The 461,373-nt window shown below is 62.8% G+C and carries 360 protein-coding genes, 27 tRNA genes and 5 pseudogenes (2 of these 392 cut by a window edge); 222 read left to right on the forward strand and 170 right to left on the reverse strand.

Annotation, left to right across the window (positions count from 1 at the left end; translation table 11 throughout):
- Positions 1–1,221 carry the start of an aminotransferase gene (locus M1P90_RS13580; RefSeq protein WP_483703193.1) on the reverse strand. 1,770 nt of this gene lie to the left of the window's left edge, so the window shows 1,221 of its 2,991 coding nt (coding positions 1–1,221); its start codon is at positions 1,219–1,221; its stop codon lies off the left edge, out of view.
- Positions 1,222–1,440: 219 nt separating this feature from the next.
- On the opposite strand from M1P90_RS13580, the gene M1P90_RS13585 reads away from it, so the two are divergent.
- Positions 1,441–2,073, forward strand: coding sequence for an MBL fold metallo-hydrolase (locus M1P90_RS13585; RefSeq protein ID WP_483703194.1), 633 nt, complete (start codon positions 1,441–1,443; stop codon positions 2,071–2,073).
- Between the two features lie 254 nt (positions 2,074–2,327).
- Complete coding sequence (locus M1P90_RS13590) at positions 2,328–2,711, forward strand: hypothetical protein (RefSeq protein ID WP_483703195.1); 384 nt, start codon at positions 2,328–2,330, stop codon at positions 2,709–2,711.
- A gap of 170 nt (positions 2,712–2,881) precedes the next feature.
- Here M1P90_RS13590 and M1P90_RS13595 read toward each other — a convergent pair whose 3' ends face one another.
- Positions 2,882–4,069 carry a vWA domain-containing protein gene (locus M1P90_RS13595; RefSeq protein WP_483703196.1) on the reverse strand — a complete coding sequence of 396 codons (1,188 nt, stop codon included), beginning with the start codon at positions 4,067–4,069 and terminating at the stop codon, positions 2,882–2,884.
- Positions 4,070–4,296: 227 nt separating this feature from the next.
- Positions 4,297–5,331 carry an ATP-binding protein gene (locus M1P90_RS13600; protein WP_483703197.1) on the reverse strand — a complete coding sequence of 345 codons (1,035 nt, stop codon included), beginning with the start codon at positions 5,329–5,331 and terminating at the stop codon, positions 4,297–4,299.
- 571 nt (positions 5,332–5,902) lie between these two features.
- Between M1P90_RS13600 and M1P90_RS13605 the strand changes: the two genes are divergently transcribed.
- The 3 genes from M1P90_RS13605 (at position 5,903) to M1P90_RS13615 (ending at position 9,363) form a co-directional block, all read left to right on the forward strand.
- A complete protein-coding gene (locus M1P90_RS13605; protein ID WP_483703198.1) occupies positions 5,903–7,156 on the forward strand; it encodes a glucose-1-phosphate adenylyltransferase in 1,254 nt (417 codons plus the stop codon).
- Between the two features lie 86 nt (positions 7,157–7,242).
- Positions 7,243–8,493, forward strand: coding sequence for a glucose-1-phosphate adenylyltransferase subunit GlgD (gene glgD, locus M1P90_RS13610; RefSeq protein ID WP_483703199.1), 1,251 nt, complete (start codon positions 7,243–7,245; stop codon positions 8,491–8,493).
- 105 nt (positions 8,494–8,598) lie between these two features.
- Positions 8,599–9,363, forward strand: coding sequence for a TIGR01457 family HAD-type hydrolase (locus M1P90_RS13615; protein WP_483703200.1), 765 nt, complete (start codon positions 8,599–8,601; stop codon positions 9,361–9,363).
- 97 nt (positions 9,364–9,460) lie between these two features.
- On the opposite strand, the gene M1P90_RS13620 is transcribed toward M1P90_RS13615, so the two are convergent.
- On the reverse strand, positions 9,461–10,831 hold the full coding sequence (locus tag M1P90_RS13620) for a sensor histidine kinase (protein WP_483703201.1): 1,371 nt from the start codon (positions 10,829–10,831) through the stop codon (positions 9,461–9,463).
- 176 nt (positions 10,832–11,007) lie between these two features.
- Between M1P90_RS13620 and M1P90_RS13625 the strand changes: the two genes are divergently transcribed.
- The 10 genes from M1P90_RS13625 to M1P90_RS13670 all read left to right on the forward strand — a co-directional run bounded on the left by M1P90_RS13625 (position 11,008) and on the right by M1P90_RS13670 (position 22,461).
- Positions 11,008–11,556, forward strand: a complete 549-nt coding sequence (locus tag M1P90_RS13625) for a DUF6886 family protein (protein WP_483703202.1) — start codon at positions 11,008–11,010, stop codon at positions 11,554–11,556.
- Positions 11,557–11,658: 102 nt separating this feature from the next.
- Positions 11,659–11,811, forward strand: coding sequence for a hypothetical protein (locus M1P90_RS13630; protein ID WP_483703203.1), 153 nt, complete (start codon positions 11,659–11,661; stop codon positions 11,809–11,811).
- Positions 11,786–12,061, forward strand: a complete 276-nt coding sequence (locus tag M1P90_RS13635; protein WP_483703204.1) for a hypothetical protein — start codon at positions 11,786–11,788, stop codon at positions 12,059–12,061. The genes M1P90_RS13630 and M1P90_RS13635 overlap by 26 nt, the downstream gene beginning before the upstream one ends.
- 151 nt (positions 12,062–12,212) lie before the next feature.
- Positions 12,213–13,304 (forward strand): molybdopterin-dependent oxidoreductase, encoded by a 1,092-nt coding sequence (locus M1P90_RS13640; protein ID WP_483703205.1) that lies wholly within the window; start codon positions 12,213–12,215, stop codon positions 13,302–13,304.
- A gap of 228 nt (positions 13,305–13,532) precedes the next feature.
- Entirely contained in the window at positions 13,533–15,854 is a 2,322-nt protein-coding gene (locus tag M1P90_RS13645; RefSeq protein WP_483703206.1) for a PAS domain-containing protein, read from the forward strand.
- Between the two features lie 237 nt (positions 15,855–16,091).
- Entirely contained in the window at positions 16,092–16,847 is a 756-nt protein-coding gene (locus tag M1P90_RS13650) for a glycosyltransferase family 2 protein (RefSeq protein ID WP_483703207.1), read from the forward strand.
- A gap of 58 nt (positions 16,848–16,905) precedes the next feature.
- A complete protein-coding gene (locus tag M1P90_RS13655) occupies positions 16,906–17,901 on the forward strand; it encodes an NAD-dependent epimerase/dehydratase family protein (protein WP_483703208.1) in 996 nt (331 codons plus the stop codon).
- Positions 17,902–18,022: 121 nt separating this feature from the next.
- Positions 18,023–19,129 (forward strand): DegT/DnrJ/EryC1/StrS family aminotransferase, encoded by a 1,107-nt coding sequence (locus tag M1P90_RS13660; RefSeq protein ID WP_483703209.1) that lies wholly within the window; start codon positions 18,023–18,025, stop codon positions 19,127–19,129.
- On the forward strand, positions 19,126–21,390 hold the full coding sequence (locus M1P90_RS13665; protein ID WP_483703210.1) for a glycosyltransferase family 87 protein: 2,265 nt from the start codon (positions 19,126–19,128) through the stop codon (positions 21,388–21,390). Before M1P90_RS13660 ends, M1P90_RS13665 begins: the two co-directional genes overlap by 4 nt.
- Positions 21,391–21,474: 84 nt before the next feature.
- Positions 21,475–22,461 carry a phosphotransferase gene (locus tag M1P90_RS13670; RefSeq protein WP_483703211.1) on the forward strand — a complete coding sequence of 329 codons (987 nt, stop codon included), beginning with the start codon at positions 21,475–21,477 and terminating at the stop codon, positions 22,459–22,461.
- Positions 22,462–22,503: 42 nt separating this feature from the next.
- Here M1P90_RS13670 and M1P90_RS13675 read toward each other — a convergent pair whose 3' ends face one another.
- The 4 genes from M1P90_RS13675 to M1P90_RS13690 form a co-directional block, all read right to left on the reverse strand.
- The gene (locus M1P90_RS13675) at positions 22,504–22,794 is read right to left on the reverse strand and encodes a hypothetical protein (RefSeq protein WP_483703212.1); all 291 of its coding nucleotides are present in this window, start codon (positions 22,792–22,794) and stop codon (positions 22,504–22,506) included.
- 188 nt (positions 22,795–22,982) lie between these two features.
- Positions 22,983–24,182: an MFS transporter gene (locus tag M1P90_RS13680; RefSeq protein ID WP_483703213.1), complete on the reverse strand. Its 1,200-nt coding sequence runs from the start codon at positions 24,180–24,182 to the stop codon at positions 22,983–22,985.
- 136 nt (positions 24,183–24,318) lie between these two features.
- Positions 24,319–25,998 carry a CocE/NonD family hydrolase gene (locus M1P90_RS13685; RefSeq protein WP_483703214.1) on the reverse strand — a complete coding sequence of 560 codons (1,680 nt, stop codon included), beginning with the start codon at positions 25,996–25,998 and terminating at the stop codon, positions 24,319–24,321.
- 216 nt (positions 25,999–26,214) lie between these two features.
- On the reverse strand, positions 26,215–26,952 hold the full coding sequence (locus M1P90_RS13690; protein ID WP_483703215.1) for a DUF6062 family protein: 738 nt from the start codon (positions 26,950–26,952) through the stop codon (positions 26,215–26,217).
- Positions 26,953–27,049: 97 nt separating this feature from the next.
- Between M1P90_RS13690 and M1P90_RS13695 the strand changes: the two genes are divergently transcribed.
- From M1P90_RS13695 to M1P90_RS13745, 11 genes are all read left to right on the forward strand, one after another.
- Positions 27,050–28,768 (forward strand): potassium channel family protein, encoded by a 1,719-nt coding sequence (locus M1P90_RS13695; RefSeq protein ID WP_483703216.1) that lies wholly within the window; start codon positions 27,050–27,052, stop codon positions 28,766–28,768.
- 284 nt (positions 28,769–29,052) lie between these two features.
- Positions 29,053–29,481, forward strand: a complete 429-nt coding sequence (locus M1P90_RS13700) for a hypothetical protein (protein WP_483703217.1) — start codon at positions 29,053–29,055, stop codon at positions 29,479–29,481.
- A 17-nt stretch (positions 29,482–29,498) separates the two neighbouring features.
- Positions 29,499–30,320, forward strand: a complete 822-nt coding sequence (trpC, locus tag M1P90_RS13705; RefSeq protein ID WP_483703218.1) for an indole-3-glycerol phosphate synthase TrpC — start codon at positions 29,499–29,501, stop codon at positions 30,318–30,320.
- Between the two features lie 247 nt (positions 30,321–30,567).
- Positions 30,568–31,395, forward strand: a complete 828-nt coding sequence (locus tag M1P90_RS13710) for an ABC transporter ATP-binding protein (protein ID WP_483703219.1) — start codon at positions 30,568–30,570, stop codon at positions 31,393–31,395.
- Between the two features lie 72 nt (positions 31,396–31,467).
- The gene (locus M1P90_RS13715; RefSeq protein WP_483703220.1) at positions 31,468–31,629 is read left to right on the forward strand and encodes a hypothetical protein; all 162 of its coding nucleotides are present in this window, start codon (positions 31,468–31,470) and stop codon (positions 31,627–31,629) included.
- A gap of 28 nt (positions 31,630–31,657) precedes the next feature.
- Positions 31,658–32,389: an ABC transporter permease gene (locus M1P90_RS13720; protein WP_483703221.1), complete on the forward strand. Its 732-nt coding sequence runs from the start codon at positions 31,658–31,660 to the stop codon at positions 32,387–32,389.
- A 301-nt stretch (positions 32,390–32,690) separates the two neighbouring features.
- Positions 32,691–33,911, forward strand: coding sequence for a sensor histidine kinase (locus M1P90_RS13725; protein WP_483703222.1), 1,221 nt, complete (start codon positions 32,691–32,693; stop codon positions 33,909–33,911).
- A gap of 186 nt (positions 33,912–34,097) precedes the next feature.
- Positions 34,098–34,751, forward strand: a complete 654-nt coding sequence (locus M1P90_RS13730; RefSeq protein ID WP_483703223.1) for a response regulator — start codon at positions 34,098–34,100, stop codon at positions 34,749–34,751.
- A 238-nt stretch (positions 34,752–34,989) separates the two neighbouring features.
- The gene (locus M1P90_RS13735) at positions 34,990–35,523 is read left to right on the forward strand and encodes an SH3 domain-containing protein (RefSeq protein ID WP_483703224.1); all 534 of its coding nucleotides are present in this window, start codon (positions 34,990–34,992) and stop codon (positions 35,521–35,523) included.
- A 280-nt stretch (positions 35,524–35,803) separates the two neighbouring features.
- The gene (locus M1P90_RS13740; protein WP_483703225.1) at positions 35,804–36,529 is read left to right on the forward strand and encodes a CDP-alcohol phosphatidyltransferase family protein; all 726 of its coding nucleotides are present in this window, start codon (positions 35,804–35,806) and stop codon (positions 36,527–36,529) included.
- A gap of 6 nt (positions 36,530–36,535) precedes the next feature.
- On the forward strand, positions 36,536–36,961 hold the full coding sequence (locus M1P90_RS13745) for a hypothetical protein (RefSeq protein WP_483703226.1): 426 nt from the start codon (positions 36,536–36,538) through the stop codon (positions 36,959–36,961).
- 156 nt (positions 36,962–37,117) lie between these two features.
- Here M1P90_RS13745 and M1P90_RS13750 read toward each other — a convergent pair whose 3' ends face one another.
- Entirely contained in the window at positions 37,118–37,456 is a 339-nt protein-coding gene (locus tag M1P90_RS13750) for a hypothetical protein (RefSeq protein ID WP_483703227.1), read from the reverse strand.
- Between the two features lie 87 nt (positions 37,457–37,543).
- Between M1P90_RS13750 and malQ the strand changes: the two genes are divergently transcribed.
- Entirely contained in the window at positions 37,544–39,046 is a 1,503-nt protein-coding gene (gene malQ, locus M1P90_RS13755; RefSeq protein ID WP_483703228.1) for a 4-alpha-glucanotransferase, read from the forward strand.
- Positions 39,047–39,145: 99 nt separating this feature from the next.
- Here malQ and M1P90_RS13760 read toward each other — a convergent pair whose 3' ends face one another.
- Complete coding sequence (locus tag M1P90_RS13760) at positions 39,146–40,048, reverse strand: DNA-3-methyladenine glycosylase family protein (RefSeq protein WP_483703229.1); 903 nt, start codon at positions 40,046–40,048, stop codon at positions 39,146–39,148.
- Between the two features lie 519 nt (positions 40,049–40,567).
- Here M1P90_RS13760 and M1P90_RS13765 point away from each other — a divergent pair.
- The gene (locus tag M1P90_RS13765; protein ID WP_483703230.1) at positions 40,568–40,930 is read left to right on the forward strand and encodes a hypothetical protein; all 363 of its coding nucleotides are present in this window, start codon (positions 40,568–40,570) and stop codon (positions 40,928–40,930) included.
- A 137-nt stretch (positions 40,931–41,067) separates the two neighbouring features.
- Here the strand turns inward: M1P90_RS13765 and M1P90_RS13770 are convergent, their stop codons facing one another.
- Complete coding sequence (locus M1P90_RS13770; protein WP_483703231.1) at positions 41,068–42,114, reverse strand: Gfo/Idh/MocA family protein; 1,047 nt, start codon at positions 42,112–42,114, stop codon at positions 41,068–41,070.
- A gap of 339 nt (positions 42,115–42,453) precedes the next feature.
- Here M1P90_RS13770 and M1P90_RS13775 point away from each other — a divergent pair, with 339 nt between their 5' ends.
- The 5 genes from M1P90_RS13775 to M1P90_RS13795 all read left to right on the forward strand — a co-directional run bounded on the left by M1P90_RS13775 (position 42,454) and on the right by M1P90_RS13795 (position 51,525).
- Entirely contained in the window at positions 42,454–44,142 is a 1,689-nt protein-coding gene (locus M1P90_RS13775; protein WP_483703232.1) for a substrate-binding domain-containing protein, read from the forward strand.
- A 339-nt stretch (positions 44,143–44,481) separates the two neighbouring features.
- On the forward strand, positions 44,482–45,282 hold the full coding sequence (locus tag M1P90_RS13780; RefSeq protein ID WP_483703233.1) for an SDR family NAD(P)-dependent oxidoreductase: 801 nt from the start codon (positions 44,482–44,484) through the stop codon (positions 45,280–45,282).
- A gap of 277 nt (positions 45,283–45,559) precedes the next feature.
- Positions 45,560–47,650, forward strand: a complete 2,091-nt coding sequence (locus tag M1P90_RS13785; protein WP_483703234.1) for a hydantoinase/oxoprolinase family protein — start codon at positions 45,560–45,562, stop codon at positions 47,648–47,650.
- A 91-nt stretch (positions 47,651–47,741) separates the two neighbouring features.
- Complete coding sequence (locus M1P90_RS13790; protein ID WP_483703235.1) at positions 47,742–49,481, forward strand: hydantoinase B/oxoprolinase family protein; 1,740 nt, start codon at positions 47,742–47,744, stop codon at positions 49,479–49,481.
- A gap of 379 nt (positions 49,482–49,860) precedes the next feature.
- Entirely contained in the window at positions 49,861–51,525 is a 1,665-nt protein-coding gene (locus M1P90_RS13795; protein ID WP_483703236.1) for a thiamine pyrophosphate-binding protein, read from the forward strand.
- A 466-nt stretch (positions 51,526–51,991) separates the two neighbouring features.
- Here M1P90_RS13795 and M1P90_RS13800 read toward each other — a convergent pair whose 3' ends face one another.
- Together M1P90_RS13800 and M1P90_RS13805 are read right to left on the reverse strand one after the other, a co-directional pair.
- Entirely contained in the window at positions 51,992–52,792 is an 801-nt protein-coding gene (locus M1P90_RS13800; RefSeq protein ID WP_483703237.1) for an endonuclease/exonuclease/phosphatase family protein, read from the reverse strand.
- Between the two features lie 3 nt (positions 52,793–52,795).
- Positions 52,796–53,425 carry a DUF2238 domain-containing protein gene (locus M1P90_RS13805; protein WP_483703238.1) on the reverse strand — a complete coding sequence of 210 codons (630 nt, stop codon included), beginning with the start codon at positions 53,423–53,425 and terminating at the stop codon, positions 52,796–52,798.
- A 222-nt stretch (positions 53,426–53,647) separates the two neighbouring features.
- Between M1P90_RS13805 and M1P90_RS13810 the strand changes: the two genes are divergently transcribed.
- From M1P90_RS13810 to M1P90_RS13845, 8 genes are all read left to right on the forward strand, one after another.
- A complete protein-coding gene (locus tag M1P90_RS13810; protein ID WP_483703239.1) occupies positions 53,648–54,493 on the forward strand; it encodes an SDR family oxidoreductase in 846 nt (281 codons plus the stop codon).
- A gap of 575 nt (positions 54,494–55,068) precedes the next feature.
- A complete protein-coding gene (locus M1P90_RS13815) occupies positions 55,069–55,608 on the forward strand; it encodes a hypothetical protein (protein ID WP_483703240.1) in 540 nt (179 codons plus the stop codon).
- A 163-nt stretch (positions 55,609–55,771) separates the two neighbouring features.
- Entirely contained in the window at positions 55,772–56,122 is a 351-nt protein-coding gene (locus M1P90_RS13820) for an agenet domain-containing protein (protein WP_483704646.1), read from the forward strand.
- 488 nt (positions 56,123–56,610) lie between these two features.
- Positions 56,611–57,138 (forward strand): winged helix-turn-helix domain-containing protein, encoded by a 528-nt coding sequence (locus M1P90_RS13825; RefSeq protein ID WP_483699014.1) that lies wholly within the window; start codon positions 56,611–56,613, stop codon positions 57,136–57,138.
- 7 nt (positions 57,139–57,145) lie between these two features.
- Entirely contained in the window at positions 57,146–57,673 is a 528-nt protein-coding gene (locus tag M1P90_RS13830; RefSeq protein ID WP_483701262.1) for an IS630 family transposase, read from the forward strand.
- A gap of 1,148 nt (positions 57,674–58,821) precedes the next feature.
- Positions 58,822–59,529, forward strand: coding sequence for an acyl-CoA dehydrogenase family protein (locus M1P90_RS13835; RefSeq protein ID WP_483703241.1), 708 nt, complete (start codon positions 58,822–58,824; stop codon positions 59,527–59,529).
- Positions 59,478–59,966: an acyl-CoA dehydrogenase family protein gene (locus tag M1P90_RS13840; RefSeq protein WP_483703242.1), complete on the forward strand. Its 489-nt coding sequence runs from the start codon at positions 59,478–59,480 to the stop codon at positions 59,964–59,966. Before M1P90_RS13835 ends, M1P90_RS13840 begins: the two co-directional genes overlap by 52 nt.
- 132 nt (positions 59,967–60,098) lie before the next feature.
- Positions 60,099–61,304: an acetyl-CoA C-acetyltransferase gene (locus M1P90_RS13845; RefSeq protein WP_483703243.1), complete on the forward strand. Its 1,206-nt coding sequence runs from the start codon at positions 60,099–60,101 to the stop codon at positions 61,302–61,304.
- A gap of 75 nt (positions 61,305–61,379) precedes the next feature.
- Here the strand turns inward: M1P90_RS13845 and M1P90_RS13850 are convergent, their stop codons facing one another.
- Positions 61,380–64,916, reverse strand: a complete 3,537-nt coding sequence (locus tag M1P90_RS13850) for a PAS domain S-box protein (RefSeq protein ID WP_483703244.1) — start codon at positions 64,914–64,916, stop codon at positions 61,380–61,382.
- 248 nt (positions 64,917–65,164) lie between these two features.
- On the opposite strand from M1P90_RS13850, the gene ettA reads away from it, so the two are divergent.
- Positions 65,165–66,838, forward strand: coding sequence for an energy-dependent translational throttle protein EttA (gene ettA, locus M1P90_RS13855; RefSeq protein ID WP_483703245.1), 1,674 nt, complete (start codon positions 65,165–65,167; stop codon positions 66,836–66,838).
- 97 nt (positions 66,839–66,935) lie between these two features.
- Here the strand turns inward: ettA and M1P90_RS13860 are convergent, their stop codons facing one another.
- Positions 66,936–67,871 carry an HARBI1 family protein gene (locus M1P90_RS13860; protein ID WP_483703246.1) on the reverse strand — a complete coding sequence of 312 codons (936 nt, stop codon included), beginning with the start codon at positions 67,869–67,871 and terminating at the stop codon, positions 66,936–66,938.
- Between the two features lie 338 nt (positions 67,872–68,209).
- Here M1P90_RS13860 and M1P90_RS13865 point away from each other — a divergent pair, with 338 nt between their 5' ends.
- The 6 genes from M1P90_RS13865 (at position 68,210) to M1P90_RS13890 (ending at position 72,660) form a co-directional block, all read left to right on the forward strand.
- Entirely contained in the window at positions 68,210–68,899 is a 690-nt protein-coding gene (locus tag M1P90_RS13865) for a ComEA family DNA-binding protein (protein ID WP_483703247.1), read from the forward strand.
- A gap of 62 nt (positions 68,900–68,961) precedes the next feature.
- Positions 68,962–69,441: a hypothetical protein gene (locus tag M1P90_RS13870; RefSeq protein WP_483703248.1), complete on the forward strand. Its 480-nt coding sequence runs from the start codon at positions 68,962–68,964 to the stop codon at positions 69,439–69,441.
- A gap of 1 nt (position 69,442) precedes the next feature.
- On the forward strand, positions 69,443–69,793 hold the full coding sequence (locus tag M1P90_RS13875) for a hypothetical protein (protein WP_483703249.1): 351 nt from the start codon (positions 69,443–69,445) through the stop codon (positions 69,791–69,793).
- Positions 69,794–70,229: 436 nt separating this feature from the next.
- Positions 70,230–71,156, forward strand: coding sequence for a helix-turn-helix domain-containing protein (locus M1P90_RS13880; protein WP_483703250.1), 927 nt, complete (start codon positions 70,230–70,232; stop codon positions 71,154–71,156).
- A 374-nt stretch (positions 71,157–71,530) separates the two neighbouring features.
- A complete protein-coding gene (locus tag M1P90_RS13885; protein WP_483698560.1) occupies positions 71,531–71,953 on the forward strand; it encodes a helix-turn-helix domain-containing protein in 423 nt (140 codons plus the stop codon).
- A 35-nt stretch (positions 71,954–71,988) separates the two neighbouring features.
- Positions 71,989–72,660 (forward strand): IS630 family transposase, encoded by a 672-nt coding sequence (locus tag M1P90_RS13890; protein WP_483704647.1) that lies wholly within the window; start codon positions 71,989–71,991, stop codon positions 72,658–72,660.
- A gap of 181 nt (positions 72,661–72,841) precedes the next feature.
- Here M1P90_RS13890 and M1P90_RS13895 read toward each other — a convergent pair whose 3' ends face one another.
- The 3 genes from M1P90_RS13895 to M1P90_RS13905 all read right to left on the reverse strand — a co-directional run bounded on the left by M1P90_RS13895 (position 72,842) and on the right by M1P90_RS13905 (position 77,005).
- Entirely contained in the window at positions 72,842–73,774 is a 933-nt protein-coding gene (locus M1P90_RS13895; RefSeq protein WP_483703251.1) for a hypothetical protein, read from the reverse strand.
- Positions 73,764–75,611: an adenylate/guanylate cyclase domain-containing protein gene (locus tag M1P90_RS13900; protein ID WP_483703252.1), complete on the reverse strand. Its 1,848-nt coding sequence runs from the start codon at positions 75,609–75,611 to the stop codon at positions 73,764–73,766. The genes M1P90_RS13895 and M1P90_RS13900 overlap by 11 nt, the downstream gene beginning before the upstream one ends.
- 338 nt (positions 75,612–75,949) lie before the next feature.
- A complete protein-coding gene (locus M1P90_RS13905; RefSeq protein WP_483703253.1) occupies positions 75,950–77,005 on the reverse strand; it encodes a saccharopine dehydrogenase family protein in 1,056 nt (351 codons plus the stop codon).
- A 276-nt stretch (positions 77,006–77,281) separates the two neighbouring features.
- Here M1P90_RS13905 and M1P90_RS13910 point away from each other — a divergent pair, with 276 nt between their 5' ends.
- Positions 77,282–78,382, forward strand: coding sequence for a M29 family metallopeptidase (locus M1P90_RS13910; protein ID WP_483703254.1), 1,101 nt, complete (start codon positions 77,282–77,284; stop codon positions 78,380–78,382).
- Between the two features lie 105 nt (positions 78,383–78,487).
- On the opposite strand, the gene M1P90_RS13915 is transcribed toward M1P90_RS13910, so the two are convergent.
- From M1P90_RS13915 to M1P90_RS13930, 4 genes are all read right to left on the reverse strand, one after another.
- Positions 78,488–79,339 (reverse strand): YecA family protein, encoded by an 852-nt coding sequence (locus tag M1P90_RS13915; RefSeq protein ID WP_483703255.1) that lies wholly within the window; start codon positions 79,337–79,339, stop codon positions 78,488–78,490.
- A gap of 126 nt (positions 79,340–79,465) precedes the next feature.
- On the reverse strand, positions 79,466–80,674 hold the full coding sequence (locus tag M1P90_RS13920) for a sensor histidine kinase (RefSeq protein WP_483703256.1): 1,209 nt from the start codon (positions 80,672–80,674) through the stop codon (positions 79,466–79,468).
- A 55-nt stretch (positions 80,675–80,729) separates the two neighbouring features.
- Positions 80,730–81,518, reverse strand: coding sequence for a DUF5317 family protein (locus tag M1P90_RS13925; RefSeq protein WP_483703257.1), 789 nt, complete (start codon positions 81,516–81,518; stop codon positions 80,730–80,732).
- Between the two features lie 9 nt (positions 81,519–81,527).
- Positions 81,528–81,653, reverse strand: a complete 126-nt coding sequence (locus tag M1P90_RS13930) for a hypothetical protein (protein ID WP_483703258.1) — start codon at positions 81,651–81,653, stop codon at positions 81,528–81,530.
- A gap of 165 nt (positions 81,654–81,818) precedes the next feature.
- On the opposite strand from M1P90_RS13930, the gene M1P90_RS13935 reads away from it, so the two are divergent.
- The 3 genes from M1P90_RS13935 to M1P90_RS13945 all read left to right on the forward strand — a co-directional run bounded on the left by M1P90_RS13935 (position 81,819) and on the right by M1P90_RS13945 (position 84,534).
- Positions 81,819–83,372, forward strand: coding sequence for a hydroxymethylglutaryl-CoA reductase (locus M1P90_RS13935; protein WP_483703259.1), 1,554 nt, complete (start codon positions 81,819–81,821; stop codon positions 83,370–83,372).
- Between the two features lie 452 nt (positions 83,373–83,824).
- Complete coding sequence (locus tag M1P90_RS13940; RefSeq protein ID WP_483703260.1) at positions 83,825–84,112, forward strand: YciI-like protein; 288 nt, start codon at positions 83,825–83,827, stop codon at positions 84,110–84,112.
- A 2-nt stretch (positions 84,113–84,114) separates the two neighbouring features.
- A complete protein-coding gene (locus M1P90_RS13945) occupies positions 84,115–84,534 on the forward strand; it encodes a DUF1294 domain-containing protein (RefSeq protein ID WP_483703261.1) in 420 nt (139 codons plus the stop codon).
- Positions 84,535–84,598: 64 nt separating this feature from the next.
- Here the strand turns inward: M1P90_RS13945 and M1P90_RS13950 are convergent, their stop codons facing one another.
- Positions 84,599–85,537 carry a fructosamine kinase family protein gene (locus tag M1P90_RS13950; RefSeq protein ID WP_483703262.1) on the reverse strand — a complete coding sequence of 313 codons (939 nt, stop codon included), beginning with the start codon at positions 85,535–85,537 and terminating at the stop codon, positions 84,599–84,601.
- 5 nt (positions 85,538–85,542) lie between these two features.
- Positions 85,543–86,031: a low molecular weight protein-tyrosine-phosphatase gene (locus M1P90_RS13955; RefSeq protein ID WP_483703263.1), complete on the reverse strand. Its 489-nt coding sequence runs from the start codon at positions 86,029–86,031 to the stop codon at positions 85,543–85,545.
- A 121-nt stretch (positions 86,032–86,152) separates the two neighbouring features.
- Here M1P90_RS13955 and M1P90_RS13960 point away from each other — a divergent pair, with 121 nt between their 5' ends.
- A complete protein-coding gene (locus M1P90_RS13960; RefSeq protein WP_483703264.1) occupies positions 86,153–86,878 on the forward strand; it encodes a YggS family pyridoxal phosphate-dependent enzyme in 726 nt (241 codons plus the stop codon).
- Positions 86,879–87,152: 274 nt separating this feature from the next.
- Complete coding sequence (sucD, locus tag M1P90_RS13965) at positions 87,153–88,031, forward strand: succinate--CoA ligase subunit alpha (protein WP_483703265.1); 879 nt, start codon at positions 87,153–87,155, stop codon at positions 88,029–88,031.
- 101 nt (positions 88,032–88,132) lie between these two features.
- On the opposite strand, the gene M1P90_RS13970 is transcribed toward sucD, so the two are convergent.
- Complete coding sequence (locus tag M1P90_RS13970) at positions 88,133–88,495, reverse strand: ArsR/SmtB family transcription factor (protein ID WP_483703266.1); 363 nt, start codon at positions 88,493–88,495, stop codon at positions 88,133–88,135.
- Positions 88,496–88,903: 408 nt separating this feature from the next.
- On the opposite strand from M1P90_RS13970, the gene M1P90_RS13975 reads away from it, so the two are divergent.
- The 6 genes from M1P90_RS13975 (at position 88,904) to M1P90_RS14000 (ending at position 97,041) form a co-directional block, all read left to right on the forward strand.
- Complete coding sequence (locus M1P90_RS13975; protein WP_483703267.1) at positions 88,904–89,935, forward strand: SDR family oxidoreductase; 1,032 nt, start codon at positions 88,904–88,906, stop codon at positions 89,933–89,935.
- Between the two features lie 317 nt (positions 89,936–90,252).
- On the forward strand, positions 90,253–92,022 hold the full coding sequence (locus M1P90_RS13980) for a hypothetical protein (protein WP_483703268.1): 1,770 nt from the start codon (positions 90,253–90,255) through the stop codon (positions 92,020–92,022).
- Positions 92,023–92,050: 28 nt separating this feature from the next.
- On the forward strand, positions 92,051–92,797 hold the full coding sequence (locus M1P90_RS13985; RefSeq protein WP_483703269.1) for a hypothetical protein: 747 nt from the start codon (positions 92,051–92,053) through the stop codon (positions 92,795–92,797).
- Positions 92,797–93,939, forward strand: a complete 1,143-nt coding sequence (locus M1P90_RS13990) for a substrate-binding domain-containing protein (protein WP_483703270.1) — start codon at positions 92,797–92,799, stop codon at positions 93,937–93,939. Before M1P90_RS13985 ends, M1P90_RS13990 begins: the two co-directional genes overlap by 1 nt.
- Before the next feature lie 348 nt (positions 93,940–94,287).
- Positions 94,288–96,537, forward strand: a complete 2,250-nt coding sequence (locus tag M1P90_RS13995; RefSeq protein WP_483703271.1) for a 6-phosphofructokinase — start codon at positions 94,288–94,290, stop codon at positions 96,535–96,537.
- Between the two features lie 243 nt (positions 96,538–96,780).
- Complete coding sequence (locus M1P90_RS14000; RefSeq protein ID WP_483703272.1) at positions 96,781–97,041, forward strand: hypothetical protein; 261 nt, start codon at positions 96,781–96,783, stop codon at positions 97,039–97,041.
- Between the two features lie 287 nt (positions 97,042–97,328).
- Here the strand turns inward: M1P90_RS14000 and M1P90_RS14005 are convergent, their stop codons facing one another.
- The 25 genes from M1P90_RS14005 to M1P90_RS14125 form a co-directional block, all read right to left on the reverse strand.
- Positions 97,329–99,458, reverse strand: coding sequence for a DUF4394 domain-containing protein (locus tag M1P90_RS14005; protein ID WP_483703273.1), 2,130 nt, complete (start codon positions 99,456–99,458; stop codon positions 97,329–97,331).
- A 150-nt stretch (positions 99,459–99,608) separates the two neighbouring features.
- Positions 99,609–99,694: transfer RNA gene (locus tag M1P90_RS14010), tRNA-Ser, on the reverse strand.
- A 1-nt stretch (position 99,695) separates the two neighbouring features.
- Positions 99,696–99,770 (reverse strand) — tRNA-Phe (locus M1P90_RS14015).
- A 3-nt stretch (positions 99,771–99,773) separates the two neighbouring features.
- A tRNA-Val gene (locus M1P90_RS14020) sits at positions 99,774–99,849 on the reverse strand.
- Position 99,850: 1 nt separating this feature from the next.
- A tRNA-Ile gene (locus tag M1P90_RS14025) sits at positions 99,851–99,924 on the reverse strand.
- Positions 99,925–99,926: 2 nt separating this feature from the next.
- Positions 99,927–100,007 (reverse strand) — tRNA-Tyr (locus M1P90_RS14030).
- A gap of 3 nt (positions 100,008–100,010) precedes the next feature.
- A tRNA-Gly gene (locus tag M1P90_RS14035) sits at positions 100,011–100,086 on the reverse strand.
- A 4-nt stretch (positions 100,087–100,090) separates the two neighbouring features.
- Positions 100,091–100,163 (reverse strand) — tRNA-Glu (locus M1P90_RS14040).
- A gap of 3 nt (positions 100,164–100,166) precedes the next feature.
- Positions 100,167–100,242, reverse strand: a tRNA-Lys gene (locus M1P90_RS14045).
- A 106-nt stretch (positions 100,243–100,348) separates the two neighbouring features.
- Positions 100,349–100,422: transfer RNA gene (locus M1P90_RS14050), tRNA-Gln, on the reverse strand.
- A 2-nt stretch (positions 100,423–100,424) separates the two neighbouring features.
- A tRNA-Arg gene (locus M1P90_RS14055) sits at positions 100,425–100,501 on the reverse strand.
- A 48-nt stretch (positions 100,502–100,549) separates the two neighbouring features.
- Positions 100,550–100,624, reverse strand: a tRNA-Glu gene (locus M1P90_RS14060).
- Positions 100,625–100,884: 260 nt separating this feature from the next.
- Positions 100,885–101,388 (reverse strand): HNH endonuclease, encoded by a 504-nt coding sequence (locus M1P90_RS14065; RefSeq protein WP_483703274.1) that lies wholly within the window; start codon positions 101,386–101,388, stop codon positions 100,885–100,887.
- 290 nt (positions 101,389–101,678) lie between these two features.
- Positions 101,679–101,764: transfer RNA gene (locus M1P90_RS14070), tRNA-Ser, on the reverse strand.
- 3 nt (positions 101,765–101,767) lie between these two features.
- A tRNA-Cys gene (locus M1P90_RS14075) sits at positions 101,768–101,842 on the reverse strand.
- 3 nt (positions 101,843–101,845) lie between these two features.
- Positions 101,846–101,920, reverse strand: a tRNA-His gene (locus tag M1P90_RS14080).
- A gap of 5 nt (positions 101,921–101,925) precedes the next feature.
- A tRNA-Gln gene (locus M1P90_RS14085) sits at positions 101,926–102,003 on the reverse strand.
- Between the two features lie 3 nt (positions 102,004–102,006).
- Positions 102,007–102,083: transfer RNA gene (locus M1P90_RS14090), tRNA-Leu, on the reverse strand.
- Between the two features lie 4 nt (positions 102,084–102,087).
- Positions 102,088–102,163, reverse strand: a tRNA-Gly gene (locus M1P90_RS14095).
- 82 nt (positions 102,164–102,245) lie between these two features.
- Positions 102,246–102,319 (reverse strand) — tRNA-Asp (locus tag M1P90_RS14100).
- A 140-nt stretch (positions 102,320–102,459) separates the two neighbouring features.
- Positions 102,460–102,536, reverse strand: a tRNA-Arg gene (locus M1P90_RS14105).
- 3 nt (positions 102,537–102,539) lie between these two features.
- Positions 102,540–102,615 (reverse strand) — tRNA-Asn (locus tag M1P90_RS14110).
- Between the two features lie 107 nt (positions 102,616–102,722).
- Positions 102,723–102,797 (reverse strand) — tRNA-Trp (locus tag M1P90_RS14115).
- Between the two features lie 4 nt (positions 102,798–102,801).
- Positions 102,802–102,878 (reverse strand) — tRNA-Pro (locus M1P90_RS14120).
- Positions 102,879–102,953: 75 nt separating this feature from the next.
- Positions 102,954–103,082, reverse strand: coding sequence for a hypothetical protein (locus tag M1P90_RS14125; RefSeq protein WP_483703275.1), 129 nt, complete (start codon positions 103,080–103,082; stop codon positions 102,954–102,956).
- Between the two features lie 359 nt (positions 103,083–103,441).
- On the opposite strand from M1P90_RS14125, the gene M1P90_RS14130 reads away from it, so the two are divergent.
- Positions 103,442–104,632 carry a Gmad2 immunoglobulin-like domain-containing protein gene (locus M1P90_RS14130; RefSeq protein ID WP_483703276.1) on the forward strand — a complete coding sequence of 397 codons (1,191 nt, stop codon included), beginning with the start codon at positions 103,442–103,444 and terminating at the stop codon, positions 104,630–104,632.
- Between the two features lie 90 nt (positions 104,633–104,722).
- Here the strand turns inward: M1P90_RS14130 and M1P90_RS14135 are convergent, their stop codons facing one another.
- The 4 genes from M1P90_RS14135 to M1P90_RS14150 form a co-directional block, all read right to left on the reverse strand.
- The gene (locus M1P90_RS14135; protein ID WP_483703277.1) at positions 104,723–105,889 is read right to left on the reverse strand and encodes an aminotransferase-like domain-containing protein; all 1,167 of its coding nucleotides are present in this window, start codon (positions 105,887–105,889) and stop codon (positions 104,723–104,725) included.
- Positions 105,890–106,081: 192 nt separating this feature from the next.
- The gene (locus tag M1P90_RS14140) at positions 106,082–107,824 is read right to left on the reverse strand and encodes a cation:proton antiporter (RefSeq protein ID WP_483703278.1); all 1,743 of its coding nucleotides are present in this window, start codon (positions 107,822–107,824) and stop codon (positions 106,082–106,084) included.
- Between the two features lie 235 nt (positions 107,825–108,059).
- On the reverse strand, positions 108,060–109,331 hold the full coding sequence (locus M1P90_RS14145; RefSeq protein ID WP_483703279.1) for an MFS transporter: 1,272 nt from the start codon (positions 109,329–109,331) through the stop codon (positions 108,060–108,062).
- Positions 109,332–109,432: 101 nt separating this feature from the next.
- Entirely contained in the window at positions 109,433–112,504 is a 3,072-nt protein-coding gene (locus M1P90_RS14150) for a winged helix-turn-helix domain-containing protein (protein WP_483703280.1), read from the reverse strand.
- A 272-nt stretch (positions 112,505–112,776) separates the two neighbouring features.
- On the opposite strand from M1P90_RS14150, the gene M1P90_RS14155 reads away from it, so the two are divergent.
- Both M1P90_RS14155 and M1P90_RS14160 read left to right on the forward strand, forming a co-directional pair.
- A complete protein-coding gene (locus tag M1P90_RS14155; protein WP_483703281.1) occupies positions 112,777–113,589 on the forward strand; it encodes an Fpg/Nei family DNA glycosylase in 813 nt (270 codons plus the stop codon).
- Between the two features lie 101 nt (positions 113,590–113,690).
- The gene (locus tag M1P90_RS14160) at positions 113,691–116,147 is read left to right on the forward strand and encodes a sensor histidine kinase (protein WP_483703282.1); all 2,457 of its coding nucleotides are present in this window, start codon (positions 113,691–113,693) and stop codon (positions 116,145–116,147) included.
- A gap of 127 nt (positions 116,148–116,274) precedes the next feature.
- Here the strand turns inward: M1P90_RS14160 and M1P90_RS14165 are convergent, their stop codons facing one another.
- The gene (locus M1P90_RS14165; RefSeq protein WP_483703283.1) at positions 116,275–117,888 is read right to left on the reverse strand and encodes a gamma-glutamyltransferase family protein; all 1,614 of its coding nucleotides are present in this window, start codon (positions 117,886–117,888) and stop codon (positions 116,275–116,277) included.
- 1,120 nt (positions 117,889–119,008) lie between these two features.
- Between M1P90_RS14165 and M1P90_RS14170 the strand changes: the two genes are divergently transcribed.
- Together M1P90_RS14170 and M1P90_RS14175 are read left to right on the forward strand one after the other, a co-directional pair.
- Positions 119,009–121,426 (forward strand): ATP-binding protein, encoded by a 2,418-nt coding sequence (locus M1P90_RS14170; protein ID WP_483703284.1) that lies wholly within the window; start codon positions 119,009–119,011, stop codon positions 121,424–121,426.
- Positions 121,427–121,614: 188 nt separating this feature from the next.
- Positions 121,615–123,000 (forward strand): phospholipase D-like domain-containing protein, encoded by a 1,386-nt coding sequence (locus tag M1P90_RS14175; RefSeq protein ID WP_483703285.1) that lies wholly within the window; start codon positions 121,615–121,617, stop codon positions 122,998–123,000.
- Positions 123,001–123,107: 107 nt separating this feature from the next.
- Here M1P90_RS14175 and M1P90_RS14180 read toward each other — a convergent pair whose 3' ends face one another.
- The 3 genes from M1P90_RS14180 to M1P90_RS14190 all read right to left on the reverse strand — a co-directional run bounded on the left by M1P90_RS14180 (position 123,108) and on the right by M1P90_RS14190 (position 126,817).
- Positions 123,108–124,175, reverse strand: coding sequence for a cytochrome d ubiquinol oxidase subunit II (locus M1P90_RS14180; protein WP_483703286.1), 1,068 nt, complete (start codon positions 124,173–124,175; stop codon positions 123,108–123,110).
- Positions 124,162–125,499: a cytochrome ubiquinol oxidase subunit I gene (locus M1P90_RS14185; protein ID WP_483703287.1), complete on the reverse strand. Its 1,338-nt coding sequence runs from the start codon at positions 125,497–125,499 to the stop codon at positions 124,162–124,164. The genes M1P90_RS14180 and M1P90_RS14185 overlap by 14 nt, the downstream gene beginning before the upstream one ends.
- A 931-nt stretch (positions 125,500–126,430) precedes the next feature.
- Positions 126,431–126,817: a response regulator gene (locus M1P90_RS14190; RefSeq protein WP_483703288.1), complete on the reverse strand. Its 387-nt coding sequence runs from the start codon at positions 126,815–126,817 to the stop codon at positions 126,431–126,433.
- Positions 126,818–127,152: 335 nt separating this feature from the next.
- Between M1P90_RS14190 and M1P90_RS14195 the strand changes: the two genes are divergently transcribed.
- From M1P90_RS14195 to M1P90_RS14205, 3 genes are all read left to right on the forward strand, one after another.
- Positions 127,153–127,776 carry an RNA polymerase sigma factor gene (locus tag M1P90_RS14195; RefSeq protein ID WP_483703289.1) on the forward strand — a complete coding sequence of 208 codons (624 nt, stop codon included), beginning with the start codon at positions 127,153–127,155 and terminating at the stop codon, positions 127,774–127,776.
- 26 nt (positions 127,777–127,802) lie between these two features.
- Positions 127,803–128,138, forward strand: a complete 336-nt coding sequence (locus M1P90_RS14200) for an anti-sigma factor (protein ID WP_483703290.1) — start codon at positions 127,803–127,805, stop codon at positions 128,136–128,138.
- A 131-nt stretch (positions 128,139–128,269) separates the two neighbouring features.
- On the forward strand, positions 128,270–129,088 hold the full coding sequence (locus tag M1P90_RS14205) for a mechanosensitive ion channel family protein (protein WP_483703291.1): 819 nt from the start codon (positions 128,270–128,272) through the stop codon (positions 129,086–129,088).
- A 106-nt stretch (positions 129,089–129,194) separates the two neighbouring features.
- Here the strand turns inward: M1P90_RS14205 and moaA are convergent, their stop codons facing one another.
- The 4 genes from moaA to M1P90_RS14225 form a co-directional block, all read right to left on the reverse strand.
- A complete protein-coding gene (gene moaA / locus M1P90_RS14210; protein ID WP_483703292.1) occupies positions 129,195–130,259 on the reverse strand; it encodes a GTP 3',8-cyclase MoaA in 1,065 nt (354 codons plus the stop codon).
- Positions 130,260–130,348: 89 nt separating this feature from the next.
- Positions 130,349–131,455: an Mrp/NBP35 family ATP-binding protein gene (locus M1P90_RS14215; RefSeq protein WP_483703293.1), complete on the reverse strand. Its 1,107-nt coding sequence runs from the start codon at positions 131,453–131,455 to the stop codon at positions 130,349–130,351.
- Positions 131,456–131,571: 116 nt separating this feature from the next.
- Positions 131,572–131,874, reverse strand: a complete 303-nt coding sequence (locus M1P90_RS14220) for a (2Fe-2S) ferredoxin domain-containing protein (protein WP_483703294.1) — start codon at positions 131,872–131,874, stop codon at positions 131,572–131,574.
- Between the two features lie 343 nt (positions 131,875–132,217).
- Positions 132,218–133,819 carry a glycoside hydrolase family 71/99 protein gene (locus M1P90_RS14225; protein WP_483703295.1) on the reverse strand — a complete coding sequence of 534 codons (1,602 nt, stop codon included), beginning with the start codon at positions 133,817–133,819 and terminating at the stop codon, positions 132,218–132,220.
- 252 nt (positions 133,820–134,071) lie between these two features.
- On the opposite strand from M1P90_RS14225, the gene M1P90_RS14230 reads away from it, so the two are divergent.
- The 4 genes from M1P90_RS14230 to M1P90_RS14245 all read left to right on the forward strand — a co-directional run bounded on the left by M1P90_RS14230 (position 134,072) and on the right by M1P90_RS14245 (position 137,526).
- Positions 134,072–134,515, forward strand: coding sequence for a DUF488 domain-containing protein (locus tag M1P90_RS14230; protein ID WP_483703296.1), 444 nt, complete (start codon positions 134,072–134,074; stop codon positions 134,513–134,515).
- 8 nt (positions 134,516–134,523) lie between these two features.
- The gene (locus tag M1P90_RS14235; protein ID WP_483703297.1) at positions 134,524–135,099 is read left to right on the forward strand and encodes a hypothetical protein; all 576 of its coding nucleotides are present in this window, start codon (positions 134,524–134,526) and stop codon (positions 135,097–135,099) included.
- Between the two features lie 87 nt (positions 135,100–135,186).
- Complete coding sequence (locus tag M1P90_RS14240; protein WP_483703298.1) at positions 135,187–136,623, forward strand: cyclic nucleotide-binding domain-containing protein; 1,437 nt, start codon at positions 135,187–135,189, stop codon at positions 136,621–136,623.
- Positions 136,624–136,875: 252 nt separating this feature from the next.
- A complete protein-coding gene (locus tag M1P90_RS14245) occupies positions 136,876–137,526 on the forward strand; it encodes a ComF family protein (RefSeq protein WP_483703299.1) in 651 nt (216 codons plus the stop codon).
- A gap of 55 nt (positions 137,527–137,581) precedes the next feature.
- Here M1P90_RS14245 and M1P90_RS14250 read toward each other — a convergent pair whose 3' ends face one another.
- The 7 genes from M1P90_RS14250 to M1P90_RS14280 form a co-directional block, all read right to left on the reverse strand.
- Entirely contained in the window at positions 137,582–139,117 is a 1,536-nt protein-coding gene (locus M1P90_RS14250; protein ID WP_483703300.1) for a TadA family conjugal transfer-associated ATPase, read from the reverse strand.
- Positions 139,118–139,159: 42 nt separating this feature from the next.
- Positions 139,160–140,548, reverse strand: a complete 1,389-nt coding sequence (locus M1P90_RS14255; RefSeq protein WP_483703301.1) for an AAA family ATPase — start codon at positions 140,546–140,548, stop codon at positions 139,160–139,162.
- Complete coding sequence (locus tag M1P90_RS14260) at positions 140,545–140,877, reverse strand: DUF6812 domain-containing protein (protein WP_483703302.1); 333 nt, start codon at positions 140,875–140,877, stop codon at positions 140,545–140,547. The genes M1P90_RS14255 and M1P90_RS14260 overlap by 4 nt, the downstream gene beginning before the upstream one ends.
- A 214-nt stretch (positions 140,878–141,091) precedes the next feature.
- Positions 141,092–141,937, reverse strand: coding sequence for a tetratricopeptide repeat protein (locus M1P90_RS14265; protein ID WP_483703303.1), 846 nt, complete (start codon positions 141,935–141,937; stop codon positions 141,092–141,094).
- Between the two features lie 51 nt (positions 141,938–141,988).
- Positions 141,989–142,855 carry a lysostaphin resistance A-like protein gene (locus tag M1P90_RS14270; protein WP_483703304.1) on the reverse strand — a complete coding sequence of 289 codons (867 nt, stop codon included), beginning with the start codon at positions 142,853–142,855 and terminating at the stop codon, positions 141,989–141,991.
- Positions 142,855–144,237 (reverse strand): tRNA (N6-isopentenyl adenosine(37)-C2)-methylthiotransferase MiaB, encoded by a 1,383-nt coding sequence (gene miaB / locus M1P90_RS14275; protein ID WP_483703305.1) that lies wholly within the window; start codon positions 144,235–144,237, stop codon positions 142,855–142,857. The genes M1P90_RS14270 and miaB overlap by 1 nt, the downstream gene beginning before the upstream one ends.
- Before the next feature lie 191 nt (positions 144,238–144,428).
- Positions 144,429–145,064, reverse strand: coding sequence for a hypothetical protein (locus M1P90_RS14280; protein ID WP_483703306.1), 636 nt, complete (start codon positions 145,062–145,064; stop codon positions 144,429–144,431).
- Positions 145,065–145,226: 162 nt separating this feature from the next.
- Here M1P90_RS14280 and M1P90_RS14285 point away from each other — a divergent pair, with 162 nt between their 5' ends.
- The 8 genes from M1P90_RS14285 (at position 145,227) to M1P90_RS14320 (ending at position 160,811) form a co-directional block, all read left to right on the forward strand.
- Entirely contained in the window at positions 145,227–145,970 is a 744-nt protein-coding gene (locus M1P90_RS14285; protein WP_483703307.1) for a protein DA1, read from the forward strand.
- 39 nt (positions 145,971–146,009) lie between these two features.
- On the forward strand, positions 146,010–147,365 hold the full coding sequence (locus M1P90_RS14290) for a VWA domain-containing protein (RefSeq protein ID WP_483703308.1): 1,356 nt from the start codon (positions 146,010–146,012) through the stop codon (positions 147,363–147,365).
- Between the two features lie 160 nt (positions 147,366–147,525).
- Positions 147,526–148,719, forward strand: a complete 1,194-nt coding sequence (gene trpB, locus M1P90_RS14295; protein WP_483703309.1) for a tryptophan synthase subunit beta — start codon at positions 147,526–147,528, stop codon at positions 148,717–148,719.
- A gap of 424 nt (positions 148,720–149,143) precedes the next feature.
- Positions 149,144–152,158, forward strand: coding sequence for an SBBP repeat-containing protein (locus M1P90_RS14300; protein WP_483703310.1), 3,015 nt, complete (start codon positions 149,144–149,146; stop codon positions 152,156–152,158).
- A gap of 21 nt (positions 152,159–152,179) precedes the next feature.
- Positions 152,180–154,063 carry a protein kinase domain-containing protein gene (locus M1P90_RS14305; RefSeq protein ID WP_483703311.1) on the forward strand — a complete coding sequence of 628 codons (1,884 nt, stop codon included), beginning with the start codon at positions 152,180–152,182 and terminating at the stop codon, positions 154,061–154,063.
- 315 nt (positions 154,064–154,378) lie between these two features.
- Entirely contained in the window at positions 154,379–156,487 is a 2,109-nt protein-coding gene (locus M1P90_RS14310) for a protein kinase domain-containing protein (RefSeq protein ID WP_483703312.1), read from the forward strand.
- 114 nt (positions 156,488–156,601) lie between these two features.
- Positions 156,602–157,861 (forward strand): PPC domain-containing protein, encoded by a 1,260-nt coding sequence (locus M1P90_RS14315; RefSeq protein WP_483703313.1) that lies wholly within the window; start codon positions 156,602–156,604, stop codon positions 157,859–157,861.
- A gap of 127 nt (positions 157,862–157,988) precedes the next feature.
- Entirely contained in the window at positions 157,989–160,811 is a 2,823-nt protein-coding gene (locus M1P90_RS14320) for a TPM domain-containing protein (RefSeq protein ID WP_483703314.1), read from the forward strand.
- 61 nt (positions 160,812–160,872) lie between these two features.
- Here M1P90_RS14320 and M1P90_RS14325 read toward each other — a convergent pair whose 3' ends face one another.
- Positions 160,873–161,076, reverse strand: coding sequence for a hypothetical protein (locus M1P90_RS14325; RefSeq protein ID WP_483703315.1), 204 nt, complete (start codon positions 161,074–161,076; stop codon positions 160,873–160,875).
- A gap of 375 nt (positions 161,077–161,451) precedes the next feature.
- Between M1P90_RS14325 and M1P90_RS14330 the strand changes: the two genes are divergently transcribed.
- The 3 genes from M1P90_RS14330 (at position 161,452) to nfi (ending at position 163,460) form a co-directional block, all read left to right on the forward strand.
- Positions 161,452–161,844 (forward strand): hypothetical protein, encoded by a 393-nt coding sequence (locus tag M1P90_RS14330; RefSeq protein WP_483703316.1) that lies wholly within the window; start codon positions 161,452–161,454, stop codon positions 161,842–161,844.
- Positions 161,845–162,067: 223 nt separating this feature from the next.
- Positions 162,068–162,682 carry a sulfite oxidase-like oxidoreductase gene (locus tag M1P90_RS14335; RefSeq protein WP_483703317.1) on the forward strand — a complete coding sequence of 205 codons (615 nt, stop codon included), beginning with the start codon at positions 162,068–162,070 and terminating at the stop codon, positions 162,680–162,682.
- 70 nt (positions 162,683–162,752) lie between these two features.
- Positions 162,753–163,460, forward strand: coding sequence for a deoxyribonuclease V (gene nfi / locus M1P90_RS14340; protein ID WP_483703318.1), 708 nt, complete (start codon positions 162,753–162,755; stop codon positions 163,458–163,460).
- A 108-nt stretch (positions 163,461–163,568) separates the two neighbouring features.
- Here the strand turns inward: nfi and M1P90_RS14345 are convergent, their stop codons facing one another.
- The 5 genes from M1P90_RS14345 to M1P90_RS14365 all read right to left on the reverse strand — a co-directional run bounded on the left by M1P90_RS14345 (position 163,569) and on the right by M1P90_RS14365 (position 172,227).
- Positions 163,569–165,080, reverse strand: coding sequence for a DUF7405 family protein (locus tag M1P90_RS14345; protein WP_483703319.1), 1,512 nt, complete (start codon positions 165,078–165,080; stop codon positions 163,569–163,571).
- A 96-nt stretch (positions 165,081–165,176) separates the two neighbouring features.
- On the reverse strand, positions 165,177–168,533 hold the full coding sequence (locus tag M1P90_RS14350; protein ID WP_483703320.1) for a carboxypeptidase regulatory-like domain-containing protein: 3,357 nt from the start codon (positions 168,531–168,533) through the stop codon (positions 165,177–165,179).
- An 864-nt stretch (positions 168,534–169,397) separates the two neighbouring features.
- Positions 169,398–170,105: a YqjF family protein gene (locus M1P90_RS14355; RefSeq protein WP_483703321.1), complete on the reverse strand. Its 708-nt coding sequence runs from the start codon at positions 170,103–170,105 to the stop codon at positions 169,398–169,400.
- Between the two features lie 212 nt (positions 170,106–170,317).
- Positions 170,318–171,250: a hypothetical protein gene (locus M1P90_RS14360; RefSeq protein ID WP_483703322.1), complete on the reverse strand. Its 933-nt coding sequence runs from the start codon at positions 171,248–171,250 to the stop codon at positions 170,318–170,320.
- 287 nt (positions 171,251–171,537) lie between these two features.
- Entirely contained in the window at positions 171,538–172,227 is a 690-nt protein-coding gene (locus M1P90_RS14365; protein WP_483703323.1) for a response regulator transcription factor, read from the reverse strand.
- A 312-nt stretch (positions 172,228–172,539) separates the two neighbouring features.
- Here M1P90_RS14365 and M1P90_RS14370 point away from each other — a divergent pair, with 312 nt between their 5' ends.
- On the forward strand, positions 172,540–173,286 hold the full coding sequence (locus tag M1P90_RS14370) for a 3-oxoacyl-ACP reductase family protein (RefSeq protein WP_483703324.1): 747 nt from the start codon (positions 172,540–172,542) through the stop codon (positions 173,284–173,286).
- Between the two features lie 148 nt (positions 173,287–173,434).
- Here the strand turns inward: M1P90_RS14370 and M1P90_RS14375 are convergent, their stop codons facing one another.
- The gene (locus M1P90_RS14375; RefSeq protein ID WP_483703325.1) at positions 173,435–174,892 is read right to left on the reverse strand and encodes an FGGY-family carbohydrate kinase; all 1,458 of its coding nucleotides are present in this window, start codon (positions 174,890–174,892) and stop codon (positions 173,435–173,437) included.
- Positions 174,893–174,909: 17 nt separating this feature from the next.
- Entirely contained in the window at positions 174,910–175,341 is a 432-nt protein-coding gene (locus tag M1P90_RS14380) for a phage holin family protein (protein ID WP_483703326.1), read from the reverse strand.
- A 320-nt stretch (positions 175,342–175,661) separates the two neighbouring features.
- Between M1P90_RS14380 and M1P90_RS14385 the strand changes: the two genes are divergently transcribed.
- From M1P90_RS14385 to M1P90_RS14475, 19 genes are all read left to right on the forward strand, one after another.
- Positions 175,662–176,708, forward strand: a complete 1,047-nt coding sequence (locus M1P90_RS14385; RefSeq protein ID WP_483703327.1) for an STAS domain-containing protein — start codon at positions 175,662–175,664, stop codon at positions 176,706–176,708.
- Positions 176,709–176,970: 262 nt separating this feature from the next.
- A complete protein-coding gene (thrC, locus tag M1P90_RS14390) occupies positions 176,971–178,011 on the forward strand; it encodes a threonine synthase (protein ID WP_483703328.1) in 1,041 nt (346 codons plus the stop codon).
- 67 nt (positions 178,012–178,078) lie between these two features.
- Positions 178,079–179,479 (forward strand): aspartate kinase, encoded by a 1,401-nt coding sequence (locus M1P90_RS14395; protein WP_483703329.1) that lies wholly within the window; start codon positions 178,079–178,081, stop codon positions 179,477–179,479.
- Between the two features lie 220 nt (positions 179,480–179,699).
- Positions 179,700–180,713 (forward strand): adenylosuccinate synthetase, encoded by a 1,014-nt coding sequence (locus M1P90_RS14400; RefSeq protein ID WP_483703330.1) that lies wholly within the window; start codon positions 179,700–179,702, stop codon positions 180,711–180,713.
- 184 nt (positions 180,714–180,897) lie between these two features.
- Positions 180,898–181,812, forward strand: a complete 915-nt coding sequence (locus M1P90_RS14405; RefSeq protein WP_483703331.1) for a DUF2785 domain-containing protein — start codon at positions 180,898–180,900, stop codon at positions 181,810–181,812.
- A complete protein-coding gene (locus M1P90_RS14410) occupies positions 181,796–182,335 on the forward strand; it encodes an N-acetyltransferase family protein (protein WP_483703333.1) in 540 nt (179 codons plus the stop codon). The genes M1P90_RS14405 and M1P90_RS14410 overlap by 17 nt, the downstream gene beginning before the upstream one ends.
- Positions 182,336–182,349: 14 nt before the next feature.
- Complete coding sequence (asd, locus tag M1P90_RS14415) at positions 182,350–183,408, forward strand: aspartate-semialdehyde dehydrogenase (protein WP_483703334.1); 1,059 nt, start codon at positions 182,350–182,352, stop codon at positions 183,406–183,408.
- An 81-nt stretch (positions 183,409–183,489) separates the two neighbouring features.
- Complete coding sequence (locus M1P90_RS14420; RefSeq protein WP_483703336.1) at positions 183,490–183,915, forward strand: four helix bundle protein; 426 nt, start codon at positions 183,490–183,492, stop codon at positions 183,913–183,915.
- A gap of 67 nt (positions 183,916–183,982) precedes the next feature.
- Positions 183,983–185,071: an aminotransferase-like domain-containing protein gene (locus tag M1P90_RS14425; protein ID WP_483703338.1), complete on the forward strand. Its 1,089-nt coding sequence runs from the start codon at positions 183,983–183,985 to the stop codon at positions 185,069–185,071.
- 322 nt (positions 185,072–185,393) lie between these two features.
- Positions 185,394–186,359 carry a cobalamin-binding protein gene (locus M1P90_RS14430; RefSeq protein WP_483703340.1) on the forward strand — a complete coding sequence of 322 codons (966 nt, stop codon included), beginning with the start codon at positions 185,394–185,396 and terminating at the stop codon, positions 186,357–186,359.
- A gap of 67 nt (positions 186,360–186,426) precedes the next feature.
- Positions 186,427–188,364, forward strand: a complete 1,938-nt coding sequence (locus tag M1P90_RS14435) for a hypothetical protein (protein ID WP_483703342.1) — start codon at positions 186,427–186,429, stop codon at positions 188,362–188,364.
- Between the two features lie 445 nt (positions 188,365–188,809).
- Entirely contained in the window at positions 188,810–189,289 is a 480-nt protein-coding gene (locus tag M1P90_RS14440) for a hypothetical protein (RefSeq protein ID WP_483703344.1), read from the forward strand.
- Positions 189,290–189,379: 90 nt separating this feature from the next.
- Entirely contained in the window at positions 189,380–190,192 is an 813-nt protein-coding gene (locus M1P90_RS14445; RefSeq protein WP_483703346.1) for a ferric reductase-like transmembrane domain-containing protein, read from the forward strand.
- 313 nt (positions 190,193–190,505) lie between these two features.
- Positions 190,506–190,727, forward strand: a complete 222-nt coding sequence (locus M1P90_RS14450) for a DUF72 domain-containing protein (RefSeq protein WP_483703348.1) — start codon at positions 190,506–190,508, stop codon at positions 190,725–190,727.
- Complete coding sequence (locus M1P90_RS14455; protein ID WP_483703350.1) at positions 190,724–191,590, forward strand: DUF72 domain-containing protein; 867 nt, start codon at positions 190,724–190,726, stop codon at positions 191,588–191,590. Before M1P90_RS14450 ends, M1P90_RS14455 begins: the two co-directional genes overlap by 4 nt.
- A gap of 307 nt (positions 191,591–191,897) precedes the next feature.
- On the forward strand, positions 191,898–192,482 hold the full coding sequence (locus tag M1P90_RS14460; RefSeq protein WP_483703352.1) for a hypothetical protein: 585 nt from the start codon (positions 191,898–191,900) through the stop codon (positions 192,480–192,482).
- Positions 192,483–192,636: 154 nt separating this feature from the next.
- Positions 192,637–195,585, forward strand: a complete 2,949-nt coding sequence (locus M1P90_RS14465; RefSeq protein WP_483703354.1) for an Eco57I restriction-modification methylase domain-containing protein — start codon at positions 192,637–192,639, stop codon at positions 195,583–195,585.
- The gene (locus tag M1P90_RS14470) at positions 195,582–197,012 is read left to right on the forward strand and encodes a pPIWI-associating nuclease domain-containing protein (RefSeq protein ID WP_483703356.1); all 1,431 of its coding nucleotides are present in this window, start codon (positions 195,582–195,584) and stop codon (positions 197,010–197,012) included. Before M1P90_RS14465 ends, M1P90_RS14470 begins: the two co-directional genes overlap by 4 nt.
- Complete coding sequence (locus M1P90_RS14475; protein WP_483703358.1) at positions 197,009–197,836, forward strand: hypothetical protein; 828 nt, start codon at positions 197,009–197,011, stop codon at positions 197,834–197,836. Before M1P90_RS14470 ends, M1P90_RS14475 begins: the two co-directional genes overlap by 4 nt.
- Positions 197,837–198,771: 935 nt before the next feature.
- Here M1P90_RS14475 and M1P90_RS14480 read toward each other — a convergent pair.
- Both M1P90_RS14480 and M1P90_RS14485 read right to left on the reverse strand, forming a co-directional pair.
- Positions 198,772–199,356: an SLATT domain-containing protein gene (locus M1P90_RS14480; protein WP_483703360.1), complete on the reverse strand. Its 585-nt coding sequence runs from the start codon at positions 199,354–199,356 to the stop codon at positions 198,772–198,774.
- A 14-nt stretch (positions 199,357–199,370) separates the two neighbouring features.
- Positions 199,371–200,339 (reverse strand): SMODS domain-containing nucleotidyltransferase, encoded by a 969-nt coding sequence (locus tag M1P90_RS14485; RefSeq protein ID WP_483703362.1) that lies wholly within the window; start codon positions 200,337–200,339, stop codon positions 199,371–199,373.
- Between the two features lie 255 nt (positions 200,340–200,594).
- Between M1P90_RS14485 and M1P90_RS14490 the strand changes: the two genes are divergently transcribed.
- On the forward strand, positions 200,595–201,470 hold the full coding sequence (locus M1P90_RS14490; RefSeq protein ID WP_483703364.1) for a tyrosine-type recombinase/integrase: 876 nt from the start codon (positions 200,595–200,597) through the stop codon (positions 201,468–201,470).
- A gap of 994 nt (positions 201,471–202,464) precedes the next feature.
- Here M1P90_RS14490 and M1P90_RS14495 read toward each other — a convergent pair.
- The 3 genes from M1P90_RS14495 to M1P90_RS14505 all read right to left on the reverse strand — a co-directional run bounded on the left by M1P90_RS14495 (position 202,465) and on the right by M1P90_RS14505 (position 204,157).
- A complete protein-coding gene (locus tag M1P90_RS14495; protein ID WP_483703366.1) occupies positions 202,465–202,872 on the reverse strand; it encodes a hypothetical protein in 408 nt (135 codons plus the stop codon).
- Positions 202,873–203,096: 224 nt separating this feature from the next.
- The gene (locus tag M1P90_RS14500) at positions 203,097–203,462 is read right to left on the reverse strand and encodes an immunity protein Imm33 domain-containing protein (RefSeq protein ID WP_483703368.1); all 366 of its coding nucleotides are present in this window, start codon (positions 203,460–203,462) and stop codon (positions 203,097–203,099) included.
- 86 nt (positions 203,463–203,548) lie between these two features.
- Entirely contained in the window at positions 203,549–204,157 is a 609-nt protein-coding gene (locus M1P90_RS14505) for a DUF4304 domain-containing protein (protein WP_483703370.1), read from the reverse strand.
- Between the two features lie 125 nt (positions 204,158–204,282).
- On the opposite strand from M1P90_RS14505, the gene M1P90_RS14510 reads away from it, so the two are divergent.
- From M1P90_RS14510 to M1P90_RS14520, 3 genes are all read left to right on the forward strand, one after another.
- Positions 204,283–204,957 carry an SOS response-associated peptidase gene (locus M1P90_RS14510; protein ID WP_483703372.1) on the forward strand — a complete coding sequence of 225 codons (675 nt, stop codon included), beginning with the start codon at positions 204,283–204,285 and terminating at the stop codon, positions 204,955–204,957.
- Positions 204,958–205,059: 102 nt separating this feature from the next.
- Positions 205,060–206,550 carry a hypothetical protein gene (locus M1P90_RS14515; RefSeq protein ID WP_483703374.1) on the forward strand — a complete coding sequence of 497 codons (1,491 nt, stop codon included), beginning with the start codon at positions 205,060–205,062 and terminating at the stop codon, positions 206,548–206,550.
- Between the two features lie 310 nt (positions 206,551–206,860).
- The gene (locus M1P90_RS14520; protein ID WP_483703376.1) at positions 206,861–208,003 is read left to right on the forward strand and encodes a Kelch repeat-containing protein; all 1,143 of its coding nucleotides are present in this window, start codon (positions 206,861–206,863) and stop codon (positions 208,001–208,003) included.
- A 321-nt stretch (positions 208,004–208,324) separates the two neighbouring features.
- Here the strand turns inward: M1P90_RS14520 and M1P90_RS14525 are convergent, their stop codons facing one another.
- The 3 genes from M1P90_RS14525 to M1P90_RS14535 form a co-directional block, all read right to left on the reverse strand.
- On the reverse strand, positions 208,325–209,209 hold the full coding sequence (locus M1P90_RS14525; RefSeq protein ID WP_483703378.1) for a JAB domain-containing protein: 885 nt from the start codon (positions 209,207–209,209) through the stop codon (positions 208,325–208,327).
- Positions 209,210–209,391: 182 nt separating this feature from the next.
- Positions 209,392–209,787, reverse strand: coding sequence for a PIN domain-containing protein (locus M1P90_RS14530; protein ID WP_483703380.1), 396 nt, complete (start codon positions 209,785–209,787; stop codon positions 209,392–209,394).
- Positions 209,784–210,137: a type II toxin-antitoxin system CcdA family antitoxin gene (locus M1P90_RS14535; RefSeq protein WP_483703382.1), complete on the reverse strand. Its 354-nt coding sequence runs from the start codon at positions 210,135–210,137 to the stop codon at positions 209,784–209,786. The genes M1P90_RS14530 and M1P90_RS14535 overlap by 4 nt, the downstream gene beginning before the upstream one ends.
- 139 nt (positions 210,138–210,276) lie before the next feature.
- On the opposite strand from M1P90_RS14535, the gene M1P90_RS14540 reads away from it, so the two are divergent.
- From M1P90_RS14540 to M1P90_RS14570, 7 genes are all read left to right on the forward strand, one after another.
- Positions 210,277–211,074, forward strand: a complete 798-nt coding sequence (locus tag M1P90_RS14540; protein WP_483703384.1) for a ParA family protein — start codon at positions 210,277–210,279, stop codon at positions 211,072–211,074.
- Positions 211,075–211,089: 15 nt separating this feature from the next.
- The gene (locus tag M1P90_RS14545; protein WP_483703386.1) at positions 211,090–211,377 is read left to right on the forward strand and encodes a hypothetical protein; all 288 of its coding nucleotides are present in this window, start codon (positions 211,090–211,092) and stop codon (positions 211,375–211,377) included.
- Positions 211,378–213,249: 1,872 nt separating this feature from the next.
- Entirely contained in the window at positions 213,250–213,564 is a 315-nt protein-coding gene (locus M1P90_RS14550) for a DUF2958 domain-containing protein (protein WP_483703388.1), read from the forward strand.
- 48 nt (positions 213,565–213,612) lie between these two features.
- A complete protein-coding gene (locus M1P90_RS14555) occupies positions 213,613–213,801 on the forward strand; it encodes a hypothetical protein (RefSeq protein ID WP_483703390.1) in 189 nt (62 codons plus the stop codon).
- A gap of 813 nt (positions 213,802–214,614) precedes the next feature.
- The gene (locus M1P90_RS14560) at positions 214,615–214,980 is read left to right on the forward strand and encodes a hypothetical protein (RefSeq protein WP_483703392.1); all 366 of its coding nucleotides are present in this window, start codon (positions 214,615–214,617) and stop codon (positions 214,978–214,980) included.
- Positions 214,958–217,222: a type IV secretory system conjugative DNA transfer family protein gene (locus M1P90_RS14565; protein ID WP_483703394.1), complete on the forward strand. Its 2,265-nt coding sequence runs from the start codon at positions 214,958–214,960 to the stop codon at positions 217,220–217,222. Before M1P90_RS14560 ends, M1P90_RS14565 begins: the two co-directional genes overlap by 23 nt.
- The gene (locus M1P90_RS14570) at positions 217,185–218,159 is read left to right on the forward strand and encodes a replication-relaxation family protein (RefSeq protein ID WP_483703396.1); all 975 of its coding nucleotides are present in this window, start codon (positions 217,185–217,187) and stop codon (positions 218,157–218,159) included. Before M1P90_RS14565 ends, M1P90_RS14570 begins: the two co-directional genes overlap by 38 nt.
- Before the next feature lie 809 nt (positions 218,160–218,968).
- Here M1P90_RS14570 and M1P90_RS14575 read toward each other — a convergent pair.
- Positions 218,969–219,166, reverse strand: coding sequence for a hypothetical protein (locus M1P90_RS14575; RefSeq protein WP_483703398.1), 198 nt, complete (start codon positions 219,164–219,166; stop codon positions 218,969–218,971).
- Positions 219,167–219,594: 428 nt separating this feature from the next.
- On the opposite strand from M1P90_RS14575, the pseudogene M1P90_RS14580 reads away from it, so the two are divergent.
- The 3 genes and pseudogenes from M1P90_RS14580 to M1P90_RS14590 all read left to right on the forward strand — a co-directional run.
- A pseudogene (locus M1P90_RS14580) lies at positions 219,595–220,692 on the forward strand (recombinase family protein); the annotation flags it as partial.
- A gap of 578 nt (positions 220,693–221,270) precedes the next feature.
- Positions 221,271–221,969 (forward strand): DUF72 domain-containing protein, encoded by a 699-nt coding sequence (locus M1P90_RS14585; protein ID WP_483703400.1) that lies wholly within the window; start codon positions 221,271–221,273, stop codon positions 221,967–221,969.
- Between the two features lie 31 nt (positions 221,970–222,000).
- Entirely contained in the window at positions 222,001–222,432 is a 432-nt protein-coding gene (locus M1P90_RS14590; protein WP_483703402.1) for an EamA family transporter, read from the forward strand.
- On the opposite strand, the gene M1P90_RS14595 is transcribed toward M1P90_RS14590, so the two are convergent.
- On the reverse strand, positions 222,422–222,835 hold the full coding sequence (locus tag M1P90_RS14595; protein WP_483703404.1) for a PPOX class F420-dependent oxidoreductase: 414 nt from the start codon (positions 222,833–222,835) through the stop codon (positions 222,422–222,424). The two genes, M1P90_RS14590 and M1P90_RS14595, sit on opposite strands and share 11 nt — an antisense overlap.
- A gap of 113 nt (positions 222,836–222,948) precedes the next feature.
- Here M1P90_RS14595 and M1P90_RS14600 point away from each other — a divergent pair, with 113 nt between their 5' ends.
- The 11 genes from M1P90_RS14600 to M1P90_RS14650 all read left to right on the forward strand — a co-directional run bounded on the left by M1P90_RS14600 (position 222,949) and on the right by M1P90_RS14650 (position 237,552).
- Positions 222,949–225,354, forward strand: a complete 2,406-nt coding sequence (locus M1P90_RS14600) for a glycoside hydrolase family 95 protein (RefSeq protein WP_483703406.1) — start codon at positions 222,949–222,951, stop codon at positions 225,352–225,354.
- Between the two features lie 576 nt (positions 225,355–225,930).
- Positions 225,931–226,212: a hypothetical protein gene (locus M1P90_RS14605; protein WP_483703408.1), complete on the forward strand. Its 282-nt coding sequence runs from the start codon at positions 225,931–225,933 to the stop codon at positions 226,210–226,212.
- Positions 226,209–229,157, forward strand: coding sequence for a hypothetical protein (locus tag M1P90_RS14610; protein ID WP_483703410.1), 2,949 nt, complete (start codon positions 226,209–226,211; stop codon positions 229,155–229,157). The genes M1P90_RS14605 and M1P90_RS14610 overlap by 4 nt, the downstream gene beginning before the upstream one ends.
- A 59-nt stretch (positions 229,158–229,216) precedes the next feature.
- The gene (locus tag M1P90_RS14615) at positions 229,217–229,654 is read left to right on the forward strand and encodes a hypothetical protein (RefSeq protein WP_483703412.1); all 438 of its coding nucleotides are present in this window, start codon (positions 229,217–229,219) and stop codon (positions 229,652–229,654) included.
- 87 nt (positions 229,655–229,741) lie between these two features.
- Positions 229,742–230,398, forward strand: a complete 657-nt coding sequence (locus M1P90_RS14620) for a hypothetical protein (RefSeq protein WP_483703414.1) — start codon at positions 229,742–229,744, stop codon at positions 230,396–230,398.
- A 413-nt stretch (positions 230,399–230,811) separates the two neighbouring features.
- On the forward strand, positions 230,812–231,120 hold the full coding sequence (locus M1P90_RS14625) for a hypothetical protein (RefSeq protein ID WP_483703416.1): 309 nt from the start codon (positions 230,812–230,814) through the stop codon (positions 231,118–231,120).
- On the forward strand, positions 231,086–231,517 hold the full coding sequence (locus tag M1P90_RS14630) for a hypothetical protein (protein ID WP_483703418.1): 432 nt from the start codon (positions 231,086–231,088) through the stop codon (positions 231,515–231,517). Before M1P90_RS14625 ends, M1P90_RS14630 begins: the two co-directional genes overlap by 35 nt.
- On the forward strand, positions 231,514–232,005 hold the full coding sequence (locus tag M1P90_RS14635) for a type II toxin-antitoxin system VapC family toxin (protein WP_483703420.1): 492 nt from the start codon (positions 231,514–231,516) through the stop codon (positions 232,003–232,005). Before M1P90_RS14630 ends, M1P90_RS14635 begins: the two co-directional genes overlap by 4 nt.
- Positions 232,006–232,186: 181 nt before the next feature.
- Positions 232,187–232,423, forward strand: a complete 237-nt coding sequence (locus tag M1P90_RS14640; protein WP_483703422.1) for a hypothetical protein — start codon at positions 232,187–232,189, stop codon at positions 232,421–232,423.
- A 125-nt stretch (positions 232,424–232,548) separates the two neighbouring features.
- Complete coding sequence (locus M1P90_RS14645) at positions 232,549–232,914, forward strand: hypothetical protein (protein WP_483703424.1); 366 nt, start codon at positions 232,549–232,551, stop codon at positions 232,912–232,914.
- A gap of 66 nt (positions 232,915–232,980) precedes the next feature.
- Complete coding sequence (locus M1P90_RS14650; protein WP_483703426.1) at positions 232,981–237,552, forward strand: tape measure protein; 4,572 nt, start codon at positions 232,981–232,983, stop codon at positions 237,550–237,552.
- A 37-nt stretch (positions 237,553–237,589) separates the two neighbouring features.
- On the opposite strand, the gene M1P90_RS14655 is transcribed toward M1P90_RS14650, so the two are convergent.
- From M1P90_RS14655 to M1P90_RS14665, 3 genes are all read right to left on the reverse strand, one after another.
- Positions 237,590–238,261 carry a zinc finger Ran-binding domain-containing protein gene (locus tag M1P90_RS14655; protein ID WP_483703428.1) on the reverse strand — a complete coding sequence of 224 codons (672 nt, stop codon included), beginning with the start codon at positions 238,259–238,261 and terminating at the stop codon, positions 237,590–237,592.
- A 178-nt stretch (positions 238,262–238,439) separates the two neighbouring features.
- Positions 238,440–238,853 (reverse strand): hypothetical protein, encoded by a 414-nt coding sequence (locus M1P90_RS14660; protein WP_483703430.1) that lies wholly within the window; start codon positions 238,851–238,853, stop codon positions 238,440–238,442.
- 795 nt (positions 238,854–239,648) lie between these two features.
- The gene (locus M1P90_RS14665; RefSeq protein WP_483703432.1) at positions 239,649–240,302 is read right to left on the reverse strand and encodes a hypothetical protein; all 654 of its coding nucleotides are present in this window, start codon (positions 240,300–240,302) and stop codon (positions 239,649–239,651) included.
- A 149-nt stretch (positions 240,303–240,451) separates the two neighbouring features.
- On the opposite strand from M1P90_RS14665, the gene M1P90_RS14670 reads away from it, so the two are divergent.
- From M1P90_RS14670 to M1P90_RS14715, 10 genes are all read left to right on the forward strand, one after another.
- Positions 240,452–240,712 (forward strand): helix-turn-helix domain-containing protein, encoded by a 261-nt coding sequence (locus tag M1P90_RS14670; RefSeq protein WP_483703434.1) that lies wholly within the window; start codon positions 240,452–240,454, stop codon positions 240,710–240,712.
- Positions 240,713–241,159: 447 nt separating this feature from the next.
- Positions 241,160–241,498, forward strand: coding sequence for a hypothetical protein (locus M1P90_RS14675; RefSeq protein WP_483703436.1), 339 nt, complete (start codon positions 241,160–241,162; stop codon positions 241,496–241,498).
- A gap of 125 nt (positions 241,499–241,623) precedes the next feature.
- Positions 241,624–241,938 carry a hypothetical protein gene (locus M1P90_RS14680; RefSeq protein WP_483703437.1) on the forward strand — a complete coding sequence of 105 codons (315 nt, stop codon included), beginning with the start codon at positions 241,624–241,626 and terminating at the stop codon, positions 241,936–241,938.
- Positions 241,939–242,086: 148 nt separating this feature from the next.
- Positions 242,087–242,329: a helix-turn-helix domain-containing protein gene (locus M1P90_RS14685; RefSeq protein WP_483703439.1), complete on the forward strand. Its 243-nt coding sequence runs from the start codon at positions 242,087–242,089 to the stop codon at positions 242,327–242,329.
- Between the two features lie 66 nt (positions 242,330–242,395).
- Entirely contained in the window at positions 242,396–242,962 is a 567-nt protein-coding gene (locus M1P90_RS14690) for a hypothetical protein (RefSeq protein WP_483703441.1), read from the forward strand.
- Between the two features lie 31 nt (positions 242,963–242,993).
- Positions 242,994–243,641: a hypothetical protein gene (locus tag M1P90_RS14695; protein WP_483703443.1), complete on the forward strand. Its 648-nt coding sequence runs from the start codon at positions 242,994–242,996 to the stop codon at positions 243,639–243,641.
- Between the two features lie 10 nt (positions 243,642–243,651).
- The gene (locus tag M1P90_RS14700) at positions 243,652–245,067 is read left to right on the forward strand and encodes an ATP-binding protein (protein WP_483703445.1); all 1,416 of its coding nucleotides are present in this window, start codon (positions 243,652–243,654) and stop codon (positions 245,065–245,067) included.
- Positions 245,060–245,251, forward strand: a complete 192-nt coding sequence (locus M1P90_RS14705; RefSeq protein ID WP_483703447.1) for a hypothetical protein — start codon at positions 245,060–245,062, stop codon at positions 245,249–245,251. The genes M1P90_RS14700 and M1P90_RS14705 overlap by 8 nt, the downstream gene beginning before the upstream one ends.
- 434 nt (positions 245,252–245,685) lie before the next feature.
- The gene (locus M1P90_RS14710) at positions 245,686–245,925 is read left to right on the forward strand and encodes a helix-turn-helix domain-containing protein (RefSeq protein ID WP_483703449.1); all 240 of its coding nucleotides are present in this window, start codon (positions 245,686–245,688) and stop codon (positions 245,923–245,925) included.
- Positions 245,925–247,124 (forward strand): site-specific integrase, encoded by a 1,200-nt coding sequence (locus M1P90_RS14715; protein ID WP_483703451.1) that lies wholly within the window; start codon positions 245,925–245,927, stop codon positions 247,122–247,124. Before M1P90_RS14710 ends, M1P90_RS14715 begins: the two co-directional genes overlap by 1 nt.
- Before the next feature lie 101 nt (positions 247,125–247,225).
- Here M1P90_RS14715 and M1P90_RS14720 read toward each other — a convergent pair.
- A tRNA-Arg gene (locus M1P90_RS14720) sits at positions 247,226–247,301 on the reverse strand.
- A 449-nt stretch (positions 247,302–247,750) separates the two neighbouring features.
- Here M1P90_RS14720 and rpoB point away from each other — a divergent pair.
- The 3 genes and pseudogenes from rpoB to M1P90_RS14735 all read left to right on the forward strand — a co-directional run.
- Positions 247,751–251,437 (forward strand): DNA-directed RNA polymerase subunit beta, encoded by a 3,687-nt coding sequence (gene rpoB / locus M1P90_RS14725; RefSeq protein WP_483703453.1) that lies wholly within the window; start codon positions 247,751–247,753, stop codon positions 251,435–251,437.
- A 91-nt stretch (positions 251,438–251,528) separates the two neighbouring features.
- Positions 251,529–256,061 (forward strand): annotated as a pseudogene (gene rpoC / locus M1P90_RS14730) (DNA-directed RNA polymerase subunit beta'); the annotation flags it as partial.
- A gap of 1,201 nt (positions 256,062–257,262) precedes the next feature.
- Positions 257,263–257,736: pseudogene (locus M1P90_RS14735) on the forward strand (O-antigen ligase family protein); the annotation flags it as partial.
- Between the two features lie 231 nt (positions 257,737–257,967).
- On the opposite strand, the gene M1P90_RS14740 reads toward M1P90_RS14735, so the two are convergent.
- Both M1P90_RS14740 and M1P90_RS14745 read right to left on the reverse strand, forming a co-directional pair.
- Positions 257,968–259,602 carry a MutS-related protein gene (locus tag M1P90_RS14740; RefSeq protein WP_483703455.1) on the reverse strand — a complete coding sequence of 545 codons (1,635 nt, stop codon included), beginning with the start codon at positions 259,600–259,602 and terminating at the stop codon, positions 257,968–257,970.
- Positions 259,599–260,525: an SH3 domain-containing protein gene (locus M1P90_RS14745; protein WP_483703457.1), complete on the reverse strand. Its 927-nt coding sequence runs from the start codon at positions 260,523–260,525 to the stop codon at positions 259,599–259,601. Before M1P90_RS14745 ends, M1P90_RS14740 begins: the two co-directional genes overlap by 4 nt.
- A 78-nt stretch (positions 260,526–260,603) precedes the next feature.
- On the opposite strand from M1P90_RS14745, the gene M1P90_RS14750 reads away from it, so the two are divergent.
- Positions 260,604–261,311, forward strand: a complete 708-nt coding sequence (locus M1P90_RS14750; protein WP_483703459.1) for an endonuclease III domain-containing protein — start codon at positions 260,604–260,606, stop codon at positions 261,309–261,311.
- Positions 261,312–261,490: 179 nt separating this feature from the next.
- Here M1P90_RS14750 and M1P90_RS14755 read toward each other — a convergent pair whose 3' ends face one another.
- From M1P90_RS14755 to M1P90_RS14770, 4 genes are all read right to left on the reverse strand, one after another.
- Positions 261,491–262,294, reverse strand: coding sequence for an SDR family NAD(P)-dependent oxidoreductase (locus tag M1P90_RS14755; protein WP_483703461.1), 804 nt, complete (start codon positions 262,292–262,294; stop codon positions 261,491–261,493).
- A 412-nt stretch (positions 262,295–262,706) separates the two neighbouring features.
- Positions 262,707–263,522, reverse strand: coding sequence for an AAC(3) family N-acetyltransferase (locus tag M1P90_RS14760; protein ID WP_483703463.1), 816 nt, complete (start codon positions 263,520–263,522; stop codon positions 262,707–262,709).
- 28 nt (positions 263,523–263,550) lie between these two features.
- A complete protein-coding gene (locus M1P90_RS14765; protein WP_483703465.1) occupies positions 263,551–264,291 on the reverse strand; it encodes a tyrosine-protein phosphatase in 741 nt (246 codons plus the stop codon).
- 32 nt (positions 264,292–264,323) lie between these two features.
- Entirely contained in the window at positions 264,324–264,797 is a 474-nt protein-coding gene (locus M1P90_RS14770; RefSeq protein WP_483703467.1) for a maleylpyruvate isomerase N-terminal domain-containing protein, read from the reverse strand.
- 166 nt (positions 264,798–264,963) lie between these two features.
- Here M1P90_RS14770 and M1P90_RS14775 point away from each other — a divergent pair, with 166 nt between their 5' ends.
- Entirely contained in the window at positions 264,964–265,344 is a 381-nt protein-coding gene (locus M1P90_RS14775; RefSeq protein WP_483703469.1) for a VOC family protein, read from the forward strand.
- Positions 265,345–265,674: 330 nt separating this feature from the next.
- Complete coding sequence (locus tag M1P90_RS14780; protein ID WP_483703471.1) at positions 265,675–266,751, forward strand: maleylacetate reductase; 1,077 nt, start codon at positions 265,675–265,677, stop codon at positions 266,749–266,751.
- A 325-nt stretch (positions 266,752–267,076) separates the two neighbouring features.
- Here M1P90_RS14780 and M1P90_RS14785 read toward each other — a convergent pair whose 3' ends face one another.
- The 4 genes from M1P90_RS14785 to M1P90_RS14800 all read right to left on the reverse strand — a co-directional run bounded on the left by M1P90_RS14785 (position 267,077) and on the right by M1P90_RS14800 (position 271,658).
- Complete coding sequence (locus M1P90_RS14785; RefSeq protein WP_483703473.1) at positions 267,077–268,978, reverse strand: FG-GAP-like repeat-containing protein; 1,902 nt, start codon at positions 268,976–268,978, stop codon at positions 267,077–267,079.
- 388 nt (positions 268,979–269,366) lie between these two features.
- The gene (locus tag M1P90_RS14790) at positions 269,367–270,221 is read right to left on the reverse strand and encodes an aldo/keto reductase (RefSeq protein WP_483703475.1); all 855 of its coding nucleotides are present in this window, start codon (positions 270,219–270,221) and stop codon (positions 269,367–269,369) included.
- Positions 270,222–270,363: 142 nt separating this feature from the next.
- Positions 270,364–270,798, reverse strand: a complete 435-nt coding sequence (locus tag M1P90_RS14795; protein ID WP_483703477.1) for an SRPBCC family protein — start codon at positions 270,796–270,798, stop codon at positions 270,364–270,366.
- 110 nt (positions 270,799–270,908) lie between these two features.
- A complete protein-coding gene (locus M1P90_RS14800) occupies positions 270,909–271,658 on the reverse strand; it encodes a hypothetical protein (protein ID WP_483703479.1) in 750 nt (249 codons plus the stop codon).
- A 393-nt stretch (positions 271,659–272,051) separates the two neighbouring features.
- Between M1P90_RS14800 and M1P90_RS14805 the strand changes: the two genes are divergently transcribed.
- Positions 272,052–273,272, forward strand: coding sequence for a DUF4938 domain-containing protein (locus M1P90_RS14805; protein WP_483703481.1), 1,221 nt, complete (start codon positions 272,052–272,054; stop codon positions 273,270–273,272).
- Positions 273,273–273,480: 208 nt separating this feature from the next.
- Here the strand turns inward: M1P90_RS14805 and M1P90_RS14810 are convergent, their stop codons facing one another.
- The 10 genes from M1P90_RS14810 to M1P90_RS14855 form a co-directional block, all read right to left on the reverse strand.
- Positions 273,481–273,861, reverse strand: coding sequence for a response regulator (locus M1P90_RS14810; protein ID WP_483703483.1), 381 nt, complete (start codon positions 273,859–273,861; stop codon positions 273,481–273,483).
- Positions 273,862–273,943: 82 nt separating this feature from the next.
- Positions 273,944–274,753: a universal stress protein gene (locus M1P90_RS14815; protein ID WP_483703485.1), complete on the reverse strand. Its 810-nt coding sequence runs from the start codon at positions 274,751–274,753 to the stop codon at positions 273,944–273,946.
- Entirely contained in the window at positions 274,753–275,862 is a 1,110-nt protein-coding gene (locus tag M1P90_RS14820; RefSeq protein ID WP_483703487.1) for a Na/Pi cotransporter family protein, read from the reverse strand. The genes M1P90_RS14815 and M1P90_RS14820 overlap by 1 nt, the downstream gene beginning before the upstream one ends.
- 50 nt (positions 275,863–275,912) lie before the next feature.
- Entirely contained in the window at positions 275,913–276,338 is a 426-nt protein-coding gene (locus tag M1P90_RS14825; RefSeq protein ID WP_483703489.1) for an acyl-CoA thioesterase, read from the reverse strand.
- Positions 276,339–276,652: 314 nt separating this feature from the next.
- Positions 276,653–277,558 (reverse strand): MBL fold metallo-hydrolase, encoded by a 906-nt coding sequence (locus M1P90_RS14830; RefSeq protein ID WP_483703491.1) that lies wholly within the window; start codon positions 277,556–277,558, stop codon positions 276,653–276,655.
- Between the two features lie 46 nt (positions 277,559–277,604).
- Positions 277,605–277,994: a DUF309 domain-containing protein gene (locus tag M1P90_RS14835; RefSeq protein WP_483703493.1), complete on the reverse strand. Its 390-nt coding sequence runs from the start codon at positions 277,992–277,994 to the stop codon at positions 277,605–277,607.
- 254 nt (positions 277,995–278,248) lie between these two features.
- Positions 278,249–278,926: a P-loop nucleotide/nucleoside kinase family protein gene (locus M1P90_RS14840; RefSeq protein WP_483703495.1), complete on the reverse strand. Its 678-nt coding sequence runs from the start codon at positions 278,924–278,926 to the stop codon at positions 278,249–278,251.
- 93 nt (positions 278,927–279,019) lie between these two features.
- Entirely contained in the window at positions 279,020–279,499 is a 480-nt protein-coding gene (locus M1P90_RS14845) for a DUF2127 domain-containing protein (RefSeq protein ID WP_483703497.1), read from the reverse strand.
- Between the two features lie 17 nt (positions 279,500–279,516).
- Entirely contained in the window at positions 279,517–279,978 is a 462-nt protein-coding gene (locus tag M1P90_RS14850) for an HIT family protein (protein WP_483703499.1), read from the reverse strand.
- 351 nt (positions 279,979–280,329) lie between these two features.
- Positions 280,330–281,046 carry a PQLLE family protein gene (locus M1P90_RS14855; RefSeq protein WP_483703501.1) on the reverse strand — a complete coding sequence of 239 codons (717 nt, stop codon included), beginning with the start codon at positions 281,044–281,046 and terminating at the stop codon, positions 280,330–280,332.
- A 738-nt stretch (positions 281,047–281,784) separates the two neighbouring features.
- Between M1P90_RS14855 and M1P90_RS14860 the strand changes: the two genes are divergently transcribed.
- Complete coding sequence (locus M1P90_RS14860; RefSeq protein ID WP_483703503.1) at positions 281,785–282,099, forward strand: hypothetical protein; 315 nt, start codon at positions 281,785–281,787, stop codon at positions 282,097–282,099.
- A gap of 232 nt (positions 282,100–282,331) precedes the next feature.
- Positions 282,332–286,006: a tetratricopeptide repeat protein gene (locus M1P90_RS14865; RefSeq protein WP_483703505.1), complete on the forward strand. Its 3,675-nt coding sequence runs from the start codon at positions 282,332–282,334 to the stop codon at positions 286,004–286,006.
- Between the two features lie 367 nt (positions 286,007–286,373).
- Here the strand turns inward: M1P90_RS14865 and M1P90_RS14870 are convergent, their stop codons facing one another.
- From M1P90_RS14870 to M1P90_RS14885, 4 genes are all read right to left on the reverse strand, one after another.
- The gene (locus M1P90_RS14870) at positions 286,374–287,450 is read right to left on the reverse strand and encodes a M42 family metallopeptidase (RefSeq protein ID WP_483703507.1); all 1,077 of its coding nucleotides are present in this window, start codon (positions 287,448–287,450) and stop codon (positions 286,374–286,376) included.
- 205 nt (positions 287,451–287,655) lie between these two features.
- The gene (locus M1P90_RS14875; protein WP_483703509.1) at positions 287,656–288,669 is read right to left on the reverse strand and encodes a hypothetical protein; all 1,014 of its coding nucleotides are present in this window, start codon (positions 288,667–288,669) and stop codon (positions 287,656–287,658) included.
- A gap of 121 nt (positions 288,670–288,790) precedes the next feature.
- Positions 288,791–290,053, reverse strand: coding sequence for a glycosyl hydrolase family 18 protein (locus M1P90_RS14880; protein WP_483703511.1), 1,263 nt, complete (start codon positions 290,051–290,053; stop codon positions 288,791–288,793).
- A gap of 27 nt (positions 290,054–290,080) precedes the next feature.
- The gene (locus tag M1P90_RS14885) at positions 290,081–290,446 is read right to left on the reverse strand and encodes a metallopeptidase family protein (protein WP_483703513.1); all 366 of its coding nucleotides are present in this window, start codon (positions 290,444–290,446) and stop codon (positions 290,081–290,083) included.
- A gap of 562 nt (positions 290,447–291,008) precedes the next feature.
- Between M1P90_RS14885 and M1P90_RS14890 the strand changes: the two genes are divergently transcribed.
- Positions 291,009–291,989: an IS110 family RNA-guided transposase gene (locus M1P90_RS14890; RefSeq protein WP_483698797.1), complete on the forward strand. Its 981-nt coding sequence runs from the start codon at positions 291,009–291,011 to the stop codon at positions 291,987–291,989.
- 199 nt (positions 291,990–292,188) lie between these two features.
- On the opposite strand, the gene M1P90_RS14895 is transcribed toward M1P90_RS14890, so the two are convergent.
- On the reverse strand, positions 292,189–292,803 hold the full coding sequence (locus M1P90_RS14895; RefSeq protein WP_483703515.1) for an RNA polymerase sigma factor: 615 nt from the start codon (positions 292,801–292,803) through the stop codon (positions 292,189–292,191).
- Positions 292,804–293,375: 572 nt separating this feature from the next.
- Between M1P90_RS14895 and M1P90_RS14900 the strand changes: the two genes are divergently transcribed.
- Positions 293,376–293,449 (forward strand) — tRNA-Gly (locus tag M1P90_RS14900).
- A 142-nt stretch (positions 293,450–293,591) separates the two neighbouring features.
- Here the strand turns inward: M1P90_RS14900 and M1P90_RS14905 are convergent.
- Positions 293,592–294,695, reverse strand: coding sequence for an ABC transporter ATP-binding protein (locus tag M1P90_RS14905; protein ID WP_483703517.1), 1,104 nt, complete (start codon positions 294,693–294,695; stop codon positions 293,592–293,594).
- A gap of 37 nt (positions 294,696–294,732) precedes the next feature.
- Entirely contained in the window at positions 294,733–295,758 is a 1,026-nt protein-coding gene (locus M1P90_RS14910; RefSeq protein ID WP_483703519.1) for a LacI family DNA-binding transcriptional regulator, read from the reverse strand.
- 737 nt (positions 295,759–296,495) lie between these two features.
- Between M1P90_RS14910 and M1P90_RS14915 the strand changes: the two genes are divergently transcribed.
- The 3 genes from M1P90_RS14915 to M1P90_RS14925 all read left to right on the forward strand — a co-directional run bounded on the left by M1P90_RS14915 (position 296,496) and on the right by M1P90_RS14925 (position 299,746).
- Positions 296,496–296,915 (forward strand): hypothetical protein, encoded by a 420-nt coding sequence (locus tag M1P90_RS14915; RefSeq protein ID WP_483703521.1) that lies wholly within the window; start codon positions 296,496–296,498, stop codon positions 296,913–296,915.
- 207 nt (positions 296,916–297,122) lie between these two features.
- Positions 297,123–298,466: a hypothetical protein gene (locus M1P90_RS14920; protein WP_483703523.1), complete on the forward strand. Its 1,344-nt coding sequence runs from the start codon at positions 297,123–297,125 to the stop codon at positions 298,464–298,466.
- Between the two features lie 419 nt (positions 298,467–298,885).
- Positions 298,886–299,746, forward strand: coding sequence for an LLM class F420-dependent oxidoreductase (locus M1P90_RS14925; RefSeq protein ID WP_483703525.1), 861 nt, complete (start codon positions 298,886–298,888; stop codon positions 299,744–299,746).
- Positions 299,747–299,875: 129 nt separating this feature from the next.
- On the opposite strand, the gene melA is transcribed toward M1P90_RS14925, so the two are convergent.
- The 4 genes from melA to M1P90_RS14945 all read right to left on the reverse strand — a co-directional run bounded on the left by melA (position 299,876) and on the right by M1P90_RS14945 (position 305,202).
- Positions 299,876–301,171, reverse strand: coding sequence for an alpha-galactosidase (gene melA / locus M1P90_RS14930; protein ID WP_483703527.1), 1,296 nt, complete (start codon positions 301,169–301,171; stop codon positions 299,876–299,878).
- A 70-nt stretch (positions 301,172–301,241) separates the two neighbouring features.
- A complete protein-coding gene (locus M1P90_RS14935) occupies positions 301,242–301,679 on the reverse strand; it encodes a hypothetical protein (protein WP_483703529.1) in 438 nt (145 codons plus the stop codon).
- Positions 301,676–302,875 (reverse strand): low temperature requirement protein A, encoded by a 1,200-nt coding sequence (locus tag M1P90_RS14940; protein WP_483703531.1) that lies wholly within the window; start codon positions 302,873–302,875, stop codon positions 301,676–301,678. The genes M1P90_RS14935 and M1P90_RS14940 overlap by 4 nt, the downstream gene beginning before the upstream one ends.
- Positions 302,876–303,099: 224 nt before the next feature.
- Positions 303,100–305,202 (reverse strand): alpha-galactosidase, encoded by a 2,103-nt coding sequence (locus tag M1P90_RS14945; protein WP_483703533.1) that lies wholly within the window; start codon positions 305,200–305,202, stop codon positions 303,100–303,102.
- 526 nt (positions 305,203–305,728) lie between these two features.
- Here M1P90_RS14945 and M1P90_RS14950 point away from each other — a divergent pair.
- The gene (locus tag M1P90_RS14950) at positions 305,729–306,433 is read left to right on the forward strand and encodes a lysoplasmalogenase family protein (protein WP_483703535.1); all 705 of its coding nucleotides are present in this window, start codon (positions 305,729–305,731) and stop codon (positions 306,431–306,433) included.
- Positions 306,434–306,557: 124 nt separating this feature from the next.
- On the opposite strand, the gene M1P90_RS14955 is transcribed toward M1P90_RS14950, so the two are convergent.
- On the reverse strand, positions 306,558–307,700 hold the full coding sequence (locus M1P90_RS14955) for a response regulator transcription factor (protein WP_483703537.1): 1,143 nt from the start codon (positions 307,698–307,700) through the stop codon (positions 306,558–306,560).
- Between the two features lie 176 nt (positions 307,701–307,876).
- Between M1P90_RS14955 and M1P90_RS14960 the strand changes: the two genes are divergently transcribed.
- Together M1P90_RS14960 and M1P90_RS14965 are read left to right on the forward strand one after the other, a co-directional pair.
- Positions 307,877–309,625: a hypothetical protein gene (locus tag M1P90_RS14960; protein ID WP_483703539.1), complete on the forward strand. Its 1,749-nt coding sequence runs from the start codon at positions 307,877–307,879 to the stop codon at positions 309,623–309,625.
- A gap of 317 nt (positions 309,626–309,942) precedes the next feature.
- The gene (locus tag M1P90_RS14965) at positions 309,943–312,534 is read left to right on the forward strand and encodes a DUF11 domain-containing protein (protein WP_483703541.1); all 2,592 of its coding nucleotides are present in this window, start codon (positions 309,943–309,945) and stop codon (positions 312,532–312,534) included.
- A 349-nt stretch (positions 312,535–312,883) separates the two neighbouring features.
- On the opposite strand, the gene M1P90_RS14970 is transcribed toward M1P90_RS14965, so the two are convergent.
- Positions 312,884–313,747 (reverse strand): hypothetical protein, encoded by an 864-nt coding sequence (locus M1P90_RS14970; RefSeq protein ID WP_483703543.1) that lies wholly within the window; start codon positions 313,745–313,747, stop codon positions 312,884–312,886.
- Between the two features lie 347 nt (positions 313,748–314,094).
- Between M1P90_RS14970 and M1P90_RS14975 the strand changes: the two genes are divergently transcribed.
- Both M1P90_RS14975 and M1P90_RS14980 read left to right on the forward strand, forming a co-directional pair.
- Complete coding sequence (locus M1P90_RS14975) at positions 314,095–318,420, forward strand: adenylate/guanylate cyclase domain-containing protein (protein WP_483703545.1); 4,326 nt, start codon at positions 314,095–314,097, stop codon at positions 318,418–318,420.
- 3 nt (positions 318,421–318,423) lie between these two features.
- On the forward strand, positions 318,424–318,642 hold the full coding sequence (locus tag M1P90_RS14980; RefSeq protein WP_483703547.1) for a Franean1_4349 family RiPP: 219 nt from the start codon (positions 318,424–318,426) through the stop codon (positions 318,640–318,642).
- Positions 318,643–318,696: 54 nt separating this feature from the next.
- Here the strand turns inward: M1P90_RS14980 and M1P90_RS14985 are convergent, their stop codons facing one another.
- The 4 genes from M1P90_RS14985 to M1P90_RS15000 all read right to left on the reverse strand — a co-directional run bounded on the left by M1P90_RS14985 (position 318,697) and on the right by M1P90_RS15000 (position 326,983).
- On the reverse strand, positions 318,697–321,066 hold the full coding sequence (locus M1P90_RS14985) for a glycosyltransferase family 39 protein (RefSeq protein ID WP_483703549.1): 2,370 nt from the start codon (positions 321,064–321,066) through the stop codon (positions 318,697–318,699).
- Positions 321,063–323,549, reverse strand: coding sequence for a glycosyltransferase family 39 protein (locus tag M1P90_RS14990; protein ID WP_483703551.1), 2,487 nt, complete (start codon positions 323,547–323,549; stop codon positions 321,063–321,065). The genes M1P90_RS14985 and M1P90_RS14990 overlap by 4 nt, the downstream gene beginning before the upstream one ends.
- An 89-nt stretch (positions 323,550–323,638) precedes the next feature.
- A complete protein-coding gene (locus M1P90_RS14995; protein ID WP_483703553.1) occupies positions 323,639–326,104 on the reverse strand; it encodes a hypothetical protein in 2,466 nt (821 codons plus the stop codon).
- Positions 326,105–326,107: 3 nt separating this feature from the next.
- A complete protein-coding gene (locus M1P90_RS15000; RefSeq protein WP_483703555.1) occupies positions 326,108–326,983 on the reverse strand; it encodes an alpha/beta fold hydrolase in 876 nt (291 codons plus the stop codon).
- 796 nt (positions 326,984–327,779) lie between these two features.
- On the opposite strand from M1P90_RS15000, the gene M1P90_RS15005 reads away from it, so the two are divergent.
- From M1P90_RS15005 to M1P90_RS15035, 7 genes are all read left to right on the forward strand, one after another.
- Entirely contained in the window at positions 327,780–329,720 is a 1,941-nt protein-coding gene (locus M1P90_RS15005; RefSeq protein ID WP_483703557.1) for a protein kinase domain-containing protein, read from the forward strand.
- Positions 329,721–329,729: 9 nt separating this feature from the next.
- On the forward strand, positions 329,730–330,377 hold the full coding sequence (locus M1P90_RS15010; protein WP_483703559.1) for an FHA domain-containing protein: 648 nt from the start codon (positions 329,730–329,732) through the stop codon (positions 330,375–330,377).
- Between the two features lie 394 nt (positions 330,378–330,771).
- Positions 330,772–331,800 carry an ABC transporter substrate-binding protein gene (locus M1P90_RS15015; RefSeq protein WP_483703561.1) on the forward strand — a complete coding sequence of 343 codons (1,029 nt, stop codon included), beginning with the start codon at positions 330,772–330,774 and terminating at the stop codon, positions 331,798–331,800.
- A gap of 270 nt (positions 331,801–332,070) precedes the next feature.
- Entirely contained in the window at positions 332,071–333,627 is a 1,557-nt protein-coding gene (locus M1P90_RS15020) for a sugar ABC transporter ATP-binding protein (RefSeq protein ID WP_483703563.1), read from the forward strand.
- The gene (locus tag M1P90_RS15025) at positions 333,614–334,606 is read left to right on the forward strand and encodes an ABC transporter permease (RefSeq protein ID WP_483703565.1); all 993 of its coding nucleotides are present in this window, start codon (positions 333,614–333,616) and stop codon (positions 334,604–334,606) included. Before M1P90_RS15020 ends, M1P90_RS15025 begins: the two co-directional genes overlap by 14 nt.
- Positions 334,607–334,968: 362 nt before the next feature.
- The gene (locus M1P90_RS15030; protein ID WP_483703567.1) at positions 334,969–336,000 is read left to right on the forward strand and encodes an ABC transporter permease; all 1,032 of its coding nucleotides are present in this window, start codon (positions 334,969–334,971) and stop codon (positions 335,998–336,000) included.
- Between the two features lie 233 nt (positions 336,001–336,233).
- Positions 336,234–336,626: a hypothetical protein gene (locus M1P90_RS15035; protein WP_483703569.1), complete on the forward strand. Its 393-nt coding sequence runs from the start codon at positions 336,234–336,236 to the stop codon at positions 336,624–336,626.
- 68 nt (positions 336,627–336,694) lie between these two features.
- On the opposite strand, the gene M1P90_RS15040 is transcribed toward M1P90_RS15035, so the two are convergent.
- Positions 336,695–337,126, reverse strand: coding sequence for a hypothetical protein (locus tag M1P90_RS15040; RefSeq protein ID WP_483703571.1), 432 nt, complete (start codon positions 337,124–337,126; stop codon positions 336,695–336,697).
- A 445-nt stretch (positions 337,127–337,571) separates the two neighbouring features.
- Between M1P90_RS15040 and M1P90_RS15045 the strand changes: the two genes are divergently transcribed.
- Complete coding sequence (locus M1P90_RS15045) at positions 337,572–338,621, forward strand: glycosyltransferase family 2 protein (RefSeq protein WP_483703573.1); 1,050 nt, start codon at positions 337,572–337,574, stop codon at positions 338,619–338,621.
- A 112-nt stretch (positions 338,622–338,733) separates the two neighbouring features.
- Here M1P90_RS15045 and M1P90_RS15050 read toward each other — a convergent pair whose 3' ends face one another.
- From M1P90_RS15050 to uraD, 10 genes are all read right to left on the reverse strand, one after another.
- On the reverse strand, positions 338,734–340,119 hold the full coding sequence (locus tag M1P90_RS15050; protein ID WP_483703575.1) for a WS/DGAT/MGAT family O-acyltransferase: 1,386 nt from the start codon (positions 340,117–340,119) through the stop codon (positions 338,734–338,736).
- Positions 340,120–340,139: 20 nt separating this feature from the next.
- Positions 340,140–341,480, reverse strand: coding sequence for a lysophospholipid acyltransferase family protein (locus tag M1P90_RS15055; RefSeq protein ID WP_483703577.1), 1,341 nt, complete (start codon positions 341,478–341,480; stop codon positions 340,140–340,142).
- 133 nt (positions 341,481–341,613) lie between these two features.
- Positions 341,614–342,003, reverse strand: a complete 390-nt coding sequence (locus M1P90_RS15060) for a type II toxin-antitoxin system death-on-curing family toxin (protein WP_483703579.1) — start codon at positions 342,001–342,003, stop codon at positions 341,614–341,616.
- Between the two features lie 127 nt (positions 342,004–342,130).
- The gene (locus tag M1P90_RS15065; RefSeq protein WP_483703581.1) at positions 342,131–342,346 is read right to left on the reverse strand and encodes a hypothetical protein; all 216 of its coding nucleotides are present in this window, start codon (positions 342,344–342,346) and stop codon (positions 342,131–342,133) included.
- An 84-nt stretch (positions 342,347–342,430) separates the two neighbouring features.
- Positions 342,431–343,903, reverse strand: coding sequence for a lysine--tRNA ligase (gene lysS / locus M1P90_RS15070; RefSeq protein ID WP_483703583.1), 1,473 nt, complete (start codon positions 343,901–343,903; stop codon positions 342,431–342,433).
- Positions 343,904–343,984: 81 nt separating this feature from the next.
- Positions 343,985–344,458 (reverse strand): transcription elongation factor GreA, encoded by a 474-nt coding sequence (gene greA, locus M1P90_RS15075; RefSeq protein WP_483703585.1) that lies wholly within the window; start codon positions 344,456–344,458, stop codon positions 343,985–343,987.
- Positions 344,459–344,779: 321 nt separating this feature from the next.
- Positions 344,780–346,612: a phosphoenolpyruvate carboxykinase (GTP) gene (locus M1P90_RS15080; RefSeq protein ID WP_483703587.1), complete on the reverse strand. Its 1,833-nt coding sequence runs from the start codon at positions 346,610–346,612 to the stop codon at positions 344,780–344,782.
- A gap of 431 nt (positions 346,613–347,043) precedes the next feature.
- A complete protein-coding gene (locus M1P90_RS15085) occupies positions 347,044–348,402 on the reverse strand; it encodes an allantoinase (protein WP_483703589.1) in 1,359 nt (452 codons plus the stop codon).
- A 711-nt stretch (positions 348,403–349,113) separates the two neighbouring features.
- On the reverse strand, positions 349,114–349,473 hold the full coding sequence (gene uraH / locus M1P90_RS15090) for a hydroxyisourate hydrolase (protein ID WP_483703591.1): 360 nt from the start codon (positions 349,471–349,473) through the stop codon (positions 349,114–349,116).
- A 69-nt stretch (positions 349,474–349,542) separates the two neighbouring features.
- Entirely contained in the window at positions 349,543–350,064 is a 522-nt protein-coding gene (gene uraD / locus M1P90_RS15095) for a 2-oxo-4-hydroxy-4-carboxy-5-ureidoimidazoline decarboxylase (RefSeq protein ID WP_483703593.1), read from the reverse strand.
- A 559-nt stretch (positions 350,065–350,623) separates the two neighbouring features.
- Here uraD and M1P90_RS15100 point away from each other — a divergent pair.
- The 6 genes from M1P90_RS15100 (at position 350,624) to M1P90_RS15125 (ending at position 358,170) form a co-directional block, all read left to right on the forward strand.
- Complete coding sequence (locus tag M1P90_RS15100; RefSeq protein ID WP_483703595.1) at positions 350,624–351,502, forward strand: LLM class F420-dependent oxidoreductase; 879 nt, start codon at positions 350,624–350,626, stop codon at positions 351,500–351,502.
- A gap of 226 nt (positions 351,503–351,728) precedes the next feature.
- Positions 351,729–352,064: an FKBP-type peptidyl-prolyl cis-trans isomerase gene (locus tag M1P90_RS15105; RefSeq protein ID WP_483703597.1), complete on the forward strand. Its 336-nt coding sequence runs from the start codon at positions 351,729–351,731 to the stop codon at positions 352,062–352,064.
- Between the two features lie 163 nt (positions 352,065–352,227).
- A complete protein-coding gene (locus M1P90_RS15110) occupies positions 352,228–353,124 on the forward strand; it encodes a D-hexose-6-phosphate mutarotase (protein WP_483703599.1) in 897 nt (298 codons plus the stop codon).
- A 225-nt stretch (positions 353,125–353,349) separates the two neighbouring features.
- Positions 353,350–354,795, forward strand: coding sequence for an RNB domain-containing ribonuclease (locus M1P90_RS15115; RefSeq protein ID WP_483703601.1), 1,446 nt, complete (start codon positions 353,350–353,352; stop codon positions 354,793–354,795).
- 242 nt (positions 354,796–355,037) lie between these two features.
- The gene (locus M1P90_RS15120; RefSeq protein WP_483703603.1) at positions 355,038–357,191 is read left to right on the forward strand and encodes a S9 family peptidase; all 2,154 of its coding nucleotides are present in this window, start codon (positions 355,038–355,040) and stop codon (positions 357,189–357,191) included.
- Between the two features lie 127 nt (positions 357,192–357,318).
- Positions 357,319–358,170: an ROK family protein gene (locus M1P90_RS15125; protein WP_483703605.1), complete on the forward strand. Its 852-nt coding sequence runs from the start codon at positions 357,319–357,321 to the stop codon at positions 358,168–358,170.
- Between the two features lie 248 nt (positions 358,171–358,418).
- Here M1P90_RS15125 and M1P90_RS15130 read toward each other — a convergent pair whose 3' ends face one another.
- The gene (locus tag M1P90_RS15130; protein ID WP_483703607.1) at positions 358,419–361,121 is read right to left on the reverse strand and encodes a CHAT domain-containing protein; all 2,703 of its coding nucleotides are present in this window, start codon (positions 361,119–361,121) and stop codon (positions 358,419–358,421) included.
- Between the two features lie 113 nt (positions 361,122–361,234).
- Here M1P90_RS15130 and M1P90_RS15135 point away from each other — a divergent pair, with 113 nt between their 5' ends.
- Positions 361,235–363,352 carry a hypothetical protein gene (locus tag M1P90_RS15135; protein WP_483703609.1) on the forward strand — a complete coding sequence of 706 codons (2,118 nt, stop codon included), beginning with the start codon at positions 361,235–361,237 and terminating at the stop codon, positions 363,350–363,352.
- A 186-nt stretch (positions 363,353–363,538) separates the two neighbouring features.
- Positions 363,539–364,153, forward strand: a complete 615-nt coding sequence (locus M1P90_RS15140; protein WP_483703611.1) for a sigma-70 family RNA polymerase sigma factor — start codon at positions 363,539–363,541, stop codon at positions 364,151–364,153.
- A gap of 68 nt (positions 364,154–364,221) precedes the next feature.
- On the opposite strand, the gene M1P90_RS15145 is transcribed toward M1P90_RS15140, so the two are convergent.
- Positions 364,222–365,436 (reverse strand): anion transporter, encoded by a 1,215-nt coding sequence (locus M1P90_RS15145; protein ID WP_483703613.1) that lies wholly within the window; start codon positions 365,434–365,436, stop codon positions 364,222–364,224.
- Between the two features lie 130 nt (positions 365,437–365,566).
- On the opposite strand from M1P90_RS15145, the gene M1P90_RS15150 reads away from it, so the two are divergent.
- Positions 365,567–366,976 (forward strand): S41 family peptidase, encoded by a 1,410-nt coding sequence (locus M1P90_RS15150; protein ID WP_483703615.1) that lies wholly within the window; start codon positions 365,567–365,569, stop codon positions 366,974–366,976.
- A 2-nt stretch (positions 366,977–366,978) separates the two neighbouring features.
- Here M1P90_RS15150 and M1P90_RS15155 read toward each other — a convergent pair whose 3' ends face one another.
- Positions 366,979–368,601, reverse strand: a complete 1,623-nt coding sequence (locus M1P90_RS15155; RefSeq protein WP_483703617.1) for a GGDEF domain-containing protein — start codon at positions 368,599–368,601, stop codon at positions 366,979–366,981.
- 438 nt (positions 368,602–369,039) lie between these two features.
- On the opposite strand from M1P90_RS15155, the gene M1P90_RS15160 reads away from it, so the two are divergent.
- The 5 genes from M1P90_RS15160 (at position 369,040) to M1P90_RS15180 (ending at position 375,988) form a co-directional block, all read left to right on the forward strand.
- Complete coding sequence (locus M1P90_RS15160; RefSeq protein WP_483703619.1) at positions 369,040–369,168, forward strand: hypothetical protein; 129 nt, start codon at positions 369,040–369,042, stop codon at positions 369,166–369,168.
- Between the two features lie 342 nt (positions 369,169–369,510).
- A complete protein-coding gene (locus M1P90_RS15165; protein ID WP_483703621.1) occupies positions 369,511–371,091 on the forward strand; it encodes a class I tRNA ligase family protein in 1,581 nt (526 codons plus the stop codon).
- 217 nt (positions 371,092–371,308) lie between these two features.
- Entirely contained in the window at positions 371,309–371,899 is a 591-nt protein-coding gene (locus M1P90_RS15170; protein ID WP_483703623.1) for a transposase, read from the forward strand.
- 198 nt (positions 371,900–372,097) lie between these two features.
- Complete coding sequence (gene metG, locus M1P90_RS15175) at positions 372,098–373,882, forward strand: methionine--tRNA ligase (protein ID WP_483703625.1); 1,785 nt, start codon at positions 372,098–372,100, stop codon at positions 373,880–373,882.
- 72 nt (positions 373,883–373,954) lie between these two features.
- Complete coding sequence (locus M1P90_RS15180; RefSeq protein WP_483703627.1) at positions 373,955–375,988, forward strand: hypothetical protein; 2,034 nt, start codon at positions 373,955–373,957, stop codon at positions 375,986–375,988.
- Here M1P90_RS15180 and M1P90_RS15185 read toward each other — a convergent pair.
- Positions 375,927–376,907 (reverse strand): IS110 family RNA-guided transposase, encoded by a 981-nt coding sequence (locus M1P90_RS15185; RefSeq protein ID WP_483698797.1) that lies wholly within the window; start codon positions 376,905–376,907, stop codon positions 375,927–375,929. The genes M1P90_RS15180 and M1P90_RS15185 overlap by 62 nt on opposite strands.
- 362 nt (positions 376,908–377,269) lie before the next feature.
- On the opposite strand from M1P90_RS15185, the gene M1P90_RS15190 reads away from it, so the two are divergent.
- The 3 genes from M1P90_RS15190 (at position 377,270) to M1P90_RS15200 (ending at position 379,553) form a co-directional block, all read left to right on the forward strand.
- The gene (locus tag M1P90_RS15190) at positions 377,270–377,614 is read left to right on the forward strand and encodes a hypothetical protein (protein ID WP_483703629.1); all 345 of its coding nucleotides are present in this window, start codon (positions 377,270–377,272) and stop codon (positions 377,612–377,614) included.
- A gap of 264 nt (positions 377,615–377,878) precedes the next feature.
- Positions 377,879–378,892, forward strand: coding sequence for an Ldh family oxidoreductase (locus tag M1P90_RS15195; RefSeq protein ID WP_483703631.1), 1,014 nt, complete (start codon positions 377,879–377,881; stop codon positions 378,890–378,892).
- Between the two features lie 148 nt (positions 378,893–379,040).
- On the forward strand, positions 379,041–379,553 hold the full coding sequence (locus M1P90_RS15200; protein ID WP_483703633.1) for a restriction endonuclease: 513 nt from the start codon (positions 379,041–379,043) through the stop codon (positions 379,551–379,553).
- A 45-nt stretch (positions 379,554–379,598) separates the two neighbouring features.
- Here the strand turns inward: M1P90_RS15200 and M1P90_RS15205 are convergent, their stop codons facing one another.
- Positions 379,599–379,997, reverse strand: coding sequence for a hypothetical protein (locus M1P90_RS15205; RefSeq protein ID WP_483703635.1), 399 nt, complete (start codon positions 379,995–379,997; stop codon positions 379,599–379,601).
- Here M1P90_RS15205 and M1P90_RS15210 point away from each other — a divergent pair.
- The 8 genes and pseudogenes from M1P90_RS15210 to M1P90_RS15245 all read left to right on the forward strand — a co-directional run.
- Positions 379,941–380,150, forward strand: a pseudogene (locus M1P90_RS15210) (hypothetical protein); the annotation flags it as partial. The gene M1P90_RS15205 and the pseudogene M1P90_RS15210 sit on opposite strands and share 57 nt — an antisense overlap.
- Positions 380,151–380,205: 55 nt before the next feature.
- Positions 380,206–380,706: a sulfotransferase domain-containing protein gene (locus M1P90_RS15215; RefSeq protein ID WP_483703637.1), complete on the forward strand. Its 501-nt coding sequence runs from the start codon at positions 380,206–380,208 to the stop codon at positions 380,704–380,706.
- Positions 380,707–380,722: 16 nt separating this feature from the next.
- Entirely contained in the window at positions 380,723–381,988 is a 1,266-nt protein-coding gene (locus M1P90_RS15220; RefSeq protein ID WP_483703639.1) for a winged helix-turn-helix domain-containing protein, read from the forward strand.
- A gap of 282 nt (positions 381,989–382,270) precedes the next feature.
- Positions 382,271–382,687, forward strand: a complete 417-nt coding sequence (locus tag M1P90_RS15225; protein WP_483703641.1) for a hypothetical protein — start codon at positions 382,271–382,273, stop codon at positions 382,685–382,687.
- Between the two features lie 193 nt (positions 382,688–382,880).
- Positions 382,881–383,252, forward strand: coding sequence for an MmcQ/YjbR family DNA-binding protein (locus M1P90_RS15230; RefSeq protein ID WP_483703644.1), 372 nt, complete (start codon positions 382,881–382,883; stop codon positions 383,250–383,252).
- A gap of 16 nt (positions 383,253–383,268) precedes the next feature.
- On the forward strand, positions 383,269–383,673 hold the full coding sequence (locus M1P90_RS15235) for a nuclear transport factor 2 family protein (RefSeq protein WP_483703646.1): 405 nt from the start codon (positions 383,269–383,271) through the stop codon (positions 383,671–383,673).
- Between the two features lie 235 nt (positions 383,674–383,908).
- Complete coding sequence (locus M1P90_RS15240) at positions 383,909–384,985, forward strand: Gfo/Idh/MocA family protein (RefSeq protein WP_483703648.1); 1,077 nt, start codon at positions 383,909–383,911, stop codon at positions 384,983–384,985.
- Between the two features lie 49 nt (positions 384,986–385,034).
- Positions 385,035–385,511, forward strand: coding sequence for a GNAT family N-acetyltransferase (locus tag M1P90_RS15245; protein ID WP_483703650.1), 477 nt, complete (start codon positions 385,035–385,037; stop codon positions 385,509–385,511).
- Between the two features lie 12 nt (positions 385,512–385,523).
- Here M1P90_RS15245 and M1P90_RS15250 read toward each other — a convergent pair whose 3' ends face one another.
- Complete coding sequence (locus M1P90_RS15250) at positions 385,524–385,733, reverse strand: hypothetical protein (RefSeq protein ID WP_483703652.1); 210 nt, start codon at positions 385,731–385,733, stop codon at positions 385,524–385,526.
- A gap of 542 nt (positions 385,734–386,275) precedes the next feature.
- On the opposite strand from M1P90_RS15250, the gene M1P90_RS15255 reads away from it, so the two are divergent.
- Positions 386,276–386,809: a DinB family protein gene (locus tag M1P90_RS15255; protein ID WP_483703654.1), complete on the forward strand. Its 534-nt coding sequence runs from the start codon at positions 386,276–386,278 to the stop codon at positions 386,807–386,809.
- Between the two features lie 2 nt (positions 386,810–386,811).
- Here the strand turns inward: M1P90_RS15255 and M1P90_RS15260 are convergent, their stop codons facing one another.
- From M1P90_RS15260 to M1P90_RS15270, 3 genes are all read right to left on the reverse strand, one after another.
- A complete protein-coding gene (locus M1P90_RS15260) occupies positions 386,812–387,549 on the reverse strand; it encodes a DUF4386 domain-containing protein (RefSeq protein WP_483703656.1) in 738 nt (245 codons plus the stop codon).
- A gap of 155 nt (positions 387,550–387,704) precedes the next feature.
- Positions 387,705–388,385, reverse strand: a complete 681-nt coding sequence (locus M1P90_RS15265; RefSeq protein WP_483703658.1) for a DUF4386 domain-containing protein — start codon at positions 388,383–388,385, stop codon at positions 387,705–387,707.
- A gap of 176 nt (positions 388,386–388,561) precedes the next feature.
- Positions 388,562–391,279: a winged helix-turn-helix domain-containing protein gene (locus tag M1P90_RS15270; protein ID WP_483703660.1), complete on the reverse strand. Its 2,718-nt coding sequence runs from the start codon at positions 391,277–391,279 to the stop codon at positions 388,562–388,564.
- 103 nt (positions 391,280–391,382) lie between these two features.
- On the opposite strand from M1P90_RS15270, the gene M1P90_RS15275 reads away from it, so the two are divergent.
- Positions 391,383–391,967, forward strand: a complete 585-nt coding sequence (locus tag M1P90_RS15275; RefSeq protein WP_483703662.1) for a TetR/AcrR family transcriptional regulator — start codon at positions 391,383–391,385, stop codon at positions 391,965–391,967.
- A gap of 325 nt (positions 391,968–392,292) precedes the next feature.
- Positions 392,293–393,027 (forward strand): DUF4386 domain-containing protein, encoded by a 735-nt coding sequence (locus tag M1P90_RS15280; RefSeq protein WP_483703664.1) that lies wholly within the window; start codon positions 392,293–392,295, stop codon positions 393,025–393,027.
- 91 nt (positions 393,028–393,118) lie between these two features.
- Here M1P90_RS15280 and M1P90_RS15285 read toward each other — a convergent pair whose 3' ends face one another.
- From M1P90_RS15285 to M1P90_RS15305, 5 genes are all read right to left on the reverse strand, one after another.
- Complete coding sequence (locus M1P90_RS15285) at positions 393,119–393,589, reverse strand: SRPBCC family protein (protein WP_483703666.1); 471 nt, start codon at positions 393,587–393,589, stop codon at positions 393,119–393,121.
- Positions 393,590–393,750: 161 nt separating this feature from the next.
- Positions 393,751–393,826, reverse strand: a tRNA-Arg gene (locus M1P90_RS15290).
- Positions 393,827–393,861: 35 nt separating this feature from the next.
- Positions 393,862–394,446, reverse strand: coding sequence for an ANTAR domain-containing response regulator (locus M1P90_RS15295; RefSeq protein ID WP_483703668.1), 585 nt, complete (start codon positions 394,444–394,446; stop codon positions 393,862–393,864).
- Positions 394,447–394,719: 273 nt separating this feature from the next.
- Positions 394,720–395,787: a serine hydrolase domain-containing protein gene (locus M1P90_RS15300; protein WP_483703670.1), complete on the reverse strand. Its 1,068-nt coding sequence runs from the start codon at positions 395,785–395,787 to the stop codon at positions 394,720–394,722.
- A gap of 7 nt (positions 395,788–395,794) precedes the next feature.
- Positions 395,795–397,573 carry a right-handed parallel beta-helix repeat-containing protein gene (locus M1P90_RS15305; RefSeq protein ID WP_483703672.1) on the reverse strand — a complete coding sequence of 593 codons (1,779 nt, stop codon included), beginning with the start codon at positions 397,571–397,573 and terminating at the stop codon, positions 395,795–395,797.
- Between the two features lie 109 nt (positions 397,574–397,682).
- Between M1P90_RS15305 and M1P90_RS15310 the strand changes: the two genes are divergently transcribed.
- The 5 genes from M1P90_RS15310 (at position 397,683) to M1P90_RS15330 (ending at position 403,757) form a co-directional block, all read left to right on the forward strand.
- Entirely contained in the window at positions 397,683–398,579 is an 897-nt protein-coding gene (locus M1P90_RS15310; protein WP_483703674.1) for a sortase, read from the forward strand.
- Positions 398,580–398,865: 286 nt separating this feature from the next.
- Positions 398,866–399,924, forward strand: coding sequence for a recombinase RecA (gene recA, locus M1P90_RS15315; RefSeq protein ID WP_483703676.1), 1,059 nt, complete (start codon positions 398,866–398,868; stop codon positions 399,922–399,924).
- A gap of 84 nt (positions 399,925–400,008) precedes the next feature.
- The gene (locus M1P90_RS15320; protein WP_483703678.1) at positions 400,009–400,686 is read left to right on the forward strand and encodes a regulatory protein RecX; all 678 of its coding nucleotides are present in this window, start codon (positions 400,009–400,011) and stop codon (positions 400,684–400,686) included.
- Between the two features lie 11 nt (positions 400,687–400,697).
- Positions 400,698–401,366: an MBL fold metallo-hydrolase gene (locus M1P90_RS15325; RefSeq protein WP_483703680.1), complete on the forward strand. Its 669-nt coding sequence runs from the start codon at positions 400,698–400,700 to the stop codon at positions 401,364–401,366.
- 696 nt (positions 401,367–402,062) lie between these two features.
- Positions 402,063–403,757, forward strand: a complete 1,695-nt coding sequence (locus M1P90_RS15330; RefSeq protein WP_483703682.1) for a CTP synthase — start codon at positions 402,063–402,065, stop codon at positions 403,755–403,757.
- A gap of 253 nt (positions 403,758–404,010) precedes the next feature.
- Here the strand turns inward: M1P90_RS15330 and M1P90_RS15335 are convergent, their stop codons facing one another.
- The 8 genes from M1P90_RS15335 to M1P90_RS15370 form a co-directional block, all read right to left on the reverse strand.
- The gene (locus M1P90_RS15335; RefSeq protein WP_483703684.1) at positions 404,011–405,057 is read right to left on the reverse strand and encodes a sigma-70 family RNA polymerase sigma factor; all 1,047 of its coding nucleotides are present in this window, start codon (positions 405,055–405,057) and stop codon (positions 404,011–404,013) included.
- A gap of 399 nt (positions 405,058–405,456) precedes the next feature.
- Positions 405,457–405,533, reverse strand: a tRNA-Pro gene (locus M1P90_RS15340).
- Between the two features lie 184 nt (positions 405,534–405,717).
- Entirely contained in the window at positions 405,718–407,724 is a 2,007-nt protein-coding gene (locus M1P90_RS15345) for an acetyl/propionyl/methylcrotonyl-CoA carboxylase subunit alpha (RefSeq protein WP_483703686.1), read from the reverse strand.
- A complete protein-coding gene (locus M1P90_RS15350) occupies positions 407,717–408,508 on the reverse strand; it encodes an enoyl-CoA hydratase-related protein (RefSeq protein ID WP_483703688.1) in 792 nt (263 codons plus the stop codon). Before M1P90_RS15350 ends, M1P90_RS15345 begins: the two co-directional genes overlap by 8 nt.
- A gap of 267 nt (positions 408,509–408,775) precedes the next feature.
- Complete coding sequence (locus tag M1P90_RS15355; protein WP_483703690.1) at positions 408,776–410,401, reverse strand: sensor histidine kinase; 1,626 nt, start codon at positions 410,399–410,401, stop codon at positions 408,776–408,778.
- Positions 410,402–410,734: 333 nt separating this feature from the next.
- A complete protein-coding gene (locus tag M1P90_RS15360) occupies positions 410,735–412,231 on the reverse strand; it encodes a sensor histidine kinase (RefSeq protein ID WP_483703692.1) in 1,497 nt (498 codons plus the stop codon).
- A 115-nt stretch (positions 412,232–412,346) separates the two neighbouring features.
- Positions 412,347–413,777 carry a carboxypeptidase-like regulatory domain-containing protein gene (locus M1P90_RS15365; protein ID WP_483703694.1) on the reverse strand — a complete coding sequence of 477 codons (1,431 nt, stop codon included), beginning with the start codon at positions 413,775–413,777 and terminating at the stop codon, positions 412,347–412,349.
- Positions 413,778–414,029: 252 nt separating this feature from the next.
- Positions 414,030–415,850, reverse strand: coding sequence for an alpha-amylase family glycosyl hydrolase (locus M1P90_RS15370; RefSeq protein ID WP_483703696.1), 1,821 nt, complete (start codon positions 415,848–415,850; stop codon positions 414,030–414,032).
- 108 nt (positions 415,851–415,958) lie between these two features.
- Between M1P90_RS15370 and M1P90_RS15375 the strand changes: the two genes are divergently transcribed.
- Together M1P90_RS15375 and lipB are read left to right on the forward strand one after the other, a co-directional pair.
- Positions 415,959–416,330: a hypothetical protein gene (locus M1P90_RS15375; RefSeq protein ID WP_483703698.1), complete on the forward strand. Its 372-nt coding sequence runs from the start codon at positions 415,959–415,961 to the stop codon at positions 416,328–416,330.
- Positions 416,331–416,462: 132 nt separating this feature from the next.
- Positions 416,463–417,134 (forward strand): lipoyl(octanoyl) transferase LipB, encoded by a 672-nt coding sequence (lipB, locus tag M1P90_RS15380; protein WP_483703700.1) that lies wholly within the window; start codon positions 416,463–416,465, stop codon positions 417,132–417,134.
- A 195-nt stretch (positions 417,135–417,329) separates the two neighbouring features.
- Here the strand turns inward: lipB and M1P90_RS15385 are convergent, their stop codons facing one another.
- Both M1P90_RS15385 and M1P90_RS15390 read right to left on the reverse strand, forming a co-directional pair.
- The gene (locus M1P90_RS15385; RefSeq protein WP_483700943.1) at positions 417,330–418,457 is read right to left on the reverse strand and encodes a transposase; all 1,128 of its coding nucleotides are present in this window, start codon (positions 418,455–418,457) and stop codon (positions 417,330–417,332) included.
- 323 nt (positions 418,458–418,780) lie between these two features.
- A complete protein-coding gene (locus M1P90_RS15390; protein WP_483703702.1) occupies positions 418,781–419,665 on the reverse strand; it encodes a phosphotransferase family protein in 885 nt (294 codons plus the stop codon).
- A 324-nt stretch (positions 419,666–419,989) separates the two neighbouring features.
- Between M1P90_RS15390 and M1P90_RS15395 the strand changes: the two genes are divergently transcribed.
- Entirely contained in the window at positions 419,990–420,397 is a 408-nt protein-coding gene (locus tag M1P90_RS15395; protein WP_483703704.1) for a hypothetical protein, read from the forward strand.
- 48 nt (positions 420,398–420,445) lie between these two features.
- Here the strand turns inward: M1P90_RS15395 and M1P90_RS15400 are convergent, their stop codons facing one another.
- The 3 genes from M1P90_RS15400 to hisC all read right to left on the reverse strand — a co-directional run bounded on the left by M1P90_RS15400 (position 420,446) and on the right by hisC (position 423,864).
- Positions 420,446–421,525 (reverse strand): zinc-dependent peptidase, encoded by a 1,080-nt coding sequence (locus M1P90_RS15400; protein WP_483703706.1) that lies wholly within the window; start codon positions 421,523–421,525, stop codon positions 420,446–420,448.
- 96 nt (positions 421,526–421,621) lie between these two features.
- Positions 421,622–422,416, reverse strand: a complete 795-nt coding sequence (gene hisN / locus M1P90_RS15405; RefSeq protein ID WP_483703708.1) for a histidinol-phosphatase — start codon at positions 422,414–422,416, stop codon at positions 421,622–421,624.
- Between the two features lie 299 nt (positions 422,417–422,715).
- A complete protein-coding gene (hisC, locus tag M1P90_RS15410; protein ID WP_483703710.1) occupies positions 422,716–423,864 on the reverse strand; it encodes a histidinol-phosphate transaminase in 1,149 nt (382 codons plus the stop codon).
- Positions 423,865–424,032: 168 nt separating this feature from the next.
- Between hisC and M1P90_RS15415 the strand changes: the two genes are divergently transcribed.
- The 8 genes from M1P90_RS15415 (at position 424,033) to M1P90_RS15450 (ending at position 438,580) form a co-directional block, all read left to right on the forward strand.
- Positions 424,033–425,241, forward strand: coding sequence for an ROK family transcriptional regulator (locus tag M1P90_RS15415; RefSeq protein WP_483703712.1), 1,209 nt, complete (start codon positions 424,033–424,035; stop codon positions 425,239–425,241).
- A 63-nt stretch (positions 425,242–425,304) separates the two neighbouring features.
- Complete coding sequence (locus tag M1P90_RS15420) at positions 425,305–426,186, forward strand: carbohydrate ABC transporter permease (protein ID WP_483703714.1); 882 nt, start codon at positions 425,305–425,307, stop codon at positions 426,184–426,186.
- Positions 426,179–427,051: a carbohydrate ABC transporter permease gene (locus M1P90_RS15425; RefSeq protein ID WP_483703716.1), complete on the forward strand. Its 873-nt coding sequence runs from the start codon at positions 426,179–426,181 to the stop codon at positions 427,049–427,051. The genes M1P90_RS15420 and M1P90_RS15425 overlap by 8 nt, the downstream gene beginning before the upstream one ends.
- A gap of 85 nt (positions 427,052–427,136) precedes the next feature.
- On the forward strand, positions 427,137–428,516 hold the full coding sequence (locus M1P90_RS15430; RefSeq protein WP_483703718.1) for an ABC transporter substrate-binding protein: 1,380 nt from the start codon (positions 427,137–427,139) through the stop codon (positions 428,514–428,516).
- 53 nt (positions 428,517–428,569) lie between these two features.
- Entirely contained in the window at positions 428,570–429,661 is a 1,092-nt protein-coding gene (locus M1P90_RS15435) for a glycoside hydrolase family 15 protein (protein ID WP_483703720.1), read from the forward strand.
- Positions 429,658–432,012 carry a glycoside hydrolase family 31 protein gene (locus tag M1P90_RS15440; protein WP_483703722.1) on the forward strand — a complete coding sequence of 785 codons (2,355 nt, stop codon included), beginning with the start codon at positions 429,658–429,660 and terminating at the stop codon, positions 432,010–432,012. Before M1P90_RS15435 ends, M1P90_RS15440 begins: the two co-directional genes overlap by 4 nt.
- 150 nt (positions 432,013–432,162) lie before the next feature.
- Complete coding sequence (locus M1P90_RS15445) at positions 432,163–435,465, forward strand: TIM-barrel domain-containing protein (RefSeq protein WP_483703724.1); 3,303 nt, start codon at positions 432,163–432,165, stop codon at positions 435,463–435,465.
- Between the two features lie 238 nt (positions 435,466–435,703).
- Positions 435,704–438,580 (forward strand): TIM-barrel domain-containing protein, encoded by a 2,877-nt coding sequence (locus M1P90_RS15450; RefSeq protein WP_483703726.1) that lies wholly within the window; start codon positions 435,704–435,706, stop codon positions 438,578–438,580.
- A gap of 39 nt (positions 438,581–438,619) precedes the next feature.
- On the opposite strand, the gene M1P90_RS15455 is transcribed toward M1P90_RS15450, so the two are convergent.
- A complete protein-coding gene (locus M1P90_RS15455) occupies positions 438,620–438,835 on the reverse strand; it encodes a hypothetical protein (protein WP_483703728.1) in 216 nt (71 codons plus the stop codon).
- 191 nt (positions 438,836–439,026) lie between these two features.
- Between M1P90_RS15455 and M1P90_RS15460 the strand changes: the two genes are divergently transcribed.
- From M1P90_RS15460 to M1P90_RS15510, 11 genes are all read left to right on the forward strand, one after another.
- Positions 439,027–439,812 carry a polyprenol monophosphomannose synthase gene (locus M1P90_RS15460; protein ID WP_483703730.1) on the forward strand — a complete coding sequence of 262 codons (786 nt, stop codon included), beginning with the start codon at positions 439,027–439,029 and terminating at the stop codon, positions 439,810–439,812.
- A 115-nt stretch (positions 439,813–439,927) separates the two neighbouring features.
- Positions 439,928–440,419, forward strand: coding sequence for a GtrA family protein (locus M1P90_RS15465; RefSeq protein WP_483703732.1), 492 nt, complete (start codon positions 439,928–439,930; stop codon positions 440,417–440,419).
- The gene (locus M1P90_RS15470) at positions 440,416–441,738 is read left to right on the forward strand and encodes a glycosyltransferase (protein WP_483703734.1); all 1,323 of its coding nucleotides are present in this window, start codon (positions 440,416–440,418) and stop codon (positions 441,736–441,738) included. The genes M1P90_RS15465 and M1P90_RS15470 overlap by 4 nt, the downstream gene beginning before the upstream one ends.
- A 459-nt stretch (positions 441,739–442,197) precedes the next feature.
- Complete coding sequence (locus M1P90_RS15475) at positions 442,198–443,790, forward strand: ArnT family glycosyltransferase (RefSeq protein ID WP_483703736.1); 1,593 nt, start codon at positions 442,198–442,200, stop codon at positions 443,788–443,790.
- Positions 443,791–443,876: 86 nt separating this feature from the next.
- A complete protein-coding gene (locus tag M1P90_RS15480; RefSeq protein ID WP_483703738.1) occupies positions 443,877–444,761 on the forward strand; it encodes a hypothetical protein in 885 nt (294 codons plus the stop codon).
- Positions 444,762–445,016: 255 nt separating this feature from the next.
- On the forward strand, positions 445,017–449,897 hold the full coding sequence (locus M1P90_RS15485; RefSeq protein WP_483703740.1) for a PA14 domain-containing protein: 4,881 nt from the start codon (positions 445,017–445,019) through the stop codon (positions 449,895–449,897).
- A 346-nt stretch (positions 449,898–450,243) separates the two neighbouring features.
- Entirely contained in the window at positions 450,244–450,936 is a 693-nt protein-coding gene (locus M1P90_RS15490; RefSeq protein WP_483703742.1) for a response regulator transcription factor, read from the forward strand.
- A gap of 1,283 nt (positions 450,937–452,219) precedes the next feature.
- The gene (locus tag M1P90_RS15495) at positions 452,220–453,443 is read left to right on the forward strand and encodes an ABC transporter substrate-binding protein (RefSeq protein WP_483703744.1); all 1,224 of its coding nucleotides are present in this window, start codon (positions 452,220–452,222) and stop codon (positions 453,441–453,443) included.
- A 157-nt stretch (positions 453,444–453,600) separates the two neighbouring features.
- Positions 453,601–454,653 (forward strand): ABC transporter ATP-binding protein, encoded by a 1,053-nt coding sequence (locus tag M1P90_RS15500; RefSeq protein WP_483703746.1) that lies wholly within the window; start codon positions 453,601–453,603, stop codon positions 454,651–454,653.
- Between the two features lie 688 nt (positions 454,654–455,341).
- Positions 455,342–456,295, forward strand: coding sequence for an ABC transporter permease (locus tag M1P90_RS15505; protein ID WP_483703748.1), 954 nt, complete (start codon positions 455,342–455,344; stop codon positions 456,293–456,295).
- Between the two features lie 552 nt (positions 456,296–456,847).
- The gene (locus M1P90_RS15510; RefSeq protein ID WP_483703750.1) at positions 456,848–457,693 is read left to right on the forward strand and encodes an ABC transporter permease; all 846 of its coding nucleotides are present in this window, start codon (positions 456,848–456,850) and stop codon (positions 457,691–457,693) included.
- Between the two features lie 147 nt (positions 457,694–457,840).
- On the opposite strand, the gene M1P90_RS15515 is transcribed toward M1P90_RS15510, so the two are convergent.
- The 3 genes from M1P90_RS15515 to M1P90_RS15525 form a co-directional block, all read right to left on the reverse strand.
- Positions 457,841–459,205: an MFS transporter gene (locus M1P90_RS15515; protein ID WP_483703752.1), complete on the reverse strand. Its 1,365-nt coding sequence runs from the start codon at positions 459,203–459,205 to the stop codon at positions 457,841–457,843.
- A gap of 116 nt (positions 459,206–459,321) precedes the next feature.
- Positions 459,322–459,398, reverse strand: a tRNA-Glu gene (locus M1P90_RS15520).
- 103 nt (positions 459,399–459,501) lie between these two features.
- Positions 459,502–460,341, reverse strand: coding sequence for a M48 family metalloprotease (locus tag M1P90_RS15525; protein WP_483703754.1), 840 nt, complete (start codon positions 460,339–460,341; stop codon positions 459,502–459,504).
- Between the two features lie 235 nt (positions 460,342–460,576).
- On the opposite strand from M1P90_RS15525, the pseudogene M1P90_RS15530 reads away from it, so the two are divergent.
- Both M1P90_RS15530 and M1P90_RS15535 read left to right on the forward strand, forming a co-directional pair.
- A pseudogene (locus M1P90_RS15530) lies at positions 460,577–460,864 on the forward strand (peptide chain release factor-like protein); the annotation flags it as partial.
- A gap of 265 nt (positions 460,865–461,129) precedes the next feature.
- Positions 461,130–461,373, forward strand: partial view of a glycosyltransferase family 4 protein gene (locus tag M1P90_RS15535; protein ID WP_483703756.1) — the beginning only. It continues 2,072 nt past the right edge of the window; 244 of the gene's 2,316 nt are visible here — the first part of the coding sequence; it begins with the start codon at positions 461,130–461,132; its stop codon lies off the right edge, out of view.

The following is a 461,373-nucleotide window of genomic DNA, read 5'->3' on the forward strand; positions in this document are numbered from 1 at the left end:
CGCCGCGCACAGCGTGGCGGGCGATTCCCACGCGCCGTCGCGCAAGTCGGGCGAGGCGGCGCTGAGATCGAGCGTGGGCGTGCCGACGAGCAGCGCCGGATCGAGAATGGGGTGGAGCTGCGCGGCATTACTTGCGAGCCATGCGTGCAGGCGCTCGGCACCGGGGTGCGGCGCGCGGCCACAGGCGGCCCGCCATGCCGCCAGCGCCAGCTCGGGCGGCGTGGCGCGCAGCTGCTCCAGCACCGGCCAGTCGAGCGTGCTCAGCTCCTGCACATAGGCGTTGTCGGGCTCGAAGGCAAGCTGCTGCGCCGCGCTGACCGCCACCACACAGCGCCGCAGCGCAATCAGCGGAAACAGCACCGCCAGCTCGTCGTCGCTCAGCGGGCGGGCGCGGTCGAAGGCGGCGACGAGCGGCGCGGCTTCGTGCAGCGGGTCGCGCGCGCCGGTCAGCGCGGTTTCCGACACGGCCACCACCAGCTCGCCCACCGCGTAGCTGTGCATCACATCGCCAAAATCGATCAGCCCGCTAATTACGGGTGGGTCGGCGGCGGGGTCGACCAGCAGGTTGTAGGTGGTGATGTCGTCGTGGATGACGGCGGTGGGGAGATTTGCAAGCAGCGGCGCGGCCAGGCGCTCATGCAGGTCGAGGAAATAGCCGAGCAGCTCGCGGTGGGCGGGGTTTGCGACGTAGCCGCGGTAGGCGCGCACAACCTCGGGCGCGTGGCGCAGATCCCACTGGCTGGCGCTGGGCGCGTCGGGTGGCGGGCAATCGCTCAGCAGCGCGGCCAGGCGGCCGGCGAACGCGCCAATGGTTTCGAGCAGCGCGGGCGCGGGCAGGCCATCCACGCGGGCCAGCATCTCGCCGGGCAGGTAGGAAAGCAGGCGCACCGGGTAGGCTTCGCCATCGCGCGCCACGGTGGGCATGGCCGCGCCAGAGCGTGCCGGGATGAGGCGCGGCGTGGGGAAGGACGGGTCGCGGGCGGCGAGATGCGCAAGCACGCGGTTTTGCAGCGCCAGCTCGGCGGGCGGCGTGACGCAGTTGGCGATCTTGAGCACAAACTGCTGGCCGTCGCTGCTCGTCACGGCGAAGTTCTGATCCTGAAAGCTGCCGAGCGGCTTGAGCGCGGCGGCCGCGATGCCATAGTGCTCGCGCAGGATTGCGCGCACCTCGCCCTCGGGAAATTGCGGGCAAACCATCTGCTGCTCGTCGAACGTGCTCATGGCGCTCCTTCATCTGCTGCGCAGGACCATATCACCGTTGGAATGGGAACAACAGCAATCCACAGATTGTGCAGATTCCACAGATAGAGGTCGCTCATCTGCGTAATCTGCGGATGGATTTGGGACTTCGACCTGGCTTTGTCGGTTGCTGGCGCGCCCACCCGCGCCCGCGCGCATGATACAATAGCTCGGCCGAACGCATGGAGAAGGAGCACCGGAATGACTGAGCTACACGCCATCGAGCTGCGCACGCGCGCGGTTGGCCCCTGGCCGATGAATACCTACGCGCTGATCTGCCCGGCCACGCGCCAGAGCGTGCTGATCGACCCCGGCGCCGACCCGGAGGTGCTGGCGGAAATGCTGGCCGACTCGACGCCAGTGGCGATTCTGCTGACCCACACGCACCCCGACCACGTCGGCGCGCTGGAAGAAATGCGCGCGCGGCTGAAGGTGCCGGTGCTTGCGCACGCCGGGCCGCACTTTCACGACATGCAGCTTGCCACCGAGCGCGCCCTGGCGGATGGCGACACCGTCACCGTTGGCGACCACACGCTGCGCGCAATTGCCACGCCCGGCCACCTGCCCGACATGCTGTGCTTTGCGGTGGAAGGCGAGCCGCACATTGTTGTGGGCGATACGATCTTCGAGGGCGGGCCGGGGCGCACATGGTCGGCGGAGGATTTCAAGACGACGCTGCGCGTGCTGCGCGAGGTGATTCTGCCCTGGCCCGACGCGACGATCTGCCACCCCGGCCACGGGCCGTCGTTCCGCCTGGGCGACAAGCGCGCCGCGATCGAGGCGTTTCTCGCGCGCGATCACGGCGATTTCTACGGCGACGCGTCGTGGGAGTGAGCTGGTGACTGGCGATTGACGACGGGAAGAATGAACCGCAAAGAGCGCAAAGGCCGCGAAGGGTTGCAGGTTAGCAGGTTGCACGTTGCAGGTTTGCAAGTTCAGCGGTTCAGCGGTTCCGTAGTTCAGTGCCGACTGCCAACTGCCAACTGCTACCTGCCGAGAAAGTTGCAGGTTTGCAAGTTCAGCGGTTCAGCGGTTCCGTAGTTCAGTGCCGACTGCCAACTGCCAACTGCTACCTGCCGAGGAGGCTTATGAGCACTGCCGAGAAACATGCTGCGCTGTTCGCCGGGCGCTGGGTGGGCGAAACGCAGGGCTACGACGCGCCAGCCCATATCTGGGAGATCACGCAGAGCGGCGCGAACCTGACAATCGACACGCGCTGGGAGGGCGAAAGCCGCAGCACACGTCTGCACGCCACCGCGCTTGCCGATGAGGCGGCCATGCTCCTGGGCGACACCAGGGCGGTGCTGATTGGCACGCAGCATTTCATTGTTCGCGGGTGGGATACGAACGACACGCGCGGCGGCGTCGGGCCGCACTACGACGTGATATTCTCGCGCCCCGGCCTGGCCGAGCTGCAATCCGGGGCGATGTGGGAGGCGTTCAACGCGGCGAACCCGCCGGGCGACGAGTGACGAACGAAAGAATGAACCGCAAAGCGCGCAGAGAGCGCAAAGGTTTTGGGAGTGCGGAACCACGAAGACACGAAGGCACGAAGATGTTGCAGGTTTGAAGGTTGCAGGTTGCAATTTCTCAGTTCTGCGGTTCTGCGGCTCACTGCCTCCTGCCAACTGCATACTGCCAACTAACCAACTCTCCCCGCACCCGGCAGCAGGCGCACCGCCCGCCCAAACGGGAAGCGCTGCAGGTCGAGGCCACCGGCGGTGACGACCCACAGCACCGGGCAGCGTGGCGCGCGCTCGGGAAAGGTGCCGAAGCCGTCGGTCAGGTAGATCGCGACCGACGGCTCCCACGGCGGGCGATACTGCGGAATGCGCGCAAAGAAGGGCCGGAAATCGGTGCCGCCGCCGCCCTTGATCGGTGGCGTGGGCGAGCTGGGCGTCAGGCGGTGCGGGCCATAGACCTCGGCATCGGCGTAGTACAGGTCGCAGCGCAGGTGCGGGTAGGCGCGCAGAATCCCGCGCACCTCGCCCAGAAACACATCCACCGCGCGCCGGTCGATCGAGCCGCTGGTATCGACCGCGAGCAGCACGTTCAGGTTTTCGCCCGAGATTGTTTCGAGATACATACCCCGCCCAACAAAGCGCCGGTCGTAGTGCTGGAAGTCGGTGGGGGTGTGGACGAGGTAGCGCCACAGGTAGCTGCGCCAGTCGAGCGAGGACGGCTCGAGGCTGCCCAGCTCGCGCGCAAGGCCTGCCGGTGCCTGCCCCGCCAGCGAGCCTTCCACCATCACCTTGGCCTGGCTGTGCGCCGCCTGCCAGTGCTTTTCAAGCGCGGCCTTGCGCGCCGGCCCGTTGCCGGGCTGGTCGCCGGGGGCATCGCCTGCGCCGGCCTGCGCGTCGCCGGGTACCTGCTCAAGCAGATCGGGCGCGGGCTGCGGCTGCTCCTCCTGTTCCTGCTCCTGCTGCTCAAGCAGCTTCTCGTAGACTTCCTCGACGCTCAGGTGCTCGAGCTGCTGGTTGCGCAGGCCGCCAGCCGGCAGCTCGTAACGCTCCTGCGCCAGCATGCCATTCACCACAATGTCGGCGGCCACATTCCACATACGGCCATCGCGCCCGCCCCGGCGCGGCACGTGCAGCAGCGCGGCGTGCAGCACCTCGTGCACCAGTACGGCATCCTGCTCAGCAGTGGTGAGCGTGTCGAAGAACTGCGGGTTGATGAAGATCGTGCGCCCGTCGGTGGCGGCGGTTGGGATCTCGTGGCTCACCTCGAAGCGCGCATACATCGCCAGCGCGGTGAAGAAGGCGCTGCGAGCGTGCAGGCGCAGCAGCCAGGAGCTAACCATTCGCGCAGTGCCGGGATCGAGTTCCATTCGTGCTCCAATGAGTCGTGAAGGAGTTTTGAGTGTTGAATGTTGAGTTTTGAGTTAGCGAGAACCGAGAACCTGCAAACTTTCAAACTTGCCAACCTAAAACCCGCAATCGTATCAGGGTCTGGGGTTTGGGGATTGGGGCTGCAACCCGCAACGCGCAAACCTGCAAACTTGACAGCCCAAACCCTCCGTGCCTCTGTGTCTCTGTGGTTAAAAAACCGCTTCACCTAGCGGAAAAACGCCAGCTCGCTCGCGGGCGCGGGCGTGTCAAACAGGTGCTGCTGCCCGACGATCCACTCGCTCAGCGCGGCGTCGGCGGCGATCAGGCGCTTGAGCTGGCGCATCTGCCCGCGCGCGCGCATCATCGCAAACAGGTCGGCGGCGCAGAGCTGCACCCACTCGCTGGCGGCCACGCCAGCCAGCCAGCGCAGCGCGTGGTAGGCGGCGGGCGCTTCGGCGGCGCGCGCGGTCAGGCCAACCGTGGTGGCGTAGCGCACCGACGGCTCTTCGGGGAAAGCAATATCGTCGCCCGCGCCGGCCAGGATGCGGTCGAGGTCGGGCAGCTGGCTGTACAGCGCCGCAAAGGCATTGAACTCGGCGGCGGCAGGCGCGCCCACGGCGGCGGCCACGTCCAGCCCAATTGCGTGGAGCTGGCTAGCCATTTCCCACGAGCGCGGCGACGGCCATGCCGGCTGAAGCGCCTCGCTGCGATGCAAGAGCGCCGGGCGAAACGACAGAAAGGCGATCACGTGCTCGTGGAGGCCGCGCGCCAGGGCGTAGGACTTGAAGTTCTCGAAATCGGGCGCGACATCGACATGGAGAAAGCGGTTTGCCAGCGGCGCGGGCATGTCGAACACGGCGGCGCGATCTTCTTCGCGGTTGCCCGCCGCCCAGATAAACCAGCCCGCCGGCACCTGGTAGCTGCCCACCTTGCGGTCGAGAATCAGCTGCTGCGCCATGCCCTGCATGGTCGGGGGCGCCATGTTGATCTCGTCAAGAAACAGCACGCCCGCGCCCGCGCTCGGCAGGAACTCGGGCGGGTACCAGTGCGAGCGCCCGTTCTCGGCCACCGGCAGGCCGCGCAGGTCGGTTGGCGCAAGCTGCGAAAGCCGCAGGTCGATGCATTCGAGCCCGTGCGCGGCGGCAACCTGCGCCACGATGCTCGATTTGCCAATGCCGGGCGGCCCCCAGATCATCGTGCTGAGCTTGACGTCGTTGCTCACCAGGGTGCCAAGAAAGGTCGTCAGGTCGGCTGGGTTCATGGTTCCTCTTTTACTTGCGCGGTACTCACACATCTGTGCTGATTGAACGCTGCCTGCGGCAGGTTTGTTGCACCACTATGCACGACGAAACACGGGGCAGAAAGTCACGTGGCAGCTGGCAGTATAGATTTTTGAATGCTGAGTGTTGAGTGTTGAATTGGCTGTATGCAGAAATGTGCAAATCTGCAACCGTATGAGGGTTTAGGGTCTGGGGTTTTGGGATTGGCTTAAAACCTGCAAATCTGCAACCTTCTAACCTAGAGCTTTCTAATCTGTCCGCGCCCTTCGATACGCACTTCGTGCTACTCAGGACGCTATCACGTCGCGGATCGCCGGTTGATGGTCGGCGGCAACCTGCAACCTTCTAACCCGCAACCTGCGAACCCGTCCGCGCACTTCGTGCTACTCAGGACGCTATCACGTCGCCGGTCGTCGGTTGGCGGTCGGCGGCAACCCGCAACCTGCGAACCCACTTCGGGCGCACCGGCGCGGGCAATAACCTATGGTATACTGTCGCGCAGTACCCGCGCATGCCACCATATCGCCCACCTACCAGTGTCGGAGGTTCCTCGTGCGAATCATTGCCATGATTCTGGCTGGAGGCGAGGGAACACGCCTGAGCGTGCTTTCTGAAAAGCGCGCCAAGCCATCGGTGCCCTTCGCCGGCAAATTCCGCATCATCGACTTCACCCTTTCCAACTGCGTCAACTCGGGCATTTTCGATGTCGCCGTGCTGACACAGTACCGCCCGCATTCGCTGAATTCCCACATCGGCAACGGCAAACCCTGGGACCTCGACCGCAGCCACGGCGGCGTGCAGCTTTTGCAGCCCTACCAGGGCCGCCGCGACGAGAGCTGGTACAAAGGCACCGCCGACGCGGTCTACCAGAACCTCAACTACATTCGCGAGCGCCGCGCCGATATTGTCGTGCTGCTGTCGGGCGACCATATCTACAAGATGGACTACAGCGCGATGATCGACTTCCACCAGAAGCGCCGCGCCGACTTCACTGTGGGCGTGATGCACGTGCCGCTGGACGAAACCGATCGCTTTGGCATCATGACGGTGGATGACCAGCAGAATGTGGTTGAGTTCACCGAGAAGCCGAAAAACCGCGACAAGGGCACGCTCGCCAGCATGGGCATTTATGTGTTTAATGCCGACACGCTGGTGCGCCGCCTGAGCGAGGGCGCCGAGGGCAGCCCGCGTATCGATTTCGGCAAGCACGTCATTCCCGCGATGATCAGCCAGGATAAAGTGGTTGCCTACCCCTTCGAGGGCTACTGGGTCGACGTTGGCACGATTCAGTCGTACTGGGAAACCAGCATGGAGCTGCTCGACCAGAACAACACGCTCAAGCTCTACGATCCGCACTGGGTCGTGCACACCCGCAGCGAAGAGCGCCCGCCGGCCAAGTTCGGCCCGCAGTCGCAGGTGGTGCAGAGCATGATCTGTAATGGCTCGGTGGTGCGCGGGCGCGTCGAGCGCTCGGTGCTGTCGCCGGGCGTGTATGTCTCGCCGGGCGCAATCGTGCGCGACAGCGTGATTATGAACGACGTGTGGATCGGCCCGGGCGCCGTGCTCGACCGCGTGATTGTGGACAAGAACGCGGTGGTGGGCGCGGGCGCGCGGCTGGGCTATGGCGACGACCTGACCGTGCCGAACAAGCAGGAGCCCGAAAAGCTCAACACCGGCGTGTCGGTGGTGGGCAAGAGCGCACACCTGCCGCCAAACATTAAAGTTGGGCGCAATGTCGTCATCAACGCCGACCGCGACGAGGAGCACTTCCCCACCGACGAGGTGGCATCGGGCGAAACGATTTAGAAGTGTTGAGTGCTGAGTGCTGAATGCCGAGTTAGGCCATCTCAACTCAAAACTCAACATTCAGCACTCAAAACTGAGAGATAGCAATGCTACGCACACTAGCTCTAATCATGGCCGGCGGCGAGAGCAAAGCGCTGAGCGCGCTCACAGCCGAGCGCTCCGAGGCGGCCGTGCCGTTCGCGGGCAAGTTCCGCATCATCGACTTTGCGCTTTCCAACTGTGTGAATTCGGGAATCACCAACGTGGGCGTGCTGACGCAGTACCGCCCGCGCTCGCTGCACGAGCACATCGGCGTCGGCAAGCCCTGGGATCTCGACCGGCGCATTGGCGGCGTGCGCGTGCTGCACCCCTTCCTCACCAGCGAGGGCGGCGACTGGCAGCGCGGCAATGCCGATGCTGTGCGCGCCAACCTCGATTTCATTGCCGAGCAGTCGGTTGAAGCGGTGCTGGTGCTGGCCGGCGATCATATCTACAAAATGGACTATCGGCCCATGCTCCAGATCCACCAGGATCGCGGCGCCGACGTGACCATGGCCGTGCACAGCGTCAACCGCCACGAAGTGCATCGCTACGGCATTGTCACCGTCGATGGCGATGGCACGGTTGGGCGCTTTGAGGAAAAACCGCGCCGCTCGCAATCGAGCCTGGCCTCGATGGGCATCTATGTGTTCCGCAAGAGCTTCCTGATGGACGTGCTGAGCCAGCATGCCGACAACGACTTTGGCCGCGAATTGATTCCGCGCGTCGTCAAGCAGACCAACGTGGCCGCCTACCATTTCCAGGGCTACTGGGCCGATGTCGGCACCATTCAGGCCTACTACGAGGCCAACATGGCGCTGCTGGTCGAAACCCCCGCGCTCGACCTGTACGACCCCGAGTGGGTCATCCACACGCAGAGCGAAGAGCGCCCGGCCGCGCTGATCGGCGCGGAGGCGCGCTCGGAAGGCAACCTGTTCTGCGATGGCTGCCAGATCTATGGGCAGGTCAGCCGCTCGGTGATCGGGCCGGGCGTGATTGTCGAGCCGGGCGCGGTGGTGCGCGATTCGATCCTGCTCACCGACACGGTGGTTGGGCGCGACGCGGTAGTCGATCGCTGCATTCTCGACAAAGAAACGGTAGTGGGGAAAGAAGCTAAAGTGGGCGATGGCGAAGACAACGCGCCCAACCAGGCCGCGCCCGAGCGCCTGAACACTGGCCTGACGGTGGTGGGCCGGCGCGCGCGCATCCCTGCCGGCGCGATCATTGGCCGAAATGTGGTAATCTTGCCGCGCGCGACCGACGACCTGTTTGGCACCGATCTGGTGGTGCCGAGCGGCGCAACTGTGGCGCGCGCCTAACCGAAAACCACGCGGCGAGCGCGGAGGTCACGATTCACACGCGGGCGTGTGCACAGCGCCTGTACGGGATCGTGGCCTTTCTGCGCTCACCAAAAAGGAATGACGATGTCTCCAAAAACCTACCTGAGCGATATGGATGGCGTGCTCGTGCGCGGCTCGCAGGTTGTGCCCGGCGCAAACGAGTTCGTGGCGCGGCTGCAGGCCGCCAGCGCCAAGTTCCTGGTGCTCACTAACAACTCGCTCTACACCCAGCGCGACCTGGCGGCGCGCCTGCAGCGCATCGGCCTGAACGTGCCGCCCGAGGCGATCTACACCTCGGCCATCGCCACCGCGCAGTTCCTGCAGAACCAGCACCCCGGCGGCAGCGCCTATGTGATTGGCGAAGCTGGCCTGACCACCGCGCTCCATGATGTTGGCTATATCATCACCGACCACGAGCCCGACTATGTGGTGCTGGGCGAAACCACCGCCTACAGCTTCGAGCGCATTACCCACGCCACACGCCTGGTTGCGGCCGGCGCGCGCTTTATCGCCACTAACCCCGATGTCAACGGCCCGGCCGACGGCGGGCTGGTGCCGGCCACCGGCGCCGTCGCCGCGCTGATCGCGGCCGCCACCGGTGTGCAGCCCTACTACATCGGCAAGCCCAACCCGATTATGATGCGCACGGCGCTGCGCACGCTCGACTCGCACTCCGAAGAGTCGGTGATGATTGGCGACCGCATGGACACTGACATTATTGTTGGCACAGAAAGCGGGCTGGAAACTATTTTGGTGCTGACGGGCGTGACACGACGCGAGGAAGTCGAGCGCTACCCCTACCGCCCGACGCATATTGTCGGCTCGGTTGCGGATATTGTGGTGGAGTAGCGCGAGCAGCGCAACTTGGGAATGTCCACAGATTACACAGATTTGTTGATCTCCAATCTGTGTAATCTGTGAATCACAGAGCGAACCTAGCGGCCCGTTACCGCTCAAAAACCTCGCTCTCGTCTGCGGTTGGCAGCACAACGCGGCGCGGCAGCCGCATCACAAAGGTCGAACCTGCGCCCGGCGCGCTTTCCACCGTAATCTCGCCGCCCATCGTCTGGCAGATATGCTGGCTCAGCGCAAGGCCCAGCCCCGCGCCGTCGTACTTGCTGGCCTGCGGCGGGTCGAGCACGCGCTTGAACGACTGAAACAGCTGTGGCACGGCTTCGGGCGCAATGCCCATGCCCGTATCAGCCACGGCGAAGGTCACCCACTCGACGTCGGCGTCGTCGGCGCGCTGCGCCCGCAGCGTGATGGTGCCCCGCTCGGTATACTTCGACGCGTTCGACAGCAGATTGATCAGCACCTGGCGCGTCTTGGTCGGGTCGGCGTGCATTGCGCCAATTGCCGGCTCGCACGCAATCACAAGCTCGTTGCGGTTGCGGCCAATCAGCGGGCGAATCGTCTCGCCCAGCTCGTCGAGCATTGGCGCGATATCAAACGTTTCGAGCACCAGCTCGAACTTGCCCGCCTCGATCTTCGACAGGTCGAGCAGATTGTTGATCAGGCTGAGCAAGTGCTGGCCGGCGCGCTCGATCACCAGCAGGTCGGTTTTGTACTCTTCGTCGCCGCGCGCATTGGCCTGCCACGACAGCAGGTTGGCATAGCCCAGGATGGCCGTCAGCGGCGTGCGCAGCTCGTGGCTCATGTTGGCAAGGAATGAGCTTTTGGCGCGGTTGGCGGCTTCGGCGGCTTCCTTGGCACGCAGCAGATCCTGCTCGACCAGGCGCTGATCGGCCAGGGCGCGCTGGAGCGCGGCCCGCTCGGCCACAATTGTGCTCGCCCCCAGGTAGCCAATCAGCGCCGTCATCAGCAGAATCACCGGCATCATCGCCACGATTGTGAAGTCGTAATCGTCCATCAGGTACCCCGTTTCCGCAAGGAAGAGCACCACGATGTACAACCCGACCAGATCGATCAGCAGCACCAGCCAGATGCGGCTGGGCCGCACCAGCAGGCTGGCGATCAGCACCGAAAACAGCATGGCGATCGGCGCAGAGCTAATAAAGCGCGCGCCAACCATCACCGCAAACGGGCCAAGAATGAGCACCCCCAGAAACAGCACCACACCCAGCGTGATCTGGCCGCGCTGCACCAGCACCAGGATGCTCACAAACGTCGCGATCGCAATTGCCTCGACGACCATGCTGGCAAAGGGGTAGGGCTGGAAGAAGTAGGCGAGGGGCAGAAACAGCACCGCGACAATCAGCATCCCTGACACAAGCACGGTGACAATCAGGCTGCGCTGCTGGGTCGAGGGGGCAGCCGAGGCACTGGGGATAATATTCGCAAGGAAACGTCGCAACATTGGTCTCTCTGCTTCGCATCAACCTGGATGCAATGCTATACAACGGCCGAGAGCAGGGCAGCTTGGCCCTTCACCGATACACTCTGTCACACGCTAGATCGTAGCGCGAACCGAACAGACGTCAAGTAGCTTTTGCGAGCGCATTTCGTAGATTGCACCAAGCCACGGAGTACACCATGCACGAGCGCATCTTTCACGTCAGCGACCGCGCCGATATCGAGCGGTTCGAGCCGCGCCCGCCGCCTTCCCCAGGCTCGGGCCAGACTGGCACGATGGTGTGGGCGGTGGGCGAGCGCCTGCTGCACAACTACCTGGTGCCGCGCGACTGCCCGCGCGTAACATTCTACCGTGGCCCAAATACCACCACCGCCGACGCCGAGCGCTGGCTGGGCGGAACCAGCGCGGCATTTGTGGTTGCAATCGAAACGCGCTGGTGGCCGGCCCTGCGCAACAGCCGCCTGTATGCGTACGAACTGCCGCCTCTGCCCTTTATACCGATAGATCCGGGCGCAGGCTACTATATCGCCCGCGAAACCATAGAACCGCTGGGCATGCAGGAAATTGCCGACCTGCCCGGCGCGCTGCTGGCCCGCAACGTTGAGCTGCGCATAATGCCCGAGCTGTGGAAGCTGCACGACGGCATTGCAGCCTCGTCCATGCAGTTTTCGATCATTCGCATGCGCAACGCCCAGCCACGCAGCAGCTCGTACGATATTCCTTCGTAGAGAAGTTAACGACGATTTAAAGATTGGTTGATGGTTGGATAAAACAGCGCCGCTACACTCCAGCTGTGAAAACAGAAACCAGAACCCGAAAGGAACCGACCAATGAGCATCTTCGTTATTTTCATTATTGGCTACGCAATCGGCGGCATCTCGGCGCTGCTGCTGGTTGGGCTGACGCTGGTGAGCCGCCGCGAGCGCCGCAGCAACACAGCAATGGAGCGCATGAGCTATGAGATTGAGCATTCCGCCTGGTGATCGCCAGCCGCCACTGCGGCCCGAACTGCCGCGCAGCCTCGACGCGCTGCGCGAGATGCTGGCACAGGGCTGGCAGATCGAAGCGCCGGTGCTGGCGCGCCTTTCCTGGTCGCAGCAGCGCAGCGGCGAACGTTCGTATCACATTATTCTCGGGCACGCCGCCCGGCGCAGCCTGATCGTCCTCCCCGCTTCCCCCGAAATTCACTCCTTCCTCGCTGAACAGAACATCCCAATCACCGAAACCCACTAACCCCGCGCGCCAGCAGCGCGCCAATCGCCCGTGTGGGCAACGCCCATTTGCCGAAGCGCCGCGTCGTTGATACAATCAGCAGCGCGCCAGAGCAGGCGCACAAGCACGCCTGGCAGCGAAGCCGGGGCAGTGTGTGCTGGCTGGAGGATGTATGAGCGCCCAAGCAACGAGCAAACACCCCGATTTCATCATCCACTCGCAGGAACCACTCAATGGCGGGCCGCCGCTGCCCGCGCTGGCAGCAAGTGCCATAACGCCGAATCACCTGTTTTTTGTGCGCAACCACGGCACCATCCCGCAGCTCGACCCAGCCAGCTACCGGCTGGAAATTGGTGGCATGGTGCAGCAGCCGCTCGCCCTCGCGCTGGCCGATCTGCGCGATCTGCCGCGCGCAGCGGTTTCTGCAACCCTGCAATGCGCCGGGAATCGCCGCGACGAACTGAGCGCCGTGGCCGAAACGCCCGGCGAGCTGCCGTGGGGCGCCGAGGCGATCAGCAGCGCGGTGTGGGAGGGCGTGCCGCTGCGCGAGGTGTTGCGCGCGGCAGGAATCGACCCGGCGGCGGCGCACGTGGCCTTTGCCAGCTGCGACGATGTGGAGCGGCTGGGGCGGCACTTCGGCTATGGCGGCTCGCTGCCGCTGGCAAAGGCGCTCGCGCCCGAGGTGCTGCTGGCCGATACCATGAATGGCGCGCCGCTGCCGGCCGAGCACGGCTTTCCGCTGCGCGTGATTGCGCCAGGCTACATTGGCGCGCGCAGCGTCAAGTGGCTCCAGGCGATCACGCTTCAGGCCGAACCGTCGGACAACTACTTCCAGGCGCACGCCTACAAGCTTTTCCCAGGCGATATTGGCGCGCAAAACGTCGACTGGCATGGCGGCATGATGCTGGGCGAGCAATCGCTGACCTCGGTGATCTGCGAGCCCGCACCGGGCGCAAAGCTCGCGGCCGGGCCGGTGCTGCTGCGCGGCTATGCCTATGCCGGCGGGCGCAGCGTCGAGCGGGTGGAGGTTTCGGCCGACGGCGGGGCGTGCTGGCAGCAGGCCGAGCTGCTGGGCCAGCCCGAGCCCTGGACGTGGCGGCTGTGGCAGGCACGCGTCGACTTGCCGCCCGGCCAGCATACGCTGGCGGTGCGCGCGTGGGATTCGGCGGCGCAAACACAGCCTTCTGAAATTTGCCAGGTGTGGAATTTCAAGGGCTACATGAATAACGCCTGGCACCGCATTGCTGTCGAGGCGGTTGAGTGATTAGGTTGCGGGTTTGCAGGTTGCAGGTTAGCAGGTTTGCAGGTTGCAGGTTGCGGGTTAGCAGGTTTGCAGGTTGCTCGAACTTTCAAACCTGAAACTTGCCAACTCAACACTCAACACTCAGCACTCAAAACTTTCCAACCTGCAAACCCAACGCAGCCCTGGCGCGATACTTGCATTACAATAGAACCTGGCAAATCCGAGTATGTACATAAGTATTTCGAGCGTATGTCTGACAACACCGCAGCACACGGAACGGCCGCCAGCCCGAGCGACGTGCCGGCCTTTATAGAAGCGATCTTTGCAGTTGCCCACGAGCCGATGCTCCTGCTGAACGAGCAAGGGGAGGTGCTCGCCAGCAACACAGCATTCGCGCGACTGGAGGGCCATTCCCTGCCGCAGCCCGGCCAGCAGCTGCGCGAGCTGCGCGGCGCGCAGTGGGATGCGCCCGCCATTGCTGCCATGCTGGAGCAAGCGCGCAGCGCGCCAGGCTCCACCGCCAGCGCCAGCCTAGCCGATACGCAAGGGCGGCACATCCGCGTCAATACGCGCCTGGTCGAGCCAGCCAGCGCCCCCCCACTGCTGCTGCTTGCCCTGGATTGCGCGCCGGTTGAGTACACCCAATACTCCTTTGCCGACGTGGCTGCCGAGCTTGCTACCGAGCGCGCCCGCCTCGATTCGCTGCTCGACAATGCCCCGATCGGCCTGGCATTCTTCGACCGCGCGCACCGTTATGTCAAAATAAACGACTTTCTGGCCGAGATCAATGGCATTCCGGCTGGCGCACATCTCCACCACACAATCGAAGAACTGCTGCCCCACAACGCCGTGGTCGTCGGCCCAATCCTCGACCAGGTTTTTGCCACGCGCGCGCCCGTGCTGGACATGGAGATCACTGGCGAAACACCCGCCGCGCCCGGCATCACGCGCTCGTGGCTCACCAGCTTCTACCCCGTGCTCGAGCCCGGCAGCGACACGGTGCACTATGTTGGCGCGATTGTGACCGAGATCACCGAGCGCAAGCGCAACGAAGACCTGCTGCGCACCAGTGCCGAGCGTTTTGCGCTTTCGCAGCGCGCTGGCGGCATTGGCACCTTTGAGTGGCTGGTGCAGGAAAATCGTATCGTTTGGACGCCCGAGCTTGAGCGGCTGTATGGCTTGCAGCCGGGTGGCTTCGAGGGCAAGTACGAAAACTGGGCGCAGCGTGTGCACCCCGACGACCGCGCCGCCGCCGAGGCGAACCTGGCCGAGGCTGTTGCGGGCGGGCCGCCCTACAACATCGAGTTCCGCGTCTGCTGGCCCGATGGCACCGAGCGCTGGATGCTCGCTAAGGGCGATGTCATGTTTAATGCGCAGGGCGTGGCCGAGCGCGTGATTGGCGTGAATATCGACATCACCGAGCGCCACGAGGTTGCCAATGCGCTGGCCCAGCGCCGCCAGCAGCTCGAAATGGCGCTCGAGACTGCCCTGATGGGCGCGTGGCAGTGGGATTTCGCCACCAACACGCTTTCCTGCACCTCGGGCTGCAAACGCCACTTTGGCTTCGCGCCCGAGATCGAGCCAGCGGTCGAAGAGTTCACTGGCCGGATCGAAACCAGTGAGCAGACCGACTTCCGCGAGCTGATGCAGCGCGCCATTGCCGAATCCCAGCCATACGACGGCGAAGTGAAAGTGCACTGGCCCGGCGGCGCGGTGCGGTTTATTCGCATCACGTGCCAGCCCATGCACAGCAGCGACGGCACGCCCTCCGGGCTTGTCGGCGTGACGCTCGACAACACCGAAATGCGCGAGATGCTTTGGCGCGAACAAACCGCGCTGGCCGAAACGCAGCAGGCGCTGCGCCTGCGCGACGAATTCCTGTCGGTGGCCTCGCACGAGCTGAAAACGCCGCTCACCTCCATGCTTGGCAATGCGCAATTGCTCCAGCGCCGCCTCGCCCGCGAAAACGCCAGTGTCTCGCCCGCGAACACCAAGGCGCTCCATGTGCTGATCAACCAGGCGCGCCGCCTTGAGCGCATGATCAACGATCTGCTCGACATCACGCGCATCTCGAAAGGGCGGCTCAGCATCGACGCGCAGCGCTTCGACGTTGCCAAGCTGGCGCGGCAGGTGGTTGAGGAAGTGCAGCCAACGCTCTATCTCTCGCACATTGTGGTTGCCGACATACGCACCGCACCGCTGATGATCATGGGCGATCCGCTGCGCCTGGAGCAGGTGCTGCAAAACCTCGTGCAGAACGCGATCAAGTACAGCCCGAGCGGCGGGCGGATCGACGTGCGCGTGGAAGAGCGTGGCGATCAGGCGCGCATCAGTGTGAGCGACCAGGGCATTGGCATCCCCGAGGCCGCGCAGCCGCTGCTGTTCAGCCAGTTCTACCGCGCCAGCAACGTGCGCCAGCAGCAGATCAGCGGCATGGGCATTGGCCTGTATGTGGTGAAAGAAATCATCAGCATGCACCACGGCAGCGTCAGCGTCGAAAGCCGCGAGGGCCAGGGCAGCACCTTTATGATCGACCTGCCGCTCAGCCCCGCGCTCGTCGAGCCGGCCTGAAACCCTGCTCAGGTCCAAAGTTCCAACAATCATCCACAGATTTCGCAGATTACACAGATATGGGCTTTCCCATCTGCGAAATCTGTGGCATCTGTGGATAAATCCGGTTTCCCTATTCCAACGTTGCCCTGACCCTGGCCTGAAACCCCACCGCGCCACCCGTTCCCAAAGCCTGTGCTATAATCTCGCCGCACGCGGCAAGCCCGGCCGCGCACCGCACATGCGAAGGTGGCACGTATGCCCACACCCGCGCCGAGCATTTCGGCTTTTTTCCCCGCCTACAACGACGGCGGCACAATTGCGAGCCTGGTGGTCGCCACACTCACGACGCTGGCCGAGCTGACCGACGACTACGAGGTGATTGTGGTCGAAAACGGCAGCACCGACTACACCGTTGAAGTGCTGGAAGACCTGGCCCGGAAATATGATCATTTTCGCTACCTGGCGCACCGCCAGGCGCTTGGCTATGGCGGCGCGCTGCGTGTCGGCTTTCGCGAGTGCAGCAAGGATCTGGTGTTCTACACCGACGGCGACGCGCAGTACGACCCGCGCGAGCTCAAGCTGCTGCTGCCCGCCATGGCCGGCGATATCGACGTAGTGAACGGCTGGAAGATCGAGCGGCACGATCCGCTGCACCGCATCATCATCGGCCGCATGTACCACCACTTCGTGAAGCTCATGTTTGGCTTCAGGCTGCGCGATGTCGATTGCGATTTCCGCCTCATCCGGCGTGAAGCGCTCGACGCGATCGAGCTTGAGTCGCCCGACGGCACGATCTGCCTGGAGCTGGTGAAAAAGCTGCAAGATGCCGGCTTCCGCTTTGCCGAGGTGCCGGTGCATCACTTCCACCGCAGCTATGGCAAAAGCCAGTTCTTTAATTTCCGCCGGCTCAGCCGCGTGCTGCCGCACGTGGCATGGCTGTGGTGGAAGCTGGTGGTGCGGCGCGAACACCTCAAATTGCCAAAAGCCCGCGGGCAAAAGGTGAAAGTGTAAGTGGCGTGGAATACGGGCACGCAGCGCGTACCATGCGCCGCAGCCCGCGAGCAAAGCTATGAACGATTACGCAGCTTCTTTCGACGGCGCGCAGGTGCTGATTACCGGCGGGCTGGGTTTTGTTGGCTCGACGCTGGCGCACCGGCTGGTTGCGCACGGCGCGCGCGTCACCCTGGTCGATTCGCTCATCCCGATCTATGGCGGCAATCTGCGCAATATCGCCGGCATCGAGGATCAGGTGAAGGTGAATATTGCCGACGTGCGCGACGAATACTCGATGGACTACCTGGTGCAGGGGCAGGATTACCTGTTCAACCTGGCCGGCCAGTCGTCGCACATGGACTCGATGCGCGACCCCTACACCGACCTCGACATCAACTGCCGCGCGCAGCTTTCCATCCTCGAAGCCTGCCGCAAGCACAATTCCAAGCTCAAGGTTGTGTATACCTCGACGCGCCAGATCTATGGCAAGCCCGATTTTCTGCCCGTCGATGAGCGCCACCTGCTGCACCCCACCGACGTCAACGGCGTGAACAAGATGGCCGGCGAGTGGTACCACATTGTCTATAATAATGTCTATGGCATTCGCGGCTGCGCGCTGCGGCTTACCAACACGATTGGCCCGCGCATGCGCGTGAAAGACGCCCGCCAGACCTTTCTGGGCATCTGGATCAAGCAACTGATCGAGGACGAGCCCATCCAGGTGTGGGGCGACGGCACGCAGATTCGCGATTTCACCTATGTGGACGATTGCGTGGACGCGCTGCTGATGGCGGCCGCATCGCCCGCCGCCGACGGGCAGATTTTCAATCTCGGCAGCGACGAAACGATCAACCTGCGCGACCTGGCGGCGCTGCTGATCGAGATCAACGGCGCTGGCAGCTTCGATGTCATCCCCTTCCCCGCCGACCGCAAGCCGATCGATATTGGCGACTACTACGCCGATTATCGCCTGATCCAGGGGCGGCTGGGCTGGCGGCCACGCGTGGCACTGCGCGAGGGGCTGCGCCGCACGCTCGAATTTTACCGCGCCGAGCGCGAGCATTACTGGTAGCGCGAAGAACCGCAGAACCGCAGAACCGCAGAACCGCAGAACCGAGAACCAAGAACCGCAGAACCGAGAACCAAGAAACGAACGGGCGAATGCGATTCGCCTGCGGCAAGGATAGAAATCTATGCCTTCAATCCCGATTGGCGATCTGAAGCGCCAGTACGAAGCAATCAAGCCCGAGCTTGACGCGGCGGCGGCGCGCGTGCTGGCGAGCGGCTGGTATATTCTTGGCCCCGAGGTGCGCGCCTTTGAAGAAGCCTTCGCGGCCTACTGCGGCGCGTCCTACGCCATCGGCGTGGCAAACGGCACCGAGGCGCTTTACCTCGCCATGGTCGCGCTGGGCGTTGGGCCGGGCGATGACGTGATCACCGTGGCGAATGCCGCCGTGTACGAGCCGCTGACGATCCTGCAAACCGGTGCGCGCCCAGTGTTTGTGGATGCCGACCCACGCACGCACACGCTCGATCCCGCGCTGCTCGAGGCCGCGATCACGCCGCGTACACGGGCGATCATGCCGGTGCACCTGTATGGCCGCATGGCCGACATGGGCGCGATTCTGGCGATTGCCGACCGGCATGGCATCCCGGTGATCGAAGACAGCGCGCAGGCGCATGGCGCGGCGCTGGCTGGCCAGCGCGCCGGCAGCCTGGGGGCGTGCGGCTGCTTTAGCTTCTACCCAAGCAAAAACCTGGGCGCGCTTGGCGATGGCGGCGCGATAACCACCAACAACGCCGCGCTGGCCGACCGGCTGCGCACCCTGCGCGAGTATGGCTGGTCGCCGCGCTACTACCTTGTGCAGCCCAATGGCATCAACTCGCGGCTGGATGAGCTGCAGGCCGCGCTGCTTGGCGCGAAGCTGCCACACCTTGACGCATGGAACGAGCGCCGCCGCGCCATTGCCCAGCGCTACACCGAGCAGCTGGCCGGGCTGCCGCTGACCCTGCCCGAGCACCCCGCCGACGCGGCGGCGCACGTCTTTCACCTGTATGTCGTCAGCACGCCCGAGCGCGAGAAGCTTCAGGCCGGCTTGCATGCGCGCGGCGTCGGCGCGATGGTGCACTACCCGCTGCCCGCGCACCTCCAGCCAATCTATCAGGGGCTGGCCGCGCCGGGCAGCCTGCCCGTCACCGAGCGGCTGGCGAACGAAGTCTTGTCGCTGCCGATCTACCCCGAGCTCAGCGACGCGGAAGTGGACGCGGTGGCGGCGGCGGTGCGCGAGGCGCTGGCATGAGCAAGGCACTTCCCCAGGCAAGAACTAACGCGGGATGGCGCGCTGACGCGCTCCTTGCGCTGGCGGCGGCCCTGCTGGCGATGATCTTCCTGACGCTGGCGTTCAACCGCGTGTGGCCGATCACGGTCGACGTGGGCGTGCGCGACCAGCGCTTTGTGGCGGGCTTTTACGCCGTGCAGGAGCTGGATGGCCAGCCTTCGCGCTGGACCGGCGGCGACTCGACGCTGGCGCTGCCGCGCCCGCCGCTGGGCGTGCCGGTGCTAGCCGAGCTACGCATGTCGAGTGGGCGACCAGCCGATGTGCCCGACGCGCATGTCACGCTCGATGCGAATGGCACGCCGCTGGGCGCATTCGATGTCGTGCGGATCGTGAATGGCACGCGCCTGTACGGCGCGGTGGTGCCGCCCGCCGAAAGCTTCGACTGGGCGCTGCGCCTGCACATGCAAACCAGCACCTTCTCGCTGCCCAACGACTCGCGCGAGCTTGGCGCGGTGCTCGATCAGGTCACGCTCACGCCGCTCACAAACGGCCTGCTCATCCCGTCGCTGTGGCTGCTTGGCTGGGCCGCCGCGCTCGCGCTGTGCGCCTACGCCCTCCCGCGCTGGCTTGGCCTGCGGCGCGCAGCCAGCTTTGGGGCGGCGGTGGCGCTGCCCGCGCTGCTCGCTATCGGCATTGCGGTGCGCCCGCTGGAAGTGTTGCCCTTTGTGCAGCGCATCGCCGCGCTCGTGGCGCTGGCCGCGCTGGGCGTGGGCATTGCGCGCCTGCTTGCGCCGGCCCGCCGCACGGGCGAGCGCCGGCTGGTGGTGCGCGGGGCCGACCTGCCGATCTACCTGGCGGCGATGTGGTGGATGGCACCGCTGTTTCAGCTCTTCCAGAACGCCGACGGCATGCCCGACATCGCGCCCGGCATCCCGACCATGTGGATCGGCGGCGCGATCATTCTGGCGCTCCTTGCGCTGGGCGGCTGGTACGCCTTGCGCGGGCGCACCATGCCCGAGGAACACGGCCGCCTGGGCATCAGCCGGGCCGCGCTGATCATCTTCACAATTGCCGCCGTCGCCAATTTGATCTATATGATCACCTTTGCGTTCGGGCGGCAGGGCCCCGATTTCTGGATCCTGTTCAAAGGCGCGCGCGACTGGGCGCGCGGCGGGTCGCTCTACGACCTTGAGGCGGTGCGCACCAATCACTTCGGCAAGGTCTTCAAGGTGCCGCCCTTCTATGGCATGCTGTTCGTGCCGTGGGTGTTTGGCGACGGCGAGCGCGTGCTGTTCTTCCACCGCGTGCTGAACTGCATCCTGCTGGCGGCGACCTTCGCGGCCTGGGTGCGCATGTGGGGTCTGCGCGTGGTGTCCGCCGGCACGGCTGGCGCGCTGATCCTGCTGAACTTCCGCCCGCTCACCGACACCATGGCCTACGGCCAGATCGACCTGGCGCTGCTGCTGACGCTGACGCTGGCGCTGTGGGCGCTGCGCGGCGAGCGCGACATCCTGGCCGGCGTGCTGATCGCGCTTGGCACGCTGTTCAAGATCTATCCGGTGCTGCTGCTGGCCTTTCTGGTGGCGAAGCGGCGCTGGCGCGCGCTGGCCGGCTTTGCGCTGGGCATGCTGCTGTTCAATGGCGTGGCGGTGGCAGTGATGGGCTGGGAGATGCACCGCATCTACCTGACCGAGGTGCTGCCCAATATCGGCGGCACCACCAGCTGGGTCGAAAACCAGACGATCTCGGCCTTTATCACGCGCTTTGTGTCCACGCCCGCCGAGGCCGAAATCTTCCAGAACCGCGCGCTGTCCCTGCTGGGCCTGGGCATTTCGGGCCTGGTCGGGCTGCTGGGCTGCGTGCTGGCGCTGCCGCCCGCGCGCTCGCGCAGCACCAATTTTGCGCTTCAGTACGCGCAGTTCCCGCTGCTGATGGTGCTGGTGGTGCCGGCCGCCTGGATGCACTACGAGACGCTTCTGTTCCTGCCGTTTGGCGCGCTGCTGCTGCACCTGCGCGACCGCGAGGTGCCGCTGGGGCAGGCATGCGCGCTGGCGCTGGCCTACACGCTGACGTCCTATGGCAACCAGTGGAGCTTCTATGGCGGCCCGGTGATGGGTTTCCTGACGGTGCTCGGCGTGTCGTACAAGTTCTACGGCATGCTGCTGCTTGGTGGCGTGCTGGCCGCCACGCTGCTGCGCGAGCGCGCGCCGGCCTGGGAAGATTTCCTCGCCTGGCTGCCGGGCGGCCTGCGCGGCGGGCGGCTTTCGCGGGCGAACACGTAGCGTGGTTTTGTCCACAGATGACGCAGATTACACAGATACAGCTCTCCCATCTGCGTAATCTGCGTCATCTGTGGATCATAAAATATGGAAAAACAAGCGCCCGTGCTGCCGGAACTCGATCTGCTGCTCAGCCACCTTGCCGAAGGAAGCCACGACGCAGGAGCCCTCGGGGACTGGCGCTACTCGCGTGCCAGCGGCGGCGCAAACAATCTGGTCTACCGCGCCACCTCGCCAACCCACGACCTTGCGATTAAATGGGCTATCCGCGACGAGCGCGACCGCGCCGGGCGCGAGTGGGCCGCGCTCCATGCCCTCCGTGCGGCTGGCCTCGGCATCGCGCCTGCGCCCATCCTGCTCGACCGCGAGCGCTTCGCGCAGCCGCTGGTCGTCCAGTCGTGGCTGGCCGGCCCGGTGCTCCTCGCGCCGCCCGCCAGCGACGCCGAGTGGCACGAGCTGCTGGCGCACTACCTCGCCATCCACTCGCTCACCCCCGAGAACACGACGCAGCCAATCCAGCCCGCCGTCCTGAACGCGACAAGCGCCCGCGCTGGCCTGGCGCTGATCGCCCAGCAGCTTGCCCGCATTCCCGCCGCCGAGCGCCCGCCCGAGCTTGTGGCGCTGGCCCGCCACGCCGAAGACCACGCCTGGCCGGAATGGCCCGCGCCGGCGCTCGCGCTCTGCCGGGTGGATGGCAACACCAGCAATTTTGTGCGCCAGCCCGGCGGCCTGGCCTCGGTGGATTGGGAAAACAGCGGCTGGGGCGATCCCGCGTTCGAGATTGCAGATTTGATTGCGCACCCGGCGTACGAAGCGGTTTCCGCTACGCGCCAGGAATGGCTGCTTGAGGAATATGCGCGGTTGCGTGGCGAGCCGTCCGCCGCGCGACGCATGCGGGCCTACCTGCCGCTCATGCTCGTGTGGTGGGTGGCACGTTTCGCCCGCCTGCTCTACGAGGTGCCGCGCGGCGGCGACCAGCGGCTGGCTGCGCGCCCGGCTGGCTGGCAGGAGCACATGCAGGCAAACATGGCGCGCTACGTCGCGTGGGCACGCGCCGTCTTTGCCGAGGGCTAAGCCATCTGTGCAATCTGCGTCATCTGTGGACGAATCCAAACGCTACCGCCTGCGCCGCGCCAGCAGAAACATCACGCCCGCGCCAAGCGCCACGGCTGGCAGCGGGTAGCGCCGCACCATCTCGGCCACCTCGCCCGCAAACGACTTCTCGCCAGCCGGGGCAGCTTCGCCACCAGAGAATGGCGCGAGCGTCGGCGTGCCAGCGCGGTTGGCGGCGCTTAAAAGCGCGCGCTCGTCGCTGGGAGTCAGGGCCGGGGCCGGTCGTGCCGCAGGTGGCGTGCGGGTGGTCAGCAACTCATTCAGAAACGCATCTTCGCGCTGTTGTTCAGTCATATGGCACCTTCTTCATGTTGTTTCCCCAAACAAAATGCAAGAATGGTGCCGTACTCTATGACGTGTTCAGAAGTCAGCGTTTACAATTATTTATTTGAACGAACAGATGACGCGAAAATACGCACTACACACTATTCTATCGAGATAGTGCGTAGTGCGTAGTGCGTTAGAAATTCCGAAAAAGCGTATCACGCCACGACTGGCTGCGCCTCGGTTTCTGCGAGGGCGGGCGCGGCGGGGCGCTCGCGGCGCGGCAGCGTGAGGGCCAGCAGCGCGGCGGGCAGCCCAAGCAGCGTAATCGCCTGCATCACCGGCAACAGCCCAACGCTGTCGGCCACTAGGCCACCCAGCCAGGTGCCAATCCCACCCGCCGCAAACGTGAAGCCCAGGATCAGGCCGGCTGCAAAGCCCTGGCTGGCAGGCAATAGCCGCTGGGCGTGCACCACCAGCACGCTATGCTGCCCGCCGATCAGCAGGCCGGCCAGCCCGCACGCCACGAACGCCGCCAGGGGCGTGGGCGACCACAGGCAGACCAGCCCGGCCGGCACGCCCAGCACCAGCGGCCCGACCGTCGCCGCGCGCATGCCATAGCGGTCGGCCACGGCCCCGCTGACGACATTGCCCACTGCGGCGGCAAACATAAACGTGCCCGCCAGCGCGCCATACCACGTTGCGCTCCAGCCGCGCTCGGCGAACAGCGAGGGCAGGAAGGCGCTGTAGGCGGCCTGAATTGACGAGCGCACCGCCACCAGCGCCACAAACGCCACGACCACCCACACGGCGCTGCGCGCCGCCGCGCCCGCAACGCGCTTCGCGCTCGGCGGCTCGGCGGGCAATCCTGGCGCGGCCAGCATCAGCCCGGCGGGAAGAAGCGCCAGCGCGCACAGCGGCAGCAAACCCAGCGCGCCATTCAGGCCAAACAGCCAGCCGGCCACGGGCGGGCCAATCGCCAGGCCCATCTGCCCCGAAAAGAAGAACAGCGAGGTCGTACTGCCGGCCCGCGCCCGGTCGACCGCGCCAGCCGTGGCTGTGCCAATCGGGTGGAACAGGCCCGAGCCAAGCGCGGCCAGCAGAAACAAGGGCAGGATCAGCGCCCAGGTGCTTTGCAGCGCCATCGCGCCCAGGCACACTATCATCCACAGCGCGCCCACCCCAGCCAGCAGCACCGTCCGCCCGCGGAAACGGTCGGCCAGCAGGCCAAACACGGGCTGCGACAGCGCCCCGGCAAAGGTGTAGAGTGTGAGCGCCAGGCCGATCTGGCTGTAGCCGAGGCCGAGCGGGCGGGCCAGCACTGCCATCAGCACTGGGCCGACGCTATTCAGCACATCGACGGCGAAGTGGCCCGAGGCCACGGCAAGAAACAGGCGGTTGCGGAAGATCGTCAGCATTGGTTCAGGCTTTCTGCAAGAATGGCATAGTGCGTAGTGCGTAGTGCGTATTTTCTGCCGAACACAGCGCCCTTCGATACGGCCTGACGGCCTACTCAGGACGCAGATCCTTTCACCCTTTCACCTTGCCACCCGCTCACGCCTGCTGCGGAATGATCGGCAGCACCACGCACGAGGGATACACGGCGTCGTGGAAGATCGTTTGCTCGGCGACGGCCATGCGCGTGCCGGTGGCCAGCGACTCGCCCGTGTTCAGGTTGCGGTCGTACTTCGGGAAGGCGCTGGATGTGATCTGCACGGCGATGCGGTGGCCCTGGCGGAATAGCTGCGCGGTGTTCCAGCAATCGATGGTGTAGCGATAGACCTCGCCCGGCGCAATTGGGCTGGCGCTGGCAAAGCCGTCGCGGTAGCGCGCGCGCACCATGCCGTCGCACAGGCGCTGCACAAAGCCGCTCGGGTGCACATCCAGCAGCATCGCCATGAAGTCGGTGTCGGGCGCGGACGACGCGGCGTACAGCTCGACGCTGATCGGCCCGACCACTTCGACATCGGCGTCGAGCGGCGGCGTGACATAGACCAGCACGTCGTCGCGGCGCTGCACGGCGGCGTAATCGTCGGCACCGCCGATTTGCGAGGAGGTTGGCTCGGTCAGGAAGGGAAAGGTCCGCGCCGGGTCGTAGCGGTAGCGGTCGGGCGCGGCGGCATCGGGCGCGGCCGCCACCAGCGCGCCATCGCCAAAGCGACTGTTGGCGCTGCCGCCACTGCTCAGGTAGAAGCGCGTTTCCTGCGCGGCGGGCGGCGGCCAGGCGGCCTCGTCGCGCCACTCGTTCGCGCCCATCAGGAACAGGCGCACCGGCTGTTCTTCGGCCACGCCATTGCTCATGCCCTTCAGCCAGTGGTCGAACCAGCGCAGCTGCGTGCCTTCCTGGTTCAGCAGCGCCTGCGGGCCAAAATCCACCTCGCCCATGCTGGTGACGCCAGCGATGCGGTGGCCCCACGGCCCCATCAGCAGGCGCTGGCTGGCGCGCGCGGCTGGCGTGGCGCCGTGTGCGACCATTCCCGCGAAGTTCAGCGGCGTGCCAATCTGCTCGTCGTCGTACCAGCCCGAGATGTGCAGGATCGGCAGGTCGATCTGGTCGAATTTGTTCTGGTAGCAGATCGCTTCCCAGAACTCGTCGCGCAGCTCGTGCCCCAGCTCTTCGCGCCACTGCGGCATCGCCCGCCCGACCTGCTCGTCCATGGTCAGCAGCGGCAGGTGCTCGTAGATCGCGTCCCAGTTCACCGCGCCCGTGTTCTGCATGGTGCGCCCGCTGGTCATGTGCAGCCAGCACAGGTGCTGCAGGCCGTGCGTGCCGCAGGGCATTTCCACAAAGGGGTCGGATGGGCAGACGGCAATAAACATCGCGCGCAGATGCGGCGGCTGCTCCAGCGCGGCCAGCCACTGAATGCGCCCGAGGTACGAGCCGCCCATAGTGCCGACATTGCCATCGCTCCAGGGCTGCGCTGCACACCACTCAATCGTGTCGTAGCCGTCGCGCCCTTCGTTGCGGTAGGGCACAAACGCGCCGTCGGAATCGCCGCGCCCGCGCACATCCTGCCACACCAGCGCGTAGCCGCGCTGCGCGAAATAGCGCCCGACCGCCAGCGCGTTGTCGCCGTTCTTCAAGTAGGGCGTGCGCAGCAGAATGGTCGGGAAGCGACCGGGCGCAGCGGGGCGATACACGTCCGCCGCGAGCTGCGTGCCATCGCGCATGGGCACGCGCGCATCGAAATCAATGCGAACATCGTGGGTGGGGGAAGAAACCGTTGGGGGCATATGCGTCCTCTTTTTGAAGCGGTGGCGAATCTGCAACCGCACGAGGGTTTAGGGTCTGGGGTTTTGGGATTGAGCCTGCAACCTGCAGCAGGCGTATGCGATACGCCCCGGCTGCAACCTGCAGCAGGCGTATGCGATACGCCAGTACGTTCGCCCTTCGTCGGTCGTCATTCGTCCTTCGTCCTTCGTCCTTCGTCCTTCGTCCTTCGCCCTTCGTCACTCCTCGCGATGATACCACCCGCTGCTGGCTTGCAGCGCGCGCCGCCAGACATCGCGCTCGTCCTCAAGGATCGGCTCATTGAAGCGGTAATCGTGCTTGCGGATGAACTCGTCCAGCACGGCTTCGAGCCGCCGCCAGATCGCCGCCTGCCGCGCCGCCAGGTCGCGCGCGCCGGCTGGGTTGGCCGCCCGCAGCCCGCCAGCCAGGTGCACGCGGCACAGCCCGCCCGATTCGTCGAACGCGGCGGCAAAGCCCGCGTCGGCCAGGTTGTGCAGCAGCCCGGCGAACAGCGGCGCTTCCAGGCGCGGGCGCTCGGCGCACATCGGGCATCCGGCCTGCGGCTCAATGCGGCTGGCCAATTTTTGCCCCACTTGAACCGCAAAGGACGCAAAGAGCGCAAAGGTGTGAGCGGATTTGCTATCCCGCTCTTCTTTGCGTTCTCCGCGCTCTTTGCGATTAGAAGTCTCCGCCTCAAGCTCGGCCGTCATGGTGCGCAGGATGTCGCGGCTGAGGATGGCCACGCCCAGTGCGCTGCGCCCTTCTGCCAGCATCTCGGAATGCGGCAGGCACAGGCCGCGGCTGGCGCGCAGGGCATCACGCTGCCGAATATCATTCACCTGATCGTACAGAAAATGGTCGATCGCCTTGCGCTCGGCGCGCTCGACCAGCACGCACAGCGGGCAGCCCAGGCGCATGGCTTCGAGCAGGTCGTCGCGGGTTCGTGGGTCGGTCACAGGCATTCTTTCTTGCTTGGCGATTGCGGCATTGTACCACGCTGCGCGCTTGACGCCCCCGGTACAATGGCAGCGGAGCCGCCTGAACGGATGCCGCATGAACACTCCCACCCGCCCGCGCCGCCGCTCCCGCATCTGGCAGCTGCTGCGCGCCAACCTCTACGATTTCGGCCTGCTGCTGCGCGAGTCGTGGGTGGCGCTGGCCGGCTTCGCGGTGCTGGCGCTGGCCGGCACGCTCTACCTGCACTACGCCCACCCCGCCCGGCTCGGTTTCGCCGCCGCCCTGTTCGAAACACTCAAGCTGGTGTCGCTCCAGACCGGCCTCGATCTGCCCGACGACCCGTTAGGCGTGCTGCTGTTCTTCCTCATCCCGCTGCTCGGCCTCGCCCTCATTTTCCAGAGCGTGCTCAACTTCGGCCGCCTTCTGTTCGACAAGGGCAGCCGCCGCGAGGCCTGGCAGGTGGCGCTGGCCGCAACCAGCCGTGATCACGTCATCGTTGCGGGGCTGGGGCGCGTGGGCATGCGCGTGGTCGAGCAGCTGTTGGCAAATGGACATACGGCAGTTGTCGTCGAGCGCAACTGGAACGGACCCTTCGTCGAGCGTGCGCTGAACCTGAAGGTGCCGGTCGTGGTCGGGGATGCACGCGAGCCCGTCGCGCTGCGCCAGGCTGGCCTCCCGCGGGCACGCGCCGTGGTCGCCGCGATCAACGACGACCTGGCGAACATCGAGATCGCGCTGACGGCGCGCGGCATGCGGCCGGGCATGCGCGTGGTGCTCCGCGTCTTCAGCGACGAGCTGGATCAAAACCTTGAGCGCGGCTTTGGCCCGAACACGGCCTTCAGCGCGTCGGCGCTGGCCGCGCCCACCTATGTCGCCGCCGCGATCAGCCGCGACATCGAGCACGCCATGCCGGCCGGCGCGGAGTTGCTTGGCGTCACGCGGCTGGTGTTTGCGCCGCAAAGCGGGCCAGCCAGCCTGCGCCGCTCGCTTGAGGACAAATACCCCGTGCGCGTGCTGCGCCAGCTTGCCGGTGGGCAGGCCCTGCTGATCGGCACGCTGCCCGCGCTGCTTGGCCTGCGCGAGCTCAGCGCCCGCCAGAGCACCGAATCCAGCCGCGACGAGCAGCCCACCGGCGAGCATGACACGATCATTGTCTGCGGGCTGGGCAAGGTTGGCTACCGCGTGGTGCGCCAGCTCGATGCGCTGGTGCCGCGCCCGCGCATTGTGGTGGTGCGCCGCGACGATGGCCGGCCCGAGCTGGCGCAGCGCATTGCGCGCCTGCCAGGAGTGCGCACCATCATCGGCGACGCCCGCGACCCCGAGGTGCTGCGCGCGGCCGGCATCGAGCGCGCCTACAGCGTGGCCGCGCTCACCTCCGACGACCTGCTGAACCTGCAGATCGGCCTGGCCGCGCGCCAGCTCCGCCCCGACGTGCATGTCGTCGAGCGCGCCTTCAGCGACGCGCTTGCCAGCAAAATGGCCGACATGTTCGGCATTCGCACGGCCTATAGCACTTCGGGGCTGGCGAGCGCCACGCTGGCCGCCGCCGCCGTGCTGGGCGATGTGACGCACGCCTTTGCCACCGCCGAGGCGCTGTTCTCCGCCGACCAGATCACCCTGCGCGCAGGCGATGCGCTCGCCGGCCAGACCATCGAAACCATCCGCGCCCGCCACGACGCGCTGGTGATCACACTCACACGCGGCGATGCCACCCACACCCTCCCCGCACTCGACACCACCCTCGCCCCCGCCGACACAATCACGCTGCTCGCGCCCATCGATGCGCTGGCCCGCGTGCGCGCCCTGCTGCGGTAGGCCGGGTTAGAAGGTTGCATGTTGTCAGGTTGCAGGTTTGAACGTTAGAACGTTGCAGATTCTCAGTTCTGCGGTTCTGCGGTTCTGCGGTTCTGCGGTTCTCAGTTCTGCGCTCTGCGCTCTTCGCTCTGCGGTTCTGCGGTTCTTGGTTCTGCGGTTCTACGCTCACCCCTTCACCCCGTCACCCCGCCGCCTTGTCAAACCGCGCAACTTCGCATAGCATGGCGCTTTGATTTCCGCAGCCAGATAGTGAGCAGATGCGCGACCGAAAGCGAGCCAGCCGAATGATGTACTTTGGCGCGATGGGCCTGACAATCGTCGCGTCCTTGTTCTACCACCTGTTTCAGAAGGCCATCCCCGCGCAGCTTCACCCGCTGCTTGGCATGGCCGTCACCTACGCCATCGCCTGTATAATCTGCCTGGTGCTGCTGCCCTTCTTCCCGCTCGGCACCAGCCTGCGCGCCGCCCTCGCGCAGATCAACTGGGCGGTTGCCGGGCTGGCGCTGGCGGTTGTTGGCATCGAGCTGGGCTTTCTGCTGGCCTACCGCGCCGGCTGGGCGATCAGCATTGCCGCGCTGGTCACAAACGTCGCCGTGACGATGTTGCTGGTGCCGATTGGGCTGGTGCTGTTTGCCGAAACGCTGGCGTGGACGCAGGTGGCCGGCATTACGATCTGCCTGATTGGCTTGCTGCTGCTCAATTTCCGCTCATAGCAACACAAAGGGAACCCATGACGACCGAACCCGCCGAGACCTTTCTGACGCGCATCCTCGACCACAAGCGCACCGAGGTCGCCCGCCAGTCCGCCAAAATCCCGCTGGCGCAGCTCCAGTCGCTCGCCGCCGATGCGCCCGCGCCGCGCCCGCTCGACGCCGCGCTGCGCCAGCCCGACCGCGTGGCGCTGATTGCCGAGGTCAAAAAAGCCTCGCCCTCCAAAGGCGTGCTGATCGAAAACTTCGACCCGCTCGTGCTGGCGCGCACCTACGCCGAAAATGGCGCGGCGGCCATTTCGGTGCTCACCGACCAGCGCTTTTTCCAGGGCAGCCTGAAGTACCTCGAAGGCATTCGCGCGCACCTGGGCGAGCAACTGCCGGTGCCGCTGCTGCGCAAAGACTTCATTATCGACCCCTACCAGGTGCACGAAGCGCGCGCCTATGGTGCCGACGCGCTGCTGCTGATCGTCGCTGCGCTCGACGATGCACACATGGCCGAGCTGCTGGCGCTAACGCATTCGCTTGGCATGCAGGCGCTGGTGGAAGTGCACGACGAGGCCGAGCTTGAGCGCGCGCTGGCGGTTGGCGCGCAGATCGTGGGCGTGAACAACCGCGACCTGCACAGCTTCGTCACTTCGCTTGACACCACCCGCCGCGTGGCGGAGCGCCTGCCCGCCGAATCGCGCCCGGTGCTGGTGAGCGAAAGTGGCATTTTCACGCCCGCACACGTTGCGCAGGTGCGCGCCTGGGGCGCCGACGCCATTCTGGTTGGCGAGGCCCTGGTACGCTCGCCCGACATTGGCGCGCAGGTGCGCGAGCTGGCCCGCATCGCCCGCTGAGGCAGCTAGAAATTTAACCACGAAGACACGAAGGCGCGAAGATCATTTTGATTCTTGGTGCCTTCGTGTCTTCATGGTTCTCGGTTCTCGGTTCTCGGTTCTGGTTTTCTTTTCCTCCCCGCGCCCGACCCCAGGCGTGACTTTCGGCACCCTCCCGATTAGCCCCTTTGTGACTAGCCGCCGCGCCCCGGCTGGCGTATCCTCATGGCAAGAAAACGACGCGCGGCCATCCGCGCAGGGAGGGTATATGAACAGCGAAGCAATCATCGACGTTGAAAATCTGGTGGTGCAGTACGGCGCGCAGCGCGCCGTCGACGGGCTGAGCCTGAGCGTGCGGCGCGGCGAGATTTTCGGCTTGCTGGGGCCAAATGGCGCGGGCAAAACCAGCACGCTCGCCACCATCGAGGGCCTGCGCCGTCCCGATACGGGCAGCGTGCGCGTGGCCGGGCACGACATGGCCCGCGACGGCGCGGCGGCCAAACAGCTGCTGGGCGTGCAGCTGCAGAAAGCCGCGATGTTCCCCGAGCTGCGCGTGGCCGAGCTGATCGAGCTGTACGCCGCGCTCTACAACATCTTTCCCAGCCGCGCCCAGATCGCGCAACTGCTTGAGCAGTTTGGCCTGCGCCAAAAGGCCAAAGCGCGCGCCGAGCAGCTTTCGGGCGGGCAGCAGCAGCGCCTTTCCCTCGCGCTGGCGCTCGTCAACGACCCGCAGATCGTCCTGCTCGATGAGCCAAGCACCGGCCTCGACCCGCAGGCGCGGCGCGTGGTGTGGGCGCTGGTTCGCCGCATGAAGGCCGCCGGCCGCACGGTGCTGCTCACAACCCACTCGATGGAAGAAGCGCAGGAGCTGGCCGACCGCATTGGCATTGTGGAAAGCGGGCGGCTGGTGGCGCTTGGCACGCCCGCCGAGCTCATCCGCCAGTTCGCCCCGCCGCTCGCGCCCGCCGAAGCTGCGCGCCGCCAGCCCAACCTCGAAGACGTCTTTCTGGCGCTGACTGGCCGCGACCTGGGCGAGCACAGCGCCGCCGACGCAATGGACGAAGAAGCCGCCTGGCTGGCGCGCATGGCAGCCTGACGCGCTGTGTGCAGGTCTGAGAGAGATTCCCCTGAGACACACTGAGCCGTTATAGCAGAAAAGGAAACTGAGATGTCACGCCAAACACTCGCGATGGCCCTGGCCTTTGTCGGCATTCTGTTTTTTCTGGCAATGGCATTCAATATCATGCCCGCCAACTACGCCACCTTTGGCGGCATTGCCTTCTGCATGGCCTCGGGCCTGACGTGGGCCTTCTATCGCCAGCGCCAGTAGCGCCCGAACGAAAGCGAGCAATTTCCCGATGAAACGCTTCCTGATACTCACCAAAGCCAATATGCTGATGAACATGCGCAACCGCACTACGCTGTTCTGGAATTTCGCCTTCCCAATCGGCCTGATCGTGCTCTATGGCGTGATCTGGCCCGACGCGATTAGCTGGCTAGCTGCTGGAATCGTCGTGCTGAACCTGATGTCGAGCGGCATGCTTGGCGACGCCACGCGCCTGACCGACCTGCGCGAGCGCGGGGTGCTGCGCCGCGTGCGCGCCACGCCGCTGCCCGCCGCCCACCTGATAGCGTCGTATGTGGCGGCGCGGCTGGTATTATTGCTGGCGCAAAGCGCGGCAATTATCGGCACGGCGGCGCTGCTGTATGGCGCGCATTTTTCGTGGGGCGGGCTGGCGAGCGCGCTGCCGCTGGCGGTTGTTGGCGGGCTGGTGTTCCTGCTGCTTGGCCAGGCAATCGCGACTGTCGCGCCCAGCACCTCGGCGGCAGCCGCCATCGGCCAGGCGATCTACTTCCCGCTGATGTTCGTGAGCAACCTGTTTATCCCGCTGGAACAACTGCCGGCCTGGCTGGGCAACACCACGCGCTGGACACCCGCCGCCATGCTGGTGGATATGCTGCGCCCGGCATTGCTGCCGGTGCCTGCCGCGCAGCCCGCCGCGATCAACGCGATTGGGCTGGCGTGCTACGGCCTGCTGGCGCTGGTGCTGGCGGCGCGTTTGTTCCGCTGGGAGCCGCGTGCATACTAGAGAATCATCCGCAGATTACGCAGATTGTATTTCTCTCAAGAAAGCTCTATTCTAGAGCATAGTGCATATGAGTTGAGCCACAGAGAACACAGAAAGCACAGAGTTCGAGAGCAATCTGACGTTTTGTGACTCAATTGATCTGAAATCCGCGGTAGAGGTCATACTTTCCAATTAAGGGCGCCAGGAAATGGCACTACTAGGGCAGCAAGGCACCAGCCGATTCAGGAAGCAATACAATCTTGGTGCCTTGGTGTCTTGGTGGTTATGTGAACGGCAAATCTGCTGCACACGGATAAACGTTATGACAATTTCAGCGCCACGCTGGCTCGGCCCATTCAATACTTTCTGGCGCATTGTGGTGGCGGTGTCGCTGCTGCTCGGCGCGCAGGACGCCGTGGGGCAGGACGCCACGCTGCTGCGGAGCTGGCGCGGCGCGCTGATGCTGGCGCTGATACTTGCCTTTGCCGCCGCCTACATCTGGTTCGACCGTAACGAAACGCGGCAGCAGGAGCGCTGGCCGGTGCCCTACCGCACCGTACTGCTGTACCTGATCGTCCAGCTTGCGATTGTGGGCGGCCTGCTGCACTTTAGCAGCAGCTTTTTCGGGCCGCTGCTTTCGCTGCTCGGGCATGTGTTTGGCGCGCTGCCAATGCGCCGCTGGTTGTTCCCGGCCGGGGCGATCGTTGCGCTGCTGGCCGCGCCGATTGGCATCTACGATGCGATTGCAGAAAACGACTGGGGCTCGGTGTTCGGCTTTGTCTTCTCGCTCGCCATTCTCATCGCTCTGGCAGCATTTGTGGGCCTGATGTTTGGCGAGCACTACCGGCGCGAGGCGCTGATTGCCGAATTGCGCCGCGCCAAAGACGACCTGGAGCGCTATGCCACGCAGGCCGAAGAGCTGGCCGCGCTGCGCGAGCGCACCCGCCTGGCCCGCGACATGCACGACAGCCTGGGCCACGCGCTGGTGCTGGTGAATGTCAAGCTCGAAGCCGCGCAGCGCCTGTATGCCCGCGACGCGGCGCGCGGCGACGCGGAATTGCAGGCCACGCGCGCGCTGGTGCGCGAAACCATGGGCGAGTTGCGGCGCTCGCTGGCCGATTTGCGCGCGCCGCTGCCCGACCACCAGAACCTGCCAGCGGCGCTGGAGCGCCTGGCCGAAGAACTGCGCGCCCGCACGTCGATTGCGGTCACGGCCAGCGCGCCCGAAACGCTTGCGCCAATCCCGCCGCCCGCCGCCGAGGCGCTCTGGCGTGTGGCGCGCGAGGCGCTAGCCAACGCCGAGCGCCACGCTGGCGCGGGCACGGTCGCAATTGACCTGGGGTGCGCAAACGGCACACTGGTGCTGCGTGTGGCCGACGACGGCGCGGGCATTGCGCCCGGCGCACTGCACAAGCCCGGCCACTACGGTATTCTCGGCATGCGCGAGCGGGTGGAAGCGCTGGGTGGCGCGCTGCATGTCGGCCCGCGCCCCGGCAGCGGCACCGTCGTCGAGGCGCGCGTGCCGGTGGGTGAGGAGGGATGAGTTCGCAGGTTGCAGGTTTGAATGTTGAGTGTTGAATGTTGAGTGTTGAGTGTTGAGTGTTGAGTTTTGAGGTGATGGTTCCAATCGTAAATCGTCAATCGTAAATCCAAAATCTCTGCGCCCTTTGCGCTCTTTGCGGTTCATTTCCCGTTACTCATTTGTCGTTCGTCATCAGAAGGAAACATCATGACCCAGGCAAACCCGCCCATTCGCGTGCTGATCGCCGAAGACCAGACCCTGATGCGCCAGGGCTTGCGCACGATTCTGGAGCTTGAAGACGGCTTTGGGGTGGTGGGCGAGGCCGCCGATGGGCAGGAAGCCTGCGAGCGCGCGCTGGCGCTGCGGCCCGATATTGTGCTCATGGACGTGCAGATGCCGCGCACCAACGGCGTCGCCGCCACGGCTCAGATCGTTGCGCAGCTGCCCGCCACCCGCGTGATCATCCTGACGACCTTCGACTACGACGAGTATGTGTTCGACGGCATCAAGGCCGGGGCGCGCGGCTACCTGCTGAAAGACACGCCCGCCGACGAGCTGCTGGCCGCGATTCGCAAGGTGCACGCCGGCGAAAGCATCATCCAGCCCAGCGTCGCCACCCGCCTGATCGCTGAGTTCACGCGCCGCAACGCGCCCGCCGCGCCCGAGTACGAGCCGCTCAGCGAGCGCGAAGTCGACGTGCTGCGCCTGCTGGCCGACGGCCTGAGCAACCGCGAGATCGCGGCGCGGCTGGTGCTGGCCGAAGGCACCGTCAAAAACCATGTCTCGACCATCCTCGACAAGCTCCACGCCGCCAACCGCACTCAGGCCGCGCGCGTCGCCCGCGAGCAGGGATTGATCTAACGAGTAAGAACCGAGCAGTTAGCAGGTAGCGGTCGGCAGTTAGCAGTTGGCAATGATCTGCAAACCTGCAACATTCAAACCTTCAAACCCGCAACCCTCATAACCGCACTTCCTAACCCCGCCGCCCAACCAGGAAAACAAGGGACCATAGTACAATGCCGCGCGCGCGAACGGGCGCAAAAGGGTATGCTATACTGTGCCGGCGTAGAAACCGCCGTATTGCGCATTGGGAGCAACTGTGGCAAGCAAAATTCGTCCCGACGACTGGGAGCGCCTGTTCACCCCGAACGCGCCGCGCCGGGGAGGCCCCCTGCGAACCCTGATCAATATTGTGCTGGCCGTGGTGGTGCTGGCGCTGCTTGGCGCTGGCGGCGTGTGGGCAAACGGCTTCCGCGAGCAGCGCGCCGCCCAGGCGATTGCAACCGCAACTTCGGCCGCAGCCACGGCCATTCCGCAGCGCACCGCCGCCGCGCAGGCCGAGCTGAATGCCACCGCCACGCTGGTGGCTGCGCGCGCCGCCACTGCCGAAGCGCAGGCCAAGCCGCCGCTGCTTACCGCCAGCGTTTCAAGCGGGGGCAACGTGCGCGAGCAGCCCGTCAGCGGCCAGCCAGTCGATCTGGTGCAGTCGGGCGAAACGGTGCAGCTACTGGGGAAGACGCAGGACGCAAGCTGGTTCCGCGTCACCTACACGCGCGACGGCAAAACAATCACTGGCTGGATCAGCCGCTCGCTGCTCACAATCGACCCGAATGTTGAGAGCCAGGTGCCCTGATAGAGTTAGCTGGGCATTCGCTTCTGGCTGCTGAGACGAAGGACGAAGGGCGAATGACCAAACTGGTTTCGTCATTCGTCATTCGTCATTCGTCTTTGGCCATTCCTGGCAACGAATTCCCGAAGAGCTGCGCAATTTTCAACCAAAGCCTGGGCATCAGAGCGAAGTATTTCCCAATTGACGGCGCGGCAGCGAGGCGGTACACTAACGCGAGTAGCACGATTTCACCAAACGCCACACGCCACTGCGCGCGGCTCACGCCCGCCGCCGAAGGAGGAGCATGATCCAGCGAGACGTTTCCCGATGGTCGCAGCTGAGCGCCGCTGCCGTCCACCTTTATACAGCCAGCGGGGCCGTGCTGGCCTTTCTGATGGTGCTGGCTGCCATTCAAGGCAATGCCGTTCAGGCGCTCTGGATCAGCTTTCTGACTCTGGTTGTCGATGGGACCGACGGCATGCTTGCGCGGCGCTTCCGCGTCAGCGAAACCTTGCCCTGGTTCGATGGCCGCAAGCTCGACGATATTGTCGATTACCTCACCTACGTGTTCGCGCCGATCCTCCTGATCTGGCAGCTGGGCTTGTTGCCGGCTGGCGTGGGCGGGGTGGTGATGGCGGCGCTGCCGCTGCTGGCTTCCAGCTACCAGTTCTGCCGCGTCGACGCCAAAACCGACGACCATTTCTTTCTGGGCTTCCCAAGCTACTGGAACGTGATCGCCTTCTACGCGATTGTGCTGAACCTCGCGCCCGCAACGGTCGGCGCGGTGCTGATCTTCTGGTCGATTATGGTGTTTGTGCCGATCCGCTACCTCTACCCAACGCGCACAGTCGCCTTCCGCTCCACCACGCTGACACTCAGCGCATTGTGGCTGGTGAGCTTTGTGGTCATTCTTGCCCAGATGCCCACGCCCAACATGCTGCTGGTGAATTTCTCGCTGCTGTATATGGTCTACTACGTCATTCTGAGCTTATACATGACCTACCGCACCATGCGGGGCCAGAAGATCTAGAGCGCTATGGCCGACACGCCCCACGATCCATTCCTGCCGTCGTCGAACCCCGAGGTGGCGCTGCTACAGCACGAGCTGAGCGAGGCCTACAAGACGATCAAGGCACTTTCGCGCCAGCTGGATAAGGAAGAGCACCGCCACGCCGAAACGGTGCGCGCCCACAAAAAAACGCTCGACAACCTGGCCGAAGCCGGGCGCGAGCGCAGCGCGCTTGAGCATGACCGCGCACTGTGGCAGGCGCGCGCCGAGGCCGAGGACGTGGTGATGCCCTTCACGATTGGCGGGCTGACGATTGATATGACCACGGCCGAAGTGCAGGCCATCCGCAAGGCGATGGAGCGGCTCTACCCCAGCGGCGCAAACTCCGGCGACGCCGCGCGCTTGCAAGCGTGGAACTCCGCGCTCGACCCGCTCGAAGACGAGGCGAAGTAGCGGCGGGAGGGGATGGAGGATGGGAGATAGGGGATGGAGGTTTCCTTTCGCCCCGCATCTTCTGTTATTCCAAGCACCAGGTTTGATCCACAGGTAAGCGATTAGAAAGCCAAATCCAATCTGCGTAATCTGCGTAATCTGTGGATGAATTCGGCCCTACCCGCCCACGTGCTTGATCTTGTAGCCCATTGCCGCCAGCGCCGCCGCCACGCGCTCGCGATGGTCGCCCTGAATCTCCAGCTCGCCGTCCTTGAACGTCCCGCCCGCGCCACACTGCTGCTTCAGCTTCTTCAGCAGCGCCTCGAACGTGGCCGGGTCGTGCTGCAAGCCACCCACCACCGTCACCGTTTTGCCGCGCCGGCGCTTGCTGTCGCGCCAGATCCGCGCGGTTTGCTGCGCGGCCGAGGGGTATGCCGGCGTGGGCGCGGAAGTTGCTGCTTCTGGCTCAGGCTCGGTGCTGTATACCAGGCGTGAATTATTTGGTTTTCGGTTCATGGCTGCGCCCATTCTGCTAAACCGCATCAGGTTTTGAAAAACCTAGTATACTATGCCGATACTCAAAAGACCAACGAGGGACGCGCAATGACTCGCAACAGTGGTATTCTGCTGCACCCAACCTCGCTGCCGGGGCGCTGGGGGGTTGGCGACCTGGGCGCCGCAGCCTACACCTTTGTCGATTTTCTGGCCGGCTCGGGCCAGCAGCTCTGGCAGGTGATGCCGCTCGGCCCAACCGGCTACGGCGACTCGCCCTACCAGGGCTTTTCAGCCTTTGCTGGCAACCCACTGCTGATCAGCCTGGATCGCCTGCTCGACGAAGGGCTGCTCGACGCGGGCAGCCTGGCCAGCGCGCCCGAATTTCCCGATCAAAGCGTGGATTTCGGCGCGGTGATCCCCTGGAAGCTCGACGTGCTGCATCAGTCGTTCGAGCATTACAAGCAGCACGCACCGCAGGAATTGCGCGACGAATTTGCCGGTTTCCGCACCGAGCAGCGCACCTGGCTGGCCGATTACGCGCTGTTTGCCGCGATCAAGGGCGCGCACGGCGGCGCATCGTGGAATAGCTGGGAGCCGGCGCTGGCCCGCCACGAAGCCCACGCCATCGACGAGCAGGGCAGCCGCCTGAGCCACGAAACCGAATTCCACGCCTACATGCAGTGGCAGTTTTTCCGCCAGTGGCGCGCGCTGAAGGCCTACGCCAACAGTCGCGGCATTCAGATCATTGGCGACATCCCGATCTTCGTGGCCTTCGACAGCGCCGATGTGTGGGCGAATCGCGAAGTGTTCGAGATCGACGAGGCCGGCAACCCGACGGCGGTGGCCGGCGTGCCGCCCGACTACTTCAGTTCAACCGGACAGCTCTGGGGCAACCCGCTGTACCGCTGGGGTGCGCTTGAGCAGCGCGGCTACCGCTGGTGGGTCGAGCGCTTTCGCACGACGCTCACGCTGGTTGATATTGCGCGCATCGACCACTTTCGCGGCTTTGCGGCCTACTGGGCCGTGCCCGCCGGCGAGCCAACTGCGATCAATGGCACATGGGTGCGCGGCCCTGGCACGGCGCTGTTCGAGGCGGTGCGCGCGGCGCTGGGCAGCCTGCCAATCATCGCCGAAGATTTGGGCGTGATCACGCCCGATGTCGAGGCGCTGCGCGATGAGCTTGGCTTTCCCGGCATGAAGGTGCTGCAGTTCGCGTTTGGCGGCGACCCCGACGACCAGTACCTGCCGCACAACTACCCGGTGCGCTGCGTGGTCTACACCGGCACGCACGACAACGACACCACCACGGGCTGGTGGCACACGCTCGGTGACCACGAGCGCCGCAATGTGCAGCTCTACCTCGGTCGCGATGGCAGCGATGTCAGCTGGGATTTCATTCGGCTGGCTTTTGCCTCGGTGGCGGAAACCGCGCTGGTGCCGATGCAGGATGTGTTCGGGCTGGGCAGCGAAGGGCGCATGAACACACCCGGCCGCGCTGCCGGCAACTGGGACTGGCGCTACACCGCCGACATGCTCACCTACGAGCTGGCCGAGCGCCTGGGCACACTGACGCGCATCTATGGCCGCTCCCGGCCCGCCGCGACTGAGTAGTTCGCAAAAAGCGCCAAGAACGTTTACCACCAAGACACCAAGACACCAAGGGTTTAAGATTCTTGGTGCCTTGGTGTCTTGGTGGTTATTTACACGGCCCTATCCCACCAGCCGCATGTAGTGCGCCCAGTAGCCCTGGTAGGCGCCATAGTGCGCCGCAAGCTCGCGCAGCCTGCGCTCGGGCACGGGCTGGCCGGCGTTGTAGTGCTTGGCAACCGAGGCCGCGAGCTTCTTCTCGTCGGGCGGCAGCAGCTCGGCACGCCCCAGCCCGCGCAGCAGAATGAAACCCGCCGACCAGCGCCCAACCCCGTTGATGCCGCGCAGCCACGCTTCCACTTCAGCGACAGGCGCGCTGCGCAGCCAGCCCTCGTCGGCCGCCGCAAAGGCGCGCGCAACATCCTGCACATACTCGGCGCGACGCATGCTTGGCAGCATGTCGTACAGCTCGCCGGGGTCGGCGGCGGCGATGGTTTCGGCAGTGGGGAAGACCGGGTAGGTGTTTCCTGCCACCTCCAGCGTTGCGCCATAGCGCTCGACCAGCCGCGACTTGAGATTGCGCGCAATCGCCATGGTGTTGCGCTGCGTCAGAATCGCCCAGGCCGCGTTTTCAAAGGGCGTGATGAACTTAACCTGGTGGTAGCCCCACAGCGCGCGCACAATCGGCGCGAATATTTCGTCGGCCTCGGCAAGCGCGTAAAACGGGCGCAGGTCGTCGTTCAGGCTCAGGAAAAAGCTGGCGCGATCTTCGGCGGCGCGCTGCGTGGCGGGCGCAATCGGCTGCTCGGCAAATAAGGTGTAGGCCAATTCGGGTGCGTCGGGGCTGCCCTGCGCCGCCAGCGTAAACGCAACCGGCTGCGTGCCGATCATCACCGCGCGCGTCAGGCTGCGCTCGGCAATGCGCTGGTCGCCCATCATTGGCCCAAAGCCGTTGATAAAATTGAGCGACTTGAGGAAATCAAAGGGTGGCGTGGCCGCCAGCGTGCCGGTGAGCGTATATGGCATGGATGCTCCATCTCTTTCAAACTGTTTGGAACTTTACCACCAAGACACCAAGGCACCAAGCTTCATGGCTCACTGATGCCTTTCGTACATTCCCCTTTGAGCAAAACTTCCCGTAAACATACAATTCTTCTTCTATGGTACACGCCCCGGGTGACAGCTCTATGTCAGCAGCGGCACAAGATTGTTATGCGTTTTTCGTAAAGAAAGCGTCAAAATCGGCTGAAATGCCAAAAACGACAAGACCTCGTGGGCATTTTGCGAGGGTTCGTCTGCTATACTGCCCCTAATCACAATTCAAGGCGGGCTTCTTGCTGAACATTCCAGGCAAGGGCCACGGCCAATGCGCCTCTACTCCGCACTCCCAAGCATTCACATACTGTCGCGCTCGGCCGCATATGAGCCTGGGCGTGTTTTGTCTGTCGGCAAGATCGGGCCTTGCCAGCACAGACGCAGCGCCACAATTGCAGCACAGTATCTGCCAAATTCGGCGGTAAAGGGTATTATGGAAAGGAGAGCGCAATGCTCACGGATGGACGGATCAGTCCCTGGAAACTGGCGGTTTGCTTTTTAGGTTTGGCCTATGGCGTATTACTTGGTATGAAGCTGCCCGACGCCGGCCTGGTGCTTACGGCTGCAATTGTTGTCATTAGCGCGGCGCTTTGGTATGTTGCCAATCGCGGCTACTCGCTCTGGCTGGTCATGCCGGTGCTTACCGGCCTGGTTATTCTGATCACCAGCGCGGTGGCATTGTACGGCGGCTACCCGCCCAGCAGCTTTGTTCCCGTCACCCGCAGCGACGTCGAGCTGTGGCTGGCGCTGCTGATTGGGCTTGGCTTTATCGCCTGGGGTGTCTACGAAACCCAGCACATGGCTGTGATTTAAGGCCAATACCTTTCACATAGCCACAAAGACTCAAAGACTCCAAGATTTTATAGCATCATATGCTCTTCGTGCCTTCGAGTCTTCGTGGCAATCGTTCTTGGCCGCCTTATCTGAAACATAGTAGATTTAAGGCCGTCTCAGTGCGGCACCGCCACTTCTTCGCCGCGCTCGGCGGCTGTGTAGATCGCGTGAATGACTCGGCTGGCGCGCAGCGCCGCCGCCCCCGGCACCGGCACGGGCGCGCCAGCCAGCACCGCCGCCGCAAAATCGTCGAAAGCAAGCTGGCGCGCATCGGCGCTGGCGTCGCCGCCCTGCTCGCGCCATGCCCCCTCGGCGCGCGTACAGATCGCCAGTGGATCGCGGCCCCACGGCGAGGGCAGCACGATCTGCCCCTCGCGGCCATAGATGCGGTTGACCCAGCGCGCATCCGGGCCGTTCCCGCCCGGCAGGCTCGCCAGCGCCTCGATGCTGCCAAGCGCGCCATTCGTGCAGCGCAACAGCGCCAGCGCATGATCTTCCACATCGCCGGGGCTGGCAACGCTGCTGAGCGCCAAGCCCTGTGCCTGCACCACACGCAGTTCGGTGATCCACAGCAGCGCATCCAGGTCGTGAATAATGTTCATGATCAGCACGCCGCCGCCAGCCGTGGCGCGCTGCTGCCGCCAGTCGCTTGTGGCGCGCCCCGAGTAGCCGCCGCTCCAGTAGCTGGCCGGTTTGTCGCCACGGTAGCACAGGCGGAAGCCAGTGATCGCGCCGATTGCGCCAGATTGCACCAGCGCGCGTGCGGCCCGGTAGGCCGGCGCATAGCGCACCACAAAGGGCACGCCGCAGGCAACACCCGCGCGCTCGCACGCCGCAAGAATCGCCTCGGTTTCGGCTGGCGCGATGCCGGCTGGTTTTTCGATGAAGACATGCTTCCCTGCCGCTGCCGCCTGCTCGGCCACGGAGCGGTGCAGATAGTGCGGCGTGCAGATATACACCGCCTGCACCTGCGGGTCGTCCAGCAGCGCATCCAGCGTGGCGGCGGGTGTGCCGCCCGAGCGCGCCGCCAGGTCGGCCGCCAGCGCCGCGTTCACATCGTACACGCGCGCAATGCGAGCATGCTGGCCGGCATGCACGCCCGCCGCCGAGGCCACCGCGATCTCGCCCGCGCCCACAAACCCAAAGCCTAGCCGCGATTCCATAGTGTTCGCTCCTGTGCTAGCTCATTTTTCTGGAAAGTAAATTTCCTTGTACTCAGCTTCCAGGAAGCTCAGGCCAGTTTTGCTTCAACCTGATACTCAGAGGAGCTTTCAGGAAGCTTGGCTCGTTGTATAAAAGAACTTTCTTTCCAGAGTACTCATTCCCCGCGTCTGCGCGGCGATCATAGCAGATCTTGCGGCGCGCATGTTCCCGACAGCTCATAGCAATACGCTCAACTTGCCATCTTTGCTTGCGCTTTGTTGCAAATATGGCACGCACGCTGCGCGCAGGAATATGCTACACTCGCCGCACTGTATCGATTGCTGCAAAGAGCATCAGCTATGAAGATCGGTTTTGCGCAACACAACCCCTACTTCGCCTACTGGCTGCTGCTTGAGCAGGCCGCCACCGCCCGAGCCGCCGAGCTTGGCGCAACTCTGATCGTCGAGCCGGCCTTCAGCGCGGCCGAGCAGGGCGCGGCAATCGACGGCTTTGTCGAGCAGCGTGTGGATGCGCTGATTGTTGGCGCAATTGATTCTCACGCGCTTGCGCCCGCCGCTAATCGCGCGCTGGCCGCCGGCATTCCCGTCATCGCCGCCGACACCGAAATCCTGGGCTGCCCAATCACCGCGACCATTCGCTCGGATAATGTGGCCGGGGCGACGCTGGCGGCCAGCTTTCTGGCCGAGCGCATCGGCGGGCAGGGCGCGGTCGCCCATCTCCGGGGCACGGCCTCGGCGCACAGCGCCACCCTGCGCGCAGAAGGCTTTCAGGCCGGCATTATGCACCATCCGGGCATGCATGTCGCCTACGAGGGCGAGGGCAACTGGTTGTTTGAGGACGGCGTGCGCCTTGCGCGCGAAGCGCTGGCGCGTGTGCCCGACCTGCGGGCGCTGTTTGCTGCCTGCGACCCAATGGCGCTGGGCGCGGCAGCGGCGATTGCCGAGGCTGGCCGCGCCGGCTCGATTGTGATCGCTGGCTTCGATGCGCTGCCCGAAACATTGCGCGCCATTCACACCGGCACCGTCGACGCAACCGTGCGCCAGTTCCCGGCCGAAATCGGGCGCGGCGCGCTGGAGCTGGCGGTGCAGGCCGCGCGGGGCCAGCCAGTCGAGCCGCTCACGCTGGTGCGCGTCGATCTGCTCACCGCCGGCACGCTTGCCGATGCCACGCTCGATCTGCTGGAGCTTTTCCCGGCCATGTTGCGCAACGTCGTCGATGGCCGCACCGCCCTGGCGCGCGAACGCAGCCTGCTGCGCTCGGTGATCGACGCCGTGCCCGACACGCACCTGTTTGTGAAAGACCGCGCCAGCCGCTTTCTGATCACCAACGCGCCGCACCTGCAAACGCTGGGTATGAAACGCCTCGACGATGTCGTGGGCAAGACCGACCGCGAGCTGGCGCCCGGCGCGCTGGCCGAGCAATATTTCGCCGACGAGCAGGCGCTGATGGAGTCGGGTGTGCCGCTGCACGACCGCGTCGAGCCGGTGATTGCCCAGCCAAGCGGCGAGCGGCGCTGGTACCTGACCAGCAAGGTGCCGCTGCGCGACGCCAGCGGCGCAGTGACGGGCCATGTCGGCATCAGCCGCAACATCACAGCGATGAAGCAGGCCGAAGAAGAGCGCGAGCGCCTGCAGGCCGAGGTCATTCGCATGCAGGAAAACATGCTGCGCGAGCTTTCCACGCCGCTCATCCCGATCAGCGACGACGTGCTGGTGATGCCACTGATCGGCACGCTCAGCGAGCAGCGCGCCCAGCAGATCCTCGAAACCCTGCTGGAAGGCATTACCGCTGCGGGCGCGGCAACCGTCATTCTCGACATCACGGGCGTGCCGCTGGTGGACACGCAGGTTGCGAATGCGCTCATCCGCGCGGCGCAGGCGGTGAAGCTGGTGGGCGCGCAGGTCGTGCTCACGGGCATCCGCCCCGAGGTGGCGCAGACGATGGTGGGCCTGGGCGTGGATTTCCGCACTATTGTCACCACCAGCACGCTTCAGAGCGGCGTGGCCTACGCGCTGCGCGGGCGATAGCAACGTGGGGATGGGGTTTAGGGGTTGGGGGTTGGGGGTTGGCGATTGCAAACCAACGCGCATCCTGAGTAGCGCGTAGCGCGTATCGAAGGGTGTGAGTAGGAAATGAGCGTTTGAGAACGAATAACCACGAAGGCACGAAGACACGGAGAGGGTGAAGAATCTATAAATCTTTGTGTCTTCGTGGTTCAAGCAAATAAACTCTTTTGACGAAGAATGCGCCCAGGTGGAAAACCGCCTGGGCATTTGCATGGCATCCGCCAATCACGCTTGACAGACGGCGGCTTCTCTTTTATATTTTATAAAATATCAAACCTCAGAGAAAAAGGTGGGTGTCGCATGCCCCAGCAGATGGCAGGAATGGTTGCGCTGGTTACGGGGGCCGCGCATGGCATTGGGCGGGCGATTGCCGAGCGCTATGGCGCGGAAGGCGCGCAGGTGGTGGTCAACGATGTCGACGCAGCCGGCGCAGAAGCCGTGGCCGCCGCAATTGTCGCGGCTGGCGGCACGGCGCTGGCCCACGCCGCCGACGTTTCCGACGATGCGGCGGTGGCCGGGCTGTTCGAGGCAATGCTGGCGCGCTTTGGCACGATCGACGTGCTGCTCAACAACGCCGGCCTGACGAACACCGAGCGTCACTTTCTTGAAGCCGACCTCGCGTGGTGGGATCGCATCATTGCGGTGAACCTGCGCAGCGTGTTTTTGTGCAGCCACCGCGCCGCGCAGATCATGGCGCGCAAGGGCAAGGGCGCGATCATCAACATGTCCAGCGGGGCGGCCACGCGCGCGCACCGCGGCAACGTCGCCTACGACGCATCCAAGGGCGGCATCGAGGCCATGACGCGCGCGATGGCGCTGGACCTGGGGCCGTATGGCGTGCGCGTGAACGCGCTGGTGCCCGGCTCGATCGACAGCAAAGGGCTGAGCGACGAGGTCAAGCGCGCGCGTGGCGAGAACTTCCCGCTGGCGCGCATGGGCGAGGCCAGCGAGATGGCCGGCCCGGCGGTGTTCCTCGCCAGCCCCGATGCCAGCTACATCACCGGCCACTGCCTGGTGGTCGATGGCGGCCTGCTGGCGCAGCAGCGCTCGGCCACCGTCGACATCTTCCCGCTGAGCAAATTCCCCAAACTCGGGGAGTGACGAACGACCCTTCGACAAGCTCAGGGCAGGCGAACGACGAAATAATTCACCACAGAGACACAGAGGGCACAGAGGGTTGGAAGGTTTGCAGGTTTACAGGTTTGAACGTTGCATGTTGCGGGTGTGAAGGTTACAAGGTAACAGGTTGCAGGTTATTGCGAAGATGCTCACCTTCACCCTTTCACCCCCTCACCCTGTCATCTTGTCACCCATTCACCCACTGCAAACTGCCTACTGCCTCCTGGCTCCTGAATACTGACTGCTGAACAGGAAACGCATGCCATCACGAAGCTATCGCGTCGGCGTGGATATTGGCGGCACCTTCACCGACCTGATTGTGGTCGAGGAAGGCACCGGCGCGTTTGCGGTGGGCAAGGTGCTCACCACGCCCGACGACCCCTCGCAGGCGATTGAGGCCGTGCTGGCCGAGGCGCTGGAGCGCGCCGGCATCGCGCCATCCGAAATCGCCCAGATCGTCCACGGCACCACGCTCGTCACCAACGCTATGATCGAGCGCAAGGGCGCGCGCACTGCGCTGCTGGCGACCGAGGGCTTCCGCGACTCGGTGGAGATTGGGCGCGAAAACCGCTACGACCTCTACGACCTGATGCTGGAAAACCCGCGCCCGCTGGTGCCGCGCTTTCTGCGCTTCGACGTGCCCGAGCGCACCCTGGCCGACGGCAGCATCCTGCGCGCGCTGGACGAACCTTATGTCGAGCGGCTGGCCCGCGAGCTGGCGGCATCCGGCGTGGAGGCGGTGGCGATTGCGTTTCTGCACAGCTTCACCAACCCCACGCACGAACAGGCCGCCCGCGCCGCCGTGGGCCGCGCCGCGCCGGGCATGCGCGTGTCGATCTCGTCGGACGTCGTGCCCGAAATCCGCGAGTTCGAGCGCACTTCCACCACCATCGCAAATGTCTATGTGCAGGCGCGCGTCGAGCGCTACCTGCGCGAGCTGGAAGCGCGGCTTGGGCGCATGGATGTGGGCGGCAAGCTCTTTCTGATGCTGTCCTCGGGCGGCATCGCCACGGTCGACACGGCGGTGCGCTACCCGGTGCGCCTGCTTGAGTCGGGCCCGGCGGCAGGGGCACTGGCCGCAACCGCCTACGGGCAGGCTGCCGGCCACCCCAACGTGCTCTCGTTCGACATGGGCGGCACCACCGCCAAAATCTGCGTGATCGACGCGGGCCGCCCGCTGATCGCGCACGAATTCGAAGTCGACCGCATGTACCGCTTCAAGAAGGGATCGGGCCTGCCAATCACCATTCCCGTGATCGAAATGATTGAGATCGGCACGGGCGGCGGCTCGATCGCGCGCGTCGATGCGCTGGGCCTGCTGAAAGTTGGCCCCGACTCGGCTGGCTCGGTGCCGGGGCCGGTGTGCTATGGGCGCGGCGGCAGCGAGCCAACCGTCACCGACGCCGACCTTGTGCTGGGCTACCTCGACCCGGGCTACTTCCTGGGCGGGCGCATGGCGCTGGATGTGGGCGGGGCACGGCGGGCGATCGAGGCGCGCATCGCCGGCCCGCTGGGCATTTCGGCTGAAGAAGCAGCGTGGGGCATTCACCAGATCGCCAACGAGCAGATGGCCAACGCCGCGCGCGTGCATGCGCTGGAGCGCGGCAAAGACCCGCACCGCTTCCCGGTATTCGCGTTTGGCGGGGCCGGGCCGGTGCATGCCTACCGCATTGCGCGGGCGCTCGGCGCTCCCGCCCTGCTGGCCCCGCTCGGCGCGGGCGTGATGAGCACAGTCGGCTTTCTTTCCGCGCCGCTGGCCTTTGATTTTGTGCGCTCGTGGCGCGGCCAGCTTGGCGCGCTCGACTGGGCGCACGCCAACGCGCTGCTGAGCGAAATGGAAAGCGAAGGCACGGCGTTGCTCGAAGAATCGGGCGTGCCGGCCGGCGCGGTGCGCTACCGCCGCGAAGCCGACATGCGCTACATCGGGCAGGGCCACCAGATCCGCGTGCCGCTGCCCGATGGCGCGCTGGGCGACGCGCAGGTGCCCGCGCTCCAGGCCGCCTTCGAGGCCGTGTATCGCGAGCTGTACGAGCGACTTGGCCCGCCCGTGCCGGTGGAAATCATGAACTGGCGCGTGACGGCGGCCGGCCCCGAGCCCGACCTGCAGCTAGCCGTGCGCGCCGACAATGCCAGCGCCAACGCCGCCGACGCCGTCAAGGGCGCGCGGCCGGCCTACTTCCCCGAGGCGGGCGGCTTCACCGACACGCCAATCTACGACCGCTACCGCCTCGCGCCGGGCGCGCACTTCGCCGGCCCCGCCATCGTCGAAGAGCGCGAATCGACCGTGATCGTCGGGCCGGGCGCGCAGTGCCGCATCGACGCGCAATGGAACCTCGTGATCGCTCTGTGATGGCGCAGCGCATGCATTGTAAGGGCGAAGCATTGCGTTCCGAGCACTGCAGTGCTCGGAACGCAATGCTTCGCCCGAACGAGGATAAACAATGAGCACGAATCTCGACCCGATCACCCTCGAAGTGCTGTGGAATCGCCTGCTCTCGGTCGCAAACGAGCAGCAGGTCGCGCTGATGCGCACCGCCTTCAGCACAATCGTCCGCGAGTCGCAGGATCTCGCGTGCGGCGTGTTCGACACGCGCGGCCAGATGATCGCGCAGTCGCTCACTGGCACGCCCGGCCACATCAACCCCATGGCCACCGGCGCAAAGCACCTGCTGGCGGCCTACCCGCCCGCCACGCTGCGCCCCGGCGACGTGCTGATCACCAACGACCCCTGGCTCACCGCCGGGCAGATTAACGACTTCACCGTGATGACGCCGGTGTTTCGTGGCGACACCATCGTGGGCTACTTCGCCAACTGCTGCCACTCCGCCGACATTGGCGGGCGCGTGCTTTCGGCCGAGGCGCACGAGGTGTTTGAAGAAGGCTTGCGCGTGCCGATCACCAAGCTCTTCGACCAGGGCGAGCCAAACCACGAGCTGCTGAAAATCATTCGCGCCAACGTGCGCACGCCCGACGAAACCGTAGGCGATCTGTACGCCCAGGCCTCGTGCAACGCGGTTGGCGCGCGCAGCCTGGTGCAGATGATGGAAGAATTTGGGCTCGACAGCATCGACCCGCTGGCCGACGCGGTGATTGCGCGCTCGGAAGCCGCCATGCGCGAGGCGATTCGCGCGCTGCCCAACGGCCGCCACGAGCACGAGGTCTGGAGCGATGGCTTTGAGGAGCCGATCAAGATCAAGGTCGCGGTGACGATTGCCGACGAAGACATCTATATCGACTTTGCCGGCTCGTCGCCGCAGAGCCGGCGCGGCATCAACGTGGTGATGAACTACACCCACGGCTATGCCTCCTTCGCCATGAAGGCCGCGATCAGCCCCGAGGTACCGCACAACGAAGGCGCGTTTCGCCCGGTGCATGTGAGCGCGCCCGAAGGCTCGATCCTGAACTGCCGCCAGCCGGCCGCCGTGGCGTCGCGCCACCTGATCGGCCATTTCCTGCCCGGCGCGATCTTTGGCGCGCTCGCGCCGGTGTTGCCAGCGCAGCTGCTGGCCGGCGGCGCCGACCCGGGCTGGATGAGCATCTGGCGCGGCGCGTGGCCCGGCACCGAGAATCCGTTCATGCTCACGGTCTTTCAGCTGGGCGGCATGGGCGCGCGCGCTGTGAAGGACGGCCTGAACACTACTGGTTTCCCCAGCGGCGTGGCGGGCGTGCCCGCCGAGGTGATCGAAACGCTTGCGCCGCTCGTTCAGCACCGCCGCGAGTTGCGCACCGACTCGGGCGGCGCGGGGCGGCAGCGCGGCGGGCTGGGGCAGGCCACCGAGCTGAGTTTTCGCGGCGAAGGGCGCTGGAGCGTTTCGGCCATGATCGACCGCACGCGCTTCGCGGCGCAGGGCTTCGATGGCGGGCAGCCGGGAGCGCCTGGCGGTTTCTACGCCGACGATAGCGGGCCGCTTGCGCCTAAAACCGTGGTCTGGTTCGCGCCCGAGAGCCGCGCGCACCTCGATCCGCCCGGCGGCGGCGGCTATGGCCGCGCATTCGAGCGCGACCCGGCACGCGTGCTTGACGACGTAGTTAATGGGTATGTCTCCGTCGAGGCCGCCGCGCGCGAGTATGGCGTGGCGGTGCGCTACATTGGCGCGGCCGGGCAGCTTGTGCGCCTGCCCGAGCACTACCAGATCGACTGGGATGCGACCCACGCGCTGCGCGGAACATCAGGGCAGTAGAACGGCAGTCGGCAGTCGGCAGTCGGCAGTCGGCAGTAGGCAGCCGGCAGTAGGCAGCCGGCAGTCGGCAGTCGGCAGTCGGCAGACGGCAGACGGCAGTCGGCAGTCGGTAGTCGGTAGTCGGCAGTCGGCAGTCGGTAGTCGGTAGTCGGCAGTCGGCAGTTGGCAGTCGGCAGTAGAACGGCAGTAGGCAGTTGGCAGCAGGCAGTAGGCAGTTGGCAGTAGGCAGTCGGCAGTCGGCAGTTGGCAGTCGGCAGTCGGCTGCGAACAGACGTATGCAATACGCCCCGGCGGGCAGTAACCTGCAACTTGCAAACCTGCAACCCGAAAACCTCCGTGCCTCTGTGGTAAAAAATTCGCAACGTCTATGAGGGGATGTATGTCTCTCAGCTCCCGCACCGGCGCGCACGTGCTCGTCGACCAACTGCTGCTCAACGGTGTCGATTCGATCTTTTGCGTGCCGGGCGAAAGCTACCTGCCCGTGCTCGACGCCCTGTACGAACCCGCGCAGGCCGGCCGTGTGCAGCTTGTCAGCGCCCGCCACGAGGGCGGCGCGTCCTTCATGGCCGAGGCTTATGGCAAGCTGACAGGCCGGCCCGGCATCTGCTTTGCCACGCGCGGGCCGGGCGCGAGCAACGCCGCTATTGGCGTGCATACCGCCTTCCACGACTCGACGCCCATGATTTTGTTTATCGGGCAGGTGGCGCGTGGATTCAGCGAGCGCGAGGCGTTTCAGGAGATCGACTTCCGCCGCATGTTTGGGCCGATCAGCAAGTGGGCCACGCAGATCGACGACCCGGCGCGCATTCCCGAGCTGCTGGCGCGCGCCTTTGCGCTGGCAATGTCGGGTCGCCCCGGCCCGGTCGTGATTGCCCTGCCCGAAGACATGCTCGACGAAATGACAACTGCCGCCGACGCCGCGCCCGCCCGGCGCGTGCAGGCCCACCCCGGCGCGGCGCACATGGCCGAGCTGCGCGAACGGCTCGCGGCGGCCGAGCGCCCGCTCGTGCTGGTGGGCGGCGGCGACTGGAGCGCGGGCGCAGCCGACGACATCCGCGCCTTTGTGCAGGCGAACCGCCTGCCGGTGGTGGCCTCGTTTCGCGCGCAGGACATTGTCGCGAATGCCATGCCCGAGTACGTGGGCGCGCTGGGCGTGGGCGCAAACCCGCAGCTGCAAGGGCGGCTCGCGCGCGCCGATGTGCTGCTGGCCGTGGGCGACCGCCTGAGCGAAATGATCACCGACGACTACAAGCTGCTGCGCGTGCCGCTGCCCGAGCAAACCCTCATCCACGTCTTCCCCGAGCAATCCGAGCTGGGGCGCGTCTTTCAGCCGCAGCTTGCGATTGCGGCGGGCATGGCCGAGTTCGCTGCCGCCGCGCGCGCGCTGCCACCCGCCGATGGGGCGCGCTGGGTCGCGTGGGCCGCCGAGGCCCGCGCCGAATACGAGGCATATCTCCAGCACGGCCCCATGCCCGGCGCGCTCGACCTCGGGGAGGTATTTGCGTTCCTGCGTCAGCGCCTGCCGCCCGACGCGATCATCACGAACGGTGCTGGCAACTACACCGCGTGGTGCCACCGCTTTCTTCAATTCCAAACCTACCGCAGCCAGGTCGCGCCGATCAATGGCACGATGGGCTATGGCGTGCCGGCAGCGGTCGCGGCCAAGCTGGCACAGCCGGGGCGCACGGTGGTGGCGTTTGCCGGCGATGGCTGCTTTCTGATGAACGGGCAGGAGCTGGCGACCGCCGTGCAGTATGGGCTGAACATCATTGTGATCGTCATCAACAATGGCATCTACGGCACGATCCGCATGCACCAGGAGCAGCGCTTCCCGGCGCGCACACTCGGCACCACGCTTACAAACCCCGATTTCGCGGCTTATGCGCGGGCGTTTGGCGCGCATGGCGCGGTGGTCGAGCGCACCGAGGAGTTCGCGCCCGCGTTCGAGGCGGCGCTGGCGGCGGGTCGGCCCGCGCTGCTGGAGCTGCGCATCGACCCCGAGGCGATTTCGCCGCGCACGACGCTGAGCGCCTTGCGGGGATGAGTGAGTTGCAGGTTCGAAGGTTTGCAGGTTGCAAGTTGTAGGCAGTTTTGAGTGTTGAATGTTGCGTGTTGAGTTTGCAGGTACAAGGTTTCACGCTCAATCCCAAAAACCTGATGGGGAACCGCAGAAACAAGCGGTTGGCAGGTGGCCATCGGCAGGGGTGAAGGGTGACACGGTGAAGTTGTAAGCAGTTTTGAGTGTTGAATGTTGAGTGTTGAGTTTGCAGGTACAAGGTTTCACGCTCAATCCCAAAACCCTGATGGGGAACCGCAGAAACAAGCGGTTGGCAGGTGGCCATCGGCAGGGGTGAAGGGTGACACGGTGAAGGGGTGAAAGGGTGAACGTCCCAATCCCAAAACCCCAAACCCTAGACCCGTGCGGGCAGTAACCTTCAGACCCTCTGCGCCCTTTGCGTCTTTGCGGTAATTTCGTCCTTCGTCCGCGGTCGTTCGTCGTTCGTCAGTCGTCAGCCCCAGCGCAGGTGCAGCTCGATCGCATTGTGGTCGGATAAATACCCGCGCCGGCCATTGGCAAAGGCCACCGGCTCACTGAAGGCCATTGCGCTTTCGATTGCCAGGCTCGGCAGCGCGGGTGCGCGCACAAACGCAAAATCAATTGGGCGGGCAAAGCGCGCCGGGATGCCCGGCGGCGTGCGGTGCGTGGGCTGCATCTCGCCCGCGCGTGGGTCGATCATGCCGCTGGCTTGCAGAAACTCGTGGTACAGCCAGCTATCGCGCGGGATGTTGAAATCGCCCGCCGCGATCACCACTGCCTCGGGCGGCTGGGCGCGCACAATTTCGGCAAGCTCGGCGAGCTGGGCTTGCTCGGCCAGCGCGTAGCGGTTGCGCTCGCCCCAGTTGACGCTGTAGTTCGCGTTCAGATGCGTGTTCAGCACCACCACCGGCGTGTTTTCCACCACATGCTGCGTCGCCAGCACGCCCTTATGCAGCGCCCAGTCCATCAGCGCGGGCAGGCCGGCAATGCGCCGTGCCCGGAAGAGCGTAAACCTGTGCGGCGCGAATGGCGCGCGCGCCAGCGTGAACAGCCCGCCCTTCGGTGCGTAAACAAAGGGCTCGGCGGCCTGGTGGGGGTAGGCGGTTGCCGCGCCCGCCAGCATCTTGTGATACGTGCGCGCCTGCACCTCCTGCAAACACACCACGTCGTAGCTGCGCGTGTTGAGTTCCTGCGCGAGGGCGGCCAGCCGGTGGCGCGTGCCGAGCGCGGGCGCACCCAGACAGTTAAAGGTCAGCAGCGAAAAGGACGGCATGCGCTAATTCGCCGCGCGGCGTTTCTTGCCCACCGCCGGCTTGCCGCCCTTCTGATCGACCTTTCGTTCCACCTCGGAGTTCATGCGCTCGTGCAGGCCATACAGGTTCAGCGCCGAGGCCAGCAGCGCGCCCATGCTGTCAAGAATAATGTCGGTGATTGTGTCGAACAGGCCTGAAACGATCTGCTTGGGCGTGAAGAAATCAGCGCCCCACTCAACCACCTCCCACAGCGCGCCCAGCGCAATGCCCAGGCTGGCGATGGTGATGATGAACAGCAATTTGTGCTTGTAGAACGTCGTCATCAGCTCGTCGAACAGCATATAGCCGGTGGCGAGCGTAATGGCGAAAATGGTATAGAAGTGCGCAATCTCGTCATAGGGGCCGGGCTTGTTATATAAATCCCAGGCCCAACCGCCCGCGTTGATCAGCGCCGCAATTACGAAAATCAGGTCGAACAGCGTTGGCAGCTTGCGTTCAAATGCCACAAACAAGAACGACGCGATCAGAAAACCCGCCAGCGACGCCGCCGGCAGCCACTCGCCCTGCACGAGTTCCCACAGCATTGCCGCAGCAAGCAGCGCCTGCCCGACCCAGGCCGCCACCCGGTAGCCGTGCCAGTTTGTACTTCGCATATCGCCTTTCCCCTGCTCCTAAATCCACACGCCAGCTACGAGCGGCGCACCCTGCCCTGTACGATGCAAGTTATGCGCCATTGTGCTCGCAGGAGTCAGAAGTCAGGAATCGGAAGTCAGCTAACTTCTGACGCCGAAGTTTGGCGCGCAACTTGCAGATGCGATCCGGGCGCGGCATTGCTGCGTATAGCCTGGTAGCAACGCAGAAAGGCAACCTAACTTATGGCAGATATGAATGGTAAAACCGCCATCGTCACTGGCGCGACGAACGGCATTGGCAAGGAAACGGCGCTGGGGCTGGCACGGCTGGGCGCACACGTCGTGCTAGTGGGCCGCGATGCGCGCAAGGGCGCTGCTGTGGCCGCCGCGATCAAGGAACAAAGCGGCAACCCCGCGGTCGATTTCCTGCGTGCCGACCTCTCGGCGCAGGCGGAGGTGCGCGCGCTGGCGGACGACATTCTGGCGCGCTACCCGCGTATCGATGTGCTGGTGAACAACGCTGGCGGGGTGTTTGGGCAGCGCCAGCTCACCGCCGACGGCATCGAGCAGACCTTCGCCTTCAACCACCTGGCCTACTTCCTGCTGACCAACCTGCTGCTCGACCGAATAGTGGCCAGCGCGCCCGCCCGCATTGTAAATGTGTCGTCGGCGGCGCACCACATGGGTCAGCTCAACTTCGACGATTTGCAGGGCAAGCAGCACTACAGCGCCTTTCTGGCCTACGGGCGCTCGAAGCTGGCAAACCTGCTGTTCACCTACGATCTCGCGCGCCGCCTCGCTGGCACCGGCGTGACGGTGAATGCCGCGCATCCCGGCGCGGTGGCGACAGGGTTTGCGAAAGGCAATTCCGGGCTGTGGGGCGTATTGTTTGGCATCTTTCGGCCGTTCATGCGCACGCCCGCCGAAGGCGCGCAAACCTCGATCTATCTCGCGTCGGCCCCGGAAGTGGCACATGTAACGGGCATGTACTTCGCCGACCAGCAGCCCGCGCACTCGTCACGCGCCTCGCACGACCGGCAGGCGCAGCAGCAGCTGTGGCAGGTGAGCGCGCAAATGACGGGGATGTAGCTGCGCTCTCTATTCAGAGCAGCTTGCTCAGGCCTTATTGGCAGGTCTTTCCCTGCTGGTGCAGGCCAGCTTGCTCAGGCTGCAAGGCCGCTGGGGCTCGCGCCGCCCCTGCACCCGGCGTCGGGGCTATCGCCCCGAACCCCAAATTTGATGCTGGTGCCAAATCAAAGTGATGCGGTCATGCCTCCGTTATGCTCACCGCTGGCATCAAACGACGAATGAAAAGGCAGCACAAAAAGCTGGTACAGCAGTATTCAACCGATGCCTGTTCTCATCCACAACGGAGGCATGACAGACCGACGTTGAACATGCCAACCGCTTCTCTTTGGGGTCCAGGGGCGATAGCCCCTGGTGCGGGTGCAGGGGCGGCATAGCCCCTGCCGCTCGCCGCGCAGGCGAAACAGCTCGCTCCGAGCAAACACCAACGCCCGCCGCGCAGGCGAAACAGCTCGCTCCGAGCAGGCAGCGCACGGGCGTATCGCACACGCCCACACAAGCCGCCCGCCGCGCAGGCATCCAATAACGATGTATACTTCCCTCAACGACCTGCCACAACACCTACAAGCGAGCGCAGCATGCCAAACAATCTCACCCTGGGCTGGGTTCCCGAACGCACCTGGCTTTTTGCCGTCGGCACCCTTGAATGGAAGCACGCGGCCTCATTCAGTCCATTTCCGCAGGAAAACCGCCGCGACGCCGCGCTGGTCGAGTTTTTTCGCGCGCAGGGCGTGCCCGAAACCCAAATTACGTACCTGCAAGATCGCCAGGCCACCACGCGGCACATTCAGCAGGCATTTGAGGCGCAGCTCGGCGCAGCCGGCGCGGGCGACCTGCTGGTGCTGTACTATTGCGGGCACGGCGGCAAGTACGACGATGGCGCAGCCTACTTCGCCAGCTACGACACCGACTGCGAGGCAAATCGCGGCTGGCTCGTCGACACAATCCCCGCGACGATCGAGCGCTGCTTTGGCGGCGCGCGCGCTGCTGCTCGCCGACTGCTGCTACTCGGGCTGTCTGGCCAACGCCGTCGCCCGCCGTGCGCGCAAGGTTGCCTACGCCAGCCTGACCTCGTCGCTGGCGAGCGAGCTTTCCACCGGCAACTGGACGTTCACTGAAGGACTGCTGGCTGGCCTGCGCGGGCATGCGTTTGTCGATGCTGACACCAACAGCGCAATTACGCTAGGCGAACTGGCCGCGCAGATCGAGGCGAGCCTGGCTTTCGCCGAAGAGCAACTTGCCACCTTCGCCACCGCCAACGGCTTCGACCCGCAGACGGTCGTGGCGGCGGCGCGGCCCCGGCTCGATCCGCGTGTCGGCAACAATGTCGAGGTGCTCTCGGAAGCGGAATGGTACCCGGCGCAGATCATCGACGCGCGCGGCGAGCAGGCCAAGGTGCACTACTACGGCTACGAGGCCAGCGACGACGAGTGGGTGCCGCCAGAAAGAGTGCGAGCGGCTGTGCGCCCGGCATACCGCGTCGGCGCTGCTGTTGAGGTGCACTATAAACGCACATGGTACCCGGCGAAGGTTATCAGCACACGGCTGGGCCTCCACGAGATTCAGTACGACGATTATGGCGCCGAGTGGAATGAGTGGGTCGCCAGCACGCGCATCCGTTTGCCGCAATAGCAGCTATCGCCCCGAACCCTAAATGCCATTCTCTGTTGAAAGCAATTTGCTCAGGCCGCAAGGCCGCTGGATTTGCCTGTCGGCACGGCTTTCCTTCGTTGTGTAAACCAGTGCCAGCTTCAGGCCAGTTTGCTCAAGCCGCAGGGCCGCTGGGGCTCGCGCCGCCCCAGCACCCGGCGTCGGGGCCTTGCCCCGAACCCCAAATCAGTACCAAGTTTAAGCCAGCTTGCTCAGGCCGCAAGGCCGCTGGGGCTCGCGCCGCCCCAGCACCCGGCGTCGGGGCTATCGCCCCGAACCCCAAATTTGATGTGATCGATAAAGCAACCTTTATTTGTCATGCTTCCGTTATGCTCACCGCTGGCATCATTCAACAAACGCAGGCAGCAGCGTCCAAGGCTGGTACAGCAATATTCAGCTGATGCCTGCTCCCATCCACAACGGAGGCATGACAGACCGACTCATACCAAATACGGGTGTATACTTACAGCATGAGACGACTGAAACTGGCTGAACATCTGACGGTTGAGGAACTCGGGCAGCGCTATCGCCAGGCCGCCGATCCTGTCGCTCGCAGTCATTGGCAGATGCTCTGGTTGCTGAGCCAAGGCCGTTCCCCTACCGAAATCGCACAGGTCTGTGGTTACTCGCTGACCTGGTTGTACGCGATTGTCCGCCGCTACAACGCCGATGGTCCTGACCACGTCGGCGACCGCCGTCATCACAACCCTGGCCAGGCTCCGCTGCTCTCGCCCGCCCTGCGTGCCGAACTCGACAAAGCCCTCGAAGGTCCTGCCCCCGATGGTGGCGTGTGGACTGGCCCGAAAGTCGCCGACTGGATGAGCAGCAAGCTCGCTCGAAAGGTACACGCGCCACGCGGCTGGGAAGTCTTGCAGCAGCTTGGTTATCGCTCCTATGTCCCGCGTCCGCGCCATATCAAGGCCGATACTGAGGCGCAAGAGCAGTTTAAAAAAAACGCTTCCGCAAGCCGTCGCCCAGATCCAAGCCGAGCATCCTGACGCCAGCGTGGAGGTCTGGGGCGAGGATGAACATCGCATCGGCCTCAAACCGATCCTGCGGCGGGTCTGGTGCAAGAAAGGGCAGCGGCCACTTGTGACGGTTCAGCCGCGTTACAAATGGACCTACCTGTATGGGTTTGTCTGTCCGCAACGGGGCGAGAGTTTCTGGCTGCTGCTGCCACGGGTCGCGGTGGCAGTGTGGACGCTGGTGCTGGCCGAGTTTGCCGCTGCAGTCGGGGCTGGTCCGAGCAAACAGATTGTGCTGGTGATCGATCAAGCCGGCTGGCACAGTAGCAGTAAGGTGGTAGTACCGCAAGGCGTGCATGGAGTGTTTCAGCCGCCGTATTCGCCGGAGGTGCAGCCGGCCGAACGGTTGTGGACATTGAGCGACGAAGCGCTGGTGAATGAGCATTTCAGTGATTTGGACGCCTTGATTGAGGCACAAACAGAACGCTGCCGTCGCTTGCGTGAGCAGCCGGAGATCATTCGCACGCACACCCTCTTTCACTGGTGGCCCAAACCGACCATACCATAAGTGTTCACCCGTATTTGGTATCAGTACCTTCTTTAAGCCAGCTTGCTCAGGCCGCAAGGCCGCTGGGGCTCGCGCCGCCCCAGCACCCGGCGTCGGGGCTATCGCCCCGAACCCCAAATTTGATGTGATCGATAAAGCAACCTTTATTTGTCATGCTTCCGTTATGCTCACCGCTGGCATCATTCAACAAACGCAGGCAGCAGCGTCCAAGGCTGGTACAGCAATATTCAGCTGATGCCTGCTCCCATCCACAACGGAGGCATGACAGACCGACTCAGTACCAAGTTTAAGCCAGCTTGCTCAGGCCGCAAGGCCGCTGGGGCTCGCGCCGCCCCAGCACCCGGCGTCGGGGCTATCGCCCCGAACCCCAAATTTGATGCTGGTGCCAAATCAAAGTGATGCGGTCATGCCTCCGTTATGCTCACCGCGGGCATCAAACGGTGAATGAAAAGGCAGCACAAAAAGCTGGTACAGCAGTATTCAACCGATGCCTGCTCCCATCCACAACGGAGGCATGACAGACCGACTCAGTACCAAGTTTAAGCCAGCTTGCTCAGGCCGCAAGGCCGCTGGGGCTCGCGCCGCCCCAGCACCCGGCGTCGGGGCTTTGCCCCGAACCCCAAATTTGATGCTGGTGCCAAATCAAAGTGATGCGGTCATGCCTCCGTTATGCTCACCGCGGGCATCAAACGGTGAATGAAAAGGCAGCACAAAAAGCTGGTACAGCAGTATTCAACCGATGCCTGCTCCCATCCACAACGGAGGCATGACAGACCGACGTTGAACATGCCAACCGCTTCTCTTTGGGGTCCAGGGGCGATAGCCCCTGGTGCGGGTGCAGGGGCGGCATAGCCCCTGCCGCTCGCCGCGCAGGCGAAACAGCTCGCTCCGAGCAAACACCAACGCCCGCCGCGCAGGAGAAACAGCTCGCTCCGAGCAAACACCAACGCCCGCCGCGCAGGCGAAACAGCTCGCTCCGAGCAAAGCAACATCGCTCGCCGCGCAGGCGAGGCAGCGCACGGGCGTATCGCATACGCCCACACCCGCCGCGCAGGCGAGGCAGCGCACGGGCGTATCGCATACGCCCACACAAGTCGCGCAGTGCTATACTACAGGCGCAAACCTGCGCCAACCAAAGGCAGCGCCGCATGAAACGCACCCTGTTCGACGCCGAGCACCTGATGCTTCGTGACGCATTCCGCGCCTTCCTCGCCCACGAGGTCGCGCCGCACTATGCCGCCTGGGAGGCGGCCGGCTGCGTCCCGCGCGAGCTATGGCGCGCGGCCGGGCGGGCCGGCTTTCTTGGGCCAAGCGTGCCCGAGCAGCACGGCGGCGCCGGCCTGAGCGACTACCGCTACAACGCCGTGATCGTCGAGGAGCTGGCGCGCGGCGGCTTCATGGGCATCGGCATGCCCGTCCACAACGACATCGTCATCCCCTACATCGTGCGCTACGGCACGCCCGCCCAGCAGGCGCGCTGGCTGCCGGGCCTCGCCAGCGGCGCGCTCGTCGGCGCGATTGCCATGACCGAGCCGGGCGCAGGCAGCGACCTGGCCGGCATCCAGGCCAGCGCCGTGCGCGATGGCGACGCCTATGTATTGAATGGGCAAAAAACGTTTATCTCGAATGGAATCCTGGCCGATGTGGTAATTGTGGTGGCCCGAACCGAACCCGGCCGCGGAAGCCGGGCATCAGCCTGCTTGTGGCAGAGCGCGCCATGCCCGGCTTTCGGCGCGGGCGCAACCTCGAAAAGATCGGCCTGCACGCGCAGGACACCGCCGAGCTGTTCTTCGACGACGTGCGCGTGCCCGATGAAAATGTGCTGGGCGCGCCCGGCGCTGGCTTCGCCTGCCTGATGCAGCAGCTCCCCCAGGAGCGCCTGACCATCGCCGTCAGCGCGATTGCCGCCGCCGAGGCCGCGCTGGCGTGGACCGTCGAGTACTGCAAGGGGCGCAGCGCCTTCGGCCAACCGATCAGCAATTTCCAGAACACGCGCTTTGTGCTGGCCGAGCTGAAGACCGAAATCGCCGTTGGGCGCACTTTCATCGACCAGTGTATTCTTGCGCATAACAACGGCCAGCTCAGCGCCGACGAGGCCGCCATGGCCAAGTGGTGGAGCACCGAGCTGCAGCAGCGCGCCGTCGATCGCTGCCTGCAGCTGCACGGCGGCTACGGCTACATGCGCGAATACCCGATTGCGCGCCTTTACCTCGACTCGCGCGTCCAAACCATCTATGGCGGCACGACGGAGATCATGAAAGAGATTATTGGCCGGGCAATCTTTGAGAGTTAGAAGGTTAGAAGGTTACAGGTTAGAAAGTTAACTTGCCAACCTGCAACATGCAACTTGCCAACCTGTAACGGGCGTATCGCATACGCCCCGGCGGCAACCTTCAAACTTGCCAACATGAAACGGAGTTTCCTAATGACCGACGCATATATTTTCGACGCGATCCGCACGCCGCGTGGGCGCGGCAAAGCCGACGGCGCGCTCCACCCGGCCAAGCCGGTCGTGCTGGCGGTGGGCTTGCTGCACGAGCTCCAGCGCCGCAACGGCTTCGACACCGCCGAGGTAGAAGACGTGGTGCTCGGCTGCGTCACGCCAATTGGCGAGCAGGGCGGCGATATTGCCAAAACAGCGGCGCTGGCTGCCGGGTGGGATTGGCGCGTAGCGGGCGTGCAGATCAACCGCTTCTGCGCGAGCGGGCTTGAGGCTGTGAACCTTGCCGCGATGAAAGTGCGCTCGGGCTGGGAAGAGCTGATTGTCGCGGGCGGGGTCGAGTCGATGTCGCGCGTGCCGATGGGCAGCGATGGCGGCGCGCTCTTTACCGACCCGGAAGTGGCCGAGACGGTTGGCTTTGTGCCGCAGGGTATCGGTGCCGACCTGATCGCCACGCTGGGCGGCTTCACCCGCGCCGACGTGGATCGCTTTGCCTGCGATTCGCAGCAGAAGGCCGTGCGCGCCCGTGCCGAGGGCTATTTCACGCGCTCGATCATCCCGGTGCGCGACGCGCAGGGCGGCACGCTGCTCGCGGAAGACGAGTTCATCAAGCCGGGCACGACGATGGAAGGGCTGGCGGGGCTGCGGCCAGCATTCGCGGCCATGGGCGCGGCTGGCTTCGACGCGGTGGCGCTGGGCAAATACCCGCAGGCCGGGCAGATCGCGCATGTCCACACCGCTGGCAACTCGTCGGGCATTGTCGATGGCGCGGCGCTGCTGCTGGTGGGGTCGGCCGCCAGGGGCGAGGCGCTGGGCCTGCGCCCGCGCGCACGCATTGTCGCCGCCGCGCTCACCGGCGCCGAGCCGACCATTATGCTCACCGGGCCGGCCCCTGCTGCGCGCAAGGCGCTTGATCGCGCCGGGCTGCGCTTCGAAGATATCGACCTGTTCGAGGTGAACGAGGCTTTTGCCGCCGTGGTGCTGCACTTCCAGCGCGAAACGGGTGTGCCCTGGGAAAAGATCAATGTCAACGGCGGGGCGATTGCGCTTGGCCACCCGCTTGGCGCAACCGGCGCGATGCTGCTCGGCACTCTGCTCGACGAGCTGGAGCGGCGCGAGCTGCGGCGCGGGCTGGCGACCCTCTGCGTCGGCGGGGGCATGGGCATTGCGACAATTATTGAGCGTGTGTAGGCACAATTCCAATAGAATTACGCACTACGCACTATGAATAAGTAGAGCGTAGTGCGTAGTGCATAGTTGGGCAAGCTACGAGGCCAGCGCGCCGTCGGCCGGCTGAAGCTCGCCCAGCCAGTGTTCGAGCACCTGCCGCAGCTCATTCTGGCGCACCGGCTTGCTCAGGTAATCGTCCATCCCCGCGGCTAGGCACGCCTCGCGGTCGCCCTGCATGGCGTTCGCCGTCATCGCCACAATCGGCGTGCGGCGCAGGCCCGCCGCCCCTTCGCGCTCGCGAATGGCGTGCGTGGTGGCAAAACCATCCATCTCGGGCATCTGGCAATCCATCAGGATCAGCGCAAACTGCCCGCCGCCCGCCAGCACCTCCAGCGCGGCGCGGCCATTCGGCGCGACCTGCACCTCGAAGCCCAGCTTCGATACCTGAAGTTTGGCAAGCTGCTGATTCACCGGGTGGTCTTCGACCAGCAGGATCTGCCGCTCGTCGCGCAGTGCCCCGGCGCTGCCGGCCCCTCTGCCCGGCGCATCTCCTTTGGCTGCCTCGCGCCCGCTGAGCGTTTGCGCCAGCACATCGAAAAGCTGCGACTGCCTGGCCGGGCAGGGTAAAAAGGCCGCAAAGCCCGCCTCCAGCGCCCGCGCGCCGAGCTCGCGATCGCCGCCACGTGTCAGCAGAATGCACTGCGTGCGCGCCGAGCGCGGCTCGTTCAGCACTGCGCGCGCCAGCGAAAAGGGATTCACGCCCGGCGCGCTGGCCGAAATAAACACAAGGTCGAAGGGATTTCCGGCCTGCGCCGCCTGCCGCACACTCGCCAGCGCATTGTTGCCGTCTTCGGCCACTGCCAGATCAATGCGCCAGGCAGACAGGTAGCGCTTGAGCTGTGCCTGAGCCGCCGCGCCTTCGCCAACCACCAGCGCGCGCAGGCCGGCAAGCTGAATACTTTCCTGCGATCGCGCCCACAACGGCGGGCAGCCCATCCGCACCGTGAACCAGAAGGTCGCGCCCACCCCTGGCGCGCTTTCCGCGCCCATCTCACCGCCCATCAGCTCCACCAGGCGGCGGCTAATCGCCAGGCCCAGGCCAGTGCCGCCGTAGCGGCGCGTGATCGAGCCATCCGCCTGCATAAACGGCTCGAACAGGCGCTGGCGCGTCGCTTCCGAAAAGCCAATGCCCGTGTCGCGCACGGTGAAGCGCACCACCGCCTCGGCACCCTCGATGCGCTTGAGTTCGGCATGCACCGCGATCTCGCCCCGCTCGGTAAACTTCACCGCGTTGCCCAGCAAGTTCAGCAGCACCTGCCGCAGCCGCCCCGCATCGCCAGAAAGCCACGGCGGCAGCTCGGATGATGCGCTCACGCTGAGCGCCAGACCTTTTTCCTGCGCGCGCTGGGCCAGCAGGCTGGCCGCGCTTTCCAGCAGTGGCAGCGGCTTGAAGTCGAAGCGCTCGATCACCAGCTTGCCAGCCTCGATCTTCGAGAAATCGAGAATATCGTTGATGATCGTCAGCAGCGCCTGCGCCGAATCCTGCACCACCGAGACGAATTCGCGCTGCTCGTAATCGAGCGTTGTGTCGCTGAGCAGCTCGAGCATGCCAAGAATGCCATTCATTGGCGTGCGGATCTCGTGGCTCATGGTGGCAAGAAACTCCGACTTCAGGCGCGACGACTCAAGCGCCTGGTCGCGCGCCGCCGCCAATTCGGCCTCGAAGCGCTTGCGCTCGGTAATGTCGCGCAGAATGACGGTCAGGGTCTGGTCGTCGCCGCTGCCCACCTGCGAAAGCGAAGCTTCCAGCGGGAACAGCTCGCCATCGGCGCGCAGGCCATTCACGGCGCGCACGCCACTCATTTTGTGCATGCCAGGCTGCCTGGCGCTAAAATCATCGATCAAGCGCTGATGGATATGGCGCGCATCTGCGGGGATGAAACGGTCGAGCGGCTGGCCCAGCGCCTCGGCAGCGCTGCAGCGGAAAATGCGCTCGGCACCGGCATTCCAGATCACAACATTCCGCCGCGCATCGAGCGAAATAATCGCGTCGTGCGCCGACTCAACAATATTTGAAAGCCGACTCTGGCTGATGCGCAGCGCTTCCTCGGTGCGGATGCGGTCGAGCGCGCCGCCGCAGTGGTCGGCCAGGGCCTGCAGCGCGCCCAGATCGTCGCTGGTGTAGGCGTGCGGCGCGTAGCTCTGGATCGAAAGAATGCCCACGGGCGTCTCGCCATCGTGGATGGGTACAAACATCAGCGACATCGACCGGCGCGCAGCATCGCCGAAGGGCACCAAATCCGCTGCCGGGCACTCGTCTTCATCGCGCAGAATGAGCTGCGGGCCATCTTCCAGAACGGAATGGTCGGTTGCGGTGGGCTCGCGCAGCGGCGCAAGCGGAACCTCGGCGCGCACGCCACCGATGATGTCGTAAAACAGGATGTTGCGCGTGGTCCTGGTGGTGGCATCGTAGAGGCTGAGCGCAAATGCATCCCAGCCCAGCAACTCGTCGGCAACATGCGCAAGGATCTGCGCAGCATCGCGGGGGCTGGCGGCGGCGCTGAGCTGGCGGCCCAGCGAGGCAAACGCCAGGCTGCGCTGCTCGGCGCGCTTGCGCTCGGTTATGTCGAGCGCGAAGCCCTGTACAAAGGCCGGCTGGCCCTGAATGTCGTGGACGATCTTCATGCTGTCGTGCACCCAGACAACCCGGCCATTGCGCGCCAGCATGCGGTACTCGCAGCGGTTGTCGCCGCCAAGCGCCCCGATCTGGCCTTTTTCCGCCAGCACGCGCTTGCGATCCTCGGGGTGCAGCTGGTTGAACCACAGTGAAGAGTCTTGCAGCCATTCTTCCTGCCGGAAGCCCAGCATCTTTTCGATCTGCGGGCTGACATAGGTGGTGTGGAAGCCATCGAGCGCGCCGGTATAGGTGATTGCCGGCATCTGCTCGACCAGGCTGCGGTAGCGCGTTTCGCGCTCGTGCAGCACCGTTTGCAGCCGATCTTCGAAGCGGATGAGCTGCGCCATCAGCTGCGAAAGCAGGCGCAGCTCGGGCTGCACGGGCGGCAGCTGGGCGCGCGCGGTGTGCAGCGCTTCGAGCTTGTCGGGGCGATAGTGCGAAATCACGCCTGCGAGCAGATCGAGCACTTCGTTCACAATCGCCGGCTCGAAGGTCCAGAACGTGGAGAAGCGGCGGGTCGCCTCATCAATCGCGGTGCTGTGCTGATCTTGCCCGCACAGCACAAAGGAAAAGCGCGGCGCGAGCGCGCACACAAACCACTCCTGGCGCAGCGGGTCGTCGCCCACCAGCCTGACGCGAATTTCGCGGGCGTGCTGGTCGTCGCCAAGTGTGCCGCCCGAAAAGATGCACACCTGCTGGGCCACATCGGCCAGCGCGCGGTAGCGCTCGGTTTCGCGCCGCCAGTGGCTCGATTCCTGAAAGCCAGTCAGCAGCACGGCCGGCATCTGCTCGCGCAGAATAATATCTTCGAGCGTGTGCGACACATGCACCAGCGTGGCTTTGGTCGCTTCAAACACCTCGACACGCTGGCCGAAATGGGTTCGCAGATGCTCAAACAGCGAGATCGACATATTCGCCGCGCCTGGCTCAGCAGCCATCGTACCTGGATGGTTCATCGCCAGCCTCCTTTGCTACACGATTGTGTGACGCCGCTCCCCGGGCAGAGCGGGCGGTGCGCCCCGAATGCGCCTGCATTCAGGATAGCAAGGCCGCGCCGCGAACTCTAGCGCCAAGATGAAACCGAGATTACGCATCGGTTGCGGAACGTGCGCGACTCGATTGCGCCGCCGCAATCTTCCGCGCGCCGCGAAAAGTCTGGTATCATGCGCGGGCAAGAATAACGCAAAGGAACAAGCAAAACCCTATGACAGAGCCAAAAATCATTTTCTCCATGGTGCGCGTCAAGCGCATCGTGCCACCCAATCGCGAGATCATCCGCGACATCTCGCTTTCGTTCTACTACGGCGCGAAGATCGGCGTGCTGGGCCTCAACGGCGCGGGTAAATCCACGCTGCTGCGGATCATGGCCGGGGTGGACAAAGATTACCTGGGCGAGGTGGTGATGTCGCCGGGCGTGAGCGTGGGCCTGCTGGAGCAGGAGCCGCAGCTCGACGCGAGCAAAACTGTGCGCCAGGTGGTGGAAGAAGCCGTGCAGCCGGTTGTCGACCTGCTGGCGCGCTACGAAGCGATCAACGAGAAATTTTCCGACCCCGACGCCGACTTCGACGCGCTGATTGCCGAGCAGGCCGAGCTGCAAGACCAGCTCGACCGCGTGGACGCCTGGAACCTCGACGGCAAGCTGGAAGTGGCAATGGACGCGCTGCGCTGCCCGCCCGGCGATACACCGATTGGCGTGCTTTCGGGTGGCGAACGCCGCCGCGTTGCGCTGACCCGCCTGCTACTCACCGAGCCCGACATTCTGCTGCTCGACGAGCCGACCAACCACCTCGACGCCGAGTCGGTGCTGTGGCTGGAAAAACATTTGCAGCAGTACAAAGGCACCGTCATCGCCGTCACCCACGACCGCTACTTCCTCGACAATGTGGCCGAGTGGATTCTGGAGCTGGATCGCGGCCACGGCATCCCCTGGAAGGGCAATTACTCGTCGTGGCTCGAGCAGAAGCAGCAGCGCCTGGCGCAGGAAGAAAAAACCGACAGCAAGCGCCAGAAAACCTTGCAGCGCGAGCTGGAATGGATCCGCATGGCACCGCGCGCGCGCCAGGCCAAGGGTAAGGCCCGCGTGAACGCCTACGAAAGCCTGCTGAATCAGGAAACCGAACAGCGCCGCGAAGATCTCGAAATCTACATCCCGCCGGGGCCGCGCCTGGGCGACAATGTGATCGAGCTGAAGGGCGTGAGCAAGGCTTTTGGCGAGAAGCTGCTGATCGACAACCTCGACCTGTCGATCCCGCCCGGCAGCATTGTGGGCATTATTGGCCCGAACGGCGCGGGCAAATCCACCCTGCTGAAGCTGATCGCCGGGATCGACAAGCCCGACGCGGGCGCAGTAAACGTGGGCGAAACCGTGCAGCTCGCGTATGTCGAGCAGATGCGCGACTCGCTCGACAGCGAGCACAGCGTGTGGGAAGAGATTTCGGAGAAGAACGAAATTCTGGCGCTGGGCAGCCGCAAAATGCAATCGCGCGCGTATGTGGCCAGCTTCAACTTCCTGGGTTCCGACCAGCAGAAAAAGGTGGGCGTGCTTTCGGGCGGCGAGCGCAACCGCGTGCTGCTGGCAAAAATGCTCAAGCAGGGCGCGAACGTGATCATGCTCGACGAGCCGACCAACGACCTGGACGTGAACACGCTGCGCGCGCTGGAAGAAGCGATCGAGCAGTTCGCGGGCTGCGCAATTGTGGTGTCGCACGACCGCTGGTTTCTCGACCGGGTGGCGACGCACATTCTGGCCTTCGAGGGCGAGAGCGACGTGCGCTGGCACATTGGCAACTTCTCCGACTACGAGGACGATCGGCGCAAGCGGCTGGGCAAGGATGCCGACACGCCGCACCGCATCACCTACCGCAAGCTGCATCGCTAGGCGGGGGATGGGAGATGGGAGGATGGGAGGATGGGTTAGCGACGAATGACCAAGCTCTTGTCGTCGATCAACGCTAATCAATAGACATTATCCCGATTTAAGAATGAATAGATGGCCAAGGGTTGGTTCGAACACGGAAATTGTGTAAACCGCAACTCACTTCCATCACCATATCTTTGAGCCCGTCTTTCCACAGACGTATCGTGTCTTTGACTATTCGACAGCGTTTCACACTCCTGATCACGTGTTCTGCCACAATTCGACGCTGTGCAACCAGGCGGTTGTGCGCTTTCTGTTCGGCGGTCAGTTCGCCACCCTTCGGCTTCTTGAATGGACGTGTGTGCTCCACACCCGCCAGTTCGTAGCCGAGAAAGCCCAGATCATCGACCAGTTCGCTGCCCTCTGCCAACGGGTAGGGCGTCAGATCAGCAATCGCCTTGTCGTGAACACTCCCTTCGAAGGTATCACTCAGAAACAGGATCATCAACGCGCGGATCAGCAGTACATTCTTGACTGTATGGCGCTTGCTCTTGCCGCTGTAGAAACTGCTCTGGTCGGCTGGGTCACTGGGACGGTGGATTGGTCGTTCGGTGCCATCGTGAAAAAAAGGGGTCGCGAATGCTTCAGACGAGAGCGCAGTGAGGCGTTCTTTCAAGTCGGCAAGGTTGCGTGAGGGCAAGTCGCCCAGGCTCGCCAGTGCAGCATGGAGCGCAGGCAGCAGCGCCTGGATCCACTGGTTGGCTTTCGGCTGGCCCATGCCAAAGGCAGCGCCGTGAAAGGTCTGGGTCGCGGCTTGCTTGAAATAGGTCAGGATGAAGAGCAGGCGATCTTCTTTGGAGGGCAAGGGGCAGGTTGCATACTGGCTATAGCGCCGACCAGTGCGGGGCTTGCCCTCGAGCGTCCAGTCACGCATTCGCGCAAGAAAGGCAGTTTCAAAGGGGACGGCGAGGATATCAAACTCTTCAACCGTCAAGCTGGTCAAATCAAGGATCCGATACGCCTTGTCGCGTTCTATTTCATATCGTAATGGCATGACATTGCTCCTTCTGTTTGGAGAGATATCATATCATAAATCGGGATAATCTCTAATGCTGCTGACTCCTGAATGCTGACGGCTGACTCCTGAAACAAGCGCGAATGCTCGTACCTGCGGGCGTTCGCGCTTTTTTGCGCCCGAAAATGCCGGCGTTGGGCGCCCTGCGCTCGCAATGCCGCAGCGACAGGCGCAGCCCCAGGCTGGCGGTGGCGCGCTTATCATTTTCACACCATCCCTTAACAATTTCCGAACAAGCTGCTGGTACGATATGTGCGAGGCTTCTCCCGGCCCGATGGACGGGCCACTATCGATGCTTGAATGGAAAGGGCTTCCGAATGAAATCAGTGATACAGCGCGCCGGCCTGCTGAGTGCGGGCGCACTCGCCGCGATTGCGCTGGCCGCGTGCGGCGGCGCAGCCACCAGCACGCCCACCAGCGCGCCGGCTGCTGCCACCAGCGCCCCAGCCGCAACTGCCGCCGCCGAGCCAACTGCCGCGACCGTCGCCGAGCCAACTGCTGCTATGGCAGCCGAGCCAACTGCTGCTATGGCAGCCGAGCCAACTGCCGCCACGGCTGCCGAGCCAACCGCCGCTGCCGCGCCAACTGCCGCCACGGCTGCCGAGCCGACCGCCGCTGCCGCGCCAGCCGCAACGAATAGCAAGCTCGACCTGAACAGCGTCACCGAGGAGCAGCTGCTGGCGACGATCCCGGGCTTTGGCAGCCGCATGGTGCGCGAGTTTATGGAATATCGGCCCTACACCACGATTTTGCAGTTCCGCAAAGAAATCGGCAAGTATGTCAGCACCGACGTTGTGACTGAGTACGAGAAGTATGTGTATGTGCCGGTGAGCGTGAACGATGCCGATGCCGCGACGCTCCAGCAGATCCCGGGCGTGGACGCCGCTGCCGCCGACGCGCTCGTTGCCGCGCGGCCCTACGCCGACAATGCGGCTTTCCTCGCCAAGCTGCAGGAAGTGGCCCCCAGCGTCGACGCCGCGCTGGCGCAGAGCTTCCTGGCGCAGTAATCTCGCATGGGCAGGCGGCGCATGCGCTGCCTGCCCCAATTTCGCAGGCGAAAGGAACGCGTATGAACGACGCAACGATTGTACAGCGGCTCAGGAATTTCCTGTTTGGCCTGGCCGCGTTTATGTGCGCGGGCACAATTGTCGAGCTGCTGCTGGCCAAACACTTCGACGAGCCGATGCAGATCGTGCCATTTGTGCTGTGTGCAGCCGGCATTGTGGTGGTGTTTCTGGCGTGGCGGCGGCCCAGCCGTGGCGCCTTGCAGGCGCTGCGCGGCGTGATGGCGCTGCTGGTGCTGGGCAGCCTGATCGGGGTCTACGAACATATCGAAAGCAATCTGGAGGTTGTGCGCGAAGTGCAGCCAACCGCCGCCGCCAGCACGGTGCTGCTGAAAACGCTCACCGGGGCCGCGCCGCTGCTTGCGCCGGGCATTCTGGCGCTGGTGGCACTACTGGCGATTGCTGCCACCTACTACCATCCGGCGCTGTTAGGCAGCACGGCCGCACCCGCACGCTTTTCCACCCGCTCAAACAAAGAAGCGTAACATGAAACAGATCGGTCGCACAATCATTATTCTGGTCGCCGCCGCGCTGGTGTGCGGCGCGGCCTACGCGCTGGCGGGCAATCGCGCCTCCGGCTTCGACCGCCAGCCACCCGGCTTTGAGCAGCAGGCTGGTGGCGCGAACGGCGCGCCTGCTGGGGCGCCACGCCGGCCCGGTGGCTTTGAAGGGCGCGGCGGTGATCGCGGCGGCAGCTTCCTGGGCGGCGTTTTCGAGGTGCTGCGCAGCCTGCTGATTGTGGCAGTGGTGGCGGCGCTGGCCCTGCCAGTCGTGCGCCTGTTCACCCGGCGTCGCGCTGGTTCGCCCGCCGAGGGCGAGGATATTGCCGCGCCGTAGCGCAGTTCGCAGAACCACGGAACCAAACGGTCGGCAGTAGGCAGTAGGCAACGATTGAGCGGGTGAAGGGGTGAAAGGGTGAGCGCCCCAATCCCAAAACCCCAAACCCTAGACCCCTGCGGGCAGTAACCTGCAAACCCTCTACGCCCATTGCGGTAAAACTGGCCTTCCGCTGCGCCCTTCGATACGCGCTTCGCGCACTCAGGACGCTATAAATGGTGGCTCTCAAACCTGCAACCTGCAACCTGCAACCTGCAACCTGCAACCTGCAACCTGCAACCTGCAACTTCCAAATCCTCCGTGCCTCTGTGTCTCCGTGGTGAATTACCATTCGTCGTTCGTCAACAGGGGCGTAATATTCTCGTCGCGCGTTCGTCATACCAACAAACACAACCGCGCTGGCGGTGCTGTTTCGTTGAATGGAAGGAGCATCGCGATGGAGAAGAACGCTGCGCTGTACGACCTGTTTATGGATGCCGCTGGCGCGATCTACACCGCGCTGGCGGCAGCGCCACCCAAGCCCGCGCCGGTGCTGCTGCAATTGCGCGCCGGTCTGGCCGAAAGCCCAGGCTGGTTTCTGGTGCAGGCCAGCGAGTTTGCCCCCGAGCCGCTGACGGCGGAACTGCTGCGAGTGCGCGATATCTACGCTTCCGAGCGGATCGTGGCGGCGCTGCTGGAGCTGATGGCTGGCGAGGGCTGGCTCGAACGCAACGCCGCCGGGCATTATGCGCTGGCCGAAGCCGGGCGCGATCTGCTGGCCACGCGCCGGGCATCCCGCGCCGCCGCCCTGGCCGAAACTGCGCTGCTGCCGCCCGCCGAGCTTGCCCGCCTGCGCGCCCTGCTGGAAAAGCTGATCGACGCCAGCCTGAGCAGCCCCAGCCCGCCTGGCACATGGTGCCTGGCCCACTCGCGCCGTCGCGCACCCGCCCCCGACTCCCCGCCGCTGATGCACCTGCTCCAGTTCTTCGACGACATCAACGCCTTTCGCGACGACGCGCACATGGCGGCGTGGCAGCATTTCGGGCTGGCGGGCTATGCCTGGGAGGCCTTTGCGCTGCTGTGCGGCGGCGCGGCGCACACGGCTGCGCAAGTGTTCGAACAGCTCCAGCATCGCGGCTACTCGCGGGCCGAATATGGCGCGGCGCTAAACCAACTGGCTGAGCGCGGCTGGCTGGAGCACACCGGAGACAGCTACCAGCCCACGGAAACCGGCCGGGCCGCGCACAGCAGCGCCGAGCGCCTGACCGATCTGTATTTCTACCGGCCCTGGGAGGTATTGAGCAGCAGTGAGGAAAATGAGCTTCATGCGCTGCTGTGCCGCCTGCGCGACAGCGCGCCCGCTGAGAAGGAAGAAGCTGCCTAGAGGATCGTGCAGCGTGCAGCGACGAAGGACGGAGGACGAAAGACCAACTGTCCTGACGAAAGACGAAGGACGGAGGACGAAAGAGCAAGGTGCGCTTCGTCTTTCGTCGGAGCTATACGCACGACGCACGACGCACTCTGATGCCAAAACATAGTGCGTCGTGCGTAGCCTTATTGATTCACTCAGTGCTCTGGAAATAAGTTATTTCATACAACGGGCAAGCTTCCAGGAAGCTCATCTGGGTATCAGGTTGAAGCAAAACTGGCTTGAGCTTCCTGGAAGCTGAGTACAGGGAAATTTGTTTTCCAAAGTACTCAGTACTTCGTAAACTAAATTTCCTTGCATTCTTCCGGCAGTCTTGGTAGACTGACCGTATGAAAAAACAGCACCTGACACTCACTGATGACGACCGCTCAACACTCGAAACGCTATTGTCGAAAGGCAGCTTGAGCGCTCGCACGTTCAAACGTGCCACTGCCTTGCTTGAACTTGATCGTGGTAAAACGCTTCAAGATGCCGCGTCCACGCTCGGTGTGACCTACAACGCAGTGGCTGCCTGGCGTGACGGCTACAAAACCTCTGGCTTACGCTGCCTTGACGACGCGCCTCGCTCTGGTCGTCCGACCTTGATCGATGGCGCGCAGCGTGCCAAAATCACCGCGCTCGCCTGTAGCGATGCGCCAGCGGGTCATGCTCGCTGGTCGTTGCGTCTGCTCGCCGAAAAGGTGGTTGAAGCCGGGCTGTGCGAGCAGATTTCGCATACCTTTGTTGCTGATGTCCTAAAAAAAACGAACTAAAACCGCATCTTAAAGACACCTGGTGCATTGGTCGTATTGACGCTGCCTTTTTGGCGCATCTCGAACAGATCCTGGCGCTGTATGCGCTGCCCTATGATCCCGCCTATCCCGTGGTGTGCTTTGATGAACGACCGTGCTTTTTGATTGGCGAGATCTTGCTGCCGCGACCGATGCGCAAAGGCGAGATTGAGAAACAACACTATGAATACGAAAAGCTTGGCTCGTGTGCGCTGCTTGCGGCGATCGAGCCGCTGACGGGACGACGGCTTGGGCAGGTCTCTGAGCGGCGCACCAAGCGCGAGTTCATGCAGTTTTGTCAGCAGATCGCGGCTGCCTATCCGCAAGCCAAGCGCATCCGATTGGTTCTCGACAATCTCAACACCCACAATGCCTCGTCGTTCTATGAACACTTGAGTGCCGAGGAAGCGTTTGCGCTCACTGAGCGCTTCGAGTTCACCTATACACCCAAAGGGGCCAGTTGGTTAAACATGATCGAGTGCGAGTTTTCAGCAATCTCGCGCCAATGCCTGGCTCGACGGATCGCGACAATTGAAGTCCTGCGCAGCGAAGTGCTCGCCTTACTTGACGAACGCAGTACCAAGGGTATCAAGATCCACTGGCAGTTCGGCATCCAAGCGGCACGTGCCAAATTCAATCGGCACTATACTCGTATCAATTCCCTAAATCAGAAATACAAGGAAACTTAGTTGACAGAGTACTCAGTACTTTGGAAAATAAGTTATTTCATACAACGGGCAAGCTTCCAGGAAGCTCATCTGGCCACCAGATTGAAGCAAAACTGGCTTTAGCTTCCTGGAAGCTGAGTACAAGGAAACTTAGTTGACAGAGTACTCAGTGTGCTCGGTGGTTCAATCCTGCACAATTTCTTTACGGCTCGGGCACAATCGGGTCGGAAGCGCCGCTGCTGGTCGTGGGGGTTGGCGCAGTGCTATTCTGCCCGCTGTCGGGCGGCGGCGTGATCTGACTGGGCGGGTCGGGCGCGGCGGTCGGCAGGTCGGTTGGCACCGCGCTGGGAATGTCGGTCGGCGTCGCGGTCGGGATGTCCGTCGGCGTCGCAGTTGGGATGTCCGTCGGCGTCGCAGTCGGGATGTCTGTCGGCGTCGCAGTCGGGATGTCCGTCGGCGTCGCAGTCGGGATGTCTGTCGGCGTGCTGGTGGGCAGGGCCGTTGGCGGCGCGGTGGGCAGGGCCGTTGGCGGCGCGGTGGGCAGGGTGGTTGGGCGCGCCGTGCTGATTGGCCGGGCTGTAGCGGTGGGCTGCGGCAGGCGCGTGCTTGTCGGCAGCGGCGTATTGTACACCGGCACCGATGTGCTGTAGCCTGGCACCGACGTGCGCGGCGGGCGCGAGCTTGACGATGTTGGGCGGCCAGGTTCGACCGCTAATACTGGCGGGATACTGGTTGCGCTCGGCACCGGGCTGCTGGTCGTGCCCGGCAGCACCGCGCCAATTGTTGGCGTGGCGGTTGGGCGCCGCGCCAGCGAAAGCGTTGGCGTATTTGCTGCCGGCGAGGGCGTTTCGGTGGGGTCAGTCAGCAGCATGCCCAGCAGGGGTGCCTGCGCCTGCTCGGCCACCAGGTCGCGCACTGTATCGCTGATCACATCGCTGCTCACCGGCGCGATCTGTGCCACGCGCACTACCAATGGGTCGGCGCTGTAGTCGGCGCTCACCCGCAGGGCATAGTCGTCGATCAGGAAGACGTGGGTTTCAAAGGCCTGCCCAATCACAATCAGGCCGCACACCAGCGCCACCGCCAGCATCATCAGCCACACGATTGGGTTGAACCAGTTCGCCTCAGGCCGCATCTGCGACCTCCCCAACCGTGCGGGCGCGATCGATCGACACAATTTTGCCTTCTGGCAGTTCGGGCAGCGCCGGCACTGGGGCCACGGCAATCGCCGCTTCGTCGTCGATCGAGAACACTTTCACGCGCACGCTTTTGCCTTTTAATCGGCGGAAACCCTGGCTTGTCACATTCAGCCAGTCGCCGCCGCCAAGCGCGCTGTAGGTAGCCTGGCTGATCAGAATATCGGTGCCAAGTTTGCGATTCAGCGTCTGGATGCGCGCGCTCAGGTTCACGGCGTCGCCGATCACGGTGTATTCCATACGCTGGGGCGTGCCAATCAGGCCGGCCATCACCGGCCCAGTGTTTACGCCAATGCCGGCCAGCAGCAGCGGCAGCTGCTCGGCGGCGCGGCGCTCGTTGAGCGTGCGCAGCCCGTCGCGCATTTCCATGGCAGCGCGCACCGCCGCCTCGGCGCTCGATTGCGAGGCTTCGCTTTCTGTCAGGCCAAACAGCACCAGTGTCGAGTCTCCACCGAATTTATTGACAATTCCACCATGGCGCTCGGCAGCATCGACAACGATCCGGAAGTATTCGTTCAAGCCCTGAATGACCACCGCCGGGTCTTCCTTCTCGGACATCACAGTGAAATCGCGCAGGTCGGTGAACAGAATTGTCAGCTCTTTTGTTTCGCCACGCAAGTCGAGCGGGTGGCTCAGCACCAGCCGCGCCACGGTGGGGCTCACAAAGCGGCCAAACACGTCGTGCATGCGCTCGCGCTCGCGCAGGCCATCGATCATGGTGTTGAAGGAATAGGTCAGCGCGCCAATTTCGTCGCGCGTCGTCACCGGCAGGTCGTGGTCGAGGTTGCCCGCCGCCACGCCTTCGGCGGCGCGCGCCAGCGCGGTGATTGGGCGGGTGATGCGCTGCGAAAGCAGAATGCCGAGCAGGAAGGTGGCCAGCAGGCCCAGGCCGAAGATCGGCAGCAGGCTCGTCTGCGACTGCTCGAACTGGTCGCTCTGGCCGGCGGTGGAGATCGCCACGCCAATAAAGTAGGGTTGCGTCGCGCCGCGCAGCATAAGTGGCGCAACCACTTCGCCATAGTCGCGGCTGCCCAGCGCGAGTGTGCGATACTGCGGGCGGCCGTTGCGCGCTGCCTCTTCCAGTGTTCGCGGTTCCTGCGCGCCCAGCGACGTAGCGAGCGGCTGGCCGTCGTTGCCATACAGCGTCACATCGGCCAGCGTCGCGCTGCGCCAGCGCTCCATCAGGGTGGCCATGCTGACGCCCACCATCAGCGCGCCCACCTGGGTATTGCCGTCGTACACAGGCGCAACGGTATACAGCACCATTGCGTGCGGTTCGCCCACCAGCGCCACGAATTTATCGCCGCGGGCATCGAACTGCTTGTGCAGCACTGCCGCCACGCCCGGCTGGTCGGCAATCGCCGGGTCGACATCGAATTCCTGCACGCCCGAACCCTGGCTGAGCACACCAATCGCCGGCTTGCCATCCGAGCGCAGCAGCACGATCCGCTCAATGCGCTGGCTGATGGCAAACGGCTCCAGCAGCGATTCCAGCGTCGCGGCGTTGCCCACGCGCAGCGACTGAGCCAGGCCGCTCAGGCGCGCCAGAGTGCGGGCGTTGTCAATTTGTTCACGTTCAGTCTGCACCGCGCTATCGCTGACACGCACGCGCGCATCGGCGATCTGGCGGCTGAAATCGGCCGTCACTTTATTCGCCTGCCCCTGCGCCACAATATAAATCGTCGCAAGGGCAAGCACCATCGCCAGCGCCACATAGGGCAGCGTGAGCTTGAAGCTCAGGCGTGGCGTGAAGATTCGACGTTGTGGGACAACCATACCAACTCCGCTCCGATGTGTGCCAATGGTGCCCGGCGATCGACCAAATTGTGTGCTGCGACGTTGTGACGTAAGTGTAATCCTGAAGGCATAGCGCGGCAATCGCTTCTGATTACTAGCTGGTTACATGCTCCTCATTTAAGATGACAAAGATATGAAATTGAGGCCCGTTTCAGGCAACGCTTTCGACATTGCGCGGGTCGGGCGCAGCGTGGTACGACATGGCGTCGTGTGTGCGCATCGGCAGCAGCACGATGTTAGGCAGTCGGCAGTAATGATGGCGACTGCCGACTGCCGACTGCCAACCACAACCAGCAACGACCTTCCTGAATGCTGTACTAGAAGGCCATGTCGCTGCGCAGCACGCCCGGGAACTGAAGGATGAAATCGGCGCCGTATGCGCAGGCCGGCGTTTGGAAGCCGGGCGGCGCATCGCCGGCAAGCGCGCGCCGGGCGATTGCCAGCGCCGTGTGGGCAGTGAGCGTATAGGCTTCGGGCGTGCGCAGGCGGGCAGCGCGGCGTGTGCCAGCCGCGTCCGTCACTTCGCCCCACAGCAGGCACTCCCCGCCCGCGCGCGCCGCATCGCTTGGGCCGCGCGGGGCCAGCCGCACGGCGCGGCGCAGCAGGCTGCGGGCGGCGCGGCTGGCGAACAGTGGGCGCAGCGGTGCAGTGAGTGCCATCAGCCGCTCTGCCGCCGGGCCAAGCGCCGCATAGACCTCGATATTCGGGATGCCAGTGCTGCGAAACGCCGTCGCAAGGTCGCCCCAGGCGATTGAGGTGGCAGCCACCGGCCCGTTGCCAAAATCGAAGCTGCGGGCGCGCGGCGCGGGCAGGTTCACCAGCCGGCCTTTTTCGCGCGCCATGACTGGCTGCGGCAGGCTTTCGATGGCGGTGCTGGCGGTGCCCCACGAAACCCCGCCCGACGCCTGAAACGCCAGCGTCAGGTGCTGCGCGCCGGGCAGTTGCTCGGCAAGGTAGCGCGCCAGGCAGTCCGACGGCACAACATCAAAGCCCACGCCCGGCATCATCATAATCCCGGCGGCGCGCGCCTGGACATCGCGCCCGGCCAGCGCCTCGAACACCGCCACCTCGCCCGTGATGTCGAGGTAGTGCGCCCGTGCGCGCAGGCAGGCCTCGGCCATGGGGCGGGCGGTTTCGGCAAATGGGCCGGCGCAGTGCAGCACCACCGCCACATCGCGCACAGCTTCGTCGAGCGCGGCCGCATCGCCAAGCGGCGCCACGCGAAACGGGCAGCCAAGCTGCGCCGCCAGCTGCGCCAGCGCGGGCGCATTGCGGCCAGCCAGCACCGGGCGCAAACCCTGCTCGGCCGCCAGCCGCGCAATCAGCGTGCCGGTGTACCCATTTGCGCCATAGATCAGCAGTGTTTCACTCACGCCATGTCCTTCTTTCAGCCACACAATTGTGCCACATAGATGCGAACGCTGCACCGTGCGGCATCTTGCAAAGATTGAACAAAATGTAATATATCGCCCGCTTAGATTGCAAATCTCTCCATTGACGCATCATGCAACTAGCACTATACTACCTCGTATCGCCGAGGGTTATCCACGCCGAAACACCAGGGCCGTGTGCTCTGGTGTCGCTTGTTTTTACCGGGTTCTCCGGTGTTTTGGCATTCGTCCGATACGAGAAGGTTGTGAGGATGCGCAATGATCGATTTACCGAAACTTTTCGCTGATGTGTTTGATCCGCAGCCTGGTGAAACCGCATTAGTGCTGGTTGATATGCCGCACGGTCACGTAAACGATACTCCCGACTGGGCCGAACGCCGCGCAATGGCCTCGCGCTGGCATTCGGCCCTCGCAAATTTTGGGCAGCAGCGCGGCTTTCGTGTGCTGCCGCTGGTTTCCTACCCCGCCACAGGCGCGCACAATGCCAGCCTGCCGCCCGAAGGCCTGCTCGAAGGCGCGGCCACCCCGCTTGGCGCACTGGCCGAACAGGCCACGCTGGTGCTGGCGCTCACGCAATTCTCGGCTTCTGCCCCGCTGATTGAATGGACCACGCGCCGGCCAAATTTGCGCGCCGCCTCGATGCCCATGGTCGCGCCGGCCATGGAGGTCACCGCGCTCGCCGCCGACTACGCCGAGATCGCGCGCTCGTGCGCGGCCCTGCAGCAGCGGCTGAAGGGCGCGGCGCTGGCACGCATTACGTTCTCAAATGGCGACCGGCTGCAGCTCGATCTGCGCTTCCGCACGCCACACGTCGACGACGGCCAGCTCCGGCCGGGCAAAGCCGCGCCGCGCCTGGTCAACCTGCCCAGCGGCGAGGCGTATATTGCCTGCTATGAAGGCGAGCACCCCAACCTGCCCAGCCAGTCGCGCGGCGTGCTGCCGATGATCTGGCGCAACGAAATTGTGCGGGTTGAAATCGCGCAGAACCGTGTGGTCGAGGTGCTGGGGCGCAGCGACGCCGCCGCCGACCTGCATCACTTCCTGTCGCTCGACGGGGCGCGGCGCAATGTGGCCGAGCTGGGGCTGGGCTGCAACACGCACGCGCGCGTGTGGGGCAATGTGCTCGAAGACGAAAAGGCCGGGCCGCATATTGCGCTCGGGCGCAGCGACCATATTGGCGGAACGGTTGGCGTCAGCGCCTTCGACGATCCGCGCCACGTCTGGCACCACGATTTTGTGTTTGCCCGCGAAAGTCCGATCTCGGTGCGCAACCTGACGCTGGTTGCCGACGACAATCGCGCCGACCAGCTTGTGTTCGAGGGCGAGTATTTGCTGAACGCGCTTGAGGTGCACGGCTAACGCGCTGGCAGCGCAGGGGTTGGGGGATAGGGCATAGGGATTGGTGATTGCAATGCAAAACAAGGCCCGCGCTCGTGGAGCGCGGGCCTTGTTTTGCATTTGGTGCTATTCGTCTGCTGGGCTGTCTTTTTCGCCCTTGCCAATGCCCAACGACTCGCCCGCCAGCATCAGCGAGGCGCGCGTCTGCGCGATGATGTTTTCGAGCAGCGTGGGGTTGGGCTCCTCGACGGGCAGCTGCATCACAAAGTGGTTCAGCACCTCCGAGCGCTCGCGCAGCAGATCGGCCCAGGTGGCGTTGGGGTGTTCGCGCTGCAACGCTTCGAGGTACAGGCCAGCAAACTCGCGCAGCTTCTCGCGCGTGTCTTCGGTCAGGTGCGCTGCCGCCCCGCCAATGAAGTAGCTTTCGCCGGCGGGCAGCAAATGCGCCACCAGCACTTCATCCACCAGCACGCGCCGCGACGCGGCATGGTCAGTTACTGCGAATGCGCTGCCGTCCACAAGATCGGCAACCGCCATGCCCTGGGCTTTTTGCACACTGGTGACCACATAGGGCCGCAGCCGCACCGGCGCCCAACTGCTCAGCAGTTGCTGCTCTTCGGGCGTCAGGTCGGGGCCACCCTCGGCGGCCAGCCGCTCGACCATGGTTGCGCCACCTTCGGATAGAGGGTAGTCAAACGCGAACCAGGTCAGGAATCGCTCGGCGCCACGGCCTTCGAGATCATCCAGCTCGCTCATCTGCGCCAGGGTGTATTTGCCGTTCCAGAAGCGCTCGTAGGCCGGCACAATCGCGTCGGTTTCTTCCTGCGCCGCGGTGATAATTTTCGGCAGCAGCGTATCCACCGCGCGGCGCATGCGCAGCTCTTCGGCCTGCTTGGCTTCTTCCAGCGGCAGGTGGCAGTGCTTATACTTTTTTCCGCTCCCACACGGGCAGGGATCGTTGCGTCCTATTTTTGGCATGGGGCCTCCGTGTGATTGGATGGTGCACAGCAATCGTGCAGACGGCACATAATAGCACAGAAACAGGCGCATAAATGCCCGGCCAGCCAAGCCAGCCGGGCATTGCGTTCGGTTGCGGGCGGAATATCAGCGCAGCGCCTGCGGCGAGACCGAGGGGAGTGGCCCGCCAATCGCCATTTCCTTCAGCTCGGCCAGCGGCAGCGTCAGGGTGAAGGTTGCGCCTTGCCCCGGCGCGCTGCGCACCGTCAGCGAGCCATCGTAGGTTTCGGCCAGCGCGCGGCTGACGCTCAGGCCCAGGCCCAAACCGCCCTCGCTCAGGCTCGCCAGGGGCTGAAAGATCAGGGCCTGATGCTCGGCGGCGATCCCTGTGCCTGTGTCGGAAACCTCGATCACGCCGCAACCCTGGTCGTTCCAGCCGCGCAGCAAGAGGCGGCCACCACTTGGCATCGCCGCCACCGCGTTGATGATCAGGTTGATCAGCACTTCGCGAATGTCGGTGATATGGGCGCGCACGGGCGGCAGCGGCGCGATTTCGGTATAGATCTCGATGTCGGCGCGGGCATCCCAGAATGGGCGCGTCAGCTCCAGCGCATCGTTCACCAGCGTGGGCAGATCAACGGTATGCACAACCGACGAGACGGCGTCGCTGGCCTTGAGGGCGATCAGCCGCCGCAGCAGCACATTGCCGTCGCGCGCGGCCCGCACGATCGTTTGCAGGTCGCTGCGCATGCGGTGCGGCGATTCGCGCTGGAGCAGCTGGGCGTGACCAACCACGGCAGCCAGCAGGTTGCCGATATCGTGGGCTGTGCCAACCGCCAGCGTTGCGCGCAGCCGCAGCTCTTCGTGCTGATGCATGCGCTGGTCGAGCTTGTTGATCGTGTGGTCGCGCTGCGCCACCGCATCGGCCCAGAACTCGTGCAGCAGGCGCAAACCAATCAGCGCGGCCAGCTGCGCAGCCAGCGCCAGCGCGTCTTCGCCCAACGGTTCGCTGCGGCGCGCAAGCACCAGCCAGCCCAGGTGGCGGCCCGCGGCGTTGAGTGGCTGCATCGCCACTGCGCCATAGCCATGGTCGGCCAGCCAGATCGCAAAGGCATCGGAATTACGGCCCGCATCGGCCAGCGCCGGCTGGGCAGCATCGTCGCTCACCAGCGGCATGCACATGCCATTGTCCCAGTCGCTCACAAGCAGGTCGGCGCGGGTGCGGGGAAACCAGTCGGGCAGTGCGCGGCACAGGATGCTAAAAAAATCCCGGCTCTCGTCGGCGGCGGCAAGCGCCTGCATCGTGCCAGCCAGCTCGGCTGGTGCAGGGAAAGCGTCGGATGGGCTGGGTGTCATAGCTGGGCGTCCATTTCACGCGGCGCGTTGCGTCGTGCATTCGCGCAGTTACCGGTCAGGCAGCACCATCAACGGCATCAGCAAGCCCCGATAAGAACTCGCCCACGGTGCTGGATTGGGACCGAACCGCCTCGAGAGTGGCCTGGTCGCGAGCGTCGAGAACAAATGCGTAGTGAGGGTGCACTGCCCCTATATCGAGCGAGTTGCGCAGCAAACTTTCGGCGACGGCGGGATTCGCGGCTGCCAGCAGCGCCAGCCGCGTGAGCACCGGCCTTGCGCTTTGGCCAGGAATAAGCTGCGCGCACACTTCTGGTTCAAGCGGACGTGTGTTACGCATAGAGTACACCCTTTCCGGCGAATTATCAACTAGAATCCACACAAAAACTCCACAAAGCAGCACGCAATCCCCGGGGCTGAGCACCAGCGCGCTCGTCCCGATCGGCACAACAATCCAATCGGCCAGCCAGCCCAGTGGCGAAGCCAGCACCGCCACGTCTTTCGAGCCAGCCAGCGCCGCGCCGGCCGGCGCATACACGCCCAGCCGCGCCAGCGTGGCAGCATGAATCGGCATTGCGCCGCCATGAAAAGCCATTGGCAGCATGTTCATGGCAATGCCGAGCGCCACTGCTGGCAGGCCCGCAATCGCGCGATTGCAGCAGCACCAGGCCGCCAGCGCCAGCGCCGCAAGCAGAAGCAGGCCGAAGTCCCGAACGTCGGCGAACATCAGCAGCTGCGGCACGACGGCCAGTGCCAGCAGCCAGCTTTGGCGCGGCAAACGCGGCGCCCGCCACCAGGCCAGCGCCGCGCACAGCAGAAAACAAGTTCCAAAAAAGAACGCGAGCATCCTGCGAAACTACTTGCCGCTGAGTGTTACCACGCTGTTGCGCACGCCGGGAGGGCCGTAGGGCGCCATGCCCGCCACCAGCACACCACCCGCAATCAGCGCCGCCGCAATCGCCCGAACCAGTTTGCTTTTCATCTCTGTTCTCCTTTTGTTTGCAGAACTGCCCACACAATAGCGGGCCGCATTGACTCAACGTTGACGGCGGGTTGACTCGCATATGCGCGTGTTGACAGCGCGCCAGCATCCGCGATAATACGGCCACACCAGCAAAGCGGCCGATTGTATCGAGGAGGATTGCGTATGTCGTTTATTCCAAGCATGGTGTTGAAACAGCTTTACACCTTCAGCAGCCTGAAGAATATCGACCAGGGCGTGCAGTTCACGATCAAAAATCGCCTGAGCGACGCCGAGCTGACTGAGCTGCAAGGCATTACGATCGACGGCAAGGCCGTTCCAAGCAATAGCATTCATCTCGACCTGGGCGATGGCACGCTGCTGACGCCCGCGCAGATCAGCGCCGGCAAGCCCATCCCCTTCCCGCTGCGCAAAACGCTCAACGTGCGCGTTGGCATCCCTGCGCTCGAGCTGGGCAAACACAAGATCGGCATTGCCTTCAAGAGCAAGCCGTTTGGCGCGCTGAAATTCGAAGTCGAAGACGCGATTTCGGAAGATACCGGCCACATGGTGCGCATTCCCCGCGATTCGAATGACGACTATGGCGACACGGCGATTCAGGCGCGCCAGCGCTTTGTGGGCGAGTTCACCGGCACGCAGTTCGAGCACATCACCAAATACTCATTCGACCCGCACCTAACACAGGGGAATATCGAGCATTTCACCGGCGTGGCGCAGGTGCCGCTTGGCTTCGCCGGCCCGCTCACCATCCACGGCGAACACGCGCAGGGCGATTTCCTCATCCCGCTCGCCACCACCGAGGGCACGCTGGTGGCCTCCTACAATCGCGGCATCAAGGTGGTGAACCTGAGCGGCGGCGTGAAGGTGACCGTGGTGGCCGACGCGATGCAGCGCGCGCCAGTGTTTGTGTTTGAGGATGCGCGCGCTGGGCGCGATTTCCTGCGCTGGGTCGAAGCGCATATGGACACGATCCGCGAAGAAGCCGAGGGCACATCCAGCGTCGCCAAGCTGCAGAACGTCGACCCCTACCTGGCGAATAAGTTCGTCTACCTGCGCTTCAACTACAGCACTGGCGACGCCGCCGGGCAGAACATGGTTGGGCGCGCAACGTTTGCGGCGTGCAGCTGGATCATCGATCACTACGAAGGCACAATCAAGCACTTCTACTTGGAATCGAACTTCGCGACCGACAAAAAAGCCTCGCAGGTGAATATCATGCGCACGCGCGGCAAGCGCGTGACCGCCGAGGCGATCATCAAGCGCAATGTGCTGGTTGAAAACATGCGCGTCGAGCCGCAAAACCTGGCCTACCACTGGGGCGTGGCAAATATTGGCTCGTTCCTTTCGGGCGCGAACAACAATGGCCTCCATTCGGCCAACGCGATCACGGCGATGTTTATTGCCACCGGCCAGGATGTCGCAAATGTGTCGGAATCGTCGGCTGGCGTGCTCTACACCGAGGTGACGCCCGAAGGCGACCTGTACCTTTCGCTGACCATCCCCTCGCTGATTGTGGCGACTTTTGGCGGCGGCACTGGCCTGCCGACGCAGCGCGAGTGTCTTGCCCTGCTGGGCTGCGTTGGGCGCGGCAAGGTCAACCGCCTGGCCGAGATTGTGGCGGGCGTGGCGCTGGCCGGCGAGATCTCGCTCGCGTCGGCAATTTCGTCCTCGGACTGGGTGTCGAGCCACGAGCAGTACGGGCGCAACCGAAATAAGTAGCGGCGGCGATGACGGACCAACGACGAACGACGGACGGGAAGATTCACCACGGAGGCACGAAGGGTTGTAGGAAGTTTTGAGTGTTGAATGTTGAGTGTTGAGTTTGCAGGTTAGCAGGTTCTGCGGTTTTGCGGTTCTCGCCCTTCGATACGCGCTGTGCGCTACTCAGGACGCGGTTCCGTACTTCTGCGGTTCCGTAGTTCTGCGGCTCTGCGGTTCTCGCCCTTCGATACGCGCTGCGCGCTACTCAGGACGCGGTTCTGCGGTTCTGCGGTTCCGTAGTTCTGCGGTTTTGCGGTTTTCGCCCTTCGATACGCGCTGTGCGCTACTCAGGACGCGGTTCTGCGGTTCCGTAGTTTTGTGGTTCTGCGGTTCACTGCTCCCTGCCGTCTGCATACTGCCGACTGCCGTCTGCCCACTGCTGACTTCTGACTTCTGGAAAGGGGCGCACAATGCACTACTATGCGCTGTTCTACTGGTTTGTGGATGATTACCTGGAGCGGCGGCCGGCTTTCCGCGCCGAGCATTTGGGCATGGCGCAGGCGGCGCTGGCGCGCGGCGAGCTGCTGCTGGCTGGCGCGTTCGACCCCGCCGACGGCGCGCTGCTGCTGTGGCGCACCGAGGGCCGCGCGCCGATCGAGGCGTTTGTGGCGGCCGACCCGTATGTGCGCAACGGGCTGGTGACGCGCTGGGAGATCCGCGCCTGGACGGTGGTGATTGGCAACACGCCGGAGGCGTAACGATGAGCCATCGACGAACGAATGCGCCGCCGCGCAGGCGCAGCACCGCAGCCGGGCGCGGCGCGCTGAAACGTGGGCGGCGCTCACCATACACGAGCTATGCCGTGCTGGGGCTGGCGCTTGCGCTGGTGGGCGGCGGGCTGGTGCTGGTGGCCGGTCTCCCGCCTTACGTAGCCTGGATCGTCGGCTGGAGCATCGCGACCTTTGTGTTTTACGGACTCGACAAGAGCCGGGCGCAAAGTGGCGGCGGGCGCATTCCCGAGCTGGTGCTCCACGGCATGGCGCTGATCGGCGGCTTCCTGGGTGGGTGGGCCGGGCGCGCATTCTTCCGCCACAAAACGCTCCACGGCGCATTCCTGCTGGTGCTGATTCTGAGCACGGTGCTCCACGCGGGCATTGCGCTGTGGCTGTTCCGCGCATAGCACGGCCATTTACCACGAAGGCGCGAAGGCACGAAGATTCAACAAGTCTTCGTGCCTTTCCTTTTCACGAATAGCGCGCCAGTGTGGCATCCACCTGCGCGCCATAGCCCTCGCCAAACAGGTTGAGGTGGTTGAGCAGGTGGTAAAGGTTGTACAGCTTGACGCGACCCTGCCAGCCGGGCGCGAGCGGCCACGCTGCCGCATAGGACTGGTAGAAAGCGGGTGGGAAGCCGCCAAACAGGCGCGTCATCGCCAGGTCGGCTTCGCGGTCACCGTAGTAGGCGGCGGGATCGATCAGCGCGGGCGCGCCGCCCGGCCCGACGATGAAATTGCCGCCCCACAGGTCGCCATGCAGCAGCGCCGGCTGTACGTGCCTGTCGTCGATCCACTCGCCCAGGCGGCTGAGCAGGCGCTCGATCCGGGCGGCGCGCGCGGCGGGCAGCAAGCCATTCCGTGCCGCCAGATCGGCCTGTGGGCGCAGCCGCCGCTCGCTGAAAAATGCGCTCCAGCTCGTTAGCGGGCTGTTGGGCTGGGGTGTCGCGCCGATATAGTTGTCGTGGTCGAGGCCGTAGGTGGGCGCGGTGGCGCGGTGCATGGCCGCCAGCGCCGTGCCCAGGATCTCGCCGGCGCGGGCGCGACTGGCGGCGGGCGGGCCTTCGAGCCATTCGAGCAGGATAAATCCCTCAGAACCGAGAACCGAGAACTGAGAACCGGCTGTTCCTCCATCGGTTCTTGGTTCCTGGTTCTCGGTTCTTGCATCCTGCACGGCCAGCACATCGGGCACGCGCACCGCGCCGGTGCTGGCCAGCAAGCGCAGGCCGCGCGCCTCGGCGCTGAAAAAGCTCGGCAGCCCGCGCCCGCCCACTTTCAGCAGGTAGTGGCCCTGGGCCGTGCGCACGCGCAACGCCTGGCTAATGCTCCCGCCGCCCACGCTGGCGCGCTCGCGGATGGGCGCGCTGTCGCCGGCTTGGGCGAGCGCCGCGCGAATGATCTCGTCGTGCATGGGTGCTAGCGCGCCAGCCCGCGCTCGGTGATGATCGTGTCCAGCAGGGCGCGGCAGGCTTCTTCCACCAGCTCGTAAACCTCATCGAAGCCGCCGGTGTAGTAGGGATCGGGCACATCGCGCACGCGTGGGTTGGGCAGATAGTCCATCAGCAGCTTGAGCGTGGCGTGGCTGCGCCCGGCCAGCGAGCGCAGGTCGTCCAGATGGCTGCGATCCAGCGCGACGATATAGCCGAACTGCGTGAAGTCGGAAGGGGCGACCTGGCGAGCGTGGTGCGTGTAGACGATGCCATGCGCCTGGAGCACGGCGCGCGTGCCGCGGTGCGGCTGCTCGCCAATGTGCCACGCGCCAGTGCCGGCGGAATCGGCCTGAATACGATCGCTCAGGCCGGCTTCGGAAACCATGTGGCGAAATACCGCCTCGGCCATCGGCGAACGGCAGATATTGCCGGTACACACGAACAGAACGTGAATCGGCTGGGGTTGTGCTGGCATTTGTTCATCCCTCTGGCATGCTGGGCCGGCATGGTACCACATTTCGGCGGGCGCTTGTAACTCGGCTGCGCCGCTGCGTGGGGTATAATAGCCAAGTTCATATGGAATGGAAGAAGGCACAATGGATACGATTGCGGCGCGCATTGCCGCGATACACGAGCGGGTAGCGGCGGCGGCGCGGCGCTCGGGGCGCGCGCCCGACGCGGTGCGGCTGGTGGGCGTGACGAAAACGCACCCGCCCGAGCTGGTGGCCGAGGCGCTGGCGGCCGGGCTGCGCGACTTTGGCGAAAACCGCGTGCAGGAGGCGCAGGGCAAGATTGCGGCGCTGGAAGGCCAGCGCGACGCAATGACATGGCACCTGATCGGGCACCTGCAAAGCAACAAAGCCCGCCGCGCCGCCGAGCTGTTCGATCTGGTGCACTCGGTCGACGGCGTGCACCTGGCGCGGGCGCTGGCGCGTGGGGCGGCCGGGCGCGCCGCGCCGCTGCCCGTTCTGCTGCAAGTGAATGTGTCGGGCGAGGCCAGCAAGGACGGCTTTGCGCTGGCCGACTGGGAAGTGCGGCCTGATGCCCTCACCACGTTTTTTGGCGAAGCTGAGCAGGTGCTGGCGCTGCCCGAGCTGGCGGTGCAGGGGCTGATGACGATTGCGCCGTGGGGCGACGACCCGCAAGCGGCGCGGCCAACCTTTCGGGCGGCGCGGCGGCTGCGCGATGTGCTGGCGAAACAGTTCCCCGCCGCGTCGTGGGATGCGCTGTCGATGGGCATGACCGACGACTTCGAGGTGGCGATTGAGGAAGGCGCGACGATTGTGCGCGTGGGGCGGGCGATCTTCGGCAGCCGGGGGTGAGGGAAGGTTTGAATGTTGAAGGTTGAATGTTGAGTTAGGGCGTTGCAGTGGGCAGGCGGCAGTAGGCAGTGAACCGCAAAACCACTGAACCAACCTGCAACTTGCAACATATAACGTTCAATCCTCTGCGCTCTTTGCGGTTCATTACTTCGGTTGTTGGTCGTCGCGAACATGCAACCTGCCAACATTCAAACCTGCAAACCCGTTTCTTGTGCCGCTGCTGCGTTTGTGCTAGGATTGGCGGTAGTTCCGCCCAGAAAAAGGAAATGAACCAATGAGCATTCTGGTCGATACAAACACGCGCTTGCTGGTGCAGGGCATCACGGGCAACGAGGGCACCTTCCACTCGCGCGCCATGCTGGCCTATGGCACAAACATTGTGGCTGGCGTCACGCCGGGGCGCGGCGGGCAGATGGCTGTGGACGGCAAGGTGCCGGTGTTCAACACGGTGAAAGAAGCTGTTGCCGCCACTGGCGCGAATACCTCAATCATCTACGTGCCCGCGCCGCTGAACGCGACCGACTCGATCATCGAGGCGGCCGAGGCGGGCATTGCGCTGATTGTGTGCATCAGCGAGGGCGTGCCGGCCAACGATATGGTCGCGGCCTACGAAGTGGTGCGCCAGCATGGCGCGCGCCTGATCGGCCCGAACTGCCCGGGTCTGCTGACGCCTGGCCAGGCCAAGGTTGGGATTATTCCCGGCAACATCGCCACGCCCGGCCCGGTTGGCGTGGTGTCGAAAAGCGGCACGCTGACCTACGAAGCGGTGGATGCGCTGACCAAGCTGGGCCTGGGCCAGACGTCGATTGTCGGCATTGGCGGCGACCCGATCATCGGCACGAGCTTTGTGGACGTGCTGGAGCTGTTTGAGGCCGACGCCGACACCAAGGCGATTGTGCTGATCGGCGAGATCGGCGGGCGCGCCGAGGTCGATGCGGCCGACTACATCAAGGCGCACGTCACCAAGCCGGTGGTGAGCTTCATCGCCGGGCAGACGGCCCCCCCCGGCAAGCGCATGGGCCACGCCGGCGCGATCATTTCGGGCGGCGAAGGCACGGCGCAGGAGAAGATTGCCGCGCTGGAAGCTGTGGGCGTGAAAGTCGCCAAGCTGCCGACCGACATTGCGCAGCTGGTGAAGGAGAGCCTTCAGTAGTTCTCAGTGTTGAATGTTGAGTGTTGAGTGTTGAGTTGGGCCGATGAGCATCGCTGATGTTCATCGGCCCAATGTAGCATTGCGCATTTAACATTGAGCACTTACTCGTGCCCCAGGTGCTCCAGGCTCAGCTGAAACAAGCGCGTGACGTGCTCGTCGTCCAGCGTGTAGTAGACCTGCTTGCCATCGCGGCGCGCGCGCACCACCCGCAGGCCGCGCAAGAGGCGCAGCTGGTGCGACACCGCTGACTCGGTCATTTCCAGCACGGCAGCCAGGTCGCCCACGCACAGCTCGGCGTGCGACAGCGCGTGGAGAATCCGCACCCGCGTCGGGTCGGAGAGCGCCTTGAAGATTTCCGCAACTTGCAGGGCCAGCGTATCGGCGAGCGGGTGCTCGCGCACGCGGCGCACTGCCGCCGGGTCGACGATCTCTTGCGCGGGGGTGGCGGCCTTGGGCGTATCCATCGCGGTTTCCTCATCTGCGGGCGGCTTGCGCATAGTATATCATCGCTGCCAAGATTTTTATAAGAACCAAGAACTGAGGGATGTGGCGAATCTTTCTGTGGCGCGGGGCTGAAGCCGCCGCGCTACCGAGCGACGCCCGCTGAAGCGGGCTTGCCATAAGCCTCATTCAAGCCCGCTTCAGCGGGCGTCGCTTCGAAGCCCGGTCGTTTACGGCCGGGTGGTACGCAAGACAATCATTGTGCAAAAAGCTCCGTCACACCCAGAATGGCAGAACCAAGAACCGCGTGTTGAAGGTGGTTTGGTTCTCGGTTCTGCGGTTCTGCGGTTCTGTGGTTCTGCGGTTCTGTGCTTCTCGGTTCCCTGCTACAATACGCCACGCACTTCCCAACAGCAGATGGAGCAGCAAGCATGAAGGTTCTGTTTATTGGCGGCACCGGCCTGATCAGCATCGCCTGCACGCGGCTGGCAGCCGAGCGCGGGATCGACGTGGCCGTGCTGAATCGCGGCAACCAGCCCGACCTGCCGCCCGGCGTGCGCAGCCTCGTGGCCGATATGCGCGACGAAGCGGCGGTGGCGCGCGCGCTCGGCAGCGAGCATTTTGATGCGGTGGTCGACTGGATCGCATTCACGCCCGAGCAGGTCGAGCGCGACATTGCGCTGTTTCGCGGGCGCACCGGCCAGTACATCTTTATCAGCTCGGCCAGCGCCTACCAGAAGCCAGTGAGCCACTACCTGATCACCGAATCGACGCCGCTCGCCAACCCCTTCTGGGAATACTCGCGCAACAAGATCGCCTGCGAAGAGCGCCTCATGCGCGCCAACCGCGAAGAAGGCTTCCCAATCACGATCGTGCGGCCCTCGTTCACCTACGGCGACACGCAGATTCCGCTGGCGGTGAACAGCTGGCAGTTCCCTTACACCGCCATCGCCCGCATGCGCGCCGGCAAGCCGCTGATCGTGCCGGGCGATGGCACCTCGCTGTGGACCATGACGCACAACACCGACTTCGCGAAAGGCTTTGTCGGGCTGCTCGGCCACCAGCAGGCGATCGGCCACGCCTTCCACATCACCTCCGACGAGAGCCTGACCTGGGACCAAATCTACGCGGCCACGGCCGCCGCCGCCGGCACAGAGCTGAAAATCGTGCATATCGCGTCGGATTTCCTGGCTGCCTGCAACCCCGACTTTCGCGGCGGCCTGATTGGCGACAAAGCCGCCAGCGTGGTGTTCGACAACACCAAGATCAAGCGCTTTGTGCCTGATTACTGCGCCACCACGCCCTTTGCGCGCGGCATCGAGCAGACGCTGGCGTGGTTCGAGGCCAACCCCGCGCGCCAGCAGACCGACGCCGCGACCGAGCGCGGGTGGGACATGCTGATCGACGCATACGAGCGCGGCCTGGCCGGCGCGGTCGAGCTTTTCCGCAGCGCGAACGCATAAGGGAACTAATCTATCCGCAGATTACGCAGATTACGCAGATTAAAGACCTCCTAATCTGTGAAATCTGCGTAATCTGTGGATAAAGTTTGGGACATTGACCTGGCTTTAGTTGCCTGCACCTGCGTATTGACAAAGCGCCGCGCCTGTGGTATTTTTGAAACGGTTCAATCACCACACACTCCGAACACGATCCTGTTCCATGCAAACGAACGGCGCGCCATGCCGAGCTGAACCCGCCTAACGACGGGCCGGTTTGGGCTGGTTTGAATATGCGCACTACCGCATTGTAGCGGCGTACTCGACGAGGAAGGCTTGACATGCGTTTACGGCACACGCTGGTGGGGGCATTGGTTGCCGCGCTGGTAGCGGGTTGCGCGCAGGCACCCGTTCCCGCCGACCTGCCCACCGCCCCGCCCGCGCCAACGCAGCCAGCCGCCACCCCTACGCCGCAGCCACGCGCCAGCCGGGGCGCAACCGTGCCGTGGATCGAATACGAAGCCGAGGACGGCAGCACCAACGGCATGGCGCTGGCCGCCACCCGCGAGTTCGGGCAGGTTGCCGCCGAAGCCTCGGGCCGCCGCGCCGTGCAGCTCAAAACCGCCGGTCAGTACGTCGAGTTTGCCACCACGCAGGCCGCCAACGCGCTGGTTGTGCGCTACGTCATCCCCGACGCGCCGGCCGGCGGCGGCATCAGCGCCACGCTCAGCCTGTATGTGGATGGCACCTTCCGCCAGAAGCTCGCCCTCAGCTCGAAATACGCCTGGTCGTATGGCGGCGAAAGCCAGGCCAGCAACGACCCCAGGGCCGGCGGCGCGCACCACTTCTTCGACGAGGCGCGCACGCTGGTGGGCGACATCCCGGCCGGCGCGACCGTGCGGCTGCAAAAAGACCCCGACGACACCGCCGACTACTATGTGGTCGATCTGGTCGACCTTGAGCAGGTTGGCGCGCCGCTGCCCAAACCCGAGGGCGCGATCTCGCTTGCCGAGTGCGGCGCACTACCCAATGACGGCATCGACGACGGGCCAGCCATTCGCACATGCATTGCGCGCGCGCGCGAGCAGAAACGCGACCTGTGGCTGCCAGCCGGCACCTTCGAGAGCACCAGCACGCCCGAAAGCTCGCAGGGCATCGCGCTGGCCGACGTAACCGTGCGCGGCGCGGGCATGTGGCACACCACCGTTCACGGGCCGTTTGCGCGCTTCCACTGCACCGGCAGCAACTGCCGCTTCTACGATTTCGCCATTCTTGGAGAAACCACTGGCCGCGACGACAACAACCCCGAAAACGGCTTCAACGGCGGGGCAGGAAAAGGCTCGCGCCTGGAGAACATCTGGGTCGAGCACACCAAAGTCGGCTGGTGGGTCGGCGCGGGCACGCAAAACGTCACTGACGGCCTGGTGATCACCGGCAGCCGCTTCCGCAACCTGTTCGCCGACGGCGTGAATTTCTGCAACGGCACCAGCAACTCGGTGGTCGAAAACTCGCACTTCCGCAACACCGGCGACGACGCGCTGGCCTCGTGGGCACCCTCGTTCGACGGCGGCGTGAACACCGGCAACGCATTTCGCTTCAACACCGTGCAGGTTCCCTGGCGGGCCAACTGTTTCGCGATCTACGGCGGGAAAGACAACCGCATCGAAGACAATCTGTGCTTCGACGTGGTCACCTACCCGGGCATTCTGATCGCGCAGGACTTCAACTCGCACCCCTTCGCCGGCACCACCACCGTGCAGCGCAACACGCTTGTGCGGGCGGGCGGCTCGATGTGGAATGAGGAGCATGGCGCGCTCAAAATCTTCGCCAAAGAAGGGCCAATTGCCGGCCTGACCGTCAGCGACATCGAGATCGACAGCCCAACCTACTCGGGCATTCAGTTCGCGGGCAGCGCGCCCCTGCGACGGGCTACTTTCGAGCGCGTGCGCATCAGCGCGCCCGGCACCTGGGGCGTGTATGTAGCCAGCGCAAATGGCGGCGCGAGCTTCAGCGCGGTGACGGTTGAGGGCGCAAAAAGTGGCGGGCTGCGCAGCTCGGTGCCCGAATCGCAGTTTGCGCTCAAGCGTGGGGATGGCAACAGCGGCTGGTAGCAGCGGCGCACAGCGCAAGGAGGTCATCATGATCCAGGAAGCAGAACTGCGAGCCACGCCCCGCGCGGCCACACACTTCCGCGTAGGCGGGCCGCCGCGCCCGGCCCTCTGGCGGGGCAATGCCGACGACGCGCTGGGCGGCAGCACGAGCGCGCTGCGCGAGCAGCTTCAGCCCTACCTTGCCACGCTGCTGCACGCGGCCGCCGAGCATGGCGCGCCAGTGCTGCGCCCGCTGCGCTACCACTTCCCCGACGACCCGGCCACCTATGCGCTCGACCATCAGGCGCTGATCGGCGCGTGGCTGCTGGCCGCGCCGGCCGAGTCGCACTGCGTGTACATCCCCGCTGGCCGCTGGTACGACTGGTGGAGCGGTGCGCCATTCGAAGGGCCGGCGCGGTTCCTGCCGCCCGCGCAGCCAAGCCAGCCGCCGCTCTACGCCCGCGCTGGCGCGATCATTCCCAGCCGGCCCGCGCAGGGCCAGCCGCTGCGGCTGGACATTTTCGCGGGCGATGGCGCGCTGACGCTGTGCGACGACACAGGCGGCATAGCCGACGAACTATGCGTCCGGCAGCGCATTGGTGGCGGGTTGCTGCGGCTACACATTGGCACGCGCGCCGGCCGGCAGCCTGTACACCTCCGCGTTCACGGCGTCGCGCCCGAAGCCGCGCAGACATTCGCAGGCGGGCACTACAACGCCGGCCGGCGCGCGCTGGCGATCACGCTCGACGCAGCCGGGCCAGCCTGTCAGCTCGTTTTTGCGCTGGAGCAGGCGTAATGGCCAACCTCAAGCAGCTTGCCGACGCCGCCCACGTGCCAATGCTCACCGCCTACGCGGCCCTGCGCGGCGACGCAAACGTGCCGCCCGCCGAGCGCGCCCGCGTGCTCGACGCCGCCGCCACGCAGGGCTACACCCTGAACATCACCATCCGCGACGTAGCCGCCCTGGCGGGCGTCTCGGTCGGCACCGTCTCGCACGTGCTGAACGACAGCCCGCTCACCAGGCCCGACACGCGCGACCGCGTGCTCCAGGCGATCAGCGACCTGGGCTACCGGCGCAACAGCATCGCGCGCGGCCTGAAATCGCACCAGAGCCGCCTGATCGGCTATGGCTGGCACAGCGCCGAAGACCCCATCCGCCGCAACGCCCTGCTCGACCGCTTTCTGTACGACATTGCGCAGGCCGCCGAGGCGCGTGGCTACCACATCCTGACCTTCGCCCAAGCCGACACCAGCAACACGCTTGGCTACGCCGAGCTGATCCAGAGCGCGCGCGTGGACGGTTTTGTGCTTTCCGACCTGGCCTACGACGACCCGCGCGTGGCCTTTCTCGCCAGCCAGGATGTGCCATTCGTGCTATTTGGCGAAAGCCCCGGCGCGCCGCCCGCGCCCGTGGTCGACATCGACGGCTGCCTGGGCATGCGCCTGGCCGTTGAGCACCTGCTGGCCGGCGGGCACCGCCAGATTGGCCTGCTGAACTGGCCGCACGGCATGCGTATTGGCGACCGGCGCGAGCAAGGCTACCGCGAGGCGCTGGCCGCCGCTGGCATCCCTACGCGTCCCGAGCTGATCGGCTACACACGCAACGCCGTCGACTCGGCGCTGCTGGCGACACAAAAGCTGCTGGCCGCCCAGCCGCGCCCCACCGCCATCGCCTGCGCCAACGACGTGATGGCGCTTGGCGTGATGCGCGCGCTGGAGCTGGCCGGGCTGCGCGTCGGCGCCGACGTGGCCGTGACTGGCTACGACGACACGCCCGTGGCCGACCTGCTGGGCCTGACCTCGGTGCGCCAGCCGATCGATGTGGTCGCCAGCTCGCTGATCGCCATGCTGGTCGAAGCCATCCAGGGCGTCGATACGCCCCCGCGAGCGGTGCTGCTCAACCCCAGCCTGGTGGTGCGGGCAAGCAGCGCGGTGTAGAGGGCGGGTTGGCAGGTTTCGGGTTGCAGGTTTACAGGTTTGAAAGTTTCAGGTTACTGGCGCCTGTCGGCCGGGGTTTAGGGTTTGGGGTTTTGGAATTAGGCCTTCACCCTTTCACCCCTTCACCGTGTCACCCTTTCACCCCTTCACCCGCTCACTGCCTCCCTGTCTCCCCATCTCGTGTCTCCCGCTCACTCACTCCCCGTTGCGGCTTCTTTCTCGCAGGTAAACATTCCTCTGATCTACCACCCGCCAACATGCCTAGGATTCATACACGGGAAACAGGCGCGCAAACGCCGCTGATGCTGGGTGCCGCCGTGAGCCAGGCAGAAACGGAAGGAACAGATCATGGAGAACGCAATTCGCATTGGGGTGCTCACCAGCGGCGGCGACTCGCAGGGCATGAACGCGGCAGTGCGCGCGGCGGTGCGCGCGGCGCTCAACCGTGGCGCGGCGGCCTACGCGATCTACGAGGGCTACCAGGGCATGGTCGATGGCGGCGAGCGCATACGCCCGATGAGCTGGGATTCGGTCGGCGGGATTTTACAGCGCGGCGGCACAATCATCGGCACGGCGCGCTGCCCGGCCTTTCGCACGCGGGCGGGCCGCCTGCGCGCCGCAGCCAACCTGCTTGCGCACAAGATCGACCGGCTGGTGGTGATCGGCGGCGACGGCAGCCTGACGGGCGCAAACCTGTTTCGCCAGGAATGGCCCGGCCTGCTGGACGAGCTGGTTGCCACTGGCGAGATCAGCGCCGAGCTGGCCGCGCACCACCCCGCGCTCTACGTCACCGGGCTGGTCGGCTCGATCGACAACGACTTCGTTGGCACAGACATGACGATTGGCGCCGACACCGCGCTGCACCGCATCACCGAAGCGATTGACGCGATCAGCAGCACGGCCGCCAGCCACCAGCGCACCTTTGTGGTGGAAGTGATGGGCCGCAACTGCGGCTACCTCGCACTGATGGGCGCAATCGCCGGCGGCGCCGACTGGGTGTTCATTCCCGAGCTGCCACCCACCGCTGGACGCTGGCAGGACGACATGTGCCAGGCGCTGCGGGCGGGCCGCGAGCTAGGCCGGCGCGACAGCATTGTGGTGGTGGCCGAGGGTGCGCGCGACAGCGACGGCAAGCCGATCACCGGCGAGTTTGTGCGCGCCACGCTGGAAGAGCGCCTGGGCGAAGACGCCCGCGTGACCATCCTGGGCCATGTGCAGCGCGGCGGGCGGCCCAGCGCATTCGACCGCGCCATGAGCACCCTGCTCGGCCATGCCGCCGTGGTCGAACTGCTGGCCGCTACGCCCGCAAGCGAGCCGCAGGTGATTGGCATGCGCAACAATCGCATCATCCACACCCCGCTGCTGCGCTGCGTCGAAGAAACCCGCGCCGTCGCCACGGCCATTGCCGCGCACGATTACGAGCGTGCCATGGAGCTGCGCGGCGGCAGCTTCCGCGAGTCGTACCAGACGCTGCAAACCCTGGTGCAGGTGCGGCCTTCCTCGCCCACGCCCGGGCAGCGCCGCCTGCGCCTGGCGGTGCTCAATGCCGGCGCGCCCGCCCCCGGCATGAACACGGCGGTGCGCGTGGCAGTGCGCCTGGGCCTCGACCACGGCCACACCGTGCTGGGCGTGCGCAATGGCTTTCAGGGCCTGATCGACGACCACATGGACGAAATGAGCTGGATGAGCGTGAATGGCTGGGGCACGATTGGCGGCGCGGAGCTGGGCATCGCCCGCCCGGCGCTGTGCGGCCGCGACCTCTACGCGATTGCGCGCACGATCGAGCGCCGCCAGATCGACGGCCTGCTGGTGATCGGCGGCTGGCCGGGCTACCAGGCCGCGCACCGGCTATTCAGCGAGCGCGAGAACTTCCCGGCCTTCACCATCCCGATCATCTGCCTGCCGGCGACAATCAACAACAACCTGCCCGGCGCAGAATTCAGCATTGGGGCCGACACCGCGCTCAACAACATCGTCGAAGCGATTGACAAAATCAAGCACTCGGCGGTGGCGGCCGGGCGCTGCTTTGTGGTGGAAGTGATGGGTCGCTACTGCGGCTACCTTGCGCTGCTGAGCGGTCTCGCCAGCGGTGCCGAGCGCGTCTACACCCACGAAGAAGGCGTGACGCTCCACGCATTGCAGGACACCCTGGCGCGTATGAGCGCGGAGTTCCAGCAGGGCAAGCGCCTGAGCCTGATCATTCGCAACGAAGAAGCCAACCCGGTTTACACCACCAGCTTTATGTCGGCGCTGTTCGAAGTCGAGGGCGGCGAGCTGTTTTCGGTGCGGCAGGCGATTCTCGGCCATCTCCAGCAGGGCGGCGATCCCACGCCCTTCGACCGCATTCAGGCGACGCGTTTAGCCAAACGCTGCGTCGAATTCCTGATTGGCGAGGCTGGCGCGGCCCGCCCACGCGGCATGTTTATCGGCCTGCAAGGTGGCCATGTCCAGCTGTTCAGCCTGGAAGATTTCCCGCGCATGACCGATGCAACCTTCCAGCGGCCACGCGAGCAGTGGTGGATGGAGCTGCGCGCAATTGCCGACGAGCTGGCACGCCCGGCCCCGAGCAATGCCCTCGAACGTGGCAGCGGGCAGTAGGCAGGCACAAAACGATCAGGCCACAGAGCGCACAGAGAACACGGAGAGTGAAAACAAAATGTATCTTCTCGGTGCGCTCTGTTGCCCAAACGATGTGCGTAAAGGCATCTTCACCCAGCGCGGCGAAACCGCAACGCGCTCGCCGCCCTGCCCATTCTATAATGAGTGCTGCTACTACTCCTTTCACTCGTTCCCGCGCTGGCTCGCCGCAGGCATTGTGTTCATACCTGAAAGGATCGAGCGATGAATACACAAACCTTTGTGCTTCTCGAAGCGGCGGCGCTCCCCACCGCCCCGCCCGAACTGACCGAATGGGCCGCTCGCTGGCAGTTTCTTCGCAGCGACGTGCTGGCGCTGGCCGCTGCCTACGCCGAGCAAAACCCCGACGGCAACAGCCACCTGATTGCGCCACTGGTGGATGAGCTTGACGATGTGCTGGATCTGCTGCTCCACCGCGCCGCCTGGATCAGCGGGCGCACCACCAGCCTAGCGATTGAGCGCTAGCTGCGCGATTTTGGTTTGCGACGAAGCTGCCGCCAATGCTCCCTGGCAACGCGGCGGTTTCTGGCTATATGTGGCGAGGCTCGGCGCGATACGCTGGGCTTCGCCACAATTGCTTTGGGCAACAGGAATCAGAAATCAGGAGTCAGGAGTCAGCGGGTTTTGGCTTCATGAAGCTGTCTTTTATTATCAGGCAACATCAATTGATGCAAAAACCATAATGCTCCAAATTCTTGGTGACTTGGTGGTTCACATAAAAGGTAGTAGCTCCTAACCCCCATCCCCCAGCGTTAAGGCGTTCGCGCGCTGATCGGCAGATACAGCTTCCACGGGTCGTCGTTCTGGATGGTGAGCACCAGCGCCTGCGCCACGCCATCCGGCCCCAGGAAGTGCAGCTCAATCGTTTCGGGCTGCTCGGGCTGCGTGTCGTCGAGGATGGGGATGCTGAGCGTGGCGCTACTTTCGCCCAGAATAAGCGTGCCGCTGATCGGGGTGTAGTCGCTGCCGGGGGTGGCGCTGCCGCCCGCCGTGGTGTAGGCCACAACCAGCGGCGCGCCGCCCGCGCTGCTCAGGCCAATCGCGATTGCGCCGCCCTTTTCGCCCACGAGTGTGCTCGCAGCAGTGATCCGCAGCGCGGGCGGCGCGCTCCACACCACCAGCCCCTGAAGCGGATCGGTGGCGTCAAGGCCGCCAAGCAGGTTCGCCGCGCCCGTCGCCAGGTCGATGCGGTACAGCCCGCTCGCGCCGCCCACGACGAGGATGGCGTAGGCCGTGCCGTTTGCGGGCGCGTTACTTGCTGCGGCAGCAGGGCCGGGCGGGATGTCGAAGCCACCCACGGCCGTGAAATCGAGCGCCGCGCCGCCCAGCGTGACGGGCAGGCCGTTCGTTTGCGTGCCGGTGTTGGGCGGCTGCTGAATGAACAGGCGGTTGCTTGTGGCGTCGAGGGTGTACAGCGTTTTGATGCTGGTTCCGGCGCTGTTGTTGGTGTAGGCCGCGCCCACCACACCCGTGCTGCCGCCGGGCAGGCCGTTGATTGCGCCGTCGGTGTTGGTGCCGACCTGGCTGCCCACCGCGCCGCCGCCGTCGCCATCCACAGACGCGCCGGTGATTGGGTTTACGCGGAAATTCAGGCCCGTGCCCGTCACCACGCGCAGGCGGTCGGCTTGCGGGTCGAAGTCGATGCCGTAGCCGCTCGCCACTGGCGGCAGGTCAATTGGCGTGCCACCTGCGTTCACAAAGGAAATACTGCCCGGGCTGCCCACCGCCGTCGCCGCGCCGCTTTGCGGGTCGAGCAGGTAGAGCGTGGCGGTGTTTGCGCCGGCATTCACGCCCAGGCCAAAGAGCTGGCCCGTCGCCGGCCGGCTGTCGATATCGGCCAGGGTTTCGCTGGCTGGAATGCCCGCAATGCTCGCAGGCACGGCTGTGCCCGGCGTGTCGAGCCGGAAGCGGCTCAGGCTTGCGCCGCCATCTGCCAGCGCAATTGCGGCCGGCGCGGGCGACCAGACGGCCATGCTGCGCAGCGCCAGGGGCGGCACGCCCAGCAGCGTCGCCGCGCCGCTCGCAAGGTCGATGCTGTACAGCCCGGTGCTGCCACCAACCGCGAGCAGCGCCAACCCCGCGCCGCTGGCCGGGTCGCCATTGGCGGCAACTTCCACGTCCGGCGCAATATCAAAGCCCAGCACGGCGGAAGGATCGAGCGGCGCGCCGCCCAGCGTGAGCGGGAGCGCGCCCGATTGCGTGCCGCTGTTTGGCGCGGTAAGGCGCATAAGCTGGTTGCTGGCCGAGTCGAGGGTGTAGAGCGTGGTGGCAAAGGCATCGGGCGCGCGGTTGGTGTAGGCCGCGCCGTCGGCGGTGGTGGATGAGCCGTTGAGCGCGCCGTCGGGGTTGGTGCCCGCCGCGCTGCCGGCTGTGCCGCCCAGGTCGCCATCCAGAAGCGCGCCGGTGTTGGGGTTTATGCGGAAGTTAAAGCCCGTGTCGGTCACGACGCGCAGCCGGTCGGCCTGCGGGTTGAAGCTGATTGCGAAGCGCGCGCCAGTGATGGGCAGGGGCGTGCTGCCATCCGCGCCAACAAACGTGCCGCTCGGGCCGATTGCAGTGGCCGTGCTGGTGAGCGGGGCCAGATGGTAGAGCGTCGCGCTTGAGGTGGCGCTGTTATAACCCAGCGCATACAGGCGGCTGTTCTGCGGGCGCGCATCCAGCGCCACTAGCGTCTCGCCAGCAGCAACCCCGGCGACCGCGCGCGGCGTGGATGGCTTGTTGGGCAAACTGGTATTCAAGGCTACAAGTTCGCCGCCAGCCGTGAGCGCAAACAGGCTTGTGCCAGCACTGGCGGCGCGGGCCACGCTGGCCGGGGCGGCCATGCCAGCGAGCAGCAAAACAGTGGCGAGAGCACAGGCGAGTGGTGCAAACAAGCGGCGCATGGGTTCTCCTTGCTCGGTAGTGCGATGTTCCTGCGCTCACTATAGCACGAAGGCTCTGTCAATGCGGCCCGGGCGCGAAGCGCGCAGTGTGTGCGCTTCGCGCCCCGTGCGGCGCGGCCGACGTGGGGGCCTGCGCCGAGCAAGAATTTGTGGCGGAAGAAGGGCGAGTTGAACGCCCAAGGCTTGCGCTCGCCCGGGTTCGGGCCGGGTGCCGTCGCCAGTCGGCTTGTTCTTCCGTGGTCCATCCGGCAGGTATTGCACCTGCACCTCCGGGTTTTCGGGCCGGCGCGCAAACTTCTACGCCACAGATGGATGTGGTTCCAGCGGCGGGGGACGATCCCGCAACCTCCGCGGTGTAGGCGCGGCGCTCTGCCAGTTGAGCTACGCTGGGATGGTCGGATCGAAAGGATTTGAACCTTCGTCGCCCGTGTATCAGACGGGTGCACTGCCCTTGTGCTACGATCCGGTTGGTGAGCCGGGAGGGATTCGCACCCTCACAGATAACGGCGCTTTTACAGAGCGTTGGGCTCGCTTGTGCCCAGCCGGCTCAAATGGTGCTGCCACAGGGACTCGAACCCTGACCGCCTGCTTGGAAGGCAGGCACGCTTGTCCATTACGCCATGGCAACGAAGTCCCGCCAGCAGGCTTCGAACCTGCAACCCGCCGATGGAGAGTCGGCAGCTCTGCCCGTTGAGCTATAGCGGGGAATGGTGCCGCCAAGAGGACTCGAACCCCTATCTCCTCGCTTAAAAGGCGTGTGCTCTGGCCGTTGAGCTACAGCGGCAGGTACCAGTGGGCAGCGGGCAGAACGCAGCCGGCAGGCCGTGCCGCTGTAGCGAGCAGCGCAACTCCAGACAGAGTTTGTTCTGCACTTCTGCCGAATGTAACAATGGCACCGGGACGAGGATTCAAACCTCGATAGGCTGCTTCAAAGGCAGGTGTCCGATCATTAGACGATCCCGGTTCTGGCGCCGCCCGGAGGGTATGATCCCCCAGCCTCCTGGTTCGAAGCCAGGCGCTCTGTCCATTTGAGCTAGGACGGCAAGATAGTTACGATTTACGATTTACGATTGACGATTGGCGATTTGCGATGGTAGCCTCGGCGGGAGTTGAACCCGCTTTGCCGGTGTGAAAGGCCGGAGTCCTAACCGGTAGACGACGAGGCCAGGTGATTTGCGATTTACGATTGACGATTTACGATTGGCGCTACCTCATTCGATTGTACATTCAGGCTGTACGCACTACGCACTACGCACTGGAGATGTGGCGCATACCTAACTCCTATACCCAAATCCCCAGACCCTAAACCCTGACAAAAGGCGATTTACAATTCGAACGTTGCTTATACGCACTACGCACTACGCACTGGAGATGGTGGCCCTGGCCAGCCCCGAACCACCATCCCCATCCCCTAACCCCCACTCCCCTACGCATAGGCATACTTCTGCCACACGTCGTGCTGCTCGAGCGCGCCGAGCAGGGCCAGCGCAACATACATCGGCTGGCGCGGCACCGTGCGCAGGGCCATGCCGGCCTGTGCGGGCGTGCGGTTGGCCTTGCGGTGGTTGCAGGCCGCGCAGGCCGCCACCACGTTCTCCCAGCAGGTTGTGCCGCCCTGCGCGCGCGGAACCACGTGGTCGAGCGTGAGGTGGGCGCGGCCCGGCTGGGCACCGCAGTACTGGCAGGTCTCGCGGTCACGCGTGATCACCAGGCGGCGCGAGCACGGCAGGCGGCGCGTGCGCGGAATCGCCACATAGCGCACCAGGCGCACCACCAGCGGCACGGCGTAGGCAACACCCTGCGCGCGCAGGCGCTCGGCAGCGGCTTCCACCAGCTCGGCCTTTTCCTGCAGCAGCAGGACCATCGCCCGCCGCACCGACACAATCCGCAGCGGCTCGTAGCTTGCGTTCAGCACCAGCACTTCGGTCACGCGTGATCACCCCCCTTCAGGAGTCAGAAAGATCGAACCGCAGAGCCGGCGAAGGCCGTATTGCTATACGCCCAGACAAAGAACCACAGAGCCGGCGAAGGGCGTATTGCTATACGCCCAGACAAAGAGCCGCAGAGCCGGCGAAGGGCATATTGCTATACGCCCAGACAAAGAACCACAGAGCCGGCGAAGGGCGTATTGCTATACGCCCAGACAAAGAACCGCAGAGCCGAGAGCCAGGTGCGTTCTGAGTGCATCTCCTGACTTCTGTCTTCTGACTCCTGCCGTTGTGGCGGAAAGGGTGGGAGTTGAACCCACAAGGCTTGCGCTCGACGCGTTAGCACCGCGCTGCCGTCACCGTTCGGCTAGCCTTTCCGTATGGAATCGCACGCGGGATTTGCACCCGCAACCCGGCGCTTTGCAGACGCCTGCCTCACTCCTCGGCCTGTGCGACAGATGGGGGGATGTGCCGGGCTCGAACCGGCGTCGCCTGGGTCACAGCCTGGCATCCTGGCCACTGGAAGAACATCCCCACGCTGGCTGCGGAGAAAGGACTCGAACCTTTGCATTCCGGTTTCAGAGACCGGCGTTTGTACCAGCACAAACTACTCCGCAATCTGGTGCATCCGGCAGGAGTCGAACCTGCAACGAGCCGGGTCTAGGCCGGCGGCCTCTGCCAGTTGGGCTACGGATGCATATTGGTCAGGTAGGCGGGCTTTGCTCCCACCGCCTTCGGCATGGCGCGCCGACGCTCTGCTGAATGAGCTACTACCTGTCTGGTGGCGGAGACCGGGGTTGCACCGGTGTCTGGGGCGTATGAGACCCCCGAGCGTTCTGCTGCTCCACTCCGCTCCAATTGGCGCCCCGACGGGGTTTCGATCCCCGTACTGCTGCTCGACAGGCAGCCATGATCCCATTTCACTACCGGGGCGTGGTTCCGTGACGACCGACCTGATATTTCACCGCAAAGAGCGCAAAGGACGCGAAGGGTTGCAGGTTAAATGTTGTATGTTCCTGAAAACTCAACACTCAACATTCAACATTCAAACCTGCAAACCTGGAACCCAAAACTGGTATCGCCCCCAGGACCCGCCCCTGGAACCTCCGCCTTCGCAGAGCGGTGCTCTGTCTTGTTAAGCTAGGGCGACGTATGGCTCTCCGACCAGGATTCGAACCTGGAACATCCGCGTTAACAGCGCGGCGCTCTCCCAATTGAGCTACCGGAGATTACAGCGGTTTGCAGATCAATTCACCTGCCTTGATCTTTCCACAATGGCTTCAGAATGCCAAAGACCTCGTGACTTCTGACCCCTGACGGCTGAATGCTGCTTCTCTGGCACGGGCGGAGGGATTCGAACCCCCAACACGTAGTTTTGGAGACTACTGCTCTTCCGTTGAGCTACGCCCGTAGAATGGTCGGGACGGCACGATTTGAACGTGCGACCACCGGCTTCCGACGCCGGGATGCTTCCAGGCTACACCACGCCCCGCAAAAAAAACCGCCGCACCAGGCTGCCCTGCTGGCAACCCGGCGCGGCGGCATTCCTGCCCGCTTCGCAACCGAGTCACCGTTTCGTACCCGCCAGAAAATGCATGCTGCGCCCGCCATCCCACACGGTGGCTGGCCGGATCGATTCCTGGCAATCGGGGCTTTGTTTGCGATAGGTGACTACGAATGCTATGCGCGTATTCATTATCGTTCCTTGCTGCGCTGCGGCGCTTGTGCCGCATCGGTTGATGGCAGGAGTGTATCACGGTTCAATATGGTTGTCAAGAGGTCATTTTAGCTCTTTTCGGCTTTTTATGTTTGAGCGTTCAGAAGCTACGGCGCAAGGTCGTAGTATCGGGCGGGCACGGCTGGCGTAATTTGCCGCCCGCGCCACGTTCAGTTGGATGGAAGTACTTTCCGTTGAATCAAGCCGCCTGCGTGTTCGCGAAGGCTTCAGAACGCCAGGAACATTCTTACTTCTGAATGCTGACTCCCGAACACAGGTAAGGGTGTATGCTTAGCGAAGCGCGCGCCAACGCGGGCGTGCGCACGAAGGAGGGGACAATGTTGCGACGAATAGGAAGCGTTGCGGCGCTGCTGCTCGTGCTGCTGGCCGCCGCGCCGGCCGCCGCTGCCGAACCGATTGGCGAGCCGGCCTTTCAGCGGCTGTGGGACCGCACGGGCGTGCCGATTCAGCGCGGCGCGGCCAGCTACTCATGGGTGTGGGGGCCGGCGCCGTTCACGCCGCCGCTTGGCGAGGCCTTTGCCGAGGGCCAGGGCGGCCGCCGCACCGTGCAGTACTTCGATAAGAGCCGGATGGAGATCAACAACCCGAACGGCGACGCCAGCTCGCCCTGGTTTGTGACCAACGGCCTGCTGGTGAACGAGCTGATCGAGGGCCAGGTGCAAACCGGCCTGAGCGACTTCATCCCGCTGGCCCCGGCAAACATCCCGCTGGCCGGCGACCCCAGCAATACCTTCCCGACCTACGCCAGCCTGATCCGCATCTACCGCACACCGGTTGGCCGCGCGCTGGGCAGCCACGTTATCAGCGAGTTTCTGCCCGAAGGCGCGAACGATCTGCCGCAGTACGCGAACACGCCCGCCACCGAGATCACGCATATCGAGCGGAGCTTCGGCATTCCACGCGCCTTCTGGGATTTCCTGAACGCGCGCGGCACCGTGTTCGAGAACAACCGCCTGGTCGGCAACCAGCCGATTTTCGACTGGCTGTTCACGGTGGGCTACCCCACCACCGACGCATTCTGGGCGCGCGTGCGCATCGGCGGGGTCGAGCGCGACGTGATGTTTCAGGCGTTCGAGCGGCGCGTGCTGACCTATGTGCCAACCAATCCCACACAGTTTCAGGTCGAGATGGGCAACGTTGGGCAGCACTACTACCAGTGGCGCTATGTGCGGCCGTTCAGCGGCGGCAAGAGCGTGCTGATCACCGTGCCCGAAGCTGGCGCAACCGTGTTCAGTCCGCTGGTGGTGCGCGGCTTCGAGAATGGCACTGCCTTTGAGGCGGCAATTACGGTGCGGCTGCGGGTCAAGGCCAGTGGCGCGGTGCTGGCGACCGACCATATCCAGGTGGTGCGGCCCGATATCGCGCTGGCCGGGCCGTTTACCGCGAACCTGGCGTTCACAGCACCGGCCGCCGCCACGCCCGCCACTATCGAGGTGCTCACCTTCTCCGCGCAGGACGGCTCGGAGATTCCGCTCGCCAGCGAGGATGTGGTGCTTGGCAAGCGGTAATAGCGCGTAGTGCGTAGTTCGTAGGTTGAGCCACAGAGCGCACCGAGATCACGGAGTGTGAAAACTCAGTGATCTCGGTGCGCTCTGTGGCTAACCACTCTCCGCAAGCTCGCGCAGCGCCACGCCCAGGCGGCGCGCGCCTTCGGCCAGCTCGGCTTCGGGGTAGAGGCAGAACGAAAGGCGTAGCGCGTTTGCGCCCCGCCCGTCGCTATGGAAGCGCGCCCCCGGCAGAAAGGCCACGCCGGCCGCCTCGGCGCGTGGCAGCAGGGTGCGCGCATCCGCACCATCGGGAAGCTGCACCCACACAAAGTAGCCGCCCAACGGTTCCTGCCAGCCGCAGCCGGGCGGCAGGTGCGCATGGAGCCCGCGCAGCAGCGCATCGCGGCGGGCGCGGTAGGTCGCCCGGTAGCGCGCCACCTGCGCGGCATACTCGCCCGAAAGCGCAAACTGCGCCACCACCAGCGACGTGAAATGGTTCACGCCGCCGCCGCTGTCGATCAGCCCGCCGCCAACGATCCGCTCCACCAGCGCCGCGTCGGCAGTGAGCCAGCCCAGGCGCAAACCCGGCGCAAGCGATTTGGCGAACGAACCCAGGCGCAGCACCACGCCCGGCGGCGCAATGCTCCAGAGGGAAGGCGGGGCATCGCCGTCGTAGGCCAGCTCGCGGTACACATCATCTTCTACAATCAGCAGGTTTTCGCGCTCGGCCAGCGCCACCAGCGCAGCACGCCGCTCGGGCGGCAGGCTCGCGCCCGTGGGGTTGTTGAAAGTCGGGATGGTGTACAGCATGCGCGCCGGGCGGCCAGCCCCGCGCAGCGCCGCCAGCTGCTCGGCCAGCGCGTCCACGTCAATCCCTTGCGCATCGGTGGCGGCCGCGCGCAGCTCGATCGGGTGGTCGCGCAGGATGTGCAGCGCGAGGTGGTAGCACGGCGACTCGGCCAGCACCACGTCGCCGGGGCGCAGCAGCAGCGTGCAGCACTGGTCGAGCGCGTGCGAAATGCCGGCGGTGATCAGCAGCTCGTCGGGCGCGGGCGCGCGGGCATCGACCTGGCCGAGATGGGCGGCAAGCCAGTCGAGCAGCGGGCCAGGGCCGGGGTCGGCGCCGTAGGAAAGCGCGGCCCCGCCCCAGCGCGCCAGCGCCTCGGCGGCGGCGCGGCTCAGCGCTTCGGCTGGCAGCAGATTCGGGCCGGGCTGGCCGTAGCCCAGCTCGACAATGCCGGGGCGCAGCGACATCTGGATAATTGGTCGTGTGCTCATGCAGGCTCCTGTGGCGATGGCGGTGCGCTATCTTACCACAGGCGCTGGCGCGGTTCTGCTAGCAGATAAGCTAGTACAGCCTTACGAAAATCCGATGCTGGTTGCCGAAAGACGACCGACCACTGACAACCGACCACGCATCCGTCGTCAGTGGTCGGTCGTCGGTCGTCGTAATCAGAAACGGACTTCAACTTACTCGTCGGGGTTTCCGCGCAATTCCAGACTGATCTGGTCGGCGTCGAGGTTTGCGAGCGCGGCATTCAGGGCGGCGGCGCTGAACTCGCCATTGTCGCGGGCATCGAGCAGCGCGCCACGCTGCGCTTCGATTATTTGCAGCCGCACGCGCCGGTAGTTTTGCAGCTTGTTTTCGGTTGCATCATCGCCGCGAATCAGGCGTTCCTGAAACTGGCGCGCCAGGTCGCTCAAGCCCGCTGTGTTCATGACATCGACCGCCTTCTGGTCGAGCATTTTCATCAACTGCGCGTGCTCGCCATTGCCGCCGTGGTGCTCGCCACCCGCCGCCTGCAGCCGCCGCGCCAGCCAGGGCAGCGTGCCGCCTTGCAGCAGCAGCGAGCCAACCGCAACCAGAAAGGCCACAAAGATCAGCAGTGAGCGGTTGGGCATATCTTCCGGCAGGGTCTGCGCCGCCGCCAGCGTCACCACGCCGCGCATGCCCGCCCACACAACGATTGCGCCTTCGCGCCAGCCCAGCGGCTCGGCCAGAAAATAGTCGATGTCGGCGATCTGGCGGCGCAGCCAGGTCTGCAAGCGTTCGACCCGTTCGGGCGACTGCTGCATCTGAAGCTGGGCGAGGCGTTGGTCGCGCTGTGGCGAGGGCTGCAAACGCCGGTCGAAACGAATATCCTGCGCAGGCGCTTCGCCGGCTGGCGCGTCGAGGCGCTGCTGCAAGCTCTGAATTCGCACCTTGACCTGCGCGCTTCGCTCCGCGCCCCGTTTCAGCGCAAGCAGCAGCGGCGCGACAAACGCCGCGCGGATCAGCACGCTTGCCAGCACAGCCAGCGCAGCAATGCCGAGCGCGGCGCTCAGGCCCGAATTGTCGGCATACACATCCTGCGTGATCGCAGTCAGCTCCAGGCCCATCAGCAGAAACACGCCACCTTCCAGCACCATTTCGATTGTGCGCCAGTTCGTCGAATCCGACAGGCGGTGGCGCGGCGAGAGGAAGCGCGGCGCGCCGCTGCCGGTGACGAGGCCGGCCACCACCGCCGCAACCAGGCCCGAGCCGCCAAGCAGCTCGACCGGCAGCGAGGCAATAAACGGCAGCGTGAAGGAAATAATCGTGTTGACGGTCGAGTCCTTGATGCGCGCGCGAATGCGCAGGTTCAGCCAGCCGACCGCATAGCCAATTGCCACGGCCAGCGCAACCGCATACAGAAAATCGCCAGCCACGCCCCAGAGCGACACGGATGCGGCCATTCCCGCGATTGCCGAGCGCAGCAGCACCAGCGCGCTGGCGTCGTTGAGCAGGCTTTCGCCTTCCAGCAGCGCAACCACGCGCGAAGCCACGCCCAGGCGCTTCACAATCGAAAGCGCGACCGCATCGGTTGGGCTGACGATTGCGCCCAGCGCGATGCCGCCAGGCAGGCCCAGGCCCGGCACAAGCCAGGCAAACAGCATGCCCAGCAGCACCGCGCTGACGACTACCAGCACGACCGAGAGCCCGCTAATGGCATTAAAATCGCGCCGAAACTCCATGGTCGGAACGGAAACCGCCGCCGAGTAGAGCAGCGGCGGCAGCACCCCTTCCAGAATCCATTCCGGCTCGACGTGGATCGCGCCCACAAATGGCAGCAGGCTGACCCCAATGCCAAGCAGCGTCAGCAGGAGCGGCGCTGCAATCCCCAGCCGCGAGCCAACCGTGCTGGCGGCGCTGATCGCCAGCAGGGCGAGCACAACGATAATGAGCGTTTCCACCGTTTCTCCCATTGCTGTGATTGCGCTTCGCCCATTGTACCAGGGTGCAGGTTTGAAAGTCGCAGGTTGGCAGGTTGCAGGTTTGCAGATTTAATCCCAAAACCCCAGACCCTAAACCCTCGTGCGGCTACAGGTTTGCAGGCCAAATCCCAAAACCCCAGACCCTAAACCCTCGTGCGGCTACAGGTTTGCAGGCCAAATCCCAAAACCCCAGACCCTAAACCCTCGTGCGTCGCTAGCCATTCGCCGATCCTGCTTCCGCCACGTGCTGCGCTGGCGCAAGGTGCCGCGCCGCAACCAGGATTGTGCCGATGCCAAGCAGCAGGATCGCCGCGCCCAGCCAGTAGGGCGATTCGCCGCCGAAGCGGACGTACAGCGCGCCCGCCAGCAGCGGGCCAGCAATGCTCGTGACCGAGCGCAGCGCCGCGTTGCCACCCTGCACCACGCCCTGCTCACGCGGGCCAGCCGCCGCCGAAATCAGCCCGTTCAGCGCTGGCTCAAGCAGGCCCGAGCCAAACGCAAACAGCACAACGCCGCCCAGCATCAGCATCGCCTGCGGCACAATCGCCACCGCGCCGATCAGCCCGAACGCGGCCGCCACGCACACCAGCCCCGCCACAATCAGCGCAACCTCGCCAAAGCGCGGGATGAGCCGCTCGGCCATGAAGCCCTGCATGATAATGTCGATTACGCCGACGGTGAGCAGCAGAAAGCCGATCTGCTCGGGCGTCCAGCTCAGCTTGTCGAGCGCCAGCACCGACAGCTCGGTGGTGAACAGCGCGAACGGGAAGAAGTAGCACAGAGCGGTGATCATCAGCCAGCGCAGGTGCGAAATCGCGAAAATGTTGCGCAGCTGCGTGAATGGATTCAGGTCGCGCAGCCGGAAGCCCGCCGAGCGATACTGCGGGTGCAGGCTTTCCGGCATCGCAAAGAAACCCCAGACCGTGTTGGCAAACATGATCGCCGCCGCGAGGTACAGCGGCACCGAGTAGCCAAACCGCGACGCAAAGCCGCCAAGCACCGGGCCGACGATAAAGCCGACGCCGACCACACCGCCGATCTGGCCGAACAGCTTGCCGCGCTCCTCGGGCTTGCTGACATCGCCAACATACGCCCCCAGAATGCTATAGTTCGCCCCAGTCAGCCCGTCGATGATGCGGCTGAGGAACAGCACCCACAGCGCCCCGCCAATGCCAAAGATCACATAGCCGACCGCCGAGCCAAGCAGGCAGATCAGCAGCACCGGGCGGCGGCCGTAGCGGTCGCTCAGCACGCCGAGCGCGGGCGCAGCCAGAAACTGGCAGATCGCGTAGCTGGCGGTCAGCCAGCCAACCACCGTCGCCAGCGCGCTCGGGTCGGCCAGGTACTTCTGCACAATAAACGGCAGCACCGGGCTGATTACGGTGAAGCCAAGCGAGTTCAGAAACGCGGTGAAAATCAGGAACAGCAGCGTGAAGCGCGATGGCCCGGCCTGCTCCTGCGCGGATTGGGTTGAGAGAGTGTTCAACGTATTCTCCTCCGAATGAATAGCGATATGTCGTTACGTCATTCATTGTAGAGAAGAAGCGGGCGCGGCGGCATTCTCCGGGCGGGTAATTGGGTGGGTGATTACTGGAGATCGAGGGTGCTGGCGGCGCGCGCCGCGTCGAGGCGGGTGCTGACGTTGAGCTTGCGGTAGATATTTTTGACGTGCGCCTTCACAGTGTTCACCGACACCACCAGCTCGTCGGCGATCTGCGGGTTGGAACGCCCGGCCGCGAGCATACGCAGCACGCGGCGCTCCTGCGGGCTCAGCAGGTCGGCCTCGGCGTCGGCGGGGGCGATGCTGGCGAGGATGCTCCTTGCGAAGGCAAGCACATTCTTGTCGGCCAGCGCGGGCAGCGTGGCGCGCACAAGCGGGGCCAGCGCCTCGCCTTCGGCCACGAAGACATAGCGGGCGTTGGCGGGGTGCGCGCTGGCGAGGGCCGCAACAAGTGTTTGACGCGCTGGTTCCGCTTTGCCACGTGCGGCGAAGGCCAGCACCAGCGGCACGCGCGCTTCCAGCGCGATTTGCGCGCAGCCATCGGCTTCGGCAGCGGCCAGCAGGGCCTCGAGCTCGCGCAGCGCCGTTTCGGGCGCGCCTTCAGCCATGCTCAAGCGCGCCAGCAGAATGCGCTCGCGGTCGCGATGCAGCCGCGAGAGTTCCAAACCTGTCGCCCGCATGGCGCGCCAGCGCTGCGCCAGCGCAAGGTCGCCGGCGCGAAGCGCGATTCGGGCTTGCTCAAGCGCAACATGCGCGACGATTTGCTTTTCCCTTGGCAAAACAGGATGTCGTATTTCGGCCAGCAGCGCCGCACAGCGCGCCAGCGCCGCCGCATGCTCGCCACGCGCCTGCTCGACGTGCGCCAGCAGCACTCGGGCAACAATCGGCTGACCATCGTGCGGAAACTGCTGCATCACTGTCAGAACTTCCTCGGCCTGCGCCTGCGCCGCGTCGAGATCATTCCAGCGCAGAGCGATATCGGCCAGACCATAGGCGGTATGGGCAACGTCGTCGAAATCGCTGACTGTGCGCGCCTCGGCCTGAATCTGCGCGAAGATTCTTGCGGCGCGGTGCAGCTCGTTCTGTTCCAGCAGCACGCCGCCCAGCATCCCGCCATTGGCCCGCGCAAACGGCCGGTTGCCAAGCTGCTCGCACATGGCCTGCGCCTGCGCAAACAGCGCGCTGGCTTTGCCAGGCGCGCCAGCATATTGCTCGCCAATCGCCAGCCCGCCGATGCACACGCTGCGCCAGTTCAGCTCCTGCGGCTGCAACAGATCGAGCGCAGCGTTCGCCCAGCCCACCGCTGCCGCGATCTCGCCGCGCTGGCGAAACATGAGCGCGCGAAAGGCGTGAATTTGCCCCTGCCGGTCGGTGTCGCCGCGGGCGCGGAAGTCGCGCTCGGCCCGGTTCAGCAGCTGCTCGATGGTGGCATACGCTGCCCAGTCGATTGGCTGCATTTCCACGATATAGGTGAACAGCATCGCCACCGCCAGCGCCAGACTGAGCAGCGGGTGGGTTTCCAGCGTCGCTGGCGGCAGCTGCGTAAGCCAGCCTTGCAGCGAGTGGAACTCGGGCGGGCCGTGCATGTTTGGCCGCTCGATGCTGAACTGCGGCGCGACCACCGTTTCGATCAGGCTGGCGGCACGCGCGTGGTCGCCGGCCAGCAGCGCCGCCTCGACCGCTTCGGGCAGCCGATCGTGCGCCTCGTACCAGCGCCCGGCGCGCTGGAGCAGGTCGCGCACGGCGGTATCGCCCAGGCGGCGGCGCGCCTCGGCCTGCATGGCCGTGGCGAACATTGCGTGGTAGCGATACCAAAGCCCCGCCCCGTCGAGCGGCTCGATGAACAGGTTGGCCTGTTCGAGCAGTTCGAGCAGCGCCTCGCTGTTGCGCCGCCCGGTCACGCTGGTGCAGAGCGACGCGGTCAGGCGCGTAAGAAAACTCGTTTGCAGCAAAAACTGCTGCACATGAGCGGGCTGCTTGTTCAGCACCTCGGCGACGAAATACTCGCCAATGCCGCGCCGCCCGGTGACGAAATGCTCCAGAATCAGGTCAAGATCGCTCGGGTCGTCGCGCCCTTCCAGCGCCAAAGCGAACATGCGCAGGCCCGCCGGCCAGCCTTCGAGCCGCGATTCGAGCAGATCGAGTGTGCCCTGCTGCAACGTGATCACCGTCGCCTGTTTCAGAAATATGTCGATCTCTGCGTGGGAGAAACGCAGTTCGGGCGCTTCGATCATCGTCAGTTCGCCAGCGGCGGCCAGGCGCGCGAAAGGGAACGGCGGCTGCGTGCGCGAGATGATCAGCAGGTGCAGGTGCGGCGGCAGGTGGTCGAGCAGCAGCGCGACCGAGTCGTGGATCTGTGGCGTGGTGATGAGGTGATAATCTTCCAGCACCAGCACGCCTTCGCGCGGGAGCTGCGCCAGCTCGTTCACCAGAGCGGTCAGGATCATGTCCAGCGGCGACTTGATCGCGATTGGCGCGTCGAGCAGCGCCAGCGATTGCGCGCCAATCTTGGGGCCAAAGGCGCGGCAGGCCGCGACGAGGTAGCGCCAGAAGCGCAGGGGGTCGTTGTCGCCCGCGTCGAGCGCCAGCCACGCGACGGCGGGCGCGCCGGGCGCGGCCAGCCACTGGCGCACCAGGGTGGTTTTGCCAAAACCAGCTGGCGCGCTCAGCAGAGTGAGCTTGCGCTCGCGCCCGGCGTCGAGCAGCGATAGCAGGCGCTCGCGCCGCACCAGGCTGCTGTGCAGGCGCGGCGGCTGAAGCTTGGGGGCAAGCAGCGGCTCGTTTGCAACAGAAGTATTTGTGGCAGCCTGTTCTTGCGCAGCAGGTTGGGGAACAAGCGGCGCGTCGCCGCTTTCGAGTTCCTGCGCCAGCGCTTCGAGGCGCGCAAATGTCAGCTCAGCCGAGCGCCCGGCGTAGCGTTTCGCGACGCGCCCGCCCCGGCGGCGGTAGGCGTACCAGTAGCCTGGGCCGGCCTTGCGCCGCTCCTTGAGCAGATTCAGCCGCCCGCGCTGCCCGTGAAACGCGAACGAGCCGTGCGCTTCGAGCCAGCGCGCCCAGGTGTCGGCGTCGGGCGTGCCCAGAAGCTGCCCATCCTCGCGCAGTTCATACAGTCCTCGCCCATCCAGCCAGGCGACGGTCGCGTTGGCGCGCTTCGGCATGGTTGACCTTCCGACGTTTTGTTCCCCAACCTCGTCGGGTATTATACGAGTGACGCGGAAAGAGCGCAAGTGTTCCCCAACCGTGGCGGGGTGAAAGGGTGGCAAGGTGAAAGGGAACAGCAAAACCGAGAACCGAGACCGCGCAGTATGCAGTCGGCAGTATGCAATGATCCGCAACGTGCAAACCGCAAGCAAGCAACCTGCCAAGCTCCTGTGGCACAGCCATTGCTTCTGCACACCTTATCGCACCCGCCCGAGCAAAGAGGCGCGCCATGGCCGAAGTTCCCGAAGTTGAAACGATTGTGCGCGACCTGCGCGAGGCCGTGGTTGGGCGGCCCATCCTTGGCGCCGAGGTGCTGCTGCCCGAGGCGGTGCGCTTTCCCGCGCCGCCCGAGTTTGCGGCAATGCTGGCCGGGCAGCGCGTGCTGGCCGCCGAGCGCCGCGCCAAGCACATTCTTATGCCGCTGGAAGGCGACCTGCTGCTGGCCGTGCATTTCATGCTCTGGGGCACGCTGCTGCTCACGCCCACGGCGCAGCGCCGCCTGCCCGAAACGCTGGTGATCTTCCACCTCGACCGCGACGAAGACCTGCGCCTGCTCGACAAGCTTGGCTATGCGCGCACTGCCCTCGGCCCGCCCGACGACGTCGCCACCCGGCTCGATCTGGCCGCGCTCGGCCCGGATGCGCTCGACCCAAATTTCAGCCCCGAAATATTGGCGAACCAGCTTGGCAAGCGGCGCGGCGCGCTCAAAACCGTGCTGCTCAACCAGAAAGTGCTGGCCGGCCTGGGCAACCGCGATGCCGACGAAAGCATGTGGCTGGCCGGGATCGACCCGCGCCGCGCGCCCGCCACACTCACCCCCGACGAAATCGCGCGCCTCTACGACGCGATCGGCCAGGTGCTGCGCGAAGGGCTCGAGCTGCGCGGCACGCAGGCCGACCTGTTTGGCCGGCCCGGGCAGGCGCGCCACCGCCGCAACGTGTTCGAGCGCACCGGGCAGCCATGCCCGCGCTGCGGCACGCGCATCGAGCACCTGCGCCTGGGCGGGCGCAACACCCACTTCTGCCCCTCCTGCCAGCGATAGTACGTTATTTCCCTGGTGAAAAAGCGGTATAATAGAAGCGCCCGAACCCTCGTATCTGCCCAGATGGATACTGCCAGCCCACACTGTGTTGGAGAACTTTCATGGACGTGTTTCTGCGCCCAGCGTCCGCCGCACAGCCGCCACGGATTCTGCGTATTGCCGTTGCTGCGGGAGCGCTTGCCGTTGCGCTTGGGCTTTCGCTGCTGTTCCGCCCAATCATTGCGCCCGTTCCATTTATTCTTTTCTTCGCCGCCATCGCGATTATTGCCGCCTATAGCGGGCTGGTGCTCAGCATCCTCAGCGCGCTTCTGTCGGTTGTGCTTTCGAACTACTTCCTGATCTCGGCGGATGGCACATTCAGCCTCGAGCGCGGCGACCTTGTGCGCGGCGCGGTGTTTGTGTTTGTGGCCAGCCTGATCAGCGTGATCAGCGATGCCCGCCGCCGCGCCGCCATGCAATCCTACGCCGATGCCGAGCGTTTTGCGGTGACGCTGGCAAGCATTGGCGACGCGGTAATCGCCACCAATGCGGCCGGCAAAATAACCTTTCTGAACGCAGTTGCCGAAGGGCTGACTGGCTGGCCGCGTCGTGATGCCAGCGGGCGGGATATTGATGAAATCTTTCGCATTGTCGAGGCCAGTACCCGCGCGCCGGCCGAAAACCCGGTGCAGCAGGTGCTGCGTGAAGGAACCAGCGCCGCCCTGGCAAACAACACGATTCTGCTGGCCCGAAATGGTGGCGAGCACCCAATTGATGACAGCAGCGCGCCAATTCGCGACCGCAAGGGCAAGCTGATCGGCGCAATTCTGGTCTTCCGCACGATCGAGTCGCGCCTGGCCGCCGAGGCCGAGCTCCGCGCCGCGCACGATCAGCTGGCCGTGATTCTGGGGAATATTACCGACGGTGTGGTGGCCGAGCTGCCGAATGGCGATCTGGCCTACGCCAACGAGGCCGCCGCCGAAATCACCGGCTACACTTCCCCACAGGCACTGCTCGAAAGCACGCAGGACGAGCGGCGCGCGCGTTTCCAGCTGCATAGCGAAGCCGGCGAGGCACTTGAAGCAGGCGATCTGCCGGGCCAGCGCGCACTCGGTGGTGCCGACCATGCTGCGCAGATCGCCCGCTACCGCGACCCAGCCAGCGGCGAGGAACGCTGGGTGCGGGTGCAGGCGCGCCCGGTGCGCAATGCCCAGGGCAAGGTGAACCTGTCGATCATTATCATGAACGACATCACCGAAGAGCGGCAGGCCGAGCAGGAGCGCGCCGAAAGCCTGGCCCGCGAGCAGGATGCGCGCGCCGAGGCCGAAACTGCCAGAACCCGCGCGACCTTTCTGGCCGAGGCCGGGCGCATTCTGGCCGGCTCGCTCGATTACCCAACCACGCTCAGCGCGGTGGCAAAGCTGGTCGTTCCACAGCTGGCCGACTGGTGCGCCGTGCATGTGCTGAATGAGCGACAGGAAATTCAGCTGCTGGCGGCGGCGCATATTGATCCCAACAAAGTGGCGCTGGCACACGAGCTTTACCGCCGCTACCCGCCAAGCCCCGATACACAGTCAGGTGTCGCCGCAGTCTTGCATACGGGCGAATCTGTGCTTTTGCCAGAAATTTCTGAGGCTATGCTGGCCGCCAGCGCCCGCGACCCCGAGCATCTCCAGCTGATCCTGAGCATGAGCTTTGTTTCGGCGATGATCGTTCCGCTGACCGCCCGGGGCCAGACGCTCGCCACGATCACGTTTGTGTCGACGCAGCAAGGGCGCGCCTATGGCCCGGCCGACCTGGAGTTTGCCGAGGCGCTCGCGCAGCGCGCCGCCAAGGCAATCGACAATGCGCGGCTCTACCAGCAGGCCGAACAGGCGCTCGAACTGCGCAACCAGTTCCTGAGCATCGCAGCTCACGAGCTGAAAACGCCGCTTACCTCGCTGCTGGGCCAGGTGCAGCTGCTGCAGCGCCGCGCCGTGCGCGATGGCTTTCTGGCCCCGCGCGACATGCGCACGCTCGACATTATCAACGGGCAGGTCAGCCGCCTCAACGCAATGATTTTAACCTTGCTCGACACCTCGCGCCTGGAGAATGGCCAGCTGCGCATCGAGCGGGCGCGCTTCGATTTCGCCGCGCTGGTCGAGCGCGCAGTGGAGGAAACCCGCGCCGCCCACGACGACCGCACGATCACACTCGAATGCCCCGCCGCGCCGGTTGTTGTGAATGGCGACGCGCTGCGGCTGGAGCAGGTGGTGCAAAACCTGCTGCAAAACGCCCTGAAGTATAGCGAAGCGCCCGACCCGGTCGTCGTGACGCTCGCGGCAGAGGCGCAGCAGGCATCGCTGGCCGTGCGCGACCGGGGCATTGGCATCCCGGCCGAGGCGCTGCCCAACCTCTTCCAGCGTTTTTACCGCGCCGAAAACACTGCCACGCAGAGCATCAGCGGCCTGGGCGTGGGCCTGTATGTCGTTAAGGAAATTGTGGAGCTGCACGGCGGCACCGTCGAGGTGCAAAGCACCGAGGGCGCGGGCAGCATTTTCACCGTCCTCCTGCCGTGCGAGCCAGCCGTGGGCGAGTGAGCAAGTTGCAGGTCGCATGTTTGAAGGTTGGCAGGTTGCAGGTTAAACGTTCAAACCTGCAACCTGCCAACTTTCAACTCGAAACCCTCCGCGTCCTTTGCGTCTTTGCGGTTCATTCTCCTGTTCGCTACCAGCCCAGTGCGCAGCCGTCGGTGCGGCCATCGCTGCCGGCCACATATGCGCCATTCGGCAGCCGCCAGATGATCTGCCCGCAGCCAAAGCCCTCGGGGTCGGCATCCACCTCGATCTCATGGCCCTGCGCCAGCAAGCCCTCGGGAATGGCCGCGTCGGCGTGCGCCTCGACTTTGGCGTAGCGCCCGCCCCACCAGCTCCAGCGCGGCGCGTCCAGGCTGGCCTGCGGGTTCAGCCCGTAGTCAACCGTGTTCACAATCATCTGCACGTGGCCCTGCGGCTGCATGTGCCCGCCCATCACGCCGAACGGCCCAATCGGCGCGCCATCGCGCGTCAGAAAGCCCGGGATGATCGTGTGGTAGGGGCGTTTGCCCGGCGCGAGCGCATTCGGGTGCGCCGGGTCGAGCGAGAAGCCCGCGCCGCGATTCTGCAGCGCAATGCCAGTGCCGGGGATGACAATCCCGCTGCCGAAGCTGTCGAAGGTCGACTCGATCAGGCTCACCATCATGCCATCGGAATCGACCGCGCACAGGTAGGCGGTATCGCTGCGCAGCGGCTCGCCCGGCTGCGGGTCGAGCGCTGCCTGGCCGATCAGGGCGCGGCGGCGGGTGGCATATTCCTTGGAAAGCAGCTCGGCGGTTGGCACTGCCGCGTGCTCGGGGTCGGCAATATAGCGGTGCGCGTCGATGTATGCCAGCTTCATGGCTTCAAGCTGCAGGTGGTAGCTGTGCGCCGAGTCGCGTGGGATGCTGCCCAGCGCAAAGCCTTCCAGAATATTCAGCGCAAGCAGCGCGGCCAGCCCCTGGCCGTTGGGCGGAATTTCCCACACATCGTAGCCGCGATAGTTGGTGCTGATCGGGTCGACCCAGCTATGCTGGTGCGCGGCAAGGTCGGCGGCGCGCAGCCAGCCGCCGCTGGCCTCGGCAAATGCGCCAATGCGCTCGGCCAGATCGCCGCTGTAGAAAGCCGCCGCGCCGCTTTCCGCGATCTGCTGGAGCGAGCGCGCCATGTCGGGGCAGCGCCAGATCTCGCCGGGCGCGGGCGCATGCCCTTCGGGCGCAAAGGTCGCCGCCCAGTGCCCAAAGGCCGTGCGCGGCAGCTCGCGCGCAAAGCGCTGGTAGGCAAAGCCCCAGTTGCGCGCCGAGCGCGGCGACACCGGGTAGCCTTCTTCGGCATAGGCAATCGCGTCGGCAAATAATTCTGCGAAAGGCAGGCGGCCAAAGCGGGCATGCAGCGCCTGCCACGCCCCCGGCGCGCCCGGCACCGTGGTCGGCAGCCAGCCCGCCTCGGGCATCTCGTGGTTGCCGCCAGCCCGCGCCGCCGCCAGGGTCAGCCCGCCCGGCGCGCGGCCCGAGCCGTTCAGGCCGTGCAGCTTCTGCCCATCCCACACGATTGCAAAGGCGTCGCCGCCCATGCCGCACGACGCCGGCTCCACCACCGTCAGCGTCACCGCCGTGGCGATTGCCGCGTCCATGGCGTTGCCGCCGCGCCGCAGCGCCGCCAGCCCGGCCTGCGCGGCCAGCGGCTGGCTGGTGGCCACCACCCCGCGCCGGGCAAACACCGGCTTCCGCCGCGCTGCGTAGGGCAGTTCATCAAGCGCAATCTGCATATGCCTATCTCCTTCTGTATGCGAGCGAAGTAGCGCAAGTATAGCCGATTGCAGCTGAAAGTCAGCAGGTTTGAATGTTGAATGTTGAATGTTGAGTTTCAAGAGCGCACTGACCTGTAACCTGCAACCTGCAAACCTGAAATCTCCGCGCCCTTTGCGCTCTTTGCGGTTATTTCTCCCTTCGTCGTTCATCTCCTCGGCAGTTACCGCCCGCGCCCTTCGATACGCGCTTCGCGCTACTCAGGACGCGAATGATGCCGTCTCGCTAACCTGCAACCTGCAAACCTGCATACTTGCAACTCCGTGAGGGTTTAGGGTCTGGGGTTTTGGGATTGAGCGTGAAACCTTGTAACCTACGAACTCAACACTCAACATTCAACACTCAAAACTTCCTGCAAACCTGAAATCTCCGCGCCCTTTGCGCTCTTTGCGGTTATTTCTCCCTTCGTCGTTCATCTCCTCGGCAGTTACCGCCCGCGCCCTTCGATACGCGCTTCGCGCTACTCAGGACGCGAATGATGCCGTCTCGCTAACCTGCAACCTGCAAACCTGCATACTTGCAACTCCGTGAGGGTTTAGGGTCTGGGGTTTTGGGATTGAGCGGGAAACCTTGTAACCTACGAACTCAACACTCAACATTCAACACTCAAAACTTCCTGCAAACCTGAAATCTCCGCGCCCTTTGCGCTCTTTGCGGTTATTTCTCCCTTCGTCGTTCATCTCCTCGGCAGTTACCGCCCGCGCCCTTCGATACGCGCTTCGCGCTACTCAGGACGCGAATGATGCCGTCTCGCTAACCTGCAACCTGCAAACCTGCATACTTGCAACTCCGTGAGGGTTTAGGGTCTGGGGTTTTGGGATTGAGCGGGAAACCTTGTAACCTACGAACTCAACACTCAACATTCAACACTCAAAACTACCTGCAAACCTTCGAACCTGCAACCCGCAAACCTTCCGTGCCCCCGTGGTACATTTTCGTCCTTCGTCTTTCGTCCCTCGTCCAAACTGCAACTTTCAAACCTGCAAACCTGAAACCGCTCCGTTGCCACCGCGCCAGCTTTCGCGTATAATCCCCACCACCGCCTTTGGCCGCAATTCTTCCCACGTCACGAGGTGCACCGTGCAAGATTTCGAGAAGCTTGGCGCGTTCTACCTGGGCAAAGCCTACGATCTCGCGCAGGGCAGCGCCACCGACGAGCTCATCCTCTACGACTCCAAAGACCTGACCACCCACGCCGTGATCATCGGCATGACCGGCAGCGGCAAAACCGGCCTCGGCATTGGCATGATCGAAGAAGCCGCGATCGACCACATCCCAGTGATTGCAATCGACCCCAAGGGCGATATTGGCAACCTGCTGCTGACTTTCCCAGCCCTCGACGCCGCCAGCTTTCGCCCGTGGCTGCCGCCGCCCGACCCTGGCGCGCCGCCGGCGGACGACGACCAGCGCGCCGCCGAGCTGGCCGAGCGCTGGCGCAAAGGGCTGGCCGATTGGGGCGAAGATGGCGCGCGCATTGCCCGCCTGCGCGATGCCGCCGACCTCGCGATCTACACGCCCGGCAGCTCAGCCGGCACGCCCGTCTCGGTGCTGCGCTCGTTCCGCGCCCCTTCCGAGCAGCTGCGCGCCGACAGCGACCTGTACCGCGAGCGCGTGCAGGCCACCGCCCTCGGCATTCTCACGCTGCTTGGCATCGACGCCGACCCGCTCACCAGCCGCGAGCATGTGCTGATCGCCAACATCCTCGACAACGCATGGCAGCAGGGCCAGGATCTCGACGTGGCCGGCCTGATCCGCGCCATCCAGAAGCCGCCTTTCGAAAGCGTCGGCGTGCTCGATGTCGAGTCCTTCTTCCCCGCGAAAGACCGCGCCGGCCTGGCCATGCAGCTCAACAACCTGCTGGCCGCGCCCGGTTTCGCCGCGTGGATGCAGGGCGAGCCGCTCGACGCTGGTCGCCTCTTGTTCACCGACACGGGCAAGCCGCGTGTTTCTGTTATGTCAATTGCGCACCTGGGCGACCGCGAGCGCATGTTTTTCGTGTCCACCCTGCTAAGCGAGATCGTCAGCTGGATGCGCACCCAGCCCGGCAGCACCAGTCTGCGCGCCATCCTGTACATGGACGAGATCTTCGGCTACCTGCCGCCGATCGCGAACCCGCCCAGCAAAACGCTCTTCCTCACCCTGCTGAAGCAGGCGCGCGCCTTTGGCCTGGGCCTGGTGCTGTCCACGCAAAATCCGGTCGATCTCGACTACAAGGCGCTGTCCAACATCGGCACCTGGATGATTGGCCGCCTGCAAACCGAGCGCGACAAAGCCCGCGTGATGGAAGGGCTCGAAGGCGCTGCCGCCGGCGGCGCGTTCGACCGCGCGCAGATGGAGCGCATTCTGGCCGGCCTGGGCAAGCGCATCTTCCTGATGCACAACGTCCACGAAGATCACCCGGCAGTGTTCACCACGCGCTGGACGCTTTCTTACCTGGCCGGCCCGCTGACGCGCGATCAGATTAAAAAATTAAAGCCGGCGGCAGCCCCCGCGCCAGCAGCACCAGCGGCAGCCACGGCAGCAGTTCAAGCCCCGCCGCCCGCGCCCGCAGCACCAGCCCCGGCAGCGGCTCCAGCCGGCCCGCCCGCGCTGCCCGCCCAGATCGCCCAGTACTACCTGCTGCCCCGGCGCGGCAGCGCGCCCGAAGAGCTGACCTACCGGCCCTTCGTGGTTGGCGCTGCCGACGTCACCTACTCCAACGCCAAATACAACGTCCAGCAAACCAGCCGCGTCCTGCGCATCTGCCCAATTGCCGACAGCGCCGTGCCGGTCGAGTGGGCGCGCTCGACGCCGCTCGAGCAGGATGCCAACGACCTCGACCGGCAGGCCGAGAGTGGCATTGCCTTCGCGGGTTTGCCCGCCGCCGCCAGCAAGCCCAAGCAGTACGACGACTGGAGCAGCATGTTCAGCCGCTGGCTCCGCACCGAGCAGCCGCTCACCCTCATGCGCAGCCCAACGCTGAAAATCACCTCCGCGCCCGGGCAGGCCGAGCGCGACTTCCGCATCCGCCTGCAAGAGCAAGCCCGCGAGCAGCGCGACGACGCGGTGGACGCGCTGCGCAAGCGCTACGCCACCCGCATCGCCACCCTCGAAGATCGCCTGCGCCGCGCCGAGCAGGAGGTTGCCAAACAGCAGCAGCAGGCCAGCGCACAGAAGCTCAACTCCGTCGTGGCAATTGGCGAGTCGCTGCTTGGCTCGTTCTTTGGGCGCAAGCGCAGCACCATCAGCACGGCGGTGCGCGGCTTTGGCCGCGTGCAGGACGAAAGCAGCGATGTGAGCCGCGCCCAGGATCAGGTTGGCGCGGTGCGCGCCCAGCTTGCCGAACTGCAAACCGAGCTGCAGCGCGAGATCGACGCGCTGGCCGGCAGCTTCGACGCCCAGACCGAAGCGCTCGAAACCGTCTCAATCGCGCCCAAGAGCAGCGACATTGTGGTGCATCTGGTTGGCCTGGCGTGGGTGCCGTTCCGTGCGGGCGAACCTGGCGCATGGATCGACTAATTACTCTGGAAAGAAAGTTCTTTTCTACAACGGGCAAGCTTTCAGGGAGCTCATTTGGTTGTCAGATGGAAGGACAACTGGCCCGAGCTTCCTGGAAGCTGAGTGCAAGAAAATTTTATTTTCCAGAGTACTCATTCACTCTGTAGCTCAACCGTTTTGCTCTCGGCATAGGCAGAAAGTAGCGCATCATGGCTCGGCGTTCTCGTAAACGGCGCAGTGGCTGGTATGTTTCGCAAGGTCGGCTGCTGTTCATCATCCTGCTGGTTGGTGCCGGGCTGTATCTCTACTACAACCCCGGCGTGCTCGACACGCTGCTCAGCAAAATCCCCGCCGACCTGCCTAGCGTCAGCCTGCCGACTGCGCCGCCGGAACCGCCAGCGCCCACTGCTGCGCCCAAACCCAAGCCCACGGCTGCGCCCAGGGCAACCGCTGCCGCCAAACCAACCGCTGCGCCAGCCCCTGCCACGCCTGCGCCGGGCAAGCCCACCGCTGCGCCAAGCAGCGGCAGCTCGCCGACGATGTTTTCGCAAAAAGGCAGCTGGTACCAGCTCTTTTTCACCCGGCCCGCCTACCCCAACAATCCCGCCAACCATAAAGGCGGCATCGACACCCAGCTTGTTGCGCTGCTCAACACCGCCAAGACAACCATCGACCTCGCTGACTACGACTTCGACCTGGAGAATGTGGCGCAGGCCCTGGCCGCTGCTGCCGGGCGCGGCGTGCGCGTGCGCATGGTCACCGACTCCGACACGATTGGCAATGCCGACGAAGCGGTGCAGAATGCCCTCACCATCGTGAAAAACGCCGGCATCCCGATCGTCGAAGATGGGCGGCCAGCGATTATGCACGACAAATTCGCGGTGGTGGATGGCGCGGTGGTCTGGACTGGCTCGTGGAACTTTACCGACGGCGACGCCTACCGCCTGAACAACAACGCCATCCGGATCGCGTCGGCCCCGCTGGCGCAAAATTACACCGTCGAGTTCGAAAAGATGTTTGTGCAGCGCCAGTTCGGCCCGGCCAAGCAGGGCAGCCTGCGCGACCCAGTGCTGACGATTGGTGGCGCGCGGGTAGAAAACTATTTCGCTCCTGAAGATCAGGTTGCCAGCCGCATTGCGGCGCGCATCGCGCAGGCCCAGCAAACAATTCACTTCATGGCGTTTTCGTTTACCAACGACACAATTGGCGCGGCAATGCGCAAGCGCGCCACCGCTGGCGTGCAGGTGGCGGGCGTCTTCGAAACCACCGGCTCCGAGACGCAGTACAGCGAATATGGCAAAATGCGCCGCGCCAGGCTCGACGTGCTTCAGGACGGCAACCCCTACCTGATGCACCACAAAGTCATTATTATCGACGGCAAAACCGTGATTTTCGGCTCGTTCAACTTCACCGCCAGCGCCGACAAAGATAATGACGAAAACCTGCTGATTGTCGATGATGCCGGGCTGGCGCAAGCCTTCGAGGCCGAGTTTGGGCGCGTGCGCGATCTGGCAATCGCCAATGCTGGCCAGAATATTGCGCCCAACGATCCATCACTGCCCACGCCCGGCGGCGCCGAGCTGCGCACGCAATAGAACCAGGTGCCAAAAGACGCACGACGCACTATAAAGCCAAGTGCGTCGTGCGTCTTTGTGACGCTTCGTCTCCAGCCTCCACCACAAACCCTGCGCGTTCACGCGCACTATGTATCGCTGGCGTGGCGCGCTTCTTCGCGCTGCTCCATCTGCTTGCCGCGCAAGCCCAGGCTAAACACATCCGGCCCCTTGAAAATGCGGTACAGGAAAAACAGCGACGGAAACAGCAACAGCGCGCCCGCGCCCAGCGCAATCAGCAGCAGGCGCAGCGTCACTGCCGGGGCAGCTGCGTCGGCAATCGTAATATTCGGCTCGACCAGGTAGGGATACTGCGCCGCGCCCCAGCCCAGCAGGATGAGCGTGATCTGCGCCGCCGCCAGCACGCGCGCCAGCAGGTAGCGCCGCGTCCACAGCGCGCCAATCGCGCCCACTGCCGCCACACCCGTGCCGATCTGCAAGGGCCACGCCCACACACTTGCGCTGATACCATCGCGAATGCGCGGCGCGCCACTGCCCGACAGCAGAAAAACGATCAGCGCCATGATGCCCACGCCCACCGCCGCGCCAAGCGCGCGCCGCCGGAAATCTTCGCGCAGCTGGGCATCGGTTGCCTCGACCGTCAGGTACACCGCCGCCAGAAACGCAAACAGCACCAGCGCAAACAGCCCAACCGCCCACGGGAACGGCGCCAGCCAGGCCGCGAAGAAGCCGCTGGTGACAATGTCGTTTTCCACCGTAATCGCGCCCGACGCGATCGCGCCAATGCACACACCCAGCATAATTGGCGTCACCACGCTGGCGATCGCAAACACCCGGCTCCAGCGGCGCTGCACTGCGTCGGCCTGCGAGTCGTAGGTGCGGAAGGTAAAGGCCGCGCCGCGCAGCACAATCCCGATCAGCATGATCGTCAGCGGGATGTGCAGCGCCGTCATGATCGCCACGAACGCGGGCGGGAAGGCCGTGAACAGCAGCACAATCACCAGAATGACCCAGACGTGATTCGCCTCCCAGATCGGGCCAATCGCCCCGGCGATCAGCGCGCGCTGCTGGCTGGCGCGCGGCCCGGCCGCTAGCAGATCCCACACGCCGCCGCCAAAGTCTGCGCCAGCCAGCAGCGCATAGAAGACCAGCGCCACCAGCATAATACCCGCCACAATCAGCTCAAGCGACGGCATGGCCGGCCTCCTCGTGCGCGTGCATGTCGTTCACCGGCGCGTTGATGATCTGCGTCCACATCAGCCAGGCCACCACCGCCGCCAGGAACAGGTAGAGGATGGTGAAGGTCGTGAAAGTCACCGCCAGTCCCGGCATGGGCGTCACAGCATCGGCGGTGCGCACCAGGCCGTAGATCACCCAGGGCTGGCGGCCCACTTCGGTGACCACCCAGCCCGCTTCAATTGCGATAAAGCCCAGCGGGCCACCCAGCACCAGCAGCCACAGCAGCCAGCGCTGCGTCGGCAGGCGCCGGCCACGCCACCACAAGAATACGCCAAGCAGGCCTAAACCCATGAGCGCCATGCCACACGCCACCATGATTTGGAAGGCGAGATGCACAATCACCGGGTTCGGGCGCTCATCGGGCGGGAACTGGTCGAGCCCAACCACCTCGGCGTCGAATTTTCCATAGGCGAGGAAGCTCAGGCCGCCGGGGATTTCCAGCGCGTAGGGCGTTGTTTCGGTGGTGGGGTCGGGCAGGCCGCCAATGCGCAGCGGCGCGCCGCGCTCGGTTTGGAACTGGCCTTCCAGCGCGGCGAGTTTGGCCGGCTGCGTTTCGGCCACTTTCTTGGCGCTATGGTCGCCGCTGATCGGCTGAAGAATGGCCGTCACGGCCATCAGCGCCAGCGCAATGCCCAGCGCCCGCCGGTGAAAGCGGTCGTTGGAATGGCGCAGCAACAGAAAGGCGTGAATGCCCGCCACCGCCGCGCCGGTGGCCAGGTAGGCCGCGATGGTCATATGCAGGGTTTGCTGAAACCAGTTTGGGTTGAACATCGCCGCAATCGGGTCGATGTCGACCGGCTGGCCGTTTTCCATGCGGAAGCCGGTGGGCGAGTTCATCCAGGCGTTTGCCATCACCACAAATATGCCCGAGATCGCGCCGCTCAGCGCCGTCATAATGCCGGCGAAAAGGTGCGCGCCAGGGGGCACACGCTTCCAGCCATACAGGTAAATGCCCAGGAAAATCGCTTCGGTGAAGAAGGCAAAGCCTTCGAGCGAAAAGGGCATGCCAATGATTGGGCCGGCGAAACGCATAAAGCCCGGCCACAGCAGCCCCAGCTCGAACGACAGCACCGTGCCCGACACCGCGCCAACCGCGAACAGGATGGCGGTGCCTTTCGCCCAGCGCTTGGCCAGCGTCAGGTAGGTTTCGTCGCGCGTGCGCAGCCACAGCGCCTCGGCAATCACCATCAGCAGCGGCATGCCAATGCCAATGGCAGCAAAAATAATGTGGAACGCCAGCGACATCGCCATTTGCGAGCGGGCGGCCAGAAAGTCAGACATCTGCGGGCCCCTTTCCAGATCAGAACGCTGCGTATGGCGCACAGCTTGCTTCTGTACACTGCGCCGGGCAGGCAGCCCCGGCTACGCGGCAGCCAACCTTGTGAAACACGTCACTATCATAACACATCTTTGGGCTGGATAGCGCCGTCTGTTGGTGGGAAAGAGGAAGATTAGGGCGCAGCGAAATTATAGCTGCGAGCGCGTTGCGCCGCAAACGGCTGGCGACGAAGGACGACCGACGAAGGACGAAAGAAGAACTAACCGCAAAGAGCGCAAAGGGCGCAGAGATTTACGATTTGCGATTGACGATTTACGATTGAGTGACGAAGGACAAGGGACAAAAATTCACCACGGAGGCACGGAGGTACGGAAGGTTTGCGGGTTGCAGGTTCGAAGGTTTGCAGGTAGTTTTGAGTGTTGAATGTTGAGTGTTGAGTTTACAGGTTACAAGGTTTCCCGCCCAATCCCAAAACCCCAGACCCTAAACCCTCACGGAGTTGCAAGTATGAAGGATTGCAGGTTGCAGGTTTCTGCCAGCTGCCAACTGCCAACTGCCCGCTGGAACGCCCAATCCCAAAACCCCAGACCCTCACGAAGTTGCAAGTATGCAGGTTTGCAGGTTGCAGGTTTCTGCCAGCTGCCAACTGCCAACTGCCAACTGCCCGCTGGAACGCCCAATCCCAAAACCCCAGACCCTAAACCCTCACGGAGTTGCAAGTATGCAGGTTTGCAGGTTGCAGGTTTCTGCCAGCTGCCAGCTGCCAACTGCCGACTGCTGACTGCCCGCTGGAACGCCCAATCCCAAAACCCCAGACCCTCACGGAGTTGCAAGTATGCAGGTTTGCAGGTTGCAGGTTTCTGCCAGCTGCCAACTGCCAACTGCCGACTGCCAACTGCCCGCTGGAACGACCATATCAACACTCAAAACTAATCACCGCGCCAGTGCCCAGCCACAGCCAATCTTCAGGCCGCGTTCAATCGCGCCAATCAGGCTTGCCATCAAAAACGGCTTGTGCAAAAAGTCCACAACATTCACACCCTCGACACTCTCACTATGAGCCAGGGCAGTCGTGCTCATCACCACCAGCGGGGTTGTAACGTTGGGCAAGTTCTGGATTAACGGCCGCAAAACCTCCTGCAAGGGTATGTGCCACTGCACAAAATCCAGCAGCACAAGGTCGGGCTTGCACAGGCGCGCACTCGTACCCACGTCTGCAATTGTAGCGACTGCATGCGTGGTATAGCCAGCGCGCCGAAGCATGCGTTCGAGCAGATAGCAAATCTCGGCCTGCTCATCGACAATCAGAATATGTGGCATAGGTTTGTGTCAGCATGGCCGGTTTACAACCCGCCACATGCATCATACATTTTGCTGGAAACATAGTGCAAGACGCCGGCCCTGCGCAAAAGTCACATACCAGCGTGACTTTTTGCACGCAGATCTGTCACCCTAGTAGTGGGCGTATCGGTCAGGCGTTGCATGGGATTTACCTACGATTACGGAGCCAGCAAGGGAAATGGATTTATTCGCAGAAAGTTGACAGTTCCAGCGGAGTTTGGTAGCGTATAGCACTTTTGGGCATCGACAACGTTAGCATATCTTGCATAAGGTTGCCGCGGCGCCAGGACGAGCGATAAAAGGAGACGGACGCCATGCAGACACCCGCTCCCGACGAGTTGGTGCGCCTCTGCCAGAGCACACTGCCCAGCGACACGCGCGCCTTCGAGCTGCTCGTTTCAATGTATAAAGAACGCGTCTACGCCACGGCCTACCGCCTCATGGGCGACCGGCAGGATGCCGAGGATCAGGCGCAGGAAGTGTTTCTGAAGGTGTATCGCGGCATTCGCCAGCTCGACGACCCGGCCATGTTCACGGCCTGGGTGTATCGCATCACCACCAACACCTGCTTCGATGCGCTGAGCAAGCGCAAGCGCCGCCCGCAAACCACCTCGCTCACGCCTACCGACGACGAAAACGGCGCAGACGAGCCGCGCTATGCCGACACGCGCCAGCCCACGCCCGAGCAGGCTGTGCTGCGCCGCGAGCTGTGGGTCTGCCTGGAAAAAACCCTGCGCGAGCTGGACGAAACCGGCCGCGCCGCGCTCATCCTGCGCGACATTGAAGACCGGCCCTACCAGGAAATTGCCGACATGCTTTCGGTGAAGCTTAGCGCCGTGAAGATGCGCATTCACCGCGCGCGCCTGGCATTTCAGCAGCTGCTCGAGCAAGTGTGCCCGGGCATGAAGCAGATTGGCTCGCTTGGCGGCGACGCGTAAACGCAGCCGCGCAGCCAGGAGATCGTATGACGTTTGAAGATTCTGAATGGGATTTGGCCGACCTGGCCGAAGGCCGGCTGGCCGGCCCTGAATGGGAAGCCTGGCAGGCCGCCAACCCCGAAGCCGCCGAAGAAGTGCTGATCGCCCGGCGCGTGCGCGCATTTATGCACCGGCTGCAAGCCAGCGAGATTGCCGTGCCCGAAGGCTTCGAAGAGCGCCTGATGGCGCGCATTCGCGAAGACCGCACCCTGCTCCATCTGCTTGATCTCGGCCTCACCGGCATCGGGCGCACGCTGATCGAGCTGCTGAACTTGCTGTTTAGCTTGCTGCCCGGCCCCGAGCCGGCCGCCGCGCCAGCCTAGTGCGCTTTCAGCGCAGGGGTTAGGGTTTGGCGATTAGGGTTTGGCGATTGCGATGCGCAACGAAGCCTTTCACTGAGCTAAACCCCTCTTGAAATTGCACTAGGCCGCATTCCGCATATGCGGGAGGAACCATGAACTTTCAAGTGGTGATCGACGCGCTGGTTAAGATCGTCACCGACATCATTAATTTCATACCCAACCTGGTGAATGGCCTGATCATCCTGCTGATCGGCTACCTGATTGCGCGCCTGGTGCGCTGGATCGTGCGCACCGTGCTGGTGCAGCTCAAGTTCGATCCGCTGATCGAGCGCACGGGCATCACTGGCTCGCTGCGCGGCCTGGGCGTGAAAACGCCGCTCTCGTGGATCCTCGCGCAGACGATCTTCACGTTTCTGCTGCTGTCGTTCCTGATCACCTCGACACGCCTGATGGGGCTGGAAGCCGTGGCGCTGCTGCTGGAGCGGCTGGTGAGCTTTCTGCCCAACATCATCGCCGCCGTGATTATTTTCCTGCTGGGCGGGGTGGCGGCGCAGTTCGTGGGCAACCTGATCAGCAATGTGGGCGCGGCGAGCGGGCTGGTCTACGCCGCACGCGTCGGGCGCGTAGTGCAGTATCTGATCAGCCTGTTTGTGGTGGTGCTGGCGCTCGGCCAGCTTGGCGTCGACACGGCGATTCTGGTCACGGCAATCACGATTGCGATTGCGGCGTTTGGCCTGGCGATCGGGATGGCGCTGGGGCTGGGCGCGCGCAGCGTGGTGTCGAATATTCTGGCGGGCTACTACCTGCGCCAGCGCTACGCCGTTGGGCGGGCCATTGCAATGGGCGACGTGAGCGGTGAGCTCAGTCTGGTTGGGCCGGTCAACACGGTTTTGCGCACCGCCGAGGGCGAAGTAATACTGCCGAACAGCACACTGCTGGAAGCGATTGTGCAGGCGTCGCGCCCAGTGTAAAGCCTCGCATAACAAAATACGGAAGAACATTTACCACCAAGACACCAAGACACCAAGGATCTCAGGATCCTTGGTGTCTTGGTGTCTTGGTGGTTATAGAAATAGTTTACCCACCTAACTGCGACATGCCGCGCAGCGTTGGCAGCACCTGCTCGGGCAGGCCATGGCCCCACGGCTTGAGCGCAACCGCGTGGCGCACCAGCTGCTCAATCGCGTCCTGGCTCGCGCCGCCGCGAATGGCCGCGCGCAGATCGAGCTCGTCGTCGCGCAGCAGGCACAGGTGCATCCTGCCGTCGGCGGTCAGGCGCATGCGGTTGCACGTGGCGCAGAAGGGGTCGCTCACCGCGCTGATAAAGCCCAGCTTGCCCTTCGCGCCGGGGATGCGGTAGCGCCGTGCCGAGTCGGTTGGCGCGAGGCCCAGGTCATCCAGCCGGCCATGAATGGCTTCCAGCTGCGCGATCAGCTCCTCGGTTTTCACCACGCCATCGCTCGCCACATCGGCCACGCCGGTGAGCGGCATCACCTCGATGAAGCGCATCTCCCAGGGGTATTTGAGCGTCAGCGCGGCGAGCTGCGGCACTTCTTCTTCGTTCAGGCCGCGCACCACCACCGCGTTGAGCTTGATCGGGCGCAGGCCCACGCGGTCGGCCGCCTCGATACCTTCCCACACCATCTCCAGCTTGCCGCCGCGCGTCACCTGGCGAAACTTCTGCGGGTCGAGCGTGTCGATGCTGATATTCACGCGATCCAGGCCGGCGTCTTTCAGCGGCTGCGCGAGCTTGCCCAGGCGCAGCGCGTTGGTCGTCATGGCAATATGCTCGATGCCGGGGGTGGATTTAATCGCCGCGACGATCTCGACCAGGTCGGGGCGCAGCGTTGGCTCGCCGCCGGTCAGGCGGATTTTGCGAAAGCCGGCCGCAGCAGCGGCGCGCACCACCATCAGCAGCTCGTCGCTGGTGAGCAGCTCGGGGCGCGGCAGGAACTGCATACCCAGCGCGGGCATGCAATACACACAGCGGAAGTTGCAGCGGTCGGTGAGCGAGATGCGCAGGTAGTCGATCCGCCGGCCAAAGCCGTCGTGGGCGGGCGCGTCGGTGGCATAGGCCGGGATGGGCGCCTGCTCCGCGCTGCTGTACAGTTGAATTGTGCCGCGTAGCTCTTCATTAAGCATACATCACCTGGGGTCAGCTGCCAGTTGCCAGGGGTCAGAATTCTGCGCGTGGCCGATCTTCTGACGCGGGGCTTCTGACTTCTGCATACTTACGCGTATTCCATCACGCTGACGCGCGCGGCCAGCTGCTGAGCAATTGCGCGAAACACGTCGGCATAGGCGTCGGGCTGCTCGTTGGTGGCGGCTGGCTGGCCGGCGTCGCCGCCCGCGCGCACGCTCATGCCCAGCGGGATCTGGCCCAGCAGCGGCACGCCCAGCTGCGCGGCCAGGCGCTCGGCGCCGCCCGTGCCGAAAATGTCGTAGCGCGTGCCGGTGTCGGGGGCCACGAAGTAGGCCATATTCTCAACAAGGCCAAGCAGCGGCACGTTCACCTTCTTGAACATCTCCATGCTCTTCAGCACATCGAGCGTCGCCACCTGCTGCGGCGTGGTCACCGTCACCGCGCCGGTCAGACCCACGTTCTGGAGCGACTGCGCCAGCGTCAGGGCGATGTCGCCGGTTCCGGGCGGCATGTCGATGATCAGGTAGTCGAGCTCGCCCCAATCGACCTGGTAGAGGAACTGACGCAGCAATTGCGAGACCATCGGGCCGCGCCAGATCACCGGCTGGCTGTCGTCGACCAGAAAGCCCACCGAGATCATCTTGATGCCATGCGCCTCGATCGGCAGCATGCGCGGCTGGCCGTCGGGGCCGGTGGTGGCGGCGGGTGTTTGGCCTTTGGTGCCGAGCATCAGCGGCACCGAGGGGCCATAGATGTCGGCGTCGAGCAGGCCGACACTCGCGCCTTCCTGGGCCAGCGCCACGGCCAGGTTCACCGCGACGGTGGATTTGCCCACACCGCCCTTGCCGGCAGAAACCGCGATCACATGGCTCACGCCCGGGATGGCGGCCTTGTCGAGCACGCCGCCGCGCGGGCGCACCATCGCGCTAAACTCAATCGCCACTGCGCTGCGCGGCACGCCGGCCAGGCGCTCGAGCGCCTGCTCACACTCGTCCTTGATCTGGTCTTTCAGCGGGCAGGCCGGCGTCGTCAGCTCCACGGTAAACGCCACGCGCTCGCCGTCGATCACCACATTCTTGATCATATTGCGCGACACCAGGTCGCCGCCCAGCTCGGGCTCCTGCACCGTTCGCAGCGCGCGCAGCACGCTTTCTTCGCTGACGCGCCCACCACTTCCACGCGAGAACAGCCCCATTGGTTTCCTCAATCATATCAGTGCGCCGGCGCAGCCGCCGAGCGCGAAGAATGCATACTGTTCGCTGCCAGTATACCACCCTTACGAAAGCATTTACTATCGAAAAGCCACAACGTTCAGCGCCGCTCGGCCTCGCCCGACAGCCAGGCCGCCACCGGCTGGCCCTGCGCCAGATGCTGCTGCACTATTTCCCGGACCGCGGCGGGCGTGAGCTGCGAGTAGTGGTAGGGGCCGGGCCAGACCGTCAGGTTCGGCGCGTAGTCGCAGCGATCCTGGCAGCCGCTCACCCGCACTTCTACTTTATCGTCGAGGTGCTGCGCCCACAGCTCGTCTTCCAGCGCGCGCAGCAGCGCATCGCGACCGCGTGGCGTGCATGTCGAGCCGCCACAGAGATAGATTCGATACAGCGTATCGGCCATTTTCCGCATCTGCTTGGCTATTCAACAGATGAGTATTGTACCACTACTTGGGGTGTGGGCAGTTACAGTGCCTGCCGCTATTCTCTTTTTGTATGCCATTCGGAGTGACGCTGTTGGCTTGCTGAGCCTTCGGCTTTTTCTTTGTATGCAGCTTTCCGCGCTGCGCGCGGAAAGCTGCATACAAAAAAGATCGTCCCTACCTTGCTGCCGCAGGCAAAAGCACAGCGTTACAAAGAGCAGGAAGTGAAGAAGGAATAGATCACCGCAAATGTACGCCAACGAAAAACAACGCACTACCCGCGACGAGTAGTGCGTTGTTTTTCCAGACTAATCGAGATATGCCCTACGGCTTGCCGCTCAGCTCGCGGCCCAGCAGGCCCAGCAGAACGTCGTAGGGCGGGTTGTTTTCCGGGTGGAACTCAAAGCGCGCCCGCTCGAAGTGCTGCGTCAGGTACTGCTGGCCGTTGGTCGGGTTGGTTTCCACAGTGGCTTCGGAAAGCGGCAGACCGAACAGCGCCAGGCTTTCGTTGAAGCTCGCGCCGCGCCGCCCGTCGAACTCCAGGCCGTGGCTCGACCAGTAGGCCCAGAACTGCGGGGCGATCGCGTGGCCGGTTTCGGCAAAGTAGTGCGCCGCGCCGGAGTCGGCCTTGCCAAAAGTCTGCCAGTCGCGGCCCTGCTTCTCCAGGCTGGCCGCTCCCAGCCGGCCCAGCAGGACATCGTAGGGGCGTGCGTTTTCGGGGTGCAGCTCCAGCCGGTTGCGCTCGAACTGCTGCGACTGCACGGTGGTGCCTTCCACCTGCTCGGCCGCCTGCGGGCCGATTGGGAAGCCAAACACTGGCAGGCCGCCATTCTGCTTCCAGTATTCCAGAATGCGCCCGCACACCTGAAAGCCAGTTTCAGAGAAATTCTGGCACGGGCCGGCCACCGGGTTCTGCGGCGCGGGCGCGGGTGTCTGGGCCGGTGCGCTGTGATAGCGGTCGCTCAGCTCTTTGGTCAGCCGCAGGTACAGGTCGCCATAGTTCGCGCTCGGCTCGATGTGCGAGCCTTCATAAAACTCGTTGAAGCTGGTCAGAATCACGCCCTCGGCATTGCGGTCGATCACCGTCTGCCAGGTGCCGCGATAATAATCACCATTGGCGCGGTCGCGCTGATGGCCGCCGCGCACCTTCAGGTCGTCGTAGCCGGGCATCACCGTGCCAATAAACGGCTTGTTTGCGCCGGGGTGCGCCTTGTTGTAGTTTGCCAGCCGCCCCGCATACGAGGCCATGGCCGCGCCGGGCGCGCGTTCCCAGGTAATATCGAAGTAGTAGAGCGCGTCGTAGACATCGAGGTAGCTGAAGTTGTCGGTGCCGCCAAACCAGAACTGGTCGTGGTTGGCGTCGGCGCGGGCGCGCACCTGCTGCCAGGCATCAACGCCGCCAAGCGAGGGCGGGTTGAACCAGTAGACCGCCGGCTTGCCGTTGAAGCGGAAATAGGCCGGGCTGCTGGTGAAATCGCGGCGCAGCACATCCAGCGCGGCCGCCAGCCCGTCCACCGTGCGCATGCCGCCATCGAAGGCCGCCGACTGGTCGGGAATAATTGCCACCTTGATGTTGCGCCCGCTCTGCTCAACCAGCTTCAGCAGCTGGCGGCAGCGCTTGTCGAGCCGATCTTCCTTCGGGCCGTACCACGTGCACACCAGCGCGTCGATGCCGGCGTCGTCGGCCTGCTGGATGTGGCGCAGCAGGGTTGCTTCCTCGCCGCCGCTATACTTTGGGCTGGCAACATCGCTCATCTTGCCGTTTTCCCAGTCGGCCTTTTCGTACCAGGGGTAGTAAAACGCCATCACCGGGCGGCGGCTCTGCGCCTGCGCCGGCGTGGCGCTGCCGGGCGCAATTGCCAGCCCCAGCAGCACCAGAACCGTTGCGAACACGCCAACAGAACGTAGGGTGGAACGAAATCGCATAACTCTCCTGTACACTAGGCGCCGCCGAAACGGCGCGCAAAACCGCTGCCCGGCTGGGCGAGCCCACAGTGGCCCACGCCTGAACAGCCGGCGCGGCGTCGATACAGCGCGCAGCATATGCTTCTGCGCCGCCGAGATCATACCATCCCACGCGGCACTCGGCAAGGAATCGGGCGCGCATATGGTACAATGCCGGCCTGCCGCCGCAGCGCACTGTGCTACAATACGGCCGGTCAGAAAGAAACATGGCACATGGATGAGCGAACCCTGTTCTCAATCGGCCACTCGAACGTGCCGGTTGGGCAGCTAATCGAGCGTTTGCGCCGCCACGACATTGCGATTGTGTGCGATGTGCGCAGCAAACCCTATAGCCGCTACAGCCCGCAGTTCAACCGCGAAGCCGTGGCCGAAAGCCTGGAAGCGGCCGGGTTCGCCTACCGCTACTTTGGCGACTCGCTGGGCGGCCTGGGCGGCGAGCCTGCGCCAAGTTTCGAGCGCGGTATCGAGCAGCTTGTAGCCCTGGGCGAACAGAATCGCGTGGCCTTTATGTGCGCCGAAGCCGACTACCACGGCTGCCACCGCCAGCGCCTGATCACCCCCGCCCTGATCGAGCGCGGTATCAGCGTCTGGCATATCATGGGCGACGGCAGCCTCGAGCGCGGCGCAATCGCGCCCGAGCAGATGCGGCTGTTCTGATGGGGCAAATGCCAACAAGCATGGGCTGGCTGCGCGCCTTGCTCGCGCTGGCACTGCTGGCTGGCGCGCTGGCCGCCTGCGGCTTCGAGCAGCAGCCAAGCGAGCCTGCCGCGCAAGCCGACCAGAGCGGCGGCGGCCTTGCGCCCGAAACCGTGGCCAAAAACTTTTTCGACGATCTGCGCACGGCCATGAACGACAAGCAGATCACCGACGACGACCGGCGCAGCAAGTGGGTCGAACAGCTTTCGAACTACTTTGCGCCGGCCGAGCGCGACGACATGCGCGTGGCGCTCAGCACTGCGCTCGATAATTTCGTGAGCGGCCTGGGCAAGCTCGCCAGCACCGAGGCGCTCACGCTCGACATCAAGTTCGACGGCATCGAAGTTGTGTCGGAAGCGGACGACCACGCACTGGTGCGGCCGATCAACGGCTCGATCTACCTGCTGATTACGCGCACCACCGACACTGGCGCGGTCGTCAACCTGTGGGAACAAAGCAACCCGCTCAACACAATCATTGGCAACCCCGACGGCGCGGTGCCAGTTGTGCGGATCGGGCGCACCTGGTTTTTGACACAAGGCTAGCGCGCAAGCGCGTATACGAATGCCGGCAATCGCCGCCCGGCCCAGCAGCGGCGCACAGCGGCCCACAGCGCGCCGCAACCGAACGCCATGGGAGCTTCAACTAAACAGCAGCGCGTCGCCCCCGCCGAGCCCTCCGCCGAAGCGCTGGCCCAGCAGGAGCGCCAGACCCGCCAGGTTGGGGCGCTGGCGCAGCTCGATTGCCTGCAAAACGTTCCGCGTCACAACCTCGAACAGCTGGCCAGTATCAGTTTGCTGCGCGCCTTCATCCCCGGCACCACCATTCTGCACGAGCGCGCGCCCTGCGATTTCGTCTACCTCATTCTGCGCGGCACCATCACGCTGACGCTGCATAATCGCACCAGCCAGAACGTGCTGATTGGCATCCTCAATCGCGGCGATTGTTTTGGCGAAGGCCCACTCTTTGGCGACCTGTTTCGCGGCGCCAGCGTCACTGCCGAAACCGTGTGCTACCTGCTGCAAATTCCACGCGAGCAACTGCGCGCCCTGCTGCCAAAAGCGCCCGAGCTGGCCCAGGTGCTGCGCGACATCTACCGCCACCGCCTGGCCGAAAGCACGCTTGGCCAGGTGCCACTGTTCGGCCGCCTCTCGCCGCTGGAACGTTCGCGCCTGGCCGGGCTGCTGCAGCCCAGGCACTACCCACGCGGCGCAACAATTATTCGCGAAGGCGAGATGGGCAAGGCGCTCTACCTGATCGAAGAAGGGCAGGTGCTGGTCGCGCAGGGCGAGCAAACCATCGCGCACCTCGACGAAGGCGATTTCTTTGGCGAAATGGCACTGCTCGACCAAGTTCCGCACAACGCCGACGTGCGCGCGCTCACGCCCGTGGAGCTGCTGACGCTGCCCGCCGCCCAGTTTGCCGACCTGCTGCGCGAACAGCCTGCCCTGCTTACTCAGCTGAAAGATGTTGCCAACAAGCGCCGCGCCGACAATGCCGCCATTCGGCACAGCCGCGAGCGCACCGCGCAGCTCAACGAAGCGATCAGCCAGGGCTTGCTGCGCGGCACGCATGTGATTGTGCGCGACCCCGAGCTGTGCGAGGAAGGCTGCCAGATCTGCGAGCAAGCCTGCGCCACGCGCTTCGGCCAAACGCGCATCCACGTGCACGGCGCAATGCTGAACGAGCTCGAAGTCACTAATTCCTGCCGGCAATGCCGCGTCGGCGCGGAGTGCGTCGAGGCCTGCCCCGAGGACGCGATTGCGTGGGACGACCACGGCGCGCTGGTGGTGAACGATAAGTGTACTGGCTGCGGCGAGTGCGTGCCCGCCTGCCCCTACGACGCCGTACAGCTTATGCCAGTCAGCACGCCGCAGCACTCGCCGCTGTGGGCGCTGTGGCGGCAGATCAAGCGGCTGCGCCAGCCCACCATTCCGCTCCAGCCCACCGGCCCGCAGCGCGCCAACAAGTGCGACCTGTGCCACGGCCACGACGACATGGCGTGCATCAGCGCCTGCCCCACCGGCGCGCTCCGCTTCATCCCCGTCGACGAGATTTTCTCCGTCTAGCGGCTGCGGCTGCATGTGGGCGTATTGCATACGCCCTTCGTCAGTCTGGGCGTATTGCATACGCCCTTCGTCAGTCTGGGCGTATTGCATACGCCCTTCGTCAGTCTGGGCGTATTGCATACGCCCTTCGCCGCATCTCCCCGGCATAGTACCCACTGCGCTCGCCAACAGGACCAGCGACACCTTCCTGCACAGCCACCGCCCAACTATACTATCAGCCAGCGTATTCGCACCAGCGCAGGAAACGGATCTATGGATCGTCAATCCTTCCTCGAAACCCTGCTTCAGCTCATCTTCCCCGACCGCTGCGCCGCCTGTCGCACGCTGGGCACGCTGTTCTGCGCAACCTGCCAGGCCCGGCTGGAAGCGTACCAACCGGACGGGCGTACATTGCCTTCCAGCCTGAGCCAGGTTCATGTCGCGTACGTGTTTCAGTCGCCCCTGCGCGAAGTCATCCACCAGCTCAAATACCGAAAAACGCGCCGAATCGCCCAGCCGCTTGGCCAGCTGCTTGCCGCAAATATCGCCCCGCGCGCGCCCCACTTCGACGCCGTCGCGGCTATTCCGCTCCACCCGCGCCGCCTGTCGGAGCGCGGCTTCAACCAGGCCGAGGCGCTGGCGACAGTGATTGCCCACAGCCACAAGCTCCCACTCATCACCGGCCCGCTGGCGCGCACCCGCGATACTGCCCAGCAAGCCGCCCAGGCCGATGCCCACATGCGCGCCGAGAACATGCGCGACGCCTTCGCCTGGCGCGGCACTCCGCCGCCCGCGCGCATCCTGCTGGTCGACGATGTGTATACCACGGGCGCAACCATGGGTGCCTGCGCCGACGCCCTGCGCGCCGCTGGCGCCGCCGACGTGCAAGGGCTGGCGCTCGCCCGCACGCGCCTCAAACCCTAGCCAACAAGAAAAGGCGAGTGGCAAGCACTCGCCTTCCAATACGTCAACCCAACTTCTACCAGCGACCCTGGCCCGGCACCTGCGCGCCGAACACACTGGGCGGCAGCTTGAATCCGTGCGCTTCCAGGCGCGAAGTGAAGCGCGGGCGCGTGCCAGTCGGCCGCAGCTCGGTCACAAGTTTGCCATCCGACGTTTTTCCTTTTATGTCAAGAACAAAGATGTCTTGCAGCACAATCACGTCACCTTCCATGCCCTGCACCTCAGTCACATAGGCGACTTTGCGCTGCCCATCTTCCAGGCGCGTCTGCTGCACAATCAGGTCCACCGCCGACGCAACCTGCTCGCGGATGACTTTGAGCGGCATGTCCATGCCCGCCATCATCGCCATGGTTTCCATACGCGAGCAGGCATCGCGTGGCGTGTTGGCGTGCAGCGTCGTGAGCGAGCCGTCGTGGCCGGTGTTCATGGCTTGCAGCATCGCCATCGTTTCGCCGCCACGGCACTCGCCAATCACTATCCGCTCGGGTCGCATACGCAGCGAGTTAATCACCAGGTCATTGATCGACACGCGCCCGGAGCCGTCGATCTCGGCCGGCTTGGCTTCCAGCCGCACCACATGATCCTGGCCCAGCTTAAGCTCGGCGCTGTCTTCAATCGTCACAATGCGGTCTTCTTCGGGAATGAAGTTCGACAGCACGTTAAGCAGCGTGGTTTTACCCGAGCCGGTGCCGCCCGACACCACAACGTTCAAACGACTGACCACGCAGGCGCGCAGGAATTCGGCCATCTGGTCGGTCATCGAGCCGAAGCGAATCAGGTCGGAAACCTCAAGTTTCTTCTTCGAGAACTTGCGGATGGTGATCGTTGGGCCATCGATCGAGCAGGGCGGGATGATTGCATTCACGCGCGAACCGTCGGGCAGGCGCGCATCCACCATTGGCCACTTGCGGTCGATGCGGCGGCCCAGCGGGCGAATGATGCGGTCGATCACTTTCAGCACATGGTCGTCGTTCGCAAAGCGAATTGGCGTCTGGCTGACCTTGCCGCGCTGCTCGACATACACAACGTTCGGCCCGTTCACCATCACTTCAGAAACCGACTCGTCGCGCAGCAGCGGCTCGATCGGCCCGAAGCCGAACAGCTCGTCGGTTACCATTTCATACAGGCGCTTGACCTGCCCATCACTCAGGTTCACGCCGCTCTGGCGGTAGTAGTTCGCAAAGCGGTCTTGCAGCATGCGCTCCGATTCGGCCGTGCGCTTCAGCTCGGTCTGGTTGCCCATCGAGCCCTGCACGCGATCAACGATCCAAAGCGAAAGCTCGATCAGGCGCTGCTCGGTCACGGCGCCCGTCTCCGAAACGCCCGAACTGCTGGGCATTGAGCTTGCACCCACCAGGTTGCTCAGGCCGCTGCTTGGCGCGGGCGGCGCGGGTGCCGGCGGCGAGGAAGGCGGGGGCGGCTCGGCGGCGGCAGGTGTGGGCATGCTCCGCAGCCCAGCCGGCTCGCTCGGCATTGGGGAAAGTGGCGTGGGCGCCGGGCTTGCAGGTTCGCTCGGCTGTGGCGCGCCGCCAAGGCGTTTTAACAATGACATTGGACGCTCCTCTCAGACGTAGTAGGATGGAGAATGAGTGCGCTACCCAAGTTTCACGAAATAGGCTTCGCAGGCGCGGTCGAGCAGCTCTTTCGACATCGAAGGCGCGGTGCCGCGGTACTTCGCCTCGTCGAGAATTTGCTCACACAGGTCGCGCGGGTGGCAGGCGCGCAGGTCGCGCCGCACTTTCAGGTAGTGTTCCTGAATGAGATAGCGCAGGCCGTCGTCGCTGTAGGGAATTTGCTTGACCCGACACACGATTTTGAATATTTCGCGGAACTCGTCGGGTGAAGGGTTGCCAACTTCGATCTTGTGGCGGATGCGCCGCAGGAATGCATCGTCGACCAGATCTTTTGGCGAAAGGTTGGTCGAAAAGACGATCAGCACGTCAAACGGCACTTCCAGCTTCTTGCCAGTTTGCAGCGCGAGATAGTCGACCTTCTTTTCCAGCGGAACGATCCAGCGGTTCAGCAGGTCTTGCGGGCGGCATTTCTGGCGGCCAAAGTCGTCGATCAGGAACAGGCCGCCATTCGATTTGAGCTGGTAGGGTGCTTCGTAGACTTTGGCAATCGGGTCGAAAATCAGCTCAAGCTGCTCAAGAATCAGCTCGCCGCCAACCACCACCTGCGGGCGCTTGCAAATAATCCAGCGCCGGTCGGGCTGGGCGGGCGCACCGGGCTGGGGTGTGCCGCTAAACGGCCGGTCGGTGATGGCCGGGGCGGGCTCAGGTTCGGACACAATACGGTGGTTGAGTGGGTCGTAGAGCTTGATAACCTGCCCATCGACTTCGATTGCATAGGGAATGATGATATTGCCGCCCAGCATGTTCGCAATACCCTCGGCAATCGTGGTTTTACCGTTGCCGGGCGGGCCATACAGAAACAGCGAGCGCGCCGAGTTCGCGGCCGGCCCGATCTTGTCGAGCATGCGGTCGCTGACCACCAGGTTGCTGAAAGCCTCGCGCACCTTCTGCCCGTTCACCACCAGCTCGCCCATGGCCTGCCGCCGCACCATGTCCACATAGGCGTCGAGCGTCACCGGGGCGGGGCCAGCGTATTGCGAGCGCTCGAGCACCTCGTTGACCTTCAGGCGGCCCTTGGTTGCCACCACATACTGAAACGAGCGTTCGCTGAAGCCGCCCTGCGCGCCAATAATATCGACATATTCTTCGAGCTTGAGGAACTCCAGCACTTTGTCGAGCACGCCCAGAAAAGGCAGCTTGGTTGCTTCAGAGATCTGATACGCGGTGATGTTGCCCTGGAAGTAGATGACTTTCAGCACCAGGTCGTTGATGAAGCCCATGTTGAGCCCGGTTTCGGCGATAGAGGCAGGCTCGGCGGGCAGCGTTGGCAGGGGTGGGGCGATCTGCGCCTGCGTCGGCGCGGGCGGCTCGTGCGCGGAGGTAAATGCTCGCAGGGGCGGCAGACTCATGGGTGCGCCTCCTCGGATTCGGGCGTTGCCCACGGCACCGGGCGAATATCTTCCATTGCATCGAGCGGGCTGATCATCACAATGTGCTGGTAGGCAACCAGCAGAAAGCTGCTGTGGTACAGCAATTTCTCATCGGCAGCACCATACACGCGCGCATCGGTTACCGGCAGAAAGCGCGATGCGTCTTCGCTCAGGTCGTCTTTCAGGCGCTTGTCGGGCCGGACATACACATGGCCAATAATCACTTGCTCTGCGGTGCGGATGAGTGCGGGGAGGGTGTCTTTGGCGACGCGGGGGGTGAAGAATTTCCCCTTGTCATCGAATCGCATGTCAAGATCCATGACGTTCCTCGCTGCTATGGGGCGCCAGAAGTGCGGCGCGTGCGTGGTTGATGGCACACAAACAAAAGCCGGGCGTCATGTACGACACCCGGCTTTCAGTATAGGATGGGCATTGCCCAAAGGCAATAGTACGCAGGAGCTACTTGGGCCTAGGCTATGGGCGCAGCGTTCGGCGTGAAGAAAGTACGACAGACACTCGTACTTATTCTTCGTTCATGTCCTCTTCTTCGCCAATATCCTGCTCGATATCGTCGAGACCCAGCTCTTCTTCGTCGCCGCCAAACGACTCTTCCTCGACCTCCTCGCGCGTATCGATCGAGTCGTCGTCGTCCATCAGCTCGTCGCCGTACTCGTCGTAGCGTGCCGAAGCGAAGTAGCCGCCGTGCAGCGCGCTTTCGCCCAGCTTGCCCGGGAACGAAACGCGCCCGCGCTGACTGGGGTCCTGGTAGGCTTCGCGGATCAGCACGCGCAGCTGGTGATTCATTGTCTGCGCGACGGCAGCGGCATAGCGATTACCGCCGGTCATCAGCTCGCTCAGGCGCTGCGCCAGCTTGGGCTCGACGCGGCCAATCGTATTGCCAGTTGCGTCGAGTATCAGGACATTGCGTCCATCGAGTTTCAGCTCGACCTTCTCACCAGTGACCACCGCATCGACAATTGCGTTGCGCGGCACATCGACCAGGGTGGTAAGAGCAGTTTTGCCAGTCTCGGTGATGAACAGGCGCAGATCCACGAGCTGGCGCGTGGTGCGAACCGGCGCGGTGGCCGAGCGAGCCATCAGGTCGCTCAGGCGCTCGATGTTCTTGCGCGCGATCGTATTGGCCGGGTTGAGGCGCAGCGCGTTCTGGTACGCTTCGCGCGCATCGGGGAATTTGCCAATTTCGAAATACGCCTTTCCGAGGCGATTAAACGTGTCGGCATCTTCGCCCAGGCTAATCAGATGCTGGTTAGTCTCGATCGCTTCTTCCCAGCGATTCTTGGCCGCCATCTCAACCGCCTGATCTTGCAGGCGGCGGCGCAGGCGCAGTTTCTCATCCTGTTTGCTCAATCGTTATCCTCCGCAACAGTGCTATTGGCAAGCGCAGCCACCCAAGCGCAGCTAAAGCGCCGGGCAGCCCGCCATTCCGGGCGTATTAATACACAAAACTAAAAATACCAGTGCAACACCATTATTGATCGTATGGGCGATAATGCAGGGCAGCAGACTTTTCGTGCGGTGCATCGTCCAGGCCAGCAGCAGGCCAATCAGGAAAATCGGCACCAGCAGCGCGAGCAGGCCGCGCGTAACCGAGAGCGAGTGGACACTTGCAAACAAGAGCGCGCTGACCACATATGCCAGCGGCACGCCCCACGGCCGATTGGCGAAGTTCAGGCGCAATGCATTGAAAATATACCCACGAAACAGCACTTCTTCGCCAATGGGTGCGAGCACCGCAGCGCCAATCAGCAGAAGCGCCTGGCCCAGATAATCGCCCTGAAACAGCGGGAATTGCGCGGCCTGGTCGGGCATGTCGGTGAACGACTGCATGACCTGGCTGGCCAGGCCATTCACAAACAGCGACAGCACGCCCACGCCCACGCCAATTGCGATCAGGCGCAGCACGCGCGGGGCCTGAAAGCCAAATTCGCGCAGCGACTCGTGGCGCAGCCATTTCAGACGGCCCAGCGTAATCAGCACAAAGGCCGAATTCGTGGCGAGCAGTGTGACAAACAGGCCATCGGCGCCAACCAGCCGCAATGCCTCGCCCGTGTCGCGCAGCTTGTCACGCAGATCGGCAAGCGACAAGCCCTGCTGGGCCATGCGCAGGCCAACAAAGGCAAGCTGCACAATCAGCGTCAGCACCACAAAGGCAACCAGCGCCAGCACAAAATCCAGCGCCATTGCGCCAGCCAGGGGCCATTTGCGGCGGCCAGCCGCGGGTGGTTCGGGCATAACCGGCTGCACCGGGGCATCGTACTGCGCCATCAGGCTGGCACTCCCTCGCCCAGCAGTTCGCCCTGAAGCGACCAGGGGCCGGTGTGCGTCACGCGGATGCGCGCCAGCCGGCCGATCCAGTCCTGCGCGTCGGCATAGAACACCAGCTTGTTGCCGGGCGTGCGCCCGCGCCACTTGCCCTTGTGCTCGCCCTCAACCAGCACCTCGACCGTCTGGCCCAGGAAGGCAGTGTTGCGCTCGGTGGCGATACGCTCCTGCAGCGCGTCGAGCTCAACGCGGCGGGCCTGCTTTTCGGCTTCGGGAACGGCCAGCACAGGATCTTCTTCCATTGTGCCAGCGCGCGTGCCGGGCCGCGCCGAGTAGGCGGCGATGTGTACTTTATCGAAGCGAATTTCTTCGAGCAGCGCGCGCGTGCCATCGAAGTGCTCGCGTGTTTCGCCGGGGTGGCCGACGATGATGTCGGTGGTGAGCGAGATATCGGGCATGGCCGCGCGGATCTTGCCGATCAGGTCGCGGTAGCGCGCCACCGTGTAGCCGCGCCGCATGACTTTCAGGATCTCGTCGTGGCCGGCCTGCACCGGCAGGTTGATCTCGCGCTGAGCGCGCGGCAGTTCGGCCATGGTCGCGATCAGCTTGTCGGTCATCCAGGCGGGATGCGACGTCAGGAAGCGCAACCGCAGCAGGCCCGGCACCGCATGCACGGCGCGCAGCAGGTCGGCCAAATCGGGGCGGTTGGGCAGGTCGTGCCCCCACGAGTCGACGATCTGGCCAAGCAGCGTGATTTCTTTCGCGCCGCGCTCGACAATCCGCGTCACTTCGTCGACAATTCCTTCCAGCGGGCGGCTGCGCTCTTTGCCGCGCCGCAGCGGAATGACGCAAAAGGCGCAGCTCATATTGCAGCCATACTGGATGGGCACATGCACCGACACGGGCGGGTGCGTCCAGCTCGCAACCGGCAGCGCCGGCTCGTCGACCTGATAAAGCGAATGCGGCGCCAGCGCCACCACTTCGTCCACCGCCGAGGGTGAGACGAAATGATCGACCATGGGCAACTGCCGCTCGAAGATCGAGCGATTGTTCGGGCCGACCATGCAGCCCCACAGGACGATCTGCGTGTCGGGCTTGTGGCGCTTGAGGCTTTGCAGGTCGCCGAGCTTGCCGATGATGCGTTCTTCGGCCGAGGCGCGCACGCTGCACGAGTTCAGCACAATGAAGCTGGCCTCTTCGGGCCGGTCGGCGGGCGCGTAGCCCACGCCCTGCAAGGCCGATTCCAATCGCTCGGAGTCGGAAACATTCATCTGGCAGCCGACCGTCCACACATAATAGCGCCGATCGCGCGGCGTAATATCGCGCGAAGGGCGCGGCAGGGTGTCGCGCAGCTCGTCTTTTGGTACCAGTTTGAGTTCGATCATTGGGTCTTCCCTACGCAGTGTGCGCAATAGGGCGCCATTATACCGAGTTTGCGGGCGCGCCGCAACCAAAGGGCGAAAATAGAAGTCAGGTTTCAGAAGTCAGGAGTCAGAAACAACGTCGCATGCATACGCCAATGGCAACAAACATGCACATTCTTCTGATTGCTGACTCCTGACCCCTGACCCCTCGCCTACCACACAATAATCGGCAGGTCGTTCGCGATGCTCTGCTCGGCGGCGGTGCGCAGCACCTGGAGGCAGCGCGCCGGGCCGCTGTTGCCGGGGACGCTGGCCTGCTGGAGCAGCGAGGACAGCTCGGTCAGCTCGCGCTGCAAGCCAACCGACGAGCCAAAGCTGATGTAGGGGTCTTCGGCTTCCTCGTCGTCTTCCGACACTTCCTCGTCGGCTTCCAGCCAGATCGGCTCGGCGAAATCGACCGGCAGGTAGTAGCCGCCATCGGCCTGGTGGTTGATCAGGTGCGGGAAGCGCGTGGTTTCCTCGCCATCCCAGATCGCAACCAGCACCGGGTCGGGCTCGCCGTCGTCGGGCGTGCCGGCCTTGAGCACACCGGCGACATCGCGGTTCTGCTCGAGGTAGGCGGCCAGCTGGCGCAGCTGATACAGATCCATAAAGCGGTCGATGCCGCCTTCCCAGATCTCAACGCCCGGGCGCGACAGCAGATCGACCTCGATGCCTTCTTCGCGCAGCAGATCCTGAATGTCGGAAAGCCACTCGCGCTCGTCTTCGTACAGCTCGCGATCTTCCTCGGGGCGGGTGGTAAACATCGAGCCGACGACAAGATCGAGCTCGGTGGTATGATCTGACATATGCGATACTCCTTATGAGCAGCCTCACAACGCTGCGGCTTCGTAATATCCTTCAAAGACACACAAGTATACCATGTTCTCTGGAAAATGCTGCCGCACTCTTGCGCGCGCCGCACAGCCGTGCTATGCTCTAGATCGTATTTTCCCTAACCCCAAAAGCCTATGACAGCCTACCTGACTCGCACCCAAAAACCAAGCACCGAGCACTGCGCCGCCTGTGGCGCACGCCTGACCGGCGGCTACTACTTTTTGCGCGACCGCTCGGAGCGCTATTGCCCGCAGTGCATTGCCACGCGCCCGCGCTGCGATGCCTGCTCCGCGCCGGTGGGCGACCAGCACTGGACGCTGCACGATGGGCGGGTGCTGTGCGGGAATTGCCACGCCACGGCAGTGCTCGACCCGGCGGTGGCGCGCGCGCTGTACGACGAAACGGTGAGCGCGGTTGTGGCGCAGCTTGGCCTCGCGCTGCGCGTGGGTGTGGAATTCCGCCTGATCGATGCGCCGGGCATGGCGCAGGTGCGCTCGGGCGCGAACGACGGCCACGCGCCGGACGAAAAAACGCTTGGGCTGTACCAGCGGCAAGGGCGGCTGCGCGTGATCTATCTGCTCTATGGCCTGCCCAAGCTCTTGTTCCGCACCGTGGTTGCGCACGAATACGCGCACGCCTGGCAGGGCGAAACCTGCCCGCTGCTCGACGACAACAGCCTGCGCGAAGGATTTGCCGAGTGGGTTGCCTACCGCCACTTGCTCTACCTCGGCTGCACGCGCGCGGCCCAGCGCATGCTTACCTCGTCGCACCCCTACCGCCCCTTCATGGAGCAAGTGCTGGCGATTGAGTCGCAGAGCGGCCCGGCAGGTGTGTTGCACCATATCCGCGCCGCCGGGCGTGGCGTTGCGGCCCGCTAAGCCGTTTGGCGCGCTGCTTCATTGCGGTATAATGCCCCCATGCCAACGCTTTCACTCCAGATCATGCCCGCCCAGCCCGCGCTCCGTCTGCTTCCCGATGCGCAGCTATGCTATGCCCTGCTGACGATCAGCGCCAGCGGCACACACGGCACGCCAGTGAACTGGGCGCTGGTGGCCGACGCCAGCCGTTCCATGCGCATTCCGATCGTCAGCGAGGCGCAGTTCCGCGAGCTGCTGCGCACTGGCAGCGCACAAGAGATCATTGTGGATGGCGTGCCGGTGTGGCAGCTTGCCAGCGCCGTACCCGCCGAGGTGCGCGCCGCCGCGCCCAGCGCGCTGGATTTTGTGGCGCGCGCACTGCACAGCGTGGTCGACCGGCTGGGCGACGCCGACCGCTTTGCGCTGGTGGCCTGTGCCGAAGAAGCACTGGTGCTCACCCGCAGCGTCGCCGGCACCGACCGGGCGGCGCTGGCGCGTGGCATTGGCCGCCTGCCCGGGCTGAACCTGGGCGAGCAAACCGACCTGGCGCAAGGCATCGCGCTGGGGCTGGCCGAGTTGCAGCGCAGCCGCGCCACCCCCGGCCCGCAACGCGCCGAGCGCCTGCTGCTGCTCACCGACGGCTTTACGCAGCGCCCCGAAGAATGCTTGCGCCTGGCCGCCGAAGCCGCGAGCGCGGGCGTTACCATCAGCACAATCGGGCTGGGCGGCGAATTTCAGGACGATGTGCTGACTGGCATTGCCGACCAGAGCGGCGGGCGGGCGGTGTTTCTGCGCAAGCCCGAAGGAATCCCTTCCGCAATCAATGCCGAGCTGCTGGCCGCCCGCGCCGTGGCCGCCCACAGCGCAACCCTGCAGCTCGCGCTGGCGAATGGCACCACCTTGCGCCGCATTACGCGTCTGCGGCCGGCACTCGCGATCATGGAAGGCGCACTCCAGCCCGGCGATACGCCCGGCAGCGTCATGCTGCGCCTGGGCGAGATCGAAAGCAGCGCGCCGATCACGATTTTGCTGGAGCTCATGGCCCCAGCGCTGCCGGCTGGCCGCCACCCACTTGCGCACGCCACGCTCGCCGCCGAGGGCCTGCCCGCCCAAACTGCCGAGATTGCGGCATTCTACAGCACCGTTGCTCCGCAGCCGCCCGCCGCCGTGCTGGATGCCGCAGCGCGCTCGAACGCCGCACGCTTGCAGCAGCGCGCGCTTGCCACTGCTGCCCGCGACCTGCCCGAAGCGGCACGACTGCTGCGCGCCGCCGCCACGCGCTTCGACAGCCTGGGCGAGCCGGGGCTGGCGGCGCTGGCCCGCGATCAGGTGGCAGCGCTGGAAGCCGGCCACGCCACCGGCTCGCTCGCCGCCAAAGAGCTAACCTACGCAACCCGCCGACTGGGCGAAGGCTGAGCCGCGCCTGTGGTATCATACGCGCCACGGCACACCCTGACAGAGCGCTCAAATCATCCACAGATTACGCAGATTACACAGATAGATACTATCAGTCTTGCAGAATACGCTTTCGTTTTACCAACGTTTACTTTCTCGGATACATGAAGATAGAGGCGATATGACCAGTTCCGCTTCCACCCGCCCCGGCCAGTTCGGCGCCTATGGCGGCGCATACGTTCCCGAAACGCTTGCCCCCGCCGTCGCCGCGCTTGAGGCCGCCTATGCCGCAGCTCAAGCCGACCCAGGCTTCTGGGCTGAGCTCGACCGGCTGCATCGCAGTTTCACCGGGCGGCCAACCGCGCTGACCTACGCCGCGCGCCTGACGGCCGAATTGGGTGGCGCGCAGATTTACCTCAAGCGCGAAGACCTGGCGCATACTGGCGCGCACAAGATCAACAACGCGCTCGGGCAGGGCTTGCTGGCGCAGCGCATGGGCAAAACGCGCATTATTGCCGAAACCGGCGCCGGCCAGCATGGCGTGGCAACCGCCGCCGTGTGCGCCATGCTCGGCCTCCAGTGCGTGGTGTACATGGGCGCGGTCGATATCGAGCGCCAGAAGCCAAACGTCTTCCGCATGCGGTTGCTCGGTGCCGAGGTGCGCAGCGTGACAAGCGGCAGCCAAACGCTGAAAGACGCGGTCAACGACGCCATGCGCGATTGGGTGACCAACCCCGACTCGTACTACCTGCTTGGCTCGGCGCTCGGCCCGCACCCCTACCCAATGATGGTGCGCGATTTCCAGAGCGTAATTGGCCGCGAGGCGCGCGAACAGATCATGCAGGCTGCTGGTCGTTTACCCGACGTGGTGGTGGCCTGCGTGGGCGGCGGCTCGAACGCAATTGGCATCTTCAGCGCGTTTGTTGGCGACGAACATGTCGATCTGCGCGGCGTTGAGGCGGGCGGGCGTGGCACCGGCCTGGGCGAACACGCCGCGCGCTTTTCGGGCGGGCGGTTGGGCGTATTTCAGGGCACGCGCTCGTACGTGCTGCAAGACGACGACGGGCAGATATCGCTCACGCACAGCATCTCAGCCGGGCTGGATTACGCCGCGGTTGGGCCAGAACATGCTATGCTGCATGACGATGAGCGCGCCTTCTACACCTCGGCCAGCGACAAGGAAGCGCTGGAAGCCTTCCAGAAGCTGTCGCGGCTGGAGGGTATCATTCCCGCGCTGGAAAGCGCGCACGCGATTGCCGAAGTGATCAAGCTGGCCCCGACAATGCGGCCCGACCAGATCATTCTGGCGAACCTGTCGGGGCGCGGCGACAAGGATATTTTCACGGTTGCCGATGTGTTGGGCGTGACGATTTAATCCCAGCGAAAAGATAACACTTTCTTCATAGAACGGGTGAGCGCAGCGCAGAACACATACGCGTTGCAGCCGCCCGTTTTCTATTCGATCCCTTTGAGAAGCCCTTAAGCGCGGGCACCTGCGCGCGCACGACGTTGGCGCTGCCTACGACGGGCTGATTGACACGCCGCCGCTGGATGTTATAATCCCAGCAACCTGACTCTATGCAAAATTACTATCGTCAATGGTAGACGCAAGCGCCGCCACTGCCCATGGCCCCGCTGCGTTTTTTATCTTATGGGTGTGTTGCAGCCACGCCCAGCCGCGCTGTTTCGCGCATGTGCCACGCCGGTTTCACCATGTGCTGCAAATTTGGGTGCGAAAAAGCAGCCCAGGCCCGTTTACTAACTGAAGCCAGCATTTTGCAGCCATATCAGGTGAGCGCGTGCGACCACGATCCCACTATGCAGTTCTGCTTTTTCTCCTGGCCGGCGTGCTAGCGCTTGGCGCGGCGCTTCCCGGTGCGGCAGCGCGGGCCCGTTCGCGCCTTGCTGCCTTGCCCACGCCCTTGCAGTTTGTTGAGAATGTTGGGCAGTTTGCCAGCGATGCACGCTTTCAGGTGCGCGGCGCGGCAAGCACGCTGTTTCTCACCCACGACGCAATCTGGCTAACGCAGGCGGGCACTTCCGCCCAGGGCAAAGCGCTGCAAAGTAACCTGCGCATCCGCTTCCCCGGCGCAAACCCAGCCGCGCAGATCGAGCCGTTTGGCCGCCTCGCCACGCGCATGTCCTTCTTCTTAGGCAACGATCCACGCGCCTGGCGCAGCAATGTGCCGGTGTGGGGCGGCGTGCGCTACCGCGACCTGTACCCCGGCATCGATCTGGAGTTCAGCGGCGCGAATGGCGCGCTGGAAATACACGCGCTGGCGCGACCGGGCGCCGATCTCGGCGCGCTGCGGCTCCAGCCCGACGGCGCGGACTGGCTGGCCGTTGGCGCGGGCGTGCTGCGCATGGGCACACCAGTGGGCGAAATGCGCCTGCCGCTGATCCACGCGACCGGCGTTGCGGCCACGCCCACGATCGCGCAGGGCAGCGTGGCCATGCCGTTTGCGCCCGCAAGCGCCGCCTCAGCCGAACCCGCCGCCGCCAGCGACCTGGCGTACAGCACACTTTATGGCACTGGCGGCACCGACGAAGGCGACGCGATCGCGGTTGACGCGAGCGGCGCGGCCTATATCGGCGGCTGGTCGGACTCAGGCTCGTTCCCAACCGAGCCGGGCTCGTTCCCCAGCGGCGCAGATGGCATCAACGGCGTGATTGTGAAGCAGGAACCTGGCTCGACCACACCCGCCTACTCAGTTGTGATTGGTGGCTCGAGAACCGAGTATGTGAGCGGCATTGCCGTGGACGCCAAGGGCAATGCGTATATTGCCGGCCACACCACGTCGTCCGATTTCCCGCGTGTGGGCGGCCTGAGCAAAACCGGCGCGGGCGTGAACAACGAAGCCCGCGACGCATTTGTGGCCAAGCTCAGCGCCGATGGCAGCCGGCTGGAGTATAGCAGCTACCTCGGCGGTTCGCAGGAAGATCGCGGCCTCGATATTGCCGTCGACCGGCTGGGCGCGGCCTATGTCACCGGGCGTACGACTTCGGACGATTTTCCGGGCGTGACGGGCGGCTACGACAGCGCCTACCACGGCGATTATGATGTCTTTGTAGCCAAGATCAACCCGGAGGGCAACGCAATCGAGTATGCCACCTACCTGGGCGGCAGCGCCAAAGACCAGGCCAACGGCATCACGGTTGACGCCAGCGGCGCGGCCTATGTGACTGGCTACACGGCATCGCCGTTTTTCCTGGCACTCAACGACTACGACTCGACCTTCAACAGCACGGTTCCCAACACAGAAGATGCGTTTGTGGTGAAGCTGAACAGCACCGGCACCAGCGTGCTGTATGGCACCTACCTGGGTGGCACAAATGCCGACCGTGGCGAAAGCATTGCCGTGGATGCGACGGGCGCGGCCTACATCACTGGCTACACGCTTTCGGGCGATTTCGGCGGCCTGGCCGGCAGCCTGCAAGGCGCAAAAGATGCCTACGCGCTGAAGCTCAGCCCGGGCGGCAAGACGCTGCAATATGCGCGCTACCTCGGCGGCAGCAGTGACGATAGCGGCATCGGCATTGGCGTGAACGCCAGCGGCGAGGCGATTATCGCGGGAAATACGCTGCAGGGCGGCCAGGATGGCTTTGTGACCAAGCTCAACGCCAGTGGCACCACGATTCTTTACTCAACCTACCTGGGCGGCGATGCAGAAGACTCGCTCGATGGCATTGCGCTCGACGCGAGCGGCCGGCCGTATGTCACAGGCTACACTCTCTCGAAAAACTACCCGGTGAAGCCATCCGCACCTTACCACGGCGACAAAGACATTGTGCTGAGCGTGCTGGCGCTGGGCGGCACGCCGCGCTATAGCGTGAGCGGCACGGTGAGCGCAAGCGGGCAGGGTCTTGGGGGCGTGGCAATTAAGGCGCTGAGCAGCACCGGCATATTCACCACAACCACGCTGGACGACGGCAGCTACATTCTGCCGGGCTTGCCCACCGGCCAATATACAATCAGCGCCGAAAAACCGGGCTATACGTTTACCGAACGCCCGCAAACAGTGAAGGTAGAAAAGAATGTTTCGGACGTGAACTTCACCGTTGCGAACAAAGAAACATTTACAATACGAGGCACAATCACGCTGGCGAATGGCCACCCGCTGGCCGGCGTGACCATAACGAACGGGCAGGGCGGCAGCGCCACCACCAATGCCGACGGCACGTACGTGTTCAGCGGGCTGATAAAAAGCAGCTACACGCTCACGCCAAGCCGCACGGGCTACAGCTTCGAGCCGCGCAATCGCAGCTTCACCCTAAGCGGCAACCTTGCCGGTCAGCACTTCAGCGCGAAAGCGCAGATCACCCGCGTGGAACATAGAACTTTTGTGGCGGTTTCTCGGAGGATAGAATTCATAACGCCACCACCCATTATTTACTGCGACGCCTACGAGCCAAATAATAGCCGCTATACTCAAGTCAGCCGCATCACGATCGGCCGAGAAGTGCAGGCCAGGATTTGCAGCAACGAAGGGCTGGCTAAGAACGACCCCTATTCCCCTTATGAGGATAATTATGTCTTTCACAATGCGCAGGGCCGAGATATTGTAGTTGAACTGAAAGATATTCCAGTAGCATTTCGACAAGACATTAACCTGCTGGTTTACGATAAAACGAAACTTGATAAACCTATTAAGTACGGCAACAAAGAGTGTTACGAATCGAATATTCGCGGGGCATCATATACCATGCAATGCCCCTTTAATAAAGTCGGCGATATGGTTGTGCGTATCTACAGCAGTGAAAATATCGTCGATGAAGCAAACTTTTACACCCTTCTGGTGACGTACGACGAATAAACAGCAGGCACCAGCGAAGCCATGAGCGACCTGAGCAACACATATCTCGGCCAGTACAAGCTGATCGCGCCGATCGGGCATGGCGGCATGTCCACGGTCTACAAGGCCTACCAGGATTCGCTCGACCGGAACGTGGCGGTGAAGGTGCTGCTCGCCAACCACGACCCGCAGTTTGCTTCGCGCTTTCGCCGCGAGGCGCGTGCGATTGCCGCGCTGCAGCACCCCAACATCCTGCCGATCTACGACTATGGCGAGCAGAACAACCTCCACTACTTTGTGATGCAGTACGTCGAAAACGGCGTGACGTTGCAGGATCGCATGGGCGCGGTTGTAACGCCCGGCGTGGCGGTTGCGCTGATTGGGCAGGTGCTGGCCGCGCTGGATTACGCCCACACGCGCGGCATTGTTCACCGCGATATCAAGCCCGCCAACGTGCTGCTGCCAAACAATAGCTGGGCCATGCTGGCCGACTTCGGCATCGCCAAGCTGATGCACGAAAGCCAGTCGCTGACGATGACCGGCTTTATCATCGGCACTGCCGCCTACATGGCCCCCGAGCAGGCCGCCGGCCGGCCAATCGACGCCCGCACCGACCTGTATGCCGTCGGCGTGATCCTCTATGAGCTGCTCACCGGGCAGCCACCCTTCTACGCCGACACGCCCATGGCGCTGCTCACACAACATGTGTACGAGCCACCGCCGCCGCCGCGCTCGATCAACCCGGATATACATCCTGCCGTTGAGGAAGCGCTGCTGCAGGCGCTCGCCAAGCACCCCGACGACCGCTACCAGAGCGCGGGCGCAATGCGCGCCGACCTTGAGCGCGTGCTCACCCTGCTCGACAAGCCCTACGTCTCACCGAAAGTCGAAGAGCTCTACCAGGCTGGCTTGCACGCCTTTCAGCAGCAGCGCTGGGATGATGCAATCGACCGGCTGAACCGGGCGCTGGCTCTCGCGCCCCTGAACGATGACGTAGCAGGCCTGCTTGATATGGCCCGCGACGCGCGCACAAATGCCCGCCGCCAGCAATACGCCCGCACAAAATCGCCCACCGGGCCGCGCTATGTCGCGCCAGCCAGCCAGACCACAGAAGATATTGCACAGCCCGCCGCCCCGCCGACGCCGCCCGCGCGCGCAGCACAACATATTCGCTGCCCGCAGTGCCAGCGGATCGTCCAGTCGGACTGGCAGGTGTGCCCATACTGCCGCGCAGCGATCGAGATACCTGGCGGGGCTGCGCTGAGCGCGCCAGAATTGGCCCCAGCGCCGGCCGCGCCAATTGGGGTAAAAGCGCCTGTGCTGGCACAGCCACTCATCCCACCAGCCTTGGCGCAGCCACCAGCTGGCCGGCCACCACGCCCACCCGAAGGTAGCGATTCAAACGCAGCTGTGCCGCGCCAGCGCCGGCCTTTTGGTGTGGCCCTGGCCGCGGTGGCGGCGCTGCTTGTGGCCGGGCTTGGCTTCTGGTGGTTCGGGCAGCCACCCGCCGCCGACGGCACCAGCCAGCCAAGCCCTGCGCCCACCAAGGTTCCTGCCCTGATTCTTGCCACCAGTACGCCAAGTGCCACGCCCAGCGCGACACCGAGCGCAACACCCAGCCGCACACCAAGCGCAACTGCTAGCCGCACGCCCAGCGCGACAGCCAGCCCAACGCCGACCGCCACCGAAACGGCTGTCCCAGCAACGGCAACGCCGCGGCCCGCGATCAAGCCAACTGCGAAACCTGTGGTCCAGCCGACTGCGCCACCCGCGCCGCCGCCGCCAACACCCGAGCCGCCAACGCCTGAGCCACCACCGCCGCCAACGCCCGAGCCACCACCGCCGCCGACGCCCGAGTCACCAACGCCCGAGCCGCCGACGGCCAAACCAAAGCCGCCGAAGAAAACACCAACGCCGCGGCCATAGACGGAGCATTTCGAAGCAGGGGCGATTGCAAAACACACCCGCCCAGAGACGGATTGACGGAAATAAACACGACCCATACAATAAGCACACGCCCTTTGAATTGACAATAACACTGCGCATTGCGCGCCCAGGCCGTGCCCGGCCAAAAAAACGACGAGAGTGGCCTCCAAAAACCTGGCTGTGCAACGTTTAATTTGAAAGTCTTTCTCACGATTCCAGTGCCAGGGCGCAGCCGAATGCTGCGCAGACCATCGCGAGAGAAATAATGACGCTGCCGGCAAGCACAAACGGAGCCGGCGCGCAGGGAATGTTCGAATGAGCGATCTGATTAATACCCAGCTTGGGCAATATCATCTGATCGAGGCAATCGGCCACGGCGGCATGGCAACGGTCTACAAGGCCTACCAGGAATCGCTCGACCGGAATGTAGCCGTGAAGGTACTGCTCTCGAATCGCGACCCGCAGTTTGCCGTGCGCTTCAAGCGCGAGGCGCGCGCGATCGCGGCCTTGCAGCACCACAATATTCTGCCGATCTACGATTATGGCGAGCAGGATGGCTTGCTGTATTTTGTGCTGCAATATGTCGAAAACGGCCTGACGCTGCATGATCTGCTTGGCGCGCCAATGGTGCCGGCGCAGGCGCTGCGCCTGATCGGGCATGTGCTGGCGGCGCTGGAATATGCGCACGCGCGCGGCGTGATTCACCGCGACCTGAAGCCAGCTAATATTCTGCTGCCCTCGCCAAACTGGGCGCTGCTGGCCGATTTCGGCATCGCCAAGCTGATGAACGACAGCCAGCATCTGACCATGACGGGCTTTATCATCGGTACCGCCGCCTATATGGCCCCCGAACAGGCCGCTGGCCGCCCGATCGACGCGCGCACCGATATATATTCGCTTGGCGTCGTGCTCTATGAAATGCTGACCGGCCGCGTGCCGTTCGATTCCGACACGCCTATGGCCGTGCTGACCAAGCATGTGTACGAGGCACCGCCGCCGCCGCGTTCGATTAACCCGAACCTCGCGCCCGCGCTGGAAGCGGTGCTGCTGCGCGCGCTGGCCAAAGACCCGGCGTCGCGCTACCAGTCGGCCGCCGAAATGGCCGAGGATGTCGAACGAATCGCGGCGCAATTTGAGCGCCCGCGCCCGCCCAGCCAGGTCAACACGCTCTACCGCTCGGGCGTCGAGGCGTTTCAGCACGGCCGCTGGGGCGATGCAGTTGATCGCTTTAGCGAGCTGGTTGCGCTTGCGCCCGACTATGAAGACGCGGCAATGCTGCTAAGCGCGGCGCGCGTGGCAAAAGATCAGATGGGTGCAACCAGCGAGGTGCGCGCTGTTAATGCCTCACCAGTTGCGCCCGTTGCTCCAGTCGCCCCGGTTGTGCCAGCCGAAACTCCGAAACAAGCCGAGCCAGTTCGCGCCGATGCGTTTGCGCCGCTGGCATTTGGCGCTACCGCAGCGGCAGCCGCCGCCGAAGCCGCCCCAATTTCACAAAGCATTGCCGCGCCCAGCATCCAGCCAGCCGCGCCAACTACGCCAGGGGTTGCTACCACCTGGGGCGCGCCGCCGATCACAAGTGGCGGTGCCGGTGCCGGATTCACGCCGCCGCCACCGCCAGCCAACCCACCCGTCGCGGCGGGCGACGAGCCACGGAACCGGCGCTTTGGCCTGTGGGCCGCGCTGGCCACTGTGCTGATTTTGGTTGTGGGCGCGAGTATTTTCTATATTCAAGGCACGCGTGCAGCCGGCGGCCCGAATAACGGCCTGGGTGTGGTACCAACCGCCGCAGAAGCGCCATCGGCTGCGCCCGCGCCTTCGGTGACGGCTAGCCCAAGCAGCACGCCTTCGGCGACGGCAAACCCAAGCAGCACGCCTTCGGCAACCACCGCCCCTTCGGCAACCACCGCGCCAACCGAAGCCGCAACGCCCACGGCCGCGCCGAATGCAGTTGTCAACAACAACACGCTGACCCTGCGCGCCGGGCCGGGCACTGCCTATGCATCCATTGGCTCATACCCGCGCAACACGGCGCTGGATGTGGTTGGCAGAAATGCTAACGGCAGCTGGCTGAAAGTCGAAGCGCCCGATGGGCAGATCGGCTGGATGCTGACGCAGTTCCTGCAAGTGAACATTGATCTCGCCAGCGTGCCCGAGGCGAGCGCGCCACCACCGCCTGCGACGGCCACGCCGCGCCCACGCCCAACGGCCGCGCCGGTTGCGCAGCCAACTGCGCCGCCCGCGCCCGAGCCAACTGCGCCGCCCGCGCCCGAGCCAACCAACCCACCCGCGCCCGAGCCGCCTACCCCGGTGCCGCCTACTGCAACACAGAATAGCGGAGGTGGCGGAGGTGGCGGAGGTGGCGGCGGTGGCGGTGGTCCGAAACCCACCACACCACCAAAACGGCCCACAGTGCCGCCAAAGTAGAATGATTGATAGGCGAGCAGGTAAGAGCAAGCGCATACTACCTGCGTGGTTGCCTCATTACCAGAATCGCCGGTTGGCGAGCTATTCCAGTTATCAACAGCAAGGATGGGAGCAATGAGAAGACGGCATTTTATCATCAAGCTCATAGGCATTTTCTGCTTACTCATGGTTATAGCTGCTGGCGGTTCAGCGCAAGCAACTGGCAAATATGCCCAGACTTTTGGCAAAGCCACCCTGTCGAATCAGCCAACACCAGCCGAAACAGCACAACCCGCCCCCGCCCCCCAGCCTGCTGATGCTGCCCCGGCACAAGTAGATAATGGAGCACGCTTTGCCACTGTGCTCAACGGCGGAAAAATGCCTGCGACCACAGTTGCCCCGGCCAGCACATTCACAATTTACGAGAATTTCGAAGGCGATTGGCCTTCGTACTGGTCGCTGGTTGATGAAAGTTCCACTGATGGGGGCGAATATTTGTGGGGAAAACGAACTTGCTATGTGTTTCAGGGGAAGTATGCCGCCTTCTCAACTGGCGGTGGTGGTAAAGGTTCGTCACGCGGATGCTCAAGCAACTACCCTGTAAACGCATTATCAACTGGCGTGGTTGGGCCATTTGATTTAACCCAATATGTGAGTGGTAGTCTTGTGTATCATTTCACTGGCAGAAGCGAATACAATGGCGGCGGATCGTGCACTAACATCGACGACATTCTTTTCGTTGGTGCTGGCATCAGTTCCGACATAACAACGCACTACGGTTTCTTTTCTTGTGGTAATTTTTCGGATAAGCACTACCAGAACCAACTTGACCTGACAAAGATACCGCTCGCTCTCTTTAATTCCAAGAATGTCTATCTTTCTATGGAGTTTGCGAGCGATGGCGACTCAAATCGCGGTGTCGGATTCGCAGTTGATTATCTGGCGCTTATTCTTGAGACTAAACCTAGTGGTTCACCAGAAGTGAAAGTATATGTGCCTATGTCGCGCAAATATACGGCACCATCGGTAATATCCTGCCCTGATGGCGAACCAAATGATAATAAGGCCCAAGCTAAGCAGATTACGCAATTTGGCGTTGTTTGCCAGGGTTCTTTGCATCAGCAGCGCGTCGACGACACTTCAGACTTCTATGCGGTTGATGTCAACGCCAACCAGAAGCTGACTGTTGATCTCAGTAACTTCGGCAAAAATGATTACGATCTCTACCTCTATAGCGCGACATCAGATCAGGCGCTCGCACTAAGCCAAAATAATACCGGCCTGGCGGAGCATTTAGAATATACCAGCCCTTCATCGCAGCGGTTGTATATCTGGGTAGTTGGGCGCGATCCCTTCGTCAGTCCATACACCTATAACCTCAAGGTGCAAGGCTAGCCTACGTTTACCACCCTCGAGAGCGCCGGGGCGAATGTCGTCCCGGCGCTTTTATTGCGCGCCCGGAGCCGATGGTTTTATGGTATCCTGCAACGCGCACGTACTCGCACGACGAGGAGAGTGACGCGTGAGACATACCTTCCGTTATATTGCGCTGGCTGCACTGGCGCTGCTGCTGGCCCTGCCAATGCTCGCTTTTGCGCAGGGCCGCGTGGTGATCGACGACAGCACCGGCGGCATTGATCAGGCCAGCGTGCGCCGCGCTGCGCAAAGCCTCACCAGCAAAAATGCCACTGTTGTGGTGCTGGTGACCGACCAGACCGGCAGTGACCCGCAGGCCTATGCCAGCCAGAAACTCCAGGCCAACGGCATTCAGTCCAGCCCGCTTGAGCCCAGCGCCATTATCTACCTCGTGTCGCTGGATCGGCGCAATGTGTTCATCTACTATGGTGCCGATTGGAACGCCACCCTCGGGCCGACCTACCAGAATATCGCCAACAACGACATGATCCCGCAGATGGCGCGCGGTAATATCACCGACGGGCTGGTCGCAGGCATCAATGGCACGGTTGACGCGATCAATAACCCGCCCGGCGCGCCGATCAGCCTCGCGCCGATTGCGATTGCGATTGTGGTGGTGGCGCTGCTGGTGATTGGCGTGCCGCTGGTGCTGCGCAGCATGGGCAAGCGTCGCTCAGCCGCGCAGGCGCTGGCGCAGGCCCGCCAGGGCGCCGAAGATGCCCGCAAGCGCGCTGGCGCTGCCATTGCCGACTTCGGGCAACTGCTGAAAGACGCCCGCGAAAAAGCCCAGTACGATGCGATTTCCTACGCGCCGGCCGATGTCGCGCAAATTGCAGGCTGGCAGCGCGCCGCTGAGCAGCAGTTCGTCCAGGCACAAGAGCAGTTCGACGCCGCTGGCGAAACTCTAGCCGCCACGGGAGCGCCAAACGCCGAGCAGTATGCGCAAGTCGCGCAGCGCTACGACGCCGCCGCCCAGCAGACCGGGGCTGCGCGCGAGCAGCTTGCCCAGGCCGAGGCTCGCCGCAGCGAGCTCGATCAGCTCAACGCCAGCGCGCCCGCCGAAATCGACCGCCCAAAAAAAGCACTGGCTGACGCCGCCGCACAGCTCGATGCGCTTGGCCCCGACTTCCCCAACGCCCAGGCCATCCTGGCGCCGCTGGCGGAAGCGGTAGCGCACGCCGAAGGGCTGCTGGCCGAGCATCGCGCCGCCGAGGCCATTGCGGCCGCGGGGGCGGCGTCAGCCACCATCGACGACCTGGCGCGCACGCTGGCGCGCTACACCGACATTCACGAAGGCATTTCGGCCGGGCGCGCGGCGGCGGAAAAGGTTGCCGCACAGGGCTACCGCATCGACGGCGGGCTGGCGGCATTTGCCCGCGCCGAAGCAGTATTAGCACAGGCCGCCGCCGCGCTCGAACACGACAGCGCCCAGGCTCGCGAGCTGCTCGATGGTGCCGAAACCGCCCGCGCCGAAGGCGTGGCCCGTGGCGGTGGCATGCCCGCGCTGGAGCGCGAAAACGCCGCGCGCTTCGAGCCTGTGCGCGCCGAAGCCGCCAGTGTGGCCGAATACATCGGCCAGGGGCGCGCCACCTTCGAGCAGGTGGATGATTTTGCCGAGGCGACATGGAGCGACATTCGCGGCAATGGCAGCGAGGCGGAAGAAGCCGCCGCGCAGGCTAATGCGCTGATCGAGCGCGCTGCCGAGCGCAACACCATGGAGCAGCAGGATTTTGCCGGCGCAAAGAGCGACCTCGACGCAGCCGAAGAGCGCCTGAGCTTTGCGCGCACCCTGCTCGACACGATTGTGCAGCGCCTGAAAGACCTCCAGGCCGCGCGCGACGCTGCCCGCGCCGAGCTTGCTGCCGCGCAGGCCGATTTCGACGCGGGCTGGCAGTATGTGCGCAGCAACGACCCGGATGTCGGCAAGAACCCCGAGCAGGCACTGGCCCAGGCTGGCGCGCTGCTGAAGGAGGCCAGCGCCGAGCTGCAGCAACCCCGCCCGAACTGGCTCACCATCGTCAAGCAGGCGCTGGAAGCGAACCGGCTGGCCGACGAGGCGATTGCCAATGCCCGCGGCGAGGTTGCGGCGATGAACGCCTTGCGCGAGCAGGCGCAGCGTGCCCAGCAGCTTGCCGCTGGCGAGGTCCAGAAGATCAACCAGTTCCTCGGCTTGCACGAAAACGACCTGCCAGGGGACGCGCCCGAGCGGCTGGCCGCGCTTCAGGCCGAACTTCAGGCCGCCTACGCCGCGCTCCAGGCAGCCGAGCGCAACGAAGAAACCGCGCGCGCCAACAGTCTGCGCGACGCCGTTGGGCGCTACACCAGCGTAGCCCAGCACGCCGAGCAACTGTACGAAACGCTTTACGAAGCCTTCCAGCGCGTCGACCAGCTGCGCCACCAGCTCGCCCGCGAGGTCGAGGGGGCCGAGCGGGCGCTGGCTCAGGCGGAACAGCGCTACAGTACCTACGCCAACTACCTGGCCAGCCCATCCGACGCGGGCAGCCTGATCCAGGCCGCCCGCGCAGAGCTTGACGCGATTGGCAACCCGCGCACCGAAAACCGCCTGCGCGAAGCACTTCGCAACGCCCAGCAGGCCCGCAGCGCCGCCGAGCGCGCCGACACCTTGCTCACCGAACAGATCCGCCGCGCGCAAAACGCCCAGCAGCGCGACCAGCTCGACGATGTGCTGGCGGGCGCATTGATCGGCTCGATGCTCAGCGGTGGCGGTGGCGGGCGGCGCGGGCATGGTGGCCGCCACCATGGCGGCGGTGGCTGGGGCGGCAGCAGTGGCGGCAGTAGTGGTGGTGGATGGAGCAGTGGCGGCGGCAGCTTCGGCGGATGGGGCGGCGGAGGCGGCGGGGGCTGGAGCGGTGGCGGCGGCGGTGGTGGCGGATGGGGCGGCGGCGGTGGTGGTGGAAACGGCTGGTAAAAATAGGCCGCGGCAGCGCAACGCTACCGCGGCTTTTTAATAAACAATCGCAGGCGCAGCATTACGTGCGCTTTGCACGCGTCTCCCAGGGCAGCAATGCGTCGGAATTCTTGCTTGCCGAAGCGGGTGCCCGCATCAGCAACTGCGGGCTATACTGAAAAAACGCGCCATGCTCCTTGCAGTAAAACAGATCGCGCTCCTGCGTCAGCCTGGCACCGCACTCAGGGCAAGCCAGGTTTTCAGTTAAAAACTCGCGCTTGACCATCTCATTCTCCTCGTTTGCAAAAAAACCCGCCTCATAGTTGAGGCAGGCTTCGGTTGCCAGCAGTGTCGGCAGGCGTCGCCGGTAATCTGTGCACAGGCACTATACCATTTTTTCACCAGCGTGTAAAGCTCCGAAAAATATTTCGCAGCAAAAATCTTTTCAAAAAACGGTAAAAAAGGACTCCCATGTGGAAGAATAATATAGTATAATTCCCCGAAATGCGCGCCCGTGCCGCCGCCGCATCCCATCCCTACCAGTGAATTCCAACCCAATCTACCCAATGGTAAGCTTCTTGCGTCGTATGGAGAAGCTTTGCTTCGCCTACGGTTGAGGGCGTGCGCAGAGGTCAATGCAGACCTCAGAAGGAGAATGTCGATGCTCGACACATGCATCCAGCACCTGCTTGAGCAGGTGATCGACTCGCCGATCAAATTGCAGCTTTGCCTCTTGTTTCATGAAAATCCCCAGCTGCACGGCAGCGCCAGCGAGCTTGCCAACCGCATCTACCGCGATATCTGGAGCCTGCGCGAAGCACTGCACGAGCTGGCCGAGGATGGCATTCTCAGCGAAACCGCCAGCGGCGCCGAGCCTGTGTATGGCTACCGTCCGCGCGCCGAGCGCGTGGCGGCACTGGTTAGCCTGGCCCAAAGCTACAACGAACCATTCGAGCGCGACAAGATCCAGGGCGTGCTGCACGATATTGCCAGCTATGCCCGCTATCGGCGCGCGAAAACCTGGCATTCCGGCTTTGAGCTTCAGCTTCTCTGATCACAATTTCTGCGGCGCAGCTTCATTACAGATACTCGGCTCGCAACACACGCAGGCCACCAGCGCGATCCGTGGGGCAGCCCACGGATCGCGCTTTGCTATGAATCGCAACATCTGAATTGCTGCTTCAATTCGTATTCTTTGGTGTAACATTTGCCAAGAATATGAGACAATAGAGTGCCACTGGCCCATACCGGCGTAGTTCATAAAGGAGCCGCTCAGCATGTTCAACGCATTTCGCAAAAAATACGACCGCACCACGCCCGAGGTCGAGGATCGCGTGCCGCCCGGACAGTACCTGACCGAGAAGTTCCCGGTGCTGCACTATGGCAGCGTGCCCAACTATCGCGACCTTGAGAACACCTGGGATTTGCGCGTGTGGGGCGAGATCGAAAGCCCGGCGCGCTTTTCGTTCGCGGAGTTTCGCGCCCTGCCCACCACCGAGGTTACAACCGACATCCACTGCGTGACGCGCTGGAGCAAGCTCGACACCCGCTGGCAGGGCGTGAAGTTCACCGAGTTTTTGAAGCACATCCCGGCGCTCAAGCCCAGCGCCAAGTTCATTCTGTTCCACTGCGAGCAGGGTTTCACCGCGAATGTGCCGCTGGAAATTATGCTTGAGGATGAGGCAATGCTGGCCTACAAGTTCGATGGCCAGGAGCTGACGCCCGAGCATGGCTACCCGCTGCGCTCGTTCGTGCCGAAGAAGTATTTCTGGAAGAGCGCGAAGTGGCTGCGCGGCATTGAGTTCCTGTCGGAAGACCAGCTTGGCTTCTGGGAGCGCTACGGCTACAACAACAACGCCGATCCCTGGCTGGAAGAGCGCTATTCGGATTAATTTTGAATCCTGAGTGCTGAGTGTTGAGTTACGCTTTCCTCAACACTCAGCACTTTTTATGCAGCACGATATGGAATGGCCAACAACCTTCGAAGAAGCGCTGGAGATTCAGCGCCAGCTTGCCCCGCAGGTGGTAACGCACGACGACTTTGGCGCGATCGAGACGGTTGCTGGCGTCGACGCGGGCTACGAGCCCGACCCCGCCGCGCCCGAAAGCCACGGCATCGCCCGCGCCGCGATTGTGGTGCTGGAATTCCCTTCCCTTCGCCCGGTTGATTACACCGTCGCCCGCCACCCCACCAGCTTCCCGTATGTGCCGGGCTTTCTATCTTTCCGCGAAACGCCAGCCGTGCTCGAAGCCCTGGCGCAGCTGCGCGTGCGGCCAAGCCTGCTGATCTGCGATGGCCAGGGCATTGCGCACCCGCGCCGCTTTGGCATTGCCAGCCATGTCGGGTTGCTGGCCAACCTGCCCTCCGTCGGCTGCGCGAAATCGCTGCTGACCGGCCGCCACGCGCCCCTGCCCGACGAGCGCGGCGCAACCGTGCCGCTGATGCATCGCGGCGAGCAGATTGGCGTGGTGCTGCGCTCGCGTGCTGGCACCAAGCCGCTGTATGTTTCGCCCGGCCACCGCGTGAGCATGGAAAGTGCTGTGCGCTTTGTGATGGCCTGCCTCACCAAATATCGCCTCCCCGAAACCACGCGCGCCGCCGATGGCCTGGCCTCGCACGGGCGCATCCCTCAGATTTCCAACCAACTCCAGTTCGGCGAAGAACTGTAGAAGGCGTTCGTCCACTATCAAGAAAGCAATGCGGAAATCAGGAAAAAGCTCAGCATTGCAATCCCCAATCCCTATTCCCCGTCTCCCAACCCCTACGCTGAAAGCGCACTACGAAGCCCCCGCCAGCGGCACAAACAAGCGCTCGATGCCATCTTGCAGTTCGGCCAGCGGGAACGAGCGGTGATTGCGTGGCGGGATCAGGAAGTTCTGGCGATGCAGGGCACGAATCACCTGGTTGATGCCATTGTTCGCGTCGCTGATGCTATACGGTGCTTCGCGCAGGTTCGTGCCGTTTGGCATCACGCCCGCCATGGCCAATCGCATCGCATGAAACTGCTGGCTCGTCGCCATAAATGACACAAAGTGCAAACCCGCCGCCGGGCGCTCGCTGTACTGGTCGAGGTCGGGGTTCGATGTCCACGCAAACGGATTATCGAGCGTGTTGAAGTCGTCGCGCAGCGAGATCGGTGTGCCGGCCGCCCACACGCGCCCGTAGCGGTCGGTGGTGTTGGCGCTCAGGCGATTGGCCTGCTGGATTGTCGCGTTATGGCCAAGCACCTGGTAGGTGGTGGCGTCGCCAGCCACGTCGGATGGTTGCGAGCGGTGGCTCTTGTCGTTCGGGATCGTCACAACGCCGGGCTCGGCAATGGTGCGCGGCGAGAACATGCGCGCCACACGCTCGGACGGCGTGAAGCGGCCATACCACTGCGCCAGGTCGGTGAAGAGCTGCGAGAGATGCATGGTGCATCCGCCCGCGAAGTAGCTGGTAAGCTGCTGATCGGTGATGCCGGGCAGTGTTTCGAAGTTCACCAGGTTGCCGGGCGCAAGCGCGCCGTGCTGCGTGCTTGTGAAGCCCATCATCAGCTGAGCATTGTCGGGGATTTGATCCGCGCCGGGGATGCTGGCGGCGAGTGCCAGCTGCTTGGCGATGCTGCGCGAGCCAAAGCCGCGCCCAACAAAGCCTTTGCGCACACTCGTCAGCATAAACAGGTCGCCGATATACGCCGGGCTCGTTTCGTCCTCGAACAGCGCGCGCTCGGCACCAGCAATAATCGACTGGCTGTCGCTGCGCATCAGGAACATCACTGCGTTCTGCTCGACCAGCATTTCGTCGCGGTCGCCGGGGAAGCGCATGGCGTCAAGCAGCACGGGCTGGCGCTGCCCGCTCGCTGCCGAGTATTTCAGGTCGATTGGCATGAAGCGATCGACCAGCGCGGCGGGCAGGTGCTTGCGGAAGTAGGGCAAACCCCAGCCCACCACCAGCGTGAGGCCGGCGGGCGTGGGCGCGTAGGGCGCTTCGACCAGCTGCAAAGCCTGTTCGAGCCGTGCCTGCGCGCGGAACAGCGTGGCAGGGTCGGGGTCGAATGCCAGCTTGGCGGTAATAATTTCGTGGTAGAGCGGCGGCAGCAGCACCTGCACGCCATTATCGACAACCGTGGCAACATCGTCGACCAGGTATTGTTCGCGTGTGCGAGTGGCTGGCGTTGCGAGGGCGGGCCGCTCGAAGGCGGCGGCGGTGCCGAGCATGCCGTAGATGCCGCGCGCGCTGATGGTGCCGATTGCAATGCCGGCTGCGCGTTTCAGGAATGCGCGCCGGCTGATCGAGTTGTGTTCGTTCATAATAAAAATATTTCTTCCCGCTCCAGCACGATGCTCCAGCGGGTCTGCGGGCGCCGGCGGCCCAGGTGTTACCCGGGCCGCCGGCCGATGTGGCGGTTACTCAAGCCCAAGCTTGCACAGGAAGACCTTCGAGCCTACGGTGAATTGCCATTCGTCGGTGGTAAGCGCGCTGTACTGAGCACTTGCGCGCTCGCCCGTCAGGGCCGCTTTGTTGGTGCTGATCGGGATGAACACCGTATTGACGGAAGTTGTCACCTTCGTGACCACGAAGCTGGCCGCGCTTGGCGCTTGCCTGGTTGTCGTCACCACCGTGATTTTGCCGCTGGTCGCGCCAGCCGGCACCACTGCGCGCAGCTTCGTGGCCGAGTCGACCGTGACGCTGCTGGCGGGTTTGCCATTGAACAGTACGCCCGTCACCGCCACAAAACCAGCGCCATTGATCGTCACTTCGGTGCCGGCTGGGCCGCTTGCCGGGCTGAAGCCACTGACCGAAAGGTCGGGGGCGGGCGCGGTGACGGTGTAGTTGCTGGCCGAGCTGACGCTGCCGTTCGGCGCGGCCAGCCCGATCACGCCGGTGCTTGCGCCGGTTGGCACCACCACATGCAGCTGTGTGTCGCTCTTCGAGCTGATTGTGGCCGGCGTGCCGTTGAATGTCACGGCAGTGACATGGTTCAGGTTCGTGCCCGCAATCGTCACAGGCGTGCCAACCGGGCCACTCACCGGCACAAAGCTGCTGATCGTCGGTGGTGGGAGTACCTTTGGCGTCACAACCAGCTGCGGGGCGTTAGTGCCTTCGCGCGAACTGTAGCGCAGCGAGTCGGTGGCTGTTGTCTTCAGTGCGAAGTTGAAGACACCGTTATCCTGCACGGCACTGGTCACGTCAAACTCGACCCAGGTGTTGAGCGCGGCAGCGGTGATGTTGCTGGCGATTGTCGTTGCGCCGACCACCGGGGCATTATTCAGCGTGACGCCGCTTTCCGTCCACGGGCCTGAGCCATCGGCGTAGGTGTTGCCCGCCAGGTAGACATTGCCACCCTTCGCGCTGGCATCGGTGACGTACACGCGCAGCTTGGCGCTCTGCACGCCCGTGTCCATACCCGCGACATTGAAGCGCATGTAGCTGGTATAGCTGGTGCCGCCGCCATTCACGCGCAGGGCCGCATCCGAGCCATAGTTCTTGGTTGGCGCTGCGGTGGAGACGTAGGTGTCGGCCGCCGGGTTGAAGATGGTTGGCGCGTTGATCGGCACCATCACCGGGTCGACGGCAGTGTACGAGCCGAAGGTCACGACCACCGACGGGTTCACATAGTCTTTGTAACCCGCCTTGCTCACGGTCATCTCATAGGTGCCGGGTGGCACGTCGAGCAGGTAGCGGCCAGTGTTGTCGGTGGTGGTGGTGTAGGGGCCAATCTGCACCGTTGCGTCGCCCACAACCGTCAGCGTGACGCTGTCGTGCGCTTCACCGGCCACAAAGGTTGGTTTGGGAACCAGCGGGATGTTGACTGTGGTGGTGGCATTCGCCGGCACAACCACCGCCTGGTCGGCGCTGCTGTTGTAGCCAATTGCCGAAGCGCTCAGCGTCTGGTCGCCCGAAGGCACGTTGCTGATCGTGTAGGTGCCGTCGTTCGCGGTGGTGGCCGAGCCGCCGACATAGGTCACAATCGCGCCGCCAATGCCCTGGCCGTTTTCGCTGTTGGTGACTTTGCCCGTGATCGTGCCGGGCGGAGTCATTTTGAGATTCAGCGTCACCGTGGCGCCGCCGCCAACCGGCTGGGTTTTCTTCACCGTGGCCAGGCCGCTCTTGCTGAAGGTCAGCAGAATTTCGCCCGGGTTGATGTCGGTGAGGGTGTAGTCGCCATTGCCGTCGGTGGTGGTCGAGCCGCCCGCGTAGGAAACGCTCACGCCGCTGACCGGGTTGCCATTCGCGTCGGTGACTTTGCCGGTAAGGGTGCCGGGCTGCAGGTTCGCGGTCGAGTCGACGCGAATGATTTTCGCCACCGAAGGCACGCCCTTGCTGTCTTTCACCACCAGCTGGTAGTATCCGGGCGGGGCGATGTTGCCATTGGCCGGGGCCACCACGCTCAGCGTGCTATCCGACTGCGAGAAGCTCAGCGGGACGTAGCGCTGGTTGTGGTCGAAGGCGTGCGTCACGGCGTTCAGGCCGATCAGCGCCACGCCCTGGATGGTCGAGCCGTCGGTAATGTTTACGTCGAGGTTGAAGCCCGCGCCGTAACCAACCGACTCGGGCGAGCTGGCGATGCCTGGGCGCGCGCCCTTGAACAGGTAGGGCGGCGAGAAGATCTGGGCGTTGTAGCGGCCATTGTACTCGCCGCCAGCGGTCAGCACGCGCCCGTCGGGCAGCAGGATCGCCGCCGAGTGGTACATGCGGTCGTTGGTCATTTTGGCCGTCACGCTCCACTGCTCGGTGTCGGGGTTCCAGATTTCGCCTTCGTATATCGCGCCGGTGGTAATGCCATCGCCCAGGTCGTCGGCCGAGCGCGTGCCACCCACCGCCATCACTTCGCCATCGGCCAGAATGACCATGTTGTGGCGGCGGCGCGGGAAGTTCATCGATGCGATCTGCTTCCACTGCGGGGTAGCAGCCGTCATGTCAATAATCGCGGCATTGGCGATCGAGGGGTCGCCGCCGCCCGAGCGGATGATCTTGCCAATGCCGTACATCGCCGACGACTCGGCGTAGCCGCTGCTGCCGAAGGCGTTGGTTGGGCCATTCGACCAGGTGCCGGCATTCATATCGAGCTGGAAGGTGCTGGCCGAGGTGCCGGCCTTGTAGACCTTGCCGCTGGGCAGAAGGAACATCTGCGGATACAGGCCCAGGTCCTTCGAGGCACTATTGGGCATCATTGTCCATGTATCGGTCGTTGGGTCGTAGATTTCGGGGATGTTTGCGCGCCCACCGCCAGGCATATCGCCCGAGCTGGCCAGAATGCGGCCATCGGCCAGGCGCGTGGTGGTGCCATACCAGCGCGGGTAGTGCATCGGCTGCACATTCGACCAGACGTTGGTGGCTGGGTCGAAAATTGCCGTGACGGTGATGCCATCGTGCGGCGAAACGATCACGCCACCGGCAACGATCACGCGGCCATCGGCCAGAAATGTTTGGGCCGCGCAGTGCAGGTCGCCAAAGTTGGCGGGCACCGCCGTTTTTGTGTTCGTGACCGGGTCCCACACAAAGGCGTCCTGACCGGTAGGCCAGGCCAGCACTTTTCCGTTGGGCAGCATCGCCATGTGCTTGCCAAAAATGTTCCAGTTGATAGTCGCGCCCCATTCGCCGGTGGTGGCGCGTGGGTCGCCAATGGCAGCAGGTGCGGGCGCAACGCTGGCCTGCGCCTGGGGCAGATGTTCGAATTGTGGCAGCGCAAGCGCAACTAAAAAGCCAAAGGCCAGGAGCATGCGCCAGAAACGTTGCGGCGCAAAATGTGTCAATTTCACAGGAACCCCTCCAAATTTGAATCACCAAATCGTGTGTCAGGATGTTTTGCGTAATACGGATTGGTGGAAAAAGTATTTGAGGAGTGGCTGCAGTCCGCCCCACGCACCCCACCAAGACAATGCAACCGGGCCACATTTTGGGCAGGCTAACGCCCAGGCGTGCCGCTTGTTCGCAGCCCAACGGCGCCCACACAGTGGCTCCCAAGGTATTGAATGAATACCGATACTATGCCGGTTGGAGATGAATATTTCGTGACGCCACGATAGCTTCGCATAACGGAAAAGATAGCTTTCAATGTTAAGCAATTATTTTCGCCGAGGCTGGTAGTATTCTGGCATCAAGTGCAGCGCATTCCTACTTTACCGCACTGGAATAAATTATTCTTACGAAATAATACGCTTTGTATTACTACATTTTTGAGTCACGTGAGAGAAAACTTTTTCTTTTTGTGGCACACTTTTTGCTTAACACGCGCTACATTTCGGGTCTGTCATCATTGTATTTTTAACGACGTTTTCCCTCCTGCTTTCGCCCTTCCAGTATTTCAAAGCTTTCGCATTCTTCAATGGGGCTGGTGCGGTGCTTACACATGGGCAGACTCAACGCTGTGGCCCGCAGAATCTGCTTGGGCAAGCAGAGCGCACAGGTGCGTTGGGCGCGCCACTTCACTGGCATGCCGTTCGCCACCATTCATAGAAATGCGCGCCATACCAGGCGCAATCCACCGCAGGAGCATCATGGCTCGCACGCTGTTGTGTGATAAGAATCAATACCCGCTGGCGTGTGAGGGTTATACCGCCAGTGTATGGTTGGGGATACGAGGAGGGGTCGCAGAAATGATGCCGCCGGAGCGAAGCGGCGCATTAGGCGTTTGGCGTGCCGCCGAAAAACACCTGCACTGGCGAGCCGACCGCCAGCACAGCAGAGTAAGGCTGCAGGCGCGCCAGCAGCGCCCATTCCGGGCCATACACGCTGGCCCAATCGAGGTCGATGCGGTAGGAAAGCACAGGGTAGGTTTGCCAGAAGGGGTGGCGCACCTGGTAGCGCAGCAGGCGGCCACCACGCGTGCGCCCGTAGCCCCACTGGTGCTCTTTGAAGAAGTGTTCGGCGCTGTCTTCGGGCGGCATGTGCGCGGGCGTTGCGCCAGTGGCGGTGATTGTGTGGGTCGCGCCGGCCCAGCGCAGCGTGTGCTCGATTGTGAGCTGGCCGGGCTGCATGCGTGTGGCGCTCCGGAGCGGCGCGGCGCGGTAGGGCTCGTTGTAGAGTGTGCGCGCCACCCAGGCCACCAGATGCTGCGGCACAAACTCACGCACAAACATCACGCCGCGCTCGGCGCCGCGCCGCACGTAGAAGCGCAGGTTCAGCTCGGCAAAGTTGCGAAAACCGGGCCACGGTACACCCAGCACACGCGTGTCGAGGAAATCAAACGCCACCAGACTCACAAAGGCCTGGCCGTCGCGCATATCGAGCGTGAGGCCGGGAGCGAGGCGGGGTTCGAGCAGCTCGGGCGGCACGGCGTAGGTGAGCAGAAACAGGTTCGACCAGCGCGCTGCAAGAAAAGGCACAGGCATGGATGTTCTTTCACGCTGATGGCCCGCACGCGTTTGCGCGCTGCCGCCGAATAACTGCACTCTATTATAGTGCAGCTCGTGCCGGGCGCAAAAGAATCGGGCCACAGAGTTCACAGAGGTTACGGAGGTGAAACAAAACTCCATGACCTCTGTGCGCTCGGTGGCTCAATCGATCGGCTTATTGCTTTCGCGAAATCGTTCGTACCCCCGCACTACGGTGCGCCGCCCCATCGATACACCACCTGCGGCGGGCGGTTCGCCTGCGCGACGCGCAGATCGGTGGGCTGCCAGGCCGCGCCCGGTTCGCGCCGCAGCGCCTGGTAGGCCTCTTCGCTGCAGATCAGGCCGAAGCGCCGCGCGCGCAGCGCCAGCTGCTGCAAGCTCACCGCCTGCTCGACGGGGGTGCCAACTACGCAGAAGCCCAGCCCGGGCAGCGCGGCCGCCAGCGCATAGCCGCCAGCCAGCGCCAGCGCCAGTGGGTTGCCACCCGGATAGCCGGCGCGCCAGCCCTGCTCGATCTGCTCGGCGGCGGCCTGGGCATCGCGCAGCGCCTCGGGCAGCGGGCGCTCGTCGAACGCGCCAAACACCAGCATCACCGCGTCGCCGCAGGGCTGGAGAAGCGCGCCATACTGCTGCGCTACCTCCTGCGTGGCGTTGGCTAGCGCCTGCCAGGCCACCATGCCAGCGCGGCGCACGCCCTGCTCCCAAGCGGGGGCGCGCACTGGCGCGCAGATCAGCAACACCGCCACCCGGCGCGCGCGGCCATCGGTAGCCAGCTCGCCGCCCAGCAGCGACTGCACGGCTTCAAGCGGCAAGGGGGCGGGCAGGGCATCGCGCATGCGCTGGCCGACCAGCCGCTCGTGCAGAAGCATGTTGATGGCGCGGGCAAGCTCGCCCCACGCGCCGTCGGCCACCTCGACCTTTTCGGTCTGCTCGGCGTCGGCAATGCGCCGCGCCAGCGCCTGGGCGCGCCGATCACGCGCTTCCAGCGTGCGCAGCAGCAGCAGCACCAGCGGCAGCATGGCAATCGCGGCCAGCTGGCCCGACCAGAACAGCAGCACGGCGGCACTGGCCAAAATAATGACAAGACCAATTGTGCGAAGATGAAACCAGGGCGAACGGGGCGGAAGATTCATCGACTCCATACATTCCTCTTAGTGATGGGCTAAGAGGATAGCACGGAGGAAGAATTGCTACCGAGATCAGGAGATTACGACTATGTGACAGGGAACGTACTTGCGCAATGTTGAGGAGAAATTTCGCGAGTATCGCTTTTGGAAATCGATAGCTGGTTCTGACGAAAGACGAAGGACGAAAGACGAATGACGAAATACCATGTGATCATTCGCTCGTCATCTCGGCAAAGAGGAACTGCCGTATGGCAATCCCCAACCCCTATTCCCCACCTCCCAACCCCTGCGCTGAAAGCGCCCTACGCCGGGGTGGCGAGGTCTTCGCGCAGGATGTAGCCCACGCCGCGCACCGTATGGATCAGGCGCGGCTCGCTGGCGGCTTCGAGTTTCTGGCGCAGGTAGCGCACATACACCTCGATGATGTTGCTTTCGCCGCCGAAATCGTAGCCCCACACGCGGTCGTAGATTACTTCGCGCGTCAGCACCTGCTGAGGGTGGTGCATAAACAGCTCAAGCAGCTCGTATTCCTTGGCAGTCAGCTCGACGCGCCGCTGGCCGATCTGCGTAGCATGCGCGGCAGTATCCATCGTGAGCGGGCCATAGCGCAGCACCGCCGGCTGCTCATCGCGCTGGCGGCGGCGCAGCTGCACGCGAATGCGCGCTAATAGCTCTTCAAAGGCGAAGGGCTTGACGAGGTAATCGTCGGCGCCGGCTTCCAGGCCAGCCACGCGATCGGGCACGGCGTCGCGCGCGGTGAGCATAATAATTGGCACTTCCGAAGCGCCGCGCAGCCGGCGGGCCACTTCCAGGCCATCGACGCCCGGCAGCATAATATCGAGCACCACCAGATCCGGCGGGCGCTCACGAGCCGCTGTCAGCGCAGCCGTGCCAGTGCTGGCAATCTCAACGCTGAAACCCTCAAAGGCGAGGCCGCGGCGCAGGTAGCCAGCGATTTCGCTTTCGTCTTCGACGATCAGAATGTGCGACATAAGCATTGTACGTATATCGGGCGGGCCTGCGCGCATTGTAGCAGCCAGTGGCGCAGCATGCAACCGCCGCAGAGTCAAACCGGCCGAGCAGCATTGCCGCCCGACCGATTCGATAACCACACCCTTCCTTCGGATCAGAGAATACACCCCGAATGTGAAGCAATGATGATCAGGCACGGCCAGATCAATAAACACTTGTTCACAGCTTCATAATCAGGTATCGACGGGAGCGGCAGCCGTAGTATAATCGACACAGGGTCGAATTTCTGCCCAACAATCCAGCACGCAACTCAGCAAGGAGAACCCGACGCCATGCCGCTTTCTGGTCAGGTCGCCATTGTCACTGGTGGGTCGCGGGGCATTGGCCGCGCGATCGTGTATGAGCTCGCCCGCCAGGGCGCGCGCGTGCTTGTGAACTACCAATCCAACGCCGCCGCCGCCGAAGCGGTTGTTGCGCAGGTGCAGGCAGGCGGCGGCTGCGCCTTTGCGCACGCGGCCAATGTCGCCGACCAAACGGCGGTCGCCGGCATGATCGATGCCTGCCTTGAGCGCTGGGGCCAGCTCGACATGCTGGTGAACAACGCTGGCATCACCGCCGACGCGCCCATGATGCGCCTGAAATCCGAACAGTGGCGCGCCGTGATCGACACCAACCTGACGGGCGTGTTTCTGTGCTGCCAGGCCGCGCTAGCCCCAATGCGCGCCCGCCGCTATGGCCGAATCGTCAATATCGGCTCGCTGGCCGGGCTGGCGGGCAACGTTGGGCAGGTGAACTATGCGGCGGCCAAGGCCGGGCTGGTGGGCCTGACGCGGGCGCTGGCGCGCGAGGTGGCCGGCGACGGTATTACGGCCAATGTCGTCGCGCCCGGCTACATCGAAACCGAGCTGCTGGAATCCATCCCGGCGGCGCTGCGCCAGTGGGCCACCGACGCGATTGCGATGCGGCGCTTCGGCACGCCCGAGGAAGTTGCGCCAGCAGTGGCGTTTCTGCTTTCGCCGGCAGCTTCGTACATCACCGGGCATGTGCTGGCGATCGATGGCGGCTGGGTGATGCCGTGAGCGCGGTTGGCGGCGAACGACGGCTGACGAACGAAATTTCACCGCAAAGAACGCAAAGAGCGCAGAGGGTTGGAAGTTTGAAGGTTGCAGGTTAGCGCGAACTTGAAAACGCAACTTTCAACATTCAAACCTGCGACTTGCGAACCCATCACAACCCCGCCAGCGCATCGGGCAGGCGCGCGTAGCGTTGGCGGTAGTGCTGCTCGTAGAAAACGGCGCGCACAGGATGGGGTGTGATTTCGCGCGCGGGCAGGGCCAGCTGTGCAGCCGCCGCAGCCGCGCTGGCGAAAAGGCCGGCCGCCACGCCAGCCAGCAGCGCGGCGCCGAGCGCAACACTTTCGGGCAGGTCGAGCACAAGCAGCGGGCGGCCCAGCACGTCGGCTTTGATCTGCAACCACAGCGCCGCGCGCGTGCCGCCGCCAATTGCACGAATTGTCTCGGCGCGCTGCCCCACGCCGCGCTCGATCCGCTCGAGGTTTGCGCGCCACTCGCAGGCCAGCCCTTCCAGCACCGCCCGCGCCAGCTCGGCCGCACCCGCGTCGGCGGTGAGGCCCACCCAGCCGCCGCGGTCGGCGGGGGCGAGACGCGGCAGGAAGAGCACGCCACCCGCGCCGGGCTGTGCCCGCGCCGCCGCTTGCATGAGCGCGGGGGCAGCGCCCAGGCCCAGCATGCGCGCGGCCCAATCCACTGCCGCACCCGCGCTGCGAATGCCTTTGGAAATATAGAAGCGCCCGCCGACGACATGCGCGCCCAGCGAGCCGCCCGGTGGCTCGGCACTGAGCGGCGGCAAAGTATCGAGCGCGAGCAGCGCCGGCTCGGCCGTGCCCATGGAATCGAGCGCGAGGCCGCCGCGCACCACGCCCGCCGCCAGCGCACCGCACGAATGGTCGTGCCCGCCGCAGCCAACGGCAATGCCCGCTGGCAAACCCGTTTCGCTTGCGGCGGCTGGGCTTACGCTCCCGAGGCGCGCGCCGGATGGGAGCAGCGGCGGCAGCAGGTCGGCGCGCAGGCCCGCCGCTGCGATAATTTCGCCCGACCAGCGCCCCTGCGCGAGATCGATCAGCATGGTGCGCGTGGCGAGCGACGGGCTGGTGGCCTGCGCGCCGCACAGCCGAAAGGCAATGTAGTCGGACACATGGAGCCAGCGCGCCGCAGCAGCATACGTTTGTGGCAGCTCATCGCGCAGCCAGAGCAGCTTGAAGATGCTGAAAATTGGGCTCGGCGGATTGCCAGCCAGCGCGCGAAACTGATCGGCGCCAAAGCGCGCCAGCCAAGCCTGGAACTGCGCATCGCTGCGGCTGTCGTTCCACGAAATGATTGGGCCGAGCGGCTGGCCGGCCGCGTCGACCAGCAGGCCAGCTTCGGCCATGCTGGCCACCGCCACGCCGCGCACACTGGCGGGTGGCACCCTGGCCAGCGCCTGCCGAACCAGCGCGGCAACCGTGGCCCAGAGCGCGTGTGGATCGTGCTCGACCCAACCGGGTCGTGGGCGGACCAGGGGCGTCGGCGCGGCAGCAAGCGCCTGCACCTGCCCAGCCGTGTCGGCGATCAGCGCCTTGCAGTTGGTGGTGCCAACGTCGATGCCAAGCAGTAGGTCGCCGGCCATGCCACTGCGCTCTTTCTTCATTCCTGGCGGCGGATCACCACCACCGGGCGCGCAACCTCGCCGGCCAGAATATTGAGGATCAGGCTGACAACCGAGATGATGATGCTGCCCAGCACCGCTGAGAAAAAGCTGGTGATTGTGAAGTTCACGCCGAGGGTGGTAGCAAGCTGTGCCGTCAGCAAGAGCAGCACGGCGTTGACAACCAGCGAAAACAGGCCAAGCGTAAGAATAATCAGCGGGCAGGTCAGCAGTGTGAGCAGCGGGCGCACCGCCATGTTCACCAGCGCCAGCAGCAGCGCCACAATGCCAAGCTGCCAGCCCTCGCCGGCAAACGTGATGCCGGGCACAATATAGATGGCCACGAAAATCGCCAGCGTCGTGATCAGCCAGCGGATCACCAGCGACACAAGGCGCGGCGGGCGGGCCGCCGGCTGTGGTTGTTCGATCATGCGAAACCTCCTTGAGCGTTACGCGCCAATCGTACCACACTCTGCCCCTGCTACCGATGCTTGTGCCACCGGCCCGCACGCATGCCGCAGAAAACTGCATCGCAACGCGTGATTTCCGGCTATAATAGAAAAAGCACCTGGCCGAGCGCACGCCCGGCAGCGCATTCGATCAGGATCTACGGCACCTGCTCGTAGCGAAGAGATGTTGCCAAACTGTTTCGTTTCGGCAATGTGCACATTTGCTGCTCTCGCCTATACTGTACAGCGGCGATCTTGTATATTTGAATTGTAGCGCCCCGCTGCGCCCAGTAAAGAGTGCTATGACGACTTTGAATGACACAACTTTTAGCACGGCTCGCCGCCAGTTCCTGCGCTTGTCCGCACTGATCATTTTGATCGCAGCCGGCGTTTCGCTGCTTCTGACTGGCGTGTTCCTGCTTATTGCCTTTGATCGCTACATCATTACCTATGCCATTCTGGTGCTGATGGTTGGAATGGGTAGCGGCCTGACCCTGCGGCTCCTGCGCGATCAGCCGCTCGGCGCGGCGGTGATGCCACTGGCCGCGAGTTTTGTGCTGACGGTGGTGGGCGCATGGCTGTTTCTGCCCGAGCTGTCCATCCTTGCCGTGATGGTGCTGGCGATTGTGGTGCTGCTGGTGAGCATCAGCGGCAACCGCAGGATCACCCTGCTGACAGCGACGATCTGCGCCCTGCTCGCGATCATGGTGCTGGGCTTTCCGCAACCATTGCCCGCGCCAAGCGCAGCGTCATCCATTCTGGAGATCATCAAGGCGCTGAGCGCGGGCGCAATTATCATGGTGATCTGGCTGATTGCCGACCGCTATACGAACGCACATTCCGAGGCGCTGGCCCTGGTGGAACAGCGCGCCGCCGAAGCCGAAACCGCCCGCGCCGAAGCCGAAGCCGCCCGCGCCGAAGCCGAGGTGCGCAATGCCGACCAACTGCGCCTGCTGGAGCTGGTGCAGTCGCTGGAGCTGCCGATCATCACGATTGGCCCGGGCGTGCTGGTGGCCCCGCTGGTGGGCAACCTCGACAGCCGGCGCGTCGACGCAATTCAGCGCCGCTTGCTGGCCACCGTTTCGCAACAGCGCGCCCACACCGTCGTGCTGGATGTGACGGGCATCAGCGTGATCGACACGGCTGTGGCGCGCGCGCTGATCAACACCGCCCAGGCGGTGCGCCTGCTTGGCGCGCAGACGATCATGAGCGGCATCAGCGCCAGCATCGCGCAGACGCTGGTGAGCCTGGGCGTGGGCTTTGAAACCATCCAGACCGTGCGCGACCTCGGGCAGGCGCTGGAACGCAGCCAGCAGCGCGGCACGGCCAACACGCCACTTGACAGATAAGGGCGCTGCCAGTATAGTAGCGGCGCTACACAAGTGAGAACACTAATGGCGAACTATCGGGTTGACATGACTACCACCACCACTACCGCGATGACGAGCATCGCGGCATTTGCGTGTGGGAGGTAAACCGGTCGAACGACCCGAGGCTCAGTGACTTGCGCCCCCCTCCTGCAAAGGACGGGGGGTTTTTTAATGCCGATTGCACGTTGCAGAAGGCGCGTCTCTGCAGCACAGCAATCTTCAGTTGTACATCGGAGGCTGTATGCTCCTCGAGCGCTATCGCGAGTTCCTGCCGATCACCGACCGCACGCCCATGCTGACGCTCAACGAAGGCAATACCCCGCTGGTCGCCGCGCCGCGTCTCGCCGCCGCCCTTGGCGTGCGCGAGCTGTTTCTCAAGTACGAGGGCCTGAACCCCACCGGCTCGTTCAAAGATCGCGGCATGGTCATGGCCGTGGCGAAGGCGATTGAAGACGGCGCGACCTCGATCATCTGCGCCTCGACTGGCAACACCTCCGCCAGCGCCGCCGCCTATGCCGCGCGCGCCGGCATCGAGGCGATTGTGGTGGTGCCGGCTGGCAAGATTGCGCTGGGCAAGCTGGCCCAGGCGATGATGTATGGCGCGCGCCTGCTGGTGCTCGAAGGCAACTTCGACCAGGCGCTTACCACGGTCTGCGAGCTGTCCGACCGCTTCCCGGTCACGCTGGTCAATTCGGTCAACCCCTTCCGCCTGGAAGGGCAGACGACCGCCGCCTACGAGATCTGCGATGCGCTCGGCGGCGCGCCCGACGCGCTGTGTCTGCCGGTTGGCAATGCCGGCAATATTTCGGCCTACTGGATGGGCTTCAAGCGCTACGCCGACGCGGGCAAGATCAGCGCCCGCCCGAAGATGCTGGGCTTCCAGGCCGCTGGTGCCGCGCCCATCGTGCTTGGTCACGCCGTCGAGCACCCCGAAACGGTCGCCACCGCCATCCGCATCGGCAACCCGGCCAGCTGGAAGCTCGCCACCGCCGCGCGCGATGAGTCGGGCGGGCTGATCGACGCGGTGAGCGACGAGCAGATCGTGGCGGCGTGGCGCGACCTGGCGCGGCTGGAAGGCGTGTTCTGCGAGCCGGCGTCGGCGGCGGGCGTGGCCGGGCTGCGCATGCTGATTGAGCAGGGCCGCGCCGGGCGCGACGCCCGCTATGTGGCAGTGCTCACCGGCCACGGCCTGAAAGACCCCGGCCTGGCGGTCGAGCAGTTCGCCAAGCCCGAGTCGGTGCCAGCGGATATGCCCTCGATTATCAATTGGCTTGGTTGGTAAAGTTCACAAACAGTGGCCGCAGCAGCCAGTGCCGCCTGCCGCCGGCCGCCCACTTCAGGAGCAAAGTATGTCTCTGTTAGTGATGAAATTTGGCGGCACATCGGTTGGGAACGCCGCGGCGATCAGCGCGCTTGCCGCCATCGCGCGCGACCATCTGAAGGAATGGGATCATGTCGCGATGGTCGTTTCGGCTATGAGCGGCGTGACCGACCTGCTGCTGGGGGGCGCGAGCAGCGCGGCCAGTGGCGACCAGACGACCTACACGCGCACGGCGGCCACGCTGCGCGAGAAGCACGCCGCTGCGCTGGCGGAGCTGGTGCCCGACGCCGATGCGGCCACGGCCACACGCGCCGCAATCGAGCAGCTAATCGACGAATTCGAGGTTCTGTGCCACAGCGTTGGCGTGCTGGGCGAAGCCTCGCCGCGCGCAATCGACGCCATTGCCAGCATGGGCGAGCGCATGAGCGTGCGCCTGGTGGCCGCCGCGCTGAACGCGCAGGGCACGCCCGCCGAGGCCGTCGACGCGACCGAGCTGGTGGTGACCACGCCGCACTTCGGCAGCGCCGTGCCGCTCCAGCCGCAAACCCGCGAGCGCACCCGCGCGCGCCTGCTGCCCCTGCTGGAGCGCGGCATCGTGCCGGTGATCACCGGCTTCATTGGCGCGACCGAGCACGGCGCGACGACGACACTCGGGCGCGGCGGCAGCGACTACAGCGGCGCAATTATTGGCGCAGCGCTCGACGCCGACGAGGTCGCGATCTACACCGACGTCGATGGCGTGATGACGACCGACCCGCGCCTTGCGCCCGACGCGCGCGTCATCCCCACGATTTCCTTTGCCGAAATGGGCGAACTGGCCTACTTCGGCGCGAAAGTGCTCCACCCGCGCACCATCCGCCCGGTGGTCGAGCACGGCATCCCGCTGCGCATCCGCAACACCTTCAACGCCGCGCACACCGGCACCCTGGTCGTTTCCGAGCCGGTGGCGAATGGCCGCCCGATCAAGGCCGTCACAACCATCAAGTCGATGAGCATGATCACCGTCGAAGGGCGCGGCATGATTGGCGTGCCCGGCGTCGCCGCGCGCACCTTCGGCGCAGTAGCCAGCGTCGGCGCGAACGTGCTGATGATCTCGCAGGCGTCGTCCGAGCAAAGCATCTGCTTTGTCATCCCGCAAAACTCCTCGGCAGCGGTCGTGAAAGCCCTTGAAGAAGGGCTGGCGAACGAGCTGGCCCGCCGCGACGTCGACCGGATCGCGCCGCGCGAAAGTGTGGTGATCGTCACCGCTGTGGGCGCGGGCATGCGCGAAACGCCCGGCGTTGCCAGCCAGGTATTTGGCGCGCTGGCCGAGCAGAAGATTAATGTCATCGCGATCGCGCAGGGTTCCTCGGAATGCTCGATCAGCGTGGTTGTCTCCAGCGCCGATGCCGACGCGGCTGTGCGCGCCATTCATGCATTGACTATCTGACACGGCTGCGCCGGGCGGTGCTGTACCTGAGCGGTCAGGCCCGTATTGCCTGCGGCGGCTCTCTTCCCAGGTTTTGCGCTGCGCGCAAAACCTGGGAAGCCAAAAACCAGTTGTGTCGTTTGCGCGGCGCGCAAACCACACAACCAAAAAATAGTCAACACCTTGCTGCCGCAGGCGCACCTCACGCAAGCGCGCAGCGTATGCTAACGAAAGGCACATTATGGGAGCTATTATTGTTGTCGACGCGCTGTGGGGCGACTCAGGCAAGGGCAAGGTTGCCGCCTACCTGTCGCGCCGCGAGGCCGCGCCACTTTGCCTGCGCGCCGGCATCGGCACCAACGCCGGCCACAGCGTCTACATCACCGAAGAAAATTCCATCCGCACCCGCCAGCTGCCGCTCGGTTTCATGAACGGCGGCACCGCCGTGGGCATTGGCTCGGGCGTGGCGGTCGATCCGCGCGTGTTCGCAGCCGAGGTCGAGCGCTACAATCTCGCCGAGCGCGTCAAGGTCGATTACCGCTGCCCAATCATCACCGAGGAGCATATCGCCCGCGAGAAGGGCAGCCAGCATCTGAGCGAAACCGTTGGCTCGACCAAAAGCGGCTCGGGCGCGGCGCAGGCCGATTTCGTGCTGCGCCAGGCCCCGCAGGCCAAAGATATTCCCGAACTTCAACCCTACCTGGCTGACATTGCGCAGCTTGCCAACGACACCGCCCGCCGCGAGCAACTGATCGTCGAGTGCTCGCAGGGCACCTTTCTTTCGCTGGCACTCTCGCCCGACTACCCGTTTGTGACGTCGGGCAACTGCACCGTGGCCGCCGCCGCCGACGATGTCGGCCTGAGCTGGCGCAACATCAGCGGCGCGGTGATGGTCGTCAAGGCGGTGCCCTCGCGCGTGGGCGCAGGCCCGCTGCCCGGCGAGTTGGGTGCCGACGAGATCAGGCAGCGCGGCATTGCCGAGTATGGCGTGGTGACGGGCCGGCTGCGCCGCAAGGCCGCCGAAATCCCCTGGGATATGCTGCGCTACGCGGCCATGCTCAACGGCCCAACCGAGATCGCGCTGACCTTCTGCGACCACTTCGACCCGGCGGTGACGGGCGCAAGGAGCCGCGCCGAGCTGACCGCGCCCGTGCTGGAGCTGATCGCGAAAGTCGAGGAGGCGTGCGACGCGCCGGTGACGATTGTCGAAACCGGCAAGCTGTTCGAGCACATGGTCGATCTGCGCGAGGTTTAAACCATCCGAATAAAGACGATAAGAACGTTCACCACAGAGACACAGAGGCACGGAGGGTTTTAGGATGCCACAAATACTCTCAGCGAGCACCTGATGGTTATTTGAATGGTATTGAGCTTAAACAGACCTTATCTGCGTAATCTGCGTAATCTGTGGATTATTAACTGGCACAAAGGAGCACGCAATGAACCGCGAGTTCTGGCAATCCGTCGTCGATGCCGACGGCGCACTTCCTGGGGGGCACAGCGCCGCCGAGCTGGCGCCCGAGCTATTGGGCTACCTCGGCTCGCCCGACCCGTGGCTGCGCGACGAAGTCGCCTTCGAGGTGTTGTCCGCCTGGATTGTGCGCGATAACTTGTTCCCGCCCGCCGAGCTGCGCGCAATTGGCGACACGCTGGCCGCGAACTTGCAGGTCGGCCTTGCCGAGCCGGGCGACGAGCGCATTCTGCTGCGCTCGTTCTCGGCGCTGGTGCTGAACAAGGTGATCGAGTCCGACAACTGGCACGCGAGCCTCGAAGCCGCCGACATTCATCGCTGGATGGATGCGGTGTGCGCCTACATCGTTGCCGAGCGCGACACGCGCGGCCAGCTGCCCGGCCAGGGCTGGGCACACGCCATCGCGCACGCCGCCGACGCGCTGTGGGTGCTGGCGCAAAGTCGCCACCTCGCCGCGCCCGAGCTTCTGCATATTCTCGGCACGATTGCCGCGCGCGTGATGCAGCCCACCGAGCAGCCGTTTCTGTATAACGAAGACCAGCGGCTTGGTTACGCTGCCATGGCTGTGCTTCAGCGCGACCTGCTCGACCTGCCCACCATCACAGGCTGGGTCGAGCAGGTCGCGCACCCCGACGGCGAGTGGCAGGCGATCTACGCCGCGCCCGAAAACACAATTGCCTACCAGAACACCACCACGTTTCTGCGCAGCCTGTACTTCCAGGTCCTGCTTGGCATCAACCCGCCCTCCTGGTACCCCGACCCGAGCTTCTTTCTGCGCGTGCCGGCACTGCGCGACGAGGTATTAAACCTGCTGATCGGCGCGCAGAAAGCCATGGATCGCGGCTTCTACCGCAAGGACGAAACGAATGCAGAGCACGCTTGACACGCCGCGCGGGCCGGTCACCATCCGTCCGTCCCGCGAAAGCGACGCCGAAAACTTCCGCGCGCTGCGGCTCCAGGCCCTGCGCGACCACCCAACCGTGTTCGGTTCGGACTACGCGACCAGCGCGGAGCTGCCGCTGTCACACTGGCAGGAGCGCATGCGCAAGGGCGCGGGCGACGACAGCACGGTGATGTACGTGGCCGAGACGGCCAACGCGCTGGTGGGCATGACCATGCTTGCGCGCAACGACGCGCTGAAGATGCGCCACGGCGGCGCGATCTACAGCGTCTATACGCACCCGATCTGGCGCGGCACTGGCGTGGCCGACGCGCTGCTGAACGCCTGCACCGACTACGCGCGCAACCTCGGCATGCGCGTGCTGCACCTCGGCGTGGTGGTGAATAACGCCAGCGCACTGCAGCTCTACCTGCGCAACGGCTGGAGCGTCTACGGCGTCGAGCCCGAGTCGATTTTCTACGATGGCATTTATTATGACGAGCTGATGATGCTCAAACGCTTATAAAGGAAGGAACCGCAATGCCCAATCGTAAAATCCCAATCGCCATCCTCGGCGCGACGGGCGCCGTGGGCCAGCGCATGATCCAGCTGCTGGCCGGCCACCCCTGGTTCGAAATCGCCGCGCTCACCGGCTCGGATCGCACGGTTGGCCGGCCCTACGGCGAGCTGGTGCGCTGGGTGCTCGACGACGCGCCGCCCGCCGATATTGCCAAAATGATTGTTCAGCCCAGCGAGCAGGTGGCCGACGTGGCGCTGGCGCTTTCGGCCCTGCCCACCGACGCCGCCAAGACGGTCGAGCCGCTGTGGGCCGAGCGCGTAGCGGTCTGCTCGAATGCCTCGACCTACCGCATGGCCGAGGATGTGCCGCTGATCATCCCCGAGGTCAACCCCGAGCATCTTTCGATGCTGGAGCGACAGCGCGCCGAGCGCGGCTGGAAGGGCTGTTTAATCACCAACCCGAACTGCGCCTCGATTGGCATTGTGATGGCGATCAAGCCGCTGCACGACGCGTTCGGCATCACGGCCATGCACGCCGCCACGCTGCAGGCCGTTTCGGGCGCGGGCTACCCTGGCGTCGCCTCGCTCGACATTCTCGACAACATTATCCCGAACATTGGGAATGGCGGCGAGGAAGACAAGATTGAGACCGAGCCGCTGAAGCTGCTTGGGCAGGTCGAGGGCGGGCGCGTACAGAATGCGCAGATCGGTATCAGCGCGCAGGTGACGCGCGTGCCGGTGATCGACGGCCACACGGCACTGCTTTCGCTCGCGCTTGGGCGCAAGGCCACGCCCGCCGAAGCGATTGCCGTGCTGGAAGGCTGGCAGGCTCCCGAGCAGGTGCGCGGCCTGCCCACCGCGCCCGAGCACCCAATCATTGTGCGCGCCGAGGCCGACCGCCCGCAGCCGCGCCGCGACCGCGACGCCGGCCGGGGCATGAGCGCGGTGGTTGGGCGCGTGCGGCCCTGCAACCTCCACGATCTGCGCATGGTCGTGCTGTCGCACAACACCATTCGCGGCGCAGCCGGCGGCGCGCTGCTCAACGCTGAGCTGCTGGTTTCGACGGGGATAGTAAACTAGCCGACCAACGACGAATGACGAAGGACGAACGCGCCCGTATCATCTGCTGACAGGCAATTGCAGTAATGATGGAGCACAAGTATGCCGTTCAAGTTCGAACAGCTTGAGGTTTGGCAGCTTTCACTCGATTATATCGACGCAGTCTATGAGCTTGCTAACGCGCTGCCACGCAGCGAAGAATACAATCTCAAATCGCAGATCATACGGGCTGCGACGTCAATCTCGCTCAATATCGCCGAAGGTTCGATTGGCCAGACCGACGCCGAACAGGCGCGCTTTCTTGGCCTTGCCATCCGCTCACTCGTTGAAACTATCGCCTGCCAGCACATGATCGCCCGCCGCAATCTGGCCGCCGACATAGAGCCGCTACGCGCACTTTACCGCGCCGCACAAACGCTTGTGGCGAAGCTGCACACAATGCGCAAGCATCTGGTGCCTGCGCAGCACTGGCTCCGTGAAGAGCAAGCGATGTACACCGCAGAGCCTGATGATTCTGCGCCCTTTTAATACCAATCCGATTCGTCCTTCGTCCTTCGTCTTTCGTCCTTCGTTAGTATCACAGGAGAAAACAACCATGGCCGACACCATCGTCTTTACGCGCGGCGTGCCGCCGCCCGAGGCCTTCCCGACCGACGAGCTTTCGCAGTGCTTCGACGCGGCGCTGCACAACGACACCGCCGTGGTTTTGCAGTACGGCCAGCAGCCCGGCTACCCGGCGCTGCGCCGCCAGCTCGCCGAAGAATATGGCGTGGCCGAGAACGAAATCCTGATCGGCAATGGCTCGCTCCAGCTACAGGATCTGGTTTCGGCCACGCTGATCAAGCCCGGCGACACGGTGCTGACCGAGCAGCCCAGCTACGACCGCGCGATCACGACCTTTCGGCGGCGCGGCGCGCAAACCATTGGCATCCCGCTCGAGTCCGACGGCATCGACGTGGCGCGGCTGGAGGCCGAGGTGAAGCGCCAGGTTCCCGCCTTCCTTTACCTCGTGCCCGATTTCCAGAACCCGGCCGGCGCCACACTCTCGCTCGAAAAGCGCCGCGCCGTGGTTGATCTGGCGGCACGCTATGGCTTCTGGGTGATCGAGGACGTGCCCTACCGCAAGCTGCGCTACCAGGGCGAAGACCTGCCACTGCTGCGCTCGATCGACGCCAGCCGTATCATCACCATGAGCTCGTTCAGCAAGCTGCTCAGCCCAGGCATCCGCGTGGGCTTTATGCTCGCGCCCGCCAGCCTGGTTGGCGCGGTGACGCGCATGGGCGAAGACACCTACCTTTCGCCAGTGCTGCCCACGCAGGCCGCCGTGGCCGAGTACATCCGGCGCGGCTGGATGCAGCCAAACATCGAGCGCCTGAAGGCGCTGTATCGCCCGCGCTGGGGGCAGATGATCACCTCAGCAAAAACGCACCTGGGCGGCGCGCAGATTTTCGCGCCCGACGGCGGCTTTTTCGTGAGCATTATGCTGCCCGAGGACGCCAACACCAGCGGCCTGGTCGAGCGCGCCAAAGACATCGGGTTGGTGCTGACGCCCGGCCAGGCGTTCTTCGCCGACCCCGACCAGGGCGCGGCGCCGAATGGCGAGCGCTTTGTGCGCCTGCCGTTCTGCGCCGTCACGCCCGAGCAGATCGACGAGGGCGTACGCCGGCTGGCGAGCTTGCTCTAGGCCAATATTTTCAAATGAGGATGGCAGGAGCGTTTTCACCACCAAGACACCAAGGCACCAAGAGCTTTAGATTGTCATTAGAACTTGGTGCCTTGGTGTCTTGGTGGTTATCTGAAAGGTATCGGCGCTAGGCTTTTTCTAACTCGCAGCAAAAGAGCGCACGGCGCGCGGCACCTGGGCTTATCGCCCGGTGCCGCGCGCCGTGTTCGTGTGCTCACACTTCGCGGCGATCGTGCCGTTTTGCCTTGACATCGCCCCAGCGGAGTGCTACCCTTGTAGCCGCCGCGGCGCTTTGCACAGGCTGGGTAGGAAGGATATGGGCGTGCGAATCGTTTCGTTGCTCCCAAGCACCACAGAAATTGTTTATGCGCTGGGGCTCGGCGATTCGCTGGTTGGGGTGACGCACGAATGCGATTTCCCTGCGGCGGCGCGCAGCAAGCCAATCGTCACGCGCAGCGTGCTTGATCACAGCGGCGCAACATCCGAAGAAATTGATCACGCCGTGCGCCAGCAGCTGCGCGCCGGCCTGAGCTTATACGATCTCGACACCGCCCGGCTGGCGCAGCTCGCGCCCGACCTCATTCTGACGCAGGCGCTGTGCGATGTCTGCGCGGTGGCCTACGGCCAGGTCGAACGCGCCGTGCGTGATGTCAGCGCCGAATACGCCGGCCTCGCCCCGCAGGTGCTTTCGCTTGAGCCCAACAGCCTCGACGATGTGCTGGCGACAGTCGCTACGGTAGCGGCAGCGGCCGGCGTGCCCGAGCGCGCAGACGCGCTGCTGAGCGAGTGGCGCGTGCGGATCGAGCGCGTGCGGGCGCTTGGGGCGCGTGTCGCGCCGCCGCCGCGTGTGGCCTGCCTGGAATGGCTCGACCCGATTTTTGGGCCGGGGCACTGGCTGCCCGAACTGGTGGAAATTGCCGGCGGCCGCCCAGGATTGGGCACAAAGCACCATGACTCGCGGCGCGTGGCGTGGGGCGATGTGATCGAGTTCGCGCCCGAGGTGATTGTGGTCACGCCATGCGGCTTCGACCTGGCGCATACAATCGAGGAAGCGCGCAGCGTGCTGCCGAACCGCCCGGGCTGGCATGTGCTGCCGGCAGTGCGGCAAGGGCGCGTGTACGCAGTTGATGGCAATGCCTTTTTCAGCCGGCCCGGCCCGCGCATTGTCGAGAGCCTGGAGCTAATGGCTGAATTGCTCCATCCCGAGGAGTGCGCCGGCTGGGCACCCGCCGGGTCGTGGCAGCAGATTGATCTGGCCGGCGAACTGAATGCAACGCGGCACGCCTGATGCAGTTACAATAGCCGGGGCCGCGAGGGGCAAAGCGAATACACAGGCGCGGCCAAGGAGCACGCCCATGACACTTGAACCAACTATTTCCAGCATTTTGCTGAAGCTTTCTGATGAATACGACGGCATCGTTGCCGAGCGCGATGTGTTTGCGCGCGTGCTTGAGCGCCGGCCCAGCCGCGCCAAAGACCCGTTCGCCAGCATTCGCAATATTCTGCGCTACGACTCGTTTGAGACCGGCTGGGTGCGCCTGGGTGGCGGCAAGCTGATGCCGCGCCACAGTGTGCTGCGCGGTCTGCGCTTCCGCGTGGTGCCCGCGCCCGACGAGATCGCCGCCGATCTGCTGGCGCGCGCCAAGATCGAGCCGTTTGTGCTGCTGCGCATGCCCAACCCGCGCCTGCTCGACGAGCGTGGCCGCGCGCTGAACAGCAGCCCGCAGCGTCTGCCCGGCGCACAGCCCGGCTTTAGCTTCTCGTCCGTTGACGCGCAAACCCTCGACGGCTGGTACCGGCGCACGCGATTTCAGCCCGGCGACAGCATTCTTGTCACCGTCACCGCCACCGACCCTATCACCCTGCAGCTCGAACGCGAGCCGGCCGCGCAATTCCGCGCCGCCGAGGTTGCGGGCCAGGAGCGCGAGCTGATCGACGCAATTGCCGAGCAGATCACGCGCAACCGCTCGACGCTGCTGCCCGCCGATATGATTGTTCTGCCGATTATTGCCCAGGCCGCATGGCGCACTGCCTACCCCGGCCGCCCCTGGCAGCAGCTTGTCGAGGCCGACCGGCGCTTGCGGCTGCTGGACGACATGTATATTTCCGACCGCAGCTTTCGCCGCCCGCTCGACCTGCTGACCCAGGATGAGAACGACGATGGCTGGGCGGAAGAGGATAAGGAATTGCTCGAAGATATTACTGCCTTGCAGGCCGAACTGCGCGCCAGCCGCCGCGAAGCCGCCGAGCGCGGCCTGTGGGATGGCATGGCCCCGCGCGCCTCGACCGGCCAGATTGTGTTTGATGTGCGCGCCGGCACCTCGCAGCTCATCCAGCCGGCCGCCGTGAATATGCTGCTCGACCACACCGAGGCAATTGAGGCGCGCGTCGAGCGCGGCGACTTTGCCGACGCCGATTGGGAAGACGAAAGCGATGGCGGCTTCTCGCCCGACTTCGACGCGCCCGACGAAATGTTTGGCATCGAAGACATCGAAGACATGCAGCAGTTCATGAACGACAACCCGGCGCTGGTGGAAGCCACCCAGAAGCTGATGGCCTCGCTCAGCACTGCCGAGATGGCCGCGCTCAACAACGCCGAAACGCCCGATCAGGTGCAGTTCATTCTTACCAGGCACCTCAACAAGCTGCTGGGCCGCGAGCCCGAGCTGTTTGCCGAGCTGACGCCCGAGCTGGTTGCCACGCCCAACGGGCACGACCTGACCTACGACCCCGACCTGAGCGAAACTGAGGCGCAGAACTACGAGCAGGACGGCATGCTTTCGATTGAGGTAACTGGCGAGTGGGAAGAAGATGACGGCCCGGGCGGTGAGTGGGGCGAAGACGACGAGGAAGACGAGAGCGAAGCCGCCGCGCGCAGCAACGAGCTGATGGATCAGTTCTACCAGGCGCTGATCGCGCAGGGCAAAAGCGAATCGACGGCGGCCAGCCGCACGGGCGACTTGTGGCTGTATGCCGACTTCCTGGCGAACTACTACGACCGCTCACTCAGCGACGGCGACTACGCCACGCTGGACGAGTGCATGTTCTTTTTCTACCCGCGCAAGGTGCTGAACAACTCGCCGCGCGCGGCCCGCGAGATGTGCACCTCGTTCAAGCAGTTCTACGCATTCCTGCGCGGCGAAGGCATTGTGAGCGACGACGGTTTCGCCCAGGCGATCTGGCGGCGGCGCGACCAGGTTGCGCGCGTGATCGACCTGTACGACCAGCTCGACGGCGACTCGCCGCAGTTCGAGCGCCTGTTTGCGCATCTGTTCGCGCCCTACACGGCCTAACACGGCTGCATCAGGCGAGGGCAAATCACTAAATTCACCACCTTTCAAATAACCACCAAGACACGAAGACACCAAGTTTTATGGCATTTTGTAGCCCTTGGTGTCTTGGTGCCTTGGTGGTAAACGTTCCTGGCGGTTTTATTTGATGAGCATTGGTCCTAAATCCTTTCGCAGATTTTGCAGATGATGAACCACATATCTGTGTAATCTGCGAAATCTGTGGATAAATCTGGTTTCTCCATTCCAACATTGATACGACAACCGGTCAGTGGCAAAGCGCGCCGCTGGCCGGTTTTGTTATTCTTTGCCGCCCAACTCGCGCTCCTCACGATTTTCTCAGCGTTTCTTCGCAATATCCTCAAAATTGCGGCGTACTATACCGCCATACGCAAATCGTTGTTGCGTATGTCATACGACAGATTGTATAGCTGCAAAAGGATAAGTCGTGGCAATAAATCGCAACCCCAAACGCCGCTCCGCCGGCATCGCCAGCACCAAAATCGTGATCGCATCGGCATCGATCGCCGCGACCCTGGGCGGCTGGGCCGCCATCGGCGCAATGGACACAACCAGTGGTGCCGCAAGCGCCGCGCAGAATGGCGCAATCGCGCAGGCGCCCGCCCAACAGCAGGGGGCACAGCAGGAAACCCTGCCCAACACAAGCACGCCATTTGGCCGCCGCAGCCGCCGGGGCGAACAGCAACTCCCCTTCCCCGCACCCAACGGCGAATCGGGCGGGCTGGGCGGCACCGCGCCGCAAACGCTGCCACAGGATGGCCTCCCCGGCAGCGATGACCAGCAGCAATTGCCCGGCACCGACGACCAGCAAACCCAGCCGCAGCAGCAGTTGCCGCAAGCCCAGCCGCAACAGCAGCAGCCGCAGCAACAGACCACGCCACGCGTTCGCACGCGCTCGTCGCGCTAACAGCACCCACTTCCAAACTGGCATCAACCGTGCGGCCTTCGCAGCGGGCCGCACGTTTACGATACAACCTATGCCAAGGATATACAACCTATGACAGAAACACCCGAACGTACCAGCGCGCCGCCCTCCGTGTACGCGCCCGAGCTGCCGGCCCGCACCACCACGTCCGCCAGCGAGGTCGAAGATATTGCGCTCGCACTCGCGCCTACGGTCACGCTGATCACCATGGTCACGCTCATGCTGGCTGGCGGCGTTGTGGCAGTGCTGCTGCGCCCCGACTGGCTGAGCGCCTGGGTTAGCTCAATCGCCGCGCCCGATCATAAGATGTTCTGGTACCTGACGCGCGCCAGCGGCTTTGTGGCGCTTGCGCTGCTCTGGCTCTCGATGGCGCTGGGCCTGCTGATCACCAACAAGCTGGCGCGCGCCTGGCCGGGCGGCCCAACCCTGAACGACTTGCACGAATATGCCAGCCTGCTCGGCCTCGGCTTCACCGCGCTCCATGCGCTGGTGCTGCTGGGCGACCAGTACACGCCATACAGCATCACGCAGGTGCTGGTGCCGTTTGCCAGCAGCAACTACCGCCCGCTGTGGGTCGGCCTGGGGCAGCTGAGCCTGTATTCTTCTCTGATCGTCACGATCAGTTTCTATATGCGGCGCTGGATCGGTTTCCGCGCCTGGCGCACGCTGCACTACCTCAGCTTCGGCGGTTTTGTGCTGGCAATCGGCCACAGCCTGTTCAGCGGCAGCGACAGCACAAGCGTGTGGGCGCGCGACCTCTACTGGGGTATGGCGATCAGCGTGGTGGGGTTGGTTGTTTACCGCATTGTGCTGGCACGCTCGGGGCGCGGGAATACCGCCTTTGGCGATAGCAAGCAGGAGCGTGTTTTGGAAAGCAGGAGCTAGGCTCAACACCTTTCAGATAAGAACGCCAGGAACATTTTCACCACCAAGGCACCAAGGCACCAAGGGCTTCAGGATGGCATAAAATCTTGGTGTCTTGGTGTCTTGGTGGTAATTGAAAGGTATGAGGGCTAGGCTAGCATCTTTTCAGATAGCGACAAAGACTCGAAGGTTTTGGGATGTATCTCAAGCCTTCGAGTCTTTGAGTCTTTGTGGCAACTTTCATCCCCACTCCCGGCCCGCAACTTGCAAGCTTGCGCTTCTCGGTGTAGGCTAGCGCGGCGAGCAAATCAGCGCATGGCAAAGGCAGGCAGAAATGGCGAACGTCTGGATCGGCTGCGCGGTGTGGGCCTACAAAGACTGGGTCGGTGACCTGTTTCCGCCCGGCAGCAAGCAGGGCGATTTCCTGAGCCTCTACAGCCGCCGCCTCACCACGGTCGAGGGCAACACCACCTTCTATGCCTCAAAGATTTTTTACCTTCCGCTACTACCTCGATACGGCAGCGTAGAGCTTAGTGTTACGGGGACAACACTATGAGCACAGCATTTTACATCGGCTGCGCGGTTTGGGGATACAAGGATTGGGTAGGTGAGCTGTTTCCTCCCGGCAGTAAGAGTACTGATTTTCTCTCACTCTACAGCCGCAGGCTGACGACTGCCGAAGGAAATACAACGTTCTATGCGACCCCGGCGGCCGAGACTGTGAAGCGATGGGCCGCTGAAACACCTGAGCATTTCCGGTTCTGCTTTAAGCTGCCGCGTGAAGTGAGCCATGAGGGACCGCTGGCTACCAAGGGAAAAGCCACACAGGAGTTTATTGATCGCATGGCTCCGCTCGGGGAAAGGCTCGGGCCGTTCTTCCTCCAGCTTCCGCCTGGGTATCGAGCGGATAAGATAGAAGACCTTGAACGCTGGTTGGCTGCGTGGCCCAGAGACTACCGCATTGCTGTCGAAGTTCGCTACCTTGATTGGTACGCCGAGCCTGCTGAACGTACGTTGATGGAGTTATTAGAACGCTACAATGCTGGGCGGGTCGTGATGGACGTGCGACCCCTGGATGCTGGCCCGCTACCCGGCGCGGACGTTGACTTGCAGCGGGCACGAGACCGTAAACCAGATGTACCGATGCATCCACTACGCAGCAGCGATATTGCACTGATTCGGTACATCGGCCATCCCAAACCTGAGCTGAATGCGCCACTCTTGGATGAGTGGGCAAAGCGCGTAGCACAATGGTTGTCCGAAGGTACTGAAGTATATTTCTTCTGTCACTGTCCAGATGAGCGTCGGTCACCTGCACTATGCCGAGACTTTCAACACCGTCTAGCACGACTATCTGATATTCCACATCTCCCTTGGGATGAGTTAGAGACGGGGATGCAGCAGGCAACCTTGTTCTAGATACAATCCATTTCACACTAGCAAACCCGCAGCAATGCGGGTTTATTGTTGCCTGTTGTGGTGTCGCGAAGTGTCGAATACATCACCTTGCTCTCAGTAGTAAACCCTGATACATTCTGAGGAGAAGTGGGAGGACATGCAGGCATTAGCGGCTGCATTGTGCTTTCCATCTTCACTTTGCTTGCAGGTTACTGCTCGTTCCTCCTTTTCCTACAAGGCGGCGTTTTGGAGCCAGTTGCGCTGGTTGCAATGCGCCGCTTACGGGAGCGGCCACTAGCTGCCGCGTCAAACGCGGAGGAGGAGACCGGTGGACATTCACATACCGGAAGAATTGCGGGCGAACATCCCGCAACTAGGCGAGGCATCAGGAGAGCCTGACCCAATGGTTTGGCTGAAGCTGACGTGTGAGCAGGCCGGCTGGACGTGGTACATCATTGAGATGCAGCCACTTGCGCAGGACGCCATTTTCTACGGCTACCGTGTCGGCTGGGATGAAGCACTGACGTACTTCAGCCAATCAGACCTAGAGTTGAGTAGCGCGCAGTGGGGTTTTCCGATTGTGCAGGACAGCGCATTTACGCCCTGCCGTCTTACAGCCGTACAAGCGCAGGAAGGGGGAGAGCGCAAATTTGCCCTCGGCCAACTGGTGGCCACACCTGGTGCAGTAGAAGCATTCACCCGTAACAACCAAGAGCCATCTGAATTCTTGCGCCGGCACTGGCGCGGCGATTGGGGAGAGCTTGACCAGGAAGACAGGGAGGAAAACGAGTTTTCGCTCCAACGCGGCTTTCGGCTGCTAAGCCGGTACACGCTTTCCGATGGAACGGCCATCTATATCATCACCGAGGCTGACCGGTCGGCAACGACTATTCTTTTGCCGGAAGAATATTGACCGATTACAATCAAAACAGCAACTTTGCAAGTATGGGGCTGCCACAGGGTAAACCTGGACAGCCCCTGTTTCGTTTTCCAGCTCCATTTCTGGTACTGGATTGTAACCGTTCGGCATACCACTGCGTTTCTTTGTCAGCGACGATGGCGTTATAATGAGTGTTGACTTTGCAATCTTGGCTGCTATAGTTGAGGGCATTATTATGGAAACACCTGCGGAGGTTATCAAACTTATTGACCGGTTTCACAGGAACGCTTCGGCGTATCGGTCAGGCCAGTACAATGAAACACAGGTCCGCAGGGAATTCATCGACCCGTTCTTTGAAGCCCTCGGCTGGGACATCAGTAATAAAGGCGGGATATCCGAGGCATATAAGGATGTCATTCATGAAGATGCCGTCAAAATCGGCGGCTCGACCAAAGCACCTGATTACGGCTTCCGTATCGGTGGCAGCCGTAAGTTCTTTGTTGAAGCTAAGAAGCCCGCAGTTAACCTCAGAGACAATATTAGTCCTGCCTTTCAGCTTCGCCGGTATGCGTGGTCTGCCAATCTACCCCTGAGTATCCTCACCGATTTTGAAGAGTTTGTTGTTTACGATTGCCGGATTCGCCCGGACAAAGACGACAAAACAGCCACAGCCCGCACACTCTATTACGACTACAGTGACTACCTGGAGCGGTGGGAAGAGATTGCCGCACTCTTCTCCCGTGAGGCTGTACTCGCTGGCTCGCTTGAGCAGTACACAGATCTGCTGAAAGACAAAAAGGGCGTTGCGACCGTTGATGCCGCCTTCCTCAAAGAGATTGAAACCTGGCGGGAGCTGCTTGCCAAAGATATTGCCGTTCGAAATCCCAAGCTCACACAGCGCGAGCTGAACTACGCGGTGCAGATGACGATTGACCGGATTATTTTTCTTCGCATCTCTGAAGACCGGGGAATTGAGCCCTATGAGCGGCTGAAGTCGGCTACGGTCGGTGGCGAGGTGTACAAAAAACTAACCAACCTCTTCCTGCTGGCTGATGATCGGTACAACTCGGGACTATTTCACTTTGCAAAAGAAAAAGACCGGCCAGAGCATCCAGATGATTTGACCATGCACCTCACGATTGCTGATGAACCATTGAGCAAAATCATCCGCAGTACCTACTACCCAGACAGCCCCTACGAGTTTTCCGTGCTGCCGATTGAAATCCTCGGCCATGTGTACGAGCAGTTTCTGGGCAAGGTCATTCATTTGACGGACGACCGGAAGGCGATTGTTGAGGAAAAGCCTGAGGTTCGCAAAGCTGGCGGCGTCTATTACACGCCTGACTATATCGTTGATTACATTGTGCAGCATACCGTTGGCAAGCTGGTTGCAGGGAAGAGCCCTCGGCAGGTCGCAAAGCTGCGGATAGCAGACCCTGCCTGCGGCTCAGGCTCCTTTCTTATCGGCGCTTACCAGTTTTTGCTAGATTGGCATCGGGACTGGTATGTCGCTGATGGAGTGCAGAAGCATAAAAAGGAACTCTACCAAGGGACAGGCGGCGACTGGCGGCTGGTGAGTGCTGAGCGCAAGCGCATCCTGCTCAATAATATATATGGTGTGGATATTGACACGCAGGCAGTAGAAGTCACAAAGCTGTCACTGCTCCTCAAGGTGCTTGAAGGGGAAAACGAGCAAACCCTCGCCACCCAGCTTCGGATGTTCCAGGAGCGCGCCTTACCCGACTTAGGAAGAAATATTAAGTGCGGAAATTCCCTCATTGGGGCTGACTTCTACAATAATCAACAGGCAAGTTTCCTCGATGATGAAGAACGGTATCGCGTCAATGTGTTTGACTGGGAAGGTGAATTTCCGGAGATTATGCGGGCAGGTGGATTTGATGCTGTGATTGGCAATCCGCCCTACGGCGCTTATCTCTATGATGCCGACAAAGCCTACCTCAACATGAAGTACAAATGCCAGAACTACCAGCTCGATAGCTACCTCCTTTTTCTTGAAAACTCAATAAAAAACCTCCTTGCGAAGGCCGGATATTTTGGCATGATTATCCCAAACCCTTGGCTTACGAACTTGCTCCAAAAAGAAATACGACGTTTCGTGGTCGAAAGCACCCGCATTACCGAGATTGTTCACTTTCAATTTCCGGTATTTCCTAAAGTAACTGTTGATACTGAAATCATTATCCTTCAGAAAAGCGCACCGGAAAATTGGCAGGTGGCAGTTACGGTCGTACCGTCGCTTCGAGACTTCTTGAACACCACGATTGATGGTGAATATCGGGTGATTCAGCATCAGCAACAGAAGTGGCAAGCACTGGGTGGTGGGGTAATCAACATATTCACTAGCGAAGCCGAAGAAGCATTGGCCGCAAAGTGCCGTGAGGTGGGTGAACCATTTGGCACGTTGTGCGTCATCAACGTGGGTGTCAAGCCGTACCAAACAGGTAAAGGTAATCCTCCACAGACAAAGCAAACAGTAGAAACACGACCGTTTGATAGTGACCGTCAACTTGATCCATCTTACCGGCCATATCTTCGGGGCAGCGACATAGGCCGATACAAAATTGCACCGCTCAAATCCCGCTATATCAAGTTCGGTCCATGGTTGGCCGAGCCACGGCCCGCAGCTAACTTTGATGCTCCGCTCAAGATTTTTATGCGCCAAACTGGAGATAGTCTAGTCGCGGCTATGGACACCGAGCAGTATATCTGCCTTAACAACATGCATGTCATTATTCCGAAGGCGTCTCTTCCGGCACCGTCTTTTCTGCTCGGTGTGGTAAATTCAAAACTACTCAATTGGTACTACCATACCTTGAATCCAGAAGTTGGGGAAGCGTTGGCAGAGGTAAAGAAAACAAATGTCGCTCAATTACCAATCCGTCGTATCGATTTCTCGAATTCCAGTGAGAGAACACGACATGACCATGTAGTTTCCCTCGTTGAGCGCCTGATAGACCTACACAAACGCCTTGCTGCTGCGAAAACAGGCCAGGATAAGACAGTACTCCAGCGACAGATTGAAGCAACCGACCGGCAAATTGACCGGCTGGTGTATGAACTTTACGGTTTGTCGGGAGACGAGATTCAGGTGGTTGAGGGTTCGGTCAAAAAATGAAACAGGCAACAAGCAGAAAGTCAAAGCCACAGAAAAATCGATATTTTGGAACTCCTATTGCCATCAGGACGCATCGACACGGCACCATCAAACTGCGTTGGTTATCTGTTGGGGACATGGAGTTCCTTACCGAACAAGTTACCCTCGAACAATCTCCTCGTCAGTTCACTGCGCGGATAATCCACCACCAGCTTGTGTCTCCAGAGCTTGATTTTGAAACAGTCCAGTCTTGGCAAGACAGGTCGTTAGCTCGCGTAGCCCAGGTATGGGCACGACATAAAGACACACTCGATAAGCATCTGCCAGAGAATGCCGAACCTTTTGAGGGCTTTAGAACCGCTTTACAAGCGTATACCGATGAACAGCACCAGCGGCTTCGCGAAACCATGAGTCGTATTATCGACACGTCGTTCATTAAAGCGGCGTTGCCTAATATGCAGGATTTTCAACAGGCCATGGGTGCTCAGGTTCTTCAAATTGCCGAGGAAAGCCGAAACGCACTTGCTCGGATGGTTGAAGTAGCACGACCCGCACAATTTCTTGCACTCGATACTAAAGACATAGCTCAAGGATGGTTAAGCCAATCGGCTTCATTACATGATGCTCTGCAATCAGCAGTACGACTTGATGAAGCTGTAAGCCGGCATTTTGCCGAAGTGGCGGGCATTTCGAAAATCGCTGAACAGACGCTTGCTAGGATTCCGTGGGGGGATATAACGCTTGCTACGCGGGTTCCCTTTGATATTGGTGTTGACCTTCGCGCAAACTTCGTGGATTTCTCACAAGCTTACAACGTTTTGTCCGAATCTTTCCGCGACTCTGCACAGCAGTTTCTTGCTTACGAACCGCAGATTACTCGATTGCCAGCGATTGAGTTTTTGAATGAAGCCACACTGTTTGGGTCGGTCATTGTTGAAAACCCGGAACGTATCAATGAGGTGAGGCCAGCTTATCGAATCGAATTACAAACGGAAACCGAGGATGCGCTGTATCTCCAGCTCCGTGCAGTAGATGCAAACCTCATCCCTTTGTGGGAGGGTGTAAGGCACTCTATTGAGTCAGATAACCCAGATAGGGTTAGGCACGCAACGATATCTATGCGAGAGCTACTGACGCATGTCTTGCATCGCCTGGCGCCCGATGAGAGCGTTCGTCGTTGGAACAACGACCCTGCGCTCTACGTAGAAAACCGACCGACGCGTAAAGCGCGGTTACTGTATATCTGTCGGCACGTAAATAATGGCCCATTCTCCGAGTTTGTAAGTAAAGATGTTGGTGCAACGATTGCCTTCATTGACCTCTTCCAGAGAGGTACACATGAGTTGGTGATTCCCTATACCGAAGCTCAAGTGAAAGCTCTCAATGTACGAATGGAAGGGGTGCTTCGTTTCTTGCTTGAGATAGCAAGTAATACCAGAAATTTATGAAACGATATCGTGTGCTCGGTATGGATTTTGACTCGCGCGCTTCTACGCTCTCTCTGGAAATCAAAGATGAGTGGGAAGAAGCGGTCAAAGAAGGGCATCGTCGCAACAAGGTGCAACAACAGCAGGCGTATACGCGTGAGTTTGGTGAGTATGATGCAGAGCGAAAACTTCAGGACATCATTGAATTAGGCGCAAAGCCTTTTTCGATTATTGCCTTTCACAATAAGTTTCTTAGTCAAATCCGAAACTCATTTGTCATTGGTGGCTACTACCCGGCATTGACCGGTGCTTGCGCGCTGGGCGAGCGCATTCTCAATCACCTTATCTTGCTGCTACGAGATGACTTTCGGGCGACACCCCAATACAAGCATATCTATCGGAAGTCGTCATTTGATGATTGGAAAGTGGCTATAGATACTCTTGAGTCTTGGAACGTCCTGCTTCCCGAGACGGTCATTGCCTATCGCCGAATGCGTGACATCCGTAATCGCACCATTCACTTTAAACCAGAGGTTGACCATAATGAGCGGCAGCTTGCATTAGAAGCGATACATACGCTTAACGAGATTATTCAAATGCAATTCGGCGCAATGGGTTTACAGCCCTGGTTCATCCCACAAATTCGTGGTGCTGCTTTTATCAAGAAGGAAGCCGAGCAACAGCCGTTCGTCAGAAAAGTATACCTCCCAAACTGCTGTCTTGTTGGCCCTAAGCATTCCATGGAATACGACGGCCGCAGATGGCTTATTCACGATCTGGACTATGAGGACCGCGAAATCTCCGATAATGAGTTCCGTAACCTGTTCCAAGGACAGCAGGATTGAATTCGAATTATATGGCTGTCTTTTTCTTGAAGGCTTAGTAGGCTACCGCTCCGTCCATTCGTTTAGAGATGTGGGCGGATTCTCAGTAAGCGGTTTGTAAACTTCCACCCCAATGATTATGCGTTTTTTGAGCGCATAGGAGCAGGAGACCTGCAATGCATTGATAGGGATGAAGATGGTATTGTGTGCGAAACTCTGCCATAATATACCTGGTGACTACATGAAAGATGAGACTTAACACCGCAATATTAATTTCACTCCTCACACTTCTTTTAGGTTTTTACTTTCATCAACCATATTTATGGGTTCCTCTATCCGTCTTGGTAGCAGGAATCGTTGACCTAAACACTCGGCGATGGGTCATGTCAGAGAGGTTTGGGAGTGCTGTGAGTTTCAGCATCTTGCTGAAATCTCTTTTTGCTTTAATCAGCCTTTATGCTATGCTTGGCCAGGTCGCATGTATTGGCTTAGTTCTGTTGTGGTTCGTATTCTAATGCGGTATCCCCGACACTCCTCCTCTTACGTCTTTCATCCTTAACTTCCCTTCTGGTTCCCATACTGCCCATTATAAGAACTATGTCTCTACTTCTGACTAGCACAAATCGAGAAATAATTATAGCCAACCATATGGTTATTAATGTATATCTAGTTACAGGTCATCAATTGTTCTATAATAAACCCATGTTCATACTTAGAACTTTACTCGTTTACTTTGTTGCTATCGTATTAAACACTGTTATAGTGCTATATTTTGTCAACCATTATGTGTTTAAAGGGATATTAAAGACTAAGGAAATGACAGTAACCATCTACTTCAAGACCATTAGTACAATTTTTATTTGGGGTATTAGTTTTGCGGCATTGTGGTATGCACTCCGGCAAACGGGTCTTATTAGTCTCGAATAGACCTCGTAATAGTCACCTGCTTATGCTTTTTAAGGTTGTTGAGCTGACGACTTATCCGCTCCACTCAAGCGGAGCTGAGCAGGCAACAAACTGTCAATTTCGTCTTGGCTAAACGTAAGCTCCTCTTTCGATTTGAGCCCTTGTGTCGCAAGACTATGCCCTTTACTTGTTGTGTCAGGAGAGGAGCTGTAAATTTCTCCTGTTCGCTCGATTACTCTCGTCAACTCGGCGCGTATTTCATCTAAGTTTACATTGGTGGCCATTGCCTTTTCAATAAGTAGGAGGAGTTTATCTCTCTCTATTAATAATTTCTTTGCTGCTATCCTATATTGAAGTATCTCGATATCGACCGGAAATGATAGGTCATATATCGCATATCCTGTTGAGATTAATGCGGTTATCGCCGTTCCGATTTTCAACCAGAGTGCATCAAGTGGAATGCTTGTAAGTACCCCCGTTGCTGTGATTGACAAAATAATTATATTAGCCCATCTATTGCGCATCGCTCGACCACTAAGTATTTCGCGGTCTTTCTCCAATGTCTTGTGTGTCCAAGCAACTCTTCCGTAAACCTCTCTGATTATCGATAAGATACGCGTTCTTTCGTCTACCATTTTTCGCGACCTCCTCATACAAAATAAAATTGGCTCCCAAAAATCTTTTTCCACTCAAGTGTGGCGCTATCGCCGTATTCTGCGCTCTCATATTCGCACGCTTTTATCGCACGCGAGTATGCGCTTTCTGCCTTAGTTTTCCAAGCGTCTCCGTAATAGATCGTCTCTTCTATACCAGGGATTTTACACGAACCATTGGTGTGTTTCAAAAGCTCTTTAAAGAAATCTCTTATTATCCAATCATAAAACATCGAGCTTCTGTTGTAATATTCGTATGTCTGCAAGAAGTTAACAGCGCGTAACTCAATAACGAGCGATTTTATTGGTACAGCACAATATCTCTTCCACGCCTTAATCATTTTGATGAGCCGGATCGTATTACCCTCGGAACGTTTATTCGAGGCGCTTATCTGTAACTTTTCAGCCTTTGGGTTAGTAACTCGCCAACTACCTCCGTTATGTGCGTCTGGGTAAAGATACTGGTCACCGGAAGAATGGAATGCCGGCAGCACTTCTACCTTATATGAAATAAATGGGACATCAACAATTTGTCCGTCGCCACGTATATCCGTGCTTGGATAAGCTTTACGGAGAACATTTTTTACGTCTTGTAAGAGCTGGCTCTGTCCATTATACGGGTCTTTGTCGTATTTTGTATACAAATGTATCGGCATTTTGAAAAGGATATCGATATCGCTTGGAGGTGCAATCTCGGTGTTTTTGCCATACGACCCAACAAGCAAACTTGTGCTATACACCGAACTCTCTTTGAATGTAACTACCGAGGCTTTATATGCTTCTACCAGCTCAGCTTCATAAGCTGCTTCGCTGAAGTAGTCACTAGACTTGGTAGTATCTCCGTAGAAAGCGGTATGAAGTGCTTTACGAACTCCTCGATGTTTGGTGATCGCGTCCCTAATCTGTGCTTCCGTCAACTGGAGGTTAGAAAGGAACGTGTCAAACCGTTGTGCTGTGCTGCTCATTCACGTCTCACGTAAAAACGTCGTGCCCCTTTGTGATGCTGATTATAGCACAGGTGTGCCGCTACTAATCACCTGGTTCCCATAATCCCTATTCTCAGAACCACTCCTTGTAAGATTGCCCATAGACAAGCAATTCGTTGGTTCCATATAATGAAAAAATACCGATGTTATCGGAACCAAATTTTTCCGGATTTTTAGTTTGCGTCTCCCCTGCTCGGTTGCTAAGATGGGGACAGATTGCAGGAGAACCGACCTATGACACAACTGACACTTGAACAAGCACTCGCCAACTTTCTTAGCCAATTGACCGGCAAGAACCGGAGTGATGCGACCATCCGGGCGTATCAAACCGACATCCACCAGTTTCTTACCTGGCTGCATGAGAACAATATGGTTGCCCACTCCCCTACCCAGGTCGAGCGCGCAGACATTACTGACTATCTTACCTCCCTGGCTGATCGCAAGCTCTCAGGTGTATCAAGAGCCCGTAAAGTTGCCGCCCTTCGAGAATACTTCCGTTACTTAGTCATGCACGGCCACCTGGCGAAGTCGCCAATGGACACCGTCGAAACGCCGAAGCGGGAGCGCAAAGACAGAACAGCACTCAGCCGTGAAGAGTACACCGCCCTGCTCTCCTACGCCGGCGGCAGCGCCCGAGACTATGCAATTTTGCAGGTCTTTTTGCAAACAGGGCTACGGGTGTCTGAGCTGGTTGCCCTGCGGATTGATGATATTGACCTTTCAAACCATGTGCTACGGGTACGACTCGGCAAGGGTATGGCCGCCCGCTCGATTGAACTGGAACGGAAAGCCACCCAAGCGATTAAGAACTACCTTATCATCCGGCCGAAGATTCTGTCCGAGCAGCTGTTTCTCAATTACACTAACGAACCGATTTCAGAGCGCGGGGTCAGAAAGCTTGTCGCTAAGTACCTCAAACTTGCCGGCATCAAGAAGAAAGCCAGCTGCCATAGCCTCAGGCATACCTTTGCCACTGCCAAAGCACAACAAGGCGTGAGTGCCTACCGGCTAAAGGATTGGCTTGGCCATGCTTCATTAGAGACCACCCAAATTTATATTCATCTGGGGAAACAAAACGCTCAGCGGGAAATGGAGGCGACGAGTCTATGACAGAATACAGCTTTCCCCCTACTCACAAGTCATACAGCGAGCGTGCCCGCGATGCCAAAGCCAAGCGGCGGGCAGTGCTTGAGCGTGTGAGAACACAACGGGCACAAGCGTACAAAAAGACAGTTTCCGAGTGGATGAAGGATGGTGCAATCATTCGAGGGAGCGATTTAAAGAAGCGGTATATGGCTACGTAATCAAATCATAAGTTTACCGATACTAACTATAAGAACCAATATGCCTGTCAATAAACATCCGATTTGGGTAATAATTACTGTCGTTCGCCCAAATGCCCATTCAGGAAAAAATCTCCCGAACATTTGTTTTCTGAACTCCACCGCCGACTTGCCTAATTTTCTATGGAACACTGCAAAAAGTAATCCTGTTACTGCGGTAACTATATAAAAAGATCCAACTTCCATAATTTATTGTTTAAATCTTACCTTAATCGACCGAGGGCGACATTTAGTTAATTGTCTTCTGAACACTGTCCATCGTATACGACCTTTATATCTCTCCATGAATGCTCTTGTGCATATATAGCGTTACATCCCGAAAATCTTACTTTTACGGATCGATTATCCTCCCATGAGGATACCACAGAAGAATTCGATCCCCTTAAAATCAAAATATCTTCACTATAACTTCCGTCTAACCTTTCAAGAAAATTATGTTTTATACGAGTAACTATTAAATCCGTGGTATAACGATCAAGCAATGGACAAGCGGTTTTCTGAGCTCGTATAAAATAATTACCATCCGGAGACAAATCTTTATCCGTTAAGTAAACTATATCGCATGTTTTGTAAATTGAAAACGTTACTCCCCCTAAGGCGAGAATCGCTGCCATTCCTATAAAGAAAATTGTTTTCAGCATGTTGCAGGGATTATAGCAGAAATGTTATTTGAGGCTAAGAGAGACGAGAGCAAAACCGATGCGCCTGGAAGGTGGTCTCAATTTTGAGACAGAAGAATTAAATGTGCAAGCAGAGGTCAGTTAATATCTTAAATCATTAATTTTATCTACTAATTTATTCCACTCCATATCGTATGCCTGTTTATCTCCTATATCAGTGGCAATATGATAAGGAACTTCAAGGCTCCCCGCAAGAAAAACTATCTCGTTAATTTCAGGAATCTCTCTTAATTCAGAATCGAACATCCAACCAGCAATCATATATGCAGCAGTTTGCCGTGTAATTTTTCCTCTTTTACTGACTTCTATAAGAAGCTGACAATACTGCTTAAAGAATTGCTGTATGTTTGTTTCTTTAAGACTTGTAAGATACACTTCACTATCTTTTAATTCCTGTATATTATCAATCTCTCCAGTATAGATCTCATCCTCTTCGCCTTTATCAGTCCGAATATTTCTTGTTTTGTAATGTTTACTTTTATCATTCATATCCTCTTAAATCAAAAAAATTAAAGTTGACTATAATGTGTTCAAATATATTTGTCAAACTATTTCCATTAACAAATTCACAAGAACTAGCAGTGAAATCAGAGGATACAATATGGCAGTTGAGATACCTGTACATAATACGACTGTTAATGAAGGCTTGAAAATTTCATTTATCTAAATTATTTATATGGGATTCTGACTAGAGGCTTTTCATCTCATAAATACTAACTCTCTATATGAAGTAAACTTTCGTCAAACCAGACATCTTCATAACCATTATTATCGATTAAAAACCTGAACCCTGGAGGTAATCCTAGATACTTTAAAGTTTGAGGACACCGTTTCTCCAGGTGGAAAATATGTGTACCTTTAAAAAAGTCGTCACTGTAAGAAAACTTTTCTCCCGACCAAATATACCACCCAGACATATCTCCTTTAGGAGGATGACGGAGACCATTAATAGGTGTAAGTATACCGTCTGTATTATCGGATATTCCAAGTCGATGATTCAAGTCAACAGGAGTAAAGGTGGTCGAGAACCTCTGACATACTTCCGCCTGTTGTTTATGTAAAACATCAATATTCTTCATTGTAAATTCTTATATCCACAATCAACTTTGGTTTCATTAAATATGTGTTAGACATAACTACAGATTTGATTAGAATATATGCATGGTCATTGATTGTTGGCTAAATGTTCCGACAATCCATTAATTAGTTCTTTTCTCATTTGTGAACCAAGATTGCCACCGTAATCTTCATCATTCTTGCTAGCTTTTGTCTTAATTAACTCTAGTGCAAAAGGTAAGTTGGTCATTTTCGCGAGCCATGGTAGACCATCTGTGATTAACGCCCGCGCTACATCTTCAATTACTAGATTGAGGTTGCTTCTATCCTCTTTGACATACCACACTTCAGGTCTATCTTTTTTCCAGACATGAAAGTCCCTATCATTGTATGGATGAAATAACTGAGCTTGGTTTATTTTCTTATGTAATCGTTTTTGTACTGAATGGCCATATATGCCAGGCTGCCCACGATAAGACTTATTTAATGGAATTTTGTTGAAATATTTGTAATGAACGTAAAGATTGACTGCAAATGAAAATGTAGTACATCCAACCCCAAACGCAACGTAACTATTAAACAACTGAAAGTTAATTTCTTCAACAGTATCATTGGTATGTCTCCAAGCAGATCGAGCAGAAAAATCTGTAAATCCATTTTCTTTTAGCAAAGGTTTTACAACCTCCCTTATCGCTTTATTAACAACCTTAGAATCCATCTTTTCCGACTCTTTTTTGAATGAGTTTTTCATCTTATTGCGGAGATTATAGCAGAAAGCACGTTTCGAGGCTAAATACTTTCCTCGCGCTTTCGCTCTTTATTCGGTATAATAGCCCTTAATCTATGTGCGGGCGTTTTGGCTTTACGACACCAGATAAACTCACCAAACGGTACTACAATGACCTCGTCCTTCCCCCTGCGACTGAGCTTCGGCCCCGCTACAATATTGCACCCAGCCAAACGATACCGGTCATCACAAATGACCACACACTCGCTTTAATGCAGTGGGGGCTTGTTCCCTTCTGGGCGCGTGAAGGAATACAGATTAAGCCGCAAATCAATGCCCGCGCTGAAGGCATCGAGAGCAAGGCAACGTTTCGCAAACCCTTCCGCACGCAACGCTGTCTCATTCCAGCCAGTTTCTTCTTTGAATGGAAGCGCACGTCAGATACCAAGATCCCCTACCTCTTCAAACTCAAGCAGGAAGAGATATTCTCCTTTGCCGGCATCTACGATGTGTGGCGCGGCGCTGATGGCAAGGAACTGCTCAGCTGTGCCATCATCACCACTGAGCCAAACAGCCTGCTCTCCCCTATCCATAACCGCATGCCGGTTATTCTCCACCGTGACGATGAGGACGCTTGGCTGAGTCCTGACATTATTGAGCCTGAGCACTTGCACCACTTCTTACAGCCATACCCGGCAGATGAGATGGAAGCCTACCAGGTCTCTCGTGCGGTGAACAGTCCAACTCATGACAGTCCTGAACTGATAAGATCTACTTTTCCCGCAGAGTAACTCACCTGCTCCCCTCGTCTGTCCTCTTGGCGCGAAGTTGGCATCTATATTTGCTTTACTTGACATGCTCACTATCAGAATGAAATACTTAGTAGCGTAAAAATGTTCCGTAAAATTGATAGTGTCTATATAATCATTCTTACTATAGTGACCGGCCTTTTATGGTTACCCACCATACACACTCCATATTGGTGGGATTCTGCCGGATTTGTCATTCAAACCGCTCACAGATTTGTTAATACCGGCTTTTTCCCCCTGACAAGCGAATTCACGCAGCTTGCGCACCCTACGTTATTTCCGTTAATTCTTGCTCTAGCATGGAAAATGTTTGGTGAGTCGCTTTTTGTTTCGCACCTATTGAACTTCTTTTTTACACTCCTTGCTGTTCTTGGCGTGTATTATGTCGGCAAAGAGCTAATAAAAGATAAAAATACCGGACGGTTAATGGGCTTGCTCGGCGGCTTGCTGCTTCTTTTTACTCCTGTCTTTCTCGCCCAGATTGGCATTATTTATATGGAGATCCCACTCGCAGCATTTGCACTGTGGGGTTACTACTTCTATCTCAAGCGTAGATTTTCAGCCTACGCAGTTACAGCAGGGTTACTCGTCTTGACAAAAGAAGTCGGTGTACTATTCGTACTGTTCATTGTTGTTTTGCACGCGGTGACCGCTTTGAGAAAATCTAAAACTGGCATTATTGCCCTTGTCACAAAAGAAAGCCTGCTCATCACTCTTCCGCTGATCGTCCTTTTTGGCTGGTTTTCCTACCACAGCGTTGTTACAGGATGGTGGCTAGTTGCACCTGAACTTCAAGAAACATCAATTGGAACGGGTATAAAAACCCTCGGGTTTAATATCAATCTTCTATTCGGCACGCTAAAGTTTGTTTTCTTTGGTCAATGGCGAGTACTTTTGATTGCTGGCATTGTTTTACCTCCGCTCATTAGCTTTTTTAAGTCGAGCAATAATCTGAAAAAGGTTTTCAAATCTTGGCAGGCGGAAAAAGTACCGCTGCTCATTATTCCAATCATTTATACGTTGTTTTTCGCGAAAACGCATTTCCTTTTTCGATATTGTATTGTTGCGCTACCGTTTCTTTATCTTGCCGCACTGTACAGCCTCATCACAAATCTCCAATTACTTAAAGCAAAAAGAATACATGCAATATTACTGACAGCCACCAGCGTGCTATTACTACTTTTCTACTTTAACTGGAATAATCATAGGCAAATAAGCGGCTACTTTTTTGCTCCACTTGAAGATAACTTAGAGTACCTCGATGTTATCAAGGCAGGTACAGATCTATCGCGATACTTTGAACAAGAATATCCAAAGGCAAAAGTTTACGCCTCATTTCCTGTTAACTACATGTTGATGCAGCCACACCAACAGTACGTAGCAAAGCCGATACAAGTAATCGAGTGTGCAAATTATAAGAAAGGTGACAAGGTAGATTTTATTGTTCTTCATCCCTTTTCCCCTGGAGAAGTCAAATGTCTTGAACTAGCACAACAACTACAATTTCGAATCTTTAAAAAGTTTTCGGTGAATGGAAAAGATTTTGTCCTCGCTAAAGGTAAGGGGCCTCAGTAACCATAACCAACTGTTTAATAATGGCTATGACCGATTTCTTTGACATAAAAACGCGAAAAATGATAAACTCACTCAGCCTTTAAGAAAGATATGTCCTTTTGCGACATATTGTTTCGTGGCAAAAATACATAACTTGCACTTTGATAACCCTGATATGAGTTTTATCCTGAGTGGGTAGCATTATGTTGATAAATATTATCCATGTAATGCTGCTCACCTGGGAGTAGCATAAGCCTTTTCATCAACGAAAGGAGAAAGCGATTACACAACTGTCCAGTCATCTGTTCAATCGTTAGCCTAGGAGGACTTCATGTTACGGTCAAAACGAATCATCGGACTGGTAATCATGGCAGCGCTCGTCATTGCCGCAGCATTTCCGGCTGCGCCTGTCAGCGCACTTGGTAGCTGGGCCAACACCGGCAGCTTGTCAGCCGCATATGAAGGGTTGACGCTCACTGTGTTGCCAGCCGAGTCAGGCAATACCTATACCAAGGTATTGTCATCGGGGGCGTACACGACCCTACCCCAATCGTGGTCGAGAATCTATAACCCTTCAACTGGTTCATGGACTTCGGCCAGCAACAATCTGCATGACGCGCGCCACCGCAACACGGCAACGCTTGTCACGATGGGTGACGGGAGTAAGCGGGTGTTGGTCACCGGCGGATTCGGCCTCTTTACCACGCTGCAAACCGCCGAGCTGTTCAACCTATCCACGATGTCGTGGAACTCGTCGGGCAGCACGCTCACCATGCAATCAAAGCACGCGGCCCACGCCGCTGCAAAGCTCAATGATGGGCGGGTGCTCATCGTCGCTGGCGACAGTGCCGCGAACGGCGCGAGTGAGATTTACGACCCAACGAGCGGCACAGACGGAAGCTTTTCAACAGCTGCCAATCTGCCGCAGGTTCGTGCGAATCACACAGCGACTACACTAACCGATGGGAAAGTTTTAGTCGCTGGCGGCTGCTGTGGGTCAAATAACAAGTACACCTACGTATACAGCCCAACCATCGATACCTGGACAAAGACAACCGGCGATCTGACCAACAACCATGACCGCGGAGTAGCTGTCTTGCTAAACAACGGTAAGGTTCTGCTTGCCGGCGGATATAGCACGGGAAGCACAACCACGGCTACTGCCGAACTCTATGATCCGTCGACCGATACCTGGTCGACAACCGGCTCTATGAACGTAGCACGTGTGCAGTTCTCACTCACATTGCTAGCGAACGGAAAAGTTCTCGCAGCCGGTGGAACCAATAATCTCAGCTCAACGGAAATCTATGACCCTTCGGCCGGCACCTGGACAACCGACACATCCATGAGCACTGCGCGGTACAACCACGGCGCGGCTTTCATCACGATGAGTGATGGCACGAATCGTGTTCTCGTTGCGGGAGGGGCTAACTCATCAGGGCGGACATCGTCAAGTGAACTTTACACGCCGTAAGACCGGATAGACACAATTACTATGCCACCAACGTGGCATAACTGATATAGCCTGTCTGGTTGCGTAATGGCCGCTCACATTGGATATGTGGGCGGCCTTTTTGGTTCTGATTACTCGACTTCTCCACATCCCCACAGTCATTTTTCACCACTAGAATAGCTTCAACCATAAATATCTAGCCGGGTTCCCGATTTTTCTGAAGGTTTTCGAAATATTGGATTGAAGGTAGAAGGATTATCTCAATCTCTTCTGCATCAAGTTTGGTTTCAATTATGCCACATACGCTTTTTACAATGTTGTTCGGTCGATATACGCTACACACTACCATCCAAGCCCTTTTTCGCGCATACTCACCCACTTTCCTTGCCCAATAACCAAATGATCGAGACATTCCACATCAAGTAATTTTCCCGCTTCTACTATTTCCCGTGTCACCAAAACGTCTTCCGGACTCGGATTCGGCTCGCCCGACGGATGATTATGCGCAACTATGATGGCTGCGCTGTTAAGTCGGAGCGGTTCTTTATATATCTCCCCTACCCGAATCATTGACGCATTCAGACTCCCCTGATACACCACATGGATTTTTTGCAGCCGGTTTTTGGTATTGAGGCAGGCCACCCGCAATTGCTCTTGGTCTAAATGGGCCATCTCCAACATAAACACAGCGGCAATATCCTGCGGGCTTTTGACTTGTTCTCGGTGGACTGGCCGGAGCATCAGGCTCAACGCATCAAGTACGGCGTGGACTTCTGACGGCATCTCGCCTGGGCCAATGTATGCCTGGGTCAGGTCTTCGCCTCGGGCTGCTAATTGGCGGAGTGTCGGAAAATCCAGATACGGAGCTAAGGCTTCACGCAATGGATGCAGTTCCTCCCTCCGGCGCGGCGATGATCGCCGATGTTCAGGTGTTGCTATCGCCGGTGGCGTGGCTGCCTCAGCTTGTACCGCTCGTTCGATGGTACTTGCTTCGGGCAGTGTACTGAGCGGGGTGGCAAAGATATCACCAGTTGGTGCCAACGTAGCAGCCGCTCGTTTGCGCCGGCGCAACTCTTGGTCTTTGGCCAGTACATGCTCGTAATCAACCGGTGGCATATCAGGCAGCAGCTCCTGCTTCATGCTGTGGTCTTCCGGTACAAACGGCTTCTCAGTGGCTGGAATGGGCGTGCCACTGAAGAGCGGCAGATCCGTACCATCAGGAAACATGGTGGCTGGTTGGTCTGCTTTGGTGCGCCGAGGAAGCTCAGGAGTATGGATACCGAATGTCGGTCGCTCACCCATAAAGGGTTAGCATAGCGTATCAGGGGCGGATTTCTCAAGCACAAGCATATTGTGCGTGTTCGTGCTTGGTTTGGCCAGGTTCTGTCAGTTCACTGTTGCCTATCCTGCTACTCTGCGACCCTTTCTTCTTCGTACAGCTTGAGTTCAGGCATCGGGTAGTCTTTGGTGTTCTTGGTGACGAGCCAGCAGTTGCCCAAATGCGCAGTGGCGGCAATCACCGTATCAGGTGTACTTAACTGTCTCCCCTGCTCTTTATACTCGTGACGCCAGACGCCTGCCTGCTGGGCAATCTCTTTGTTCACCGGCTCAACGACACATAGGGCGTAGAGCTGTGGCAGCAAGCGGCCGGCTTGCTCTGCCGTCCAGCCTGAACGCAGTTCCGTGATCGTCAAGGCTGACAAGGCCAAGGTACCGGTTTTGCTCAGGCGCTGTATTAAGCCTTTGGCTGGCTCTTTGAACTTGAAGAAATCAATCATGACATCGGTATCCAGCAGATAGGTCATAGCAAGCCCAAGCGTTTATCTCGCGCTTTGTCCTCCTCACGCAAGCTGCGTACATAGGCCGTGCTATCGTCAATATGTGTAAACGTGGGTGGCCCGGAAAGGATTGCCTGTAATGCTTGCTCGCGGCGTTCACGCGCCACACGCTCACGCAGTGCTTCACTGATATACTGACTAATGTTTGTGGTGTGCTGTCGCACGTACGCAGCAATATCTTTGGGTAAGGTAATATTTAACCTTGTGTATCCAGTTGCTGTATTCATAGTAGTATTGATACTACAGAATACAACTGCATTTGTCAATATACGCATGTCTTTGTAACACATCTCGCACGTATCATACATCTCACACATGTCATACCTATCACACTGCTCGCACCGTTCGTACCCATCATACCTCTCATCCACTGATGAAACTTCACTATTGACAACGATACCTCGGATTTGTATGATCAGTGTGACATCTCACACATGTCACACCCCTCACACGACCATGAGCTATATTGTTGCTATTTGTAATCAAAAAGGTGGCGTTGGCAAAACTGCACTCACCATCAACTTAGGCGCAGCTTTGGCTGAGCAAGGCCAAAAAGTGCTGCTGATTGACCTTGACCCGCAAGGTCATTTAACCGAAGGCGTCGGAGTCAACGACCTGTATCTGCAAGAGAAGCACAGCCTCTACGACGCGCTCACAATCTCCCACCCGGACAAAGCCGGCTTAATCCACCATATCCCGCATGAGAAATTTGACTTAATTCCCTCTAACTACCAGATGGCCCTCATTGAGCAAAAGCTGTTTATGACGCGCAATCGCGAGCACAAACTGCGCGAGTTACTTGAAGACATCAGCAAGGAGTATGACTGGGTGTTTATTGACTGCCCGCCGAATTTGGGCAACCTGACCGATAACGCCCTCAACGCCGCCCGGATGGTCGTTGTGCCCATTCAAGCCGAAACCACCTCAGTACGCGCGCTCGACTTGCTGTTTGACCAGATAGAAAGTGTTGAGAAGGGCCTGCGGATAACTATTAAGGTATTGGCAGTCGTGCCCAATCTGGTGCAGGATTCCGCGCTGTCAAAACGTATCCTCGGGGATATGCGAGCCTCCATACCAGTCGTGACGCCGGTGGAAATTAAGAAGCGGGTGGTATTGCAGGAAGCGTATGATAAAGGCCGCTCCATCTTTTCTTTCAAAGCACCGAATTCAACTAAGGAGGACGACGCGATTGAACTGCGCCGCCTGTACAATGAGCTGGCACAATTCGTTAGCAAGCAGGCAGCCCAAGCATAATACGTTTTTTAGCATATGGATGATCGACAAGGAAGAATAGCAAAACTGAGCGAACGCTTTAAGCCGCACTCCGGCAGGTCAAAACAAACGAGTAAAGAGCGTGAACGGCGCAGCCTCTACTTAGATGTGGCTCTCATGGCCCGCTTAGACGAAGAACATAAAGCGCTGAACCACCGCACCTATCCTGACACCATCAGCAAATCAGTATTTCTGGAAACGATTCTTGAATATGGCCTGGAAAACCTGGACGCCATTGGTGCCCGCATCGCAGCGGGGAAGGCGGACAAAGGCAATAGCGCGTAACCATTCCCACACCGTTCCGATATCTCACACATCTCACACAAGTGTGAGACATACTACACCTCATCCTTGTATGATATCTCCTACCAGTACGATTGACATGTGGGTGTCTGTTTGCTTGTATAAGGATATTGCCGGGTACTTCGATGATATGGTTTGATGAGGAGTTAGCGAGTACGTATGCGCTTGCATCAGTCACTATCGGAGCACCAGCGGTATGACAAATAAAAAAACGGTTCCAGACGAATTATCGGAGGATAACTCAGCTACAACCGCTTTCACTCTAAGCAAGTAAAGCGTAGCAAAGCCTCCGGTCACTTGTCAAGGGAGGTTTTTTTGTGGCTTTGCTATGCTAGACCTTACTGTCCATTACTCGATCACACTGACACGTACTACTACGGTTCTTCTTCTTGTGCAACCCGCATTCACATATTTGTGGCGCGGGTAGGGGACCAGTTACCCATCCTCACGGCAAGCTCAACTTGCCGGCAGGCTTAACAATACTGGCCGTGAAGCGACTGACCGAGACTCATTGCAACGTGTTCTGCATCAGCAGAACTAGGGGAACTTGGAACATACTAACCTGAGTTACTTCAGCGAGAGATAGAGCTGACAGCGAAAATTCCGAGAGCGTCAGCTCTCGCTAAGTAAGCTATAGATCGAGGGAAAGGAGCGAACGGAGGGAATAAAAATGAACGTGTCTTTGCGCGCCGAAGGCGCAATAGGAAGATAGGACTTGGCGTGGCGAAAAAAGGGGATTGGCTCACCGGTGCCTATCTGGTAAAACAACCCCCGGTTCTAAAACGGCTCTGAAGCCCCGTGTATGATGCTCCTCACTCTTTCATCGTTCCTGTTACAAACTACCGCCTAATCGTCATACAGCGCCTCGTGGACGATACTGCCAGTCGCTCCGGTACTGCGGTTACAGACGATATTTTCTTACACTTAGAAAGCACTTTGGGATATAAAACATCCCCGACTTTCCTCACCATCTCCACAGAAACCGTGCTTCACACCCGTGCTTTATGGTAGTGCTTTAGCCGTGCTGTTTGAAAAGCACCCTTTTTCCCATTGGTAAAGCACACATTCAAGGTGGATTGTTCTCCTCGCCGCGGGCATCGAGCCCTTGCGAGGAGCAAGGGGGGAATAATCGAAGTGCTCATACCCACGCGTTCCGCTGCACTGCGGTGCTGCGTCACTTGGGGCAATCGCCCTTCGATGCGCGTCGGTCTCTCTCCGTTGCGTTCCACTCCACTGCGCGAGCCCGACTGCCAACCCTCCCCGCGCTTCTCAACCCCATCACTCGTACTATTCACACTGACTGTCAAAGGAATATGTTCGTACACATTTCGTGGGGCGCGGGTCCCCGCCACTCGTCGCTTAATGCGCTCCTCGCGGCCCGGGTCGGCAGTCGGGCTCGCTCTCGCTCACCCGACGCGCCCGCTCGCCGGAATTCCCCCCTTGAACCCTCCTTCCGGCTCGCGGATATGGTGGCCCCGCTCCGGCGGGGCGCTTTTTATACTTCCCAACCCACCCACCCTTTTCTTGCCTCGACAGCAGGTCTGTTTCCGAAGCCGCGTGTTCCATCGCATTCCCAAGAACCAATGTGTACTGTGGCCGATTGCGCGTTCCCTTGCCGTTCGCTCAGCTACCGGCAGCAATCCTGTCCTTATTTTCTGACATGATTGCCGCCTACCGCATCGCTCACTCCCCATCCCACTGCTCTGCTTTCTTAGTGTACAGATGCCAGCCACCTTATCAAACGTGCCTCAATCGTTGCCCCTTCTGTATCGTCACGGGTTTGACAAGGTTCCGTCTGCCATCTGTTCGGAGGAGGCGCAGAGCAACCAGCTTTGCAGAAAGGAGGTGAACAGTATGAAGCTGTTGACAAAGGAACTTCGGAAACAATTGCCGCCGTTGTATGCATCAGAACAGGTCGAAGACCCGGTGGTGGTCTGCAAGTTTTTCTATCCCGACTTTCATTGGACATGGTATGCCATTGAGTTTGATGGCAAAGATACCTTTTTTGGGTACGTGGCCGGTGATTTTCCGGAGTTGGGCTACTTTACGCTCTCTGAGCTTGAAGCTACCCGAGGCGTACTTGGATGCCCGATTGAGCGGGATATGTTCTTTCGCCCGCAACCGCTCTCTGAGGTGCGAGAAATCTACGAGCGCGCGAGGCAGGGATAACCTGCCGACGGATTGAGGCTGCATGCAGCCGGAAAGGAGGTGAGACAGATGACTGTCTACAAGATAATCTTCCAGGTGGAAGCGGAAGATGTGCCAGCCGCGCTGGCCAAGCTCAAAGCTGAGTCCGACGTGCTGAAATACGTCGTGTCAGTGTTCCCAATCAAGGAACAGCCACAGGGACAAAACGAAGGCTGGAGTAACAGCTTCAAGTCCCAGTTGTTCGGTTCGAAAAAGTAAGCGTTGTAGGCTTACCGTTCCCCCGACGGTTGCTCGGGGGAGCAGCAAACCTGCAAGCTCCGAGCTGAGTATACCAAGTGCCCGTGACCGCTTGCAAGTAAGCAGCGCCGGCGCGCGGGCGTACCACCTTCATGGTTATTGCGATATTTAGCCCGCATATGATTGGTGACTGTTTAGCTTCCCATCTGCCCGCGCGCCTGATGACTTGACTTGCAAAACCGCAAAATGCTATAAGACACTTGCATTATGAGTAGTATAGAAGCACTCCATCGCCACAAAGAGCACATCGCAAAACTTTTAGCAGATCGCCAGCGCAAACTTACGGAACAATCAGAACAGCGGCAACGAGACCTACGGACGATGTTAGGCGAGCGGCAGCACCAGCGGACGGAACTGCTGGGGCGGCGTGATCGAAATAGGGAGTTGTTGTTAAACAGGCGAGACGAACATCGGCGAGAGCTGCTTCGCAGAAAGAATAGTGGCAGGGGACGGCTTGCACCGGATAGCTCAGCAGCCGAGGAACAGACCGTAGGGAGTACAGTATTTACATCGGACTTGTCCCAGACCATAATTCACGAGCCGATAGCGAACCACCCAATGGAATCTGATGTACACAGCTTAACAACCTCGACTAACACCATATTTGATGCCAGCACAGCCACCGGAAGTGAGGTGCCTCCGAGAAAGGGGAGTGGGCAAAACCAACAATAGCCTCTCCAAGCACATTTCCTAATAGAAATTTTATATTCACAATGTAAACTTATCGTATAATTGTGCTACTTCTGCCTTCGTTCCACCACGATGGAGGGATGTATGTATGGCAACCTAATTGTCTATGGCGGTAAATTCAGAGGAGGGGTGGTCGAGTTGGGGCTCATTTCATCTTATGATTTGGAGATGGAAATAAGGCCACCCAGCATTAGGCAGTGGTACTATGCACATCTCGTTCCGATGTCTGATGGACAGGAACCCCCCACCAGCATAGCCGAATTTCACATGATCCAAGAAGGTGCCTACATCCTCATCTACAGGAATATTGTAACACTTGTCACAATATTTGAGCGAAAAACAGCACAAGTAACGCTCAATAAAAGCTTGATGGACAATATTCCGCATGGTCTTATCGCACTTTTTGGAAGCATCGACGGAGCGAAAAATGTCAGACGTGCTCTCCCGTAAACGCGCTCAAGACCATCGGCTTGCTGAGGCACTACAAGCCCGACAAGAGAAATTGGCCGCCCTGCTTGCCCATAATGCGAACCCTCAATCAGCACTGGTTCGCCGGCAACGCGCCAAACCACCTGCTGTCAATAACCCCGAACGGAATCTCACCACAATCCGCCAGACACAATCTGTCAGCAACCATATCCTGCTCGGCAACCAAGCTGATGCAGGCTACGCAGTTGCATTGGAACGGACAGCGCTGCACAATGGACTCTACGTGCTTGGCTTGAACGGTACGGGCAAGAGTTCGCTTTTAGAATATATGCTGCTCCAGCACGCACGAGACGGCGACGGTTTTGCGCTCCTTGACCCACACGGTGACCTGACTGATAACGTACTTGGGCACATCGGCGCAGCCGGCCGGTTGCACGACGTGGTGTATCTTGACCTCACGGCAGCAGAGCGGGTGTTTGGACTCAATATTTTTGAGTGTGCCGACCCGACTGATTACCGCCAGGTGGATGAAGTCGCATCGGCAGCCATGAGCCTATTCACCAGGCTGTGGGGCATCTCCCGCAGCGAGACACCCCGCTTAAAAATGTTTCTTCGTCACTGCTCCTATACTCTTATTTATACCAGCCACACCTTGGCTGAAATGTATGACCTGCTGACTGATGCAACGTTTCGCCAAAGCCTGGTTGCCCGCATTACCAACCCCCAGACGCGCCGCTTCTGGAGGTGGTATGACGCCCTGAAAACCGACAGGCAAACTGAGGTCAGCGACTCCACACTCAACAAAATCGATGAGCTATTGGTCAGCCCGTTTGTGCAAGCAATTGTCGGCCAGCAGCAGAGTACCTTCAATGTGCGGCAGATTATGGACGAGGGGAAGATCCTGCTGGTTCGGCTTGACCCGAAATATGAGGATATCTCAAACCTGGTCGGGATCGCCATTGTGAACCGTATTCGCCAGGCAACACTCAGTCGGCGGGAGATACCCGAGCGGGAGCGCCGGCCGTTCTACTTGTACGCCGATGAGTTTCACCGCTTTGTGTCGCGTGACTTTGCTACGCAGATTGATGAGGGGAGAAAGTATCGGGTTGGGGTCATCGTTGCCCACCAGCGGGGAAAGCAGCTCGGCGAGCTTGAAGACGTGCCAGAAGGCGTGATTAACGCCATCATCTTCAAAGTAACAGATGCTGATGCCCAGCGCCACGCTGGCCGCTTTGACTACACACCGCCTGAACCAGTAGAACCAGTGGAAGAAGAGCGACAGCGGGTTATTCCGACTGTGCCGGTGCCCGACCCGCTAGAGCATCTGCGACATAACGCGCACCAAAACCCACGGGTCAATGAGCTGCTGCGTGAGATTGACGTACTCCTGCTTGCAGAGCGCTCAGCGAAGGAAGCCAGACAGCAGGAATATGACCTGCGGACACGGGAAGAGCAGGATATCGCCACACTGAACAAGCAGACCTTTCACCCCGAAAGTTATAGAGGAAAGCCTATACTCACTAGCTACATATGGAGAGGTGATGGGAAGTATGATGTCATCAGCGAGGACAGTGTCAGACAGGAGAATATTGAGGCGCGGCGGGCGTTAGCAGTGCGGCAGCACAGGTATGCTCAGCGGCTGGGGGATTCCCCTGGCGTGTATATCAGCACCTTGCGAGAGTACTTCAGCGCCTATTTGCTGCGCTGGCTGTACGGCACCATCCCTGAAGACGATGATAGTACTGTGCAGCAATGCGCGCGGTATATGTACGACAATTTGCAGCCAATCTTCGCCGAAGACCAATCCTATCCTACACACCGGCTGCACGCGATCAGCGAGCTATTTACCCGCCTGCGCGAGCTTGGCCAGCTCCTGCGGGAAGAAAAGATATATAAACCAGATAGCCAGGAATTTGTGATTGAGTATCCGCAGACACCATACCGCGAACAACGCCGAAGCTTCCAAGACGTGCGCAATGAACTGCAAAATGCGCTGACTACCCAGCGCAAATTCACTGCCCGCTACCGGTTTGATACTGACGAAGGCATGCTGCATACAGTCAAGCCACCAGAAGCGCCACGCTTGCCCGCTGCCATTGTCGCGGCCCTGGTTGCACACTATCCGACTGTGGCTGACATTGCTGAACAAATAGACTACAGGCGAAGTGCTATAATCTCCCCACCTGCCCATGCCAACGATATTTCGCCGAAACCAGCAGAAGACGATGACGAAGAAACCCTCAGCGACGAGCGAGTCTGGTGACAAGCCGAAAAAGCGGCTGCCACAGCTTCAACGGACGAGCAAAGACAGCCTGCCAAGCTTCCGGCTCACCGAGCGGGATATGGCAATTATCGAGGCGGTGGCCAGCTACCGCGCGCTGACAACTGAGCATATTGAAATCCTGTTTTTCTCGCCCTCAACCCGCTCGAAGTGCAAGCTACGCCTCAAATATCTCTATCACCACGGCTTTTTGCTGCGCACGGAGCAGCCCCAAAGTATCTCGGAAGGGAGAAAGCCGTTTGTGTATTGGCTTGACCGGGGCGGGGCAGAACAAATAGCCATCAATCGGGGAGTCGAGTTTTCCGAAGTGGAGTGGAAACCCAACGCACACAAAATTGGCCCGCAGTTTCTCTACCACTTGCTGGATACCAATACGGTACGCATTGCCATCACCCAGGCTGCTACCAAACACGCATTCACCCTGCTTGAGTGGCGGGATGAAGAAACCTTGCGGACAGATCATGCCAATGACATTGTGACCATTAAAGGGCAACAAGGCAGCGAGCAGAAAACCATTGTCGTGCCGGATGACTACTTTATGCTTGACGTACCAGTGCCAGGCGAAAACCGCTCGCTGGTGTCCCGGTTTTTTGTTGAGATTGACCGCCGAACCGTGACGGGGGAGGCCAAAGCCTCAGCCCTCAGCCAACGGGACTGGGCACATAAAGTGCAGGCATACATCGCCTATTACCGCTCCGATGCACACATCAAGCGCTACGGCAGTACAGCTGGTCGCGTCATTACCATCACCACTGGCGAGCGGCGGGCCGCCAACCTCAAGGCTATCACCGAGCGCGTAGGAGGGAAGGCTCGCTTCTGGTTTACCACGTTTGGCCAGATAGCACCAGAAACTGTGCTGACCGAGCCGATTTGGTCGGTTGCTTCACGAGAGGGACTGTATACGCTGACCAAGGAATAGGGAAGGGGAGTAGGCTCAACGGAGTCGCCTGGCCTGGCTGCAAAGGTACACGAAAATTATGTTCCATCTGTGCTTCTTACCTAGCACAAATGAGCCCAAGACTCATAGGTAAGAATTGAAGTTACTGCGGCCGCCTGTGGCCGTAATGCAACTCCTCCACCCCGATTGAAACGAGGCGTTCAAGTCTTAGCCACCTTCACATACCGTCGTAAAGGAAGCCGCAGCACAAGACCAGGCGAACAAGTACCCCTCAGTGTAGCAAACCGGTTTCGCCTGCTGGGTAATAGGTATGTAATAGAGTTTGCTGGCGATTTTTGTCGTATCGTGAGCACTGTCTGATTGTTTCAACTGGTGGCCACTGGCGCGCGGTCTTGACCTGGCGCGCTTTTTTTGTGCTATCCCGCACGGGAGGACGGCGGCGCGGGACGGGCATACGGCAGCCAGAGTAGGTAAGAAGCAGCCTCCCCGTGCGGGTGGGGAAGGGTAGCGCGCCGGTCAAGACCAAGACGAGCGCGCGCCTGGCGGCTTCGCAACCCGAATGTGAATTGTTTGAAGTCCGGTTACGGGGCACCGGCAGGCAGAGAGCGCCGGCGTTATGCTTTGCTGAAAGCCCTGCCATTTCTCCATCCCCATCTTCAATGCGGAAAAGTTATAGACCTTCGCAGCAAACCTCCCGGTAAAATCCGGACTCGTCGGCGTGGACACAAAAGATTACCTGGCAGCAATGCACGGCCCAAGATGATTATAAGAGACAAGGGCATGCGTTCAAGTGGAAATAGAACCACCTGAGTTACATAATCGTCATAGACTTAGAACAGCCGCAGCTGCTCGGGTGGCGGCTCCTTCTTCGGCCTGCCAGGTTTCCGCTTTGGTTGTTCCGGTTCTCCTTTAATGCTATAGCTACCGGGGCTTTCCTTGATCTTCTTGGCCTCTGCCGATAGCCGCAAGTAGGCTTTTTCCAGCCGGGATTTGTTGAGTTGATGGGTTAAGTCACTTTCCGGCTCCATGTTTCCTCCTGGTAAGTCATTGCCGATATACCGATAGCTCCCTACTGACACAAAGCAGGGAGTGCGTTTTTTTGTTTCCTCCCCGCCGTAGGCTTTGCCCGAAACGAAGCGAACCGGCCGTAGGGGAAAGAGCCGGAGGCGGCGACTATAAAACTGGCCGACTTTCGGCGGAAAGTCGCACCATCCTGTTAGCCGCCGCAGTGCTCTTCCGGTGAGCGAGTGAAGGGCTATACTCAGCAGCGGGAGGAACAAAACCCTGACCTGGCAATGTAATCAACGATTTTCGTTGAGCCCATGAAATCTTAATAGAGTCAAAACGACTCTAAGCATGTACATGCTTTCGTGACTCGACTCACAATATAGACGTAGCATGAATGTGCGAGTAGAATGTGTGTACGCGGTGATGATTTCTACTCCAGGAGGCTTCAATGATAGGCGCTGTGTATGGCCGTACCTCGCACGAGACCGATGACACCTACTCCGTGTCTTCACAGATGGACGCCGGACTTGCCTATGCCCAGACGAAGAGTATCAACGTTCCCCCTGAGTGTGTGTTCCGCGAGGACTACAGCGGACGGGTGCTCGACCGGCCGGAGATGAACAAGATTCGGCAGCTTATCAGAGAGAAGAAAATACAAGCCCTCATCATCTACGCAACAGACCGGCTCGCCCGCCGAACAGGTGTCGGTGAAATCCTGCTGGACGAGATGATCGATAACGGCGTCCAACTCCACATCGTTCAATGGGGTAGCTACGTCCGAGACATCCCAGAGGACCGGCTACGCTTTAACTTCGAAACGACCTTCAGCTCATACGAGCGCGATAAATTCCTTGAGCGCGGGCGGCGCGGCAAGAAAAAGAAAGCACAGCTTGGTTTCGTGCCGGGGAATGCGGGCATTGCCTTTGGCTATAAACTCAACGCCAGTAAGACCGGCTATGAGTTCTCTGAATACGCCTACATAGCCGAGGAGATATTGAAGCTCTATGTTGATGGCTGGCGGAACGTCGATATCTACAACCTGATGCTCTCCAAAGGCTATCCCACACCGGGTGAGATTGAGTATGAGTGGCGCATGGACTACTACAATACCAAGCTGAGGGAGGGTGTCATTACCCAAGAGGAATACGACAAGAAAAAGGAGTACTGCATCAAGCGCCGGGGCCGTGCCGAGTGGAATTTCTCGATGATTTACCCCATTCTCCGCAAACACCAACTCTACGCCGGTAAGTTCACTTTTTCTGTGCATACGGAGAAGTTCACTGTCTCAGTGCCGGCTCTGATTACCGAAGAGGAGTCACAGGAAATAGCCCGCCGTCTGGATGAGTCGCGCCACCGCACGGAACGTAAGGACAAGCCCAAGCATAACTTCCTGATGGGTCGCAGGCTTCGCTGTGCTGTCTGTGGCAACGTGTATGTTAGTCAATATAATGACAAGGGGTACTTCTCTTACAACTGCTGGGGGAAGAACCCGAAGGCATACAAGGTCTGTAGCGTCAAGAACCTCAAGCGCGACGACGTAGACAATAAGGCCAAGGAGTTCCTAAGAGAGCTGCTGCTTAACCCTCGCCGGCTCTTCAACTGGTGGGAGGAACAGCACAAGGCTGAGATAGAACAAACCGAGCACCGAGCCGAGGTAGTCGAGGCCATCAAGCGCAAGATTGAGGCAACGCAGGCTAAGTATCACCGTACCCTTGACCGCCTCACGGACGCGCTGGACGCCGATGAAGCCGCCTACTACACTCAACAGCGAGACAGTCTCAGGAATCTGATAGCTGAGTACAGAGAGGAATTGGAGAAATTAACCGAAAAACAGCTTCTGGGCAAGGTCTCTCAGGAGATCGTGCAGGATTTCATGACGATGGGTGAAGAGTACCGCTACGCATTGGAGCACTCCAATAGCTTCGAGTTCTGGCGCGGTCTCATAGAGGATCTTGACGTGACAGGGCTTATCGGCGAACATGAGGGGCGCAGGTACATCGAATTTCTTGTATTCGGGAAAACGCGGAAGCGGTTTTACCTGACTACAGAGCCAAACGCTGAGCAAGGCGAACAGAGTAAAATATCTTTCACACCTAGTTCTACGCCACGCCCAAGCCAGAAGTGGTGCAGCGTTGGGTTGAAGAAACGCCTGAGCATTTTCGATTCTGTTGCAAAATGCCCCGCGAGATCAGTCATGCTGGCCCGCTGGTGGAGCAACTTGCCGCAACCCAGGCATTTGTCGAGCGCATGGCCCCGCTGGGCGCGCGCCTCGGCCCATTCTTCCTGCAGCTCCCGCCCGGCTACCCGCCCCACAAGCTCGCCGACCTCGGCGCGTGGCTGGCGGCATGGCCCGCAGGCTACCCCATCGCCGTCGAGGTGCGCCACGACGACTGGTACACCCCGCCGCACGAAGCCGCGCTGATGGAACTGCTTACGCAGCATGGCGCGGGCCGCGTCGTGATGGACGTGCGCCCGCTCAGCGCGGGGCCGCTGCCCGGCGCCGATTTCGACCTGGAGGCCGCGCGCGACCGCAAACCCGACGTGCCGATGCACCCGCTCCACAGTGGCAGCATGGCGCTCATCCGCTACATCGGCCACCCCACGCCCGAGTTCAACGAGCCATTCCTCGACGAGTGGGCCGCGCGCGTGGCCGAGTGGCTATCCGCTGGCATCGAGGTCTTTTTCTTCTGCCACTGCCCCGACGAGCGGCGCTCGCCGGCCTTGTGCCGGGCTTTCCAGCGCCGGCTTGAGCGCCTGGCCGACGTGCCGCCGCTGCCGTGGGACACGCTCGACGACACGCCCGAGCAGCTCACCTTATTCTGATCACATACGCATCTTCCAGAAAGGAACAGCCATGCAGCTCAGCTCGATGCCCTGGTGGGCCTTCGCGCTTTTGTCGGCCTTGTTCGCCGCGCTCACCACTATTTTCGCCAAAATCGGGCTCGAAAACGTCAGCTCAAACCTCGCCACCGCAATTCGCACAGTTGTCATTCTGCTGATCGCCTGGGGCATCGTCTTCGCCACCGGCGAGGCCAAGAACATCGGCACGATCGGCTCGCGCGCCTGGCTGATGCTCATCCTCTCAGCGGTGGCGACGGGCCTGTCGTGGCTGTGCTACTTTCGCGCCCTGCAAATCGGCAAGGCCTCCTTTGTCGCGCCGCTCGACAAAAGCAGCACCGTGATGATTCTGGTGCTGTCGGTGATCTTCCTGGGCGAGCCGCTCAGCTGGAAGTCGGTGCTCGGCACGGCGCTGATTGTCGGCGGGACGCTGGTGTTTATTCTGTAGCGGGGATCGTCACGGCCGGCGTGATGCGAATGGCGACCCAGCGCTCGGCGGGCTGCTTGCCGAAACGCGTGCGCAGCGCCCGCATCAGCTCAATGCCGCGCCAGACCATGCCGTACTTCGCCACAATCGCGCCGCGCGTGCGGTCGGATTCGCCCGCGCTAAGCACGCTCGCCGTCGCATCGATCCACGCGCCAGTGATCTCGCCGCGACCGGTGCTGGGCGCGATGCGCACATGCGGGTTGGCGCGGATGCGCTTGACCTTGCCGCTCGCTTCAATGGTGCGCACAAGCAGTGTGCCGCTTTCTTCGGCAAAGCCCACTGGCGTGCGCACGGGCGTGCCGTCTTTGCGGAAGGTTTCGAGAGTGATAAATCGCTGGTTCAGAATTGGCTGTAGCTGGTTCACGGCGCGGCTCCTCAACACGGCTTCTTGCATACGCATACGCGCCGCTGGCGGGCGCGGATGCGACCGAACGCAGTGGGTTTATTCGCGAGCTTGAAGGAGCGGAGCAAGGCACAATGACAGCTGAGCACGACGATCTGGTTCTCTGGTATCCCGAGCCGGCCGCCGAGTGGGTTGCGGCGCTGCCGGTTGGCAATGGCCGGCTGGGCGCAATGGTATTTGGCGGCATCGCAACTGAGCGATTGCAGCTCAACGACGATAGGCTCTGGTCGGGCGGGCCGCGCGATTGGGATGTGCCACGCGCGCGCGAGGTGCTGCCCGAAATTCGCCGCCTGATTATGGCGGGCGACTACCGCGCCGCCGACGAGTTATGTAAACAGATGCAAGGGCCATACAACCAGTCCTACCAGCCGCTTGGCGATCTGTTGCTCGATTTCGATGCCGGCGGGCCAGCCGAGGAATACCGGCGCGCGCTTGATCTGCGCACGGCGCTAGCCAGCACAACCTTCCGAGTGGGCGATGTCACATTTCGCCGCGAAGTGTTTGCCAGCGCGCCCGATCACGTAATTGTGGTGCGGCTCAGCGCCAGCCAGCCCGGCGCGCTCAATTTCACCGCACGGCTCAGCGCGCCCCACCCGCACGGCGTTGAGCCGCTCGGCGCGAACGGTCTGACGCTGCGTGGCACCTGCCCATCGCACGTCGCGCCCAGCTACGACCATGTCGAAAACCCGGTGATCTATGGGCCGGAAGGCGCGGGCATGCGCTTTGCCGTGCAGCTCGTCGCGCTGCTCGACGGCGACGGGCGCGTTTCTGCCACGCCCGAAGGTTTGCGTGTCGAAGGAGCAAGCAGTGTGATGCTGCTGTTGTCGGCGGCCACCAGCTTCAACGGCTACAACCGCGACCCTGGCCGCGACGGGCGCGACCCGGTGGCGCTGGCGGGGCACGCCTTGCAGGCCGCCAGCCACCGCAGCTACGCCGACTTGCGCGCCACACACATTGCCGACTACGGCGCGCTGTTTGGTCGCGTCGCGCTTGATCTGGGCCACACCGAAGCCGCCAGCCTGCCCACCGACGAGCGCGTGCGCCGCTGGCGCGCTTCCAACGACCCGCAGCTTGTGGCGCTGCTATTCCAGTATGGTCGCTACCTGCTGATTGCATCGTCGCGGCCCGGCACGCAGCCCGCCAACCTGCAAGGCATCTGGAACGACGAAATTCGCCCGCCGTGGAGCGCCAACTGGACGCTCAACATCAACGCCGAAATGAACTACTGGCCCGCCGAAACAACCAACCTGGCCGAGTGCCACACGCCGCTGTTCGATTTGATCGCCGAGCTGAGCGAAACCGGGCGCGCAACCGCCGCAACCAACTACGGCTGCCGCGGCTGGGTCGCTCACCACAACACCGACCTGTGGCGGCAATCGTCGCCGCCGGGCGACTACGGGCGCGGCAACCCGGTGTGGGCGGCCTGGCCCATGGGCGGCGCGTGGCTCTGCCAGCACCTGTGGGAACATTATGCCTTTGGCGGCGACACAGCCTTTCTGCGCGAGCGCGCCTACCCGCTCATGCGCGGCGCGGCCGAATTCTGCCTGGACTGGCTGATTGAAGACGGCACGGGCCACCTCGTCACCGCGCCCGCAACCTCGCCCGAAAACCCCTTCACCACGCTGGATGGCGTGCAGGCCGGCGTGAGCATGGCCACCACCATGGACATGGCAATCATTGGCGACCTGTTCGCCAATTGCAGTGCCGCCGCGCGCATTCTGGGCATCGACGCGGAATTTCGCGACGCGCTGGATGCAGCTCGCCAGCGGCTCTACCCCACAAAGATCGGTCGTCACGGGCAGGTGCAGGAATGGTTCGAAGATTGGGACGACCCCAACGATCATCATCGCCATGTTTCGCACCTGTTTGGACTCTACCCTGGCCGCCAGATCACGCCGCGCGGCACGCCCGATCTGTTCGCAGCCGCGCGCCGCACGCTCGGCCTGCGTGGCGACGCCGGCACGGGCTGGTCGATGGCGTGGAAGCTGAACTTCTGGGCGCGGCTGCTCGACGGCGAGCGCGCCTATGCGCTGCTCACGCACCTGATCGGCTTGCAAACCCAGAGCAAGGTGGTATTTGAAGGCGGCGGCCTGTACCCGAACCTGTTTGGTGCGCACCCGCCCTTCCAGATCGATGGGAATTTTGGCCTGACAGCGGCGCTTGCCGAGCTGCTGCTGCAAAGCCACGCTGGCGAATTGCACCTGCTGCCGGCCCTGCCCGCCGCCTGGCCGAACGGCAGCGTCAGCGGGCTGCGTGCGCGCGGCGGCTTTGAATGCGACCTGACGTGGCGCGGCGGGCAGCTGCACAGCGCGGCAATTCGCGCAAGCCGCGCGGGCGCGTGCTGCGTGCGGGTGGCGCAGCCCTGCATGATCACGCTCGACGGCCAGCATGTCGCTGCTGGCGGCGGAGATGAGGAAGTGATCTGCTTCACGGCTGAGGCAGGGCGCGTCTACCAGGTCGCTCGGCTTGGCCACCCATAGGCAGTAGAGCAATTTGGCACCAAAAAAAGCGAGCCATTGAGTTTCTTCTCAGTGGCTCGCCTGTGGTGTATTGGAAACGAAGTGGCGCGGGCGGCGGGGCTCGAACCCACAACCTACGGTTTAGAAGTTCATTTTTTCTGCTCGTCACGTACCGACAAGACATTACCATTCCGCATCAGGAAGAGGAAAGCAACCTGCGCGCTACGACTGTCGCCGTCCCATTCCGCCAATGGATTCCATCCCGAATTGCATCCTGGATCGACCGGTTCGCATGTAACCTGGATTACATACCGCCCTTGCGCTGCATGGTATAATTTCTGTGTCTCCATAACTGGCGTCAACAACTTGCTTATGTGCCTTCTGAGCACTCGATCGGCCCTTTTGAGGGGCTGATTCGGGTGCTCTTTTTTGTTCGCCGTCGGATTTTTAGGCAAAGCAAAAGCCGCAGGGTAGCAACCTGCGGCCGATGCTCACAATCATTACAATCGTGTGCTGTGTATAAATCTTTGAGTGGTGGTCAACCTCTTAAAGTATACACGCACACCAACGGGGCCGTCAAGCCCTTATGGAGTCATTATGTATACTTTACCTTCATCGTCTGCTAGTGCAGACGAAACCGACAAGAGCCTCAACGCACGCCCCCGCATCGAGATCGGCCACCTCTCAGCTGAGCAGGTTGCCGAGCTTGTTACCAATCGGATTGATTTCAGTAATGCGCCAGACTATGACGATGTGCATATTCGTCACGCCGTGTCTTGGGCATTAGTGTTTCTGCAAAACGATAGAGTTATGCTGTGCCTCACCCGACGCCAGTGCGCCGCCATCCGCGCCCGCCTGCAAAGCGAGGCGGCCCGATGACGACCCCACAATCAACCGCTGATCTGGTGCTCGCATACCTTGCAACCTACGATCTGAAGAGAATTGGCAATGCTAAATATGCAGCCAATCGACCGTGGAGTACTGGCAGTGACAGTCAGGCTCTGAAAGTATTAATTCACGATGGCGAGCATGGTTGCTATAAAGACCATGTCGAGGGCTCATCTGGCTCGTTATATGACTTGGCAAAACGCCTAGGTATCCCGCTCTCGTCAGCAGGTACCAGCACAGCAGCACCGCCTTCCAGCAAACGTGCGTACACGGGCATCGACGATTATGCAACTGAGCATGGTATTGATGCTACGGTACTAACTAGTGCTGGATGGTCTGTCAGGCCGCATTACTGCAAGAACAACAAAGTATATCGTCCTGCATTGCATATTCCAACCAGCACAGGCACACGTATTCGCTATCTCGATGATTTGAAACCATCTTATCGGAGTCCAAAAGACTACGAACCGTGCTGGTATCGCCTTGCCGAAGCAGCGCAGATTGCAAATCAAACAGGGCAACCGCTAGTTATAGTTAATGGCGAGGTTTCAGCGCTTGCTGGTCAGCACCGTGGTGTCGCAGCCACAACAATACCCGGTGGCGAAGAAGCAATCGCCAACAAGCTCGCAGGCGGCCTGCTCGCAGAATTGCAAAGCGTCTACGCTGGATCTATTTTCATCCTACTCGATTGCGATCCGGCAGGTCGTACTGCCGCGCTCGCCGTGAAAGACGTACTTTCCGAAGCTGGTTACGTAGCCTACGCCAAGGATATGAGCGGCTATAAAGGCTTCGACGCTGCAAATTTTTTCCATTTGCACGGTCTGGATTCAGCATCTGAGCTACAAAACAATTTGCCCGATGTGCAACAGCAATCAGCCACAGCGAGTCCAGGCAGCAGTCAGAATAATGCAAACGGCCGCACCATCGTTGAAGTCTTCGACCGACCGATGCATGACATTGCGCCCGAAGTATGGGATGCAATTATTGCTTCGAATACACCACCCACCCTGTTCAGAACAAATGGAACGTTGCTGGCTTTAACCGCCGACGACAATGATGCAGCTGTGCTTATGCCAGTCGACAAGCATCGTCTTCGCGCCCTGCTGAGCCGTTGTTGTGTGTTCCAAGAAACGCGCGATGGCCGCAGTGCCACAAAGACAATCACGCAGCGCTCAGCGCCCGACGATATCGTGCAGTATTTGCTCCACACGATCGACGAGCGCCTGCCAATCGTTACGCACATCGTTCACTGTCCAACGTTTGCACCCGACGGCACGTTGCTCGACCAGCCAGGCTATCATGCGAGTGCGCGACTTTTCTACGATCCTCGACCAGGGCTTACGATTCCGCCGATTCCTGAACGGCCAACTGAGGCTGATGCCGAACAAGCGAAATCGCTGCTCAACGATGATTTATTGCGCGACTTTCCGTTTGTCACTGCAGCCGACCGCACGCACGCGATTGCACTGATGCTGTTGCCCTACGTGCGTGGCATGATCCCAGGCCCCACCCCACTGCATCTAGTCGAGGCACCCATAATGGGGTCTGGCAAAAGCCTCCTTGCACAGGTACTCATGCTGCCGGCCCTGGGTACCGAGCCCTCAGCGATGGCTGAGGGCGGCGACGATGCCGAATGGCGCAAGCGCATCACTGCCAGCATCCTCGATGGCTCCAGCATTATTTTTATTGACAACGCCAATAGCACAATCGCTTCTGGCGCTCTTGCGATGGCGCTCACAGCGCGAGAAATCACCGATCGCGTGCTTGGTCGCTCTGAGCAGGTTCGATTACCCGTGCGTTGCACCTGGCTGATGACCACAAACAATGCGGCGACATCCACCGAGATTGCCCGCCGCAGCATCCGGATTCGCATTGACCCACGTGTTGATAAGCCTTGGGAACGCAATGGTTTCAAGCATTCCGATCTGAATGGCTGGGTCAAAGCGAATCAAGGTCGGTTGATTTGGGCAGCCTGCACGCTGATTCGCTATGGATTGCAGCACGGTCGTCCAGGTCGATTGCTCGGATCGTTTGAAGATTGGGCGAGCCTGATGGGGCGTGTGTTGAACGGTTGTGGTTTTGCAGACTTCCTGGGCAACCTGCAAGACCTGTACGACCGTGCCGATAGCGAAGGTGCGGCCTGGCGCGAGCTGATCGAACTCTGGTGGGCTACGTATGGTGATACAAGCGTTCGTGCCGCAGATCTTTATCAGATTGTAGCTGAGCATACGCTGGATTTGTCGCTACGAGGAAACACTGAGCGAGCTTTGGCTGTCAGCTTTGGCCGAGCGATATCCCGCATGGCAGATCGTATTTTCACGCTGGAAACAGGAGGGATGACACGCCAATTTCAAATTGCACAGGCTGGCGTATCGCACAAGACGAGTCTCTGGTGCCTCAAATTGCTTACGACGAACACAAAAGGGGGAGATGGGGGAGAAAGGGGAGATTTACAACAACTACATACGCGGATACAGGCAGGCGCACACGCGCACATGCGAGACGAAGCGGCTGTAAAAAATCCCCCAATTCCCCCATATCCCCCCGATGTCATGCCCTCGCCATCTGAAACCGACACGCCGCAGGCTGTATCCGAGGCCCGAGTGATTGCGCTACCGGAAGATCGCCAGACTACTGCGGTATTTCAGGTGAGCGATCTCGCAATAATTTCGCGATTGGAAGCACTGGTTTCTAACGCAGATGCCCAAGCACTCGCCGTTGCACGAATGTCACTTGCGCAGCTGCACGATACGGATTTGCGCACAACTTGGGAGGCGAAAATTACGGCTGCTCAGCAGAATACTGAGACTTCAATCCTATCCAACCCAGCATACCGGGCTATACCACGCCGCCCAAATATCAATACTCTACTTGCGCAAAGGGCCGACGCTGAAATTGCAGCACTGCAAGCAGTGCCTGCTGACGAAGACCAATAGATACAGCATATGCGCCGGCTGCTTGTGGTGGCCGGCGCACTCACACACAGGAGCATTCAATGACTACCGAAGATGAAATCGACACTCTGCTCGACCAAATTCCGCTTGAGCGCTGGCTGCGGTTTTCACCTGCGCAGGAAGCCCGTTTGCTAGCTAGCTTTCTTGGGCCGCGCGGCACCGGCCGCACGCTGCGCTCAGGCAAAAACAACACGCGGGCTATCCCACTTGAACCGTTGAGCGACGCCGAGCTGGACGAACTGCGTGCGAGCCTGCCAGCGCATCCCGACGGCGAGCCTGCTGGTTGGTGGTCAAACGACCAACTGCGCGCCTTCATCGACAGCGCCGACGCGCGCCTGGCCGCAGCGCCGAAGCCCGCGCCACAGCTCGATTTGAACCGCTTGTCGCCCGAGCAGTTGAACCGTGTGTCGCAGTGTCGCACAAGCGAGCAGTACGAGCAGGTCGCTCAGGCCATTTTAGCCGAGCAGCAAGCCAAATAGCGCGACGTGAGCGTGCACCGAGCGTGCGCGTCCCATGATGTGTGAGGCTTTAACGACTTTTTCACGAATAAACAGAAGGGAAACATTATGGCAACTCAAACCCCAACTCAAGCACGGGCGGCCTTTGCTGCTGCCGAACAGGCCCGTGACGAAGCCCAGCGCGCCTACCACGAGGCTGCGGAAGAGCGAGCAAAGGCACGGCAGGCAGGCGACATTGCGGCGGCCGATCGCTGGAATGAACGCTGCGGTGAGCTCAATATCCAGTTGCGTTTTGCTCAAGGGGCAGTTACAGAGGCGCGCGAAGGCGTCGATCGGGCCAACGCTGAGCTGCGATCACGGCTGAACAATGTGGCATCGCTGAGCAGCCAGACAGCGCGTGTTGGGCAGCAGTTGCGCGAGGCTGAGGCACAGGTTGCTTCGCTCGCGCCCGAACTGGCACACCTGCAAGCCGCGCTAGCCGAGGCACAGGCGCTGCTGGCCGAGTTCCAGGCTGACGAGCCTACAGAGCAGCCCAGCGCGGCTCCTGAGCCTGTACAGCCAGTCGAGCGCGACATAGTGTGGCCCCAGCCTGCGCGCGTGGTGGGTGCCGGCCGCGCTGACGCACAGTACTTCATGCGCGACGGCACACCCTGCGATCCCTGGGGCCGACCGCTAGAAGGTGTTGAGCCAGCACCAGCGCCGGCCGAGACGCCTGCAAAGCCTGACCCAATGGCGCCGCAAACCGGCCCGGCGCTGTGGGAGTAGCGATGAGTGCTCGACCGACCACCTGCACCACCTGCGGCGCCGCGCTCCAGCAGCCACCACGAGGGCGCACACGGCGCTATTGTAGCGACACCTGCCGGCACGCAGTGCCTCGCACCAGCACGACGCTCAAAGCCACCACGTCCTGCGTTGTGTGCGCGTCAGCAGTCGAGCAACCGCCGCGCGGCCGACGCCGAAAATACTGCGACAGCTGCGTGAGCCAGCTCGGACATCGCACACAGGCCACGCAAGCGCGGAAAATGCCGCGCAAAATGATTTGAACGCCTTCTACGCAAACGCCTTCGGTGATGAGCCGAAGGCGTTTTAGTGCTATCACGTCATTACGGTAGTATCATTGACTGCATTGAATGAGCGTGCTAGCATAAGATAGGCACTATTGCGGCAGGGGTCATTCTATGAAGCTCTATTCTGTTGTTTATATTGCACGCCGTATAGTAGGTGATGATACAGAAATTCGCGTCAATCCAGTTCTTCTTACGAGTGCAACTGAGGAATCGGCTCTTCAGGAAGCTCAGCAATCCGCACCTATTGTTTTTCCCTCTAGCGAAGGCTGGATAGATCAAGCACTTGTATGGGTTGAAATAGAACAGGGTATGCCATTTGATGATGGACGGCGATTAGTTTGGGAAATTCGCGAACCGCAAAGTGAAAATGGGCAAGGAGAAGAACATGGCACAGACCGGCCAGAAGCCCAAGCAGATTAAGTCAGATGCCCATTTTACATCTCGTCAGGTCATCAGAGAGCCAAGGCAGGGTAGTTTTCGGCTCACTGCTGGACGTTCACAGCAGATAACCCACGCAAGGGGTGTTGCTGTTGCTGTTGCTCGTAATGCTACCTGGACGCCAAGGCTTATCATGGGCCGGGCATCTAACCCTGACGGAGTAACACAAATCTCAGGAGAGAGTAACATTCAAGGAGAAGGCGATAAAGGTAATAGAGCATTGCCGTTCCTTACTGTGGATATCTCTCATCCAAACTATTCCGCACTTGCACTTCTTCGCAAAATATGGGATCAAGACAAAGAAACTCACAGTCTTGCTTGGGCAGCAATCGAAGAATCTCTTGATAAGGATCGTTTGTCAGACCGTGATCGACTATGAGTCGGATTATTCTGCTTGACTCAACGCCTCTAGGCTTTGTGATCGCACCGCATTCTAGCAAGCAGCATGAAGATTGTTTTTTATGGCTTGCGACACTTTTAAACAAAGGGATTGATGTGCGTATACCTGAAGTATGCGACTATGAAGTGCGTCGCGGCATTATACGAGCAGCTACTAGCCCTAAAAGAACATTGCCTGAACGTACTGCATCATCAAAAATACTCACTTCTTTAGATGAATTTGTATCGACCCTGGGTTATGTGCCGCTTTCAACAAAAGCAATGCGACGCGCAGCAGAGGTTTGGGCAGAAACTAGGATTCAAGGCTACCCTACAGCGTCGGATGATGCGTTTGATGGAGATATGGTTTTATGTGGTCAAGCCCTTATGCTAGCTGATGAAGGGCATACGGTTACTGTTGCTACAGCTAATGTGAAACATCTTACCTTACTCGTAGATGCGCGTAAATGGGAGGATATACAGGAATAGCTATCTCACGCTTCGACGCTGGATACTCCTGTCCGACCATGCTACACTTCACTCTGCATGGTCGGTAGCCGCAATTTGGCAAGGCACGGCAGTGATAACTGGCCGGCCACGCCATATCGTGATCTTCGACAATAGGGCGGCTACAATGCTATATCAGGCCGTCAAGACAAGGGCTAACTGTATGGAAAAGCGCACAGGGTCGTTTGTAGCTAAGGGCGATGATGGACGAGAGTACACACTATATATCTACACCGAATATGCCCGTGCTGATGCGCAGGGTGAGTCGCCTAGTGTAACCGAAGGTACTCAGCGGCTTGTTACTTCAAATGGCGATCCAGTCAATGTTATATCCTCCGGTGTTTACTACTTGCCCGGTGATGGTGTAACGATACGGTCTGATGATCCAAAAGCACCGTAGCAGGTGTGGATTTACCCTCGTTAGTGCTTGCACGGCATGGTATAATCAGGCAAAGGCGAAACACGAGCCCTGAGCTCTCACCCTTCTTGGGTTGGGGCTTTTTTGTTGCCTGAAGGATGAGTGTTGTGGCGGTCACGCTGCGCGAGTTGCAAAAGCCTGTTGGTATTGTGTTGGTCGAATACGGCGAGCACCTGATCGAAGTGCATTTTAAGCCAGCCATAATCACGGTGGATTGGGCCGAGTCGCGCGAGTCGTTGTCGATCCTGCTGGGCCAGGCACTCATCTGGTGGGACGTGATCGACGATGCTGGGCACGCGCTCGTTCCCACCGCCTGTGCCGATCCCACTGAGCAGGCGGCCCAGTGGTCACTCATCCTTCGCACGATACCGCTCGGCCTGCTGTACGCCCTTGAAAAGGCGGTGCTGGCTGCGGTGCGCACACCATCGCAGTTTGCGCCCCATCAGCGTTCGCTTGTGACCCTCGCAGCCTAAAGCGGCTGCACGCAATTCGACAGAAGCACGCGCCATTGAGCGCTTCAGTATGGCTGAGGCATTTCAATGGCCGTTTCAGTTCCTGGCATCCAGGGAAAAGTTGCAATCGACGGCATCGAGCAGGCGATTCGCGGGCTGAATCAGCTCGCAGGTGCGTTCGATCAGGTCGGCTCAAGCGCCCCCAAAGCTCGCAAGCCGGTCGATGATATTGTGGCGGCGCTGACCAAGTTCAGCGTCATCAAAGAAGCTGCCAGTGGCCTGATTAGCCTCGGTCAAGCCACCATCCAGTCCTACTCCGACAACGAACGCCTCGCGCAGTCGCTGCAAGCCCTGGTCGCCAAAGAAGAATTGGCATCGGGCGCGGCGACCAACATGACGCAGGCGCTCGGCCAAGCCACCGGCAAGTCGCAAGAACTGCTGAAGTGGACGCAGCAGCTCGCTATTCAATCCCCCTTCTCCCAGCAAGGCGTTGCGCAGGCGTTCAAGATGGCGCAGGCGTATGGCTTTGTGTCGGAAACGGCCAATAAAGCCGATGTCGACGCCAAGCGGCTGACGCAAGCGATGATCGACTTTGCTTCTGGCTCAGGCCAGAGCGAAGAAACGATGTCGCGCATTGCGCTGGCACTCGGTCAGGTGCAGGCCAAAGGCAAGCTCGCGGGCGGTGAGATGCTGCAGCTCACCGAAGCCGGCTTGAACGTGCGGCAAATCCTGGCCGATGCGTTCGGCAAGACCACCAACGAAATCGTGCAGATGCAGGAAAAGGGGCTGATTCCTGCCAATCGCGCCATCACCGCGATTGTCGAGAGCCTGGAGCGTGATTTTGGCGGCGCGGCCAAGCGGCAGGCAAATACCTGGGCCGGTCTGCTCAATTCGCTGTCCGACATCAAAGAAGTGGGCCTCCGCGAGTTCTTCGCGGGCACGTTCCAGGCCATTCAGCCACTGGCGATACAGTTTGTCGATACGATGTCCGACCCCAGCGTGCAGGCCAGTATTCGCGGCTGGGGTGACAGTCTCGGGCAGATGGCCGCCGTCGGCGCGGGCGCGTTCACGTTCCTGATTGGGAATCTGCAAACCCTCACGCCATTCATCGCAGCAGCTGGTGCGGCCTGGTTGGTGTACCAAGCCGCCCAAAATGCCGCGACCTTCGCCACGGCTGCTCAAGCGATTGCGACTGGCATCACGTCCGCCGCTGAAACGGCTGGCCTGATTGTCCTCGAACTGAAGACAAACGGCTTGCGCGCAGCGGCTGCGGCGACCATGGCCTATGGTGGCGCGCAAGCTCAATTGGCCCTCAGTATGGGTCTGGTCGGCGCTGCAGTGGCGCTCAGCGTCGTTGCGTTCCAAAAATACCAAGCCTACCAGCAGCAGTTGCAAGACGGCGCGCAGTGGATATTGGAACAGCGCCAGTGGTGGCAGGAAAGCACCGCCGCGCTGGAAGCCTACAACAACGCTTCCCAGGCCACCAAGAACAGCACGCAGGGCCAGGCTGACGCGCTGACCCAGCTTCGTGATGCGCAAAAAGAAGCCATTGCCAACTACGCCGCCGAGGTCAATGCCGCGCAGCAATTTGGCGATACGAGCGAGGCGACTGCCCAGCGCATCGAAGCCATGCGCAACGCGATCAATGCGCGTACTCAGGAAATCCAGAACGCCACGACCGCGCTGGAAACGGCGATTACCTACGAGGATCTGGAAGCGAACCGGCTGCAAATCTCCGCGCAGATGGCGCAGTTTGCCGGTGATGCCTACGGTTTGTTCAACCAGAAAATCCAGGCGCTAATTGGCGTCACTCAGGAAGCCGCCGACAAATCGCTGCTCGACGCGCAGGCCAAGGACGCGCAGAAGGCCAAGACGCTCGAACTGCAGCAGGAAACCATCAACGCCGCCAATGCGTTTATGCTGCTCAACCCGAACATCGACGGCTCGGGCGTGGCATCGGCGCAGGCGGCGGGCAAAATCAGCATGGCGGTCGCGCAGTACATTGCGATGACGCTGGCTGCCGCCGACGCAAAGGCCAAGCTCGCGGCCCTGCAAGCGCAGGCGGGCGTGCCAATGGCGACGGCAGGCCGGGCGGCTCGTGCTGGTGGTGCTGACCGTGCCGACGCGATTTTGAATGCCGGCACCAAGCGCGACGCCGAGGATCTTACCGCGCTCAACGCCAAGCTCAAGGCGCAAGCCGAAGCAGAGAAATCACTGGCCGATGCCCGGCGCAACCAGATCCTGACGACCGGCACGGCGGCCCAAAAGCAGGCGCTGTACAACAAGGAACTTGACGAAGCCGCCAAAATCTACGGCAAAAACAGCGCGCAGTATATCAACGCCAAGACGGCGCTAGATTCCTATACGGCGTCGCAGGAAAAGGCGGGCGCCGCCGCAGGACGGAAAGCAGATGCGGCGGCGCGCAAAGAAGCCAAGGCCGCTGAAAAGCTCCAGAACGACCTGGGCAAAATCGAAGAGTCGGGCCAGCAGAAGTTGCTCGACATCGACCGCAAGTACGCCGAGCAGCGCGCTGCGGCCTATAAAGCGCTGGCCGCCGACATCCTGACCACCAGCGCGGATATGGTGGCGGCGCAGGAGGCCAACGACCTTGAACTGGCCGGCATGTCCGATGAGCAGCTCAAGGCCATGCAGCCCCGCGAGAAGGCTGAGTCGGATGCGCGCAAGAAAGCCGCCGACGCTGCCAAGGAAGCCCAGCAGACTGCCGCGACCGAGGGCGCCGAGTTCGCGCAAAAGCAGTACGACGAGCGCATGAAGCAGATCGAGGCGCAGCAGCGGCTCGACGAGCAGTATTACAAGCGCCAGCAGGAACTGGCCGGCAACCCCGAAGCGCTTGCAGTCTTGCAGCAGCAGTACGACGAAGCCACGGCCGCGCTGCAGCAAGCCTCGCAGATTCGCATTGACCTTGCCAAGCAAGCCGCCGATGAAGCCAAGGCCAAGGCCGACGAAGAACGGCAGGCGGTGATTGCCAGCGCCCAGGATCAGGCCAACAAGGTCAAGGGCGCGAGCGAAGACCAGAAAAACGCGGTGATTAGTTCGCTGCAACTGCAAGCCGCGATGGGCCGCACATGGGCAACAACCATGTCGGCGTCGGCCGATCAGGTTGTCGCAGCATCGCAGCGCGCTGCCGGGGCAATTCGTAATATCCCGGCTCCTGGTGGCGGCTCGGGCGGTTCGGGTGGTGGTGGCAGCAGCGGCGGCTCACCGCAGCACGGCGGCGCGCAGGCGGCCGGTGGCGGTACGTTCATCGCGTCCAAGCCCATGACCCTGACGGTCGGTGATGCGCCCGACCCTGAGCTCATCACCGTGACGCCGCTTGGACGCAAAGGCCAAACGCGGGTGGGTTCGGGCTGGGTGGCGATGGGTGGCGGCGGCGCGATCCTCGACCCATCCGATGACACCAACCCGGCGCTGCAAGACCATCACAGCGGCGGTGGCGGCGGCAAGAAAAAGAAGAAGAAAGGCAAGTCGCCCGAGGAAGCCGCCAAAGAGCGCGCCGAGCTTGAGCAGCAGTATCTGGACGAAGCGCTCAAGAAGAAGCTGGAATGGCGCAAAAAGGCCGAAGACCTCGACGACGAACAATATTACGCCGAAATCGCGCTGAAGCGGTCACACCTGCCGGCTGAGCGCAAGATCGAAGAACAGCGGTACTGGGAAGATCGCAACGTGAAGCGCGAGCAGCGCGACCGCATGCGCAAGCTCGAAGCAACCTGGGCCAAGCAGGACGAAGCGCAAAAGAAGAAGATCGACGACCAGTTTGCGGCGCAGGACAATGCGGCCCGCCAGCGGCACTATGGCAATGTGCGGCGCAACCAGCAGACCTACCAGATGCAGCTGCGCGACCTGCAAAGCAAAGCGCAGGAGTCCGAGAGCGAAACGACCGACTTCTGGTATCAGGCGCAGGCATCGCTGTATAACGACCAGATGCAGGCGCAGAACCAGCAATCGCAGGATGCGCTCGACCGGCAGTTGCAGCACAACCAGGAAGCCAAAGACAAAGAAGCCGACCAGATCAGCCAGGCCGAGCAGGATCGGCGTGATGAGTTGCGCGAGAACCTGCAGCACCAGTTTGATTTGGAAGACCGGCAGCGCCAGGACTATTGGGACATCACCAATCAGCAGCGCGACGACCAGTACCGCAAAGAAAAGCGGCAATTCGACAACTACTACAACGACCGCAAGGACGCGCAGAAGGCGGCGCTGGACAAAGAGCAGGAAACGTTCGACAAGTTTTGGGAAAACAGCTTCAAGAAGATTGCGGGCGGCGCGGCGATCTACGAGGAATTGCGCGGCGCCAAAGCCAAGATTTTTGCGCCCGAGTTCCTGAAGCTGATCGGCTGGGCACCCCGCGCCAAAGGCGGGCCAGTCACGAAGGGGCAGGGGTATGTGGTGGGCGAGGAGCGCGCTGAGTTCTTTGTACCCAAGCAGGATGGCTATATTCTGCCGAGCGTGCCGAAGATTGCGCCAGCCAGCACTGGCCAAGCGCCGACGGTCGTAAACGTGAATATGACGGTCAATGTGCAAGGTGGAAATGCACGCGAAGTTGAAGAAGCGATACAGCGTGCTATCCGCAAAGCACTGGATGAAGCCGGCCGCCGCGCCAATACCAAGATTCAGTTACGCTCGATCACAAAGAAGTAGCTGTTACTTCCTCATTGACAGGCTATTGATCATATTTTCAAAGCTTCTTTTTGAGCTTTTCAATTTCTTCAGTAATTTTTTGTAAATCTTTTTCTGCTTGTTCAACTTGCCGACGCTCTCGCTTATCGCGGGTTTCATTTATCGCAATAGCAGTTGCCCCAACTAATCCGAGAAGCACTCCAGTAGCAAGTTTTCGGCTTTCAGCGTCTTTTCCGCGCTTCCATTCGAGATAAAATTCTTTAAAACCAGGTTTCTCTCGATCAACTGTATCGACGATTTCAGCACGTAGTGCATTCATAACATGATTTGCATGAAACATATAGATAATAGTTACAATAAAACCTATTATTGCACTAATTCCCATAATAACTGGGTTAATGAATATAATAGCACTTCCAAACATAAAGGCGCCGCAAACCAATATGGTTATCATTAATGCCATTCCCAACGGCTGCGGGCGTTTTCCGACCTCTTCTCGTGTGCGTTTTGCAATACTTTTAGCGGTAGTTAAGTAATCTTGAAAAACCGCCTCAGCACTTCGATGGGCAAATTGAGGATCTCCAAAATGATCTGGAAAACTTGTTTCAAGAGGCTTTGCACTCGTAGCAAAAGGCATCGGCCCGCCATGAATTGACGTTCCGCATCTTTTACAAGTAAGACGTTCGGGGATATTTGATAATCCACAGGATGGGCAAATATTATTGGCCATATCCAACCTCCCTAATCATAGGTGGTAGAGAATCCGCCTTTATAATTGCGCTCCCAGTGATTCGAAATAGGTCTCAGTTAGTAAACGTGCCTCGCACAATTTTTGGGAGGCACTTTTCGAGCAATTTTCTGGACTGTCTGATCAACGATACAGCCACTGCGAGACGCCGCCGTGATGACTATTCAGTCTTGGTCGAGTTTTGTGCCTTACCTCGCCGCGCGCCACGAGGCCGCCGCTTGTTCACTAGCGAAACGACGAGTTTTGGATTGTCCGTGTCCCAGGGGGAACTTTGCAAGCCAGCGGCCCGGTCGTTGTTTGTCGGTGTACGTCGTACCTTCACCATAGGTACTAGCGGCTGGGGCAAGGGTGATTTTTCGGTGGTGGGTTTGTCGCGCCATAGTGGTTTGCCCTCTCTGAGTTCAGTTTGAAGCGCTTCGAGAGATGAGCGCTCGACTCGTACCAACTTATTGCGCATCCCGTTTGATTTCAGACGTTCAGCCTTCACTAAACGTTGAATAGTTTTGATCGACCAGGGCCGCAATGCGCCACCCAATTCTATACCGGCTTCTTTGTACGTTAGCCATTGACTCACATCTCACCTTCCCTAGCAGCATATGCCACGCGCCCAATTATTGTGAAATTCCCTTATTGCGCGGCACTCTGCGAATGGGCTTCTTCACGGGACTTGGCTCACGAAGGGTAACTTTGGCTTGTTTTGATGCCTCAATCTCTTGCTGATTTCGCTTGCGTGGCGTCGGCTTCCTCCCGTGTAGTTGCCCCTGCTGCGCGTCGCCGTAAAGGCTTACCACCGTCAGGGTTGGGGATTTCGATGTGCCAGCGGCCCGAGCCTTTCGGGTACTCGTGGACGCTGCCTTCGCCGCGCTTCTTTGTGGGGGTGGGGGCGGCGGTTCCTGTGGCTTTGGCTTTGTGAGGCATGGTGATGGTTTCTCTTGCAAGCGATTACTCAGTGCTTCTACCGAGGCCGCAAGCACACGCGCCGAGCGCGTTTTAATGCCGTTCGAGGTCAACCAGCCGTTACGAATGAGATTCTGGATGGTTTTGTGCGACCAAGGACGCGCTGCGCCACCTAATTCGAGCCCTGCCTCGGCGTATGTCATCCATTTGCTCACGATAATGCCTCTTGCTGACAGAAACCGCACGATGCATTTTAGGGCGCTTTTGGGATTTCAGCAAACGCTATTCCCCTTTCTAATGCTGTAAAATACGGTTTATCCACCCTGTCAAATATGCCATGAAGGGCCGTCCGAGCCTGTCATACAGATGGGCAAAACAGCGTCGCTGTATGACAGGGGGCAGGGGCTGCAATTTATAGGTGTGTCATACACAACAAGAAACGAGCGGCCGTGTCATACACGGCAAAATATTTCTAAACACCATCAAAAGGGTTAGGGTCGAGGTGGATACAATCTTTCGTCGCTATCGACAGCAATAAATCAGCAGGTGTTGGGAAAACATCGAACGGATAAGGGCCGTACAACGCCTTTGTGCGTCGATCGAATTGCATAAAGAATCGCCCATTCGTTGAAAATACAAATGGTATTCGCTCACGTCGGCCAGTAGCGTAATGCTTCACTTGTTCCAATCCCTGCATTGGCGATAGTCCCTCGTGCTTCGCCTCGATAAAGGCAACTAGTCTGAATTGCCCACGCGGGCTTACTTTCATTCGAAGGGCATAATCGACACGATATCGCCGCCTGTCACGACAATGGGTGAATGTTTCTTCGCGGGTAATGTGATGCGCCATCCATCCACGTTTGCCCAAAACAGGATCGATCAATTGTTGACAGGTGTGCAATTCGCGTGGTGTTCGAGGGGGACGCAACGGCCCATCTATGCCAACTGCAAACCAGTCTGGCAACACGATAGGTTCGGCAGTAGTTAGCTGGGCTTCTAAAAGTCGTTCGAGTTCATGAATGCGTTTAAGGTCGCCGTTTGCGCGCCAGAGGCGAGCATATTCTTCCCGCAGAATATTCAGTTGGGTAATGCGCGCAAATTGATTTTCGATCTCATCTTCAGACATATTACGCTCACTTCATTTTTAGTCCACAGTAATGCAGATTCATGAAGAGATCGTCAAATATCTAGTTGTGATACGTAGTATCGTCCCTCGTATAAACAATGGTATACTCGCTCTATTCGACCATGTATGTCACGAGGAGCGCGATAGGAATGGACAAACCCAAACCTGGTGATGGCAGCGAGCCACCACTAAATATTGAAAATATAAACGACGAGCACAAATACACGACAAAAGAAGCTGGTGAAATTCTTCACTTGAAGTGGCGGACTATTGTGCAACATATTAGACGTGGGCGCATAACTGCTGAAACAGTGTTAGAGCGTAGAGGGCCAGTATATCTTATATCTGGCTCTGAAATTAAAAGATATCAACGCGAAAGATTACCACCACCAACTAAAAAAGAACGTTAATTTATTGGATGATAATATAATAAATATCACAATTAAATAGAAAATCGCATATTATATTCGTTTAATTGGCAATTAATAAGCAAGCACGGCATATATGACTAGTCATATATGCCGTGCTTGCTTATTACTATTAACATACAAATATTCGATAAATACAAGGAATTCTACCGAATTTTGATAAACAAAGTGTTGCAAGCTATGTATACCGTGGTATACTTACGTTACACGCGGCCGGCCTGCACAATCGGCGCCCAGTTGGCCAATTGCCGCCAGAGGCGCCAGAAAGGACACAAGCCTATGGTATTGGGGTAGCCTGGAAAATCTAATTCTCAGCAAAAGAAAAGGCCGAGAAGAGGTTGCAGCTCTTCTCAGCCATCACACAGAAAGGGCCTTTCCATGTATCAGCCACAGTATACCACGATCGTCAAACCATCAATGGAGTTCATCATGAACCGCGATCGTCTGATTCCCCTTCAGCCGCTGGCCGACGGCACACCCGTCGAGGGCATTATTGGCGAGGGCCGCCCGATCGGCATTAATGCAAATTGGCGCGATTACCGCGTCGGTCTAACGTTTGAACAGGGCGAGCCGCCGCTTATCGATATCGGAAAATCGGGCTGGTTTTTAGATGATACGCGCTACATTGCTGTTGCTCTGTGGCCCCAGCGGCGCGATTACTACACCCGCCGGCCTACCCAGCTTATGACGCCACTGCTGACATTCAACATCATTGAGCAGCTGATCGAGCGCGCTCGCGCCTGGCAGCCGCACCTATTCACCGTGTAGCATCTCGCTGGCAGAGGCGCGGCAGACAACTGCCGCGCCTCTGCCGTTTTACATGGCAAATTTTGCCACTTTACCGCATTCTGTTGCGCCCGCTGCACATTGACAATTTACCACAGAGGCACGACATGCTAACCTTCGATGCACCTGTGCTCGCTCGCGTTATCAAGCGCGCTGAGCAAACCATGCCCGCAGCGTGGGCGGCCGATCTTGCAATAATCGCCTACAAGATGAGGCGCAACCGTCGGCGCATTTCGCAGCTGCCCGATGGCGCACTTCAGCTCGACTACCAACGGCTTGGGCCATACGTCGCAACACCTGAAGCGTGTACTTGCAAGAAATTTCGCCGCTGCCGGATGTGCGAGCATTGCCTTATGGCCTGGCTTCACCTGCGATACTGCAAAGCGTTGAATACACAAACCATAGGCGGCGCTGCCGATTAACGAGCGCGCTGGTGGTGGAGCTGTGCTGACTCCACTACCAATGCTTATAAATAAACTATCATTTTGTTAGTTATACTTGCAATATATGAGCTAAAGTGATAAAATTGACGAGGAATACTAATTCACGCATCATGATGGAGTGAAAATTGTGCTCAACAACTTCCAGGTCTTGCTGGCGCGGAAAGCGCAAGACGAACATCGGCGCATTGCACTGTCTGAAGTTGCACGTGCGACTGGTCTTAGTCGATACACGCTTACTGCTATCGCCAACAACGCTATCAAGGAATATCCTGCCGACACACTGGCTCGCCTCTGCGAGTACCTCAAGTGTGACATCGGTGATCTTCTGCGCCTCGAAACAGTTCCTGAAGCAACGTCCCGAGCAGATTAGACAGTTCGCAGGTAGTGGTGGTGATTAGCCTCATCAGAGGTTCTTTTAGTTATGGAGTTCAATAGTATGAGCAAACCCACTAAGGAGTTAATGTGCACAGCCCATCACGAAGCTGGTCATGCGATTGCAGCCCACTTTCAGGATATCCGTTTTAGACATGCCACCATTAAACCGAATGAGAGTAAGAACTCACTTGGTCATGTACTCTTCAAAGGGCTTAGCAAGAGCATCTTCACAGCACTCGACTATGGTGAGATTAGCCCTACAAAACGCGCACACATTGAGAAGTATATAATTTGCGATTTCGCTGGCGGTATCGCTGAACGAAAGCACCGAGGTAGATATAACCATATTGGCCGAACTAAAGACATGGAAAACGCTATGGACTTGGCGCTTGCTATTTCCGGCAACCGGCAAGAGACCGAAGCTTTTCTTAATTGGCTTCATCATCGTGCGATCAACCTTATTGATAAATATTGGTGGGCAGTCGAAGATGTTGCGCAGGCACTTCTGGCATCTACTCATCTGACAGAAGCAGAAGTGAAACAAGTTATCTATGATGGCTCTGCGCGACAACTACCACCGCTACCGCCGATTAAATTTCTCTCGAAAGAGAGTGACGATAATACTTAAAGCCGGGCGCGTGCTGTAACACGCCCCGGCATTGGCTCTGATCACAACTTCAGAGCGCGCTTATTCTACTACGAGTAAGCGCGCTAGAAAGAGCAATCCGATGACCTGGTTTTTCGATATCATCGACCTGGGTGAAAACCTGAAACGCGGCCTCAACGCCGTGCGCACGCTTCACGGCCTGCCAGCCCTACTCACCGCGATCCCGCTTGGGATGGTGTCGTTTCTCTTCTTAGCGCTGGCCTGGCACTTCGATCTCAAACCGACGTATGTGTGGACGGACATTGCTGTGCAAAAGCTGCAGCCGACGTTTGCTGGGCAGCTCGCTGGCTATGTGGGCTTGCTTGTGTTCACCCTGACGATGCTGCCGACGTTGATCGAGTTGTTTACTGTACGCTTTGCGCAGTACAACATTGTGCTGGCGCAGTGGCTGGTGTATTTCTTCGTCGTATTTGATATGACCACGGACTGGCCGGCCGCCAGCGATTTCGTTGAAGGCTATGTTGCATCAGGTGTGTTCGAGCGCCTTGGCATGCTGGCAACTCCAGCGATCTACCTGGCAAAAATCGGCTGGCTGCTGTTTGCCTCGTTCGGTTTCGAGATGCTTGGAGTGGTGTTTGCGGTCTGCACGTTGGCGTTATTGCTCAACAGTAGCCGCCGAACCGTGCTGCACACGGCATAGGAGGGAAGCGATGCGCACCGGCCAGCTTCAAGCGCTCTCAAACACACGCCACGCAAAGGGCCATCCGTTTGATGGGATCGACCTGTCGTTTGGGCTGCTGACCGCCATCAGCGGCAGTCCAATCGCCTTTGCGCTGACCATTGGGCAGTATTTTGCACGCCGCTCGGCCTGGGTCGCGGAAACGCTGCTCAACGCCATTGAGCTGCCGCCTGCGCTCGAAGATACGCGCTTGGTGCGCGGCTTGTTGCCTGGTGCCGCCACGCTGCTCCCACCACCACACGAAGCCACTGAGGAAGAAGGCCATGCGACAACGGAGTCGCCCCTTCCTTCCAGCGGGCAGCCCGTGCCGGCCACACGACAACGCCGGCAGGTGCTGACCACCGATGAATGGCGCGATGCGCTCGACGAAAGCCCACATTTGCTCGTCTACGGCCCGAGCAAGGCTGGGAAAAGCACGCTGGCCCAGGCAGTGGTGGCAATGTTTCGCGGCTGCGAGTATGTGGTGATTGACCCGCAGCCAAACAAGCCAGGCGAGCGCAAATGGGGCGGCATCGACTTTATCACCCTCGACGAGCACGGCACCGACGAATATGCCAGCATCAAGACGGCGCTGGCACGGGTCAAGGCCGAAGACGATCGCCGCCGTCGGGCGATGCGCACGCTTACACCGCGCCCGCTGGTGGTGATTATCGATGAAGTGCTGGCGCTCGTGGGAGCGCTCGGCACGATCACCAACGAGGAAGGCAAGAAAGAGCCACGCATGGCGCAGTTCATTCGCACAATGGGCTACAGTGCGCGGCATCGCAATATCAAGATCATTCTGATCGGACAGGGCAAGAACCTGGCTGACCTCGGACTGAACAGTGGTACGGCGCGCAATAACTATGCGCTGGTACGCGCGGCGCGCAATGCCGCCACCAATCGACGTAGCGCATTCATCGACACGCCCGAAGGTGAGCAAGCGATTGATCTGCAGCAGGTGCCGACGCTCGCAGGCACGCTTGGAGGCCACGCGCATGTATGGCTGACCCACGACCAACTGGCGCCGCGTGAGCCGGCCAGTCCGTCACAATACGATGACTTGTTGTCAAGTCTTTTGCTTGGAACTGATGGTTCCACTACGCCCGAAAATGGGAACCAAGTTCCACCGATAGTTCCAGCATCAGAATGCGAAGTTCCACCGAGTTCCATGGTTCCAGTTCCACCCGAGGAACTGGTAAAAATCGCCCAGTTGTTGGTACGGAACTCACCTAGCAAAGTGATCAAAATGCTTGACGGATATCACCCGCGCAAGTACGACGAATACAAGGCGAAGGTCGACGCAGTGGTTGCCATACTTGGCACGCAAGCCCAGCCAGGCGACCCTGACAAGCCCGATCCTGACGAAGATGTTCCACCAGCATTTCGCGGGGCATTCGATGGATAAAACACCACAACGCCAGCGCTCTTTCGCGCTGGCGTTGCAATTGAAAGGCTTATCGCCGCAGCACGACCAGTATGTCACACTGCTGGCCGCCTGTCATACACCGAGTGTGATCCAAAGCGCATCGAATGTGATATTCACGAGTTCGGGTATTATCCTCACTTCACGCGCCTGTATGACACAATGAAGAAAATGAAGTATTTGAGGGTTGATTTCGGTATTTATCACTACACTTCATACGAAATAACACCGTCTAACACCAAATGGTATTGCCAATAAATTACCTTCATGATATACTTACATAAGTAGCCAATCATACAATATATCAGCTATATACACTGTTTAGCGGCAGGTATATAGTCAGCAAAGCAGCTTCCACATATGTGGCCCTGACGAGGGTTATAACGCAGAATATCTCTCACCCCTGGGTGTGCGACCGCTAACGCATGCCCAGGGGATTTCTATTTCTGGCAGGTTGCCAGCACACGTATAAGGACCTTCACTAAACCGACACTGAACGCGATAAAACCGTCACCAAACCTTTACTGAAAGCGAAGAAAACCGAGATGAACCAAGAACACATGCATTGGCCATCCACTTTCATCAGCAAGGCTGCACTCTATGCAAACATCAGTTTTGAGGATGCTTCCGCCTCAGCGCGTTGCAGGCAGCGATCAAATCGCGCCGCTCCAATTCACGATTAAGGACACTGCTCGGTTGCTTGGTTTTTCACGCCGCACAGTTGAGCGACTGATTGAACGCGGCGAGCTCGCAACCATTGGCACAGGCAAGCTCAGGCGAGTTCCTTACGAAGCAATTGTGACGTATCAAAATCGACATCGAAATGATGAGGCCAAGTAATGGGACGCAAAAGCCCATACGGTTTGCTGCCAGGCATTCAACGCGACAAGAACGGCGTCTACTGGGCGACACTTGAAGGCGAGGATGCCAAACTGTGGCGCATGCGCTACCCAGGCAAGTCGCTCCCACGCCGGAAGGCGAAAGACCAAAGGGCAGCCAACGCTGCTCAGCGCCGATTGAGTGAAGATCTCAAGGGTGGCCGCGACCCAAACGCCAAAAATCCGAAGGTTGCCGATTGGGTCCGCACCTGTATCGAGCGTAAGCGTGATCTTGAGACGTCGACAGCGACGCGCTACCGATCTTCGCTTACCTGGCAAATCGAACCACACCCAATTGGCCGTATGCGACTGCAGCAGGTGATGAAACGCCAGGTCGAAGAATGGGTCGACATTCTGGTCATCCAGAAGCACCATCGCTACCACGACCGAACACTCGATCCCTATTCCATCCGTAACGCCTTTGCGCTGTTACGTATGGCACTCAATATGGCGATCGACGAAGATATGATCACCAAGAATCCCTGCAAAGGTGTGAAGCTGCCAAAGCCTAATGATGAAGAGATTCAGCCATTGACGCCTGAACAGGTCGGAGCCCTATTCGACCTCGTTGACACGCTGATAGAAGATAAGGCGACCCACGAGCGGCGCCCACACCGCAATGCCGCGCTCTACCACGTTGCTACGCGCTGTGGGCTGCGTGAAGGTGAATTACGAGGGTTGCGCTGGGTGGATGTCGATTTCAAGCGGCGTGAACTACATGTGCGCGGCCAGTTTCAGCAAGAAGGACGCAAGGGTGCAAAATATAGTTCACACCGCACCGTCCCACTGTCAGTCGACATTGTGCAGGTGCTGACGTGGCACAAGAAAAACCAAGCCGAAGAGCGCGCACTGATAGGTGCTCACTGGAACGAGGCAGGGCTTGTGTTCGTGAGCGAGAACGGCACACCACTCAACCCGAGCAACATGAACTCGCAGCTTAATCGCTTTCTGACAAAGCTCAAGGTATCACCGATTCGCTTTCATGATCTGCGCCACACCTATGCCGCGCTCAATATTGCGGCCGGCGTCGACCTGTATACACTCTCACGACGGATGGGCCACAAGTCGATCACTGTCACGGCCGACAAGTATGGGCATCTGTATAAAGGGCATGCTCAGGACGCCGACGCGCTTGATCGTCTGCTTCAGCGGAGCGCCTAAAATGCGGATATTTGCTAAACATAATGAGAATTACATCCCGAATTGCATGTTCGGGGCAGAGAAGGGGGTGAACACACTTGGGGGATTCTGCATTAGGACGGTGGCGCGGGCGGCGGGGCTCGAACCCACAACCTACGGTTTAGAAGACCGTTGCTCTATCCATTGAGCTACGCCCGCATATGCGAAAATCTGGTGGGGAAACGTTCTTTACTATAGCATACGGCCAGCCGGCCGACAAGCACTTCGCCGCGCCGCGCTGCCCGAAATCTTTCGGCAAGCCCGGCGCAAAAACTCGTTGCGCAAACGTCTTGACACATTTAAGGTGACGTGGTATTATTCCTTTTCGCAGTTTTCGAATGCACACACCCCCTATAAGGATGTGACAAAACAGGAGCCTGCGAACATCACCAAGAACGTTCCGATGTCGCGCACGCGCCACCCGGCGCAATTCTCACGATATCTAGATGTCACGAACGCCAGTCCAGCGGTTCTGCCCATCGTCGGGTAGCGCCAAGGAAGAGACGGTTCGTGTTTTTGGCATGTTAAGGAGTTCGTAGCTTGGTGTGGGGTGCAAAGCCGGTTCGCTGGCCTAGTATACCACACGAAGCGGAGCAAGAGAGGTGCCCATGCCCCCGCTGGTCGAGCCTGTGGTTCTTCAGCCGCTGATTATGCCCAATGACTCGGGCGCCGACGGTCTGCATCGCTCCGGTCTGGAGCGGCGCTCGTTTGCGCGTATCCAGGATGCAATCGCGGTTCCCACCTTGATCGAAACTCAGACAAGTAGCTTTGAGTGGTTTCGCAAGGAGGGTTTGCGCGAACTATTCGACGAAATTTCGCCGATTACCGATTTTACCGGCAAGAACATGGAGCTGCGTTTCCTCGATTACCAGTTCGGGGAGCCGCGCTACGATGAATATGAGTGCCGTGAGCGCGACATGACCTATGCCGCGCCGCTGCGCGTGAATGTCCAGCTGCACATTTTGGCCACCGGCGAGCTCAAGGAAAGCGAGATCTTCCTGGGCGACTTCCCGCTGATGACGGAAAACGGCACCTTCGTTATCAACGGCGCCGAGCGCGTGGTTGTTTCGCAGCTCATTCGCTCGCCCGGTGTGTATTTCAAGGAAGATAAAGACCCAACCAGCGGGCGCGGTCTCCATTCGGCCAAGCTCATCCCGAACCGCGGCGCATGGCTGGAGTTCGAAACCAATAAGCGCGACGTTGTTTCTGTTAAGGTCGACCGCAAGCGCAAGATCCCAGTGACGATCCTGCTGCGCGCGGTGCTGGCCTGGAACGCCCAGCCCAATGGCGAGGGCCAGTGGACGCCCGATAACGAGCTTGACCAGCGCGGCCGCGATGAAGATATCATCGAGCTGTTCCAGCACGTTGATCAAACCGATCATCAGTATGTCAAGGTTACGCTGGACAAAGACCCGGCGCGGCACGCTAAAGAAGCGCTGATGGAGCTGTACAAGCGCCTGCGCCCCGGCGACCCGCCCACGCTGGAAAATGCCCGCGGCCTGCTCGAGTCGCTCCTGTTCAGCCCGCGCCGCTACGACCTTGCCAAGGTTGGCCGCTACAAGCTGAACAAGAACCTGTGGGAGAAGGACCCGCGCCCCGAGGTTCGCGCCACTGCGCCGGATCAGAAGGTGCGCGTGCTGCGCCCCGACGATATCTTTAAGATCGTCGAGCGCCTGATCGAGCTGAACAACGGCAAGGGCAACGCCGACGATATCGACCACCTGGGCAACCGCCGCGTGCGCACGGTTGGCGAGCTGATCCAGCAGCAGTTCCGCGTGGGCTTGCTGCGCATGGAGCGCGTGGTCAAGGAGCGCATGTCGCTGCAAGACCCCGACACCGCCACCCCGAACGCGCTGGTGAACATCCGGCCGGTCGTCGCGGCGATGCGCGAGTTCTTTGGTGGCTCGCAGCTTTCGCAGTTCATGGATCAGACCAACCCGCTGGCCGAGCTGACCAACAAGCGGCGTCTTTCGGCGCTTGGCCCGGGCGGCCTGAGCCGCGACCGCGCCGGCTTCGAAGTTCGTGACGTGCACCACTCGCACTATGGGCGTATCTGCCCGGTGGAAACGCCGGAAGGCCCGAACATCGGTCTTATCGGCACGATGTCGACCTTCTCGCGCGTGAACGAGATGGGCTTTCTGGAAACGCCGTACCGCAAAGTCTACCGCGAGGTGCTGAACGCCACCGAGTGGGAGCGCCAGGGCCTGCTGCTGCGCGACGTGCGCGACCTGCGCACCGGCGATCTGATCGCCGCACGCGGGAGCCGCGTCGACAAGGACACTGCCCGCCGCATGACGGTGAACCTGCTGCGCGGCCAGATCCTGCGCGAAGATATTGTCGACCCAGCCAGCAGCGATGTGATTGCCGAGGCCGGGCAGGAGATCAACCGCGCGCTGGCCGAGCAGATTTCTGCCACGCCGCTCAAGTCGATCAAGATTCGCCCGATTGTCTCGCAGGAAGTCGATTATCTCTCGGCCGACGAGGAAGAAAAGTACGTGGTCGCGCAGGCCAACGCCCCGCTCGACCAGTTCAACCGCTTCCTGGAAGGCATGATCGCCTGCCGCTTCGGCAATGGCGAGTTTGTCAGCGAGCCGATCGACCGCGTGGACTACATGGACGTTTCGCCCAAGCAGGTGGTCAGCGTTTCAACCGCGCTCATCCCCTTCCTTGAGCACGACGACGCCAACCGCGCGCTGATGGGTTCGAACATGCAGCGCCAGGCGGTGCCGCTGCTCCGCCCCGATGCGCCGATTGTCGGCACCGGCATGGAGTATCTGGCGGCACGCGACTCGGGCCAGGTGGTGGTGGCGAAGAAAGACGGCATTGTGCTTTCGGCCAGCGGCGACCATATTATTGTGCTGGAAGACGACGGCGAGCAGCGCGAGTATCGCTTGCGCAAGTTCATGCGCTCGAACCAGGACACCTGCATCAACCAGCGCCCGAGCGTGCTGCGCGGCCAGCGGGTGCGCCGGAGCGAGATCATTGCCGACAGCTCGTCGACCGATAATGGCGAGCTGGCGCTCGGCCAGAACGTGCTGGTGTCGTTCCTTCCGTGGGAGGGCGGCAACTTCGAAGACGCGATTCTGGTGAGCGAGCGGCTGGTGCGCGAAGACATCTTCACCTCGATCCATATCGAGAAGCACGAGGTCGAGGCGCGCGACACCAAGCTCGGGCCGGAAGAAATCACCCGCGACATCCCGAACGTCGGGCAGGACAGCCTGCGCAACCTGGACGACCGCGGCATCATCTATGTGGGCGCGGAGGTCAACCCGAACGACATTCTGGTTGGCAAGATCACGCCAAAGGGCGAAACCGACCTGACGGCAGAAGAGCGCTTGCTGCGCGCGATCTTCGGTGAGAAGGCGCGTGAAGTGAAGGACAGCTCGCTGCGTGTGCCGAACGGCGTGCGTGGCAAGGTCATCGACGTCAAGGTCTTCTCGCGTGAAGACGATGTCGAGCTGCCGGTGGGCGTGAACCAGACTGTGCGCGTGCTGCTCTGCCAGAAGCGCAAGATCAGCGCGGGCGACAAGATGGCCGGCCGCCACGGCAACAAGGGTGTGGTCAGCCGCGTGCTGCCAATCGAGGACATGCCGTTCCTGCCGGATGGCACGCCCGTCGATATCATCCTGAACCCAATCGGTGTGCCGAGCCGTATGAACATCGGCCAGATCCTTGAAACGCACCTGGGCTGGGCGGCGGCCAAACTCGGCTTCCGCGTGGCCACGCCCGTGTTCGACGGCGCGCACGAGAACCAGATCCACGACATGCTCACGCAGTCGGGCCTGCCCAGCGACGGCAAAATCACGCTGTACGACGGGCGCACCGGCATGGCCTTCGATCACCCGGTCACGGTGGGCTACATCTACATGCTCAAGCTCGCCCACCTGGTCGAGGACAAGATCCACGCCCGGTCGACTGGCCCATACAGCCTTGTGACGCAGCAGCCGCTCGGTGGCAAGGCGCAGTTCGGTGGCCAGCGCTTTGGCGAAATGGAAGTGTGGGCGCTGGAAGCCTATGGCGCGGCATATATTCTTCAGGAAATGCTGACCGTGAAGTCCGACGATGTTGTCGGCCGCGTGAAGACCTACGAAGCGATTGTGAAGGGCGACCCGATCCAGGAGGCCGGCGTGCCCGAGTCGTTCAAGGTGCTGATCAAAGAGCTTCAGTCGCTCGGCCTCTCGGTCGAGGTGCTGTCTGCCGATGAGAAGCCCGTGGAGCTGAACGACGACGTCGATAGCGATATGGCGGCGCTCGACGGCATCAACCTGTCGGGTATGGAGCGGGGCGAGTTTTAAGTTTTGAGTGCACAGTTTTGCGTGTTGAGTGTTGGGTTGCGCTTCGGTCAACTCAACACTCAGCATTCAAAACTCAAAACTGGAGAGAAGAATGCTCGAGATCAACGACTTCAATGCGATCCGGATCAGCCTGGCGTCGCCTGAAGATATTCTCGGCTGGTCGCACGGCGAGGTGACCAAGCCGGAAACTATTAACTACCGTACCCTCAAGCCCGAGCGCGACGGCCTGTTCTGCGAGCGCATTTTCGGCCCGCAGAAGGACTGGGAGTGCTACTGCGGCAAGTACAAGCGTGTGCGCTACAAGGGCGTGATCTGCGACAAGTGTGGCGTTGAAGTTACGCGCGCGAAAGTGCGCCGCGACCGCATGGGCCACATTGCGCTGGCCTCGCCGGTGTCGCACATCTGGTTTGTGAAGGGCACGCCGAGCCGCCTGGGCCTGCTGCTCGATATTTCGCCGCGCAACCTGGAGCGCGTGCTGTACTTCGCGTCGTACATCATCACAACGGTGGATGAAGAGGCGCGCGCCGGCATGCGTGAGGTGATGCAGGGCGACTTCGCCGCCAAGCGCGAGAAGATCCAGGGCGAGGCCGAGGGCAAGCGTATCGAGCTTTCTTCCCAGCTCACGCAGGATCTGGGCGGCATGGAAACCGCGCAGGTCAGCACCCAGCGCCGAATTGAGGAAGACTACAAGACCCAGCGCGAAACGCTGACCACGGATGCCGAGACGTTGCGCGCCGACCTGGAAGACAGGGCCGGCGAGGCGACCGAGGAAGATATTACCTTCCGCGGCGTGACGCTGGTGGAAGAAGGCGAAGTCATCACCGAGAAGGTGATCGACCAGCTGGAAGAGCTGCTTGACCAGGAGCTTGACGGCATTGAGGCCCGCCGCCAGCGCGACATGTCGGACGCAGAGCTGCTGACCGACGCCGAGCGCGAGCGCAAGGAATACGAGGCCACCCAGGAGCGCGAGCGCCTGCAGGAGCGTTTGCAGCGAGAGCTCGACACGCTGGTGCGCGAGGAAAAAGAGAAGCTGGAGCTGATCGACGGCCTCAAGATGCGCCGCATCCTGACCGAGACCGAGTACCGCGCGCTGCGCGAGGTCGCGCCGGGCGTCTTCAGGGCCGACATGGGCGCGGGCGCGATTCGCGACCTGATTGTGCGCACCGTCGACCTTGAGAAGCTGGGTGAAGACCTGCAGATTGAGGTGCAGACGACGCAGGGCCAGCGCCGCAAAAAGGCCACCAAGCGCCTGCGCGTGGTTGAGAACTTCCGCAAGAGCGGCAACAAGCCCGAGTGGATGATCCTGACCATGCTGCCGGTCATCCCGCCCGACCTGCGCCCGATGGTGCAGCTCGACGGCGGGCGCTTCGCGACATCCGACCTGAACGACCTGTATCGCCGCGTGATCAATCGCAACAACCGCTTGAAGCGCCTGATGGAGCTGAACGCGCCCGAGATCATCGTGCGCAACGAAAAGCGCATGTTGCAGGAAGCCGTGGACGCGCTGATCGACAACGGCCGGCGCGGGCGCGCAGTTTCGGGCAAGGGCAAGCACCGCCTGAAGAGCCTGAGCGATATGCTCAAGGGCAAGCAGGGCCGCTTCCGCCAGAACCTGCTCGGCAAGCGCGTCGACTACTCGGGGCGCTCGGTGATCGTGGTTGGCCCGAACCTGAAGCTGCACCAGTGCGGCCTGCCCAAGAAGATGGCGCTGGAGCTGTTCAAGCCGTTTGTGATGCGCCGCCTGGTGGAGAAGGGCTTTGCCCACAACATTAAGTCGGCCAAGCGCATCGTCGAGCGTGTGCGCCCCGAAGTGTGGGACGTGCTGGAAGAGGTCATCCAGGATTACCTGGTGCTGCTGAACCGCGCGCCGTCGCTGCACCGCCTGTCGATCCAGGCGTTCGAGGCCAAGCTGATCGAGGGTTCGGCCATTCAGCTGCACCCGCTGGTCTGCGCGGCGTTCAACGCCGACTTCGACGGCGACCAGATGGCTGTGCACGTGCCGCTGTCGCGCAAGGCGCAGGAAGAAGCGCGCATGCGCATGATTTCGAAGTACAACCTGCTTTCGCCGGCGCACGGCAACCCAATCATCACGCCCTCGCAGGACATCGTGCTGGGCTGCTTCTACCTGTCGCTGGTGAAGGACGGCGCGCTTGGCTCGGGCAAGAAGTTCGCTTCGATTGAAGAAGCGATGCTGGCCTACGACAAGGGCGTGGTCGACATCCAGGCTCCTATCTGGGTGCGCATGCCCGGCAAAGTGCAGGGCCAGAACGACCGGAATGTGCGCGAGCTTGCGCCGGCCGCCGATGGCTCGCCGCGCATGCTGCTCGAAACGTCGATCGGGCGCATTATTTTCAACTCGGCGCTGCTCGGCCCGATGCAGTTCCGCAACCGCAACGTGCCGAAGAAGGGCCTGCAGGAGATCATCGCCGACTGCTACAAGTACTACACCAACCTGGCGAACCTCTCGGAGGAAGACCTCGACAGCGTGCGGGCAATGTACCCGAACGTGCAGTCGCGCGACGAGATGGCGCGTATCTACGGCTCGGAGCGCACAGCAGACCAGGCCGACAAGATCAAGGCGCTGGGCTTCAAGTATGCCACCCGCGGCGGCATGACCGTCGGCGTGGAAGACATCCAGGTGCCAGAGGCGAAGAAGGGCATTCTTACCGACTCGGATGGCATGGTGGCGGACGTTGAAAAGCAGTATCGCCGCGGTCTGATCACCGAGGAAGAGCGCTACCAGGAAATCGTCAAAATCTGGCAGAACGCGACCAAGCAAACATCCGAGGCAGTGAAGGACAACCTGAACCCGCACGGCCCGGTGGCGATGATGGTGAACTCGGCGGCGCGCGGTAATATCAACCAGCTTTCGCAGCTGGCCGGTATGCGCGGCCTCATGTCCGACCCGACCGGCCGGATCATCGAGCTGCCAATTAAGTCGAACTTCCGCGAAGGCCTGACCGTGCTCGAATACTTCGTGTCGACGCACGGCGGTCGCAAGGGTTTGGCCGACACCGCGATGCGTACCGCAGACGCGGGCTACCTGACCCGCCGTCTGGTGGACGTGGCGCAGGACGCGATCATCACGACCGACGACTGCGGCACCGAGGACGGCCTGTGGCTGCACCGCGCCGACGACAAGGAAATGCTGGAAGAGCTGGAAGATCGCGTGATCGGGCGCATCCTGGCGATGCCAGTGGCGCACCCGAAGACGGGCGAAATTCTGGCCGACCGCAACCAGGAGGTCGACGAGCACCTTTCGGCGCTGTTCAAGGAAGCGGGCGTCAACGATGTGTTTGTGCGCTCGGGTCTGGCCTGCCAGGCCGACCACGGCATCTGCAAGCTGTGCTATGGCCGCAACCTGGCCACGGGCAAGCTGGTCGACATCGGCGAGGCGGTGGGTATCATCGCGGCGCAGTCGATTGGCGAGCCGGGCACGCAGCTGACGCTGCGCACGTTCCACACCGGTGGTGTGGCCTCGGCCGACGACATCACGCAGGGTCTGCCGCGCGTGCAGGAAATCTTCGAGGCGCGCTCGCCCAAGGGCAAGTCGATCCTGGCGGAGATCGATGGCGTGGTCGAAATCCTGCGCGACGACGACATGCGCAAGATTCGCGTTGTTTCGACTGACGTGTACACCGACGAGCAGGACATGCCCGAGCACTTCGTGCCGGCGGTTGCCGAGGGCGGCGATGTGACGGAAGGCCAGATGCTGGCCGAGTCGAATCGCGCTGACGTCGGCGGCGACCCGCTGGTTTCGCGGCTCACCGGCCGCGTGCACTACGGCGACGGCAAAGTGGTGGTGGTGCAGGAAGAGCGCGAAGAGCGCGAGGTCGTGGTTCCGCACAGCTCGCGCATGACCGTCGGCATCGAGAATGGCGCGCGCGTGACGGCGGGCCAGCCGCTCACCGAGGGCTCGGCCGACCCGCAGGAGCTGCTGGAGCTGCAGGGCAAGGAAGCAGTGCAGCGCTACCTCGTGAACGAGGCGCAGAAGGTGTACCGCTCGCAAGGCGTGGACATCAACGACAAGCATATCGAGATCATCGTGCGCCAGATGCTGCGGCGCGTGCGGATCGAGGAGCCGGGCGACAGCGGGCTGCTGCCGGGCGAGCTGATCGACGCGGCGGAGTTTGGCCGCCTGAACGCCGAGGTGGTGAGCCAGGGCGGCGAGCCGGCAACGGCGGCGACCGTGCTGCTGGGCATCACCAAGGCCTCGCTGACGACCGAGAGCTTTCTGTCGGCGGCGTCGTTCCAGGAAACCACGCGCGTGCTGACCGAGGCGGCGATCACCGGCAAGGTCGACTACCTGCGCGGCCTGAAGGAGAATGTCGTGATCGGCAAGCTCATCCCGGCGGGTACCGGCATCGAGAAGCGCAAGCAGCTCGCCGAGGACCTGATGGGCGAGCTGGCGGCGGCGCGGCCCCGTGTCGAGGGCGATGGCGATGGCGGGCAGCTGCCGGCCGACGTGCGCCGCGCCTCGGAGATGCTGGGCCAGGCCGATGGTGGCAAGCCAGCCGGCTCGGCCGACGACGAAGAGATTCGCCGGCGGCTGCGCGCCCTGCTTGAGGGCGCCGACGACGAGGTGGCCGAGAACGGTGCGGACGACGAAGATCTGGCGCAGTTCATGGACGCGCTGGAGCAAATGGACGAGACGGACGGACTGGACGAGCCGGGCGACGAAGCCTAAAGATCGTTCAATCACCGCTGATTGGGCCGGGTGCACCACTGCATCCGGCCCATTTTGTTGGCTTGGCAGCGCAGTTTCTAAGAGTTTTCTAAGGAAAGTTTGCCCGCCCGGCGCGGCCACTGCGCAGGGCGAGCGCGCAGCACGGCTAGGCGCACAACGCGCGCACCGCACCAGGGAGGGCTATAGCACATTCAGGTGATACTTCTCGTCCGGTTTGAGGCGATGGTGCCAGGGGATTCACAACATTGACACACAACATGTGGCCACGATGCGCCACAGCGGGTATGGCACTTGCTATTTCAAGCCAGGTTGGTGGATGCGAGGAGTATGTATGGCAACTTCGTTGACGCGCAGGCCGGCGGCCACAGGCCAGCTTGCGACGGGCCCAGTCGCCCGACGATGGTTTGTTGTGGCACAGATTCTCGGGCTGGCGCTGGGGCTGATACTTTGCTATTTCAGCACTATTCCGCCGCTCAAAGTGGTTGGCGTGGTCTTGTTCGGGCTGCTGGCCCTGCAGCGCATTGATCTGGCACTGTTGTTTGTGCCGCTCACGGCTCCGCTGTTTCTGATGCAGTTGCGGCTGCCGGGAATGCTGCCGCATGCCGTGCCGCCGCATGAGCTGGCGCTGTTTCTTTGTACAATGGCAGCTGGCTTTACCCTGCTTCCCGGCAGGCTGTGGCAATGTGCCAGCCAGCCGCTTCGCAGTGCAGGGCAATTTCTGCGCAGCTATGCGCCCGAGCTGATCTTGCTGGCGGCGGGCGTTTTTGGAATCTGGTATACCGCGCCGGAGTCGGTGGCGCAACAAGATGCTTTGCGGGCGTTCCGCTGGTTCGTTATCGAGCCGCTGCTGTTTGTGGCGCTTGTGCACGCCCTGGCAGCGCGGCAGGTCGCGGCCGGGCAATCGGCGGCGCGGGCGCTGCGCCCCTTGCTGCTGGCATTTGTGGCCGGCGGCGCAGTGGTGGGGCTGCTGGCACTGGCTGAGTTTGCTGGCGCGCTGCTGGCTCCGCAGCTGTTTGGGCGGCTGATCTCGCTCGATTTCAGCGGCGATGTGCTGAATCGCATGCCACGCGCGACCTCGGTGTACACCAACCCGAATAATCTGGGCCTGTTTCTTGGCCGGGTCTGGCCGCTGGCGCTGATGCTGCTGGTGATCGAGCGGCGCGCGCGCACGGGCCGGGCGCTGCTGTATGCAGCGATTACGGTGCTGTGCCTGGGTGGCATGCTTGTGTCGTTTTCGCGCGGGGCGTGGCTGGGCGCGGCGGCGGCGGCGGTGGTGCTGGGGCTGCCCTGGCTGCGGCGGCGCTTCGGGGCCTGGCTGCTGCCGGGGCTGCTGTTTGGCGGAACGCTGCTGTGTGGCGTTGCCGCGCTGATGCTGACCCTGCGCGGCGGTCTGGCGGGGGCCAGCGCCAGCGCGCGCCTGATGCTCTGGCGCGAGGCGCTTGAGCTGCTGCGTCTGCACCCGTTTGGCGTCGGGCTCGACCAGTTTTACTACTACCACAACCCGGTGTTTGGCCGCAGCCTGATCGACCCGTCGCTGGTGCACGGCTTCGACCAGTATGCCCACCAGCCGCACACCTTTGTGCTGGAGCTGTGGCTGAACCTCGGCCCGCTGGGCGTGCTGGCGATGGCGCTGATTGTGCTGCGGGCGGCGACGTACGGCTGGGCGCTGGTGCGCCGCCGGCCCGGTTCGCCCGAGGCGCGGCTGGTGCATGGCGCGCTGGCAGCGCTGGCTGCAGCGCTGGTGCATGGCCTGGTCGATACGTTTTACTTCTGGCCCGACCTGGCGCTGGGCTTCTGGCTGCTGATTTTGCTGGTGCGCGCGCACGCCGAACCGTGGCCGGCGCTAGCCAGCCAGGCCGCGCTCGCGCAGGGTCGCAAGCAACTGCTCGCGGCTGAGCCCGTGGCGGCGCGCCAGCTCGGCGGCGTAACCGGCCGGCTGCGGGAAGCCGGGCACGATCTGGTAGCTTGGTTCGGGCGCGTCGCTGCCCTCGGGCGGGGCACCAACCTGCGCCACCAGGCTGACAACGCCAGCGGCCGGCGTATCGCCCCCCAGCAGGTCATCGACCAGCTCGTACAGGTGGGTGACGAAGATCGCACGCGCGCCGAGCAGCTGCAACCCAGCTAGCACGTCGCGGCCAAGCGCGCGCGCCGCGCCGTGATCGGTGCTGGCAAGCGGCTCGTTGAGCAGAACAAGACTGTGTGGGCTGGCCTGCTGAAATATGCGGGCCAGCCGTTCTAATTCTTCGGCCAGCCGCCCGCCGCCGATGTCGCTGCGCTCGGGCGCGGCAAAGTGGCTGTGTATCGCGTCGGCAGGGCTGATGCGCGCCCGCGTGCCGGGCACCAGCACGCCCGCCTGCGCCAGCACAAAGGCCTGACCGACGGCGCGGGTGTAGGTGGTTTTGCCGCCACTGTTCGGCCCGGTGAGAATGGCGACGAGCGCGCCGGGGCCAAAATTCACCTGGTTGGTAATTACGCGCGCGTGGTTGGGCGCGGAACGCACGCGCAGCGCCAGGTCGAGATTATAGCTTCCGTCGATCTGGCAGGCCTGTTCTTCACTCCCCACAATTTCCGGGCGGCACAGCGCCAGACCAGCCGCACGCATCTCGCCAGCCAGTCGCGCCGCGCCGAGGAAGAATGCAAACTCGGGCGCGAGCGCGGCCAGCGGCGCGCCGTTGATGCGCGCATAGCTCGCCAGCGCGTCGGCAACTGGCGCGGCGACACGCTCCAGCAGGCGGCTGAGGTCGCGGAACAACTCGTGCTCGGCTGGGCGCTGGCGGTTGTCTTCGGCCTTGTACAGCGCGGTGATGCCGCGCACGGCGTCGGCGGCGCGTTCGCCAAACAAGCGCTCCAGCAGCGAGCCGCGCGCCGCAAAACGCTGCGGGCTGATCGCAACAAGTGTGGCGGCCTCGGGGCGCAACTGCCCGTCGAGGTTGATGCCCAGCGTGACGCTGCCAGCCTGATTGAGCTGGGCGCGCAAGGCGGGGAGTTCGGCGGCGAGGCGTGCGTAGTCGGGGGCGGCACGGGTGGCAGCAAGAAATTCGCGCAGGGCGCGCAGGGCTTCGGAACGCAACGCAGCCCCATCGAGCGCTGCCAGCAGACCATCCACGCAGGTTATGTAACTGTCTAGCTCGGCCAGACGGTCGCCAACCTGCGCAAGCGGAATGGGGTCGCTCCAGTTGCTGGCGCGGCCGAGGTTGGCGAGATCGGCGAGCTGGGGCAGCAGCGCGGCGCAGCTGGCAGCCAGCGCGGGCTGGCGAATGAAGTCGTCGAGCACATCCTGGCGGTAGGCGATCAGCGCCGCGTCGGTGGGCAGTTCGGCCAGCACGCTGGCGACAAAACGGCTGTTGCGGCCATCGTAGTCGAGCGCGCGAATGATTGCGCCCAGGCCCAGGTCGGCCTCGCTGGGTGCGGCGCGGCCACTGCGGCGGCGGTCGTGGCCGGGCGGGTAAAGCAAACTTGGCGGCGTGGCGTCGCTCATGGCTGCTCGAACACGAGGAAATCGCCCGCGCACCAGCCGCGCTTGCCACTCGTGTCTTCGACCTGCCACCAGCTGCGGTTTTCGGCGTCGAACGGGCCGTCGGCAATAGCGACGCGCGCACCGTCGGGCAGGGTCGCGAGGATTTGCGCGGTGGTTGAGTGATCGGCGCGCAGGAACAGCCCGCCGTCGGCGCGCACGGTGGCGCTGCGCGGCCGGGCGGTTGGCGCGGGGCTTGGCTCGGCGGCGGCAGCAGCTTCTGCCAGCGTGGGCAGCTGATCGGTTGGTGCGGCGCTGCTGGTGGCAGGGGAATTGCGTATCAGTGCCGCGAGCGCCAGCACCAGCAGAAGCATGCACGCGCCAGCAATAAACAGCCAGCTCATGCGCGAGCGCGGCGCTGGCGCAGAAGGGCGGGCGCGCACGGCGCGTGGGATCTCGGGCGCGGCGCTGGGCGACGGGCGTGGCTTGGCGGCGGCCGGGCTGCTGGCGGCCCTGGCGCGCCCTTTCGCGGCGGGCTGCGGCGCGGGGGCGGGCGACGCACTAACAGCGGGCGTGTAGCCCATCAGGCGCTGCACCAGCGCGGCGTAGGCCTCCAGCTCGGCGCGATTGATTCGTGAGCGCTCGCCGTGGGCCACGCGCGTGCGCAGGCCATTCACGCGCCAGATCGTCTTGCGGTCGTCGGCGCCGAGGTCGCGGTACAATACCATTGCGTCAAGCAGGTCTTTCCACTGCACCTTTTTGGGATCGGTAAAGTCGGCGCGCTGCGCGGCGGGCACGTGCGAATCGGCGGCAAGCTGGGCGCGAAACGCGTCTTCGAGCGCGCCATGCAGGCTTTGCAGGGCTAAACCCAGCAGATCAGCGTCGGTGCCGGCTTTTGCCAGGCGCTCAAGGCCCAGCTCCAGCTTGCTGCTTGCGCTGTCGCTCATGCGATCTCCTCAGAAGCGTGCGGGATGCCATACCGTAGCACGAAACTGGATTTCTGACAAGGCTGGAAACGAGGACGAATGAAGCCCAACGAGCAGGCCGCGCCAGCGGTGTCGCGCGTACGCGTGCAGCAGGTCTACAAACGGCTGGACGCGGTGTACGGCCCGCTGCGCCCATCACCCGGCGACGAGCCGCTGGGCGAGCTGATCGGCACGATTCTTTCGCAAAGTACCACCGACATCAACAGCGGGCGCGCCTACGAGCGGCTGCGCGCCATGTACCCAAGCTGGGAAGAAGTGCTCGACGCGTCGGAGGATGAGATCTACGAGGCGATCAAGCCGGCCGGGCTGGGGCGCATGAAAGCGCCGCGCATCAAGCAGACGCTGCGCGAAATATTGCGGCGGCGCGGCGAGCTGCGGCTCGATTTCCTGGCCGAGATGCCGCTGGGCGAAGCCAAGCAGTGGCTTGTTTCGCTCGATGGGGTTGGGCCGAAGACGGCGGCGTGCGTGCTGCTGTTTTCGCTTGGCCGGCCGGCGCTGCCCGTCGACACGCACGTGCACCGGGTGTCGCGGCGGCTGGGCCTGATCGGGCCGCGCGTCAGCGCCGAGCGCGCCCACGACCAGCTTGAGGCCGCGCTGGAGCCCGAGCAGGTGTATACCTTCCACGTCGGCATGATTCGCCATGGCCGGCGGGTGTGCCACGCCCAGCGCCCGGCCTGCGCCACCTGCCCGCTGCGCGACCTGTGCGACTTCTACGCGGCACTGGACGGGCGGGAAGAAGAGGAGTAGCCGCAGGGCAAGAATACGCACTACGCACCACGCACTAGAGAATGAGTGCGTGGTGCGTAGTGCGTAGCTGCGCTATTGTTCGTTGGTGCAATATCAAGCAAGCGATGCGAATTTCGGCATTGCAATCGCCAAACCCTATTCCCCATACCCTAAGCCCTGCGCTGAAAGCGCACTAAATGCTACGCAAGCAGGTAGCCGCCATCGACCACAAGCGTGGTGCCGGTGATGTAGGCGGCAGCATCGCTGGCCAGGAACAGCGCGACTTTGGCAATGTCGTCGGGCTCGCCCTGGCGGCCAAGCGGGATGCGCGCCGCAAATGCACGCGCCTGTGCGGCCATCTGCTCGGCGCTGAGGTTTGCGCCCGCCGAAAGCGCGGCCGCGCCGGGGGTGCGGATGCCGCCCGGCGCAATTGCGTTGACGGTGATGCCACGCGGCCCCAGCTCAAGTGCCAGCGAGCGCGTCATCATCACCACACCACCCTTCGAGGCGTCGTAGTGCACCAGGTTGCCGGTTGGGTGGAAGGCGTCGATTGAGGCGATATTGATGATCGTGCCGCCCTGCCCGCCACCAATCATGGCGCGAGCTGCCGCCTGCGCCGCCACAAACGCGCCGCGCAGGTTGATTTCGACCACGCGATCCCACAGGTCGTCGCTCACGTCCAGCGCGGGCACCATGGGAAAAATGCCAGCGTTGTTCACCAGAATGTCGAGCCGGCCAAACAGCTCGACGGCGCGCTGCACCATGGCGCGGATCGACGCGGGCGCGCGCATGTCGGTCGGGCAGCTCGCCACGGCGCGGCGAAGGTCGCGCAGGCGCGCGGCTTCTGTTTCGGCGGCTGTGGCATCCACGTCGGCAATCAGCACCGACGCGCCGGCCTCGCTCAGCCGCTCGACAATGCCCAGCCCAATGCCCTTCGCCCCGCCCGTCACGATCGCGCTCTTGCCATGCAGATCGAATAGCTGCGAGATTGGCTGTGTTTCCATGGGCCACCCCTTTCTGGGCAGCGCATGCCGCCCATGCTGAGTGTAGCGCATCGGCGCGGCGGCTGCGGGAAGAGGCGGCAACTCGCGGTGAAGGTTTGGTGGCAGTGCCACTTTTTACCACGAAGACACGAAGGCACGAAGGGAAAGCGGAATATTCAATTCAGGCGACAGAAGGCGGCACCTTCTATCGCAATGAACGATCAGGTTGGGCCACAGAGAGCACGGAGAGTTGCGGGTTGGAATGTTGCAGGTTGCACGTTGCAGGTTGCAGGTTAGAATGTTGCAGGTTAGCAGGTTAACATGTTGCAAGCCTAATCCCAAAACCCCAGACCCTAAACCCCTATGCGGTTACATGTTAGCGGGTTCTGTGGTTCCGTGGTTCTTGGTTCCGTAATTCTCGATTCCCGTACTGTTAGCGGTTCAGCTCGAACCACTCGGCCGCATAGTCCACCAGGTCGCGCTGGGGCATGAGCAAGGCGTCAGCGGCACCGATCTTCCCAAACTGCACTAGCCCCGTGTCTTCGTCGAAGCACTCGCCCATATCTACAAAATCGTCGGTGTCGATCACAATATCGTCGTAGGCGGCCCACACGCGCTGCCCGTCGATCAGCACGGGCGCGTGGCGGGTTTCGGGCAGCTTGGCGGCGAAGTTGGCACGATACTCGGCCAGGTGAATGGAGGTGTTGTTGCCGTGACCGACGCCCAGCAGCAGCACCCAGCCGCCCAGGTCGTAAACGCGCGCCAGCGGCGAGGTTTCGCCCAGACCGTTGGCGAGCGCATGGCCAGCAGTGACCTCGCTGGCGTGGCGGCCCCAGGCCGCAAACGAGTCGCTGGGGTGGGCGCTGCGCAGCACGCCGGCCTGCTTGCGGAAGGTTTCGGGGATTGCGCCCATGCCACGTGTGGGCGTGATGTCGGGCTCGTAAGCCGGCATGGTTGCGCGAATGGTTTCCCACCAGCTTGCGGGCACGGGCGGGTTCTGCCACATCTCGGGGTCGGAAAGCGCCGCGCTGTGGGTTGGCATCACCAGCGTGCCTTCCGGGCCGAGCACCGCTTCCAGCGCCAGGATCACCGCGACCGGCCCGCCACACACCCAGCCCATGCGGCTCAGCGACGAATGCACCAGCAGCGTCATGCCCGCCTGCACGCCCAGCGCGCGCAAATCGGCGGCCAGCGTGTCAACCGTCACCGGCGCTTCCGAGTTGAGCAGAACGACGTCTTCTTCGCTCATTCACTCTTCCTTTCGCAACCTCAAGGCGCTATTCTTCCAGCAGTTCGCTGCGCAAGCGCTCGATCTGCGGCCCGCCCAGGCCCAGCGAGGCGATGTAGGCATCAATCCCACCGTAGCGCGCGTCGATATGTGCCAGCACATGCTCCATCGCCTCGCGTGGCGACTGGATCATGCGCTCGAAGCGGGCCAGCCGCTCGGGGTTGATTTCGGTGCGCTCGCGGTCGAATAGCGGCTCCAGGCGCGCATAGCTCAGGGCATAATCCTGCGCAATCGTTTCGGGCGCGACGCCCAGCGCCGCCAGTGTGAGCGCGATCACCAGGCCGGTGCGATCCTTGCCGACGGCGCAGTGTACCAGCAGCGGCGCGTCGGCCGTGGCCGCGACGGTGTTCAGGATGGCGCCAAACTGCTCCTGGCACATATCGACATAGCGCACATACAGCTCCTGAAGCGTCTCGGCGGGCGCGTCAACCGTGTCGGCGGCGTAATCGTCGAACAAGGGCATATTGCGATAATCCATGCCCGCGACCGTGGCAAAGACATTGGGCTTGCGTGCCGCCTCGGAAGGCCGCCGCAGGTCGATGATCGTGCGCAGGCCGTGGTCGCGCAGCACCTGCTGGCTGCTGAGCGTCAGCGCGTGCAGGCTGTCGGACCGCAGCACGCGCCGCCAGCGCACGCGCCGGCCGTCTTGCGTGATGTAGCCGCCAACGTCGCGAATGTTGTAGCTGCCTTCCAGCGTGATATAGCGGTCGAATTCGGGCTGGTTCGTCATGAGGTACGGCTCCCGTTTCTTGTATTTAGCGATTACAATGCGGCACGGAGAGCATCGATATGCTCGCGCTCGTGTTCGCCCAGTGCGACGAGCAGATACTCGGGCAGGGTGCCGGCCCACTCGGGCCAGGGTGCGCGCCGCGCCAGTTCATCCGCTGGCAGCGTGCCCAGGTAGCGCAGCAGCTCGGCGCGAATGCGCTCCAGCTCCATGATCTGCTCGTCGGGCGTCAGCTCTTCGCGCTCGGCCACTTCCAGCGCGTTGAAGCGGTCTTCGTTCGCGGCGCGCTCGCGAAAGTCGGCGGGCGTCGCGCCAGTGGCCATGCGCTCGGGCAGCACGCCAGCCACCCATTCTTCCCAGGCGGCCAGGTGCGCCAGCACATTTTTCACCGACCATTCGCCCAGCGTGCCTTTGCGGTCGAGCGCGGCCTCGTCCAGCCCGCCCACCAGCGCGAGCAATTCGGCGCGCGTGGCGGCGAGCGCGGCCAGCGCCGCGTCCAGGTTTGTCATGCATCCTCCTGCTCTCAGCTCCTGCCGCGATTATACCGCAGCGCGCCGCCATATGCAGAGCCAATAGCTGCGCGAGGCACATTCTATCGCGGCTCGGCCATTTGGACGAGGCTGCGGCACGCGCTGTGGCGTATGGTTATTGGAAAAAGAAAGGGAGGAGCATAGCATGGACATTGCCGGAATCGACCACATCCAGCTCGCAATGCCAGCCGGCCGCGAAGCCGAAGCGCGTGCCTTTTACGGCGGGCTGCTGGGCCTGCCCGAGCTGGCCAAGCCCGGCCCGCTCCAGGCGCGCGGCGGCTGCTGGTTCGCCGTGCCTGGCTCGCAGCTGCACTTAGGCGTGGAAGAAAATTTCGCGCCGCAGCGCAAGGCCCACCCGGCCCTGCTGGTGCGCGACCTCGAGGCGGCGCGTGCCGAGCTGGCGGCGGCGGGCGTGGCAATCGTGCCCGACACAACCCTGCCCGACGTGCGGCGCTTCTACGCCGCCGACCCGTTCGGCAACCGGCTTGAGCTCATTCAGGCCGGCGATGGCTTTGCAGAGCGCTAATGATTTACGATTTTAGATTTTAGATTTACGATTGTACTCAGCCCGCATATTAATGCAGAATGAGCACAAGTGAAAGCCATGAAGGTTGCTTAATTTTGCGCAGGGCGACAGTATCCACAGATTACGCAGATTGTATTTCCGTGGCAATGGGCAGCGGTATCGGGCCACAGAGAACACAGAGAACACTGAGTTTGGTTTACCCTTTCTCCGTGCGCTCTGTGCCCTCTGTGGCTTGTTCTTTTGCTCGCGCTTGCGCAAGCCGCGCTTGTGGCCCATAATCCTGCGTGCAATCAACACGAACACGGCCAATATCGCGAAAGGCGCAGGAACATGGTGCAGACATTTCGCTACGAGGCGCTGCCGGGGCGCGTGATCTTTGGCGCGGGCAACAGCCGGGCGCGGCTTGGCGCGGAGGTGGCGGCGCTCGGGCTGGAGCGTGTGCTGCTGGTTGCCACGCCGCGCGAGCTGCCAAACGCCCGCGCCCTGGCGGCGGCCTTGGGCGAGCGCGTGGCCGGCGAGTTCACCGATGTGCGCCCGCATGTGCCGCTTGAGATTGCTGAGGCCGCCCGTGCCGCCGCCCGCGATCTCGATGCCGACGGCTTGCTGGCAATCGGCGGCGGCTCGACGATTGGCACGGCCAAGGCGGTCGCGCTCACCCAGCGCCTGCCGATTGTCGCGGTTCCCACCACCTACGCTGGCTCGGAGATGACGCCAATCTACGGGCTGACCAGCGGCCAGCGCAAGCAGACCGGGCGCTCGCTGGATGTGTTGCCTCGGCTGGTGGTCTACGACCCCGAGCTGACGCTGAGTTTACCGCCCGCGATCAGCGGGCCGAGCGCGATCAACGCGCTGGCGCATTGCGTCGAGGCGTTCTACGCGCCGGGCGCAAACCCAATTAGCGCGCTCGCCGCTGAGGAAGGCATTCGCGCATTGGCGCGCAGCCTGCCCACCGTGGTTGCGCAGCCGGCCAACCTCGCCGCCCGCAGCGACGTGCTGTATGGCGCGTACCTGGCTGGCGCGGCGCTGGCCGTCACCGGCACCGGCATCCACCACAAAATTTGCCATGTGCTCGGCGGCGCGTTCAACCTGCCCCACGCCGAGCTGCACACCGTCGTTTTGCCACACGCTGTCGCCTTCAACGCGCCCGCGCTGCCCGCCGTGATGGCGCGCATCGCGGCGGCGCTCGGCGCGCCGGCCGACCAAAGCGCCACCCGCGCCATCCGCGCCCTGGCTGACACGATTGGCGCGCCGGGCAGCCTGCGGGCGCTGGGCATGCGCGAATCGCAGCTTGCCGAGATCCTGCCTGATGTGCTGGCGCACATGCCCGCCGACAACCCGCGCCCGGTCGATGCGGCGGGCATGGCCGCACTGCTGGAAAACGCCTTCGCGGGACGAGTGCCGGAGTAGCGACGAAGAACGAAGGAGCCAGGTGGCAGTGGGCAGGCAACCTGCCAACCTGCACACAGGCGTATGCGATACGCCCCGGCTCTGCAACCTGCCAACTTGCCAACCTGCAACCCGAGAACCTCCGTGCCTCCGTGCCTCCGTGGTAAATCACCCGTTCGTCGTTTCTAGCACGCGCCCTTCGATACGGCCTTTGGCCTACTCAGGACGCTAAATATTTGCTATTGTCGTTCGTGGCTCGTTTATTCCCAAAAAAAACCTTTGCGGCCTTTGCGTTCTTTGCGGTTCATTGTCCCATTCGTCATTTGTCTTTCGTCATTCGTCGCCCTCACCGCCGCGCCATCGGCAGGTTCACGCTTGCGCCGCCAACCAGCAGCTTCACGGTGAGCGTGCGCGTTTTGCCGCCGCCCGTCGCGGTGACGGTGACGGTGCGCCAGGTGCCGGGTAGTGCCGGGCCGGGCGGGCTGGTGTCGGTGAGTTTCAGCGTGACGGTGCCGGGCGGCGTGAGGCTGCCCGGGGTGAGCTGGATCGTCAGTCCGGCCACCGCGCCTGCGCTGAGCGAGACCGCGCTGCCGAAGTTGCCTTCTTTCGCCAGCGTGAGCCGATAGGTGGCGCTGCCGCCGCGCGCAACCATCTGCGCAGTGGTACTCGTCGCCAGCGAGAAGCTATCGCCAACGGCAGCGACGCCAGTGCGGCGGCTGCTGCCGCGCCCGGTGCACCAGCGGCACTGCGCGCCCGCGCTGCCCGGCAGGTCGTAGGCGACCACGCCGCTGCCGGTCGTACCCACCACCACCTCCATGTCGGCGTCGGCGTCGATATTCGCCACGGTTGGCGCGGCCAAGCCGCCATTCCAATCGTCGCCGAAAGGCGCGGGCAGATTGATCGCCTGAAGTGGGTTGCCCAGGTAGTCGAGAATGTGGAGCTGGCCGACGCGCCCGCCGCCGTTTTCCGGCCAGGAGGTGAAGATCACCTCGGCCTTGCCGTCGCCGTCGAGGTCGACAACCGCTGGCTCGGAGGCGAAACGAATGCCGCTGCCCGGCACCTTGTAGGGCCAGCTGCCGTGCTCGGTTTTGTCGAGCCAGTAGGCGTGCAGGCGGCCATCGTAGGAAGGGTAGAGAATCTCCATCTTGCCGTCGCCGTCGAGGTCGGCCACGGCTGCGCTGGTGACGCTATTCTGAATAACACCGTAATCCTGCGAGAGCGGGCCGCTCCCCGGCTCGGCCTGCGGAATGACCGTCCAGTCGTAGCTGGCATTCTTCCAGCGCGTGCGGTCGAGCTTGAGAATCCACGGCAGGTGGTACAGGTCGCCGTCGGGGTCGCCGATGCCGCAGTTGTACACATCGCCAACGACGACAAGCTCGGGCGTGCCGTTGCCATCGACATCGGCAATCACCGGCGCGCTGTTGGCGAAGTTGGGGCGGTGCTCGGTGCCGCACTCGGCGTAGCCGCGCAGGTCGGCGGCCTGATCGACATGCACTCCTACCTGGCTCCAGACCTTGCCCGCGCCATAGACTGGGTTGGCGGCAAGCTGGTTGCCGTTACGGTCGAGCGCGGTGATGTAGTGCGTGTCGGTTGGTCCGAAGATTTCTTTGAAGCCGTCGTTGTTCATGTCGGCGATGGCGACGTTTTCGTTATACATGCCCCAGCCATAGCCGGCCTCGCCATCCCGGCGGGCGGGCCAGCCGCTGCGCACGCTGCCATCCGGCTCGTAGACGCTGAGCTGCTTGGTTTCGCCGCCGCTCGCGCGCCCAACGACGATCTCAAGCGTGCCGTCGTGCTCAAGGTCGTCGACGGCGAGGGTGCGCACTTCGCCATTGCCGAAGGGGTTGCGTGTCCACAGCAGCGCGCCATCTTGGGAGTAGACGCTCAACTGGTCGCTGCCGCGCCCCACAATCACTTCAAGCGACCCGTTGCCGGTCAGGTCGGCCACGGCCACGCCCGGCCAGACGCGGCTGCCGTTCGCGCCGCGCCAGCGCAGGCTGCCATCCGCGCCGTTGAGCGCAACTACGTCGTAGGAACCCCAGATGACCTCGGCCTTGCCGTCGCCATTCAGGTCGGCCACGGCGGGCGAAGAGTACCAGCCGGTCTGGCAGTAATTGCTGAAGCAGCCGCCGCGCTGCCACTTGAGCACTGGGGCGGCAATGGCTGCGCGTGCGGCTGGCACCCCGGGCAAGGCGGCCAGCGCCACAAATAGCAGGGCGCAGAACACAACGATCAGGCGTTGGGGCATAGGATCACGCTCCTTTTCCATCACAACAAACCACTCCGCTACAGATCAGAACGCTTGCGGGCCAGTAGTAGTTTGCGGAATGAACAGACTGTGACATGCGCCGCAGATCACGCGCCCATCCTACGGCGCGCGGCGGCGGCTTGGAGTGTCTGGCGTGGAGCGATTGGGAGTCGGTGTGGTTGCTGAAGAGGGAAGGGGCAGCGGATTTATTTGCCACAGAGCGCACGGAGAACACGGAGATTTGATTGATACCACGTGATTTCTATGCGCTCTGCGGACTACACTTTTTGTGCTTGGCTACAGGTAGCCACGCGCAAAGTGCGCAGCTGTACTCGTCAACCTTGAAACTTCGTGTCTTCGTGCCTTCGTGGTTGCCGTTCCCCAGCGCTTATGTAAACAGCGGCTCGGGCGACAAGGCTTCCATCACGGGGTCGAGTTCGCTCTGCGGGCCGGGCACGAAGCGGCTGGCCGCGTCGAGCACTTTCGGCAGCAGGTGGATGTCGCCGGGCGTGTTGAGGAAGATGCCGGGCCGGCGCAGCACCCAGTGCACGGCGGCGTCGATATCTTCCTGCTCGGTAAATGGCTCGTACCAGGTGGCAGCGGTGCGCTCCTCGCCCGTCCACGGCCCGCGCGTGCAGGATTTGATCGTCTGCACGGCGATGTTGCGCGCCGTCGCGATCTCCAGCAGCTCCTCGAAGTCGCGGCGGTAGGTCGGGTTCTGCATCATGGCGTAGTTGTAGGGCAGCAGCACCGAGTCGAAGTCATAGTGATCAAGGCTGCGCTTGTGCATCCAGCCCGCCACAGTGTAGTGCCCGGTCACGCCGATATAGCGCGTCAGCCCCTGCTCCTTCGCCTCGATAAACGCCTCCAGCACGCCGCCCGGCCCCATGGCCTGCTCCCACTGGTCGGGCTGCACCAGGCAGTGCATCTGCCAGAGGTCGAGGTGGTCGGTGCGCAGCAGGTCAAGCGAGCGGTGCAGGTGCTCTTTGGCCCTGGCGTAGGTGCGCTCTTCGGTTTTGGTGGCGAGAAAGAAGCGGTCGCGGTAGCGGCCCGTCCACGGCCCCAGGCGCTCCTCGGAGTTGCCATAGCTGTTGGCGGTGTCGATGTGGTTGACACCGGCGGCGAGCAGCAATTCCATGGTGTGGTCGGCCTCGGCCTGTGTGACGCTGCCGAGCGCGGCCGCCCCAAAAAGTGTGCAGGTGCTCATATGGCCGGTGCGGCCAAATGGTCGTTGCTCGATCATGCGCGTGCTCCTGACGGTTGGTGCGGCGGGTGGGCCGCAGTGCGGTGGTAGCGCATACTATACCACCTGTGGGCGGGACGTAGTATGCAATACGCCCCGCCTTGCAAGCTGCAAACCTGCAAACCTGTAACTTGCAAACCCGTTATTTGCTCTGCTCGATGTACTTTTTCATGCCCTTCAGCATGGTGGACCAGTTGGACTCGGCTTCAGTTTTGGCCTGCTCGGAGTCGTTCTTGTCCTGCGTCAGCTCGACATCGGTGCCGCCCTGTTTCCCAGAAAGACTGATCGTGACGGTGTGGTAGTTTTCGGGCTTGTCTTCCGCGCCCGAGAGCGGGCTGAAGTGGCTGTATTGCAGCGTTTGCTCGGGCTTGATCTGAAGGATCGTGCCTTTGTCCTCGTAGGGCTTGCCCTTCCACTCGCCTTTCCAGACGATCGGGCTGCCTTCCTGCCACTTCGAAACGGCCTGTGTGCCGAACATGTACTCCGCAATCGCCTCGGGCGTCACCAGTGCCTTCCAGACCTCGGCGCGCGGCGCGTCGATATGAATCGTCGAGTGTGCGGTCAGGTTCTTTGCCATGATTTCACCTCTTTCGCTAATGGTCTATTCTGGCAGCAAGAAGCGTTCCTTTCGGCGCATAAGAAAACCGGGATGGCAATGCCACCCCGGCTTCTCCTGATTGTGACGCGTTACTGCTGCGGCGTTGCGGTTGGCGCGGCGTTGTGGCCCAGGCCAGGCTTGTCGAGCAGCTCGCGCGCCTTGTCGAGCATGTTGGCCAGGCGGGTTTCGCCCTGCTCCTTCAGCTTGGCGATGATGTCGTCAGCGGTTTTGCCGTGGGCCTGGGCATATTGCGCCAGGCTCTGGCCGCCCTGGAGCGCGGTGCGCACATCTTCCGGCGTGGTGCCGGTGACGTCGGCGGTGGCATTAATCAGCGCGGCGCGGCCAAGCTTGCCCTTTGCGCCGCCACGCTTGATCTGGCTGCCCAGGCTGGTGTTCGTCATCATCTGCGGCGCGGTGCTATCGAACTGGGCCAGCAGCGCGTCGGCGCGCTCTTGCGTGAGCTTGCCATTCGTCACCGCCGTCTTCAGCCGGTCGCTCACGGCCGTGCGCGCCGCGCTAATGATCGCCGCCGAGGTCGCGCCCTTGCTTTGCGCGTACTGCTCCAGGCTCTGGCCGCCTTGCAGCGCCGTCAGCACATCTTTCTTGGTGGTCTTGGTCGCGTCGGCGGTGGCCTTGATCAGGCTGCCGGCCAGACCTGCCGCTTTGGCGCGGCGCGCTTTCTGCCCGGCCGGCGCGGCCGGCGCGTTCGGCGCGGCGGTGGCCTGCGCAATTGCGGGCGCGGCATCGGTATGAATCGAGGGGCCGGCATACACGGCGCCGCCCACCAGGGCCAGCGCCAGCGCGCCGCCACCCAGGCCAATTGCGAGTTTGCGGTTCATCGAACGATCTCCTTCGTCGCCGCCGGTGGCGCGTACCCCACTGCGGTTTGTTCTGCTTCGCTCGGCGCATTTGCTGCCGACACAGGTATAGTACGCCCAAGCTGTGAAGAAGCTGTGAAAGGCGCGTGCAATGCGCGTGAACATGGATTTGACAGCGCCCCGCGCGGCTCGTACCATGCCTGTCGCGCTCGGCATCTATCCAAGCTCCAATATCGTTCAGATAACCACCAAGACACCAAGGCACCAAGATTTTATAGCAGCCTAAAGCCCTTCGTTCCTTCGTGCCTTTGTGGTAAACGTCCCAGGTGTTCTTATGTGTACAGTATTGGATCTAAACTCACCTTATGAAACCGTCGAGCTGTGTATCCTGGTAGAAAGCGGAAAGAAACTGGTATGCCAAGCGAATTGATTGATGTACGTGGCCTGGAAGGGCCGAACCTGTATATGCCGCAGACGGGCGTGTTCATGCGCATGCGATCCGACAAGAACCGCACCCGCCGCCTGCGCGACGCGCTGAAAGATGGCGCGCAAAGCGTGGGCATGGTGCTGGGCTACCTCGACCTCGATACGCGCGAGGATGCGGCGGGCGTTGTGATCGACGCGACCTTCACCACGCCCACGCCCGCGATTGGCGTCGCGCTGGCCGAGTATGTGGTCGAGGGGCTGAACCGCCAGGAAGCCAACGACGAGGAGTGGGATTCGGAAGGTCCGCTGTGGGAGTTGCAGAAACGCCGCCGCGCCGAGGCGCTGCCGCTGCCCGCGCTTCAGCTCACCGCCGAGGCGTCCTCACGCGGCATTCCGAACTTTCTGCGCGCCGACGGGCTGGTGCAGCTTGGCTATGGCGCGCGCGGCTGGTCATTCGACCCGGCACAGTTCGCCAAGCCCCGCCCGGGCACGAGCTTCGGCGACGACGAGATTGGCATTGGCGCGCCGCCATTCGCGCGCCCGCCCGCCGCGCTGGAGGTGCCGTGGGAGCAGCTTGGGCCGATCCCGGTGATTGCGGTGGCTGGCGGGGCCGCGCGCGACACTGCTGCCCAGATGCTGGCCGCCGAGCTCGACGCGCAGGGCCGCCCGACCAGCCTGGCGCTGGGCGCGGGCTTCGAGGCCACGCGCGCCTTGCTCGCCACGCCCAGCGCAAGCATCGCCGTGGTGGGGCTGGAGGCCGCCGACATTGCGGCGCGCGGCCTGGCGCTGGAGCGCTGCGCCTATAGCGCGATCACCGACATGCCGGCCGCGCTGCCGCCCGGCGTGGCCGACCGGGCCGAGCTGGCGCGGGTGCTGGGCGTGCCCATGCTCGTCACCGACGCGGCCGGCTGCGTGGCGCTCAACGCCGATGTGCCCGAGATCGTGGCGCTGGCCGAGTATGCGCCCTGCCCGATCATCTATTGCAGCGCGGGCGGCGACAACCCCACGCTGGGGTTTCACCGCGCCGAGGGCGGGCAGGCGCTGTTTGTGCGCGATGGAGTGGTGTTTGCCGCGCAGGGCGCCAGCGAGCAGCCGGTGCTGGCCGCCACGCTGCCGCCCGAGCAGCTGCCGGGCGCGCTGGGCGCGCTGGCGCTGCTGTGGGCAATGGGCCTGACATGGGAAGCAATTCGCGGCGCGGCCGGGCGCTAGTGCGCTCGCAGCGCAGGGTTTAGGGTATGGGAGTCAGGGATTGGGGATTATGATGCGCAATGAGACTTTTCCCTGCCCTATAGCAGGTTGCAGCTGGCAGGATGCAGAAGCATTTTCCGCGCTCCAACGCGTTTCTTGCCGGTGCGTGAGTGGTCAATTATTCCGCAAATCGCTATAAAACCTCGCTTGGAATTACACCAGGCCACAACTACGCCAGCGATTGAGCGATGGCCTGAACGGTGGCGCGCAGGTCGTTCAGGTTAAATGGCTTCTGCAAAAACCCGGTGAGCCCAAGCGCCTGGTAACGCTCGGCAATATCCTCGCTGCTTTGCCCGCTCATCAGCACCACGCGGGCATCGGGCCGCAGCGCCCGCAGCTCGCGCACCGTGGCCTCGCCGCTCATGTGGGGCATATTCTGGTCGACCAGCACGCACAGCACATCGTCGGCGCTGGCATGAAACAGCGTTATGCCATCCGGCCCATTGCCCGCCGTCTGGGCGCGAAAGCCAATCCGCTCCAGCATTCGCCCGATCACGCTGCGGATCGCATCCTCATCGTCGATCACAATAACCAAATTCGGTTGGGCCATAGCGATATGATCCTTCGGAACCGAACAGTTGTGACGAAAGAGCCGCATTATACCGCAATTATCCGCGCGCGTCTCCGCCGGCTTACTCGTGCCCTTTAACCACCAGCACCGGCACGGGGCTGACGTTCATGAGGTCTTTGGTAATATCTTCGAGCAGAATCCGGTCGAGCGCGCTGGCCACGCGGTGCGCGCCAATCACCAGCAGGTCGTAGCTGCCTTCACGCAGCTCGGCCAGAATCTCGTCGAGCACTGGCCCGACGCGCCCGCGCACCTGCCCCTGCACGCCATGCTGCCTGAGCAGCGCCAGGGCATCACGCAGCGTATTCGCTTCGGGCGAACTGCCGGCCAGAAAGCCCTCGACGGTATTGGAGCGCGGCCCAAACCCTTCAAAGAACAGCGACTGCTGCGACAGGATGTGCAGAACTGTCACCTCAGCGCCAAGCGGCTTGGCAAGCTGCAGCGCCGCGCTGACATCGCCAAAGGTGTGGTAATCGCCGCCGCTGGAAAGCAGAATGCGCCGGATCGGGCGTGGCGCGCCCTGCACGCGCAGCACCGACGGCTCCAGCCGCTGCGCAATCACCTTGCTGCGCGCGCCGGGCAAGAGCCGGCCCAGCGGCTGGTGCAGCCGCCCCAGCACCACCAGGTCGTAGCTGGCTTCGCGCGCCGCCGCCAGGATGGCCACCTGCGCATTGCCTGGCAGCGCCCGCACAGTCAGCGGCACGTTCGCTGGCACCTGCAGGCGGCTGGCGGCCTCGCGCAGCAGCGATTCGCGCCCGGCCCCGCCGCCCGACACCAGCGTCAGCGCGGTGGCGCACTTTTGCACGATTGGGATGCTAAATTGCAGCACCGCATCGCGCGACGGCGCCGCCCCGGCGTAGAGTAACATCTTCATTACTTCACCAGCAGCAGAACCACAGGAATGATCAGCATCACGCACAGAAACGCGCCCAGCGTGCGGTTCGTGCGAATAATCAGCTCCTGCGTGCGCAGAATTGCGCGTTCGAACCCGCGATAGAACAACAACAGCACCAGCAGCGACAGCACCGATACGCTGATCATTTCGACCAGCACAATCGTAAAGGCGGCCGGCCCGCCATTGATCAGCGCCGCCACCAGCGTGTCGATAAAGGTGGTGATATTCGCGCCCATGATGTAGGGCAGGGTATTTTCGCGCCGCACCAGGCCCTTGGCCGAGAGCGGCACCAGGATCGAGAGCGACACCGACACCGAGAGCGTGACCGAGGTGACGGCGCAGCCCAGCAGAAACATCGCCATTGGGCGGTAGACCAGCCGGCCAATCCGCTGGAACGAGCTGCGCTCGGCGCTCATCTCGGGCAGGGCGCGGTCGAGCAGGTTGAAGGCCAGCAACAGCGTGCCTATGCCCAGCGCAAACACGATCCAACCCGGCAGCCCGACGCTTTTGATAAAATCGAGCAGTGGGTCGAACATCGCATCAATGACCGAGGAAAGCGGCGTGGTGGCACTCACCTGCATGCCCGCAAAGACTCCCGAGGTCAGCAGCCAGTAGCCCACCGCCAGCGCCGGCACGTAGATCGCCGCAGTGGTGAGCAGCGCCAGCACGCCAATCGAGATGCTGGCCGAGCGCTGGTGGCCGCGCATGTAGTAAAGAAAGCCGACAAACAGCACAATAAACGACGCGCCCAGCCGCGAGCCCGTGATCATGGTGAAGGCTTGCATGTCGGTGATGGTGCCGGCGGCGAAGAAGGACACGGCTATCGCGGCCACGGGCGAGCCGCTCAGGAAGATGTATGCCAGCAGCCAGCCGAATCCCAGAGAGTTCGTGGCAGTGCTGACGTTCAGGTAGGTCAGGATGGCGCGGCCATACTCGCGCGCGCCCTGCTTGAGCAGTTGCAGGGCCAGAATAAACACCAGCAGCCCCACCACCATCGCCAGCGCCTTAAATACCCAGCGCGGAATACCCGCGACGCGGCGCGACGCCGGCTCGGCGGCGACGGGCAGCTCGCTTTCGGGCTGTGTCATAGGGTTGCTCCTGTGCGGCACACGCGGCGCCGCCGTGATTCGGGCCAGGTTCATTGCTTGGGTTCAGCGCGTCGCAGTCGCTCAAGCACCTCGGGCGGCCAGCGTGCCGGGCGGCCAGTGGCGCGCGCCACCAGCACATGCTCGCTGCGCGCGCTCAGCAGGGGCGTGCCCGTTTCGGCCAGGCGCAGCGTGTAGGCAAACACGATCTGGCGGCTGCGCAGTTCGGCCACTTCGGCGCGCACAATCACGCGGTCGTCGTAGCGGGCGGGGCTGAGGTAGCGCGCCTGCAAGTCGGTGAGCAGCACGAAGTAGCCCGTCGTCTCCAGCTCGGCGTAGGGCAGCCCCAAAGCGCGAAACAGCTCTGTGCGCCCTTCTTCCAGCCAGACAATATAGCTCGCGTGGTGCACCACGCCCATGGCGTCAGTTTCGGCGTAGCGCGCCCGCACGGTGATTTCGGTTGCGAGTTGTTTGTTCATACGACGAACGACCACCGACGACAGACGACCATAAATTCACCACAGAGACACAGAGGCTTTGGAGTTGCAGGTTTGAACGTTTGAAAGTTGCAAGTTGTTCAGGCATAGACGAATGACGACCGTAAGATTTACCACAGAGACACAGAGGCACGGAGGTTTTGGAGTCGCGGGTTTGAACGTTTGAAGGTTGCAAGTTACAGGTTCCAGGTTCACAAGTTGCAGGTTAGTGCCAACTGCCGACTGCCTACGGCGTAACTTACAACCTGCAACCTGCAAACCCTTCAACTCAGCATTCAGCATTCAACATTCAACACTCACCCCACCGCCTGCCAGATCATGCCGTCTTCCTCAAGCACAAGCTGCGCCTGGCCTTGCTGCGCGAGGTAGCCCAGGTGCGCCGATACCGCCGACACAAAGATCGCGTACTGCGGGATGGCGGCAAGCTGCAAACCCAGCGCGGCACGTACCCGCCGCGCCACCGCCAGCAGGTCGCCCGGCTCGGCAAGCGCGGCACGCACCGTGGCGCTGGCGTGCTCGATTGCGGCCTGGTTGACCGCCAGCAATTCCTCCAGCTGGTCGCGCGGGGTCAGGTCGCCGTGGCCGGGCAGGAAGTAGAGGTCGTTGCGCGCGGCCAGCCGCCCCAGGCTCGCCAGCTGCGCGCCAACATCCTGCGCGTAGGGGATGCCGTGCTTCTGCAAAATCGCTGGCCCGAAAAAGCCGTCGGCGGCGAAGCACACCCCATCGAAGGCCAGCCCGATCTGCCCGAGACTGTGGCCCGGCAGCGCGATCACGTCCAGCGTGGTGCCCGCAATCGTGAGCTGTGCGCCCTCAATCAGATGATCGACCGGCACGCCTTTCGCCATGAGCCATTTGTTTTGCAGCGCGGGGATCGGCTGCGCGCCCATGCTCAGGTAAACCGGCTCCAGCAGCGGGTGCGCAATCAGCGCGGCTTCGAGCGGCGGGGCATACACTGGCACGCCGGGCAGGTTGCGCACCAGGTAGTCGTTGCCGCCAATATGGTCGGCGTGGTGGTGGGTGTTGATAATTGCGCGCAGTGGCAGCTTCGCCTCGTCGAGCGCCTTGCGAATAAGCCGGCCGGCATCTTTGTCAAGCCCAGTGTCGATCGCGATTGCGCCGCCGTCAGCGGTGGCGACAACACCCAGGTTGTTCGAGCCAGGAATGGAGAAGGTGCGCGCTGTGATCGGCTGCAGCAGGGCCATACGTTTCCTCGCAGATGCGCGGCAGGCGTGGCGCGCTGAATGCGCATTATACCGCAGGTGCGTCGAACTCGAGCGTCAGGCGGGGCATGGTGGCCCAGTCGGCGCGGCCCTGCCCGCTTTCCACGTCGGCGGGAATGTGGGCGCGTACAGCCGCTATGTAGGCGCACAGTGCCGCGACATCCAGCCCGCCGTGCGCGGGCGCGTAGGGCGCAAGCAGGGCTTCGGCGCTGGCAAGCGTGCGGCGCGGCCCGGTGATCAGGCCCAGGCGCAGCTGGTTCAGCGCGTTGGCAAGCTGGATCAGGCCGCGCAGGAAATCCGAGCGGTCGGCAAACCAGCACTGCTCAAAGGCCAGCAGCGCGTCGCGATATTCTTCGGCATTGAAATGAGCGACCGCCTGCGCAAACTGCGCCTCGGCCGGGATGCTGCTGGGTGCCATGCGATACCTGCTGCTTGCGCGCCGCTCTGGCGCGCCCGCGTATTTCTACTATGTTTGCGGCGGGGTGTCAAATATTTTGTCCCGGACGAGATCATAGGTTGTCCCGGACGAGATCATAGGTCGTCCCGGACGAGATCATAGGTCGTCCCGGACGAGATCATAGGTCGTCCCGGACGAGATCATAGGTCGTCCCGGACGAGATCATAGGTCGTCCCGGACGAGATCATAGGTCACCCGGACAGAGTTGTGCTGTATTAGAGTTCATCATTGGTTGGTGGCTGGAAGATCGCGTACCATTCGCGCAGGTGCGCGGCGCTGATATAGAAGGTGCCGGGCGGCAGCGCGGCGTTGCGCGCTTCCAGGCGGGCAAGCAGCTCGGCCTCAGGCAGCACCAGCGCGTGTATCACGAACCCCACGCCAAGCCGCGCCGCGCGGTTGCGGAAGTCGTCGCGCTCGGCACGCGCCCAGAAGCCAAAGTCGAGAATGACGTTGGTTCCAAGCGCGAGCGCCCGCGCCGCAACATCCCACATAATCGCTTCGATGGCGCTGTGCCGCGTGTCGTGCGCGGGGTCGGCGAGGTCGTTGCCGAACAGCGCGATATGCCACTCATCGGGCGTGAGGCGCAGGGCGTGGTGCTGCTGCTCAAGCTGGCGGGCGAGGGTGGTTTTGCCGGCGCAGGGCAGGCCGACGATCAGGTGCAGTGTAGGCATGGCGGCGGATCTGTTTACAGGTTTGAAGGTTACAGGTTGCGCAGTAAGCAGTTGGCAGTAAGCAGTTGGCAGGCGGCAATCGGCAGGCGGCAATCGGCAGGCGGCAGGCGGCAGCGGGCAGGCGGCAATCGGCAGCGGGCAGGCGGCAGGCGGCAGGCGGCAGGCGGCAGGCGGCAGCGGGCAGGCGGCAGGCGGCAGCGGGCAGGCGGCAGTAACCTTCAAACGTTCAAACCTGTAACCTGCCAACCCCTAACCTGCCAACCCAAAATCTCCGTGTCTCCGCGTCTCCGTGCCTCCGTGGTTCCGTCCCATCCGTCACGCTGGCCTGTGCGCGCGGTATTCGCGCCATACCAGAATGACAACCAGCACGTCGAAGGCGGTTAGCAGCGCCAACCCCAGCGAGTAATGGTAGCTCAGCCGGTAGAGCTGGTAGAGAATAAACAGGCCCAGAAAGGCGAGCGCAGCCGGGTAGGCCCACGGCTTGCCCCGCAGCAGCGCGACCGCCAGCGCCAGCTTGATCAGGCCGTGCGCGATCAGGTAGATGCTGGCGAACAGCTCGGCGCTGGCCGAGAACTGTGCGGCGGCGTGGCGCAGCGCGTTGGCGATCAGATCGTGCGGGTCTTCGACCAGCTCGTGCTGGGTCAGTCCAGTCACCAGCCGATTCAGCGAACGGTTGCCCGTCAGCAGCAGCACCAGCCCGCCAGCCATTTCCAGCACGCCGTCGAAGGCTTTGATCCAGACGCTGGCCGCGAACACGCGGTGCAGAAAGCCTGCGCTGCTGGGCGTTTCTGCCATCGGCGCGTGCTTCTCCACTACAGCACAGCCGCGCTCAGCGCAGCACCAACTTTGGTAGCGATCCGGTTCATCTCGGCTTCGGGCACGCGCTCGGCCTCGGGTACGCCCAGCGCGCCAAACACACGCGGGCCGCGCAGATCGTCGGGGTGGTCGGCCTGGCGGGCGATGACGTGAACGTGGACGTGCGGGTGATCGACGGATTCGGCGAACTGGACGACATAGGTCTTCACACAGCCGGTCGCTTCGGCCAGCGCCTGCGAGGTGGCGTGGATCAGCAAGCCAAGCTGGGTCGCTTCTTCGCGGGTGAGGTCGGCCACGGCTTCGATGTGGCGGCGCGCCACCAGCACCAGCCAGCCCGGCAGCGAGGTATCGAAGGCGTGCACAACATCCCAGTACGCCGTGCAGAAAATATTGTCCCACAGCGGGCGCGTGCCGGTGTCGCGGGCGGCGAGCAGCGCGCAGGTTGCACAGGCGGGCATGGCGAGTCCTTTCGGCTGGGGCGGCTCCGGGTGCGAATTATAGCATTTTTGGGGGATGGGGGTAACATCAGAGCCGGGTCAAAGTCCCGAAATTCATCCGCAGATTACACAGATTACGCAGATTGTAGATATCATATCTGCGTAATCTGTGTAATCGGTAGATAGTTCTCGTTCTTATTCCAAATTTGACATAGCCCTGAATGGGCCGATGCAAATCACAATAGCACCTTGAGTGCGGCGTAGCCGTGTATCGAAGGGTGCACCTAGAAACCTGTTTGCCCCTTCGATACGCGCTACGCGTGGGTACCTTCTTCTCCCTATCTCCCATCCTCCACCCCCTATCTCGCTAGCCTACGCACGCGCGGCGCGGGTAGCGGCAGCCTTGCGGGCGGCAGCGCGCTGCGCGGGGGTCTTGCTGTTGCGCGAGGTACCGCCGATCTGTTCGATCAGCTCGGGTTGCTGGCGCAATGCAATCTTGGCGATCTTCAGGTACTGCGCAACCCAGCGCGTCATGGCATCCAGTGCGTCGCGCTGTGCCCGGGTGGCGCGCTGAGATTCGCTGCTGGCGGCGGCCTGGTCGGCATAGGCCTGGGCCAGCGCCTCGATCACGGCGCGCTCGGCCTCTAGGCGCGTGGCGGTGTAGCCAAACGGCGCAAGCGCGCTGCTAACCTCGGGAACAGAGGTGGCGTTTTCGAACAGTTTGCGCGCCGCCGCAAGAAATGCCGACTGAGCGGTAGGCATTGGCCCGCGCAGGCCCAGTGTGGCACGCTGCGATGTGTGCGCCGGAAAGATTGCGCGGGCGACCTGGGCCAGCGCCTGGAAGCTGGCGCGGGCGCGCACTTCGGCGGCCTCGGCGGCCAGCAAAGCGGCGCGATAGTCGCCGGCCGCGATTGCCTGCGCATTCACAGCGGCGCAGGCCGCGTCGTAGAGCTGGCGGCCCTCGGCCATTCTGGTGGCGGTGTAGCCGTAGGTGGCGACCATTTCGCCAATCGTCGCATTATTCTGGGTGTTGGCAAAGGCGAGGCGCGCAGTGTTCAACTGTTTGGCAATGGCATTGCTGATGCTCATGATGTGTTCCTTTGTGTTATTTGGTTGATTTTCACAAGCTGGCTGTTGGTGCCGAAATAGCTGGCGCGCCCAGCCGGGCGCTGTGCTGCGGTGCGTGTTTGTTGGGGATAGGCAATCCTTTCTCATAGCGGTGGTGCTGGCGCTCGTTCACGCTTTACTATTACTCGTTCCCAGGTTTCTGACACTCGTTCGTGGGCTGCTGGCACTCTTTCCGGCCTTCGGTGTACTCGCTCTCGGGCTACACACTACTCACGCTTGCATTGCTGGAACTCGTTCTTGCGTTGTAGGCACTCTTTCCTTGGTTACGGGGACTCATTCCTGGCATCCGTGCTGGTCGTGCTCGTGTTGTTGGTACTCGTGCTCGTGCCGCTATGCCTCGTTCTCGCCTCACATTGACTCGTTCTCGCGTTGCTGGCACTCGTTCCTGTGGTGGTTGCGATTTTCACAGCCGGCAAGACCATCCACCACTGCTGCTTGTATATTCCACAGGACGCATCTAACTGCTGAGGCGTAGTATAGAAGTTGGGTGAACCAATGCATTACCAGGGTTCATCGTACCACCGTTATTCGCAGGCCAGCAGCTGGTGCAAGCCCCGCCGCGATGCCCAGGATCGATGGGCGGGGCCAGCCGCGTATTGCCTACAGTTTGGCATGAATTGCTGCGACAAGGCGCGAAAAACGCTGCCAGCTACGTTATACTTATGAGCAGGCAAACCATGAGTGGAGAAAGAGCAGACAATGGACTACCAGATCGCGCTTGCGCCCGAGCTTGGCATCAGCGCCGCGCAGCTCGCGGCCCAGTGGAACGACAATGATGAAACGCGCGCCCTGGGCGCAGCCTCGGTTGCGCCAAACGCCGGCCAGCAATTCGACCTGGCGGCAGTGGTGGAGCTGGTGATCATCCCGCTGGCGGTGAGCATCAGCGCCAACGCCTTCTACGATCTGCTCAAAGCGCGGATCGTCGCAGCCGGCACACGCAAACGCACCGAGCTTGTGGCAATCGAGCAGCCCGACGGCTCGTGCGTGGTGGTGGTGACGAGCGAGGAAGAGTAAGGTCAGTACGCAGTTGGCAGACGGCTGCGGGTGAGCGCAGAACGCAGAGCGGCTGAAACGCGCCAGCAATCGCCAACTGTAAGTCGTCGATCGTACATCATTCATTCTTCGCATCATCTGCGGTCTTTGCGGTTGAAAACTCAGCCGTCGTTCGTCAGTCGTCGGTGGTCGTGGTTCGTCGGTCGTCGGTCGTCCTTGGTCATTCGTCGTCGCGCAGTTCTACGAGGCCAGCATGACCTTGATTAGCATTCGTGAGCAGCCCAATGGGCCAGATGGCAGCAACGCAACCCTGAGCTTCGACGGCGAGGGCGTCTACCCGATCACAGTCACGCCGCCGTTCAGCGACGAAGAGGAAGCGCGGCTGGAGTGGTACTTCGAGCAGCACCTCCAGTTCCCGTTTACGCAGCAGGTGCGGGCGCGCAACGCCGCCGCCAGCATCGCCAGCTATGGCGAGGCGCTGTTCACGCAGGTGTTTGCCAACCCGCAGGCCTTTGCCGACTACAAGGCGGCGCTGCACGCCAACCCGAGCGCGCTGCGCTTTGAGATCGCTGGCTCGCCAGAGTTTCAGCGCCTGCACTGGGAGGCGCTGCGCGACCCGAGCATGCCGCGCGCCTTTGCGCTCGACGCGCCAATGGTGCGCAAAAATCTCAAGCCGCAGGTGCTCAAGTCATCCGTGCGCCCATCGCCCACGATCAATATCCTGGTGGTGACAGCGCGGCCGGGCGGCGCGCGCGATGTTGGCTACCGCACGATCTCGCGCCCACTGGTCGAGGCGCTGGAGCAGGCAAATGTGCGCGCGCAGGTGGACATTGTGCGGCCGGGCAGCTACCGCGAGCTGGCGCGGCGGCTGGAGGCGGCGCGGCTGGCGGTGCCAGAAGGCGCGCCAGCGGGTGGCTACTACCATGTGGTTCATTTCGATGTGCATGGCGCGGTGCTGAGCTACGACGAGCTGGAGCGAGAGCGCGACGCGAACCGCTTTTTGTTCCAGGCGCGCTATGGCCGGGGCGATATTGCACCCTACGAGGGTCGTAAAGCCTTTTTGTTCCTGGAAGGCGAGCAGGCCGGGCAGTACGACCCGGTCGAGGCCGGCGAGCTGGCCGATTTGCTGATCACGCAGCAGGTGCCGATCGCCATGCTGAACGCCTGCCAGTCGGGCAAGCAGGTGGGCGCGAGCGAAACAAGCCTGGGCAGCCGCCTGATGCAGGCCGGCGTGCAGGTGGTGCTGGCGATGGGCTATTCGGTGACGGTGACGGCGGCCGCGCTGTTGATGCGCACGCTGTATGCCGAGCTGCTGGCCGGGCGCGAGCTGGCAGCGGCCATCCGCCTGGGCCGGCGCGAGCTGTGGAACCAGAAGGGCCGGCGCGCATACTTCAACCAGAGCATCGACCTGGAAGACTGGCTCTTGCCGGTGGTATACCAGAACCGCACTGTCGAGCTCCAGCCGCGCGCATTTACCCCCGAAGAAAGCGCGGCCTTCTACACGCGCAAGGCGCAGCGTTACAACCCGCCCGCGCCGGCCTATGGCTTCTTTGGGCGCGACCTCGACATCCTCCAGATCGAGCGGCGCATCCTGGCGCAGCGGAACATCCTGCTGCTGCGTGGCATGGGCGGCGCGGGCAAAACCACGCTGCTGCGCCACCTTGCGGCGTGGTGGCAGCGCACCGGCCTGATCGAGCGCGTGTGGAGCTTTGAATACGACCAGCGCGCCTGGACGCGCCAGCAGATCATGGATGCGATTGCGCGCGAGCTGTACCCGCCGTCCGAATACCATGGCGTGTTCCAGCCGCTGGGGCTGGAGGCCCAGCAAGCCATGCTGGCCGACACCCTGCGCGCCCGGCGGCACCTGCTGATCCTCGACAATCTTGAGTCGATCACTGGCGCGGAGCTGGCCATCCAGCACACCCTGCCCGAACCCGAGCGCGCAGCCCTGCACGGCCTACTGCGGGCGCTGGCAGGCGGGCAAACGCTGGTGCTGCTTGGCTCGCGCAGCGACGAACCCTGGCTGGCGGCGGGCACCTTTGGCAGCAATGTGTATGAGTTGCCGGGGCTGGACCCCGAGGCGGCCACGGCGCTGGCCGACGCCATCCTGACGCAGGCAGGCGTAAGCGCGGCCGAGCGGGCGAGCGACGAGCTGCGCCGTATCATGAAGCTGCTGAATGGCTACCCGCTGGCGCTGGACGTGGTGCTGAACAACCTGGCGCGGCAGCCAGCAGCGGCAGTGCTGGATGCACTGCAAAAGGGCGATGTGGCGCTGGACACAGGTGACGCGCAGGACAAAACCAGCAGCATTCTGCGCTGCATCGACTACTCACACAGCAACATTGCGCCGGGCGCACAGGCGCTGCTGAGCTGCCTGGCACCCTTTACCTCAGTCATCAACCAGAATTGGTTACCGCAATACAGTGAGCAGCTACGCGCCCAGCCAGCGCTGGCCGGGCTGCCGCTGGACGAGTGGGATGCTGTGCTGGCCGAAGCGCAACGCTGGGGTCTGCTCAAGCCGCATGCAGCCAAAGGCTACCTGGAAATCCAGCCGGTGCTGCCCTTCTTCCTGCGCAGCCGCCTGAATGATCCTGCGCAGGCCGAGCTGCGCGCCGCCATCGACACCGCCTTCCGCGCCTATTACAACGAGATTGGTGGTGAACTTGATCAACTAGCAGCATCGAAGAGGCCTCAACAGCGGCAGCTTGGCCTGGCGCTGATTGAGCTGGAATATGAAAACCTGAGCGCTGCGCTACGCCTGGTACTGGCTGCACAATCATCCATTTTCAATATAAGTTCTCCGCTATCACTGTATCTCGACAATATACGCGACCATGCGCGCGGGCTTGCACTTGGTGAGCAGGTGCTGGCTGGGCTGGAGCACTACCCAGCCGCTATGCTCATAGGCAAGCTTGGCCTAGAGTTTGCTGGGGTCGTCGACAATGTTGCAAAACGGCAGTTGGCACTGAAGCGCTATACTGAGGCAGAGCGTTCATATCAAAAAGCACTTGGCATTCTGCTTAACAACACTGTCATTGATAAGCAGCTTCAGAAACGAGGAAGCGCAGGTATTTATCATCAGTTGAGTCTGATAGCTCACGAGCAGCGACAGTGGACGCTAGCAGAACAATACTGTCAACAAGCGTTACATATATTCATCGAATATAGAGATGAATATAATCAGGCTAAGACATACTTTCAACTAGGCCACACAGCGCAAAAACAGTACCAGTGGATACAAGCTGAAGAATATTATCAGCTAGCATTAGGAGTATTTAAAGAATTCGGTGACGTTCCGTCTCAAGCGCTTATTTATCATAACCTAGGCACTATTATGCATGGAACGGAACAAAGGACCCACGCTGAAGAATATTATAAACAGTCGCTAGAACTCAAAAACAATATTGGTGATCAATATGGTCAAGCTGGCACATACCATCAATTAGGCCGAATTGCAATAGATCATCGTGAATTGACACAAGCTGAATATTATTTCCAACAAGCTTTAACAATCCTCATAGAGTTTAATGATATCTATGAGCAAGCACGTAACTACCATGAACTGGGTGTAGTAGCGCAAGAGCAACACCAGTTGGCGCAGGCTGAACAGTATTATCATCAAGCCTTGCGGATCTACGTCGAGTTCGGCGACCGCTACAGCCAAGCCAGCACCTACCACCAACTGGGCTGGGTGGCGCAGGAGCAGCGCCAATGGGCGCAGGCGCGCGAGTATTTCTTGAATGATTTAGCAATCACTGCCAGCTATGACGACCCACATGGCCTTGGTATCACACTGCGCAGCCTGGCGCGGCTGTGGCAGGCTAGCGGCGACGCTACGCTGCCCGCTGCTGTCGCGGAGATTATTGGCGGCACGGCGGCGGAGGTGGAGGAGCAGTTTCGCGCCTTTGGCGCGGGGGATGGGGGTTAGGAGGGGGATGGGGCGGCGATGCGAAGCGATGAGATGCAATGCCAAGCTTCCTGGAAGCTCGTGTTGATGTAGGCTTGAATGTGGCAGCCACATCAGCTTCCAGGAAGCTGCTCGATGAGACACCGCGCTCGCCCCCTTCGGCAGGCTCAGGGATTCGCTTCGATACGCGCTGCGCGCCTTTGGCCTGGGGCATATAACACACTATCACTCCGCACACTGGCTCATATCGCGCTCGCCCCTTCGATATGCGCTACGCGCTACTCAGGATGCTCGCGCGCATTCAATCACCTGTCATCTTGCCATCTTGTCATCTTGTCACCTTGTTCGCTCGTCCCCATCCCCTATCTCCCAGCCCCCAACCCCCACGTCACGGCAAAAAGCTCGTGTCGGCGCTCAGGCTGCGCACAAAGGCGGCGATAAGCTGGGCGGTGTGCTCCACGTCGTCGAGCTGGATCATTTCGTTGGGCGAGTGCATGTAGCGGTTCGGCACCGACACGACGGCGGTGGCGACGCCGCCGCGCGCAAGGTGGATGGCGTCGGCGTCGGTGCCGGTCAAGTCGGGGCTGACGTTGACACAGTAGGGGATGCCTTCGCGCTCGGCGATTTCCAGCAGCATCTCGTACACTACCGGGCTGTTGGTCGAACCGCGCTCGATCACCGGGCCGCCGCCCAGGCTCACCTCACCCTGGCGGCGCTTGTTTGAGTCGGGGTGGTCGGTGGCGAAGGTCACATCGACGACGATTGCGGCGTGCGGCTCGAAATTCCACGCCGCCGTGCGCGCGCCCGAGAAGTCGCCAACCTCTTCCTGCGCAGTGGCGGCAGCCGCAACCGTGGCGGCCGGGCGGTCTGCCGCCAGCAGGCGCAGCGCCTCGGCCACAGTGAACGCGCCAATGCGGTTGTCGAGCCCGCGCGCGACCAGCCGGCGGTGCGGCATGTCGTAGGCGGGTGCGTCGATCACGCCCACGGTGCCCACACGCACCAGCGCCTGCGCCTCGGCCTTCGTGCGCACGCCAATGTCGATCCACATGTCTTCGATCTTGCTGGCCTGCTCGCGCTCGTCGCCCTTCAGCAGGTGGATCGGCTTCTTGCCAACCACGCCAATCAGTTCGCCAGTCTTGCCGAGCAGGCGGATGCGCTGGCCCACCAGCACCTGCGGGTCCCAGCCGCCCACGCCAGCAAAGGCCAGAAAGCCATCGTCGTCGATATAGGTCACGGCAATGCCGATCTCGTCGATATGGCCGGCCAGCAGCACGCGCGGCGCACCAGCTTCGCCTTCCAGCACCGCAAAGGAGTTGCCGCGCACATCCGACCAGACGCGGTCGGCGAAGGTGCCGGTGTAGCCGCGCCACAACCGCGCGGCGGCGGCCTCGTCGCCGGAGGGGCCGGGCGTGGCCAGCAGCAGCTGCAGGAAATCGAGGCCCTGGCTGGTGAGCGAAACGGGCATTGGTTCGCCTTTCTCTACGAGTTGCGTTTGTGCAGATTATAGCGCGAAAGGCGTGAGGGACGTGAAGATCGTCAGGAAGTACGAATCATCCGCAGATTACGCAGATTACGCAGATAAGCGTTTGAGCGCGAAAACCAAACTCCGTGGCCTCCGTGCACTCTGTGGCTTAGCCTATCTGGTCTGCCCAATCTGTGGATGATTTGCGCTAACGCAGCGTTTGCGCGGGGATGGGGGCGCGTGGCACGGCGGCCTCGCCAAGCGCAAAGAGGCGGCGGGCCTGATCAAGCTGGCGCGCCGAGTCGGCCATGCGCAGGGTGGCGCGGTTGGCGTTCTGAATGCTCAGGCTGCTGTAGAACTCCAGCATGCTGTCAAGCGCCTGGCGCTCGATTTCCAGGCCAGCCAGGTAGCTGGTGTGTGCCTGCGCCAGCGGTGCGGGCGGGGAAAGCGCATCAATCGTGCGGTAGGCCGCGTCGATACGGTCGCGCAGGGTGCGCGCCGCCGCGGCGTGCGCAATCGACGAGCCGCCGGGCTGGCTGGTGGTGGCGCGGTAGGTGTCGATTGCCTCGCGAAGCTGGGCGCGTGGCGCGTCGAGCGCGCTGAGGTAGGCCAGCACGGCGGCATCGCGCGTGACCGGCAGCTCGGCCTGGATGATCGCGGGCTTTGCCGGCGCGGCAGTGGCCTGGGCGGGCGGCTGCGCGGCGGCGAGCGCCTGTGCCTCGTTGCGCGCAATCGTCTGGCACAGCAGCACATTCAGGCCAATCGTCAGCGCGAGCAGCAGGATGGGAATGAGCCAGAGGACCGTGCGTGCGCGGCTGGTGTCGCGGCGGGTGTGCCGCCAGTGCACCCACCACGAATCGCGGCGGTGCTGTTCCTCCAGCTGCCGCTCGCTGAGCGCCGGCTCGGGCGGGGCGGGCAGCACGGGCGGCAGGGGCTGCGCGGCGATCTTGCCCTGCTGCTCCAGCCAGGCCAGACCCTTCTGGGCGCGCTCGTTATGCGGGTTGGTCGCCAGCACCGAGCGCAGGCAGAACGCGATCTCGTCGGGGTTGTCGAGCACGCCCGAAAGCCACAGCCAGCCCATCTCGTGGCGCGGGTTGAGCTGCACGGCGCGCGCCAGCAGGCCGGCCGCGACACGACGCTGCCCGCCGCGCGCCGCCGCAACGCCGCGCTCGTACAGCCGCGCCGCCTCGCGCTCATTCGATTTGATCGCCGTTTCGCTCATACTCAATGCCTGGAAAAAAATATCCGCAGATTACGCAGATGGCACAGATTTGTAGATGCTTCAGAACCGGCAATCTGCGTAATCGGTGTAATCTGTGGACAAATTTGCTTCTTGAAATGCGCTAATGTTCGGGCAGCGCGCTGTTGAGCATGCGCTGCGACTCGAATGGATCGGCCACGAGCTTGGCGCGGATCGCGTCCCAGTTCTTCGGGTCCTCGCCGCCGAGCCGCCAGATCGCAATGCCCGCCAGGTCCAATTCCTGCACCAGGCCAATCTTCGCCTCCAGGCCACGGCTGGTCGCAAACCAGACCTTGCGGCCCTTGTAGGTGATCCAGCTCTCCTGAATCGGCCCGTTGGCGTCGCTCTCGGCAAAATTGACCGTCAGGCCATACGACTGAATAAGATCGTTGATCGCTGCCCAGATCTGCGGGGTGGCATCGCCGCTGGCCGGCCAGTTGTAGCCGTAGAAGGGCACGCCAATCACCACTTTGTTTGGCTCGACCGTGGCCTTGGCATACTCGGCCACCTGCCGCACCCAGTAGATTGGCGCGACCGGGCCGGGGCCGCCGCCGCGCCAGTGGTAGTCGTAAGTCATAATCCGCATGCGGTCGACTGCCGGGCCAATCACGCTCCAGTCCTGAAAGCCACCCAGGCCGCCGTAGTCGGCGGTTTTGGCGTGCACTGCAATCGTCAGCAGCTTGCCCTGCCCGTGCAGCGCGCCCGACAGCTCGGTGATAAAGGCCGAAAACTCGTCGCGCAGGCTGCTGTCGAGCGTTTCGTAGTCGATATCGAAGCCATCGTAGCCGTGAGTCATCACTTCTTCGACGATGTTGCGCACGTGCTGGCTGCGGCGCTCGGGGTTGCGCAGAATACCTGGCACCGGGTCGACGCCATTTACCACGTTATGAACCGTGGGAATGACGAGCACATTCTTGCTGCGCGCCAGCTCGATCAGAGTCTGGTCGCGGGCATCGGCGCCGTGCAGCAGGTTGCCGCGCGTGTCGGGCGTGTACCAGAACGGGCTGACTTCGTCGAGAATGTCGGCGTTGGCCTCGAACGAGGCGCGGTTGTCGCTGTCGAAGGAATCGGGCAGCCAGGCCGCGATATAGCGCCCGGTTTTCGGGTGCACCTGCGCCACGCGCCCATCGTCGGCCGGGGCGACATTTTGCAGCACATTGCCGGGCTGCGCAGCAACTACCTGCGGCGCAAGCGGGCGCTGCGTCGGCAGGGGCGCGGGCGTGGCCGTGGGGAAGATCGGTGGCGAGCTGGCCTGCTGCGCCAGGCCAACCGTGTCGGCCAGCAGCGCAACCCACACCAGCAGCGCCGCCGCGATCACGGCAGCAGGAATGGTTCGGCGGGCGAGTGGGCGAATTCGACGCATCATAATGTCTGGTTGCGATCAGCCGCGCCCTTAGTAGGCGTCCAGCTCGTGCAGGCGCGCATCGCTGATGCCAAACAGGTGCGCCAGTTCGTGTAGCACAGTGCGGCGTACCTGGGCGCGCAGCGCGTCGCGGCTGGGGAAATCGCGCTCAAGCGGCTCCTGGAAGATTGTAATCAGGTCGGGCATGGTCAGCGCGCCGCTGCTGCGCTTGGTGAGCGGCACACCTTCGTACAGGCCATAGAGCGTTTGCGATGGCGCAAGCCGAACGGCGCGCCGCTGCGCCGGGCTGGGTTGCTGCGCCACCTGAATTGCAACGTTTTCGAGGTAGCGCGCAAACTCGGGTGGCAAGGTGTCGAGCGCATCGAGCACAAGCGCTTCAAAACTTGTTGTGTCCATCGTACTACTCCCGGGCGCTATTATACGCGGCTGAAGCATGAGGTGTCAAGCATTTCGCAGGAATTCATGCCAGAAGTGCGGGCGGAATCGCGTGGTGAATGGCGACAGTGGGGATGAGAAATGGTGGCAGCAGGCACAGTACGCAGCAGGCAGTATGCAGCAGGCAGTGGGCACGGAACCGAGAGCCAAGAACCGAGAATAACGGAACCGCAGAACCGCAGAACCACGGAACCGAGAGCCAAGAACTACAGAACCACGGAACCTGCAACCTGAAACTCCTAAACCTCCGTGCCTCTGTGTCTTGTCTAAAAAGCCGCCAAGTGGGGCGGGTCAACAAAAGACCAATGAAGGCTCGCAGAAGTGGCTTGGCTCTGCTATCCTATGCCTTGATGCATCTCAAGGCCGCAAAAGACCGATGCGCTCGACGCTGTCACAGAGAATGGCTTTCGATGCATCGTATCGCTTGTTTCACAAGACCGTGTAAGATCCCAGTGCCCACGAGCACGTAGCCTCAAGACTGGTCCGAAACAAGCTCCTTTTTCTTGTCCTTTGGAGAGCTATCATGCACATTCTCGGCATTGACCTCGCCAAACTCACCTTCGATGTCACCCTGCTGCGTGAGGGTGGCGACCGTCGCCACAAGCAGTTTCCGAACACCTCCGCTGGTTTTGAGCAGCTCCAGCAGTGGCTTCGCTCCCAGCACATTGAGCACGTGCATGCCTGTATGGAGGCAACCAATGTCTATTGGGAAGCGCTGGCTGCCTTCCTCGCCGATGCTCAGCACATCGTCAGTGTGGTTAACCCTGCCCGTATCAAGGGTTTTGCCCAAAGCCAGATGATGCGCACCAAGACCGACAAACAGGATAGCCGCATCATTGCGTTGTTCTGCTTGCAATGCCAGCCCGAAGCCTGGACACCACCCTCTGCCGCCCAGCGCCGCTTGCGTGCGCTCACACGCCATCGCGACGACTTGCTCCAAACGCGCACGCAACTGTCCAATCGCTTGGGCGATACCAGCGACACGGTGGTGCGCACGTCGCTTGAAACGGTTCTGGCAAGCGTAGAGGAGCAGATCACAAGCGTCGAGGCACAACTCAAACAGCATCTCAAAGACGAGCGTGACCTGGGCGAGCAAGCTGCGCTTCTCACGGCGATTGTCGGAATAGGTACAATCACTGCCGCTAAGTTGCTGGGGGAGTTCTGCGATATCGACGCGTATACATCGGCCAAGGCGCTGGCGGCAGACGCGGGAGTAACACCGGCGCAGCACGAATCGGGAACGAGTGTGCGGCGGCGAACACACCTCTCGAAAGTGGGCAAGGCGAGCGTGCGAGCGGCGCTGTACTGGCCGGCAATTGTGGCGATGCGACGATGCGAAGGGTTCAAGGCGTTTGCGGAACGGCTGGCAGCGCGCGGCAAAGCCAAGGGTGTGATCATCGGTGCGGTGATGCGCAAGTTGTTGCACGTGGTCTATGGTGTACTCAAGCATAAAACGCCCTTTGACCCAAACAAAGTCCTTGGCCCGACCCGTTCTTCAACGTAATATCTCTGTGGTGAACTTTTGGTTTCTCGGCTGTCAGTCGCCGCCCACGGTGGCGTAGACGACAACGGGCGAGCGCGAATGATCGTGGGGACCATTCAACGCCCGCCCGCTGCCGGTGAGGAGGGAGATATTTTCAGCAGGTTGCAGTGGGCAGGATGCAGTGATACTGCGGGTCTGCGCCATCTGCGAAATCTGTGGATTACACCGCCGGCACCAGCGCCGCCTGCGAGCCAAGCTCCTGCGCGAGGCGCAGCAGGCCACGGTGCTGCAGCGCCTTCACCGAGCCGATCGTGCGGCCCAGGGCGTCGGCGATCTCGGCCAGGCTGCGATCTTCGTCGAAGCGCAGGCGCAGCACCAGGCGCTGCTCGCGCGTCAGGATGTCCATCGCGTCTTTGATCTCGTGGTAGGCGATCCGGCTCATAATCGCCTCGTCGGGCGGATCGAGCGCGCCGAGCTGGCCTTCGTCGAGCGGCACCGAGTGGCGGCGGCGCGACTGGCGCAGCACGTCGACGGTGCGGGCGTAGGCGATGCGATACAGCCAGGCCGAGAAGGGCCAGCCGCGATCTTCGTAGCGCGCCAGGCTTTCGAGCACCTTCACGAACACGTCGGCGCAAACATCCTCGGCCTGCACCGGGTCGCCCAGGCGCGAGGCGATGTAGCGCTGGATCTGGGGGGCATAGCGCTCGTACAGCGCGCCGATTGCGTCGCGCTCGCCGGCCTTGGCGCGGGCAATCACGAGCGACTCGGGTTCGGCGGCCCAGCGCATTTCACTGGTTGGCTCCAGGGCGGGGGAATGATCAAATGATGGCAGCATTTTCGCCTCTCAGCAATGGGCAGCAATAAAAATCAATGCGCCGCCCGTTCCGGCTCACACGAATTCTGTATTTATTCAGGAAGTATGTGGCAAGTATAGAGAAGCGAGATGAACAGCGAGTGATTAAAACCGGGGTGAGGATGACGAAACCCCCAGCATTGCGCGGCGGCTGCGGGCATCGGCGGCGGGGTTCGAACATGCGCCCGGCGCTGATGTGGCGCGCAGGAACGGCGTCAGGACGCCTTTTTCACCCCGTAACAGCTGAACAGGGGCGCGCACAGTTGGGCAAAGGCGGCGTATAGGCCTGCATGAGCGCCGAAAATCCGCGCCCGCCCGCAGATGAATATAAAGGAATGCAGGTGCTGCGTAATGACAAATCGTTCATTTGCCGGGAGGGGCGGGGCCATGTCAAAAATCGGGAAAGGGAACGATATGTATCCACAGATGGCACCGATTACACAGACTGGAGGGTCCTAATCTGCGAAATCTGTGAACGGATTTTTGGGACTTTGACGTAGCCTTCGGGCGCGACTTGACGAAAGCGCCGAGGGTGGGTAGAATCGTCGCGACGCGCGGGAGTGGCGTAGTGGTAACGCGAGAGCCTTCCAAGCTCCAGTCGCGGGTTCGATTCCCGCCTCCCGTACCAACGAAAATGCCGCCCGCTGGCACTGCCAGCGGGCGGCGTTTTTGTGTGTCAGGAAAGCGAGAGAGTTGTTTTGCCCGAGCCGCACCCTGTGATACAGCCGTGCGGCCTGCTCAGGATGCGACTCGTTCCTCGCAATCAGGTGCTATGCCAGCGCCTTCTCGGTTTCGCGGTCGAAGATGTGCATCTTGCCCATGTCGATCACAAGGTCGAGCTTCTGGCCCACGCGCGCGCCGGTGCGCGGGTCGAGGCGGCTGACCATTTCCTTGCCGCCGTTCTCGACATACGCAAACACCTCGGAGCCAAGCGGCTCGACCACGGTGACGTTGGCCGAGACTTTGGCGTTCTCGTCCACGCCGCGCGGCACATAGTGCATGTCGTGCACGTCTTCGGGGCGGATGCCGAAGTAGACCGGCTTGCCGACCTGCGAGTTTACGGCGTCGTTCTTGTCGGCGGGGATGGGCAGCTGGAACGGCCCAAGGTTGACCACCAGGTTGCCGTTGCCGCGCTCAAGCGTGCCTTCGAAGAAGTTCATCGAGGGCGAGCCGATGAAGCCGGCCACAAACATGTTCGCCGGGTGATCGTACAGCGTCTGCGGCGTGTCGAGCTGCTGCAGAATACCGTCCTTCATCACGGCGATGCGCGAGCCCATGGTCATCGCTTCGACCTGGTCGTGCGTCACGTAGATGAAGGTGGTCTTCAGGCGCTGGTGCAGCTTCGAGATCTCACCACGCGTCTGCACGCGCAGCTTGGCGTCGAGGTTGGAAAGCGGCTCGTCCATAAGGAACACGGCCGGGTTGCGCACGATTGCGCGGCCCAGGGCAACGCGCTGGCGCTGACCGCCGGAAAGCGCCTTGGGCTTGCGGTCGAGCAGGTGGCCAATGCTCAGCAGCTCGGCGGCTTCCTTCACGCGCTTGTCGATCTCGGCCTTGGGCGTTTTGCGCAGCTTGAGGCCGAATGCCATGTTGTCGTAGACGCTCATGTGCGGGTAAAGCGCGTAGCTCTGGAACACCATCGCGATGTCGCGATCCTTGGGCGGCACATCGTTGACCACGCGGTCGCCAATGTAGATGTTGCCGTCGGTGATCTCTTCCAGGCCGGCGAGGCAGCGCAGCGCGGTGGACTTACCGCAGCCCGACGGGCCAACGAGCACCAGGAATTCCTGGTCGGGGATGTCGATGTTGAGGTCTTTCAGCACCGACACTTCGCCAAAGCGCTTCCATACGTGGTCGAACTTGATACCTGCCATGGTTCCTTGCTCCTTCGCTACTACGCACCAAGAGGAATCAATCGGTAGATTTCGCTGCCCTTGCAGGGCCGGTTGAGCGCCGCACAATCAGGCGGCCGGGTAGCATTGCGCTTTGCGCGGCACGCGGGCGCTGCTCGATCAGGTCAATCAGCAGGCCGGCGGCGTGCTCGCCAGCGGCGCGGCGCGGCTGGCGCAGGGCCGTGAGCGGCGGGTGCATGTGCCGCGCCAGCGGCAAATCGTCAAAGCCGACAATCGAAACTTCCGTCCCAACATCCAGCCCCGCGTCGTAAAGCGCGTGCATCGCCCCAAAAGCCAGCTCGTCGCTACAGGCCAGAATGGCGCTGGGCGCTTGCGGCGCGCTCAGCAGCTCGCCAAGCGCGTGGTAGCCATCCTGCTCGGTGCGCCCGGCCTCGACGATCAGGCTCGGTTCGAGCGGCAGCCCGGCGGCCTGCAATGCGTCGGCATAGCCCTGGTAGCGCGGCTCGCTTTCGGCCAGCTCGGATGGCAGCTGGATCAGGCCGATGCGCGTGTGCCCCAGGCTGATCAGGTGCTGCATCGCGATCTGCGCGCCCGCGCGGCCGTCGATCATCACAAACGGGCTGGCGCTCGCGGCGGGCGGCGGGCCAACACACACGTGTGGCAGGCCGGCGGCGCTCAGCGCCTGGGCGCGCTCGTCGTCCACCAGCATGTCGAGCAAAAGCAGGCCATCGACCCGGCCGGTGCGCGCAAGCTGCAAGCAGACCTCCGCGCCATCCTGATCGCCAACGTTCGCCAGCAGCACATAGTAGCCGCGCGCCGCCGCCGCATCCGTCAGGCCAGCCAGCAGATCGGCCAGCGCCGGATCGGCCAGGCGGCCCGGCTGTGCCGGCAGCACCAGCCCCAGCGTATGGCTGCGCCCGCGCATGCTGCGGGCGGCGTGGCTGGGCTGGTAGTTCAGCTGCGCCACTGCATCCAGCACGCGCTGGCGCGTCGCGGCGGTGACCGAGCCGGTGCCGTTCAGCACATACGAGACAGTCGCCGTCGAGACATCGGCTAGTTCAGCAACCTGCTTGATCGTCGCCATTGCTCGCCGCTGAAACGATTAACCTGTGAAACGATTAAGTGGTGAAACGATTAAGCGGAGTATAGCAGTGGGCCGTGCCTTTGTCAAGCTGCGCATGTGCCCGCAATTTTGGCGCCGGGCGCGGGGCTGGCAAGGGAACGCTTGCCACGAAGACACGAAGACACGGAGGGCATCAGGATGTTATTCGTTCTTGGTGTCGTTGTGGCTATTTGAAATGCATTGGATTGATTTGGTCGTTTACGGCCGGGCGAAACCGACACGCACCGCGCGGGGCTGAAGCCGCCGCGCTACGGAGCCACGCCCCGTGAACGGGGCTTGCGATTTGGTCTCGACCCCTGCCCGCTTGTGGTGTTTACAATTTAACCCAAACAGCCCGCGAAGGCGGGCTTCGCCGCAATTTAGCCCGCTGCTTTAGCGGCCGGGCGAAACGCGATTGCCGAGTTATTTTGTTGAATATTATAAGCCGCCGCGCTACCGAGCCGCGCCCCGTGAACGGGGCTTCGTTTCTTCTCAGCTCAAATAACCACCAGGGCACCAAACCTTATGCATTCTGAAGCCCTCCGTGCCTCTGTGCCTCTGTGGTAAACGCTTCTGGCTTTCTTATTCGAAACGTATTTGATTTAGCCAAACATGCCCGCAATTGGCACCAATTGGCACCCTTTTTCCTTGAAATGGCAGCGCGCGACGGCATACACTCGGGGCGTGAACCGACACACCAAGCTGAAAGGAAAACAACCATGGCAACGACGACATTTACCCCCGCCGCCGCAAAGTCGAACCTGCTGCGCCGCGCGCTCCAGGCCGACGCAATCGTGACGGGCCTGTGCGGCGCAATCCTGCTGCTCGACGCCGCGCCGCTGGCGCAGTTTATGGGCCTGGGCGGCACCTTCGCGCTCCAGGTGCTTGGCGCGGATCTGCTGCTGGCGGCGGCGTGGATCGCGTATGAGGCATGGCGCGCCGAGCTGCGGCCGCGAGCGGCGCAGATCATTATTGGGCTGTGCGCGCTGTGGGTGCTCGCCAGCGTGGTGGTAGTTGCGGCGAACCCGTTTGCGCTGACGGTGGGCGGGCGCTGGCTGGCCGCAGGCGTGGCCGATCTCACCGCGCTGATCGGGCTGGCCGAGTACGTGGGGCTGCGCCGGCTGGCGCGCAAGGTGTAAGCGCGATCATCCACAGATTACGCAGATTACGCAGATGGTGATGAAAAGCGATTAATTGAGCCACAGAGTGCACAGAGATCACTGAGTTTGTTTATTCTCCGTGACCTCTGTGTGCTCTGTGGCTTTTATCTTCTTGGTGATTACGGTTGACGAATCGCGTGGCATCGGGTATATCTCTGGCATCAATTGGCCAACCAGAACGCGCACATGCTTATTTTCGACATTGGAACATTCAGCCTGGCCTGGTGGCTCGGGCTATACCTGCTGGCGCGCAATCCGCGCAAGCCGCTGCTGCGTCGCGCCGGCCTGGGGCTGGCCGCCTATGCGCTGGCGCTGGCCGCCGACACACTGGCGCGCGCTGCTGCGCCCGATTCTGCCCCGGCGCGCTGGCTGGCGCTCGCGCACACCCTGCTGATCTTTCTGCCCGCGCTCTTGTGGGCCGGCGCGCTCGTGCGCCTGCTGCCCGACGAGTGGCCGCGCCGCGCCGCGCTCGACCGCGGCTGGCGGCTGGGGGTTATGCCGCTGTTTGCCCTGATCGCCGCGCTGGCTGTGACAGGCGGCGCGTGGTATGCGCTGGCCGTGCTGCTGGCGGTGCTGCCGCTGGCTGGCGCGCTGGCGCTGGTGGTGCACATGCGCCGCGCCATCCGTCCTGGCGGGCAGCTTGGCCTGCTGGTGCTGGCCGGGCTGTTCTTTGGCCTGGGCGTGGCGCTGCTGGCCTTTCAGCTTCCCGCGCTGCCGCACACCGCCAAGCTGCTGATGATCGAGTGCGACCTGCTGCTGCTTGGGCTGGCAATTGCGCTGCTCGACGCGCTGGACGAGGGCGAAACGCTGCGCCGCGACATTTTGCGCTCGGCGGCGGCGGCCAGCATTCTGGCGCTGCTGTTTGGCGCGCAGGTGGCGCTGGCGATCAGCCTGGGCGCGGGCGCGACCCTGCCGATGCAATTGCTTCTGCTGGCCGTGGTGGCGCTGGCGATTGCGCTGGCAAGCTGGGCCGACCACTTCGCGGCCTGGCTCGATGAGCTGGTGTTTGCGGGCGCGCCCGCCATGCAGCATGAGCGCGCCGACCTGCGCGGCGCGGCCAGCGCGCTGCCGCGTGTCAATACCGCCGCCGCGCCCGAAGCCTTTGATGAAGCCGAGTTTGCGCGCCTGACGCGCCGGGCGCTGAGCCACTACGGCGACCTGGCGCGGCTGGCGTCCAGCCCGCTCACGCGCCTGCCGGTGATTGCCGAGCGCCTGGCCGCACGCCGCGCCCCCGACGATGCGCTGGAGCGCGCCGCCGAGCTCAAGGCGCTGCTGGCCGAAAGCATTGCGCGCCTGAAACCGCGCAGCGCGGCGGCCTTTGGCACCACCGACGAGTGGCGGCACTACAATGCGCTGTTCTTCCCCTACGTGGCCGGCCTCAAGCCCTACAGCCGCCGCGCCGAGCCCGATACGCCGCCGACCGAGCGCGAGGCGCTGGAGTGGTTCCGCAGCAGCGTGCCCGAGCGCACCCTCTACAACTGGCAGAATGCCGCCGCCCGCCTGATCGCCGCCGACCTGCGCCAGGGCTGAGTGTTGAGTGTTGAGTGTTGAGTGTTGAGTGCTGAGTCGGCAGTCTGCAGTCGGCAGTCGGCAGTATGCAGTCGGCAGTCTGCAGTCGGCAGTCGGCAGTATGCAGTCGGCAGTCTGCAGTCGGCAGTCGGCAGTATGCAGCCACCAAACCTCCAACCTTCAAACTTTCAAACCTGCAACAGGCGTATGCAATACGCCCCGGCTCAACTTTCGAACTCGCAACCTGCAACCTGCGACCCAAGAATCTCCGTGCCTCCGTGCCTCCGTGGTGAACCTGGCCGTCGTCTTTCGTCCTTCGTCATTCGTCCTCCGTCCTTCGTCCTTCATCATTGGTCGCCATCGCCCCGCACTGCCCGCGATTCGGGCGTATAATCAACGCGCCGCGCAAGCAGCTCCGCACAGACAGAGAGGAGACCGCCATGGGCACGCTTCGCTTTGGGATCAAGACCGCGCCGCAGCACACGACCTACCCGGCTATGCTGCGCGTCTGGCAGGAGGCCGACGCCACGCCGCCGTTCGAGCACGGCTGGCTGTTCGATCATTTCTCGCCCATCAACCGAGACACGCCCGACGGGCCGTGCTACGAAGGCTTCACGCTGCTGGCCGCCCTGGCCGCGCAAACCAGCAACATCCGCGTGGGCCTGATGGTCGCGGGCAACACATACCGCCACCCAGCCGTGCTGGCGCACATGGGCGCGACGATTGACGTGATCTCGAATGGGCGCTTCGACATGGGCATTGGCGCGGGCTGGAATGAGTACGAGCATCGCAGCATGGGCCTGGAGCTGTACGCCCCCGGCGAGCGCATCCGCCGCATGGGCGAGGCCTGCGAGATCATCAAGCGGCTGTACACGCAGGAGCTAACCGACTTCGACGGGCGCTACTACCACCTGCAAGAAGCGCGCTGCGACCCCAAGCCGGTGCAGAAGCCCTACCCGCCGTTTGTGATCGGCGGCAGCGGCGAGCAGCTGACCCTGCGCATCACCGCGCAGTACGCCGACGTGTGGAACTTCGCGGGCGGGCCGGTCGAAACCTTCACGCACAAAGTGCAGGTGCTGCACGACCACTGCGCCGCCGTTGGGCGCGACCCCGCCGCAATCGAGCTGTCGGTGCAGGTGATGGTGAACTACGACAACTTCGACGAGACGATTCAGACGCTGCAAGGGTTCGTCGACGCTGGCGCAACACACCTTATTCTGAACCTGCGCTACCCCTACCCCGACGGCATTGTGGCGCGCATGGCCAGCGAGCTTGTGCCGCGCATCACGCCCAAAGCCTAATCCACACGCACAGGCAGGATACAAAACATCCGCAGATTACACAGATGCCACAGATTATTGTTCACGAGCGAACGCTTTATCTGTGTAATCTGCGTAATCTGCGGATACAACTAAACCCGCAAAATGAAATTAGCTGTACGCCGGCAGCCAGCCCTCGTGCCCGGCGATCAGATCATCCACCAGCGAATGAATCTGGTCGAGATCCAGCTCCGCGCCGGTGTGCGGGTCGAGCATGGCTGCGTGGTAGATATGCTCGCGCTTGCCGGTGAGCGCCGCCTCAACCACCAGCGACTGCACGTTGACGTTGGTCTGCATCAGCGCGGCGAGCTGGGGCGGCAGCGCGCCGATCTTGGTCGGCTGAAGCCCGCTCTTGTCCACCAGCACCGGCACCTCGACACAGCAGCCCTGCGGCAGATTGTCGATCAGGCCGCGGTTCGGCACATTGCCATATACCACGCGCGGCGTGCCGGTTTCCATCGAGTGAATGATCAGCGAGCCATACTCGGGGCTGCGCTCGATCTCAATTGGCTCGTCGCTCTCGTACAGCGCCTTCATCTTGTGCCAGCCGGCGATCTGGTTTTCGCAGCGCGTGATGTACTCATCCAGCGGCACGTTGAAGCGCTCGATCAGGTCGGGGCGGTCGCGCTTGATGAACCAGGGCGTGTACTCGCTGAAGTGCTCGCTCGACTCGGTGACGAAGTAGCCCAGGTGTTTGAGCATTTCGTAGCGCACGCGGTTCCAGTCGGGCACGCGCCCTTCGTCGATCACCTGGCGGATGCGCGGGTAGAGGTCCTGGCCGTTGTGCTCGAAGCGCAGGTAGAAGGCGACATGGTTGATGCCCGCGCAGACATAGTTGATTTCCCCAATCGGGATGCCAATGTCCTCGGCCAGGTCTTCGGCGGTGCCCTGCACGCTATGGCACAGGCCCACGGTTTTGATCTTGGTGGCGCGGCTAATTGCCCAGCAATTCATTGCCATGGGGTTGACGTACTGCAGGAAGGTCACGTCGGGGCAGACTTCCTCCATGTCGTGGCACATGTCGAGCAGCACCGGGATGGTGCGCAGGCCGCGCATGATGCCGCCAATGCCCAGCGTGTCGGCAATCGTCTGGCGCAGGCCGTACTTCTTGGGAATCTCGAAGTCGGTGACGGTGCCGGGCTTGTAGCCGCCAACCTGAATCATGCAGATCGCATAGTCGGCGCCATCGAGCGCGCGGCGGCGGTCGGTGGTGCTTTCGATTTTGGCGGGCGCGCCGAGGGTGCTGGCGATTTTATGCGCCACGATTTCCGAGGTGCGCAGGCGCTCGTCGTCAATATCGAACAGCGAAATGGTCGATCCGGCCAGCTCAGGGTAGCTCAGGATGTCGCCCATCAGGTTTTTGGCAAACACAGTGCTGCCTGCGCCGATGAAGGTAATTTTCGCCATGGGTGCGGTCTCCTTTTACCGAATTACGGTTTGCACATTGCAGCGTCGAGATGTGTAGCGCAAGCCTCCTCTATCTGCGCGAGCTGCCGTGGGCATCCGCCGGGCGCGCCGCCAGAGGGATGACCAGCTTCAGCCCCGACCAGGTCACATCGACCGCACAGACTTTGATGTCGACCAGGCCCAGCGCAAGGGCCATGTCGCGAATTCGGTCCTCGGTAATATCGGTGGGCACCCGCGCCGCGCGCTTCGGCCACGAGACCCAGATCATGCCGTTTGCGACAATCGCGGCCTGTGCGGCGGGCAGCAGCCCCGCCATGTCAGCGTAGCGCGTCACAAACAGGTGAATGCAATTGTACGGCGGCGCGGCCATGTCCCAGCTGAGCGCCACGCCATCCGGCAGCGGAGCCACCAGCGCCGCATAATCGGCTGGCGCATCGAGCGCGGCCACGCGGAAGCCCGGCCGGATGCCGAGTTTCGCCACCAGCGGCTTGCCCGAGTAGCCCGTCATAGGAGCGCCTCTTCGGCGGGCGGGAATGCGGCGGCGCGGCTGCGCAGCGCGATTTTCACACCCACCAGCCCCGCCAGCAGCACGCCAGCCAGCAACACTGCGTGGCCGGTGAAGGGCGTCACCGCCACCAGCGCCGCCGTCACCAGCGCGGGCAGAAACTGCCAGCCGCGCTCGGATGGCCGCAGGTGCATCAGCAGCAGCGCCAGCAGGTACAAGGCCACCAGCACGGCCACGGCTGCGCCAGCCGCCAGTTCGTTGATTTCGGCATGGTGCGTTGCGCCATCAATCGCGACCGCCAGCCCCGCGCCAACCGCCGCCGCCCCAAACAGGAACAGGTGGCCGTAGCCCCACACAAACGCCACGCGCAGCGAGGTCAGCATGTCGTCGGCAGTGCGGTCGAAATACAGCCACCACATGCTCAGCACAATCAGCAGCGCGCCGGCACTGATTTCGAGCAGCGCGCCGCCAAAGCCGCTTTCCTGCGCCGCCGACTGGATGCCTAGCGCGCTGGAAAGGATCGACTCGCCCAGCACAATGATCGTGAACAGGCCATAGCGCTCGGCAATATGGCCGGCATGCCACGTCGTCACGCCGGCGCGCTCGGCCCAGATCGGCACGGCCAGCTCGGCCAGCGCCAGCAGCACAAAGCCAGCGATCTGCCAGCTGTCGGGTGCCAGCAGCCGCAAAATCCACAGCGCCTGCACAAAGGTCACGCCCGTGGCATAGCGCAGCGCCGTGCTGCGGTGCTGCGGGTCGGCGCGGGCGGCACGCAGCCACTGCGTCACCAGCGCCAGCCGCATCACCACATAGCCCGCCACCATCAGCCTGAAGTTCGAGTCGTTGAAAGCAGCCGGCACGCCAGCGGCCAGGATCAGCGCGCCAAGCAGCTGCACAAAGGTCGTCAGGCGATACAGGACGTCGTCGGTGTCGTAGGCCGAAGCGAACCACGAGAAGTTCATCCAGGCCCACCAGATGCCGAAAAAGATCATTGCAAAGCGCAGCGCGCCCAGGCCGGCATGCCCTTCCGCCAGCATGTGGTGCAGCCCCGCCGAGGCCTGCGCTACCGCTACCACAAACACCAGATCGAACAGCAGCTCCAGCGGCGTGGAGGCGCGGTGCGGCTCGGCGGGCGAGCGCGGGCGCATGGGCAGCGCGAGCGGGCGCGTGGGCGCGGGTTCCTGCGTGTGTTCGCTCATACGGACCTTTTGGTAGAGCCGAGAACCGAGAACCGAGAACCACAGAACCACAGAACCACAGAACCACAGAACCACAGAACCGCAGAACCAAGAAGCGACCAGCAGGCAGTAGGCAGGAGGCAGTAGGCAGTAGGCAGCGAGCTAAGCTCGGCAACCTGCAACATTCAAACTTGCTAACCTGCAACCCAAAACCTGCCAACCTGCAACGTGTAACCAATTCCGCCCTAGTCGACCCGCCGGATGCGCCGCACGGTGCTGCCGAAATCGCGCAGTTCGATCTGCAAGCCCGCGTGCATCCAGCTTGCGCCCGAGCGCACGCCCGCGAACCCTTCGACGGTATAGCGCGCCTGCGGGTCGAGCCCGCGCAGGTAGAGCTGCGGCAGCTGCGGCGGCAAGTGCGACATCGCGGGTGGCAGCGGCACAAAGGTGCGAAACGCGAACAGCACACCTTCCGACTGATCTTTCGCGAGGTATTGCAGCGCCGAGAATCCATGTGTTTGCGGCGAACGCAGCCGGAACTGGTCGCCAAGCTGGATGACTTCGCGCACTTCTTTGTAGAGTGCGATCCAGCGCGCGGCCTCGGCGCGGCCGGCTTCGCCCCAGTGCACGAGGTGCCCGCCAATGCCCAGCGAGCCGCACATGCTGACATGGAGGCGGAACTCCAGCGGCAGGTAGCTCGGCCCCATGTCGGTCACCCACGCTTCCATGGTGTTGGCCGGGAAGATTTGCGAGAAGCCTTCCTGAATCGACAGGCGCGACACCGGCTCGGTGTTGTCGCTGGTCCAGATCTGGTCGGCCAGGCGCAGCATGCCCAGGTCGGCACGCCCGCCGCCGCCCGAGCAGCTTTGCCAGATCACATGCGGGTGCCGCTCGCGCAGCGTGCCCCACACGTGATAGAGACCGTGGACATAGCGCACCCACAGCTCGCGCTGGTCGCCGGGCGCGTCGGGCCAGCCGGGCTCGCTGACGTTGCGGTTCATGTCCCATTTAATGAACACAATATTGTTTTCTGCGAGCAGCGTATCGAGCTGGCCGATGATGTATTCCTGCACGTCGGCGCGCGCGAAGTTGAGGATCATCTGGTCGCGGCCAGTGGTGCGCGGCCGGCCAGCGAAGTGGATCACCCAGTCGGGGTGGGCGCGGTACAGCTCGCTGTTGGGGTTGACCATCTCGGGCTCGACCCACAGGCCGAAGTCCATGCCCAGCGCATTCACGCGCTCGATCAGCGGAGCGAGGCCATTGGGGAACTTCTGCGCGTCGGGCCACCAGTCGCCCAGGCCGGCGTTGTCGGTGGCGCGCCCGTGGAACCAGCCGTCGTCCATCACAAACAGCTCGATGCCCATGTCGGCCGCCAGCTCGGCCAGCGCGACCTGGGAGGGTTCATCCACCGAGAAGGTCGTCGCTTCCCAGGAGTTGTATAAGACTTTATGTACATCTTTACCATGCGGCAGCAGCGTGTCGCGGATGTAATCGTGCAGGTGGTGGCTGGCCGCGCCAAAGCCGCCGTCGGTGAAGCCAGCCAGGCTGCTGGGCGCGGTGAAGGTTTCGCCGGGCATGAGCCGCCACGCGAAATCCCAGTCGTTCAGCCCGATGCTGACGCGGGTGGACTGAAAGTCGGTCGTTTCGGCCTGCATTTTCCAGTTGCCGCTCCAGGCCAGCACGCCAAACCACACCGCGCCGCCATCCTCGTCGGCGTTGCCACGGTCGAGCGCAAACCAGGGGTTGCTATTATGGCTGGTGGTGATGCGGCGGCTTTCCAGCGTTTTGATGCCAGGCCCAAGCGTTTCGCGCCGCAGGTGCGTTTCATCCAGCCAGCGGCCGTGCAGGTAGCTCAGGCGGTAGTTCTCGCCGGGCGGCAGGTGCCACTGCGCCGACCACAGCCGTTCCAGCGTGACCGGATCATCGCCTTCATTTGTCGCCGTCACCCAGCGCTCAATCAGATCATAGTCAACGTGGGCGCGGTAGTGGAGTGTGAGCGCGAAGGGGTAGCCGATATCGCGCAGCACAATGCGCAATTCCTCGCCGGCAATTTCGGCCTCGGCAAAGCGCAGCACCAGGTTGCGCCCGCCATCCGCAAAAACCGCCATGATGCACGGCTCGGTAAACTTCATGTCTTCGTAGGTGGGGAATTCTTCGCGGGTAAGCTGCGCCGGGTTGTTGAACGACGCCCAGGCCAGCGGGCTTGGCGGCGGCGGGTAGTCGCCGGGCAGCGGCAGGCGCGGCCCCCAGTAGCGGTGCGTCAGCAGGCCGGCCGGGTTCAGCCCAAGCGCGTAGGCGGTGGACCGCGTTTCGATTACCCAGCCCTGGTCGTTGGCGTGGACCGGCATCTCCTGGCTCCTTCAATAGTGCTGCGGCTCGGCGTGCCGAAGGTCAGTTGTGCCTTCCAGGGCAAACACGCGCGCCAGTGGAGAGAACCCAAACTGTGAGTTGCGCCAGTATACCACTGGTGCCGCGCCTGCTTGCGCGCATGGGTGCGACGGATCTTTCTGTGGCGCGGGGCTGAAGCCGCTGGAAGCCAACCGCCACAACACATACCGGTTCACCCGACCATGAACGGTCGGGCTGAAGCTACCAAGCCCTTGCAGGGCTGCTGCTCGCCAGCCTCGCAGAAGCTTTGTACGATCAGCCCGGTCGTTATGGTGCTTTACAATTTAACCCAGACAGCCCGCGAAGGCGGGCTTCGCTGTAATCTAGCCCGCTGCTTTAGCGGCTGGGGCGAAATGGTTGCCGGACGGCGGGTGGTGCGCGAATGATCAGCGTGCAGAAAAGTTCGCCACACGCGCCAGCCGCAAGGCATGCTACTGCATTTGGTATGATGGTGCCGTCAGATTTTCGCAAGTGGAGGGTTTGCATATGCCAAGTGCAACGCTGCGCCGCACAGCCAGGCTGATCTATGCGCTGGCTGGCCTGCTGCTGTTTCTGGGGCTGCTGCTGGGCCAGCGCGACGAGCGGGGCGTCAACCGCATTCCACGGCCACTGCGCATGCTTTCGTCGGCGCTGGTGCTGCTGGCGGCGCTGGCCCAGGCGCGACGCGGCCCGCCCCGGCTGGTGGCGGCGGGCATGGGCTGCGGCTTTGTGGGCGACCTGATTATGGCCGAGCTGCTGCCGCTGCCCGAGCATGTGCTGTTCGGCATGCTGAGCTTCGGCGTGGGCCACGGCTGCTACCTGCGGGCGCTCGGCGCGCGGCGGGCGGCAGCGCCGGGCATCCCGGCGGCTGGGCGCGCTGCGCTGCCGCTGGCATGGTTGGTGGCGCTGGCCGGCTGGCTGGGGCTGGTGCGCAACCCAAAGATCAGCGCGGCGCTCAACTGTGGCGCGCTGGCCTACGCCCTGCTGCTGGCCAGCATGGCCGGCGCGGCCGCCGCGCTTGCCACCACCGACCGGCGCTACACCGGCGCGGCCGTAGGCGGCGGGCTGTTCCTGCTTTCCGACCTGATCCTGGCGGCGCGGCTGTTTCGCCAGGCCCATTTCACGCAAATTGGCGACGTGGTCTGGCTGACCTATATCGCCGGGCAGGCGCTGATCGTCGACGGCCTCAACCAGGAAGCGCGGGCGGCCTGATCGCGCCCGTAGAAAAGTCATTTCCGTTAACCACCAAGACACCAAGGCACCAAGAAGGGCATTCTAAAACCTTGGTGTCTTGGTGTCTTGGTGGTTCAATTTGAATATTTTTCTTGCGATTGCACTACGGCAGCAGCGCCCGCACAATCGCCTGCAGCTCATCGGCGTCGAAGGGCTTGGTGACATAGGCATTTGCGCCAGCCGCCAGGCCGCGCTCGCGATCTTCGGGCGTATTGCGCTTGGTCAGCATCACAATCGGCACCGCCGAGCGCTGGCGGATCGCGCGGCACACATCCAGCCCGTCCATATCGGGCAGCCCCAGGTCGAGCACGATCAGCGCGGGCTGGGCGCGCTCGGCCAGCTCCAGCGCGGCGCGCCCGTCGTAGGCGGCCAGCGTGTTCCAGCCAGCCTGATGAAAATAGACCACCAGCAGCTGCGTGATGTCGGGCGCGTCGTCGACAACGAGCAGGGTGGGCGCGTCGGCGCGTCGCTCGTTCCAGGCGCGTGGGTTCATGGGGTGCCTCCTTTGCTCCGAAGCAATATCGTCGGAGGCAGCATACGCGCCGGGGGATAAAGTTTCTGTTAAGCCCGCGCCGAAGTCGTCCAGGCAGTAGCCCTCGCCAACCACCGTGCGCAAAAAGCGCGACTGCGCCACCGTGTCGCCCAGGGCGCGGCGCAGCGCGTTGATATGCACGCGCACGACGTTGGTGAAGGGGTTGGCCTCGGCATTCCAGACGTGTTCCAGCAGCGCTTCCTGGCTCACAATCTCGCCGCGGTGGCGCAGCAAATATTCCAGAATGCGGAACTGCTTGCGCGGCAGGCGCAGCGGCTTGCCAGCCAGCTCGGCCGTGCCAGCCGCCGGGTCGAGCAGCAGATCGCCGCAGCGCAGCACCGGCGCACGCACCCGCATGTCGCGGCGCAGCAGCGCCCGCACGCGCGCCACCAATTCTTCGTAATCAAACGGCTTGGCCAGGTAGTCGTCGGCCCCGGCGTCCAGCCCGGCGATGATGTCGGGGCGCTCGGCGCGCGCCGTAAGCATAATAATCAGCAGGCGCGGCTGCTCGGCGCGCAGCTCGCGGCACAGCTCCACGCCATCGGCGTCGGGCAAATTAAGGTCGAGAATCAGCGCATCATAGTCGTTCACCGCCGCCAGCTCGCGCGCATCGGCGGCGCGCAGGGCTGTATCGACGGCATAGCCATCCATCTGAAAGGCGAGCTTCAGCAGCGTGGCAATATCGGGCGCGTCGTCGACAACCAGCAGGCGCATGGGCGGCCTCATCTGTGTGCAGTGCGTGGATTGTAGCTGCGTTGCGGCGGGCCGGCAAATCGCGTGGCAAGCCAGGGCGCGTGCCAGTTTATGGTAAGATAGCCGCCGTTCGCATTGCAGCCCGGAGTGTCTATGGTCAGGCTTTTTCGTTCGAGCGCCGTTCGCGGGCCGCGCACATGACAACCCCGCGCCGCTGGTTTTTGCCGCTGCTCGTGGCGCTGGCCATTTGCGCCTGCGCGCTCTACGCCGAGCGCGAGCTGTTTGCGCGCCCCTTCGCCGCCGACGACTACCAGTGGCTGCTCAACGTTCGCGGGCTCAGCGCGGCTCAGCTCGCCCGCGCCGCCTTCGACCCGGCCGCGCAGACGCATTTCTACCGCCCGCTGGTGTGGCTGCTCTTCTGGCTCCAGGTGCGCGCCTTCGGCCTCGACCCGCGCGGCTTTCACGCGGTATCGCTGGCCCTGCACCTGCTCAACGCCGCGCTGGCCGGCTGGCTCGCCTGGCGCATCACCGGCGAAGGGCGTATTGCAATACGCCCACACGAAGAACTGCAGAACGGGCGTATTGCAATACGCCCACACGAAGAACTGCAGAACGAGCGTATTGCAATACGCCCACACGAAGAACTGCAGAACGAGCGTATTGCAATACGCCCACACGAAGAACTGCAGAACGAGCGTATTGCAATACGCCCACACGAAGAACTGCAGAACGAGCGTATTGCAATACGCCCACACGAAGAACTGCAGAACGGGCGTATTGCATACGCCCCAACGCAGAACCGCACGGGTGCACCGCACACGCCCATGCGCCTCGCAGGCGCGCTGGCGGCCGGCGCGCTGGTGGCGCTGCACCCCGCGCCCTTCGAGGCGATTGTGTGGGTGTCGGCGCAGAGCGAGCTGCTGGCGGCGGCGCTGCTGCTCGCGGCGCTGCACCTCTGGGTATCAATCAATCAGAATAATGTGGCAGGCAGGCCCGAAAACACGCGTCGCTCTGCCTCTTTATCTCCCTTTCTCCTTGTCGCAACGCTCGCCCTCGCCCTGCTCGCCAAAGAAAGCGCCGTGATCGGCCTGCCGCTGCTGGCGCTGTTTGGCTGGGGCGCGCGCCCACCTGCGGCGGCTGGTGGCTGGCGGCGCTGGCTGCAACCACTGGCGCTGCCCGCCCTGCTCACGTTCGCCTACCTCGCGCTGCAGGTTGCCGTCGAGCGGCGCAACTACCTGCTGCAAGCGGGCGGCTACGGCCTCGGCCCACAGATCATCCTCAACCCGCTGCGCAGCCTGGCCCTGCTCGTCGCGCCGCTCACCGGCACCGAGCACGCCGACAACCCCTGGCTGGTGCCACTCGGCGCGATGGTGGCGCTGGTGCTGCTGGCCGCATGCGGCTGGTGCGCCACCCGCATTGGGCGCGGCGGGCGCTTGCCACGTGCGCTGCTGCTGGCGCTCGCGCTCACGCTGCTGCCCACCGCGCCCTTCACCTCCCCACCCGACTCGCGCTACCTCTACCTGCCACTGATTATGGCCGCGCTGCTTGTGGCGCTGGTGATCAGCCGTGTGCCCTTTGCACGCATTGTCGCGCGGTCTGCGCGAGTCGCGCTTGGCGCGGGCGGGCTGGCGCTCGCGCTGGCGCTGGCCGGCTGGGCCGGCGGCGAGCTGCACCTGCGCGAGTGGCGCTTTTCGGCGGGCGCGGGGCCGGGCGGCAGCCTGTGGCAGCTTGCCACCCAGGTCTGCGCGCAGGGCCGCCCCGACCGCATGATCATCGTCGAGCCGCCGCTGGCGACCCCACACGCCGAGGCGATTGTCGGGCTGGCGTGCGGGCCGCAGGTGCGCGCGCTCATCGTTGGGCGCGATCAGGTCGCCAAGTCGCTGCGCGACCACAGCGTGGTGGTATCGTTCCCCAACGGCAGTGCGGCCATCGAGCGTACGACCTGATCTCATAATCACAATCTTACAGAGCTGTTATCTGCCCGGGCTGCGCGTGTGCGCGGCCCGGCGGCGTTAGCGCGCCAATTAGCGCAAGCAGGCAATTGTATGTTTCGGGCGCGCATACGCCGGAAAGTTGCAGCCCGGCGCGCTTGCGCGGCACAAACCGCGTGAACAAATCGTTACATCGCAGCACCTCTGTACATCTCATTTATATATATCAGCCAGCTATGATCACACGACTTACTCCCTTCTGGGCAGCAGTACAGGCCATGTTACGAGTGCAAAAACCATTCCTGCCCGCAAAAAAAGGTTTGAGGTTGCGCGTGAAAGAAAAGATTATTGTATTGTTTCAGCAGCCGGCCAGCCTGCGGCGCGGCACCCGCGCCCGCCTGCTCTGGGCGCTGGCCTTTGTCCTCCCGCTGGCACTGATCCTGGGGCTTGTGCTGCCGCTTACGCGCGCCGCCGAATTGCCCCCGGTTGGCATCGACGATTATGTTGTCGAGGCGTTTGGGCCGAACTTCCCGCTCACGCAGGGCGCGTGGTACAGCAACCCGCAAAACGGCCAGGGCACTGGCTACTATTATGTCCAGTTAGCTATTCCGTGTGGCTGGCCGGCCGACAAGCCAGTGATGATCGACCTGTACAGCCCCGAGATGTCGGGCAGCGGCGCGGCCGACGAGTTGCGCACCGACCCTGGCCTCGCCACCACATTCGAGCTGTATGGTCGGAATATCAGCATTGGCCCCGGCATTGGCGACCCCGGGCCGGGAGCGCCCGGTAGCCTGGTGCAGCGCAGCTACGCGCCCACCAACGCCGCCACCAGCTGGAAGCGCCTGTACACGCTGCCCGCCCCTGTGCAGTGCGGCACCTACCTCGTGCGCTCGGAGGCGCAGGGCGACAACGGCAATGTGTGGCGGGTGCGCGCTGGCATCGACACCGACAACAACCCGAATAATCGCACGCCCGCCAACTACGACGACCCCGACGGGCAGGCGGGAACCGGCGACGAGATCATTATTGGCGCGCTGCAAACCGCTTTCAAGCACCCGCAAAACCCAACCAACTGCCTCACGCTCTACGAGTATGTTGCGCCCGGCTCGGCCCAGATCGCCTTTCATAACTTCGACATGGACACCAGTGGCGGAATTCTTTACTACTCGCCAGGCGGCACAGTGTTCACCGGCACGTCCTCGGCGCGCGGCACGTGGAACACCGGCACGCGCACCAGCCGCGGCACCGGCGACATCATCACGAATCCCGAGACGGGCTGGTGGAAGATCGTGACCTGCGCCGGCAACGACCGCCACTTCATTCAGGAAGGGCAGGAAGGCGTGCCAGCCTACTTCCAGCAGCCGCCCACACCGCGCGTTGTGGTAAGCAAGGACGATGGCCTGGTCGATGTGCATCCCAATCAGGTGCTCGATTACACGATTCAGTTCACGAACACCGCCGCCATGGCACCCTCGCCGCTGTCGGTACCGGGCGCGGCGCTCCTGCCCGTCATCACCGACACGCTGCCGGCCAACACGGTGTTCGAAAGCTGCGCGATCAACCTGCCCTACACCGGCACATGCGGCCAGCAGGGCGGCGCGGTTGTGTACATGCTGAACCAGAAGATTGCCGTTGGCAACGGCGGCAGCGTGCGCCTGCGCCTGCGCACCACGCCCAACGCGCCAGTTGGCCCGGTGCGCAACGACGTGTCGCTGGCGTATCGCGACAACATGAACAACCTGTTTCTGGCAAGCGGCAACGACATCGACCAAATCACCCCGGCCGATCTGTCGCTCACCAAAACGGTCGACAATCCGCGCCCGAATGTTGGCGAGGTGGTGACCTTCGACGTGGTGGTGCAGAACGCCGGCCCTGCCATCGCCACGAATGTCGTTGTAAGCGACCCGCTGCCCGCCGGGCTGGAGTACGTGGGCAGCGCGCCCGCGCAAGGCACCTACAACTACCTGAACGGCGCGTGGACGCTTGGCACGCTCAAGGTCGGCGCGAGCGCGCGGCTCCAGGTCAGCGCGCGCGTGCTCACCGCCGGCACAAAAGTCAACACTGCGCAGGTCGCCGCCGCCAACCAGCCCGACCCCGACTCGGTGCCGGGCAACAGCAACCCCGCCGAAGACGACCAGGCCAGCGCCACGGTGCGCCCACTGGTCGCCGACCTGAGCCTGACCAAAGACGTCAATAATCCTACCGCCACCGAGGGCGACGAGCTGATCTACATCATTACCCTCACCAACAGCGGGCCCGATGCCGCCACAGGCGTGGCCGTGAGCGACCCGCTTCCCGCCGAGGTTGAGTATCGCAGCCACAGCGCCAGCGTCGGCACCTACAACCCCAACGACGGCACCTGGTCGATTGGCGCGCTGGCGGTTGGGCAGCGCGTCAGGCTTACCATCACCGTGCTGGTGCTCAGCGCCGACAAAGTCACGAACACCGCGCAGGTGAGCGCCAGCCTGCCATACGACCCTGACTCGGTGCCGGGCAACAACAACCCCGCCGAAGACGACCAGGCCAGCGTAACCACGCCGATCGCGCCGACTGCCGTCACGCTCAGCTCCTTCACGGCGCAGCGCCAGCCGGGCGGCGTGCTGGTGGCCTGGGCAACAGCCAGCGAGAACGATACCTGGGGCTTCGACATCTTCCGCAGCGAGGATGGCACCCGCGAGCACGCCACGCGCATCAACCCCGAGCTGATCCCGGCGCAGGGGCGCGGGCAGGGCGGCGCGCGCTACACCTTCCTCGACACGGGCGCGCCCACGGATGCACCCGCCACCTACTGGCTGGTCGAAACCGAAAATGGCGGCGCAACGCACGAATATGGGCCGATTATGTCCCAGCCGCTTGGCCTGCTGAGCAGCACGCAGGTCTTCATTCCCATGGCCTCGCGCAATGGCGACGGACCGATCGAGTAGGTTGGCAGGTTGCAGGGTGGCAGGGTGGCAGGTTATAAGGGTGAAAGAGTAAGCGCAGTTGGCAGTTAGCAGTTGGCAGGAACCGACAACCTGCAAATCTTCAAGCTCTCTGCGCTCTTTGCGGTGAAACCTCTTTCGTCCTCCGTCCGTCGTCGGTCGTCACAACCTGCAACTTTCCAACTCCAACACGAAAGGGCCGCGAGCACGATACTCGCGGCCCTTTCGTGTTGGGTTTTATAGCGGCTTTCAGATCTATACTAAACCAGTGTCGTTGCCCGAAACAGCGTCAGAAAGCCGAATCCCGCTGCCTACTGGTGGCTGAATGCTGACTCCTGCTCTAGCAAGCGAGCTATTCGTAGCGCCACTGGTAGTAGTGCTGGCCGACATTGCCCATCTCGACGCGGAAAGCTGGATTGTTAGCGGGATTGTAGGTCAGCACGCGCCGCTCAAACACCTGAAACAGGATCGGCCGCTCAACGCCGCCGACGTTCGCCTTCACCCAGTACGCGCCCGTGACCGGCAGACCGAACACAAACAGCGGATCGTAAACCTTGCCTTCGAAATACTGCCCGTTTTCCGACACCACGCCCTGCTGGTTCATATAGTCGATAAAAACCCTGGCAACGCCGTGGTTGTTGTCGCCACGCACCAGCATGGTTGCCGGGTCGTTGGCGTAGTCGTTAAAGCCGCTAATACTGCCATCGGTGTTCAGAAAGCCCGTGGCCGGTTTGCCGAGATCGCCGGGGTTGACCTGGCCGGGGTTCTGGTACAGGTGAACCAGATCGGCGTAGGTTGGGAACTGGCCAGGATCGCCGATCGCCGTGATCGTGGCCGGCGACTTCTGGGCGAACACGCCCAGGCCGTTCTGCTGGCGCCCGGTCATCAATTCGATCGGCAGCAAGCCGTTAGTCACGTACCACTGCGCGTTCTGGTCGGCGGTCGGGTCGTTGATCTCCATGCGGCTCTTGTCGAAGTACAGCACCGCGCGCTTGCCATCCGCTCCCTCCGCGAAGTCCTCACGGATGATCGGGCTGATCGCGGCTGGCCCCCATGTCCACGAGCGGCCAGTCAGGTGCAGCGCGATCGGCAGATCCTGGCGATTCCAGAGGCGCTGGAAGGCTGGATTCACGACACCATTGCCCGCGCTGGCGGTTTGTACAAAGAGCACTGCTGCAGCCGCCAGGCCAGCAATCGAACCAAGTATCCGTCGCATTGTTGTGTCTCCTTATATATCAAGAACGTCGTTCGTTGCCCCGAGTATATGCCTGCTCAGGTGGGATCACCATCACAGGCGAGTGGGCGCGCGCTTAAGTTACGCTGACAAGCTGAGAAGCTTCTGACATTCTGGTTCGCTACGCTATGCTGTAGTATAGAGGTGGCAGGCGCGCAACCCTGGCGCATTGCAATGCGGTATCCGAATGTGGCATTCGTGCCGCGCCGAGCGTGGCGTCAGCGCGCACGGCTTGTCATGGCCGATCTGCTCGTCTATAATTGGCCCAGATACATACGACACCCTGCCATAAACCACACGCACCGCAGCCTGCATTGAGAGATTCCGGTATGGCGCAGACCAATCATGCACCGCCGGCCACCCCGGCGCAACCCCTCATTCTGCCGCCCGTCGCCACGCGCGCGGCACGCTACCTGCCGCCCGACCTGGCCGGCGACATGGCGCGTGGCGACGACGCCGGCCGCCTGATCGAAGCGTTTGTGCACCTGGCCTGCGCCCGCGCCGCCATCGCTTCCTACCTGCCGCGCACCCTGCTCGACCAGCTCGCGCACAGCGCCGAAAGCCCGGCCCTGCACTGGCTCGACGGCTCGCTGCTCTTCGCCGACCTGTCGGGCTCGACGGCGCTGGCCGAGCGATTAAGCACGCTTGGGCGCGAAGGCACCGAGATGGTGACCGCCTGCCTGAACCAGATTTTTGCGCGCCTGATCCAGGTGATTCACGACTACGGCGGCGACCTGGTGGCGTTTGGCGGCGATGCGCTGCTGGTGTTTTTCAGCGGCGACCGCCACCCGCGCGCGGCCAGCCGGGCTGCCCTGGCGCTACAGGCCGCCATGCACGGCTATGTGCAGGAAGTTCCGGGCATTGGCAGCTTCCCCATGCACCTGCATGTTGGCGTGGAAAGTGGCCGCGTGGCCTTTTTGCGCGCGGGTGGCACCGAGCACCTCCACTACAGCGTGCTAGGGGCGACGGTCAATCGCGTGGCCGCCGCCGAGGGCCATGCCCAGCCGAACGAAGTGGTAGTTGGGCCGGGCACCTGGGAAAATATTGCCGAACTGGCCCGCGCCGACGACGTTGCGCCGGGGTTTCACCGCGTTCACGCGCTGCGCTCGCCGGCCCGCCCACACCTGCCCCTGCCCGAAAACCCGCCGATTGTTGCACCGCCCGCCGAGGCCATCCCGCCCCTGCTCGACGACCTTGATCGCGTCAGCCGCTTTATTCCGCCCGTGCTGCTCGGGCGCATTCTGGCCGAACCGCAGCGCCCGCAGATCGAGGCCGAGCTGCGACCAGTGACGGTGCTGTTCGCGCAGGTGGTGGGGCTGGAAGACCTGGCCGAGGCGCTGCCGCCTGCCGAGGCTGCCCGCGCCGCGCAGCTGTATGTTGCCGCAATGCACGCGGCCGTCGAGCGCTTTGGCGGCATGGTGAACAAGCTCGACGTTGCCGACGAGGGCATCAAGCTGGTGGCGATTTTTGGCGCGCCCGCCGCCTATGAGGACCACGCCGAGCGGGCCGCGCGCGCCGCACTCGAGATGCAGGCGCGAATCGGGGAATGCACAACGCAGATCGCAGAGCTATTTTCGCAATCTGCAACCCGCACCACGCAACCAGTCGCTCTTAAGCAGCGCATTGGCCTGAACCTCGGCACCGCCTTTGCCGGCAATGTCGGCAGCGATGTGCGCAAAGAGTACACCGTCATGGGCGATGCTGTGAACGTCGCCGCGCGCGTGATGAGCAAGGCCGCATGGGGGCAGGTGTGGTGCAGCGAGGCGGCGGCCCAGGCGATTGGCGCGCGCATCCAGTGCGACGACCGGGGCGCGCTGATGCTGAAAGGCAAGGCCCTGCCGGTGCAGCTGTTCGAGCTGGCCGGATTGCGCGACCAGCCTGCCGGTGGCGAGGCCATGGCCGACGACACACCCCTGATCGGGCGCGAGGCCGACCTGGCATGGCTGCGGGCGCATCTGGATGCGGCGACCGGCGGGCAAGGGCGCGCCGTGCGAATCGCGGGCGAGGCCGGCGTGGGCAAAAGCCGCCTGACCGCCGCGCTGCTGGCCGAAGCCGCCGCCCGTGGCGTGCGGATCATCCAGGCGGCGTGCTTTTCCTACACCTCGGAAATCCCCTACGCCGCATGGGGCGAATGGCTCAAGGCGCTGTGCGACATCCGCTCGGGCGACGACGACGCCACGCGCGCCGCGAAGATTGGGCGCGAGCTGGCCGCGCTGGGGCCGGGTATGGACGAGTGGCTGCCGCTGCTGGGCGACCTCGCGCGCCTCGACGTGCCGGAAAACCGCCTGACCCGCGGCCTCGACCCACAGATGCGCCAGGCCCGCCGCTTCGAGCTGCTGGAGCAATTGCTGCTTGGCTGCGCGCGCGCCGGCCCAGTGCTCACGCTTTTTGAGGACCTGCACTGGTGTGACTCGGTCTCGCTCGACTTGTGGCGTCGCATGGCTGGCGCGCTTGGCGAGCAGCCCGTGCTGTTGCTTGGCGCGCATCGCCCGGCCGCGCTCTTCGGCACCGAGCCCGACGGCGCGCACGAACTCGCGCTCAAAGAGCTTTCGCGCGACCAGAGCGGCGATCTGGTGGCGGCGCTGGCTGGCGGGCAGGCGCTGCCGCCCACGCTGGTGCAGCAGCTGGTCGAACGCGCCGAGGGCAACCCGCTGTTTCTTTCCGAGCTGCTGCGCGCCGTGCTCGACAAGCTGCAGGCCGCCGGTTTGTCGGCCCAGCCCGGCGAATTGCCGCCCAGCGCGATGCACCGCGTTCAGGCCGCCATTGCCGACCTGCCCGACAGCCTGAATGGCCTGCTGCTGGCCCGCATCGACCGGCTGGATGAAGCGAGCCGCAGCGTCTTGCGCCTGGCCTCGGTGATCGGCCAGCGCATCCCGTTTGGCGTGCTCCAGTCGATCCAGAACTTCGACCAGACCAGCCTGCTGCGCGACCTGACGCGCCTCGACGCGGCCGACCTGACCGCGCTGGAGCGATTGGAGCCCGAGCGCGTCCATACCTTCCGCCACGCGCTGATTCAGGAAGTGGCCTACCAGAGTATGCTGTATGCGCGCCGCCGCGAGCTGCACGGCCGCATTGGCGAATATCTCGAACGGCGCTACGCCGGCGACCTCGACGACTACTATGGTCTGCTGGCGCACCACTACCGCCTGAGCGACCGGCGCGACAAAGCGGTCGACTACCTGCTGCTGGCGGGGCAAAGCGCGGGGGCGGTTTTCGCCAACGATGAGGCGATTCAATCCTTTGAGTGGGCGCTCGATGCGCTGGCGGGCGACGACGCCGACCCGCGCGCGTGGGCCGTGCGTGACGCGCTGGGCGATGTGTTCGCCACCATTGGCCGCTACGACGACGCGCTAGGCCAGCACGCCGCCGTTCTGGCCGCGCCGGGGCTGGCGGCCAACGCCACCTGGCGCGCGCACCGCAAACGCGGCAACGTGCTGGAGCGTCAGGGGCAGTATGCCGCCGCGCTGGATGCCCTGGCACAGGCTATTGCCATTGTGCAGAGCGGCGCGCCCGGCGTTTCGCCACTGGCGCTTTCGATCATTAATGCCGACATCGGGCTGGTGCGCTGGCGGCGCGGCGAGTTCGATCTGGCGATTGCCGCCTGCGAAGCTGGCCTGAGCGCTGTGCAGGACGACCCGAACTCGTTCGACGACGAGAAAACCGAGGCACGCCTGCATTCAACGCTTGGCGCGACCCACGGCATGCGCGGCGACTATGCGCGTGCCCGCACGCACTTCGAGCGCAGCCTGAGCCTGCGCACCCTGGTCGACGACCTGCCGGGCATGGTCGCCTCGCATAATAATTTGGGTTACTTGTGGCAGCTGCAAAGCGAATACGAGCGCGCAATCGAGCAGTACCGCGTGGCCGAGGAAATCGCCCAGCGCATCAACTTGCGCTATGCACTGATCTTCGCCAACCTGAACATGGCCTGGGCGCTTGTGTCGCTCAGCCGCTACGCCGAGGCCGAAGCGCGCAGCCGCACCGCCATGGCGCTGGCGCGAGAAATCAACGACCAGCGCAACTACGCGCAGTGCTGCGACATTCTGGGCCTGATTGCGGCGCGGCAGGGCGAGTATGATGCGGCGCTGGCGCGCTACGACGAGGAGCTTGCGCTGCACCGCGCGCTTGGCAGCGCGCCCGAGGAAGGCAGCACGCTGGTGAACAAGGCCAATGTGCTGCTGATGAATGAAGATTTCGCGGGCGCGCAGGCGCTGCTTCAGCTTGCGCAGGAAAAAGCCGAACAGCTCGACGCCCAGCGCCTGAAGGTCGAAGTGCTGAACGCCTTGGCCGAAGCCGCGCTCGGCACTGGCGAGCTGGCGCGCGCCGCACAGCACGCCGAAGAAGCCATGCGCCTGAGCACAGCAATCGGCAGCCGGCACGAAACCGGCGTGGCGCACCGGCTGATCGGGCGAGTGCAGGCCGCGCGCGGCAAAAACTTCGAGCAGCACTTCCGCAGCAGCGTCGAGGTATTCGAGCAAACCAGCGATCAGTTTGAGCTTGGGCGAAGCTGGGCAGCCTACGCGGCGGCGCTGCTGAAACATGGCAACGTTTCCGCAGGCGAAGCGTACCTAAAACGTGCAAAAGATACGTTTATATCCATAGGTGCGAACGGCGAGCTTGAACGTTTACGCTCCATTGCAGAAAGGAACCGCTAAGCTATGTCACAATCCGATGTCGAGCGCGTGATTGGCCGCGCAGTCACCGATGCCGAATTCCGCAAGGCGCTGATCGAAAATGCCCGCGAGGCGTGCAAGGGCTACAACCTGAGCGAAGAAGAGCTGAATGCGCTAGAGGCGCTCGACGCCGACAGCCTGGCGAGCTTCGCCGGCACACTCGACAAGCGCATTTCGAAGACCAGCGGCGCGGGCTTTATGTAGGCCAGGCGACCCATGTTCAGCCAGCAGGGCGGGGAATTTCCTCGCCCTGCTTTTTTATTGCGCGCCCACCAGCCCGGCGCTGATCTGCACGCCAAGCTGCCGCCCGCCCGCCGCAAACGTTGGGCTGCGCAGCTCTACCAACAGGAGCGCGGCCGGGTCGAGCGCGACCGGCACGAGGTAGACTTGCCACGCCGCGCTCAGCGCGAGCGGCTGGCACACGCCGGACACGCACACCTGCGCCGTGACAGGCACGCCGTCGGGGCGGGGCGCGGCCAGCCGCAGCCGCAGCAGTGCAACCGGCGGGCTGCCTGCCGGCGGCGTGCCAAAGCGGATCAGCCCGTGCCCGTCGGTCCAGCGCGCCGGCACGCCTTGCAGCACCTCGGCCGGGTACATCCCCGCCACATAGCCGAAATCCAGCCCGTCGCCAATCGCCAGCGTGTCGGTGAACACCGGCGTGAGCACACGCCAGCTCCAGTCGGTCAACTCCTGCTGGCCGATGTCTTCCGGCTGGAACACGCGCCGCGCGCCGGGCAGGTCGCCTGTGGCACGCAGCATGTCGCCCAGGTGCGCGACGGCGGGCGGGTAATCGGCTTGCAGGGCGACGGCGGCGCGATAGGCTTGCAGCGCCTGCGTCACCTCGCCAGCCGCATGCGCGTGATCGCCCAGGCGCAGCCAGCCGTCGGGCGTTTCCTGCACGTGAATCGCCTCGGCGTCGAGCGTCAGCGCGCCAGTCTGGTCGCCACGCGCCCACGCAATCTCGGCGCGCTGGGCGGCCCAGCCACGCGCGAGGTTCTGCGCGGCCCAGCCCCACGGGTAGGCCAGCATGAAGGTGACGCCCACCAGCGCGGCCATTGGGAACAGGGCGAGCGGAACCGCCGACGAAAGACGAAGGACCGACGACGAAGAAACGCCTACCTGCGCGTCATCGTCACCCACGGCACCCCCTTCGGCAAGCTCAGGGCTACGCTTCGATACGGCCTTCGGCCTACTCAGGATGCCGCCTGTCTCCTGTCTCCTGCCCGCTGCCCACTGCCCGCTGCCCGCTGCCCGCTGCCCGCTGCCCACTGCCCACTGCCCACTGCCCACTGCCCACTGCCCACTGCCCACTGCCCACTGTCTCCCCACCAGCAGCCACGCCGCATAGGGGATCAGCACCGGGAAGAGGAAGTGACGGTAGCGCCCTTCGCCGTGCGTGAGCATGATCGTCGCGGCAGTGTAGAGCAGCCAGCCCGCGTGGAGCGCCGCCGGTGACGCGAGCAGCCTGCGCCAGCCCGAGCGCGCCGCCCGCGCCCAATACCAGCCCATGCCCGCAATCCCCGCCAGCGCAATCACGAAATACAGCGCATCGTCGAGCACGAGCGCGGTGGCGAACAGCGGCAGCGACACGTCGCCATAGTAATTTTCTTGCAGAAAGCGATCTTCGATTGGCTTGACGCGCCAGAGCGCGACCCAATTCGGCCACAGCTTGCGCAGCAGAATCGCGGGGTCTTCGCGCAGGCGTGCCAGCCCCCTGGCGGTGGCGTAGTCGCTGCGCTCGGCCGGGTTCGCGATGTTTTCCAGCGCGCGGAAGATCGTGTTGCCGCTTTCGCGCGGCTCGTTGAAGGCCCACAGGTTGTACGACAGGCCGGTTTCTACTGCTATAAAACGACCGTAGGCGAGGTAGTTGCGTACCGTCCACGGCGCGATGGTGAGCACGACCGCCAAGACAAATATAGCCAGATTCGACCACAGAGACGCAGAGAACACTGAGGCTGGAGAACCTTTCGCCCTCTCTGCGCCCTCTGTGCCTCTGTGGTAAACATGTTGGACGAGCAGCCACAGCGCCACCACCGGCAAAAACAGCATCAGCGCCGAGCGCGTCAGCGTCGCCAGCCCGAAGCCCAGCCCCGCCAGCACAAGCCGGCTGGGCGTATGCGATACCCCCGTATAAGGCGTATCGCATACGCCCGTGCCGCGGCCCGGCACGAGGCACAGCAGCCCGGCGGTGAAGCAGAAAGTGAACAGCGTTTCGCCCATATACAGGCTGGCAAAGGTCACAAGCGTCCACAAAACTGCCGTGAGCAGCGCGGCCACACGGGCAGCACGCCGCCCAAGGAGTGCCAGCGCCAGCCGATAATTCAGCCAGACCGTCGCCGTGCTGAGCAGGATGTTCGGCAGCGCGGCGCGGTGCAGGTCGCCGCCAGCCAGCCACAGCGAGCCAGCCAGCCAGAGCGGGTAGAGCGGCGCGCGCAGCCAGTGGTAGTGGTCGTAGAACTGCCAGCCACGCCCGGCCAGCAGGTCGCGCGCGACGGCGATGTACTCGGTTTCGTCGTTGGCGGGCTGGTGCAGCGGGCCGCTCCACAAGAGCAGGCGCAGCCCCAGCGCGAGCAGCAGCGCCAGCAGCAGCACGCCGTCGCGCGCGGGCAGGAAGCGCTTCAGGCTCATGGCGTCACCGCCACGCTGCGCACCAGCACGCCCAGCGCGCGGTCGTCGGGGCTGGCGCGGTCGTAGGCACGCGGGCGAAACGTGTCGCTCTGTAGCTCGATCAGCAGCGGACCATGGGCGGCAGGGGGGAGCGCGACAGTATAGCGCGCCCAGCCGTTCGCTGGCGCGAGCTGCGCGGCAAGCTGCCCATTCACGCGCGCCTGCACCTGTGGCAGTGGCGCGCCAGCGGGCCGGTTCGCATTCAGCTCCAGCACAAGCTGCGTGCCCGCGCCCGCCAGCCGAATTTGTGCGGTGCCGTGCGTCCAGCGCGCGCCGTTTTCTGGCGGCCAGAAGCCCTGGATCAGCCCGAGGTCGGCGTCGCCTACCTGCACGCTGGCCGGGATGGTTTGGAATGAATCGAACGCCTGCCAGCTCCAGCGCTGGAGGTCGTCGCGCGAGCTGGTTTCGTATACGAACTCGGCCGCAGCTCCCGGGCGGTCGCCTGCTTCGCGCATGAGCGCGCCGCGCAGCAGGTGCGCGTAGGGCTGCGCGCGCAGGGCAGCGATTGCCGCATCCAGCTGGGTTTGCGCGGCGGGGCGGTCGTTCTGCGCCAGGGCCGCGCGCGCCAGCGCCACCCGCGCCAGCGCCGACTCGGGGTCGAGCGCGAGCGCCGCGCCCGCAGCCGATTGTGCAGCGGCAGCATCGCCCGCACTAAGAGCGCGCTCGGCCTGTGCGAGCTGCCAGTGCTTGCGCGCCAGCATCACGCTTTCCGAAAGGTATGGCGCATGCAGTAGCGTCACGCCAAGCAGCGCCGCGACCGTAAGCGCCGCGCCGACGAGTCGCACGCCCCGCCACGCACTGGGCAGCGAGCGCCAGCGGGCAATTTGCGCGAGCGCCCAGGCAGCATAGGGCAGCAGCACGGGGTAGAGCGGCAGGCGGTAGCGCAGCTCGGTGTGGAACAGCATGGCGGTGAACAGGGTGTACAGCGCCCATGGCACAAACACCCAGCGCGCATCGGCAAAGGCGTGGGCATATGCAATATGCCTTTGCCTGCTGTCTCCTTTCTCCTGTTTGCTGTTTTCTTGGCCCCCCCCTTCAACAAGCTCAGGGCTGCGCTTTGATACGCCCTTCGGCCTACTCAGGATGCCGGCTTTCTCGTGCCTCGTGCCCCGTGTCTGCTCCCACTGGCTTTCCAGTCTCGTGTCCCCTGTCCCCAGTCTCGTGTCCCCTGTCCCCAGTCTCGTGTCCCCTGTCCCCTGCCGACTGCCAACTGCCGACTGCCAACTGCCGACTGCCGACTGCCGACTGCCGACTGCCGACTGCCGACTGCCGACTGCCGACTGCCGACTGCCGACTGCCGACTGCCGACTGCCGACTGCCGACTGCCTCCTGTCTCGACAGAGCCACAGCCCGGCCGCGCCGCCAAGCAGCAGCACGAGCCACATGCCGTCGCCAAGCAGCACACGCAGCCAGACCTCGGCGGGCGGCACCCAGATCGCCCGGCGCGCGCGCATGTCGTCGAAGAACTGGAGCGCAAAGAACTTCTGCGCCTCGCCCCAGGCTTTGGCGAGAAACCAGCCCGGGTCGCCGGCAATTGCGGCGAGGCCGTTGGCGCTGGCAAGCCGCTGGCGCGCCGCCCGGTCGTCGCCGAGGGCGTAGAGCGCGCGCTTGGCGGCCTCGCGCCCGAGCGGGTCGGCGGGCGTGGCGGCGGCGGGGTTATTGTCGAGCCAGAGATTCTCAGCGCCGGTTGTGTCTACCACAATCAGCGCGTGGTAAGCCAGCGCGTTGCGTAGCGTCCACGGCCCCACTACCAGCGCCGCCGCCAGCACAAAGACAGCCAGATTGAACCACAGAGACACAGAGAACACTGAGGTGGGAGCAGCTTTCGGCTTCTCTGTGCCCTCTGCGCCTCTGTGGTGAAGACCCTGGACAAATAACCAGAGCGCGCCGAGCGGCACCAGCGGCAGCGCCACCGAGCGCAGCAGGATCAGCGCACCGAGGGCGAGGCCAGCCGCGCCCAGCCAGCGTGCCGAGCGCCGCCGCGCGCCCGCCAGCAGCAGCCAGAAGACGGTCGCCAGCCCAAACACAAACAGCGTTTCGGTCAGCAGCTCGGTGGCGCTGGCGGCCAGCGTGAAATCGAGCGCGCAGAGCAATGCGGCCAGCAGCGCGACTTTCGGGCGCGGGAAAATTTGGCGCGCCAGCAGGAAGATCGGCACGACGGTGAGCGCGGAGATGATTGCCTGCACCAGCCGGATGCGCTGCACCAGCGAGTCGAAAAGAAGAATGCAGCCGGCCAAAAAGCCGGTGTAGAGCGGCGGGCGCATCAGGTTCAGCTCGGCATAGCGATGCTCGCGCAGAAGAGTGAGCGCCTGGTTGAAGTATTCCTGCTCGTCGCCGCCGAGCGGGTATTGCTCGTGCCAGCGCCAAAGGAGCAGGCGCAGCCCCAGTGCCAGGAGAAAGACAAGGACAAGGGGAGACAGGGAGGAACTGAGACAAGGAGACAAGGAGACAAGGAGACTTTTGCGACCTCGCGTCTCACGTCTCGCGTCTTGCGGTTCGCGTCTCGCGTCTCGTGGCTCGTGCTTCGGGTCGCTCACGGCGCTGCCTCCAGCCGCGCAGTGTCGAGGCGCACGCCAAGCTGCTGCACCTGCCCAACCTGCGAGCCCTGCTGGCTGAGGTAGCGCGCGGCGTCGGGCACAAAGGTGGGCGTGCGCAGCGTCAGCACGACATCTGCGCCGGGCGGGCTGGGCGGCAACGCGATTGCAAATTCAGCGGGGGCATCCAGCGATGGCGTGAAATTGCCGACCGCTCCATTATTCATCCATACCGTAACTGGCGGCGGCGCAGCGGCATAGCCGGCCCAGCCGCGCCCATCCGCTCGCACAATCAGCCGCTGCGGCGCGCCCGTGCCGGCGGCCGGGAAGCGCAGCTGCGCGCCGTCGCTGCACCAGCGGAAATTGCCGCCCGCCTGGGGGTCGCCTTCGCCGAGGTAGCAGCCGCGCAGGTAGCCCAGATCGAGATTGCCAGCGATGTCGAGCGCGTTGCCGGGGATGGGCGCGGGGTGCAGCCAATCCCAGGCGAACTGCACCGGGTTGGCGTTGTCGACAAACTGCTGCGAGAACAGGGCGCGCGCGGCGGCGCTGTTCCCACTCGTGCGCAGCAGGTCGGCCACGATCACCGCGGCCTTGACATCTTTGGCGGGCGCCAGCGCCGCCGCGTCGAAGCGCGCCAGCCCGGCGGCGGGGTTCCCTTCCAGCGCGTCGAGCAGCGCCGGCCCGAAGCGCTGCGCGTCGGGCGTGAGCGCGCCACCGGCCAGCAGCTCGCGGGCGCTGGCGGCGTCGCCATTGCGCAGGGCGGTGCGCAATGCTTCGCTGCGGATGTAGGCTGGGCGGGCGGCCAGCGCCCTGGCGGTGTCGTCGAAGCTGGACGGGTAGGGGCCGAGGTAGGATGCCCAGGGCGATTCGCCGCGCTCGTTCAGCGGCAGCAGCCAGGCGTAGGGCGTCGCCGCGACCAGAAAGAGCAGCAGCGCCAGCGCAGCCCAGGCCACGCCCACCCGTGTGCGTAATATGCGCCAGCCGGCCGGAAATTGCACGAGCGCATGGGCCGCGAAGATGAACAGAAAGGGCATGAGCGGCAGGCGGAAGCGGTTGATCGCGAACAAGAGCGGCGCGACCGCGAGATTGTACAGCAGCCACAGGCCCATCAGCGCCTGGAGGTTTGCGCCGGGGCCGCGTGGGCGCGCGCGCCAGAGCAGCGCCCAGCCCAGCACGGCCAGCGGCAGCACCAGCACATACAGCGTATCGTCGAGCAGAAACAGGCCGAGCGCGTAGAGCGGCGGCAAGCGCCCGGCGGTGAAGTTGTCGGTGAAGCGCTCGTCGCCGCTGTAGTTGATTTGGAACAGATCGACCAGCTCGGCCAGCGACTTGCGGGCAAAGGCGAGCGGGCGGGCGCGGATCAGGCAGGAACCCTCGGCGTTCATCAGCTGCTGCACCTGCGCCTGCGGCAGGGCCGTGCGGTCGGGCCGCGCCAGCGCCGCCGCAAAGCGCGCATCACCGCCGCGCAGCAGGCACGGCCCATCCGAAAGCACGGTGCCGTCGGCGGCGGCAATGGGCTGAATGAGCGCAGCGCGCTGCTTGGCGAGCAGGTTGGCGTCGAGCAGCGCGCGCACGAAATTGCGCGACGGCGCATCGAGCCGGTTGTTGCCGTCGTAGGCGGTGCGCCCGCCCAGCATCAGGTTGAACGCGCCGCTGGTGTCGATAAGCACCAGCCCGCCGTACAGCCGCGAGTTGTAGAGCGTCCACGGCGCGATGGTGAGCACGGCCGCGAGCAGAAAAACAGCCGGGTTGAACCACAGAGACACAGAGAACACTGAGGTTCGAGAAAGATTCGTCTTTTCTGCGCCTTCTGTGCCTCTGTGGTAAAAATTCTGGACAAGTACCCACAGCGCCACCAAGGGCAGAAAGGTCAGCATCAGGCTGCGCGCAAGCGTGGCGAGGCCGAACGCCCCCCCGGCAAGCACCAGCCAGCGCCAGCCGTGCGGCGCGCCGGGTTGCCACCTGCTCAGCAGGAGGAAACCGGCCAGCAGCAGCGAAATAAACAGCGTTTCGGAAAGCAGCGCCTGCGTGTAGACGGCAAAGGGGAAGTAAAGCGCGGCGAGGGTTGCGGCCAAGGGCGGACACGTAGGTTCGCCCTGCTCTCGCTGTTCGCGCGGACCTGCGTGTCCGCCCCAGGCAAGCGCATACACCAGCGCGACGTTCAGCAGACTCAGCGCGGTTTGGGTGAGGTAGACGGGCGTGGGGCTATCGCCAAACAGGCGCAGGTGCACGGCAACAAAGAGCGGGTACAGCGGCGCGCGCGTCCACAGGTAGCCCAGGTACCAGCCGAACCCGCGCCCGGCCGCCAGCCAGCTCGCCGCCGAAAAGTACTCGCCCTCGTCGGAAATCCAGCCGGTGCGCGGCAGGTTGCCCCACAGCGCCACGCGCAGCGCCAGGCCGAGCGCCAGCGCCAGCCACAGGCCGGCGTGCGCGCGCCAGAAGGATCGGGCGGGTGGCTGGCTCATACGTCAGGCGCCGTGCCGCAGGAGGAAATCGCGCACAACGGCGAGGTAGCGCTCGTTTTCTTCCACATAGGTCATGTGGCCGCTGTGCTCGAACACGACCAGCTCGGCGTGTGGCGCGCCCTGCGCAATCGCCTCTGCGCCCGCGACGGAGCATGTGCGGTCGTGGCGGCCGGCCAGCACCAGCAGCGGCTGCGTGATCGCGTCGAGCCGATCTTCCAGGTCGATGCCGCCATATTCTTCCGCCGAAAGATGGCGCAGCACATTGGGCGAGTAGACCGCGCCAGCGCTGCGCGACTCGAACTCGGCAATGCGCGGGTCGCGTGGGTCGGCAAACTGGTATGGAAACTGGTCGTGCATTATCGACGCCATGTCGTCCTGCGTGCGGGCGCTTTGCTCGCGCGCCCACGACGACGCGACCTGCTCGCGCAGCTCGATCGGCTCGAACGCGGCGAGGTTGGCTGCGACCTCGGCCAGAAAGCGCGCCGAGGGCAGCCCGCTCGACACAATCGTCTGCGCGGCCTGGCCGGGGAAATCTGCGGCGTGCTGCAAGGCAACAAACGCGCCATAGGAGTGGCCCAGCACGGCATAGCGCGCCAGCCCAAGCGCCCCCGCCAGCTCGCCCACGTCGCGCGCCATTCGCCCGAGTGTCCACGTCTCCTCGGGCGCGCGCGCCGAGCGGCCCTGGCTGCGCTGATCGACAAAAATCAGCCGAAAGCGATCGGCCAGCGGGTCGAGGTAGTCGCCAAACATGCGGTGATCGAGGCCGGGGCCGCCGTGCAGCACCAGCAGCGGGTAGCCCTGCCCGCGCTCGACCACATAGAGCTGCGTGTCGCCAATGGCAACCAGCCGCCCGCCCGGCTGTTCGTGTGTCGCGTCCATCGTGCCCTCCTGCGTTTGCGCCGCATGTGCGCGGGCTATTCTACCATACCCCCGCGTCGCCGCGACTTTTCGCGCCCGAAGCGCAGGGCAATGTCAATTTGGAAAGAGGAACGGCATCTATCTACAGATTACGCAGATTCCGCAGATACGGCACCTATCATCTTCGTAATTTCCATCATGTGCAGGCTATCGTGCCCCAGTACGTTAATAGTCTGGAAAATAAATTCTTTACAACGCAAGCCCCCAGGAAGCTCATCTGAGTGAAATTAAACTGGCTTGAGCTTCCTGGAAGCGGAGTACGAGGAAATTTATTTTCCAGAGTTATAAGCGAGCGATGCGGAATGCAGGAAAGGACTTCCGCACTATAATGACCAAACCCTGTTTCCCATCCCCTACAGCGGTTTGCAGAATCATTGACCATTCAGGCGCTGGCGAGAAACGCACTGTAGAGCGAAAATGCAACTGCCGACTGCCGACTGCTCACTGCCGACTGCTCACTGCCGACTGCCGACTGCCGACTGCCCACTGCCGACTGCCGACTGCCGACTGCCAACTGCCCACTGCCGACTGCTCACTGCTGACTGCCGACTGCTCACTGCTCACTGCCGACTGCCGACTGCCGACTGCTCACTGCTATAACCCCTTGCGCCGAAAGCACGCCAGGCTATCGCGCCACGAATGCTGGTATAATGATGCTCATCTCAGTCCTGTTCCCAAGCTCACACAGCAGCGCTGCTTCGCCCTGCTTGCTACGGACCGATGGTGGCTGCGTTTGAATCAACGGGGACCATGCGCCGTGACTGTCGAACGATACCAGCCAGCCTGGACACATATCGAGCGCTATGAGATCGTGGCCGAAATCGGACGCGGCGGCATGGGCGTGGTGTATCGCGCCTACGACGCCGCGCTGGAGCGGACGGTCGCGCTAAAGGTGCTGGCCCCGCAGCTTGCGGACGAGCCGGGCTTTGTCGCGTGGCTGCGCCGCGAGGCGATCAGCACGGCGCGCCTGCGTCACCCGCATATTGCCCTGCTGTACGAGTTCGGCCAAACCGACGATCTCGCCTTTCTGGTAATGGAATATGTGCCCGGCGTGTCGCTGCGCCAGCTGCTCGCCGATGGCCCGCTCCCGCCCGAGCGCGCCCTGGCGATCCTGGCGCAGATCGCCGATGCGCTCGAATACGCCCATTCGGTTGGCGTGGTACACCGCGACGTCAAGCCATCGAACATTCTGGTGGGCGCGGGCGACCAGGCCGTGCTGATCGATTTTGGGCTGGCCGACCTGGAAGACCTGACGGTGACGGGCGACAGCGCGCAGATGGGCACGCCCCACTATATGTCGCCCGAGCAGGCCGCCGGCAAGCAGGTGAGCGGCTGGAGCGACCAGTATGCGCTCGCGGCGGTTGCCTACGAAATGCTGGCTGGCACGCCGCCGTTTCATGGCCGCACCGCCGCCGCCGTGGTTCACGCGCATATCTATGAGCACGCGCCGGCCGCCACCGAGCAGCGCCCCTCGCTGCCCGCCGCCCTGAACGCCGTGCTCGGGCGCGGCATGGCCAAGCTGCCCGAAGATCGCTACCCAACGCCAACTGCGTTCGTCGCCGCGCTGCACGAAGCCTTCGTTGCGCCCGCGCGGCCACGCGCCCGCCCGTGGCGCTGGCTGCTGGGCGGCTTTGCCGGCAGCGTCGCGCTGATCGCCCTGGCGCTGGTGCTGTGGACCATGCGCGCCGCGCCCGCGCCCACCACGATTGCAACAGTGGTGCCGGAAATTGTGCCGGTGCTGCAGACAATTAAGTGGGATTATGATCTTGGGCTGGTTGGCACCTCACAGCCGGTTATTGCCGCGCGCACACTGGTTTTCGAGCCACCCAACGGCGCACTGGTGGCGCTGAATGCCGAAAACGGCAGTTTGCGCTGGGCCAAAGATGGCGGGGCGAACCCATTCGGCGCGCCAGGAGCGGGCGCGGGCGTGGTATTTGTTGGCGACTCGAATGGCGATGTCGTCTGCCTCGACCCGAGCAACGGCAGGATCATCTGGCGCACGCACCTGGGCAGCGGGGTGCGCCAGGCGCCCACGCGCAGCAACGACCGCGTGTTTGTCACCACTGTGAAGGGCTGGATCGCCAGCCTGCAAACCGGCTCGGGCCAGCTTCTGTGGTCGCGCCAGCTGGCCGATGGCATGGGCATGCCCACGGTTGGCGCGGGCAGCGTGTTTGTTGCTGCCGGCCAGTCACTTTACGCGCTCGACCTCAACAGCGGCGATTTGCGCTGGGTATTCGAAACGCCCAGCCTGATCACCACACAGCCTACCGTGGCCGACGGCCTGGTGCTGGTTGGTACGGAAAGTGGCGAGCTGCGCGGCTTCGAGGCCGAAAACGGCGTGGAGCGCTTACGATGGCAGGCGCGCGGCGCAATTAGCGCCCGCCCGCTCGTGGCCGACAACGCGATCTACGTGGCCGATCAATCGGGCATGCTCACCGCGCTGCGCCGCGATGGCAGCCAGCTTCAGCTGATCTGGAGCTACGAAGCCGACCCGGCGACGGCAATTGTCGCAACGCCGCTGCTGGCCGGCGGCCGGCTGATTGTTGGCACCAGCGGCGGCATGGTCTACAGCCTCGACGCGCGCAGTGGCGGCGAGCGCGCAGCCCTGCAGCTGAAGGGTAGCATCGCCACCGCGCCAACACTGGGCATGGGCACGGTGTATGTGCAGGCGAATCGCATGTACGCACTTGGGCCGTAAGAAAGAACTATGGCACACGCTTCCCTCTTAATCCAGGAACCCGACGGCTCGTTGCGCGAAGCGCCGCTGCTGGCCGAACAAACCGTGCTCGGGCGCGACCCCGCCTGCGACATTGTGATCGCGGGCCGCCTGATCTCACGCCAGCACGCCGCAATTCGCCGCCGTGGCACCAGCTACACTCTGGAAGACCTCGGCAGCCGCAATGGCACCTCAATCAATGGCGAAATCCTCACTGGCCCGCGCGCGCTGCACGACGGCGACCAGATCGACCTGGGCGGGATTGGCCGGCTGACCTTTGCCGACGGTGACGCCACCAACACGCGCCCGGTGCCGCATGCCGTCGGCATCTGGCTCGACGCCGCCACGCAGGACGCCTGGGTCGATGGCCACCGGCTCGAACCGAAACTTTCGCCGGCCCAGTTCACCATGCTCCAGGCCCTGCTCGCGCGCGCCGACCAGATCTGCTCGCGCGATGAGATTGTCGCCGCCGTGTGGCCCGAAGTCAGCGATGGCGTGTCGGACGAAGCGCTCGACGCGCTGATCAAGCGGGTGCGCGCGCGCCTGGGCGAAGTGCCGGGCGGGCAATCCTACCTCGTGACGCTGCGCGGGCGCGGCCTGATGGCGCGCAGCCGGCCGGGCGGTTCCTCAGCGTCCTAGTGCAGCATTCCAAAAACGCGTTGCTGGTTATAGTCGGCAGCCGGCAGTCAGCAGTCGCCATCATTCCTGCCAACTGGCGACTGTCTACTGCGAGCCAAACCGAAACGGATTTTCACCGACGTATGCTAGCCGCGCCCACTTCGCGCCCACTTCGCGCCCACTTCGCGCCCGCAAGCTGTCAGCCGGCCGTCAAACACCGCCCGCCTTCCGCTGCTATAATCGCATCATCGAATTCCACCATTGGCTCTCGCTACCCTGCGCACCGCGACATTCGCCCGAATGGCCTATTGAGGTCTTCGCGCAATGTTCGCACGCTTATGCGCTGATTCGGCATCCTGGCGCGCGGGATGCTGATTTCACGATGCCTTCAAATCACTAGCACGAGGAGGTTCTCATGAAACAACGACGTCTCATCCTGCTGTTCAGCGCATTATCGCTCTTTGCGGTGATGCTGGCGGCCTGTGGCGGCGCGGCGCCCAGCGGCAGCGGCGCGGCTCCTGCCGCTGGCGGTTCGTCCAGCGGCGGCGGCCTGCCCAAGCTGAGCGGCGCACCCAAGAAAGTCGGCTTTGCGCAAACCGAGAGCAACAACCCCTGGCGCCTGGCCCAGACCGCCAGCATGCAGGATGAAGCCAAGAAGCGCGGCTACGAACTCGTGTACACCGATGCCGCCGGCTCGGCTGCCAAGCAGGTCGCCGATGTCGACTCGATGATTGCGCAAAAGGTTGACGCGATCTTCCTGGCCCCGCGCGAAGAAAAGCCGCTGGCGCAAGCCGTGCTGAAGGCCAAAGCTGCGGGCATCCCGGTCATTCTGCTCGACCGCAACGTCGACCAGACCATCGCCAAGCCGGGCGAGGATTTCGTCACGTTTATCGGCTCGGATTTCATTGAAGAAGGCAAGCGCGCGGCCGAGTGGCTGATCAAGGCCACGGGCGGCAACGCCAAGATCATCGAGCTGGAAGGCACCACCGGCTCGTCGCCCGCCAACGACCGCAAGAAGGGCTTCGACGACGCGATCAAAGGTTCGGCTGGCATGCAGATCCTGGCCTCGCAAACCGGCGACTTCGCCCGCGACAAGGGCCGCCAGGTGATGGAGACGCTGCTTCAGGCCCACCCGGACGTGACCGCAGTGTACGCGCACAACGACGAGATGGCGATCGGCGCGATTGCTGCGCTTGAGGCCGCCGGCAAGGTGCCCGGCAAGGACGTGATTGTCGTCTCAATCGATGGGGAGAAGGACGCGCTGCAAGCGATCATCGACGGCAAGCTCGGCGCCTCGGTCGAGTGCAACCCGCGCTTCGGCCCGTCGGCCTTCGACACGCTCGAGAAGTACGCCAAGGGCGAGCAGATCCCGACCAAGATCATCAACCCCGATAACTTCTACGACGCGAACAACGCCAAGGACTCGATCGCCGGCTCGTACTAATGCGCATTTAGCATAGGGGTTGGGGAATGGGGGATAGGGATTGGAGATTGCGATGCGCAACACAGCTTTTCCCTGTCCCCAAACCTAACATGGAATTGCACTGGGAAATCACGTTCCTAACAGCACAGACGCAGGGGGCGCAGAGATTGGGGCGACACTCCAGCCGCTGCGACCTCTGCGCCTATGCGGTATAATCAGCATTCCAGTTCGTCCCAACGCCGAAATAGCCTGCCAGCCGCGTGCTGTGTAGTCAAAAGAATGAGGTTCTCCGTGACAACAGCAGAGCCATTGCTGCGCATGGAGCAGATCTCCAAAGCTTTCCCCGGCGTCATTGCGCTGTCGGGCGCGCATCTCAGCATTGCCCCCGGCGAGGTGCACGCGCTGGTGGGCCAGAATGGCGCGGGCAAATCGACCATGATCAAAGTGCTGACGGGCGTGTACCGCCGCGACAGCGGCACGATCATGTTCGATGGCCGGGCGGTCGATTTCCACTCGCCGCAGCAAGCCCAGGCCAATGGCGTCAGCACGATCTATCAGGAAGTCAACCTGGTGCCATTCCGCTCGGTGGCCGAAAATATCTTCATGGGCCGCGAGCCGCGCCGCTGGGGCCTGATCGACTGGCGGCGCATGCATGCCGAGGCGGCCGCACTCCTGCGGCGCTTCGGGGTCGAAACCGATGTCACGCAGCCGCTGCTGAACCTCAACATCGCCGTTCAGCAGATGGTCGCAATCGCCCGCGCCGTTTCGTTCCGCAGCAAGCTGGTGGTTATGGACGAGCCAACGTCCTCGCTCGACGAGCGCGAGGTCGCCACGCTCTTTGATGTCATCCGCCAGCTCAAAGCCGATGGCGTGGCCGTGCTGTTCATCAGCCACCGCCTCGACGAGCTGTATGCGATCTGCGACCGCGTGACGATCATGCGCGACGGCCAGACCGTCGACGAGCGCCCGATCAGCGCGATCTCGCAGCTTGAACTGGTGGCGCGCATGCTTGGCAAAGAGCTGGGTGAGGTGCAGCGCAGCGGCCAGACCGGCTTCGACCTGAGCGCGCACCACGCCGCGCAAACGCTGCTGGAAGCACACGACCTGCGGCGCGGGCGCGCACTGCAAGGCGCGGATGTGAGCGTTGGCGCGGGCGAGATCGTTGGGCTGGCCGGGCTGCTGGGGGCCGGGCGCACCGAGGTGGCGCGCGCAATCTTCGGCGCCGACCCGCTCGAAGCGGGCGAGATTCGCATGGCCGGCCAGCCCGCACAGTTCCGCGCGCCCTCCGACGCCATTCGTGCCGGGATTGGCTTCTGCTCGGAAGATCGCAAGGCCGAGGGCATTATTCCCTTTATGTCGGTGCGCGAAAACCTGACGCTGGCGGCGCTGCCCACGCTGGCGCGCAGCGGCATTGTGTCGCGCGAGCGCCAGCAGCAGCTTGTCGACCGCTTCATCAAGCGGCTGGGCATCAAAACCAGCGGCCCCGAGCAAAAAGTGCGCGAGCTTTCGGGCGGCAACCAGCAGAAGGTGTTATTGGCGCGCTGGCTGTGCCTGAACCCGAAGCTGCTCATTCTCGACGAGCCAACCCGCGGCATCGACGTGGGCGCAAAAGGCGAAATTCAGTCGCTGATCAACGAGCTGGCCGGGCAGGGGCTGGGCGTGCTGATGATTTCTTCCGAGATCGAAGAACTGACCGAGGGCAGCAACCGCGTGGTGGTGCTGCGCGACGGGCGCACTGTGGCCGAGCTGCCGCACGCTGAAGCCAGCCAGGACGCGATTATGGCCGCAATGGCGCACGGCAGCGAAACGCCCAACGCCGCGCAGGGGGACGCGCATGACCAACCTTGACCAGGCTGCCAGCCCGCGCCGCCCGGCGCTGCCGGGCCGCCTGAGCAGCGCCGGGCAGACCTATGGCGCGCTCGCGGCGCTGGTGCTGCTGGTGCTCTACAACGCGCTGTTCACGCCCAACTTTCTGGCCGCGCAGACGCTCAACATCAACCTTACGCAGGTCGCCACGATCGTGATCGTCGCCACTGGCATGACGCTGGTGATCGCCACGGGCGGCATCGACCTGTCGGTTGGCTCGCTGATGGCGATCAGCGGCGCGCTGGCACCGATCATCTTTCTGGGCAAGCTCGTGCCGCTCAGCCCGCTGCTTGGCAACACACTGGCCTTTGTGGTGCCGGTGCTGGTGGCCGGGCTGTTTGGCCTGTTCAACGGCATTCTGGTCACGACCTTCCGCATCCAGCCGATTGTCGCCACGCTGGTGCTGTTTATCGCCGGTCGCGGCATTGCGCAGGTGGTGACGAACGGCAATCTGCAGGCGTTTCGCAACCCCGGCTTTCAGTACATCGGCCTGGGCCGGCCCTTCGGCATCCCGTTTCAGGCGATTCTGATGCTGCTGATCGTCGCGCTTGTGGCGTGGGTGATGCGCAGCAGCGTGTTTGGGCGCTATATTCTCGCCACCGGCGGCAACGAGGCGGCCGCGCGCCTGGCCGGCGTGCCAGTGAACCGCGTCAAGCGGCTGGTGTATGTGATCAGCGGGCTGCTGGCCGGGCTGGCCGGGCTGATTGTGATCGCGATCAACTCCTCTTCCGACGCCAACCTGGTTGGGCTGAACATGGAGCTTGATGCGATTGCGGCTGTGGCGGTTGGCGGCACCAGCGGCGGGCGGGTCACGATTGTCGGCACGCTGGTTGGCGCGCTGATCATTCAGCTCATTCGCTTCACACTGCTGGCGCAGGGCGTATCGTTTGCCGTCGCGCAAGTCATCAACGCGGTGATCATTCTGGTGGCGGTGTACATTCAGAGCCAGCGTAATGCGTGAGGGTGGCAGTCGGCAGTCGGCAGTCGGCAGTTGGCAGTCGGCAGTTGGCAGTTGGCAGTTCGCAGTTCGCAGTTGGCAGTCGGCAGTTGGCAGTTGGCAGTTGGCAGTTGACAGTTGGCACCCTTCGATACGCGGCTGCGCCGCTACTCAGGATGCCAAAATCTCTCCGTCCTCCGTGTCTCTGTGGTTTATTTCCGGTCGTCATTCGTCTGTGGTCGGTCGTCCTGAAACTTTCCAACATTCAACCTGCAACCCACCATCTCCGTGCCTCTGTGTCTCTGTGGTAAATTTTCCGCTCGGCGTTTGTCGAGCATCCCAATCGTAAATCGCAAATCGTCAATCGTAAATCCTTCGGGAAAATTATGACAACAACCACGCCAACCGATTTCCGTGGCGCAGACCAGTCGGCCCGCCGGGCGCGCATTGGCGCGCTGCTGCAACGCCAGGGCGCGCTGGTTGCGCTGGCGCTGCTGGTGCTGTTTGGCGCGCTGCGCTACGACGGCTTTCTGGGCGGCTACAACATCACCGAGGTGCTGCGCTACAACTCCATGTTCGGGCTGATCGCGCTGGGGATGACCTTTGTGATCATGACCGGCGGGATCGACCTTTCGGTGGGCGGCGTGGCGGTGCTGGCCAGCGTGCTTGCCGCGCTGCTCAGCCCCTATGGCATGCTGCCCGCCGTGCTGGTGCCCATGCTGGCCGGCCTGCTGGTGGGCCTGCTGAACGGCGCGGTGATCGCCCGGCTTGGCATCCCGCCCTTTATCACCACGCTGGCAACCCTGCTCGCCGCGCGCGGCATGGCGCTCATTCTGGCAAACAACGCCTCAGTGAGTGTCGATTCGGCGGCGGGCTTTGCCAGCATCAGCCTGGGCAGTGTGTTCAGCATACCACTGCCCGATGGCGCGTTCAGTGTCACAATTCCGCTGCTTGTCATGCTGCTCGCCTACGCGATTGGCTCGGTGGCGCTGAACTACACGCGCTTTGGCCGGCATGTCTTGGCGGTCGGCGGCAACGAAGAAGCCACACGCCTGATGGGCCTGCCGGTGGCGCGCATCAAGATTTCGGTATATGCGATCAATGGCGCGCTCGCCGCGCTGGCCGGGGTCATTCTGGCCGCGCTGACCTTCACGGGCCTGCCAACCGAGGGCATCGGCTGGGAGCTTTCGGCAATTGCGGCGGTGGTGGTGGGCGGCACGCTGCTCACTGGCGGCATGGGTTCGGTTGGCGCGACGCTGGTGGGCGTGCTGCTGCTCGGCCTGATCTTCAACATCCTCAATTTCGAGAATGGCCGCGGCCTGGTGAGCCTGAGCGCCTACTGGCAGTCGGTGATTCGCGGGCTATTCCTGCTGGTAGTAATCATTTTGCAAAATCGGCTGGCCGGCCGCCGCAAGTAGCCGCCTCAAGCGTCAATGTCAACGTTAGAATGCGGAACAGCTTCCATCCACAGATGGCACAGATTTCACAGATATGATGCCTCTCATCTGAGTCATCTGCGTAATCTGTGGATGAATTTGAGATTTTGGCGCAGCCCTGAGCCGCCTCACGCTGGCAAGCCTCCATGCAAGCTGTGATATAATGAACAAACGTGTGAGGGTAGCCAGCGTAACGCTGTGAGAGCGAGGTCGGAATGGCGATTGTGTTTCAGATCCACCGCATTCTGGGCGAAATGATCCTGCCGCTGCTGACGCTGATCGTCGCGATCTGGCTGACGGCGACGTGGAAGCCGGGCGGGCCGGCCCAGCCGGCGGCGCGCTTCTTCCCCATTCTGGTCGATATTCAGGTGCTGATCGGCCTGATCTACTACGTCTATCTGCTGGTCGGCGGCAACTCGCGCATGCTGTCGTTCCCGTTTATTCTGCACCCAATTATCGGCATTATTGCCACGGTGGTGGCGCACCGCGCCGTGAAGGGCAATGGCCTGCTGCCCAACCTGGGGCGCTGGTCACCGCTGGCGTCGCTGGCGATTCTGCTGGTGCTGGTGCTGATCAACATCATGCTTGGTATGCCAGCCCGGGCATAGGCGAATTGTTTAGAGAACTATGCACGACGCACTATGAAGCTCCATAGTGCGTCGTGCGTAATTTTTTGTCAGCCAACCCTTTCCTCGCCTCTGAAAGCACGCGAGCGCCGCGCCCGCTGCGCCAGCCAGAACAGCCCCCAGCCAATCGCCAGCCCCACGATGTCCACTGCGAGGTCGCGTCCATCGTCGAAGACCAGCCCGCGCCCCTTGCCCATCAGCTGCAAACCCTCCTGCGCCACGCCTGCGAGCGCCAGCAGGGCATAGCGCCAGGGCCGCCCACGCAGCGCCGGGAAGGTCGCCAGCGCCAGCCCACCCAGCAGCGCGAATAGCGTGGCGTGGCCGACGGCGTGCTGCGCGTCGGTGGGGAAGGCGCGCACGATCAGGTCGCCAAGCGCGTGCCAGTGTTCGCCCAGCCACTCAAACGGGAAGACGACGAAGCCCAGCAGCGCGAGCAGTGGCGCGGCCCGGCGCGAACGAAGCGAGTGCGAGAATGTGTGCATGGAATGCTCCTTTGTGACGACTGACGACCGAAAAAATCACCACAGAGACACAGCGGCACGGAGGGTTGGAAGTTCGCAGGTTGCATGTTTGATGGTTGCAGCGACGACCGACCACAGATGAAAGACGACCGGAAATAAACCACAGAGACACAGCGGCACGGAGGGTTGGGTTGCAGGTTGCATGTTGAAAAGTTGCAGGTTACCGCCAACTGCCACCTGCCGACTGCACGGCGCTCTTCGAACTCAACATTCAGCACTCAACATTCAACCCTCCCGCACAGCATAGCCCAGCCCGGCGCGCAGCGAAACGCCTCAGGCACACGTGGGCGCGCACTCAGGTGCGTGCGAGGCGCGGCGCATTGCAAAAGGCGGGTGGGTCGGGTAGAATATCGCCCCAACGAACGGCGCGCTGCGCCATTTTGCGCGGCCAGCCAGCGAGAAATGCATGAAACTGATCGTCCAGATCCCGGTGCTGAACGAAGCCGCCACGATTGCGGCCGTGATTCGCGACGTCCCGCGCGCCATCCCCGGCGTCAATAGCGTCGAGGTGCTGATCATCGACGATGGCTGCACCGACGACACGGTTGAGATCGCGCTTGCGCACGGCGCGGATTTTGTGGTGCGCCACACTGGCCGTAAGGGGCTGGCGCGTGCCTTCCAGACGGGCATCGACACGGCGCTGCGCCTGGGCGCAGATGTGATTGTGAACACCGACGGCGACCACCAGTACCCCGGCGGCGAGATCCCGCGCCTGATCGCGCCCATCCTGGCCGGCGCGGCCGATGTGGTAATTGGCGACCGGCAGGTGGGCAGCATCGAACATTTTTCGCCGCTCAAAAAAGCCTTGCAGCATGTGGGTAGCGGCGTGGTGCGCTGGGCCTCCGAAACTGATGTGCCCGACACCGTCAGCGGCTTTCGGGCGATCTCGCGCGAGGCTGCGCTGCGCCTGTTTGTCACCACCGATTTTTCCTACACCGTCGAAAACCTCATTCAGGCCGGCAAAAAGGGCCTGACCGTCACGACCGTGCCGATTGCGATCAACGTGGTTGACCGACCATCGCGCCTGCACCAGGGCAACTGGAATTTCATCAAGCGGCAGGCGTCGATCATTGCGCGCACCTACACCACCTACGAGCCGCTGAAGACCTTTTCGTACATTGCGGCGGCATTTGCGGCGTTTGGTCTGATCGCGCTGGGCCGCGCCGCGTATGTGTTCATCGGCCGGCGGCTCCAGTGGTTCGAGCAGTCGCTGTCGAACGACCAGGCGCTGCTGGTTGGCGCAATTCTGATGGTGCTGGCGGTGTTTATTTTCCTGATGGGGCTGCTGGCCGACCGCATTGGTGGCGTGCGGCGTCTCGATGAGGAACAGCTTTACCGCCTGCGCGCCCGCGAGGTTGCCGACGAGCAGTGGCGGCGCACGGTCAGCGCCCGCCTCGACGCGATCGAGCAGAAGGTCGAGAAGTCAGCCGAGGATTCGTCGGTGCTGGGGCGGTAGGAACAGGGGTTTGCAAGTTTGAAAGTTTGAAAGTTGCAGGTTTGAATGCCGACTGCTAATTCAACATTCAGCACTCAACATTCAAACCTGCACCCTTCGCCCCGTCACCCCTTCACGCTTCGGGTGGCGGTACCAGCTTCAGCAGGGTTTCGAATTCTTCGTGGAAGGCCGCGATGATCTGATCGGGGTCGGGCACCAGGCCGGCGTCGGTGGCAACGCCCAGCAGCACGCGCCCGGCGTAGCTCAGGATGCTCACGCCCAGCCCAAGCCGGCCCGACTGCGGCACCCAGAACATGATGTCACGCAGCGGCACGCCCGCCATGTAGAGCGTTTCACGCGGGCCGGGCACGTTCGTCATCACTGCGGTGGCTTTGCTGCCAAACACCGTCAGGCCCAGATCCTCCAGCCGCTCGGGCACCATCCCCAGTACATTCAGCACGCCAAAGGTCACCAGCGCCTCGGGCGAGCTTTTAATCGCTTCCATGCGCTCCTTCAGGTCGTACAAGCGATCCAGCGGGTCGTCGGCACCGATTGGCAGCGACAGAAACACCAGCCCGAAGCGATTGCCGAGCGACGGCGGCTCGTCGGCGGCGCGCAGGTTCACCGGCACAGCGGCGCGAATGTCGAGCCCGTCAACGTTCTGCCCGCGCCCCTGCAGGTAGCGCCGCAGCGCGCCCGTCACCGCCGCCAGCAGCACGTCGTTCACGGTGCCGCCCATGGCCCGCCCAACTGCCTTCACCGCATCGAGCGGCACGGGCTGCGACCAGGCGGCGCGCTTGGCGACACCCAATGGGCCTTTGAATGCTGTGCGCGGGTCTGGGCTCATCAGCACCACGCGGCTGAGCGCGGTTGCGCCGCCCGCGCCCAGGCGCACCGCCTCGGCCAGATTGCTTGGGTCGCCCAGCCACTCAAAGCCACCGCTCGCCATCCGCTCGGCCGAGCGCACTGCCGCGCCCAGCCCGCCAACCGGGTTAGGCGGCTGCGGAGCGCTTGGCGGCGCATCGGCGGCGCTGGGCCAGGGCGCGTCGGGCGTGTCGTCGGTGAGCGCCAGCAGCACGCGCACCAGCGCAATGCCGTCGGCAATGCAGTGGTGGATGCGACTGAACAGCACACAGCCCGCGCCATAGCCCTCGATCAGCGTGAACTGCCAGGGCGACTTGGTGAAATCCAGCGGCATGCTCATCATGTCGCTCACCAGCGCCTGCAGCGCCGCCTGGTCGTGTGGCGCGGGCAGCGCAATGCGGTGCAGGTGCGCGCTCAGCGTGAAGTTCGGGTCTTCTTCCCAGCGCGCGCCGCCGCTGCCTTCCACCACGCGCTGGCGAAACCGGTCGAAGCGCAGCAGGCGCTGCTCGTAGGTCGCGCGCAGGCGCTCGAAGTCGATCGGCTGGTCGAAGATCATGATGCCCGTCACCATCATCAGATTGGTCGGGTCTTCCATGCGCAGCCAGGCGTGATCGACCGGCGCAAGCGGCTCGGGGCGGCGATTATTGAACAGCATACGGGCTCCTCGTCAAGCGGCTAAAACACCGACGGGCGCGCGGCCACCTGCGTGTCGAGCAGGCTTTGCAGCTGCTCGCGCACCTGCGCCGAAAGCTCGGCCAGCACCTGCGGATTGTCGGCATCGGCGGGGCTATAGGCGCTGGTGTCAATCGGCGCGCCAAAGGTGATCGACCAGCGCGACGGCAGCGGCAGCAAGCCCACCGGGCCAAGCCACGGGAACAGCGGCGTCAGCGGAAAGAAGGGCAGGCGCAGCATTTGCGCGAGCGGGCTGGCGTCGGCCAGCACCGGGTAGGTTTCTTCCGAGCCAACCACGGCCACTGGCACAATTGGCGCGCCGGCGCGAATGGCGAAACCGACCGAGCCGTTGCGGCGAAAGCGCTGCAGTTTGTAGCGGCTGCGGAACAGCTTGCCCAGCGCGCCCACGCCCTCGGGGAAGGCGCAGACCAGCTCGCCATTACCCAGCAGGCGTTCCAGCGTTTCGGGTGTGTCGGGCGCCTGGCCGAAGGTCGCCAGCGCGGAGGTTACGCCGGGCAGGGCGCGAAACGCGGGCGGGTAGAGGCTGCGCACCACGCGCGGGCTGCTGTGCTCTTCCAGCACCGATGTGGCGATCATCATGCTGTCCCAGGGCAGCACGCCGCCGTGGTTCGCCAGCAGCAGCGCCGGGCCGGCGTCGGGCACATGGTCCAGCCCGCTGCTGGCCGCGCGCCAGTAGGTGCGGTACATAAAGGTGCTGAACGGCCGCACCAGCTCGACCAGCTCGGCGTCCATGCCGAAGTCGTCGGTGGCGTACTCGCCGCGCATGCGCCGCTGAATAATGCCAGCCGCTTCTTCGACCTGGTAGCGCAGCACCATGCTGATGCCGCGCCAGAAATCGGGGTCGAGGTAGTCGCTGCTGATGTTTTCGCGAATCATGCCAATCGCGCGCTGCACGGCCTCGGGCGCCATGCGCGGCAGGTTCTCGCGGATCAGGCGCAGCGCGCTGGCGGCCATATCGCGGGCGCGGGTGTCGGCGGCGGCGGTCTGGTTGCGCACCTCCAGCTCCAGCTCCTGCACCTCGGCGGCGATCTCGGCCAGCACATCGTCGCGCGTTTCGTTGGCGATTGGGATTTCTTCCGCCGCGTCGCCGCGTGGGTCGGCGGGCGCGGGCGCGTCGGTGGCGAGCGGCAGGGCGCTGCCAACGCCGGGCGCGCCGCCAATTGGCAGTTCTTCAGCAGCTTCGGCGGCCTGCGCCGCGTGGACGTGGCAGTAGAGCTGGCCGGGAAGCGGGTGGTTGCGGCACGGCTCGCCGCTGCGGGTGGTCGCGTGGCAGCGCGGCTCGGTGTTGCTGCCGCCAGCCAGGCCAGGCGATTCAAACTCCATTGTGTGCACCTGTTCTGTATACGGGCGCAGCGACACCATGGTCTGGCGAAGCAAAGCCCGTTGCGCGAAAAAGGGAACTCGGTGTGCGAATTCCCTCTATCCTAACACGTTTGGCGGCGCTGGCAACTGGCGATCACACAACCGCGCTCAGATGATCGCGCAACCAGCTTTCCACGCCTTCGCGGTCGAGGTCGGAATAGTTCACGGCGCGGATCAGGCGCTGAAGCTCGTCGGGGCTGGCGTCGCCCAAACTCGCGCCATTGATTTCGAGCAGGCGCAGCAGCGCCAGCAGCGCAGTGACTTCGTTTGCGCCCACGAAAGGCCGGCTTTTCAGCAGCAGAAAGGTCTGCGCGGCCGCCTTGCCCGGCAGGTCGGGGTAAAGCTCGGCGCCAAACATCACCTGGCGCGGCGCGTCGAGCGCGCTGACGAGGCGATCCTGGCTGGTGATGCCAAACCGCCCGCCATAGCGCGTGACGGCGTAGGCGTGCAAATCGAGCACATCGTCTTTGCTGAGGTAGTTCATAGTCTGTGGCCTACGTAAGGGCGAAGCATCTGCTCATATCAATTACGTCCGAATCGATCTATAGTGTGAACATATAGATCGGCGTTCCAGCAATCCCTGATTCAGATGCTTCGCCCTTACGGCAGTGTCAGATCCCGGTCAGTTCGCGGAAGATCTTGTCGTACTTATCGCTGATACCTTTGGCCCACTCGCGCAGCTGCGGGCTGGCGGGCCGGCGCAGCAGCACCTCGCGGTCGGTGAAGATCAGCTCCACGGTTTCTTCCTCGCCCAGGTTGGCGGCGCGCAGCCAGCCTTGCACCACTTCGGGCAGGTTTTCGCGCTCGATGACGAGTGAGCGGGGCATAGGCGTCTCCTCAGGTTTGAATGTTGAGTGCTGAATGTTGAGTAGCTTTTGCCAATTCAAAACTCAACACTCAGCATTCAACACTTACGGCTCGCTTTGTCGCAAGTGCGGGAACAGCACGACTTCGCGAATCGTCGACTGGTTGGTCAGCAGCATCACCACGCGATCCACGCCAATGCCCAGCCCGCCGGTTGGCGGCATGCCATACATCAGCGCGTTCAGGTAGTCGGTGTCCATCTGCTGGGCTTCGTCGTCACCGGCATCGTAGGCGCGGCCCTGATCCATGAAGCGCTGCTCCTGGTCGATCGGGTCGTTCAGCTCGGTGAAGGCGTTGCCCATCTCCATGCCCGCGATAATCGGCTCGAAGCGCTCGGTCAGTAAGGGCTGGTCGGGGCGCTTTTTCGCCAGCGGCGAGAGCGGCACCGGGTGGTCGATAATAAAGGTCGGCTGGATGAGCAGCGGCTGAATATACTCGCTAAACAGCTCATCGACCTGCTTGCCCCAGCTGGGCTTGTTGTCGACCTTCAGGCCCGCCGCGCGAATGGCTTGCTGCAGCGGTGCCAGCTCAGTAATCTCCAGAATGTCGATGCCGGTCTTTTCGAGGATCGCCTCGGGGATCGACACACGCTCCCACGACTTGCCGAAGTCGATTGTGTGACCCTGGTACTCGACCGTGGTCGTGCCATGCACCGCCTGCACGATGGCGCGGAACATATCTTCGACCAGCCGCATGATATCGTTGTAGTCGGCAAAGGCCTGGTAGCACTCCATCATGGTGAACTCGGGGTTGTGCGTGCGATCCACGCCTTCGTTCCGAAACACCTTGCTGATTTCGTACACCCGCCCCATGCCGCCGACGATCAGGCGCTTCAGGTACAGCTCCACCGCGATGCGCAGGTAAAGCTGCTGCTTGAGCTGGTTGTGGTGCGTCACAAACGGTCGCGCCGATGCGCCGCCATAGATCGGCTGCAAGGTCGGCGTTTCGACTTCCACGTAGCCGCGCTCATCGAGGAACTGCCGCATGGTGTTGATGACCCTGGCGCGCGTGCGGAAGATGTCGCGCACTTCGTCGTTGACGATCAGGTCGAGGTAGCGTTCGCGCAGGCGCGCTTCGACGTCGGTGAGGCCGTGCCACTTTTCGGGCGGCGGGTTGAGCGACTTCGCCAGCACAGCCATCTGCTCGACAAACACCGACGGCTCGCCCGTCTTGGTGCGGCGCAGCGGCCCGCTCACTTCAACAATGTCGAAGGTGTCGATGTCGTCGCGGAAGCGGGCAAACCATTCTTCGCCCAGGTCGGCGCGGCTGACCCACAGCTGGATGGTGCCGGTTTCGTCGGCAATGTGCGCGAAGGCGAGCTTGCCCATGATCCGGCGCGCGCCCATAATGCGGCCCGCCACCGTCACGCGCTCGCCGCCCTCGATCAGGGCGTCAAGTTGCTCCAGCACGGCGGCAACGGTGTGGGTACGCTGTGAGCGGGGTGGGAAGGGATCGAGCCCGGCAGCGCGCAGCCGTTCGAGCTTGGCCAGGCGCTGCTGTTGGAGTTCATTCAGTTCCATAGCGCTACGTTATGCCTAATCCGTGATGCGTGATGCGGAGCGTCTCCGATCACGGATCACGGATACGCATCACGCGGGCGGCTACTGAATTTTCACGATGGTAAGCTTCATGGTGCCCGACGGAGTGTTGACAGTGACTTTCTGGTTGCGGCGTTTACCAAGCAGCGACGAGCCCAGTGGCGACTCGTTCGAGATTTTGCCTTCGCGCGGCTTGGCTTCGGCGCTGCCAACGATCGACCAGGTTTCGTCCTCGTCCTCGCCCTCGACACGCACCGTCACCTTCGACCCAACCCGCACCTCGTTGCCATGCCCATTCTCTTCGTCGATGAGCTGAGCGCGTGACAGAATGCCTTTGATCTCGCGGATGCGCCCTTCAAGGTGCGCCTGCTGATTTTTGGCATCTTCGTATTCGCCGCTCTCGGAAATGTCGCCAAGCTCTTTGGCTGCACCAATGCGCTCGGCTACTTGCCGGCGGCCAACGGTCTGCAGTTCTTCCAGCTCGGCCTCAAGTTTCGCGCGGCCATCACGGGTCAGGTAGGCGGGTTTGTCACTCATAACTCTTTGCCTTTGTCCACTGGGGCTACGCCCTAGGCGCATACACCGCGCCTCGCGTTTAGCCAAAAAAGAACTGAGAGTCACGCTCTCAGCTCTAACCATACACAATTCCTGAAAGCTATCGTACCTTACTAAGGATTGTAACCACACGGGTGCCAAAGTGGCACCGTTAACGAAGCTGAATTATACGGTACTGCTGCGGTTTTGTAAAGAGTAGTTTTGCAAATTCCGGCAGGAATACGAACATCCGTTCAAAACGCATCCCCCGCTGCAGCGCGGGCCACAGCAGGGGATGTGCAATGCTTGGAGCGGCAGGTTTCGCTATTCGGGCGCCAGTTCCCAGTGCTCGGGCGCGCGCCACAGGCTGGAAAGGATCAGCTCGCGCATGAAGATGAACTCCTTCGGCAGCTTGTCGTAAAGCTTGCTGAACAGCTCATCGTGCAGGAGCAATTCCTGCTGCCAGATACCGCGATCCACACTCATCAGCGCGTCGAACTGCTCGCGGCTGAAGTTCATGCCCGTCCAGTCGATGTCTTCGTAGCGTGGCATCCAGCCCAGCGGGCTTTCGGTGCTGATCGCCCGGCCGCGCGCGCGCTCGACGATCCATTTCAGGATACGCATGTTCTCGCCAAAGCCCGGCCACAGGAAGTTGCCCTGCGCGTCGCGGCGGAACCAGTTGACATTGAAGATGCGCGGCGGGTTCGAGATCTGGCGACCAAAGTTCAGCCAGTGGTTGAAGTAATCGCCCATGTGGTAGCCGCAGAACGGCAGCATCGCAAAGGGGTCGCGCCGCACTTCGCCAAGCTTGCCCGCCGCCGCCGCCGTCATCTCCGAGCCCATGGTCGCCGCCGCGTAGACGCCAAACGTCCAGTTAAAGGCCTGGTAAACCAGCGGCACCGCCGTGCTGCGCCGCCCGCCGAAGATGAATGCCGAGATCGGCACACCCTTGGGGTCGTCGGCGCGGTCGTCGATCACCGGGCACTGGCTGATCGGCGCGGTGAAGCGCGCGTTGGCGTGCGCGGCCTTGCGCCCGCAGTCGGGCGTCCAGTCCTGGCCGGTCCAGTCGATCAGGTGCGCGGGCGGCTGCTTGGTCATGCCTTCCCACCACACATCGCCGTCGTCGGTTAGTGCGACGTTGGTGAAAATGCTGTTCTTGGTGATCGAGGCCATGGCGTTCGGGTTCGATTGCTCGGAGGTGCCGGGCGCAACGCCGAAGAAACCATTCTCGGGGTTGATCGCGTAGAGCTTGCCATCCGCGCCGGGCTTGATCCAGGCGATGTCGTCGCCAACGGTGGTAACTTTCCAGCCCTCGAACGACTGCGGCGGGATGAGCATGGCGAAGTTGGTTTTGCCGCACGCGCTCGGGAAGGCCGCCGCCACGTAGGTTTTCTCGCCCTTGGGCGACTCAACGCCGAGAATGAGCATGTGCTCGGCCAGCCAGCCTTCGTCGCGGGCCAGCACGCTGGCGATGCGCAGGGCGAAGCACTTCTTGCCCAGCAGCGCGTTGCCGCCATAGCCCGAGCCATAGCTCCAGATCGAGCGCTCTTCGGGGAAGTGCACAATATACTTTTCGTCACGGTTGCACGGCCACGCCACATCCTGCTGGTTCGGCTCAAGCGGCGCGCCAACCGAGTGCAAACAGGGGATAAATTCGCCATTCTCGCCCAGCACATCGTACACGGCTTTGCCCATGCGCGTCATGATGCGCATGCTGGCGGCGACGTAGGGCGAGTCGGACAGTTCGACGCCGATGTGCGCGATGTTCGAGCCAAGCGGGCCCATGCTGAAGGGCACGACATACATGGTGCGGCCGCGCATACAGCCATCGAACAGGCCAGTGAGTTTTTCCTTCATTTCGCGCGGGGCCATCCAGTTGTTGGTTGGGCCAGCGTCGCTCTTGCTCAGGCTGCAGATAAAGGTGCGATCTTCGACGCGCGCGACGTCGCTGGGGTCCGAGCGGGCCAGGAAGCTGTTTGGGCGCTTGGCCTGGTTCAGCGGGATGAGCGTGCCGGTTTCGACCATGCGGCCGCACAGGCGGTCGTACTCTTCCTGCGACCCATCACACCAGTAGACTTCTTCCGGCTTGCACAGCTCGACCATTTCTTCGACCCATGTTCGAAGACCAGCGTGGTTCACATAGGATGGAAACTCCATGGAGTGCCTCCATTAGCATTACTTGATGCTCCCGCCTGCGGCAGCTGCCAGCTACCGACCAATCATGCGGGAGGCGAGTTACAAGTGCGCCGACGCGCCTCATTGCCCATCTGTTTCGCACCCACATCACGATACCAGAACGCGGCGCGCGGGCGGTTGTGGTATCGCAACGGGCGGTGGATATTGCGCAAAACGGGGGTGCAGGTTTGAATGTTGCAGGTTGCAGGTTGCGGCGAGCGACAAAGGACGAAAGAAAATTTACCACAGAGACACAGAGACACGGAGATTTTGGTTGCAGGTTGAATGTTGGAAAGTTGCAGGTTACTGCCGACTGCCAACTGCCTACTGCCAACTGCCGGCGCAGCAACTCAACATTCAACATTCAACATTCAACATTCAACATTCAACATTAAGCATTCAACATTCAGCACTCAAAACTTCCCGCGCAGCAGCTGGCCCACCCCTGCCTCGCCAACGATCTGCCCATCGCGGAAGACGGTGGTGCCGCGCAGCAGGGTGCGAACCACCACGCCGCGAAACACCCGCCCGACGTAGGGGCTGTGCTGGTGGCGGTAGAACAAATCCTCGGCGCGCAGCTCGCGCGACTGGGCGAGATCGACCAGCGCGAGGTCGGCATCGAGGCCGGGCGCGATGCGGCCCTTGCGCGCGGCCAGCCCGAAGCGCTGCGCGACATAGCCGGCGGTGACGCTGGCAACGCTGGCGAGCGGCAGGCGCCGCCGGGCGTAGCCCTCGGTTAGCAGCACCGCCAGCAGCGACTGGCAGCCCGAAATGCCGCCCCAGATTTTGAAGAAGTCGTCGCCGGTTTTCATGCTGGCCGGCGCGGGCGAGTGGTCGGTGGTGACCATGGGTAGCGTGCCGTCGAGCAACTGCTGCCAGAGCGCGGCCTGATCGTCGCGGCTGCGCAGCGGCGGGGCGCATTTCGCCAGCGCGCCAATTCGCTCGACATCCTCGCCAGTGAAGGCCAGGTAGTGCGCGCATGTTTCGCAGCTCACATCCACGCCACGCGCGCGCGCCTCGGCCACCAGCGCCACGCCGCGCCCGCTGCTGACGTGCACGATATGCAGCGCGCAGCCGGTTTCGCCCGCGTACAGAATGGCGCGGCCAATCGCCTCCAGCTCGGCCACCACTGGCCGCGAATCAAGGTAATCGCGGGCGCTGAGCTTGCCCGCCGCCACCGCGCGTCGCGCCAGCGCGCCCGTTAGCGCGTCGCTTTCGGCGTGTACCGCCACCGGCAGCCCCAGCCGGGCCGCGCTGCGCATGCCCTCGTAAAGTGTCAGGTCGTCCACTGCGTGGAAGTCGTCGATGCCGCTGTTCGACATGAACGCCTTGAAGCCGATCACGCCGCGCGCGGCCAGCTCGGGCAGCTGCGCAAGGTTTTCGGGCGTCAGGCCGCCCCACAGCGCAAAATCGGCCAGGGCCGCGCCGCGCATGGCGGCCAGCTTTTCGTCGAAGCTGGCGGCGTCGAGCGTGGGCGGGTGCGCGTTCAGCGGCATGTCGAAAAAGCTGGTGCTGCCGCCCGCCGCCAGCGCGCGCGTGCCGGTGGCAATGCCCTCCCACTCGGCGCGGCCCGGCTCGTTAAAGTGCACGTGCGCGTCGATCGCGCCGGGCAGGGCGTGCAGGCCCGCCGCGTCGATGGTTTCGCGCGCGTCGCCGGGCAGCTCGGGCGCAATCGCGGCAATGCGCCCCTCGGCCACGGCCAGGTCGGCGCGGGTTTGGCCGCTGGGGAGGACGAGGGTGGCGTTGCGAATCAGGAGATCATACGTGGGCATGGCGGGTTCCTAAAATGTTGCACGTTGCGGGTTTGAAGGTTGCAGGTTGCGACGAACGACCCTTCGACAAGCTCAGGGCAGGCCGCCGAAAATTCACCACGGAGATTTACGATTGGCGATTTACGATTGACGATTGGCGATTGGGATGAGCGATCATCTCTTCATCTCTTCATCTTGCCACGGACGAAGGACGAAAATTCACCGCAAAGAGCGCAAAGGACGCAAAGAGTTTCAGGTTGCAGCTTACTGCACCCTGCACACTGCGCGCTGCCGGCTGACGGAATTACTATACCACACACATTCAAGGCCGAACGATGGGCGGCGCAATTGCGGATTTTTGCGCATTGGAGTGATGCAGGTGCATGAAGTGTACGTGCAGTTGCACTGCTCGAACAGGCGTGCGCACTGTTTGTGCCTGCGAGCGCATGGCGTAGGCGTGCGGGTGTACTGTTTGTGCCTGCAGTTGCACTGCTCGAACAGGCGTGTGTACTGTCTGTGCCTGCAGGTGCTCTGCTCGAACAGGCGTGTGTACTGTCTGTGCCTGCAGGTGCTCTGCTCGAACAGGCGTGTGTATTGTCTGTGCGTGCGGCTGCACTGCTCGAACAGGCGTGTGTACTGTCTGTGCGTGCGAGTGCACGGCGTAGGCCTGCGGGTGTACGGCGCGTTCGGCAGTGCGGCTTGCCCGATTCCCTATCCCCCAACACCCATCCCCTAGCTGCCACGGTAGGTGCTGTAGGCCCAGGGCGAAACCAGCAGCGGCACGTGGTAGTGTGCGCCTGCGTCGGCAATGCCAAAGCGCAGCGGCACATGGCTGAGGAAGGGCGGGCTGGGCTGGGGCAGGCCCTGCGCGGCAAAGTAGGCACCGACGGAGAATACCAATTCGTACTCGCCGGTTTCGAGCTCGCCCGCGTTGAGCAGGGGCGTGTCGGTGCGGCCATCGCGGTTGGTGGCGGTTTCGCGCAGGAGGGTGCGCGCGCCATCGGCGGCGATGCGCCAGAGCTGGATGGCGACGCCGGCGGCCGGGCGGCCCTGCGCGGTGTCGAGCACGTGGGTGGTCAGGCGTCCGGGCATGGGTTTCTCCAACATTAAGCAGCCACAGAGCGCACAGAGGACACTGAGATGGTTTTCGGCTCTGTGGCCTTACTCGCGCACAGCGTCGGCAAGGCGCAGGGCCGCGATCTTGGCGATCTCGCCCAGCGCGGTGTGCCGCTCATCGTCGGGGCTGTGGGCAATGCGCTCGGCAAAGTTCGCCAGGATGCTTTCTTTCGTATGCTCGCGCACGCAAATGATGAACGGGAAAGCGAAGCGCGCGCGGTAGGCGTCGTTCAGCTCGGTGAAGCGCGCGAACTCTGCCGGCGTTAGGCGATCCAGCCCAGCCGAGGCTTGCTCACGCGTCGACTCGGCTGTCAATTCTTTGGCAATCGCGGCCTTGCCCGCCAGGTCGGGGTGGGCGCGAATGAGCGCAAGCTGCTGCTCGCGCGGCGCGGCCCACATTGCCGCGACCATGGCGGCATGGAGGGCGGCGCGGCTGCGGAAGGGGCGCGCGGGCCAGGCGGCCTCGGCCACCCAGGGCGAGCGCTCGAACACAAAGCCCAGGCGCTCGGTAAATGCGTCGCGCCCGAGCGCATTAATCTCTCCTAACCTCAGCGCGTCAGGAGGCATGGTTCCCTCGGTTGCTCGGCGGATGGCGGCAGTATAGGTTGGGAGGGGGTGGTTGTCAATTTTGGGCGCTGGCGCTGACACGTAGGTCAGCGCCGACAAGCCCTGCCCGGCCGTAAACGACCAGGCTGATAGGACAAAGCTTCTGCGAGGCTGGCGAGCAGCAGCCCTGCAAGGGCTTGGTGGTTTCAGCCCGACCGTTCACGGTCGGGTGAACAAAATAACCCAGCAATCGCGTTTCGCCCGGCCGCTGAAGCAGCGGGTTATATGCAGCAAAGCCCGTCTTCGCGGGCTGTACGGATTTATTTGTTCATGACCATCACGATCAGGTGAACCAGTGAATAGAACTATTTGGGCCGACCTCCCGTCTGGGCCGACCTCCCGTCTGGGCCGACCTCCCGTCTGGGCCGACCTCCTGTCTGGGCCGACCTCCCGTCTGGGCCGACCTCCTGTCTGGGCCGACCTCCTGTCTGGGCCGACCTGCGTGTCGGCCCCCACCCAACCCTTGACTTTTCGCCCCGCGCCCGTATACTACCGCCATTCCTGCTGGCGAAACGAGGCAATGATGCAGATTGGCGTTATTTTCCCGCAGCTCGAGATCGGCACCGACCCGGTGGCGATCCGCGATTACGCGCAGGCCGCCGAGGGCATGGGCTACCGCCACCTGCTGGCCTATGACCATGTGCTGGGCGCGTCGACCGAGCACCGCCCGAACTGGCGCGGCGCCTACACCAGTGCATCGCAATTCCACGAGCCCTTTGTGCTGTTCGCCTTTCTGGCGGGGCAGACGCGCACCCTGGAATTCGTGTCGGGTGTGTTCATTCTGCCGCAGCGGCAGACCGCGCTGGTGGCGAAGCAGGCCGCCTCGCTGGATGTGCTGAGCGGCGGGCGGCTGCGCGTGGGCGTGGGGATTGGCTGGAACGAGGTTGAGTACCAGGCGCTGGGCGAAAATTTCAAGAACCGCGCCTCGCGCCTGGAAGAGCAGATCGCCGTGCTGCGCGCGCTATGGGCCGAGCCGGTGGTCACCTTCCACGGGCGCTGGCATACCATCGAAGAAGCCGGCCTCAATCCTCTGCCGGCGCAGCGCCCGCTGCCGCTGTGGGTGGGTGGCAGCGCCGACGCAGCGGTTGCGCGCGCGGGCCGCCTGGCCGACGGCTGGTTCCCGCAGCGCGCCCCCGACGACGAGGCACGCCGCTTGCTCGGTATCTTCCGGGGCGGTGCCGCCGCCGCTGGCCGCGACCCGGCCGCGCTGGGCATCGAGGCGCGCCTGAACATCGGCCAGGTGCCCGAGGCCGAGTGGCCCGCGTATGCCGAAGGGTGGCGCGCGCTGGGCGCGACGCACATGGGCATCAACACCATGGGCGCGGGCCTGCGCTCGCCGCAGGAGCACGTGGGCGCGCTGCGCCGCGTGGCCGCCGCGCTGGGCGTGGGGAGCGAGTGACGGGGTGACACGAACAGTTGGCAGTATGCAGTTGGCAGTATGCAGTTGGCAGTATGCAGTTGGCAGTATGCAGTTGGCAGACGGCAGTAACCTGCAACTTTCCAACATTCAACCTGCAACCAAAATCTCCGTGCCTCTGTGTCTCTGTGGTAAATTTTCTTTCGTCCTTCGTCGCAACCTGCAACTTTCAAACGTTCAACCTGCAAACACATAAAGGAGCACTCCCATGACCGATTCGGGTCTGCAAATCGAGAAGCTGGCCGAGGGCCAGGGCGAAACGCCCAAAACCGGCGACCGCGTGTCGGTGCACTATACCGGCTGGCTGGAAAACGGCAAGAAGTTCGACAGCTCGCGCGATCGCGGGCAGCCGTTTGTGTTCACGCTCGGGCGCGGCCAGGTGATCAAGGGCTGGGACCAGGGCGTGGCCACTATGCGCGTGGGCGACAAGGTGCGCCTGACGCTGCCGCCCGACCTGGGCTATGGCGCGCGCGGCGCGGGCGGCGTCATTCCGCCAAACGCCACCCTGATCTTCGAGGTCGAGCTGCTGGGCATTAACTCCTAACAATGCACGCCTGCCGATTGACGGCGCGGGCTGGGCGGCAACGGCGCCGCCCGGCTTTCGTTTTTGAAGAAGTGCGTGAGCCGGGGCTGGTATACTATCACTGGCACGGCTCGCCCAAAATGCACGTCTCGGCGCGCCTGATTGAAACAGAAGGAAGGGCACCATGACCGATCTTCAGGCGCTGAACGACCAGTATGCCATTCATGGCTACCTGAGCTTTGTTGCTGGCCCGGCCGGCCTGCCCCTGGCCGAAATCCGCTCGCCCCATGCCGACGCCACGGTCGCCGTGCAGGGCGGGCATATTGCGCGCTTCCAGCCGCAGGGCGCCGCGCCGCTCCTGTGGGTCAGCCGCATCAGCTCGTATGCGGCGGGCAAGGCCATTCGCGGCGGCATCCCGGTGTGCTGGCCCTGGTTCGCGCAGCACCCCAGCGACCCGACGCTGCCGTTTCATGGCTTTGTGCGGGCGCGCATGTGGCATGTGCGCGGCAGCGCGGTGCTGGAAAACGAGCAGGTGCAGCTGCGGCTTGGCCTGAACGACAACGAAGACACGCGCGCGATCTGGCCGCACGCCTTCGATCTTGAGCTGGTCGCAACCATCGGCCCCGCGCTCCGCGTCGACCTGAACGCCCGCAACACCGACAACACGCCCTACACCGTTGGCGGCGCGCTGCATACCTACTTCCAAGTTGGCGACTCCAGCCGCGTGGCGATTCGCGGCCTCGAAGGCACCGAGTATATCGACAAAGTGGACGGCGGCGCGCGCAAGCGCCAGGATGGCCCGGTCACGTTTGCAGGCGAAGTCGACCGTATCTACCTCGACACCACCGCCGACTGCCTGATCGACGACCCGGCGCTGGGGCGCACAGTTCGCGTTGGCAAGGCCAACAGCCGCACCACCGTCGTGTGGAACCCGTGGATCGAAAAAGCCCGCGCCATGGCCGACGCCGAAGACGACGACTACCGCGACTTCGTGTGTGTCGAAACCGTCAACGCGCAGGACGACGTGTTCGAGCTGCAGCCCGGCGACACGCACACACTGAGCCTGACGATTGGCGTATAAACGAAAATCCACAGATTACACAGATTTCGCAGATGAGAAGCAGATATAAATAACCACCAGGGCACGAAGACACCAAGCGTATATGTTCCTCAAACCTTCGTGTCTTCGTGTCTTGGTGGTAAGCACTCATGGCGTCTCGGTTTGAGATATTGCCTTTGGGATGTCCTAATCTGTGTAATCTGCGAAATCTGCGGATACCTTGTATAGCTCAGAATCGAGGACCCTATGAGCGATCTTCGCGCGATTGCGCGCCGCGTGATGCAGGAAGAAGGCTTCGCGCCCGACCTGCCGCCCGCCGCCGCGAACCAGGCCGCCCGGCTTGCGCCCTGGCAGCCCGCGCCCGGCCAGCCCGCCCCGCGCGACCTGCGCGACAGGCTGTGGTCCTCGGTCGATAACCCCGAGTCGCGCGACCTCGACCAGATCGAGTACGCCGAGCAGCTCGATGGCGGCGCGATTCGCGTGCTGGTGGGCATTGCCGATGTCGATGCGCTGGTGCCGCAGGGCTCGCCAATCGACGCGCACGCCGCCGCAAACGCCACCTCGGTCTACACGGGTGTGCTCACCTTTCCCATGCTTCCCGACGCGCTTTCTTCCGACCTGACCTCGCTGATCGAAGGCGCGGATCGCCCGGCGCTGGTGATTGAGTTTGTGGTGGCCGAAGATGGCACCCTGCGCGACGGCACCGTCTACCGCGCCGTGGTGCACAACCACGCCAAACTTGATTACGAAAGCGTTGGCGCGTGGCTGGAAGGCAATGCCCTGCCGCCCGCCATCGGCGCGATTGCCGGGCTGGAAGCGCAACTGCGGCTGCAAGACGAAGCGACCGACCGGTTGCGCGAGCTGCGCATCCGCAACGGCGCGCTCGACCTGGAGACGATTGAGGCGCGCGTGGTGATGGACGACGGCCACGTCAGCGACCTGCGCGTGCTGCACAAGAACCGCGCGCGCTATCTGATCGAAAGCCTGATGATCGCCGCGAATGGCGTGATGGCCGGCATGCTCGAAGACGGCGGGCGACCCTTCATCCAGCGCGTTGTGCGCACGCCCAAGCGCTGGCCGCGCATTGCGGAGCTGGCCGCGCAGCTGGGCGACACGCTGCCCGACACGCCCGACCCGCGCGCGCTGGCGCAGTTCCTGGCCCGCCAGCAGCGCGCCGACCCCGTACACTTCCCCGATCTGTCGCTCTCGGTGGTTAAGCTGCTGGGCGCGGGCGAGTACACCCTGGTGCGCCCCGACGAAGCGCCGGCTGGTCACTTCGGCCTGGCCGTTTCCGACTACACGCACGCCACCGCGCCCAACCGCCGCTACGCCGACCTGATCATCCAGCGGCTGATCAAGGCGCAGCTTGCCAACGCGCCCGCGCCCTACTCCGCAGACGAGCTGGCCGCGCTGGCTGCCCACTGCACCGAGCGCGACAAAGCCGCCAAGAAGGTCGAGCGGCGCATGCGCAAGTATGCCGGCGTGGCGATCATGCGCGGACGCGTGGGCGGCGTATTCGACGCGATTGTGACGGGCGCATCGCCCAAGGGCACCTACGTGCGCCTCGTTGCGCCGCCCGTCGAAGGGCGCGTGCTGCGCGGCGAGCGCGGCATGGACGTGGGCGATCAGGTGCGCGTGCGGCTGATCGGCGTTGGCGAAGATACCGGCTTTATCGACTTCGCGCGGGCATAGGGTAACAAGGTGAAGGGGTAAGAGGGTGACAAGGTGAAGGGGTGAAAGGGCGAACGCAGAGCGACTGAACACAGAGCGGGTGAGCATTCATCCCAATCGTAAATCGTCAATCGTAAATCGTAAATCTCTGTGTCTCTGTGGTGGTTTTTCGGCCGCCATTCGTCGCTGCAACCTGCAACCTTCAAACCTGTAATGTTCCAACTCTTCGCGCTCTTTGCGGTGAATACAAAGGAGCCTGTTCCATGACGCAGAAGCCGTCCGCAGTTTCGCTTGAAGATATCAGCAGCTACCCGCTGCCTGGCATGGCCGTGCCCGGCGCAATCGCATGGAGCCCCGACGACTCGCTTGTCACTTTCCTGCTCAGCCCCGAGCGCTCGCTGACGCGCCAGCTCTATGCCTACAACCCGGCCAGCGGCGAGACACGCCTGCTGCTGGCCCCGGCTGGCGGCGGCGCCACCGAGGAAAATATCTCGCTGGAAGAAAAGCTGCGCCGCGAGCGCGCCCGCCAGCGCGAGATCGGCGTGACGCAGTATAGCTGGGCCGAGCACAGCATGCGCCTGCTGGTGCCAATGCGCGGCGACATTTATGTGCAGGACGGCCCCGACGCCCCGCTGCGCCTGCTGGTCGCTGGCGGAAACGCGCCCGCGCTCACGCCCGCGCTTTCGCCCGACGGCGAGTGGGTCGCCTACGTGCAGGATTCCGAGCTGTACGTCGTGCCGTTTGCGGGCGGCGAGCCGCGCCAGATCACGAGTGGCGCGCGCGGCACTGGCAAAACCAACGGCCTGGCCGAGTATGCCGCGCAGGAAGAAATGCACCGCAACGAAGGCTTCTGGTGGTCGCCCGACAGCCGCGCGCTGGCCTTTGAAGAAGCCGACGAAACGCACATTCCGGTCTACCGGATTGTGCATCAGGGCAGCGAGGCCGTGGGCGATGGCGCGCAGGAAGACCACCGCTACCCCTTCGCCGGGCAGGCCAACGCGCGCGTGCGCCTGGGCGTTGTGGCGCGCGAGGGCGGCCAGCCGACGTGGATGGATTTAGGCGAGAACGACGACATCTACCTGGCGCGGGTGAAGTGGCTGCGCGACGGCACGCTCAGCGCGCAGATCGAAAACCGCGCCCAGACCGCGCTCGACCTCGCGCAGTTCGAGCCCGAGTCGGGCGAGGCGCGCACGCTGCTGCGCGAAACCAGCGACACATGGATCAACCTGCACCACATGCAGCGCGCGCTTCCTTCGGGCGAACTGCTGTGGGCCGCCGAGCGCGACAGCTTCCAGCACCTCTACCTCCACGCCGCCGACGGCACGCCGCTGCGCCAGATCACCAGCGGCGACTGGATGGTCGAAAGCATTGCCGGCGTAGATGAAGAACGCGGGATTGTGTATGTCACCGGCACGCGCGACGGCGCGACCGAGGCGCATTTGTACGCGGTGCCGCTGACAGGTGGAGAGCCGCGCCGCATCACACATGCCCCTGGCAAGCACCAGGTTGCGCTCGACCACGCGCTGCGCCGCTTTGTCGACACCCACGACGCGCTCGACGCGCCGCCGTCGGTTACGCTGCGCTCACTCGACGATGGCGCGCTGCTCGCCACGATCTTCGACGAGCGCGACCCGCGCATCGACACGCTGGGCCTCACGCCGCCCGAGCTGGCAACCGTCACCAGCCGCGACGGCGCGACGCTTAACGCCGCGATCTACCGCCCGGCAGCCAGCTTCGGCGCTGGCCCATTTCCCACGATTGTCTACACCTACGGCGGCCCGCACGCCCAGCTTGTCAGCAATAGCTGGACAATGACCGTGAACATGCGCGCCCAGTATCTACGCAGCCAGGGCTTTCTGGTGTTCGTGCTCGACAATCGCGGCAGCGCGCGGCGCGGCCGGGCCTTTGAAGGCGCGATCAAGCACAACATGGGCGACATCGAAGTGCGCGATCAGGTGGATGGCGTGCGCTGGCTGGCCGCGCAGGGACTGGCCGACCCCGAGCGCGTGGGCGTGTACGGCTGGAGCTATGGCGGCTACATGGCGTGCATGTGCCTTGCGCGCGCGCCCGAAACCTTCCGTGTGGCCGTGGCCGGCGCGCCCGTGACGCACTGGGACGGCTACGACACGCACTACACCGAGCGCTACATGAGCACGCCGCAGGAAAACCCTTCCGGTTATGCCAGCAGCAGTGTGATGGCGCACGTGGAAAATATTCGCGGCAAGTTGCTGCTGGTACACGGTCTGATCGACGAAAACGTGCATTTCCGCCACACCGCCCGCCTGATCAACGCGCTGGTCAAGGCGCGCAAGCCCTACGACCTGTTTCTGTTCCCCGACGAGCGCCACATGCCGCGCGCCCTGGCCGATCGCATGTACCTCGAAGAGCGCATCGTCGAATATTTCCAGCAGCTGTAGGGGCATAGCAGTTGCCCGTATTGATCGATACGGCGCGCTCGACTGATGGCGTACAAATATTGATCTTTTGCCACTCGATGCAGGCAACTGCTACGCCCCTACTACAATAAATTTCGGCGGGGTATATATGGGCACATACGTCGGCCTCGACATTGGCGGCACCAAATTCATGGTTGCGGCGGGCGACAGCAGCGGCGCGATTGTGCGGCGGGTGCGCGCGCCCACGCCCGCGCCGCTTGCGGAAGGACTCGATCTGCTGCACAGCATGATCGACGAGGTAGCGCAGGGCCAGCCAATCGCGGGCATGGGCGCGGCCATTGGCGGCCCGCTCGACGCTGTGCGCGGGATCGTTTCGCCGCTGCACCAGCCGGCCTGGCGCGCTGTGCCATTGAAAGATATGATGGAAGCGCGCTGGGGCTGCCCGTTTGCAGTGGATGTAGACACGAATGTAGCCGCGCTGGGCGAGTACACGCTGGCCGGGCTGAGCACCCCGCGTTTCCTGTACATCACGCTCAGCACTGGCATGGGCGGCGGCTTTCTCTTCGACGGCGCGATCTACCACGGCGCGGGCGGCGCGCACCCCGAAGTCGGCCACCAATCCATCCCCTTCCGCTGCGCGCACCCCGAGCGCGTGGCCTGCCTGTGCGGCGCGCCCGACTGCCTGGAAGCGCTGATTTCGGGCACGGCCATTCGCCGCATCTACGGCAAGCCTGCCGAAGAGTTGAGCGATGCCGAGTGGAGCGAGGTAGGCTACAATCTGGGGCAGGGGCTGCGCAACATCGCCGCGCTCTACACGCCCGACCTGGTTGTGCTGGGCGGCGGCGTGGCGGTGGGCGGCGGCGCACGCCTGCTCGACGCGGCGCGGGCGGTGCTCGAAACGCACCTGCGGCTGGTGCCCGCGCCCGAGCTGCGCATCAGCCAGCTTGGCTACGACACTGCGCTGCTTGGCGCGCTCGCGCTGGCGCGGCGGGCCACATAGACACGAGACAAGCGGCACGATAAGAAGCGAAATTCACCGCAAAGACGCAAAGGGCGCGGAGAGTTTGGTTGCAGGTTTTCTGGTTGCAGGTTGTAGCGACAACCGACGAAAATGGACCACGGGGACACAGAGGCACGGAGAGTTGGTTACAGGTTGCACGTTGGAAGGTTGCAGGTTACTGCCGTCTGCCAACTGCATACTGCCAACTGTTCGTGTCACCCCGTCATACCAAATCCGCTCGCCCGCGCTCAATCCGCCCGCCCGATCAGCACAAAGGTCGCCCAGTGGCGCGGCGCGGTGTAGAACTGCGCGTCGAGCAGGTGTTCGGGCACGCGCGGTAGCCCGGCCAGCGCCTGCGCCAGCACCGGGTCGCCTGCGCGCCAGCTATCGAGCGTGGCTTGCAGCTCGCGGCCGTTCATACTGCGCACCGCCACCTGGGCATCGCGCAGCGCGGCGGCGGGCGGCGTGCCACTCACCATTCCGCGATAAAAACGATCCATCACCAGCAGCGCCACCAGATCGTCGGTTTCCCACAGCGCGCACACCACCGCTGGCGCGCCTGCGTATAAAAACGCGCGCTGCAAACCCAGCAATTCATCGCCATGCCCAACCAGCGCCACGCCGCTGCTGCATGCGCTCAGCGTCACCAGGTCGGCGCTCAGCTCCAGCTCAGCCAGCAGGCGGCGCGCAGTGAGCTTGTCGCCCTCGCCCAGGTACAGCGCCGAATCCAGCGGCTCGTGCGGGTCGTACTCGGCGTGCCCGGCAATATGCAGCCACTGCGCGTGCGGCCCCGCCATGATCAGGTTCGCGCTTTTGGGCGAAGAACCGGCCCACGCCGCGCCGCCAATCAGCCGCGCAACATGGCGCGCTTCGGCCTCGGCATACTGCAGCGGTGCGCCAATATTCTGGCGCAGCGCGCCGAGCCGTGTGCTGCTTTGATCATTGTTATAGCCAAGCGCCAGGTGCGCGTACGCCCGCCCGCGCGGCCGGCTCAGGCAGCTCCGCAGCAGAATCGTAGCCGAGGGCGCCAGCGCGATGGCCGGGCCACTGGCTGCCAGCAATGGCGTGCCGGCCGCGCTGTGCAGCGCCAGAAACGGCACGTGGTGCAGCGGGCCGTGCGGCACCAGATACAATTGCGAGCACTGCTCGATCAGCGGCACAGCCGGCGCAAGGAGCTGCGCATGCAAATCGGGCAGCAGGTCGTCGCGCAGCAGGCGGGCGGTTGGGCCAGGCTCGCCGGGCTGCGGGCGCAGCGTGTTCGGGTCGAGCGGCAGCTCAAACACATCCAGCCGCCCGTGGGTAACAGCGAACAGCAGCGTTTGCGGCGCGAGCGTGAGCTGTTCGCGCAGGCGCGTATTCTCGGGCGGCACACGGTTTGCCAGGCTATCGCCGCGCGGGCGCACGCCAATGGTGAAATATTCCAGCAGCAGCGTGCCGTGCGGCAGCGCGGCCTGCACCTCTGCCAGCGTGGCCGGGCGCTGTGTCACCTTTTGCAGCAGTGCGTCGTCGTCGCTTGGGCGCGCGTTCAGCAGATCGAGAAACGCGCGTGATCGCGCCCGCTCGACATAGCCAAACGCCTCGGCGCGGTTGTTCAGCCGCAGGCACAGGCGCACCATCGCTTCATACACATGCTGCACCGTGCCAAGCAGGCCCAGCTTGATATCTTCTTGCTGCACTGTACCCAGCAGCCGCTCAATCCCTTCAATCGCCTGAACATAGGCAGTGTGCGCGTTTTCCAGCCAGCCCTGCGCCTCGAAGACATTGCCGCAGCGGTAGTGAATAAGCGCCAGCCGCTGGGCGTGCTGGTGATCTTTCGCCAGCGCCCGTGCATGCCCATACGCGCCCAGCGCCTCGTCCCAGCGGCCCTGCGACTGATACAGCAAGCCGAGGTACAGCCAGGTATCGAGCTGCAAGGCCAGCTCATACGCGCCCGCGCCGTCAGTGCGTTCGAGCGTGTGCACGTAGCTGGCTTCGCTGGCGGCCTCGTTGCCCAGAATGTGCTGCAGAAAGCCATTGTTCCAGTACAGCATGCTCAGCCGCGCTTCCACACCCAGCTCCTCGTACAGCTGAATCGCCTGCCGGCAGTATGCCTCGGCCTCGGGCCAGTGGCCCATGTGCAGCTCGTTGTTGCCAACCTCATACAGGGCGTGCGCCTCGCGGTAGCGGCTGGGGATGCTGCGCGCAATCGCCAGGCTGGTGCTGGCAAGGTCGTGCGCCTTCGGCAGATCGCCCAGGTCGTTGTAGATCATGGAAAGCGCAATTGTGGCCTGCGCCTGGGCGATCGGCGCATCGGCCTGCCGCCCTACCGCCAGCGCCTGCTCATAGAACTGGCGCGCGTTCGCATACTCGCCCTGGTAAAACCAGCGATGCCCCAGCGCCAGATTGACGTAGGCGCGCAGCGGCCCATCTATCTCTGGCCGCGGCAGCAAGGGCATCAGCGTGTCTTCGCCTTCCTGGTAGCGCTGCATGCGAATAGCGACATAGCCCCGGTAGTACGTCAGGTGAACCTGTAATTCGGGCGGGTATGGGCCAAGTGCACGCACCTGTTCGGCGCGCTGCGCAATTGTCTCCCATTCCATATATTCTGCCAGCAGAATTGCCTGCCGCGCCAGGTGAAGAAAACAGATCTGCTCCAGCGCAGGACGCTGGGCGTCGTCAGCAGCAGTTTCGGAAAATCGCTGCAGGAAGTGCTCGAAAAGTTGGGTTTGCAGCGTTAATTCAGTGAGTGGTGTTTCAGAACGCAGTTTCAGCAAGTACAGCGCCCGTACACTTGGCCGCAGCTCGTATCCGGGCAGCTCGCCTGACGCCGCCAGCACTATGTCGCTCGCCAGCAGCGCATCAGCCTCCGCACCAGCATCGCTCGCCAGCGTCTCCAGCACGGTTCGATCAAACCAGGGTGTCAGCGCGCACAGATAGCGCAGTCGCTGTTGCGGCAGCAAGGGTATGGTCACAAATCCAGGCTTTCTGTTCTCTGCGGGCGGCGGGCCTACGCCATTGTGCCGCCTTGGTTGCGAAATACCGATGCACTGATGAGATTCGTAAGCAGACAAAGGAGTGTGAGACGATGGCCAACACGCCAGGCAGGATGATCTTCAACCTTTATGCGCTGCCCAGCGACACTGCTGCCAGCTTCTATGCCGACGATCAGGTTGTGCAGCTCGATGCGGGCGAAGAGTTTCCCCGCAGCAAGCGCCAGCTGCGCGCGCTCCACGAGCTGCGCCCCGCGCCGCCAGTCGCACGCGGCTCGGTATTTGGCGAATCGCTGGAATGGGGGTACCGCGAGTACATTGTACATCGTTTACTGAAATCCGACGACGGCACCGATCCGCTTGGCAACCGCCCGCCCCAGCCCGCCAGCGCCGACGCGCGCCGAGCACAGCTCGCAACGCTCACTCCTGTTGAGCGCCCGCCCCAGCCCGACGACCTGCGCCTGTGCCTGTTCAATGTGCTGGCCGCCACCGAGTGGTACGCCGCGCCTGCCACGCTCGACATGCTGGCCTGGGCGTTTCGCCGCGCCTCGGATTTCCTGTATGACGCCACGGACGGGCGCATGGCCTTTGGGCAGGTAACGGTGGGCGGGCCCGAGCTGCTCGCCGCCGCTGATATTCAGATCATGGCGTCGAATCGGCTGAACCCGCGCACCTGGGTCAGCGGCCTGCACAACGAACTGAAATACATGGCCATTCGCCTGGGGCGCGCGGCCTGGCACAAGAACAACCGCGTCAGCATCCCCTGGGACGAGCCAGAAGCCTACCGCACGCTCGTGCACGAATGGAGCCACTACGCGCTGGAGCTGCCCGACGAATACCTGGAAGCGCATCACGTCTTTCTGCCCAGCGCCGTGAACGCCGCCAGCGCCAGCGCCGAGCGGCTGGAGCGCGGTGCCTACACCCTGATGGTGCCGGGCATCAGCCTGGCCACCGAGTCGATTATGGGCACACTGGAAGGAACCAGCGAGCTGGTGCCGCAGTACAGCGGCAGCACCGAAGGGCGGCTGAAGAATGTGTGGCGCATCATCCGCGAAAAAGGGCGCTACCCCTTTCTCGATGCCGTCGCCGACCGCAAGCCGCTGCCCGGGCCGGGCCGCCTGCCGCTGCCACTGCCAGCCTACCACACACTCGCCGCGCCCGCCGCGCCCGAAGAATTGCGCATAGCAGTGCCAAACACCATCGACCCCGGCCACTGCTGGGTGTACCTGCTGCGTGGCACCACCACCAAGCCCGAGCGCCTGATTGCGCAAGGCACGCTCGACGCGCGCGCGCCGGCCGATGGCTTTGTGCTGCTGGGCGCGCGCGTGGGCGACACCGCTGTGCTGGTGGGCAGCGCCGACGGCGCGCTCCATGTGCTGGCCGGCACCATCGCCAGCGCCGACGCCGACGGCCTGGCCAGCATCCCGGCGTGGCGCGATGCAACCCCGCCGTCGGCACCCTACCCGGTGGTGGATGTGCTGCCCAGCCCGCTCGGCACCGGCGAGTCCGACGAGCGCATCGCGCAGATCAGCGTGCGCGTGCAAAGCAGCGGCACGCCACCCGACATGGTCGCGGTCTTCCCGCACGGCCAGCTCGCCGCCAGCGAAGTGCTGCAGCTTGGCGCGCCCGGCGGCAGCGACTGGGCCAGCGCGCCGCAAAATGTGACATCGCTCGATGGGCATGTGCTGCTGAGCTGGCCCGAAGGTGGCATGCTGATCTTCACCTACTCGCAGGGCGGCGGCCCGGCCACCCACATCCCGCCCGGCCCGCCCTCGATCAGCGCCGGCTCGTCGGAAGGCAACATCATGCTTTTCTTCCAGCGCGACGAGCTTGGGCGCGATTACAGCGCCATTCGCGCCGTCACCACGCTGCTGCACGGCCTGCCAAACACGCTGCCGGGCGGTGCCGAAGCGCGCGGCTATGGCTTCAGCATCGCCAGCAACGCCGCCCTGCCGCTCGAGCTGAACCCCACGGTTGTGCTTTACTTCGATGTGGATGCGCCGCAGGACGGCGGGACATTAGGCGTCTATCGGCAGGTCGCCGACGGTAGCTGGCAGCCGATGCCCAGCTACCAGCCATCCGGCTCGTCATTCATTGCCATGCCGCTGCAGCGCGAAACCGGCCAGGCGCTGGTGAACCTGCAGGTCGCCGGGCCGCGCATCGAGCGCTACCGCCTGTTCTGGACGCCGCAAGCGGCAGCGTCGCCATTCTAGCGCAAACAGCTTCCCGTCACCGCAGGCAGCCATGCGCCCGCAGTTTTGCGAGCGCATGGCTGCCTGCGTGCATCGATTTCACAATTTTTTAGAAAACTTCGAATTCGAGTGAACAGATTCGTAAAAAAGACCTCTAACAAAGTATCCCCAAACACGATTGTGGCTGCTTAGTGGAGGTTTTCGTGAATGGAGCACGAGCTTGCTGATGGCGAAGCCTATGAATTGTTTCGCCGCGCGATCGTCGAACGATCTGCCGAAGCGTGGGCAATGATCTACGCGCAGTATCACACCTTAATGCTGGGCTGGGCGCACCATTATTGCAACAAAAACTACCTCGGCGACAGCCCCGAAGACATCGCCGACCGGGCGTTTGTGCGCGCATGGATGGCACTGCGCAAAAGCGACCATTTCGATCACTTCCATTCGATTGCGGCGCTGCTCGCCTACCTGCGAACCTGTGTTTCGGCCGCCGTCACCGACGACCGCCGCTCGGCGCTGGTGCGCGATCGGCTCTGCCATAAAATCGAGCTAACGCCGATCGAAACAACCGAAGATCAGATCACAAACGCCGCGCTGTTCGAGGAAGTGCGAAACATCCTGGCGCTGCAATCGCTCAGCGCGCACGAGCGCACCGTGATCAATTGCACCTTCTTCGAGGGCATGCCGCCGCGCGAGATCTTGCGCCAGCACCCCGAGCTGTTTTCCAGCATCCAGGAAATCTACATCATCAAGCGCAATGTCTTTAACCGGCTGGAACGCTGCCAGCACCTGCGGCGCGTCTACGAGCAGCTTACCGCCTAGCACGCACGACCCCAATGGCAGGGGATTAGCTGCAGCCGCCGAGCTTACTGCCCGGCGGCTGCGCGATTCTACACCAGCAAAAACGCCACCAGCAGCGTCAGCACCGTGATGGGCACGCCCACGCGCAGGTGCTCGCGGAACGAAAGCCGCACGCCCCAGCGCCCCGCCAGCTCCGCTACAATCAGGTTCGCCACCGAGCCCAGCAGCGTCAGGTTGCCCGCCAGAGTTGAGGCGGCCGCCAGCATGAGCCAGGCGCGCTGCGGGTTGGGGTAGGCGCGCACCACATGCTGCAGCAGCAGCACCGCCGGCACATTGCTGATCAGGTTGGAAAGCACCGCCGTCACCAGCCCGAACGCTGCCAGCCCCGCGCCGGCCAGCGGCTGCAAGAACGCAAATAGCTGATCGGTGAGATGCTGCGCTTCCAGGCTGCCCGTCACCACAAACAGTGCCGCGAAAAACACCAGCAGCCCCCAGTCGATCGTCGCAAACACGCGCTCCGATTTCAGCCGGCGCGTCACCAGCAGCGCCCCGGCGGCCAGAAAGGTCGCCAGCGGCACTGGCACGCCCACGAAGAACAGCACCAGCATCACCGGCAGCACCACCGCGATCTTCCACAGCAGCGGGCGGTAGATCCGCACCCGCGCGCCTTCGGGCACGGCAAACGTGCCTTCACGAAACTCGGCGCGGTAGCACAGCACCACCACGCCCCAGCAGATCGCCAGCCCAATCAGCGCGGTGGGCGTGAGCGCCAGCGCAAATGTGCCATACGGTATCTGCGACGCATTGCCGATCACGATATTCTGCGGGTTGCCCGTAATTGTGGCTGCCGAACCAACATTGGCGGCAGTGGCCAGGCCCAGCAGGTAGGGCAGCGGGTTGCGCTTGAGCTGGCGCGAAATTTCCAGCACCAGTGGCGTCAGAATCAGCACCACCGTGTCGTTCAGAAATAGTGCCGAAAGCACGCCCGACGCCAGGATTACCAGCGCCAGCAAGGTGTAGGGGCCGTGCGCCAGCCGCACCACGCGCTGCGTCACCAGTCCAAAAAAGCCAGCCAGGTAAAGGTGACCGTTCACAATCATCATGCTGAACAAGAGCAAGAGCGTATTCAAATCCAGCGCGGCATAGGCCTGCTGCAGCGTCAGCGCGCCACAGGCCAGCAGCAGCGCCGCCCCAATCAGCGTGATGGTGGTGCGATTGGCGCGCAAAAGCGGCCAGCGCCCCACCGCAATCCCGGCAATTGTGCATCCCACCAGAACCAGCGTGACTATCGCCATCACGGTCATACAATTCCTCTTTGATTTCGCAAAACTGCCAGGCCAGCGGCCTTCTACGCAGCGCTATCGCACGCGGCGTGCCGACGCGTATGGTATCATGCGGCAGAATGGTTCACGCAGCATTGGAAAGGCATGTTTCATGGCATCGAGGCCGCTCAGGCGCTGGGCATGCATGCTTGCGCTGCTGGTGCTGGCCGGCTGCGCCGCGCCGCCATTGCCCTTTGCTGCCGCACCAAGCGCCACACCCGCGCCCAGCGCCACGGCGCAGCCTTCCGCCACGCCCGCGCCCAGCGCCACCCCAATACCCAGCGCAACGCCCACGCCCAGCGCAACGCCCACGCCCAGCGCCACGGCGGTGCAGATCAGCCCTACCGCCACGCTTGCGCCGCTCGACGCCGAGGCGCGCACCAAGCTGTTCGATGATGTGTGGGGCCTGGTGCAAAAACGCTACCTCTACGCCGACTATCGTGGGCTCGACTGGGACGCCATTCGCGCCAGCTACCGCCCGCAGGTCGCCGCCGCCGCCGACCCGGCGGAAGCCTACGATCTGCTGGCCGCAATGATTGGCGAGCTGGGCGACGAGCACTCGCGCTTCGACAACCCGCAGCAAGTCGCCAGCGAGTCGGCGCAATCGAGCGGGACGCTAGTGTACGGCGGCATTGGCGTGCAGGTGCGCACCGACACGGCTGGCGCGCTGATTACGCGCGTGGGCCTGGGCAGCCCGGCCGAGGCAGCGGGGATTGTGCCGCACGACCTGATTGTGGCGATCAACGGCAACCCAATCAGCGATACTGCTGCGTTCGGCAACCAGTCGATTGAAGAGGTTATGCGCGGTGCGCCCGGCACCAGCGTGCATGTTCGCGTTGTTTCGTCGGGCGGCTCGCCGCGCGAGTTCACGCTGACGCGGCAGGTGATCGGCGGCGACGCCTTCCCGCCCGTCGAGGCGCGGCTTCTGCCCGGCACGCGCACTGGCCTGCTGCGCATCGACACCTTCGACCGCGAGGATTTGGCCACCCTGGCGCGCGATCAGGTCGACGAACTGCTGGCCGAAGGCCCGCTCGACGGCATCATCCTGGATGTGCGCGACAATGGCGGCGGCTATATCACCGCGCTGCTCGACACGCTGGCCCTGTTCATTGACGGTGGCTCGATCGGCAGCAGCGCCAGCCGTCAGAACCGCGAGGATCTGGAAATACCTGGTGGGGTGATGGCTCCCGGCACCGAGAACGTACCGCTGGCCGTGCTGATGAACGCCGGCACGGCCAGCGCCGCCGAGATGTTTGCTGCGGGCGTGCGCGTGCGCGGGCGCGGCACGCTGGTGGGCGAAACCACCGCCGGCAACACCGAAAACCTGGTGCTGCATACGCTGCCGGGCGGCTCGCGCCTGTGGCTGGCCGAATATGCCTACCGCATGCCCAATGGCAAGCTCATCGAAGGCGTGGGCGTCAAGCCCGATGTTGCAGCAGACGCCGACTGGTGGCGCTTCGACCCCGCCGACGACCCGCAGGTGCAGGCCGCGCTCAAGGCGCTCCGCGCCGCGCCGGCCTAACGCTATTCAGCGCAGGCGCGGCTTTTGGGCCGGTCTTCGGCCAGCGTCACGCGGTTGCGGCCGGCGCGTTTCGAGCGGTACAGCGCCTGGTCGGCAGCGTGGATAGTCTCGTCGGCGGTGGTGCCGTGCTCGGGCAGCATCGCCACGCCCACCGAAATTGTCACCGGCCCGAGCGCGCTGCCCATGAAATCGGGGCGCAGGTACATCGCGCTTCGGCGCAGCAACTCCGCCCGCTCCATCAGCGCATCCAGGGTCGTATCCGGCATCAGAATAATGAATTCCTCGCCGCCATAGCGGCACGCAATGTCGCTGCTGCGCACATGGTTGTGCAGCAAATGGCCCACCTCGCGCAGCAGCACGTCGCCACCGGCATGGCCAAATGTATCGTTGAACTGCTTGAAGGAGTCGATATCGAGCATGATTACGCCGATTGGGTAGCCCTGGCGGGCGGCGCGGCTCACTTCGCGCGCAAAGGCTTCTTCCATATAGCGCCGGTTGAACAGCCCAGTCAGCGCGTCGCGTGTCGAAAGCGTGCGCAATTGCTCTTGCGCGGCTTGCAGCTCGGCCACGCGCTCGGTCAGTTGCTGGTTCATGGCGCGCACCTGCTCAGCGGCGTGGTGCTGCGCGGTGATGTCTTGCGCGGCGCAGCTCAGCACCATGTCGGCGCCACCAGCCGGGCCGGGCCAGCGATAATCGCGCAGCCAGAGCACCCCGCCCTGGCGCGTGATCACGCGATATTCGCGCATATTCGGCCGGCCGGCCAGCAGGTCGGCGCGGCGCTCGCGCTCGATGTGGCGGTCGTCGGGATGGATGATCTGCTCCCAGCCGCCGGCCCGCTCAATTACGTCGATGCTGTAGCCCGTGACGCTCACAAGGTACTCCGAAAGCCAGTCGATCCGGGCGCGGCCAGCGGTATCGACCCGCATGGAATACAGGTAGTCGGTGGTCAGTTCGAGGATGGTACGATAGGGCACAGCCGCTTCGCAAAAGGCCGCCGTCGGCGTTTGCGCTGCGTGCGCCGTGGCGGGCTGCTCGCTGCGCAGCGCCCAGGGAGCCGCCCGCGTGGCAAGCTGAAGCCGGCGAAACGAGGCGCGATAGTGCCACAGATACCAGAAGATAAAGCCAACCTCGGCCAGCGCCAGCAGCAGCATGGGCATAAAGCCAATCCGGGCGGCTGGCGACTCAAGATGCACCCAGCGCGCCAGCGTCACCTCCAGCCCCGTCGCAACCATTGCCACGGCAACCAGCGCGCGCAGCATTCGCGCGCCAAGGTGCGGCAGTGCCAGCGCCACATTCAGGGCTGGCACCATCAGCAGCAACGGCAGGGCCGAGGGCACCAGCAGCGCCAGCACAATGCAGATCGCGCCAACAATCGCGTTATGCTGGAGCAGCGCCAGGCATACGCGGCCCCGCCTCATCAGCGCCAGCGCCGCGAAATGGCTGGCCGCCACGCCCGCGAAAAGCAGCGCAAGCACGAGCCAGCCAGGGTGGTGCAGTACCACGAATACGCTCAGCAGGGCAAGGCTGAAGATAGCGGTGGCGAGGGTCAGAATGGAGAGCACGCGCCGCAGCCAGAGTTGTTCGGAAGGCTCGCGGATGAGGGAGGTAATTGATGATGCGATCATGGCATCGTCCTTATGCAACTGGCAGGTGCGTCGCGGCACCGCCGGCTGCGCTTGATCAAAGCGATTCTTTCTATCCTAGCAGGCCCACCGAACCGAAACATACCAAACATCCGCCAAAGGTCGGAGCAGCCGCCAATTGACATACTCTGCGCCGAATGCTATAGTGCAGCCACTGGCAATTACCGATTGTGTGAAGGACCGCCGTTCGATGACCAACCTGCGCGCTATGATGATGATGCGGCCGAATGCGCTGATGCGCGTTCGCAGCATGATCTCGCCCGCAGCAGGTGCATCGCCAAGGTAGTTTCTTCTTCCCAATTTGCGAGCATCGGCCGTGGGCACCGCGCAGGCGCCTGCGGCTTTTTGATTCCGAACAGCCGCAGGCACATTCGCCAGCTGAACGGCAATCTGCGACAACCCGTCGCCAAGGAGGCTCGTATGTCGAAGAAGAATAACCCATCCGGCGGCAAGAGCAGCAAACCCGCCACCAAGAATGGCGGCTTCAAGCAGCCGTTTTCTCGCGGCACGCCACTCTCGCGCCGCCCGCCGCGCCAGCCCGGCCGCTAGTGCGCTTTTAGCACGGGGTTGGGAATGGTGAATGGATGCAATACCTTTCAAATAGCCACAAAGACTCGAAGACTCCAAGACTTTAGAGCATCCTAATGGCCTTCGTTTCTTCGAGTCTTCGTGGCAATCGTTCCTTACCGTTCTGTTTGGGCCTGGCATAGCACAACGAGGGGTAGATACAATGTTTCTTCACGCAACACACAGCATGCTCATGCGCTGGCGCGGGCTACCGCGCCGCCGCTTGACCATGCATTGCGCTGCCTGAAATTCCGAACGCCGGATCGCGCGGGCCGCCCTTGCTGGGCGGCCTTTTTTGTTGCCCAGCAGAAAGAAACAATATCTATGAAATCGCAAACACCCTGGTACATCACCACATCCATTCCCTATGTCAATGCGCGGCCACACATCGGCCACGCGCTCGAGGACGTGCAGGCCGACGCGCTGGCGCGCTACCAGCGGCTAAATGGCCGCGATGTCTGGTTCCTGAGCGGCACCGACGAAAACAGCCTGAAGAATGTGCGCGCCGCCGAGCAGGCTGGCATTCCCACCGCCGAGCTGGTCGAGCACAACGCGGCGCACTTCTACGCCCTGCGCAACGCGCTTGATCTCTCGTTCGACGATTTCATTCGCACCAGCGTGGATGCGCGCCACACGGCCGGCGTGCGCGTGCTGTGGGAGGCGTGTGCGCGCAACGGCGACATCTACCAGCGCCCGTATCGCGGGTTGTACTGCGTTGGCTGCGAGCAGTTTTACGCCGAAGACGAGCTGATCGACGGCCTGTGCCCCGAGCACCTGGTTGCGCCCGAGCTGGTCGAGGAGCAAAACTACTTCTTCCGCCTGTCGCGCTACGCTGGCCAGCTCGAAGAATTGATCAGCAGCGACCAGCTGCGGATCGTACCGGCAACGCGCAAGAACGAAGTACTCAGTTTCATTCGCGGCGGGCTGGAAGATTTCAGCATCTCGCGCTCGCGCTCGCGGGCGCGCGGCTGGGGCATTCCCGTGCCCGGCGACCCCGCGCAGGTCACCTACGTCTGGTTCGACGCGCTGGGCAACTACATCACCGCGCTGGGCTATGCCGAAGGGCAGGAAGGCTTCACCCGCTACTGGGCGAACGGCGCGCACCGCACGCACGTGATTGGCAAAAACATCATCCGCTTCCACGCGATCTACTGGCCGGCCATGCTGCTTTCGGCTGGCGTTGTGCCGCCCACCAACATCTTCGTCCACGGCTTTGTCACGGCGGGCGGGCGGAAAATCGGCAAATCGCTCGGCAATGTGATCGACCCGGTGGAGCTGGCTGCGCGCTTCGGCACCGACACGCTGCGCTACTACCTGCTGCGCGAAATCCCCGCCACCGGCGACGGCGATTTCTCGCCCGAGCGGCTGGCGCGCGCCCACAACGCCGATCTGGCCGATGGCCTGGGCAACCTGCTGAGCCGCACGCTTGGCATGATCAATCGCTACTACGATGGGATCGTGCCCGCGCCCGCCGCGCCCACCACCCTCGAACAGCCGCTGCTCGCTGCCAGCGCAACGCTCTACCCACGGCTCGACGCCGCGCTGGAGCGATTTGCGCCCGACGAGGCGCTGGCGGCGATCTGGGAGTTGGTGGCGCTGGCGAATAAATATGTGATCGAGGCGCAGCCGTGGGCGCTGGCAAAGCGCCGCGCCGCCGAGCCAGAAGCCGAGGCGCGGCTGGCAACTGCGCTCTACACCCTGGCCGAAACGCTGCGACAGATTGGCTGCGCGCTGGCGCCGTTTCTGCCCGGCACCGCCGCCGCAATTGGCGCGCAGCTTGGGCTAGAAACAACTCCGGCTGTCGAACTGCGCGAATCGCTGCGCTGGGGCGGCTACCCGGCCGGCGCGCGCGTGCAGCCCGGCGCGGTGTTGTTCCCGAAGCTTGACGATGAGGCGCGACGCTAAACCTGCGTGTCTTCGTGGTCAAACCCTGCGCGTCTTCGTCGCTAAACCTGCGTGTCTTCGTCGCTAAACCCTGCGCGTCTTCGTCGCTAAACCCTGCGCGTCTTGGGTTGGTGTCAGTTTGATCGTGGTAACAACCCAAGACGCGCAGGGTTTGGTCTTGGAAACGCCCATCGTTTACACTGACAGCAACGTCACCCTCGCGTCCTGGAGGCCCAACGTGTCCAAAGCTGTTCCGCTTCAGCCCGGTCGCTTCTACCACATCTACAACCGTGGCAACAACCGCGAGAATCTGTTTCTTGAGGAGCGCAACTACCACCATTTCCTCAAGCTCTACGCCCGCTACATCGCGCCAGCCGCCGACACCTACGCCTACTGCCTGCTCAAAAATCACTTTCATGTGCTGGTGCGAATCAAAGCAAGCGCCGAGCAGAAGAATTCCGCGAAAACGCTCAACCCAAGCCAGCAGTTCGGCCACCTGTTCAACGCCTACGCCAAGGCGATCAACAAGGCCTACGGGCGCACTGGCAGCCTCTTCGAGCACCCTTTCGAGCGAAAAAAGGTCACGTCAGAGCAGCACCTGCTGCGGCTGGTTACCTACATCCACCACAACCCGCAGAAGCACGGGATGATCACCGACTTCCGCACCTGGCCCTATTCCTCGTACCACGCGCTGTGCGGCGCCCAGCCCACCCTGCTGCGCCGCGACGATGTGCTCGGCTGGTTCGGTGGCCCAGCGCAGCTCGCGGCGGCGCACGGTGTCTCCGCTGATCGGCGGTTTTCGGCGCTCGACCTGGAAGACGTCGATTAATCTTCGCCAAACCCATCGCGTCTTGGTTAAGTACCACGCGAAAGTTGGTGCCAGCCCAAGACGCGATGGGTTTGACGACGATTTACAACGAGTCTCATCGCCTCCTGCGCCCCACGTCGTTTGCGCAAACCCCACTTCTGTACTATGCTGCACAGCTAAACAATCAGCGATACACGCATAAGGGAGTGGAGTCTCACAATGCCCGAGTATATTCTTGTTGCCGTCGCCTGGCCTTACGCCAATGGCCCGCGCCATGTCGGCCATGTGGCTGGCTTTGGCGTGCCCAGCGATATTTTTGCCCGCTACCAGCGCCTGAAAGGCAACCACGTGCTGATGGTCTCGGGCACCGACGAGCACGGCACGCCGATCACGCTTGCCGCCGACAAAGAAGGCATTACGCCCAAGCAGCTGGCCGACCGCTACAACACTGTGATTGGCGACGACCTGCGCAACCTGGGCCTGAGCTACGATACGTTCACCCGCACCACCACGCAGAACCACTATGCCGTCACGCAAGACCTGTTCAAGACGCTCTACGACAAGGGCTACATCCTGAAGCAGACCGCGCTGGGCGCGTTTTCTGCCGCCACCGGGCGCACCCTGCCCGACCGCTATGTCGAAGGCACCTGCCCGATCTGCGGCTACACCGAGGCGCGCGGCGACCAGTGCGACAACTGCGGCAACCAGCTCGACCCGGTTGACCTGATCAACCCGCGCTCGAAGGTCGATGGGCAGCCGCCAGTGTTCAAGGAAACCGAACACTTCTTTCTCGACCTTTCGGCGTTTGCCACGCAGCTGGGCGAGTGGATCAACTCGCAAAGCCACTGGCGGCCCAACGTGCGCAGCTTCTCGCTGAACCTGCTCGACGAGCTGCGCCCGCGCGCGATCACGCGCGACCTCGACTGGGGCGTGCCCATCCCGCTGCCCGAGTACGCCGAGCGCGACGACAAGCGCATCTATGTCTGGTTCGACGCGGTGATTGGCTACCTTTCGGCCAGCATTGAGTGGGCGAAAAATCGTGGCACGCCCGATGCTTGGCGAGAATGGTGGCAGAACCCCGCATCGCGGCACTACTACTTCATGGGCAAGGATAATATCGTTTTCCATAGCGTGATCTGGCCGAGCATGCTGATGGGCTACGGCAACGGCGGCGTGTTTGGCGGCAACGGCGACAGCCCGGCGCTCAACCTGCCTTACGACGTGGTCAGCAGCGAATTCCTGACCATGGAAGGCAAGAAGTTCAGCAGCAGTCGCGGCATTGTGATTTATGTCAACGAAGTCTTGAGTCGCTACGACGCCGACCCGCTGCGCTATTTCCTGACAATTGGCGGGCCGGAGACGCAGGACACCGATTTCACCTGGGCCGAGTTTGTGCGGCGCAACAACGACGAGCTGGTGGCGACCTGGGGCAACCTGGTAAACCGCACACTTACCAACGTGTTCCGCAACTTTGGCACGGTGCCGCAGCCCGGCGAGCTTCAGGCCGCCGACACGGCGCTGCTCACTGCTGTGGAAGAAGGCCTGGCTGCTGTGGGCGGGCTGCTCGACGTGGCGCGCTTCAAGGCCGCGCTGGGCGAAACCATGCGCCTGGCCGGGCAGGTCAACCAGTACCTGAGCGAGCAGGAGCCGTGGAAAGCGATCAAGACCGACCGCGAGCGCGCCGGCACGGTGCTGTATGTGGCGCTGCGCTGCGTCGATACGCTGAAAGTTATGATGACGCCGTTTCTGCCGTTCAGCAGCCAGAAGCTGCATGAGCTGCTCGGCTACGAAGGCTATATCGCCGGGCCGCTCGAATTCCGCGATTACACTGAGGAAAATGGCCTGAGCCACCGCGTGCTGACAGGCGACTACACCAGCTGGGTCGGGCGCTGGGAGCCAAGCGCGCTGCCGGTGGGCCAGGCATTGCGCCAGCCGGGGCCGCTCTTCAAGAAGCTCGACGAGTCGGTGGTGGCGGAAGAGCTGGCGCGACTGGAGCAGGCGTAAGCGCGACAGGCGGCAGGGTGTGAAACGCGCACCTGCGCCCTGCCGCTTGAAAGACAAGGGTAGCGAGCATATATGACAACACCTTCAACACCGGCCCGCCCGCGCAGCGCCTTTCTGCGCTGGCTGCTGCAAGGCCAGGTGCGCGAAACCGAAGGGCCATACGAGGAAGAGGGCCACCCGCAGCACGCGTGGTGGCAGGTCATGTGCCTCACCGGCGTCGATTACTTCTCGACACTGGGCTACCAGCCGGGCATCGCCGCGCTGGCGGCTGGCTCGCTTTCCCCAATTGCCACGCTCATCCTGGTGCTGCTGACGCTGTTTGGCGCGCTGCCGATCTACCGGCGCGTGGCTGCCGAAAGCCCGCATGGCGAAGGCTCGATCGCCATGCTCGAGCACCTGCTCTCGTGGTGGCAGGGCAAGCTGTTTGTGCTGATTCTGCTGGGCTTTGTTGCCACCGACTTTATTATCACCATCACGCTCTCGGCCGCGGATGCCACCGCCCATATTGCCGAAAACCCGTTTGTGCCACCGGCGCTGCACGACTATCCCGTGCTGATCACGCTGGTGCTGGTGACGGCGCTGGCCGCGATTTTTCTCAAAGGCTTTAAAGAAGCGATTGGCATCGCCGTGGCGCTGGTCGCTGCCTACCTGCTGCTCAACTTCATTGTGATCGCCGACGCGATCTATCAGGTGATTACTCATCCGCCGCTGGTGACGAACTGGCAGCAGATTTTGTTCACCGAGCACGGCAGCCCCCTGATGATGCTGGGCGTGGCGCTGCTGCTCTTTCCCAAGCTGGCGCTCGGCCTTTCGGGTTTTGAAACGGGCGTGGCCGTGATGCCGCTGGTGCGCGGCTCGCCCGCCGACACCGAGGAAAATCCGGTTGGTCGCATCCGCAACACGCGCCTGCTGCTGGTCACTGCCGCGCTGATCATGAGCGTGTTTCTGCTGGCGAGCAGCTTTGCCACCGCTGTGCTCATCCCGCACGAGGAATTTCTGCCGGGCGGCAAAGCGAATGGTCGGGCGCTGGCCTACCTGGCGCACACCTACTTTGGCGATATCTTCGGCACGATCTACGACATCAGCACGATCTCGATCCTGTGGTTTGCGGGCGCGTCGGCGATGGCTGGCCTGCTGAATATTGTGCCGCGCTACCTGCCGCGCTATGGCATGGCGCCCGACTGGACGCGCGCCTCGCGCCCGCTGGTGCTGGTGTTCACGGCCATTGCCTTTGCCGTCACAATCATCTTCCGGGCCGATGTCGATGCGCAGGGCGGCGCGTATGCCACGGGCGTGCTGGTGCTGATGTCGTCGGCGGCGGTGGCGGTGACGCTGGCGGCCTGGCGGCGCGGCGAGCGCGGCTGGACGTTTGGGTTTGCGCTGATCACGCTGGTGTTTATTTACACCACAATTGTGAATATCTTCGAGCGGCCCGAGGGCCTCAAGATCGCTTCGTTCTTTATTGGCGCGATTATCCTGGTCTCGCTGCTTTCGCGAGTGTGGCGCTCGACCGAGCTGCGCACCGAGCGCGTCGAGCTCGACGCCAGGGCAAATGAGATCATCGACGAACTGCAGCACGCCGAGACAATCCGGATCATCGCCAACCAGCTCGACGCCGGCGACGCCGCCGAGTACCGCGCCAAAGAGCGCGAGGTGCGCGCCGATACGCACATCCCGCCCGCCGATCCGGTGGTCTTTCTGGAGGTGAAGGTCTGCGACGCCTCGGAGTTCGCCGACGTGCTGGAGGTCGATGGCGTCGAGGTCGAGGGCTACCGCATTCTGCGCGCCGAAAGCTCGGCCGTGCCGAACGCGATTGCGGCGTTTCTGCTGTACCTGCGCGACCGCACCGGCAAGCTGCCCCATGTCTACTTCGAGTGGGGCGAGCAAAACCCGCTGGTGCACCTGGGGCGTTTTGTGCTCTTTGGCGAGGGCGACATCGCGCCCCACCACGCGCGAAATCCTGCGCCGCGCCGAAGACGACCCCGAGCGCCGGCCGGCGGTGCATGTGGGCGGCTAAGGCCCAAACGAACAAGCCACAGAGATATTACGTTGAAGAACGGGTCGGGCCAAGGACTTTGTTTGGGTCAAAGGGCGTTTTATGCTTGAGTACACCATAGACCACGTGCAACAACTTGCGCATCACCGCACCGATGATCACACCCTTGGCTTTGCCGCGCGCTGCCAGCCGTTCCGCAAACGCCTTGAACCCTTCGCATCGTCGCATCGCCACAATTGCCGGCCAGTACAGCGCCGCTCGCACGCTCGCCTTGCCCACTTTCGAGAGGTGTGTTCGCCGCCGCACACTCGTTCCCGATTCGTGCTGCGCCGGTGTTACTCCCGCGTCTGCCGCCAGCGCCTTGGCCGATGTATACGCGTCGATATCGCAGAACTCCCCCAGCAACTTAGCGGCAGTGATTGTACCTATTCCGACAATCGCCGTGAGAAGCGCAGCTTGCTCGCCCAGGTCACGCTCGTCTTTGAGATGCTGTTTGAGTTGTGCCTCGACGCTTGTGATCTGCTCCTCTACGCTTGCCAGAACCGTTTCAAGCGACGTGCGCACCACCGTGTCGCTGGTATCGCCCAAGCGATTGGACAGTTGCGTGCGCGTTTGGAGCAAGTCGTCGCGATGGCGTGTGAGCGCACGCAAGCGGCGCTGGGCGGCAGAGGGTGGTGTCCAGGCTTCGGGCTGGCATTGCAAGCAGAACAACGCAATGATGCGGCTATCCTGTTTGTCGGTCTTGGTGCGCATCATCTGGCTTTGGGCAAAACCCTTGATACGGGCAGGGTTAACCACACTGACGATGTGCTGAGCATCGGCGAGGAAGGCAGCCAGCGCTTCCCAATAGACATTGGTTGCCTCCATACAGGCATGCACGTGCTCAATGTGCTGGGAGCGAAGCCACTGCTGGAGCTGCTCAAAACCAGCGGAGGTGTTCGGAAACTGCTTGTGGCGACGGTCGCCACCCTCACGCAGCAGGGTGACATCGAAGGTGAGTTTGGCGAGGTCAATGCCGAGAATGTGCATGATAGCTCTCCAAAGGACAAGAAAAAGGAGCTTGTTTCGGACCAGTCTTGAGGCTACGTGCTCGTGGGCACTGGGATCTTACACGGTCTTGTGAAACAAGCGATACGATGCATCGAAAGCCATTCTCTGTGACAGCGTCGAGCGCATCGGTCTTTTGCGGCCTTGAGATGCATCAAGGCATAGGATAGCAGAGCCAAGCCACTTCTGCGAGCCTTCATTGGTCTTTTGTTGACCCGCCCCACTTGGCGGCTTTTTAGACAAGGTCACGGAGGCCTTCTATTCTCGGTGCCGCATGGATACGCGGTTCAGCAGGAGCGTAAATCCAAAATCGTAAATCGAAAATACATTAGGGAAGAGGAACTATGAATAGCTACTGGGTTCGCGTGCTGATCGCGCTGCTGCTGGGCGGCTTTCTGCTGATGCAGGCGCGCAGCGCCGGGAGCTGGCCGCGTCGCCAGCGCGCGTTTCAGCTTGCGGCAGCGGCGATGGTCGCGTTTGCGCTGCTGAACGCCAACCTTGCGCTGGGCTTCAACTCCGATACGTTTCAGCTGGTGATCGGCATCCTCGGCACCGCGCTGTTTATTGGCGCGATTGCCTCGCTGGTGCTGTCGCTGCGCGATGGCGAGGCCCGCGATCAGCGCGCCAGGATCGAAGACGCCGCCCGCGAGTTTCGTGAGCAGCGCGCCCGCGAGCGCAGCAAGCGCTAAACTTCCCGCACTTATAGCCACGAAGACACGAAGGTAGGCTAAAGACAATACCTTTCGCATATGCCTGCTCAGAACATTTACCACCAAGACACCAAGACACCAAGGGTTTCAGAATGGTATAAAATCTTCGTGCCTTGGTGGTTATTGGAAAATGCTTCGAGTCTTCGTGGCAAACGATCGGCCGACTCTTGCAATACAGCCGGCGCAACGCCCCACACCCACCCGCGCCCCGCAATCGCCCATTCAAACGAAAGGCAGCCCGGCATGCGCACGGTGCCCGAATCGCCCCTTCGCCAGTTCTCCGCAGCCGCCCTCACCGCCATCGGCAGCCCGCCCGACATCGCCCGCCTTGTGGCCGACTCGCTGGTGGACGCGAACCTGATGGGCCACGACTCACACGGCGTATTGCGCCTGCCGTGGTATGTCGCGCACGCCCGCAGCGGCCAGGTGCTGCCCGCCGAGCGCCCAACCTTGCTGGGCAGCAGCGGCGCAACCGCTCAGGTCGATGGCCGGCTGGGCTGGGGCGCGCCCGCCGCGCAGCTGGCCGCCGAAACAGCCATTGAAATTGCCCGGGCGCAGGGCGTGGCAGCGGTGAACATCCGCAACTGCAACCACGTTGGCCGGCTGGGCGCGTATGTGGAAATGATTGCAGCCGCCGGGATGGTGGGCATCGCCTTCTGCAACGCCAGCACCTCGGTCGCGCCGTTTGGCGGCTATGGCCGGCTGATGGGCACCAATCCCTTCGCCATGGCCGCGCCGGGCGACCCGCCGCTGGTGCTCGATTTCGCCACCTCGGGCGTGGCCGAGGGCAAGCTGCGCGTGGCGCGCGCCAAGGGCGAGCAGATCGCGCCGGGCGTGCTGCGCGACACGGCTGGCAACGAAACGCTCGATCCGGCTGCATTCTACGTCGGCGGCGCGCTGCAAACCTTTGGGCAGCACAAAGGCTCGGGCCTGAGCATGATGATCGAGCTGCTGGCGCGCACCTTTGGCGGCGTCGACCCGACCGTGCCAGGCAATCATGGCTTCAACGGCACGCTGATCCTCGCCTTCTCCATCCCCGCATTTGTGCCGCCCGACGAATTCGCCGCCGCAGCCGCACGCCTGAGCGCGCAAGTAGCCGCGAACCCGCCCGTCGCTGGCGTGGAGCGCGTGCTGCTGCCCGGCGAGCCCGAACGCCTGACCCGCAGCACCCGCGAGCGCGAGGGCATCCCGCTGCCCGAGGCCACCTGGGATTCGCTGGTGGAATTGGCGGATGAGCTGGGGCTAGAAAAGCTCTAGCCGCGTTGGGCATAGCCAAAAATACAACTTTCACTAAATTGTCTGTATTTTGCTATGCTGGCACAAATATTTCCACGCCGAAATAATGTAAGATTGCAGTTGTTAAATAAAAACATATTTCTACCTGCAAAACATTATGAGGTGACACGTGAATCATGTATTCGATGGTCTCAACCACGCCTTGCTCCCAACTCTTATTTCCATGTGGCCTTTGTGGATGTTGATTGGCATTTGTCTTTCTATCCAATTCGCCATCGCGCAATATAAAAAACAAAGGCTTGCCCGAGCTGGTATCTATGAGATTGATCGGATGGACGGCATAGTATTTGAACGATATCTTGTTAGTTTGTTCGAAAGATTGGGTTATAACGTTGAACACACGCCGGCTCGCGGAGACTACGGGGCAGATTTGATTATCACAAAAGACAATGTGCGAACTGCCGTACAAGCAAAAAGGTACAAGCACAAAATCGATGGCAAAGCTATTCAGCAGGTTTTCACCGCACAAAAAATCTATCGATGCACAAAAGCTATGGTTGTCACTAACAGTAGATATACTGCACCAGCTCGCCATCTTGCCAAAACAAATGACGTATTGCTTTGGGATCGGGATGATTTGGTCAAAGCGATTCTTAGTACGCAGCCGCGCAGCATTAAGTAATTCCTTCTCAAATACCGAAGTGCCAAGCCAGCAGCAAACCACCTACTACTCCCCTGCATACACTTCCCAGAAATCGTGTAAGATAGCGCCATCACGTTTGCCCCAACCGAATATTGTTGCCGCCACTATCGAGGAGAGCCCGCCATGACCCGGCGCAAACCGACCGTGCTGCACCATCTCCGCTCGCTGGTACAGTTTCCGATCATGCTGGTCACCTTTTCTGGCATGTGGCTTGCCGCCACGCTGGGCTTCACCGAGCAGACCTTTCGCTTTCTTGGGCGCGGCATGCAGTCGCCAAAGCTCAAAGCGGGCGCCTTCCGTGGCTACCGCCCGACCAAGCGCGATGTGTTCGTGTGCACCTACTCGAAGAGCGGCACCAACTGGGCGATGCAGATCGCCTACCAGATCGCCACGCAGGGCAAAGGCGAGTTCGCGCACATCCACGACGTTGTGCCCTGGCCCGAGTCGCCCATGCCCACGATTGTGCCGCTGAGCGACCCTTCCACCTACGAGCACACTGCTACCGGCATGCGCGTGATCAAAACGCACCTGGAAAGCAACTATGTGCCCTACAATTCCGAAGCGAAGTACATCGTGGTTGTGCGCGACCCGAAAGAAATTTTTGTGTCGAGCTATTTCTTTTCGGGCGGGCATGCTGCCCAAATCGGTGATGATGCCGGTGGAAAAATGGCTGAAGCTGTTTCTCTCGAAGGATTTCCCCTACGGCTCGTGGGCCGCGCACGTCGCCAGCTACTGGCCCTGGCGCGTTTTCCCGAATGTGCTATTCTTGTCCTACGCGGCCATGAAGGCCGACCCAGCCGGCACTGTGCACCAGATTGCGCGCCTGATGAAGGTCGATCTGAGCGAGGAAGCGCTGGCGCAGGTGCTCGAGAAAAGCAGCTTCCCTTCCATGAAGCAGATCGACAAGAAGTTCATGCCGGTGGCGCCCTTCCCTTTCGACCGGCTGCTGGGCAAGCCGAGCATGATTCGCAATGGGCAGGCTGGCGCTTCCGCCGAAATTTTGAACGCGCAGCAGCAGCACCAGATCGACGATTACGCCCGGCGCGGCCTGCGCGAATTGCAGTGCGACGCGCCCTACCCCGCGCTGTTCGAAGCGCCGGAACCGGCACTTGAGCGCGCTGTGGGCATGTAGCCTGCGTGAGGATGGCATGCTGACAATTTCGCTCGAAACGGCCCGCCGCTATATTCTGGGAAAACAGGGCCTGTGGCCGGGCCGGCGCTGGCGCGGGCTGGCAGGCACGGCGCAGGCCATGCGCGCAATCGACTACCTGCAGCTTGATCCGCTCCAGATCATTGCGCGCAGCCACGACATTACGCTCCACAGCCGCGTGCTCGATTACACGCCGGGCATGTGGGAAGAAGTGACGTACGGTCAACGCCAGTTCTTCGACTGGGGCGGCTGGCTGGCGGCGCGCCCAATGGACGAACTGCCCTTCTGGCGCGTGGTGATGCGCCGCGAGCGCGACGACCACGGCGGCGATTCGCGCATTGCCGCGATGGGGCGCGAGCATGCCGAGGCAGTGGCGGAAATGCGCACCATCCTGCGCGAGCGCGGCACCGTCAGCAATCGCGATTTCGAGATGGCCAAGCGTGCCCGCACCGAAAGCTATCGCGGGCGCAAAGACAGCGCGCTGGCGTTGTACTATTTGTGGCGCACCGGCGAAGTGATGACGCACCACCGCGAGCGCTTCGAGCGCGTGTATGCGCTGACTGAGGCTGTCGCGCCGGCCGAGCTGATTCGCGAAGCCAGCGACGACGCGACCGACCGCTTTCTGATCACCAAAGACATCAGTTTCGCCGGCCTTTCGCAGATGCGGCGCACACAGGATTCCTTTCATCGCGGGCTGGACGCCAACACCGGGGCGCAAACGCGCGCGGCGCTGCTGGCCGACGGCGAAATCATTGAGGTGAAGGTGGAAGGCTGGAAGGCGCTGCACTATGCGCTCGGCAGCGACGCCGCGCTGCTGGAGGAACTCAACGCCGGGCGCGTGCCGGCGGCGTGGCAGCCGCTCGAAACCACCACCACCGAAGAAGCCGTATTCCTCGCCCCGCTCGACCACGTCAGCGCGCGCGGGCGCGCGAAAACGCTGTTTGGCTTCGAGTATATCTGGGAAGTGTACAAGCCCGTGCACCTGCGCAAATATGGCTATTACACCCTGCCAGTGCTGTGGGGCGACCGGCTGGTGGCGCGCTTCGACAGCAAGCTCGACCGCGCCAGCAACACCTATGTCATCCTCGGCCTGTGGCTGGAAGATGCCGCCCTCGGCAAGGACGAGGAATTCGCGGCGGCGCTGGCGCGCGGTTTTGCGCGCTTCGTGCGCTTTCTGGGCGCGAGCGCGCTCGACGCCAGCGCCATCGGCGAGCCGCTCCTACGCAAACACATCGCCAAAGCAGCGAAGCCCAGCAAAAAATAGCCACAGAAAATACCAAGAGCACGGAGCGATAAAACCATCTCGGTGCCCTCGGTGCGCTCTGTGGCTCACCCATTCTGCGACGATCTACTGGCTGCCAAAGTTCATCGTCGCGGTGGCTGCATGCACGTTCCTCCAAACAAAGCGGAATGGCGCGCATAGTACACACACCGCCTCCATCGCCGTGCTATACTTGCGCTGAATAGTCGGCTGCGCGCCAATCCACGCTCACCCGACCGCTACGATCCCGCCCTGGCCTGTGTGCCTTTCGGAAAGCAGGCAGCAATGCTCGACTCGCTCAATATCACCTCGCCATCGCCCAACATGCGGCACCGGGCGCATTTTGCCGTGAGCGGCGAGGTTCGTTTCGGTCCGCTGTATTATGTCCTGTCGGTCGATGATTACCCCTTTGAGCAGCGCATTTTTGGCGACGCCCATCTGTGGTCGCCCGCGTCCGATCTGCTCGCCGTTCAGGAATGGCTCACCCTCGATTACTCGGCCGGGCCAATCACCGCGCTGCTGCTGATCGACGTGGCGCAGCGCCGCGAAGCGACACTAGCCCAGGCAACCAAACGCTTTCTTTTGCCCGAACGCTTTGAAGCAGCGGCGCTGATGTATCGTGAAGAGCACGCCGGTCAGGCGATTGTGAAACGCTTCGATCTTGCCGATGTAGACGGGTGGAAGCCGTTTGCGCAGGAATGAGAACGCGTTCTATCCACAGATTACGCAGATTACACAGATATGAGGCCAATAATCTGCGTCATCTGTGTCATCTGTGGATAAATTTCATGACGTTGATACGGCCCTGGCGCTCGCATTGTCCCTTCACCAGGGCGGCGCGCTGTGCTACAATCGGCGCACAGCTTCAGAATTCAACTTCACCAGGCAAGGCCGAATGAGCAGCGACCAGCTTGTGCGCGTGCGCCAGATCTGCGCCCAACTTCCCGAAAGCAGCGAGCGCCTTTCGCACGGCGAACCGACCTTCTTTGTGCGTAACAAAGTCTTTGTGATGTTCGCCAACAACCATCACAACGATGGGCATGTGGCGGTGTGGCTGCCGGTGCCGCCCGGTTTTCAGGAAGGGCTGATCGACAGCGCGCCGGACACATTCTTCAAGCCGCCATACGTTGGGGTGCGTGGCTGGGTTGGGATTGAGCTGGCGTGCATGAATGACGCCGACCTGCGCATGTACGTCACGATGGCGTGGGAACTTATCGCGCCCAAGCGCCTGCGCGCGCAGCACCCCAGCGGCTTCACCACCGATTAAACGCTTGCGAGGTCGCATGCCCACCCCCGAAACGATTGTGCAGCAGCAGCTCGACGCATACAACGCCCGCGACCTTGACGCATGGCTCGCCACCTACGCCCCCGACGCGGCGCAATTCGAGCTGCACGGCGGGCTGCTTGCCAGCGGGCATGCCGAGATGCGGGCGCGCATGGCGGCGCGCTTCGCCGAGCCCGACCTGCACGCGCAACTGCTGGCGCGCATTGTGATGGGCCAGATCGTTACCGACTACGAGCTGATCACGCGCAATTTCCCCGAAGGCAAGGGCACAATCGAAATGCTGTGCATCTACGAGGTTGCCGGTGATGCGATTGCCAGGGCGAGCTTTGCGCTGGGCGAGAAGCGGCTGCAAATAGCCACAACGGCTCAAAGGCTCGAAAATATAACTACCCCTGATCTATAAACAGAACTTCGCGTGCCACGCTAGCAGATTCTTGGTTCTTGATTCTGCTCGCTTTACGAGAGCATCCGAAAGCCCTTCGCGACTTCATCGTACAGGTATCAAAACTCAGTGTCCTTTGTGCGCTCTGTGGCTCAGCTAATCGCGTTTCGCCAGGGCAAGAAGATCGCAATCGTCATCGCTGCCAGCCTTGTTGTTCAAAATCGAACGCGCTCGACCGAGCGCAGGGGAGGCAGGTATGGAAGGGAATGTACGGGTTGGTGTGGTTGGCACAAGCTGGTGGGCCGACGCTTTTCACCTGCCGAATTTGGCGAGCCACCCGCGCGCCACGCTGGCCGCAATCTGCGGGCGCAACCGCGAGCGCGCCGAAGAAATTGCAACGAAATACTCCATCCCGCACGTGTTCACCGACTACAAGGCCATGATCAGTAGTGGCCTGCTCGATGCCCTGGTGGTGTCTACACCCGACGACCTGCACTACCCGATTGTCATGGCGGGGTTGAATGCCGGCCTGCATGTGCTGGGAGAAAAGCCCATGGCCATGGACACCGCCGAGGCTAAAGCGATGCTCGACGCAGCCGAGGCCGCCGGCCGCAAGCATATGATCAACTACACCTGGCACTGGCTGCCAGAATTCCGCCACTTCCAGCATTTGCTCCAGCAAGGATACGTTGGGCGGCCATACTCATGCCATATTACATTCGAGTCGAATTACGGTAATGAAAGCAAGTACGGCTGGCGCTTTGATCGCCAGCACGGCATGGGCATTCTGGGCGACCTCGGCTCGCACGCGCTCGACTTCGCGCGCCGCTACGTGGGCGAGATCGCGCGGGTGAGCGCTGTTCTCAGCACATTCATCAATCGGCCCGGCCCGGATGGGCAGCCGCTCGATGCGGCCAACGACTCCGCCCAGCTCGTTGTTGAGTTTGTGAACGGCGCGCAAGGCTCAATTCATGCAACTGCGGTGGGCCACCACGACGACACACACATCCTGATAGCTGGCGAAGCCGGCACGCTTGAGCTGCGCTTTTCCTTCTCGATAACCACGCTACGCGGCTGGCGGCCCGGCGACAGCGACTGGCAAACGCTCGAAGTTCCTGCTGAGCTGTGGGGCGATATCGATCGCTCGGGGGAAGTTTGGGACCAGGTAATGCGAATTTTCACCACACAATCGGTGAGCTGCCGCCAATTCATCGACGCCATTGTGGACGGCACGCCAATCGACTCAACGTTCTACGACGGCTGGAAGGTGCAGCAGGTGATCGACGCGGCGATTGCTTCGCACGAGCAGGGGCGCTGGATCACGATTGCGTGAGCGCCGAAAGAATTACATCGTGTTGCACAAGCGGCTGAAAGGAGCAAACGTGCTCGATTATCGCACGGCAACCGAGGCAGACGCGCCGGCACTGGCCGCTATGCGCTGGGATTTCCGCCTGGAAGAATCGCCCGGCACGCCCGCCAACGACCAGGCGGCGTTTCTGCGCGCCTGCGAGGCATTTTTGCTCCAGGGGCTGGCCGAGCGGCGCTGGACCTACTGGGTCGCCGCCGACGACGCCACGCTTGTGTCGCACATCTTCATCCAGCGCATTCCCAAAGTGCCCAAGCCCAACCGCCTCGACGACGCGTTTGGCTATGTCACCAATGTCTACACGCGCCCGGCCTACCGCAATCGCGGCATTGGCACGCAGCTTATGGCGCGCGTGCTGGGCTGGGCCGCCGAGCAGGATTTCGAAAGCCTGATCGTCTGGCCGAGCGAGGCCAGCGTGCCATTTTACATGCGCGCCGGCTTCCAGCGCAGCACCGACATGCTGGAATATCTTGTGCGGCCCTATGTTCTCTAGCAGTGCAGGCGGCTAGGTGGCTTCCGTCCACGACGAGCGAATATCCTCGAACAGGCGGCCATAGCGCGCCAGGCGATCGACCACCTCGGCAATCGCCATCATATCCTTTTTGCGGCCGGCGTCCTTCAGCTCGCTTTGCAGCTCGGCCAGCACCGTATGCGCGGCGGCAATCTGCTCTTCCGCCTGCTCAAGTTTTTCCAGCCAGGAATCGAACTCTTCCATAATCAGGCTCCCTGTTCAAAACACCATCGTACCCATAGTATACGACACTTTGAAACATTTGTGCGCAAGCGAACGAATGACGAACGACGAATGACGACTGACGAAAGCGTGCGTCCTGAGTGCGGCGCAGCCGCGTATCGAAGCGAAGTTCTGAGCTAGTCGAAGAGGGCGCAAGCAGAAGAATGCCGAAAGATTAGCCGCTCCTCGTTCGTCTTTTATAGAAACGCGCCTCTTGCCGCACGCAAACAGGCGCGCTACACTCGCCACAATTTCACCGCAACCGTTCCCGGTTCTGTGGTTCTCGGTTCTGTGGTTCTGCGGTTCTTGGTTCCGTGGTTCTGCGGTTCTTGGTTCCGTGGTTCTGCGGTTCTTGGTTCTCGGTTCCACGGTTCTCGGTTCCACGGTTCTTGGTTCCGTGGTTCTGCGGTTCCGTGGTTCTCGGTTCCACGGTTCTGCGGTTCTTGGTTGCGTGGTTCTGCGGTTCCGTGGTTCTTGGTTCCGTGGTTCTGCGGTTCTTGGTTCTCATTTCAGGAGGTTATGCCATGACCCCACGCCTTGCCCGCCCGGCCGACGGCGAAGCCCTGCCCTACTACTTCACCTACATCCGGCTCGTGCCCGACGGCGATATCGTCGCCACGCTGCAAGCCCAGCACGCCGCGATTCATGCGCTGGTTGGGCAGCTCAGCGAGCAGGTTGCCGAAGGAGCGCCCGCGCCCGGCGAGTGGAGCATCAAAGACGTGATCGCGCATCTGAGCGACGCCGAGCGGCTGTTCAGCTTTCGCGCCCTGTGGTTTGCGCGTGGCGAGCAGGCCGCCCTGCCCGGCATGGAGCCAAACCCGTGGGTCGAGCTTTCAGGTGCGAATGCCCGCCCGCTCCCCGACCTGCTGGCCGAGTTCGACCATGTGCGCGCCGCTACGCTGGCCCTCTTCGGCAACCTCGACGCGGCGGCCTGGGAGCGCGGCGGCAGCGCCAGCGGCGCGCATGTCAGCGTGCGGGCGCTGGCCTGGATCATCGCCGGCCACGAGCTGCACCACAATCGCTCGCTGCGCGAAGATTACCTGCCCAGGCTGGGGTAAGGCTACGCGCCCTCGCGATCAACACCTTTGATCAGCAGCCAGAGCGGAAAAGCGATTTCGGCAACCGCAATTGGCAGCGCAAGCAGGGCAGGAGTTGCGCCATAGCTCGGCACAAACAGCTGCGCGGCGGAATCGATCAGGTAGCCACAGCCGGCCAGCAGGAACAGCACGCCAAGCAGGCGCGGAATGTAGCCCGACACATAGATCAAATAGCCAATAATGAACATGTGCGGGATGAGAAAGACGATGCCAATCGCAAAGCCATCGTGATGGGCATCGAGGAACAGGCGCACCAGCGTAGTGACCTGCGCGCCGCCAAAGGCCGCTTCTGTGCCAGTGTTCCCAATCAGGCGCAGCACCAGAAACGAGTTGAGCAGGTTGATGCCATGAATCGCGGTCATCACCAGCCTGAACGCCGCCGCGATCAGCGCAAGCGTGGCGCGCACCGGCCGCAGCAGCACATACAGCAGAACCGAAAGCGCAACTTCGCTGAGCAGCACAACATATTCACTGGCAATGCCAAGCCGAAACAAGCTCTCGCGCGTCACGAGGTTATGCGCGGTGCTGGCGGAATCGCCGGGCACGATGAGCTGGCCGGGCACATAGAAGTGCGCCACGCCCGCCGCCACCGCAATCAGCAGATACAGCACCCCCGCCACGCGGGCGATGGCTCGCGGCGAGCGCGCGGCGCGCTGACGCGCTGGCTGGGCGTTTCCAAACGAAGCAATATGTGATTCCACAGATTTTTCCTTTCATGGCGAATGCACGCCAGTGATAGTTCACTGTTTCGAGAAATATTGATAGTCGAGGGTAAGACGGTTTGAGCCACAGAGTAGGAATATTAAAACTCGGAGTTCTCCGTGTTCTCTGTAGCCCAATACGTCTGCACGCTGCTCTATGCCGACGCCACGCGCTCAAACGCCTGCTGGTCGGTCGCTGGGGTGTGCGCCGAACCGAAGCCCTTGACAATCAGCCACAGCGGCAGGATGAACTCGAACAGGCCGCCGGGCACCGTGTGCAGGAAATGCAGATCGAAGCCGCCGACTTCTAGCAGCGTGCCGACCAGCAGCGCGGCATAGCCAAGCACGCCCAGCGCAGCGAGCGCGCGCGGAACCAGGCGCGCACGGTACAGGGCAGCGCAGAACGGCAGGCTGCCCAGCGCAAGCGCCACCATCGCTACCTGATAGGTCGTGGTTCGCCCAGCCAGCAGCAGCGCCCCAAGTTCTGCCTGACCGGCCTGCGCCAGCAGCAGCGTGAACACTCCACCCAGGCTGAGAAACGCGCATTCAAGCACTCGGGTGCCAACATAGCCAAGCGCAACGCGCTCGCTGTGGCATTTCAAAACTGGAAAAAGCAGCACCCCAATCCCAAGCACCGCCGCGTTATTCACCCACTGCAGCAGCACGCCCGCCACAAGCTGCCCGCGCTGCGCCGCAACCTGATGCAAAACATCCGGGCCGGCAAGCAGTGTTTCGATCATGCCGCTGCCGAGCATATATGCCACTGTTGAAAGCAGAAACAAGCCGCCCACGGCGCGGGCGGTATTGTTCATGGGTGTTGTCTGGCTGGTCGCCATTGGTCATTCTCCCGTTTGCATAGCCCAAAATCGATAATCTTGATCGCTTCTAGCGTAGCAAATGGGCGGCGCGGCGTCGTACCTCGAAAGTGGTAGCCGAGGATTATTTGTGGCGCACAACAACGGCGGGCCGCAGTTGCGACCCGCCGTCAAGCGTTCAAATCGAGCACGCGCCGCTAGCGTTGCGCCACAATCCCCAGCGCCCGGCCACGCGCAACCGCCAGCGTGCGGTTCGCCACGCCCAGCTTGGCAAAAATATTGCGCGCATGCACCTTGACGGTATGCAGCGAAAGCACCAGCCGCTCGGCGATTTCCTGATTGCTCAGCCCTTCGGCAATCAGCTGAAGCACTTCGCGCTCGCGCTCGCTGAGTGGCTCAAGCGGCGCAGCCTCGCCATCGCTGGCGGGCGGTGTGGGGCCATCGGGCAGAAAAGCCGCCAGCAGGCGGCGCGCATAGACCCGCGCGATCCCGGCCTGGAGCGCTTCGCCAAGCAGCCGCGCCATTGGCGGGCCTTCCCCGGCAAAAAGCTGCACGAACCCTTCTGGCTCGGCCAGCGCCAGCGCGCGCCCCAGCGGCACCAGCGCCAGCTGGCGGTCGCCGCGCGCCGCATACGCAAGCGCCTGAAGCACCAGAATTTCGATCACGCTGGCATTCCTGCCACCAGCTTCTGCCGCCGCCAGAAGGTGCGCCAGCAGCACCGACGCATCGTTCAAGGCTGGCCCACTTCGGCGCTGCGTGGACGCGGCGATGAGCACGCGGGCCAGCGTCAGGTACTCATATTCGTGCAGGTAGGCCGGCTCATCATGCGGGCTGAGGCCGCGCTCGTGCGCCCAGGCCAGCGCGCGGCCCACCTGCCCCTGCTGGAGATTCACGCGCGCCTGCATGGCCGCAACCGGGCGGAACTCGGGCACTGGCGTGCGGGCATAGGCGCGGCCGGCTGCGTCAAGGAATTCGAGCGCGGCATCCCAGCGCCCTTCGGCCTGTTTCAAGCGCGCCTGCGCCACATGCCAGCGAAACATCCAGTCGATAAACGGCGATTGCGCGCCCAGCGGCTTGATGCGCTGCAAACACTCGGCCGCACCCTCGCGATCACCGCGCTCCAGGCGCAGCATGGCATAGCTCAAATCCAAATAGCTCAGCGCCTGGGCCTGATCGGCGGCAAAGCGCTGCGCCTGCTCGTATTCGGCCAGGGCGTCGTGCAGACGTCCCTGCGCGGCGCGGATTTCGATCAGGCCAAACACGCCAACCAGCGCAAACATCAGGTTGCCAGCCTGGCGCATCTGCTGAACCCAATCGGTAAACGCTCGGTAGGCCACTTCCATGTCGCCGCTGGCCCAGGCGTTCACGCCCAGCAGCACCGCAGTCTGAGCGCGCAATATTGTATTCGCTGCGGGAGCGCGCTCCAGCGCCAGCCGCGCATAGCCCGCTGCGGCGGCCACATCGCCACGCGATTGAGCGTGGTAAGCACGCGCAAATGCGATCATCGCTGGCAGCGCTTCAAATTGCTCGTCTTCCACCACAAACATCGCGCCAGCCGTTTCGCGCTGCGCTGCACCCGGCCCTAGCCAGCGCTCGGCTTCCCGCAGCCAGGTCTCGCTGCCCTCCAGATCGCCGGCATCCATCAGCGCCCAGGCATACTGCGTGCACAGCACTGGCCGGGCGCGCAAAACGGCCAGCGGCAGCTGCTTCACCCAGCCCAGCCACGCGGCCAGCTGGAAGCTGCGATCCATGCGCTGCCACGACATCTCGGCCAGGCGCGCAATGCGCTCGGTATCGCGGGCGGCGGCGGCGTGCTGGAAGGCTTCGAGATGCAATCCCTGCGCTTCAAACCAGGCGCTGGCGCGTGCGTGTAGTTCCGCCGTGCCAGGAATACCCTCCTGTGGTGAAACGGCGCGCGCCAGCCGCTGACGCAGTGCCTCGGCAAAGAGCTGGTGGTAGCGATACCAGCGCCGCTGATCGTCGAGCGGCACAACAAAGAGGTTGGCGCGCTCAAGCGCTTCCAGCGTCGCCTGTCCGGCCGCGTCGCCACGGTCGAGCAGGGCGTCGCACAATTCGCCACACAGGCGGTCGAGAATGGAGGTTTGGAGCAGAAAGCGCTGGATCGGCTCGGGCTGGCCGCTCAGCACTTCTTCGATGAGGTAATCGAGCACAAATTGATGGCTGCCCGAAAACGCCTGAATAAAGCCAGCTATGTCGCTCTGGTGCTGAATCGACAGCGCCGCCAGCTGCAGGCCGGCGATCCAGCCTTCGGTGCGCGCTTCCAGCGTTGCAACCTGCTCGGCTGAAAGATCGAGGCCCATGACCTGCCTGAGAAATTGGGCCGCCTCGGCGGGCGCTAGGCGCAAGTCGGCGGCGCGCAGCTCGGTGAGCTGGTCGCGGGCGCGCAATCGGGCGAGTGGCAGGCGCGGAGCCTTGCGGCTGGCAAGCGCAAGGTGCACTTGCGGCGGCAGGTATTCGAGCAGCGTCCCAAGCGCCTGCACAACTGGCTCGGCCTCCAGCACGTGGCAGTCGTCAAGCAGCAGAATGGCCCGCCCGGGCAGCGCGGCGAGTTCGTTCAGCAGGTTGGGCAGCAAGGCGTCGATGGGTGGGGCTTGCGGCGACTGAAGCGCGGCCAGGGTTGCAGCGCCGATTTCGGGCGCGACCGTTTGCAGCGCGGCAACCAGATGCGCCAGAAAGCGCGCCGGGTCGTTATCGGCGGGGTCGAGCGAAAGCCAGGCGACCGGCAGGCCGCAGCCCGCCACCCAGCGGCTGGCGAGCGTGGTTTTGCCAAAGCCGGCCGGCGCCGCGATCAGCGTCAGTTTGCGGTGCAGGCCCGCATCGAGGCGCGCGATCAGGTCGGCGCGGGCGAGCGCGCCGGGCCGCGGTGGGGGCACAAACAGCTTGGTTGCAAACACGGGTGTTGCCATGCCCAGATTATACAACGCCCACGCCCAGGCTTGACCAATCTGTTCGCCTGCGCTACGCTTTACGCGAAATATTGCGCAGAAAGATGGCCCGATGAGCACACGTGAACGTATTCTTGCAACCGCCCTGCGCCTGTTCAACGAGTCGGGAACCGCCGCCGTCTCGACTAACCATATCGCCGAGGCGCTGGGCATCAGCCCGGGCAACCTGTACTACCACTTCCACAACAAGGAAGAAATCATTCGCGCGCTGTTCGAGCAGCAGTTTGCCCGCTGGGACGCCGGCTACGCCCTGCCCGACGACCGCACGCCCGGCCTCGACGATCTTCAGCAACTGGTGCGCGCTTCGTTCGTGATGGGCTGGGAATACCGCTTCATGTACCGCGAGCTGATTGCACTGCTGCGGCGCGACTCAGAGCTGCACGAGCGCTGGGTCGAAGTTCGCGCGCGGGGCTTTGCGGGTTTCCACGCGCTGTTTGAGTATTTTGTTGCGCTTGGCGTACTGCGTGCACAGGACGATCCCGCCATCGTCACCCGCGCTGCCGAGCTGATCTGGCTGATTGCCGAGTTCTGGCTCGCCAGCGTGGAAGTCAGCGGCGCGACCGTAGACGACGCGCAGATGCAGCACGGCATCGCCCTGATGATGCAGGTCCTCGATCCTTTTATCATCGGCCACTGACGTGACCCTGCCCCAGCATTTCTCACACTGTTGCGCTTCCACGCCCTCTCGCCACAAGATCTTTCAAATAACCACCAAGGCACCAAGTCACCAAGATTTTTTGGCTTCCTGAAGCCCTTGGTGACTTGGTTTCTTGGTGGTAAAAAGCCCCTGGCATCCTTTCAAAAACGACGTTCCTTGTGCGCTGTTTCTAAACCGCTCTTCGCCCCACGATCTCAGCCGAAAGGCCGACTTGATCTTTAGAGTAAATACTCTATTATTCGATTAGAGTAAATGCTCCACTACCTGATTGGCCCGAACATTTTTCGCTGAAAGGAACACCACCATGGCCCCCTTGTCGCTGCGCCGCCTGACTGGAACACTACTCGTTCTTGTGCCGCTCACCTTCACCGTCTGCTTCACGCTGCTGCAAATGCTGTTCGAGTACCCCGACATCCTGCGCCAGCCCACTGCCGACGTGCTCACGAAATTCCAGGCCGGCGGCAACGGGCTGATCGCTGTCTGGTACGTGCTGACCCTTAGCGCGCTGCTGCTCATTCCGGTGGCTGTGCTAATGCGGCGCGTGCTGGCAACGGATGAAGATTCCGCATCTTTATCGGTGGCGACGGCTTTTGGCGTGCTGGCCGGGCTGGTGCAAACGCTTGGCTTTCTGCGCTGGCCCTTTCTGGTGCCGCACCTGGCGCAGGCCTACCTCGCGCCCGATGCGAGCGAGGCCCAGCGCGCAGCGGCGGCAATGGTGTTCGAGGCGTTCCATCGCTACGTGGGCATGGGTGTTGGCGAGCATCTGGGCTACCTCAGCACCAGCGTCTGGTCTTTCCTGATTGCGCTGCACATGCTGCGCCTGCCCTTGTTCGGGCGCTGGCTCGGCTGGAGCGGGATGCTGCTGGCGCTGGGCATTGCTGCGGGTTTGCTTGAGCCGGCCGGGCTGGAGCTGGCCGGGACGGTCAACGCAATGAGCTACCTGGCCTGGGCGCTCTGGCTGATGGTTGTCGGGGTGGTGATGATTGTCCGGCGCGGCGAGGCGGTGCCGGCGCTGCGCCCCAGCCCAATCGCGCGCTGAGACGTGGGGTGACGGCGAGCTACAGAGCGCACAGAGGACACTGAGTTTGATTGCCCTACTCAGTGTCCTCTGTGCTCTCTGTGGCTATGTACTATCTTTCTGTCTCAAGCAGCTCCGCCAGCTTGTCGAGCGACATGCGCCAGCCAAGCGCGTTGTCTTCGGGCGCGAGGCCGGGCGGCAAATCGTGGTGCGTTGCCAGCAGGTCGGTTCCGCCATCGGCTGCATCGCGCAGCATGAAGGTCACGCGCATTTCACCCTGCATCGCCGGGTCGTCAGTCTCGAACTCCATCACCTCAACCACGCGCTCGTCGGGCACCAGCGTGGCAAAATATCCGTGGTAGGTATCGGTCTGCGCGCTGGTTTTGCCTGTGTTGGTCGGCGCGTCGTAGGTGAGCGAGATGCGGAAACGCCCGCCTTCGCGCGGCTCGAATTCATGAACATGGCTGGTCATGTCGTCCGGCACCATCCACGTCGCCACCGCTTCGGCGTCGATCAGCGCGCGGTACACACGTGAGCGCGGCGCATGGATATGACGGCTCAGCTCGGTCGTTGCTGTGCTCATCGAAACCTCTCTCGTGCATAATGAGAAAGCGATGCGTGATCAGGGAAGAGTTTCTGCATTGCAATCGCCAACCCTATACCCTAACCCCTGCGCAGAAAGCGCACGAGGTTGCACCTTGGCTGCACCAACAAAAAGGACGCCGCACTTCTGCGGCGTCCCCGTGGTACCCCCGGGCCGACTCGAACGGCCGACACGCAGTTTAGGAAACTGCTGCTCTATCCACTGAGCTACGGGGGCGCGTCGCGCCAGCACAGCGCCAGCGCCGCCAGCAATTACGAACCCAGCAGCTCCTCGGCCTCGATAATCGCCTGCGCGATGTCTTTCATCTTGGCGCGCTTGTCGCGGGCGCGCTGGCGCAGGCGTTCGTAGGCGTCGCGCTCGCTCAGGCCCAGCCGCTGCATCAGGATGCCCTTTGCGCGCTCCACCAGCTTGCGCGCCTCCAGCGACTCTTCCAGCTCGACGACCTGGTTGCGCAGCGCGTGCAGCTCTTTATAGCGCGCCAGCGCAATATTGATCGCGGGCGACAGCTCGGCCTCATTCACGGGCTTCACCAGGTAGCCCAGCGCGCCAGCCAGCTCGGCCTTGCGAATCGTGTCGCGGTCGGTATAGGCCGTCAGCATCAGGATGGGCACCGGCCGCTGGTTGTTGATGCGCGCCGCCGCCTCGGTGCCTTCCATCTCAGGCATCCGAATGTCCATAATAATCAAATCGGGGCTCAGCCGCGTCGCCAGGTCAATCGCCTCGGTGCCGGTGCGCGCCACGCCAATCACGTCGTAGCCCAGCCCTTTGAGCTGTTCTTCCAGCGTCAGCGCCACCAGCTCGTTGTCTTCGGCCATCAGAATACGAACAGCTGCCATGCCAATTACCTTCCCCACTGCGAAATGCACGAGAACTACGAGGTACAGGTTTGCCGTATGGGTGCCAGCACCGTTAGGCCAGCAACGTCAGCGACGTGAAGTGCGGAGCATCCCGGCGAGTGCTGCATGCGATTGCGGAATGCTGTTTGTTATAACAGCGCCATCATACCACAAAACGTCATGCTTGTGGATAGGAAAAAAGGCCGACTCTTGGCAGCGCCGTGCCGCATGCCCCGCCGATCCAGTCGGTCAGCGCATGGGCGGGCCTATTGCTCACCCGCCGCTCATCGCCCGCCGCGCCGCCGCCACCACCGCCGCCGTGACGCCGTGGTGCGCGGCCGGGCTGCGGCGCGGGTAGACACGGTTGCTCAGCACAATCACAGCCAATTGCTCGGCCGGCAGCAGCACCATCGCCGGCCCGGTAAAGCCGGTGTGTCCGGCCGCGCCGGCCGGCACCGCGCCCATAAAGTTTGCGCGGTCGAGCATCCAGCCCAGCCCGCACGCCACTGGCAGATCGGGCGTGCAATTGCTCAGCGCGCGCCGCGCCGTCGCTGGCGCAAGCAGCGCGTGTTCGCCCGCCGCCGCGCGCAGCCACATGCGGCAGAACTGCCACAGCTCGCCCGCGCTGCTGAACAAGCCAGCGTGGCCAGCTACGCCCCCCAGCGCGTGCGCGCTTTCGTCGTGGACGGTGCCGTGCACCAGCCCGCCGCGCCACTCGGGGTCGTGCTCGGTTGGCGCAATGCGGCCGTGCAGCGCGGCTGGCGGGCAAAAGCCGGTATCGCGCAGGCCCAGCGGCGAGAAGATCAGCTCCGCAAACGCGCGGTCGAGCGGCGCGCCCGCGCACTGCTCCACAATCGCGCCCAGCAGCAGCGAGTTGACATTCGTGTATGCCACCGCTGTGCCGGGCGAGCGCGCTGGCTCAAGCTCGCGCACCGTGCGCCAGATCCCTGCTGCGCCTTGCTCGCGCAGTACCGAAAGCCGAATATCCAGCCCAGAAGTGTGGGTCAGCAGGTGCGTGATCGTCACCTCGGTGGCGCGCAGGTCGGGCAGGTAGCGCGCTGCCGGCGCATCGAGGTCGAGCAGGCCGGCGTCGGCCAGGCGCAGCGCCGCCGTCGCGGTGAACATTTTCGTCAGCGAGGCAATGTCGTAGATCGTGTCGCGGGCGACCGGCTGCGCCGCCTCCGGCTCGTACACCGTCGCGCCGGCCGCGCCCCAGTGGGCAATCTCATCGCCACGCGCCACTAATACCACCGCCCCGGGGAAAATGCGGCGCGCAACTGCGTCTTCCAGCAGCGCATCGATCTCGGCGGCGAGCGGGTAGTTGGGCAGGGCGTCTGTCACAGGCGGGCTATTGCTGGGGCGCACAAGCGGGCCGCGCAGTCAGCCAGGGGTCAAACAAGACCATATCGCCCACCGCGTCGCCGCGCCCGTCGGCGTGCCGGTCGGGCTCGTAGGGGCCAAGCTCACTGCCCCACCAGTTATTGCGCATGTCCACCTCAACCTCGCTGGTCGCGCCACGCCCGATGCCATATTTGAGGTAGATCGGGATGATCGGCGGGGTGTGCTTCGTGATCACGTTGTCGCGCATGTCGAGCGGCAGGCGCGGCAGCTGCTGCGTTTCGCTGCGCACGCTCAGGCCATTCGTGCCGCCCACCAGCGTGTTGCACGACAGCGTGCCCAGGAAGGGCGGCGGGCCAGCAACCGCGTTCGGGTCGATTCCGCCGGTGTGGATACCCTCATGCGCCAGGATCAGGTCTGGCCCGGTGTCGCCCACCAGCAGGTTGCCGCGCAGCTCCAGGTTGATCGTATCGACCGAGCTGGTGGTGCCAATGCGAACTGGCGCGGTGCGCGGCGGCATGCGGTTGCCACCAATGCGATTATTCGTCATTATCACGCCATTCCCGCTCGAATAGTTTGCCTCAATCGCCGAGCCGAACGGGATGTCGTTGCCGGCTACCTCGCTGTCGCGCACTTCCAGGCGGCTGTTATTCACCAGCACCTGCCCGCCGTTTTCCTTCACCTGCACATGGTGCAGCGTCAGGTTGCCGCCCTCGCTCATCAGCACGGGCGAGCCCAGGCCACCACCGCGAATTTCAGTATATTCCATCGTGGTGTTCGAGCCCGGCCGGCCGAAAATGCCACCCCAGCGCTGCGGCGTCGCGCCAACAATCCGCACCGGGCTGTCGGGCTGGCCGAGCGCGTAGATCGTCCCTTCCGAGTAAAACGACACGCCCGGCAAAATGCGCACTTCCACGCCCGCCTCGATGATCAGGGTCGCGCCCGGCACAAGCTGCTGGTCGCGTACAATCAGGCGCGGGCTTTGGGCGCGCGTCCAGCGCACCGTGCCACGCAGCACATCGACCGGCACTGCTGTGGGGGCAGGAACCGCTGTTGGTGGGCGCGGCGTGGGTGGCGCAGCCGGGGCGCGCGTCGGTTGCGGGCGGAAGGTCGGCGTCGGATTCAGGTCGGGCGTTTCCGTGGCAGCAGAGTCGAACACCGGCTCGGTTGGCGTGGCGGGCTGGCCGCTGGTGGGCTGTGCCACGGTGGGCTGCGCAAAGGTCGGAATAGCGGTTTGCGGCCCCGGGTAGGCCGATGGCTGACCATTCGCCGTTGCTGTCGTGCCGGTTCGGGTGGGCGCGAAGATCGGCAATTCGGTTGGCTCGTCGGTTGGCAGCTCGTCGTCGGGCGTCATCGTCAGCCGCTGCTCGGAGAAATCGCCATTATTGCCCGATGGATTGGCGGTGGGCGCGGGATAGCCACCCTGCGCGTCGGGAATAAACGAGCCGTCAGGCGTTGCCAGCGCGGTCGTGTCGGCGGCAAGCGTGGGCGCGGGGTAAGCCGAGTCGGCTGTGGCGCGGGCTGGCTCAGTTGCCGCAATTGCCTGCGCCGTGCCCGGTTCCGTTGTGCTGGTGCCGGCCAGCGCGGAACCATTGGGCGAACCGAGCGGAAAGACCACCGCAATCAGGATCGCAATCCCAAGAAAGAGCAATGCCGCAATTAGCATGATCATGTCGCGCGTCAAATGAATCGTGATTCCACGGCCGGACTGCCCGCCTGATTGGGTGTCGTTCGGCTCCAAAATCGCCTCCGAAATCATCACAATGCGGAGCTTGAAAGTCGTGGTCATCTTACCATAGCCCTTACGCGCATGCAATGCTTTGCCATCTCAATGCCCTGTCGTAGCTTGAACTGCCCCACCCGGAGTGGTATACTGGCGGAAGCACATGTGGGGCACAGTGCTTCCGCACGCAGAAAAGGCGCATCGCCGCCAGGGCTACGATATGAAGCGTTTGTGGGGCGAAAATACAATCGGCGCGCAAATCTTCCCGCGCACATCGCGCCGCCGGCAAAGCACCGAGATGAGCCAGCGCGCCAAGGTCTTGTGGACGCTGGGTAATTTTTTTATGCTGCTTGGCATTGTGCTGCTGCTGTATGTTGGCGGCATCTACAGCCAGGCCGAGTACGAGCGCTATGCCGCGCGCGGCGATACCGACGTGCCCGCGCCTGTCGCGGTAGCCGCCCCAGCAGAAGAACAAGAGCCAGCCCCCTTTGTCGCGCCGGTGCTGAGCAGCAGCGACAGTGCCGAAGGCCGCGTCGTCAGCGCGGTGCCGGTCGTCAACGCCGAGCACGCTTCCACAATTACGCGCGTGCGCATCCCAAGCATCAGCGTCGACTCAAAGGTTGTAGAAGTGGGCTGGGATGTCGAAAAACAAGGCGGCCAGGATGTGGCCGTCTGGCAGGTTGCCGAATATGCTGTCGGTCAGCATCGCGGCTCGGCCAACCCTGGCGAAGGCAATAATATTGTGATGGCCGGCCACGTCGGCGGCTATGGCAAAGTCTTCAAAGACCTCTATTATGTCAAACCAGGCGACCAGATCATTATCAACAGCGCCGGGCAGGAATACCTCTACACTGTGCAGGAACGCCTGCTCGTCACCGAAGAAGGCGTTTCCCCCGAGCAGCACGCCGCCAACGCCCAGCTGATCGCACCAACCAACCAGGAAATGGTCACCATGGTCACCTGCTGGCCGGCCAAAGGGCCCGACAAATTTACGCAGCGGGTGGTAGTGCGGGCGGTTCCCTTCACCAGCGCCACACAAGCCAGCGAGCAAAGCAGCTGGACGGTGCGCTAGTGCGCTTTCAGCGCAGGAGTTAGGGGATGGGGATTAAGGGTTGGTGATTACAATGCAGAAACGCTCCCCGCATTTTCACATCGCTTTCTTGATACTGCACCAGGCAGCCTGCTGGTACCAGGCCTAACCCACGCATCAAAACACTTGTTCAAACCGAACGTTCGTGCTATAATCTCATTGGTGGCACGCACATGCCCACCGCGTTGACAGCCTGTGCGCGGTGTAGTAAAGTTTGAGCACGTAAGGAGTAGCACGAGTGAGTACGCAAAACGGAGGAGCGCCTGCGATGTCCATCTCGCCCGAGAAAGAAAAAGCGCTAGCCGCAGCCATGAGCCAGATCGACCGTAAGTACGGCAAAGGCTCAATCATGAAAATGGGTGAGGCCAGCTCGAAGCTCAGCTTCGACGTCGTTCCCACGGGCGCGATTGCGCTCGACATCGCCTTAGGCGTCGGCGGCGTGCCCCGCGGCCGCGTGATCGAAATCTATGGCCCGGAATCCAGCGGCAAAACCACTCTGGCACAGCATATTGTCGCGCAGTGCCAGAAGCAGGGCGGCGTGGCGGCCTTTATCGACGCCGAGCACGCCTTCGACCCGCTGTACGCCGGGCGCTGTGGCGTCGACACTACCAACCTCTTGGTGTCGCAGCCCGACTTTGGCGAGCAGGCCCTCGAAATCTGCGAAATGCTGGTGCGCTCGAATGCCGTCGATGTGATTGTCATCGACTCGGTGGCTGCGCTGGTGCCACGTGCTGAAATCGAAGGCGATATGGGCGACTCGCTGCCCGGCTTGCAGGCCCGCCTGATGAGCCAGGCGCTGCGCAAGCTTTCCGGCGCGATCAATAAATCCAAAACTGTTGTTATTTTCCTCAACCAGCTGCGTATGAAGATCGGTGTGATGTTCGGCTCGCCCGAAACTACCACCGGCGGCCAGGCGCTGAAGTTCTACGCCTCGGTGCGTATGGACATCCGCCGCATCGAGACGCTGAAATCCGGCCAGGAAGCGATTGGCATGCGCTCGCGCGTGAAGGTCGTGAAGAACAAGGTTGCGCCGCCCTTCCGCCAGGCCGAGTTCGACATCATGGCGAACGAAGGCATTTCGCGCGCCGGCAACATCCTCGACGTCGGCGTTGAGCTTGAGATCATTCGCAAGAGTGGCGCGTGGTTCTACCTGGGCGAAGATCGCCTTGGCCAGGGCCGCGAAAACGCCAAGTCCTTTCTGAACGAAAACCCGGCCCTGGCCGACGAGATCGAGCGCCTGATCCGCGCCCAGGCGATGGCCGTGCCGGTTGCGCCAACCCCCGAGAACGGCGACGATGGCGACGAAGACGGCTTGTTCGAGGAATAAATCCCTCTGACGTGTACGAATATGAGTTTTGCGTGCTAAATGCCTGTGGGCGCAGCGCGCAAAACTCATATCGTATTTTATGCTATGCCAAGTGGAAAAATCACCAGCCTGCGCGCGCAGGTGCAAGACAATCAGCGTGTCAATGTGTTTGTGAACGGCGCATTTGCACTCGGCGTCAGCCTCAACACGATCAGTCGGGCGGGCTTGTTCGTTGGGAAAGAGCTGAGCGAGGCAGAGTACGCCCAGCTTGAAACACTCGAAAGCAGCGACCGAGCCTACCAGGCCGCGCTGCGCTTTCTGGAAGCGCGCCCGCGCTCTTCTGCCGAAATACGCACCCGCCTGGAGAGCAAAGACTTCGCGCCCGAAGCCATCGACGCCGCGCTCGCCCGCCTGACGCAGCTTGGCATGATCGACGACGCAACCTTTGCGCGTCTGTGGGTCGAAAATCGCCAGCTCATGCGCCCGCGCGGCGCCAATGCCCTGCGCGACGAACTGCGCCGCAAAGGCATCGACGCCGACACTGCCGCTGCGGTGCTCAGCGACGACACGCGCGAAGACGAAGCCGAGCGAGCGATGGTGGTAGCGCGTGGCGCGCTGCGCAAATACGCCAGCGCGGCTGACCGCAATGCCTTTACCCGCCGCATGGGCGGTTTCTTGCAGCGGCGCGGCTTTACCTTCGATGTGATCCGCCCGATCATCGACACCCTGTGGGCCGAGGTGCGCGGCGATGCCGCAGCCGACGACGACGACGAAGAAGAATAGGAACGAGAACTATGCCAGATATTCAGTACCTTGGGCATTCCTGCTTCCGCCTGCGCGGGCGCGACGGCGTTGTGATCTGCGACCCCTACGATCGCTCGGTCGGGCTCGATATTGGCAAGCCCGCCGCGCATATCGTCACCGTCAGCCACCAGCACCCCGACCACGCCAACGTCGCGGCGGTGAAGCCCATGCGCGAGCGAATATTCTTGATCGACGGGCCGGGTGAGTACGAAGTCGGCGGCATCTCGGTCACTGGCGTGCGCACCTTTCACGACAAGCACAAGGGCGCGGAGCGCGGCGGCAACACTGCCTATGTCATCCACATGGACGATATTGTGCTGTGCCACCTGGGCGACCTTGGGCACGAGCTGACGACCCATCAGATCGACGAGATCGGCAATGTCGATGTGCTGTTCATCCCTGTCGGCGGCGACGAAACAATTGGCCCAGCCGAGGCCGTCAGCATTATCAGCCAGATCGAACCGCGCATCGTCATCCCCATGCACTATGACCTCAACGAGCAGCGCAGCTTCGAGTACGATCTTGCATCCATCGATAAATTCGTCCACGAAGTTGGTTTAAAGGAAGTTAATCCTGAAGAAAAATTAAACGTCACTTCAAACAATTTACCATCAGAAGCGGAAGAAACGCGCTTTGTTATTATGAAGCCTAGTACCTAACCGTTATCTTGTGCAGGCACTAGCCAAATCACCACAAGCAGTGGTATAATTGTGATAAGAAAATAATATGTCGGGTGTACGTGTTCTCATCTGCTTCGCTCGTAGACACGACATTCAGAGGATGCTATGTTCGAAGGGGTCGCTTGGTGCACCCGCCGCATGAGCACTCGCCGGCTCACACGTTTTCGGCACCAATGCTCCCAATTTATCGCCAACGGTGGCAAATCGACGCAAACGCAGCGCCAACTGCGCTTAGATTGCCATCCGGTTCACAGGCGACAATTTCATAGCATAATGCATATGTCCTTACTGAAGAGGAAGGTAAAATAGCCTTCCTCTTTTCTTGTATTTTTGCGTTTGGTTACAGTTCGATTACGGCTATTTTAATATGATCATGTGACTTTTTCGTTCTCGCGCAGTTATAGATCTAAAGAATATGTATTTGCGTTGTGTAAATCAGAAATGTTTCTTCGTTCTTATTATGAGGCAGCGATGTGATCGCAAGATGTTTCGCCTGCGCCCGGCACGACAATAATGGTCGCTGTGCATTTCAGCCTATCGCAACCGTGTACGGGTCAGTTCAATTGGGTCGGTTGAACGACCCGTCTCTTTTTACGTAGCACACTAGTAAGTAGTATGACGATGAAGCACGAACAGGGTCATTCGCTTGACCAGCAAAAAGGAGCGACAGCAGCAATGGCAAAGTACATCTTCGTCACCGGCGGCGTAGCATCTTCTGTCGGTAAGGGCATTACCGTTGCGTCGATTGGGCGGCTGCTCAAAAGCCGTGGGCTGCGGGTTTCCGTGCAGAAGCTTGACCCGTACATCAACGTCGATCCGGGCACCATGTCGCCCTACCAGCACGGCGAGGTTTTCGTAACCGAGGACGGCGCTGAGACCGACCTCGACCTGGGGCATTACGAGCGCTTTATCGACGAAAACCTTTCGCGCCTGAGCAACGTGACAACCGGCCAGATCTACTCCTCGGTCATCCAGAAGGAGCGGCGCGGCGACTACCTGGGCGGCACGATCCAGGTGATTCCGCATATCACTAATGAGATCAAGGGCCGCATCGCGGCGGTTGCACGCCAGTCGAACGCCGACGTCGTGATTGTCGAGATCGGCGGAACCGTGGGCGATATCGAAGGTCTGCCCTTTCTTGAGGCGATCCGCCAGATGCGCAAAGACGTTGGCCGCGACAACGTACTCTACATTCATGTCACACTGCTGCCGCACATTGGCGCAACCGGCGAGGTGAAAACCAAGCCCACCCAGCACTCGGTGATGGAGCTGCGGCGCGTTGGCATTACCGCCGACGTGATTGTGTGCCGCGCCGACCACCCAATCTCCGACGAGATTCGCGAAAAAGTCGCGCTCTTTGCCGATGTCGATGTCGAGGCGGTGATCCCCATGCACACCGTCGAGACGATCTACGAAGTGCCGCTGGTGCTCGAAGAAACTGGCCTCGGCAACTACCTGGTGTCGCGCCTGGGCCTGACCCACGCCGGCACGCCCGATCTGCGCGACTGGCAGCGGCTGGTGCGGCGCATCAAGACGCCCAAGCGCAGCCTGCCAATTGCCATCGTCGGCAAGTATGTCGAGCTGCACGACGCCTACCTGAGCGTGGCCGAGGCGCTGCGCCACGCCGGCCTCGACCAGGGTGTCGATGTTGACTTGAAGTGGATTTCATCGGAGGTGATCGAGCGTGAAGGCCCCGAAGGTCTGCTGAATGACGTGCACGGCATTGTGGTGCCGGGCGGCTTCGGCTATCGCGGCGTCGAGGGCAAAATCGCCACCGCCGACTATGCGCGCGCCAACAACGTGCCCTTCCTGGGCCTGTGTTTGGGCATGCAGTGCGCCACCATTGCCTTCGCCCGCTATGTCATGGATGGCACGCCCGACGCGAACAGCACCGAGTTCGTGCCGCAAACGCCCCACCCGGTGATCGACTTCATGCCCGATCAGCTGGACATCACCGACAAGGGCGGCACCATGCGCCTGGGCGTCTACCCCTGCGTGCTGAAGCCCGGCACCAAGGCGGCGGCGGCCTACGGCACCAGCGAGGTGATGGAGCGCCACCGGCACCGCTTCGAGTTCAACAACAAGTACCGCAGCCTGCTCGAAGAGGCCGGGCTGGTGATCAGCGGGCAATCGCCCGACGGCCGCCTGGTCGAAATCATCGAGCTGCGCGACCACCCGTGGTTCGTGGCCTCGCAGTTCCACCCCGAGCTGCAATCGCGCCCGAACCGCCCGCACCCGCTGTTCTGCAACTTCATTGCGGCGGCGCAGCACACCTTCCGCGAGGGCGAGCAGCGCCCGCTGCCGCTGGAAGAGGTGCTGACCAAGAATGGCAACGGAAACGGCGTGCTCCACGCGATCGGCGCGAAGTAGCAGCTCGTACAGCTTGCGGAGATCCGTTGCTGGTTATGACGAAGGACGAAAGACGAGGCGTAGCTTGGTCACTCGTCTTTCGTCGCAGCAACAACAGGCGTGGTACGTTCTTGGGCAGAAAAAGCGCCATCCCATTTCGAGCCGCAATCCACGCGCCAGCGCCAGCAGCGCAGCCAAACCCCGCCGCGAACGCAAAAGCGCGGGGCATACCCGAGTGGATATGCCCCGCGCTCTCGTTTAGTTCGTGCCGCGCCTACTCCAGATAATCGCGCAGATGCTGCCCAACCTCCGGGGCGCGCAGGCGGCGCAGCGCCTCGGCCTCGATCTGGCGGGCGCGCTCGCGCGTCATCCCCAGCACCTTCCCGACTTCTTCCAGCGTCCGGCGCTGACCATCGGCCAGGCCGTAGCGCAGGTCGATAATCCGGCGCTCGCGCTCGTTCAGGTGATCGAGCGCCGCCGCCAGGTCGCGCCGCAGCAGTTGCTGCGAGGCCATGTCGGCCGGCGTGGGCAGCTCGTCGTCCTGCAAGAAATCGCCCAGCGTATGTTCGCCATCCTCGCCCACCGGCGTCGCCAGCGACACCGGCCGCCGCGCCGCCTCGAGCACGCGCTCAATGCGGTCGATCGGCTGGCCCAGCGCCGTGGCGATCTCTTCGGGCGTTGGCTGGCGCTCAAGCGCCTGCGCGAGGCGCTCGGCAGCGCGCTTGACCTGCCCAACCGACTCGCTCATATGCACCGGCAGGCGGATGGTGCGGCCCTGCTCGGCAATCGCGCGCGTGACGGCCTGGCGAATCCACCACGTCGCGTAGGTCGAGAAGCGGTTGCCCTTGTGGTAGTCGAACTTCTCAACCGCGCGCATCAGGCCAATATTGCCTTCCTGAATGAGGTCGAGCAGCGCCAGCCCGCGCCCCACATATTTTTTGGCAATGCTCACCACCAGACGAAGATTTGCCTGGATGAGATGGCGGCGCGCATCCTGCCCACTCACAATATCGCTGCGCAGGGCGAAGCGCAGCTGCTGGCTCAGCTCTTCAGCCGAGGCCATCCGCTGCACGGCCGCCTTGCCCCGCTCCATTCGTTCGGCGAGATCAACTTCTTCGGCTGCGCTCAGCAGCGACACGCGCCCGATCTCTTGCAGGTAGTGCTGAACAGAATCAAGCGACGGTTCCTGCGGCAGCGCTTCCTCTAAGATATCGTTCGCAAGCTCTTCAACACCAGCAATCGCCTCTACCGTTGGCTCTTCCACCTCGTCGGGGCGCTCGTCGAGTTCCCAGGCCTGATCACCGTTAAACCCACGCTTCATCACTTGGCACCTCCAAGAGACACAGCGCGGCTCCTCCCGCTACGAGAGGAGCCGCGCCCTCGTTATCGTTCTGAGACAGTCGCACTCGACAGTCGGGGGCGAGCGCTGAGCTAAAAAGCCTGTCATCAGAGGGTGCGACACAAGATTGGGGCTTCCGCATGGAAAGCCCTGCCGAGATTATACTCTTCTGTACGAGTTTTGTCAACTATTTTTTGACCTTAGAGTTGCATTAGAAGGATGCAGAGCTTCGGTCGTTCCAACCCCCACAGATTATTACGTTTAACACTACCTGCTTAGATCTATCGCGTGCGCGAGAGCCCAAACAAGCGCCGATATACGACGGTTGAGCAGCAAGATATAGGCCACGGTGGATGGGGAAAAGTGAGAAAATGGTGAGGATGGTCGGGGCGGAGGGATTCGAACCCCCGACCCCAGCGTCCCAAACGCTGTGCTCTACCAGACTGAGCCACGCCCCGACACGCGGTTGATCATACGTGATGCTGGGTTGTTTGTCAAATAACGGGCGCGGCAAAACCGCCTACCGCCTTGCTCCCTGTTCTTAAGACGACCGATGCGCGAAGAATGTTGCTGGCGCTCCGGAGTTGTTTGGCCGGCGCGCCAGCGCCTTCACACTATTCAGTCTCGGCAGGGGGCGATTCGTTACACGGGCGCGGCGGTTTCGTCCAGCTCGACGAGCAGCGCGCCTTTGGCGACCAGCGCACCAGCCGCGCAGTGTACCCGCTCGACCAGGCCGGCGTGTGGGGCGGCAACGACATGCTCCATTTTCATGGCTTCGAGGACGACCAGCGGCTGGCGCGCGGCGACGGATTGGCCGGGCTCGACCAGCACTTTAATGACGGTGCCGGGCATGGGCGCGGCCAGCGAGGCATGCCCGGCCGCGCTCGTCGCGCGCTGCCCAAGCGCTTCGAGGGTGAGGCCGGCGTCGGGGGTGAGGCGGTAGCTGCTGCCGCGCCAGGCCAGCAGCTGTGCAGCGCCATCGCGGGCGCGGGCGAGGTGCATACGCTCGCCGTTGATCTCGAGCAGCAGCTCATCGGGGCGGGCAGCGACGGCGCGCACGGTGAACTGCGCGGAGCCGATTGTGGCGCGCCAGCCCTCGCGCAGGCGCGAAACCAGCACGGTGTGCGCCTGGCCGTCGGAGCTGTAGCGCAGCGGCATGGCATCGCCGAGGGCGCGCCACGGCCCGACCTGCCAGGGATCGGCAGCCTGGGCTTCAGCGGCGGGGCTTGCATCGAGTGTGTCGCCAATCGCAGCGGCGACCAGCACTTCGGCGGGTACGGCTTCATTTTCCTCCAACTCCAACAGCCCCGCATCGTCGAGAAAGGCGGTGGTAGTCGCGCCATCGGCGAAAAGCGGATGCACGGCAATGGCCTGGAGCAACGGCAGGTTGGTGGTGACGCCCAGCACCGCGTAATCGCCCAGGGCGCGGCGCAGGCGGGCAATTGCGGCCGGGCGGCTGGGCGCACTGACGATCAGCTTGGCGAGCATGGGGTCGTAGTGGGTTGTCACTTCGTCGCCGCTCGCCAGCCCAATGTCGTTGCGGATGCCGGGGCCGGCGGGCGGCGCAAACAGCGCGACGCGGCCGATCGAGGGCAGGAAGGTGCGCGGGTCCTCGGCGTAGATGCGCGCCTCGATGGCGTGGCCGCGCTGCGCCAGATCGGCCTGGGTGAAGGGCAGCGCCGCGCCGGCCGCAATGGCGATCTGCAGCTGCACCAGATCGACGCCGGCGACCAGCTCGGTAACGGGGTGCTCAACCTGCAGGCGCGTGTTCATTTCGAGAAAGTAGAAGCTGCCGTCGGCGGCGAGCAGGAACTCCATCGTTCCGGCATTCACGTAGCCGGCGGCATGCGCGAGACGCACGGCGGCCGCGCCCATGGCGGCGCGCTGCTCGGGCAGGAGCACGGGGCTGGGCGATTCTTCGATGATCTTCTGGTGGCGGCGCTGAATGGAACACTCGCGCTCGAACAGGTGCACACAGTGGCCGTGCGCGTCGGCCAGCACCTGGATTTCGACGTGGCGCGGGCGCTCGACCAGCCGCTCAAGAAAGACGGCGTCGTCGCCAAAAGCGGCGCGGGCCTCGCGGCGCGCGCCTTCCAGCGCATCATCGAGCTCGCCAATGTGGTGCACGGCGCGCATGCCCTTGCCGCCGCCGCCCGCGCTGGCCTTGATCAGCAGCGGGAAACCCACGCGCAGCGCCTCGGCGCGCAGGCGGGCGGGCGACTGCTCGGCGCCCATGTAGCCGGGGGCAGTAGGTACGCCCGCCTGCGCGGCCAGCTCCTTGGCGGCGATCTTCGAGCCCATCAGCTCGATGGCGGCGGGCGGCGGGCCAATGAAGACCAGCCCGGCCTCGGCGCAGGCACGCGCAAAATGCGCCCGCTCGGACAGAAAGCCGTAGCCGGGGTGGATTGCCTCGGCACCGGTGGCAAGCGCCGCGTCAATGATGCGCGCGACATCGAGGTAGCTTTGCGCGGCGGGCGCAGGGCCAATCAGCACGGCTTCGTCGGCCTCGCGCACGTGGAGCGCGGTTCGGTCGGCTTCGCTGTACACCGCCGCGGTGGCGATGCCCAGCTCGCGGCAGGCGCGCATGATCCGCACGGCGATCTCGCCGCGATTGGCGATCAGGATTTTGCTGAACGAGTGGCTAGCCATCGGCGCGCCTCACCCAGCTGGCGCGGCGCTTTTCGAGAAAGGCCTGCAAGCCTTCCTGCGCCTCGTCGCCGGCGCGAATGGCGGCGAGGGCCTGCACGACGTAGCTGCGCGCTGCGGCACGGTCGAGCTCCCACACGGCGTCGAGCGCGCGCTTGGTGGCGGCCACGGCTTCTGGCCCGCTGGAAAGCATGCGCGCGGCCAGCGAGCGCACCGTGCGGTCGAGGTCGTCGGCGGCGGTGATGGCGTGGATCAGGCCGATTTCGAACGCGCGCTCGGCGGTGAAGCGCTCGCCGCTGACCATCAGGGCGCGGGCGTGGCTGACGCCAATTTTCGGCACGACGAACTGGGCGATTACGGCGGGGATGAGGCCGAGCTTCACTTCGCCAAAGCCGAAGCGCGCCGTCTCGCTGGCAACGGCCAGGTCGCAGCAGGCTACCAGACCCGCGCCGCCGCCAATTGCCGCGCCATCGATCCGGCCGATCAGCGGCTTGGGCAACTGCCAGGCGGCGTCGAACATGGCCGCCAGCGCCTCGGCGTCGGCAACATTCTGCTCGCGGCTCATGGTGGCGCTGGCACGCATCCAGTTAGCGTCGCCGCCCGCGCAGAACGATGGGCCAGCGCCGGTGAGAATGACGACCTGCACGGCGTTGTTGGCGGCCAGCGCGGTGAATGCGTCGGTCAGCTCGGCGATGAGTGTGGCGTCGAAGGCATTATGCCGCTCGGGGCGGTTGAGTGTGAGCGTGGCGAATGGGCCAGCGATGGCAAGATCAAGCGAGGTATACACAGGGCTCCTTCCTCATTGAAGGCGATTTGATATATCGAGCGCCCAGATTATAGCACGGCGGCGCGATCCTGCGGGCTGCCGCAAGGACAGTAACAGGGCCAGGTCAATGTTGGAAGGGGAACAGATTCTATCCACAGATTACGCAGATTACACAGATATGAGCCTATGGGTCTACCTAATCTGCGAAATACATTTTGGGACTTGGATATGGCGCTGCAAGGGAAGAATGTCGGCATTGCAACGCCCAACCCTGCGCGTTCACGCGCACTAGCCCTCGGCGCGCCGCTCGATTGGCAGCGTGAAAATATAGGTGCTGCCGTTGCTGCCGTTGCTTTCGACCATGACGCGGCCGCCGTGGGTTTCGACCACCAGCTTGCAGAAGGCCAGACCCAGCGCCGGGGCTTTGCGCTCGTCGGGGGTGATGCGCTGCTCGAACAGCAACTCGCGCTGCTGAGGCGTGAGGCCCGGCCCCTGATCGCTGACGCGCACCAGCGCCGTGTCGGGCTGGCATTCGAGATGGACCTGCACGGTGCTGTAGGGCGGGCTCTGGCGCAGTGCATGTTCGAGCAGGTGCACAAAGGCGCGCCGCACGCGCTCGCTGTCGACATTCACCACACTATCGCCGCTATATTCCACCACGACCTGCACGGCACCCTGATGCTGCAATGGCGCAGTCTGGGCGATGCCCGCGTCGAGGATGGGCCGCAGCGAGGCCGGCGCGCGGCGCAGCGCGTTGGGGTTGTGTTCGAGCTGGTTGATCTCCAGCAGGGTCGTCACAAGGTCGAGCAGGCGCTGGCCGCTGCGCCGCGCGCCCACCAGCACGCGATCCGCGCCTTCGGGCAGGTTCTGGCCCAGCGTCATTTCCAGCGCGGTGACCATGGACGTGAGCGGGTTGCGCATTTCGTCGGCCAGCAGGCTGAGCAGCTCGCCGCGCAGACGTGTCAGGCGCGCACGCTCGCGCCGGTCGAGCAGGACGTGCGTGTAGCCTTCTTCGGCAGCAGCGTCGCCAGCGGGTAGTTCGGCAATATCGACAAACTGCGTGGTGGCGGTTGGGCCCATCAGCGAAGATCGCACCTGGTCGAGCCGCTGGCCGAGCAGTTCGCCACCAGCAACTTCGGACCACAGGGCGGCAGCAGTGGCGTTGGCGCGCATGATTTTGCCGGCGCTGTTCACGCCCACCACGCCATCGCTGACGTGGTCGAGCACCATCACGAAATTCTGCTGCTGCGCGGCCTGCGCGCCCAATACGGCATCGCGCGCCTGCTCGGCCAGCTGCTGCTCTTGCTCGGCAGCATCGCGCGCAAGCTCGCGCTGGCCAAGCAGCTCGGCCATATGCGCCAACTCGCCACGCAGCGGGGCCAGCACCAGCGCCAGAAAGCTCAGCGCCACCAGCGTGACGCCCGCGCTCACGAGCGGGCCTGGCGGCGGCAGCACGGGCAGGTCGAGCGCGGTTGGCGGGAATTCGCTGGCGGCCAGAATTGCGCCGGCCAGCGCCAGCAACGTTGCGAGCAGCGTGGAGTAGATTGCGCGGCGGCTGAGCAGCAGGGCGGCCAGGGCAATTGGCAGCGCCGCAAAGGGCAGCATCGCCGGCAGGTAGGCCGGCAGCAGGTAGGCGGCCAGCGCCAGCGCCAGCAGCACAAACGCGACGACCAGACCGCCAGCCAGCGAGTAGCGGCGCATGCGGCTCGCAACATAGGCGGCCAGCAGCCAGCCGCCGCCAAGCAGCAGACCCAGCGCCGGCACAAGAGGAATAGTGCTCGGGCTGATATTGTCGAGGCGCGAGCCAACGCCGGCCAGCACGACGGCCGCCAGTGTGAGGCCAAGCGTCAGCAGGCAGCTATTCAGTACCTGGCTGCGGCGGGTGCGCTCGAATTCGGAAACAGTCTGTACCATGGGCAATTTCCGCATGTAGTGTTTGCTGCGAGCTGCGGGCGTTCGGGCAGGCTCGGTGGAAAATGCATGGCACGCCGCCATAGCTTTCACGCCATGGAGGACCAGGTGCGCCGCCAGCCCGCTCGTACCGTGATTATAGCATCTACGGCCGCATGGCGTCTGGAAGGGCGAAACGCGCGATTGTCACCAAATCGTTAAGGGCGGGGCGAGCGAGCGGCGAGCGCCTGGAGCGGGCGTGCGCAGGCAGGCCGTAGGGACGCCGGATGCGCAGCGCGAAGGGGATGGCTGCGCGCCTGTGGTGGCAGGCTGCGCAGCCGCGTGATGATTATGTGTTCAGCTATGGGGCAGCGCGGGCTGAAGAAATTGTAACGCAGGCTCGGGCTCGATCGCCGGCGCGAGCGGCAGCTCGATTGTGAAATGGCTGCCCGCGCCCTGCTCGCTGGCGACATGCACCTGCCCGCCATGCGCGTCGACGATCCACTTCACAATCGGCAAGCCCAGCCCGGCGCCGCCGCGATTGCGCGAGCGCGCCCGGTCGGCACGGTAAAAGCGCTCGAACACATGCTCGATATGTTCGGGGCCAATGCCCACGCCCGTATCGTCCACGCGGAGCACAGCCTGCGTTTCGGTGCGCGCCAGGCTGAGCGTGACGCTGCCACCGGGCGGGGTGTGCTGCACAGCATTGATGCCCAGGTTGAGCAGCGCCTGCTTGAGCCGGTCGCGGTCGCCCATCACCACCACCTGATCTTCTTCGCCAAGTACGAGCTGAACATCGCCGGCGAGCGGGCGCAGCTCGCGATGGACCTCGAGCAGCAGGGTATCGAGCTCGACGGGCTCGCGCAGAATTTGCACGCCGGCCTCGCTTTGCGCGAGCAGCAGAAGGTCGTTGGCCATGCGAATGAGCCGGGCGACTTCGCGACGCATGTCGGCCAGCGACTCGGCCAGCAGCTCGGGGTCACGCGCGGCGCCGCGGTCGAGCACTTCGAGGTTGCCCTGCATGGCGGCGAGTGGCGTGCGCAGCTCGTGCGACACATCGGCGACAAAGCGGCGCTGCGCGCCAAACAGTTGCTCCAGACGCGCCAGCAGGTCGTTCACCGTGATCGTCAGGCGCTGCAACTCGTCCTGGGCGGGTGGCACCGGCACGCGCAGGCTCAGGTCTTCGGCGCGCACAATGCTTTGCGCAGTGCGCGTGATCTCGTCGATCGGGCGGAATGCCGCGCGCGTGAGCCATGTGCCACCGCGCGCCGCCGCCAGCAGCACGATCACACCGCCGCCAAACAGCGCATAGAACAGCAGCTTGAGCGCCAGCTCGGTGTCTTTCATTGAGCGGGCGATCTGAAACACACCAATCACCTTGTCGCGGAATTTCAGCGGCGTGTACAGCTCGCGCAGGCCCAGGCCGCTGCGATCCATCAGCGGATCAGGCGTTTCGCCCTGCATCACACGGTCGAGCATGGGCTGGTTCGGTTCAAGATTGATCTGGGCATCGGATGAGCGTTTTTCCAGCTCGCCATCCTCGAACAGGTAGGCCTGCACAATCAGGCTGGTGGTTTCGAAATTCTGCACCTGCGGCGCGCGCAGACGCACCAGCCACTGCTCGCCGTCGAAGTAGCCGCGCGGCTGCTGGTTGCTGGCGTCGAATTCCTGCTGGAGCAGCTGGGAACCCAGACGCAGCTCGTTGTCGATGCTGTTGACCAGGGTCTGGCGCACGATCAGGTACAGCCCAATATCCAGAATAATCAGCGCCACCGCAAAAAACCCGACATACGAGATCGCCAGGCGGCGGCGCAGCGGCATTGCCGCAATATAGGATGTGTCGTTGCTCTGCATGCGCCTAGTGTAGCACGCCCGCCGATCGCGTGGGATAAGAAGATGGTGAGATCGGGCAAAACAACGCCGGCGCTGCCCGTGGGCAGCGCCGGCGTTCGTCGGGTGAAGGGTAGAGCTACGGCGCGTAGGTCGGGCGGTAGGCCGTCACAGCCGTGTAGTTCTTGCCGTCTGGCGTGCGGAACATGACGTCGATGAACACAATATACTCGCCGCGCGAGTTGCCAATTGGGAAGCCGATCTCAACAAAGCCGTTGGCATCGGTTGTGGCCGGGCCGTAGGGGGCATCCTTGCCATAGCGGTAGGCCACTGCGTTCACCTTGGCATTCGCCACGGGCGCGCCGTTCACGATCAGCCGCGCGCAGATCGAGTCGAACTGGGTGGGGTCAGCCGGGGCAGGCACCGTCATCCAGGCGTGCGCGCCCTCGGTGGGCTGTGGGGCGCCAGCAGCGCAGCCACCGGCAGGCGCGGGGATGTTCGGGATGACCGGCCCGAGCGGCTGGTAGGGCTTGGTGAAGTTGTAGCGCGGCGCGAAGCTGGTGGTCGTGGTAGCATCGGCCATGCCCGGCGCGCGGAACGTCACTTCGATCCCAACCACCGTGCGGTTTCTGGCCTTGCCAATGTTGAAATCGATCTGGGTCTGGCCATCCGCGCCCGTGGTAGCGACAGGATACGTCACATCGCCGCTGGAGTAGTACGCCTTCGCCGTCACCTGAGCGTTCGCAACCGGCGCGCCATTCACGGTCAGGCGCGCGCAGACGGCATTCATCGTACCAGGCGAAACCGGCTCGGCATCGGCCATCCATGCCTGCGCGCCTTCGGCAGCGGCCGGGGCATTCGCGGGGCAGCTCACAATCTTTTCGGGCTTAGCCGGCTTGGGCGGGCTGTCGGGGGTTTGCTGCGCGTCGGCGTAGGAATCCGCGCCCAGCAGGCCAAGCAGAACATCGTAGGGCGCCTGATTTTCGGGGTGGTATTCAAAGCGCGCACGCTCGAACCACTGCGTCAGGTACTGCTTGCCATCCGAGCTGGTTTCCATGGTGGCTTCGGAGACGGGCAGGCCGAACAGGGCCAGCGACTCGGCCATGCTCTTGCCCTTCTTGTTGCCGTCGAACTCCAGGCCGTGGCTCGACCAGAAGCCCCAGAACTGCGGGGCGATTGCGTGGCCGGTTTCGGCAAAGTAGTGCGGCGCGCTTGGGTCGGCCTTCGGGAAGCTGTACCAGTCGCGGCCCTGCGCCTCAAGCGCCGCCACGCCAATGCGGCCCAGCAGCACATCGTAGGGGCGGGCGTCACCCTTGTGGTACTCGAAACGCGCCCGCTCGAAGTACTGCACTTTATACTTCTGGTCGCCAACTTTCTCGTTGTGGTCAGGCGAAATCGGCAGGCCAAACACCGCCAGGCCGCCATTGTCGGTCCAGAACTCGGCAAAACGGAAGGTGACGCAATCGGGCACTTGCTGGAAGCAGATTTCCTTGGGAGCGGCCTGAGCCGGCAGCGGCATGGCAGCAATAAAGAGGGCAATGAAACAGCACGCAAAAATCAATCGTCGCACAAAGTTCTCCTTTTTCACTCATTTCAAGCGTGGCGCGGCCGGTCAATAGCTGCAATTCGGCCAGCGCAAGCGCCCGGCGCGGCGGGATGTCCTTGTAGTGTACCCTACCGGCCGGGCGAATTCAATGAATGCCCACTCATTTTGCATGGCGCGGCGCGCACAGCCAGGCACGCCACCTATCGCATCAGAATGGCCCAGAAGCACCTGCGCCACCCACTCGCGCCACGCTATTCGGATGACAGTTTCGACATATCAGCGCGCCATTCGGAAGACATAGCCAGTGCGCGCCGCCAGCGTGGGCAGCGGAAGGTAGCCGGCAATTGCGCCGCCCGCGCCCACCGTGAGCGGCGCGGCCGTTGCGCCATCGTCGAGCAGCGTGGCAAGCTGGTAGCTGCCCGGCGCAAGGTCGCTCTTGTCCACGCCAAGCGCAACGCCGTCGATTGGCTGGCGGCCAAAGTTCAGCAGCACCAGCGCGGCCGAATCGCCATCCTGGCGCAGAAAGGCCGCAACCCGATTGTTGCCGCTTTTCAGCGGCGTGTAGCTGCCGTGGCCAAAGGCCGGATCGGTGGTTTGCAGGTGAATCAGGCGGCGATACAGGTTGAGCAGCGAGGCCGGGTCGGCATCCTGCGCAGCGACATTGGTGTCCACGAAGTTCGGCTGGGGCGCTTCCCACGGCGCCGCGCTGCTGAAGCCCGCCCCCGGCTCGGCGCTCCACTGCATGGGCGTGCGAATTTGCTCGTCGGGCTTGGTGCCGGTCATGCCAATTTCTTCGCCATAGTAGACAAACGGCAGGCCCGGCAGCGTCAGGTAAGCAATCGCCGCAAGCCTGGCGCGGTCGGGCTTGTCGCCAAATACGCTCATGGCGCGGTTCTGGTCGTGGTTGGTCAGAAAGGGCGCCCAGCGCTGGAACGGCAGGTCTTCAGTGGCCACGCGCACCGCGCCAGAGTACTGGCTGGCGTCGCCCAGGTTCACCGCCTGAATCAGCTTCTGGCCGATATTGAACTCGAAATACATGTCGAGCTGGTCGGGGTAGTAGGCGGCCAGACCAATCGACGAGGCGCCGAAGTTCTCGCCAATCGTGAATGCACCCGGCGCGGTTTTTTCCAGAAAGGTGCGGTACTCGCGCAGCCAGGCGTTGGTTTCGAGCGTGTCGGCAATCACCGCGCCATTCTCGATCATGTGTTTGGCCGCGTCCATGCGGAAGCCATCGGCGCCCATGTCGTTCAGCCAGAAGGCGCTGATCTTCTGGGCCTCGGCGGTGACCTCGGGGTTACGGTAGTTCAGGTCGGGCAGGCCGCCGTCGAAGGCGCTGTAGTAGTATTCGTCGCGCACGGGCGATTTGTGCCAGCCCTGCGTGGGCGGCTCGTCGTGCGACCACAGGTACCAGTCGCGATGCGGGGCACCCGGCCCGGTCAGCGCTTCCTTGAACCAGGGGTGCTCGCTGGAGGTGTGGTTCAGCACCATGTCGATCAGCACACGAATGCCGCGCTTGTGCGCCTCGTCGATCAGCCGCTTGAAGTCGTCCTTGGTGCCGAATTCCGGGTTCACATCGTAGTAGTCGGTCACGGCGTAGCCGTGGTAGGTGTTCGAGGGCATGATCGGCATGAGCCACAGGCAGGTTGCGCCCAGGTCGTTTTGCGTGGCGGGCTTGCCATCGTTGATATAGTCGAGCTTCTGGATCAGGCCGTTCAGGTCACCAATGCCGTCGCCGCTGCTGTCGTAGAATGAGCGCACGAAAATCTCGTAGCACACCGCGTCATCCCACCAGCCGGCTGCGAGCGGGAAGGGCGCGACGGCGGGGATGGCGGTGATGGTGGGTGCCTGAGTCGGCAGATCGAGCGTGGGCGTGGGGCCGGCCGGCGTGGTAGTTGCTTCGGCGACGGTTGGCGCGGGTGCGGCACTTGGCGCTGCGCTTGGCTCGGGCGCGGCGCTGGCGGCTGGCGCAGCTGTTGCAGGCGAAACGGGGGTGGGCGCGTGCGCGGCGCTGGGCTGCTGGGCGCCTGGCCCACACGCGGCGAGCAGCACCAGCAGCACGGGCAGCGCGGCGCGCAGGCGAGCGAATGATCGGGGCATCGGTTTCTCCACTGACGTGAAAACTGGCGCAGTATACCATGCGCCCGCCCGGCATCGTGGCGCGCTTTCTGCTTACCAGGGCAGCAGCAACAGACAAGGAGGTTTGAATTGGATACGTTTATTGCGAACCTGAACACGCTTGCGCCTGTGCACGACGAAGAGCTGAGCGAGGGCTACACGCGCTACGCCGACATGCTGGCGACCTTCCTGACGCCTGAGCAGATCGCGGCCTATGGGCAGATGATCGAGCGGCTGGCCGGCCTGCCCGTCTTCGAGGATATGACGCCCGAGCAGATGGCCGATCTTTCGCCCGAGGAGCAGGCAATTGCGACCAGCGTGATGGCAAACGAAACGGCCTCGGTGGAGAACCGGCGCGTGGTGGCCCTGCTGACGCAGCGCGGCTACAACCCCGACCCCGCCACCAACACGCCGCTGATCGACCCTTACGCGCCCGACGAAGTTCTGGCCGCACAAGCATAAAAAGAGCGCATTTACCACGAAGACACGAAGGCACGAAGATCTATCACGTTCTTCGTGCCTTCGTGTCTTCGTGGTTATCGGAAAGGTTTGAATTCACCGCCGCCCGGCCAGCGCGCGTGGTATACTAGCCGCATGACAAGCCCCACCGAAACCGAAATCCGCACCGTGACCGTGCTCCATGCCGGCCAGATGGACTACGCCGCCGCCTGGGCGCGCCAGCGTGAGCTGGGCCGCATGCGCTCGGCTGGCGCAATTGGCGACACGCTGATGCTGGTGGAGCACCCGCACACCTACACCTTTGGCAGCCGCCCCAAGCCCGAACAACTGCTGGTATCGCACGAAACGCTGGCCGCGCAGGGCGTCGCGCTGGTCGAGGCCGACCGCGGCGGCGATATTACCTACCACGGCCCCGGCCAGATCGTCGGCTACCCGATCCTGAAGCTTTCGCGCTACGGCGGCGACGTGCTGCGCTACCTGCGTATGCTGGAAGAAGCGATCATCGTTGCGCTGGCGGGCTATGGCATTGCGGGCGAGCGCATCGCCGGGCTGACGGGCGTGTGGGTGGGTGGCGCGAAAATCTGCGCGATTGGCGTGAAGCTCAGCGCCAGCGGTGTCACGCAGCACGGTTTCGCGCTGAATGTGAACACCGATCTGCGCTTCTTCGAGCAGATCATTCCGTGCGGCATTGCCGACCGGGGCGTGACTTCGCTGGAGCGCGTGCTGGGGGCGGCACCGCCACGCGCCGAAGTTGAAGCGCGTGTGATCGCGGCGTTCGGGCAGGTGTTTGGCGCGCAGATTGAGTAGCCTGTTCCTCTTTCACCACGAAGACACGAAGACACGAAGATTTTGAATCTCCTGGTGCCTCAATACTCTGGAAAATAAATTTCCCTGTACTCAGCTTCCAGGAAGCTCGAGCCAGTTTTGCTTCAACCTGATAACCAGATGAGCTTCCTGGAAGCTTGCCCGTTGTATGATTCACTACCATACAGAAAATCAGGGCTAGACGGCAGGCTTGTGAAATGTGCGGACGAGGGTGACAGGCAGCTCTGAGGGAACCAGAAACCCATCGGGTATCGGTCGCTCTTCCTTGAGACAGCGAGCAAGCAGCCGCACTCCCAGCCGAAACAAACTGAGATCACACCGATCCGCACGATGCAGCAGTTTCATCCAGCCGTCTTGCAACGCACACACGCCCAAATACACCATCCAGATATATGCCAAGCACGAGGCGATCAAGAAGCGACTGAGCCGCGCTGGTTCTGAGAGATGGCTTTTATCGATATGAAACCCGCGACTTTTCTGATCAGAAAAGAAGGTCTCGATATGCGCTCGCTTTTTGTAGAGCCGTGCCGCCTCGTCCAAATCTGCCAGGTTTGTGACGAGATACAGTGCGTCCTGCTCCTGCGCGTCCCAGAGCGCCAGAAGGCTCAGCGGACCATACTGTTTCGCCGTCATTGCGGCGGGACTGACTGCCAGATACTCGCCTGGTGCTGGCTCAAGCGCGCTGAGGTGAAACCTCACACCATAGCAGGTCACCAGGATGTTTGCGGCGGTTCGGCAGACATACTGCCAGCCGTAGCTCTGGAGTTGCGCCTGCAGTTCAATGCCATCAAACTCGCCATCGCCCAAGAAGATCACGGTGGCATCATCAGGCACGAGTGCGTTGACTTGGGAGAGCAGTTCACAATGCAGGTGTTCAGGAAAATGGCCTTTGCTCCCTTGCACCACCAGCCAGCAGAGCGGCAACGCGCGCCCGTGATAGACCACACTCAGCATCAGGGCAATGCAGCCGCGTCCGACCACACTGCCATCCATCACCAGATGGAGTGGCTGTTTGGCCAGCGTGGCGAGCAATTCCCGAGCAACTGGAGAGAACCAGCCGTCGATGGTGTGGCGCTCGTGTTTGAGCCAGCGGCGAAAGCGTTCAATCAGACTTTCTTGCTTGATGCGGCCAGTAGGTGCGTGATCGGCGCAAAGCGAGAGGTGGGCGTGTCGACCGCCGACCAAGCCACAGATCAAGGCAGCCAAGGTGTTGAGATGCTTTTCGCGATGGCCGTGAGGACGCGGGTGATAGAATTGCATAATCCCGTCTTTTATGGCACGATAGCGCCGATACGTGTCGCTCATGGGAGCTTCTCCTGACTGGAAACGGTCGTCAGCAAGGACAAGCATACCAGAAGTGGCGCGTATCAGCTTTTTGAACATGTGTTCTGTATGGTAGTCAATTGTATGAAAGAACTTTCTTTCCAGAGTACTCAAGCACGAAGCCACCAAGAACCACTCCTTTTTCACCACGAAGGCACGAAGATTTTGAATCTCCTGGTGCCTCAAGCACAAAGGCACGAAGAACCGTTTTCTTCAGAATTGGAACGAGAAGCGGCACCTATCCGCAGATGACGCAGATATGAGGTTGATAATCTGTGAAATCTGCGTCATCTGTGGATTTCCCCTTAAATCTCGGGGAACGTGAGCGCGAGCGACCACGCGGCGCGGCGCTGCCACTCGGCAAGGGCGGCGGGCTGGCCCTGGCTGCGCACAAGCAAGCCGGCGATCTGCCCAAGCGCCAGCGCCTGCATTTCTTCGCCCCGAGCCGACAGCCGCACACCACCAGCCGCGCGGTACGCCGCCAGAAAGCCATGCCAGCGCGCCGCCGGCACGTCGCGCCAGCACAATGTCCACCACACCCACGCCAGATCGAGCAGCGGCGTGCCCCACGCGGCCAGCTCCCAATCGAGCAGCGCTGGCGTGGCCGGGTGCCACAGCAAATTGTGCAAACCGGCATCGCCGTGCACAAGATTGGCCGATTCTGCCCGCCAGATCGGCTGCGCCAGCGCGCTGGCGAGCGCGCCCCGCACCACAGCATCGAGATCGAGCGCAGGCAGCTGGGCGAGCAATTCGGCGGCGCGCTCGGGGAGGCGCGCGCCCGCCAATGGCGCAAGCGGCGCGGCGTGCGTGGCTGCCAGCAAGCCAGCCAGCGCCGCCAAAGCGGAATCCTGCTCGGCGCGCGCGCGCCCATAGCACGCAATGCCCGGCTCACCCGGCAGCGCCACCAGCACCTCCACCGTCCATTCCGCATTTTCGCACAGCGCCACGAGCGCTGGGGCCGCCACGCCATGCCCAGCCAGCGCGCCCAGCACCGCCGCCTCGTAGCGCAGGCCGGCACGCTTGGGCGCGGCCTCGGCGGCTTTGGCAACGCAGCGCCGCCCGCCAATCGCCAGAAAGGCGCTTGGGTGCGAAAAGCCGCCCGCTGTTGGGGCAAGCAGCTCGATTTCCTGGCTGGGAAAGGCCGCCGCAAGCAGCGGCAAAGTCGCTTCGGGAAGCATGGCGCGTGGCATAAAAAACGCCCCGGCCAGTGTGGCGGGGCTCGTTTGAATGACATTAGTATAGCACATCCGGGCGCAAAAGAAAACCCCCAATCGGCTGATGTTTTTGCCGTTGTGCTGCGCTATTCTATCGCCACGCATCTCTTTTTTCCGTGCCTGCCGGCTGCCCGAAATCGGGCGGCGCGCTGTGCTGTTGGCGCGCCATTCCAGCCGCCGCGCACGGTATATTCATACCGGCAACCCGCACACACGCTCCGCCCACGCGCTATAATGCTCGACTGGCGGAAACGCCAGATTGCCGGCGCGCACGCTGTGCCGCCAAGGAGTGACTATCGCATGAGATCGCCAGGCCGAGCGTACCGCCCGCCACCCATCCCCGACGACGCGGAGCTCATTCAGGAACAGCTGCACGCTGCCCACGAGACGATTCACAAGCTGCTGCGCCAGATCAGCAAGGAGCAGTCGCGCTGCGCCGAGGTTTCGCGTGCGTACAACAAAACCGTGGCGAACCTGATGGAGATCACGCGGGAAAATGCGGTGCTGGAGCACGAGCGCGACCAGTGGAAATCGCGGGTGGAAAGCGCGCACCCGCAGGCCAGTCTGGGCGGCATCACGCTGGAGCTCACCCCGGCCGAGGTCAGCGCGATTCGCAAGGCTATGGCGCGCCTGCACCACCCCGACGCCGGCGGAGACGCCGAGCGCATGAAGGCCTGGAATGCCGCGCTCGACCCGCTGGAAGATTAGCCCCTCTGCCACCGGGCGCATGGCGCGCCCGCCTTCCCACCCACACGCTCACACCGCCGATGGCACCGTTATGCCCGCGCGGGGCGGCTGCGCGCCGCTGGTGTAGTAGCGCCGGTTTTCGTCCAGGTAGAATGGAAAATCGGCGGCCCAGCCTGCGCGCGGGTCGTAGCCGAACAGGGCCGCGAAACCGCCAAACAAGGCCGGGTTCATCGCGGCGAAGCCGTTTGGGCAGCGGAAAAACAGCTCCAGGTAGCCAGCAATGAATTCCGTGTCGTTCTGAAAGACGTAGGGGTGGCCGATCGGCAATTCCTCTGGGCCGGTCGCGCCTGCGCAGCGCCGTTCGTAGCGCGCCAGCTCCAGCCGCTTGCCTTCGGCAAAGGCCGCCCGCGCCGCCGGGGTGTAGGGCGCGCCATCGGCGGGGCGCAGGCCCGGCAGCAGGCCGCTGCTGCGCCCGCGCTCGCCACGCGCCACGTCGAAGTGATCGAGCATGTGGCCAAACTCGTGCAGCAGCGGCGAGACGCCCGGCGCGGGCGCGCGAAAACCCTCGTAGATGCGCGCCAGCAGCAGCTGCACCGCGCCAGTGTCGGCGTTGTAGCAGCCGCCCGCCACGCCACCGCCCTCGGCAAAAGCGCGTGGCGAAGTATAGAGCCAGAACGGGCGCGGCGTGGCAAACAAGCGCGCCAGCAGGTCGCGCCGCCGGAAAAACACCTCGGCCACCTGCCCGGCCACGATCCAGCGCGCATCGCGTGGCATGCTTGTGGTGCGGTTTTGCCCGCGCTCGGCATGGAGCCGCAGATCGAAGTTCGGGTGCGCGGCAATCGCGCCCGCCAGCGCATAAAAATCATCGCGCTCACTGGCGCCGAGCGCATTGAGCAGCGGAAAACAACCATGCAGCGCGGCCGGCTCGCCGGTAATAAAGTAGACCAATGCCGCCAGCGGCGGCTGGTAGCCACTGCCGCTTGCCCGGAGGTAATCGGCCAGCGCGGCGCGCAGATCGCGGCCACGCACCACCTCAGCGACCGGCACATTTTCCAGCGCATCGCCCGCGCCGAGCGCAAGTGCGCCAATCTGCACGCCGCGCCACGCGGCGCTCACCGGCTGGTAGAAGTGCTGGCCGAAATCGGGCATTGCTTTCTGTTCTCCAGCCATTTGCAAAACAAGCAAGAAACGCATCCTGGCGCGCAAAATGCCTTCTGCATCCTGCCGGCTGCAAACTGCTCTTGATCATGCTTGCGTCGCTGCTTCGCGCTCGCCCACCAGCGCCAGCAGTTCGTCGAGCACCAGCCCATTCGTGCCGATTGCGTCGCCGCCGTGCACCGTAGCGGTGCCTTTCCAGTCGGTCAGCGTGCCGCCAGCCTCGGCCACTACCGGCAGAAGCGCGGCAGCATCCCACGGGTTCACAATCGCGTCGATCATCACCTCGGCGCGGCCGGTGGCCACCAGCACGTAGCCGTAGGCGTCGCCCCAGGTGCGCTGCAGTTTGGTAGCAGCAGCCATGCGACTGTAGGCCGCGCCGCGCCCGTGGCGGGGCATGCTGGCCACGTCGGTGCATACCAGCAGCGAGTCGCGCAGCGTCGCCACAGGCGAAACGCGCGCCCGGCGGCCATTGTAGCTGCAGCCCTGGCCCTGCGCGGCATGAAGCAGTTCGCCCGTGGCGGGGATGTTGATCGCGCCCACCACCGGTTCGCCATCGCGCTCCAGGCCCACCAGCACGGCATAAAACGGCACGCCACGCACAAAGGTCTTGGTGCCATCAATCGGGTCGAGAACCCAGCGGAAGCTCGCGCCGGGCCGGGTTTCGCCTTCTTCTTCGCCCAGGATGCTATGCCCCGGGTAGCGCGCCTCGATCATCTCGCGCATCAGGCGCTCGGCCTGGCGGTCGGCCACGGTCACCGGCGAGTCGTCCGATTTCGACTCAACCGCAATATCGGTCTGGAAATAGCGCAGCGTCAGCTTGCCGGCCTGCCAGGCCATCTCGGCGGCAAAGTCGCGCAGCTCGCTCAGCGATTCGGATGCCATAGGAACTCCTTCAGAAGTTAGTATGCAGTTGGCAGTATGCAGTTGGCAGTGGGCAGTTGGCAGCGGGCAGTTGGCAGTATGCAGGCGGCAGTCGGCAGTGAAACCTGCCAGCAGGCGTCTGCGATACGCCTCGGCGGCAGCCTTCTAATACGCAACCCATGAGGGTTTAGGGTCTGGGGTTTTGGGATTGGGCCAACAACCCACAGCCTTCTAACTTGCAACTTTCTAACCTGCTAACCCGCAACCTTCCAACCTCCACCCTCAAAACTTCGCGCTCTTTGCGCTCTTTGCGGTTCATTTTATACGCGTGCAGATAGCAGCAATTCCTCAAGCGCGGCGAGCAACACGTCGTTCTGGGCGGGCGTGCCCATGCTTACGCGAATGCAGTCGTCCAGGCCGGGCTTGTTGAAATAGCGCACCAGAATGCCGCGCCCGTATAGGTCGTTCTTGAGCTGCACGGCACTATGATTCAGCACGCGCACGAGCAGGAAGTTCGCCTGGCTCGGGTAGGCGTGCAGCCCCGGCATCGCGCCGATGCGCGCATACACGCGCTCGCGCTCGCTCACGGTCTCGCGCACCTTGTCCATCAGGTAGTCAACATCCGCAAGCGAGGCCAGCGCGGCGGCCTGCGCAGCCACGTTGATGTTGTAGGGCTGCTTGATTTTCCACAGGTGCTGAATCAGGTCTTCGTGGAACATGCCATAGCCAATGCGCAGGCCGGCCAGCCCGGCCCATTTGCTGAAGGTGCGCAGCACGGCCAGATTCGGGTACTGGCCCACCAGATCGGCCACGGTCGCGCCGGCAAACTCAACATAGGCCTCGTCCACCACCACCATGGTTGGCAGCTCCAGCAGGCGCTCGATGTCGGCGCGCGGCATTGGGTTGCCGGTCGGGTTGTTTGGCACGGTCAGGAACAGCAGCTTGGCCTTGTGCGCCAGCACTGCCTCGGCCACGGCTTCGGCGTCGAGGTTGAAATCGGCGTCGCGCGCGACATTCACGATTCGCGCGGCGTGCAGCCCGCCATCGAAGGAGTACATGCCAAAGGTTGGCGGGCAGTCGATGATCACGTCGCCGGGCTGGATGAATGCGCGCATCAGCAGGTCGATCAGCTCGCCCGAGCCCGACGAGCACAGGATGCGGCTGGCTGGCTGGCCGGTGTAGACGCTCAGCTGCTCGCGCAGAAAGGCGTGCGTCGGGTCGGGGTAGATCGCCAGCGCGAGCGGCTCGAGGAATTGCAGCGCCGCGGGCGAGGGCTGCCCGCCGCCCAGCGCGTCGATCGCGGCGGCGGCGCGTGGCGATGGGCCATACGGGCTTTCGTTGGCGTCGAGCTTGAGAATCTGCTCGACTGGCAGGCCAAGCTGCGTGGCCAGCACTTCGATTGGCGCAACCGGCGTGTATGCTTCCAGCGCGGCAATATCGGGCCGCAGCAGCGTATCGATTGATGGCATCGTGCCCCTCCAAACTCACAGAGCAGGCCGGCGCGGCGGCCCGTTTCGCCCGGCAATAATACCATAGGCTGCCCGGCGAGGCGTGCTGGAACGCGGCGCTTGACAGAAATAACACCTGCCTCTATAATCCAACTTACTTCACTGACCTAAGATACTTGTGAGCGGACCATGTTGCCTATCCGAGCCGGCAGCAAACAGTTGATTCGTGAGATCAACCAGGCGCTTGTGCTGAACGCCATTCGCACGCATGGCGCGATCTCGCGTACCGACATTGCTGCACTGTCCAAATTAAGCCTGCCAACAATTTCCGGCATCACCGCCGAATTGCTTGAGTCTGGGCTGATCTACGAGCGCGAGCCGGGCATTTCAACCGGCGGGCGGCGGCCGGTGCTGCTGTCGCTCAACCATCACGCCGGCTATGTCGTGGGCGTCAAGCTCACTGAAGACATGGTGATTGGCGCAATGACCAATCTTGATGCGACGGTGGTAGCACGCCATTCTGTGCCGCTGGTTGGCCGATTGCCGGCCGAAGCGGTCGCCGCGATCAGCAACGTTGTGGAAGACCTGTGCGCCATGACCGGCGAGCGATCACTGCTGGGCGTCGGCATCGGCATTGCGGGCGTGATCGACCGGCAGCGCGCGCTGGTGCACTACGCGACCTATTTTGGCTGGCACGATCTGCCGTTTGCGCAGCTCCTCGAAGACAAGCTGCATGTCCCGGTGGTGATCGACAACGACGTGAACGCGCTGACGGCTGCCGAGCAGTGGTTTGGCGCCGGGCGGGGCGTGAAAGATTTTCTGGTGGTGAGCATTGGCCGCGGCGTTGGCCTGGGCATGGTGCTCGATGGGCGATTGTATCGCGGCGCAAAAGGCGGCGCGGGCGAGTTCGGCCATATCACGGTGGTGCCGGATGGGCCACTCTGCGAATGCGGCAAACGCGGCTGCCTTGAAGCGATGGTGAGCGACCCGGTGGTGTCGCAGCGCGTGAGCACGGCTGCCGGCCGTCCAGTCACCATCACCGAGGCAGTGGCGCTTGCCAAGCACGGCGACGCGGTGGTGCAGTCGATTTTCACCGCTGCCGGCCGCACGCTTGGCATGGCGGCGGCCAACCTGGTCAATATTTTCAATCCTTCCCTGCTGATCATCGGGGGCGAGGGAACGCGCGCGGGCGATTTAATCATCGAGCCGCTGCAGGCGGCCCTGCGCGATGAATGCTTCAACGGCATGTATGCCGATTTGAAGCTGGCAATCGAGCCCTGGGGCGACGAAGCCTGGGCACGCGGCGCGGCCAGCCTGGTGCTAAGCGAGCTGTTTCAGCCAGCGCTGCGCCGGGGCGAAGAAGAGCGCCCGTCGTTTGCGGTACGTCCGGCAAACTAATTTTTTTGGTCACAATCTTCCTTTTGTTAGTGAAGTAATATATCAAACGTTCGGAGAGATGTTATGGTCGGAGCGCGACGGTTTTCGCAGATAGGCTGGCTCGGCTTGTTTCTGCTGCCCGGCCTGATCGGCTTGCTGGTGTTCACCATTGCGCCGCTGCTTGCGTCGCTGGTGCTGACGCTGTTCCAGTGGGATTTGCTGACGCCACCCAAGTTCGTGGGCCTGGATAATTTTGTGCGCCTGAGCAACGACCCGGTTTTCTGGAGCGCGCTGCGCCATACGATTGGCTTTATTGCCGGCTACCTGCCGCTCGTGATTGTGCTGTCGCTGGGCATTGCGCTGGCGCTGAATGCGCCGCTGCGCGGCATTGCATTCATTCGCACGGCGTTTTTCCTGCCGGTGGTGTCGTCGTGGGTGGCGGTGGCATTGCTGTGGAGCTGGCTGTTCAACCCGAAGTTTGGCCTGATCAACTATGGGCTGAGCCTGCTTGGCATCGCTGGCCCCGGCTGGCTGTTCGACCCCAAATGGGCCATGCCGGCGATTATTCTCACCAGTGTCTGGAAAGACCTGGGCTTTGTGATGGTGCTGTTCCTGGCGGGCTTGCAGGCAATCCCCAAAGATTATTACGAAGCCGCCGCGCTCGACGGCGCCAGCCGCTTCCGCCAGTTCACCGCGATCACCGTGCCGCTGCTGGCCCCAACCACGTTTTTCGTCACGATCATTTCGCTGATCAATTCCTTCCAGGTTTTCGATCAGGTCTGGGTGATGACCGAAGGCGGCCCGGCCGGCGCAACGACCGTGCTGGTGGAGCAGGTGGTGAAAAACGCCTTCAGCTACGGGAAAATGGGCTATGCCTCGGCAATGTCGTGGGTGCTGTTTGCGATTGTGTTTGCTGTGACGCTGGTGCAGTTCCGCTGGCAGCGCAAAGGAGCCGTCGATGCGTAGTCTTTCTCAGCCGCTGGCGCTCACGCACACTGCCACGAAGCCACAAACGCGCAATTTCCTGCTCACGGCCCTGCGCTACCTTGTGCTGTGCCTGGGCGGCTTGTTTATGATCGTGCCGTTTCTGTGGATGCTCTCGACCTCGCTCAAACCAATTGGCGCGACGCTCAGCATGCCGCCGCAGATCATTCCGCGCCAGCCAACGCTGGAAAGCTACCAGCGCGTGGCCGAAACCGTGCCAATCGCGCGCATGCTCATGAACAGCGTGATCGTCACCGCCGTGGCTGTGCTCGGCCAGCTTGTGACCAGCGCGCTCTCGGCGTATGCGTTTGCACGCATGCAGTGGCGCGGGCGCGATGCCCTGTTTCTGCTCTACCTCGCGACGCTGATGGTGCCGTCGCAGGTTACGATCACGCCGCTGTTCATTCTGATGCAGCGCCTCGGCTGGGTCGATACCTACCAGGGGTTGATTGCGCCGGGTCTGGTGAGCGCGTTTGGCACCTTTCTGCTGCGCCAGGCGATGCTGGGCGTGCCGCGTGAATATGAAGAAGCGGCATTTCTCGACGGCGGCAACCACTGGACGGTGTTTCGCCATGTTGCGCTGCCGATGATCAGCACATCGCTGGCGACCCTAACCGTGTTTGCCGTGATGGGCACCTGGAACAGCTTCTTATGGCCCCTGTTTATTACCCGTGACGAGCGTTTGATGACCCTGCCGGTTGGTTTGGCGATGCTGCATGGCCGCTACACCACCGAATGGAGCATGGTCATGGCTGGCGCCGTCATCTCGGTTGTGCCGATTATTGTGGTCTATCTTCTGGCCCAACGCGCGTTTGTACGCGGCGTGGCGCTGAGCGGGTTGAAATAAGGAGGAGTGGCCGTTGTGCCTGGCCCGCGCGTTTCTCGCTATTTCCCGTTTTCGTTATTGTGACGCCGCTGTCTTAAGGAGGATCATGATGCGTTCTCGTTTGTCCGCCCTGTCGCTGTTTGCGATGCTGATGCTGTCGCTGATTCTGGCCGCCTGTGGTGGCACGCCAGCCGCAGCCCCGACCGCTGCACCCGCCGCCGAAGCGCCGACCGCCGCGCCCGCCGCCGAAGCACCAACTGCCGCGCCCGCTGCCGAAGCACCAACCGCTGCCGAAGCACCAACCGCCGCGCCCGCCGCAGATGCCACCACGATCACCTATTTCACCTTCTCGGCCGCGCCCGACCACCTGAAAGACCTGGATGCGATGATTGCCGCATTCAAGGCCGAAAACCCCGGCATCGACGTCAAAGTTGAAACCGCGCCCTATGCCGACTACTTCACCAAGCTGCAAACGCTGGTGGCGGGCGGCACTGCGCCCGACGTGTTCGAGCTGAACTACGAGAACTTCGTAAGCTACGCCAGCAAGGGCGTGCTGGCCGACATGACCGCGATGGCCGCTGCCGAATCCGGCTTCGCCGACAAGTTCTACCCGAAGGCCTACCAGGCGTTCAGCCGCGATGGCAAGCAGTATGGCCTGCCGCAGAGCTTCTCGGACGTTGTGCTGTTCTACAACAAAGACCTGTTCGACGCCGCTGGCGTGGGCTACCCGACCGCCGACTGGACCTGGAAGGAAGAGCTTGAGGCCGCGCAGAAGCTGACCAGCGCCGACAAGGGCGTGTGGGGCGACTACGCGCCGATCCAGTTCTTCGAGTTCTACAAGACGGCCGCGCAGAGTGGCTGTGGCGTGTTCGGCGCCGATGGCAAGAGCGTGACGATCAACGAAAAAGGCTGTGTCGACTCGCTGACGTGGATGGTCGACAAAATCAACAAGTACAAAGTCACCCCGACCGACGCCGACATGGCTGGCGTTTCCGACGGCGACCTGTTCAAGCAGGGCAAGATCGCCATGCTGCGCACCGGCATCTGGATGTTCTCGGCCTTCAAAGACGCGCCGTTCAAGTGGGACATCGCGCTGGAGCCGGGCAACACCCAGAAGGCACACGCCTTCTTCGCCAACTCGGTGGCGATCTCGGCATCGAGCAAGAATCAGGAAGCCGCGTGGAAGTGGGCGCAGTTCTTTACCGGCAGCGATGCAGCGGCCAAAATCCGCGTCGCCGCGAGCTGGGAACTGCCCGCGCTCAACAACAAGGCGCTGTTCGACGAGTACCTGAAGCAGACCCCGCCGGAAACGCGCCAGGTGGTCTTCGACGCACTGGCAAGCGCGGTGACCCCGCCCGTGACCGACAAGCAGAGCGAGCTGCAGGACACGATCGGCAAACTGCTCGACCAGGCCAAGGCGGGTTCGATCACGCCGCAGGACGCGCTCGACCAGGCGAAAACCCAGATCGAAGCGTTGATTAAGTAGAAATGTGTACATCCTGTAGCGGCGCGATACATCGCGCCGCTACAGGCAAAAATATGCAAAATCTTTTCCAACACAGTATTGATCTCATTCTTGCCCACCAGGCACCGAGCGGCGCATACATCGCCTCGCCAAACTTCCCCACCTATGCCTACTCGTGGTTCCGCGACGGCAGCTTTATTGCCCACGCAATGGATCGCGTCGGGCAGCACGCGAGCGCGGCACGCTTTCATCGCTGGGCGGCTGGCGTGCTGGCGCGCTACACGCCGAAAATCGAAGCGCTGATTGCGCAGCACGGACGCGGCGAGACCATAACGCTCGAGCAGCAGATGCACACGCGCTTCACGCTCGACGGCATGGAAAGCAGTGCCGACTGGACCAATTTTCAGCTCGACGGCTATGGTACCTGGCTGTGGGCACTGGACGACCATCTGCGCCGCACTGGCGATACTGCGCTGTACGCCGAGGTGCGCCCGCAGATCGAACTGCTTGCGCGCTACCTGGCCGCCTTCTGGCAAACGCCCTGCTACGACTGCTGGGAAGAGTTCGGCGACAAGGTGCACACCGCCACGCTGGCCGCACTCTATGGCGGGCTCCACGCAATTGGCGAGTATGATCCTTCGCTCAATGTTTCGGGGCTGGCCGCAGAAATTCATGCCTTTGTGCTGAGCAATTGTGTCGAAGACGGCCACCTGATCAAGTTCATTGGCAACGCGGCGGTCGATGCTAACCTGCTTGGCGCGGCAACACCCTACCGTCTGCTCCCCGCCGACGACCCGCGCATCGCTGCCACAATCGCCAAAATCGAAGCCGACCTGCTCCAGGGCGGCGTGTACCGCTACCGCGAAGATACGTACTATGGCGGCGGCGAATGGCTGCTGCTGGCCGCCTGGCTGGGCTGGCACTACGCCGAAACCGGCAACACCAGCCGCGCCGCCGCGCTGCGCGATTGGGTCGCGGCGCAGGCCAGCGCCGATGGCGCAATGCCCGAGCAGGTCAGCCACAATTTGCTTGCCCCCGAGTATTACGCGGGCTGGCTTGAGCGCTGGGGGCCAATCGCCTCGCCGCTGCTCTGGTCGCACGCAATGTATCTTGTTTTGAACACTGCATTGGCTTCCACAAACACCCAGGAACGGATCAGCATATGAGCGAGCGCCTGACTTTTGTGCACAACCCCACCGGCACCGACGCGCCCTACTTCGCCGGGCCCGACGAGCGCGTGCCACGCGACCCGATCGGCGGCGACATGGTTGGCATTGGCTTCCTGACCCAGCCGGGCCTGGTCGCGAATGATGTGCGTTTGTTCTGGATGCGCAATGGCCGCCCGCAAACGCCGATTCAGGGCCGGCCAGTGGCGCAAAACCCCGACGCCGACCGCTGGCTGTGCGAACTTGGTGTGCTTGAGGCCGGCGACACCGTGGAATACTGGTTGGCTGCCAGCGGCGGCGATCAGCGCGCCGAAACCGGGCGCTACCGCTTTGGCGTGGGCCGCATGCGCCGTTTGGCCGGCATCAGCGCGGCCACGCAGCACGCCCACGGCTGGACGCTGGCAACCCGCGCCGACGATGGCAGGCCCGGCCCAACGCTGCTGCTGGCGCTGATCCACGATCAGCAGGCGCTGCAGATCACGGTTGGCAGCCGCGCCGTTGCCAGCGATGCGCCCACGCGCGCGCCGCAGATCACCCTGCGCGGCTCGGGTGCCACCTTTACTGTCGACCCGGCCAGCGGGCGCTGCACACTGGGAACAGCGGCGGGGCGCGTGCCGCTGGCGCTGCGCTGGACCGAAGACGCCGACGGCGCGCTGGTTTCGGTTGAGCTGGTTGGCGCGCTGGCCGATGGCGAGGCGCTGGTGGGCTTTGGCGAGCGCTTCGACGCGCTCGACCAGCGCGGGCGCGCACCCGACGTGGCCGTGTGGGAGCAGTACAAAAACCAGGGCAACCGCACCTACCTGCCCATCCCGTTCTTCTGCTCCAGCCAGGGCTATGGCTGCCTGGTCGAAGGCAGCCCCTACGTCACCTACGACCTTGGGCGCACCATCGACGACCGCTGGCGCTGCGTGGCGCAGGCCAACGGGCAGGGCAAAGTCACGTTTGATCTGCTGGCCGGCGCGCCGCTCGACCTGCTGCACACCTTCACCGCGCTGACGGGCCGGCCCGAAACCCTGCCCGACTGGGCGTTCGGCCCGTGGATGAGCAGCAATGAATGGAACACGCAGGCGCGGGTCGAGCGCGAGGTGGCGCTGACGCACGAGCACGACGTGCCCGCAACCGCGCTGGTGATCGAGGCGTGGAGCGACGAAACGACCTTCTACATCTGGAACGGCGCGCAGTACAGTGCCCGCGCCGGCGGCGACCGCCCGCGCCTGGCCGATTTCACCTTTCCCGCCGACGGCCCCTGGCCCGATCCCAAGGGCATGACCGACCGCCTGCACGATGCGGGCATTCGGCTGCTGCTCTGGCAGATCCCGGCGATCAAGCGCATCGACGAGGCGCACGCCCAGCACGACGCCGACACCCAGCACGCGCTCGAAAACGGCTTTGTGGTGCGCCACACCGACGGCCGGCCCTACCGCAACCCGGCCTTCTGGTTCAACGGCGCGCTGATCCCCGATTTCTCCAGCCCGGCCGCGAGCCGCTGGTGGCTCGACAAGCGCGCCTACCTGCTCGACGACATCGGCATCGACGGATTCAAGACCGACGGCGGCGAACATTTGCAGGGCCGCGATATTGTGGCGGCCAACGGACTTGAAGGCGACGAGCTGATCAACGCCTACCCGAACCAGTACATTGGCGCGTACCACCGCTTCGCACGCGAACGGCGCGGCGGCATCACCTTCAGTCGCGCGGGCTTCACTGGCGTGGGCGCGTTCCCCGCGCACTGGGCCGGCGACGAAAACTCAACCTGGGAAGCCTACCGCCGCTCGATTGTGGCCGGGCTGAGCGCGGCGATGAGCGGCGTGATCTTCTGGGGCTGGGATATAGCCGGCTTCAGCGAAGCACTGCCGAGCGCCGAGCTGTACCTGCGCGCCACCGCAATGGCGGCGTTCTGCCCGATCATGCAGTACCACAGCGAGTACACGCCCCCCGGCGCGCCCTCGAAAGACCGCACGCCCTGGAACATTCAGGCGCACACCGGCGACGAGCGCGTGATCGCGCTGTACCGCCACTTCGCCAAGCTGCGCATGCGCCTCGTGCCCTACCTTAGCCGCGAAGCCGCGTGGAGCGCGGGCTCGGGCGAACCACTCATGCGCCCGCTCTTGCTCGACAGCCCCGATGATGCGGTCGTGTGGCGGATCGACGACCAGTTCTGCCTCGGCCGCGACCTGCTGGTGGCGCCTGTGGTTGAAGAAGGCGCGGCCACGCGGCGGCTGTACCTGCCCGCTGGCGAATGGCGCGACTTCTGGGGCGACACCATCTACTCTGGCGGCCAGTGGATCGAGGTCGACGCGCCGTGGGATCGCATTCCCGTGTTTGTGCGCGCTGGCGCAACGATCGACTAACACCACGTTTCCACAATGGCGATTGGTTGCAGCACCAATCGCCATTCCCCATCCCAGCACGCGCATCTGCGCCCGGTCGTTGCCCAACGATCACGCAGGCACCGCCGCGTTCGTCCACACACACCAACAATTGAAGACAAGGAGGTTTCAATGCGACGGCGTTCAAGTCGGCTGGCTGGGCTTGTGTGTTTGATGCTGCTGTTTGCAGGATTTTGGAATGTGCCGGCGGCGCTGGCGATCAGCGGTGTCTACCATAACCCCTTCGGCAACGACGACCTCTACTCGACCGAAGCAACCGAACGTTCCCCACGCGACCCCATGGCCGGCGATACGGTATTTTTGAACGCAACCACCTGGCCGATTGAATCGGGCCAGACCGTCTGGATCACATGGACCAAGAACGGCGTCGCGCAGACGCCAATCGGCGCGGCGTGGCAGTACAACAGCGGCAACAACAGCTACTGGAAGATCAACATGGGCACCTTTGCCCGTGGCGACAACATCCAGTACACCGTGCGCGCCGATGTCAACGGCACAAGCCAGGTTTCGACCGGGCCGTTCACCTTCAAAGTCACCTCGTGGAGCACGGTCACCAACGTCTCAACCTACACCAACAACACCACCTCGGTTGACGTGACGACTGGCGACAGCGCCGGCAGCTTCACGCCCAAGATTCGCTTCGCCTTCCCCACGCTCGACAGCTTCCGCATGCAGCTTGCGCCAAGCGGCAGCGGACTGAGCATCAGCGGCCTGACGAGCTACACGGTCAGCAGCACGGCCTCGACGCTCACGATTTCAACATCCAGCCTGGTGCTGAAAATTCAGAAAACGCCCTATCGCCTGGCCGTCTACAAAGGCGATGGCACCACGCTGATCACGCAGCAATACAACCCGAGCACGTTCCGCAACCTGGGCTGGGCCAGCGACGGCAGCAGCACAATCACGCGCATCGAAGATCACTACCTGACGCCGAGCGGCGAGCGTTTCAGCGGCTTTGGCGAGCGCTACGACTACATCGACCAGCGCGGCAAAGACGTGCATAACTACGTCTACAACCAGTACCAGAACCAGGGCAGCACGCACCGCACCTACCTGTCGGTGCCTTTCTTCATGAACTCGGCTGGCTATGGCATCTATGTGCCCAGCACGCAATATTCGATCTTTAACGTTGGCACCTACCTGTCGGACATGGCGGGCTTCACCGTCAACACGAATGGCGCGCTGAACTCGACCATGGACTATTACTTCTTCAGCGGCACGCCCAAAAACATCCTCGACCGCTACACCAGCGTGTCAGGACGTCCGCAGCTCCCGCCGAAATGGGCCTTTGGCCTGTGGATGTCCGCAAACGAGTGGAACACGCAGACCGAAGTAACGGCCGAAATGAACAACGCCACCAGCAACAGCATCCCGGCGACGGTTCTGGTGCTGGAGCAGTGGGCCGACGAGGCGACCTTCTACATCTGGCATGGCGCGACCTACACGCCCAAGGCGGGCAGCCAGAAGTTCGCCTACACCGACTTCACCTTCCCCGCTGGCGGCGAGTGGAGCGACCCCAAGGCCATGGTCACCGACGCGCACAGCCGCGGCTACAAAATGATTCTGTGGCAGATCCCGGTGTTCAAGCAGAACTTCGACACCAACCCATCGACCGCGCCGCAGCAGCATATCAACGACCGCGATTATGCGGCGGCGCAGGGCTATGTGGTGGGCAACGGCAGCGGCGGCGTGTATCGCATCCCGACCGGGCAGTGGTTTGGCGACAGCACCGTGCCCGATTTCACCAGCAGCGCCGCGACCACCTGGTGGATGAGCAAGCGCGACTACCTGATGGATGATGTTGGCATCGACGGCTTCAAGACCGACGGCAGCGAGGCGATTTTTGGGCGCAGCCTGACCTTTGCCGACGGGCGCAAGGGCGACGAGATGCACAACGCCTACCCGAACAGCTATACCAGCGCCTACAACAGCTACCTCCAGGGCAAGAAGCCGAACAACGCGGTGGTGTTTGGGCGGGCCGGCACCGCTGGCGCGCAGACACGCGGCATTTTCTGGGCCGGCGACCAAACCTCGTCGTTCGCGGGATTTCAGGACGCCGTGCGCGCCGGCATCAGCGCAGGGCAGTCGGGCGTGCCATACTGGGCATGGGACCTGGCCGGCTTTACCGGCACCTTCCCCAGCTCGGAGCTGTACCTGCGCAGCACCGCAATGGCCACATTCGCGCCAGTGATGCAGTTCCACTCCGAAAAATCGAACCCCAGCCCATCGGAAGCGCGCACGCCGTGGAATGTGCAATCGCGCACCGGCGACACCAGCGTGATCTCGACCTTCCGCAAGTTCGCGAATGTGCGCATGAACCTGCTGCCCTACATCTACACGGAGGCCAAGCGCAGCGCCGACACCGGCGTGCCAATGATGCGCGCCATGAGCGTGGATTTCCCGACCGACACGACCGCTGGCGCGCAGGACATGCAGTACATGTTTGGCGATCAGCTGCTGGTCGCGCCGATCACCACGCAGGGCGCGACGAGCAAGGACGTGTACATCCCGGCCGGCGAGTGGTACGACCTGTGGTACAACGGCCGCTTCACCGGCACGGGCACCAAGACGTATAACGCGGGCACGGACACTATTCCGGTGTATGTGCGGCCGGGCGCGATCATCCCGCTGAACCTGAATGCAAGCTACGCGCTGGGCGGCAACATCAGCAACTCGGTGTCGAGCTACACCAACCTGGCCTTCCGCATCTTCCCCGAGGGCACGACCTCGTATGGCTGGTACGACGACGCCGCAAGCACCACGCGCACAATCCAGTCGACCGAGGCGTGGGGCACGCATCAGGTGACGATCAGCGTGCCAATTCTGACGACCACCAGCACGCTTCAGGTCGTCGCCACCCAGCCGAGCAGCGTCACGCGCAATGGCACCACGCTCACCAGCTACAGCACACTGGCCGGTTTGCAGGGCGCGAGCGAAGGCTGGTACTGGGACCCGGTGCTGCAAATGACGCTGGTCAAACTGCCTTCCAGTGCCAGCACGCGCACCGTGGTGCTGAATGGCGTCGATAAGTCGGCCTACGAAGCCGAGTTTGCCACCCGCGTGAATGCCACGACCAATACCAACCACACCGGCTACACCGGCACGGGCTTCGTGGATGGCTTCACCGCCAGCGGCAGCTCGGTCACGTTCGACATCAACGCCACGGCCAGCGGCAACCACCAGCTGCGCTTCCGCTACGCGAACGCAACCGGCAGCAGCGCCACGCGCACGATCTACGTCGATGGCGTGTCGGTTGGCACGGTGACGCTGCCATCGCTGGCGAACTGGGACACCTGGGGCACCGGCAGCCTGACCACCAGCCTGACGACTGGCAAGCACACCGTCAAAATCTCATACGACGCCAGCAACACCGGGGCGATCAATCTCGACAACTTCATTCTGGCCCGCCCGTAGCGTCCTGGCAGCCAAATTTCGTGGTGTGGTGTGGTGCGCGCGCAAGTGCGCGCACCACACCCTAGCAGCAATACCTTTCAAATAAGGAAGCAAAGAACTCTTACCACAGAGACACAGAGGCACGGAGAGCACCCTCATACTATAAAATTCTTGGTGTCTTGGTGTCTTGGTGGTTATTTGAAAGATATTGACCCTAGCAGTTCTTGAAACCCATATCTTCCGTGAAAGGATAAACACAATGCGATTGCGTAAGCTGGCGCGCTTTGCCCCGCTTCTGATCGTGATATATCTTGTTGGCATGGTCATTCTGCCCGCCGACCCGGTTTTCGCCGCCGTGCAGCGCGTGAAGTTCACCTCGGGCAGCAACTACCTGATCGTCGAGTTTCTCGATAACGACCTGGTGCATTTCGAGCTTTCCGGCTTAGGGCCGGGGCCGAGCACCAGCAACCCGATTTTCACCACGCCACAAGTTTCCAAAACCAACTACACCGGCCCGACCAGCTTTACCCAGACCGGCAACACGCTGGAAACGCCGGACATTCGCGTGGTGGTGGACGGCACCACGCTGTGCGTCACCATCACCGACAAAACGCGCACGCCCGCGCTGCAGCTCAACCAGACCTGCCCGCTGAACCTGTCGCAGGCGTGGAAAGGGCTGACCTTCACCAAGGACAGCATGCAGAACATCTATGGTCTGGGCGAGCAGTTCTTCATGGGCGGAAGCGCCGATGGCGACTGGGACGGGCGCGTGCGCTCGCCGGGCGGCAACTACGGCAACGCCATGGTCTACGACACCGACAACGGCCCGGTTGGCAATGCGCAGATCCCAGTGATGTTTGCGGTTGGCGCAAGCAACGCCAACTACGGCATGTTCATGGACCAGATCTACAAGCAGCAGTGGACGCTCAACACCACGCCTTATAAAGTCGAAACCTGGGGCGACCAACTGCGCTGGTATGTGATGACTGGCGCGAACCTGCCCGATCTGCGGCAGGACTACATGGAGCTGACCGGCCGCCCGCCCGTGCCGCCGAAAAAGGCGCTCGGCCTGTGGGTGTCGGAATACAGCTACGACAACTGGACCGAGATCGACAATCGGCTGGGCACCTTGCGCACCAACAAGTTCCCAATCGACGGCTTTGTGCTCGACCTGCGCTGGTTCGGCGGCGTCACGGCCGGCTCCGACAACACCAGCATGGGCAAGCTGACCTGGGATACGACCAACTTCCCGAATCCAACCACCAAAATCACGAACTACAAGAACAACGACGGCATTGGCATCATTCCAATCGAAGAATCGTACATCGGCAAGGGCCTGGCTGAGCATACCGACATGCAGAATCGCGGCTACCTCGTGCGCGCGGGGTGCAGCAGTTGCGCGCCCGTGTACCTGACCACCAACGACTGGTGGGGGCGCGGCGGCATGATCGACTGGACGATTACCGCTGCGGGCGACTACTGGCACGATCTCAAGCGCCAGCCGCTGATCAGCGCGGGCGTGACCGGCCACTGGCTCGACCTGGGCGAGCCGGAAATGTATGACTCGGCCGACTGGGTTTCGGGCGTACTGCCGGGCAAAAACGCCCACGCCGATTATCACAACATCTACGGTTTCAAATGGGCCGAAAGCATTGCGCGCGGCTACACTCGCAACAGCGTCACGCAGCGCCCATTCATGCTGGCGCGCTCCGGCGCGAGCGGCATCCAGCGCTTTGGCGTGGCGATGTGGTCGGCCGACATTGGCTCGAAGCTGACCGCGCTGGCCGGGCAGGCGAACGCGCAAATGCACATGTCGATGTCGGGCATCGACTATTTTGGCTCCGACATTGGCGGCTTCCGGCGCGAAATGCTTAACAGCGACCTGAACGAGCTGTACACCGAGTGGTACGCCAACGGCATGTGGTTCGACGTGCCAGTGCGCCCGCACACCGAAAACCTGTGCAACTGCGCCCAGACCGCGCCCGACCAGATCGGCGACATGGCCAGCAACCTGGCGAACTCCCGCCAGCGCTACGAGCTGACGCCCTACTACTACTCGCTGGCCCACCGCGCCTACCTGTATGGCGAGCCGGTCGTGCCCCCGCCGGTCTACTACTACCAGAACGACAGCAACGTGCGCGAGATGGGCAACGAGAAAATGATTGGGCGCGACATGCTGGTGGCGATGGTGGCCGGCGCGGGCGAGCGCCAGCGCAATGTCTACCTGCCGGCCGGCGACTGGATCAACTACGCGACCAACCAGTACTTCCACAGCACCGGCCAGTGGTACAACAACCAGCCCGTCTATGTGAATGGCACCTTCAAGCTGCCAGCCTACGCCCGCGCCGGGGCGATTCTGCCGAAAATGTTTGTGGACGACAAGACCATGAACGTGTTTGGCAAGCGCACCGACGCCACCACCCGCAACGAGCTGATCGCCCGCGTGTATTCCAACACCACCGCCTCGAACTTCACGCTGTACGAGGACGACGGCGAATCGACCGCATACCAGAGCGGTTCGGTGCGAACCACCGCGCTTTCGCAGCAGCGCAGCGGCAACACCGCAACCGTGACGATTGCGGCTTCGAGCGGCACCTACACCGGCGCGCCCAGCAGCCGCGCCAACGTCGTTGAGCTGGTGGCCGAAAACACGCAGGCCTCGGTGGTGACGCTGAACGGCAGCGCGCTGACGCAGTACGCCAACAAAGCCGCCTTTGACGCGGCCAGCAGCGGCTGGTACAACGCCGGCGGCAATCTGGTTGTCGCGAAATCGGCCAGCCTGAGCGTCACAACCGCCAAAACGTTCAGCTTCACGCTCGGCCAGACGCCCGTGTCGGCCAACTTCACCTGCACCAACGGCACAACCGTTTCGGGCCAGTCGGTGTATGTGGTTGGCAGCGTGCCGCAGCTCGGCAGCTGGGCACCCGACAGCGCGATCAAGCTGAACCCAACGTCGTACCCGACCTGGACCGGCACGATCAGCAACCTGCCGCCCGGCACAACAATCGAATGGAAGTGTATCAAGCGACAGGAAAATAACTATCCCGCCACCGCCGATGCGTGGCAACCCGGCGCGAACAGCTCATTCACCACGCCGGGATCGGGCAGCGCGGGGAATACGAGCGGCGGCTTCTAGCGCGCTTTCGGCGCAGGTCCCGGAAATAGCAGCATTACGTCAAGCTAAACTAAACAAGGAGTGTTGGGCAATATGCCCAACACTCCTTGTTGTTTTAATAGCAGTTTCTCGATCGACATGAGCGATGGTTGTTGTTCGAGATCGCATCAGAAGGGCGAAATCCTCACTGACTTCTGCATCCCGAGTTTGGAATACTTGCTCCAGAGATGAAGTTCTGTTTAAAAAGGTGCCCCCGAATGAACGAATTGTCAGCATGTGTTAGTCGCCTTTTAAGTTTCGAATAATCTCCCCCCGCGCTCACCCCGCTATCCTTCAGCCATCCCAAGTGGAGAGTGATGTTCCAAATGCACCAATGCCGGCACACAGGCACTCGTGGCCGTGCCTGCGTGGGCTGGCGTGTGCGCCCAGGCTTGCAGCGGCCCGCAACACACAGGAGAGGATGCACCATGACATCGTTCCCGAACCACGGCGCAGAGCCGCCCGCCGAAACGCAGCGCCACTGCCTGGTGGTGGTGCCAACCTACAACGAGGCCGAAAACATCACGTGCCTGATCGCGGCGGTGCTTGAGCAAGGCCCGCAGTTCGATGTGCTGGTGGTCGACGATGGCTCGCCCGACGGCACCGGCGACATGGTGGCGGCGCTGGCCGCACACACCTCGCGTGTGCAGCTTATGCGCCGCAGCGGCAAGCTGGGCCTGGGCACCGCCTACGTGGCTGGCTTTCGCGAGGGCTTGCGCCAGGGCTACCAGTATATGTGCGAAATGGACGCCGATTTCTCGCACCAGCCGGGCTACCTGCCGGTGCTGCTGGCTGTGGCCGAGCGCGCCGCTGACGTGGCGCTTGGCTCGCGCAACGTGCCGGGCGGTCGCGTCGAAAACTGGTCGCGGCTGCGCCAGCTGATCAGCCGGGGCGGGAGCTGGTATGCGCGCACGCTGCTGGGCCTGCCCATCCGCGACGTGACTGGCGGCTACAAGTGCTTTCGCGCCAGCGTGCTCCAGCAGCTCGATCTGGCGGCGATCAACGCCAACGGCTATGGCTTCCAGGTGGAAATGAACTACCGCTGCCATCAGGCTGGCTTCCGCATCCACGAAATCCCGATCGTCTTCCCCGACCGCGTGGCCGGGCAATCGAAGATGTCGCAGCAGATTGTGTGGGAAGCCGCCGCGCTGGTGCTGCGCCTGCGCGTGTCGCCCAACCCGTACAAGCGCGTGCGCCTGGCGCGCGGGGCGTAGGCAATAGGGTTTGGGGTTTGGGGAATAGGGTTTTGGAACGAGCCTTCGTCCTTCGTCATTCGTCATTCGTCATTCGTCCCAGGCGGTTCTCGGTTCTCCCAAAAAGAGGTCATACATGAACGCAACACTTCAGATACACGCCCAACGAATTGGCCGCCCGCTGCGCTTCGGGCTGGTGGGCCTGAGCGGCATTGTCGTGAACTCGGCGGTGCTGTGGGCGCTGGTGCGCACGGCCGGTCTGCCGGTGGTGCTGGGCAGCCTGTTTGCCACCGAAATAGCGATCGTTTCCAACTTCATTCTGAACGACCGCTGGACCTTTCGCGCCGCCGATGACAAGTGGCCGGCGCGGCTGCTGCGCTTCAATGGCGTGGCGCTCGGCGGCATGGCGCTCACCGCGCTGCTGCTGACGCTGCTGATGCGCTTCACGCCGCTGCCGCTGCTGGTTGCGAACGTGCTGGCGGTGGGCGCGGCAACCGTGTGGAACTACATGGCCAACAGCCGCTGGACATGGTCGGCTGGCGAGGGGCGGGCAGCAAGTGACCCGGCCGCGCCGCCCGCCATCGGCTGCGAATGGGTGAACGACCGCGACGAGGAGGTGGCGCTATGAGCATAGGCGACTGGATGCTTGCCGGCATTTCGCTGGCGCTCACCGCGCAATCGGGCTACTCGGCCGCGCTGATGCTGTACGCCTGGGAAGACGACGCCAAGCTGCAGCAGAATCGCGTGCCCACCAGCTTCGAGCCGCCCACGCGCCGCTTCACTGTGATGCTGCCCGCCCGCCACGAAGAAGAAGTCATTCAGGACACCATCCAGCGCACCGTCGATCTGCGCTACCCGCGCGAGCTGGTGCAGGTGCTGGTGGTGATCGAAGCCGGCGACCACGGCACGATTGCCGAGGTCGAGCAGAAGCTGGCCGCGCTGCGCGCCCAGGGCATAACGCATGTGCGCCTGATCACCTTTGACGAGCCGCCGATCAACAAGCCGCACGGCCTGAATGTCGCGCTGCGCTACGCCACCGGCGATGTCGTCACAATCTTCGACGCCGAGGACGAGCCGCACCCCGATATTCTGCAGGTGGTGAACACCGTGATGCTGCGCGAAGATGCCGAGGTGGTGCAGTGCGGCGTACAGCTCATGAACTACGCCGACCGCTGGTTTTCGGCCTTGAACGTGCTTGAGTACATGTTCTGGTTTAAATCGCGCATGCACTACCACGCGCGCGTGGGCATGGTGCCGCTGGGCGGCAACACCGTGTTTTTCACCCGCGCCGCGCTCGACCGCGCAGACGGCTGGGACCAGACCTGCCTCACGGAAGATGCCGACATTGGCATCCGGCTGTGTGTGAATGGCGGCATGCGCTTTCGCGCCATCTACGACGACCAGTATGTGACGCGCGAAGAAACCCCACCAACCGTTGGGCAGTTCGTGAAGCAGCGCACACGCTGGAACCAGGGCTTTCTGCAAGTGCTGGCAAAAGGCGACTGGCGGCACCTGCCGACCTTGCCGCAGCGGCTGCTCGCGCTCTACACGCTGGCCTTCCCGCTGCTCCAGGCGCTGACAATGATCTACCTGCCCATCAGTATCTGGCTGGCCTTCTTTGGCAAGCTGCCGGTGCTGGTAACGCTAATCAGCGCGCTGCCAGCCTACCTGGTTGCCGTGCAAATGCTGATCAGCGTGGTTGGGCTGTATGAATTCACGGCGGTGCACGGCATCCGCCCGCGCTGGTACTCGCCGCTGTGGCTGCTGGCCGCCTATATGCCCTACCAGTGGCTGCTGGGCCTGGGCGCGCTGCGGGCGGTCTGGCGGCAGGCGCGCGGCCTGAACAACTGGGAAAAAACCAGGCACATTGGCGCGCATCGCGTGGGCCAGCCGCTGCCCGTAGCCGAGGCCGCCGACCCGCTGCTGGCGCGCGAGCATGGAGCGTAGGTTTGCCGGGGAATGGGGGACGGGGGTTGGGGAATGGGTGACAAGGTGACACGAGCAGTCGGCAGGAGGCAGGAGGCAGGCGGCAGGCGGCAGGCGGCAGGCGGCAGGCGGCAGGCGGCAGGCGGCAGGCGGCAGGCGGCAGGAACCTGCAACCGCACGAGGGTTTAGGGTCTGGGGTTTTGGGTTGAGTCTACAACCTACAACCTGCAACCTTCCAACTCTTCGCGTCCTTTGCGCTCTTTGCGGTGATTTTTCGTCCTTCGTCCTTCGTCCGTGGTCGTTCGTCGCAACCTGCAACCTTCAACCTGCGAACCTGCGAATCTGCAACCCAAATCTCCGTGCCTCTGTGTCTCTGTGGTGAACGTCCTTTCGTCCTTTCGTCCTTCGTCATTCGTCGTTCGTCATTCGTCCCAATCGTAAATCGCCAATCGTAAATCGTAAATCGTCAAAGGTTTTTTGATGCTTACACCAACAACATTTGCCCGCCGCTTGCTGCCACGCCCAACGCCGCGCCTGGCCGCGCCCGCGCACGCCGCCGAGTGGCTGCTGATAGCCGGGCTGCTGCTGGCGGGGCTGATTGCGCACGGCCTGAATATGTTCAACTTCCCGTCGTTCACCTACAACGGCGACGAAGGAATTTATACCGGCCAGGCGCTGGCGGTGCTGCGTGGCCAGCTCACGCCCTACACCTACTTCTACGACCACGCTCCCGCCGGCTGGATCTTACTGGCGGCATGGATGGCGCTGACTGGCGGGCCGCACACCTTTGGCAGCACGATCGACAGCGGGCGCGTGCTGATGCTCTTGCTGCACCTCGGCATCATCCACCGGCTGTATCGCGTGGCGCGCGCCTGTGGCTGCGGGCCGGCCGCCGCGTCGCTGGCGGTGCTGCTGTTCGCGCTGTCGCCGCTCACGGTTTTCTACGGCCGCCCGGTGATGCTCGACAGCATGATGCTGTTCTGGCTGCTCACCAGCCTCGATCTGCTGCTGGATGGCGAGGGGCGGCTAAGCCGCGTGGCGCTAAGCGGCGCGTGTTTTGGCATTGCGTTGCTCACCAAGGAAACCGCGATCTTTGTGCTGCCGGCCATGCTGCTGCTGGCGGTGCAGGAACGACGCGCGCACCACGGGCGCTTTGCCGTGCTGGGCTGGCTGCTGCCAATGGCAATTGTCGCCAGCTGGTATTTCCTGTATGCGCTGCTGAAAGGCGAGCTGTTCCCGCCCGGCACTTTTGGCGACACCCGGCCGCATGTGTCGCTGCTGGGCACGCTGCTCTGGCAGACGCGGCGCGACGGCGGCGGCATGTTCAACCTCCACAACCAGTTCTGGCATTTCCTGCGCGAAGACTGGCTGTGGCGCGACATGCTGCTGCCGCTTGGCGGCACCGCCGCCGTGCTGGCGAACCTGCTGCGTGGCTGGCGCAACCGCGTGGCGCTGGTGGTGGGGCTGCTGGGCGCGCTGTCGGTGTACTACCTGGCGCGCGGCGGCATTGTGTTCAACTTCTATATTCTGTTCGCGCTGCCCTTTCTGGCGCTGAATATTGGCGTGCTGGCCGCGCCGCTTTTTGCGCGCCTGGCGCGCTGGCCACTGGCAAGCGCCGCGCTGGTGCTGGTGCTGGTGGCACTCGCCGGCCTGCACTGGTGGTCGCTTGGGCGCGCCGAGTCGCTGTACACTGCGCGCGGCGGCGCGGCCGGCCACGCTGCGATTGCGTGGATGCAGGACAACCTGCCGCCCAGCAGCATGATCATCGCCGACGACGCCTTTTTCCCCGACCTGCGCACGCCCGCGCCAAGCACGCCCGCCTTCCCGAACATCCACAGCCACTGGAAGGTCGGCCAGGACCCCGAGATTGGCGAGGACGTATTTCACAACCGCTGGCAAACTGTCGACTACCTGATTATGACGCCCGGCCTTGAGCAGAATTTTGTCGGCACACAGTTTCCGGTGGCGCTGGAAGCGTGGCAGCACGCCCGTCCGATCCGCCGCTGGGAGGCCGACGGCACGGTGGTGGAGCTGTGGCAGGTTGCCAAGCCGGGCGGGGCAGGCACGCCATGATTAAGAATCCAGAACCAAGAACCGAGAACCAAGCACCGGCGTATCGCATACGCCTGAACCGCAGAACCGGCGACGGGCGTATTGCAATGCGCCCAGACCAGGAACCGCAGAACCAAGCACCAGCGTATCGCATACGCCTGAACCGCAGAGCACGACGCCCCTTCTCCGCCCCCAGCTCGTGGCCGCGCCTTGCGCGCGCGCTCGCGCTGGCCGCCAGCGTCGCTGCGGTGGCCCTGCTTGGCGCGGGGCTGGGGCCGGGCTGGCAGCGCGCGCCCGCCGTTGCCGAGCAGGCGATTGCGCCCACCGCGGCAGCCCAGCCCACAGCAAGCGCAACAGCGCTGCCCGCCGGGGCGGCCCAGCCAATTGCACAGCTACCCGCTCCCGCCACCCCTGCGCCCACGCCCATGCCCGCCAGCGACTGGCCGGTGGTGCTGCGCGAAACGTTCGATCAGGCGGCGGCGGGCTGGCCCGAGGTGCTGGGGCCGAGCTGGCACAGTAGCTACCGCGACGGCGGCTACGAATTGGCGCTCGACAGCCGGCCGAGCTTTAGCACCAGCGCGCCGCTCGCCGCCCACGATTTCGAGCTGAGCGCAGATGTGCGAATTGCGCGCGGGCAGGCTGGCCTGTTCTTCCTGCTCGGCCGGCCCAACGATTTCTACCGCCTGCTGATCGACGCGGAAGGGCGCTACCGCCTGGAATGGCAGCAGGTCGGTGCGGCGCGTCCACTGCTCGATTGGGCCGCCAGCGATGCCCTGCACACCGGCGCGGGCGCGACCAACCGGCTGGCGGCGCGTCGCACCGGCGACACGCTTACGTTCTACGCGAACAATCACGAGCTGGCGCGCTACACGCTGCCGCCCGGCGCTGCGCTCGAGTCGCGCGTTGGCCTGGCGCTCGACGCGCCGCCCGGCGAGCAAAGCGCCCGCGCCTGGTTCGACACCATCGAGGTGCGCGCGCCACCCGCGCCGTAGGCGGGGAGACAGAGACAAGAGACAGGGAGAAACCGTGACATGGTGAAGGGGTGAAAGGGTGATGGGGAGATCAGAAAGACGTCGTCCTGAGTAGCAGCATAGCTGCGTATCGAAGCGAAGCCCTGAGCCTGCCGAAGGGGACGTGTCTCATGTCTCGGTTCTGGCATCCCGCGTCTCGTGTCTCGTGTCTCATGTTTCACGCCGTGTATCGACCTGTATTGAAATAATACGCACACCAAACAAGGAGCTTTTGCCTTGAATCAAGCATCATCATCGCCCCACAAGGCACGCGCGCGGCGGCTGGCCGTGGCGCTGCTACTAAGCCTGCTGCTGGCGGCCCTGCCGGCGGCCATGCCCTCTAGCGCGGCAGCTACGCCCACCTGGCACGGCGAGTATTTCACAAACACAACCCTGAGCGGCGCGCCCGCGCTGGTGCGCGAAGACGCCGCAATCGACTTCGACTGGAACCAGGGCTCGCCCGACCCGGCCATTCCCGCCGATAGCTTCTCAGTGCGCTGGACGCGCACGCTGAACCTGGCGGCCGGCACCTACCGCTTCGTCACCTATACCGACGACGGCGCGCGCCTGAAGGTCGACGGCCAAACCGTGATCGACCGTTTCGTCGCGCAGTCGCCCACCGAATGGCAGGCCGATGTCACACTCACAGCCGGCGACCATGTGATTGTGATGGAGTATTTCGAAGGCGTGGGCGACGCGCTCGCGCGCCTGTCGTACAGCACCATCCAGACCGATGTGTCGCCGGGCGTGTGGAAGGGCGAATACTTCACCAACCCGAACCTGAGCGGTTCGCCCTTGCTGGTGCGTGGCGATCCGACCATCGACTTCGACTGGGGCGCGGGCAGCCCGGCCGCGAACTTCCCCGCCAATAGCTTCTCGGTGCGCTGGAGCCGCACGCTCACGCTGAGCGCGGGCAGCTACCGCTTTGCCACCTACACCGACGACGGCGTGCGCCTGAAGATCGACGGCGCGACCGTGATCGACCACTTCGCGGCGCAATCGCCCACCTACTACGAATATGCCGCCGACCTCGCCGCCGGCAACCATACCGTGGTGATGGAATATTTCGAGGGCTTTGGCAACGCGCTTGCCAAGCTCAGTTGGGCGCGCAGGGCCGCGGCGGGCGAAGGCATTATTCGCATCAACGCGGGCGGCAGCGCCTATGCCGACAGCTTCAACAACTTCTGGGAACCAGATGGCTACTTCACCAACGCCAACGCCACCGCGCCAATCACGGCGACGCAGACCGAAGAAGCCCAGCCGATCTGGAACACCACCGACGACCCGCTTTATATCAACGAGCATGCCACAGCCTTCCGTTACAATCTGCCCATCCCGAACGGCAACTACACTGTGCGCCTGCATTTCGCCGAGCTGTTCTTCAACTCGCCGGGCGTGCGGCGCTTCAATGTCGATGTGCAGGGCCAGCGCGAGCTTGCCGGCTTCGACATCTACGGGCAGGCTGGCAAGGCTGCGCTGATCACCAAATCGTTTGACACGACCGTCACCAGCGCCACGCTGAGCATCAACTTCACCAAGCTGTTCGACAATGCCGTGGTGCAGGCGCTCGATGTCTACCCGACCGGCAGCGTCGACCTTGCCGCGCCGACGTTTGCGCCCATTCCCCAGCTGGAAAACCGCACCTACACCACGCCGCCAACCGTCACGCTGGCGATTGCCGACGACGTGGCGCTGAACGACGGCTACTGGCGGCTCGACGACAACGTGCCGGTGGCGCTGTTCAGCAGCCTGAACGCTAAAACCTACACGCGCTCGCCCTTCACCCTGCCAGCCGACGCCTTTGACGCGCTGCCGCTGGGCGCGCACACCCTGAGCTTTGGCGCGAACGACGCCAACGGCAACGCCTGGGTGCAAACCTGGAAGTTCCGCAAGCTCAACACCGGCAGCGGCGCGGTGCCAATCGCCTTCGACCGGCGCAAGATTTTCGACGCCACCACGCCCGGCGGCGCGAACTTCAAGCACCCAACCACCCTGCAAGTCGGGCCAGATGGCAAGCTCTACGCCGGCCAGCAAGATTTCTTCGGCAAGGGCGGCTACATCCACGTGCTCACGCTCGACGACAAGCACAGCGTCACCAACGTGCAGGTGCTGAACACAATCTTCAACACGCCCAACTTCAACACCGATGGCACGCCCGCGCCGACCGTCAAGGGCCGCCACCTGATCGGCCTCGACTTCGACCCGGCCTCGACGCCGCAGCGCCCGATTATGTGGGTGGTGCACAGCGACCCGCGCTTTTGCTTCAACCAGTCGCCCAGCACCTGCAAGGTGAACATCGACTCGGGCATGATCACGCGCCTGATCGGCCCCGACTACGACAACCCGGCCAACCGCACCGACTTCGTAACTGGCCTGCCGCGCTCGCGCGAAAACCACGCGCCCAACGCCGTACACTTCGGGCCGGATGGCTGGCTGTACCTGAGCATCGGCAGCGACACAAACTTCGGCGCGCCCAGCACCGCCTTCAGTGGCCTGTCCGAGCGCTACCTGACGGCTTCAATCGTGCGCTTCAATGTGAATGGCGCGCCGAACCAGTTCCCGGTTGATCTGCGCAAAGTCACCAAGGCCGCCGACATGAAGCCGGGCGTGTTCGAGCTGTATGCCAGCGGCTACCGCAACCCCTACGACATTTTGTGGCATTCCAACGGTCTGCTGTACGCAAACGTGAATGCGGGCAACTTCACCGCTGGCACCACGCCCGGCGCGGCCGACGGCTGCCCGAGCACGCCCGCAATCGACCCGGGCACGCGCCCCGACTACCTCGTGCATATCGACCAGGGCGACTTTGGCGGCAACCCGAACCCGAGCCACCCGAACGAGTGCGTGCTCGACGACGGCAGCATGTATACGCCGCCAATCGCCCAGCCCAACCCGAACTACCACCCCGAAAAGCGGCTGCTGTACTATAAGGCTGGCGTTTCTACCAACGGCATGGCCGAGTACACCGCGCCAACCTTTGGCGGCCAGATGCTGGGCAACATCATCTCGGCCACCTACGCCGGCAACCAGAGCGTGCGGCGCGTGGTGCTCGCGCCCGACGGCAAGACGGTGGAGTTTGAAGAAGATCTGGGCATCTTCAACCAGCCGCTCGACGTGGCAGTGGCGCCGGATGGCGCGATCTACGTGGCCGAGTATGGCGGCAACACCATCCAGGTGATGGAACCAAACCCCACGCTGAAGGACACCGGCCTGTGGAACACGCAAACGCCGCTGCCCATCCCAACGCAGGAAGTCGGCACCGTGGCATGTAATGGCAAGGTCTATGTGGTGGGCGGAATCGTCGGGCAGAACAGCCAGGGCGTGATCGATACCAACAACGCCTGGGCCTACGACCCGAACGGCAAGAAATGGGCGCAGCTGCCGCCCGCGCCCGGCCAGGCGGTCGATCACCCCGGCGCCGCATGTCTGAACGGCAAGGTCTACCAGATCGGCGGATTGATCCGCGCCGGCGTGGCGGTGAAATCGGTCTACGCCTACGACATCGCCAGCAACAGCTGGGCTGCCGTGGCCGACCTGCCGCTGCCGCGTGGCGCAAGTGGCGTCGCGGTGCAGGGCGGCAAGATCTACGTCGTCGGCGGCCTGGGTTACCCCGACAAGGCCGACCTGTTCGTCTACACGCCGGGCACAAATAGCTGGGCCACGCTGGCGCCCATGCCAACCGCCCGCGACCACCTGATCTTCGAGGCAGTCGGCGGCAAGCTCTACGCAATTGGCGGGCGCACCGCCGTGACAATCGCCTCGGTGACGGCGGCCAACGAAGCCTACGACATCGCCACGAACACCTGGGAGGTGCGCGCGCCCATGCCCACGCCGCGCGCCGCCATGGCCGCTGGTGTGCTGCACAACCAGATCACGATCTGGGGCGGCGAAGCTATGCCCGGCAGCCCGCTGGCAACATCGGCTGGCGTGAATGCGCAGGGCCAGATGTACGACCCCAAAACCAACCTGTGGACGACCATCGCCGACGAGCTGACGCCACGCCACGGCACCGACGGCGCGACCATCGGCACAACGCTCTACACCCCGGGCGGCGCGACCCACCAGGGCAACGCTCCCACCGACGCCAACGACGCCTTCTCGTTTGTCTCGCAGGACAAGGTTGGCTCGTGCATCGCGGCGGGCAGCAACCCGGCCACCACCGACAGCGACAAGGACGGCTACACCGACAAGGACGAGTTGGACAATACCACCGACCCGTGCAGCAAGGCGGCCACCCCGCCCGACAACGACGGCGACCATATTTCGGACCTGAACGACCCCGACGACGACAACGACGGCAAGCCCGACGTGCAGGACCAGTTCCAGTTCGATGCGGCCAACGGCACTGCCACCACGCTGCCGTGGGTGCAAAACTGGAACCCCGGCGACACGCCGGCCGGCAAGTTCGCCAACAGCGGCTTCCCCGGCGTGCAGCTCAACAAGAACGGCGTCGGCTTCTTCCTCAGCAAGGTACACGTCGGCGGCGCGGGTGGCTTTATGTCAATCGACGCGACGGCGGGCAGCAACCTGGGCAACCAGAACACGCAGGACGACGCGCTGCAAGTGGGCTTCGACGCGCGCAAAACCGTCACCATCCACGCGCGCATCGCCGACCCGTTCAGCGGCGTGCCGCAAGACCCTGGCAAGTCGGGCGGTATTTTCTTCGGGCTCGACCAGGACAACTACGTGAAGCTGGTGATGAGCAGCCGCATCCCGGGCGGCAGCGGCGGCGTGATCTTCGCGGTTGAGAACAATGGCGTGTACAGCCAGCCCTACTGGATCAAGCCGGTGACGATTGACTTCACCAACAGCCACACGCTCGACCTGTTCCTCATTCTCGACCCGGCGACGGAGCGCGTGATTGTGCAGTACCGCAACACCAGCGACGCCGCTGCGGACATTCGCACCATGGGCGAGATCGACGTGCGCACCGCGCCGTGGATGGCCAAGCTGTTCAAGCTGGGCGCTGCGGCTGGCGTGCTGGCAACCAACAGCGCCGACTCACGCTTCGGCGTTGCCTACGACAACTTCTCGATTGCGGAATCGAGCGCGCCGCCGCAGCTGCCGGTGCCCGGCCCCGACAACCAGAAGGTGTTCCTGCCAATGACGCGGCGCTAAGGCGCTTGCAGCGGGCGCATTGAACAGGTTCGGGAGCAGCGCTGCTCTCTTCATTATGTGGGCAGTTTTTGCGCGCTACGCGCGCAAAAACTGCCCACAAGAAAAAGCAAGTACCGCTCTGCCGAAGGCTCGGCACGCCAACCGCGCAGGTTTATCAGCCGCTTACATTAACCCAAGCTGAACGATGGCTTACCCCCTTTTAACCAATCGTTCCCGCCCCGTTAAGCCAGTGAACCTATACTGCGCTTGCCGCCACAACAGCCAGCTGTGGTTCTGGCGCGCTCTGAGCGCCCATGTCCACTTTCTGCCACTGCGTGTATCGCAGGCAGAGTGGCGCAACGAGATCATGAACGAACATATTCACGTTCTGCTGCTTCACCAGGCTGGCACGGCCGCCAACCGGATCGCCGCATTTCTCACCAGCGAACGCTACCGCACCAGCATCGCGCACGACGGTGTGAGCGGCCTGAACCTGATGCGCGCCAGCCCGCCCGACCTGGTGATCCTCGACGCCGACCTGCCGCGCATCGACGGCATTACGCTCTGTGGCGCGATCCGCAAGCAATCGCGCACACCAATCATTCTGCTGGCCAGCCAGGACGACGAGATTCAGCAGATCATTGGGCTGGACCGCGGGGCCGACCTGTGCCTGGCACCTACCGTATCGGAAGGCGAACTGCGCGCGCGCCTGCGCTCGCTGCTGCGGCGCGCCAACGTGCATACGAAAACGCAGCGCCCCGCGCTCACCATCGGCGAGCTGCGCGTGGATGTGCAGACGCGCCGGGCCTGGCTGGCCGGAACGGAGCTTCAGCTCACGCCGCGCGAATTCGACCTGCTGGCCTACCTGATGCACCATCGCGGCATCGCCGTGGCGCGCGATCAGCTGCTGAAAGACGTGTGGGGCGGGCGCGTTGGCGCGAGCTCGCAAACCCTCGATGTACACATCCGCTGGCTGCGCCAGAAAGTTGAACCCGACCCCGAGCAGCCCGTCTACATCCGCACCGTGCGCATGATCGGCTACCGCTTCGAGGGGCCGTAGCTCGCCCGACAACCGACGAAAAATTCACCACAGAGACACAGAGGCACGGAGGTTTCGGGTTGCAGGTTGAATGTTGGAAAGTTGCATGTTTCAGGTTTGCAGGTTGCAGGTTGGAAAGTTGCGGGTTCGCAGGTTGCAAGTTGGGGGTTGCTGGCCCAATCCCAAAACCCCAGACCCCAGACCCTTATGTTATGCGGGAAAGATTGAAACGTGCCACAGCTTGCCGCACCGGCAACGCGATCTGGCACGTTTTGGGCAGCTCCACACATTTTCGGGCATTGCAATGCAGTAAATCGCACCGCCTTCGTGTGACCATACCGTGAGCATTGCGCCGTCGACATGTGCAGCCAGCGCGTGCTATTGTATAACCCGAGGGGCCGGGCCAAAGCCCACGGAGCGCAACACAGCCAGCATCACACACTGCTCCGCGTCATTCTTTCGTCCCGCTGCTATGTTCAGCGGCCCGGCTGCCCCCTCCTTCGCGCCCACGCCAACGGCGCCTGGCCTCAGGTCGCCTCAATATTTCCCCCTCGTGCCGCCAGTGCTCCACGCGAGCGCTGGCGGCATCTGCGTTGGGTTTATTTTCGGGCGCTTCGCCCCACGCCCTACTGTTATCTGCATTCTGAGTAGCGGCGAAGCCGTGTATCGAAGGGTGCGGGGCGCTTCGCCCCCGTGCCTCGATTAGGTTGCGTAGAGCTTTTTGTCGGGGCGCTTCGCCCCCGTGCCCCCGACCGAGGAAACCCTTGCCGGTTTCCCCGGACCCCTTCCGGCAAAGAGCGCCGGTATCGCATCAAGTACGTCATGTCATGCCTTGCGGCGAACACAGAATCAGTACATCGTTTGTATGCAGAAGCTTCTATAGAATAATGCCAGCCTTTCAGCATAACGGAGGCATGATCGCTCAACATTGAATATGCCAACCAACTAAAATTTGGGGTTCGGGGCGCAAGCCCCGACGCCGGGGTCGGTAGGGGCCGGCGTGGGCCCCTACCCGCGGAGCGCGAGGGCGCGCAGCCCTCGCATATACGCCAAAACAAAAAGACAGCCCTACGGCCCGAGCGACCTGCACGAAAGCTGGCACTGCCAGCCGCACGCCGCGCAGGCGAAATTCTCCCCGGTACTATTTGACAAAACGCCGCGCCCGCCCCTATAATCCGCGCACCCCGGAACGTCGCCATACCCTATTCATACGCCGCATTTGGTGCGGCCGCATCAACGATTCATGCTTTCTGGCCTTCTGCGTGGTGCAGGTGTATCGCTGGTATTGGATACAGGAGGGAAGTATGTCCAGAGCATCGGTTCGGATTGTGGCCGTGGCGCTGGCCGCGCTATTCATTGCCAGCTGTGGCGGCGGCGCGCCGGCTGCCCCCAGCGGCGCAGCACCCACTGGCGCAGCAGCCGCCCCAGCGGCGGGTGGCCCGCTGCAGCAGGTTGGGGCGGGCGAGGGCGCGGTTTCGATTGTGGCGTGGCCCGGCTACATCGAGCGCGGCGAGACCGACAAGGCATACGACTGGGTGACCCAGTTCGAAAAAGATTCCGGCTGCAAAGTCAGCGTGAAAACCGCCGCTACCTCGGACGAGATGGTGGCGCTGATGAACGACGGCGGCTTCGATCTGGTGACGGCCTCGGGCGACGCCAGCCTGCGCCTGGTGTCGGGCGGGCGCGTGCAGGAAGTAAACACCAGCCTCATCCCAAGCTGGGGTAAGGTCGACCAGCGCTTGCAGAACGCGGCCTGGCACACCGTCGGCGGCAAGCACTATGGCGTGCCCTACCAGTGGGGCCCGAACGTGCTGGCCTACAACACCGACGCCTTCAAGGGCCAGGCGCCCGACAGCTGGAAGGTCGTGTTCGAAGAAACGACCCTGCCCGACGGCAAGAGCAACAAAGGCCGCGTGCAAGCCTACGACGGCCCGATCTACATCGCCGACGCCGCGCTCTACCTCAAAACTGCCAAGCCCGAGCTGGGCATCAAAGACCCCTACGCCCTGAATCGCGACCAGTTCAACGCCGCGCTTGAGCTGCTGCGCGGTCAGCGCCAGATCGTTGGCCGCTACTGGCACGACGCTGGCGTCCAGGTCGACGACTTCACCAAAGAAGGCGTGGCCGCCTCGAGCTCGTGGCCCTACCAGGTCAACCTGCTCCAGTTCAACAAGCAGCCAATCGCCAGCGTCGTGCCGAAGGAAGGCGCGACGGGCTGGGCCGACACGACCATGATGGCGATCAACGCGCCGCACCCGAACTGCTCGTACAAATGGATGGAGTGGTCGCTCAATCCCAAACTCCAGGGCGACCTCGCGGCATGGTTCGGCTCGGTGCCCTCGGTGCCCGACGCCTGCAAGGGCAATGCGCTGCTGACCGACGCCGGCTGCGCCACCAACGGCTTCGATAATTTCGAAAAAATCGCATTCTGGAAAACCCCCACTGCTGACTGCGGCGACGGCAAAACCGACTGCGTGCCCTACTACGAGTGGGTCACCAGCTACATCGCGGTCATTGGTGGGCGCTAACAGTTTTGAATCGTGAGTGCTGAGTTTTGGGTGATAGCAACGCCAAACTCAAAACTCAGCACGCAGCATCTTGCGGCTCAGGCGTATACGATACGCCCTTCGTCAGTCTGGGCGTATCGCATACGCCCGTCGGCCCTGGCATAGAGAGGATCTCGTTGTGAGCGACACGGCCGTCCCTGCCGTCCAATTCTCCCACGTCAGTCGGCACTTCGGCGAGGTGCGCGCCGTCGACGACGTGAGCCTGGCCGTGCGCGACGGCGAGTTCTTCACCATGCTTGGCCCTTCTGGCTCGGGCAAGACCACGTGTTTGCGCCTGATTGCCGGCTTCGAGCAGCCCACCAGTGGCAGCATCCGGCTTCACGGCGCGGAGGCGGCCGGCTTGCCGCCTTACGAGCGCGACGTGAATACCGTCTTTCAGGACTATGCGCTCTTCCCGCACATGACGGTTGGTGAAAATGTAGCGTATGGCCTGATGATCAGGAAGGTGCCAAAGGCCGAACGCCAACGTCGTGCCGACGAGATGCTGGAGCTGGTTCGCCTGCCGGGCCTGGCTCGCCGCAAACCCGCGCAGCTTTCGGGCGGGCAGCGGCAGCGCGTGGCACTGGCCCGTGCGCTGGTCAACCGCCCGCGCGTGCTGCTGCTCGACGAGCCGCTTGGCGCGCTCGACCTCAAACTGCGCCAGCAGATGCAGATCGAGCTGAAGGCCATCCAGCAGCAGGTTGGCATCACGTTCATCTATGTCACGCACGACCAGGAAGAAGCCCTGACGATGAGCGACCGCATTGCCGTGTTCAATCAGGGCCGCATCGAGCAGCTTGGCGCGCCCGCCGAGGTGTATGAGCACCCGGCGACGGCGTTTGTGGCCGGCTTTGTTGGCGTATCGAATATGCTGCGCGGCGCAGACGCGGCGGCGATCACCGGCTCGGATGGCGCGGTCGCCATTCGCCCCGAGAAAATTCGCATGCTCGCGCCCGACGCGCCCGCACCCAGCGGCGCGCACACTGCCCTCGGCCACATCCGCGATGTTGTCTACCTGGGCGTGCTCACGCGCTACCTCGTCGATCTCGACAGCGGCGGCGCGCTGGTGGTGGTGGCACAGAATCTCGATGGCGGCGCGGTGGATGCGCGCGCGGCGCAGGGGCGGCCGGTGCGGCTGGTGTGGCCGCGCGAGCACACGCAGCCCGTCGGGGCGCCTGGGGCGGACACATAGGTCCGCCCTGACAGGTCCGCCCTGACAGCTCCGCCCTGACAGCTCCGCCCTGACAGGTCCGCCCTGACAGCTCCGCCCTGACAGCTCCGCCCTGACAGCTCCGCCCTGGTTATTTCGCTCGGGCCGCGTGGCCGCTGGGGCTAGCTGTGCTCCGCGATTTGCGGCTTGCTCGTTTGAGCGTGGTGTCGCTCAGGCCGCGTGGCCGCTGGGGCTTCCCGCCCCAGCACCCCGGCCGGGGCTTTCGCCCCGGACCCCAAATTTCAGGTGATCAGCAATATCAGCATTTTGCGGTTATGCCTCTGTTGTGCTTGCCGCTGGCAGCGAGCAATAAATGAATTGCTGCGTATTGAAGCAAGCAATCTGGCGCGTACTGTATCGCCAGATGCCTGCGCCTCCCGCAACGGAGGCAGTAGACAAAGCCGATGAATATAGTACTGCGCAAAATTCGGGGTCTGGGGCGATAGCCCCAGCGCCGGGGTGCAGGGGCGAGCGCCGCCCCTGCGGCCTTGCGGCCTGAGCAAAGTGCTACCGGGTTGGCAGGGGAATTCATAAAGCAGAGCATGGGGCGAAGCGCCCCGCACTCTTCGATACGCGGCTTCGCCGCTACTCAGAATGCAGATAACAGTAGGGCGCAGGGGCAAAGCGCCCCGGAAAGAACACGCATAGCTCATTTCAGGAGAAAACCCAAGTGACCCAGCAGGCAGCAAACCAACCTCTCGCTGGCAGCGCGCCCACATTTGCGCGGCGGCTGGCAACATTTTTCTACCACCGGCCGCGCCTGGCGCTGGCCCTGCTGCTCGCGCCGCCGCTCCTGTGGCTTGGCGTGGTCTACCTCGGCTCGCTGGGCGCGCTGCTGCTGCAAAGCTTCTTCCACCTCGACGGCTTTACCGGCCAGGTCGTGCGCCAGTTCACGCTGGCCACCTACCGCGACCTGCTGACGCGCCCAAATCTCGATATTGCGCTGCGCACCGCCAGCATGGCCGCGATTGTCACCGTTGCGTCGGCGCTGCTGGCCTTTCCGCTGGCCTACTACATAGCGCGCTACGCCACGCCACGCAGCAAAACCCTGCTCTACCTCGCCGTCACCATGCCGCTCTGGTCGAGCTACCTGGTGCGAATCTACGCCTGGAAGCTTATTCTGGCGAAAGAAGGCATTCTGACCTGGTTTCTCACGCGGCTGGGGCTGGGCGGCCTGCTCGACGCGGTGCTCAGCCTGCCCGGGATCGGCGGGCCGTCGCTCTCGGTCTCGGCGATCGGCATGTTCCTCGCCTTTCTGTACGTCTGGCTGCCCTACATGATCCTGCCAATCGTCGCCGCGCTGGAGCGGGTGCCGCGCTCGCTGATCGAGGCGTCGGGCGACCTGGGCGCGCACCCCGGCACGACCTTCCGCACGGTGCTGTTGCCGCTGGCGCTGCCGGGTGTCGCGGCCGGCTCGATCTTCACCTTCTCGCTGACGCTGGGCGATTTCATTATTCCCGGCACCTTTGGCAACTCCAGCCTGTTTATCGGGCAAGCAGTGCTGCAACATCAGGGCACCGCTGGCAATATCCCGCTGGCGGCGGCGTTCACCGTCGTACCAATGGTGATTATGGCGGTGTATTTGCTGCTTGTGCGGCGGCTGGGGGCCTTTGAGGCGCTGTAGTGCGGACCTGTCTAGAGGACCTGTCTGGGCGGACCTGTCTGGGCGGACCTGTCTGGGCGGACCTATGTGTCCGCCCCACCTTGTTTCGCTCGGGCCGCGAGGCCGCTAGGGCTTCCCGCCCCAGCACCCCGGCCGCGGCGCTGCCCCTGGATTCCAAATTTGAGCTGGTCGGCATAGCCAATTTTTGCGGTCATGCCTCCGTTGTGCCAAAAGCCGGCATCTACCTACTAAACCAGTACTATTTTGACATTCAAGGGCTTGACGCCGAGCTTTCATTCGTGCGTAAAAGCGAGGTAATTAGCAATTAGTGTCAGCCGTATCGCTTACGTCAAGCTATCCTCGATTGCTGCCAGCGGTAAGCACAACGGAGGCATGCGCATCAAACGCTTCGAATGAGACAGCATCAAATTTGGGGTTCGGGGCGATAGCCCCGACGCCGGGTGCCGGGGCGGCGCGAGCCCCGGCGGCCCTGCGGCCTGAGCAAACCGCTTTCAAAAAGATAAGCACTGATCACAGCAAAACACAAACACCTAGCCAGAAATAAAGAAAACTATGCTCCAAACTGCATCCCAATCGAAAAAGGCCCCCGCCGAGGCTCGCCCGCGCGCGCCGCTCCTACTCAAGCTCGCCGTGGCGGCCGTGCTGGCCTTTCTCTACGTCCCCTTTGCGGTCATCATCCTTTACGCCTTCAGCACCGAAGACGCGACCTTCACCTTCCCGCCGCCCGGCCTGACGCTGCGCTGGTTCGGCGTGGCCTGGGCGCGCGACGATGTCTGGCAGGCGCTGGGTCTCTCGCTGCGTGTGGCCGCCGTCTCAACGCTGATCGCGCTGGTGCTGGGCACGATGGCCGCAATGGCCGTCTACCGCAGCCGTTTCTTCGGGCGCGAGGCGATCTCATTCTTGCTGCTGCTGCCCATCGCCCTGCCCGGTATTGTCACTGGCATCGCGCTGCGCTCGGCGATCAGCCTGGGCAGCATTCCGTTCAGCTTCTGGACGATTGTGATCGGGCATGCGACGTTTTGCGTGGTGACGGTCTACAACAATGTGCTGGCGCGCTTCCGCCGCACCGCCGCGTCGCAGATCGAGGCGTCGATGGACCTGGGGGCAACGAGCTTTCAGACGTTCCGGCATGTGATTCTGCCGAACATCGCCACGGCGCTGCTGGCCGGGGGAATGCTGGCCTTCGCGCTCTCGTTCGACGAGGTGATCGTCACGACGTTCACCGCCGGGCAGCAGGAAACCCTGCCGATCTGGATTCTCAGCCAGCTGGTGCGCCCGCGCAACCGCCCGGTCACCAACGTGGTGGCAGTGTTTGTGATCGCGGCGACGTTTATTCCCATTCTGCTGGCGCACCGCCTCACGCAAGATACCGCCGAGGTCGCCGGGGGCGGGAAGTAGCCGAACGATGACCGACAACCGACGGCAGTATTATTTCACCGCAAAGAACGCAAAGAGCGCGGAGGATTGGAGGTTTAAAGGTTGCAGGTTGCAGGTTGCTGCCTGCCCCTTCACCCTTTCACCTTTTCACCCCTTCACCCCACCCTGTCACCCCACCGCCCGCGCCCGACGACTGCGAACGCGCACCTGCCCAAGCTGCGCCGAAGCCAGCAGCCCAAGCATCGCAAAGGTCAGCCCAATCGTGAACACACCGCGATAGCCCACCAGCCCCACCAGCCAGCCGCCCAGCACCGGCACAAACATCGAGAGGCCGAGCAACGTGTTCGCCAGACCCATGTAGGTCGGGCGCTCGTCCTCGGGCACGATTTCGAGCAGGTAGGTATTCGCGGCCATATTATTGCCATCGTTCGCCGCGCCGCTCACCAGAAACACCAGCCCAAGCGCAACGAGCATCGCCGTGCTGCCCAGCTCAAGCGCGCCCACAAGCGCCGGGCCAGCCAGCGCCAGCAGCGGCGTGACCAGCAGCAGCGAGCCGCTCAGCAGCACCAGGCGCTGGTTGCCGCTCCGGTCGCTCACGCGGCTCCACACCAGGTTCGAAAGCGCGCCAGTCAGCGCGCGCACCCCCAGGTACAGGCCCGCCGCGCTGGCCGGCAAGCCTAGCGTCTCGGTCGCATACACGATATAAAATGGCTCGGCGATCTGCCCAAAGCGCGTCAGCATGCGCGACACAATAAACCAGCGGTAGTCGGCGTGCTCGCGCAAAATGGCGGGCGCGCGGCGCAGCCCATCGCTCATCCGCACTGGCGCGCCCACCTCGGCCTGCAGCGGCTCGTCGATCCGCCCAAACGCAATCAGCCCGGCCGCGATGCACAGCAGGCCAAGCACGCCAAGCGTGCCGTAGTTGTTTGGGAAGGCCAGCGGGCCATCGTCATTCAGCAGCCAGCGCACCAGCGGCCCAACGATCAGAAACGACAGCAGGCCGCCAAACAGCTGGCGCGTGCCAAAGAAGCTGCCGCGCCGCCGCGCCGGAATGACCTTCGCCACCACATCCTGAAACGCCAGCGTGCTGGTGCCGCCGCCCAGGTTGAAAATGCTGAAGCTCACCACAATCAGCCACAGGCTAATCGTTGGCGGAAAGCGCGTGGCACCAAAGATCGCCGCCAGCAGCACCAGATAGGCGACGATGCGCGCGAACGCCGCACGCCGATACAGGGGCAGCTTGGCGCGCATGCCTTGCAGCCGCCCGCCCACAAGCATTTGCGGCAGCAGGTAGCCGCCGCTCTGCAGCGCGGGCAGCAGCCCAACCAGCGCCAGCGAGCCGCCGAGCTGGCGGATCAGCAGCGCCAGCACCAGGTTCGCGCTGAGCATGGTTTCGCCCAGCGTAAACAGCACGCCATTCATTACGCCCAGGCGGTAGTTCCGGCGCATCGTGGCCGGCGGAAGGGGCGGCGGCACAGGCGGCAGCCCCGGCGGTGAAGGTGATTGTGTGGCCATGCGCAGATTATACGGCATGAATCTGCCTGCGTCGCCCAGCCCAGCACCACTCAAAATGGCGCGGCACAGCCAGTGGGGCGAATGTGCGAAAAAAAGCACAGGCCACCCACGTGTGTGGATGGCCTGCGTTCGCCTGGTACCCCCAGCGGGATTCGAACCCGCGATCTACACCTTGAAAGGGTGTTGTCCTGGGCCGCTAGACGATGGGGGCTCACGACGCGCCTATTATAGCAGGGAAACACCATTTTGCCAAACAGCGCGCCGGCCACGCGTTCGTGTCTTCGAGCGCGTGACCGGCGGCTGCGCCGGGGTAATTACTTCTTGAGGTTATCCGGCACGCCGTTCGGGAACTCTTTGCCGATCTCTTCCTGAATTTTCTCGATGCGGCGCTCGGGGTTGGGGTGGGTGCTGAAGAACTCTGGCGGCTGCTGGCCCTGGCTGGCCTGCTCGAGCTTCTGCATTACCGAAACCATGGCGCGCGGGTCGTAGCCGGCCTGCGCCATATAGTGCACGCCCTGGTTGTCCGATTCCAGCTCGTCGTCGCGGCCGTAGCTCATGTTCACCATCTGGCCGATCAGCTGGGCCACCTGCGCGCTGTTTGCGCTTGCAGGATTGTTCGGGTCGTAGGTCGCCATCACCGCCGCGCCGGTCAGGCCCTCGGAAAGCTGCGCGCGGGCGGCCTGCTCAGCCGAGTGGCGGCCCACAACGTGGAAAATTTCGTGTGAAAGAACGCCCGCCAGCTCGCCATCGGTCTGCAGCAGCTTCAGCAGGCCCTCGGTCACAAACACCTGCCCGCCCGGCAGCGCGAATGCATTGATCGTCTTCTGGTCGGCGAGCACATGAAATTGATACTGGTAGGGCGATTTCGCCGCATCGGAGTTCTTCACAAGCGCGCTGCCAAGCTCGTTTACCTTGGCCTGAAGCGCCTGATCCTGCGAAAGCCCGCCAAACTGCTGCTCCATCTCGGGGGCGGCCTGCTTGCCAAGCGCGATCTCCTGCTCGGGCGACATCGCGACGTGTTGCTTTTCTTGCGTTACGGGGTTGATTTGCGTTGCGCCGAAGTAGCCAACCACAGCCACCAGCGCGACAATAACTGCCACTATCAGGCGGCCACTAATGCCACCAATACCACTTCCTCGCGTTGTGGTCGTCATTACGCCCTCCTCATATCGATTGACTAATGGTATACCTGCGAAGTTGCCATTTCCTCCGCCGCTCACAAAGCAGGTTTTATGCCAGTGAAGCAATTCACAAGCAGCGCTTGCGGGGCCGCAGCGTATTGTGGATATGCGCGCTTCGTGCTACTATGGGGCAGTGGAAGAAAACGAAAACCTGCCAAGCTACCAGACCGACCGCGAGGCCCTCGAACGCGACAGCGAGGTGAGCTTCTTTGTGGCGGGCGGGCCGGGCGGCCAGCACCGCAACAAGGTCGAAACGGGCGTGCGCGTGCTGCACCGCCCTACTGGTATTGTCGTTGCCGCGACCGAGCGCCGCTCGCAGGCAGCCAACCGCGAAGCCGCCTTTGAGCGGCTGGCCGAACGCCTCAACGCCCTCAACGTCCGGCGCAAAGCGCGCCGCGCCACCCGCCCCACCAACGCATCACGTCTGCGCCGCGCGGAGGCCAAGCGCCAGCGCGCCACTGTTAAGCAGAACCGCCGCCCCGTGCGCGACGAATAGCACAGCGCTTTTCCTACACGTTCCCGGCTTGCACCAGGATGGCGCAAATACGCACGCCAGTGCCCTCAAACCTTGTTTTATCGTTAGGCGAAACAGGAAATCTGCATAATTTTATTTTGGGATTGGTGGCATAAATAGTGCTATAATTGGAAATTACCGGTACAAAGCAGTAACGCGAACATATTGCTCTCGACGGTGCGCCGTCGATCTATTACTGCGCGCTGAAAGCCGATCCGAACTATTTGCGAGGAGAAATACACGATTTATGATTTCTGCACTTTGGCCCCAGCATATCGCAGTGATCGGGAATTATTCACCACGCCAGTGTGGCATTGCCACCTTCACCACTGATCTCTGCGAAGCGCTCGCCGGCGTCGCGCCCGACGCCCAGATCGACGCCCTGGCAATGAATGACCGCCCCGAAGGCTACCCCTACCCGTCGCGGGTGCGCTTTGAGCTTCCCCAGAACGATGCCCTGGCCTATCGCCGCGCCGCCGACTTCCTGAACC

It is taken from the genome of Kouleothrix sp. 19917 (assembly GCF_057073505.1).

Excerpts from the sequence above, each read along its gene's own strand:
- M1P90_RS13585 (WP_483703194.1), top strand. The coding sequence starts at position 1,441 with ATGACTGAGCTACACGCCATCGAGCTGCGCACGCGCGCGGTTGGCCCC.
- M1P90_RS13590 (WP_483703195.1), top strand. The coding sequence starts at position 2,328 with ATGAGCACTGCCGAGAAACATGCTGCGCTGTTCGCCGGGCGCTGGGTG.
- M1P90_RS13595 (WP_483703196.1), bottom strand. The coding sequence starts at position 4,069 with ATGGAACTCGATCCCGGCACTGCGCGAATGGTTAGCTCCTGGCTGCTG.
- M1P90_RS13600 (WP_483703197.1), bottom strand. The coding sequence starts at position 5,331 with ATGAACCCAGCCGACCTGACGACCTTTCTTGGCACCCTGGTGAGCAAC.
- glgD (WP_483703199.1), top strand. The coding sequence starts at position 7,243 with ATGCTACGCACACTAGCTCTAATCATGGCCGGCGGCGAGAGCAAAGCG.
- M1P90_RS13615 (WP_483703200.1), top strand. The coding sequence starts at position 8,599 with ATGTCTCCAAAAACCTACCTGAGCGATATGGATGGCGTGCTCGTGCGC.
- M1P90_RS13620 (WP_483703201.1), bottom strand. The coding sequence starts at position 10,831 with ATGTTGCGACGTTTCCTTGCGAATATTATCCCCAGTGCCTCGGCTGCC.
- M1P90_RS13625 (WP_483703202.1), top strand. The coding sequence starts at position 11,008 with ATGCACGAGCGCATCTTTCACGTCAGCGACCGCGCCGATATCGAGCGG.
- M1P90_RS13630 (WP_483703203.1), top strand. The coding sequence starts at position 11,659 with ATGAGCATCTTCGTTATTTTCATTATTGGCTACGCAATCGGCGGCATC.
- M1P90_RS13635 (WP_483703204.1), top strand. The coding sequence starts at position 11,786 with ATGAGATTGAGCATTCCGCCTGGTGATCGCCAGCCGCCACTGCGGCCC.
- M1P90_RS13640 (WP_483703205.1), top strand. The coding sequence starts at position 12,213 with ATGAGCGCCCAAGCAACGAGCAAACACCCCGATTTCATCATCCACTCG.
- M1P90_RS13645 (WP_483703206.1), top strand. The coding sequence starts at position 13,533 with ATGTCTGACAACACCGCAGCACACGGAACGGCCGCCAGCCCGAGCGAC.
- M1P90_RS13650 (WP_483703207.1), top strand. The coding sequence starts at position 16,092 with ATGCCCACACCCGCGCCGAGCATTTCGGCTTTTTTCCCCGCCTACAAC.
- M1P90_RS13655 (WP_483703208.1), top strand. The coding sequence starts at position 16,906 with ATGAACGATTACGCAGCTTCTTTCGACGGCGCGCAGGTGCTGATTACC.
- M1P90_RS13660 (WP_483703209.1), top strand. The coding sequence starts at position 18,023 with ATGCCTTCAATCCCGATTGGCGATCTGAAGCGCCAGTACGAAGCAATC.
- M1P90_RS13665 (WP_483703210.1), top strand. The coding sequence starts at position 19,126 with ATGAGCAAGGCACTTCCCCAGGCAAGAACTAACGCGGGATGGCGCGCT.
- M1P90_RS13670 (WP_483703211.1), top strand. The coding sequence starts at position 21,475 with ATGGAAAAACAAGCGCCCGTGCTGCCGGAACTCGATCTGCTGCTCAGC.
- M1P90_RS13675 (WP_483703212.1), bottom strand. The coding sequence starts at position 22,794 with ATGACTGAACAACAGCGCGAAGATGCGTTTCTGAATGAGTTGCTGACC.
- M1P90_RS13680 (WP_483703213.1), bottom strand. The coding sequence starts at position 24,182 with ATGCTGACGATCTTCCGCAACCGCCTGTTTCTTGCCGTGGCCTCGGGC.
- M1P90_RS13685 (WP_483703214.1), bottom strand. The coding sequence starts at position 25,998 with ATGCCCCCAACGGTTTCTTCCCCCACCCACGATGTTCGCATTGATTTC.
- M1P90_RS13695 (WP_483703216.1), top strand. The coding sequence starts at position 27,050 with ATGAACACTCCCACCCGCCCGCGCCGCCGCTCCCGCATCTGGCAGCTG.
- M1P90_RS13700 (WP_483703217.1), top strand. The coding sequence starts at position 29,053 with ATGATGTACTTTGGCGCGATGGGCCTGACAATCGTCGCGTCCTTGTTC.
- trpC (WP_483703218.1), top strand. The coding sequence starts at position 29,499 with ATGACGACCGAACCCGCCGAGACCTTTCTGACGCGCATCCTCGACCAC.
- M1P90_RS13710 (WP_483703219.1), top strand. The coding sequence starts at position 30,568 with ATGAACAGCGAAGCAATCATCGACGTTGAAAATCTGGTGGTGCAGTAC.
- M1P90_RS13715 (WP_483703220.1), top strand. The coding sequence starts at position 31,468 with ATGTCACGCCAAACACTCGCGATGGCCCTGGCCTTTGTCGGCATTCTG.
- M1P90_RS13720 (WP_483703221.1), top strand. The coding sequence starts at position 31,658 with ATGAAACGCTTCCTGATACTCACCAAAGCCAATATGCTGATGAACATG.
- M1P90_RS13725 (WP_483703222.1), top strand. The coding sequence starts at position 32,691 with ATGACAATTTCAGCGCCACGCTGGCTCGGCCCATTCAATACTTTCTGG.
- M1P90_RS13730 (WP_483703223.1), top strand. The coding sequence starts at position 34,098 with ATGACCCAGGCAAACCCGCCCATTCGCGTGCTGATCGCCGAAGACCAG.
- M1P90_RS13740 (WP_483703225.1), top strand. The coding sequence starts at position 35,804 with ATGATCCAGCGAGACGTTTCCCGATGGTCGCAGCTGAGCGCCGCTGCC.
- M1P90_RS13745 (WP_483703226.1), top strand. The coding sequence starts at position 36,536 with ATGGCCGACACGCCCCACGATCCATTCCTGCCGTCGTCGAACCCCGAG.
- M1P90_RS13750 (WP_483703227.1), bottom strand. The coding sequence starts at position 37,456 with ATGAACCGAAAACCAAATAATTCACGCCTGGTATACAGCACCGAGCCT.
- malQ (WP_483703228.1), top strand. The coding sequence starts at position 37,544 with ATGACTCGCAACAGTGGTATTCTGCTGCACCCAACCTCGCTGCCGGGG.
- M1P90_RS13760 (WP_483703229.1), bottom strand. The coding sequence starts at position 40,048 with ATGCCATATACGCTCACCGGCACGCTGGCGGCCACGCCACCCTTTGAT.
- M1P90_RS13765 (WP_483703230.1), top strand. The coding sequence starts at position 40,568 with ATGCTCACGGATGGACGGATCAGTCCCTGGAAACTGGCGGTTTGCTTT.
- M1P90_RS13770 (WP_483703231.1), bottom strand. The coding sequence starts at position 42,114 with ATGGAATCGCGGCTAGGCTTTGGGTTTGTGGGCGCGGGCGAGATCGCG.
- M1P90_RS13775 (WP_483703232.1), top strand. The coding sequence starts at position 42,454 with ATGAAGATCGGTTTTGCGCAACACAACCCCTACTTCGCCTACTGGCTG.
- M1P90_RS13780 (WP_483703233.1), top strand. The coding sequence starts at position 44,482 with ATGCCCCAGCAGATGGCAGGAATGGTTGCGCTGGTTACGGGGGCCGCG.
- M1P90_RS13785 (WP_483703234.1), top strand. The coding sequence starts at position 45,560 with ATGCCATCACGAAGCTATCGCGTCGGCGTGGATATTGGCGGCACCTTC.
- M1P90_RS13790 (WP_483703235.1), top strand. The coding sequence starts at position 47,742 with ATGAGCACGAATCTCGACCCGATCACCCTCGAAGTGCTGTGGAATCGC.
- M1P90_RS13795 (WP_483703236.1), top strand. The coding sequence starts at position 49,861 with ATGTCTCTCAGCTCCCGCACCGGCGCGCACGTGCTCGTCGACCAACTG.
- M1P90_RS13800 (WP_483703237.1), bottom strand. The coding sequence starts at position 52,792 with ATGCCGTCCTTTTCGCTGCTGACCTTTAACTGTCTGGGTGCGCCCGCG.
- M1P90_RS13805 (WP_483703238.1), bottom strand. The coding sequence starts at position 53,425 with ATGCGAAGTACAAACTGGCACGGCTACCGGGTGGCGGCCTGGGTCGGG.
- M1P90_RS13810 (WP_483703239.1), top strand. The coding sequence starts at position 53,648 with ATGGCAGATATGAATGGTAAAACCGCCATCGTCACTGGCGCGACGAAC.
- M1P90_RS13815 (WP_483703240.1), top strand. The coding sequence starts at position 55,069 with ATGCCAAACAATCTCACCCTGGGCTGGGTTCCCGAACGCACCTGGCTT.
- M1P90_RS13825 (WP_483699014.1), top strand. The coding sequence starts at position 56,611 with ATGAGACGACTGAAACTGGCTGAACATCTGACGGTTGAGGAACTCGGG.
- M1P90_RS13835 (WP_483703241.1), top strand. The coding sequence starts at position 58,822 with ATGAAACGCACCCTGTTCGACGCCGAGCACCTGATGCTTCGTGACGCA.
- M1P90_RS13845 (WP_483703243.1), top strand. The coding sequence starts at position 60,099 with ATGACCGACGCATATATTTTCGACGCGATCCGCACGCCGCGTGGGCGC.
- M1P90_RS13850 (WP_483703244.1), bottom strand. The coding sequence starts at position 64,916 with ATGAACCATCCAGGTACGATGGCTGCTGAGCCAGGCGCGGCGAATATG.
- ettA (WP_483703245.1), top strand. The coding sequence starts at position 65,165 with ATGACAGAGCCAAAAATCATTTTCTCCATGGTGCGCGTCAAGCGCATC.
- M1P90_RS13860 (WP_483703246.1), bottom strand. The coding sequence starts at position 67,871 with ATGCCATTACGATATGAAATAGAACGCGACAAGGCGTATCGGATCCTT.
- M1P90_RS13865 (WP_483703247.1), top strand. The coding sequence starts at position 68,210 with ATGAAATCAGTGATACAGCGCGCCGGCCTGCTGAGTGCGGGCGCACTC.
- M1P90_RS13870 (WP_483703248.1), top strand. The coding sequence starts at position 68,962 with ATGAACGACGCAACGATTGTACAGCGGCTCAGGAATTTCCTGTTTGGC.
- M1P90_RS13875 (WP_483703249.1), top strand. The coding sequence starts at position 69,443 with ATGAAACAGATCGGTCGCACAATCATTATTCTGGTCGCCGCCGCGCTG.
- M1P90_RS13880 (WP_483703250.1), top strand. The coding sequence starts at position 70,230 with ATGGAGAAGAACGCTGCGCTGTACGACCTGTTTATGGATGCCGCTGGC.
- M1P90_RS13885 (WP_483698560.1), top strand. The coding sequence starts at position 71,531 with ATGAAAAAACAGCACCTGACACTCACTGATGACGACCGCTCAACACTC.
- M1P90_RS13895 (WP_483703251.1), bottom strand. The coding sequence starts at position 73,774 with ATGCGGCCTGAGGCGAACTGGTTCAACCCAATCGTGTGGCTGATGATG.
- M1P90_RS13900 (WP_483703252.1), bottom strand. The coding sequence starts at position 75,611 with ATGGTTGTCCCACAACGTCGAATCTTCACGCCACGCCTGAGCTTCAAG.
- M1P90_RS13910 (WP_483703254.1), top strand. The coding sequence starts at position 77,282 with ATGATCGATTTACCGAAACTTTTCGCTGATGTGTTTGATCCGCAGCCT.
- M1P90_RS13915 (WP_483703255.1), bottom strand. The coding sequence starts at position 79,339 with ATGCCAAAAATAGGACGCAACGATCCCTGCCCGTGTGGGAGCGGAAAA.
- M1P90_RS13920 (WP_483703256.1), bottom strand. The coding sequence starts at position 80,674 with ATGACACCCAGCCCATCCGACGCTTTCCCTGCACCAGCCGAGCTGGCT.
- M1P90_RS13925 (WP_483703257.1), bottom strand. The coding sequence starts at position 81,518 with ATGCTCGCGTTCTTTTTTGGAACTTGTTTTCTGCTGTGCGCGGCGCTG.
- M1P90_RS13930 (WP_483703258.1), bottom strand. The coding sequence starts at position 81,653 with ATGAAAAGCAAACTGGTTCGGGCGATTGCGGCGGCGCTGATTGCGGGT.
- M1P90_RS13935 (WP_483703259.1), top strand. The coding sequence starts at position 81,819 with ATGTCGTTTATTCCAAGCATGGTGTTGAAACAGCTTTACACCTTCAGC.
- M1P90_RS13940 (WP_483703260.1), top strand. The coding sequence starts at position 83,825 with ATGCACTACTATGCGCTGTTCTACTGGTTTGTGGATGATTACCTGGAG.
- M1P90_RS13945 (WP_483703261.1), top strand. The coding sequence starts at position 84,115 with ATGAGCCATCGACGAACGAATGCGCCGCCGCGCAGGCGCAGCACCGCA.
- M1P90_RS13950 (WP_483703262.1), bottom strand. The coding sequence starts at position 85,537 with ATGCACGACGAGATCATTCGCGCGGCGCTCGCCCAAGCCGGCGACAGC.
- M1P90_RS13955 (WP_483703263.1), bottom strand. The coding sequence starts at position 86,031 with ATGCCAGCACAACCCCAGCCGATTCACGTTCTGTTCGTGTGTACCGGC.
- M1P90_RS13960 (WP_483703264.1), top strand. The coding sequence starts at position 86,153 with ATGGATACGATTGCGGCGCGCATTGCCGCGATACACGAGCGGGTAGCG.
- sucD (WP_483703265.1), top strand. The coding sequence starts at position 87,153 with ATGAGCATTCTGGTCGATACAAACACGCGCTTGCTGGTGCAGGGCATC.
- M1P90_RS13970 (WP_483703266.1), bottom strand. The coding sequence starts at position 88,495 with ATGGATACGCCCAAGGCCGCCACCCCCGCGCAAGAGATCGTCGACCCG.
- M1P90_RS13975 (WP_483703267.1), top strand. The coding sequence starts at position 88,904 with ATGAAGGTTCTGTTTATTGGCGGCACCGGCCTGATCAGCATCGCCTGC.
- M1P90_RS13980 (WP_483703268.1), top strand. The coding sequence starts at position 90,253 with ATGCGTTTACGGCACACGCTGGTGGGGGCATTGGTTGCCGCGCTGGTA.
- M1P90_RS13985 (WP_483703269.1), top strand. The coding sequence starts at position 92,051 with ATGATCCAGGAAGCAGAACTGCGAGCCACGCCCCGCGCGGCCACACAC.
- M1P90_RS13990 (WP_483703270.1), top strand. The coding sequence starts at position 92,797 with ATGGCCAACCTCAAGCAGCTTGCCGACGCCGCCCACGTGCCAATGCTC.
- M1P90_RS13995 (WP_483703271.1), top strand. The coding sequence starts at position 94,288 with ATGGAGAACGCAATTCGCATTGGGGTGCTCACCAGCGGCGGCGACTCG.
- M1P90_RS14000 (WP_483703272.1), top strand. The coding sequence starts at position 96,781 with ATGAATACACAAACCTTTGTGCTTCTCGAAGCGGCGGCGCTCCCCACC.
- M1P90_RS14005 (WP_483703273.1), bottom strand. The coding sequence starts at position 99,458 with ATGCGCCGCTTGTTTGCACCACTCGCCTGTGCTCTCGCCACTGTTTTG.
- M1P90_RS14125 (WP_483703275.1), bottom strand. The coding sequence starts at position 103,082 with ATGAATACGCGCATAGCATTCGTAGTCACCTATCGCAAACAAAGCCCC.
- M1P90_RS14130 (WP_483703276.1), top strand. The coding sequence starts at position 103,442 with ATGTTGCGACGAATAGGAAGCGTTGCGGCGCTGCTGCTCGTGCTGCTG.
- M1P90_RS14135 (WP_483703277.1), bottom strand. The coding sequence starts at position 105,889 with ATGAGCACACGACCAATTATCCAGATGTCGCTGCGCCCCGGCATTGTC.
- M1P90_RS14150 (WP_483703280.1), bottom strand. The coding sequence starts at position 112,504 with ATGCCGAAGCGCGCCAACGCGACCGTCGCCTGGCTGGATGGGCGAGGA.
- M1P90_RS14155 (WP_483703281.1), top strand. The coding sequence starts at position 112,777 with ATGGCCGAAGTTCCCGAAGTTGAAACGATTGTGCGCGACCTGCGCGAG.
- M1P90_RS14160 (WP_483703282.1), top strand. The coding sequence starts at position 113,691 with ATGGACGTGTTTCTGCGCCCAGCGTCCGCCGCACAGCCGCCACGGATT.
- M1P90_RS14165 (WP_483703283.1), bottom strand. The coding sequence starts at position 117,888 with ATGCAGATTGCGCTTGATGAACTGCCCTACGCAGCGCGGCGGAAGCCG.
- M1P90_RS14175 (WP_483703285.1), top strand. The coding sequence starts at position 121,615 with ATGGCTCGGCGTTCTCGTAAACGGCGCAGTGGCTGGTATGTTTCGCAA.
- M1P90_RS14180 (WP_483703286.1), bottom strand. The coding sequence starts at position 124,175 with ATGCCGTCGCTTGAGCTGATTGTGGCGGGTATTATGCTGGTGGCGCTG.
- M1P90_RS14185 (WP_483703287.1), bottom strand. The coding sequence starts at position 125,499 with ATGTCTGACTTTCTGGCCGCCCGCTCGCAAATGGCGATGTCGCTGGCG.
- M1P90_RS14190 (WP_483703288.1), bottom strand. The coding sequence starts at position 126,817 with ATGCCACATATTCTGATTGTCGATGAGCAGGCCGAGATTTGCTATCTG.
- M1P90_RS14195 (WP_483703289.1), top strand. The coding sequence starts at position 127,153 with ATGCAGACACCCGCTCCCGACGAGTTGGTGCGCCTCTGCCAGAGCACA.
- M1P90_RS14200 (WP_483703290.1), top strand. The coding sequence starts at position 127,803 with ATGACGTTTGAAGATTCTGAATGGGATTTGGCCGACCTGGCCGAAGGC.
- M1P90_RS14205 (WP_483703291.1), top strand. The coding sequence starts at position 128,270 with ATGAACTTTCAAGTGGTGATCGACGCGCTGGTTAAGATCGTCACCGAC.
- moaA (WP_483703292.1), bottom strand. The coding sequence starts at position 130,259 with ATGCTTAATGAAGAGCTACGCGGCACAATTCAACTGTACAGCAGCGCG.
- M1P90_RS14215 (WP_483703293.1), bottom strand. The coding sequence starts at position 131,455 with ATGGGGCTGTTCTCGCGTGGAAGTGGTGGGCGCGTCAGCGAAGAAAGC.
- M1P90_RS14220 (WP_483703294.1), bottom strand. The coding sequence starts at position 131,874 with ATGGCCGATACGCTGTATCGAATCTATCTCTGTGGCGGCTCGACATGC.
- M1P90_RS14225 (WP_483703295.1), bottom strand. The coding sequence starts at position 133,819 with ATGCGATTTCGTTCCACCCTACGTTCTGTTGGCGTGTTCGCAACGGTT.
- M1P90_RS14230 (WP_483703296.1), top strand. The coding sequence starts at position 134,072 with ATGGATGAGCGAACCCTGTTCTCAATCGGCCACTCGAACGTGCCGGTT.
- M1P90_RS14235 (WP_483703297.1), top strand. The coding sequence starts at position 134,524 with ATGCCAACAAGCATGGGCTGGCTGCGCGCCTTGCTCGCGCTGGCACTG.
- M1P90_RS14240 (WP_483703298.1), top strand. The coding sequence starts at position 135,187 with ATGGGAGCTTCAACTAAACAGCAGCGCGTCGCCCCCGCCGAGCCCTCC.
- M1P90_RS14245 (WP_483703299.1), top strand. The coding sequence starts at position 136,876 with ATGGATCGTCAATCCTTCCTCGAAACCCTGCTTCAGCTCATCTTCCCC.
- M1P90_RS14250 (WP_483703300.1), bottom strand. The coding sequence starts at position 139,117 with ATGTCATTGTTAAAACGCCTTGGCGGCGCGCCACAGCCGAGCGAACCT.
- M1P90_RS14255 (WP_483703301.1), bottom strand. The coding sequence starts at position 140,548 with ATGAGTCTGCCGCCCCTGCGAGCATTTACCTCCGCGCACGAGCCGCCC.
- M1P90_RS14260 (WP_483703302.1), bottom strand. The coding sequence starts at position 140,877 with ATGCGATTCGATGACAAGGGGAAATTCTTCACCCCCCGCGTCGCCAAA.
- M1P90_RS14270 (WP_483703304.1), bottom strand. The coding sequence starts at position 142,855 with ATGGCGCAGTACGATGCCCCGGTGCAGCCGGTTATGCCCGAACCACCC.
- miaB (WP_483703305.1), bottom strand. The coding sequence starts at position 144,237 with ATGATCGAACTCAAACTGGTACCAAAAGACGAGCTGCGCGACACCCTG.
- M1P90_RS14280 (WP_483703306.1), bottom strand. The coding sequence starts at position 145,064 with ATGTCAGATCATACCACCGAGCTCGATCTTGTCGTCGGCTCGATGTTT.
- M1P90_RS14285 (WP_483703307.1), top strand. The coding sequence starts at position 145,227 with ATGACAGCCTACCTGACTCGCACCCAAAAACCAAGCACCGAGCACTGC.
- M1P90_RS14290 (WP_483703308.1), top strand. The coding sequence starts at position 146,010 with ATGCCAACGCTTTCACTCCAGATCATGCCCGCCCAGCCCGCGCTCCGT.
- trpB (WP_483703309.1), top strand. The coding sequence starts at position 147,526 with ATGACCAGTTCCGCTTCCACCCGCCCCGGCCAGTTCGGCGCCTATGGC.
- M1P90_RS14305 (WP_483703311.1), top strand. The coding sequence starts at position 152,180 with ATGAGCGACCTGAGCAACACATATCTCGGCCAGTACAAGCTGATCGCG.
- M1P90_RS14310 (WP_483703312.1), top strand. The coding sequence starts at position 154,379 with ATGAGCGATCTGATTAATACCCAGCTTGGGCAATATCATCTGATCGAG.
- M1P90_RS14315 (WP_483703313.1), top strand. The coding sequence starts at position 156,602 with ATGAGAAGACGGCATTTTATCATCAAGCTCATAGGCATTTTCTGCTTA.
- M1P90_RS14325 (WP_483703315.1), bottom strand. The coding sequence starts at position 161,076 with ATGGTCAAGCGCGAGTTTTTAACTGAAAACCTGGCTTGCCCTGAGTGC.
- M1P90_RS14330 (WP_483703316.1), top strand. The coding sequence starts at position 161,452 with ATGCTCGACACATGCATCCAGCACCTGCTTGAGCAGGTGATCGACTCG.
- M1P90_RS14335 (WP_483703317.1), top strand. The coding sequence starts at position 162,068 with ATGTTCAACGCATTTCGCAAAAAATACGACCGCACCACGCCCGAGGTC.
- nfi (WP_483703318.1), top strand. The coding sequence starts at position 162,753 with ATGGAATGGCCAACAACCTTCGAAGAAGCGCTGGAGATTCAGCGCCAG.
- M1P90_RS14345 (WP_483703319.1), bottom strand. The coding sequence starts at position 165,080 with ATGAACGAACACAACTCGATCAGCCGGCGCGCATTCCTGAAACGCGCA.
- M1P90_RS14355 (WP_483703321.1), bottom strand. The coding sequence starts at position 170,105 with ATGCCTGTGCCTTTTCTTGCAGCGCGCTGGTCGAACCTGTTTCTGCTC.
- M1P90_RS14360 (WP_483703322.1), bottom strand. The coding sequence starts at position 171,250 with ATGGAGTCGATGAATCTTCCGCCCCGTTCGCCCTGGTTTCATCTTCGC.
- M1P90_RS14365 (WP_483703323.1), bottom strand. The coding sequence starts at position 172,227 with ATGTCGCACATTCTGATCGTCGAAGACGAAAGCGAAATCGCTGGCTAC.
- M1P90_RS14370 (WP_483703324.1), top strand. The coding sequence starts at position 172,540 with ATGCCGCTTTCTGGTCAGGTCGCCATTGTCACTGGTGGGTCGCGGGGC.
- M1P90_RS14375 (WP_483703325.1), bottom strand. The coding sequence starts at position 174,892 with ATGGCCGGCGACCTACTGCTTGGCATCGACGTTGGCACCACCAACTGC.
- M1P90_RS14380 (WP_483703326.1), bottom strand. The coding sequence starts at position 175,341 with ATGATCGAACAACCACAGCCGGCGGCCCGCCCGCCGCGCCTTGTGTCG.
- M1P90_RS14385 (WP_483703327.1), top strand. The coding sequence starts at position 175,662 with ATGACGACTTTGAATGACACAACTTTTAGCACGGCTCGCCGCCAGTTC.
- thrC (WP_483703328.1), top strand. The coding sequence starts at position 176,971 with ATGCTCCTCGAGCGCTATCGCGAGTTCCTGCCGATCACCGACCGCACG.
- M1P90_RS14395 (WP_483703329.1), top strand. The coding sequence starts at position 178,079 with ATGTCTCTGTTAGTGATGAAATTTGGCGGCACATCGGTTGGGAACGCC.
- M1P90_RS14400 (WP_483703330.1), top strand. The coding sequence starts at position 179,700 with ATGGGAGCTATTATTGTTGTCGACGCGCTGTGGGGCGACTCAGGCAAG.
- M1P90_RS14405 (WP_483703331.1), top strand. The coding sequence starts at position 180,898 with ATGAACCGCGAGTTCTGGCAATCCGTCGTCGATGCCGACGGCGCACTT.
- M1P90_RS14410 (WP_483703333.1), top strand. The coding sequence starts at position 181,796 with ATGCAGAGCACGCTTGACACGCCGCGCGGGCCGGTCACCATCCGTCCG.
- asd (WP_483703334.1), top strand. The coding sequence starts at position 182,350 with ATGCCCAATCGTAAAATCCCAATCGCCATCCTCGGCGCGACGGGCGCC.
- M1P90_RS14420 (WP_483703336.1), top strand. The coding sequence starts at position 183,490 with ATGCCGTTCAAGTTCGAACAGCTTGAGGTTTGGCAGCTTTCACTCGAT.
- M1P90_RS14425 (WP_483703338.1), top strand. The coding sequence starts at position 183,983 with ATGGCCGACACCATCGTCTTTACGCGCGGCGTGCCGCCGCCCGAGGCC.
- M1P90_RS14435 (WP_483703342.1), top strand. The coding sequence starts at position 186,427 with ATGACACTTGAACCAACTATTTCCAGCATTTTGCTGAAGCTTTCTGAT.
- M1P90_RS14445 (WP_483703346.1), top strand. The coding sequence starts at position 189,380 with ATGACAGAAACACCCGAACGTACCAGCGCGCCGCCCTCCGTGTACGCG.
- M1P90_RS14450 (WP_483703348.1), top strand. The coding sequence starts at position 190,506 with ATGGCGAACGTCTGGATCGGCTGCGCGGTGTGGGCCTACAAAGACTGG.
- M1P90_RS14455 (WP_483703350.1), top strand. The coding sequence starts at position 190,724 with ATGAGCACAGCATTTTACATCGGCTGCGCGGTTTGGGGATACAAGGAT.
- M1P90_RS14465 (WP_483703354.1), top strand. The coding sequence starts at position 192,637 with ATGAGTGTTGACTTTGCAATCTTGGCTGCTATAGTTGAGGGCATTATT.
- M1P90_RS14470 (WP_483703356.1), top strand. The coding sequence starts at position 195,582 with ATGAAACAGGCAACAAGCAGAAAGTCAAAGCCACAGAAAAATCGATAT.
- M1P90_RS14475 (WP_483703358.1), top strand. The coding sequence starts at position 197,009 with ATGAAACGATATCGTGTGCTCGGTATGGATTTTGACTCGCGCGCTTCT.
- M1P90_RS14480 (WP_483703360.1), bottom strand. The coding sequence starts at position 199,356 with ATGGTAGACGAAAGAACGCGTATCTTATCGATAATCAGAGAGGTTTAC.
- M1P90_RS14485 (WP_483703362.1), bottom strand. The coding sequence starts at position 200,339 with ATGAGCAGCACAGCACAACGGTTTGACACGTTCCTTTCTAACCTCCAG.
- M1P90_RS14490 (WP_483703364.1), top strand. The coding sequence starts at position 200,595 with ATGACACAACTGACACTTGAACAAGCACTCGCCAACTTTCTTAGCCAA.
- M1P90_RS14495 (WP_483703366.1), bottom strand. The coding sequence starts at position 202,872 with ATGAATGATAAAAGTAAACATTACAAAACAAGAAATATTCGGACTGAT.
- M1P90_RS14500 (WP_483703368.1), bottom strand. The coding sequence starts at position 203,462 with ATGAAGAATATTGATGTTTTACATAAACAACAGGCGGAAGTATGTCAG.
- M1P90_RS14505 (WP_483703370.1), bottom strand. The coding sequence starts at position 204,157 with ATGGATTCTAAGGTTGTTAATAAAGCGATAAGGGAGGTTGTAAAACCT.
- M1P90_RS14510 (WP_483703372.1), top strand. The coding sequence starts at position 204,283 with ATGTGCGGGCGTTTTGGCTTTACGACACCAGATAAACTCACCAAACGG.
- M1P90_RS14515 (WP_483703374.1), top strand. The coding sequence starts at position 205,060 with ATGTTCCGTAAAATTGATAGTGTCTATATAATCATTCTTACTATAGTG.
- M1P90_RS14520 (WP_483703376.1), top strand. The coding sequence starts at position 206,861 with ATGTTACGGTCAAAACGAATCATCGGACTGGTAATCATGGCAGCGCTC.
- M1P90_RS14525 (WP_483703378.1), bottom strand. The coding sequence starts at position 209,209 with ATGTTTCCTGATGGTACGGATCTGCCGCTCTTCAGTGGCACGCCCATT.
- M1P90_RS14530 (WP_483703380.1), bottom strand. The coding sequence starts at position 209,787 with ATGACCTATCTGCTGGATACCGATGTCATGATTGATTTCTTCAAGTTC.
- M1P90_RS14535 (WP_483703382.1), bottom strand. The coding sequence starts at position 210,137 with ATGTGTGAGATGTATGATACGTGCGAGATGTGTTACAAAGACATGCGT.
- M1P90_RS14540 (WP_483703384.1), top strand. The coding sequence starts at position 210,277 with ATGAGCTATATTGTTGCTATTTGTAATCAAAAAGGTGGCGTTGGCAAA.
- M1P90_RS14545 (WP_483703386.1), top strand. The coding sequence starts at position 211,090 with ATGGATGATCGACAAGGAAGAATAGCAAAACTGAGCGAACGCTTTAAG.
- M1P90_RS14550 (WP_483703388.1), top strand. The coding sequence starts at position 213,250 with ATGAAGCTGTTGACAAAGGAACTTCGGAAACAATTGCCGCCGTTGTAT.
- M1P90_RS14555 (WP_483703390.1), top strand. The coding sequence starts at position 213,613 with ATGACTGTCTACAAGATAATCTTCCAGGTGGAAGCGGAAGATGTGCCA.
- M1P90_RS14560 (WP_483703392.1), top strand. The coding sequence starts at position 214,615 with ATGTATGGCAACCTAATTGTCTATGGCGGTAAATTCAGAGGAGGGGTG.
- M1P90_RS14565 (WP_483703394.1), top strand. The coding sequence starts at position 214,958 with ATGTCAGACGTGCTCTCCCGTAAACGCGCTCAAGACCATCGGCTTGCT.
- M1P90_RS14570 (WP_483703396.1), top strand. The coding sequence starts at position 217,185 with ATGACGAAGAAACCCTCAGCGACGAGCGAGTCTGGTGACAAGCCGAAA.
- M1P90_RS14575 (WP_483703398.1), bottom strand. The coding sequence starts at position 219,166 with ATGGAGCCGGAAAGTGACTTAACCCATCAACTCAACAAATCCCGGCTG.
- M1P90_RS14590 (WP_483703402.1), top strand. The coding sequence starts at position 222,001 with ATGCAGCTCAGCTCGATGCCCTGGTGGGCCTTCGCGCTTTTGTCGGCC.
- M1P90_RS14600 (WP_483703406.1), top strand. The coding sequence starts at position 222,949 with ATGACAGCTGAGCACGACGATCTGGTTCTCTGGTATCCCGAGCCGGCC.
- M1P90_RS14605 (WP_483703408.1), top strand. The coding sequence starts at position 225,931 with ATGTATACTTTACCTTCATCGTCTGCTAGTGCAGACGAAACCGACAAG.
- M1P90_RS14610 (WP_483703410.1), top strand. The coding sequence starts at position 226,209 with ATGACGACCCCACAATCAACCGCTGATCTGGTGCTCGCATACCTTGCA.
- M1P90_RS14615 (WP_483703412.1), top strand. The coding sequence starts at position 229,217 with ATGACTACCGAAGATGAAATCGACACTCTGCTCGACCAAATTCCGCTT.
- M1P90_RS14620 (WP_483703414.1), top strand. The coding sequence starts at position 229,742 with ATGGCAACTCAAACCCCAACTCAAGCACGGGCGGCCTTTGCTGCTGCC.
- M1P90_RS14625 (WP_483703416.1), top strand. The coding sequence starts at position 230,812 with ATGAAGCTCTATTCTGTTGTTTATATTGCACGCCGTATAGTAGGTGAT.
- M1P90_RS14630 (WP_483703418.1), top strand. The coding sequence starts at position 231,086 with ATGGCACAGACCGGCCAGAAGCCCAAGCAGATTAAGTCAGATGCCCAT.
- M1P90_RS14635 (WP_483703420.1), top strand. The coding sequence starts at position 231,514 with ATGAGTCGGATTATTCTGCTTGACTCAACGCCTCTAGGCTTTGTGATC.
- M1P90_RS14640 (WP_483703422.1), top strand. The coding sequence starts at position 232,187 with ATGGAAAAGCGCACAGGGTCGTTTGTAGCTAAGGGCGATGATGGACGA.
- M1P90_RS14650 (WP_483703426.1), top strand. The coding sequence starts at position 232,981 with ATGGCCGTTTCAGTTCCTGGCATCCAGGGAAAAGTTGCAATCGACGGC.
- M1P90_RS14655 (WP_483703428.1), bottom strand. The coding sequence starts at position 238,261 with ATGGCCAATAATATTTGCCCATCCTGTGGATTATCAAATATCCCCGAA.
- M1P90_RS14665 (WP_483703432.1), bottom strand. The coding sequence starts at position 240,302 with ATGTCTGAAGATGAGATCGAAAATCAATTTGCGCGCATTACCCAACTG.
- M1P90_RS14670 (WP_483703434.1), top strand. The coding sequence starts at position 240,452 with ATGGACAAACCCAAACCTGGTGATGGCAGCGAGCCACCACTAAATATT.
- M1P90_RS14675 (WP_483703436.1), top strand. The coding sequence starts at position 241,160 with ATGAACCGCGATCGTCTGATTCCCCTTCAGCCGCTGGCCGACGGCACA.
- M1P90_RS14680 (WP_483703437.1), top strand. The coding sequence starts at position 241,624 with ATGCTAACCTTCGATGCACCTGTGCTCGCTCGCGTTATCAAGCGCGCT.
- M1P90_RS14690 (WP_483703441.1), top strand. The coding sequence starts at position 242,396 with ATGAGCAAACCCACTAAGGAGTTAATGTGCACAGCCCATCACGAAGCT.
- M1P90_RS14700 (WP_483703445.1), top strand. The coding sequence starts at position 243,652 with ATGCGCACCGGCCAGCTTCAAGCGCTCTCAAACACACGCCACGCAAAG.
- M1P90_RS14705 (WP_483703447.1), top strand. The coding sequence starts at position 245,060 with ATGGATAAAACACCACAACGCCAGCGCTCTTTCGCGCTGGCGTTGCAA.
- M1P90_RS14710 (WP_483703449.1), top strand. The coding sequence starts at position 245,686 with ATGCAAACATCAGTTTTGAGGATGCTTCCGCCTCAGCGCGTTGCAGGC.
- M1P90_RS14715 (WP_483703451.1), top strand. The coding sequence starts at position 245,925 with ATGGGACGCAAAAGCCCATACGGTTTGCTGCCAGGCATTCAACGCGAC.
- rpoB (WP_483703453.1), top strand. The coding sequence starts at position 247,751 with ATGCCCCCGCTGGTCGAGCCTGTGGTTCTTCAGCCGCTGATTATGCCC.
- M1P90_RS14740 (WP_483703455.1), bottom strand. The coding sequence starts at position 259,602 with ATGAGCGACGCCACGCCGCCAAGTTTGCTTTACCCGCCCGGCCACGAC.
- M1P90_RS14745 (WP_483703457.1), bottom strand. The coding sequence starts at position 260,525 with ATGAGCGACAGCGCAAGCAGCAAGCTGGAGCTGGGCCTTGAGCGCCTG.
- M1P90_RS14750 (WP_483703459.1), top strand. The coding sequence starts at position 260,604 with ATGAAGCCCAACGAGCAGGCCGCGCCAGCGGTGTCGCGCGTACGCGTG.
- M1P90_RS14755 (WP_483703461.1), bottom strand. The coding sequence starts at position 262,294 with ATGGAAACACAGCCAATCTCGCAGCTATTCGATCTGCATGGCAAGAGC.
- M1P90_RS14760 (WP_483703463.1), bottom strand. The coding sequence starts at position 263,522 with ATGAGCGAAGAAGACGTCGTTCTGCTCAACTCGGAAGCGCCGGTGACG.
- M1P90_RS14765 (WP_483703465.1), bottom strand. The coding sequence starts at position 264,291 with ATGACGAACCAGCCCGAATTCGACCGCTATATCACGCTGGAAGGCAGC.
- M1P90_RS14770 (WP_483703467.1), bottom strand. The coding sequence starts at position 264,797 with ATGACAAACCTGGACGCGGCGCTGGCCGCGCTCGCCGCCACGCGCGCC.
- M1P90_RS14775 (WP_483703469.1), top strand. The coding sequence starts at position 264,964 with ATGGACATTGCCGGAATCGACCACATCCAGCTCGCAATGCCAGCCGGC.
- M1P90_RS14780 (WP_483703471.1), top strand. The coding sequence starts at position 265,675 with ATGGTGCAGACATTTCGCTACGAGGCGCTGCCGGGGCGCGTGATCTTT.
- M1P90_RS14785 (WP_483703473.1), bottom strand. The coding sequence starts at position 268,978 with ATGCCCCAACGCCTGATCGTTGTGTTCTGCGCCCTGCTATTTGTGGCG.
- M1P90_RS14790 (WP_483703475.1), bottom strand. The coding sequence starts at position 270,221 with ATGATCGAGCAACGACCATTTGGCCGCACCGGCCATATGAGCACCTGC.
- M1P90_RS14795 (WP_483703477.1), bottom strand. The coding sequence starts at position 270,798 with ATGGCAAAGAACCTGACCGCACACTCGACGATTCATATCGACGCGCCG.
- M1P90_RS14800 (WP_483703479.1), bottom strand. The coding sequence starts at position 271,658 with ATGAACCGCAAACTCGCAATTGGCCTGGGTGGCGGCGCGCTGGCGCTG.
- M1P90_RS14805 (WP_483703481.1), top strand. The coding sequence starts at position 272,052 with ATGCCAAGCGAATTGATTGATGTACGTGGCCTGGAAGGGCCGAACCTG.
- M1P90_RS14810 (WP_483703483.1), bottom strand. The coding sequence starts at position 273,861 with ATGGCCCAACCGAATTTGGTTATTGTGATCGACGATGAGGATGCGATC.
- M1P90_RS14815 (WP_483703485.1), bottom strand. The coding sequence starts at position 274,753 with ATGAAGATGTTACTCTACGCCGGGGCGGCGCCGTCGCGCGATGCGGTG.
- M1P90_RS14820 (WP_483703487.1), bottom strand. The coding sequence starts at position 275,862 with ATGACACAGCCCGAAAGCGAGCTGCCCGTCGCCGCCGAGCCGGCGTCG.
- M1P90_RS14825 (WP_483703489.1), bottom strand. The coding sequence starts at position 276,338 with ATGAACAAACAACTCGCAACCGAAATCACCGTGCGGGCGCGCTACGCC.
- M1P90_RS14830 (WP_483703491.1), bottom strand. The coding sequence starts at position 277,558 with ATGGCCCTGCTGCAGCCGATCACAGCGCGCACCTTCTCCATTCCTGGC.
- M1P90_RS14835 (WP_483703493.1), bottom strand. The coding sequence starts at position 277,994 with ATGGCACCCAGCAGCATCCCGGCCGAGGCGCAGTTTGCGCAGGCGGTC.
- M1P90_RS14845 (WP_483703497.1), bottom strand. The coding sequence starts at position 279,499 with ATGGCAGAAACGCCCAGCAGCGCAGGCTTTCTGCACCGCGTGTTCGCG.
- M1P90_RS14850 (WP_483703499.1), bottom strand. The coding sequence starts at position 279,978 with ATGCCCGCCTGTGCAACCTGCGCGCTGCTCGCCGCCCGCGACACCGGC.
- M1P90_RS14855 (WP_483703501.1), bottom strand. The coding sequence starts at position 281,046 with ATGAGCATCAGCAATGCCATTGCCAAACAGTTGAACACTGCGCGCCTC.
- M1P90_RS14860 (WP_483703503.1), top strand. The coding sequence starts at position 281,785 with ATGGACTACCAGATCGCGCTTGCGCCCGAGCTTGGCATCAGCGCCGCG.
- M1P90_RS14865 (WP_483703505.1), top strand. The coding sequence starts at position 282,332 with ATGACCTTGATTAGCATTCGTGAGCAGCCCAATGGGCCAGATGGCAGC.
- M1P90_RS14870 (WP_483703507.1), bottom strand. The coding sequence starts at position 287,450 with ATGCCCGTTTCGCTCACCAGCCAGGGCCTCGATTTCCTGCAGCTGCTG.
- M1P90_RS14875 (WP_483703509.1), bottom strand. The coding sequence starts at position 288,669 with ATGAGCGAAACGGCGATCAAATCGAATGAGCGCGAGGCGGCGCGGCTG.
- M1P90_RS14880 (WP_483703511.1), bottom strand. The coding sequence starts at position 290,053 with ATGATGCGTCGAATTCGCCCACTCGCCCGCCGAACCATTCCTGCTGCC.
- M1P90_RS14885 (WP_483703513.1), bottom strand. The coding sequence starts at position 290,446 with ATGGACACAACAAGTTTTGAAGCGCTTGTGCTCGATGCGCTCGACACC.
- M1P90_RS14890 (WP_483698797.1), top strand. The coding sequence starts at position 291,009 with ATGCACATTCTCGGCATTGACCTCGCCAAACTCACCTTCGATGTCACC.
- M1P90_RS14895 (WP_483703515.1), bottom strand. The coding sequence starts at position 292,803 with ATGCTGCCATCATTTGATCATTCCCCCGCCCTGGAGCCAACCAGTGAA.
- M1P90_RS14905 (WP_483703517.1), bottom strand. The coding sequence starts at position 294,695 with ATGGCAGGTATCAAGTTCGACCACGTATGGAAGCGCTTTGGCGAAGTG.
- M1P90_RS14910 (WP_483703519.1), bottom strand. The coding sequence starts at position 295,758 with ATGGCGACGATCAAGCAGGTTGCTGAACTAGCCGATGTCTCGACGGCG.
- M1P90_RS14915 (WP_483703521.1), top strand. The coding sequence starts at position 296,496 with ATGGCAACGACGACATTTACCCCCGCCGCCGCAAAGTCGAACCTGCTG.
- M1P90_RS14920 (WP_483703523.1), top strand. The coding sequence starts at position 297,123 with ATGCTTATTTTCGACATTGGAACATTCAGCCTGGCCTGGTGGCTCGGG.
- M1P90_RS14925 (WP_483703525.1), top strand. The coding sequence starts at position 298,886 with ATGGGCACGCTTCGCTTTGGGATCAAGACCGCGCCGCAGCACACGACC.
- melA (WP_483703527.1), bottom strand. The coding sequence starts at position 301,171 with ATGGCGAAAATTACCTTCATCGGCGCAGGCAGCACTGTGTTTGCCAAA.
- M1P90_RS14935 (WP_483703529.1), bottom strand. The coding sequence starts at position 301,679 with ATGACGGGCTACTCGGGCAAGCCGCTGGTGGCGAAACTCGGCATCCGG.
- M1P90_RS14940 (WP_483703531.1), bottom strand. The coding sequence starts at position 302,875 with ATGAGCGAACACACGCAGGAACCCGCGCCCACGCGCCCGCTCGCGCTG.
- M1P90_RS14945 (WP_483703533.1), bottom strand. The coding sequence starts at position 305,202 with ATGCCGGTCCACGCCAACGACCAGGGCTGGGTAATCGAAACGCGGTCC.
- M1P90_RS14950 (WP_483703535.1), top strand. The coding sequence starts at position 305,729 with ATGCCAAGTGCAACGCTGCGCCGCACAGCCAGGCTGATCTATGCGCTG.
- M1P90_RS14955 (WP_483703537.1), bottom strand. The coding sequence starts at position 307,700 with ATGCGCCTGCTGGTTGTCGACGACGCGCCCGATATTGCCACGCTGCTG.
- M1P90_RS14960 (WP_483703539.1), top strand. The coding sequence starts at position 307,877 with ATGACAACCCCGCGCCGCTGGTTTTTGCCGCTGCTCGTGGCGCTGGCC.
- M1P90_RS14970 (WP_483703543.1), bottom strand. The coding sequence starts at position 313,747 with ATGCGACGGATACTTGGTTCGATTGCTGGCCTGGCGGCTGCAGCAGTG.
- M1P90_RS14975 (WP_483703545.1), top strand. The coding sequence starts at position 314,095 with ATGGCGCAGACCAATCATGCACCGCCGGCCACCCCGGCGCAACCCCTC.
- M1P90_RS14980 (WP_483703547.1), top strand. The coding sequence starts at position 318,424 with ATGTCACAATCCGATGTCGAGCGCGTGATTGGCCGCGCAGTCACCGAT.
- M1P90_RS14985 (WP_483703549.1), bottom strand. The coding sequence starts at position 321,066 with ATGAGCCTGAAGCGCTTCCTGCCCGCGCGCGACGGCGTGCTGCTGCTG.
- M1P90_RS14995 (WP_483703553.1), bottom strand. The coding sequence starts at position 326,104 with ATGAGCCAGCCACCCGCCCGATCCTTCTGGCGCGCGCACGCCGGCCTG.
- M1P90_RS15000 (WP_483703555.1), bottom strand. The coding sequence starts at position 326,983 with ATGGACGCGACACACGAACAGCCGGGCGGGCGGCTGGTTGCCATTGGC.
- M1P90_RS15010 (WP_483703559.1), top strand. The coding sequence starts at position 329,730 with ATGGCACACGCTTCCCTCTTAATCCAGGAACCCGACGGCTCGTTGCGC.
- M1P90_RS15015 (WP_483703561.1), top strand. The coding sequence starts at position 330,772 with ATGAAACAACGACGTCTCATCCTGCTGTTCAGCGCATTATCGCTCTTT.
- M1P90_RS15025 (WP_483703565.1), top strand. The coding sequence starts at position 333,614 with ATGACCAACCTTGACCAGGCTGCCAGCCCGCGCCGCCCGGCGCTGCCG.
- M1P90_RS15030 (WP_483703567.1), top strand. The coding sequence starts at position 334,969 with ATGACAACAACCACGCCAACCGATTTCCGTGGCGCAGACCAGTCGGCC.
- M1P90_RS15035 (WP_483703569.1), top strand. The coding sequence starts at position 336,234 with ATGGCGATTGTGTTTCAGATCCACCGCATTCTGGGCGAAATGATCCTG.
- M1P90_RS15040 (WP_483703571.1), bottom strand. The coding sequence starts at position 337,126 with ATGCACACATTCTCGCACTCGCTTCGTTCGCGCCGGGCCGCGCCACTG.
- M1P90_RS15045 (WP_483703573.1), top strand. The coding sequence starts at position 337,572 with ATGAAACTGATCGTCCAGATCCCGGTGCTGAACGAAGCCGCCACGATT.
- M1P90_RS15050 (WP_483703575.1), bottom strand. The coding sequence starts at position 340,119 with ATGCTGTTCAATAATCGCCGCCCCGAGCCGCTTGCGCCGGTCGATCAC.
- M1P90_RS15055 (WP_483703577.1), bottom strand. The coding sequence starts at position 341,480 with ATGGAGTTTGAATCGCCTGGCCTGGCTGGCGGCAGCAACACCGAGCCG.
- M1P90_RS15060 (WP_483703579.1), bottom strand. The coding sequence starts at position 342,003 with ATGAACTACCTCAGCAAAGACGATGTGCTCGATTTGCACGCCTACGCC.
- M1P90_RS15065 (WP_483703581.1), bottom strand. The coding sequence starts at position 342,346 with ATGCCCCGCTCACTCGTCATCGAGCGCGAAAACCTGCCCGAAGTGGTG.
- lysS (WP_483703583.1), bottom strand. The coding sequence starts at position 343,903 with ATGGAACTGAATGAACTCCAACAGCAGCGCCTGGCCAAGCTCGAACGG.
- greA (WP_483703585.1), bottom strand. The coding sequence starts at position 344,458 with ATGAGTGACAAACCCGCCTACCTGACCCGTGATGGCCGCGCGAAACTT.
- M1P90_RS15080 (WP_483703587.1), bottom strand. The coding sequence starts at position 346,612 with ATGGAGTTTCCATCCTATGTGAACCACGCTGGTCTTCGAACATGGGTC.
- M1P90_RS15085 (WP_483703589.1), bottom strand. The coding sequence starts at position 348,402 with ATGCCCACGTATGATCTCCTGATTCGCAACGCCACCCTCGTCCTCCCC.
- uraH (WP_483703591.1), bottom strand. The coding sequence starts at position 349,473 with ATGCCCGGACGCCTGACCACCCACGTGCTCGACACCGCGCAGGGCCGC.
- uraD (WP_483703593.1), bottom strand. The coding sequence starts at position 350,064 with ATGCCTCCTGACGCGCTGAGGTTAGGAGAGATTAATGCGCTCGGGCGC.
- M1P90_RS15100 (WP_483703595.1), top strand. The coding sequence starts at position 350,624 with ATGATGCAGATTGGCGTTATTTTCCCGCAGCTCGAGATCGGCACCGAC.
- M1P90_RS15105 (WP_483703597.1), top strand. The coding sequence starts at position 351,729 with ATGACCGATTCGGGTCTGCAAATCGAGAAGCTGGCCGAGGGCCAGGGC.
- M1P90_RS15110 (WP_483703599.1), top strand. The coding sequence starts at position 352,228 with ATGACCGATCTTCAGGCGCTGAACGACCAGTATGCCATTCATGGCTAC.
- M1P90_RS15115 (WP_483703601.1), top strand. The coding sequence starts at position 353,350 with ATGAGCGATCTTCGCGCGATTGCGCGCCGCGTGATGCAGGAAGAAGGC.
- M1P90_RS15120 (WP_483703603.1), top strand. The coding sequence starts at position 355,038 with ATGACGCAGAAGCCGTCCGCAGTTTCGCTTGAAGATATCAGCAGCTAC.
- M1P90_RS15125 (WP_483703605.1), top strand. The coding sequence starts at position 357,319 with ATGGGCACATACGTCGGCCTCGACATTGGCGGCACCAAATTCATGGTT.
- M1P90_RS15135 (WP_483703609.1), top strand. The coding sequence starts at position 361,235 with ATGGCCAACACGCCAGGCAGGATGATCTTCAACCTTTATGCGCTGCCC.
- M1P90_RS15140 (WP_483703611.1), top strand. The coding sequence starts at position 363,539 with ATGGAGCACGAGCTTGCTGATGGCGAAGCCTATGAATTGTTTCGCCGC.
- M1P90_RS15145 (WP_483703613.1), bottom strand. The coding sequence starts at position 365,436 with ATGACCGTGATGGCGATAGTCACGCTGGTTCTGGTGGGATGCACAATT.
- M1P90_RS15150 (WP_483703615.1), top strand. The coding sequence starts at position 365,567 with ATGGCATCGAGGCCGCTCAGGCGCTGGGCATGCATGCTTGCGCTGCTG.
- M1P90_RS15155 (WP_483703617.1), bottom strand. The coding sequence starts at position 368,601 with ATGATCGCATCATCAATTACCTCCCTCATCCGCGAGCCTTCCGAACAA.
- M1P90_RS15160 (WP_483703619.1), top strand. The coding sequence starts at position 369,040 with ATGTCGAAGAAGAATAACCCATCCGGCGGCAAGAGCAGCAAACCCGCC.
- M1P90_RS15165 (WP_483703621.1), top strand. The coding sequence starts at position 369,511 with ATGAAATCGCAAACACCCTGGTACATCACCACATCCATTCCCTATGTC.
- metG (WP_483703625.1), top strand. The coding sequence starts at position 372,098 with ATGCCCGAGTATATTCTTGTTGCCGTCGCCTGGCCTTACGCCAATGGC.
- M1P90_RS15180 (WP_483703627.1), top strand. The coding sequence starts at position 373,955 with ATGACAACACCTTCAACACCGGCCCGCCCGCGCAGCGCCTTTCTGCGC.
- M1P90_RS15185 (WP_483698797.1), bottom strand. The coding sequence starts at position 376,907 with ATGCACATTCTCGGCATTGACCTCGCCAAACTCACCTTCGATGTCACC.
- M1P90_RS15190 (WP_483703629.1), top strand. The coding sequence starts at position 377,270 with ATGAATAGCTACTGGGTTCGCGTGCTGATCGCGCTGCTGCTGGGCGGC.
- M1P90_RS15195 (WP_483703631.1), top strand. The coding sequence starts at position 377,879 with ATGCGCACGGTGCCCGAATCGCCCCTTCGCCAGTTCTCCGCAGCCGCC.
- M1P90_RS15215 (WP_483703637.1), top strand. The coding sequence starts at position 380,206 with ATGCTGCCCAAATCGGTGATGATGCCGGTGGAAAAATGGCTGAAGCTG.
- M1P90_RS15220 (WP_483703639.1), top strand. The coding sequence starts at position 380,723 with ATGCTGACAATTTCGCTCGAAACGGCCCGCCGCTATATTCTGGGAAAA.
- M1P90_RS15225 (WP_483703641.1), top strand. The coding sequence starts at position 382,271 with ATGCTCGACTCGCTCAATATCACCTCGCCATCGCCCAACATGCGGCAC.
- M1P90_RS15230 (WP_483703644.1), top strand. The coding sequence starts at position 382,881 with ATGAGCAGCGACCAGCTTGTGCGCGTGCGCCAGATCTGCGCCCAACTT.
- M1P90_RS15235 (WP_483703646.1), top strand. The coding sequence starts at position 383,269 with ATGCCCACCCCCGAAACGATTGTGCAGCAGCAGCTCGACGCATACAAC.
- M1P90_RS15240 (WP_483703648.1), top strand. The coding sequence starts at position 383,909 with ATGGAAGGGAATGTACGGGTTGGTGTGGTTGGCACAAGCTGGTGGGCC.
- M1P90_RS15250 (WP_483703652.1), bottom strand. The coding sequence starts at position 385,733 with ATGGAAGAGTTCGATTCCTGGCTGGAAAAACTTGAGCAGGCGGAAGAG.
- M1P90_RS15255 (WP_483703654.1), top strand. The coding sequence starts at position 386,276 with ATGACCCCACGCCTTGCCCGCCCGGCCGACGGCGAAGCCCTGCCCTAC.
- M1P90_RS15265 (WP_483703658.1), bottom strand. The coding sequence starts at position 388,385 with ATGGCGACCAGCCAGACAACACCCATGAACAATACCGCCCGCGCCGTG.
- M1P90_RS15275 (WP_483703662.1), top strand. The coding sequence starts at position 391,383 with ATGAGCACACGTGAACGTATTCTTGCAACCGCCCTGCGCCTGTTCAAC.
- M1P90_RS15280 (WP_483703664.1), top strand. The coding sequence starts at position 392,293 with ATGGCCCCCTTGTCGCTGCGCCGCCTGACTGGAACACTACTCGTTCTT.
- M1P90_RS15285 (WP_483703666.1), bottom strand. The coding sequence starts at position 393,589 with ATGAGCACAGCAACGACCGAGCTGAGCCGTCATATCCATGCGCCGCGC.
- M1P90_RS15295 (WP_483703668.1), bottom strand. The coding sequence starts at position 394,446 with ATGGCAGCTGTTCGTATTCTGATGGCCGAAGACAACGAGCTGGTGGCG.
- M1P90_RS15305 (WP_483703672.1), bottom strand. The coding sequence starts at position 397,573 with ATGACCACGACTTTCAAGCTCCGCATTGTGATGATTTCGGAGGCGATT.
- recA (WP_483703676.1), top strand. The coding sequence starts at position 398,866 with ATGTCCATCTCGCCCGAGAAAGAAAAAGCGCTAGCCGCAGCCATGAGC.
- M1P90_RS15320 (WP_483703678.1), top strand. The coding sequence starts at position 400,009 with ATGCCAAGTGGAAAAATCACCAGCCTGCGCGCGCAGGTGCAAGACAAT.
- M1P90_RS15325 (WP_483703680.1), top strand. The coding sequence starts at position 400,698 with ATGCCAGATATTCAGTACCTTGGGCATTCCTGCTTCCGCCTGCGCGGG.
- M1P90_RS15330 (WP_483703682.1), top strand. The coding sequence starts at position 402,063 with ATGGCAAAGTACATCTTCGTCACCGGCGGCGTAGCATCTTCTGTCGGT.
- M1P90_RS15335 (WP_483703684.1), bottom strand. The coding sequence starts at position 405,057 with ATGAAGCGTGGGTTTAACGGTGATCAGGCCTGGGAACTCGACGAGCGC.
- M1P90_RS15345 (WP_483703686.1), bottom strand. The coding sequence starts at position 407,724 with ATGGCTAGCCACTCGTTCAGCAAAATCCTGATCGCCAATCGCGGCGAG.
- M1P90_RS15355 (WP_483703690.1), bottom strand. The coding sequence starts at position 410,401 with ATGGTACAGACTGTTTCCGAATTCGAGCGCACCCGCCGCAGCCAGGTA.
- M1P90_RS15360 (WP_483703692.1), bottom strand. The coding sequence starts at position 412,231 with ATGCAGAGCAACGACACATCCTATATTGCGGCAATGCCGCTGCGCCGC.
- M1P90_RS15370 (WP_483703696.1), bottom strand. The coding sequence starts at position 415,850 with ATGCCCCGATCATTCGCTCGCCTGCGCGCCGCGCTGCCCGTGCTGCTG.
- lipB (WP_483703700.1), top strand. The coding sequence starts at position 416,463 with ATGACAAGCCCCACCGAAACCGAAATCCGCACCGTGACCGTGCTCCAT.
- M1P90_RS15385 (WP_483700943.1), bottom strand. The coding sequence starts at position 418,457 with ATGAGCGACACGTATCGGCGCTATCGTGCCATAAAAGACGGGATTATG.
- M1P90_RS15390 (WP_483703702.1), bottom strand. The coding sequence starts at position 419,665 with ATGCCACGCGCCATGCTTCCCGAAGCGACTTTGCCGCTGCTTGCGGCG.
- M1P90_RS15395 (WP_483703704.1), top strand. The coding sequence starts at position 419,990 with ATGAGATCGCCAGGCCGAGCGTACCGCCCGCCACCCATCCCCGACGAC.
- M1P90_RS15400 (WP_483703706.1), bottom strand. The coding sequence starts at position 421,525 with ATGCCCGATTTCGGCCAGCACTTCTACCAGCCGGTGAGCGCCGCGTGG.
- hisN (WP_483703708.1), bottom strand. The coding sequence starts at position 422,416 with ATGGCATCCGAATCGCTGAGCGAGCTGCGCGACTTTGCCGCCGAGATG.
- hisC (WP_483703710.1), bottom strand. The coding sequence starts at position 423,864 with ATGCCATCAATCGATACGCTGCTGCGGCCCGATATTGCCGCGCTGGAA.
- M1P90_RS15415 (WP_483703712.1), top strand. The coding sequence starts at position 424,033 with ATGTTGCCTATCCGAGCCGGCAGCAAACAGTTGATTCGTGAGATCAAC.
- M1P90_RS15420 (WP_483703714.1), top strand. The coding sequence starts at position 425,305 with ATGGTCGGAGCGCGACGGTTTTCGCAGATAGGCTGGCTCGGCTTGTTT.
- M1P90_RS15425 (WP_483703716.1), top strand. The coding sequence starts at position 426,179 with ATGCGTAGTCTTTCTCAGCCGCTGGCGCTCACGCACACTGCCACGAAG.
- M1P90_RS15430 (WP_483703718.1), top strand. The coding sequence starts at position 427,137 with ATGATGCGTTCTCGTTTGTCCGCCCTGTCGCTGTTTGCGATGCTGATG.
- M1P90_RS15435 (WP_483703720.1), top strand. The coding sequence starts at position 428,570 with ATGCAAAATCTTTTCCAACACAGTATTGATCTCATTCTTGCCCACCAG.
- M1P90_RS15440 (WP_483703722.1), top strand. The coding sequence starts at position 429,658 with ATGAGCGAGCGCCTGACTTTTGTGCACAACCCCACCGGCACCGACGCG.
- M1P90_RS15445 (WP_483703724.1), top strand. The coding sequence starts at position 432,163 with ATGCGACGGCGTTCAAGTCGGCTGGCTGGGCTTGTGTGTTTGATGCTG.
- M1P90_RS15450 (WP_483703726.1), top strand. The coding sequence starts at position 435,704 with ATGCGATTGCGTAAGCTGGCGCGCTTTGCCCCGCTTCTGATCGTGATA.
- M1P90_RS15455 (WP_483703728.1), bottom strand. The coding sequence starts at position 438,835 with ATGCTGACAATTCGTTCATTCGGGGGCACCTTTTTAAACAGAACTTCA.
- M1P90_RS15460 (WP_483703730.1), top strand. The coding sequence starts at position 439,027 with ATGACATCGTTCCCGAACCACGGCGCAGAGCCGCCCGCCGAAACGCAG.
- M1P90_RS15465 (WP_483703732.1), top strand. The coding sequence starts at position 439,928 with ATGAACGCAACACTTCAGATACACGCCCAACGAATTGGCCGCCCGCTG.
- M1P90_RS15470 (WP_483703734.1), top strand. The coding sequence starts at position 440,416 with ATGAGCATAGGCGACTGGATGCTTGCCGGCATTTCGCTGGCGCTCACC.
- M1P90_RS15475 (WP_483703736.1), top strand. The coding sequence starts at position 442,198 with ATGCTTACACCAACAACATTTGCCCGCCGCTTGCTGCCACGCCCAACG.
- M1P90_RS15480 (WP_483703738.1), top strand. The coding sequence starts at position 443,877 with ATGCGCCCAGACCAGGAACCGCAGAACCAAGCACCAGCGTATCGCATA.
- M1P90_RS15490 (WP_483703742.1), top strand. The coding sequence starts at position 450,244 with ATGAACGAACATATTCACGTTCTGCTGCTTCACCAGGCTGGCACGGCC.
- M1P90_RS15495 (WP_483703744.1), top strand. The coding sequence starts at position 452,220 with ATGTCCAGAGCATCGGTTCGGATTGTGGCCGTGGCGCTGGCCGCGCTA.
- M1P90_RS15510 (WP_483703750.1), top strand. The coding sequence starts at position 456,848 with ATGCTCCAAACTGCATCCCAATCGAAAAAGGCCCCCGCCGAGGCTCGC.
- M1P90_RS15515 (WP_483703752.1), bottom strand. The coding sequence starts at position 459,205 with ATGCCGTATAATCTGCGCATGGCCACACAATCACCTTCACCGCCGGGG.
- M1P90_RS15525 (WP_483703754.1), bottom strand. The coding sequence starts at position 460,341 with ATGACGACCACAACGCGAGGAAGTGGTATTGGTGGCATTAGTGGCCGC.